The organism is Pseudidiomarina piscicola, assembly GCF_902806985.1.
Lineage (GTDB): Bacteria > Pseudomonadota > Gammaproteobacteria > Enterobacterales > Alteromonadaceae > Pseudidiomarina > Pseudidiomarina piscicola.
Map to the genome: position 1 here is coordinate 171,844 of NZ_CADCXY010000001.1, position 458,047 is coordinate 629,890.

At 49.1% G+C, this 458,047-nt stretch carries 450 protein-coding genes, 20 tRNA genes, 1 other RNA gene, 1 pseudogene and 1 other annotated feature (2 of these 473 running past the window's edge); of the genes and pseudogenes, 249 read left to right on the forward strand and 223 right to left on the reverse strand.

Features of this window, described 5'->3' with window-relative positions; all coding sequences use genetic code 11:
* From truB to PSI9734_RS00850, 5 genes are all read left to right on the forward strand, one after another.
* On the forward strand, window positions 1-743 hold the 3' portion of the coding sequence (gene truB / locus PSI9734_RS00830; protein WP_173919227.1) for a tRNA pseudouridine(55) synthase TruB. 199 nt of this gene lie to the left of the window's left edge; the window shows 743 of its 942 coding nt (coding positions 200-942); its start codon lies beyond the left edge, outside the window; the stop codon is at window positions 741-743.
* Between the two features lie 83 nt (window positions 744-826).
* A complete protein-coding gene (rpsO, locus tag PSI9734_RS00835; RefSeq protein WP_173919228.1) occupies window positions 827-1,096 on the forward strand; it encodes a 30S ribosomal protein S15 in 270 nt (89 codons plus the stop codon).
* Window positions 1,097-1,301: 205 nt separating this feature from the next.
* Window positions 1,302-3,461: a polyribonucleotide nucleotidyltransferase gene (gene pnp, locus PSI9734_RS00840; protein ID WP_173919229.1), complete on the forward strand. Its 2,160-nt coding sequence runs from the start codon at window positions 1,302-1,304 to the stop codon at window positions 3,459-3,461.
* A gap of 180 nt (window positions 3,462-3,641) precedes the next feature.
* Entirely contained in the window at window positions 3,642-4,544 is a 903-nt protein-coding gene (gene nlpI, locus PSI9734_RS00845; RefSeq protein WP_173919230.1) for a lipoprotein NlpI, read from the forward strand.
* Window positions 4,525-5,403: a M8 family metallopeptidase gene (locus PSI9734_RS00850; protein ID WP_173919231.1), complete on the forward strand. Its 879-nt coding sequence runs from the start codon at window positions 4,525-4,527 to the stop codon at window positions 5,401-5,403. The genes nlpI and PSI9734_RS00850 overlap by 20 nt, the downstream gene beginning before the upstream one ends.
* Here PSI9734_RS00850 and PSI9734_RS00855 read toward each other — a convergent pair.
* The 23 genes from PSI9734_RS00855 to PSI9734_RS00965 form a co-directional block, all read right to left on the reverse strand.
* Window positions 5,384-5,782, reverse strand: coding sequence for an MAPEG family protein (locus PSI9734_RS00855; protein ID WP_173919232.1), 399 nt, complete (start codon window positions 5,780-5,782; stop codon window positions 5,384-5,386). The two genes, PSI9734_RS00850 and PSI9734_RS00855, sit on opposite strands and share 20 nt — an antisense overlap.
* A 14-nt stretch (window positions 5,783-5,796) precedes the next feature.
* Window positions 5,797-6,762: a lipoyl synthase gene (lipA, locus tag PSI9734_RS00860; protein ID WP_173919233.1), complete on the reverse strand. Its 966-nt coding sequence runs from the start codon at window positions 6,760-6,762 to the stop codon at window positions 5,797-5,799.
* Window positions 6,746-7,411 carry a lipoyl(octanoyl) transferase LipB gene (lipB, locus tag PSI9734_RS00865; protein WP_173919234.1) on the reverse strand — a complete coding sequence of 222 codons (666 nt, stop codon included), beginning with the start codon at window positions 7,409-7,411 and terminating at the stop codon, window positions 6,746-6,748. The genes lipA and lipB overlap by 17 nt, the downstream gene beginning before the upstream one ends.
* Entirely contained in the window at window positions 7,401-7,667 is a 267-nt protein-coding gene (gene ybeD / locus PSI9734_RS00870; protein WP_173919235.1) for a DUF493 family protein YbeD, read from the reverse strand. Before ybeD ends, lipB begins: the two co-directional genes overlap by 11 nt.
* 9 nt (window positions 7,668-7,676) lie before the next feature.
* The gene (locus PSI9734_RS00875; protein WP_173919236.1) at window positions 7,677-8,522 is read right to left on the reverse strand and encodes an aminotransferase class IV; all 846 of its coding nucleotides are present in this window, start codon (window positions 8,520-8,522) and stop codon (window positions 7,677-7,679) included.
* An 8-nt stretch (window positions 8,523-8,530) separates the two neighbouring features.
* Entirely contained in the window at window positions 8,531-9,694 is a 1,164-nt protein-coding gene (locus PSI9734_RS00880) for a serine hydrolase (RefSeq protein WP_173919237.1), read from the reverse strand.
* Between the two features lie 88 nt (window positions 9,695-9,782).
* Complete coding sequence (locus PSI9734_RS00885) at window positions 9,783-10,574, reverse strand: septal ring lytic transglycosylase RlpA family protein (RefSeq protein ID WP_173919238.1); 792 nt, start codon at window positions 10,572-10,574, stop codon at window positions 9,783-9,785.
* A gap of 14 nt (window positions 10,575-10,588) precedes the next feature.
* Window positions 10,589-11,569 carry a lytic murein transglycosylase B gene (mltB, locus tag PSI9734_RS00890; RefSeq protein WP_173919239.1) on the reverse strand — a complete coding sequence of 327 codons (981 nt, stop codon included), beginning with the start codon at window positions 11,567-11,569 and terminating at the stop codon, window positions 10,589-10,591.
* Window positions 11,570-11,608: 39 nt separating this feature from the next.
* The gene (gene rodA / locus PSI9734_RS00895) at window positions 11,609-12,715 is read right to left on the reverse strand and encodes a rod shape-determining protein RodA (protein WP_173919240.1); all 1,107 of its coding nucleotides are present in this window, start codon (window positions 12,713-12,715) and stop codon (window positions 11,609-11,611) included.
* Window positions 12,705-14,585 (reverse strand): penicillin-binding protein 2, encoded by a 1,881-nt coding sequence (mrdA, locus tag PSI9734_RS00900; protein ID WP_173919241.1) that lies wholly within the window; start codon window positions 14,583-14,585, stop codon window positions 12,705-12,707. The genes rodA and mrdA overlap by 11 nt, the downstream gene beginning before the upstream one ends.
* Window positions 14,586-14,587: 2 nt before the next feature.
* Entirely contained in the window at window positions 14,588-15,058 is a 471-nt protein-coding gene (gene rlmH / locus PSI9734_RS00905; RefSeq protein ID WP_173919242.1) for a 23S rRNA (pseudouridine(1915)-N(3))-methyltransferase RlmH, read from the reverse strand.
* Window positions 15,058-15,381 (reverse strand): ribosome silencing factor, encoded by a 324-nt coding sequence (gene rsfS, locus PSI9734_RS00910; protein ID WP_173919243.1) that lies wholly within the window; start codon window positions 15,379-15,381, stop codon window positions 15,058-15,060. The genes rlmH and rsfS overlap by 1 nt, the downstream gene beginning before the upstream one ends.
* A 76-nt stretch (window positions 15,382-15,457) precedes the next feature.
* Window positions 15,458-16,087 (reverse strand): nicotinate-nucleotide adenylyltransferase, encoded by a 630-nt coding sequence (nadD, locus tag PSI9734_RS00915; protein ID WP_173919244.1) that lies wholly within the window; start codon window positions 16,085-16,087, stop codon window positions 15,458-15,460.
* Entirely contained in the window at window positions 16,075-17,100 is a 1,026-nt protein-coding gene (gene holA, locus PSI9734_RS00920; protein WP_173919245.1) for a DNA polymerase III subunit delta, read from the reverse strand. Before holA ends, nadD begins: the two co-directional genes overlap by 13 nt.
* A gap of 4 nt (window positions 17,101-17,104) precedes the next feature.
* On the reverse strand, window positions 17,105-17,578 hold the full coding sequence (locus tag PSI9734_RS00925) for an LPS-assembly lipoprotein LptE (RefSeq protein WP_173919246.1): 474 nt from the start codon (window positions 17,576-17,578) through the stop codon (window positions 17,105-17,107).
* Between the two features lie 28 nt (window positions 17,579-17,606).
* Window positions 17,607-20,195, reverse strand: a complete 2,589-nt coding sequence (leuS, locus tag PSI9734_RS00930) for a leucine--tRNA ligase (protein WP_173919949.1) — start codon at window positions 20,193-20,195, stop codon at window positions 17,607-17,609.
* Window positions 20,196-20,249: 54 nt separating this feature from the next.
* Window positions 20,250-20,444 carry a hypothetical protein gene (locus tag PSI9734_RS00935; protein ID WP_173919247.1) on the reverse strand — a complete coding sequence of 65 codons (195 nt, stop codon included), beginning with the start codon at window positions 20,442-20,444 and terminating at the stop codon, window positions 20,250-20,252.
* Window positions 20,445-20,490: 46 nt separating this feature from the next.
* Entirely contained in the window at window positions 20,491-22,029 is a 1,539-nt protein-coding gene (gene lnt / locus PSI9734_RS00940; protein WP_173919248.1) for an apolipoprotein N-acyltransferase, read from the reverse strand.
* Between the two features lie 2 nt (window positions 22,030-22,031).
* Window positions 22,032-22,913, reverse strand: a complete 882-nt coding sequence (corC, locus tag PSI9734_RS00945) for a CNNM family magnesium/cobalt transport protein CorC (protein WP_173919249.1) — start codon at window positions 22,911-22,913, stop codon at window positions 22,032-22,034.
* An 18-nt stretch (window positions 22,914-22,931) separates the two neighbouring features.
* The gene (ybeY, locus tag PSI9734_RS00950) at window positions 22,932-23,402 is read right to left on the reverse strand and encodes an rRNA maturation RNase YbeY (protein WP_173919250.1); all 471 of its coding nucleotides are present in this window, start codon (window positions 23,400-23,402) and stop codon (window positions 22,932-22,934) included.
* Entirely contained in the window at window positions 23,399-24,385 is a 987-nt protein-coding gene (locus PSI9734_RS00955; protein ID WP_173919251.1) for a PhoH family protein, read from the reverse strand. The genes ybeY and PSI9734_RS00955 overlap by 4 nt, the downstream gene beginning before the upstream one ends.
* 13 nt (window positions 24,386-24,398) lie before the next feature.
* Window positions 24,399-25,841 carry a tRNA (N6-isopentenyl adenosine(37)-C2)-methylthiotransferase MiaB gene (gene miaB, locus PSI9734_RS00960; RefSeq protein WP_173919252.1) on the reverse strand — a complete coding sequence of 481 codons (1,443 nt, stop codon included), beginning with the start codon at window positions 25,839-25,841 and terminating at the stop codon, window positions 24,399-24,401.
* A gap of 64 nt (window positions 25,842-25,905) precedes the next feature.
* The gene (locus tag PSI9734_RS00965) at window positions 25,906-26,790 is read right to left on the reverse strand and encodes a DMT family transporter (protein ID WP_173919253.1); all 885 of its coding nucleotides are present in this window, start codon (window positions 26,788-26,790) and stop codon (window positions 25,906-25,908) included.
* A gap of 119 nt (window positions 26,791-26,909) precedes the next feature.
* Here PSI9734_RS00965 and PSI9734_RS00970 point away from each other — a divergent pair, with 119 nt between their 5' ends.
* The gene (locus tag PSI9734_RS00970) at window positions 26,910-28,046 is read left to right on the forward strand and encodes an FAD-dependent oxidoreductase (protein WP_173919254.1); all 1,137 of its coding nucleotides are present in this window, start codon (window positions 26,910-26,912) and stop codon (window positions 28,044-28,046) included.
* A gap of 58 nt (window positions 28,047-28,104) precedes the next feature.
* Here the strand turns inward: PSI9734_RS00970 and PSI9734_RS00975 are convergent.
* The 7 genes from PSI9734_RS00975 to PSI9734_RS01005 all read right to left on the reverse strand — a co-directional run bounded on the left by PSI9734_RS00975 (window position 28,105) and on the right by PSI9734_RS01005 (window position 30,827).
* A tRNA-Leu gene (locus PSI9734_RS00975) sits at window positions 28,105-28,191 on the reverse strand.
* Window positions 28,192-28,207: 16 nt separating this feature from the next.
* Window positions 28,208-28,282: transfer RNA gene (locus PSI9734_RS00980), tRNA-Gln, on the reverse strand.
* A 23-nt stretch (window positions 28,283-28,305) separates the two neighbouring features.
* Window positions 28,306-28,380 (reverse strand) — tRNA-Gln (locus PSI9734_RS00985).
* Window positions 28,381-28,418: 38 nt separating this feature from the next.
* Window positions 28,419-28,503, reverse strand: a tRNA-Leu gene (locus PSI9734_RS00990).
* Between the two features lie 18 nt (window positions 28,504-28,521).
* Window positions 28,522-28,598 (reverse strand) — tRNA-Met (locus PSI9734_RS00995).
* Between the two features lie 155 nt (window positions 28,599-28,753).
* A complete protein-coding gene (locus PSI9734_RS01000) occupies window positions 28,754-29,422 on the reverse strand; it encodes an SDR family oxidoreductase (RefSeq protein ID WP_173919255.1) in 669 nt (222 codons plus the stop codon).
* Window positions 29,423-29,432: 10 nt separating this feature from the next.
* Entirely contained in the window at window positions 29,433-30,827 is a 1,395-nt protein-coding gene (locus PSI9734_RS01005) for a class II fumarate hydratase (RefSeq protein ID WP_173919256.1), read from the reverse strand.
* 81 nt (window positions 30,828-30,908) lie between these two features.
* Here PSI9734_RS01005 and PSI9734_RS01010 point away from each other — a divergent pair, with 81 nt between their 5' ends.
* From PSI9734_RS01010 to PSI9734_RS01025, 4 genes are read left to right on the forward strand one after another with little or no spacing between them, the layout of a single operon-like run.
* Window positions 30,909-31,568, forward strand: coding sequence for a methylamine utilization protein (locus PSI9734_RS01010; protein ID WP_173919257.1), 660 nt, complete (start codon window positions 30,909-30,911; stop codon window positions 31,566-31,568).
* Window positions 31,558-33,846 carry a putative bifunctional diguanylate cyclase/phosphodiesterase gene (locus PSI9734_RS01015; protein ID WP_173919258.1) on the forward strand — a complete coding sequence of 763 codons (2,289 nt, stop codon included), beginning with the start codon at window positions 31,558-31,560 and terminating at the stop codon, window positions 33,844-33,846. The genes PSI9734_RS01010 and PSI9734_RS01015 overlap by 11 nt, the downstream gene beginning before the upstream one ends.
* Window positions 33,833-34,690, forward strand: coding sequence for a DUF3034 family protein (locus tag PSI9734_RS01020; RefSeq protein ID WP_173919259.1), 858 nt, complete (start codon window positions 33,833-33,835; stop codon window positions 34,688-34,690). Before PSI9734_RS01015 ends, PSI9734_RS01020 begins: the two co-directional genes overlap by 14 nt.
* Before the next feature lie 26 nt (window positions 34,691-34,716).
* The gene (locus PSI9734_RS01025) at window positions 34,717-35,142 is read left to right on the forward strand and encodes a group I truncated hemoglobin (protein WP_173919260.1); all 426 of its coding nucleotides are present in this window, start codon (window positions 34,717-34,719) and stop codon (window positions 35,140-35,142) included.
* Window positions 35,143-35,223: 81 nt separating this feature from the next.
* Here PSI9734_RS01025 and ychF read toward each other — a convergent pair whose 3' ends face one another.
* The 6 genes from ychF to lolB form a co-directional block, all read right to left on the reverse strand.
* Window positions 35,224-36,315 (reverse strand): redox-regulated ATPase YchF, encoded by a 1,092-nt coding sequence (ychF, locus tag PSI9734_RS01030; protein ID WP_173919261.1) that lies wholly within the window; start codon window positions 36,313-36,315, stop codon window positions 35,224-35,226.
* Between the two features lies 1 nt (window position 36,316).
* Window positions 36,317-36,910: an aminoacyl-tRNA hydrolase gene (gene pth / locus PSI9734_RS01035; RefSeq protein ID WP_173919262.1), complete on the reverse strand. Its 594-nt coding sequence runs from the start codon at window positions 36,908-36,910 to the stop codon at window positions 36,317-36,319.
* A gap of 7 nt (window positions 36,911-36,917) precedes the next feature.
* Window positions 36,918-37,592, reverse strand: coding sequence for a 50S ribosomal protein L25/general stress protein Ctc (locus tag PSI9734_RS01040; protein WP_173919263.1), 675 nt, complete (start codon window positions 37,590-37,592; stop codon window positions 36,918-36,920).
* A gap of 126 nt (window positions 37,593-37,718) precedes the next feature.
* Window positions 37,719-38,666: a ribose-phosphate pyrophosphokinase gene (locus PSI9734_RS01045; protein WP_173919264.1), complete on the reverse strand. Its 948-nt coding sequence runs from the start codon at window positions 38,664-38,666 to the stop codon at window positions 37,719-37,721.
* Between the two features lie 8 nt (window positions 38,667-38,674).
* A complete protein-coding gene (gene ispE / locus PSI9734_RS01050) occupies window positions 38,675-39,556 on the reverse strand; it encodes a 4-(cytidine 5'-diphospho)-2-C-methyl-D-erythritol kinase (protein WP_173919265.1) in 882 nt (293 codons plus the stop codon).
* Window positions 39,544-40,173 (reverse strand): lipoprotein insertase outer membrane protein LolB, encoded by a 630-nt coding sequence (gene lolB / locus PSI9734_RS01055; protein ID WP_173919266.1) that lies wholly within the window; start codon window positions 40,171-40,173, stop codon window positions 39,544-39,546. Before lolB ends, ispE begins: the two co-directional genes overlap by 13 nt.
* Before the next feature lie 95 nt (window positions 40,174-40,268).
* On the opposite strand from lolB, the gene hemA reads away from it, so the two are divergent.
* The 10 genes and pseudogenes from hemA to PSI9734_RS01105 all read left to right on the forward strand — a co-directional run bounded on the left by hemA (window position 40,269) and on the right by PSI9734_RS01105 (window position 50,590).
* The gene (hemA, locus tag PSI9734_RS01060) at window positions 40,269-41,531 is read left to right on the forward strand and encodes a glutamyl-tRNA reductase (protein ID WP_173919267.1); all 1,263 of its coding nucleotides are present in this window, start codon (window positions 40,269-40,271) and stop codon (window positions 41,529-41,531) included.
* A gap of 15 nt (window positions 41,532-41,546) precedes the next feature.
* Complete coding sequence (gene prfA / locus PSI9734_RS01065) at window positions 41,547-42,638, forward strand: peptide chain release factor 1 (RefSeq protein WP_173919950.1); 1,092 nt, start codon at window positions 41,547-41,549, stop codon at window positions 42,636-42,638.
* Window positions 42,638-43,519 (forward strand): peptide chain release factor N(5)-glutamine methyltransferase, encoded by an 882-nt coding sequence (gene prmC / locus PSI9734_RS01070; RefSeq protein WP_173919268.1) that lies wholly within the window; start codon window positions 42,638-42,640, stop codon window positions 43,517-43,519. Before prfA ends, prmC begins: the two co-directional genes overlap by 1 nt.
* Window positions 43,520-43,526: 7 nt before the next feature.
* Window positions 43,527-44,036: pseudogene (locus PSI9734_RS01075) on the forward strand (response regulator); the annotation flags it as partial.
* 89 nt (window positions 44,037-44,125) lie between these two features.
* Complete coding sequence (locus PSI9734_RS01080; RefSeq protein ID WP_246194671.1) at window positions 44,126-44,503, forward strand: SirB2 family protein; 378 nt, start codon at window positions 44,126-44,128, stop codon at window positions 44,501-44,503.
* Window positions 44,504-44,515: 12 nt separating this feature from the next.
* Entirely contained in the window at window positions 44,516-45,337 is an 822-nt protein-coding gene (locus tag PSI9734_RS01085; RefSeq protein ID WP_173919269.1) for a tetratricopeptide repeat protein, read from the forward strand.
* A gap of 45 nt (window positions 45,338-45,382) precedes the next feature.
* Window positions 45,383-46,633: a DUF819 family protein gene (locus PSI9734_RS01090; RefSeq protein ID WP_173919270.1), complete on the forward strand. Its 1,251-nt coding sequence runs from the start codon at window positions 45,383-45,385 to the stop codon at window positions 46,631-46,633.
* 12 nt (window positions 46,634-46,645) lie between these two features.
* Window positions 46,646-47,494, forward strand: a complete 849-nt coding sequence (gene kdsA / locus PSI9734_RS01095) for a 3-deoxy-8-phosphooctulonate synthase (RefSeq protein WP_173919952.1) — start codon at window positions 46,646-46,648, stop codon at window positions 47,492-47,494.
* An 88-nt stretch (window positions 47,495-47,582) separates the two neighbouring features.
* The gene (gene psrA, locus PSI9734_RS01100; RefSeq protein ID WP_173919271.1) at window positions 47,583-48,209 is read left to right on the forward strand and encodes a TetR family transcriptional repressor PsrA; all 627 of its coding nucleotides are present in this window, start codon (window positions 47,583-47,585) and stop codon (window positions 48,207-48,209) included.
* A 77-nt stretch (window positions 48,210-48,286) separates the two neighbouring features.
* Entirely contained in the window at window positions 48,287-50,590 is a 2,304-nt protein-coding gene (locus PSI9734_RS01105; protein ID WP_173919272.1) for an acyl-CoA dehydrogenase, read from the forward strand.
* A gap of 39 nt (window positions 50,591-50,629) precedes the next feature.
* Here PSI9734_RS01105 and ettA read toward each other — a convergent pair whose 3' ends face one another.
* Window positions 50,630-52,294 (reverse strand): energy-dependent translational throttle protein EttA, encoded by a 1,665-nt coding sequence (gene ettA, locus PSI9734_RS01110; RefSeq protein ID WP_173919273.1) that lies wholly within the window; start codon window positions 52,292-52,294, stop codon window positions 50,630-50,632.
* A 123-nt stretch (window positions 52,295-52,417) separates the two neighbouring features.
* Between ettA and glyA the strand changes: the two genes are divergently transcribed.
* Genes glyA through ribBA form a run of 4 tightly spaced genes read left to right on the forward strand, consistent with a single transcriptional unit; the run spans window position 52,418 to window position 56,408 of the window.
* Complete coding sequence (gene glyA, locus PSI9734_RS01115) at window positions 52,418-53,674, forward strand: serine hydroxymethyltransferase (protein WP_173919274.1); 1,257 nt, start codon at window positions 52,418-52,420, stop codon at window positions 53,672-53,674.
* 25 nt (window positions 53,675-53,699) lie between these two features.
* On the forward strand, window positions 53,700-54,149 hold the full coding sequence (gene nrdR / locus PSI9734_RS01120) for a transcriptional regulator NrdR (RefSeq protein ID WP_173919275.1): 450 nt from the start codon (window positions 53,700-53,702) through the stop codon (window positions 54,147-54,149).
* A 19-nt stretch (window positions 54,150-54,168) separates the two neighbouring features.
* Window positions 54,169-55,287 (forward strand): bifunctional diaminohydroxyphosphoribosylaminopyrimidine deaminase/5-amino-6-(5-phosphoribosylamino)uracil reductase RibD, encoded by a 1,119-nt coding sequence (ribD, locus tag PSI9734_RS01125; protein WP_173919276.1) that lies wholly within the window; start codon window positions 54,169-54,171, stop codon window positions 55,285-55,287.
* Complete coding sequence (gene ribBA, locus PSI9734_RS01130) at window positions 55,284-56,408, forward strand: bifunctional 3,4-dihydroxy-2-butanone-4-phosphate synthase/GTP cyclohydrolase II (protein ID WP_173919277.1); 1,125 nt, start codon at window positions 55,284-55,286, stop codon at window positions 56,406-56,408. The genes ribD and ribBA overlap by 4 nt, the downstream gene beginning before the upstream one ends.
* Here ribBA and PSI9734_RS01135 read toward each other — a convergent pair.
* Genes PSI9734_RS01135 through PSI9734_RS01150 form a run of 4 tightly spaced genes read right to left on the reverse strand, consistent with a single transcriptional unit; the run spans window position 56,383 to window position 60,429 of the window.
* Window positions 56,383-57,276, reverse strand: coding sequence for a ketopantoate reductase family protein (locus tag PSI9734_RS01135; RefSeq protein WP_173919278.1), 894 nt, complete (start codon window positions 57,274-57,276; stop codon window positions 56,383-56,385). The genes ribBA and PSI9734_RS01135 overlap by 26 nt on opposite strands.
* Window positions 57,269-58,636, reverse strand: coding sequence for an AmpG family muropeptide MFS transporter (locus tag PSI9734_RS01140; RefSeq protein WP_173919279.1), 1,368 nt, complete (start codon window positions 58,634-58,636; stop codon window positions 57,269-57,271). The genes PSI9734_RS01135 and PSI9734_RS01140 overlap by 8 nt, the downstream gene beginning before the upstream one ends.
* Before the next feature lie 11 nt (window positions 58,637-58,647).
* Window positions 58,648-59,244: a peptidylprolyl isomerase gene (locus PSI9734_RS01145; protein WP_173919280.1), complete on the reverse strand. Its 597-nt coding sequence runs from the start codon at window positions 59,242-59,244 to the stop codon at window positions 58,648-58,650.
* Window positions 59,245-59,262: 18 nt separating this feature from the next.
* A complete protein-coding gene (locus tag PSI9734_RS01150; protein ID WP_173919281.1) occupies window positions 59,263-60,429 on the reverse strand; it encodes a methyltransferase in 1,167 nt (388 codons plus the stop codon).
* Window positions 60,430-60,514: 85 nt separating this feature from the next.
* On the opposite strand from PSI9734_RS01150, the gene PSI9734_RS01155 reads away from it, so the two are divergent.
* The 4 genes from PSI9734_RS01155 (at window position 60,515) to PSI9734_RS01170 (ending at window position 63,977) form a co-directional block, all read left to right on the forward strand.
* Entirely contained in the window at window positions 60,515-61,606 is a 1,092-nt protein-coding gene (locus PSI9734_RS01155) for a ketoacyl-ACP synthase III (RefSeq protein WP_173919282.1), read from the forward strand.
* On the forward strand, window positions 61,599-62,345 hold the full coding sequence (locus PSI9734_RS01160; protein WP_173919283.1) for an enoyl-CoA hydratase: 747 nt from the start codon (window positions 61,599-61,601) through the stop codon (window positions 62,343-62,345). The genes PSI9734_RS01155 and PSI9734_RS01160 overlap by 8 nt, the downstream gene beginning before the upstream one ends.
* A gap of 94 nt (window positions 62,346-62,439) precedes the next feature.
* An RNA gene (gene ffs / locus PSI9734_RS01165) (signal recognition particle sRNA small type) lies at window positions 62,440-62,536 on the forward strand.
* A 349-nt stretch (window positions 62,537-62,885) separates the two neighbouring features.
* Window positions 62,886-63,977: a tryptophan 2,3-dioxygenase family protein gene (locus PSI9734_RS01170; RefSeq protein ID WP_173919284.1), complete on the forward strand. Its 1,092-nt coding sequence runs from the start codon at window positions 62,886-62,888 to the stop codon at window positions 63,975-63,977.
* On the opposite strand, the gene priC is transcribed toward PSI9734_RS01170, so the two are convergent.
* Window positions 63,951-64,280 carry a primosomal replication protein PriC gene (gene priC / locus PSI9734_RS01175; RefSeq protein WP_173919285.1) on the reverse strand — a complete coding sequence of 110 codons (330 nt, stop codon included), beginning with the start codon at window positions 64,278-64,280 and terminating at the stop codon, window positions 63,951-63,953. The genes PSI9734_RS01170 and priC overlap by 27 nt on opposite strands.
* A gap of 392 nt (window positions 64,281-64,672) precedes the next feature.
* Here priC and PSI9734_RS01180 point away from each other — a divergent pair, with 392 nt between their 5' ends.
* The 21 genes from PSI9734_RS01180 to PSI9734_RS01275 all read left to right on the forward strand — a co-directional run bounded on the left by PSI9734_RS01180 (window position 64,673) and on the right by PSI9734_RS01275 (window position 82,463).
* Window positions 64,673-65,455: a DUF3450 domain-containing protein gene (locus PSI9734_RS01180; protein WP_173919286.1), complete on the forward strand. Its 783-nt coding sequence runs from the start codon at window positions 64,673-64,675 to the stop codon at window positions 65,453-65,455.
* Entirely contained in the window at window positions 65,452-66,822 is a 1,371-nt protein-coding gene (locus PSI9734_RS01185; RefSeq protein ID WP_173919287.1) for a MotA/TolQ/ExbB proton channel family protein, read from the forward strand. The genes PSI9734_RS01180 and PSI9734_RS01185 overlap by 4 nt, the downstream gene beginning before the upstream one ends.
* Window positions 66,823-66,826: 4 nt before the next feature.
* Window positions 66,827-67,351 carry a MotA/TolQ/ExbB proton channel family protein gene (locus PSI9734_RS01190; protein ID WP_173919288.1) on the forward strand — a complete coding sequence of 175 codons (525 nt, stop codon included), beginning with the start codon at window positions 66,827-66,829 and terminating at the stop codon, window positions 67,349-67,351.
* Between the two features lie 12 nt (window positions 67,352-67,363).
* The gene (locus PSI9734_RS01195; RefSeq protein ID WP_173919289.1) at window positions 67,364-67,765 is read left to right on the forward strand and encodes an ExbD/TolR family protein; all 402 of its coding nucleotides are present in this window, start codon (window positions 67,364-67,366) and stop codon (window positions 67,763-67,765) included.
* Between the two features lies 1 nt (window position 67,766).
* Window positions 67,767-68,378 (forward strand): energy transducer TonB, encoded by a 612-nt coding sequence (locus tag PSI9734_RS01200; RefSeq protein ID WP_173919290.1) that lies wholly within the window; start codon window positions 67,767-67,769, stop codon window positions 68,376-68,378.
* A 3-nt stretch (window positions 68,379-68,381) separates the two neighbouring features.
* The gene (locus PSI9734_RS01205) at window positions 68,382-69,683 is read left to right on the forward strand and encodes a tetratricopeptide repeat protein (RefSeq protein WP_246194673.1); all 1,302 of its coding nucleotides are present in this window, start codon (window positions 68,382-68,384) and stop codon (window positions 69,681-69,683) included.
* Window positions 69,684-69,799: 116 nt separating this feature from the next.
* Entirely contained in the window at window positions 69,800-70,216 is a 417-nt protein-coding gene (locus tag PSI9734_RS01210) for an HvfA family oxazolone/thioamide-modified RiPP metallophore (RefSeq protein ID WP_173919291.1), read from the forward strand.
* Window positions 70,201-71,043, forward strand: coding sequence for an HvfB family MNIO-type RiPP peptide maturase (locus tag PSI9734_RS01215; protein ID WP_173919292.1), 843 nt, complete (start codon window positions 70,201-70,203; stop codon window positions 71,041-71,043). Before PSI9734_RS01210 ends, PSI9734_RS01215 begins: the two co-directional genes overlap by 16 nt.
* Window positions 71,012-71,761, forward strand: coding sequence for an HvfC family RiPP maturation protein (locus tag PSI9734_RS01220; RefSeq protein ID WP_173919293.1), 750 nt, complete (start codon window positions 71,012-71,014; stop codon window positions 71,759-71,761). The genes PSI9734_RS01215 and PSI9734_RS01220 overlap by 32 nt, the downstream gene beginning before the upstream one ends.
* Window positions 71,762-71,821: 60 nt before the next feature.
* A complete protein-coding gene (locus PSI9734_RS12070) occupies window positions 71,822-71,947 on the forward strand; it encodes a hypothetical protein (RefSeq protein ID WP_281351411.1) in 126 nt (41 codons plus the stop codon).
* An 18-nt stretch (window positions 71,948-71,965) separates the two neighbouring features.
* Window positions 71,966-72,364 carry a response regulator gene (locus tag PSI9734_RS01225; RefSeq protein ID WP_173919294.1) on the forward strand — a complete coding sequence of 133 codons (399 nt, stop codon included), beginning with the start codon at window positions 71,966-71,968 and terminating at the stop codon, window positions 72,362-72,364.
* Entirely contained in the window at window positions 72,361-72,897 is a 537-nt protein-coding gene (locus PSI9734_RS01230; RefSeq protein ID WP_173919295.1) for an adenine phosphoribosyltransferase, read from the forward strand. The genes PSI9734_RS01225 and PSI9734_RS01230 overlap by 4 nt, the downstream gene beginning before the upstream one ends.
* A gap of 57 nt (window positions 72,898-72,954) precedes the next feature.
* Window positions 72,955-74,862, forward strand: a complete 1,908-nt coding sequence (gene dnaX, locus PSI9734_RS01235) for a DNA polymerase III subunit gamma/tau (protein WP_173919296.1) — start codon at window positions 72,955-72,957, stop codon at window positions 74,860-74,862.
* 22 nt (window positions 74,863-74,884) lie between these two features.
* Entirely contained in the window at window positions 74,885-75,214 is a 330-nt protein-coding gene (locus tag PSI9734_RS01240) for a YbaB/EbfC family nucleoid-associated protein (RefSeq protein ID WP_173919297.1), read from the forward strand.
* A 12-nt stretch (window positions 75,215-75,226) separates the two neighbouring features.
* On the forward strand, window positions 75,227-75,841 hold the full coding sequence (gene recR, locus PSI9734_RS01245; RefSeq protein WP_173919298.1) for a recombination mediator RecR: 615 nt from the start codon (window positions 75,227-75,229) through the stop codon (window positions 75,839-75,841).
* 71 nt (window positions 75,842-75,912) lie between these two features.
* On the forward strand, window positions 75,913-77,805 hold the full coding sequence (gene htpG, locus PSI9734_RS01250; RefSeq protein WP_173919299.1) for a molecular chaperone HtpG: 1,893 nt from the start codon (window positions 75,913-75,915) through the stop codon (window positions 77,803-77,805).
* Between the two features lie 69 nt (window positions 77,806-77,874).
* Window positions 77,875-78,519, forward strand: a complete 645-nt coding sequence (gene adk, locus PSI9734_RS01255; protein ID WP_173919300.1) for an adenylate kinase — start codon at window positions 77,875-77,877, stop codon at window positions 78,517-78,519.
* A gap of 89 nt (window positions 78,520-78,608) precedes the next feature.
* A complete protein-coding gene (locus PSI9734_RS01260) occupies window positions 78,609-79,013 on the forward strand; it encodes an MAPEG family protein (protein ID WP_173919301.1) in 405 nt (134 codons plus the stop codon).
* Window positions 79,010-79,825: an alpha/beta fold hydrolase gene (locus tag PSI9734_RS01265; protein ID WP_173919302.1), complete on the forward strand. Its 816-nt coding sequence runs from the start codon at window positions 79,010-79,012 to the stop codon at window positions 79,823-79,825. Before PSI9734_RS01260 ends, PSI9734_RS01265 begins: the two co-directional genes overlap by 4 nt.
* Entirely contained in the window at window positions 79,818-81,041 is a 1,224-nt protein-coding gene (locus PSI9734_RS01270) for an aminotransferase class V-fold PLP-dependent enzyme (protein WP_173919303.1), read from the forward strand. Before PSI9734_RS01265 ends, PSI9734_RS01270 begins: the two co-directional genes overlap by 8 nt.
* Before the next feature lie 18 nt (window positions 81,042-81,059).
* Complete coding sequence (locus tag PSI9734_RS01275) at window positions 81,060-82,463, forward strand: MATE family efflux transporter (protein WP_173919304.1); 1,404 nt, start codon at window positions 81,060-81,062, stop codon at window positions 82,461-82,463.
* Here the strand turns inward: PSI9734_RS01275 and hisIE are convergent.
* Genes hisIE through hisG form a run of 8 tightly spaced genes read right to left on the reverse strand, consistent with a single transcriptional unit; the run spans window position 82,432 to window position 89,595 of the window.
* Window positions 82,432-83,049 (reverse strand): bifunctional phosphoribosyl-AMP cyclohydrolase/phosphoribosyl-ATP diphosphatase HisIE, encoded by a 618-nt coding sequence (gene hisIE / locus PSI9734_RS01280; protein ID WP_173919305.1) that lies wholly within the window; start codon window positions 83,047-83,049, stop codon window positions 82,432-82,434. The genes PSI9734_RS01275 and hisIE overlap by 32 nt on opposite strands.
* Window positions 83,049-83,858: an imidazole glycerol phosphate synthase subunit HisF gene (gene hisF, locus PSI9734_RS01285; protein WP_173919306.1), complete on the reverse strand. Its 810-nt coding sequence runs from the start codon at window positions 83,856-83,858 to the stop codon at window positions 83,049-83,051. The genes hisIE and hisF overlap by 1 nt, the downstream gene beginning before the upstream one ends.
* Window positions 83,840-84,577: a 1-(5-phosphoribosyl)-5-[(5-phosphoribosylamino)methylideneamino]imidazole-4-carboxamide isomerase gene (gene hisA / locus PSI9734_RS01290; RefSeq protein ID WP_173919307.1), complete on the reverse strand. Its 738-nt coding sequence runs from the start codon at window positions 84,575-84,577 to the stop codon at window positions 83,840-83,842. The genes hisF and hisA overlap by 19 nt, the downstream gene beginning before the upstream one ends.
* On the reverse strand, window positions 84,558-85,196 hold the full coding sequence (gene hisH / locus PSI9734_RS01295) for an imidazole glycerol phosphate synthase subunit HisH (RefSeq protein WP_173919308.1): 639 nt from the start codon (window positions 85,194-85,196) through the stop codon (window positions 84,558-84,560). Before hisH ends, hisA begins: the two co-directional genes overlap by 20 nt.
* Window positions 85,193-86,269 carry a bifunctional histidinol-phosphatase/imidazoleglycerol-phosphate dehydratase HisB gene (gene hisB / locus PSI9734_RS01300; RefSeq protein ID WP_173919309.1) on the reverse strand — a complete coding sequence of 359 codons (1,077 nt, stop codon included), beginning with the start codon at window positions 86,267-86,269 and terminating at the stop codon, window positions 85,193-85,195. The genes hisH and hisB overlap by 4 nt, the downstream gene beginning before the upstream one ends.
* Window positions 86,266-87,360 (reverse strand): histidinol-phosphate transaminase, encoded by a 1,095-nt coding sequence (gene hisC / locus PSI9734_RS01305; protein ID WP_173919310.1) that lies wholly within the window; start codon window positions 87,358-87,360, stop codon window positions 86,266-86,268. Before hisC ends, hisB begins: the two co-directional genes overlap by 4 nt.
* Complete coding sequence (hisD, locus tag PSI9734_RS01310) at window positions 87,357-88,682, reverse strand: histidinol dehydrogenase (protein ID WP_173919311.1); 1,326 nt, start codon at window positions 88,680-88,682, stop codon at window positions 87,357-87,359. Before hisD ends, hisC begins: the two co-directional genes overlap by 4 nt.
* A gap of 4 nt (window positions 88,683-88,686) precedes the next feature.
* Entirely contained in the window at window positions 88,687-89,595 is a 909-nt protein-coding gene (gene hisG / locus PSI9734_RS01315; protein ID WP_173919312.1) for an ATP phosphoribosyltransferase, read from the reverse strand.
* A 356-nt stretch (window positions 89,596-89,951) separates the two neighbouring features.
* Between hisG and yoaA the strand changes: the two genes are divergently transcribed.
* Genes yoaA through PSI9734_RS01365 form a run of 10 tightly spaced genes read left to right on the forward strand, consistent with a single transcriptional unit; the run spans window position 89,952 to window position 99,349 of the window.
* A complete protein-coding gene (gene yoaA, locus PSI9734_RS01320) occupies window positions 89,952-91,883 on the forward strand; it encodes a DNA repair helicase YoaA (RefSeq protein ID WP_173919313.1) in 1,932 nt (643 codons plus the stop codon).
* A complete protein-coding gene (gene tsaB, locus PSI9734_RS01325) occupies window positions 91,880-92,572 on the forward strand; it encodes a tRNA (adenosine(37)-N6)-threonylcarbamoyltransferase complex dimerization subunit type 1 TsaB (protein WP_173919314.1) in 693 nt (230 codons plus the stop codon). The genes yoaA and tsaB overlap by 4 nt, the downstream gene beginning before the upstream one ends.
* A 42-nt stretch (window positions 92,573-92,614) precedes the next feature.
* On the forward strand, window positions 92,615-93,184 hold the full coding sequence (locus PSI9734_RS01330; protein ID WP_246194674.1) for a Slp family lipoprotein: 570 nt from the start codon (window positions 92,615-92,617) through the stop codon (window positions 93,182-93,184).
* A gap of 4 nt (window positions 93,185-93,188) precedes the next feature.
* Window positions 93,189-94,094, forward strand: a complete 906-nt coding sequence (locus tag PSI9734_RS01335) for an alpha/beta fold hydrolase (RefSeq protein WP_173919315.1) — start codon at window positions 93,189-93,191, stop codon at window positions 94,092-94,094.
* A gap of 60 nt (window positions 94,095-94,154) precedes the next feature.
* Window positions 94,155-95,840 (forward strand): long-chain-fatty-acid--CoA ligase FadD, encoded by a 1,686-nt coding sequence (gene fadD / locus PSI9734_RS01340; protein WP_173919316.1) that lies wholly within the window; start codon window positions 94,155-94,157, stop codon window positions 95,838-95,840.
* Entirely contained in the window at window positions 95,837-96,985 is a 1,149-nt protein-coding gene (rnd, locus tag PSI9734_RS01345) for a ribonuclease D (RefSeq protein WP_173919317.1), read from the forward strand. The genes fadD and rnd overlap by 4 nt, the downstream gene beginning before the upstream one ends.
* 13 nt (window positions 96,986-96,998) lie before the next feature.
* Window positions 96,999-97,262 carry a YcgL domain-containing protein gene (locus PSI9734_RS01350; RefSeq protein WP_173919318.1) on the forward strand — a complete coding sequence of 88 codons (264 nt, stop codon included), beginning with the start codon at window positions 96,999-97,001 and terminating at the stop codon, window positions 97,260-97,262.
* Window positions 97,259-98,242 (forward strand): lytic murein transglycosylase, encoded by a 984-nt coding sequence (locus PSI9734_RS01355; protein WP_173919319.1) that lies wholly within the window; start codon window positions 97,259-97,261, stop codon window positions 98,240-98,242. The genes PSI9734_RS01350 and PSI9734_RS01355 overlap by 4 nt, the downstream gene beginning before the upstream one ends.
* Window positions 98,243-98,247: 5 nt before the next feature.
* Window positions 98,248-98,895: a fumarylacetoacetate hydrolase family protein gene (locus tag PSI9734_RS01360; protein WP_173919320.1), complete on the forward strand. Its 648-nt coding sequence runs from the start codon at window positions 98,248-98,250 to the stop codon at window positions 98,893-98,895.
* Window positions 98,885-99,349, forward strand: a complete 465-nt coding sequence (locus tag PSI9734_RS01365) for a YcgN family cysteine cluster protein (protein ID WP_173919321.1) — start codon at window positions 98,885-98,887, stop codon at window positions 99,347-99,349. The genes PSI9734_RS01360 and PSI9734_RS01365 overlap by 11 nt, the downstream gene beginning before the upstream one ends.
* On the opposite strand, the gene dsbB is transcribed toward PSI9734_RS01365, so the two are convergent.
* A complete protein-coding gene (dsbB, locus tag PSI9734_RS01370) occupies window positions 99,346-99,864 on the reverse strand; it encodes a disulfide bond formation protein DsbB (protein ID WP_173919322.1) in 519 nt (172 codons plus the stop codon). The two genes, PSI9734_RS01365 and dsbB, sit on opposite strands and share 4 nt — an antisense overlap.
* Window positions 99,865-100,055: 191 nt before the next feature.
* Between dsbB and fadR the strand changes: the two genes are divergently transcribed.
* Window positions 100,056-100,766, forward strand: a complete 711-nt coding sequence (fadR, locus tag PSI9734_RS01375; protein ID WP_173919323.1) for a fatty acid metabolism transcriptional regulator FadR — start codon at window positions 100,056-100,058, stop codon at window positions 100,764-100,766.
* Window positions 100,767-100,843: 77 nt separating this feature from the next.
* Here fadR and sodB read toward each other — a convergent pair whose 3' ends face one another.
* Window positions 100,844-101,425 (reverse strand): superoxide dismutase [Fe], encoded by a 582-nt coding sequence (sodB, locus tag PSI9734_RS01380; RefSeq protein WP_173919324.1) that lies wholly within the window; start codon window positions 101,423-101,425, stop codon window positions 100,844-100,846.
* A 241-nt stretch (window positions 101,426-101,666) separates the two neighbouring features.
* Here sodB and grxD point away from each other — a divergent pair, with 241 nt between their 5' ends.
* From grxD to PSI9734_RS01405, 5 genes are all read left to right on the forward strand, one after another.
* Window positions 101,667-102,005, forward strand: coding sequence for a Grx4 family monothiol glutaredoxin (gene grxD, locus PSI9734_RS01385; RefSeq protein ID WP_173919325.1), 339 nt, complete (start codon window positions 101,667-101,669; stop codon window positions 102,003-102,005).
* Between the two features lie 36 nt (window positions 102,006-102,041).
* Window positions 102,042-102,647, forward strand: a complete 606-nt coding sequence (locus PSI9734_RS01390; protein ID WP_173919326.1) for a peroxiredoxin — start codon at window positions 102,042-102,044, stop codon at window positions 102,645-102,647.
* 104 nt (window positions 102,648-102,751) lie between these two features.
* Window positions 102,752-103,270, forward strand: a complete 519-nt coding sequence (locus PSI9734_RS01395; protein WP_246194731.1) for a GNAT family N-acetyltransferase — start codon at window positions 102,752-102,754, stop codon at window positions 103,268-103,270.
* 55 nt (window positions 103,271-103,325) lie between these two features.
* Window positions 103,326-104,174: an RHS repeat-associated core domain-containing protein gene (locus tag PSI9734_RS01400; protein WP_484573203.1), complete on the forward strand. Its 849-nt coding sequence runs from the start codon at window positions 103,326-103,328 to the stop codon at window positions 104,172-104,174.
* Complete coding sequence (locus PSI9734_RS01405; protein ID WP_173919329.1) at window positions 104,174-104,473, forward strand: hypothetical protein; 300 nt, start codon at window positions 104,174-104,176, stop codon at window positions 104,471-104,473. Before PSI9734_RS01400 ends, PSI9734_RS01405 begins: the two co-directional genes overlap by 1 nt.
* Before the next feature lie 538 nt (window positions 104,474-105,011).
* On the opposite strand, the gene PSI9734_RS01410 is transcribed toward PSI9734_RS01405, so the two are convergent.
* The gene (locus PSI9734_RS01410) at window positions 105,012-105,359 is read right to left on the reverse strand and encodes a VOC family protein (protein ID WP_173919330.1); all 348 of its coding nucleotides are present in this window, start codon (window positions 105,357-105,359) and stop codon (window positions 105,012-105,014) included.
* Between the two features lie 82 nt (window positions 105,360-105,441).
* Between PSI9734_RS01410 and rluF the strand changes: the two genes are divergently transcribed.
* Entirely contained in the window at window positions 105,442-106,344 is a 903-nt protein-coding gene (gene rluF, locus PSI9734_RS01415; protein WP_173919331.1) for a 23S rRNA pseudouridine(2604) synthase RluF, read from the forward strand.
* A gap of 60 nt (window positions 106,345-106,404) precedes the next feature.
* Here rluF and PSI9734_RS01420 read toward each other — a convergent pair whose 3' ends face one another.
* Window positions 106,405-107,478 (reverse strand): serine hydrolase domain-containing protein, encoded by a 1,074-nt coding sequence (locus PSI9734_RS01420; RefSeq protein WP_173919332.1) that lies wholly within the window; start codon window positions 107,476-107,478, stop codon window positions 106,405-106,407.
* Between the two features lie 373 nt (window positions 107,479-107,851).
* Here PSI9734_RS01420 and PSI9734_RS01425 point away from each other — a divergent pair, with 373 nt between their 5' ends.
* Window positions 107,852-109,138: a DEAD/DEAH box helicase gene (locus PSI9734_RS01425; protein ID WP_173919333.1), complete on the forward strand. Its 1,287-nt coding sequence runs from the start codon at window positions 107,852-107,854 to the stop codon at window positions 109,136-109,138.
* Window positions 109,139-109,232: 94 nt separating this feature from the next.
* Here PSI9734_RS01425 and PSI9734_RS01430 read toward each other — a convergent pair whose 3' ends face one another.
* On the reverse strand, window positions 109,233-109,526 hold the full coding sequence (locus tag PSI9734_RS01430) for an addiction module antidote protein (RefSeq protein ID WP_173919334.1): 294 nt from the start codon (window positions 109,524-109,526) through the stop codon (window positions 109,233-109,235).
* The gene (locus PSI9734_RS01435) at window positions 109,516-109,824 is read right to left on the reverse strand and encodes a type II toxin-antitoxin system RelE/ParE family toxin (RefSeq protein ID WP_173919335.1); all 309 of its coding nucleotides are present in this window, start codon (window positions 109,822-109,824) and stop codon (window positions 109,516-109,518) included. Before PSI9734_RS01435 ends, PSI9734_RS01430 begins: the two co-directional genes overlap by 11 nt.
* A gap of 239 nt (window positions 109,825-110,063) precedes the next feature.
* Here PSI9734_RS01435 and PSI9734_RS01440 point away from each other — a divergent pair, with 239 nt between their 5' ends.
* A complete protein-coding gene (locus PSI9734_RS01440; RefSeq protein WP_173919336.1) occupies window positions 110,064-110,402 on the forward strand; it encodes a thioredoxin family protein in 339 nt (112 codons plus the stop codon).
* Window positions 110,403-110,417: 15 nt separating this feature from the next.
* Here PSI9734_RS01440 and PSI9734_RS01445 read toward each other — a convergent pair whose 3' ends face one another.
* Complete coding sequence (locus tag PSI9734_RS01445) at window positions 110,418-111,215, reverse strand: DUF6174 domain-containing protein (RefSeq protein WP_173919337.1); 798 nt, start codon at window positions 111,213-111,215, stop codon at window positions 110,418-110,420.
* A gap of 151 nt (window positions 111,216-111,366) precedes the next feature.
* Window positions 111,367-111,693 (reverse strand): DUF1330 domain-containing protein, encoded by a 327-nt coding sequence (locus tag PSI9734_RS01450; RefSeq protein WP_173919338.1) that lies wholly within the window; start codon window positions 111,691-111,693, stop codon window positions 111,367-111,369.
* Between the two features lie 172 nt (window positions 111,694-111,865).
* Between PSI9734_RS01450 and PSI9734_RS12075 the strand changes: the two genes are divergently transcribed.
* The 9 genes from PSI9734_RS12075 to PSI9734_RS01495 all read left to right on the forward strand — a co-directional run bounded on the left by PSI9734_RS12075 (window position 111,866) and on the right by PSI9734_RS01495 (window position 118,717).
* Window positions 111,866-111,997, forward strand: a complete 132-nt coding sequence (locus PSI9734_RS12075; protein WP_281351412.1) for a hypothetical protein — start codon at window positions 111,866-111,868, stop codon at window positions 111,995-111,997.
* A 358-nt stretch (window positions 111,998-112,355) separates the two neighbouring features.
* On the forward strand, window positions 112,356-113,912 hold the full coding sequence (locus PSI9734_RS01460; protein ID WP_173919339.1) for a Fic family protein: 1,557 nt from the start codon (window positions 112,356-112,358) through the stop codon (window positions 113,910-113,912).
* A 239-nt stretch (window positions 113,913-114,151) separates the two neighbouring features.
* Window positions 114,152-114,346: a helix-turn-helix domain-containing protein gene (locus PSI9734_RS01465; RefSeq protein WP_173919340.1), complete on the forward strand. Its 195-nt coding sequence runs from the start codon at window positions 114,152-114,154 to the stop codon at window positions 114,344-114,346.
* A gap of 214 nt (window positions 114,347-114,560) precedes the next feature.
* Window positions 114,561-115,814, forward strand: coding sequence for an MFS transporter (locus tag PSI9734_RS01470; protein WP_173919341.1), 1,254 nt, complete (start codon window positions 114,561-114,563; stop codon window positions 115,812-115,814).
* A gap of 296 nt (window positions 115,815-116,110) precedes the next feature.
* The gene (locus tag PSI9734_RS01475) at window positions 116,111-116,431 is read left to right on the forward strand and encodes a helix-turn-helix domain-containing protein (RefSeq protein ID WP_173919342.1); all 321 of its coding nucleotides are present in this window, start codon (window positions 116,111-116,113) and stop codon (window positions 116,429-116,431) included.
* The gene (locus tag PSI9734_RS01480) at window positions 116,428-117,756 is read left to right on the forward strand and encodes a type II toxin-antitoxin system HipA family toxin (RefSeq protein WP_217420742.1); all 1,329 of its coding nucleotides are present in this window, start codon (window positions 116,428-116,430) and stop codon (window positions 117,754-117,756) included. Before PSI9734_RS01475 ends, PSI9734_RS01480 begins: the two co-directional genes overlap by 4 nt.
* Window positions 117,757-117,899: 143 nt before the next feature.
* Window positions 117,900-118,178 carry a type II toxin-antitoxin system RelE/ParE family toxin gene (locus tag PSI9734_RS01485; RefSeq protein ID WP_173919343.1) on the forward strand — a complete coding sequence of 93 codons (279 nt, stop codon included), beginning with the start codon at window positions 117,900-117,902 and terminating at the stop codon, window positions 118,176-118,178.
* Window positions 118,178-118,471, forward strand: coding sequence for a HigA family addiction module antitoxin (locus PSI9734_RS01490; protein ID WP_173919344.1), 294 nt, complete (start codon window positions 118,178-118,180; stop codon window positions 118,469-118,471). The genes PSI9734_RS01485 and PSI9734_RS01490 overlap by 1 nt, the downstream gene beginning before the upstream one ends.
* Window positions 118,472-118,540: 69 nt before the next feature.
* Window positions 118,541-118,717: a DUF6435 family protein gene (locus PSI9734_RS01495; protein ID WP_173919345.1), complete on the forward strand. Its 177-nt coding sequence runs from the start codon at window positions 118,541-118,543 to the stop codon at window positions 118,715-118,717.
* A 23-nt stretch (window positions 118,718-118,740) separates the two neighbouring features.
* Here PSI9734_RS01495 and PSI9734_RS01500 read toward each other — a convergent pair whose 3' ends face one another.
* From PSI9734_RS01500 to PSI9734_RS01560, 13 genes are all read right to left on the reverse strand, one after another.
* Window positions 118,741-119,355 carry a DUF2238 domain-containing protein gene (locus tag PSI9734_RS01500; RefSeq protein ID WP_173919346.1) on the reverse strand — a complete coding sequence of 205 codons (615 nt, stop codon included), beginning with the start codon at window positions 119,353-119,355 and terminating at the stop codon, window positions 118,741-118,743.
* A gap of 4 nt (window positions 119,356-119,359) precedes the next feature.
* A complete protein-coding gene (gene rnt / locus PSI9734_RS01505; RefSeq protein WP_173919347.1) occupies window positions 119,360-120,007 on the reverse strand; it encodes a ribonuclease T in 648 nt (215 codons plus the stop codon).
* Complete coding sequence (gloA, locus tag PSI9734_RS01510; protein ID WP_173919348.1) at window positions 120,004-120,402, reverse strand: lactoylglutathione lyase; 399 nt, start codon at window positions 120,400-120,402, stop codon at window positions 120,004-120,006. Before gloA ends, rnt begins: the two co-directional genes overlap by 4 nt.
* A gap of 21 nt (window positions 120,403-120,423) precedes the next feature.
* Window positions 120,424-121,065, reverse strand: a complete 642-nt coding sequence (gene nth, locus PSI9734_RS01515; protein ID WP_173919349.1) for an endonuclease III — start codon at window positions 121,063-121,065, stop codon at window positions 120,424-120,426.
* A gap of 24 nt (window positions 121,066-121,089) precedes the next feature.
* Window positions 121,090-121,776: an electron transport complex subunit E gene (locus tag PSI9734_RS01520; RefSeq protein ID WP_173919350.1), complete on the reverse strand. Its 687-nt coding sequence runs from the start codon at window positions 121,774-121,776 to the stop codon at window positions 121,090-121,092.
* The gene (rsxG, locus tag PSI9734_RS01525) at window positions 121,773-122,408 is read right to left on the reverse strand and encodes an electron transport complex subunit RsxG (RefSeq protein WP_173919351.1); all 636 of its coding nucleotides are present in this window, start codon (window positions 122,406-122,408) and stop codon (window positions 121,773-121,775) included. The genes PSI9734_RS01520 and rsxG overlap by 4 nt, the downstream gene beginning before the upstream one ends.
* Entirely contained in the window at window positions 122,405-123,463 is a 1,059-nt protein-coding gene (rsxD, locus tag PSI9734_RS01530) for an electron transport complex subunit RsxD (RefSeq protein WP_173919352.1), read from the reverse strand. The genes rsxG and rsxD overlap by 4 nt, the downstream gene beginning before the upstream one ends.
* A complete protein-coding gene (gene rsxC / locus PSI9734_RS01535) occupies window positions 123,460-125,067 on the reverse strand; it encodes an electron transport complex subunit RsxC (protein WP_173919353.1) in 1,608 nt (535 codons plus the stop codon). Before rsxC ends, rsxD begins: the two co-directional genes overlap by 4 nt.
* On the reverse strand, window positions 125,067-125,630 hold the full coding sequence (rsxB, locus tag PSI9734_RS01540; RefSeq protein ID WP_173919354.1) for an electron transport complex subunit RsxB: 564 nt from the start codon (window positions 125,628-125,630) through the stop codon (window positions 125,067-125,069). Before rsxB ends, rsxC begins: the two co-directional genes overlap by 1 nt.
* The gene (gene rsxA, locus PSI9734_RS01545) at window positions 125,627-126,211 is read right to left on the reverse strand and encodes an electron transport complex subunit RsxA (RefSeq protein ID WP_173919355.1); all 585 of its coding nucleotides are present in this window, start codon (window positions 126,209-126,211) and stop codon (window positions 125,627-125,629) included. The genes rsxB and rsxA overlap by 4 nt, the downstream gene beginning before the upstream one ends.
* Before the next feature lie 179 nt (window positions 126,212-126,390).
* Window positions 126,391-126,467: transfer RNA gene (locus PSI9734_RS01550), tRNA-Asn, on the reverse strand.
* Between the two features lie 38 nt (window positions 126,468-126,505).
* A tRNA-Asn gene (locus PSI9734_RS01555) sits at window positions 126,506-126,582 on the reverse strand.
* A gap of 530 nt (window positions 126,583-127,112) precedes the next feature.
* Window positions 127,113-128,297 (reverse strand): pyridoxal phosphate-dependent aminotransferase, encoded by a 1,185-nt coding sequence (locus PSI9734_RS01560; protein ID WP_173919356.1) that lies wholly within the window; start codon window positions 128,295-128,297, stop codon window positions 127,113-127,115.
* A gap of 191 nt (window positions 128,298-128,488) precedes the next feature.
* Here PSI9734_RS01560 and PSI9734_RS01565 point away from each other — a divergent pair, with 191 nt between their 5' ends.
* The 3 genes from PSI9734_RS01565 to PSI9734_RS01575 are packed head-to-tail and all read left to right on the forward strand — an operon-like array spanning window position 128,489 to window position 132,365.
* Window positions 128,489-129,847, forward strand: coding sequence for an MATE family efflux transporter (locus PSI9734_RS01565; RefSeq protein ID WP_173919357.1), 1,359 nt, complete (start codon window positions 128,489-128,491; stop codon window positions 129,845-129,847).
* Entirely contained in the window at window positions 129,847-131,871 is a 2,025-nt protein-coding gene (gene uvrB, locus PSI9734_RS01570; protein WP_173919358.1) for an excinuclease ABC subunit UvrB, read from the forward strand. The genes PSI9734_RS01565 and uvrB overlap by 1 nt, the downstream gene beginning before the upstream one ends.
* 2 nt (window positions 131,872-131,873) lie before the next feature.
* Window positions 131,874-132,365, forward strand: coding sequence for a DUF2919 family protein (locus PSI9734_RS01575; RefSeq protein WP_173919359.1), 492 nt, complete (start codon window positions 131,874-131,876; stop codon window positions 132,363-132,365).
* A 143-nt stretch (window positions 132,366-132,508) separates the two neighbouring features.
* Here PSI9734_RS01575 and PSI9734_RS01580 read toward each other — a convergent pair.
* Together PSI9734_RS01580 and PSI9734_RS01585 are read right to left on the reverse strand one after the other, a co-directional pair.
* A tRNA-Val gene (locus PSI9734_RS01580) sits at window positions 132,509-132,584 on the reverse strand.
* A gap of 37 nt (window positions 132,585-132,621) precedes the next feature.
* Window positions 132,622-132,697, reverse strand: a tRNA-Val gene (locus PSI9734_RS01585).
* 206 nt (window positions 132,698-132,903) lie between these two features.
* Between PSI9734_RS01585 and gltX the strand changes: the two genes are divergently transcribed.
* The 7 genes from gltX (at window position 132,904) to PSI9734_RS01620 (ending at window position 136,621) form a co-directional block, all read left to right on the forward strand.
* The gene (gltX, locus tag PSI9734_RS01590; protein WP_173919360.1) at window positions 132,904-134,316 is read left to right on the forward strand and encodes a glutamate--tRNA ligase; all 1,413 of its coding nucleotides are present in this window, start codon (window positions 132,904-132,906) and stop codon (window positions 134,314-134,316) included.
* A gap of 11 nt (window positions 134,317-134,327) precedes the next feature.
* Window positions 134,328-134,954 carry a carbonate dehydratase gene (can, locus tag PSI9734_RS01595; protein ID WP_173919361.1) on the forward strand — a complete coding sequence of 209 codons (627 nt, stop codon included), beginning with the start codon at window positions 134,328-134,330 and terminating at the stop codon, window positions 134,952-134,954.
* A gap of 135 nt (window positions 134,955-135,089) precedes the next feature.
* A tRNA-Ala gene (locus tag PSI9734_RS01600) sits at window positions 135,090-135,165 on the forward strand.
* A 38-nt stretch (window positions 135,166-135,203) separates the two neighbouring features.
* A tRNA-Glu gene (locus PSI9734_RS01605) sits at window positions 135,204-135,279 on the forward strand.
* A 102-nt stretch (window positions 135,280-135,381) separates the two neighbouring features.
* Window positions 135,382-135,457, forward strand: a tRNA-Glu gene (locus PSI9734_RS01610).
* A 106-nt stretch (window positions 135,458-135,563) separates the two neighbouring features.
* Window positions 135,564-135,639: transfer RNA gene (locus PSI9734_RS01615), tRNA-Glu, on the forward strand.
* A gap of 154 nt (window positions 135,640-135,793) precedes the next feature.
* Window positions 135,794-136,621 (forward strand): MipA/OmpV family protein, encoded by an 828-nt coding sequence (locus PSI9734_RS01620; protein ID WP_173919362.1) that lies wholly within the window; start codon window positions 135,794-135,796, stop codon window positions 136,619-136,621.
* Between the two features lie 53 nt (window positions 136,622-136,674).
* On the opposite strand, the gene PSI9734_RS01625 is transcribed toward PSI9734_RS01620, so the two are convergent.
* Window positions 136,675-137,295, reverse strand: coding sequence for an arylesterase (locus PSI9734_RS01625; protein WP_173919363.1), 621 nt, complete (start codon window positions 137,293-137,295; stop codon window positions 136,675-136,677).
* Between the two features lie 2 nt (window positions 137,296-137,297).
* On the opposite strand from PSI9734_RS01625, the gene PSI9734_RS01630 reads away from it, so the two are divergent.
* Both PSI9734_RS01630 and PSI9734_RS01635 read left to right on the forward strand, forming a co-directional pair.
* A complete protein-coding gene (locus tag PSI9734_RS01630; protein WP_173919364.1) occupies window positions 137,298-137,978 on the forward strand; it encodes an ABC transporter ATP-binding protein in 681 nt (226 codons plus the stop codon).
* Window positions 137,968-140,481 (forward strand): ABC transporter permease, encoded by a 2,514-nt coding sequence (locus PSI9734_RS01635; RefSeq protein WP_173919365.1) that lies wholly within the window; start codon window positions 137,968-137,970, stop codon window positions 140,479-140,481. The genes PSI9734_RS01630 and PSI9734_RS01635 overlap by 11 nt, the downstream gene beginning before the upstream one ends.
* Here the strand turns inward: PSI9734_RS01635 and PSI9734_RS01640 are convergent.
* Both PSI9734_RS01640 and PSI9734_RS01645 read right to left on the reverse strand, forming a co-directional pair.
* A complete protein-coding gene (locus tag PSI9734_RS01640) occupies window positions 140,462-141,349 on the reverse strand; it encodes an alpha/beta hydrolase family protein (protein ID WP_281351414.1) in 888 nt (295 codons plus the stop codon). The two genes, PSI9734_RS01635 and PSI9734_RS01640, sit on opposite strands and share 20 nt — an antisense overlap.
* Window positions 141,330-141,884 (reverse strand): inner membrane-spanning protein YciB, encoded by a 555-nt coding sequence (locus PSI9734_RS01645; RefSeq protein ID WP_173919367.1) that lies wholly within the window; start codon window positions 141,882-141,884, stop codon window positions 141,330-141,332. The genes PSI9734_RS01640 and PSI9734_RS01645 overlap by 20 nt, the downstream gene beginning before the upstream one ends.
* Before the next feature lie 109 nt (window positions 141,885-141,993).
* On the opposite strand from PSI9734_RS01645, the gene PSI9734_RS01650 reads away from it, so the two are divergent.
* Window positions 141,994-142,920: a TIGR01777 family oxidoreductase gene (locus tag PSI9734_RS01650; protein WP_173919368.1), complete on the forward strand. Its 927-nt coding sequence runs from the start codon at window positions 141,994-141,996 to the stop codon at window positions 142,918-142,920.
* On the opposite strand, the gene trpA is transcribed toward PSI9734_RS01650, so the two are convergent.
* The 7 genes from trpA to smpB all read right to left on the reverse strand — a co-directional run bounded on the left by trpA (window position 142,847) and on the right by smpB (window position 150,244).
* Entirely contained in the window at window positions 142,847-143,683 is an 837-nt protein-coding gene (gene trpA, locus PSI9734_RS01655) for a tryptophan synthase subunit alpha (RefSeq protein WP_173919369.1), read from the reverse strand. The two genes, PSI9734_RS01650 and trpA, sit on opposite strands and share 74 nt — an antisense overlap.
* The gene (trpB, locus tag PSI9734_RS01660) at window positions 143,680-144,876 is read right to left on the reverse strand and encodes a tryptophan synthase subunit beta (protein WP_173919370.1); all 1,197 of its coding nucleotides are present in this window, start codon (window positions 144,874-144,876) and stop codon (window positions 143,680-143,682) included. Before trpB ends, trpA begins: the two co-directional genes overlap by 4 nt.
* Window positions 144,869-146,257: a bifunctional indole-3-glycerol-phosphate synthase TrpC/phosphoribosylanthranilate isomerase TrpF gene (gene trpCF / locus PSI9734_RS01665; RefSeq protein WP_173919371.1), complete on the reverse strand. Its 1,389-nt coding sequence runs from the start codon at window positions 146,255-146,257 to the stop codon at window positions 144,869-144,871. Before trpCF ends, trpB begins: the two co-directional genes overlap by 8 nt.
* Window positions 146,250-147,254, reverse strand: coding sequence for an anthranilate phosphoribosyltransferase (trpD, locus tag PSI9734_RS01670; protein ID WP_173919372.1), 1,005 nt, complete (start codon window positions 147,252-147,254; stop codon window positions 146,250-146,252). The genes trpCF and trpD overlap by 8 nt, the downstream gene beginning before the upstream one ends.
* On the reverse strand, window positions 147,254-147,865 hold the full coding sequence (locus PSI9734_RS01675) for a glutamine amidotransferase-related protein (RefSeq protein ID WP_173919373.1): 612 nt from the start codon (window positions 147,863-147,865) through the stop codon (window positions 147,254-147,256). The genes trpD and PSI9734_RS01675 overlap by 1 nt, the downstream gene beginning before the upstream one ends.
* Window positions 147,862-149,439 (reverse strand): anthranilate synthase component 1, encoded by a 1,578-nt coding sequence (locus PSI9734_RS01680; RefSeq protein WP_425500047.1) that lies wholly within the window; start codon window positions 149,437-149,439, stop codon window positions 147,862-147,864. The genes PSI9734_RS01675 and PSI9734_RS01680 overlap by 4 nt, the downstream gene beginning before the upstream one ends.
* A 91-nt stretch (window positions 149,440-149,530) precedes the next feature.
* Window positions 149,531-149,626, reverse strand: a sequence feature (Trp leader region).
* Between the two features lie 138 nt (window positions 149,627-149,764).
* Window positions 149,765-150,244 carry an SsrA-binding protein SmpB gene (smpB, locus tag PSI9734_RS01685; protein WP_173919375.1) on the reverse strand — a complete coding sequence of 160 codons (480 nt, stop codon included), beginning with the start codon at window positions 150,242-150,244 and terminating at the stop codon, window positions 149,765-149,767.
* Between the two features lie 124 nt (window positions 150,245-150,368).
* On the opposite strand from smpB, the gene PSI9734_RS01690 reads away from it, so the two are divergent.
* The 7 genes from PSI9734_RS01690 to PSI9734_RS01720 are packed head-to-tail and all read left to right on the forward strand — an operon-like array spanning window position 150,369 to window position 155,327.
* The gene (locus PSI9734_RS01690) at window positions 150,369-150,806 is read left to right on the forward strand and encodes a type II toxin-antitoxin system RatA family toxin (protein ID WP_173919376.1); all 438 of its coding nucleotides are present in this window, start codon (window positions 150,369-150,371) and stop codon (window positions 150,804-150,806) included.
* Complete coding sequence (locus tag PSI9734_RS01695; RefSeq protein WP_173919377.1) at window positions 150,807-151,148, forward strand: RnfH family protein; 342 nt, start codon at window positions 150,807-150,809, stop codon at window positions 151,146-151,148.
* Window positions 151,132-151,644, forward strand: coding sequence for a phosphohistidine phosphatase SixA (gene sixA, locus PSI9734_RS01700; RefSeq protein WP_173919378.1), 513 nt, complete (start codon window positions 151,132-151,134; stop codon window positions 151,642-151,644). The genes PSI9734_RS01695 and sixA overlap by 17 nt, the downstream gene beginning before the upstream one ends.
* A gap of 11 nt (window positions 151,645-151,655) precedes the next feature.
* Complete coding sequence (gene prmB, locus PSI9734_RS01705) at window positions 151,656-152,558, forward strand: 50S ribosomal protein L3 N(5)-glutamine methyltransferase (RefSeq protein ID WP_425500042.1); 903 nt, start codon at window positions 151,656-151,658, stop codon at window positions 152,556-152,558.
* Between the two features lie 8 nt (window positions 152,559-152,566).
* Entirely contained in the window at window positions 152,567-153,652 is a 1,086-nt protein-coding gene (gene aroC, locus PSI9734_RS01710; RefSeq protein ID WP_173919380.1) for a chorismate synthase, read from the forward strand.
* Between the two features lie 5 nt (window positions 153,653-153,657).
* Complete coding sequence (locus PSI9734_RS01715; protein ID WP_173919381.1) at window positions 153,658-154,200, forward strand: elongation factor P hydroxylase; 543 nt, start codon at window positions 153,658-153,660, stop codon at window positions 154,198-154,200.
* A complete protein-coding gene (locus PSI9734_RS01720; protein ID WP_173919382.1) occupies window positions 154,197-155,327 on the forward strand; it encodes an ATP-NAD kinase family protein in 1,131 nt (376 codons plus the stop codon). The genes PSI9734_RS01715 and PSI9734_RS01720 overlap by 4 nt, the downstream gene beginning before the upstream one ends.
* An 11-nt stretch (window positions 155,328-155,338) precedes the next feature.
* Here PSI9734_RS01720 and PSI9734_RS01725 read toward each other — a convergent pair whose 3' ends face one another.
* Window positions 155,339-155,659: a 2Fe-2S iron-sulfur cluster-binding protein gene (locus tag PSI9734_RS01725; protein WP_173919384.1), complete on the reverse strand. Its 321-nt coding sequence runs from the start codon at window positions 155,657-155,659 to the stop codon at window positions 155,339-155,341.
* A gap of 171 nt (window positions 155,660-155,830) precedes the next feature.
* On the opposite strand from PSI9734_RS01725, the gene PSI9734_RS01730 reads away from it, so the two are divergent.
* Genes PSI9734_RS01730 through PSI9734_RS01745 form a run of 4 tightly spaced genes read left to right on the forward strand, consistent with a single transcriptional unit; the run spans window position 155,831 to window position 158,689 of the window.
* Complete coding sequence (locus PSI9734_RS01730; protein WP_281351431.1) at window positions 155,831-157,123, forward strand: NCS2 family permease; 1,293 nt, start codon at window positions 155,831-155,833, stop codon at window positions 157,121-157,123.
* 6 nt (window positions 157,124-157,129) lie between these two features.
* The gene (gene gpt / locus PSI9734_RS01735; RefSeq protein ID WP_173919386.1) at window positions 157,130-157,615 is read left to right on the forward strand and encodes a xanthine phosphoribosyltransferase; all 486 of its coding nucleotides are present in this window, start codon (window positions 157,130-157,132) and stop codon (window positions 157,613-157,615) included.
* A gap of 56 nt (window positions 157,616-157,671) precedes the next feature.
* Window positions 157,672-158,154: a hypothetical protein gene (locus tag PSI9734_RS01740; protein WP_173919387.1), complete on the forward strand. Its 483-nt coding sequence runs from the start codon at window positions 157,672-157,674 to the stop codon at window positions 158,152-158,154.
* 40 nt (window positions 158,155-158,194) lie between these two features.
* On the forward strand, window positions 158,195-158,689 hold the full coding sequence (locus tag PSI9734_RS01745; RefSeq protein ID WP_173919388.1) for a hypothetical protein: 495 nt from the start codon (window positions 158,195-158,197) through the stop codon (window positions 158,687-158,689).
* Between the two features lie 105 nt (window positions 158,690-158,794).
* Here the strand turns inward: PSI9734_RS01745 and PSI9734_RS01750 are convergent, their stop codons facing one another.
* Together PSI9734_RS01750 and tsaA are read right to left on the reverse strand one after the other, a co-directional pair.
* Window positions 158,795-160,513 (reverse strand): proline--tRNA ligase, encoded by a 1,719-nt coding sequence (locus tag PSI9734_RS01750; RefSeq protein WP_173919389.1) that lies wholly within the window; start codon window positions 160,511-160,513, stop codon window positions 158,795-158,797.
* Between the two features lie 65 nt (window positions 160,514-160,578).
* Window positions 160,579-161,286, reverse strand: a complete 708-nt coding sequence (gene tsaA, locus PSI9734_RS01755) for a tRNA (N6-threonylcarbamoyladenosine(37)-N6)-methyltransferase TrmO (protein ID WP_173919390.1) — start codon at window positions 161,284-161,286, stop codon at window positions 160,579-160,581.
* Between the two features lie 181 nt (window positions 161,287-161,467).
* On the opposite strand from tsaA, the gene PSI9734_RS01760 reads away from it, so the two are divergent.
* Window positions 161,468-162,115, forward strand: coding sequence for a hypothetical protein (locus tag PSI9734_RS01760; protein WP_173919391.1), 648 nt, complete (start codon window positions 161,468-161,470; stop codon window positions 162,113-162,115).
* A gap of 55 nt (window positions 162,116-162,170) precedes the next feature.
* On the opposite strand, the gene PSI9734_RS01765 is transcribed toward PSI9734_RS01760, so the two are convergent.
* The 10 genes from PSI9734_RS01765 to PSI9734_RS01810 all read right to left on the reverse strand — a co-directional run bounded on the left by PSI9734_RS01765 (window position 162,171) and on the right by PSI9734_RS01810 (window position 175,400).
* Complete coding sequence (locus tag PSI9734_RS01765) at window positions 162,171-162,572, reverse strand: H-NS family histone-like protein (RefSeq protein ID WP_173919392.1); 402 nt, start codon at window positions 162,570-162,572, stop codon at window positions 162,171-162,173.
* Window positions 162,573-162,659: 87 nt separating this feature from the next.
* Window positions 162,660-164,303 (reverse strand): electron transfer flavoprotein-ubiquinone oxidoreductase, encoded by a 1,644-nt coding sequence (locus PSI9734_RS01770; RefSeq protein ID WP_173919393.1) that lies wholly within the window; start codon window positions 164,301-164,303, stop codon window positions 162,660-162,662.
* Between the two features lie 30 nt (window positions 164,304-164,333).
* A complete protein-coding gene (locus PSI9734_RS01775) occupies window positions 164,334-166,541 on the reverse strand; it encodes a putative bifunctional diguanylate cyclase/phosphodiesterase (RefSeq protein ID WP_173919394.1) in 2,208 nt (735 codons plus the stop codon).
* Window positions 166,542-166,543: 2 nt separating this feature from the next.
* Window positions 166,544-168,490, reverse strand: a complete 1,947-nt coding sequence (locus PSI9734_RS01780; protein ID WP_173919395.1) for an acetoacetate--CoA ligase — start codon at window positions 168,488-168,490, stop codon at window positions 166,544-166,546.
* Window positions 168,491-168,508: 18 nt separating this feature from the next.
* Window positions 168,509-169,414, reverse strand: a complete 906-nt coding sequence (locus PSI9734_RS01785) for a hydroxymethylglutaryl-CoA lyase (RefSeq protein WP_173919396.1) — start codon at window positions 169,412-169,414, stop codon at window positions 168,509-168,511.
* A 2-nt stretch (window positions 169,415-169,416) separates the two neighbouring features.
* Window positions 169,417-171,384: an acetyl/propionyl/methylcrotonyl-CoA carboxylase subunit alpha gene (locus PSI9734_RS01790; protein WP_173919397.1), complete on the reverse strand. Its 1,968-nt coding sequence runs from the start codon at window positions 171,382-171,384 to the stop codon at window positions 169,417-169,419.
* Window positions 171,381-172,169: an enoyl-CoA hydratase/isomerase family protein gene (locus PSI9734_RS01795; protein WP_173919398.1), complete on the reverse strand. Its 789-nt coding sequence runs from the start codon at window positions 172,167-172,169 to the stop codon at window positions 171,381-171,383. Before PSI9734_RS01795 ends, PSI9734_RS01790 begins: the two co-directional genes overlap by 4 nt.
* 11 nt (window positions 172,170-172,180) lie before the next feature.
* Window positions 172,181-173,788: a carboxyl transferase domain-containing protein gene (locus PSI9734_RS01800; protein WP_173919399.1), complete on the reverse strand. Its 1,608-nt coding sequence runs from the start codon at window positions 173,786-173,788 to the stop codon at window positions 172,181-172,183.
* 20 nt (window positions 173,789-173,808) lie between these two features.
* Complete coding sequence (locus PSI9734_RS01805) at window positions 173,809-174,978, reverse strand: isovaleryl-CoA dehydrogenase (RefSeq protein WP_173919400.1); 1,170 nt, start codon at window positions 174,976-174,978, stop codon at window positions 173,809-173,811.
* A 2-nt stretch (window positions 174,979-174,980) separates the two neighbouring features.
* Entirely contained in the window at window positions 174,981-175,400 is a 420-nt protein-coding gene (locus PSI9734_RS01810) for a MerR family transcriptional regulator (protein WP_173919401.1), read from the reverse strand.
* A 109-nt stretch (window positions 175,401-175,509) separates the two neighbouring features.
* Here PSI9734_RS01810 and PSI9734_RS01815 point away from each other — a divergent pair, with 109 nt between their 5' ends.
* On the forward strand, window positions 175,510-176,688 hold the full coding sequence (locus tag PSI9734_RS01815) for an acetyl-CoA C-acyltransferase (RefSeq protein ID WP_173919402.1): 1,179 nt from the start codon (window positions 175,510-175,512) through the stop codon (window positions 176,686-176,688).
* On the opposite strand, the gene PSI9734_RS01820 is transcribed toward PSI9734_RS01815, so the two are convergent.
* The gene (locus PSI9734_RS01820) at window positions 176,680-177,534 is read right to left on the reverse strand and encodes an EamA family transporter (protein WP_173919403.1); all 855 of its coding nucleotides are present in this window, start codon (window positions 177,532-177,534) and stop codon (window positions 176,680-176,682) included. The two genes, PSI9734_RS01815 and PSI9734_RS01820, sit on opposite strands and share 9 nt — an antisense overlap.
* Before the next feature lie 10 nt (window positions 177,535-177,544).
* Complete coding sequence (locus PSI9734_RS01825) at window positions 177,545-178,438, reverse strand: helix-turn-helix transcriptional regulator (RefSeq protein WP_173919404.1); 894 nt, start codon at window positions 178,436-178,438, stop codon at window positions 177,545-177,547.
* Window positions 178,439-178,560: 122 nt separating this feature from the next.
* Between PSI9734_RS01825 and PSI9734_RS01830 the strand changes: the two genes are divergently transcribed.
* From PSI9734_RS01830 to rlmM, 8 genes are read left to right on the forward strand one after another with little or no spacing between them, the layout of a single operon-like run.
* Complete coding sequence (locus PSI9734_RS01830) at window positions 178,561-180,060, forward strand: CoA-acylating methylmalonate-semialdehyde dehydrogenase (RefSeq protein WP_173919405.1); 1,500 nt, start codon at window positions 178,561-178,563, stop codon at window positions 180,058-180,060.
* Between the two features lie 11 nt (window positions 180,061-180,071).
* Window positions 180,072-181,229: an acyl-CoA dehydrogenase family protein gene (locus PSI9734_RS01835; protein ID WP_173919406.1), complete on the forward strand. Its 1,158-nt coding sequence runs from the start codon at window positions 180,072-180,074 to the stop codon at window positions 181,227-181,229.
* Between the two features lie 24 nt (window positions 181,230-181,253).
* A complete protein-coding gene (locus tag PSI9734_RS01840; RefSeq protein ID WP_173919407.1) occupies window positions 181,254-182,381 on the forward strand; it encodes an enoyl-CoA hydratase/isomerase family protein in 1,128 nt (375 codons plus the stop codon).
* Between the two features lie 12 nt (window positions 182,382-182,393).
* Window positions 182,394-183,290 (forward strand): 3-hydroxyisobutyrate dehydrogenase, encoded by an 897-nt coding sequence (gene mmsB, locus PSI9734_RS01845; RefSeq protein ID WP_173919408.1) that lies wholly within the window; start codon window positions 182,394-182,396, stop codon window positions 183,288-183,290.
* Window positions 183,291-183,299: 9 nt separating this feature from the next.
* On the forward strand, window positions 183,300-184,064 hold the full coding sequence (locus PSI9734_RS01850) for an SDR family oxidoreductase (protein ID WP_173919409.1): 765 nt from the start codon (window positions 183,300-183,302) through the stop codon (window positions 184,062-184,064).
* Between the two features lie 9 nt (window positions 184,065-184,073).
* Window positions 184,074-184,973, forward strand: coding sequence for a transcriptional regulator GcvA (locus tag PSI9734_RS01855; protein ID WP_173919410.1), 900 nt, complete (start codon window positions 184,074-184,076; stop codon window positions 184,971-184,973).
* A complete protein-coding gene (locus PSI9734_RS01860) occupies window positions 184,966-185,598 on the forward strand; it encodes an alpha/beta family hydrolase (protein WP_173919411.1) in 633 nt (210 codons plus the stop codon). The genes PSI9734_RS01855 and PSI9734_RS01860 overlap by 8 nt, the downstream gene beginning before the upstream one ends.
* Entirely contained in the window at window positions 185,595-186,686 is a 1,092-nt protein-coding gene (gene rlmM / locus PSI9734_RS01865; RefSeq protein WP_173919412.1) for a 23S rRNA (cytidine(2498)-2'-O)-methyltransferase RlmM, read from the forward strand. Before PSI9734_RS01860 ends, rlmM begins: the two co-directional genes overlap by 4 nt.
* 28 nt (window positions 186,687-186,714) lie before the next feature.
* Here the strand turns inward: rlmM and PSI9734_RS01870 are convergent, their stop codons facing one another.
* From PSI9734_RS01870 to queF, 3 genes are read right to left on the reverse strand one after another with little or no spacing between them, the layout of a single operon-like run.
* Window positions 186,715-187,089 (reverse strand): DUF3192 domain-containing protein, encoded by a 375-nt coding sequence (locus tag PSI9734_RS01870; protein WP_173919413.1) that lies wholly within the window; start codon window positions 187,087-187,089, stop codon window positions 186,715-186,717.
* 50 nt (window positions 187,090-187,139) lie between these two features.
* Window positions 187,140-188,495, reverse strand: a complete 1,356-nt coding sequence (gene ppnN, locus PSI9734_RS01875) for a nucleotide 5'-monophosphate nucleosidase PpnN (protein WP_173919414.1) — start codon at window positions 188,493-188,495, stop codon at window positions 187,140-187,142.
* Window positions 188,496-188,518: 23 nt separating this feature from the next.
* Window positions 188,519-189,361, reverse strand: a complete 843-nt coding sequence (gene queF / locus PSI9734_RS01880; RefSeq protein WP_173919415.1) for an NADPH-dependent 7-cyano-7-deazaguanine reductase QueF — start codon at window positions 189,359-189,361, stop codon at window positions 188,519-188,521.
* Window positions 189,362-189,496: 135 nt separating this feature from the next.
* Here queF and PSI9734_RS01885 point away from each other — a divergent pair, with 135 nt between their 5' ends.
* From PSI9734_RS01885 to PSI9734_RS01895, 3 genes are read left to right on the forward strand one after another with little or no spacing between them, the layout of a single operon-like run.
* A complete protein-coding gene (locus PSI9734_RS01885) occupies window positions 189,497-190,066 on the forward strand; it encodes a SecY-interacting protein Syd (protein ID WP_173919416.1) in 570 nt (189 codons plus the stop codon).
* A 58-nt stretch (window positions 190,067-190,124) separates the two neighbouring features.
* The gene (locus PSI9734_RS01890) at window positions 190,125-190,799 is read left to right on the forward strand and encodes a GNAT family N-acetyltransferase (protein WP_173919417.1); all 675 of its coding nucleotides are present in this window, start codon (window positions 190,125-190,127) and stop codon (window positions 190,797-190,799) included.
* Window positions 190,792-191,118, forward strand: coding sequence for an Mpo1-like protein (locus PSI9734_RS01895; protein ID WP_173919418.1), 327 nt, complete (start codon window positions 190,792-190,794; stop codon window positions 191,116-191,118). Before PSI9734_RS01890 ends, PSI9734_RS01895 begins: the two co-directional genes overlap by 8 nt.
* On the opposite strand, the gene PSI9734_RS01900 is transcribed toward PSI9734_RS01895, so the two are convergent.
* Both PSI9734_RS01900 and PSI9734_RS01905 read right to left on the reverse strand, forming a co-directional pair.
* Window positions 191,115-191,423 carry a DUF3301 domain-containing protein gene (locus PSI9734_RS01900; protein ID WP_217420743.1) on the reverse strand — a complete coding sequence of 103 codons (309 nt, stop codon included), beginning with the start codon at window positions 191,421-191,423 and terminating at the stop codon, window positions 191,115-191,117. The two genes, PSI9734_RS01895 and PSI9734_RS01900, sit on opposite strands and share 4 nt — an antisense overlap.
* Window positions 191,424-192,449, reverse strand: a complete 1,026-nt coding sequence (locus PSI9734_RS01905; protein ID WP_173919419.1) for a DUF3549 family protein — start codon at window positions 192,447-192,449, stop codon at window positions 191,424-191,426.
* A gap of 73 nt (window positions 192,450-192,522) precedes the next feature.
* On the opposite strand from PSI9734_RS01905, the gene PSI9734_RS01910 reads away from it, so the two are divergent.
* Both PSI9734_RS01910 and truC read left to right on the forward strand, forming a co-directional pair.
* Complete coding sequence (locus PSI9734_RS01910; RefSeq protein WP_173919420.1) at window positions 192,523-192,867, forward strand: YqcC family protein; 345 nt, start codon at window positions 192,523-192,525, stop codon at window positions 192,865-192,867.
* Window positions 192,860-193,570 (forward strand): tRNA pseudouridine(65) synthase TruC, encoded by a 711-nt coding sequence (gene truC, locus PSI9734_RS01915; protein ID WP_173919421.1) that lies wholly within the window; start codon window positions 192,860-192,862, stop codon window positions 193,568-193,570. The genes PSI9734_RS01910 and truC overlap by 8 nt, the downstream gene beginning before the upstream one ends.
* On the opposite strand, the gene dapD is transcribed toward truC, so the two are convergent.
* Genes dapD through map form a run of 3 tightly spaced genes read right to left on the reverse strand, consistent with a single transcriptional unit; the run spans window position 193,557 to window position 197,822 of the window.
* Window positions 193,557-194,384, reverse strand: a complete 828-nt coding sequence (gene dapD, locus PSI9734_RS01920) for a 2,3,4,5-tetrahydropyridine-2,6-dicarboxylate N-succinyltransferase (RefSeq protein WP_173919422.1) — start codon at window positions 194,382-194,384, stop codon at window positions 193,557-193,559. The genes truC and dapD overlap by 14 nt on opposite strands.
* Before the next feature lie 28 nt (window positions 194,385-194,412).
* On the reverse strand, window positions 194,413-197,028 hold the full coding sequence (glnD, locus tag PSI9734_RS01925; RefSeq protein ID WP_173919423.1) for a [protein-PII] uridylyltransferase: 2,616 nt from the start codon (window positions 197,026-197,028) through the stop codon (window positions 194,413-194,415).
* Window positions 197,028-197,822, reverse strand: a complete 795-nt coding sequence (gene map, locus PSI9734_RS01930; RefSeq protein WP_173919424.1) for a type I methionyl aminopeptidase — start codon at window positions 197,820-197,822, stop codon at window positions 197,028-197,030. Before map ends, glnD begins: the two co-directional genes overlap by 1 nt.
* Window positions 197,823-198,089: 267 nt before the next feature.
* Between map and rpsB the strand changes: the two genes are divergently transcribed.
* The 17 genes from rpsB to PSI9734_RS02015 all read left to right on the forward strand — a co-directional run bounded on the left by rpsB (window position 198,090) and on the right by PSI9734_RS02015 (window position 214,888).
* Complete coding sequence (rpsB, locus tag PSI9734_RS01935; protein ID WP_173919425.1) at window positions 198,090-198,821, forward strand: 30S ribosomal protein S2; 732 nt, start codon at window positions 198,090-198,092, stop codon at window positions 198,819-198,821.
* A gap of 26 nt (window positions 198,822-198,847) precedes the next feature.
* The gene (gene tsf, locus PSI9734_RS01940) at window positions 198,848-199,726 is read left to right on the forward strand and encodes a translation elongation factor Ts (RefSeq protein WP_173919426.1); all 879 of its coding nucleotides are present in this window, start codon (window positions 198,848-198,850) and stop codon (window positions 199,724-199,726) included.
* 146 nt (window positions 199,727-199,872) lie between these two features.
* The gene (pyrH, locus tag PSI9734_RS01945; RefSeq protein WP_173919427.1) at window positions 199,873-200,631 is read left to right on the forward strand and encodes a UMP kinase; all 759 of its coding nucleotides are present in this window, start codon (window positions 199,873-199,875) and stop codon (window positions 200,629-200,631) included.
* A 49-nt stretch (window positions 200,632-200,680) separates the two neighbouring features.
* The gene (gene frr, locus PSI9734_RS01950) at window positions 200,681-201,202 is read left to right on the forward strand and encodes a ribosome recycling factor (protein WP_425500048.1); all 522 of its coding nucleotides are present in this window, start codon (window positions 200,681-200,683) and stop codon (window positions 201,200-201,202) included.
* 80 nt (window positions 201,203-201,282) lie between these two features.
* Window positions 201,283-202,056, forward strand: a complete 774-nt coding sequence (uppS, locus tag PSI9734_RS01955) for a polyprenyl diphosphate synthase (protein WP_173919429.1) — start codon at window positions 201,283-201,285, stop codon at window positions 202,054-202,056.
* Between the two features lie 2 nt (window positions 202,057-202,058).
* Window positions 202,059-202,922, forward strand: coding sequence for a phosphatidate cytidylyltransferase (locus PSI9734_RS01960; RefSeq protein ID WP_173919430.1), 864 nt, complete (start codon window positions 202,059-202,061; stop codon window positions 202,920-202,922).
* Window positions 202,922-204,127, forward strand: a complete 1,206-nt coding sequence (ispC, locus tag PSI9734_RS01965) for a 1-deoxy-D-xylulose-5-phosphate reductoisomerase (RefSeq protein WP_173919957.1) — start codon at window positions 202,922-202,924, stop codon at window positions 204,125-204,127. Before PSI9734_RS01960 ends, ispC begins: the two co-directional genes overlap by 1 nt.
* Complete coding sequence (rseP, locus tag PSI9734_RS01970; protein WP_173919431.1) at window positions 204,121-205,476, forward strand: sigma E protease regulator RseP; 1,356 nt, start codon at window positions 204,121-204,123, stop codon at window positions 205,474-205,476. Before ispC ends, rseP begins: the two co-directional genes overlap by 7 nt.
* Before the next feature lie 35 nt (window positions 205,477-205,511).
* Window positions 205,512-207,998 (forward strand): outer membrane protein assembly factor BamA, encoded by a 2,487-nt coding sequence (gene bamA / locus PSI9734_RS01975; RefSeq protein ID WP_173919432.1) that lies wholly within the window; start codon window positions 205,512-205,514, stop codon window positions 207,996-207,998.
* 51 nt (window positions 207,999-208,049) lie between these two features.
* Window positions 208,050-208,565 carry an OmpH/Skp family outer membrane protein gene (locus tag PSI9734_RS01980; RefSeq protein WP_173919433.1) on the forward strand — a complete coding sequence of 172 codons (516 nt, stop codon included), beginning with the start codon at window positions 208,050-208,052 and terminating at the stop codon, window positions 208,563-208,565.
* A gap of 5 nt (window positions 208,566-208,570) precedes the next feature.
* A complete protein-coding gene (lpxD, locus tag PSI9734_RS01985) occupies window positions 208,571-209,590 on the forward strand; it encodes a UDP-3-O-(3-hydroxymyristoyl)glucosamine N-acyltransferase (RefSeq protein WP_173919434.1) in 1,020 nt (339 codons plus the stop codon).
* A gap of 23 nt (window positions 209,591-209,613) precedes the next feature.
* Window positions 209,614-210,072 carry a 3-hydroxyacyl-ACP dehydratase FabZ gene (gene fabZ / locus PSI9734_RS01990; protein ID WP_173919435.1) on the forward strand — a complete coding sequence of 153 codons (459 nt, stop codon included), beginning with the start codon at window positions 209,614-209,616 and terminating at the stop codon, window positions 210,070-210,072.
* Window positions 210,069-210,833 carry an acyl-ACP--UDP-N-acetylglucosamine O-acyltransferase gene (lpxA, locus tag PSI9734_RS01995; protein WP_173919436.1) on the forward strand — a complete coding sequence of 255 codons (765 nt, stop codon included), beginning with the start codon at window positions 210,069-210,071 and terminating at the stop codon, window positions 210,831-210,833. Before fabZ ends, lpxA begins: the two co-directional genes overlap by 4 nt.
* Before the next feature lie 3 nt (window positions 210,834-210,836).
* Window positions 210,837-212,009, forward strand: coding sequence for a lipid-A-disaccharide synthase (gene lpxB, locus PSI9734_RS02000; RefSeq protein ID WP_173919437.1), 1,173 nt, complete (start codon window positions 210,837-210,839; stop codon window positions 212,007-212,009).
* An 82-nt stretch (window positions 212,010-212,091) separates the two neighbouring features.
* Window positions 212,092-213,048: a glutathione S-transferase family protein gene (locus PSI9734_RS02005; protein ID WP_173919438.1), complete on the forward strand. Its 957-nt coding sequence runs from the start codon at window positions 212,092-212,094 to the stop codon at window positions 213,046-213,048.
* A complete protein-coding gene (locus PSI9734_RS02010) occupies window positions 213,045-213,881 on the forward strand; it encodes a pirin family protein (RefSeq protein WP_173919439.1) in 837 nt (278 codons plus the stop codon). The genes PSI9734_RS02005 and PSI9734_RS02010 overlap by 4 nt, the downstream gene beginning before the upstream one ends.
* Before the next feature lie 38 nt (window positions 213,882-213,919).
* Window positions 213,920-214,888: an NAD(P)H-quinone oxidoreductase gene (locus tag PSI9734_RS02015; protein ID WP_173919440.1), complete on the forward strand. Its 969-nt coding sequence runs from the start codon at window positions 213,920-213,922 to the stop codon at window positions 214,886-214,888.
* A gap of 4 nt (window positions 214,889-214,892) precedes the next feature.
* Here the strand turns inward: PSI9734_RS02015 and PSI9734_RS02020 are convergent.
* Window positions 214,893-214,977, reverse strand: a tRNA-Tyr gene (locus PSI9734_RS02020).
* A gap of 88 nt (window positions 214,978-215,065) precedes the next feature.
* Between PSI9734_RS02020 and xerD the strand changes: the two genes are divergently transcribed.
* From xerD to lysS, 5 genes are all read left to right on the forward strand, one after another.
* The gene (gene xerD / locus PSI9734_RS02025; RefSeq protein WP_173919441.1) at window positions 215,066-215,977 is read left to right on the forward strand and encodes a site-specific tyrosine recombinase XerD; all 912 of its coding nucleotides are present in this window, start codon (window positions 215,066-215,068) and stop codon (window positions 215,975-215,977) included.
* 72 nt (window positions 215,978-216,049) lie between these two features.
* The gene (gene dsbC, locus PSI9734_RS02030; protein ID WP_173919442.1) at window positions 216,050-216,766 is read left to right on the forward strand and encodes a bifunctional protein-disulfide isomerase/oxidoreductase DsbC; all 717 of its coding nucleotides are present in this window, start codon (window positions 216,050-216,052) and stop codon (window positions 216,764-216,766) included.
* Between the two features lie 57 nt (window positions 216,767-216,823).
* Complete coding sequence (recJ, locus tag PSI9734_RS02035) at window positions 216,824-218,503, forward strand: single-stranded-DNA-specific exonuclease RecJ (protein ID WP_173919958.1); 1,680 nt, start codon at window positions 216,824-216,826, stop codon at window positions 218,501-218,503.
* A gap of 44 nt (window positions 218,504-218,547) precedes the next feature.
* Window positions 218,548-219,646, forward strand: a protein-coding gene (prfB, locus tag PSI9734_RS02040; RefSeq protein WP_173919443.1) for a peptide chain release factor 2 whose coding sequence is annotated in 2 segments (ribosomal slippage) — window positions 218,548-218,622 and window positions 218,624-219,646 — 1,098 coding nt in all. Because the reading frame shifts where the segments join, the coding sequence is not laid out codon by codon here.
* Between the two features lie 40 nt (window positions 219,647-219,686).
* A complete protein-coding gene (gene lysS, locus PSI9734_RS02045; protein WP_173919444.1) occupies window positions 219,687-221,201 on the forward strand; it encodes a lysine--tRNA ligase in 1,515 nt (504 codons plus the stop codon).
* 71 nt (window positions 221,202-221,272) lie between these two features.
* Here lysS and PSI9734_RS02050 read toward each other — a convergent pair whose 3' ends face one another.
* The 3 genes from PSI9734_RS02050 to ygfZ form a co-directional block, all read right to left on the reverse strand.
* The gene (locus tag PSI9734_RS02050; protein ID WP_173919445.1) at window positions 221,273-222,436 is read right to left on the reverse strand and encodes a trans-sulfuration enzyme family protein; all 1,164 of its coding nucleotides are present in this window, start codon (window positions 222,434-222,436) and stop codon (window positions 221,273-221,275) included.
* Window positions 222,437-222,582: 146 nt separating this feature from the next.
* Window positions 222,583-223,071: an FKBP-type peptidyl-prolyl cis-trans isomerase gene (locus PSI9734_RS02055; protein WP_173919446.1), complete on the reverse strand. Its 489-nt coding sequence runs from the start codon at window positions 223,069-223,071 to the stop codon at window positions 222,583-222,585.
* Window positions 223,068-224,012 (reverse strand): tRNA-modifying protein YgfZ, encoded by a 945-nt coding sequence (gene ygfZ / locus PSI9734_RS02060; protein ID WP_246194682.1) that lies wholly within the window; start codon window positions 224,010-224,012, stop codon window positions 223,068-223,070. The genes PSI9734_RS02055 and ygfZ overlap by 4 nt, the downstream gene beginning before the upstream one ends.
* 78 nt (window positions 224,013-224,090) lie before the next feature.
* Here ygfZ and PSI9734_RS02065 point away from each other — a divergent pair, with 78 nt between their 5' ends.
* Window positions 224,091-224,363, forward strand: coding sequence for an FAD assembly factor SdhE (locus tag PSI9734_RS02065; protein WP_173919448.1), 273 nt, complete (start codon window positions 224,091-224,093; stop codon window positions 224,361-224,363).
* A 264-nt stretch (window positions 224,364-224,627) separates the two neighbouring features.
* Here PSI9734_RS02065 and nadB read toward each other — a convergent pair whose 3' ends face one another.
* The gene (nadB, locus tag PSI9734_RS02070; protein WP_173919449.1) at window positions 224,628-226,232 is read right to left on the reverse strand and encodes an L-aspartate oxidase; all 1,605 of its coding nucleotides are present in this window, start codon (window positions 226,230-226,232) and stop codon (window positions 224,628-224,630) included.
* A gap of 183 nt (window positions 226,233-226,415) precedes the next feature.
* On the opposite strand from nadB, the gene rpoE reads away from it, so the two are divergent.
* The 16 genes from rpoE to PSI9734_RS02150 all read left to right on the forward strand — a co-directional run bounded on the left by rpoE (window position 226,416) and on the right by PSI9734_RS02150 (window position 243,050).
* Window positions 226,416-226,994 (forward strand): RNA polymerase sigma factor RpoE, encoded by a 579-nt coding sequence (gene rpoE, locus PSI9734_RS02075; RefSeq protein WP_173919450.1) that lies wholly within the window; start codon window positions 226,416-226,418, stop codon window positions 226,992-226,994.
* A 17-nt stretch (window positions 226,995-227,011) separates the two neighbouring features.
* On the forward strand, window positions 227,012-227,629 hold the full coding sequence (locus PSI9734_RS02080; protein WP_173919451.1) for a sigma-E factor negative regulatory protein: 618 nt from the start codon (window positions 227,012-227,014) through the stop codon (window positions 227,627-227,629).
* Window positions 227,622-228,644: a MucB/RseB C-terminal domain-containing protein gene (locus PSI9734_RS02085; protein WP_173919452.1), complete on the forward strand. Its 1,023-nt coding sequence runs from the start codon at window positions 227,622-227,624 to the stop codon at window positions 228,642-228,644. Before PSI9734_RS02080 ends, PSI9734_RS02085 begins: the two co-directional genes overlap by 8 nt.
* Before the next feature lie 15 nt (window positions 228,645-228,659).
* Window positions 228,660-229,097, forward strand: coding sequence for a SoxR reducing system RseC family protein (locus PSI9734_RS02090; protein ID WP_173919453.1), 438 nt, complete (start codon window positions 228,660-228,662; stop codon window positions 229,095-229,097).
* Between the two features lie 88 nt (window positions 229,098-229,185).
* Window positions 229,186-230,997, forward strand: coding sequence for a translation elongation factor 4 (gene lepA, locus PSI9734_RS02095; RefSeq protein WP_173919454.1), 1,812 nt, complete (start codon window positions 229,186-229,188; stop codon window positions 230,995-230,997).
* A gap of 15 nt (window positions 230,998-231,012) precedes the next feature.
* Window positions 231,013-231,936 (forward strand): signal peptidase I, encoded by a 924-nt coding sequence (gene lepB, locus PSI9734_RS02100; RefSeq protein WP_173919455.1) that lies wholly within the window; start codon window positions 231,013-231,015, stop codon window positions 231,934-231,936.
* 1 nt (window position 231,937) lies between these two features.
* Window positions 231,938-232,639 (forward strand): ribonuclease III, encoded by a 702-nt coding sequence (gene rnc / locus PSI9734_RS02105; RefSeq protein ID WP_173919456.1) that lies wholly within the window; start codon window positions 231,938-231,940, stop codon window positions 232,637-232,639.
* Window positions 232,636-233,544: a GTPase Era gene (gene era / locus PSI9734_RS02110; protein ID WP_425500043.1), complete on the forward strand. Its 909-nt coding sequence runs from the start codon at window positions 232,636-232,638 to the stop codon at window positions 233,542-233,544. Before rnc ends, era begins: the two co-directional genes overlap by 4 nt.
* A gap of 5 nt (window positions 233,545-233,549) precedes the next feature.
* The gene (gene recO / locus PSI9734_RS02115) at window positions 233,550-234,266 is read left to right on the forward strand and encodes a DNA repair protein RecO (RefSeq protein ID WP_173919457.1); all 717 of its coding nucleotides are present in this window, start codon (window positions 233,550-233,552) and stop codon (window positions 234,264-234,266) included.
* A 1-nt stretch (window position 234,267) separates the two neighbouring features.
* Window positions 234,268-235,032, forward strand: a complete 765-nt coding sequence (pdxJ, locus tag PSI9734_RS02120; RefSeq protein WP_173919458.1) for a pyridoxine 5'-phosphate synthase — start codon at window positions 234,268-234,270, stop codon at window positions 235,030-235,032.
* Between the two features lies 1 nt (window position 235,033).
* Window positions 235,034-236,353 (forward strand): class I SAM-dependent RNA methyltransferase family protein, encoded by a 1,320-nt coding sequence (locus PSI9734_RS02125; protein WP_173919459.1) that lies wholly within the window; start codon window positions 235,034-235,036, stop codon window positions 236,351-236,353.
* 2 nt (window positions 236,354-236,355) lie between these two features.
* Window positions 236,356-238,539, forward strand: a complete 2,184-nt coding sequence (relA, locus tag PSI9734_RS02130) for a GTP diphosphokinase (protein ID WP_173919460.1) — start codon at window positions 236,356-236,358, stop codon at window positions 238,537-238,539.
* Window positions 238,526-239,353 (forward strand): nucleoside triphosphate pyrophosphohydrolase, encoded by an 828-nt coding sequence (mazG, locus tag PSI9734_RS02135; RefSeq protein WP_281351415.1) that lies wholly within the window; start codon window positions 238,526-238,528, stop codon window positions 239,351-239,353. The genes relA and mazG overlap by 14 nt, the downstream gene beginning before the upstream one ends.
* A gap of 89 nt (window positions 239,354-239,442) precedes the next feature.
* Window positions 239,443-241,080 carry a CTP synthase gene (gene pyrG / locus PSI9734_RS02140; RefSeq protein ID WP_173919461.1) on the forward strand — a complete coding sequence of 546 codons (1,638 nt, stop codon included), beginning with the start codon at window positions 239,443-239,445 and terminating at the stop codon, window positions 241,078-241,080.
* A gap of 33 nt (window positions 241,081-241,113) precedes the next feature.
* Window positions 241,114-242,409, forward strand: coding sequence for a phosphopyruvate hydratase (gene eno, locus PSI9734_RS02145; RefSeq protein WP_173919462.1), 1,296 nt, complete (start codon window positions 241,114-241,116; stop codon window positions 242,407-242,409).
* A 17-nt stretch (window positions 242,410-242,426) separates the two neighbouring features.
* Window positions 242,427-243,050 (forward strand): hypothetical protein, encoded by a 624-nt coding sequence (locus PSI9734_RS02150; protein ID WP_173919463.1) that lies wholly within the window; start codon window positions 242,427-242,429, stop codon window positions 243,048-243,050.
* An 8-nt stretch (window positions 243,051-243,058) separates the two neighbouring features.
* Here PSI9734_RS02150 and PSI9734_RS02155 read toward each other — a convergent pair whose 3' ends face one another.
* A complete protein-coding gene (locus PSI9734_RS02155) occupies window positions 243,059-243,775 on the reverse strand; it encodes a sulfite exporter TauE/SafE family protein (protein WP_173919464.1) in 717 nt (238 codons plus the stop codon).
* A 72-nt stretch (window positions 243,776-243,847) separates the two neighbouring features.
* Between PSI9734_RS02155 and ftsB the strand changes: the two genes are divergently transcribed.
* From ftsB to PSI9734_RS02220, 13 genes are all read left to right on the forward strand, one after another.
* The gene (ftsB, locus tag PSI9734_RS02160) at window positions 243,848-244,144 is read left to right on the forward strand and encodes a cell division protein FtsB (protein ID WP_173919465.1); all 297 of its coding nucleotides are present in this window, start codon (window positions 243,848-243,850) and stop codon (window positions 244,142-244,144) included.
* Window positions 244,131-244,826: a 2-C-methyl-D-erythritol 4-phosphate cytidylyltransferase gene (ispD, locus tag PSI9734_RS02165; RefSeq protein WP_173919466.1), complete on the forward strand. Its 696-nt coding sequence runs from the start codon at window positions 244,131-244,133 to the stop codon at window positions 244,824-244,826. Before ftsB ends, ispD begins: the two co-directional genes overlap by 14 nt.
* A 2-nt stretch (window positions 244,827-244,828) precedes the next feature.
* On the forward strand, window positions 244,829-245,305 hold the full coding sequence (gene ispF / locus PSI9734_RS02170) for a 2-C-methyl-D-erythritol 2,4-cyclodiphosphate synthase (protein WP_173919467.1): 477 nt from the start codon (window positions 244,829-244,831) through the stop codon (window positions 245,303-245,305).
* Window positions 245,305-246,363 (forward strand): tRNA pseudouridine(13) synthase TruD, encoded by a 1,059-nt coding sequence (gene truD / locus PSI9734_RS02175; RefSeq protein ID WP_173919468.1) that lies wholly within the window; start codon window positions 245,305-245,307, stop codon window positions 246,361-246,363. Before ispF ends, truD begins: the two co-directional genes overlap by 1 nt.
* Before the next feature lie 14 nt (window positions 246,364-246,377).
* Window positions 246,378-247,127, forward strand: coding sequence for a 5'/3'-nucleotidase SurE (surE, locus tag PSI9734_RS02180; RefSeq protein WP_173919469.1), 750 nt, complete (start codon window positions 246,378-246,380; stop codon window positions 247,125-247,127).
* A 13-nt stretch (window positions 247,128-247,140) separates the two neighbouring features.
* The gene (locus PSI9734_RS02185) at window positions 247,141-247,776 is read left to right on the forward strand and encodes a protein-L-isoaspartate(D-aspartate) O-methyltransferase (RefSeq protein WP_173919470.1); all 636 of its coding nucleotides are present in this window, start codon (window positions 247,141-247,143) and stop codon (window positions 247,774-247,776) included.
* On the forward strand, window positions 247,773-248,354 hold the full coding sequence (locus tag PSI9734_RS02190) for a YqaA family protein (protein ID WP_173919471.1): 582 nt from the start codon (window positions 247,773-247,775) through the stop codon (window positions 248,352-248,354). The genes PSI9734_RS02185 and PSI9734_RS02190 overlap by 4 nt, the downstream gene beginning before the upstream one ends.
* A complete protein-coding gene (locus PSI9734_RS02195; RefSeq protein WP_173919472.1) occupies window positions 248,335-249,201 on the forward strand; it encodes a peptidoglycan DD-metalloendopeptidase family protein in 867 nt (288 codons plus the stop codon). Before PSI9734_RS02190 ends, PSI9734_RS02195 begins: the two co-directional genes overlap by 20 nt.
* Window positions 249,198-250,172 (forward strand): RNA polymerase sigma factor RpoS, encoded by a 975-nt coding sequence (gene rpoS, locus PSI9734_RS02200; RefSeq protein WP_173919473.1) that lies wholly within the window; start codon window positions 249,198-249,200, stop codon window positions 250,170-250,172. The genes PSI9734_RS02195 and rpoS overlap by 4 nt, the downstream gene beginning before the upstream one ends.
* 618 nt (window positions 250,173-250,790) lie before the next feature.
* Window positions 250,791-254,804 carry an RHS repeat-associated core domain-containing protein gene (locus tag PSI9734_RS02205; RefSeq protein WP_173919474.1) on the forward strand — a complete coding sequence of 1,338 codons (4,014 nt, stop codon included), beginning with the start codon at window positions 250,791-250,793 and terminating at the stop codon, window positions 254,802-254,804.
* On the forward strand, window positions 254,801-255,376 hold the full coding sequence (locus PSI9734_RS02210; RefSeq protein WP_173919475.1) for a hypothetical protein: 576 nt from the start codon (window positions 254,801-254,803) through the stop codon (window positions 255,374-255,376). Before PSI9734_RS02205 ends, PSI9734_RS02210 begins: the two co-directional genes overlap by 4 nt.
* Before the next feature lie 158 nt (window positions 255,377-255,534).
* The gene (locus PSI9734_RS02215) at window positions 255,535-255,756 is read left to right on the forward strand and encodes a hypothetical protein (RefSeq protein WP_173919476.1); all 222 of its coding nucleotides are present in this window, start codon (window positions 255,535-255,537) and stop codon (window positions 255,754-255,756) included.
* Between the two features lie 39 nt (window positions 255,757-255,795).
* Window positions 255,796-256,272 carry a hypothetical protein gene (locus PSI9734_RS02220; RefSeq protein ID WP_173919477.1) on the forward strand — a complete coding sequence of 159 codons (477 nt, stop codon included), beginning with the start codon at window positions 255,796-255,798 and terminating at the stop codon, window positions 256,270-256,272.
* A gap of 77 nt (window positions 256,273-256,349) precedes the next feature.
* On the opposite strand, the gene mutS is transcribed toward PSI9734_RS02220, so the two are convergent.
* On the reverse strand, window positions 256,350-258,938 hold the full coding sequence (mutS, locus tag PSI9734_RS02225; protein WP_173919478.1) for a DNA mismatch repair protein MutS: 2,589 nt from the start codon (window positions 258,936-258,938) through the stop codon (window positions 256,350-256,352).
* Between the two features lie 50 nt (window positions 258,939-258,988).
* Here mutS and PSI9734_RS02230 point away from each other — a divergent pair, with 50 nt between their 5' ends.
* The 3 genes from PSI9734_RS02230 to PSI9734_RS02240 are packed head-to-tail and all read left to right on the forward strand — an operon-like array spanning window position 258,989 to window position 261,642.
* Window positions 258,989-259,471, forward strand: coding sequence for a CinA family protein (locus PSI9734_RS02230; RefSeq protein ID WP_173919479.1), 483 nt, complete (start codon window positions 258,989-258,991; stop codon window positions 259,469-259,471).
* Between the two features lie 60 nt (window positions 259,472-259,531).
* A complete protein-coding gene (gene recA / locus PSI9734_RS02235) occupies window positions 259,532-260,587 on the forward strand; it encodes a recombinase RecA (protein ID WP_173919480.1) in 1,056 nt (351 codons plus the stop codon).
* A gap of 20 nt (window positions 260,588-260,607) precedes the next feature.
* Window positions 260,608-261,642, forward strand: coding sequence for a patatin-like phospholipase family protein (locus PSI9734_RS02240; RefSeq protein WP_173919481.1), 1,035 nt, complete (start codon window positions 260,608-260,610; stop codon window positions 261,640-261,642).
* A gap of 59 nt (window positions 261,643-261,701) precedes the next feature.
* Here PSI9734_RS02240 and putP read toward each other — a convergent pair whose 3' ends face one another.
* From putP to pspF, 7 genes are read right to left on the reverse strand one after another with little or no spacing between them, the layout of a single operon-like run.
* Window positions 261,702-263,225: a sodium/proline symporter PutP gene (putP, locus tag PSI9734_RS02245; RefSeq protein ID WP_173919482.1), complete on the reverse strand. Its 1,524-nt coding sequence runs from the start codon at window positions 263,223-263,225 to the stop codon at window positions 261,702-261,704.
* Window positions 263,226-263,229: 4 nt separating this feature from the next.
* On the reverse strand, window positions 263,230-264,030 hold the full coding sequence (locus tag PSI9734_RS02250) for an ATP-binding cassette domain-containing protein (protein ID WP_173919483.1): 801 nt from the start codon (window positions 264,028-264,030) through the stop codon (window positions 263,230-263,232).
* Window positions 264,023-265,018, reverse strand: coding sequence for an oligopeptide/dipeptide ABC transporter ATP-binding protein (locus PSI9734_RS02255; protein WP_173919484.1), 996 nt, complete (start codon window positions 265,016-265,018; stop codon window positions 264,023-264,025). Before PSI9734_RS02255 ends, PSI9734_RS02250 begins: the two co-directional genes overlap by 8 nt.
* Window positions 265,015-265,911, reverse strand: a complete 897-nt coding sequence (locus tag PSI9734_RS02260) for an ABC transporter permease subunit (protein ID WP_173919485.1) — start codon at window positions 265,909-265,911, stop codon at window positions 265,015-265,017. The genes PSI9734_RS02255 and PSI9734_RS02260 overlap by 4 nt, the downstream gene beginning before the upstream one ends.
* Window positions 265,898-266,929, reverse strand: coding sequence for an ABC transporter permease (locus PSI9734_RS02265; RefSeq protein WP_173919486.1), 1,032 nt, complete (start codon window positions 266,927-266,929; stop codon window positions 265,898-265,900). Before PSI9734_RS02265 ends, PSI9734_RS02260 begins: the two co-directional genes overlap by 14 nt.
* Entirely contained in the window at window positions 266,926-268,566 is a 1,641-nt protein-coding gene (locus tag PSI9734_RS02270; RefSeq protein WP_173919487.1) for an ABC transporter substrate-binding protein, read from the reverse strand. Before PSI9734_RS02270 ends, PSI9734_RS02265 begins: the two co-directional genes overlap by 4 nt.
* Window positions 268,567-269,655 carry a phage shock protein operon transcriptional activator gene (gene pspF, locus PSI9734_RS02275; RefSeq protein ID WP_173919488.1) on the reverse strand — a complete coding sequence of 363 codons (1,089 nt, stop codon included), beginning with the start codon at window positions 269,653-269,655 and terminating at the stop codon, window positions 268,567-268,569. It abuts the gene before it with no gap.
* 229 nt (window positions 269,656-269,884) lie between these two features.
* Between pspF and pspA the strand changes: the two genes are divergently transcribed.
* The 12 genes from pspA to PSI9734_RS02335 all read left to right on the forward strand — a co-directional run bounded on the left by pspA (window position 269,885) and on the right by PSI9734_RS02335 (window position 282,207).
* Window positions 269,885-270,556, forward strand: coding sequence for a phage shock protein PspA (gene pspA / locus PSI9734_RS02280; protein ID WP_173919489.1), 672 nt, complete (start codon window positions 269,885-269,887; stop codon window positions 270,554-270,556).
* Between the two features lie 70 nt (window positions 270,557-270,626).
* Complete coding sequence (gene pspB / locus PSI9734_RS02285) at window positions 270,627-270,866, forward strand: envelope stress response membrane protein PspB (protein ID WP_173919490.1); 240 nt, start codon at window positions 270,627-270,629, stop codon at window positions 270,864-270,866.
* Window positions 270,863-271,264: an envelope stress response membrane protein PspC gene (gene pspC / locus PSI9734_RS02290; RefSeq protein ID WP_173919491.1), complete on the forward strand. Its 402-nt coding sequence runs from the start codon at window positions 270,863-270,865 to the stop codon at window positions 271,262-271,264. Before pspB ends, pspC begins: the two co-directional genes overlap by 4 nt.
* Window positions 271,265-271,396: 132 nt before the next feature.
* On the forward strand, window positions 271,397-272,653 hold the full coding sequence (gene megL / locus PSI9734_RS02295) for a methionine gamma-lyase (RefSeq protein WP_173919492.1): 1,257 nt from the start codon (window positions 271,397-271,399) through the stop codon (window positions 272,651-272,653).
* Complete coding sequence (phhA, locus tag PSI9734_RS02300) at window positions 272,646-273,440, forward strand: phenylalanine 4-monooxygenase (protein WP_173919493.1); 795 nt, start codon at window positions 272,646-272,648, stop codon at window positions 273,438-273,440. Before megL ends, phhA begins: the two co-directional genes overlap by 8 nt.
* Before the next feature lie 17 nt (window positions 273,441-273,457).
* Window positions 273,458-273,802, forward strand: a complete 345-nt coding sequence (locus PSI9734_RS02305; RefSeq protein ID WP_173919494.1) for a 4a-hydroxytetrahydrobiopterin dehydratase — start codon at window positions 273,458-273,460, stop codon at window positions 273,800-273,802.
* Window positions 273,803-273,922: 120 nt separating this feature from the next.
* Window positions 273,923-275,494, forward strand: coding sequence for a transcriptional regulator TyrR (tyrR, locus tag PSI9734_RS02310; protein WP_173919495.1), 1,572 nt, complete (start codon window positions 273,923-273,925; stop codon window positions 275,492-275,494).
* 211 nt (window positions 275,495-275,705) lie between these two features.
* Window positions 275,706-276,782, forward strand: coding sequence for a 4-hydroxyphenylpyruvate dioxygenase (hppD, locus tag PSI9734_RS02315; protein ID WP_173919496.1), 1,077 nt, complete (start codon window positions 275,706-275,708; stop codon window positions 276,780-276,782).
* Entirely contained in the window at window positions 276,775-277,920 is a 1,146-nt protein-coding gene (locus tag PSI9734_RS02320; protein WP_173919497.1) for a homogentisate 1,2-dioxygenase, read from the forward strand. Before hppD ends, PSI9734_RS02320 begins: the two co-directional genes overlap by 8 nt.
* Before the next feature lie 3 nt (window positions 277,921-277,923).
* Complete coding sequence (locus tag PSI9734_RS02325; protein WP_173919498.1) at window positions 277,924-278,943, forward strand: fumarylacetoacetate hydrolase family protein; 1,020 nt, start codon at window positions 277,924-277,926, stop codon at window positions 278,941-278,943.
* A gap of 25 nt (window positions 278,944-278,968) precedes the next feature.
* Window positions 278,969-279,610: a maleylacetoacetate isomerase gene (gene maiA, locus PSI9734_RS02330; protein WP_173919499.1), complete on the forward strand. Its 642-nt coding sequence runs from the start codon at window positions 278,969-278,971 to the stop codon at window positions 279,608-279,610.
* A 104-nt stretch (window positions 279,611-279,714) separates the two neighbouring features.
* Entirely contained in the window at window positions 279,715-282,207 is a 2,493-nt protein-coding gene (locus PSI9734_RS02335; protein ID WP_173919500.1) for a S9 family peptidase, read from the forward strand.
* Window positions 282,208-282,295: 88 nt separating this feature from the next.
* Here the strand turns inward: PSI9734_RS02335 and rne are convergent, their stop codons facing one another.
* The gene (gene rne, locus PSI9734_RS02340; RefSeq protein WP_173919501.1) at window positions 282,296-285,082 is read right to left on the reverse strand and encodes a ribonuclease E; all 2,787 of its coding nucleotides are present in this window, start codon (window positions 285,080-285,082) and stop codon (window positions 282,296-282,298) included.
* A 475-nt stretch (window positions 285,083-285,557) separates the two neighbouring features.
* Here rne and rluC point away from each other — a divergent pair, with 475 nt between their 5' ends.
* The 17 genes from rluC to PSI9734_RS02425 all read left to right on the forward strand — a co-directional run bounded on the left by rluC (window position 285,558) and on the right by PSI9734_RS02425 (window position 298,853).
* Window positions 285,558-286,505 (forward strand): 23S rRNA pseudouridine(955/2504/2580) synthase RluC, encoded by a 948-nt coding sequence (gene rluC, locus PSI9734_RS02345; protein WP_173919502.1) that lies wholly within the window; start codon window positions 285,558-285,560, stop codon window positions 286,503-286,505.
* The gene (locus tag PSI9734_RS02350; protein WP_173919503.1) at window positions 286,502-287,158 is read left to right on the forward strand and encodes an HAD-IA family hydrolase; all 657 of its coding nucleotides are present in this window, start codon (window positions 286,502-286,504) and stop codon (window positions 287,156-287,158) included. The genes rluC and PSI9734_RS02350 overlap by 4 nt, the downstream gene beginning before the upstream one ends.
* 13 nt (window positions 287,159-287,171) lie before the next feature.
* Window positions 287,172-287,774, forward strand: a complete 603-nt coding sequence (locus PSI9734_RS02355; RefSeq protein ID WP_173919504.1) for a Maf family protein — start codon at window positions 287,172-287,174, stop codon at window positions 287,772-287,774.
* Window positions 287,775-287,819: 45 nt separating this feature from the next.
* A complete protein-coding gene (gene yceD, locus PSI9734_RS02360) occupies window positions 287,820-288,344 on the forward strand; it encodes a 23S rRNA accumulation protein YceD (protein WP_173919505.1) in 525 nt (174 codons plus the stop codon).
* A gap of 18 nt (window positions 288,345-288,362) precedes the next feature.
* Complete coding sequence (gene rpmF, locus PSI9734_RS02365; protein WP_173919506.1) at window positions 288,363-288,533, forward strand: 50S ribosomal protein L32; 171 nt, start codon at window positions 288,363-288,365, stop codon at window positions 288,531-288,533.
* Window positions 288,534-288,554: 21 nt separating this feature from the next.
* The gene (gene plsX / locus PSI9734_RS02370; RefSeq protein ID WP_173919507.1) at window positions 288,555-289,580 is read left to right on the forward strand and encodes a phosphate acyltransferase PlsX; all 1,026 of its coding nucleotides are present in this window, start codon (window positions 288,555-288,557) and stop codon (window positions 289,578-289,580) included.
* A 7-nt stretch (window positions 289,581-289,587) separates the two neighbouring features.
* Window positions 289,588-290,556 (forward strand): beta-ketoacyl-ACP synthase III, encoded by a 969-nt coding sequence (locus tag PSI9734_RS02375; RefSeq protein ID WP_173919508.1) that lies wholly within the window; start codon window positions 289,588-289,590, stop codon window positions 290,554-290,556.
* Between the two features lie 22 nt (window positions 290,557-290,578).
* Complete coding sequence (gene fabD, locus PSI9734_RS02380) at window positions 290,579-291,496, forward strand: ACP S-malonyltransferase (protein ID WP_173919509.1); 918 nt, start codon at window positions 290,579-290,581, stop codon at window positions 291,494-291,496.
* 2 nt (window positions 291,497-291,498) lie between these two features.
* Window positions 291,499-292,239 (forward strand): 3-oxoacyl-ACP reductase FabG, encoded by a 741-nt coding sequence (gene fabG / locus PSI9734_RS02385; RefSeq protein WP_173919510.1) that lies wholly within the window; start codon window positions 291,499-291,501, stop codon window positions 292,237-292,239.
* 126 nt (window positions 292,240-292,365) lie between these two features.
* Window positions 292,366-292,605 (forward strand): acyl carrier protein, encoded by a 240-nt coding sequence (gene acpP / locus PSI9734_RS02390; RefSeq protein WP_173919511.1) that lies wholly within the window; start codon window positions 292,366-292,368, stop codon window positions 292,603-292,605.
* Between the two features lie 47 nt (window positions 292,606-292,652).
* On the forward strand, window positions 292,653-293,450 hold the full coding sequence (gene pabC, locus PSI9734_RS02395; RefSeq protein ID WP_173919512.1) for an aminodeoxychorismate lyase: 798 nt from the start codon (window positions 292,653-292,655) through the stop codon (window positions 293,448-293,450).
* The gene (gene mltG, locus PSI9734_RS02400; RefSeq protein WP_246194684.1) at window positions 293,426-294,439 is read left to right on the forward strand and encodes an endolytic transglycosylase MltG; all 1,014 of its coding nucleotides are present in this window, start codon (window positions 293,426-293,428) and stop codon (window positions 294,437-294,439) included. Before pabC ends, mltG begins: the two co-directional genes overlap by 25 nt.
* A gap of 4 nt (window positions 294,440-294,443) precedes the next feature.
* Window positions 294,444-295,073, forward strand: a complete 630-nt coding sequence (tmk, locus tag PSI9734_RS02405) for a dTMP kinase (protein WP_173919513.1) — start codon at window positions 294,444-294,446, stop codon at window positions 295,071-295,073.
* A gap of 3 nt (window positions 295,074-295,076) precedes the next feature.
* Entirely contained in the window at window positions 295,077-296,030 is a 954-nt protein-coding gene (locus tag PSI9734_RS02410; RefSeq protein WP_173919514.1) for a hypothetical protein, read from the forward strand.
* A gap of 2 nt (window positions 296,031-296,032) precedes the next feature.
* Window positions 296,033-296,359: a PilZ domain-containing protein gene (locus PSI9734_RS02415; protein ID WP_173919515.1), complete on the forward strand. Its 327-nt coding sequence runs from the start codon at window positions 296,033-296,035 to the stop codon at window positions 296,357-296,359.
* Window positions 296,360-296,413: 54 nt separating this feature from the next.
* Entirely contained in the window at window positions 296,414-297,205 is a 792-nt protein-coding gene (locus PSI9734_RS02420) for a TatD family hydrolase (RefSeq protein ID WP_173919516.1), read from the forward strand.
* Window positions 297,206-297,392: 187 nt separating this feature from the next.
* On the forward strand, window positions 297,393-298,853 hold the full coding sequence (locus PSI9734_RS02425) for a bifunctional 2-methylcitrate dehydratase/aconitate hydratase (RefSeq protein WP_173919517.1): 1,461 nt from the start codon (window positions 297,393-297,395) through the stop codon (window positions 298,851-298,853).
* On the opposite strand, the gene PSI9734_RS02430 is transcribed toward PSI9734_RS02425, so the two are convergent.
* From PSI9734_RS02430 to sppA, 3 genes are read right to left on the reverse strand one after another with little or no spacing between them, the layout of a single operon-like run.
* Window positions 298,850-300,190 (reverse strand): sodium-dependent transporter, encoded by a 1,341-nt coding sequence (locus PSI9734_RS02430; protein WP_173919518.1) that lies wholly within the window; start codon window positions 300,188-300,190, stop codon window positions 298,850-298,852. The two genes, PSI9734_RS02425 and PSI9734_RS02430, sit on opposite strands and share 4 nt — an antisense overlap.
* Window positions 300,191-300,228: 38 nt before the next feature.
* Window positions 300,229-301,239, reverse strand: a complete 1,011-nt coding sequence (ansA, locus tag PSI9734_RS02435) for an asparaginase (RefSeq protein WP_173919962.1) — start codon at window positions 301,237-301,239, stop codon at window positions 300,229-300,231.
* A 45-nt stretch (window positions 301,240-301,284) separates the two neighbouring features.
* On the reverse strand, window positions 301,285-303,132 hold the full coding sequence (gene sppA, locus PSI9734_RS02440; protein WP_173919519.1) for a signal peptide peptidase SppA: 1,848 nt from the start codon (window positions 303,130-303,132) through the stop codon (window positions 301,285-301,287).
* A 144-nt stretch (window positions 303,133-303,276) separates the two neighbouring features.
* On the opposite strand from sppA, the gene PSI9734_RS02445 reads away from it, so the two are divergent.
* Window positions 303,277-303,825, forward strand: coding sequence for a nitroreductase family protein (locus PSI9734_RS02445; RefSeq protein ID WP_173919520.1), 549 nt, complete (start codon window positions 303,277-303,279; stop codon window positions 303,823-303,825).
* A 19-nt stretch (window positions 303,826-303,844) separates the two neighbouring features.
* Here PSI9734_RS02445 and asnS read toward each other — a convergent pair whose 3' ends face one another.
* Complete coding sequence (gene asnS / locus PSI9734_RS02450; RefSeq protein WP_173919521.1) at window positions 303,845-305,245, reverse strand: asparagine--tRNA ligase; 1,401 nt, start codon at window positions 305,243-305,245, stop codon at window positions 303,845-303,847.
* Between the two features lie 91 nt (window positions 305,246-305,336).
* The gene (gene bioA / locus PSI9734_RS02455; protein ID WP_173919522.1) at window positions 305,337-306,617 is read right to left on the reverse strand and encodes an adenosylmethionine--8-amino-7-oxononanoate transaminase; all 1,281 of its coding nucleotides are present in this window, start codon (window positions 306,615-306,617) and stop codon (window positions 305,337-305,339) included.
* 115 nt (window positions 306,618-306,732) lie between these two features.
* On the opposite strand from bioA, the gene bioB reads away from it, so the two are divergent.
* From bioB to bioD, 4 genes are read left to right on the forward strand one after another with little or no spacing between them, the layout of a single operon-like run.
* Window positions 306,733-307,776 carry a biotin synthase BioB gene (gene bioB, locus PSI9734_RS02460; RefSeq protein WP_173919523.1) on the forward strand — a complete coding sequence of 348 codons (1,044 nt, stop codon included), beginning with the start codon at window positions 306,733-306,735 and terminating at the stop codon, window positions 307,774-307,776.
* A gap of 13 nt (window positions 307,777-307,789) precedes the next feature.
* The gene (locus tag PSI9734_RS02465; protein WP_173919524.1) at window positions 307,790-308,956 is read left to right on the forward strand and encodes an aminotransferase class I/II-fold pyridoxal phosphate-dependent enzyme; all 1,167 of its coding nucleotides are present in this window, start codon (window positions 307,790-307,792) and stop codon (window positions 308,954-308,956) included.
* Entirely contained in the window at window positions 308,953-309,765 is an 813-nt protein-coding gene (locus tag PSI9734_RS02470; protein ID WP_173919525.1) for a methyltransferase domain-containing protein, read from the forward strand. The genes PSI9734_RS02465 and PSI9734_RS02470 overlap by 4 nt, the downstream gene beginning before the upstream one ends.
* Before the next feature lie 12 nt (window positions 309,766-309,777).
* Window positions 309,778-310,485 carry a dethiobiotin synthase gene (gene bioD / locus PSI9734_RS02475; RefSeq protein WP_173919526.1) on the forward strand — a complete coding sequence of 236 codons (708 nt, stop codon included), beginning with the start codon at window positions 309,778-309,780 and terminating at the stop codon, window positions 310,483-310,485.
* On the opposite strand, the gene pepE is transcribed toward bioD, so the two are convergent.
* Window positions 310,437-311,174 carry a dipeptidase PepE gene (gene pepE / locus PSI9734_RS02480; protein ID WP_173919527.1) on the reverse strand — a complete coding sequence of 246 codons (738 nt, stop codon included), beginning with the start codon at window positions 311,172-311,174 and terminating at the stop codon, window positions 310,437-310,439. The two genes, bioD and pepE, sit on opposite strands and share 49 nt — an antisense overlap.
* Before the next feature lie 127 nt (window positions 311,175-311,301).
* On the opposite strand from pepE, the gene PSI9734_RS02485 reads away from it, so the two are divergent.
* Both PSI9734_RS02485 and PSI9734_RS02490 read left to right on the forward strand, forming a co-directional pair.
* Window positions 311,302-312,660 carry a class II 3-deoxy-7-phosphoheptulonate synthase gene (locus PSI9734_RS02485; RefSeq protein ID WP_173919528.1) on the forward strand — a complete coding sequence of 453 codons (1,359 nt, stop codon included), beginning with the start codon at window positions 311,302-311,304 and terminating at the stop codon, window positions 312,658-312,660.
* 27 nt (window positions 312,661-312,687) lie between these two features.
* On the forward strand, window positions 312,688-313,497 hold the full coding sequence (locus tag PSI9734_RS02490) for a DUF1338 domain-containing protein (RefSeq protein ID WP_173919529.1): 810 nt from the start codon (window positions 312,688-312,690) through the stop codon (window positions 313,495-313,497).
* Window positions 313,498-313,507: 10 nt separating this feature from the next.
* On the opposite strand, the gene ppsR is transcribed toward PSI9734_RS02490, so the two are convergent.
* On the reverse strand, window positions 313,508-314,332 hold the full coding sequence (ppsR, locus tag PSI9734_RS02495) for a posphoenolpyruvate synthetase regulatory kinase/phosphorylase PpsR (protein WP_173919530.1): 825 nt from the start codon (window positions 314,330-314,332) through the stop codon (window positions 313,508-313,510).
* Between the two features lie 118 nt (window positions 314,333-314,450).
* Between ppsR and ppsA the strand changes: the two genes are divergently transcribed.
* Both ppsA and ydiJ read left to right on the forward strand, forming a co-directional pair.
* On the forward strand, window positions 314,451-316,832 hold the full coding sequence (ppsA, locus tag PSI9734_RS02500) for a phosphoenolpyruvate synthase (RefSeq protein ID WP_281351417.1): 2,382 nt from the start codon (window positions 314,451-314,453) through the stop codon (window positions 316,830-316,832).
* A gap of 50 nt (window positions 316,833-316,882) precedes the next feature.
* Entirely contained in the window at window positions 316,883-319,948 is a 3,066-nt protein-coding gene (gene ydiJ, locus PSI9734_RS02505; protein WP_173919964.1) for a D-2-hydroxyglutarate dehydrogenase YdiJ, read from the forward strand.
* Here ydiJ and PSI9734_RS02510 read toward each other — a convergent pair whose 3' ends face one another.
* A complete protein-coding gene (locus tag PSI9734_RS02510) occupies window positions 319,949-320,998 on the reverse strand; it encodes a Glu/Leu/Phe/Val dehydrogenase dimerization domain-containing protein (protein ID WP_173919531.1) in 1,050 nt (349 codons plus the stop codon).
* Between the two features lie 223 nt (window positions 320,999-321,221).
* Here PSI9734_RS02510 and PSI9734_RS02515 point away from each other — a divergent pair, with 223 nt between their 5' ends.
* Window positions 321,222-321,662 carry a DUF4826 family protein gene (locus PSI9734_RS02515; protein ID WP_173919532.1) on the forward strand — a complete coding sequence of 147 codons (441 nt, stop codon included), beginning with the start codon at window positions 321,222-321,224 and terminating at the stop codon, window positions 321,660-321,662.
* Here the strand turns inward: PSI9734_RS02515 and PSI9734_RS02520 are convergent.
* From PSI9734_RS02520 to PSI9734_RS02540, 5 genes are read right to left on the reverse strand one after another with little or no spacing between them, the layout of a single operon-like run.
* Window positions 321,659-322,822 carry a cupin domain-containing protein gene (locus tag PSI9734_RS02520; protein WP_173919533.1) on the reverse strand — a complete coding sequence of 388 codons (1,164 nt, stop codon included), beginning with the start codon at window positions 322,820-322,822 and terminating at the stop codon, window positions 321,659-321,661. The genes PSI9734_RS02515 and PSI9734_RS02520 overlap by 4 nt on opposite strands.
* A complete protein-coding gene (gene purB / locus PSI9734_RS02525) occupies window positions 322,822-324,195 on the reverse strand; it encodes an adenylosuccinate lyase (protein WP_173919534.1) in 1,374 nt (457 codons plus the stop codon). Before purB ends, PSI9734_RS02520 begins: the two co-directional genes overlap by 1 nt.
* Before the next feature lies 1 nt (window position 324,196).
* Window positions 324,197-324,835: a high frequency lysogenization protein HflD gene (hflD, locus tag PSI9734_RS02530; protein ID WP_246194689.1), complete on the reverse strand. Its 639-nt coding sequence runs from the start codon at window positions 324,833-324,835 to the stop codon at window positions 324,197-324,199.
* Entirely contained in the window at window positions 324,832-325,956 is a 1,125-nt protein-coding gene (gene mnmA, locus PSI9734_RS02535; RefSeq protein WP_173919535.1) for a tRNA 2-thiouridine(34) synthase MnmA, read from the reverse strand. Before mnmA ends, hflD begins: the two co-directional genes overlap by 4 nt.
* Window positions 325,957-325,991: 35 nt before the next feature.
* Window positions 325,992-326,588: a pseudouridine synthase gene (locus tag PSI9734_RS02540; protein WP_173919536.1), complete on the reverse strand. Its 597-nt coding sequence runs from the start codon at window positions 326,586-326,588 to the stop codon at window positions 325,992-325,994.
* Between the two features lie 115 nt (window positions 326,589-326,703).
* Between PSI9734_RS02540 and PSI9734_RS02545 the strand changes: the two genes are divergently transcribed.
* Both PSI9734_RS02545 and PSI9734_RS02550 read left to right on the forward strand, forming a co-directional pair.
* Window positions 326,704-327,495, forward strand: coding sequence for a DUF2189 domain-containing protein (locus PSI9734_RS02545; protein WP_173919537.1), 792 nt, complete (start codon window positions 326,704-326,706; stop codon window positions 327,493-327,495).
* On the forward strand, window positions 327,495-328,382 hold the full coding sequence (locus PSI9734_RS02550; RefSeq protein ID WP_173919538.1) for a glucosaminidase domain-containing protein: 888 nt from the start codon (window positions 327,495-327,497) through the stop codon (window positions 328,380-328,382). Before PSI9734_RS02545 ends, PSI9734_RS02550 begins: the two co-directional genes overlap by 1 nt.
* On the opposite strand, the gene ttcA is transcribed toward PSI9734_RS02550, so the two are convergent.
* The 10 genes from ttcA to ccoN all read right to left on the reverse strand — a co-directional run bounded on the left by ttcA (window position 328,357) and on the right by ccoN (window position 337,488).
* Entirely contained in the window at window positions 328,357-329,337 is a 981-nt protein-coding gene (ttcA, locus tag PSI9734_RS02555) for a tRNA 2-thiocytidine(32) synthetase TtcA (protein WP_173919539.1), read from the reverse strand. The genes PSI9734_RS02550 and ttcA overlap by 26 nt on opposite strands.
* Window positions 329,338-329,381: 44 nt before the next feature.
* Window positions 329,382-330,311, reverse strand: coding sequence for a universal stress protein UspE (uspE, locus tag PSI9734_RS02560; RefSeq protein ID WP_173919540.1), 930 nt, complete (start codon window positions 330,309-330,311; stop codon window positions 329,382-329,384).
* 68 nt (window positions 330,312-330,379) lie between these two features.
* Window positions 330,380-331,036, reverse strand: coding sequence for a sulfite exporter TauE/SafE family protein (locus PSI9734_RS02565; RefSeq protein WP_173919541.1), 657 nt, complete (start codon window positions 331,034-331,036; stop codon window positions 330,380-330,382).
* On the reverse strand, window positions 331,026-331,220 hold the full coding sequence (ccoS, locus tag PSI9734_RS02570) for a cbb3-type cytochrome oxidase assembly protein CcoS (RefSeq protein ID WP_173919542.1): 195 nt from the start codon (window positions 331,218-331,220) through the stop codon (window positions 331,026-331,028). Before ccoS ends, PSI9734_RS02565 begins: the two co-directional genes overlap by 11 nt.
* Window positions 331,221-331,231: 11 nt before the next feature.
* Window positions 331,232-333,691, reverse strand: coding sequence for a heavy metal translocating P-type ATPase (locus PSI9734_RS02575; protein ID WP_173919543.1), 2,460 nt, complete (start codon window positions 333,689-333,691; stop codon window positions 331,232-331,234).
* Between the two features lie 3 nt (window positions 333,692-333,694).
* Complete coding sequence (locus tag PSI9734_RS02580; RefSeq protein ID WP_173919544.1) at window positions 333,695-334,201, reverse strand: FixH family protein; 507 nt, start codon at window positions 334,199-334,201, stop codon at window positions 333,695-333,697.
* Window positions 334,202-334,261: 60 nt separating this feature from the next.
* On the reverse strand, window positions 334,262-335,212 hold the full coding sequence (gene ccoP, locus PSI9734_RS02585; protein WP_173919545.1) for a cytochrome-c oxidase, cbb3-type subunit III: 951 nt from the start codon (window positions 335,210-335,212) through the stop codon (window positions 334,262-334,264).
* On the reverse strand, window positions 335,205-335,396 hold the full coding sequence (locus PSI9734_RS02590) for a cbb3-type cytochrome oxidase subunit 3 (RefSeq protein ID WP_173919546.1): 192 nt from the start codon (window positions 335,394-335,396) through the stop codon (window positions 335,205-335,207). Before PSI9734_RS02590 ends, ccoP begins: the two co-directional genes overlap by 8 nt.
* Before the next feature lies 1 nt (window position 335,397).
* The gene (ccoO, locus tag PSI9734_RS02595; RefSeq protein WP_173919547.1) at window positions 335,398-336,021 is read right to left on the reverse strand and encodes a cytochrome-c oxidase, cbb3-type subunit II; all 624 of its coding nucleotides are present in this window, start codon (window positions 336,019-336,021) and stop codon (window positions 335,398-335,400) included.
* A gap of 12 nt (window positions 336,022-336,033) precedes the next feature.
* Complete coding sequence (gene ccoN / locus PSI9734_RS02600) at window positions 336,034-337,488, reverse strand: cytochrome-c oxidase, cbb3-type subunit I (protein WP_173919548.1); 1,455 nt, start codon at window positions 337,486-337,488, stop codon at window positions 336,034-336,036.
* Between the two features lie 217 nt (window positions 337,489-337,705).
* Here ccoN and PSI9734_RS02605 point away from each other — a divergent pair, with 217 nt between their 5' ends.
* From PSI9734_RS02605 to fabA, 8 genes are all read left to right on the forward strand, one after another.
* A complete protein-coding gene (locus PSI9734_RS02605) occupies window positions 337,706-338,131 on the forward strand; it encodes a hypothetical protein (RefSeq protein WP_173919549.1) in 426 nt (141 codons plus the stop codon).
* Between the two features lie 77 nt (window positions 338,132-338,208).
* Complete coding sequence (locus PSI9734_RS02610) at window positions 338,209-338,652, forward strand: NfeD family protein (RefSeq protein WP_173919550.1); 444 nt, start codon at window positions 338,209-338,211, stop codon at window positions 338,650-338,652.
* Window positions 338,653-338,679: 27 nt separating this feature from the next.
* Window positions 338,680-339,612, forward strand: coding sequence for an SPFH domain-containing protein (locus PSI9734_RS02615; RefSeq protein ID WP_173919551.1), 933 nt, complete (start codon window positions 338,680-338,682; stop codon window positions 339,610-339,612).
* A 121-nt stretch (window positions 339,613-339,733) separates the two neighbouring features.
* Entirely contained in the window at window positions 339,734-340,795 is a 1,062-nt protein-coding gene (locus PSI9734_RS02620) for an efflux RND transporter periplasmic adaptor subunit (RefSeq protein ID WP_173919552.1), read from the forward strand.
* Window positions 340,792-343,878, forward strand: a complete 3,087-nt coding sequence (locus tag PSI9734_RS02625; RefSeq protein WP_173919553.1) for an efflux RND transporter permease subunit — start codon at window positions 340,792-340,794, stop codon at window positions 343,876-343,878. Before PSI9734_RS02620 ends, PSI9734_RS02625 begins: the two co-directional genes overlap by 4 nt.
* A gap of 491 nt (window positions 343,879-344,369) precedes the next feature.
* Window positions 344,370-345,233: a TraB/GumN family protein gene (locus PSI9734_RS02630; RefSeq protein ID WP_173919554.1), complete on the forward strand. Its 864-nt coding sequence runs from the start codon at window positions 344,370-344,372 to the stop codon at window positions 345,231-345,233.
* A 29-nt stretch (window positions 345,234-345,262) separates the two neighbouring features.
* Window positions 345,263-347,176 carry an AAA family ATPase gene (locus PSI9734_RS02635; RefSeq protein WP_173919555.1) on the forward strand — a complete coding sequence of 638 codons (1,914 nt, stop codon included), beginning with the start codon at window positions 345,263-345,265 and terminating at the stop codon, window positions 347,174-347,176.
* 83 nt (window positions 347,177-347,259) lie between these two features.
* Window positions 347,260-347,772 (forward strand): 3-hydroxyacyl-[acyl-carrier-protein] dehydratase FabA, encoded by a 513-nt coding sequence (gene fabA, locus PSI9734_RS02640; protein WP_173919556.1) that lies wholly within the window; start codon window positions 347,260-347,262, stop codon window positions 347,770-347,772.
* Between the two features lie 83 nt (window positions 347,773-347,855).
* Here the strand turns inward: fabA and rmf are convergent, their stop codons facing one another.
* From rmf to rlmKL, 5 genes are all read right to left on the reverse strand, one after another.
* The gene (rmf, locus tag PSI9734_RS02645; RefSeq protein WP_173919966.1) at window positions 347,856-348,032 is read right to left on the reverse strand and encodes a ribosome modulation factor; all 177 of its coding nucleotides are present in this window, start codon (window positions 348,030-348,032) and stop codon (window positions 347,856-347,858) included.
* Between the two features lie 201 nt (window positions 348,033-348,233).
* Window positions 348,234-349,979, reverse strand: coding sequence for a DUF3466 family protein (locus tag PSI9734_RS02650; protein WP_173919557.1), 1,746 nt, complete (start codon window positions 349,977-349,979; stop codon window positions 348,234-348,236).
* A 7-nt stretch (window positions 349,980-349,986) separates the two neighbouring features.
* Entirely contained in the window at window positions 349,987-351,894 is a 1,908-nt protein-coding gene (uup, locus tag PSI9734_RS02655; RefSeq protein WP_173919558.1) for an ATP-binding cassette ATPase Uup, read from the reverse strand.
* Window positions 351,891-352,130: a glutaredoxin family protein gene (locus PSI9734_RS02660; protein ID WP_173919559.1), complete on the reverse strand. Its 240-nt coding sequence runs from the start codon at window positions 352,128-352,130 to the stop codon at window positions 351,891-351,893. The genes uup and PSI9734_RS02660 overlap by 4 nt, the downstream gene beginning before the upstream one ends.
* Entirely contained in the window at window positions 352,120-354,258 is a 2,139-nt protein-coding gene (gene rlmKL / locus PSI9734_RS02665; RefSeq protein WP_173919560.1) for a bifunctional 23S rRNA (guanine(2069)-N(7))-methyltransferase RlmK/23S rRNA (guanine(2445)-N(2))-methyltransferase RlmL, read from the reverse strand. Before rlmKL ends, PSI9734_RS02660 begins: the two co-directional genes overlap by 11 nt.
* Before the next feature lie 180 nt (window positions 354,259-354,438).
* Between rlmKL and PSI9734_RS02670 the strand changes: the two genes are divergently transcribed.
* A tRNA-Met gene (locus PSI9734_RS02670) sits at window positions 354,439-354,515 on the forward strand.
* A 32-nt stretch (window positions 354,516-354,547) separates the two neighbouring features.
* Here PSI9734_RS02670 and PSI9734_RS02675 read toward each other — a convergent pair.
* The 16 genes from PSI9734_RS02675 to PSI9734_RS02750 form a co-directional block, all read right to left on the reverse strand.
* Window positions 354,548-356,296 (reverse strand): bifunctional 2',3'-cyclic-nucleotide 2'-phosphodiesterase/3'-nucleotidase, encoded by a 1,749-nt coding sequence (locus PSI9734_RS02675; RefSeq protein ID WP_173919561.1) that lies wholly within the window; start codon window positions 356,294-356,296, stop codon window positions 354,548-354,550.
* Between the two features lie 83 nt (window positions 356,297-356,379).
* On the reverse strand, window positions 356,380-356,931 hold the full coding sequence (locus tag PSI9734_RS02680; RefSeq protein ID WP_173919562.1) for a cell division protein ZapC domain-containing protein: 552 nt from the start codon (window positions 356,929-356,931) through the stop codon (window positions 356,380-356,382).
* 57 nt (window positions 356,932-356,988) lie between these two features.
* Window positions 356,989-357,996: a quinone-dependent dihydroorotate dehydrogenase gene (gene pyrD, locus PSI9734_RS02685; protein ID WP_173919563.1), complete on the reverse strand. Its 1,008-nt coding sequence runs from the start codon at window positions 357,994-357,996 to the stop codon at window positions 356,989-356,991.
* A gap of 1 nt (window position 357,997) precedes the next feature.
* Window positions 357,998-362,836: an NAD-glutamate dehydrogenase gene (locus tag PSI9734_RS02690; protein ID WP_173919564.1), complete on the reverse strand. Its 4,839-nt coding sequence runs from the start codon at window positions 362,834-362,836 to the stop codon at window positions 357,998-358,000.
* A gap of 187 nt (window positions 362,837-363,023) precedes the next feature.
* On the reverse strand, window positions 363,024-365,648 hold the full coding sequence (pepN, locus tag PSI9734_RS02695) for an aminopeptidase N (RefSeq protein WP_173919565.1): 2,625 nt from the start codon (window positions 365,646-365,648) through the stop codon (window positions 363,024-363,026).
* Window positions 365,649-365,656: 8 nt separating this feature from the next.
* A complete protein-coding gene (gene nhaC / locus PSI9734_RS02700) occupies window positions 365,657-367,132 on the reverse strand; it encodes a Na+/H+ antiporter NhaC (RefSeq protein ID WP_173919566.1) in 1,476 nt (491 codons plus the stop codon).
* A 51-nt stretch (window positions 367,133-367,183) separates the two neighbouring features.
* Window positions 367,184-368,566, reverse strand: coding sequence for a sodium-dependent transporter (locus PSI9734_RS02705; protein ID WP_173919567.1), 1,383 nt, complete (start codon window positions 368,564-368,566; stop codon window positions 367,184-367,186).
* Window positions 368,567-368,667: 101 nt separating this feature from the next.
* Window positions 368,668-370,731 carry a carboxy terminal-processing peptidase gene (gene prc, locus PSI9734_RS02710; RefSeq protein ID WP_246194691.1) on the reverse strand — a complete coding sequence of 688 codons (2,064 nt, stop codon included), beginning with the start codon at window positions 370,729-370,731 and terminating at the stop codon, window positions 368,668-368,670.
* A 4-nt stretch (window positions 370,732-370,735) separates the two neighbouring features.
* A complete protein-coding gene (gene proQ, locus PSI9734_RS02715; protein WP_173919568.1) occupies window positions 370,736-371,386 on the reverse strand; it encodes an RNA chaperone ProQ in 651 nt (216 codons plus the stop codon).
* Window positions 371,379-371,669 carry a hypothetical protein gene (locus PSI9734_RS02720; RefSeq protein ID WP_173919569.1) on the reverse strand — a complete coding sequence of 97 codons (291 nt, stop codon included), beginning with the start codon at window positions 371,667-371,669 and terminating at the stop codon, window positions 371,379-371,381. The genes proQ and PSI9734_RS02720 overlap by 8 nt, the downstream gene beginning before the upstream one ends.
* The gene (locus PSI9734_RS02725) at window positions 371,662-372,147 is read right to left on the reverse strand and encodes a GAF domain-containing protein (RefSeq protein WP_173919570.1); all 486 of its coding nucleotides are present in this window, start codon (window positions 372,145-372,147) and stop codon (window positions 371,662-371,664) included. The genes PSI9734_RS02720 and PSI9734_RS02725 overlap by 8 nt, the downstream gene beginning before the upstream one ends.
* Window positions 372,148-372,441, reverse strand: coding sequence for a YeaC family protein (locus PSI9734_RS02730; RefSeq protein WP_173919571.1), 294 nt, complete (start codon window positions 372,439-372,441; stop codon window positions 372,148-372,150). It lies immediately after the preceding gene.
* On the reverse strand, window positions 372,441-372,767 hold the full coding sequence (locus tag PSI9734_RS02735; protein ID WP_173919572.1) for a zinc ribbon domain-containing protein: 327 nt from the start codon (window positions 372,765-372,767) through the stop codon (window positions 372,441-372,443). The genes PSI9734_RS02730 and PSI9734_RS02735 overlap by 1 nt, the downstream gene beginning before the upstream one ends.
* Before the next feature lie 136 nt (window positions 372,768-372,903).
* A complete protein-coding gene (locus tag PSI9734_RS02740) occupies window positions 372,904-374,589 on the reverse strand; it encodes an alanine/glycine:cation symporter family protein (RefSeq protein ID WP_173919573.1) in 1,686 nt (561 codons plus the stop codon).
* A 70-nt stretch (window positions 374,590-374,659) separates the two neighbouring features.
* Window positions 374,660-375,790 carry a M14 family metallopeptidase gene (locus PSI9734_RS02745; protein ID WP_173919574.1) on the reverse strand — a complete coding sequence of 377 codons (1,131 nt, stop codon included), beginning with the start codon at window positions 375,788-375,790 and terminating at the stop codon, window positions 374,660-374,662.
* Window positions 375,791-375,861: 71 nt separating this feature from the next.
* Entirely contained in the window at window positions 375,862-377,307 is a 1,446-nt protein-coding gene (locus PSI9734_RS02750; protein ID WP_173919575.1) for a glyceraldehyde-3-phosphate dehydrogenase, read from the reverse strand.
* Window positions 377,308-377,463: 156 nt separating this feature from the next.
* Here PSI9734_RS02750 and pyk point away from each other — a divergent pair, with 156 nt between their 5' ends.
* Window positions 377,464-378,900: a pyruvate kinase gene (gene pyk, locus PSI9734_RS02755; RefSeq protein WP_173919576.1), complete on the forward strand. Its 1,437-nt coding sequence runs from the start codon at window positions 377,464-377,466 to the stop codon at window positions 378,898-378,900.
* Here the strand turns inward: pyk and PSI9734_RS02760 are convergent.
* From PSI9734_RS02760 to PSI9734_RS02770, 3 genes are read right to left on the reverse strand one after another with little or no spacing between them, the layout of a single operon-like run.
* The gene (locus PSI9734_RS02760; RefSeq protein ID WP_173919577.1) at window positions 378,884-379,750 is read right to left on the reverse strand and encodes a DUF6279 family lipoprotein; all 867 of its coding nucleotides are present in this window, start codon (window positions 379,748-379,750) and stop codon (window positions 378,884-378,886) included. The genes pyk and PSI9734_RS02760 overlap by 17 nt on opposite strands.
* A gap of 41 nt (window positions 379,751-379,791) precedes the next feature.
* Window positions 379,792-380,619, reverse strand: a complete 828-nt coding sequence (locus PSI9734_RS02765) for a LytR/AlgR family response regulator transcription factor (protein ID WP_173919578.1) — start codon at window positions 380,617-380,619, stop codon at window positions 379,792-379,794.
* Window positions 380,619-381,695, reverse strand: coding sequence for a sensor histidine kinase (locus PSI9734_RS02770; RefSeq protein ID WP_246194693.1), 1,077 nt, complete (start codon window positions 381,693-381,695; stop codon window positions 380,619-380,621). Before PSI9734_RS02770 ends, PSI9734_RS02765 begins: the two co-directional genes overlap by 1 nt.
* A 152-nt stretch (window positions 381,696-381,847) precedes the next feature.
* Here PSI9734_RS02770 and PSI9734_RS02775 point away from each other — a divergent pair, with 152 nt between their 5' ends.
* Entirely contained in the window at window positions 381,848-383,620 is a 1,773-nt protein-coding gene (locus PSI9734_RS02775) for a M61 family metallopeptidase (protein ID WP_173919579.1), read from the forward strand.
* 1 nt (window position 383,621) lies between these two features.
* On the opposite strand, the gene PSI9734_RS02780 is transcribed toward PSI9734_RS02775, so the two are convergent.
* The 3 genes from PSI9734_RS02780 to PSI9734_RS02790 are packed head-to-tail and all read right to left on the reverse strand — an operon-like array spanning window position 383,622 to window position 386,061.
* Complete coding sequence (locus PSI9734_RS02780) at window positions 383,622-384,485, reverse strand: M23 family metallopeptidase (protein WP_173919580.1); 864 nt, start codon at window positions 384,483-384,485, stop codon at window positions 383,622-383,624.
* The gene (locus PSI9734_RS02785) at window positions 384,478-385,362 is read right to left on the reverse strand and encodes a 6-carboxytetrahydropterin synthase (RefSeq protein WP_173919581.1); all 885 of its coding nucleotides are present in this window, start codon (window positions 385,360-385,362) and stop codon (window positions 384,478-384,480) included. The genes PSI9734_RS02780 and PSI9734_RS02785 overlap by 8 nt, the downstream gene beginning before the upstream one ends.
* Before the next feature lie 48 nt (window positions 385,363-385,410).
* Complete coding sequence (locus PSI9734_RS02790) at window positions 385,411-386,061, reverse strand: LysE family translocator (protein ID WP_173919582.1); 651 nt, start codon at window positions 386,059-386,061, stop codon at window positions 385,411-385,413.
* Between the two features lie 83 nt (window positions 386,062-386,144).
* On the opposite strand from PSI9734_RS02790, the gene PSI9734_RS02795 reads away from it, so the two are divergent.
* Window positions 386,145-387,062, forward strand: a complete 918-nt coding sequence (locus tag PSI9734_RS02795) for a LysR family transcriptional regulator (protein WP_173919583.1) — start codon at window positions 386,145-386,147, stop codon at window positions 387,060-387,062.
* Here the strand turns inward: PSI9734_RS02795 and PSI9734_RS02800 are convergent.
* The 13 genes from PSI9734_RS02800 to PSI9734_RS02860 form a co-directional block, all read right to left on the reverse strand.
* Window positions 387,055-388,254 (reverse strand): MFS transporter, encoded by a 1,200-nt coding sequence (locus PSI9734_RS02800; protein WP_173919584.1) that lies wholly within the window; start codon window positions 388,252-388,254, stop codon window positions 387,055-387,057. The two genes, PSI9734_RS02795 and PSI9734_RS02800, sit on opposite strands and share 8 nt — an antisense overlap.
* A 12-nt stretch (window positions 388,255-388,266) precedes the next feature.
* Window positions 388,267-389,757, reverse strand: coding sequence for an FMN-binding glutamate synthase family protein (locus PSI9734_RS02805; RefSeq protein WP_217420754.1), 1,491 nt, complete (start codon window positions 389,755-389,757; stop codon window positions 388,267-388,269).
* Window positions 389,758-389,838: 81 nt separating this feature from the next.
* Window positions 389,839-390,432 carry a CBS domain-containing protein gene (locus PSI9734_RS02810; RefSeq protein ID WP_173919586.1) on the reverse strand — a complete coding sequence of 198 codons (594 nt, stop codon included), beginning with the start codon at window positions 390,430-390,432 and terminating at the stop codon, window positions 389,839-389,841.
* A 48-nt stretch (window positions 390,433-390,480) separates the two neighbouring features.
* Complete coding sequence (locus PSI9734_RS02815) at window positions 390,481-390,768, reverse strand: hypothetical protein (RefSeq protein WP_173919587.1); 288 nt, start codon at window positions 390,766-390,768, stop codon at window positions 390,481-390,483.
* A 116-nt stretch (window positions 390,769-390,884) separates the two neighbouring features.
* Window positions 390,885-391,913 (reverse strand): hypothetical protein, encoded by a 1,029-nt coding sequence (locus tag PSI9734_RS02820; protein ID WP_173919588.1) that lies wholly within the window; start codon window positions 391,911-391,913, stop codon window positions 390,885-390,887.
* 342 nt (window positions 391,914-392,255) lie between these two features.
* A tRNA-Leu gene (locus PSI9734_RS02825) sits at window positions 392,256-392,342 on the reverse strand.
* Window positions 392,343-392,371: 29 nt separating this feature from the next.
* A tRNA-Cys gene (locus PSI9734_RS02830) sits at window positions 392,372-392,445 on the reverse strand.
* 8 nt (window positions 392,446-392,453) lie between these two features.
* Window positions 392,454-392,529: transfer RNA gene (locus PSI9734_RS02835), tRNA-Gly, on the reverse strand.
* A gap of 79 nt (window positions 392,530-392,608) precedes the next feature.
* Window positions 392,609-393,157, reverse strand: coding sequence for a CDP-diacylglycerol--glycerol-3-phosphate 3-phosphatidyltransferase (gene pgsA, locus PSI9734_RS02840; RefSeq protein ID WP_173919589.1), 549 nt, complete (start codon window positions 393,155-393,157; stop codon window positions 392,609-392,611).
* Between the two features lie 16 nt (window positions 393,158-393,173).
* Entirely contained in the window at window positions 393,174-395,045 is a 1,872-nt protein-coding gene (gene uvrC / locus PSI9734_RS02845) for an excinuclease ABC subunit UvrC (RefSeq protein WP_173919590.1), read from the reverse strand.
* On the reverse strand, window positions 395,020-395,706 hold the full coding sequence (locus PSI9734_RS02850; protein ID WP_173919591.1) for a LuxR C-terminal-related transcriptional regulator: 687 nt from the start codon (window positions 395,704-395,706) through the stop codon (window positions 395,020-395,022). Before PSI9734_RS02850 ends, uvrC begins: the two co-directional genes overlap by 26 nt.
* Window positions 395,707-395,878: 172 nt before the next feature.
* A complete protein-coding gene (locus tag PSI9734_RS02855) occupies window positions 395,879-396,670 on the reverse strand; it encodes a thioesterase family protein (RefSeq protein WP_173919592.1) in 792 nt (263 codons plus the stop codon).
* A 105-nt stretch (window positions 396,671-396,775) separates the two neighbouring features.
* Window positions 396,776-396,867, reverse strand: a tRNA-Ser gene (locus tag PSI9734_RS02860).
* A gap of 197 nt (window positions 396,868-397,064) precedes the next feature.
* Between PSI9734_RS02860 and PSI9734_RS02865 the strand changes: the two genes are divergently transcribed.
* Genes PSI9734_RS02865 through PSI9734_RS02885 form a run of 5 tightly spaced genes read left to right on the forward strand, consistent with a single transcriptional unit; the run spans window position 397,065 to window position 399,162 of the window.
* Window positions 397,065-397,739 carry a Bax inhibitor-1/YccA family protein gene (locus PSI9734_RS02865; RefSeq protein ID WP_173919593.1) on the forward strand — a complete coding sequence of 225 codons (675 nt, stop codon included), beginning with the start codon at window positions 397,065-397,067 and terminating at the stop codon, window positions 397,737-397,739.
* Between the two features lie 6 nt (window positions 397,740-397,745).
* A complete protein-coding gene (locus tag PSI9734_RS02870) occupies window positions 397,746-398,111 on the forward strand; it encodes a DsrE family protein (RefSeq protein WP_246194695.1) in 366 nt (121 codons plus the stop codon).
* Between the two features lie 11 nt (window positions 398,112-398,122).
* Window positions 398,123-398,470, forward strand: coding sequence for a DsrE family protein (locus PSI9734_RS02875; protein ID WP_173919594.1), 348 nt, complete (start codon window positions 398,123-398,125; stop codon window positions 398,468-398,470).
* A gap of 3 nt (window positions 398,471-398,473) precedes the next feature.
* Window positions 398,474-398,812, forward strand: a complete 339-nt coding sequence (locus PSI9734_RS02880) for a hypothetical protein (RefSeq protein ID WP_173919595.1) — start codon at window positions 398,474-398,476, stop codon at window positions 398,810-398,812.
* 20 nt (window positions 398,813-398,832) lie between these two features.
* Window positions 398,833-399,162, forward strand: coding sequence for a TusE/DsrC/DsvC family sulfur relay protein (locus PSI9734_RS02885; protein ID WP_173919596.1), 330 nt, complete (start codon window positions 398,833-398,835; stop codon window positions 399,160-399,162).
* Here PSI9734_RS02885 and serS read toward each other — a convergent pair.
* The 6 genes from serS to lrp form a co-directional block, all read right to left on the reverse strand.
* Complete coding sequence (serS, locus tag PSI9734_RS02890; protein WP_173919597.1) at window positions 399,159-400,454, reverse strand: serine--tRNA ligase; 1,296 nt, start codon at window positions 400,452-400,454, stop codon at window positions 399,159-399,161. The two genes, PSI9734_RS02885 and serS, sit on opposite strands and share 4 nt — an antisense overlap.
* 1 nt (window position 400,455) lies before the next feature.
* Window positions 400,456-400,851, reverse strand: coding sequence for a fluoride efflux transporter CrcB (crcB, locus tag PSI9734_RS02895; protein ID WP_173919598.1), 396 nt, complete (start codon window positions 400,849-400,851; stop codon window positions 400,456-400,458).
* Window positions 400,835-402,172 (reverse strand): replication-associated recombination protein A, encoded by a 1,338-nt coding sequence (locus PSI9734_RS02900; RefSeq protein ID WP_173919599.1) that lies wholly within the window; start codon window positions 402,170-402,172, stop codon window positions 400,835-400,837. Before PSI9734_RS02900 ends, crcB begins: the two co-directional genes overlap by 17 nt.
* 8 nt (window positions 402,173-402,180) lie before the next feature.
* Window positions 402,181-402,819 carry an outer membrane lipoprotein periplasmic chaperone LolA gene (gene lolA, locus PSI9734_RS02905; RefSeq protein ID WP_173919600.1) on the reverse strand — a complete coding sequence of 213 codons (639 nt, stop codon included), beginning with the start codon at window positions 402,817-402,819 and terminating at the stop codon, window positions 402,181-402,183.
* Between the two features lie 11 nt (window positions 402,820-402,830).
* Entirely contained in the window at window positions 402,831-405,257 is a 2,427-nt protein-coding gene (locus PSI9734_RS02910) for a DNA translocase FtsK (protein ID WP_173919601.1), read from the reverse strand.
* Window positions 405,258-405,388: 131 nt separating this feature from the next.
* Window positions 405,389-405,880 carry a leucine-responsive transcriptional regulator Lrp gene (gene lrp, locus PSI9734_RS02915; RefSeq protein ID WP_173919602.1) on the reverse strand — a complete coding sequence of 164 codons (492 nt, stop codon included), beginning with the start codon at window positions 405,878-405,880 and terminating at the stop codon, window positions 405,389-405,391.
* A 144-nt stretch (window positions 405,881-406,024) separates the two neighbouring features.
* On the opposite strand from lrp, the gene ald reads away from it, so the two are divergent.
* The 4 genes from ald (at window position 406,025) to infA (ending at window position 409,273) form a co-directional block, all read left to right on the forward strand.
* Window positions 406,025-407,152 (forward strand): alanine dehydrogenase, encoded by a 1,128-nt coding sequence (gene ald, locus PSI9734_RS02920; RefSeq protein WP_173919603.1) that lies wholly within the window; start codon window positions 406,025-406,027, stop codon window positions 407,150-407,152.
* A 136-nt stretch (window positions 407,153-407,288) separates the two neighbouring features.
* Window positions 407,289-408,248, forward strand: coding sequence for a thioredoxin-disulfide reductase (trxB, locus tag PSI9734_RS02925; protein ID WP_173919604.1), 960 nt, complete (start codon window positions 407,289-407,291; stop codon window positions 408,246-408,248).
* A gap of 14 nt (window positions 408,249-408,262) precedes the next feature.
* Complete coding sequence (aat, locus tag PSI9734_RS02930) at window positions 408,263-408,988, forward strand: leucyl/phenylalanyl-tRNA--protein transferase (RefSeq protein WP_173919605.1); 726 nt, start codon at window positions 408,263-408,265, stop codon at window positions 408,986-408,988.
* A 66-nt stretch (window positions 408,989-409,054) separates the two neighbouring features.
* Window positions 409,055-409,273: a translation initiation factor IF-1 gene (gene infA, locus PSI9734_RS02935; RefSeq protein ID WP_008489926.1), complete on the forward strand. Its 219-nt coding sequence runs from the start codon at window positions 409,055-409,057 to the stop codon at window positions 409,271-409,273.
* Between the two features lie 13 nt (window positions 409,274-409,286).
* On the opposite strand, the gene clpA is transcribed toward infA, so the two are convergent.
* Both clpA and clpS read right to left on the reverse strand, forming a co-directional pair.
* Window positions 409,287-411,560: an ATP-dependent Clp protease ATP-binding subunit ClpA gene (gene clpA, locus PSI9734_RS02940; RefSeq protein WP_173919606.1), complete on the reverse strand. Its 2,274-nt coding sequence runs from the start codon at window positions 411,558-411,560 to the stop codon at window positions 409,287-409,289.
* Between the two features lie 44 nt (window positions 411,561-411,604).
* Window positions 411,605-411,916: an ATP-dependent Clp protease adapter ClpS gene (gene clpS / locus PSI9734_RS02945; protein WP_173919970.1), complete on the reverse strand. Its 312-nt coding sequence runs from the start codon at window positions 411,914-411,916 to the stop codon at window positions 411,605-411,607.
* Window positions 411,917-412,148: 232 nt separating this feature from the next.
* Here clpS and cspD point away from each other — a divergent pair, with 232 nt between their 5' ends.
* Window positions 412,149-412,358, forward strand: coding sequence for a cold shock domain-containing protein CspD (cspD, locus tag PSI9734_RS02950; RefSeq protein ID WP_173919607.1), 210 nt, complete (start codon window positions 412,149-412,151; stop codon window positions 412,356-412,358).
* Between the two features lie 74 nt (window positions 412,359-412,432).
* Here cspD and yejK read toward each other — a convergent pair whose 3' ends face one another.
* The gene (gene yejK, locus PSI9734_RS02955) at window positions 412,433-413,476 is read right to left on the reverse strand and encodes a nucleoid-associated protein YejK (RefSeq protein ID WP_173919608.1); all 1,044 of its coding nucleotides are present in this window, start codon (window positions 413,474-413,476) and stop codon (window positions 412,433-412,435) included.
* A 72-nt stretch (window positions 413,477-413,548) separates the two neighbouring features.
* Between yejK and PSI9734_RS02960 the strand changes: the two genes are divergently transcribed.
* The 3 genes from PSI9734_RS02960 to PSI9734_RS02970 all read left to right on the forward strand — a co-directional run bounded on the left by PSI9734_RS02960 (window position 413,549) and on the right by PSI9734_RS02970 (window position 415,556).
* A complete protein-coding gene (locus PSI9734_RS02960) occupies window positions 413,549-413,770 on the forward strand; it encodes a YejL family protein (protein ID WP_173919609.1) in 222 nt (73 codons plus the stop codon).
* A 30-nt stretch (window positions 413,771-413,800) separates the two neighbouring features.
* Window positions 413,801-415,405, forward strand: coding sequence for a DUF3413 domain-containing protein (locus PSI9734_RS02965; protein WP_173919610.1), 1,605 nt, complete (start codon window positions 413,801-413,803; stop codon window positions 415,403-415,405).
* A gap of 74 nt (window positions 415,406-415,479) precedes the next feature.
* Window positions 415,480-415,556: transfer RNA gene (locus tag PSI9734_RS02970), tRNA-Pro, on the forward strand.
* A gap of 82 nt (window positions 415,557-415,638) precedes the next feature.
* Here the strand turns inward: PSI9734_RS02970 and PSI9734_RS02975 are convergent.
* The 10 genes from PSI9734_RS02975 to PSI9734_RS03020 form a co-directional block, all read right to left on the reverse strand.
* The gene (locus PSI9734_RS02975; RefSeq protein WP_173919611.1) at window positions 415,639-416,994 is read right to left on the reverse strand and encodes a GTPase/DUF3482 domain-containing protein; all 1,356 of its coding nucleotides are present in this window, start codon (window positions 416,992-416,994) and stop codon (window positions 415,639-415,641) included.
* Window positions 416,981-418,291 (reverse strand): DUF2868 domain-containing protein, encoded by a 1,311-nt coding sequence (locus PSI9734_RS02980; RefSeq protein WP_173919612.1) that lies wholly within the window; start codon window positions 418,289-418,291, stop codon window positions 416,981-416,983. The genes PSI9734_RS02975 and PSI9734_RS02980 overlap by 14 nt, the downstream gene beginning before the upstream one ends.
* A 78-nt stretch (window positions 418,292-418,369) precedes the next feature.
* Window positions 418,370-418,606, reverse strand: a complete 237-nt coding sequence (locus PSI9734_RS02985) for a hypothetical protein (RefSeq protein WP_173919613.1) — start codon at window positions 418,604-418,606, stop codon at window positions 418,370-418,372.
* Window positions 418,607-418,727: 121 nt separating this feature from the next.
* Window positions 418,728-419,060 (reverse strand): YbjQ family protein, encoded by a 333-nt coding sequence (locus PSI9734_RS02990; protein ID WP_173919614.1) that lies wholly within the window; start codon window positions 419,058-419,060, stop codon window positions 418,728-418,730.
* Complete coding sequence (locus PSI9734_RS02995) at window positions 419,057-419,497, reverse strand: zf-HC2 domain-containing protein (RefSeq protein WP_173919615.1); 441 nt, start codon at window positions 419,495-419,497, stop codon at window positions 419,057-419,059. The genes PSI9734_RS02990 and PSI9734_RS02995 overlap by 4 nt, the downstream gene beginning before the upstream one ends.
* Window positions 419,484-420,002 carry an RNA polymerase sigma factor gene (locus PSI9734_RS03000; protein ID WP_173919616.1) on the reverse strand — a complete coding sequence of 173 codons (519 nt, stop codon included), beginning with the start codon at window positions 420,000-420,002 and terminating at the stop codon, window positions 419,484-419,486. The genes PSI9734_RS02995 and PSI9734_RS03000 overlap by 14 nt, the downstream gene beginning before the upstream one ends.
* Window positions 420,003-420,108: 106 nt before the next feature.
* Window positions 420,109-421,935 (reverse strand): ABC transporter ATP-binding protein, encoded by a 1,827-nt coding sequence (locus PSI9734_RS03005; protein ID WP_173919617.1) that lies wholly within the window; start codon window positions 421,933-421,935, stop codon window positions 420,109-420,111.
* Window positions 421,936-421,950: 15 nt separating this feature from the next.
* Window positions 421,951-422,535, reverse strand: a complete 585-nt coding sequence (locus PSI9734_RS03010; RefSeq protein WP_173919618.1) for a YqaA family protein — start codon at window positions 422,533-422,535, stop codon at window positions 421,951-421,953.
* A gap of 5 nt (window positions 422,536-422,540) precedes the next feature.
* Complete coding sequence (locus PSI9734_RS03015; RefSeq protein ID WP_173919619.1) at window positions 422,541-423,911, reverse strand: M28 family metallopeptidase; 1,371 nt, start codon at window positions 423,909-423,911, stop codon at window positions 422,541-422,543.
* A gap of 11 nt (window positions 423,912-423,922) precedes the next feature.
* Entirely contained in the window at window positions 423,923-424,363 is a 441-nt protein-coding gene (locus PSI9734_RS03020) for a hypothetical protein (RefSeq protein WP_173919620.1), read from the reverse strand.
* Window positions 424,364-424,509: 146 nt separating this feature from the next.
* Between PSI9734_RS03020 and PSI9734_RS03025 the strand changes: the two genes are divergently transcribed.
* The 3 genes from PSI9734_RS03025 to PSI9734_RS03035 are packed head-to-tail and all read left to right on the forward strand — an operon-like array spanning window position 424,510 to window position 429,357.
* Window positions 424,510-425,658, forward strand: a complete 1,149-nt coding sequence (locus tag PSI9734_RS03025) for an efflux RND transporter periplasmic adaptor subunit (protein ID WP_173919621.1) — start codon at window positions 424,510-424,512, stop codon at window positions 425,656-425,658.
* Between the two features lie 3 nt (window positions 425,659-425,661).
* A complete protein-coding gene (locus PSI9734_RS03030) occupies window positions 425,662-428,769 on the forward strand; it encodes an efflux RND transporter permease subunit (protein WP_173919622.1) in 3,108 nt (1,035 codons plus the stop codon).
* Between the two features lie 57 nt (window positions 428,770-428,826).
* On the forward strand, window positions 428,827-429,357 hold the full coding sequence (locus tag PSI9734_RS03035) for a DUF2937 family protein (protein ID WP_173919623.1): 531 nt from the start codon (window positions 428,827-428,829) through the stop codon (window positions 429,355-429,357).
* On the opposite strand, the gene PSI9734_RS03040 is transcribed toward PSI9734_RS03035, so the two are convergent.
* The 5 genes from PSI9734_RS03040 to PSI9734_RS03060 all read right to left on the reverse strand — a co-directional run bounded on the left by PSI9734_RS03040 (window position 429,341) and on the right by PSI9734_RS03060 (window position 433,667).
* The gene (locus tag PSI9734_RS03040; RefSeq protein WP_173919624.1) at window positions 429,341-429,673 is read right to left on the reverse strand and encodes a LapA family protein; all 333 of its coding nucleotides are present in this window, start codon (window positions 429,671-429,673) and stop codon (window positions 429,341-429,343) included. The two genes, PSI9734_RS03035 and PSI9734_RS03040, sit on opposite strands and share 17 nt — an antisense overlap.
* A gap of 62 nt (window positions 429,674-429,735) precedes the next feature.
* On the reverse strand, window positions 429,736-430,302 hold the full coding sequence (locus tag PSI9734_RS03045) for a YgjV family protein (RefSeq protein ID WP_246194696.1): 567 nt from the start codon (window positions 430,300-430,302) through the stop codon (window positions 429,736-429,738).
* Between the two features lie 76 nt (window positions 430,303-430,378).
* The gene (locus tag PSI9734_RS03050; RefSeq protein ID WP_173919625.1) at window positions 430,379-432,046 is read right to left on the reverse strand and encodes a M28 family metallopeptidase; all 1,668 of its coding nucleotides are present in this window, start codon (window positions 432,044-432,046) and stop codon (window positions 430,379-430,381) included.
* On the reverse strand, window positions 432,043-432,555 hold the full coding sequence (locus PSI9734_RS03055) for a DUF192 domain-containing protein (RefSeq protein WP_246194735.1): 513 nt from the start codon (window positions 432,553-432,555) through the stop codon (window positions 432,043-432,045). Before PSI9734_RS03055 ends, PSI9734_RS03050 begins: the two co-directional genes overlap by 4 nt.
* A gap of 143 nt (window positions 432,556-432,698) precedes the next feature.
* The gene (locus PSI9734_RS03060; RefSeq protein ID WP_173919627.1) at window positions 432,699-433,667 is read right to left on the reverse strand and encodes a DUF4382 domain-containing protein; all 969 of its coding nucleotides are present in this window, start codon (window positions 433,665-433,667) and stop codon (window positions 432,699-432,701) included.
* A gap of 228 nt (window positions 433,668-433,895) precedes the next feature.
* Between PSI9734_RS03060 and PSI9734_RS03065 the strand changes: the two genes are divergently transcribed.
* Both PSI9734_RS03065 and PSI9734_RS03070 read left to right on the forward strand, forming a co-directional pair.
* Window positions 433,896-434,849: a gluconeogenesis factor YvcK family protein gene (locus PSI9734_RS03065; protein WP_173919628.1), complete on the forward strand. Its 954-nt coding sequence runs from the start codon at window positions 433,896-433,898 to the stop codon at window positions 434,847-434,849.
* A gap of 2 nt (window positions 434,850-434,851) precedes the next feature.
* Window positions 434,852-437,512 carry a M14 family metallopeptidase gene (locus tag PSI9734_RS03070; protein WP_173919629.1) on the forward strand — a complete coding sequence of 887 codons (2,661 nt, stop codon included), beginning with the start codon at window positions 434,852-434,854 and terminating at the stop codon, window positions 437,510-437,512.
* A gap of 84 nt (window positions 437,513-437,596) precedes the next feature.
* Here the strand turns inward: PSI9734_RS03070 and dcd are convergent, their stop codons facing one another.
* Entirely contained in the window at window positions 437,597-438,193 is a 597-nt protein-coding gene (gene dcd, locus PSI9734_RS03075) for a dCTP deaminase (RefSeq protein WP_173919630.1), read from the reverse strand.
* 36 nt (window positions 438,194-438,229) lie between these two features.
* Window positions 438,230-439,282 (reverse strand): iron-sulfur cluster carrier protein ApbC, encoded by a 1,053-nt coding sequence (apbC, locus tag PSI9734_RS03080; protein ID WP_246194697.1) that lies wholly within the window; start codon window positions 439,280-439,282, stop codon window positions 438,230-438,232.
* Window positions 439,283-439,400: 118 nt separating this feature from the next.
* Here apbC and metG point away from each other — a divergent pair, with 118 nt between their 5' ends.
* The 4 genes from metG to PSI9734_RS03100 are packed head-to-tail and all read left to right on the forward strand — an operon-like array spanning window position 439,401 to window position 443,902.
* Window positions 439,401-441,443: a methionine--tRNA ligase gene (gene metG / locus PSI9734_RS03085; protein WP_173919631.1), complete on the forward strand. Its 2,043-nt coding sequence runs from the start codon at window positions 439,401-439,403 to the stop codon at window positions 441,441-441,443.
* A gap of 3 nt (window positions 441,444-441,446) precedes the next feature.
* Complete coding sequence (locus PSI9734_RS03090; RefSeq protein ID WP_173919632.1) at window positions 441,447-442,637, forward strand: class I SAM-dependent rRNA methyltransferase; 1,191 nt, start codon at window positions 441,447-441,449, stop codon at window positions 442,635-442,637.
* Window positions 442,638-442,682: 45 nt separating this feature from the next.
* Window positions 442,683-443,054 carry a histidine triad nucleotide-binding protein gene (locus tag PSI9734_RS03095; protein ID WP_173919633.1) on the forward strand — a complete coding sequence of 124 codons (372 nt, stop codon included), beginning with the start codon at window positions 442,683-442,685 and terminating at the stop codon, window positions 443,052-443,054.
* Between the two features lie 5 nt (window positions 443,055-443,059).
* A complete protein-coding gene (locus tag PSI9734_RS03100) occupies window positions 443,060-443,902 on the forward strand; it encodes a sterol desaturase family protein (protein WP_173919634.1) in 843 nt (280 codons plus the stop codon).
* On the opposite strand, the gene PSI9734_RS03105 is transcribed toward PSI9734_RS03100, so the two are convergent.
* Genes PSI9734_RS03105 through PSI9734_RS03120 form a run of 4 tightly spaced genes read right to left on the reverse strand, consistent with a single transcriptional unit; the run spans window position 443,814 to window position 447,897 of the window.
* The gene (locus PSI9734_RS03105; protein WP_173919635.1) at window positions 443,814-444,461 is read right to left on the reverse strand and encodes a CDP-alcohol phosphatidyltransferase family protein; all 648 of its coding nucleotides are present in this window, start codon (window positions 444,459-444,461) and stop codon (window positions 443,814-443,816) included. The genes PSI9734_RS03100 and PSI9734_RS03105 overlap by 89 nt on opposite strands.
* Window positions 444,462-444,470: 9 nt before the next feature.
* Window positions 444,471-445,157, reverse strand: coding sequence for an ATP-binding cassette domain-containing protein (locus tag PSI9734_RS03110; RefSeq protein ID WP_173919636.1), 687 nt, complete (start codon window positions 445,155-445,157; stop codon window positions 444,471-444,473).
* Entirely contained in the window at window positions 445,154-446,755 is a 1,602-nt protein-coding gene (locus tag PSI9734_RS03115; RefSeq protein ID WP_173919637.1) for an ABC transporter permease family protein, read from the reverse strand. Before PSI9734_RS03115 ends, PSI9734_RS03110 begins: the two co-directional genes overlap by 4 nt.
* Window positions 446,752-447,897 carry an ABC transporter substrate-binding protein gene (locus PSI9734_RS03120; RefSeq protein WP_173919638.1) on the reverse strand — a complete coding sequence of 382 codons (1,146 nt, stop codon included), beginning with the start codon at window positions 447,895-447,897 and terminating at the stop codon, window positions 446,752-446,754. Before PSI9734_RS03120 ends, PSI9734_RS03115 begins: the two co-directional genes overlap by 4 nt.
* A 108-nt stretch (window positions 447,898-448,005) precedes the next feature.
* On the opposite strand from PSI9734_RS03120, the gene PSI9734_RS03125 reads away from it, so the two are divergent.
* Window positions 448,006-448,728 (forward strand): DUF1499 domain-containing protein, encoded by a 723-nt coding sequence (locus PSI9734_RS03125; protein ID WP_173919639.1) that lies wholly within the window; start codon window positions 448,006-448,008, stop codon window positions 448,726-448,728.
* Entirely contained in the window at window positions 448,725-449,846 is a 1,122-nt protein-coding gene (msrB, locus tag PSI9734_RS03130) for a peptide-methionine (R)-S-oxide reductase MsrB (protein ID WP_173919640.1), read from the forward strand. Before PSI9734_RS03125 ends, msrB begins: the two co-directional genes overlap by 4 nt.
* Window positions 449,847-449,856: 10 nt before the next feature.
* On the opposite strand, the gene ggt is transcribed toward msrB, so the two are convergent.
* The gene (gene ggt / locus PSI9734_RS03135) at window positions 449,857-451,626 is read right to left on the reverse strand and encodes a gamma-glutamyltransferase (protein ID WP_173919641.1); all 1,770 of its coding nucleotides are present in this window, start codon (window positions 451,624-451,626) and stop codon (window positions 449,857-449,859) included.
* A 127-nt stretch (window positions 451,627-451,753) separates the two neighbouring features.
* On the opposite strand from ggt, the gene PSI9734_RS03140 reads away from it, so the two are divergent.
* Complete coding sequence (locus PSI9734_RS03140) at window positions 451,754-452,365, forward strand: rhomboid family intramembrane serine protease (protein WP_173919642.1); 612 nt, start codon at window positions 451,754-451,756, stop codon at window positions 452,363-452,365.
* Between the two features lie 23 nt (window positions 452,366-452,388).
* Here the strand turns inward: PSI9734_RS03140 and PSI9734_RS03145 are convergent, their stop codons facing one another.
* The 8 genes from PSI9734_RS03145 to aroA all read right to left on the reverse strand — a co-directional run.
* Entirely contained in the window at window positions 452,389-452,697 is a 309-nt protein-coding gene (locus PSI9734_RS03145; RefSeq protein ID WP_173919643.1) for a ComEA family DNA-binding protein, read from the reverse strand.
* An 82-nt stretch (window positions 452,698-452,779) separates the two neighbouring features.
* A complete protein-coding gene (gene pyrF, locus PSI9734_RS03150) occupies window positions 452,780-453,478 on the reverse strand; it encodes an orotidine-5'-phosphate decarboxylase (protein ID WP_173919644.1) in 699 nt (232 codons plus the stop codon).
* A complete protein-coding gene (lapB, locus tag PSI9734_RS03155) occupies window positions 453,479-454,636 on the reverse strand; it encodes a lipopolysaccharide assembly protein LapB (RefSeq protein ID WP_173919645.1) in 1,158 nt (385 codons plus the stop codon).
* Window positions 454,629-454,892, reverse strand: a complete 264-nt coding sequence (locus PSI9734_RS03160; protein ID WP_173919646.1) for a lipopolysaccharide assembly protein LapA domain-containing protein — start codon at window positions 454,890-454,892, stop codon at window positions 454,629-454,631. Before PSI9734_RS03160 ends, lapB begins: the two co-directional genes overlap by 8 nt.
* An 85-nt stretch (window positions 454,893-454,977) precedes the next feature.
* Complete coding sequence (gene ihfB / locus PSI9734_RS03165) at window positions 454,978-455,262, reverse strand: integration host factor subunit beta (protein WP_173919647.1); 285 nt, start codon at window positions 455,260-455,262, stop codon at window positions 454,978-454,980.
* A gap of 45 nt (window positions 455,263-455,307) precedes the next feature.
* Complete coding sequence (rpsA, locus tag PSI9734_RS03170) at window positions 455,308-456,990, reverse strand: 30S ribosomal protein S1 (protein WP_173919648.1); 1,683 nt, start codon at window positions 456,988-456,990, stop codon at window positions 455,308-455,310.
* Between the two features lie 109 nt (window positions 456,991-457,099).
* Entirely contained in the window at window positions 457,100-457,804 is a 705-nt protein-coding gene (gene cmk, locus PSI9734_RS03175; protein WP_173919649.1) for a (d)CMP kinase, read from the reverse strand.
* A gap of 62 nt (window positions 457,805-457,866) precedes the next feature.
* Window positions 457,867-458,047 carry the final stretch of a 3-phosphoshikimate 1-carboxyvinyltransferase gene (gene aroA / locus PSI9734_RS03180; protein ID WP_173919650.1) on the reverse strand. The gene runs 1,091 nt beyond the window's last position, so the window shows 181 of its 1,272 coding nt (coding positions 1,092-1,272); its start codon lies off the right edge, out of view; it ends in the stop codon at window positions 457,867-457,869.

Sequence of the window (458,047 nt, forward strand, 5' to 3'; positions counted from 1 at the left end):
TTGCCTTGGAAGCCGACAAGACCTACCAGGTGACTGCTACGCTTGGCGTGCGCACCACCACCAGCGACGCTGAAGGGGAGATTGTTGCCCGTCAGGCTGTCGCCGTCTCGCAAAGCGACATCGATCAAGCTGTGCGCCATTTTGTTGGTACCCAAGAGCAATCGCCGTCAATGTTTTCCGCCTTAAAATATGAAGGCCGGCCGCTTTATTACTACGCCCGGCAAGGTATTGAGGTGCCACGCAAGTCGCGCGAGATTAGTATTCGTTCGATACGCTTAATGAGCTTCTCAGGCGACCAACTTAGCCTTGAAGTGACCTGTAGTAAGGGCACTTATATTCGTACTTTGATCGACGACATGGGGCAATTTTTAGGCTGTGGCGCGCACGTTAGTGCCTTGCGACGTACCTGGATCGAGGGTGTTGAGGCGCCCATGCATAGTTTTGAAGAGCTCGCCGCTGCGGCTGCGCAATGCGATCCGGACAACAATGACTACGAGCCCCTTGATGCACTATTAGCACCTTGTGACTCAGTGATTCAGCAGATGCCTGAAATTGTCATTCAACAAGCCGATGCAGTTCGATTTTTGGCCGGTAACCCGGCGTCGCCAGTGCCAGCGCAAACCGATATCGATCATGATGTGTTACGGGTCAAGCGTGAGGGCGATGATGCCTTGTTGGGGCTAGGCTGTTGGCGCGACGATAAAATTATACCAAAGCGGGTGCTAAGCATTGCTAATGCTTAGTTGAATCCGTATAATGCGATGCTATTCCGTCGGTGCTGAATTAGTGATTGGCACCGATTTTTTATCTCAACTAGGAGTAAGATATGTCACTAACTGCGGCAAAAAAAGCTGAAATCGTTAAGGATTTTGGTCAAGGCGAAAACGACACTGGTTCTCCAGAAGTTCAAGTAGCATTATTGACTGCGAACATTAACGAACTGCAAGGCCACTTTAAAGAACATAAAAAAGATCACCACTCACGTCGTGGTCTGTTGCGTATGGTTAGCCAACGTCGTAAATTGTTGGACTACCTCAAGCGTAAAAACAATCAGCGTTATGCATCTCTGATTGAGCGACTCGGCTTACGCCGCTAAGCAATGTTCATGAAAAGGGGCCGTTAGGCCCCTTTTTACTTATAGAAAGGCGAAAAGGCTATTGGTTAAAGATACGAGCGCTGTTTGCTGTTAGCTGTTCGCTGTTTGAAAACAGTAAAGAGCGAAGAGCTAACATCGAACAGCTCCTATCGAACAATGGCGTTCGAAGTACATCATTTAAGAAGAAAAGGTAAAGGAAAAAAACGTGAATCCGATTACAAAACAATTTCAATACGGTCGTCATACCGTCACATTAGAAACCGGCGCAATCGCGCGTCAAGCGACCGGTGCGGTCCTTGCAAGCATGGACGACACAACAGTATTAGTTTCTGTTGTGGCCAAAAAAGATGCTAAAGAAGGTCAAGACTTCTTTCCATTAACAGTGAATTATCAAGAACGTACTTATGCTGCTGGTAAAATTCCAGGCGGCTTTTTCAAACGTGAAGGTCGTCCATCAGAAGGCGAAACCTTAACGTCGCGTTTGATCGACCGTCCGATTCGTCCTTTGTTTCCAGAAGGTTTCAAAAACGAAGTTCAAATTATTGCGACTGTTGTGTCAGTTAACCCACAAGTTAGCCCTGATATTGTTGCACTTATCGGTGCCTCGGCGGCGCTTTGTATCGCTGGTGTGCCTTTCGCAGGCCCAATTGGTGCAGCCCGCGTTGGCGTATTGAACGACGAATACGTGTTAAACCCAACGTTAGACGAACTCGCTGAGTCTAAACTCGATTTAGTAGTAGCTGGTACCGACAACGCAGTACTGATGGTTGAGTCTGAAGCTCAGTTATTGTCTGAAGATGCGATGTTAGGTGCGGTCGTTTACGGTCACGAGCAAATGCAAACCGTGATTGAAAATATCAACGCATTCGCCGCTGAAGCAGGTAAGCCAAAGTGGGAATGGGAAGCGCCAGCAACCAACGAAGAGTTGCTTGGTAAAATTAAAGCCCTTGCCGAAGAAGGCATCGGTGCAGCGTACCGTATTACTGAAAAAACCGAGCGCTATGAGCAAATCAACAAACTTCGCGATGAAGTTGTCGAGAAGCTAACCGCAGAAGACGAGTCACTTGATGCGAAAGCCATTGGTGATCTGTTCCACGGTTTGGAAAGTGATATTGTTCGTCAGCGTATTATCGCTGGTGAGAAGCGTATCGACGGTCGCGACCCAGATATGGTTCGTGGTCTTGATATTGCAACGGGCATGTTGCCACGCGTGCACGGCTCAGCGGTATTCACTCGTGGTGAAACCCAAGCATTAGTTGCGGCGACACTAGGTACAGAGCGTGACGCACAGATGATTGATGACCTGATTGGGTCAAGCAATAACCGCTTCATGTTGCATTATAACTTCCCTCCCTACTGTGTAGGTGAAACTGGTTTCGTTGGCTCGCCTAAGCGTCGTGAAATTGGTCATGGCCGTTTAGCTAAGCGTGGCGTACAAGCTGTAATGCCAAGCCAAGAAGAATTCCCATACACCATTCGCGTGGTGTCTGAAGTGACTGAATCGAACGGTTCAAGCTCAATGGCATCAGTGTGCGGTACGTCGTTAGCCTTAATGGATGCCGGTGTACCTATCAAGGCATCTGTTGCTGGTATCGCCATGGGCTTAGTCAAAGAAGGCGACAAATTTGTCGTGTTGTCTGACATCCTTGGTGATGAAGATCACCTTGGCGACATGGACTTTAAAGTTGCGGGTAGTACTGAAGGTGTGACTGCCCTGCAAATGGATATCAAAATCGACGGCATTACCCGTGAAATTATGGAAAAAGCACTTGAGCAAGCGAAAGCCGCTCGTTTGCATATCTTGACGGTGATGGACGATGCAATTTCTGGTGCGCGCCAAGAGCTTTCTGACTACGCTCCGCGTTATCACACCATGAAGATCAACCCGGACAAGATCCGTGACGTTATCGGTAAAGGTGGTGCGGTGATTCGTGAACTAACCGAAACCACGAACACCAACATCGAAATCAATGATGACGGTACCGTGCGTATCGCAGCAACTGACCAAGAGTCAGCCCAAGCTGCTATCGACCGTATCAAAGAATTGACCGAAGACGTGGAAGTAGGTCGTATCTATCAGGGTAAAGTGGCACGTATCGTCGATTTCGGCGCCTTCGTGACTATTCTGCCAGGTAAAGACGGCTTAGTTCATATTTCACAAATCGCTGAAGAGCGCGTGAACGACGTCAATGAATACCTGAAAGTGGGTGATACGGTACCGGTTAAAGTATTAGAAATTGACCGCCAAGGCCGTGTTCGCTTAAGCATGAAAGAAGCCGCCGAGAAGCCTGCAGAAGCAGCGCAACCGGCCGCTGAAGACAATGCCGACAGCAACACTGATAAAGGCCAAGACGACGCTGAATAATCGTCAGAGCTCGGCCTAAACCATGCCTAGTTTGAAAGCATTGTTTGATTTGAACGGGAAGCATTGAGCTTCCCGTTTTTTATGGGCGAATGGACGACCATTGCAGATCCTAAGCTCGCTTTTCTTTTTTCTTTCAAGGTGCGCTATGATGGAGGCCAGACTTGGTATACAGGAGTAGTCATGAGTTTTAATCGTCTCGGCTGGATGGTACTGCTAGGGTGTCTCAGTATCTCTGGCTGCACGCTTACCCCGCCTGCGGATAACACTAGCTTAGGTCACTTAGTACTAGTGAAGCCACAAACCACAGATGGTCGTTTCGAATTAGAAGTGGCCAAGCTAACTGAGGTTATTAGTAAAGAAAGCGATCAGCTTGAGGCTGAAACAATGGGGCAGTTGCTCTATCGTCGTGGCAGTTTATACGATGCTCTGGGGCTGGTCACATTAGCGCGTATCGACTTTAATCGCGCCTTAGATTACCAACCGCGATTGGCCGATGCTTACAATTACTTGGGGATTCATTACACCCAGTTAAGTCAGTTTAACTATGCCTACGAATCCTTTGATGCCGTACTCGAGCTTGAGCCTGATCACCCCTATGCGTATTTAAATAGAGGGATAGCGAGTTATTACGACCAGCGTTTTGATCTGGCCGTTGATGATTTCAATAGCTATTTTGCAGCGCAGCCGAGTGACCCTTATCGAGCGATGTGGGTTTTCCTCGCGGAGATGGAACAAGCACCGACACGAGCCATGGAAAATCTCGCTAAAGCGCGTCTCGAACATGGTAACGACATCTGGGCCTGGGGCTTGGTTGATTTGTACTTAGGGGTAATGACTGAAAGTGAATTTTTGCAGTCGTATGTAACACAAGGCCTAAGCGCCGATGAAACCTTAGCGGAGCGCATGTGTGAAGCCTATTTCTACTTAGGCAAATATAAACAACTGCAAGGGCAATGGCAGTCTTCTTCGGTGTACTTTCGGTTAGCCTTATCGACCAATGTACATATGTTCCTTGAACATCGTTATGCCAGCATAGAACTTGAGCGGAGCCAACAGCACGTCGATGCACAACGGTCCGAATAAGTTCTTTTTGTTGGCGACGGTCGTACTTGCGTGCACCGTGCCATTAGCTTCAGCCAAGACCATGTTACAGCTGCCGAACCACAGTAACTGGCTGATTGATCACAGCAGTGGCCCCGCGGCAAGTGAGCCATGCCAAGGCAATGCGCAGGTGCAGGTGTGGTTGCCAAAAGACCAAGCAAGCCCGGCTTTGGCAACGCTCGCAAAGTGGGCCGAGCATCCACTTGCAAAGTATGTTGGTTGTTTGAGCTATCGCTGGTACGCGAGCGCTGATGAGTTGCGCTGTCAGGCGCAAGGTCAGCGACAACACCAACGCTGTGATTTGGCCTTATTGCCTGGCGAAGTAACCCAGCGGCAGCTGGTATTTTTGAACCTACCGGCAACACAAATTGCGAGCACCGATAGCTGGCAAATGGTGCTGCCAGTGCATGCTTCGGTGGATGTGCTCGCTCACGAAATGGGGCATTGGCTGGGTTTTGCAGATGAGTATTCAATGTCGCTTGGGTTAGCGCAAAACTTCTGTCGCGGGCGCTATGAGCACCCGTCACTCAATGTCGTAGTGACCGACAAACACAATTATTCGGCGACCGAACTTAAACAGCTATGGCAACGCTTACCTTGGCGTACGGCGGTGGATCATTGGCAGTTGCTGGGGCGGCAAGACGCGTCTGGAGCTTGGCAATTAGGGTCAACAGCGTCCACCGATGTTGGTCTATTTGCCAGTGCAACCTGTGCGGCCGTGCCTGGTGTTTATAGTTGGAAGCCGGTGGCAGAAATGACGGCCATGGAATATCACGATGTGAATGTCTGGCCGTCGATTTATTTTGACTTACTGGAAAATTTTACAGGGCCACAGAAATAGCGGTCTGCGCGATCATGATGACCGGGCAAAGCAGTGCAAAAAACCAAACGAGACTGCGTAATTTGTCCCAGTTGGCAAGATACAAGACATGAAAGACAATTCTCAGACTTACAAAGCCGATGGCCAAACCTTGATTCACCGCACCTACATGTCCCGTTGCGATAACCAGTAGCACCGCAGCAGCAAACAGTGGAAAGGCTTCATAGGCATTATAGTGACCGGCGACAGCACGTGCGCCGGCACCGGTTAAGCGTTGCTGTTGAGCACGTGGGTGGCGATTATCGTAGCCATTATCGCGGTTTTGAAAGTAAACCACCGGCGCCTTGGCGGCGATCGGCAGTAAACCGGCAATTAATAAACACCAAATCAGGGTACTCATTGCACTAGCTCCAATTATTTAACTTCTTCACCTGCAGCCTGCAGGTCGGCGTGGTAGGAAGAGCGCACCAATGGACCACTGGCAATATGGGTGAAGCCCATTTTGACACCTTCTTGGCGGAACACTTCAAACTCATCTGGTGTTACATAGCGCGTCACCGGAAGATGGTGGCGGCTCGGTTGTAAGTACTGGCCGATGGTCAGCATATCGACGTCGTGAGCGCGAAGATCACGCATAACATCAAGGATCTCTTCGTTGGTCTCACCTAGCCCTACCATCAAACCTGACTTGGTTCGAATGTCCGGACGAGCTTCTTTGTAGCGCTGCAGCAGGTCAAGAGACCACTGGTAGTTGGCTCCAGGGCGAGCTGCTTTGTACATACGCGGCACAGTTTCGAGGTTATGGTTAAATACATCAGGTGCTTCACCACTTAAAATATCAAGTGCGACGTCCATTCGACCACGGAAATCAGGCACTAACACTTCAACTTGAATACCTGGACTTTCAGCGCGGATCTCACGAATACAGTCGGCAAAATGCTGCGCACCGCCATCACGAAGGTCATCACGGTCGACCGAGGTCACCACAACATATTTAACTTTCATATCACGAATGGTTGCGCCTAACTTTACCGCTTCTTCTGGATCGGGTGGTAATGGACGGCCATGGGCAACGTCGCAGAACGGGCAACGGCGGGTACAAATTGCACCCAAGATCATGAAAGTAGCGGTGCCATGGTTAAAACACTCAGGTAAGTTAGGGCATGACGCCTCTTCACATACTGAGTGTAAGCCATGCTTACGCATTGCTTGCTTGATTTCGTCGATACGTTGGGTCGAGGCTGGTAGTTTTACTTTTAGCCAATCGGGCTTACGCAGCATCTGATCCCGCTCAGTTGGGACAACTTTCACCGGAATCAGTGCCATTTTATCGGCATCGCGTAATTTTACTCCGGGTTCAACTCTAACTGGCTTGGACATAATCGTCGTCTAATCCTGTGTGTTCGTGAATGTTTTGGTACCCGAGCTGTGCGGCGAAAATAGCCGCAATTCGTGTTGCTGCCTCCGCGACTGTGGCGGGACCGCCTAACTCTTTACTTTGGACCATCTGCATTCCTGCATAACCACATGGGTTAATGCGTAAAAATGGGCTCAAGTCCATATTAACATTTAGCGCTAGTCCATGAAACGAACAGCCCTTACGAATTCTTAGCCCCAGCGAGCATAATTTTGCATCGTCAACGTAAACACCAGGTGCATCAGGGCGAGCGGCGGCTTCAACACCATAGTCGGCCATCAATTTTACGATGCTGTCTTCAATATGGTTCACCAATTGACGCACGCCAATTTTGAGGCGGCGCAAGTCTAACAGAAAATACACCACGAGTTGACCCGGACCGTGATAGGTCACTTGCCCGCCTCGATCAACCTTAACGATAGGAATATCGCCAGGTGCCAAAATATGCTCTTCTTTACCTGCTTGGCCTTGGGTGAATACCGGCTCGTGCTCTAACACCCACAGCTCATCGCGGGTGCTGGCATCGCGGCGGTCTGTGAAGGTTTGCATGGCATGCCAGATCGGTTCGTATGGTTGCCGACCAAGCTGTCGAATCACCACATCAGAGCACATAGCGCACGTCTTCCAAGTCTGCTAGGGCTTGATAAAGGGTTTCGATGTGGCTTTGGCTTTCAACGGTGATCTGAATGGATACCGAATGGTAATTACCTTTGCTGCTCGGTTTAACGGTCGGACTATAATCACCAGGCGCATGCTGTTGCGCTACGGCGACTACCGCATCAGGAAGCTCAGGTTTAGCAAGCCCCATTACTTTGAAAGTAAACTGACAGGGGAACTCAACGAGCTCATCAAAACGAGTTTTTTGCATCTGTTACTCCTACGCTAAATGCGCGCGCTTACTTTGGTGGAAAGCCTCGACTAATTGCTTGGTAATAGGCCCACAGCGACCATCAGCAATAATTATATCATCTATTTGAGCAATCGGCTGTACCTCGCGGCTCGAGCTGGTTAAGAAGAGTTCGTCTAGTTGCGCTAGGTCAGCACTAGGGAAAGGTTCTTCGCGTACCGTTAAACCGAGCTGTTGGGCTAATCGCAAAACCCACATGCGGGTAATACCTGGCAAAATCAAGTGGTTTGCGGGAGCGGTATAAATAACGCCGTCTTTCACCGCGAAGTAATTACTCGAAGCGCCTTCAGTGATGTAACCGTTACGCTGCAAAATCGGTTCAATGGCGTTGTGCTGCTGGGCAAATTGTTTAAGCATAATGTTACCGAGCAAGCTAATGCTTTTGATGTCGCATCGCAGCCACCGAATATCGTCACACAATACGACTTTTGCTGGCTCTGGCGTGTTCCAGTGCACCGAAAGTGGCGAGTGATTAGCAAAAATAGTCGGGCTTGGTTGGCCTTCAGGTAAGTGTGAGCGTTTTGCTTCCGCGCCACGGGTCACTTGGAAGTAGAGCAGGGCGTCGCTAAGTTTATTACGAGCAATCAACTCGTTTATTAGGGCTCGCCAAAAGTGCTCACCTTGGTCGACTATACCAATGGCGGTGAGTGAATTGTGTAAGCGGGCAAGGTGATGCTCGGCAAGAAATGGCCGGCCTTGGTAAACAGGAATAACTTCATAGATGCCATCTGCAAATAAAAAGCCTCGGTCAAAGACCGAGACTTTCGCATTCTCAGGAGCAAGCCATTCGCCATTTAGATAGACTAAATCGCTCATTGTCGTGGTTACTCTTCGTTGAACTTACGCACAACCCAGTCAGTGAATTGCTTAAACAGACCACCTTCAACAGCTTCACTCAAGGTAACCAGCGGGTAAGTCGCAATGGTTTCGTCAGCTAGCTGAATGCTAACGCTGCCCACCTGCACGCCTTTGGCGAGTGGCGCTTCAAGTTCCGAGTTAAGTTCAATGCTTGCTTTTAGGTTTTCGCGTTGGCCGCGTGGCAAAGTGAGTATTGCGTCGTTCGCCAGACCAAGCTTAACCGTGTCTTGCTCAGCGCCCCAAATTCGTTGGTCGACGAAGCTATCGCCGGCACTATAGGCTTGCACCGTTTCGTAGTAACGGAACCCGTAGTTAAGTAATTTTTTACTTTCGATTTTACGCGCCTGCTCACTGGTTGTGCCCATCACTACAGCAACTAAGCGAGTGTCGCCTTCCACTGCTGAGGTGACTAAGCTGTACCCTGCTTCTTGGGTGTGACCGGTTTTGATGCCATCCACATTCATGCTGGCATCCCACAACAGTGAATTGCGGTTGTACTGCTTAATAGAGTTAAAAGTGAACTCTTTTTCAGAATAAATGGCGTATTCTTCAGGCACATCGCGAATCAGCGCCGAGCCTAGCAGGGCCATATCTCGCGGTGACGTATATTGGTCAGGGTCAGGCAAACCATGGCTGTTGGCAAAGTGTGAATTGTTCATGCCAAGTTCGTAAGCATAGTTGTTCATCAAGTCGGCAAACGCCGACTCGCTGCCGGCAATATGCTCAGCCATCGCAACACACGCATCGTTACCTGAGGAAATGATGATGCCGCGGTTAAGATCCTCGACACTAATTTGCTTGCCTACTTCGATAAACATCTTTGATGATTCGGGAAAGTTTTTCGCCCATGCATTTTCACTGACCGTGACTAAATCGCTTGGGTGAATGCGGCCTTCTTGAATTTCCCGCCCAATAATATAGCTGGTCATCATTTTCGTTAAGCTGGCCGGCGCTAGCTGGTCGTCAGCGTTACCTTCAGCAATAACATAACCAGTGGTGTAATCCATGAGGATATAACCCTTGGCATTAATTTTAGGTGATGGCGGAATAATCGACGCTTGAGCGGCGAGGGCAGTTGCACCAGCCAGGAGTGCAACAGTCTTGATCAACTGTTTAAATACAGATTGCATGGTTGGTTTTCTCTACGTTGTCATCATTAAGAGGTTTGCGCGCAAATACTAGCATAGTTGCGCGCCTAATTTCGATAAAAGGCTTGCCTTATAGACTGACAGGAACACGAAACACGTCGACATACCCATCGGCACGAAGCTGTTGCAATAAGGTTTCCGTTTGTGCTGACGCAAAAGGCCCAAGCATTACAGCGTGTAGACCATTTTTAGCGCGAGTAGTTGCAGTAACCTGATAGGTTTCGGCCAACTTTTTAGCTTCGCGTTGAAGCCGTTGTTGATCGCTACCGGCAAACACTTGCACATAGTACTGGGGGCTGGCATCGGGCTCCATTGGCGTTGTTACCGCGAGCTGTTGGTTTTGTGGTTCAGGGTGCAAGGCTTCAATTTTTACCCGCGAGGTACCGCTGTCTAACATATCGAGTTTATAAGCTGCGACGTAAGACAAATCAATAATACGATCGCCATGAAAAGGCCCGCGGTCGTTCACACGAACAACCACCGAGCGTTGGTTTTCAAGGTTAGTAACTCTGACATAAGTGGGCAGGGGAAGTGTTTTATGGGCCGCACTCATGGCATACATATCGTAAGTTTCACCGTTGGAGGTCAAATGGCCGTGAAATTTTTCGCCGTACCAAGACGCCATTCCTTCCTCACTGAAACCACGCGCGTCTGGCAGTATCGAGTAGGTTCTGCCGAAGAGCGAGTAAGTGCGGTTCCCTTGCCGGCTTGGCGCGACGCTACGGGGCGTTGGTTCCACCAGTTCGTCGGCTGTTGGTAAACGCGCCGGAATACTGTCGTGAGTCTGGCTATAGCGACTTTCAGGGGCAGAGCTACAAGCAAAAAGCAGTAACGTCAGAACGATAGCAAGGACGCGTAGCATGAGCGATAATTCCTTTAACGAGCGGCAGCGAGTTGCTGGCTAAACTGATGCACCACCATCGCATAAAGCGGGCTACGATTGTAACGGGTGATGACGTAAAAGTTATGCAAACCAAGCCAATAATCGGCATCGTCGGGTTGTTCAAAGCGAAACACTTTGGCTTTTTGGTCGGGTGCAATGTTGCTATTTTGCGGCAGCACCAGCCCGTCATTGACTAATTCAGCCACCGTTGAAGTGAGCTTCAAACCGTCGCTCGCTAAAGTAGCATTGGCCGAATTAGTGGGTAGTTCAATGGCAACGGCTTCATTGGCATGCCAACCGTTGCGAACAAAATAGTTTGCAACGCTGCCGATAGCGTCAACAGGATTGGTGAGCAAATCGCGCACGCCGTCGCCGTCAAAATCGATAGCGTAATGACGATAGGACGAAGAAATAAACTGGCCATAGCCCATGGCGCCCGCATAAGAACCTTTAATTTCATCTACTGGCAGCCCTTCTTCGCGCGTCAGCAGCATAAACTCTTTCAGCTCAGAGCGGAAAAACGAACTCCGGCGCGGATAGTGAAAACCAAGTGTATACAGCGCATCAAGCACCTGGTAGTTACCTAAGTAACTCCCGTAAAAAGTTTCGACGCCGATAATAGCGACAATCACTTCGGCCGGCACACCAAATTCATGTTCGGCTTGATTAAGGGCTTCAGCGTGCTGTTGCCAGAATTTTAGGCCCGCCTGCAGTCGCTTATCGGTTAGAAAGATGGGGTGATATTGGTGCCAAGGCTTGGCTTCCCATGGCCGTTGAATGGCATCAAGTATGGCCTGGTTCGGTTCCGCGGTTGCCAGTAGCTCAGTGAGTCGCTCAGCGTTAAAATCATGCTCAGTTACCAATTCATCAACGAATGCCTGCTGCTCGGCATCAAGTTGCGCCGCTTGAGTGTGGGCTTGGGGGCTAGCCAACAATGTGAGTAGGGCCGCTGTGGTGGTTAGTAATTTAAGCATTTTTACGTCCTCGTTCATCGGTGCTGATGTCAGTGGGGGTTAGGCGTGAATCAACCGACGGTTAGTGGCTATCGCCATTAGTAAACCAAAACCGGCTAATAATGTCACCATGGATGTGCCGCCATAGGAAATTAATGGCAGCGGTACACCGACCACGGGCAGTAGACCGGAAACCATACCCACATTAACCATCACATAGATAAAGAACGTCAGGGTAAGGCTGCCTGCGAGCAGTTTTTGGTAAACACGCTGTGCTCGCATGGAAATGATCATGCCACGAAAAATGATAAAGCCGTACAGTGCAAAGAGTCCGATAACGCCGACTAAACCGAATTCTTCGCTAAACACTGAGAAGATAAAGTCCGTGTGTCGTTCAGGTAAGAATTCGAGCTGGGATTGCGTGCCTTGCAGCCAGCCTTTGCCTTCCATGCCACCTGAGCCAATGGCAATTTTCGACTGGATGATTTGATAACCTGCGCCCAGCGGATCGCGTTCAGGATCGAGAAACGTAAGTACGCGCTGGCGTTGGTAATCGCGCATTAAAAAGACCCATAAAATAGGCGCAAAGGAGCCTATCGCAATGGCGAAAAAGCCAATTATTTTCCACGACATGCCAGCCAAAAACAACACAAAAATACCTGAGCTTGCGATCAGTAAAGAGGTGCCAAGATCGGGTTGTTTGGCGATCATTAATACTGGCACCAGCAGTAATAAAAAGGCTCCGGCCAGCCGCCTGAGGGTTGGTGGTAAGCCCTGTTCGGCGATAAACCAAGCGACAGCCATAGGCACCGCCAGCTTCATCAACTCCGACGGTTGAATCGTAATAAAGCCGAGGTTTAACCAGCGTTGTGCGCCTTTGCTTGATTCGCCAACCAAGAGCACCGCCAGCAACAGCACAATGCCGACGGAAAACAGCGGCAGCGACCAACGCTGCACCGAATCGAGAGGAATTTGGGCAATCACAAACATAGCGAAGAAAGCGGCACCGATACGAATTCCCTGGCGCTCGGTCATACCGAGGTCTTCGCCACTGGCCGAGTAAACTGTGATCAGGCTGACCACCGCTACGGCGATCAGAGCCAGCAACAGTGGGCCGTCCATATGCAGGCGTTGCAGCAAAGAAGTGCGTTGGTGATCAGGGTGCATTGTCGGCGACCTCGGCGTCATCATTAAAGTAATAGTCCATCAACTTGCGTGCCATTGGGGCGGCGACACTACTGCCGCCGCCGACCACGTTTTCGGCGGTGATAGCGACCACGATTTCTGGGCTGTCGGCAGGGGCGTAACCAACATACATGGCGTTATCGCGAAAGCGCTCAGCGATTTTTTCGGCATCGTATTCTTCGTCTTGGCCGATACTACGTACCTGAGCCGTCCCGGTTTTACCACCAGAGGTATAGGTGGCGCCTTTAAAGGCTCGGTGCGCGGTACCCTTGATACTGCCGACCACGTCTTCCATACCGGTCAGCGCAATCTGCCAGTTTTGAGGGTTAGAAAGTTGCACGGGGGCTCGCTGTTCATGCACGGCCGGTAACTCGATGCCAGCGTCTCTAATCGTGCGTAATAGCCTTGGCACTGGGCGCTCGCCCTTGTTCACAACCACCGCAGTGGCAACCGCCAGTTGCATCGGCGTAACGGTCCAATAGCTTTGCCCGATGCCAATAGAAACGGTTTCGCCAGCATACCAAGGCTGGTTAAAGCGGGCGCGTTTCCAACCGCGGCTCGGCATTACCGCTGCGGACTCTTCACCGATATCGATACCTGTAAGTGAGCCAAACCCAAATTGAGTCATATGCTCTGAGATAGTATCGATCCCCAGCTTCAGCGCCAGATCATAATAGAAGGTATCGCAGCTCTCGACGATGGCGGTATTGACGTTGACCCAACCATGCCCCCATGACAGCCAATCACGGTAGCGATGGTCGACGCCTTTGATTTGAAACCAACCGGGGTCCCACACCTGAGTGTCAGGGGTAATGATACCTTCTTCAAGGCCTACGACCGCAAGTTGTGGTTTGATGGTGGAAGCTGGAGGGTAGCCGCCTTGGGTGGCGCGATTAAGTAGTGGGGAATGTCGTGAGTCTAAAAGACTACGATACTGAGCCACAGAAATGCCTTGGGCAAACCAGTTAGGATCGTAGCTAGGCTGACTGACCATAGCCAGCACTGCGCCGTTGCGTGGGTCCATCACAATAATCGAGCCGCGGTTCTCACCAAGTACTTGTTGCGCTTGGCGCTGCAGTTCAATATCGATTTCCAGAACTAAATCTTGTCCCGGTATCGGTGGCTCAATTGCCAGTGTTCGCAGTGAGCGTCCATGAATATCGACCTCGACTTGCTGGTAGCCAACGGTGCCATGCAATTGTTCTTCGTAGAAGCCTTCAATGCCTAACTTGCCGATGGTGCGAGTGGCCGCGTAATTGGCATCGACACCTTGTTCTTTTAGCCGTTGGGCATCGCGTTGATTAATTTTTGCAACGTAGCCTAAGGCGTGGGTTAAGCTTTCGCCGTAAGGGTAATGACGTACCAAGCGGGCTTCGATACTGACGCCTGGGAACTCATGCTGGCGCGCGGCAAATAAAGCGGCTTGCTGCTGATTGAGTTGATCGAGCAAAATAACATGTTCAAAACGTCGTTCGCGTTGGCGGTTGCGTTCAAAGCGCTCAATGGCTTCTGCTTCAATGGCAAGTAAGTCAGTTAGCTTAGCGATCGTTGCAGGTAAGTCTTTAACCCGCTCCGGAACCACTTCGAGACTCAGCACTGGACGGTTTTCGGCCAGAATACGGCCTTCACGATCGTAAATAATACCGCGGTTGGGGGCCAACGGAACCACTTTAATGCGGTTATCGTTTGAACGTGTTTGGAAGCTTTGAAATTGCGTGACCTGCAACTGGTACATGTTGCTAATGAGCACACCAAACACCGCGACAACAATGACCAAAGCTACGACAACTCGCCGGCCAAACAGGGCTGACTCGGCGTGATGATCACGAATTGTGGTACGGCGTCTTCTCATGTTTAGTCACGGTGGTAAGGGTGGTTAGCGTTGATGCTCCAAGCTCGATAAAGCGCTTCAGCTACAATAACCCGCACCATGGGGTGAGGCAAGGTTAAGGGCGACAGACTCCAACGTTCATCGGCGACGGCGGTACAAGCGGCTGCTAGCCCTTCAGGGCCACCAATAAGTAGACTGACATCGCGCCCGTCCATTTGCCAATCGTTGAGGCGACTGGCAAGTTTCGGGGTATCCCACTTACGGCCTTCTACTTCGAGGGTTACAACCCGATTGCCTTTGCCGATAGCTGCCAGCATCGCGTCGCCCTCTTGCTTGGTAAGGCGTGCAACGTCAGCATTTTTACCGCGTTTACCGGCTGCAATTTCGATTAACTGCAACTGACAGTCAGTGGGGAGTCGCTTAGCGTAGGTTTCAAACCCGGTGCTGACCCAACTTGGCATTTTCTGGCCAACTGCAATCAGCTGGATTCGCATTACCGTGGCGCCCAGAGTTTTTCGAGTTCGTAGAAGTCACGAATGGATTCTTGCATGACATGAACCACAACGTCACCCAAATCAACCAAAACCCACTCGGAGCTTTCCGCACCTTCAACGCCAATCGGCGGTACGCCATTATGTTTGCTTTCTGCCGCAACATGGTTGGCGAGGCTTTTTACGTGGGTTTTCGAACTTCCTGAACAAACGACCATAAAGTCAGCAATGTCAGTTTGCCCATTGACATCAAGTACCTTGATGTCACGGCCTTTGAGGTCTTCTAATTTATCAACGACAAAGTCGCGTAATTGTTCAGCTTGCAAAAGTGAAACTCTCCTAAACAGACGTTTTTAACGGCAGCTAGTTTACCACGACTGATTGAGAAACGTCACCTTAAGCTTATGGATACAGCTGATGTTGTTTGATGTAGTGAGCCACTGCGGGCGGAACCAGGTGTTCCCAAGGTTGTTGGTGACTGATCTTCGACCTTAGAGCGGTGGCAGATACGTCAATAGCGGGGGTGTCGAGGCATAGAATACAGCCGGCCTGTTGCTGCTTGAGTGCATGACTATCGGTGACCCGTCGTTGTTGCGCGAGCTGTTCGACTTCTGCGGCCCAGCAGACATCTTGATTAGGACGTTGCATGACGGCCAAATGGGCAACCTGTACCAGTTCTTGCCAGCGGTGCCAGGTATTGAGCTTGGCAAAGGCATCGTCGCCCAGCAGAAACACTAAGGTGTCTTCGGGCCACTGCTGCTGCATTTCTTGCAAGGTGAGTAAGCTATAGGAAAGCCGTTGGCGATCGAGCTCCCATGGCTCGGCAATCACCTGAGGATAATCGGTGAAAGCCAGACGTACCATTTCCAGGCGCTGTTCCGCAGTTGCGGTTGGGCCGCCACGATGGGGTGGTTGTGCGCTCGGCATCACATGCAAACGCTCAGCCTTAAGCTGTGTGAATGCCGCGAGGGAGGTTTGCACATGCCCCTTGTGAATGGGGTCAAAGGTGCCGCCGAAAATTACCCGTAGCATGACGTTAAAAACGCAGGGTCACGCTGCGGCTGACAGAGAAGAATAATGGCTTGGCAATAGAGAGTCGCTAGCTGTTCACCCGAGTCTCGTTTAAACGCAAACTCTAACCGTACCAGTAGCTGATTTAGGCGTGCCAAGTGTTGCGGCTGAAGGCGCTGCGCAAAGGCCCGATAGGCGCCTTCTTGATTGCGCCAGATACCTAACGCCATAAGTTCTTTAGCGGAGGGCTGCCCCTGCTGTAATTGCTGCAGTTTCTGAGCTTCGCGTTGCAGCATCCAGTTAAGAATGGCGACCTCAGTTTCCTCTTCCAGTAAGCGTTGTAACCGGCGTAAGGCGCCACTCAAGTCGCCTTGCACAATGGCGTCTTGTAGCGCAAAGACGCTAAAGCGGCTTTGGTCGTGAGCTGCTTCCATTAAAAATTCGGTGGTTAAGGGCTGCGGCGCATCCATCAGTGCCAGCTTCTGCAATTCTTGATCAAGCGCTAGTAAATTGCCCTCGAACCAATCGGCAAGTAACTGAGTTGCATCGGGCGTTAAGCTCAATTGGTAGCGTTGGGCTCGGTGCTGAATAAATTGCGGTAACTGGCGTCGTTCCGGGCTGTTGGCCTGCACGACCGGACCGGCTTGCTCTAGCAACTTATACCACTTTGCTTTGAGCTGCTCTTGTTTCAGCTTAGGGCCGGTTAGGATCAGTATTTGATCCTCAGGAAGTTGCGCGCAGTAACGCTTTAAAGCGTCAGCCCCGTCGCGCCCTGGCTTTGCCTCTGGTAGGTCTAATTCGATCAGGCGCTGGCTTGAAAATAGCCCTAAGTTGACGCTTTCCGCCTGCAACACACGCCAATCGAACTGTTTGTCTTGAATAAACCGTTCGCGTTCATCGATACCTTGCTGACGGGCTTGGGCCCGAATGATTTGTAATGCATCGTCGACCAGTAGCGGCGTATCACCAAACACACAAAGCAGGGCGGGTAAGCCATGCTGTTGCAAATGAGCTTGTAGCTGAGCTAATTGCATGGCGCTACTCGCTTACTTTTGCAATAACTTGACGTACCAGCTGCTGTGCCGCTTGTTCGCGCATCTCAGCAACGAGTACTTCGCGTTCGCGCGTTTTTGCCAGGGCAAAGTTAGGGTCGTCTTGATAGTCGCGGAAAACCTCAACTTGCAGCGCTTGGTTTTGTCCCTGTTGCTGGCGCAATAAATAATTGACGGTGTAAATCAATTCATATTCGGCAACTTGACCGCTGGCCGACAAACTAAGGGTTCGTCGGGTCAAGCTATCGCTAACAATTTCAACAGTGGTGACTGAGCTGTCATGCACGAGCTCGGCACCTGCTAGGCGAAAACGTTCACGCGCGGTCGCGGCGAATTCACTAAACTGAGGTGCGTCGATACGTAACTGCTGCAAATCGGCCGGTAACTTATAGTTGCCTTGTAGCTGGAAACCACAAGCCACCAAAAGTAACGAAAATAAACCTAGCAGCAGTGTACGCATGTCGTGTCCTAGTTGTTAATCAATGGTGTTAATTGGCAACGATGTTAACCAATTTACCAGGTACATAAATTTGTTTGCGAATGGTTTTATCAGCAATAAATCGCTGTACGTTTTCATCGTCGGTAGCTGCGGCAATGACCGTCGCTTGGTCAGCATCGGCGGCGACATTAATTTTACCACGCACCTTACCGTTCACCTGAACCACCACCAGAATACTTGACTCGGTAAGCGCCGCGGGGTCGGCTTTTGGCCATGGCGCAAACGTAATATCGTCTTGATGACCAAGTTGCGCCCATAAAACTTCGCTTAAATGCGGGGTTACAGGGGCTAGCATTAGTACGATAGCCTCGAGTGCCTCGCGCATTAAACCGCGGTCAACGGGCGTTTCTAATGGCGCTTTTTGCAGTTTATTCAGTAGCTCCATAATCGCCGCAATTGCAGTATTAAAGTTTTGCCGACGGCCCATATCATCAGAGACTTTTTCAATGGTGCGATGAACATCGCGACGCAAGTCTTCTTGGCCGGCAGTGAGCTGGCTAAAGTCGTTGCTGTGCTGTTGTTCGCCGACAGCTGTATAGTCGGCAACCAAACGCCAGACTCGACGTAAGAAGCGCTGCGCGCCCTCAACACCTGAATCTGACCACTCGAGGGTGGCTTCTGGCGGAGCGGCAAACATCATAAACAAGCGCACTGTATCGGCGCCGTACTTGTCGATCATTAATTGCGGGTCGATGCCGTTGTTCTTCGACTTCGACATTTTGGTCATGCCGCCATAGGTGACTTCTTCACCATCGCTGCGCAGAACCGCCTTGGCGATACGTCCCTTACTATCGCGCTCGACGATATCGACATCAACAGGGGAATACCAGGTGATTTTACCGTTTTGGTCTTCACGGTAGTAGCTATCGGCGAGCACCATTCCTTGGGTTAACAAGCGTTTAAAGGGTTCGTCTGAGTTGACTAAACCGGTATCACGCAACAACTTGTGGAAAAAGCGAGCGTAAAGCAGGTGTAGAATTGCATGCTCGATACCACCGATGTATTGGTCCACAGGCAGCCAGTAGTTTGCTTGCTCAGGGTTGAGCATGCCGTCGTCGAAGTTGGCGCTACAGTAACGTGCGTAATACCAAGACGATTCCATAAAGGTGTCAAAGGTATCGGTTTCGTGCTCGGCTGGCGCTCCGTTATAGGTCGTTTTGCGCCATTCAGGGTCAGCCTTCAGCGGCGACTGATTGCCGTTCATGACCACGTCTTCAGGTAAGCGAACCGGTAACTGATCGGCTGGAACTGGCGCTGAGCTGCCGTCGGCCAAGCGCAACATTGGAATAGGTGTACCCCAGTAACGTTGCCGTGAAACACCCCAATCGCGCAGGCGATAATTGACTTGGCGCCGACCAATGCCTTGCTCTTCGAGGGCTTTTGCAATGGCTTCGAAGGCTTCGTCACTGCTCATGCCCGTGTAAGGACCAGAGTTGATGGTGGTGCCTTTCTCGGTAATTGCAGCATTGGCAATATCGTTGTCGCCTGTTGCCGGATCGATGACGGGCGTGATCGGCAGTTCATAGGCAGTCGCAAATTCCCAGTCACGTTGGTCGTGAGCAGGTACTGCCATCACCGCGCCGGAACCGTAGTCCATTAAGACAAAGTTCGCGACCCAAATTGGCACCGCCTCGCCGGTAAGCGGATGGGTGGCAAAAAAGCCTGTTGGCATACCTTTCTTTTCGATGGTGGCGAGCTCAGCTTCGGCCATTTTCGAGTTCTTAATGGACTCGATAAAGGCTGCCAGTTCAGGGTTGGCGGCCGCTGCTTGTTGCGCTAACGGATGCTGTGCGGCAACAGCCATGTAGGTCACGCCGTAAAGCGTATCCGGGCGTGTGGTATACACGGTCAGCGGCTGTTCGTGGTCAACCACGGTAAAATCAATTTCGACACCTTCTGAGCGACCAATCCAGTTGCGTTGCATGGTTTTGACCTGCTCTGGCCAACCATCTAATTGCTCAAGGTCGTCGAGTAGCTCATCGGCATAGTCAGTGATTTTAATAAACCACTGTGGAATTTCTTTTTGCTCAACCTTGGCGCCAGAGCGCCAACCGCGGCCGTCAATGACTTGCTCGTTGGCAAGTACGGTTTGATCGATAGGGTCCCAATTGACGGTTGCATTCTTTTTATAAACCAAGCCTTTTTCATAAAGCTTAGTGAAGAACCATTGTTCCCACCGATAGTAATCGGGCTGGCAGGTGGCCACTTCGCGCGACCAGTCGTAGCCAAAGCCCAATGATTTGAGCTGGTTACGCATGTAATCAATGTTTTGGTAGGTCCATTTCGCCGGCGCAGTTTCATTTTGAATAGCGGCATTTTCTGCAGGTAAACCAAACGCATCCCAGCCCATCGGCTGTAATACGTTCTTCCCTTGCATACGCTGGTGGCGTGCGACCACATCACCTAGCGTATAGTTACGCACGTGCCCCATGTGCAGTTTGCCACTGGGGTAGGGGAACATCGATAAGCAATAGAATTTTTCTTTATCTTGTTGCTCAGTAACTTCAAAGACTTTATCGCGCTGCCAGCGTTGCTGAACCGCACTTTCTATTTGCGCTGGATCGTAGTTATCCTGCATAACTTTTGACATCTTAGAATCCATTTATTCGACGACGAGAAGGTGAACTAAAACTTACAATGCGTACCACATAAGCAGCATGACAACGAGGCCCGCTAGGCCGAAGAAACCGTATTCGAAGCGGTTTCTTTGCTCTGCGTCACGGTCTTCTTTGTCTCGATAAAAAACGAACATTCCGATACTAGAAACACCTAGAGTTCCTGCCGCGGTAAGAACCGCAAAAATAATTGCTGCGATGAAGTTTTCCATGATTAATTCCACGTTTTGGTTAATGGCCACTAAAACTGCTTACAGTTTACTGATTTTGACGCCGATTGACTATGGGCAAAACACCAAGAAAAGCAATCAACACGGCGAATACCCAAGCGCCGTAGGCTCCCCATAGGTAGTAGGGAGTAATACCGGAGACTAAAGGCACTTCGGCCGACAACGCCGTACTTTCAAATTGTTCTGCCCGTGCTAACCATTGGCCATGTTCGTCAACCATCGCCGTAATACCGCTATTGGTTGAACGAATTAACGGACGACCGAGCTCAATAGCTCGCATACGAGCGATTTGCATGTGCTGTGCGGGACCATGTGAACGGCCAAACCAGGTGTCGTTACTCACGGTTAAAATAAAATCAGTGTCGCCGGTAAAGTTGGCGCGCACATGGCTAGGGAAAGCGATCTCATAACAGATGGCTGTCGTGAAGTGCCAACCATGAGCTTGCAAGGGGGCTTGGGTTGCGGGGCCACGGGTAAAAGACGACATCGGCAAGTTGAACAGCGGTGCCAATGGCCTTAATAAGTCACCAAAGGGTACAAATTCACCAATTGGCAGTAGTTGATGCTTTTGATAACGATTGCCATGGCCATGGTGGTAGCCTTCGGTGATGCCTTGCGCACCATCTTGGCCTAAGGCGATCACAGAGTTAAAGTAGCGGTCGTTTTGAATATCGATAATACCGGTGATAAACGCCGTTCCACTACTATTCATTTCTTGATCGATCGCCGCTAACACATCATCGGTGTAGGGCTCAGGCATGGTGATGGCCGATTCCGGCCAAATTACGACATCATGATTCGGAAGTAAGGGGCGACTTAAGTCCAAATAGCGACTCAAAGTGGGCCAATGTTGATCGGGGTCCCACTTGGTCGACTGTTGAATATTGCCTTGCACCAGACCAATGGTAGCGCTGTCACTACTACGTGAGAGTGCGGTTAAATGAGGCAAGGCGATGGGCACGAGTAACAATCCAGCCATCAGGGTCGGCGCATGCCAAGTGCGGTGCTTGAGCCATTGCACACTCAATAGTGCTAGGGTTAACAGCACCACGGTAATGCCGCTGCCACCCAACCACGCAGCGTAACTTGCAAGCCATGTATCGGTTTGGGTGTAACCAAGTTCTAACCAAGGGAAACCGGTAAGTAGCCAACCACGCAAACTTTCGGCAACTAGCCAGGTGAGCGGAAGCGCCCAGTAGGCACTGGCGTGAACGCGAGTGCTGAGCCATCGCCAAAGATAAAATGCCAGCGCGGGAAACAGGCTTAAATAAAGAAACAACAGCAGTAGCAGGCCAACAGTGGCGATGGGGTGCAGGCCACCGAAGGTATCAATACTCACGTAGATCCAGCTGAGCCCCGCAGCAAACCAGCCTAAACCAAAGTAATAGCCGAGTCGCCATGCGGTGCGAGGCGACTGTTCGTGCATCAGCCAAATGAGGATCGCAAAAATCGGCAGCGGCAGCCACGCTTGGCCAAAGGGTGCATAGCTAAACACCATCAATAGCCCAAGCATACAGCAGCCAAGCCGCAGTAATGCGGCGCGGCCCCAGCCTAACTTATGCGCCATGGTTAGCTATCCGAGTCAGGCGGCGGCGAGGCTTCGGGGAAACTCACTTGTAATTGTGAGATCCGTCGCTTATCGGCACCGGTGACTTTAAATACCATCCCCTCGATGGTGATCTCTTCACCCGGTTGTGGCAGATGACCAAAGCCATGCGCCACCATACCACCAATGGTATCGTACTCTTCGTCGCCAAAGGTGGTGGCAAAATAATCGTTGAAGTCTTCAATGGTGGTTAAAGCTTTGACTGAAAACCGTGACTTACTAATACGTCGAATATCAGCCTTTGAGTCTTCGGTTTGGTCGGTTTCGTCCTCGATTTCACCGACAATTTCTTCCAGTATGTCTTCGATGGTCACTAGCCCAGAAACACCGCCATATTCATCGACCACGATGGCCATATGGTAGCGCTGTGAACGGAACTCTTTGAGCAGTACATCTACTCTTTTGCCTTCTGGGACAATCACCGCCGGTCGAATGACATCGGCGAGCGAGAAGGGACCGTCGGTTTTTTGAAAGCCATAGGCGATGAGGTCTTTGGCTAGCAAAATACCTTCAACATGGTCTTTATTCTCACTGACCACCGGGAACCGGCTGTGCTGTGACTCAATCACGATCGGTAAGAATTCTTCGACCCCTTGGTTGATATCGATGGTGACCATTTGTGAACGTGGGATCATAATGTCGCGCACTTTAAGTTCAGCGACATCAAGTACGCCTTCGATCATTTCTTTGGTGTCGTTATCAATCAAGTCGCGTTCTTCAGCGTCTTGAATCATATCAACTAACTCTTCACGGCTGTTCGGTTCTCCGGTAAACAGTTGCAACAACTTAGTTGCCCACGATTTACTCGCAGAACCGTTGGTAGAGTGGGGGTGGTCATCGCTCATTAGCGGGTAATGCTCCGTTTAGTGACTAACTTCTGCATAAGGGTCAGAATAACCTAAGCCAGTTAGTATCGTTGTTTCGAGGCGCTCCATCTGTTCCGCCTCGGTATCTTCAATATGGTCATAACCTAGCAAATGCAAGGTACCGTGTACAATCATGTGCGCCCAATGGGCGGTCAGGGTTTTTCCCTGTTCTTCAGCCTCGCGGGCGACCACCGCAGCGCATACCACCAGATCACCCAACAAGGTGACCGGCATAGGAATGGGCGCGGTAAACGGAAACGATAGCACATTGGTCGGATAATCACGTTGCCGGTAATCCCGATTCAGCTCTAGCCCTTCGTCTTCATCGACCACGCGGATAGTAAGCTCAGCGTCACCATCTTGCCACTGATGACCAGCTAATGCGGCCTCAACCCAGCTTTGCAACTGCTCGCTGGTGGGCAGGTCGCTGGCTTGGCTCGCTATTTGTACATCAACTGTTAGAGTCATTTGCGCTCATCAAAGTCTTCATAGGCCTGCACGATACGCTGCACCACAGGGTGGCGAACGACATCACCGGCTTGGAAAAAGGTAAAGCTAAGGTCGGTCACATTACGCAGTACTTCAATGACATGCCGCAGCCCTGACTTTTGCCCACGGGGTAAATCGACTTGGGTAATATCACCGGTAATCACTGCACGCGAGTTAAAGCCGATCCGAGTCAGGAACATTTTCATCTGTTCGCTGGTGGTATTTTGGCTTTCGTCCAAAATAATAAAGGCATCGTTTAGGGTACGACCACGCATGTAAGCTAATGGCGCAACTTCAATAACGTTACGTTCAATGAGCTTCTCTACCCGTTCGAAGCCGAGCATCTCAAATAAAGCATCGTAGAGTGGACGTAAATAGGGATCTACTTTTTGTGCTAAATCGCCCGGTAGAAAGCCCAGCTTTTCGCCGGCTTCTACGGCTGGTCGCGTAAGCAATATCCGCCGCACTTCTTGCCGTTCTAGTGCATCAACGGCACAGGCCACAGCTAGATAGGTTTTGCCGGTACCTGCCGGACCAATACCAAAATTCACATCATGACTAAGAATGGCTCGAACATATTCCGCTTGATTATGATTGCGCGGTTTTATCAAGCCACGCTTGGTTTTGATGTGCGTCATTTTTTCCGCGGCAGGGTCGCCATAGCCTTGTTCTAAAATATTGGCTTGTTGAATGGCTAAATGCACCTGTTGCGGCTCAATTTCACCGGCTGTGCCTTTAACTGTTGCGGTTTCTACATACAGGTCGCGCAACAGCTTTGCCGCCGCATCAACAGTATGCTTTTGGCCAATCAGCCGAAACGTACTGTTGCGATGGGTGATCTCAATGCCTAGTCGGCGTTCCACGTGCTTCAAGTTTTCGTCGAAGGGACCGCAGAGTTCCGCTAAACGCCGGCTATCTGCCGGCTCTAGCTCGATATCAAGTGTCGTAACTGTTGGACTCAAAAAAACCTCTTTGTTAAGACTGTTGGGGTGGAACGAAACTGGCGACGCCGAGAGCGTCAGGTTGCGTTCGCGATTGTTTGGCTAAGATGGTTTGCGGCGCGGTATCGACCCGTAGGCCCATCTCGTCTTCAACGCGTATGACGTCACCGCGCAGTGAGTTAGCAAAGGCATCGGTAATTTTCACATCAACGAAACGGCCGATCATGGTGTGGCTACCAACGAAGTTGACGACGCGGTTGTTCTCGGTACGGCCACTTAATTCCATCGGATCTTTTTTCGATGGGCCGGTGACCAAGATACGTTGCTCGGTACCTACCATGCGCCGCGCATGACCATGTGCCTGTTGATTCAACCGTTGCTGCAGAATCTGTAGCCGCTGCTTCTTGGTTTCTTCACTGACGTCGTCAGGCAAGTCTGCCGCTGGCGTGCCAGGGCGTGCGCTGTAGATAAAGCTAAAGCTAAGATCGAAGTCAACGGCTTGTATCAGGTCCATGGTTGCTTCAAACTCGGCGTCGGTTTCACCTGGGAAACCGATGATAAAGTCGGACGACATGGCAATGTTCGGGCGAACGCGCTTAAGTTTACGAATTTGCGACTTGTATTCGAGCGCAGTATGGCCACGCTTCATCAATGTTAATACCCGGTCGGAGCCACTTTGTACGGGTAAGTGCAAATGATTCACCAACTCCGGAATGGTCGTGTAGGCTTCGATAATATCATCGGTAAACTCCACCGGGTGCGAGGTGGTATAGCGAATGCGGTCAATACCGTCAATGGCGGCGATAAGATGCAATAACTCCGAAAAACGGCAGACTGTGCCATCAAAGTTTTCACCACGGAAAGCGTTCACGTTTTGGCCTAGCAGGTTGACCTCACGCACACCTTGTTCAGCCAGTTGTGCCACTTCATAGAGCACATCGTCGACCGGACGACTGACTTCTTCACCGCGGGTGTAAGGCACCACGCAGAAGGTACAGTACTTGCTACAGCCTTCCATAATCGACACAAACGCCGAAGGACCTTCCGCCTTTGGCTCAGGTAAGCTATCGAATTTTTCAATTTCCGGGAACGAGATGTCAACCATTGGGGTATGTTCGGTTTGCACCTGTTTCACCATCGCTGGAAGGCGATGCAAGGTTTGCGGGCCAAACACAATATCGACATAAGGGGCGCGGCTACGAATGTGATCACCTTCTTGTGAGGCCACACAGCCACCGACTCCAATGACGAGTTCAGGGTTTTTGTCTTTTAAATTTTTCCAACGCCCTAGCTGGTGGAAAACTTTCTCTTGGGCTTTTTCACGAATCGAGCAGGTATTGAGCAGGATAAGATCGGCATCTTCTGGCTCTTCTGCGACTTCATAGCCATGGGTCGCCTTGAGTAAGTCAGCCATTTTTGCTGAATCATACTCGTTCATTTGGCAGCCCCAAGTTTTGATGTATAACTTCTTGCTCATAACTTGTTTTGCTCACTTGCGTTGGTGTATCTAAAAAGGGACATTATTTTAGCTTGTTCTGCGCTCAACTGCCAACTTTGCCACCGGTTTCTGCTTTGCGGCGGGTACGAATCGCTAAATAGCCGGCAATAGTGATGATCACAGCGCCGAACAACATGTGCCAGGTAATCGGCTCGTGCCAGAACCAATAGCCCATAAAGGCGGCGAAAATAACCGAGCTGTAGGTAAATACGCCCACTTTTGCCGCTGGGGCTAACGAAAACGCCTTGGTCATACTTAGTTGTCCAGTCACCGCTAACAAACCCATGGCAGCGATACCAAACCAATGCTCGGCGGCAATAGGCTGGCCCAACCAAATTAACGGCAGCCCCGATAGAAGTGTCGAAAGCGCTGAGAAATAAAACACAATTTTACTCGAAGACTCCGTTGCCGACATTTGCCGAATCAGGGTTTTGGTAAAAGCCGCAAGAGCTGCAGCAATAAAAGCGATACCGATAATAGGAGATAATTCAGCGGCAACCGGGTTCAGAAAAATAAATACGCCAATAAAACCGATGGCAATGGCCAACCAGGTTTGCGGTAAAACCGTTTCCGCCAGCCATAAGCGACCGATCACCGGGATCAAAAAGGGCGACAGCAACAATACTAATGTGGCTTGGGCGAGAGGAATGTGCGCGATCGCATAGAAAAACAGGTACATAGCGGCAAGGCCTGCCACCCCGCGACTCAGATGAAAGCCCCAGGCCTTGGTCTTAAAGGTTGCCGGGCCTTTGCGCCAGAGCCAGGGTAACAGCACCACAAACGCCATTAAGCTGCGGAAAAAAACTAACTGCTCGGAAGGTACATCGGTGCTTAGATATTTCACTAGGGCGCTGACGCTCGCAAAGCAAAGTTCAGCCCCAAGCACCAATAGTGATGCAATGATCACCGTGCGTTGTGGAGTCTCCATAAGAGCCTTATCAGCGAATCAATTGAAACCGCTATGTTACCATTTTCGCATCAGACACTGTATTCTTTGAGCGGTATTTTTTATGATGCTCACAACATTGACCGAATAAGGTAAACACCATGCATGTGGTAATTGTTGGTGCTGGGCTCGTTGGTGCCGCTGCGGGCTTAGCGGCGCAACAAGCAGGCTACCGAGTGACACTATTGGAACGAAATGCGGCGCCAACGGCCAAGCCAGCAGACAAGGCTTGGGACTTACGAATTTCGTCCATTCACCAACGCAATGTTGAGTGGCTACAGCAGTTAGGCGCATGGCACTCTCTAGCACCGAACAAAGTGCGTCGCTATGATGCCTTGCGAGTGACCACACGAGACGGTTTGTCGGTCGATTTTAATGCGGCAGAGGTGAACCAATCACAGCTTGGGGTGATGGCCGAAAACGACGCCTTGGTGCGCGCTATGTGGCAGCAATTACAACAGTTGCCGAACGTCAGTATTAGATCGGAGACGCAGGTTGAGAGTTATGCGATTGCGCAGCGCAAAGTGTATCTTAGCGATGGCCAACAGCTGAACTATGACCTCTTGCTTGGCGCCGATGGCGCGGGATCAGCCGTTGCGCAAGCGGCGCAAATTGGTAGCCGCGGCTGGGACTATGACATGCGTTGTTTGTTGGCCATCGTTAAAACCGAACAGCCGATCCCGAGTGCCACTTGGGAAGTGTTTCGGGAGTGTGGCCCCTATGCCTTATTACCCCTAGACCAGCACTTGGCGTGCTTAATCGATTATCGGTCCCAGCAAGCATGGCGCAGCGCCGATGCACTGGAGGTCGCCAAGGCGCTCGAAACAACCTTTACGCCAGCGATTGGCACTTTTGAACTGCTGCGTCATGGTAGCTTTCCATTGCGGCGTCAACGCGCGTTACATTATGTCGATGCAGAGGCGGGCCTTGCCTTGGTTGGCGACGCTGCGCACAGTATTCATCCGTTGGCGGGGCAAGGTGTCAATCTCGGCTTTGCCGATGTTCGGGTAATCGTCGAAGAGCTGGCGCAAAAACCTTTAGATAAAGCGTTAAGGAGCTATGAACGGCGCCAAATGGCAACCAATCAGCAGATGATGCGCGCCATGGATGCAATTCACTATGGTTTTCGCTCGAAACATTTTGCTGCGCGCGCTATGGTCGCGACGGGCTTAGCTGCGGTAAGTAAACTGACACCTTTGAAACGGCGTATTATTAAACGTGCGATGGGTGAAAGTTAGACATAAAAAAACCGCCGAAAGGCGGTTCTATGCGTTGCTACGGTCACCATGGTTTAGATGGTGCGGAGGGAGGGACTTGAACCCTCACGTCCTTTCGGACACTAGCACCTGAAGCTAGCGCGTCTACCAATTCCGCCACCACCGCAACAAGCAGGTGAGAGTGGCTGGGGTATCAGGATTTGAACCTGAGAATGGCGGGATCAAAACCCGCTGCCTTACCGCTTGGCTATACCCCAACTCTCGGAAAACAGCTTTTAAGTGGCTGGGGTACCAGGATTTGAACCTGGGAATGGCGGGATCAAAACCCGCTGCCTTACCGCTTGGCTATACCCCAACTTAGGCTTAAAAACTTTGCGCTCGACCGAAGAGGGTTGGTGCGGACGGAGAGACTTGAACTCTCACGCCGTGAGGCACTGGAACCTAAATCCAGCGTGTCTACCAATTCCACCACGTCCGCCCATGCAATTATTTTGGTTGGTGGCTACGGCGAGATTCGAACTTGCGACCCCAGCATTATGAGTGCTGTGCTCTAACCAGCTGAGCTACGTAGCCTTACCAAAATTTATCTAACTGCGCTCGGTGAGTGCGGCGCGTATTATGCAAATCAGGGGCTCTAGCGTCAACCTCTTTTTCGCAAAAATACGCGTTTAAGTGTGCGATTGATTAAAAAACCGATAGTTTGGTTAAATTATCAACGTGGATGATGTCTACCAGGGTAATTTTTCACCATTGCTGTGGCGAAAGCATCCAGAACTTTCCAAATTCACTTCATCCATGCGTTGAATGAGACGACCGGCAGCTTCGGCGGCACTAATATCGCCCCGATTATTAACCATTTCGGTTTGCACATAGCCCGGATGCAACATGGCAACGGCAATTCCGTCACTATTAAAGTCGTTGGCTAACGACACCCCCGCGGCATTCAGGGCGGCTTTACTCATACGGTAGCCGTACTGCCCGCCAGAGCCGTTATCGGCCATAGAGCCCATACGAGACGTAATTAAGATGACTTTACTGCCCTTGGTTAAGCCTGGTTTTAGTGCTCTGGTAAGAGCCAAAGGCGCAATGGCATTGACTTCAAATTGACGGCGAATGCTTGCTTCATCAAAACTTGTAAAGTCGTCACCTTCGAGTAGCCCGGCGTTGTTTACCAGTACATCGATGGTTTCACCGTCAAGACGCTCGGCTAATAAACGCCGTGCGTCCGCATCAGTCACGTCAATGCCATCAATAATGGCCACCCCGAGTTGTTCTAACTCGACTGATGGTTGGCGGCAAACGGCGGTTACTTGGTCGCCGCGTTGCTGAAACTGTTGCGCTAGGGCAAGACCAATGCCGCGATTCGCGCCGGTAATGACAACATGTTTAGAATTCATTGTTTCTCCTTTAATCTGCGGTGCCTGGAATGCCACCGTGGGTAAGTTGTTCAGGGTCGAGTAACTGTTCAAGCTCACTTCGTGAGAGCTCGGTCATTTCGTCGGCGACCTCAATAATTGGACGCTGTTCTTGATAGGCCCGTTTGGCAATCGCTGCGGCTTGGTTATAACCAATAACCGAGTTAAGCGCCGTGACTAAAATTGGATTACGCGCTAAAGCATGCTCTAACCGTTGATGCTTCACTTGGAAATCAGCAATAGCCTGGTCGGCAAGGCTGGTCATGGCCTCGCTACTAATTTCGATGGACTCTAGCAAGTGATGCGCGATCACCGGCAGCATCACGTTAAGTTGGAAGTTGCCTTGCTGCGCGGCGACGGCGATGGTTTGGTAACTGCCCGCGATATGGGCCGCGACCATCGCTACAGCTTCCGGGATCACCGGATTCACTTTACCGGGCATGATACTGCTGCCCGGTTGTAAAGCTCGTAGTTCGATTTCGCCAAGGCCAGCCAGGGGACCGCTATTCATCCAGCGTAGATCGTTGCTGATTTTCATGAGTACCGCGCCACAGCTATTTAACGCGCCGGCTAATTGAAGACTTAGTTCTTGCCCCGCAATACCGGCAAACGCATTTTCCGCAGGGCGAAAGTTTTGTCCGACACGTGCACTTAGTTGCTGACAGAAGAGGCTTCGAAAAGCGGCTGGGGCATTGATGCCAGAACCGACTGCGGTGCCACCCTGGGGCAGCGCACGCAAGCGCTCGATAACCTCATTGACGTTACTTTGACAATGGTGCAGTTGGGTTCCCCAAGCTCTAAGCTCTTGTGCCATGGTAATAGGCATGGCGTCCATAAGGTGGGTGCGGCCGGTTTTTACCACATTCTCTAGTTCACGCGCTTTGTCTTCAATGGTTTTCTGTAAGTGCACTATCGCCGGTAGCCATTGCTCGGTAAGTGCCAGTACACAGCTGACTTGAATACAAGTAGGAATCACGTCATTGCTACTTTGACTGCAATTAACATGGTCATTCGGGTGCACAGTAGGCCCGTTATTGCGTTGAATCGACTCGGCAATAACTTCATTCATATTCATGTTGGTGCTGGTACCCGAGCCAGTTTGAAAAATATCTAACGGAAACTGTTCAGTACTCGATTCAGCAATAATGGCATCAGCGGCTGTGCGAATCGCTGTCACTTGTTCGGTATTGAGTAGGTCGAGCTCGCCATTGGCGGCCGCTGCCGCTGCCTTAATTTGCGCAAGGCTATGAATAAAGCGAGTCGGGAAGCGTAGTTTGCTCAAACTAAAGTTGCGCCGCGCACGTTCAGTTTGAGCGCGCCATAACGCATCTTCTGGTACGTCGATGCTTCCCATGCTATCTTTTTCGGTACGAAATCGAGTGGTCATTCTAGGCTCCTCATTGATCTGACATGTTTGCGAATCGCGTATGCAGTCAAACGATTTAATAATAATAAGCATGGGGTGCAGATGCGTAACTTTCAAATGCTTGCGGGTTTTATTTTGCTGGTGCTCTCGATGCACGCCAGCCAAGCACGGGAAATACTGGTGCGGGTCACCGATAAAAATGGTGAGGCTTTGCCGCAAGTCGTCGTCTCGACCGAACATCCGGCAGCAAGTGAGGCCAGCGCAACGGCGGTGATGGACCAAGTCGACCGTTTGTTTGCGCCCTTTATCCTCGCCATCCGCCCAGGTATGGCCGTCGATTTCCCAAACAGCGATAATATTCGACATCAGGTTTATTCATTTTCCGCGACCCGGCCATTTGAATTACCGTTGTACAGCAACCGCAATGCACCAACTATCACGTTTCCAGAAGCAGGTATTGTGGTGTTGGGCTGCAATATTCATGACCATATGCGCGCTTATCTTTACGTCAGCCCACATTTGCAGTCGTTAACAACCAACGCACAAGGTGAGGTGACTCTCGAGGTTGCTGAAGGCGCAACGGAGCTGTTTTTTTGGTACCCCAGTTTAGGTGACAGCACTACCGCAGAGCACAACCTAACTATTGCTGCCGACCAAAAGGTCGTTGACTATCAACTCGCGGTTGCTCAACAACAGCAAATGCCACCGCCGCCGTCGCCACTGCAAGAGCGCTTCAACCGGCTGAAAAATAATGTTAACTAGCTTTCGTGCGCGACTGCTGCTGCTTTTTGTTGGCTTAGCAGGTAGCGTTTTGATTGCGACCTTAATCGCAGTGACTGTGGCCACGGAAAACCAAGCAGAATTAACAGTTGAGCGCGAACTCACGGTAAGTGAGCGGGTGCTCGGTGAGTTGATCAGTATTCGCGGCGAGCAATTGTCGCAAGCGGCACAGGTGTTAGCCGATGATTTTGGTTTTCGTGAAGCGGTCGCCAGTGGTGATCAAGCCACATTAATTTCCGCGATGATCAATCACGGTGAGCGCATTGGCACGCAACTAATGGCGCTGTACCGCCCGGATGGAACCCAACTGGCAAGTACCCATGATCTGCCAGCCAGCAACTCGATCAACGATTACCGAGGTATTCGGCGCATTAATGACGAGTTGTTCCAGCTCGTCACCGTACCCGTGCGGGCGCCCGATGTGATTGCCTATGCAACCCAAGGCTTTCTTGTTGATGATGTGCTGGCCGAGTCGTTAAAACAGTTAACGAACGCCGACATTACATTTTTCGATGCGCAAAGTGGGCATATTTTTGCCTCGAGCTTACCAGCGTCGCAGCGCCAAACTCTGGTTGCAGCCACGCAAGAGGAACGGGTCGAAAGCTGGCTGAATGACGAAGCTCTCGCTGGGCATTTGTCTGACTTTAGTTCGATACATCTTTTAGTTAGCACGTCGCGCAGCGAAGCCACTCAAGAGTACCGAACCTTGCGCACCCAGTATTTTGGTTTTGGGCTGGCCTCGCTGTTGGTGGCGCTCGTATTAGCCTTGGTGACCGCGCGCCATTTTAATAAACCTTTGATGCGTTTAACGGCGGCAGCAGCAGAGCTGCAGCAGGGGCACTACCAAGGCAGCATTGAGCTTGATCGGGGTGATGAGTTTGGCCGATTAGGCGAGGCGTTCAATTCGATGCGGGGCGCCATTGCTGAACGTGAACAGCGTATTATGTATCAGCTTGAACATGATTTATTGACCAACTTACCAAACCGTAAGTCGTTACATCAGTACCTTACGGGGGAGCTTGCAAGTCGCAAAACTGGCAGGCTGCTCATTCTTAATATTGCGCGCTTTCGTGAACTCAATGATCGGTTGGGGCAAAGGTTCGGCGATAAAATTTTGCAACAGGTTGCGCAGCGGCTGCAGGACGAGTTTAACAATGACTGTTTTGTCGCACGCTTGGCGGGGGACGAATTTATTCTAGCGACCGCGGAAAAGGTCAGTGTTGATAACTTGCAGCAACGCCTCCACCGCTTGGTTGCAAAGCCATGGTTGGTTGACGATGCGCGCTATCGCCTCGATTTTCGAGCGGGATTAGTACATTATCCTGAGCAAGGTGATGAAGTTGATGTGCTGCTGCGCCGCGCCCAATTAGCCGCGCGCCAAGCGGCATTTACAAAGCAATTAATGGCGGTGTATAGCCATGGCAGCGACGAAGAATACATGCGCCGCTTACAGATTCTACAAGCACTGCCAGAGGCCATCGCTGAACGCAAATTGGAGTTACACTTTCAGCCTAAAATTGACTGTGCAACAGGTACTGTGGTCGGTGCTGAAGCACTTATACGTTGGCGGCACCCGCAGCTAGGTGTGATACGACCTGATGAGTTTATTCCGCTCGCTGAGCAATCAGGCGATATTCTCGCCGTGACGCGTTGGGTTTGCGAAGCGGCGCTCAATCAGCAACAGTACTGGCTGGAGCAGGGGCGAAAGCTGCAAATGGCGATTAACTTATCGGCAAAAGACCTACAGGACAGCAGTTGGCTTAGCTTTATTAAAGCTGAGTTACAGCAGCGTCACCTCCCCGCTGAAACCTTAACCCTTGAAGTCACCGAAAGCGCGGTTATGGCCGATGTGGAACAGGCGCAGCAGCAACTCACTGAGCTGCGGCGGCTAGGCGTGAAAATTGCGCTCGATGACTATGGCACTGGCTACGCATCATTATCGCAACTGAAACATCTACCGGTAGATGAACTGAAACTCGATCAAAGCTTTATTCGTGGATTAACTGACGTCGAAAATGATCGTGTGATTGTTCGCTCAACGCTTGAGCTAGCGCGACAATTGAAGCTCGAAACAGTTGCCGAGGGAGTTGAAGAGGAAGCCGCGTGGCGCCTTTTACAAACGATGGGCTGTGTCACCTTACAGGGGTACTTTTTCAGTCGACCACTGGCCGCAACTGAGTTCGAAAACTGGTTAAGCACTGACGCCAGTCGCTTTTTGCAATCCTCAGAACCAAACAAAGCAGGGCATGATGAGACGTAAAATTAGCCAAAAAAACTATGCACTAGTGCTCGGTGTTGCACTCGTTGTGGCGCCGGTAGCTCACGCCAATGACGGTAAGTTGCTTGCCACTGGGGCGGTCACCACGATTGAAGGCTCAGGCGGTGGCGGTATTGTTCCTTGGGCGACCACTGCCAGCTATGCAGAAGATGGGGAATGGGGATTCACCGTCAATGCTAACTTTGCCGATGTTGATGACTTTCAGCTCGGCGTGCAGAGCCTGAACCTTACCTATGGCAACCGAATAGAAGTTAGTTATGCCCAACAGCGGTTGGGGCTTAATACCATCGGAGGTGATCTGAAGCAGCAGATTTATGGTTTGAAAGTTAGGCTGCTAGGTGATCTGGTGTATGGCGACCTGCCGCAGGTGAGCCTCGGGGTGCAACATAAGCGCAATACGACGTTTGCGCTGCCACAAGCGGTGGGTGCGAAGCACGACAGCGGTACAGATATTTACCTAAGTGCGGCCAAAGCATGGCTGGCGGGGCCATTAGATCGAACCTGGGTGGCGAATCTAACGTTGCGGGCAACGAAAGCCAACCAGTTGGGGCTGCTGGGCTTTGGTGGTGATCAAAATGATGATTACCAAGTCATGAGTGAGGCGAGTTTGGGGATGTTTGTGAATCGGCATTGGTTGCTGGGTGTTGAGTATCGGCAAAAACCTGACAACTTAGGCTTTGCGCGTGAGTCCGATTGGCGAGATGTCTTTGTCGGCTGGTTTCCGACTAAGTCGGTGGCGATGGTTGTGGCTTATACCGACTTAAAAGGTATCGCCGGCCTACCGGATCAAAGCGGTGCTTATGCATCGTTGCAAATCAGCTTTTAATCGAATAGTTAGAGAGAGACCCGTTTATGCAAAAGCATGTCGTCGCGATTATCTTAGCCATAGTGCTATGGCAGCCGTTGTGTCAGGCGCAGGTCGGTAACAGCCTGTACCAGCAACTTGGCGAAAGAGCAGGTATCAACGAATTAATGACGACCTTTGTATTAGAGATCGCTGAAGACGAGCGCGTGATAGAACACTTTCGGAATGTCGATATTGAGCGTTTTCATCACATGTTGGGTGAGCACTTATGTGAACTGACAGGTGGGCCCTGCACTTATACCGGTGCCGATATGGTCGAAGTACACCGAGGCATGGCCATTACTCGCAGTGAGTTTAATGCGATTGTGGAAAATCTTATTAAGGCGATGGAACATCATCAGTTACCCACCGCGACGCAGAATCGCCTGTTGTCGACCTTAGCTGAGCTCCATGGGGAGATTGTTGGCCAGTAAGAGCCTTTCGGCCTCATACGCAAATAAAAAAGGCCACTTTCAAGTGGCCTTTAGCAGTGGTTTTGTTAGTTACCGACGCGCTTAGACATTAAAGCGGAATAAAATAACGTCGCCGTCTTTAACAATATACTCTTTACCTTCTTCGCGGCGCTTACCGGCTTCTTTCGCCCCTTGTTCACCTTTATGGGCTATGTAGTCGTCGAACGCAACCACGACGGCACGAATAAAGCCTTTTTCAAAGTCGGTATGAATTTTACCTGCCGCTTGTGGCGCAGTTGCACCCACCGGAATCGTCCATGCACGCACTTCTTTTGGACCAGCGGTGAAGTAAGTCTGTAGGTTCAGCAATTCATAACCACCACGAATCACGCGGTTCAGGCCAGGCTCTTCAATGCCAAGGTCTGCCATGAATTCTACTTTTTCTTCGTCATCGAGCTCTGCGATTTCAGACTCGATTTCAGCGCACACAGGTACCACGATGGCATCTTCTTTCGCTGCAATGTCGCGAACCTTGTCTAGGTATGGGTTGTTTTCGAAGCCATCGTCGTTGACGTTGGCAATATACATGGTTGGTTTCAACGTCAACAAGTTGTAAGAGCGGATAGTGGCTCGTTCGTCGGAACTTAACGCTACGGAACGTGCCATTTCGCCTTCTTCTAGTGCGGGTAGCAGCTTCTCTAAGACTTTGCTTTCTGCGACCGCTTGCTTATCGCCGCCTTTGGCTTTTTTCGACAAGCGATGAATCGCTTTTTCAACACTATCAAGGTCGGCCAATGCTAACTCGGTGTTGATCACGTCAATGTCTTCTTGCGGATCGACTTTGCCTGAGACATGCACGATGTTGTCGTTTTCAAAGCAGCGAACAACGTGGCCGATGGCATCGGTTTCACGAATGTTGGCAAGGAATTGGTTGCCAAGGCCTTCACCTTTTGAGGCACCTTTAACCAGCCCCGCAATATCAACAAATTCCATGGTGGTTGGCAGTGTGCGTTGCGGGTTAACGATGGCTGCGAGCTGATCTAAACGGGCATCAGGAACTGCCACCACACCGGTGTTTGGTTCAATGGTGCAGAAAGGGAAGTTGGCTGCCTCGATACCAGCTTTGGTTAAGGCGTTGAACAGGGTCGATTTACCAACGTTTGGCAAACCCACGATACCGCATTTGAATCCCATTTTAATTCTCGCTCTGTGCTTTGAAACTGTGTAATTGCTGTTGTGCAGCGCGCATATCACCATCGATCAACAGTTCAATGCTAGCGCAAGCTTGCGTAATGGTATCGTCCATCAAATATTGGTCCGTTGCCGGGGCTTTCCCCAGTACATAGCCAGTGACTTTACTTTTATGGCCAGGATGACCGATACCGATACGTAAGCGATGAAAGTCCGGACTGCCAAGTGCAGCCGTAATGTCTTTAATGCCGTTATGACCACCACTGCCACCGCCGGTTTTAAACTTAGCAACACCGGGGGGAAGGTCGAGCTCGTCGTAGGCGACCAGTATTTCGTCGGGCTGGATCTTAAAGAAATTCGCTAATGCCGCCACAGCTTTGCCGCTCTTATTCATGTAAGTCATAGGTTCAATTAAACGAACATCCCAACGACCTTTTTGAATACGAGCTGTGTGACCAAAGAATTTTGTTTCAGGTTGCAAGCTTTGTCCGTGCCGACGAGCGAACTCTTCGACTAACCAGAAGCCTGCGTTATGGCGGGTTTGCAAATATTCGGGGCCTGGATTACCCAGGCCCACGATCAAACGAATTGCAGACATGACGAGCTTATTCTTCGTCTTTCTTGTCTTCTTCGCTTTCTTTAGCGGTTGGAACTTCGGCAGAAACTTCTTCAGCTTCTACTTCTGGTTCTTTTTCAACGCGTGGAGCCGTGATAGAGACGACAGCTTGGTCGTGGTCTTCACCTTTAGTTAACTCAACCAGTTCAACACCGTTAGGGAGTTTCAGGTCAGTTAAGTGCAAGGTTTGGCCCAGCTCAAGAGCGGCAATATCAACTTCCAAGTACTCTGGTAAGTCTTTCGGTAACACGTTGATTTCCACATCGTTCACGTGGTGAACAACAACACCGCCTTCGTCTTTAACGCCTTTTGCAGTGTCTTCGTTCAAGAAGTGCAATGGAACGTGAGTATGCAGTTTCTGACCTTTCTCAACACGTTGGAAGTCAAGGTGAGTCAGTTTTGGCTTATACGGGTGGCGTTGGATATCTTTCAAGATAGCCTGATGTTTTTTGCCATCAACAACCAAGGTCAAAATGTGCGAATAGAAAGCTTCGTAATCCGCCATGTTGTTTACTTTGTTGTGATCTAAGGTTAGCGAAACAGCTTCTTTGTTCGCACCGTACAAAATTGCAGGCACTTTGTCTGCGCGACGCAGGCGGCGGCTCGCACCTTTCCCTGTATCCTTACGCAGCTCTGCTTGAATAGTAAAATCAATAGTCGACATAGTGGAGTGTCTCCGTTAAATAAAAATAAGTCGGTTATTCGCGACCAAATAGCCGACACTTTCCTGAAATTAATTCACTCAATTTCGAGGGCGCGGAATAGTACCACTGCCACCCTCGAAATTCAATCAATACTCGAACATTGCCGAGATCGATTCTTCATTGCTGACACGGCGTAGCGCTTCAGAAAGCATACCGCTGAGCGTCAGTTGGTGAACTTTTTCTAACTTACGCATTTCGGCACTAAGTGGAATACTGTCAGTGACAACCACTTGGTCGATATTTGACTCGCGGATATTCTTCTCGGCATTGCCCGAGAACACTGGGTGCGTTGCGTAAGCGAAAACCCGACGCGCGCCATTCGCCTTGAGTGCGTCCGCGGCTTTGCATAAGGTGCCGCCCGTATCGATCATGTCGTCAACAATAATGCAGTCGCGGTCTTGCACGTCACCGATGATGTGCATCACTTGTGATTCGTTGCTGCGTGGACGTCGTTTGTCGATAATCGCCAAATCGATGTCGTTGAGTAATTTTGCAACGGCGCGCGCACGAACAACACCACCAATATCGGGTGAAACCACCACTGGGTTATCAAATTCTTGCTTACGCAAATGTTCGAGTAGTACTGGGCTACCGAAGACGTTGTCGACGGGTACGTCGAAAAAGCCTTGAATTTGTTCGGCATGCAAGTCAACGGTAAGTACGCGGTCAACGCCGACACTTGATAGGAAGTCGGCAACTACTTTGGAAGTGATCGGCACGCGCGCTGAGCGTACACGGCGATCTTGTCGCGCATAACCGAAGTACGGCATAACCGCAGTAATACGGCCAGCAGATGCACGGCGCAAAGCGTCAACCATGACGATGAGTTCCATCAGATTGTCGTTGGTCGGCGCGCATGTGGATTGAATAATGAAAACGTCGGAACCGCGAACATTTTCGTTGATCATTACGCTGATTTCACCGTCACTAAAACGGCCGACTTCAGCGTCACCGAGCTTAATAAACAGTCGGTCTGCGATTTTCTGGGCGAGTTCTGGCGTGGCGTTGCCAGCAAATAGCTTCATGTCAGGCACACTAAACCTCAATCATGGTTGGTCAGGTTGTCAGTTGAAGCCTGCCGTAGTAGCTGGCAGACCGGGGATTCATTTAGGCCTCGCGCGACAAATCCGGTCCATTGTGCGGGCATCCTTGCGAGCGCAGCGCGCGCCTCATCTTGGCTTTCAAATGATCCGAAAAGGCATGCTCCGGTACCCGTCAGCCGAGTTGGCGCGTATTCTACCAACCAGTCGAGGGCCTTGGCAACTTCCGGATACAATTGACGGACCAGTGGCTCGATGACATTTTGCGTTTGTTGGGTTTGCCATTCGGTACTGGCAATGGGCGCACAGTCGCGGCGAAGGTCAGGATGCTGGAAGATCGCCGCAGTGCTGATGTGGACTCCGGGATCGAGCACTAGATACCAAGGGCTGGCCGGACTTACCGAGGTCAGTTGCTCACCAACACCGGTAGCAAAGGCCGCGTGACCATTGACAAATACTGGCACATCCGCGCCTAAGCTTAGCCCTAGTTCGCATAACTCTGCGGTGCTGATGGGCAAATCCCAAAGCTGCCTTAACGCTAAGAGCGTCGTGGCGGCGTCCGATGAACCGCCACCAAGACCGCCGCCGTAGGGCAGGCGCTTGTCTAAAATAATACGAACCCCTTGCACTTGACGCTGGTGAGCTTGGGCCCACTGTTGTAGCAAGGTGGCAGCACGAACCACTAAATTATCTTGATTGGCGAGTACTGGGTCTGAGCATTGAAAATCAATCGTTGCGCCGACTAAACGAGTAAAACTTAGGCTGTCGTGCTGATCCAAGAATTGAAAAACTGTTTGCAATTCGTGATAGCCATTGGCCCGGCGGCCGGTGATATGCAGAAATAAATTAAGCTTGGCGGGGGCCGGTAGCACTAAAGTTTCCACTGTTTTACCTTTATTTTGATGCGCCAGGCGGCGCTTGTGAGCTCAACCTGATGGGGCAGTAATAAGTGTTGCGTAGGCTGGTAAGCAGTTAAGTTGACCTGCCAGGTTTGCGCTTGGCGAGCGACGCTATAACTACTGAGTGCTGCTACTTGGTGTGGTTCCATCGGGTGCAGTTGGTAACGCAACTGTTGCGCGCCAGGTGGTTGGCGTCCAATGATGACCTGAGTCAGTAATTCGAGTGGTAATTGGTAACCGAACAGTCGCGTCACGAGCTGTTCTGCAGTTTGGCCATAAAAGGCCTGACCGTCGGCAGCAACGTAGGTGGCGCCACTGGCATCTTGTTCAAGCCGTGCCAAAGTGCCTTTAAGTGGATGGTAAAAGCGCATGTGAGTTCGGGTAGTTGAGTGCTGCCATTCGAGGTAAACAGCGTCGCGCTCATCGTCGCGCAAATTAAACAAGGCAATTTGGCCCCGTAAGGTCCAGTCGTTAAGTTGCTGAAGGGTGGTTTGGTGCCGTTCGACGGCATTGCGATCAACGGCACGCTCTGAAATTTCCTTCGGCGGTGCCGCACAACCGCTCAGAAGTAGGGCCAACAACAGCAATATGCGTACTTTCATCAAGTTTTCCCACAGTTGGTGTGCTTTTCATCATCCCGCCTTTCACGTACAATTAGCGGCGATTTGCAGTGCCAGAGGCTCGCTTACTTTTCATTATGACTATTTTTGCACTCGGTGTTAACCATAAAACCGCTTCGGTTGATTTGCGTGAGCAAATAGCCTTCTCTCCTGAGCAACTGCATCAGGCGTTGCCAGCTTTGCGCGAGCAGACAGGCGTGCGCGAAGCGGTCATCGTGTCGACCTGTAATCGCACGGAAATTTATTGTCATGGCGACAGCAAAGATGGCCCTTCCAGTGACTTGTTACTGGGCTGGTTGGCGGGCTACCACGGTGCTTCGGCAACGTTGTTGCAAGAACACAGTTACTGCCACACCGACGCCGATGCAATTCAACACTTAATGCGTGTCTCAAGTGGTCTTGATTCACTTATATTAGGTGAGCCACAAATTCTCGGGCAAGTGAAGCAAGCGTACCAATTTGCTAAAAACCAAGCCAGTGTTGGCGGTATTTTAGAGCGGCTGTTTCAGCAAAGTTTTCATATTGCCAAACGTGTTCGTAGTGAAACAGCCGTGGGCGAAAACGCGGTTTCGGTGGCTTTTGCTGCAGTGAATTTGGCGCGCCATATTTTTGCCGATTTAGCACAGGCCTCGGTGTTGTTGGTAGGCGCTGGTGATACCGCAGAGTTGGTCGCTCAGCATCTTACCGAGATTGGCGTACAGCGCCTAACGGTCGCTAACCGCACCCTTGTGCGAGCCGAGGCAGTCGCAACCAAATTTGGTGGGCAAGCGCATACGCTCGGCGAGTTACCGGAACTGTTGCCGCAGGCTGATATCGTGATTAGCTCGACGGCAAGCACCTTGCCTATTATTGGTAAAGGCTTGATCGAAAGTGCGCTGAAGCAGCGCCGCCGTAAACCTATGCTGCTGATCGACCTAGCTGTACCGCGTGATATTGAAGCGCAAGTGAATGACTTAAACGATGCCTATTTGTATACGGTAGATGATTTACAGGGCATTATTGAAGAAAATATTCGCAATCGTGAAGAAGCGGCAAGTCAAGCACAGTCGATGATCAGTGAACAAACTGAGAGTTTTGTGCAGTGGTTACGCACACTGGACCATGTCGACGTGTTGCGGAGCTTTCGACAGCAAACAGAACAACTGGCACAGGATCAACTGCAACGTGCCCGTAACCAACTTGCGGCGGGCAAGTCAGCGGAAGATGTATTGGCGGAATTTAGTCAGCGCCTCACCAACCAATTCTTACACGCACCCACGCGGATGATGCGTGACGCCGGGGCGAAAGGTGACTTTCAAACCTTGGCCTTATTTCAACAAATCTATAATGATAACGACTAAGGTTTCTTAGCAATGATGAATCCTTCCATTACCCGTAAGCTCGAAGCGTTGCTTGAACGTTATGAAGAAGTTCAGCACTTACTTAGTGATCCTGGCGTGATTGCCGATCAAGACCGTTTTCGAGCACTTTCAAGAGAGTATTCTCAGCTGGAAGAAGTCGTAAAATGTTTTCGTGATTACCAACAAGTACAAGAAGATGCCCAAGCAGCTGAAGAAATGCTAGCTGAAGACGATGCCGAGATGCGCGAAATGGGCCAACTTGAGCTTGACGAAGCGAAAACCAAACAAGAACAGCTCGAACAGCAATTACAAATTTTATTACTGCCGCGCGACCCTAACGATGACCATCCGTGTTACCTAGAGATACGCGCTGGGGCCGGTGGCGATGAAGCGGCGATTTTTGCCGGAGACTTGTTCCGTATGTATAGCCGCTATGCTGAACAACATGGCTGGAAGGTGAGCATTGTTAATGCCAACGAAGGCGAGCACGGTGGTTACAAAGAAGTCATCGCACATATGTCGGGTGACGGCGCTTATGGGCGTATGAAGTTTGAATCTGGCGGCCATCGTGTGCAACGGGTGCCAGAAACTGAATCCCAAGGGCGGGTGCATACCTCAGCTTGTACGGTGGCGATTCTGCCCGAAGTGCCAGAAGCGGAAGCGATTGAAATCAACCCAGCGGATTTGCGCGTCGATACCTTTCGCGCGTCAGGGGCCGGTGGTCAGCACGTTAACCGTACCGACTCCGCCATTCGCTTGACCCACTTACCGTCAGGGTTAGTCGTGGAATGTCAGGATGAACGTTCGCAGCATAAAAACCGCGCGAAAGCGATGTCTGTGTTGCAAGCTCGTTTGCAAAAGCAAGCCGACGAAAAACGCCAACAAGAAGAGCAATCAACCCGCCGTAGTCTGGTCGGTAGCGGTGATCGCTCGGAACGTATTCGTACCTATAATTACCCACAAGGGCGGGTCAGTGATCACCGAATAAACTTGACCTTATATCGCCTAGATGAAGTCTTAAATGGCACACTCGATTTAATACTCGATGCCATTGTGCAAGAGCACCAAGCAGATCAATTAGCTGCATTGGCAGAATCGCAAAATTAATGACCATGTTACCCACAGCGCTGTCAATCACCGCTGCGCTGCAATGGGCGCAAGGTGAACTTAGTGCGAGTACCACGCCTCGGTTAGATGCCGAGGTATTGTTAGCTGAGGTGCTGCAACAGACGCGTACCTATTTGCATACGTGGCCGGAACGTGAGTTAGAGACCAGCCAACTCCAGCGCTATCGAACCTACGTTGCGCGTCGCAAAGAGGGCCAGCCGATCGCTCACCTATTGGGCACGCGAGAGTTTTGGTCGCTCGAGCTAAAAGTCGATGGCAGTACCTTAATTCCGCGTCCGGATACTGAGATTTTAGTGGCCCAAGCCTTGCAACTAGAACTGCCCGAACAGGCAAAGGTGCTGGACCTGGGCACAGGAACCGGCGCTATTGCGTTGGCGTTGAAGTCTGAGCGACCAGCGTGGCAAGTGTCCGCCGTGGACCAGTCTGCGGCCGCCGTAGACTTGGCTCGAAGTAATGCACAACAACTCAATTTAGCGGTAACGATACAGCAAAGCGATTGGTTTGCTGCTTTATCTTCCGCCCCCGAAGAAGGGTTTGATTGTATTGTTTCAAACCCGCCCTATATTGCCGAAGATGATCCTCATTTAGACCAAGGTGATGTGCGCTTCGAACCGCGCACAGCGCTGGTGGCCGGCGACCATGGTTGCGCGGATCTTAGCTTTATTATCGCGCAGGCCCGCGGCTTTCTAAAACCTGGCGGTTGGCTGTTACTTGAGCACGGCTGGCAACAAGCAAACGTGTGTCAACAGCAATTTAAATCTAACGGCTACACGTCGGTGGCGAGTGCGAGAGATTATGCTAATCTGGAGCGCATTAGTTTCGCTCAGTGGCCCGCACTGCAGCAGCAAACAGGGAGATAAGTTGACTATGGCGAGCGATTTTATATTTGCCAACGAATCACAGGAGCCGACACCTGCAGGTACTGCGCCAAGCAAAACCAAGTGGAAGCTGCTGATCGTTGACGATGAAAAAGAAGTGCATGCGGTGACGCGTTTGGCGTTAATGGATCTTACCTTCGAGGGGGCAGGGCTGGAATTTATCAGTGCGCACTCGCTGGTCGAGGCCAAAGCGCAAATTAAACAACACCCTGATTTAGCCATCGCCTTGTTAGATGTGGTGATGGAAACCGACGATGCCGGCTTAAATGTGGCAAACTTTATTCGCCGCGACTGCAACAATCAACGAACGCGGATTATTTTGCGTACCGGGCAGCCCGGACAAGCGCCAGAGCGAGCCGTGGTCACCAATTATGATATTAATGATTATAAAGCGAAAACCGAACTGACCTCACAGAAGCTCTTTACCAGTATCATGTCTGCGTTACGCTCATACCGCGATATTATGCAGGTTGAACAGCAACGGACTCAGCTGCAACAGCGCCTAGATCAGGTTATGAACCTACTTAAAAACAACTATCCGCAAGCGTGGCATGCGGTACAACAACAACAGCAAGAAGAGGACAACACGTGATTCCATTTGAAGCTTTGAAACATCTCCACGTCACTTTTGTAGTGCTAAGTGTGTTATTATTCGTGCTGCGTTTTTTCTGGCGGTGCATCGATGCCAAGGTCGCGCAACAGAAATGGGTAAAAATAGTTCCGCACGTGATTGATACGTTGTTATTACTAACGATCATCGGAATGTTGATCCATTGGCAGTTGTGGCCATGGCAAACCGCATGGTTAGGTAACAAAGTATTGGGCCTATTTGGCTACATTTTGTTTGGTTTAGTGGCCATGAAAGCCAGCACAGCAACCTTCAGATATGGCGGTTTTGTTATCGCATTGGGTTGGATAGGCTTTTTATTCCACGTTGCTTTTTCCAAGCAAGCACTTATCGGTTAAGAATAGGATTGTATGCAGTTTTCGTACCTTGAACATGTTGATCATGAGCTACTTCCCACCATTGAAATCGTGTGGGAGGTAGGGCGTGTTTTCAATAGCGATAGCGACCATTACGTAAGCTCTTTTTATCAGCAACTTAATGCGTTGAAAGACAACACTGATTTGGCCGACAAAGCCGGCGTCGAGCGGCTGCGTGAGCTGTGTAAGCAATTTTATTTCCAGCTTGGTTTTAGTACAGCGCCAGAGCCGTTGCTAACCAGCAAGCGGGTGTTATTAGACCGGGCGATTCGGTTACGTACTGGGGAACCCCTAACATTGGCGCTGTTGCTGCAAGAAGCGGCGTCGTACCATGGCTTAGTGTTAGAGCTGATTGATTTTCCTGGTTACCCGTTATTGCGCTTTGACCATGAGCAATGTAGCTACTTTGTCGATCCAAGTAGTGGCGACTTGTTACTCGACCAACAAGTACAAGAGCGTTTCGAAGATGCCATCGACGAAGACGATGAAGAAAACGAAAGTTTCAGTTGGGAAGTGCTTGAAGCGGCAGAGCAAAAAATAATTATCGTGCGCTATTTATCAGAGCTTAAACATGCGTTTATTAGCGAGCGCCGTTTTGCCGACGCCCTTACCGCTGTGCACATGTTGCTGGCGGTATTGCCAGATGACCCTTATGAAATCCGTGATCGTGGCTACATTCTAGAAGAGCTTGATTGTAACCATGTGGCGGTTGATGACTATCAATACTTTGTCGAACAATGCCCTGATGATCCGAGCGCTCAATTATTGCGCTTACAACTTGAAAACTGGACCACACCGCAAACGGTTTTACATTAATGCTGTGGGTCTAACTATCCACCAAAACAAGAATAAGAGGTAGTCGTGGAAGCAACTCCTATAATTACCAACGATGGCATTATTTTCGGCCTTTTAGCCGTTATTCTAGGTGCTATTTTTTATACGCAGCAAAGTACCCATTCATTCTGGAAAAAGTTTTATCAGTGGGTACCTGCATTACTGCTTTGCTACTTTGTACCGTCGTTACTGAATACCTTTGGCGTTGTTGATGGCAGTAATACTGGTATCTATCCGTTAGTGATGGATTATCTGTTACCCACCTGTTTGGTATTACTTACCTTAAGCTTAGACTTAAAAGCTATCTTACGACTTGGGCCAAAGTTGTTGATTCTATTTTTGACCGGTACCGTCGGTATTGTTATAGGTGGGCCTATCGCGCTGTTATTGGTGTCGATGATCTTCCCTGAAATGCTTGGTGGTGCGGGCCCTGAGGCCGTGTGGCGCGGCATGACAACCATTGCCGGTAGTTGGATCGGTGGTGGGGCTAACCAAGCCGCCATGAAAGAAGTTTATGAAGTAGGTGGCGAGATATTCTCGGCTATGGTGACGGTTGATATCATCGTTGCCAACCTTTGGATGGCAGTGCTGCTCTACATGGCGGCGAACAGCAAAAAGATTGATGCGGGTATTGGTGCCGACACCAGTGCGATTGAAAGCATCAAAGAGCGTATCGAAAAATATGAGTCTGAACATCGTCGCGAAGCGAAGTTACCAGATTTAATCTTTATTTTGGCGGTCGGCTTTGGTGTTGCAGGCCTTGGCCATTTTGGTGCTGATATTATTGCGCCTTATATTGGCAATAATGTTCCAGCGCTTGCTGACTTTAGTTTAGATAAGAAGTTTTTCTGGTTGATTGTTATCGCCACCACCTTAGGTGTGGCGTTGTCGTTCACTCCAGCTCGCAAGCTTGAGGGCGTTGGCGCTTCGAAAATAGGCTCATTGTTCGTCTATATTCTTGTTGCCACCATTGGCTTGCATATGGATGTAAGCGCTATCGTGGAAGTGCCGAAATATTTCTTAATTGGCGCCATTTGGATGCTTATCCACGCCGGTATGATGCTGATTGTTGCCCGCTTACTGAAAGCGCCAGTGTTTTACATGGCGGTAGGCAGCCAAGCCAACGTGGGTGGAGCTGCTTCGGCGCCAGTGGTGGCGTCAGCATTTCATCCGTCATTGGCACCTGTCGGTGTGTTGTTGGCGGTCATGGGCTATGCGCTCGGTACTTATATGGCCTATATTTGTGGGCAGATCCTTCGTGTGATCGCGACAGGCTAAGGACTAACTGTGATTAATACGCAAACGATTAAAATTGGCGATGTGCAAGTGGGAAACCACTTGCCGTTCGTTTTGTTCGGTGGCATGAACGTGTTGGAATCGCGCGATTTAGCGATGCAAATTGCCGAGCACTATGTTGAAGTGACCCAACGCTTGGGTATCCCATTCGTTTTTAAAGCGTCGTTTGATAAAGCCAATCGTTCTTCGGTGCATTCGTACCGTGGTCCGGGCCTTGATAAAGGGCTTGAGATCTTTGCTGAAATCAAGCGTACCTTTAATGTACCGATTATTACTGATGTGCACGAACCCTACCAGGCGAAGCCGGTCGCGGAAGTTGCAGATATCTTGCAGTTGCCGGCTTTCCTTGCCAGACAAACCGATTTGGTCGTCGCAATGGCGGAAACAGGGGCGGTTATCAACGTTAAAAAACCACAGTTTTTGGCGCCTCATGAAATGCGACATATCCTGAAGAAGTTTGCCGAAGCGGGTAATCGTGAGGTCATTCTGTGCGAGCGTGGAAGTAGCTTTGGTTACAATAACTTAGTTGTTGATATGCTCGGTATGGATGAGATGCGCCATATGGCGCCGGTGATGTTCGATGCCACTCATGCCTTGCAGCGCCCAGGTGGTCGTGCAGACTCTGCCGACGGACGTCGTGCACAAGCGGCGGTTCTGGCGCGTTCTGGTATGGCATTAGGCCTAGCAGGCTTATTTATTGAAGCGCATCCGAACCCAGACGAAGCAAAATGCGATGGTCCATGTGCGTTACCATTGGCTAAACTCGAGCCTTATCTGCAGCAAATGCAAGCGGTCGATGAACTAGTTAAAAACTTCAAGGTGCTTGATACCTCAAATAGTTAACCCGGAAGTTGTCTAGCGCTTGCACCTAGTGTGAACTTACTATAAATTAAAACGCATGTTTTAAATGTATGTTCTAAACGGTGACGAGATGGCGAAACGAGAGACAACTCAAGACAAACTTCTAAATGCAGCCGAAGCTCTGTTTGCTGAACAGGGCTTCGAGCAAACCTCCCTTCGTCAAATCACCACAGCGGCGGACGTAAATCTCGCTTCGGTGAATTATCACTTTGGCTCGAAAAAAGCACTTATCCAAGCCGTGATGGCACGCTACCTCGAAGTGTTTATGCCGGCACTGCAAACAAAACTGCAGCAGTTGGGCCAGCAAGAAAGTTTCAATACGCGCGATGTTTTCGATTGTTTCCGGGAACCCTTAAGCGGTCTAAGCCAAGTTCAAAAACATGGGCCGACACTGTTTTTAAGCTTGTTAGGGTTTGCCTATGCCGAAATACAAGGGCACTTACGGCGCTATACCATGGAGCATTTTGGCGAAGTGATGGCGCTATTATTAGAAACTCTTCATCAAGCGAATCCGCAACTAAGTCCCGTAGATATGTTTTGGCGTCTACACTTTGTGTTGGGGGCAACGGTTTTTGCTCAGGTTTCTGGACCTGCGTTACGAGAAATTGCGGCGGCCGACTTTGGCGAAGCCGTTGCAGCGGAGCAGGTAATTGATCGACTCATCCCATTTTTAGCGGGTGGAGTAGATGCCGCATAGCTGGAAAGCTTTACTGACTCATTTTGCGTTGTATTGACGTTCACAAGTACACAAGTTCACAAGTACAAGGGTAGGTTATGGAAATTCTCATTCTATTAGTTGTTGCCGTAGTGCTGCTATTCGCGGTGAAAGAAATCCGTCGAAGCTTAATCAGTCGCCCTATGTTTGGGTTCTTTAAACGCGTACTGCCACCACTTTCGAATACCGAACGTGAAGCTATGACGGCTGGTGATGTATGGTGGGACGCTGAATTATTCAGTGGCCGCCCTGATTGGCATCGCTTTCACCAAGCTAAACCGCCGCAGTTTACCGACGAAGAACAAGCGTTCATTGATGACCAGTTAGAACAGCTGTTGGCAATGCTGGATGATTTTAAAATTGTGCAGCAAGATTGTGATATGCCCAAAAAAGTATGGGACTTTATTCGTAAAGAGAAATTTTTTGCGATGATCATCGGCAAAGAGTTCGGTGGTCTTGATTTTTCGCCTGCGGCAAATTCACACATTGTTTCACGCATTGCCACGCGCTCTATTAGCGCAGCAGTATCGGTGATGGTACCAAACTCGCTGGGCCCAGGTGAGCTACTTACTCACTATGGTACCGACGAGCAGAAGAATTACTGGCTACCGCGCTTAGCCGACGGAACGGATATTCCATGTTTTGCCTTAACTGCACCGGAAGCGGGCTCGGATGCGGGCGCTATTCCTGACACCGGTATTATCTGTAAGGGCGCCCACGAAGGTAAAGAAGTGGTGGGTATTCGCTTGAATTGGGACAAACGCTACATCACCCTTGCACCGGTTGCGACGGTGTTGGGCTTGGCGTTTAAAATGTACGACCCAGACGGTTTATTAGGTGAGCAAGAAGATATCGGTATTACTTGTGCGTTGATTCCGACTGACCATGAAGGCGTTGAGACCGGTGAGCGTCACTTGCCGTTGAATCAAGCCTTTATGAACGGTACCACTTACGGTAAGGATGTCTTCATTCCGTTAGATTGGATTATCGGCGGTCAAGACTATGCCGGTAAAGGCTGGCGCATGTTGATGGAATGCTTGTCGGCGGGCCGCGGTATTTCATTACCGGCATTAGCAACCGCCACGGGCCATTTAGCACAGCGCATGACCGGCGCTTACAGCTACGTACGTCAGCAATTCGGCTTGCCGATAGGTAAGTTCGAAGGGGTACAAGAAGCAATGGGGCGTATCGGCGGTACCAACTACACCATTGAGTCGATGCGCCGTTTAACGGTTGCCGCTTTATGCGAAGGTAAGAGTCCATCGGTGATCACCGCCATGACTAAGTACCACATGACCGAAATGGGACGCGAAGTGATCGAGGCGGCAATGGATGTGCACGCAGGTAAAGGCATTCAGCTAGGTCCGAAAAACTACTTAGGACATGGCTATATGGCGACACCGGTGTCTATCACCGTTGAAGGGGCGAATATTTTAACCCGTAACTTGATGATTTTTGGTCAAGGCGCCACCCGTTGTCACCCGTATGTATTAAAAGAAATGGAAGCAGCGGCGAACCCTGATGAAGAACAAGGCTTGCGTGATTTTGACGAATTGCTGATCAAACATATCGGCTTTGCCGCGAGCAACTTCTTTGGCAGTTTCTGGATGGGCCTTTCAGGAGCTCGCTTTAACGCTAGCCCGATTAGCGGTCCAACGGCGCGCTACTATCAACAATTGACGCGTATGAGTCGTGCGTTGGCGTTAACGGCGGATGTGGCAATGTTGGTGTTAGGCGGCGATATGAAGCGCAAGGAAATGCTGTCTGCTCGCTTAGGCGATATTTTAAGCCATTTATATATGGCGTCAGCAGTGCTGAAGCGTTATGAAGATGACGGCCGTCAGAGTGGCGACTTGGTGTTTGTTGAATACGCTTTAGAGCAGCATCTAAATAAAATTGGGGCGGCCTTTAATGGCTTCTTTGCGAACTTCCCGAATCGTGCCATCGCATGGAGCTTACGTGTGGCTATCTTCCCCTTTGGTATTCGCTACAAAGCGCCGCAGGACCAAGTATCTCAAGGCATTGCGGATAGCATGATGGAACCAGGTGTGACCCGTGATCGGCATACGTTCTTATGTTATTGGAAAGACGATGCAAAAGACATGACCGGGCATATGGAGCTCGCATTTACTGCGATGAAAGCACACGAGTCGATCTACAAACGTCTGAAAAAAGCTGAAAAGCGCGGTGAGATCCCAGCAGATCTGGCGGGCGACGAGCTGATAAAAGCGGCACGTAAAGCTGAGCTTTTAAGTGCTGATGAAGCGAAAAGCATGAAAAAAGTGGAACAGTTGCGGATCGCCGCGATTGGGGTTGATCAATTTGCCCCTGGAACCCTGGAAAAAAGAACGTTCGCCAAGTAGGCGAACGTTCAGGTTTTCTCTACTCAGGGTTAAGCTTGTTTAACCGATGGGTTTGTAACGCATGCGGTGCGGTTGCATCGCTTGCTCACCGAGGCTTTGTTTCATGTAAGCTTCATAGTCGGTGTAGTTACCTTCATAGAAGTTGATTTGCCCTTCATCTCGATAGTCCAAAATGTGCGTGGCAACGCGGTCAAGGAACCAGCGGTCGTGCGAGATAATCATCGCGGAACCGGGGAATTCCAACAGCGCTTCTTCTAACGCGCGTAAGGTTTCAACATCAAGGTCGTTGGTCGGCTCATCGAGCAATAACAGGTTGCCGCCGGCTTTGAGTAGCTTCGCCAAGTGCACCCGGTTGCGTTCACCACCTGAGAGCTCACCAATACGCTTTTGTTGATCATTACCGCGGAAGTTGAAGCGACCGACATAGGCGCGGCTGTTAATTTCGAAGGTGCCGATGCGCAGAATGTCTTGTCCTTCTGAGATCTCCTGCCAAACAGTATTGCTGTCGTCCATATCGTCACGGAACTGATCAACACTGGCTAATTGCACCGTTTCACCGAGCTCAACCTGTCCTGAGTCTGGTTGTTCTTTATCTGTAACCATGCGGAACAGTGTCGACTTACCCGCGCCGTTGGGGCCAATAATGCCTACAATGGCGCCTTTAGGCACACTGAAGCTTAAATCGTCGATCAATACACGGCCATCGTAAGCTTTCTTCAAATGCTCGACGTCGAGCACTTTGTCGCCAAGGCGAGGACCCGGCGGAATAAACAGTTCATTGGTTTCGTTGCGTTTCTGATAATCGCCGCTTTGTAGCTCTTCGAAGCGTGACATCCGCGCTTTGCTTTTAGCTTGACGGCCTTTCGGATTTTGTCTTACCCACTCAAGCTCTTGTTTGATACTACGTTGACGTGCTTTTTCACTTTTCTCTTCTTGTTCAAGACGTTTTTCTTTCTGTTCTAACCAAGACGAGTAGTTCCCTTCCCACGGGATACCGTAGCCGCGGTCAAGTTCAAGGATCCAGCCAGCGACATTATCGAGGAAGTAACGGTCGTGGGTAATCGCAACAACGGTGCCTTCGTATTCGTGTAGGAAGGTTTCAAGCCAAGCCACTGATTCGGCATCAAGGTGGTTGGTCGGTTCGTCCAGTAACAGCATATCGGGCTTGCTAAGCAGCAGTCGGCAAATGGCGACACGGCGGCGCTCACCCCCCGATAAAACACTTATTTTGCTGTCCCATGGTGGCAGGCGAAGTGAGTCTGCGGCACGTTCGAGAATATTTTCTAGATTATGCCCGTCTTTGGCCTGAATAATCGCTTCTAGCTCGCCTTGGCGCTTTGCTAAAGCATCAAAATCGGCGTTCTCGTCGGCATAAGCGGCGTAAACTTCATCGATTTCTGAAAGTGCGTTTTTAACTTCGGCGACTGCTTCTTCAACGGTTTCACGAACAGTTTTTTCTTCGTCAAGCTGCGGTTCTTGTGGCAAGTAACCGATTTCGATACCGGCAAGGGGCCGTGCTTCGCCCTCGAATTCTTTATCAACCCCAGCCATGATGCGTAACAGCGTTGATTTACCTGCACCGTTTAAACCCAGCACACCAATTTTCGCACCAGGGAAAAACGATAAGGAAATGTCTTTTAAAATTGTCTTTTTCGGCGGGACAACTTTACTCACCCGCGACATTGAGTAGATATACTGTGCCATAGCAGCAAGAATTCCTTCGTTCGACATGAATAAGGTTTCTATTTTAACCCTTAAGTTGGCGTGAACCCAAGTATATTGGTAAACTACGCGGCAAATGATGTCCCGTTTGAAGTAGGAGCCCCAATGTTAAAAAATGACATGACGATAGCAGATTATGATGCGGATCTTTGGCAAGCGATGACCGACGAGGTCCAGCGCCAAGAAGAACACATCGAGTTGATTGCCTCAGAAAACTATACCAGCCCACGTGTGCTGCAAGCACAAGGGTCGCAATTAACCAACAAGTATGCCGAAGGTTACCCACATAAACGCTATTATGGCGGTTGTGAATACGTCGATAAAGTTGAAGACTTAGCGATTGAACGTGCGAAAGAATTGTTCGGGGCAAAGTATGCAAACGTGCAACCACATGCCGGTTCACAAGCAAACTCTGCGGTATTCTTAGCTTTACTACAAGCGGGCGATACGGTGTTGGGCATGAGCCTGGCTCATGGTGGTCACTTAACTCATGGCTCAAGCGTAAACTTCTCGGGTAAGCTTTATAACTCAGTGCAGTATGGTTTGGACGAGAGCACCGGTGAAATCGATTACGCTGAAGTACGTCAGTTGGCGTTAGAGCATAAGCCAAAAATGATTGTGGCTGGTTTCTCAGCTTATTCAGGCATCATCGACTGGGCAAAATTCCGTGAAATTGCCGATGAGGTTGGGGCCTATTTCTTAGTTGATATGGCGCACGTTGCAGGTTTGATTGCTGCCGGTTTATACCCAAGCCCGATTCCTCATGCGGATGTGGTTACCACCACAACCCACAAAACCTTAGCTGGCCCACGTAGTGGTTTGATTCTGTCAGGTAAAGACGATGAAGCACTGCACAAGAAATTAAACAGTGGTGTGTTTCCAGGTAGCCAAGGTGGCCCGCTTTGTCATGTGATTGCAGCGAAGGCAGTCGCTTTTAAAGAAGCAATGGAACCTGAGTTTAAAGACTATCAACAACAGGTTCTAACCAACGCCAACGCGATGGTTAAAGTGATGCAAGAGCGCGGCTACAAAATCGTTTCTGGCGGCACGCAAAACCACTTGTTCTTAGTTGATTTAATCGACAAAGATATCACCGGTAAAGATGCCGATGCGGCACTGGGTCGTGCTTTTATTACTGTGAACAAGAACTCGGTTCCTAATGACCCACGCTCTCCTTTTGTCACCTCAGGCTTGCGCTTAGGTACGCCGGCTATTACCCGTCGTGGTTTTAAGCAAGCTGAAGCTGAGCAGGTCGCAAACTGGATGTGTGATGTGCTCGATGACATCGAGAATGAAGACAAAATTGGCGAAGTTCGTGAGCAAGTGAAAGCGTTGTGTAAGCGCTTCCCAGTGTACGGCTAAGCTGTAACAGTAAGAAGGAAAACCTATGCATTGTCCGTTCTGCGGTACCCAAGATACCAAAGTGATTGATTCGCGATTGGTGGCCGATGGCGCCTCTGTGCGCCGTCGGCGTGAGTGCAGCGAATGCAAAGAACGCTTTACCACGTTTGAAACCGCAGAACTGATTATGCCGCGTATTATTAAGTCAGATGGTTCACGTGAACCTTTTAACGAAGACAAACTACGCAATGGCTTATTACGGGCGCTGGAAAAGCGTCCAGTAAGCTTGGAAGCCATGGAACAGGCGATTCAGAATGTGAAGTCTGCCTTACGTGCTACCGGCGAGCGGGAAATTACCAGCCAAGTGATTGGCAGTTTGGTGATGGAGAATCTCAAAGCCATCGACAAAGTCGCTTACATTAGGTTTGCGTCCGTGTATCGGGCCTTTGATGATATTCGCGAGTTTGGTGAAGAAATTGCGCGGTTAAACGACTAACTTGAAGGCGGGGCAAGCCATGCAAGAGCTCGACGCACAACATATGCAGCGTGCACTAGAATTGGCGCAACGCGGAGCCTTTAGTGTCGCGCCCAACCCGCTGGTCGGCTGTGTGATTGTTCGTGATGGTGAAATTGTTGGTGAAGGTTGGCATGAACGTCCCGGTGAACCTCACGCCGAAGTCTATGCTTTGCGTCAAGCCGGAGCTCTGGCCGCCGCCGCTACCGCCTACGTTACCCTTGAGCCTTGTAGTCATCATGGCCGTACGCCACCTTGTGCCGAGGCATTGATTGCCGCAGGCGTAAAGCGCGTCGTGCTGGCCATGCAAGACCCTAATCCGTTGGTGGCGGGGCAGGGCGTTGCTCTGCTTGAAGCTGCCGGAATAGAGGTCACTGCCGGCGTAGGTCAAGCCGCAGCAGAACAATTGAATCGTGGTTTCATTTCCCGGATGACCCGGCAGCGCCCGTGGTTACGACTGAAAATGGCCATGAGCTTAGATGGTAGAACAGCATTAGCTAATGGCAAAAGCCAATGGATCACCGGCAGTGAAGCACGACAAGATGTCCATGCTTACCGTGCGCAAGCAGGGGCGATCTTAACCAGTGCTCGCACCGTAATGATGGACCAAGCGCGCTTAACGGCACGTCACGCGAAAGCCGAGCGGCAGCCCTTAAGAGTCGTGCTGGACCGACAGCAAAAATTAAGTCCAGAACATGATTTTTTTGCCATTACTAGCCCCGTTTTAAGGGTTATTGATAACACAGCGGCTGACGCCAAGAGCTGGCCTGCGCATGTCTCGACCCTCGTACTTCCAGCAACCGACAAACGGTTACCTTTGAGAACGCTGTTCAATAAACTGGCTGAAATGGAAATTAACGAGGTGTGGACCGAATGTGGGGCTGAACTTGCCGGCGCATTGATGGCCGCCGAGCTGGTGGATGAATGGGTGTTCTATATGGCCCCTAAACTGCTAGGCTCGAGCAGTCGCGCACTGCTTGAATTACCACCGTATCAAGATATAGCGCAGTGTCCTGAACTGCGCTACGAAAGCATCACTCAACTGGGTGATGATTTAAAAATTTGTGCTCGACCACAACATACCAGTGGTGGTGCCGAAAGAGGAGAAGTACAGTCGTGACAACGCTACATAGTGCAGCTGAGATTATTGAAGACATTCGCCAAGGCAAAATGGTCATTCTAATGGATGATGAAGATCGCGAAAACGAAGGCGATTTAATCATTGCAGCAGAATGTGTAACACCTGAAGCGATTAATTTCATGGCGCGCTTTGGCCGTGGGTTAATTTGTTTAACCTTGACGGAAGATCGTTGTGAGCAGTTGCAATTGCCGTTAATGGTGAACCAGAACAATGCTCCCTATGCGACCAACTTTACCGTTTCTATCGAAGCCGCGACCGGCGTAACAACAGGCATTTCTGCCGCGGATCGGGCCCGCACCGTGCAAGCAGCGGTGGCGACGGATGCGAAGCCGCAAGACTTGGTCATGCCCGGCCATATTTTTCCTCTGAAAGCCAAGCCCGGTGGTGTATTGAATCGCGCGGGTCACACCGAAGCAGGTAGTGACTTAGCTCGGCTTGCTGGTTTTGAGCCGGCGGCTGTGATCGTGGAGGTGCTAAACGAAGACGGCACGATGGCACGCCGCCCAGACCTAGAAACCTTTGCCGCAGAACATGGCTTGAAGATGGGAACCATCGCCGATTTAATCGAATATCGTTCGATGACTGAAAAGACAGTGACCCGTAAGGCTCAGTGTCGGTTGCCGACCCGTCATGGTGAATTCGAGTTGATTACCTACCAAGACACCATCGATAAGCAGGTACATTTTGCTCTTATCAACGGTGAGGTGAATGAAAACTCACCCGTGAACGTGCGCGTGCATTTACAAGATACCTTTAATGATTTGTTCTCGACTGACCGAGCCAGTCAGCGTAGTTGGCCTCTGGGCCATGCAATGGACTACATTGGTGAGAAAGGTGGTGTGTTGGTGGTCATTGGTCGTGCGCAAAACAGTGACGATATTCTCAGCCAAGTACAAAGCTTTGCTGCCGAAGACCGCGGTGAAACCAAGCCAAGTGCTGCGGCGTCGAATGCCTCGCGCAATGTGGGTATTGGCTCACAGATTTTGGCAGATTTAGGTGTACATCAAATGCACTTGATGAGCTCTCCAAAACGTTATTCAGCGCTGTCTGGCTTTGGGCTTGAAGTTGTCGACTTTATTGAAGATCCCGAGCACGACTAAGGCGTTTAACCTGTTGCCAAAGCTCGTAATTATGCGGTGCAGCGAGGCCAGCTTCGGTACTCGCTGTGGCGACAAAACCATTTAGATAGTCAATTTCTGTGGTACGGCCCTGTAAGAAATCTTGCAACATCGAAGAACGGTTCTTCGCTGTTGCGGCGACCACTTTACCTGCCTGTTCGAGTATATCCTCGGTGGTTAAGCGAATACCATGATGGTGGGCGAGCTGCGTAATTTCCTGGGCAACGTAGGTCCACTGCTGGCGCGTCACCTGTTCCTCTAACTGGCCATTCAAACATTGGTGAAGCAGGGTGTAGGGATTAATTAAGCAATTTACTGCCAGCTTTAGCCAACGTCGTGTGGCAATAGAGGTGACCACTTCGAGTGGCGGCAAGGCTTGCGCCAGTTGCTCACGAAGCTCTGTTGCTACGGTCATGTTTGGGTTTTGTGAGCCTATCCAGCTTTGCCCTTTACCCGCATGTACTACCTGCGAACCTTCCCGGTAAGCGCCATGAGTCGTCACCCAGTGTGCATCGTGGTCACCAAACAATTGCGCTTCATTGGTAAGCATACCGTTGTAGCTTATGACCAGGCGAGACTCCTGAAAACTCTGGGATTGTTTTAACTCGGCCATCAAGGGTTCAACTTGATAGGCTTTAACGGCGGCGAAGATCCAGCGTGGCCCCGACAGCTCTGTGGTTGCCTCAAGAGTTAAGGAATCATCGCCAAGTTGCAATTGCTTGGTGTTCGTTGCTGCTTGCTCGGGCCGAAGTTTTAACTCAACCGGGTAACCGAGTTGCACCAAACGCGAGGCCACAAGGCTACCAATAGCGCCGTGACCAATCACTAACCAAGGTAGCGTGTTAGTCATGATTAAGCCTTTGCTCATCACTCGCAGGTGTGGTGTTCGCACTAGGCGCTTGAATGCGGTGCAGGGCTTTACGCAATAGAATCAGCAATAACAAGCCCGGTGTCACCATGACCGCGGTCAAAATAAAGAAAAGCGACCAATCACCATTAAGCCAGTCGACCACAAAACCACTGTAGGACGACAATAGTGTACGGCCCAAGTTACCAAGCGACGCCAGCAGGGCATACTGCGTGGCGGTGAAGGCGCGATTACAAAGTAAGCTAATGAAAGCGACAAAAGCAACTGTCGACCAAGCGCCGGTAAAGCCGTCGATAATGACCGCCGCCAGCAATAAATGCGTGTCAGGGCCCACCACAGCGATCCAGGCGAACATTAAATTACTGGCGGCCATGGCAATACCGCCGATCAATAGCCCGCGCATGGTGCCAAGTCGGACATTGACCATACTGCCGATAATGGCGAACACGATGGTGACCCACCACGTGACCATCTTCGAGTAAATGGCGATATCGTCATTGGTAAAGCCAACTTCCTTGTAGAACACGATACTCATGCGGCCCAAGAAAGCTTCGCCAATTTTAAACAGAAAAATAAAACTGAGTATTGCAACCGCGAGTTGCCAGCCGGCGCGTTTAAAAAACTCGGCAACGGGGTCGTAAAGCGTGGTACGGAACCAATCTTGCCAGCGCGTAAAAGGCTTGACCTCGGCGCGGTAGCGCTTAGACTCACGCACACAAAGCACGATAATCAGTTGTACGGCGAGCACCACCGCCATCACTTTGTAAGCGGCTTGCCAGTCCCATGCGGTTCCATCGACCAAGAAAAACGGTAGTGCACCGAGGCCGCTGTAACCTGTCCACCAGCCGGCGGTCGCCATCGCGGCCCCCGCTGACTGCAAGTTACTTTCGTGCTGGCCAAAGGTTTCGATACGGAAGGCATCGATGGCGATGTCTTGTGTGGCAGATGCAATGGCGATGAGTAACGCGCTTAGTGCCACCCAAAACGCATGCTCGGCTAAATTTAGGTGACTCAAACCAAAGGTGGCAATCATCAGTGCCGTCAGACACAGAGCCAGCCAACTTCGTCGTTGTCCTAACCAACCATTTAGCCCTGGCAGTTTGACGCGATCAACCAGAGGTGACCATAAAGCATTGACGCTGTAGGCCACAAAAACCATTCCCAAAAGACCAATATCACTGCGTGAAACGCCACTTTCTTGTAGCCAAGCCGACAGCATGGAACCAATCAGCACCCAGGGGAAGCCGCTCATCATACCGAACAGGAAAATCACCCAAATCCGTGGTTCCAAATACACATTGAAGTCTTTGTACCAAGGCTGCGTTGTCTCGCTTGCCGCCATTGTTGCCGACCTTATTGTTGCGGAAGAATTTCAGCGCTAATCAGCACCGGTGGCTCAGCTGGAAAGTCTCGCCAGCCGGTTTCGGCGTGGTAAGGCAACGACTCTACTTCGGCAAGCTTGTCTAAGGTTTCGTAACCGCTGTCAATGACCCCAAAAACCGCATAACCCCAACCATCGACTGGGTCGAGCGAAGGATTGTCTTTCACGTTAAAGAAAAATTGACGTATTGCCGTGTGAGGATCGTTTTGGCGAGCCATAGCAATGGTGCCGTACTTATTCTTCAAACCGTTACCTGATTCGTTGGCAATTGCTGCGCCTTCAGTTTTCGCCGTCAACTCCGCGTCATAGCCGCCGCCTTGAACCACGAAACCAGGTACGATGCGATGAAATATGGTGTTGTCGTAGCTACCAATGTCAACGTATTTGAGGAAGTTTGCTACGGTTAAAGGCGCACGATGGCGGTTCAATTCGACAATGATGTCACCATGTGAGGTGACAAATTTAACTCGCGGAAAAGGGTTATCAGGTTGAATTTCTTTCGCGTAGCTTTGTGCGGGGCTTATCAGTAACCCAAGCCCTAGCACCAGTGATGTCACAAAGTTTTTCATAGTTCACCTTTATTGATTTTAGTTTTGGCAGCGATACACCACGAACTTGGCATTGCTCGCTTGCTGATGCACCTGACTGAATAAACGTTTCAGAGAATGATAATACGGTAGATGACGATTAGCGACCAGCCGCATTTCACCGCCTTTACGCAGTACTCGCCTCGCGTCCCGAAACATTTGCCGCGCGATGTGCTCGGTGATGGCATTTTCTTGGTGAAAAGGGGGGTTACACAGCACTAAATCAACAGACTCACTTGGTTGCTGGCTAAGACAGTCATCGGTCTTGGCTTGATAGTGTGTTGCTGAACCCAAATTGGCGTCGATATTCAATTGGCACGAGGCGACCGCAAGATAAGATTCATCGACCCAGGTAATCGCACTTTGGGGCGAGGTTAACGCATAACTTAACCCCAGAATACCGTTGCCGCAGCCCAAATCAATGACCTGCTGGGCACCTGGCGGGGGCAGGTTATCGAGTAATAAGCGTGCGCCAATATCGAGTTGATTGCGCGCAAACACACCGGGGTAATGGCGTAACGTTAATGGGCTGCCGTCGACCTGCCATTGATTCAGAAAACGTTCAGGCGCGTTGGCAACCTGCCGAATGGTTGCCTTTAACACCCGCGACTTGCGCTGAATGAGTGAAATATCGAGGTTGTCACAGTAGCGGCTAAATAGCTCGCGCACACTCGGCGAGAAGAGCCTGCTTCGTGCCGCGGCAATTAGGGTTGTGCCAGGCTTTAACTGCCGGCTCAATTGCGCCAACTGAAACTCTAATAAAGTTTGGCTCTTGGGCAGTTTCATCAGCACCACGTCGGTCGCGGGCGGTGCCATCGCTAACGGATCTATTTGCTTAAGTTGACAGTCGAGTTGATTCAGCTCGAGGTTGGCTTGTTGGGCGAGGTGACTAATATAGGAAGCGCTACTGCTGGTCACCTGGGTATGCGCGACAGCCATCAATAAGGCGCCTGAGGCATCATTAACCAGAAGAGGGTATTGCACCGATGTGGTTTCCTCCTCATGGTTGATCAATGCTGTGTGCAGAAGCTCATCGGCGGCATCCCATGCTTGCAACGGGTCGCTGGTTCGATGCGGGTAGCGACGTAATTGCCAGCGCCCTGCGACCGTATGCAGCAGTGTGGGGGCAGCGCTCGTGCGTGATGTTCGATGTCTTGACTTTTCCATGGGTTGGACATTTCTCTTCATAACATTCGTGCTATGATAACTAAAAACGTGCAGTGACTATAGGTTTTAAACAAGGTTTTAAACAGTGAAAAAATATGCAGAGATAACCGGTTGGGGCAAATGTTTACCGCCAGCTGTAATGAGCAACGACGATTTAGCAACATTCCTCGATACCTCAGATGAGTGGATTAGAACTCGGACGGGCATCGAAGAACGCCGTGTTAGCGCCGTAGGAACCTCAAAATTAGCCACCGTCGCGGGCCGTAATGCATTAGCAGCGGCAGGGCTTGATGCCAGTGAGCTAGACCTGATCTTAGTCGGTACCTGTACGCCGGATGAGCTGATACCGAACGTCGCTTCGGCAGTGCAGCGTGATTTAGGTTCTAAGTATGCGGCAGCATTTGACTTGAATGCGGCATGCAGTAGTTTTTTATATGGTATGCACTATGCAACCCAAGCGATACGCACTGGGGTCCATAAAAAAGTACTCATCATTGGTGCTGAACGCCTTACGCGCATTCTTGATTGGACCCAACGAGAAAGTGCAGTGTTGTTTGGTGATGGGGCAGGTGCAATGGTTTTGGAAGCAAGTGACACCGAAAGCGGCCTACTGGCGTCGCATGTCACTTGTGACGCTGATGCCCGAGACGTACTCGCGCTGAAATTTGGTATGAGCTTCGACCGCTTTGGTTTCGATGGCATTATGCCATTCAACTTTGTTGGCCAAGAAATTTTTAAACGTGCGGTGAAGGGCATGAATACCGCTGTTGAAAAAGTTTTCGCAGAAACCGGCTTAACCACAGCAGATATTGATTCGTTAATTCCCCATCAGGCAAATAAACGGCTGATCGATTACCTAGCCAAAATGTGTAAAGTGCCCGAAGAGAAAACCGTGATTAATATTCAAAAATACGGAAACACTTCATCGGCAACATTGCCAATCGCGTTCTGCGAGGCCGTCGAACAGGGCATCGTGAAACCTGGTGATACCATCGTTTCGGCAGTGTTTGGTGGCGGCCTTACCTGTGGTGCCGGAATCATCAAATGGGGACAGCGCGTAACGCCTATCCGCCCGAACGATGAAGTGCTTGAAAGTACAGGTGAGTCAGCGCTTGACTTGATTTTACCGTTGCATGAGCAAACGAAATTGGCATGGGAAAAACGTGGAAATGAGTGATTTAATTCGCAGCGAACAACGAGACGGAATTTTATGGGTAAGCTTTAATCGCCCAGAGAAGAAAAACGCCATAACGCAGCAAATGTACCGCGATTTAACTGCGGCATTTGAGCACGCTGAGCGAGACAGCTCTGTTGCGGCCATTGTTTTACAAGGTAGTAACGACTGTTTTACTGCAGGAAATGATTTGCATGACTTTTTGCAAGCAGGGGAACTTGACGAAAACGCTGCACCTTTCGAGTTTCTTTATACTTTAAGCCGTTTAAGCGTACCTGTTGTCGCCAGTGTTGATGGCCCTGCGGTAGGTATCGGCACCACCATCTTGCTGCATTGCGATTTGGTCCTAGCCGGTAGCAATGCGATGTTAGCGTTGCCGTTTATTCACCTCGGTTTGGTTCCTGAAGCCGCATCCAGCCAGTTATTACCTTTACTTTGCGGGCATTTACGTGCTTCAGAACTGTTGTTGCTTGGCGATACCATCGACGCCACTACAGCGTTGAATTACGGCTTGGTGAACAAGGTTGTGGACAGTGACCAATTGCAAGCAGAAACAGAAAAATTGGCGGCACGCTTAGCGAGCAAATCGATTAGCAGCTTGCGGGCCACCAAAAACTTATTAAAACAGCCGACAGAAGCCGTCGCCGATCGTATTTCACGAGAAGCGCAAGTATTCATAAAGGCTCTGCAGTCAGACGCTGCGCGCGAGGCTATCGCGCAAAAACTCCATAAAAAAGGTTAATCGAACCCAAATCGTTTATTTCCTAAGCATCCGCGCTGAGTTCCCTTGCGAGCACGGCGTGGATCATGGATAATGCGCCTCGTTATGGTGGCCTTATTGGTCCCCCCGCAACACGAACTGGTGAATCCGGTCAGGCCCGGAAGGGAGCAGCCGTAGTCAGGGATGTGTGTGCCGGGGTGTGGCTGGTAAGGCCGCCACCCTTCCTTTGGTTTCGTACGCTGCACTGCTCGTTATTCGTACGCTGCGCTGTTCGTGCGCTTCGCTATTCGTACGCTTCGCTATTCGTACGCTTCGCTATTCGTACGCTGCGCTATTCGTTTTTATCCTAAATTACCGCTGTACTTGAATCGATTTTAGATCTCTGTATTTTTATACCTATCGAACATCGAACATCGAACATCGAACATCGAACATCGAACAACGATCAGCGCAGCGTACGAGCAACGAACAGCGAAGCGTACGAACAACGACACTCGAACAGCGAAGCGTACGAACAACGACCAGCGAAGCGTACGAACAACGAGCAACAACGGACCAAAAATGCCAAAGAATATAGAACCCGTCTATTACAGCGATTATCTCAAACTCGATAAACTGCTTGATGCGCAAGCACCGCATAGCCCTAAGTACGGTGATGAAGCACATGATGAAATGCTATTTATTATCGTGCATCAAGTGTATGAGCTTTGGTTTAAACAAGTGTTGCACGAGTTGCGCGCTATTCATGGCGAATTTAGTGCTCCGTTACTTGATGACAAAGAACTCTATCTCGTCGCTCATCGACTACGCCGGGTATTAACCATTCAAGACTTAATGAATGATCAGGTTGGCGTTATTGAAACCATGACGCCGCAAGAGTTTCTCGAGTTTCGTGATTATTTAGTGCCCGCTTCGGGTTTTCAAAGTATCCAATTTAAAGAGCTCGAAATTCGCCTAGGCTTAACTCGTGGCACTCGCGTTGCGTTTGATCAGCAATCGTTTTATAACCGTCTAAATGATGACGACCGCGGCTATTTAGAGCAACTTGAAGAACAACCGACGTTGTTTGACCGGGTTGATGCTTGGTTAGCACGAATGCCTTTTCTTGAGTTCAAAGACTTTAAGTTCTGGGATATGTACCAACACGCGGTCAATGAAGCACTTGACCACGACGAGGCCATTGTTCGCGAAACAGCCGTTGAGCCGCAACAGTTGGAAGCAGAACTTGCGGGCATTCAAGCCAATCGAGATAACTTCGCAGCCTTATTTGATAGTGAAAAGTATCGCCAGTTGCAACAAGAGGGTAGGGTTAAGTTATCGCAAAGAGCTATGTTGAGTGCGCTTTTTATTACCCAATACCGCGAAGAACCGGCTTTCAACCTGGCCTGGCAAGTGATCACCTCACTTGCCGAAATGGACGAAAAGTTAACTATTTGGCGCTATAAACATGCCATGATGGTACAACGAATGTTAGGTACTAAAATTGGTACCGGTGGCAGTTCTGGCCATGATTACTTACGTAAAACCACGGAGCAAAATAGGGTCTTTAAAGACTTCTTCGCAATGGCTACCTACCTGCTGCCGAAAAGCGCTCTGCCTGAATTGCCTTCGCATGTCCGTAAGGCCTTAGGATTTTCGATCGAAACACCGTAAAGCCCTTTGCAAGGCCAGCATTTGCAGTTCAATACGCTGCGCCAGCCAGCGCTGATTCTCAGCGTTGCTGGTGCGCTCTAGTTGACGAAGTGTTGCTTCTACTTCATTTATATAGTCTTCGGGCTGACTATGCGTGACCTTAAACAACTGCTGATCAAACCAGTCTTGAAACTGTTCTTCATTGATTCCCAAACGCTGAATTTGCCTGCGCATCGTGTCGAGCTGCTGGCGTAGTTGCGCGATGGCATCATGCAATGTTGCGGCGGCCTGTGTGGTCATGATTCTCACTGAAGTAGGTTGCATAAAGAACGGCTCAAGATTAGCGGATTTTAGCGCTAATGAGAAGCGAGTCGAAACTACGATAAAGAAGCACTCAATTGCGTCAACACGCCGGATTGGTGCGGTAGGGAACTTTTCGGAAAATTCAGCCTCAAAATTAGGCGATTATTTCGATGAATTAGATGATTTTGTTAATGCTCTGTAAATGCATTTATATGCAGTTTTAGCCTAGGAATAATCTAATATCGGTGGTTGACAGGGTTTGTCTTATCGTGGGAGTATTGAGCAGATTATTGCTTAGAAGTATTTAGGCAATAGCTGCAAGTGTTGATTAAACTCTATTCGTCACTCAAATAACTGGGAAGCTGGCGACATGTCGTTGTCAGCAGAAAGTTAAGTCAAATTGGTTGGGAACTATGACCAAAGTAATCAATAAAAGCAAAATCGCCGCGGCCTTAGTTGGTGCGCTAGCGATAGCAGGTAGCGCTACAGCTGCTGCACAATCGATTTCTACGTTGCAAAACGAAGAAGCGAAAACTCACGAAGCTGATGTTCGTTCACAAGAGAAAATCAACTCGTTGTTCGAGCAGTCTCAAGAACTGTTGTACGAATACCGTGGCATTGTAGATGAGTATGAACAACTCAAAGTCTACAACGATCACGTACAACGTTTGGTTGACGATCAGAATGCACAACTGGCTTCTCTACAGCGTCAGATCGACAGCGTCGAAGACACCAAGCAAGGTGTTGTTCCGTTGATGTACAAAATGATCGACGCTTTGGAGCAGTTTGTTAAGCTGGATATCCCTATCCACCGTGATCGCCGCATGGATCGTGTTCAACGTCTGCGCGACGTGATGGAAAACTCTAACGTAACTACGTCAGAGCAGTTCCGTCAGATCACTGAAGCTTACCAAGCTGAAATGGACTACGGTTCTGGTTTGATCGCTTACGAAGGTAAGTTGACCTTCGAAGGTGAAGAAATCTCTGTTGACTTCTTCCACCTTGGCCGTGCTGCGTTAATGGCGCAATCGCTGGATCTGAAAAACGGTTGGATTTACAACAGTGACACTAATGAGTGGGAAGTCTTAGATGACGCTTACTTAGGTGCACTGACGAAAGCAATCCGTATGGCGCGTAAGCAAACCGCCCCAGATCTTCTTAAACTGCCAATTTATGCAGCGGAGCGTGCAGAATGAACAAACTAGTGAAATCTTTGCTGGTAGCTACAGCATTCTCTCTTTCGGTTGGCGCAAGCTCTGCATATGCGCAAGAACAACCGGTTGCCGAAGCCAAGTCACTTGAACAGTTACTTGAGCTGGTAAAAGAAAACCGTGCTGAGTCAAAGCGCATTAATGCTCAACGTGAAGCTGAATTCACTTCTGAGCGCGCAGACAAGCAAGCACTTCTTAATCAAGCGAAAAAGCAACTTGCCGATGAGCAAGCTCGTGGTCAGCGTTTGCAAACTGAATTCTCTGAAAACGAGATTGCGTTAGCGAACAAAGAAACTGAGCTGCAGAATCAACTCGGTACTTTAGGTGAGATCGTTGGTGTTGCACGTGGTGCAGCTAGCGAAACCATCGGCCGTATCGCTACTTCAATCGTAAGTTCACAATACCCAGGTCGTGAAGACGTACTGGAAAGTATTGCTGAAGCGCGTGAAGTTCCAACGATTAAAGAACTCGAAGAACTTTGGTTAGCTTGGCTAACTGAAATGAAAGAGTCTGGTAAAGTTGTTACTTTCCCTTCAGAAGTAACTTTGCTTGATGGTAGCTCAGAGCAGCGTGATGTTACCCGTATCGGTACATTCAACTTGTTGTCTGATGGCGAATACTTCGTCTACAACGACCAAGCTGAAGAAATTCAACCGTTGGGTAAACAGCCTGAAGGCCACATTCTTTCTGCTGCTGAATCGTTCTTGAGCAACGAGTCAGGTTACGAAGGCGTGTTTGTTGACCCGGCTCGCGGTCAAATCTTGAACCTGGCAACTCAAAAAGCAACGCTTGAAGAACAGTATCATCAAGGTGGCACAGTAGGTTATGTGATCACTGCGGTACTTATCTTAGGTGTTCTGATTGCTATCTGGAAGATCATTACCCTGGGTTCAGAGAGTGCGAAAATCCGTGCTCAGCTTAAGAACACTGGTAATACTTCAACCAAGAACTCGCTTGGCCGTATCTTGAAAGTTTACCATGACAACAAGAGCGACGACGTTGAAAACCTTGAGTTGAAACTTGACGAAGCGATTATGCGTGAAACGCCTAGCGTCGATTCAGGTGTCAACATCATCAAGATTTTCGCCGCAATCGCACCGTTGCTTGGTCTCTTGGGTACAGTAATCGGTATGATTGGTACCTTCCAATCAATTACCTTGTACGGTACAGGTGACCCGAAAATTATGGCAGGCGATATCTCAATGGCGTTGGTAACAACGGCTATGGGTCTAATCGCAGCATTACCATTAATTCTGATCCACGCAGTTGTTGCGGGTCGTGCTAAGAAGATTGTCCACACCTTGGACGAGCAAGCTGCCGGTATTGTTGCCGCGCACGCGGAAAAGGAGTAATCCTATGCTTTACCTGATGGGGCTTTGGGAAACTATCAGGGATTTTTTGAGCACTGGTGGCGACGTTTTATATTTCGTCATGGGAGCGCTCTTTCTCATGTGGGTACTCATGATAGAGCGCTTCTGGTTCCTTACCGCTGTGTTCCCTAAGATGAAGAAAAACATCATCGCTAATTGGGACTCGCGGAAGGACACCACCTCTTGGTACGCTCACAGGATCCGTGAAGCATGGATTTCCGAGGCAGCTGATAAACTGAATGCACGTATGTTGTTGATCAAAACAACCATTGCCATGTGTCCTTTAATCGGACTATTGGGTACGGTAACCGGTATGATTACCGTATTCGAAACAATGGCAACGCAGGGTACCGGTAACCCGCGTTTGATGGCCGACGGTATCTCCATGGCGACGATCCCGACAATGGCAGGAATGGTTGCAGCACTGTCCGGCATGTTTTTTGCGACTCGTTTAGAGTCACAAGTGAAACGTGCTCGTGATAAGTTGATCGACAGTTTGCCACATCATTAAGAGAGAAGAATTATGGCACGTAAACGTATTCGTGAAGAGGAAGATGCAGCGATCGATATGACGCCGATGCTAGACATCGTATTCATCATGTTGATCTTCTTCATCGTAACGACCTCTTTCGTTAAAGAAGCTGGTATAGACGTGAACAAGCCAGAAGCTAGTCAAGCGCAGAAGAAACCTTCTGCCAACATCTTTATCGCAATTCGTGCGAATGGCGAAGTATGGATGGACAAGCGGATGGTTGATGTTGAGCGCGTAGGCGCAAACATTGAACGTTTATTGGCAGAACAGCCAACTGATATCGTAGTGATTCAGGCGGACGAAGAAGCCAAACATGGCGTTGTCGTTGAAGTCATGGATCAAATCAAGGAAGCGGGTATTGACAAGATATCCATAGCCGCAGAGGACGATTAATATGGTGCGCTTTATAGTATCAATACTATTAGGTGCTGCAGCTACGTTCCTCCTGTTCGCGTTCATGGCATTCTTGATCAGCGGGGGCGACGGGCGAAATGCACCGCCTCCGCCATCATCAGTCATCGAGATTGTTACGCAGCCGCCGGATTCGGAAGTGGATCAGCGTCGTCGGACGCCACCACCGCCGCCACCGCCGCCAGCGCAGCCGCCCGAGACTCCGCCAAATGAACCAGATTCGTCTGATTCAGATGGTATGAACATGGACTTAGGTTTTGACGTTGATGTTGGTGGTACCGATACAGGGTTTGACGCTAGTGGTGCGATGATGCGTGATGGCGAAGCCACACCTATCGTACGTATCAACCCGCGTTATCCCCCAGCTGCGGCCCGCGATGGTATTCAAGGTTGGGTAATGCTTCGCTTTACGATTGATGAAGCTGGTGGTGTAACTGATGTTGAAGTTATTGACTCAGAACCACGCCGGGTATTCGATCAGGAAGCACGTCGAGCGCTGTTGCGCTGGAAGTACAAACCGAAAATGGTTGACGGGAAACCGGTACGCCAGCCAGGACAAACCGTCCAGCTCGACTTTAACCTGGACCAGGAGTAATTAATGATGATGCACAAAAAACTCACTATGCTGATTAGTGCGAGTGTATTGTGTGGTGCGCTAGTAGCAGGTTCTCCTGTTGCTAGTGCGCAAGACATCAATTACAACTTGCCTACTCCAGAACAAGTCGAACAACGCAAGGCTAATCGTGATAACCGCACGGTTTCTGAGCGAATCGGTCGACGCATCATGGAGGCTTATGAGCTTTACAGTGAAGAAGAGGACATCGATGGCGCGATTGCCGTCTTAGAAGAACTCGAACCACGTCAAGCTTATGATGTCGCCTACGTTAACCGTTTCCTCGGTAACCTGTACGCTGCTGATAATCAAATTGAAGCAGCGATGCGCAGAACGAGTTCAGCAGCTGATGCCAATGTGCTTGGTTGGAACGACCAAGCGGCCGCATTGAAACTGGCAGCTGATATTAGCTTGCAGCTAGAAAACTATCGTGATGCGTTATCGTATTACGACAAGTGGTTGCAGTTCACTGGTGAACCAGACCCGGAAGTTTTCTTGCGTATTGCTAACGCGTTCTATGAACTTAAGCAATTCGATAAGATCATTCGCGCCGCTGATTTAGCAATTCAACATTACGAAGAACCCAACAAGAACCCATACGTTTTGAAAGTAGCGTCGTATTACGAACGTAAAATGTATGCGGATGCAATTGACGTGTTAGAAGCAGGTCTTGAGCTACTACCAACTGAATCAGTTTGGTGGAGCCAACTGGGCATGATGTATATGCTCGAAGAAAAGATCGACAAAGCTTTGCAAACACTTGAAATTGCCTATCTTGCGGGCTATTTGGATAAAGAAAGCCAAATCAAAGCGATCATTCAGTTGTATGGTAATAACGGAATTCCGTACGATGCTGCTGAAATGATGGTCAAACACTTGGAAGCCGGAGATGTAGAGAAAACTGCACGTCATTACTACAGTGCAGCAAGTAACTATGAAATGGCGCGTGAATACGCTCGTTCTGCTGACATGTATGCCTTAGCTGCAGAGTTAGAAGATGACGTATCACGTCGTGCTGACTACTATCGCCGTAAAGGCACTGCGCATTTACGTGCAGAAGAGTATCAGCAAGCGGCGGATGCTTACATTAAAGCGATTGACTTAGGCTACGAGAAACCGGGCAGTGTCTATATGTCACTGACTGAAGCTTACTTCTATCAAGATAAATTCAGCCAAGCGTTGAAGTATGTCTTAGAAGCTAAGAAGTTCTCGGAACAGCGCCGTAACGCGGCTAGCTGGGAATCCTATATTCGCAGCAAAGCAAGCAATCGGGGTATTTCACTCTAGTTGTAGCAACCTTGCTAGTAAAAAAGTTGTAAAGCCCCGCTTCGATAGCGGGGCTTTTTTTTGCCTTTTGCGCTATAGTTAATCGTGAAACTACAGGAAATAATGAGGTTCCAACTATGAACAATATGAAAAAATCTGTTGCCGTAACGGTCGGCGCATTATTAGCCGGCGGTATGTCTGTACAAGCAGCAAGTGCTAATCCTTTTAGCTATTCTGATCTGGGCTCTGGCTATCAACAGCAAGAGAGCAAAGAGCGCGAAGCTAAGTGCGGTGAAGGCCGCTGTGGCGAAGACGCGAAAGCCAAAATGAAAGAGAAAGCCGAGGAAGCCAAGTGTGGTGAAGGCAAGTGCGGCGAAGGCAAATGTGGTGAAGAGCACAAAGCTAAGATGACAGAAAAAGCCGAAGAAGGTAAATGCGGCGAAGGCAAGTGTGGCGAAAAACACAAAGCTAAGATGTCTGAGCAAGCTGAAAAAGCCAAAGAAGGCAAATGTGGCGAAGGTAAATGTGGTGAAGGGAAGTGCGGCGGACAGTAGGTTTAGGTTTACGCCGTGAATTCCTAACTGATGTACTGGAGCTTGAACCGCAAATAGGCTTTTGGGAACTTGCTCCAGAAAATTGGTTTCCACGAGGGTCGCAGGCTCAGCGCACGCTTGATCGGGTGCGTGAGCAGGCCCCTTTAACGAGTCATGGCCTGTCGTTGTCGATTGGTAGTCCAGATCCTATCGATGTTGGCTTTGTTAAACAGGTCAAAGCGTTCCTTGATCGGTTTAATATCGCTATCTACAGCGAGCACCTAAGCTATTGTTCAGCGGGCGGTCACTTGTATGACTTGCTACCGATGCCATTCACCGCTGAAGCGGCATCCTATGTTGCTGAGCGGGTGAAGCAGGTGCAAGACATTATTGAACGTCCGTTGGTGCTGGAAAACGTGTCTTATTATGCCAACTTTGGCGGTGAGCTTTCGGAGCTAGAGTTCATCAATCAAGTCGCAGAAGAAGCGGACTGTAAGCTTTTGCTGGATGTAAATAACGTTTTCGTTAATAGTGTTAACCATCGCTACAATGCTCATGATTTCATCCGCAGTTTACCATCCGCACGCATTAGTTATGGCCATATTGCCGGGCATAGTGAAGAGTATGATGACCTTTTTGTTGATACCCATGGCGCGGATGTGAAGCAGGAAGTATGGCAACTATTAGCGTTTGCGTATGAATGTCATGGTATTTTTCCAACAGTCCTCGAGCGCGACTTTAATATCCCACCGTTAACACAATTGCTGCAAGAAGCTGATAAAGTTGTGTCATGCCAAACCAATTATGAGCGACGAGATGTCAAAGCCGTTTCAACAGATCCAGCTTGAATTTGCCCAATGGTTAAGGGAAGAAACGACACAGGAAAAGGGATTTGGTTCAATAGAGCCACGGCGTACGGCTATTTATAAGCGCTTAATTCACGCCAATATTGAGCAATTTATCGATTCGGGCTTCCCCGTACTACGCAAGACCCTTGACGACGCTCATTGGCAACAGCTCAAGCGTGATTTTATTGCCCAACATCGCGCGCAATCACCGTTATTTTCAGATATTGGCCGTGAGTTCCTAAACTTTTTAGTAGCTGAGCAACAGCTCTTGAGCGAGTACCCAGACTGGCTGTTTGAATTAGCTCAGTATGAACGAATGGAAGTAGACGTGCAGTTTGCCGATCTTGAATCCAAGTATAGACCTTTAGATAGCTTCGATGCGGCCACACCTCTGTACCTTAACCCAACGGCTCAGGTGGGTATTTTTGACTACCCTGTGGCACAAATATCGAGCTCATTTAGACCCGACAAGAAGTTGGCAACACCTTATTTTGTGTTGGTTTACCAAAACCAGCACGGCAAGGTTCAGTTTATTGAACTCAACTCTTTGACAGCTCTTGCATTAGATATGTTGCAGCAGCAACCGCTCAACTTGCAGCAATTGAGTGAGGCCTTATCCGACCAGTTGCCAAATTTCACCATAGAACAACTCTATGAAGGCTTTGCGGCGATTGCGGCAGACTTTGCAGAGCGGTTCGTGTTGTTAGACAAGTCGTAATCGAGTATGATCTGCCCCGCAAAATTTAGCTAAGGCGATGAACGTCAAGAGGTACTAAACATGGCAAATGATCAAGATTTCCGTGACCCATCAGGTGCATTGATGGGCTGGTTGGCAGTTCTGGTAGTTGTTGCAGTGCCATTATTACCTGCAACCGTAAAATGGTTCCAACTCCTCAGCGCTTAACATTCCAAAAGGCAAATTATGTCAACCAAGCTATTGTTGGTGGAAGATAACGCTTCCACGCGCGCGAGTTTGCTAGAGACACTCGCAGCGACCCCCTTTGTGGTTAGCTGTGCGAATGATGGTTTAGATGGCCTTAACCAAGCCAAGGCGACGCCATTTGATGTTGTTCTTATCGATCATAAAATGCCGTTAATGGACGGCTTGAGCCTGATCCGCACCTTGCGAACGTTACCTGCTTATGCGCAGACACCGTTAATTCTGCTATCCACCCAAGACAGTAGTCAGTTAGACGAAATGGGGCAGCGCTCAGGGGCTGACTTAAGTTTAGCGAAACCGGTAGACGGACAACGCTTACTCGAGTTGCTAGCTGACTTATGGCAGACCATGCAAACGCCTAAGCAATCGGCCCAAATATGACTCAAGCAACAGCACCAGAGATACGTCCGCTTATTCGGGCGATCCATGATTACCCTAAACCAGGTATCGTGTTCCGCGATATCACTCCGTTACTGAGCGATGACCAAGGGTTTCAACAAACCATTGATCACCTAGCCGAACGTTATGCACAGCAGGGCATTACTAAAATTGTCGGAATAGAAGCGCGTGGCTTTATTTTTGCTACGGCACTGGCCTACGCTATGGGCATTGGCTTTGTACCGCTACGTAAACCCGGAAAGCTGCCAAGTACAACTCTGCAAAAGCGTTATCAACTTGAGTATGGCGAGGACGCGTTAGAGATCCACGCAGACGCGTTAACCCAGCACGACAAGGTGGTGATCGTAGACGATCTCTTGGCCACCGGAGGCACAGTGCTAGCTGGCGTCGAACTCGTGAGTGACTTGGCTGCGCAGCTTCATGAGTGTGCCTTCATTATTACTTTAAATGAATTACCAGGTGTCGAGCGCCTGCGCGATGCCGCTATTCCTTACTATACCCTGTGCGAATTTTGAGGTAACGTAAGAGCATTGTTTGATCAGTGATACCCGCAGTTCTACAAGGAAGCTAGCATGAGCTATCAAGTGCTCGCCCGAAAATGGCGACCGCATAAATTCGCAGAAGTGGTTGGCCAGCAGCATGTGTTGAAGCCAGTCATGAATGCGTTGCAATCTGGTCGGTTACATCATGCCTGGTTGTTGACCGGTACCCGGGGCGTGGGTAAAACCACCATTGCACGGATCTTAGCGAAAAGTTTGAACTGCGAAAATGGCATCACGGCGGAGCCTTGTGGAACCTGTGCTGCCTGTGTTGCCATTGATGAAGGACGATTCGTCGACTTGTTAGAGATCGACGCCGCATCACGAACCAAAGTTGAAGATACCCGCGAGCTATTAGATAACGTTCAATATCGGCCAACCCATGGTCGTTACAAAGTCTACCTGATAGACGAAGTACATATGTTATCGCGCCATAGCTTTAACGCGTTGCTAAAAACGTTGGAAGAGCCGCCGGAACACGTTAAGTTTCTGCTGGCCACCACAGATCCGCAGAAGCTGCCGATTACCGTGTTATCACGGTGTTTGCAGTTCAACCTGAAAGCGCTTGATCGACAAGAAATTTTTGATCATTTGGCCTTTGTGCTGCAGCAAGAAGCCATTCCATTTGAAGACGCCGCGCTAACCGCGATTGCGCGTGCTGCGCAGGGCAGTATGCGCGATGCCTTGAGTTTGACCGATCAAGCGATTGCGCAGAGTGAACAGCAGGTCACCATGGCGGGTGTGCAGCAAATGCTTGGTGCGGTACCAAGTTTTGAACTTGCGACACTGCTCGAGCAAGTGCTTGCAGGCAAGGGCGAAGCGTTACTATCGACCTTGACGCGGGTTGCCGGCCAAGTACCAGACTTGAGTAGCCTTCTTGCCGAATTACAGAACTTTGTGCATCAATTGGCGTTGGTGCAAGCGGTACCAGAAACCGCTGAGACCTTAGGGTTAAGTACCGAAGATCAGCACTTAGCTCAGCACCTGCCGGCGGAACTGTTACAGGTGTATTACGATATTCTTGTGCAAGGCCGCCGTGATCTTGATTATGCCGCGGATGTGCGCAGCGGTGTCGAGATGACCTTGTTACGACTTATGGCGTTCCGGCCACAGAAATTATCGATTGTTGAGCGTTCGCCAGCGGCAGTGACGCAGGTGGAAACACACCGTTCGGCGACGACAGCGGCAGCAGCAGAAGAAAAGTCCGCGGTGCCTGAGTCTCGCTTAGGCAATGAAACTCCTGACGTACCTGTGTCAGCGATGCCAGAGCCTGCACCGGAACCGGAGCCCGTTTCAGAGCCGGTCCCAGAGCCAACACCAGAACTCGTATCAGAGCCGGCCCCTGAGCCAGAACCTGAGCCAGAACCAGAGCCAAAACCAGAGCTAAGCACGGCACCAGAACCAGAGCCAGCACCGTCACCCGAGCCGGCAACTCAACCAGAGCCTGAGCCGCCGCAAGAAGCGGCAGCAGAGACACCGGAAGATAGTCTTTCAGCTTTGCTCGAAACGCGCGAATTGTTGCAGCAAAAAAAAAATCCTGAAATCTTAGCGGAAACGCGCAGCGCAGCTGAAGTTGATCGTTGGGCGGCGCTCATCGATAGCGTAGAGCTCGAAGGATTGGCGCGGCAACTGGCGCGCAACAGCGTCTTGCAGAAGCAAGATAACGGTTATGTTCTGGTGGTGCGAGAGGCCTGGCAACACTTACTGAACGATGGCGCCTGTGCGACGATTCGATCGGTTTTTGCGGAGGCCCTTGATTTACAGTTATTGGACATCATTATTGGTAATGCAGAACATGCGACGCCGTTTGAAATTCAACAGCACATTGATGCCGAACGACTCGCCCAAGCTAAACGGCTTTTAGCAAGTGACCCTTTGGTCAAAGAACTGCAACAGTCGTTCGGTGCTGAGTTACAAGAAGACTCAGTGAAACCACTTTAGTAAAGACAAATAAGAGGTCAGTATGTTTAAAGGTGGAATGGGAAATATGATGAAGCAAGCGCAGCAAATGCAAGAGCGCATGCAACAAGCCCAAGAAGAAATTGCCAACCTAGAAGTGACCGGTGAAGCCGGCGCCGGCATGGTTAAAGTGACAATGCTAGGGAATCACAACGTGCGTCGTGTGAATGTCGACCCAAGCTTACTTGAAGACGACGATCAAGAAATGCTGGAAGACTTAATTGCCGCGGCGATTAATGATGCCGTGCGACGTGTCGAGCAAACCACAAAAGAGCGGATGTCAGAAGTGACCGGTGGAATGAATTTACCACCAGGTATGAAGCTACCATTTTAAGGGGCACTCGCCATGCGATTAAGCCCAGCTATTACAGAGCTCATGCGCGCACTAAGGACATTGCCTGGGGTGGGTCCTAAATCCGCCCAACGTATGGCGTTTCAAATTCTGGAACGCCAACGTGAGAACGGCTTACAACTGTCTCAAGCTTTGGCACAAGCCATTGAGCGGGTCGGGCACTGCGATGTTTGTCGTACTCTTACAGAGGCACAGACTTGCGAATTGTGTGCTGATGAAAAGCGTCGTAGTGCGGGCTTATTGTGTATTGTGGAAACCCCAGCAGATGTCTTAGCAATTGAGCAAACCGGACAGTACAAAGGCTGCTACTTTGTGCTGATGGGGCATCTATCGCCCCTTGATGGCATCGGGCCGGAGGATATCGGTCTTGATAAGCTCGCCGAGCGTTTAGCTACGGAAGGCATTAGTGAAATTATTTTGGCCACGAACCCGACCATTGAAGGCGAGGCGACGGCGCATTACATTGCGGAACTCGCACGTCAACATCACATCAATACCTCGCGCATCGCTCACGGTGTTCCTGTCGGTGGTGAGTTAGAGTATGTTGATCAAGCCACCTTAGGCCACGCGTTTAGTGGCCGAAAACGTATCGATTTTGATGCGTTTTAAGACTTGAATTCGTTTATTACGTCCCCATCTCTGCTCTAGTGTTCATCAACAATAGTGCAGGAGAGTCCACTATGGCGGAGACCCGTCAAGCAGAAACCCATGGGTTTCAGACTGAAGTGAAGCAACTGCTTCACCTGATGATTCATTCGCTTTATTCCAACAAGGAAATCTTTCTACGCGAACTGGTATCCAATGCCTCAGATGCGGCGGATAAGTTGCGTTTTAAAGCGTTGAGCGATAGTAAACTGATTGCCGATGATGCCGAGCTGCGCGTACGCGTCAGTGTCGACAAAGAGGCCGGTACCATCACCATTAGCGATAACGGTGTTGGTATGACGCGTGATGAAGTGATGAGTAACCTCGGTACCATCGCCAAGTCTGGTACGTCTGAATTTTTCAGTAAGTTGTCAGGCGATGAAGCCAAAGACAGCCGCCTGATTGGTCAATTCGGCGTCGGTTTTTATTCTGCCTTTATCGTTGCCGATAGTGTTCTAGTTCGCACCCGCGCTGCTGGCTCACAGAGCAATGAAGGTGTTGAATGGAGTTCTCAAGGTGAAGGCGAATTTGATCTTCGTCTGATTGAGAAGGCACAACGCGGCACTGATATTATTTTACAGGTGCGCGACGATGCCCAAGACTTCCTCGATGAAAGTCGCTTAAAAGGCATTATCACCAAATACTCAGATCATTTGAGCATTCCAGTGCAAATGCCAGAACGTGATGACGATGGCAAAGCCACCGAATGGAAAGCGGTAAACTCTGGACAGGCGCTGTGGACGCGTGAAAAAAGCGACATTGGCGATGACGAATATAAAGAGTTTTATAAAACCATCGCGCATGACTTCGAAGACCCGCTGTTGTGGAGCCACAACAAAGTAGAAGGCACCCAAGAATATACCAGCTTGCTCTATGTTCCGAAGCGCGCGCCTTGGGACCTTTGGAATCGTGAGCAGCAACACGGTATTAAATTATATGTGAAGCGGGTGTTCATTATGGACGACGCACAACAATTAATGCCTACCTATTTGCGCTTCGTACGCGGCCTTATGGATTCGAATGATTTGCCGCTGAACGTGTCGCGTGAAATATTGCAAGACAACAAAGTAACGCGCGCAATGCGTAGTGGCAGCACCAAGAAAGTTCTTGGTATGCTGAAAAAGCTTGCCCGTGATGATGCCGAAGCCTATCAAGAGTTTTGGAATACCTTTGGCACAGTGCTCAAAGAGGGGCCTGCGGAGGACCATGCGAACCAAGAAAAAATCGCTGAATTATTGCGTTTTGCTTCAACCCATGAAGACAAGACCGAAGCGACTGTTAGCTTAGATGCTTACCTGGAGCGCATGCCTGAGCAACAAGACAAGATTTATTACATTGTTGCCGATAGCTATGAAGCGGCGCGTGATAACCCAGCGCTTGAAATCTTCCGTAAGAAAGGCATCGAGGTCTTACTTCTATCTGAGCGCATCGATGAATGGCTCATGAGTCATCTTACCGAGTACAAAGAAAAGGCTTTCCAAAGCGTTACGCGTGGCGACCTTGACCTTGGTGACTTAGAAGATGAAGAAGCCAAGCAACAGCAAGAAGAGCTTGAGAAGACCTTTGAAGAGCAAGTGAAGCGTTTTGAAAGTGCGCTTGGTGACAAGGTTAAAAGCGTTCGTGTAACCCATCGCCTAACAAGTTCGCCGGCCTGTATCGTTACCGATGAAAACGATATGAGCACGCAGATGGCGAAATTGATGGAAGCGGCTGGGCAAGCAGTGCCAGAAACGAAGTATATTTTCGAACTAAACCCGGAACACACGTTGGTACAACGCGTTGTGTCGGTGGAAGACGAAGCGAAGTTTTCCGAATGGGCACAGTTACTGCTTGACCAAGCGACACTGGCAGAGCGGGGCAGCTTGAAAGACCCAGCTCAGTTTGTGACGCGGTTAAACCGCTTAATGATGGAGCTAACAGACTTGTAAAGCGGGCCTCTAGGCGGTAAAGTTCGACCTAAATACCATGCAAACCGAAAATGACAAAAGAGGTTGTAAATGCGCATTATCCTGTTAGGCGCGCCAGGCGCAGGGAAAGGTACCCAAGCGCAGTTCATCATGAAAACCTTTGGGATTCCGCAAATCTCAACGGGCGACATGTTACGAGCTGCAATCAAAGCGGGTACTGAACTAGGACAGCAAGCAAAAGCGGTAATGGATGCGGGGAAGCTCGTATCCGACGATATTATGATTGGGCTTGTCAAAGAGCGCGTTGCGCAACCTGACTGTCAAAACGGTTTTCTTTTGGATGGTTTTCCGCGCACGATTCCACAGGCGGATGCGATGCAAGAAGCTGGTATCGATGTCGACGTGGTTTTAGAGTTTGCAGTACCGGACGATGTCATTGTCCAGCGTATGAGTGGCCGTCGTGTACACCCTGGCTCAGGTCGGGTTTATCATGTACAACATAATCCGCCGAAAACTGAAGGCAAAGACGATGTGACCGGTGATGATTTGATCATCCGCGATGACGATAAAGAAGAAACCGTACGCAAACGGTTAGCTATTTATCATGAACAAACCGAGCCATTAGTTGCGTATTATCGTAAACTAGCTGACCAAGGCCAGACAGCGTTCCACAAAGTTGACGGAACGCGTGATGTCGAAACCATCAGTCAAGAGCTTGGTGAGTTACTCGGCTAACTGTTGCAGAGTTTTTGCCAACCTATGTTGATTCGACAAAGCCCACCTTGTGTGGGCTTTTTTGTAAACGTTTCTAAGGAGAATAAAAAATGACGGTCGATCTATCTATAAGTATGCTTTACGCCGGGTTGCTTGCGTTACTCTATTTTGCGCTGGCGGTGATGATTATTCGCCTGCGCTGGCGCGATCGGGTTGGTATCGGAACCGGTGAATCGAAAGATCTTGAAGTTGCTGTACGCATTCATGGTAACTTCGCCGAGTACGTACCTTTTACCCTGTTAATGTTAGTGCTGATGGAGCTCAGCGGTGCGAGCCCGATGTTATTGCATAGCCTCGGCGGATTGCTGTTTGTTGCACGTATTTGCCATGCTATTGGCTTGCGCATGACGATTGGTCCGTCATGGGCTCGTACGATTGGCGTGTTAGGTACTTTCACCGTGTTGCTAGTGCAAGCGGGCTACATGATTGGCTACGTGGTTGGAACCCAGTTATGAGTTCAGCGCTCTCAACAGGTATTCATGTAAGTGGTGAGGCCACCAATCCGCCGGTAGTACTGTTGCATAGTTCGCAAAGTAATAGTGGTCAGTGGCGAGCCTTAAGCCAACAGCTTGAGTCAAGTTACTATGTGATTGCGATTGACCTACTAGGGTATGGCAAAGCACCATCGCCAGCAGTCGACGATGCCCATAATTTTCGTTTTGCTGACGAGCTAGGGCGAATTGTTGAAGCCGTTAAGGCACTGGCCGGTGACCAGCCTGTGCTCTTAGTGGGTCATTCCTACGGCGGCGCTTTGGCGTTAAAACTGACTTTAGAACAGCATTTCCCAGTGCGTGCGTTAGCGGTCTTCGAACCGGTAGCCTTTCACGTACTCGATGCCTCAGATCCTGCGCGCCAAGAAATTGATGCTATCGCAGAACAAATGTACCAAGAAGATAAAATGGCTGCCACGGCCGCCTTTGTCGACTACTGGAATCAGCCAGGTTATTTCTCTGCGCTCCCGCCAAAAATACAGCAATTGATGGCAAGCCAAGCGGAGAAAGTCACCATGGACTTTGCCGCACTAATGGGCGAACCCCATCAGCTGAGCGACTATGCTGACATTACGGTGCCAGTATTACTGCTTCGCGGCAGCCAAACCCAAGCCAGTGCCAAGCGTGTGGCCGAACAACTGGCCAAGGTACTGCGCGAGGTGAAGGTGCAAGACGTTGACTGTGGTCATATGGGACCACTGACCCATGCGGGCGTTATTAACCCGTTGTTGCTTGAGTTTATTGCGCAACAACATGCGGTAGCCACGTGTGATTAACCGTAGCAAAGGGCAATACTCAGGCGCGCGTGAGGCATTTGCCTTGTGGCAACAGCAGCCAGACTTGGTTTACCTTGACAGTGCTGCAAGCTGTCAGGTGCCAGAAATTGTGCTGCAGCGCTACTTAGATTATTACCGCGGCGAGCATGCGAATGCTCACCGTGGAGCGTATCCAATGGCCCAGCATGCAACGGAACTGCTCGAGCAGGCACGAAGCTATTTGGCGCGCTGGCTAGGAACTGATGCGACGCAACTGGTATTTACCGCCGGAGCAACCCATAGCCTTAATCTATTAGCGCAGGGCCTGCGTATTGATTGGCAACCGGGTGACGAATTGGTGGTGAGTCGCGCTGAACATCATGCCAACTTCTTGCCATGGCAACGTTTGGCTGAGCAACACCAACTGGCCTTGCGTTGGCTCGACCTCGACCCGACAACCGGGCAACTGCCTGACGATTGGGCTGAGGTAATAGGGCCACGCTGTAAGCTTGTTGCAGTGACCTTAGCGAGTAATATCACCGGGCAAGTACTGCCAGTGCAGGCGATTTGTCAGCGCGCTCGAAGCGTCGGTGCCATTAGCTGCGTTGATGCCGCGCAAGCGGTGTCGGCACTACCTATTGATGTGACTAGCTTAGGTTGTGATGCCTTGACCTTTTCGGCCCATAAAATGTACGGCGTGACTGGCTGTGGTGTGCTCTATGCAGCGACATCTTTACAGTCGCAGCTCGATCCGGCTTGGTTGGGGGGCGGTATGGTTGCGCAGGTAACGCCTTCAGCCAGCCAGTGGTTAGCAGGGGTGCAAAAATATGAAGCTGGCACCCCAAACACCGCCGCGGTTGTGGCGTGTGCCGAAGCTGCTAAATGGCTCGAAGAGCAACGCCAGTTAGGTCTTGGCGACTACGTACAAAAACTTGCCGATGATTGCGTGGTTGAGTTGCGCAAGCGGCCATGGTTGAAGGTGTTACCGAGACCTTCAGCGGCGTTGCCTTTGTTTAGTTTTTTCGCACCTGCGATTCACGCCTTTGATATTGCTAGCTTTCTGGCCGAACAAAACATTGCAGTACGAGCAGGCAGCCATTGCGCACAGCCACTTTTGTCGCACTGGCAGCACGAAGCGGTGGTCAGAGTGTCCTTTGGCGCCTATAATACGCCCGCCGATTGTGAGCGTCTGCTCGCAGCCCTAGATGAAGCTTACCAGCTGTTTATTGAAGACTAACCAAAAAGAGAATGAACTATGCGCCGTGCAGCCGACCATTGGTGGACTGAGTCAAAAAAGCTCGCCAAACTAACAGGCCCTATTTTAGTAGCCCAATTGACTCAAATGCTGATGAGTGTTGTCGATACGGTGATGGCTGGGCAGGTCAGTGCCGTTGATCTCGCAGCAGTATCGGTCGGCGGAAGTATCTGGGTTCCGTCGACCTTGATAGTACTCGGTTTAGCATTGGCATTAGCGCCCATTATTTCGCATTTCGATGGTGCCCAAAAGCAACATAAAATTGCCAATATAACGCAACAAGGCTTTTATACTGCGCTCATTGGTAGTTTGGCCTGTGTGGTGGTTATTTTGGCGGCGCCATTAATCCTTAACGCAATGCAAGTTGAAGATGCGTTTCGAACTATCACATTAGAGTACCTGTTTTATTTGTTGTGGGCGATTCCGGCCTTAGTGATCTACATGGTTCTGCGCAACTTCTGTGAAGGTTTATCGCACACTATGCCGTCGCTGGTGATTGGTGTGATTGGGTTGCTGGTTAATATTCCCGCAAACTACATACTCATTTATGGAAAGTTTGGTGCACCTGAACTAGGTGGTGCCGGTTGCGGTGTGGCAACAGCAATCGTGCTTTGGGTTATGGCGCTTGGGCTTCTTCTTTATGTGTTATTGGCGAAACGCTTTAAGCCTATCGCGCTGTTCAAGCAATGGTATCGACCTGATTGGGATGATATTTGGTATACCCTTCGTATCGGCTTTCCAATTTCAACGTCAATGTTTTTTGAAGTGAGCTTGTTCGCCGCAGCGGCGTTGGTGATAGCACCACTTGGGGCCACGGTGGTTGCCAGCCACCAAATCGCTTTGAATATCTCGTCGTTGGTGTACATGGTACCGCTAAGCTTGTCGATGGCGGTAACGCTGCGAGTCGGTTTTGCGTTGGGAGCTGGTAACCCAGCAAATGCGATGCTTAGCCATAAATTGGCGACGTTTTATGGGATGACGTTTGCTGGCGTCAATGGCCTTATTATGTACCTTGGTGGCGCTTGGTTAGCGGGTCTGTACACGAATGATCAAGCGGTGATTCAATTGGCGGCAACGTTGATGGGGTTGGCGGCTATTTTCACCTTGTCGGATACTTTCCAAGCGGTCGCTATGGGAACCTTACGCGGTTATAAAGATACCAAAGTGGTGATGTTCATCACCTTTTTATCGTATTGGCCGTTAGGTTTAACCGTCGGTATTCTGTTGTCGCTCACCGACGTAATAGTGCCGGCGATTGGTGCTGCCGGCATGTGGATTGGTTTCATTGTCGGGTTAAGTTGTGCCGCCGTATTACTGACTTGGCGTTTAAAAGTGATCAGTCAAAGGTACGACCGCGAGCATCATCTAGATGCTAACGGCGGCGCTGATAAAGAACCTGCATAACGTCATTGAGCTCAAGGTCTTTACTGCGTAACAACACCAGCAGGTGATAGAGTAAATCGGCACTCTCGTTGAGCAATTCTTCGCGGTCGTCAGCAACTGCGGCGAGTGCCGTTTCCACGCCTTCTTCGCCGACTTTTTGCGCCGCTCGCTTACTTCCCTCGGCTAACAGCCGCTCAGTGTAGCTGGCGCCATCAGCATTGGCGCTGCGAGACTGTACTATGCGCATCAATTGGCTTAACAGCGGCTGCTCGGTATAGTCTGGCTCACTAAAGCAACTCTCGGTGCCTAAATGGCACGTTGGCCCTTTGGGTAAGGCGAGTACCAGTAAGCTATCGTTGTCGCAATCAGTATGCATACTTACCAGCTCTAAATAGTGACCTGAGGCCTCGCCCTTGCACCACAAACGCTGTTTACTACGACTAAAAAATGTCACGCGCTGGTCGGCTAGGGTCGCTTCAACCGCTGCAGCGTTCATATAGCCTTGCATCAATACCGTACCACTCAGAGCATGTTGAACTATTGCGGGCACTAAATTCTGTTGCTTGGCGAAATCAATTTGATCTTGGTTGCTTGCTTGAATACGCATTAAGCTTCCTCTAACGGTTGTTCTAACGGTTGTTCTAACGGGCGAATCGCTAGCCCGGCGGCACTGAGCTGTTGTTTTAGTTCGGCGATAACCACGGTGTTCTTGTGGAACACCGAAGCAGCAAGTGCACCATCGACATTGGCTGCTTTGAATACCTCAGTGAAATGTTCAATACAACCCGCTCCGCCAGACGCAATGAGAGGCACAGGGCACAGTTCACGTAGCAATTTTAGTTGGGCGATATCGTAGCCTTGTCGAACCCCGTCTTGATTCATACAATTTAACACGATTTCGCCAGCGCCACGCTCGACAACTTGTTGTAGCCAGTCGGCGGTTTGCCAGCTGGTACGCTGACTCTTACTCTCATCGCCGGTAAACTGGTAGACCATATAGCGATCGGTTTGCGCATCGTAAAAACTGTCGATACCAATCACAATGCATTGTTGGCCGAACTCATCGACTAGGGTATTAATCAGCTCAGGATCACGCAGTGCCGGCGAGTTTATGGACAGCTTATCGGCGCCCATAGCGAGTAACTCACGGGCTTGTGCAATACTGCTAATACCACCGGCAACGGTAAACGGAATATCAATGCGACGAGCGATACGCTCTACCCACGATTTATCGACCACTCGAGCATCGGAAGACGCCGTAATATCGTAAAACACCAACTCATCGGCGCCAGCACTAGCATAGCGCTCAGCTAAAGGCTCAATGGGGCCGATAACCTCGTGGTTGCGAAATTGTACGCCTTTCACCACTTTGCCATCGCGTACATCGAGACACGGAATTATGCGTTTTGCCAGCATTGAAAGGCCTCCTCAAGGGTGAACTGTTCGGTTAGCAGTGCTTTACCAAGAATAGCGCTATCGCAGTTGATGCGGCGCAGCTGGCGCAAGTCGGACAGTTGCGCCGCGCCGCCGGAGGCTTGGATGAGCAATTCGGGATAGTGTCGTTTGAGGTTATCGTAGAGCTCAACATTGTAGCCACCTAACATACCATCGCGCGAGATATCGGTACAAAGCACATGGCGTAAGCCATCTGGCAAAAAGCGTTCAATGACCTGCTCGAGTGTCAGCTCTGAAGTTTGTTGCCAACCATGGGTTGCAACATAGGCCTGGCCGTCGTCAGCGATACTTACATCAATGGAAATAACGATGGCGTCGCTGCCATAGTCTTGCAACCATGCCGACACCAATGCTGGGTTTTGAACGGCTAACGAGCCTATCACCACTCGCTTCACACCGCATTGGAAAAGCTCTTCTAAATCGCTTTTTTGGCGAATGCCACCACCGACTTGAAGAGACATGGGGAGCGCTTCGGCGAGCCGTTTTAGGGTGGTTGTTTGGCGTCGGGCTGGGTCACGAGCGCCATCTAGATCAACCACGTGTAACCATTTAGCGCCAGCGCTCGCATAGGCCTTAGCAATGGGCAGCGGGTCGTTGGCATAGGTTGTTTGACGCTCAAAGTCCCCTTGTTGTAAACGCACCACCTGGCCGTTGATTAAATCAAGTGCGGGTATCAGCATCAGTTGCTCCATAAAGTTCTGCAAACAAAAAGTTCTTTAAAATAGTTGCGCCAACTTGCCCTGAACGTTCTGGGTGAAATTGCGCACCAAAAAAATTACCATTGCGGATCATCGAGGCAAAGGTCATGCCACCATAGCTACTTTCGGCGACGGTATAAGCGTCTGTAGCCACCGCAAAGCTATGCACAAAATAACAGTAAGCTGGTGCCTCAAGTCCTTTAACCAGCGGATTGTCGACCTGAAGACTTAGGGTATTCCAGCCCATGTGCGGTAGGGGAGCATTATTGACCTCGGGTTTAGCGATCATTGCTTCGGTACGGCTCGGAATTACCCCAAGGCACGCCACGTCCCCTTCGGCTGACGACTCGGTAAGTAGCTGCATTCCCAGGCAAATACCCAGCACCGGTTGGCGCAGTTGCTGCAATGTTTCCACCAACTGCAATTGCTGTAAATTACGCATCGCTGCTTTGGCAGTGCCTACGCCGGGAAGGATCACGCGTTCGGCTGCCTTGATCACTGCCGCATCGGCACTGATCACCGGCTCGATGCCTAATCGCTGCAGAGCAAATTTTACCGACGCTAGGTTGGCACACGAGGTATCTACAATGACGACATTCATGCCAGCATACCTTTGCTTGATGGTAAGGCCCCATCTTGGGTGCGCTGAATGGCTTGACGCAAAGCGCGACCGAATACCTTGAACAAGCTCTCCACTTGATGGTGGCAGTTGCCCTCGGTGGTACTAAGGTGCAATGACACCGCCATAGCGTCACTTAGTGAACGATAAAAGTGACCGACCATTTCGGTCGCCATGCCGCCCACATCCGCTCGGCTAAAGTCGGCTTGTAACTGCAAATACGGCCGACCTGATAGATCTATCAAACATTCTGCGCGACATTCATCCATCGGTAGGGCAAAGCCAAAGCGGGCGATTCCTCGCTTGTCGCCAAGCGCTTGACGCAAGGCCTGGCCGATCGCCAAGGCCGTGTCTTCGACGGTGTGGTGTTCATCGATGTGCAAGTCGCCCTGTACTTGCGCGCGCAAAGAAATACCTGCGTGCGTGGCAATTTGCTCGAGCATATGGTCAAAGAAACCGATACCGGTCGCAATTTCGATCGGAGCTTGAGCATCGAGATCAACATCGATAGCAATGGCGGTTTCTTTGGTTTTGCGGGTGACCGTTGCGGTTCTCGGGCGGTCGAGTAATTGGTGTTGAATGGCTTGCCAATTCAGGCTGTCGCGTTGATAACGAAGCCCTTGAATGCCCATGTTTTCGGCCAATTGTAGATCGGTTTCACGGTCACCGATAACATAAGACTCGCTAAAGTTAATACGACCTTGCTGCAAGTATGATTTCACCAAACCTAAGTTAGGTTTGCGACAACTGCAGTTATCTTCCGCAAAGTGTGGGCATATCAGTACATCGGCAAAATGTACGCCTTGAGAGCTAAAGATATCCATCATTAGCTGATGCGGCGCGTCAAAATCAGCTTGGGGAAAGCTATTCGTGCCCAAACCATCTTGATTCGACACCATCACCAGCATGAAGCCGGCGTTTTGCAGTGCTAGTAGCGCCGGAATTACCTGCGGTTCGAATTCGAGCTTAGACACGCTATCGAGTTGTTTATCGATAGCCGGCTCTTCAACCAAAGTGCCATCGCGATCGATAAAAAGAATTTTCTGCTGCGTCATTGTGGCAAAGCCTCCAGTAATTGGGTCATTTCTTCGTTGCTGCCGATGCTGATTCGTACACATTGGCCAAGCCCTGGTTGGCTCGACTGGTTACGGATCAATACGCCCGCGCTTAAGCACTGTTGTATCAGGGTATCGGCATCTGTTACGGAAATAAGAATGAAGTTGGTCACGCTTGGCCAAATACGAATGACCCAGCTGCGCGTTTCAAGTTCGTCCAGCAACCGTTGGCGCTGCTGGGCAATGTCTGCTAGTTGATCGTGCATCGCAGCAAGTCCAGTGGTAGTTAACGCTTGTTCAGCCGCAACAAGAGTCGGCTGTGGAAGCGGGTAGGGCGCAATCACCTTACGCAGTACCTCGATAAGTTCAGGCTGCCCCAGCGCAAACCCACACCGTAGGGCCGCCAAACCGAAGGCTTTCGAGAGCGTTCTCAGCACGACTAATTGCGGGTAATCGGCCAACCAGTTGGCCACCGAGTACTGGCTCGAACTTGCCTCCGCAAACTCGATATAAGCTTGATCAAGCACCACAATCGCACGCTCACCGACACCGTCTAAAAGGGCTCGCAGTGCGTCTGCATCGACTTCGTTACCAAGCGGGTTCGAAGGACTGCAGATAAAAATAAGCTTTATCGGTGCCGCATCAGGTGTATCACAGCGCGCCAACATCGCTGGCACATCCAACTGTAAACTACCATCAGCGGCCGGCTGTAACGGGCAATCGACAACCTGTGCGCCCTGAGTTGCCGCGCTAATCGCGTACATGCCATAAGTTGGCGTGGTCAGCATTACGGCATCAGTCGCCGGCTCACAAAAGCTACGGATCAAGAGGTCGATTGCCTCATCGCTGCCACGACAGCTAAGCACCTGCTCCATAGGAACCCCAGCGTAATTTGCATAAGCTTGGTTCAAGCCATTGCTTTGGAAACTGGGATAACGGTTCCAGTCTTGTTGTTCAGGAAATGCTGGCGTTGCTGGCGCTTCGTTGGCATTTAGCCAAACGGAACCGCCAGACATACTCCGCCGGGCGGATTGATACGGGGTCAATTGCACTAAGTGAGGCCGTTGTAGGCGGCGAATAAAGTCATTCATGATGACGCCTCCAAGCGCAGCGTAACTGCACGAGCGTGGGCATCTAAACCTTCGGTTTCAGCCAGTTCGACAATAGCGGAGGCGAGGCCGGCAAGGCCTTCACGGCTCGCTTTTTGACTGGTGTAGCGGCGATAAAAGTCGACTAAGCCTAAACTACTGGCGCTGCTGGCAAAGCCATAGGTCGGCAGCACGTGATTGGTGCCGGTCGCATAGTCACCGCCAGATTCGGGCGTATAAGGCCCAAGAAACAGTGATCCAACATGGGTCAATTGTTGCGCTAACTGGTCAGGTTCAGCTGTTTGCACTGATAAGTGCTCAGGTGCATAGCGCTGGCTTATGTCAACCGCTTGAGCAAGGCTCTCGACCTGAATGAGGGCACTGCTTGCCAAAGCTTGCCGAGCTGTAGAGGCCCGCGAAAGTGTTGTGAGCTGGCGCTCAAGTTGCTGGCCAACAGCGTCGATAATGGCTGCGCTTGGGCTTAGCAGTAATACTTGAGAATCAGCTCCGTGTTCGGCTTGCGAAAGCAAGTCGGCGGCGACAAAGGCCGGGTTTGCGCTAGCATCGGCAATCACCATTAGTTCTGATGGGCCTGCTGGCATATCGATCGCTGCGCCTTGCGGGTCTTGTGAAACAGCTTGTTTGGCAGCCGTCACATAGCTGTTACCGGGGCCGAAAATTTTATTAACCTTGCCGATAGACTCGGTGCCATAGGCCAGTGCCGCAACCGCTTGAGCACCACCGCAACGATAAATTTCAGTAATACCACAACGTTGTGCAGCATAAAGTAACGCCGGTGATAACTCGCCTTGTTGATCTGGCGGGCTCACCAATACCACTCTTGGGCAACCGGCCAATTGTGCCGGAACACCGAGCATTAAAGCGGTTGATGGCAATACCGCGCTGCCGCCAGGTACATAAAGACCGACGGCGGACAAAGGGGCGTAACGTAACTCACAGGTCACACCCGGAGCTGTTTCTACTCGAATATCCTGCGGCTGTTGTGCTTCGTGAAACCGTCGAATCGTACTGTAAGCTTTATCGATAGCTTCCCGCGTTTTAGCTGGCAGCTTAGCGATCTGGCGCGCGATGGCCGCTGCGGAATAACTTAACGAGGTCAATTGTGCACAGTCGAACTTTTGCGTATAGCCAATGACCGCTGCATCGCCTTGATCGCGTACCGCCGTCAAGATAGTGCTCACGGTGCTATTGAGTGTCGCAGAAGTGCCTTGTACCGGGCGCTGCAACAAAGCGTCTTGCTCAGCTTTAGTTAAGCTTGACCAAACAAATTGCCGGCTGTTTAAGTTGAGACTTTCGCAGTTCATAGTGTTACCCCATCATCTTTTCGATAGGTAAGACTAAAATCGAGCTACAGCCCACCGCTTTTAACTCTTCCATGGTTTCCCAGAATAGGTTCTCGGTGCTTACTACGTGCACGGCAACCACTTCATCACTGTGGCTTAATGGTAAAATAGTGGGTTGCTCAGCCCCAGGAAGCAATGCGGCAACTTGGTCTAATGCCTTGCGCGGTGCGTGTAGCATAATGTACTTACTTTCCCGTGCCATTTGCACGCCATCAAGCCGTGGAAGTAATTGTTCAATAAGCTGCTGCTTGGTCGAGCTCAGTGACTGCGGCCGCTGAATCAATTGAGCTTGGCTGTTAAATATCACTTCTTGTTCAACTAAGCCGTTAGCCTCTAGCGTCGCACCAGTTGAAACTAAATCGCACACCGCGTCGGCTAAGCCCGCGCGCGGCGCAACTTCAACGCTGCCGGTTAACACTGCGGTACTGGCATTGATGCCTTGGCGTTGTAAGTAGTCTTGCAATAAGTAAGGGTAGGTTGTTGCGACACGTTTACCTTCCAGATCCGCGAGACCGTTATAGTTGTCCTCCTTGGGAACGGCAATAGACAAGCGGCAACCACCAAAATCAAGGTTGCGTAGGCGTTTAAAGTCGGCGGGTAGCTTGGTTGCCACCCGCTCTAGGCGCGCTTCTTCAAGGACGTTCTCGCCCACTAAACCTAAATCGACCACGCCGTCCATGACAAGGCCTGGAATATCATCATCGCGTACGCGCATTAAATCGATGGGTTGGTTACTGCTGTGCGCTAGTAAACGGGCCTCATGCAAACTAAATTTCACACCGCAAGCCTGAAGTAAATTCATCGACTCTTTGCTGAGCCGGCCCGACTTTTGAATGGCAATGGTTAAGCGTGATGAATTGGTATCGACAACCATGTTTAAAACTCCTATAAAAAAACCCCAAAAGGTTGCCTTTCGGGGTTTGTAATGGGTGAAGGCAACCACCAAGTGTTAGCCTTCCGCGAATACTTCGAGGCTAACGTCGTCGTAAAAAATGATGGTGGTGCCAAGTTGTATATCGCATTTTAAGTCCCTTAAATTCAGAATGAAGCAATTGTATAGCTCTGCAAATAAGCCTTCAACCCTTAATTTTGTTATGCGAAGTATTTCTTGTATGTAAAGTTGTATAGGTTTATTGATGCGTATTCTCAAAGTATTGCACATAGCCATTTAAAAGCAGTTACGCTAACCTAGCGGGTATCGATCATGCCGAAATAAAGACCGCACTAGCGATGACATCCGTAGCTCAGTATTTTAAGTCCACCAGCGTCTTAGCAAAGGCGTTGAAAGGCTTCGCCCCACGCCCCGCGCAAACGGAAATGGCAACGGCGATTGCCGCAACACTCAAAGCAAAAAGCCAATTAGTGGTGGAAGCTGAAACGGGCACAGGTAAGACCTACGCTTATTTAGTGCCAATACTGAAAAGCAAGGGCTCAGCTATTATCTCGACCGGAACAAAAGCGCTACAAGAGCAGCTTTTTCATCGTGATTTACCGGCATTACGCGATGCCATCGCCCCACAAAAACAAGTCAGCTTATTGAAAGGCCGCAGCAACTACCTTTGTTTACATCGGCTGGCGCAAAGTCAGGCTCATGCCAGTGAGCTATCAACCACGGTTCAGCGCCAAGTGGTTGAAGTTAAACGCTGGGCCGCGCGAACGGAAGACGGCGATGTTGGCGGCTTAAATGCCTTACCCGAAGATGCCGAAGTACTGCCTCATGTGACGAGTACGGTCGATAACTGTTTAGGCCGCGATTGCCCTGATTATGACGATTGCTATTTGGTCAAAGCACGAAAAAGCGCGTTGGAAGCCGATATCGTGGTGGTGAATCACCATTTGTTTTTTGCCGATATGGCACTCAAAGATGTCGGCTTTGGTGAACTGATACCACACGTCGATGCGTTGGTGTTTGATGAGGCGCATCAGCTTCCTGATATCGCAAGTCAATATTTTGGTGAGTCGGTGGGCAGTCGGCAACTGCAAGAATTAGCGCAGGAAGCGAAGGTTCTCTACCTAACTGAAGTGAAAGACTTACGGCAACTCGACAAAGCTGCAGACAAACTATTAGGGAGCTTGCGCGATTGGCGTTTAGCTTTCCCGGTAGACCCTCAGCGTGGTAATTGGCGCCAAGCTCAGCAGCAACCGCAAGTTGCTGCAGCCATCGCTTTGGTGAGTGAGGCATTAACCTTTTTTACCGAAGTTGTGAAAGGGGCCATCGGCCGCAACCAAGACCTTGATACTGTGTATGAGCGCTGCGTACAGTCGCTGCATACCTGGGAAATGCTGCAAGAGACACAGCGGACCGGGTTTAGTTTTTGGTTTGAAACAACGCCACGACAAGTGACCTTGCACCAAACGCCGTTACAGGTGGCAGATAAGTTTGGTAGTTATGTTGCTAATTCCGAAGCCAGTTGGGTGTTTACCTCGGCGACCCTTGCTATTGGCGATGATTTTTCGCATTTTACCCGATTGTTAGGGCTGGAGCAGGCCGCAACCTTATGTTTGCCGAGCCCTTTTAAGTTTTCCCAACAAGCGACCTTGTGTGTGCCACGCTATTTACCGCAGCCACACGAGGTGGGTATGCTTGAGCACCTAATTCAAGTCACAACCCAAGTGTTAGATGTGAATAAGCGCGGCGGTACTTTCGTTTTATTTACCAGTCATCGTATGTTGCAACGTGTCGCTGAACGGCTTGAGACGCTTACCGACCGACCGCTGTTCGTGCAGGGGAGTACTAATAAGCGAGAGCTGTTAGCCGACTTTATTGCCGCCGGCAACGGGGTACTTTTGGGCACTTCATCTTTTTGGGAAGGTGTCGATGTACGCGGAGATGCGTTGACCTGCGTTATTATTGACAAACTACCCTTTGGTTCACCCGATGATCCATTGTTGCAAGCTCGAATTGAAGACTGTCGCTTACGTGGAGCTGAGCCCTTCACTCAGGTACAATTACCCCCCGCGGTGATTGCACTGAAGCAGGGGGCCGGACGCTTGATTCGTGATAGTAGCGATCGTGGGGTACTCATTGTGTGTGATCAGCGACTTGTGACAAAGCCTTATGGGCAACTATTTTTAGCCAGCTTACCGCCGCTTAAACGCACCCGTAATTTAACTCAGGCGTTAAACTTTCTAGCAGAAATAAATGGAGAAACACCTGCATGAGCGCAGTTTTATTAGCCATCGATACCGCCACCGAACAGTGCTCCGTTGCGCTGCGCTATAACGGGCGCTGTTTTCAGCGCGCGGCAATTACACCGCGTGAGCATTCACAGCGGGTATTGGGTTTTGTCGACGAGGTGTTAGCCGAAGCTGGTATTGGGCTGGCCGACATCGATGGTATTGTCTGTGGCTACGGTCCAGGAAGTTTCACCGGCGTACGTATTGGTGTGGCCATTTGCCAAGGGCTGGCATTCAGTCACACTTTACCGGTCTATCCCGTCTCTACTTTAGCGGCACTTGCGCAGCAGGCGATTCGCCGCGAGTCAGCAACAACGATTGTGAGCGCGATAGATGCACGAATGCAAGAGGTCTATGTGGCGAGTTTCACCAATCAAGGCGGCATTGCACAAGCCTTGATGGCACCACAAATGGCTGCGTTGTCACCATTGCAAACACAAGCCTGGCGGCCATCGGCAAATACCGCTGTGGTTGGCGTAGGAACGGGCTGGCAAGCCTATCGGTCGCAGCTTGATCCTGATCATGAAGTGGCGGTGCTGGAGACTGTTACCTTGCCACTTGCCGAAGATATGTTGACCCTCGCGGATAGCGTCGCTGCGGTTGACGCGGCGGAACTTGAGCCATTGTATGTGCGTAACGAAGTGACCTGGAAAAAGCTACCCGGACGTGGCTAAAGCTGCTGGGTACACTGAATAAACTGCAGAAGGAGTACCAACATGATGAAGTATTGGTTAGTCGCACTTGGAGCCTTAACCCTAAGTGCATGTTCGACAGTGCCGGACGAACTCACTGTAGCGGAAGGTACTCAATTGACGCCTTATACGGTGGCACTTGAGCAGCCTGAACAAGCTCAAGGTAAACAAGCGCGCTGGGGTGGCGTGATTGCTGAAGTTCGTAACACCGATAACGGCACTACCATTGAAGTCGTGAACTACGACTTAAACTCCTACGGTCGCCCCGCCGTGAGTGATAGCAGCGATGGTCGCTTTCGGGCGCAAATAGACGGCTTTGTTGACCCCATGGTTTACAAAAAGGGTCGTAGTATTACCTTCACTGGTATTATTCAAGCTCCAGAAGAAGGCAAAATCGATGAGTTTAGGTATTTATTCCCAAATTTAGCGGTGAACGGTAAATACTTATGGAAAAAAATCGATAACAAACCGATGGAAGTTGATTACAGCTCTCTCTGGTATCGCCACCACTGGTACTCACCACCGTATCGGGTGTACTACCCAGTACCCGCGAGAAGTCCTAGCCCTAAACAAGGTGAGAAGAAAAACAACTAAGCCTATGACGCAAAATTACTCACAGGCTCGGCACTATGCTGAGCCTGTTTCATTTGAACTGGAATGGGGAACGCTTGCAGGTTTACAGTGGGGAAACCCAGCCGGTGCACCCATACTCGCTTTGCATGGCTGGCTTGATAACGCACATAGCTTTATACCTATTGCCGAGCAGTTTTTACAATCAGAGCTCAGTGCAAGCCATAAACTTATTGCGCTCGACTGGCCAGGCCACGGGCTCTCGAGTCATCGGCCAGCGGGGAACTACTATCCGTTTCTTGATTATGTTTACGATGTCATACAAGTGTGTGAGCAGCAAAGCTGGTCGCAGGTAAGCGTGATTGCGCACTCGATGGGTGCGTTTGTTGGCAATTTATGGGCCGGTATCGAGCCCCAACGCGTGCAACACCTCTTGGTGATTGAGGCCTTTGGTCTCCTAACCAGTGCAGACGATGCTATTCTTGAAGATATTCGTCAAGGTTTTCGTAGTCGTCTACAGCAACAGTCAAAACGTCGACCTCATTACCCAAGTTTTGCGGCCGCGGTCGCAGCGCGTGAGCAAGCAGGCGACTTTAGCCGGCAAATTGCCGAACTTCTGGTGGCGCGCGGGGTTGAGCAATTGGCCGCTGATGACTACCGGTTTCGTGCCGATGGTCAGTTGCGGACAAAATCTGTTTTACGCTTAACGCCAGGGCAAATTGGCGCCATTTTGCGCGCCATTGAATGCCCTATGAGACTTATCTTGGGGCGGCAGGGGCATAGGGAACGCATCGAACTAGCGTTAGAGCAATGGCAACATTGTGTACCGCAACTGCAATGTGTCGAAGTTGCCGGTGGTCATCATGTACACATGGAACAAGCAAATGCGGTGTGGAGCGAGTTTACTGCGTTATTGGCATCTGTACGCAGCTAGTTTAAACTGGTCCGATATGCGAAGATTGGCAAAAAAATAACAAGGCAGGAGCATTAAAGCGTGGAAAAAATATGGTTAAAACGCTACCCAGCAGGTGTGCCAGAGACAATAGATCCGAATCATTTTAATTCGTTGGTCGACATTTTTGAACAAAGTGTCGAGGCATATGGTGGCAAAAGCGCCTATGTCAATATGGACCGCGAAATGTCGTTTGATGAGCTTGACGCGCAAAGTAAAAACTTTGCGGCGTATCTGCAGCACAAAGGTTTACAAAAAGGCGATGCGATTGCGGTCATGATGCCAAACCTTTTGCAGTACCCCGTTGCGTTATTTGGCATCTTGCGTGCAGGCTTGACCGTGGTTAATGTGAACCCGTTGTATACCCCGCGTGAGCTTAAGCACCAATTAAGCGATGCAAAGTGTAAAGGCATCGTTATTTTAGAAAACTTTGCCCACACGTTGGAAAAAGTGATCGATGACCTTGACGTGAAACATGTCATCCTCACCAGTATTGGTGACTTAATGCCAGCACCTAAACGTTGGCTGGTAAATTTCGTGGTTAAGCACGTTAAGCGTATGGTTCCTAGTTATACACTCCACGGCACCGTACGCTTTAATGACGTCGTCGCAAAAGGGGCTAAGGTAAGCTACCAGCGCCCAGAAATTAGCGGTGACGACTTGGCGTTTCTACAGTACACCGGCGGTACTACCGGGCTTGCCAAAGGTGCAATGTTGTCGCATCGCAATATGGTGGCCAACCTCGAGCAGGTTTCTGCGATTGTCGCGCCCTTGGTAAACGACGGTGAAGAAACCGTGATTACGGCACTACCGCTGTACCATATCTTCGCGTTAACCGCGAACTGCTTGACGTTCTTAAAGCACGGTGGGCGTAATGTTTTAATCACCAACCCGCGCGACATGCCAGGTTTTATCAAAGAGCTCGGAAAACATCAGTTTTCAATTATTATGGGCGTGAATACGCTGTTCAATGGCTTGTTGAATACCGAAGGCTTTAAAGATTTAAATTTCTCGAACCTTAAAATCGCCCTAGGTGGCGGTATGGCCGTGCAACGCTCAGTTGCTGAGCATTGGGAACGAGTCACCAAAAAACGTCTGCTCGAAGGCTATGGGCTCACCGAGTGTTCGCCGGTAGTAACGGTGAACCCGACCGATATTGAACATTATAATGGCACCATAGGTTTGCCATTACCCTCGACGGACGTTCGCGTTGTGGATACTGAAACCGGTGAGGTACTTGAGCAAGGCGAAGAAGGCGAGCTTCAGGTTCGCGGTCCACAGGTTATGGTGGGTTACCTTAACCAGCCAGAAGAAACCGGTAAGGTGATGCACGACGGATGGTTCATGACGGGCGACATCGGCCTGATGGATGAACAAGGCTTCTTTAAAATTGTTGACCGCAAGAAAGATATGATCTTGGTTTCCGGCTTCAACGTGTATCCGAATGAAATTGAAGATGTCATTGCCGAGCATCCTAAGGTGCTTGAAGTTGCGGCAGTGGGCGTGCCCCATGACTCATCGGGGGAAGCTGTGAAGATCTTTGTGGTGCGTAAAGATCAATCACTGACTGAACGCGAAATGATTGAGTACGCGCGTGAAAACATGACCGGCTACAAGGTGCCGAAGTTCGTCGAATTTCGTGACGAGCTGCCAAAAACCAATGTCGGCAAAATTTTACGCCGTGCCTTGCGTGATGAAGAAGAAGCGAAGGCGAAAAACAACTCGTGAGCATAGCCTATCAAATGATTACCTCAGCTGCTGCGCTGGCGGATTTTTGTCGCACCGCGCAGCAGCATGATTTTCTTGCCGTAGATACTGAATTTGTGCGCACGCGCACTTACTATGCCCGGTTAGGCTTGGTACAAGTGAAAGCTGGTGAGGTGACCGCACTTATTGACCCGGTGGCGGTTCATGCCGATGCCGGTGAAACGGGTATGGCACCGCTATGGCAACTCTTTTCTGATCCAAAAATGACCTTAGTTATCCATGCTGGTGGTGAAGACTACGAGATCTTGCACCAACATATGGGACAGTTACCAAATGCTATTTTCGATAGCCAGATTGCCAGTGCCATGCTAGGCGACGGTGATGCAATGGGCTATGCCGCATTAGTTGAACAGCGCTTAGGTGTCGCAATTGATAAGTCTCAGTCGCGCACTGACTGGATGAAACGCCCGTTAGATGTAGAACAGTTAGATTACGCCGCAGCCGATGTTTTTTATTTACACCAACTCTATCCACAATTGCTCGACCTTGCGCTCGCACAAGAGAAACATCAGCTCATACTGCAAGAAGGTGCATGGCAGGCGCATAAACGTGCGCAAACCATTGCCGATGAATGGCTCTTTCTCTATTTGGGCAACGCATGGCAGTGTAATACCGAACAGCTTAGCGTATTGCGTGAAGTGGTTGCTTGGCGGCAACAGCGAGCACGCCACTCTGATTTACCGCTTGGCTTCATTGCGAAAGAACATGTGTTATTGGATATTGCACGGCAGCAGCCAGATAGCAAAAACAAGTTACGCCAGTTCGCAGACCTGTCGCCAGTGACGATTAAATATGCGGGTGATAGTTTGCTCGAAGCTGTGGCTCGCGGTAAAGCAAACGGGCCACTGGCTATCAACCTTCAACGTTTAACCGATCTGCCTAATTATAAAGCCAGTTTCAATGCGATTAAGAAAATCGCTCAAGCGGCAGCTGACGAGTTAGGTATCAATGTTGCAATGGTAGCTTCGCGGCGCCAAATTAATGACGTGTTGCATTGGTGCTGGCAAATTCCATCGCACGCGCAAGACCAATTGCCGTTACCTGACTTGTTCGCAAGCTGGCGAGGGGCTAAGCTCAAAAGCTCGATCGAAGAATTACTTAACTAAGTGGTGGCAATCTATGTTGTGTGCTGTCTATCGAAGCCCTAAACGCATCGATACCTATCTTTACTTGGCGCATCCCGCCGATTTCTCAGTCGTGCCAGAGCCTTTATTGAAGAGCTTCGGCGAACCTAAGCAAGTGATGACCATTGCACTTACTGACGATCGTAAGCTGGCACGGTTGAGCGTGAGCGAGCTACAAGCGCACCTGCAAGACCCAGGTTATTATTTACAGATACCGCCACCACCAGAAAGTTTATTAAAGAAGGAATTGGCAAAATGAAAAAGTTGATCTCAATGGCGCTCGTTGCCGCTGCGGTAGTGCTTACGCCAGTGCAAGTACAGGCGCAAGATGAAGCCGGATTTGCCGATTATGTCGAACAAATCAAGCGTCAAGCTTTAGCAGATGGTTATAGCCAGGCGACCTTAGACAAAGCGTTTGCTGAGGCAAAATTTTATCAGCGCTCAGTGAGCGCCGATAAAAACCAACCGGAATTCAAGTTAACCCTTGATACCTACCTTCCTCGCGCGGTGCCCGAGTGGAAAGCCAAGCAGGCACTGGAAAAATACAACGAACATAAACAACTGCTGGAACAAGTGGGTAAAGAGTATGGTGTTCAGCCACGGTTTATTGTGGCGTTATGGGGTATTGAAACCAACTTTGGTTCGTATACAGGTGGTTTTGACGTGGTTTCGGCGTTAACCACTATGGCTTATGAAGGGCGACGCGAAGAATTTTTCAAGAAACAACTATGGCAAGCGCTGACGATCATCGAAGAAGGCCATATTGACGTTGAACAGATGCAAGGGTCGTGGGCTGGCGCTATGGGGCAAACTCAATTTATGCCAAGTTCATTTATGGCTTATGCCGTTGATTATGACGGTGATGGCCGTAAAGATATTTGGAATTCGATGGGCGATGTGTTTGCCTCTGCTGCAAACTACCTAAAGAATGCCGGCTGGCGTGACGATGTGACCTGGGGGCGCCAAGTACAAATTCCTGCAGACTTCGATGTTTCAATCGCGGAGCTCAAGAACAAAAAGACGCTCGCTGAATGGCAAGCGTTAGGCGTTCGTCGATTAGACGGCAGTGACCTTCCACAACGCAGTGATATTAAAGCCGCTGTGGTAATGCCTGATGACGAAGAAGGGCGAGTGTATTTGGCGTATGCGAACTACGACGCACTTATGCGCTGGAACCGCTCGCACTACTTTGTGGCGGCCGTAGGTTACCTTTCCGATCGTATCCGCTTTCCACGTTAAGCACCATGGTTGCAGCAACAAAAATCGTATGTGTGGGCCGTAACTATGCGGCCCATGCAGCCGAATTGAATAACCCTATTCCTGCGGAACCGCTACTGTTTATAAAGCCACCGAGCAGTTTAGCGAGCTTACCTAAGGTGCGTATACCGACGCATTTAGGAGCCTGTCACCACGAAGTAGAGCTGGCGGTGCAAATAGGCCAACGACTACAAAATGTGACTCCGGAGCAAGCTCTAGAAGCTATTACTGGGCTCACTCTAGGTCTCGACTTAACCCTTCGCGATGTGCAAAACCGACTAAAGCAACAGGGGCATCCGTGGGAACGCGCGAAAGCCTTTGATGGCGCTTGTGTGCTGGCGCCGTGGCTTGCTGTGACGGCCGCGAATCGTAACCTTCTACAGACCGCACAGTTTACGCTTTACTGCGACCAGCAACTACGTCAACAAGGTGACGCTCAGCACATGCTGATGCCGATTGCCGAGTTGGTTGCGCATATCAGCGACGTTTTTACCCTTGAGCCAGGAGACATCGTGCTCACGGGCACCCCCGCGGGCGTCGGCGCTCTTGCTATCGGGCAACAACTCGGGCTTAACCTCCATTGGAACGGACAACATCATCAATGGCAAGGGCAGGTAGAAGGTCATGACGGATAAGCCATTTTGGCAACAAAAAAGTTTCGCCCAAATGACCCATGCTGAATGGGAGTCGTTATGTGATGGCTGTGGCAAATGTTGTTTGCACAAGCTAATTGATAGCGATGATGAGCGTGAATCATTGTACTACACAGACGTGTCTTGTGTGCTTTTAGATACGGCAAATGCGCGCTGTAGTAATTACCAGAAGCGCACAGAGCTAGTGCCAAGCTGTGTGGTGATCACCCCTGAGAATGTACATGAACTCGACTTTATGCCCACCTCTTGTGCCTATCGCCGGCTTGCAGAAGGGCGCGGTTTAGCAGCATGGCATCCGTTACGAAATAATGGTTCACAAGCGCCGATGATCGAAGCGGGTATGAGTGCTCGAGGGCGGGTAGTCAATGAAAGTGAGGTCCATGAAGAGGACCTCGAACTGAGGATTGCAACTTGGCCTTTGCGAGATACAAACTAAACCTTGCGAGCACCAAGTAAGCGTAGCAACACTACCACTACGGCAATTCCAGCATAGATAGCAAAGATAATACGCATCCATTCAGGCATACTCATGTCCATGAACGACCATTTGATATCGCCGCACAAACCGGTGGCACTGAAAAGCTCGGGCAGCCATTGATGCAGAGGCATCCAGTCGGGGAAATTAGGGAATGTATCGCAGACCGCAAAGAATGAATTGGCCGACTGTTGCGCAGCGACATGACCATTCGCAATCACCCAGCCCCAGATTGCCGCGGTAAGCCAGCCGGCAAAACCAACTAGTCGCGTCAGCATAAACTGCGGCGCAAGCGCCGGAATCAAAGCCGCAAACGCCACACCGAGTACAGCGACGCGTTGATAAATACATTTCACGCATGGGGCAAGGTCCATCTGGTACTGCATATAGAGAGCTGCGGCGAACAGACTGAAGGCGCTTAGTGAGAGCAGAGCCCACGCACCTCGGCGCTCGGGAAGTTGAGCAAAAAAGGACATGATTAAAGGATCTCTTTTGATTGGTTTTGCGGAAAAGATAGCGAAGCCTTTGCGTGATGTCGATAGATTTCTGTAAAGCAACACTAACAAAACTTGTCCGACCATTGGAAAGCCTGATAAAATCAATAGTCATAACATTAATAATAATCCTAGCCTTCATTGGTTTTGATTCATAGCAAATAGGCCACTTCATGATCATCAAGGCACAAAGCCCTGCGGGGTTTGCGGAAGAATACATAGTGAAGTCCATTTGGAATGGACATTTTGCGCCAGGTACGATTCTACCTGCCGAGCGTGAGTTGTCTGAGTTAATTGGCGTTACGCGCACAACCTTGCGTGAGGTATTGCAACGTTTGGCTCGCGACGGCTGGCTGACCATTCAGCATGGCAAGCCAACTCGCGTTAACAACTTCTGGGAAACTTCAGGGTTAAACATTTTAGAGACACTGGCGCGCCTTGACGAAGACGGCATGCCTGAGCTCGTGGACCAGTTGTTGTCGGCACGAACCAATATAAGCGCCATCTATATTCGCGCTGCGGTTCGCAATGCACCCGAACGCGTTGCTGAGTTGTTAGCCGGGGCAGAGGCCCTCGAGGATACCGCGGATGCTTACAGTCAATACGATTACCAGTTGAATCATGATTTAGCTATGGCCTCTGGCAACCCCATTTATGTGTTGGTATTGAATGGCTTTAAAGGCCTTTACTCTCGAATTGGTAATTTCTACTTTTCGAATGATGAGGCGCGTAAACTTGCCCGTAAGTACTATGCCGATTTAAAAGCAGTCGCGACCGAAGAAAAGCGTGACGAAGCGGCCATTTTAGTGCGTGATTACGGTTACGCATCTGGTCGAATTTGGCATAGCCTGCGAGGAACTATTCCAGAAAACCTGATTGAATAGAAGAAGCTGAACAGGAAATCAAAATAAAAAGCCCGGCATTTCAAAAATGCCGGGCTTATTAACAAAGGCGAAGCGACTTAGGCGAAGTTTTTCGCGACGAAGTCCCAGTTCACCAAGTTCCAGAATGCACTTAGATAGTTAGGGCGTGCATTGCGGTAATCGATGTAGTAAGCGTGTTCCCAGACATCAACGGTCATGATTGGGGTCACTGACTCGTCAGTCAAAGGCGTTTCAGCGTTGCTAGTGTTGACGATAGCCACTGAGCCGTCAGCTTTTTTCACTAGCCATGTCCAACCAGAGCCAAAGTTTCCAGCTGCTTGCGCATTGAATTCTTCTTTGAATTTATCGAACGAACCAAATGCTGAATTGATTGCATCTGCCAATTCGCCGCTTGGCTCACCGCCACCATTTGGGCTTAAGCAATGCCAATAGAACGTGTGGTTCCAAACTTGTGCCGCGTTATTGAAAACACCGCCTGAAGACGACTTAATGATGTCTTCAAGTGATTTGCTTTCCATGTCGGTGCCTTTCACAGCATCGTTCAACTTGCTAACGTATGCCGCGTGGTGCTTACCATAATGGTATTCTAGTGTTTCCGCAGAGATATGCGGTTCAAGAGCATTTTTCTCATAAGGTAATGCTGGTAGTTCGAATGCCATGTCGACTCTCCATTTCTTGGTTTTGTGAATTTGTTGAACTCGCTTTCATTTTACCATTGAAAACGAGTCATGCAGACTCAATATACCTATGTTGAGGCAGAAAAGTTTAATTCAAGGGTAGTAGGCAACAATTAACTTGTCAGTAGCAGGCTCGATTGCATAGTTGCGGTACTGCAAACTGCACTGCAGATATGGTAAACTTGTTGCTATTAACTCCCATAGAAGACGTAAGGATGAATGCATGGAAACCGTAGAAAAAATCAAGCAGCAAGTCAGTGAGAATCCGATTCTGCTTTACATGAAAGGGTCACCTAAATTGCCAAGCTGTGGTTTTTCATCGCAGGCATCTCAGGCAATAATGAATTGTGGTCAACCTTTCGCGTATGTTGATATTTTGCAGAATCCAGACATCCGTGCTGAGTTGCCAAACTATGCCGATTGGCCTACATTTCCACAGTTGTGGGTTGAAGGTGAGCTCGTTGGCGGTTGTGATATCATTTTGGAAATGTTCCAAAAGGGCGAATTACAAGAACTAATTAATGAAGTTTCAGAGCGCCATCCAGCGCCGTCTGAAGACTAAATTCTATTCCATACGATAACATTACGGAGAAATAAAATGGGTGTATTAGTAGGCCGTAAAGCTCCTAACTTTACTGCAGCAGCAGTTTTAGGCTCGGGCGAAATTGTTGAAGACTTTAACTTGCACACGCAAATCAAAGGCAAGAAAGCGGTCGTATTTTTCTATCCTTTGGACTTCACCTTTGTTTGTCCTTCTGAGCTGATCGCATTTGATCACCGCTTGGAAGAATTCAAAAAGCGTGGCGTAGAAGTTATCGGTGTTTCTATCGACTCTCAGTTTACCCATAACGCATGGCGTAACACTGCTGAAGCAGATGGTGGTATTGGTGAAGTGAAATACCCACTGGTTGCTGATGTGAAGCACACTATTTGTCGTTCATACGACGTTGAGCACCCTGAAGCAGGTGTTGCTTTCCGTGCATCATTCTTGATCGACGAAGAAGGCGTTGTACGTCACCAAATCGTTAATGATCTGCCATTAGGCCGTAACATTGATGAAATGATTCGTTTAGTAGACGCGTTGAACTTCCACCAGGAGCACGGTGATGTGTGCCCAGCAGGTTGGAAAGAGGGCGACGAAGGTATGAAAGCTGACGCGAAAGGCGTAGCTGACTATCTTTCGAAAAACGCTGGTAAGCTTTAAAGGCGAAGAGCGCTATTAGCTATTAGCTATTCGCTGTTTGTTGAAAGAGTTTAAAGGCCGCCTTTGGGTGGCCTTTTTTGTTGGCTGGGTAGGAGAACTGAGTGATGTTGGTTGCGCTGGAGAAAGATGACTTTGAGGTGGTCGCGGGTTGGCTGGCGGATCCGGAAGACCACTTTAAGGTGTGCGGGAATGCGTTTGGGTACCCTCTGAAGCGCGAAATTTTCGATGCCTTTTTTGTTGAAACAGCTGGCGATCCCAACGTTCGCCTGTGCTTCAAATACTGTGTCGATGGTCGTGCGGTGGGTATGGTGCACTTCACCCGCATCGATCGGCAGAATGACTTTGGCCATATTGGCGTAGCTATGGTTGATCCATCAGCGCGTTCAGGTGGGCACGGGCGAGCAATGTTTGCCGCCATACTTAAAAAAGGGTTTGAAGAGCTTAACTTTCATCGCATAGATTTGAATGTGTTCCAGTCCAATCCACGAGCACTGAAATTTTATCAGGAAGCTTTTGGTTTCAAAGTTGAAGGCTTAGCACGCGACACCATCAAAAAAGACGGCGACTACCAAGGTTGGTATACGCTCAGTCTGTTGCGCCCTGAATGGCTCGCCCAGCAATAAATAACATTGTGATTAGGACGTTCGCAGACGCTGACGCAGCAACGCTGCGGGTGTTATTTCGGTGGCCCTTAGCTACGATGCCACGGGTCGCTTAACGAGTACGGTACACAACGGCGAAAGCATCGATTATTTGTACGACGGTGATGAGCTAGTGGCTGAGTATCACAGCACTGGCACGCTGTTGCGCCGCTTTATTCATGGCCTTGGCAACGATGAGCCGGTCATTCGCTACGAAGGTGCCGGGGTGAATGCCCGCCGTTACCTGCTGGCCGATGAGCGCGGCAGCATCATCGCCGAGATGACCGCTAATGGCGGCCTGTTGCAAGCACATCAGTACGATGCTTACGGGAATCCGAAGAACAGCAGCGACGCGCGGTTTCGTTTTACCGGGCAGATCCTCATTCCGGGCACCGAGCTGTACTATTATAAAGCACGGGTCTACCATCCGCGGCTAGGGCGGTTTATGCAAACCGACCCCATCGGCTACAAAGATGGCATGAACTGGTATGCTTATGTGGGGAATGATCCGGTTAATAATATAGATCCAACAGGCCAAGAAACAGTTGTAAATTCTAGGCCGCTTAATATGCCCGGTGGTTTTATTGGCTCTCATACATTTACAACCGTCACAACAGTTATCTCACAAGGTGAGTTCATGACAACTCGGGAGCCTTTGGACTACTCGGCTGTCCCTGTACTCGATGGGCGAGTTTTGCCAAGTGAAGGAAATTGCCACACTACAACCACTACCTTAATTAACGGTGCAGGGGGAGCAATTCCTAGTGACTTTAATCCTTATGGATTTAATCCAGATTTAGGTAATAATAGGTATACGCATGATAGACCAAAATTTAAGTGGCAATCTAAAGTAGGTTCGCGGATAAAACGAAGAGTAAGAAACTGATGGATATAAAATTTAAAAAGCTGTTTTTATTCTTTATTATTTTTTTGATAATAATTTCAGCTAATTTATTTTATATGAAAGAGCTTGGTGATGACGTTGCTAAAGTACTTGGGTATTTTTTTTCCATATTAATTATGCCACCACTGATAGGGGCTTTTATTGGGGTGATCGCTTATAAAATATCAAATAATTTTTACTGTGACGTTAATAAAATAGAAACCATTTTTGTAAGCTCTGTCATTGGTTTGATTCTTCCAATTTATTACGTTTTGATGCTTTCATTTGCAGATGGATTATAGAACAGCTCCAGTTTTGAATCCAAAGTCGAGAGTGTTCAATACTCTGTGTTAGCTACGACGGCATGGGCCGGGTGCCCCCTCTGGCAGGATAGTTGACACCACTTAAAAACTAACCAGTTGGGGCGTTAAGGCTTGATTGTGCCACGCTATTCAGAAGAACGTAAGCAAACCATACTCAGTAAAATGATGCCGCCGTTGAACATGACTATTGCAGAAACTTTACGAACGGAAGGAATTGGTGAACAAACACTTTATAATTGGCGAAACCACCTTTGCTTTAAGGCGACTGTTGAGTCTCGAATGCATAGAAGACTTTAAATGAGCGGTTTAACTCACCCCTATTCATACCTGCGACGTTTGCGGCAGTCTCGATTAGAGTTCCAGCCGGATGAGTTTCGGTTTTTTCAGTGCTCGTGGGCGATGGGTAAAGAAGTGATAAGAGTCACCGACAATGCTAGCAATTTTGTAACAATCTAAAACATTATTGCAGAGTGTGTGAAAGTCCAGTGAATCACTCACGAATTATTCAATGGAAAACTTATTCGGACCAGATAGCGTATTCGTTGCCGCTGGGGCAGGTGAAGTGAAAGCGGCGGCCACCGGGGAACTCAAAGATGGGCTTAACGATGATGCCGCCAGCTTTCTCAACGTCTTTCTGGGCTTGCTCTAAGGCGTCGCTGTAGAGCACAACCAAAGCGCTCCCATGCGCGGTAGTCGCAGTGAGTTCTGAGCGATAAAAGCCGCCATCTAAACCCGCACCTTGAATCGCGGCGTAATCGGGACCGTAGTCCACGAAGCTCCAACCAAAGGCATCAACGAAGAACTTTTTCGTCGCTTCTATGTTTGTTGCTGGCAGCTCTACATAATTAATTGATACACTAGCCATCGGCTGTCGTCCTTGCTTGAATGAACTTATGCATTGAGTATAGCCGCGAATTCTTATTTTAAGCAGCGAGAACAGAGGTTTTATGCCTGATTCGGCAGGAAAGCGATTAAACAAGTTTATCAGTGAAAGTGGTTATTGTTCGCGACGTGAAGCGGATCGCTTTATCGAGCAAGGTGCCGTCAAAATTAATGGCAAACCTGCCGAGTTAGGCGTTCAGGTCATGCCGGGCGATGTAGTGATGGTCAATGGGCACACGATTAAACCGACTAACAAAGAAAGCTTTGTGTTTATCGCTCTCAACAAGCCAGTTGGTATTGTTAGCACCACGGACTCAGCTGAACCCAAGAATATGGTGAAGTTTGTTGGCCATAAAACTCGGATTTTCCCAATAGGCCGCTTGGACAAAGACTCACAAGGGTTAATCTTTTTAACCAGCAATGGCGACTTGGTGAATAAGATATTGCGCGCGGGTAATCAGCATGAGAAAGAGTATGTGGTAACCGTTGATCGACCCATCACCAAAGACTTTATTGATGGTATGCGTGGCGGTGTGCCTATTCTTGGGACGAAAACTAAGAAGTGTAAAATTCGTCAAGAGTCTCAGTTTGTATTCCGGATGATTTTAACTGAAGGTATGAACCGGCAGATCCGCCGCATGTGCGAGTATTTTGGCTACGACGTTCGTAAGCTTGAGCGGGTGCGCATCATGAATGTTAGCTTAGGTAAATTGCAGGTAGGGCAGTGGCGTAATCTTACAGAGAGTGAATTAGCTGAGCTGATGAAGTCGATTGAGCATTCGTCATCGGAAGCGCCAGAGGGCCATCGTCGCCGTAAACCAGTCCAAAGAGCGACAACCCAGCAAGGCCGCCAGCGGCAGGACTCGCCAAGGGCGAAGTCTCGTCACCCTCGACGAGGCGACGACTCGCAAGTGGGCCGCCGTAAATTGCGTTTAAATCGAACGACCGAGAAGAAACCAACTAAATAAGTGGGTGGCTTCGTTTTGCCGATAGCACAAGACGAGCGCTGCGATACCTTTTACACCTCTTTAGCGTTGTATGGCGTTGAACACGCGGCCGATGATGCTGTAGAGGTTGTTCTGATCAAATTCATAATCAGTTTCAGTATGGACGCGGTGAACGAAAACCAAGTCAGAACTTGGATAAACGCCGAGCATGTGAACGCCGATGCCAGTATGAAAAAATGCATGGTTGGGTCGTTTCTCGTTGGGATTAATGACATTCCAGAGCATGCCATAACCGAAGTCCATGTACGGATTGGTTACGGAGTAAGACGTAGTACTTTGCTCAATCCATTCGCGTGACAAGATGCGCTGGCCATTCCACACGCCGAAGTTCTCAAAAAGTTGTCCGTAAAGTGCCATGTCGAACGATGACATACGGAAATGATAGGCTGGGAATTTAGACTTCTCAGGTTCATATTGATAAAAACCATCGACGTCGAGCTGACTGATATCGGTGTCATCATCAATGGTCGTGTAGCTTCCTTTAAAATCTTGCATACCCAATGGCTTGGCAATTTCTCGGTGGAAGGCGGTGTAGATCGATTCGCCTGTCAATTTTTCAAAGATCGCGCCTGCAACGTTAAAGTCCCAATTATTGTAGACGTACTGTTCACCGGGTTTAAACTCACCGCGTGGCGGCATGGCTGCGAGCATGCCTTCTGAGGTTGCGGCCGAGGGTAAGTAGATACCCGAGCGCGATTGCAGGAGTTGACGTACGGTAGCTTTCTTCTCGGTCGCGGTCAGCGGTGTCGAGTCATCAATGCCCAACTCGGCCAAAGTAGCATCGAGGTCGATAACACCGCGTTCGACGTAAATGCCGTAAAGCGAATTCAGCATGGCTTTACGGATGGAGTGAATCGTGTGCTTTTCGTGAATGTCACCAAACTCAAAAAACACATCGCCGTTACGCATCAGAACCATTGACGAGGTGCCTGTGGAGCCCAGAAACTGTTTTAACTCGTTTAGCTTTAAGGTCTGCTCGCTCATTTTCGGAGCAATGAGCTGCGCCTGTAAATGAGCTGGGTAGTCAGTGTTGTTAAAGCTGCTTAAAAGAAAGGTCGAGGCTACTAGTCCCAAGCGTATACTATTAAGAATCATAACTTTTCTCGTTTTTTATTAATTAAACCCGCTGGGTGTTGCATAGGCAAGTTGAATTTGTAAACAGATATTAGAGAAACAGGCGGACACGATAATGACCTCAAATTGCTAAATTCGACGCGTGATGACGGTGAAGCTAAACAGCGAACGTCAATGAACAAAAGTCGGCAAAATTCAAGTGATATGGGACGAAGATAACAAATGGAGCTCTTTCGCTACGCTCGTGTCGGTATTGGTAACGCAACTGCAATCAAGCAATACTGCAGATAAAGCTAGCATCGTGATAGCGCGCCAATGAATGAAATAAACTGCAGTGCACGCTGTGATGCGTTAGAATGTACATTCTTAACGCTAATAGGATGCACATTTATACATGACTTTTTCTGAACTCGGACTTTGCCCGGAAATTCTTACCGCCCTTACACGTCAAGGTTATACAGAACCCACACCTATTCAAGAACAAGCAATTCCCCCCGTACTTGCTGGTAACGACGTGATGGCAGCGGCACAAACAGGCACGGGTAAAACCGCAGGCTTTACCTTACCGATTTTAGAAAGGCTCAAAGACGGCGAGCGCGCGAAGCCCAACACAGCACGCGTGTTAATTCTTACGCCGACGCGCGAACTCGCCGCGCAGGTAGGCGAAAGCGTGGCAACCTACGGTGCTGGCTTGTCATTAAACTACGCGGTCGTGTTTGGTGGTGTAAAAATCAATCCGCAGATGATGAAACTGCGCAAAGGCGTAGACATTCTCGTGGCCACCCCAGGTCGTTTGATGGACCTGTACCAACAAAACGCCGTGCGTTTCCCGAAACTAGACGTGTTGGTACTTGATGAAGCCGATCGCATGCTCGACATGGGCTTCATCCACGACATTAAGAAAATTATTAAGTTGTTGCCGGCGAAGCGCCAAACACTGATGTTCTCGGCGACCTTCTCCAATGATATCCGTACGCTGGCGAAAAGCCTGGTTAACAACCCGGTTGAGATATCTGTGGCACCGCCGAACTCTACTGCGGAGCGCATTGAACAAATCATGTATGCGGCTGCGAAGAGCGAAAAGCCACGCATGTTGATGCAAATTCTCCGCAATTTGAACATCCCGCAGGTGTTGGTTTTTTCACGCACTAAACACGGTGCCAACCGATTAGTTCGACAATTACATGGTGACGGTTTTTTAGCGGCCGCTATCCACGGCAATAAAAGCCAGGGCGCTCGAACTAAAGCATTAGCAGACTTTAAAGCTGGCGAAGTACAAGTGCTGGTAGCGACTGATATCGCCGCACGAGGGCTAGACATTGACAAGCTACCCTATGTTATTAACTACGACTTACCACAAGTTGCGGAAGACTACGTGCATCGCATTGGCCGCACAGGTCGTGCCGGTCAGGTCGGACACGCAATTTCATTGGTGATGGACGAAGAGTTCAAAACCTTAAAGGCAATTGAAAAGCTGATTGGCCAACCGATTGAGCGCCATAAGTTGGAAGGCTTTGCTGACGTGCAGCTGACCGGCAAAACGCCACCACCGAAGCAGGGCCAACGAGGCCAGCGACAACCTCGTAAACCGCAAGGTAGCGGCGGCAACAAGCGTGCAGGTGGCAATGGCAACAAAGGTCGTGATGCCAACCGTGGTAATAATCATCGTAAGGGTGATTAACGCGTTCTATAGTTTTACCGCCGCCGACGTGCTCTAAGTTAGCTAAGTCGGCGGTGCGTCTTATCTATAATCACAACTATCCTAGTGCAAGAGCTCAAGCGGCAGGTTTAATATGAACCCGCATACCCAGAGCTTTAGCGACCTTCACGATCGTAACGAACTTGGGTGATCCGTCCTTTGAAAGGGCTTTATACAAACTTTCACGGCCTAGGCCGGTTTTTCTCGCGAGTGAGGACATACCTTGCGCGCGCGCAATATCTCCAAGCGCTGCAGCAATAAATGCAGCGTCGCCATCGCTCTCTTCAATTGCGGCTTCAAGGTAAGCTGCCATCTCTTTAGATGTGCGAAGGTGATCAGCGACATCATAATCATGAAGTTTAATTGTCATTATCTGACTCCAAACTTTTTACTAATTTGTAGGCAAGTTGAATATCGTGCTTTTGGCTCGCCTTGTTGCCTCCACATAGCAAGATAATCAGCACCTGATCGCGTTCGGTAAAGTAAATCCTGTAGCCAGGCCCTACATCAACTTTCATTTCTGAAACGCCATGTTTCAGATTTCTGAATTTGCCGGGATTACCCATAGCCAAACGTTGGATCCGAGTTTGTACTCGAGCCCGGCCGCTTAAATCCTTTAGGCGATCCAGCCACTGAATGAAGTGACTGGTTGACTGAATCCGTTTCATAGGCAGAGTGTATCTTATGGGATACATTTTACCAGTATTTTTTATCTCTGAAATTCGGAAAGTGAATCGTGTCGAAAGGTGGCGATAAACTCAACAGGCCTTTCGGTAATAGAACATTTTCCCGCACTGTGCTATTCGTAGCTAAAAATACGCAAACCGAAAAAAGCTCATTGAAAAGCGCAGAGTGTAGTCTGCCGCTATAGCGCGGATCAAAAATTTCTAGTAAAGGAGTAAGCAGAATGAAAACCGATGATATTGGTTCTAACCCTGAATACGAAGAAGAGCCTCTTACAGTTGAAGAGGTTGGCAAGTTGTCCGGCGACGTCGTACTTGAATTTGGTGCGCCATGGTGTGGCCATTGCAAGGCTGCACGTCCTGCGATAGAAGAAGCCGTAGCTGAACATCCAGAACTGCGTCATATCAAAATATACGACGGCAAGGGCAAACGGGTTGGGCGAATGTTCAAGGTCAAGCTTTGGCCGACCTTGATACTCCTGCGCGACGGCAAGGAAGTGGATCGTCTGGTGCGGCCACTACGTGCTGACGAGGTTCGCCAGTTAGTTTCGCAGGCCAGCTAAACGCTGCACATTGCGTTACATAGGCTTAAAATCATAGATAACGACAGAACTTTGATCATCTGCATAATCCGGCCTGTCGAACTTTATAAGCGTGGGAAAGCCAAAGGTTGGATCGTAGGTAACTTCAATCAACGCATTTCCAGTGGCTTTCTCAATGTGTTCTTCTGTGTATTTGAAAAATGCCAATACTGTCTGGCCTAAGCTTGTAGGACTAGTTATTTCATCTCCAGGTTTATAGCCATCCCTTGCTTTGCCAAGATAAACGACCTTAGATACTTTTCTGTCGTTAACGAAGGTCTCAACCGGGCCGTAGTATTGTGCGAAGAAACAGAAGCAGTTTTCATTCTCGGCAGTAAAACTATAACTGACTAGTTCGGCTGATTTCCATTTTTCTAGGTTACGATAAAGTTCAGCAAGCAGTCTTTTCTTCCTGTCTGTCATTTCCATAGAGTATTCAGGATAAACGACCCGACCACCGATAATAGTTCTATTACGCTCAAAAACGGAGAGCCACATAAACTCGGCACATACACCGACTGCTTCAGCTCCCGCTTTGGTACCCTCGGGAGCTAAACACTGTCCGCGACATTGTTTCTGGCTAGTACAGCTAGATCCTTCTTCGCGGGTGCGGATTCTGCAAATATAACGACCGATATCATCGCCACTTAGCGTCCCTTCGGGGTAAAGATCTTCAAACTTTGTCCAAACCCCGTCATTCTTTTCGCAAGCAGCGCGAGTGTCCTGGGGGCTCTCTGCGTGAGCGTTAGAGATATACAAAAGCAGTAAAACAGCAAGGAAACTTAATAATCTCATTTGAAACCTAGTGACTATAGTGGTCAAAAAAACAGACAGTCTTACATCTGAAGCTTATCAGGCAAGAGCGAACTCAGCTATCAGCTTTGTTATGACAGCAGCGGTAATGCTAACTAGGCTTGTTTCCGGCGTTTTTCGCTATGGGTCTGGCCTAGTCCTTCGCCTTCAATATCGGCCGCAAGTCATCAAGCTTATCAAACAGGTGCCAAATATAATTCGTGGTGCCATTCTCGCGGTGCGGATGCAGATCGGCAAGCGCTGGGTCATCGCAATAACTCTCGAACGCTTCCTTTGACTCCCATTCTACCAATATAAGCACGGTCCGCGGCGTGATATCGCCTTGCGCGGTTTCCTTGAACTTCCCGAGCGAGATCACCTTGCCGCCGTGGGCTTCAACTTCTTTCGCTGAGCGACGTGCGTAGGCGAGGTATTCGTCTTTGTTGGCAATATCAAAAAGATTGAGCGCGTAAACAGGCATTGGCGAAGCTCCTTGTTAGGTTTATTCGATGATAACCAATTAATAGGCATTGCGCATTAAGCCAAACTAGCGTGCGCTCGCTAGGAGTTACTTACTGATATCACTAGCTCTATCCGAAATGTCGCGGCTGTATGGGATCCCGCACGTTGTTGTCGGCGAAAACCAGACTTTTATGGGCGCAGAAGATCGCTTACGCAGCGCCGGCGTGAAAGTAGAAGTGCTGCAAGATGCCACCTGCGTCGACTTGATGAATACCTTTATCAATGAGCATCCAGAGCTTTGGAATGAGGATATTGGGGAGTAGAGCGCTCTTTAGTGGTTGTCCGCTTTGAGCGAGGAGCGGACGTTAAGAAGTCGCCGAGCAGATGGATTCATTAGACCAGGAGCGAAAGTTCAAATTGCGGGCGTGCTAGTAACACCAGAGAACAACATAATGGTGTCCGTCGATACTTAAAACAAGAAACTGCTTAATGAAGGCTCGTGGCAAGGCTTGCAAGGTGATACTGAAAATGGACAAATTTCCATTGCCATAAGCTCTTATAAATTTAATTGCTCACACTATTTATGCACAATAAGCGAATTATCGTTCGACACAATAAGCGAAAAATGCTACAACACAATAAGCGAATAATAGATACGCACGATAAGCGAGTAGAACCACCATGGCAACACCTTCTGATAAACTGGCTGATGCCTTAGAAGCACTTCACGATCTTCAGATGAATGGCTCAGTTGCCATACGCTCTGCTGATCTCTCGCGCACTCACCGAGAACGCCTCGTTCAAAATGGCTTCCTTAAGGAAGTCATCAAGGGCTGGTATGTGCCAGCACGCCCAGATGAAACACGCGGGGAGAGTACGGCTTGGTATGCCTCCTTTTGGCAATTTTGTGCAGCCTACCTTAACCACTTAAAGGGCGACGATTGGTGCTTATCACCTGAGCAATCTATCGCGCTTCATACTGAAAATATGACTGTGCCCAAACAGTTATTAATTAGAGCTACCAAAGCACGGAACAATGTAACAGAATTGCCCCACGGCACATCACTATTAGATATTCGCGCTGCGCTCCCCGAACCGGCTAAGGTGTCGAGCAAAAACGGTCTGCGTATATATAGCCTTCCTGCTGCTCTGATTGCCTGTAGCAAACAGAGCTTTACTCAAAACCCAACAGATATGCGCGCGGGACTATCTATGATTAGTGATGCTTCTGAAGTTTTGGATCAATTGCTAGAAGGTGGGCATAGCTCTATTGCTGGCCGTTTAGCAGGTGCATTTAGAAATATTGGCCGCACTCAAATTGCTGACGATATTATGGGTACAATGCGCGCGGCGGGGTATGATTTGCGCGAAGCAGACCCGTTTGAGGAAAAATCCATCCTAAGCTTCTCACGACGCGAGCAATCCCCATACGTAAATCGTATACGGCTTATGTGGCAGCATATGCGGGAAACTGTGATAGCGCACTTTCCAGCATCCCCGATGCAAACAGTCGACAAAAACGCATATATGCAACATGTTGAAGATGTGTATGTAACGGATGCCTATCACTCGCTTTCTATTGAGGGCTATCGCGTCACGCCTGAGTTGATCACTCGCGTTCGCACTGGAGATTGGAATCCAGAACAAAACGCTGATGATAAAGAGCGGCTAAATGCTTTGGCCGCCCGAGGTTATTGGCAGGCTTATCAAGCCGTGCGCAATAGTATAGATCGAATACTCGACGGGCATAATGCAGGAGAAGTCGTCGATAACGATCATCGGGTATGGTATCGAGAAATGTTTGCGCCGGGGGTGGCGGCTGGTATTCATAAACCTGCCGAGCTTGCTGGTTATCGGAATGCGCCCGTTTTTATCCGTCGTTCCATGCACTCACCGCCAAGCGGAGAGGCTTTGCGCGATGCTATGCCAGCGTTTTTTGAGTTGCTGAAAGCCGAAGAAAATGCCGCTGTGCGCGTTGTTCTAGGGCACTTTATATTTGTCTATATTCATCCTTATATGGATGGTAACGGCCGCACAGGGCGCTTTTTGATGAATGCCATGCTTGCCAGTGGCGGCTACCCTTGGACGATTGTGCCACTTAAAAAGCGCAATAATTATATGGTTGCTCTTGAAGAGGCGAGCGCAAACCAAAACATAGAGCCTTTCACGAAATTCTTGGGTGCACTTGTTCAAGCTTCACTGGATGGTGAAGCACAGCCTTCGATTCCGAATGATTAACGAGTAATCAAGATATACCGCGTATGATATTAGTAGATACGTAGCTTAATCCTGAGAAGCCGGAAGGTCTGAAATACGTACGGAGCTGCCGCACGCGAGTTGACGTTCCAATGGCAGCTCTTGGCACAAAGCGGCCCACCAAACACCACAAACTCTGAAATCTATTCGCCACTCCCAAATACAGAATAAACAACCTAAGAGTTGTATTTTGGATAAGAAAACAATATATAGGTTGTTTTATGAAGACGCTAAAAGAGCTTAGCAAGCTATTGGTCGAAGAGCGCAAGAAACGCGGGTTGTCACAAAAAGACATGCGTATGTTGATCGGGATGTCGCAGCAACAGTATCAGCGCAGTGAGTCGGGGCAGGACCTAACAGTGAGTCAGAGAATGTTTGGGCTGGCAAGCACAAGCACCTTGAGGACTAGGGGCTAAGCGTGAGCTGAAGGCCTCCCAAGCTTAAAATACATACAGCAAATGGCGCGGCGGCTACTGGTGAACATATTACTTGCCAATGGTGATACCCTATCTGTGTTCCGATTCTATCCCCCAAAGCTTTCGAAACCCGAAAAAGCCTCCTAGACTTGTAGTACGGCTCGTCATATCGAAATGAGTCTAAGTCCGCCGCCCATTGACGGGAGACGAAACGATGCAACAAGTCTCAGGAATGCGCTTTGCGTTGGTTGGTGCCATCCTTATTGCAATAAGCTTTGGCTTGGCTCGCTTTGCCTTTGGTTTGTTTGTACCGCAAATACGCGATGACCTTGAGATGAGCGCTAATACGATTGGTATTATCGCCGCTCTTCCTTTGATCAGTTTTGTCGTTATCAGTTTGGTTGCTCCTCTGGTCACCAAGTACTTTGGCGCGCGTAATACCACCGTTTTATCTGCATCATTTGCCGTTGTCGGTTTGGCGCTGATGAGTCAGGCCAGAGGGCCTATTCTACTTGGTATCGGTGTGGTCGCGTGCGGTATCTGCACCGGGTTAATGATGCCCGCGCTCACCGCCGCCATGCAGGCGTTAGTTGACCGCTCCATCCACGGGCGTGTCAGCTCAGTGATGAACGCGGGAACCAGTATTGGTGTTGTGCTCTCTGTTCCCGCTGTTTTATTTCTAGTTGGAGCATGGCGCTACGCTTACTTTTCGTTCACGTTAGCCGCCATTGTTGGTGTCCTTCTTGCTTGGTATCTTATTCCATCGGTTTCGCGCTTTAGACCTTCAAATGCCGTGCCGCCGCCCAAGATTACAGCGATACAATGCTGGCGCTTGTTCAGTTTGTTTCTGTTTGCCTTTGCCATGGGCTTTATTGCCTCAGCGTACTGGACGTTTGGGCCAGACTTAGCAATCAACTTGGGTGCACTCTCTTCGCAGCAAAGTGGTTGGTTATGGTTAGCTTTAGGTATTGCCGGACTCGGCGGGGCTGTTATTAGTGACTTGGCCGATAGAAATAATCCAGCTATCACGCACGCATTGATGCTAATGATGATGACCACTAGCTTGACGCTATTGGCCGCGAGCCCGAGCCAAATTTATCTCGCTGTTTTCTCAGCTTTGATTTTTGGCCTAGCCTACATGAGTTTAACAGGGCTCTACTTAATGACCGGCATTCGTTTGTTGCCTGGGCGGCTATCCATAGGGCCGGTGTTGGCTTTTGTGGCTTGTGCCCTCGGGCAAGCTGTAGGTTCGCCGATTATCGGTTTACTCGTCGGTAAGTTTGGCTATGCTGAGAGTTTTTCAATGTTTGCTGTGCTAGGTATTATTATTTCTCTGCTGTCCCCCTTTTATCCCGGCCGAACTGAAGTAGAGACCGAAGCATCCGAAGAGGATACCGGCCTTCAAGCTGCTTATGACTATCAGTTACAGGATGACGAGGGGGAGCCGTTGCAAACTGGGTGTGAATAAGTTCAGTTGTCGAGAGAAGACTTAGATAGTTTTGTGCCGCACGAACAATCGGCGCTGTACTGACGCCTGTGCGTTGGATTGGGTAAAGTCCACCTTGCTTACCGGATGTGGTTGTAATTAGTGAAAATTTATCTGCTAGGCTTCAACCTCAATGCCAATGACAATTCTCTGGGATACTACTGATAAATAAATGCATTTAGAGCCCTTTTATAGGCCATAGCAAGCTTAAAATTGCATACCCTAAATAGTCTGCTAAACTTCTTTACATGAATTAAAGCCTATAAATGGATTGTTATATGGACGCAAAGCGCATACCTACCGTCATTGGTCAACGCGTGAAGCAGTACCGATTGAACCAAGATCTGACTCAAGAAGATTTGGCGACGCTGGCGAATGTCTCGTTAAACGCCGTGAAGTCAGCCGAAAGTGGGAAGAGTACCTTACCCACCTATGTCGCTATTTTGCAGGCGCTCGGGCATATCGATAAGTTACTTGCGGCTTTCCCGGATGAGGGCGTGTCTCCTGTGCAGCTGTTAAAGAGCACCACTAAACAAAAGCAACGAGCGAGCGGCAAAACACGTGTGCAACCTGGTGACAAAGGGGAGCTGGACTGGTGATCAATACTATTGAGGTCCGCTACAAAGGTGAGCCGGTTGGCGCGTTAAGCTATTCCAAGAGCGATACGGCGGCGCGGTTCGAGTACTTTGCTGAGTTTGTCGAGCGCGAGATCCCGCTAGCGCCGTTAACGATGCCGGCAAAGAAAGGCCGGATCTATACCTTCCCTGAATTAAGCTGGGATACCTTCAAAGGTTTGCCTGGCATGCTGGCTGACTCGCTGCCGGATGACTTCGGTAATGCGGTACTTAATCAGTGGTTAGCGCAACAATCCGATCGCACCGAGCCATTGAACCCACTCGAACGGCTGCAATATACCGGTGAGCGGGGCATGGGCGCGCTGGAATACCATCCGACCCGCAGTAAACATACGCTATCGAAAAGTAAGGACATTGAAGTCGAGACTTTAATGAAACTGGCGCAGGAGGTTTTGGATACCCGCACCGGATTTCGCCAGCGGACGCACTTTGACACCACTGAAGATAAGGCCCAGATGCAGGCCCTGTTAGCCGTTGGCACCAGCGCTGGTGGCGCACGGCCGAAAGCGGTGCTGGCTTTTAATGCCGATTTCAGTCAGGTGCGTTCAGGGCAAGGCGAGGTTCCGGAAGGCTTTGAACACTACATCTTAAAGTTCGATGGCGTAAAAGAACGGGATCCCGCGCAGCAAACTTTTGGCGATCCACTCGGTTATGGCGCCATGGAATACGTGTACTCGCTAATGGCGACGCAGGCCGGCATTCAGATGATGCCTTGTCATCTGCTCGAAGAGGGCAGCCGGCGCCACTTCATCACCAAGCGCTTCGACCGCGTGGGCAACGAGAAGAAACACATTCAGACGCTGTCGGCAATAAAGCATGTCAATTATTATGCGATTGGCTCGTTCTCCTATGAAGAGCTGTTTCAGGTGGCTCGCCAGTTACGCTTGCCGCGGGCAGATGCACTCGATTTATTCCGCCGGATGGTGTTTAACCACGTGGCGACCAATCACGACGACCACTCCAAGAACTTCGGCTTTATGTTGGAAGACAAGCAATGGCGGTTGAGTCCAGCGTATGACGTGGCGTTCAGTTATAAAAGCGGAAACCCGTGGGTCGAGCAGCACTGGATGTCGTTAAACGGCAAACGCAGCGGCCACTCGCGCGCGGACTTCTATGCGCTTTCCGACGTGCACTTGGCAAAAGTATCGCGCCAAGAAATAGATGCCATCATTGATGATGTGATTGCATCAGTATCGCGATGGCCACAGTTGGCGAAAGCGTATGAAGTACCGCAAGCGCTAGCCGATTCGATTAGCGGCCACCTTAAGCTAAAAGCGTTTGTGTGTTGAATATTGTCTATTAAATCACTATCGACTTAGTCCACATAGGTAGAAGACATCCGCTTATTTAAGTCACGCTAACTTCAAGTTAATTTATGGTTTTATCTTCAATAAGAATACTAAGCGTGTTGCGCAACGCGCAACGATAAACTATGATCCTATCCATAAGACATAAAGGACTTCAAGCCTTTTATCAAACCGGCAGTCTTGCAGGAATTCAAGCATCACATGAAGCTAGGCTACGGATCCAATTAGCCGCTCTCGATACAGCGATGGTCATTACGGATCTGAAGCTACCCGGTTTTCGGTTACACCGCCTTAAGGGGAAGCTTGTACACAGGTGGTCTATTAAGGTAGACGCTAATTGGCGATTAACCTTTGAATTCAGAGCCGGTCATGTTTATTTGTTGGACTATGAGGATTATCACTAATGACGATGCACAATCCTGTCCATCCGGGTGAGTTTATTGCGGCAACCTATATGGAGCCGTACAAGCTTAGTTGTAGGTATTTAGCGCAGAAACTGGATGTGGCACCTTCGACGTTGAATCGGATTTTGAAGTGTCATAGTGGAGTGAGTCCGGAAATGGCGCTGCGACTCTCTAAAACATTAGGACGAAGTCCAGAAAGTTGGTTAGCGATGCAATATAACTATGACTTGTGGCATGTAGAGCGTCTGTTGCAGCTTGAGAATGTTCAAGCTATCGAGTTTGAGGTGGTGTAATCCGACTCAAGTAAAACCAATCACGCCATTTCCGCGTACAAGACTCAACCCCCAAAACGAGTGATAAAGATGTTCGGATTATTCAAATCGAGCCCGACCAAAAAAATGCGCAAACAGCTGGAGCAATTGCAGCAAAAAGCCATGGAAATGCAGCGCAACGGTGATATTCGCGGCAGTTCGCATATTAGCCAGGAGGCGGATGAGCTGTGGAAGAAAATTCAGGATCTTGAGGCCGCTGAGAAGTAGCTCTGCGGCCAGAAAGGGCAAATTTATGTGCTGGATTGATCTCGGCGTGTAAAGGCAAACAGCACTAGGGCGACAATGGCACCGAGAGTGTCAGCGAGCATGTCTTTCTGCGCGTCCCAGATGTCGCCTTGGGAGCCGAGGAATTCGATGCCGGCATTGCCACCTTCGATGACGGCAAATTGCCATTCAATGATTTCGTAGGCCGCAGCCACGGACATAATGAAGAATAAGCCAAACAACATTGCGGTGACGGGGCGTGCCCACTGCTTGCGTAGCAGCAACTCGGCGGCTGAGTAGGCGTAAAAGCCAACGCTGAAGTGCGCAATGCGATCGTAGTGATTACGCTCGAAGCCAAAGTAGTTGGTGACCCAGTCAAAAGGGACGCTGGCGAAGGTGTAATGGGCGCCTATGGTGTGCAGAATCAACAACACACTCATCAACACGTAACTTGTGTTACTGAAGCGAAATTTGCCGAAAGTTACTAATAATCCAGCAAAGATGGCCATTATCGGCACCATTTCGGCCCACCAGACGGTGATATCCGCGGGATTAATGTATGACCACACCATGGTGGCAACAATGATGACAGCAAGAAGGTGAGGAATGCGGTACTGCCAAGTATTGCCCGATGTGGTCATGCTATTAGTCCTTTGAAGAGTGCGCTTGTAAGGGCCAGCCACCAAGATTTTTGTAGCGGTTGACCATCCAGCAAAAGAGTTCTGCGGTACGTTCGGTGTCGTACAGGGCAGAGTGCGCCTGTTTACTATCGAAGGCAATCCCGGCCTCCTGACAGGCTTTAATCAATACCGTCTGGCCTAGGGTTAACGCGGCGAGGGCGGCGGTGTCGAAGGTCACAAACGGATGAAACGGATTACGCTTAAGATTACTGCGTTCTGCAGACGCCATCAAGAAGCCCAAATCGAAGGTCGCGTTATGGCCAACCAACACACAGCGCTGACAGCCGGCTGCTTTTTGCGCTTTGCGGATAGGCTTGAACATTTCCTTCAAGGCTTCTTCTTCAGGCACGGCACCGCGTAGCGGCGAGTGGGGATCGATCCCGTTAAATTCGATCGCAGCTTGTTCAATGTTGGCACCTTCAAAAGGCGCTACATGGTAGTGAATTCGCTCAGCAGGGTGTAACCAGCCTTGTTCGTCGAAGGCCAAGGTCACTGCAGCTATTTCCAGTAATGCGTCGGTTTTGGCATTAAAACCGGCGGTTTCAACGTCAATAACCACCGGCAAGTAGCCGCGGAAGCGTTGCTTCATCAATGACGATTCAGAATCACTCATAAATCGTCACTAGCGCTGCGTTCAATAAGTTCAATGGCGTAGCCGTCTGGATCACGTACGAATGCGATGACGGTTTTACCGCCTTTAACTGGTCCAGGTTTACGATAGACGTCAGCGCCTTTGGCACTTAGCTGATCACAAAGCGCATAGATATCGTCAACACCGATGGCAATATGGCCATAGGCATCGCCCATGTTGTACTCGCTTTGGTCCCAGTTGTAGGTGAGCTCGAGAACTGTATGGTCTTTCTCATCGCCGTAACCGACGAACGCTAAGGTGTATCGATACTCTTCGTTATCGGCTTGGCGAAGTAACTTCATGCCCAGTAGGTCAGTGTAGAACTCAATTGAGCGGTCTAAGTCGCCGACGCGCAGCATCGTGTGTAACATTCGCATTGCGGTACTCCTCGTAGTCGTCTAGTAATCGTCAGAAGTTTTTTCTTTAAATTCGCATAGGTCTTCGATAATACAGCTACCGCATCGGGGCTTGCGCGCGATGCAGGTATAACGTCCATGCAAGATAAACCAATGATGGGCATCCACTTTGAATTCAGCGGGAATCACTTTTTCGAGTTTATCTTCAACGGCACGTACGGTTTTGCCTGGCGCAAATTTAGTGCGGTTCGAGACCCGGAAAATATGGGTGTCAACGGCAATGGTTGGCCAGCCGAAGGCGGTATTCAGCACGACATTGGCGGTTTTACGACCGACACCTGGCAGCGCTTCTAGTGCTGCGCGATCTTCAGGAACTTCGCCGTTGTGTTGGTCGACCAAGATCTTGCACGTTTTAATCACGTTTTCGGCTTTGGCGTTAAATAAGCCAATCGTTTTAATGCAGTCTTTGACGCCATCGACACCGAGTTGCAGCATCGCCGCAGGGGTTCGTGCCATCGGAAACAGCTTGCGAGTAGCTTTATTAACGCCAACATCGGTTGCTTGAGCTGACAGTAATACCGCAATTAGCAGCTCAAAACTTGAGTCAAACTCAAGTTCAGTGGTGGGGTTAGGGTTGTTCTCCCGTAACCTGCTTAAAATTTCGATTCTTTTTTGTTTATTCATAGCTTCAACGGAGTCTATACAGCCTTATTGTGCCGTCACGCGTGCTCGAGTGACTTCTTTTGCTGGTTTTGCGGCACGTTGTTCACGGTAATGATCAATACTATTTTTAATGGCGATAATAAAGCCCATGGCAATAAATGCACCAGGCGGCAGTATCGCTAGTAACAACGGGTAGTCAACGGCAAATAATTCAATACGTAAGGCTGCAGCCCAATCGCCGAGCAAAAGTTCTGCCCCATCAAAGAGCGTTCCGTTGCCAATAATTTCGCGGATACCACCAAGTACCATAAGCACTAAGGTGAAACCTAACCCCATCATCAAACCATCAAAGGCTGAGCGGCGCCACGGATTTTTTGAGGCAAAGGCTTCGGCGCGGCCGATAATGGCGCAATTGGTAACGATTAGTGGAATAAAAATACCCAACGACTGGTACAGGCCGTAAACATAAGCATTCATCAAAAGCTGGATCACAGTTACGAATGTGGCTATCACCATTACGAAAACGGGAATACGGATCTCTTTTGGCACCCACTCGCGCACCAATGAAACGGTAATATTAGAGCCGACCAGTACCAGTAGGGTCGCAAAACCAAGCCCGAGTGCATTGGTGACTGTTGCCGTAACTGCAAGCAGCGGGCACAGTCCAAGCAACTGTACGAGGGCAGGGTTGTTCTCCCATAGACCTTGCCAAGTAATCTCTTTATAGCTCATGACTCTTGACCTCCACAGGCACGGCTTTGTTGCCGCCACTGTTCTTTGTTCACTTTGAATGCGCGGACGGTACGCGCCACTATCTGCACGACGGCGCGGGGGGTAATGGTGGCTCCAGTAAATTGGTCGAATACCCCACCGTCACGTTGTACCGCCCAGCGGTTGTCATCGACACCTGTTACGGTCATACCAGCAAAGCTTGTGATCCAGTCACTTTTGCGGCGTTCAATTTTATCACCTAAACCGGGGGTTTCTTGGTGTTGTAGGGTGCGCACACCGGCGACCGTATTGTCCCAATTGATGGCTACCAATAACCGAATGCCACCGGAATAGCCATTTGGCGCAACCACTTCAATCGCTGCAGCGTTAGGTTCACCATTTTTTGTCGCAAGGTACATTGGCGTCGCGTCTGAGGCGAGCTTGGGGGCGTCAATTAATCGACAACTGGCATAAAGGTCATTGTCGTGTGCGGCGGCTGGTATTAGCTGGTTGAGAACCTGTAACAATTCACGTTGTTGTTCGCGCGCAATGGGTTCCGCCGTGAGGCGCGCGGTTAACATCACTAAGAGCGTTGCGACAATAGCAAAGGCCGCAAGAATGAGTCCATTGCGTTGCATGCTGCGAGCAATCATGAGCGTTCTCCATGGCCGTAAGCAACCGGTTGCGTGTATTTATCGATAACTGGCACGGTCATGTTGGCTAACAGTACGGCGAAAGCTACGGCATCAGGATAGCCGCCCCAAGTGCGGATCACGAACACCAAAAAGCCGATGAGCAGGCCAAAGTAAAGTCGACCACGATTTGAGGTTGCCGCGGTGACTGGGTCGGTCGCGATGAAAAAGGCACCGAGCATGGTCGCACCACTGAAAAGTTGCATGACCGGCGAAACACTCTGGTCGGGGCTGAATAACCAAGCAATTGCGGCAGGAATGGCTAAACCTAGCAACATACCGGTGGGAATATGCCAACTGATCACCCGAACCTTAAGCAACACTAAACCACCGAGCAAGAAGGCAAGGTTAATCCACTGCCAACCGATCCCTGCAAGGCTACCAAAAATCGGTTGCTGTAGTGCTTCACCCATGGTTAGTTGATGATTTAATGCTGTTCGCAGGCTATCGAGTGGCGTGGCCATCGTCATGCCATCGGCGCCCATGCGCAGTTGTTCTAAATCAAAGCCATTCGGCGTGTAGCCGGTAAAAATCAACACCGCACTGTCAATAAAGCTTAGGTCGAACTGGCTCAGTGGGGCGGGCAGGGGCCAACTTGTCATCTGCACTGGAAAGCTAATTAGAAGCACGACATAGCCGGCCATCGCAGGGTTAAAGATATTTTGCCCGACGCCCCCATAAACGTGTTTAACGATAACAATAGAAAATGCCGTTCCTATCACAATAAGCCACCAAGGAGCGAGTCCTGGAATACTTATTGCCAGCAATATGGCGGTAACCAAGGCGGTGTGATCACGCCAAGCAAAGCCAATAGGCCGGCCACGAAGAGCCATACAAATGGCTTCGGCAACCCATGCGGTGGTAATGGCGAGGCCTAACTGCCAAATCACGCCCCATCCGAAGAAGTAAATGAGCGTAAGTAAGCCAGGAATGAGCGCAAGGTAAACCCAACGCATTACCTGTTGAGTGGTGCGGCGCTGATGACTATGCGGCGAGGCAGCAAGTTTAAAGGTCATGATTTGTCCTCGTTAGATGACTGCTGTTCAGCAGCCGCTTTCTGCTGTGCAGCTTTGCGGGCTTTGGCTCGGGCAATGGCGGCTTGAACGGCGTCGTTCGGGTTGTCGCCGCCTGACTTAACTTGTTCAGCTTGGGCTTTTTTACGCGCTTCCGCGGCTTTGCGGTGGCGCTCTAAGCGTTCTTCTTTTTCACGTTCAAGCCGTTCGTTACGCGCTTCAAAACGTTCACGAGCTATTTCTGCCTTGGCTTTTTCGCGTGCGATATTTCGTATTTCTGCTTTGGCTTTGCGGTAATAATGAACCAGTGGTATCTCGCTAGGGCACACATAAGCGCAGGCACCGCATTCAATACAATCGAATAGGTTCTGTTGTTCTAGGGCGTCGTGATCTTTTGCTTTCGCTAGCCACTGTAATTGCTGAGGTAAAAGTTGCGCGGGACAGACATCGGCGCAGGCGCCGCAGCGAATACAAGGCATTTCTTGTTGTGCAGGCGCTAATTCAGCTGTACTTGGTACCAACAAGCAGTTGCTGATTTTAACCACCGGCACATCAACATCGGGTAGCGTGAATCCCATCATGGGACCACCCATAATAATACGCTGTTGGTCGCCACTACTGGTAAAGCCTGCTTGCTGCAGTACATGAGCAACTGGGGTACCGATGCGCACCCAATAATTACCTGGCTGGCGAACAGCTTCACCGGTGACCGTTACAACACGCTCGGTAAGTGCTTCACCATTGCGAATGGCGCGACTTACCGCGTAGGCGGTGCCAACGTTGTGCATGATCAGACCGATATCAATGGGTAAGCCACGACTGGGCACTTGGCGACCGGTTAATAGCTGAATAAGTTGCTTTTCGCCCCCCGATGGGTATTTCGTGGGTACCACCCGCAAACTTAAATGTGGGTGCTCGTGCAGCGCTTTACGCATGGCTTCGATAGCTTCGGGTTTGTTGTCTTCAATGGCAACCAAACCTTTGTTGCAGCCAGCTAAATGCAGCAAAATTTCTGCGCCATCGACAATGCTGGCAGCGTGTTCACGCATCAGTCGATCATCGGCACTGATATAAGGCTCGCATTCAACGCCGTTAATAATTAGGTAGTCAATGGGGCGTTGTAGCGCGAGTTTTTGTGCGGTGGGAAAGCCTGCGCCACCAAGCCCAGCAACACCGGCTAGGCGAATACGATTGAGTAACTCGGCGCGCGAAACTTGCGAATAGTCGGTAATACCTTCGGTGAGTACTGCTTCGTCTTCACCATCGGCTTGAATTCGAATAACCACATCGGCCATCCCTGAAGGGTGAGCAATACGACCGGGGCCAATTGCCGTGACAGTGCCGGAGGTTGGCGCATGTATCGGTAAGCCTTGGCCAGTGGTCGACTCTGTTAATGGCTGTCCACGTAACACGCGCTCGCCAACGGCGACACAGATTTCAGCGGGAGCCCCGGCATGTTGCTTAACGGGTACGGCGTAGTTCTCAGCCAACGCGAGCGGTGCAATAGCGGAGCTGTTCGACAACTCTTTACGTTCCGGAGGATGGATACCACCAGGGAACGACCAAATATGACCTGCTTCGATAGCTTTTTTGGCTGCTGCGGACATCAGGACTTCGCCTCCACAATTTGTACTGGGATTTGTTCCATATCCCATTGCCAGTTTTCTGGTCGTGTGGGTACCGGAATCATATCAATACAATCGACCGGACACGGCTCTACACATAAGTCACAGCCGGTGCACTCATGGGCAATAACGGTGTGCATTTGCTTGGCCGCACCGAGTATTGCATCAACCGGACAAGCTTGAATGCATTTGGTACAGCCAATGCATTCATCTTCGCGAATCACGGCAACTTTCTTTACATCTTCCGTGCCGTGTGCGGCATCCAATGGTTTAGCTTCAACCCCCATGAGGTCTGCTAATGCTTTGATCGTGGCTTCGCCGCCTGGCGGACATTTATTGATGTCGTCGCCGTTAGCGATCGCCTCTGCGTAGGGGCGACAGCCCGGGTAGCCGCATTGGCCGCATTGAGTCTGCGGCAAAATAGCGTCAATTTGGTCAACAATAGGGTCGCTCTCAACCTTGAAACGCACGGCCGCGAAGCCGAGCACTAGGCCAAATACAAGCGCTAAAACGCCAATGGCGATGAGTGCGGTAACTATGCTCATGAAAGGGTCACCAAACCACTAAAGCCCATAAAGGCTAACGACATTAAGCCTGCAGTGATCATGCCCACAGCAGCACCTTTAAAGGGCAAAGGAACATCCGCTGCGGCGAGACGTTCGCGCAGCGCAGAAAACAGAACGAGTACTAAAGAAAAACCGATTGCTGCACCAAAGCCATAAATAATAGATTCAATAAAGTTGTGCTGCTCGTTAACGTTTAGAAGAGCAACACCTAACACGGCACAGTTGGTGGTGATTAACGGTAGAAAGATACCGAGCAAGCGATACAGGGTCGGGCTCGTTTTGTGCACGACCATTTCAGTAAACTGTACAACAACTGCAATCACTAAAATAAAGCTTAGCGTTTGCAGTGCAAGCAGGTCGAAAGGCTCTAGTAAATAGCGATTGACCAGATAACTGCACATTGACGCTAAGGTCAGTACAAATGTTGTTGCAGCAGACATACCAATAGCGGTTTCGAGCTTGTTAGATACGCCCATAAAGGGACACAAGCCGAGAAACTTGACCAACACAAAGTTGTTGACCAGTACTGTCGCTACCAGTAGTAGTAAATACTCACCCATGTGAATCGTCCGAATCAGCTTTGAAATCTAGCGTATTATCGAATGTTTAGCGCTTTGAAACAACCGATAGACTGTAGTGTTATTCGACTTTGTCAGGGAAATTTCACAGTAAAGCGTAAACGCCAAGGTTCATGGGGCTTGTGGCTGTGATTGTTTGGTGTAGTTTGCAGAGCGCGATGTGGCTCCCCAGGTTGGATTCGAACCAACGACACATGGATTAACAGTCCACCGCTCTAACCAACTGAGCTACTGGGGAATCGCAAGGGTATGGGTGTTGTTGAAGCTGATGAGAGTTGGCTCCCCAGGTTGGATTCGAACCAACGACACATGGATTAACAGTCCACCGCTCTAACCAACTGAGCTACTGGGGAACTCATCGAACTCGTCTCAACAACGGAGGCGAATGTTAAAGGTGCCCGCGCGACCTGTCAATAGTAAAAATGAGCGTTTGCACGTTTTCTGTTCAGGGCTGCAAAAAATAGTTTTTGTCAAGTCGGTAAAAAGCGTTCAACTATAACATAAAGTATAATGCGCAATCATTCGTGGTTATCCACAGAGAGGGCAAAGTCACGCCAGTCATGGGGTTGCTGATCTTATCCACTAAATCTGTGGATAACCTTGTGGGCAGATGTGTGAGAAGCCTTAATTCATGCCGCTTAGCGGGAGTTTTAGAGATTGATTAAAAAGTAACTTGATGTATAAATCCGCTTTATAAACAATAGCTTGACGTAAACCCTTGATATAGGCACAAATTATTTTTTCAATTATTTTTGGTTGTACATTGAATCACCACTAGTTGTGCATTTCTTCATTCATTTGCTGAATTTTTGACATAAAAAATGCCCCAGTTCTAAATGAAGTGGGGCATCTTAAGTATTATGTTATGAATAAAATGAACGATTTAATTGTTAGCAAAATCTGAAATACGTTTAACCGCCTCTTTCAAAGTCGCTAAATCCGTCGCAAACGATAAACGGCAATGACCAGGTGCACCAAACGCAGACCCTGGTACCAATGCCACTTTATTGTTTTTTAATAACGCTTCACACCATTCAACGTCCGATTGCAGACCTTTGGTTGCCATCATCTGTTCGATATTGGCAAAGGTATAAAAGGTACCATCACCTTCGATACAACGTACGCCGGGAATTTGATTGAGAGCTTCGACCAAATAGTCGTGGCGTTGTTTGAACTCACTAATCATATGTTTGATGCAACTCTGATCGCCATTGAGAGCCGCTAATGCAGCGTATTGGCTTATACTGGCGGGATTAGAGGTACTCTGAGATTGCATTTTCTTCATTGCGGCAATGAGCGGCTTAGGCCCTGCAGCATAGCCAATGCGCCACCCTGTCATGGCATAAGCTTTTGAGACTCCCGACAACAACACAATACGGTCACGTAAATCGGGTGCGGCCATGGCTATGTTGGCGAAGTCAAAGTCGGCCCAAAGAATATGCTCATACATATCGTCGCTGGCAATTAAGATCTGTGGATGCTCACGCAACACATCTGCAAGAGCGGCAAGCTCTTCCTTGGTGTAAGCAGTACCGGTCGGATTCGATGGGCTATTAAGAAACAGCAAACGAGTTTTCGGTGTAATGGCCGCTGCTAATTGTTCCGGGGTGATTTTATAGCGTTGTTCGATACCGGCTTGAATAAACTTTGGCTCGGCGCCAACCAATTTTGCCATATCCGGGTAGGACACCCAGTAAGGGGCCGGAATGAGCACTTCGTCGCCAGGGTTAAGCCACGCGCTTAACAGGTTAAAAATGCTGTGCTTTCCGCCCGCAGAGATAAGGATCTCTGGCAGCTCGTAATGCAATTGGTTGTCACGCTGAAACTTGTCGATGACCGCTTGTTTTAGCTCAACAATACCATCGACTGCGGTATATTTAGTATGGCCCGCATCGATGGCGGCTTTGGCTGCGGTTTTTATAAACTCTGGAGTATCAAAGTCCGGCTCACCCACGCCAAGACCAATAACATCATGGCCCGCGGCTTTTAGCTCGGCAGCTTTTTGCGATACCGCTAAGGTCGGAGAGGGTTGAATTGCATTGATGCGATCGGATAATGGATAATTCACGGCACTTTCCTGTGGGTCAAAATAGAGGGCTTCACTATATAAGGATCGGCTGTTTTTGTCCATGATCTGAGCCTAGGGCAGAGCATTCTTTTCGCCGCTTCATAGCGTCTTTTTGGGAAATCCGTTACACTGGTTCACTTCGTATAAGTATGACCTTTAAGTCGCAATTACGCATATCAATGGAACTCTGAATGGCCTCAGCTGTATCGGCAAAATCACTTACAAGCGATCCTATTCCAACCACTCTTTGGCAGATGACTTGGCCGGTGGTGATTGGTGTTTTAACCCTGATTAGTTTTAATGTGGTCGACACTTTTTTTGTTGGGCTGTTAGGTACTGATCCACTGGCTGCAGTAAGTTTTACGTTTCCAGTCACCTTCAGCGTAGTCAGTCTAGCGATAGGCTTGGGTATTGGTACGTCGGCGGTGTTGGCGCGTAAGCGTGGGGCCGGCCATGAGGAGCAAGCACGTTTTGATGGCTTGATTGCACTTGGTGTTTCGGCGCTGTTGGTGGCTATTTTATCGGTGCTCGGTTACCTGTTTATGCAACCGATATTTGCCGCCCTGCAAGCGCAAGAACGGCTTCTACCATTAATAGAAGACTACATGCTGTTATGGTTCGCTGGCGCTACTTTGCTGGTGATCCCGATGGTGGGTAATGCGGTATTAAGGTCGTCTGGTGACACCCGTACCCCGTCAATTATTATGGCGTCGGGAGGCTTGTTGAATGCGGTTTTCGATCCAATTTTGATTTTTGGGTTGGGGCCTATTCCGGCTATGGGCGTGCAAGGAGCGGCGCTCGCAAGCGTATTGAGTTGGTCCATTGGCACGGTATTGGTGCTTTGGTACCTGCATTACAAAGGCCTTATTCGTTTTAAAATTCCTGAGCGTGCACACCCGCTTAATTCAGCGCGAGAGATTCTAAGTATTGGACTACCTGCGGCAGGGGCGAACATGTTAACTCCCCTAGCCATGGCGGTCATGACGGCCATCATAGCAGCTTATGGCGCACCTGCGGTTGCTGCGTTCGGGGTTGGATCAAGAATAGAGTCGTTGGCGAGCGTGATGATTTTGGCGCTATCAATGAGTTTACCTCCGTTAATAAGCCAAAACCTTGGCGCGATGCAATTTGAGCGTGTTCGTGAAGCTTATATTACTGCGCTGCGAAGTGTGCTCGTGGTGCAGTTAGTGATTTATTTAGTATTACTCGTTGGCGCGCCGTATATAGCGAATCTGTTTACCGATGATCCCGAAGTTGCGCGGTTAATCCGACTATTTATTTATATTATGCCGCTGGGTTATGGCATGCAGGGTATTATTATTTTAACTAATTCAAGTTTTAACGCGATGCACGAGCCCATGTCGGCACTCGCCTTAAGTATTGTCCGGCTGTTCGTGATGTTTGTGCCGCTTAGTTATGTGGGCTCACTGATTGCAGATATTCAGGGGTTATTTATCGGTGGTGTTATTGCCAATGTGCTCACCGCTGCTATCGCTTGGCGCTGGTTTCAACGCGGCATGCGTAAGCAAAGAAACGAGGAGGTCGCCTAATGGCTCGTGCTTTTGAACTAGTTTCTGACTATCAACCGGCAGGAGATCAGCCTAAAGCCATAGAGAGCTTGGTTGATAACATTGATGCCGGGCTTGCGCATCAAACTTTGTTAGGGGTTACCGGCTCTGGCAAAACGTTCACCATGGCGAATGTCATTAAAAATGTGCAACGCCCCACACTCATTCTTGCGCATAACAAGACATTGGCGGCACAGCTTTATGGTGAGATGAAAGAGTTCTTTCCAAACAACGCGGTGGAATATTTCGTATCTTATTACGATTACTATCAACCAGAAGCTTATGTGCCGACCACGGACACCTTTATTGAAAAAGATGCCTCGATTAATGATCATATCGAGCAAATGCGCTTGTCGGCCACCAAGGCGTTGATGGAGCGCCGAGATGTCGTGCTGGTTTCGTCGGTGTCATGTATTTATGGTTTGGGTGATCCCGAGTCTTACATGAAAATGATGCTTCATTTGCGTCGTGGAGACATTATTGATCAGCGCGATGTACTAAGAAGGCTGGCACAATTACAGTACAAGCGTAATGATGCCGCATTTGAACGAGGCACCTATCGCGTTCGCGGTGAAGTGATTGACATCTTCCCGGCAGAATCTGAAGAAATGGCCGTACGGTTAGAACTTTTTGATGATGAAATCGATCGTATCAGCTTTTTTGAACCGCTAACGGGGCAAATTATGCAGGCCGACGTTGCGCGCGCAACGATTTATCCCAAAACGCACTATGTAACCCCACGGGAAACTATTCTAAAAGCGATTGAGCAAATCAAAGATGAACTCAAATATCGCAAAGCAGAGCTGCTGGACGCCAACAAGTTGGTTGAAGAGCAGCGTGTATCGCAGCGTACGCAGTACGATATTGAAATGATGCTTGAGCTTGGATACTGCTCTGGTATCGAAAACTATTCGCGCTATCTGTCAGGTCGAGCTCCGGGAGAGCCGCCACCAACGTTGCTGGACTATCTTCCGGATGATGCCCTGTTAATCATAGATGAGTCGCATGTCACGGTGTCACAAGTGGGGGCGATGTATAAGGGAGATCGGTCACGCAAGGAAAACTTGGTGAATTATGGTTTTCGTTTACCGTCAGCACTTGATAACCGGCCGTTAAAGTTTGAAGAGTTTGAGTCGATTGCACCCCAAACCATTTATGTATCAGCAACACCGGGTAAGTACGAGCTGGAAAAGTCAGCCGGTGAAGTGATTGAGCAGGTAGTACGACCAACTGGACTTATTGACCCTGTTATTGAAGTGCGTCCGGTAGCAACTCAGGTAGATGATTTGATGTCTGAAGTGCGCATCAGGGTAGAGCGTAAAGAACGCGTGCTGGCGACCACACTAACCAAGAAAATGGCCGAAGACTTAAGCGACTATCTTGATGAACATGGTATCAAGGTACGCTATCTGCACTCGGACATCGATACCGTCGAACGGATGGAAATTATTCGCGACCTGCGATTGGGTGAGTTTGATGTGTTGGTCGGCATTAACTTACTTCGAGAAGGTTTGGACATGCCAGAAGTAAGCCTGGTGGCGATTTTAGATGCCGACAAAGAAGGCTTTTTACGTTCCGACCGTTCGTTAATTCAAACCATCGGACGGGCCGCACGGAATGTCAATGGCAGGGCCATTCTCTATGGCGATAAGATAACGGGTTCGATGCAACGAGCGATAGATGAAACCGACCGCCGTCGAGCAAAACAAGTGGCGCACAATGAAGAACACGGCATTACACCGCAAGGCTTAACGAAACGTGTCACCGATGTCATGGACCTTGGCGGAGCGCGGCAGCGTCGTAAAACTTATGACGAGCGCAAAGCAGTGGCAGAAGCTGAAGAAAAATATGATGTGAATCTCAATGATCCCGTTGCGGTGATGAAGGTACTTGAACGCACCGAAAAAGAGATGTACCAAGCTGCGAAAGACCTTGAGTTCGAAAAAGCTGCGCAGTTACGCGACGACGTTGCAAAACTACGAGAACACTTGAAGTTACTAGGTTAATTATGCAGTTACGGGCAGGTGACGAGAACTTTTTGACCCCTGATGGACAGCTACGAACGCCGCTGGCGCTGATGTTCGTGTTGGCATTGTTCCTACGGGGCTACCTTGCGTGGATCATCTCGCTCACGTTTAGTGAAGATCGCTCTCGATTACTACAGTTTTTCTATTCCAATACTGAGCAGTTCGTAGTAACGCTAAGTGTCGGTTTGCCAGCCTTGGCGGTGGTGGTGATGTTGAGCCAAATCAAAACAGAACTGCCGACGTGGGTGCCTAAATTCGCACGATACGCACCGGTTTTACTGTGGCTGAGCTGGCTGGCTGACGGACTATTACTGTTCTCGCTAGTGGCCGCAAACTGGCCGCACTTCGCTTTTGTGAAAGCGTTAATTATATTCGCGTGGCTCATCGCGTTCTGGCTTTTGATGTACTCGCGCCACCTAAAACGCTTCTTCCAGCTGTTGGCTGCAAGCGAATCGGATGTAGAAAAGGGCTAGTTTAGATCCATGGGTTACTTAGCGGAGACGGCTAGAAATATAGTAGCACTAAGGGCTTCGGCGTTTTTTTATTTAAACCAACAGCGCAGCGTACGAACAACGACCAGCGAAGCGGTCGAATAACGATTTTGGTTTACAAGAAGTGGTGGATGGTACTGGGCTCGAACCAGTGACCCTCGCCTTGTAAGGGCGATGCTCTCCCAACTGAGCTAACCATCCGTTTGGGGGGCTTGCAACCTTCTGGAAAGAAGTAGAGTGGTGGATGGTACTGGGCTCGAACCAGTGACCCTCGCCTTGTAAGGGCGATGCTCTCCCAACTGAGCTAACCATCCGTTTTCTCTGCGTTGCGGGGCGGTATTATAGGGAGCTACGCTGCCCTGTCAATAAAAAAATCATGAAAAAATACTGACTGCTGTCTTTTTCACCGATTCGCTTACGAATACCGCTTAATTGACCAAAAACCTTTAATGCGAGCAAGCGCGGTTATTGGTAAACTACTCCGCAAAATAACCCGAATGATGCGGAGAATGCAACTATTATGACGGTAGTCACTCGATTTGCCCCTAGTCCAACTGGATACTTACATGTCGGCGGCGCACGTACGGCACTTTACTCTTGGTTGGTTGCAAAAGCAGCCGGTGGAGAATTTGTGTTACGTATTGAAGACACTGACCGCGAGCGCTCAACGCAACCAGCCATAGACGCCATTTTAGAAGGTATGAACTGGTTGGGCTTAAGCTGGGACCAAGGACCTTATTATCAAACGAAACGGTTTGACCGCTACACACACTTTATCGACACGTTGCTCGACGAAGACAAAGCTTATAAATGTTATTGCTCGACAGAACGCCTTGAGAAAATGCGTGAAGAACAAATGGAGCGGGGCGAGAAGCCGCGTTACGACGGTCACTGTCGGGATAACCCAAATGTTGGTGGTGAACGCTATGTGGTGCGCTTCCGTAACCCACAATCGGGCTCGGTGAAATTTAACGACCATATACGTGGCCCCATCGAGTTTGCCAATACTGAGCTTGATGATCTTATTATTTGCCGTAGTGACGGTACGCCCACCTACAATTTCTGTGTCGTTATTGACGACTGGGAAATGGGTATTTCACACGTTGTGCGTGGTGAAGACCACATAAACAATACGCCGCGGCAGATTAATATTCTGCAAGCCCTGGGCGCTCCAGTACCAGAGTATGCCCATGTGTCGATGATCCTTGGTGATGATGGTAAGAAGTTATCTAAACGCCATGGCGCAGTGAGCGTGATGCAATATCGTGATGATGGCTACCTACCGCAAGCCGTTCTGAACTATTTAGTTCGATTGGGCTGGTCTCATGGCGACCAAGAGATCTTTAGTGTGGATGAAATGGTGCAGCATTTCCGGTTAGACGACGTCAACAAAGCCGCGTCAGCTTTTAATACAGAAAAACTGAACTGGTTGAATCAGCACTATATGAAAGAATTACCGGCTACGGAAGTTGCTGAACACTTGCAGTGGCACTTTAGCGATCAAGCCATTGATGTCAGTAATGGGCCTGAGTTAGAGAAAATTATTCCACTTCTAGCTGATCGCGTGAAAACCTTGAAGGAAATGGCGAGCAGTGCGCGCTACTTTTTTGAGGAATTTGAGAGCTTCGATGAAACCGCCGCGAAAAAGCATTTACGCCCAGTTGCCCGCCAAGCACTGGAAACCGTGCAGAGCCGGTTAGCGAGTCTCGATGAGTGGAATGCCGCAACGATACAGGCGGCGATTCAAGGCACTGCAGATGAGCTGGGTGTTGGTATGGGTAAAGTGGGTATGCCTTTGCGAGTGGCCGCAACGGGCTCGGGCAACTCACCGTCACTTGATGTTACGTTGGAGTTATTAGCTCAAAAACAAGTGGTAGGACGTATTAGTCGAGCAATTTCGTTTATTATTGAGCGTGAACAAGCACAACAATAGGAAATTCATCTATGCCAAAAATTCGACAGTTATTAGCGAACAACAAAGAGTGGGCGCAGCGTCAGGTTGAACTTGACCCTGATTTTTTCGCCAATCTTGTGAATCAGCAAACCCCAGAATACCTTTGGATTGGCTGTTCTGACAGTCGCGTTCCGGCCAATCAGGTGGTTGATATGGCACCCGGTGAACTGTTCGTTCACCGTAACGTTGCGAACCAAGTTATTCAGACTGACTTTAACTGTTTATCGGTCGTGCAGTATGCTGTCGATGCGCTAAAAGTAAAACATATTCTAGTGGTTGGGCACTACGGATGTGGTGGTGTTCGAGCTGCAACAGAAAGTTGTACGCATGGGTTAGTCGACCATTGGTTATATCCAATCAAAGATATTTATCGCGAACACCATGATGAACTTGAAGGCCTTGATGACAAAGCTCGAATTGATCGTCTATGCGAGTTGAATGTTATCGAGCAAGTTCGTAATTTGGCAAAATCGACAATAGTTCAAAGTGCTTGGGATCGAGGTCAAGAACTGGCCATTCACGGTTGGGTGTACAGCCTAGAAGATGGTTTAGTTAATGATATGGACGTGACTGTACGTGATCGGGCATCGTTGGAACGCATTTACCATTTCGCGTAAAACAACGCTATTTTGCTGAGCTTTTGTGCGAACTGTCTAAAAATGGAGCAAACGCTTCATTTAGCCAAAAAAAAGGTTGACGGTTAGCAACGAATTACCATAGAATTCGCCCCGCTGTCAGGGTACTGAAGTAGTGGGGCTATAGCTCAGCTGGGAGAGCGCTTGCATGGCATGCAAGAGGTCAGCGGTTCGATCCCGCTTAGCTCCACCAACATACTTTAGTATCTTAACTGCAACATTAAGGAATGCGTCCCCTTCGTCTAGAGGCCTAGGACACCGCCCTTTCACGGCGGTAACAGGGGTTCGAATCCCCTAGGGGACGCCATTACTTAAAAGTCGATGTTCGCTATTCGCGCTTCGCTGTTTGTTTAAACCAAAAGCAAATAGCTAACAGCAAATATCGCAGTTAGTAGTTAGTTAGTCCGGGGTCCCCTTCGTCTAGAGGCCTAGGACACCGCCCTTTCACGGCGGTAACAGGGGTTCGAATCCCCTAGGGGACGCCATTACTTAAAAGTCGATGTTCGCTATTCGCGCTTCGCTGTTTGTTTAAACCAACAGCAAACAGCTAACAGCAAATATCGCAGTTAATAGTTAGTTAGATAGTCCGGGGTCCCCTTCGTCTAGAGGCCTAGGACACCGCCCTTTCACGGCGGTAACAGGGGTTCGAATCCCCTAGGGGACGCCACTCATTTCTGCTTTACTCTTCTATCCTGTTTTACACCCCTTTTTCTTAAAACCGCTCAAATGAAGATCCTTTGACAAAAGCTGCACGTAAACTTTAATTAACTAATGTACTCTCGGGTGCATTCCGTCGGAACTCATGCAGGAAGGGGTTTTATATGAAAAAGTTTACAGGTGTACTGTTGGTCATGGCCTTGCAGGGTGTTTTCTTTCAACCAGCATTAGCACAAGAAGAAAAAACAGCTTTGGTACCTTTGCCCTCAGTCGATGATTTCTCTAGGGGTGATGATGGCTGGAGCTTCGGACTAGGCTTGGGGATTGAATATGAAACCGCCTACGAAGGCTCGGACGAATTTGGTGTAGAAGTTCAACCTGCTGGTGCCGTGCAATGGCGTAACGGTGATGATGTTTTCTATTTTGCAGGTGAGGCGCTGGGCTGGCGTGGTCTTCGTTCTGATACCTGGTTATTTGACGTCGCCGTGGGCTTCGATGAGGGCCGTGAAGAAGGTGATTCCGATGATGGTCATCTGGATGGGCTCGGCGATCAAGATGAGGGTGCTGAACTTGTCGTTCAAGTACGCCGTACGCTTGATGACGACTGGCGCAATCACCTGGTCGGCCGGGTTGTGACCGGCGGCGATGGAACGCTTGGTCTATTCGGAGTAGGGCACCGCTTTGGCAATCAATACGACGGTTCCGGTTCCGAAATTAATCTCGTTGCGGTTTTTCACGATAGCGAATACGCCAATAAAGGTTTTGGCATAACCGCTGAGCAGTCGGCTGCGTCCGGATTGCCCGTGACACAAATGAGTGGAGGGTTCCGCTCGATTGGTCTGAATTACAATTATCGTCAAAATATCAACGAGAATTGGCAGATTTTCGGTGAAGCGCTCTACGAACATTTTAGTAGCGACGTTCAGGATAGCCCCATCGCTCGCAGCGACTATGAGGCCGAAGTAGGCATCGGCTTTATTTACATCTTCTAGATCGAAAAAGGCCCAGCATAACGGCTGGGCCTTTTTTTGCTTGTGCCGGTGCCTTACTGGTCCAGCAGTTCGAGTAAGTGCGGCTCCATAATATCAGCGATATCATCCTGCGCTTCACGATTTGGATGAATACCATCGTTTTGCATCAATTCTGGCTTCATTGCGATCTCTTCCATGAAAAAGGGAACCAGCACGGTATTTGTGGCTGAGGTAAGCTCAGGAAAAATATCAGCAAACATCTGGCTATAGCGCTGCCCGTAGTTCGGCGGAATTCTGATCTGACTCACCGCAACTTTAATGTCATCTGCTTGCAATCGCTCAATGATCTGGCGCAAATTGGCTTTGATCGTAGTGGGGGTAAAGCCACGTAGACCATCATTACCACCAAGCTCAACCAAAACAGCATCAGGTTGATGGGTCTTGAGAATGCCTTCCAGGCGATTCAACGCACCTTGGGTGGTATCGCCGCTAATACTGGCGTTGATAAGCTCAATTGATGGCTGCGTTTGCTGCCAACGTTGCTGTAGCACACCGACCCACGACTGTTGTTGAGACATGCCGTAGCCGGCACTTAGGCTATCGCCTAAAACGACCAGTGAGACATTTCCGTAAACTGGACGTACTAGTACTAATAATGCGACGATAAATCCAAATTTTATTAGGAAATTTTTCATAAATGCTTATTCAAACCACTCAATTAAGAAAAGATGTAGAGACTAGTGAAGGTATTCTACACATTTTACAACCTACAAGCCTACAAATTGAAGCCGGTGAAACTGTGGCTATTGTGGGCGCCTCTGGTTCCGGTAAGTCGACCTTGTTAAGTCTGCTTGCAGGTTTAGACCTCGCTAGTCACGGAGATGTTTCTATAGATAACGTAAAATTGGGTGATTTGGATGAAGAACAACGTGCAAAAATTCGCGCCGACAAGGTTGGTTTTATTTTTCAGTCGTTTTTATTGATCCCAAGTCTCACCGCTTTGGAGAATGTGATGTTGCCGGCTGAGTTAGCTGGCCATAAAGAGGCTGAGGCGCAGGCTCGCGAACTGTTAAGCAAGGTAGGACTGGGCGATCGTTTGACGCACTATCCGAATCAGTTGTCCGGCGGTGAGCAGCAGCGTGTCGCAATCGCTCGTGCGTTTGTCGGTACGCCTAAAATTTTGTTTGCGGACGAGCCGACGGGGAACCTCGATGCGACAACGGGGCATAAAGTTGAAGACCTGTTGTTTCAGATGAATCAAGATTCGGGCACCACCTTAGTGATGGTCACGCACGACAGTGAGTTAGCCGAGCGCTGCCAACGGGTCTTAAAAATGGATGCTGGCCAGCTAACTGAGGTGACCCGCGATGTGGCATAAAATTTCCTGGCGGTTGTTGAAGCAGGAGTTGCGCCGCGGTGAGTTGACGATTATGGCCGCTGCTATCGTGCTGTCGGTTACTGCAGTACTGTCGTTGGCGTTATTCACGGAACGACTCCAAGCCGGGCTAACAGAGCGCAGTGCTGAGTTTTTAGCTGCGGATAGGGTGCTCAGTTCACGCCGTGATATTCCCCAAGAGTGGTTAGCTCGGGCGCAAGATGAAGGTTTGCGGACCGCTGATCGGGTGGTGTTTAACTCGATGGCGTTTGCCAACGATGAGCTTGCTCTGGTTGACGTGAAAGCCGTAAGTGACGGCTACCCATTGCGGGGGAAGTTACGCACGGCGCAGCAGCCGTTCGCTCCGGATCAGGTCGCGCAGGGATTGCCTGCTGAGGGTGAAGCCTGGGTTGCGGCAGCACTCTTTCAAGAACTCAGTCTAAGCGTTGGTGATAGCTTAGAGATAGGTAATAGCCAATTTGAGGTCACACGGGTTCTGACCTATGAACCCGACGTGGGTTTTTCAGTATTTACCGACAGCCCAAATGTTTTAATTAATTACAGCGAACTTGAGGCGACAGGGCTTATTCAACCCGGGAGCCGAGTGCGCTTTAATGTTCTTTTCGCTGGCGATACGCGAGACCTATCGCGCTATGAAGAATGGCTGCGCCCGCAATTAAATGACGATACCCACAATTGGCGTAGTATCGAAGAGGGCGACTCGCCCTTAGCGCGCAGTTTGCGTCGCGCTGAGCGTTTTATGTTGTTGGCGAGCCTGTTAGGTGTGGTGCTGGCAGCTACGGCGGTAGCAGTCGCCGCGCAACGCTACTGTCAGCGCAATTATGATGTGGTCGCGATCTTCAAGACACTAGGTGGGCAACGTGCTCAAATTCAGAAAATCTTTATTTTACACTTACTACTACTGACTGGGTTCAGCATTGGTACTGGGCTGCTATTGGGTTGGCTGATCCAAGGTCAGGTGGTTGACCTAGTGGCCCAGTACTTTGATGTCAATCTGCCCGCTGGCAGCGGTCGCGGCTATCTGCTGGCCGCCGGCACGGGCTTGATCAGTGCGGTGATGTTTACTCTGTACCCATTATTGCGGCTTATCGAAATACCGCCACTACGAGTGTTGAACCGGGAAATGACTGGTACTGACCGATGGCGTTGGCTGCATTGGGTGGCCTCGGGCGGAACCATCTATCTGTTGCTGTGGCTCTACAGCCAACAATGGCTGCTATCGACGGCATTATTTGCCGGTGGTGCGCTCGCTGCGGTGGTGTTGCTGTTCGTCAGCCGTTTCTTTATTCGTGCGAGTCGTCAGGCGGGCATGCAAGCCGGTAGCGCTTGGCGATTAGCGATGGCTGGCTTACAGCGACGAGCACAGGGTAATAGCGTGCAAATGCTGAGTTTTTCGACGGCTATCATGTTGTTGCTATTGGTGCTCGCTTTGCGTCACGAACTGTTGGCTGATTGGCAGGAACAATTACCCGACGATGCACCGAACTACTTTTTGGTGAACGTGGCTAAAGATAATGTACCTCAGTTAAAAGAGCGGTTCGCGCAGCGCGATATTGCCGTAAATGAGATGTACCCGATTGTACCTGGGCGCATGACTGCGGTGAACAATGTTGCGGTGGTCGATGAAGTCTCGAAGGAAGACAATGAAAGTGATAAGGCGCCGTCTTCAGAGCAACGTGAAGGCTTTGGTCGGGAATTGTCGTTAACCTGGAGGGATACGTTACCTCCTAACAATACGGTGGTCGCTGGTTCGTGGTGGGGGAATGAGCCTGAGCCGCAGGTCTCCATCGAAAGTGAGGTTGCTCAGCGCATGCGTCTAGACATTGGTGATGAGCTGACTTTTAACATTGGGGGCCAAGTCGTTAACGTGCCTGTAACTAGTATTCGCGAAGTTAACTGGGGCTCGTTACAACCTAACTTTTATATGATTTTTAATACCGCGGTGTTAGCTGATTTTCCGGCTACCTATATCTCGAGCTTCAATTTGCCTGAAGAACGCAAGAGCGAGCTGTATGAGCTCTTTAAACCGTTCCCGCAGGTATCCTTAATAGACCTTGATGCCATTATGGAACAGCTTCGCGAAGTTATTGATCAGGTCAGTATTGCGATACTGTTTGTGCTGATACTAGTGGTCGTGGCCGGCATGTTAGTGTTGTTAGCTCAAGTTCAAGCGTCGATGGAAGAGCGGCAGAAAGAGCTGGTGATCTTACGTACCTTAGGCGCCCCAGCGAAGCTGTTAAGTCGCAGTGTCACCTACGAGTTTTTAGTGCTGGGGGCTATCAGTGGACTGATTGCGACCTTGGCAATGGAATTGTCATTGTATATTTTGCAAACGCAGGTGTTCGAACTTGCTGCGACCTTCCATTGGCGCTTTTGGCTGGTGGGACCGATTGCCGGGGCCGTGGTTGTTGGCACCATGGGGCGCCTGGCCTGCACCCGGTTGATACGGCGCAATACTGCGCAGCTTATTCGGCGGCTGGCATAGCCCTAGCCGTCGGCAGCTCAGCGGACAGTTGCGGCAACAAAAGTTCCGCCCACAATGACTCAAAGCGTGGGCGGAATAGGGCAAAGTGGCCGATGCTTTCGAGCTCAAAGTCCTGCGGCTCAATGCGCAAGCGTCGTTGTGGTGCGCTTTGATAAAAGTTGTGCATGGCGTCAATGTTGCGATAGGTCAGCATTTCATCGTCACTAAAAGCGAGACTAAGAATAGGTGTTTTCACCGCCGCATAGGTTTGGTACAGATGCTCAGCGCCGACCAGATAGTCAGGGTGTAAGCACCAGCGTCGCCACTGCGCCATTGCCGATTTAGGAACATTACCGACAATGCCGAGTCGCGCGCCCGGAAAATAACCCACCAATGGTAATAACCACGGCACGATGGCACGCCACAAGACCCAGGATTTGTATTTAAGTGCAGGCTTGGTATCACGCCAATAGCCGGTTCCCGTGGCAACCGTGACCATGCGTTCAACTCGATCCGTATGCTCAAGCATTCCAAACAGCTGGCCGCCGATACTGTGCGCAAACCACACTACTGGAATGTCTGGAAAGTCAGCTAAGCATTGGTTTAAAACAGCTTGTGCGTCAAGTTTTGCCCAGTCGGTGACCGAGCTATCAAAGTGGCGCAGGGAATCTTCCTGAGCCAAGCCAATACCGTAATAATCAAAACCGACAACGTGCATGCCTTGTTCAGCTAACCAAGCACAAAATGCCGCATAATAGCTATGCGGAACTGCCATTGCCGGTGCCAAGATCACAACTTTACGAGGGTTTTTCGCAGCGTAATGGTGTATGTAGATAGTCCGCCCCGGCGCACTATCTAGCGGGACCCTCTTACTCGATTTCTTCGGCATCTTTTTCACGGTCTGTATGATGTTTGAACATATAAGCGCCGGTAAAAATAGTGAATACTAAGGTCGCACCTAAGGTGCCAAAGACCTTGAAGTTGACCCATGCATCAAGGCTCCAATACTTGGCGATATAGAGATTCACTGCGGCGAGTGCCAGTGTGAAAATAACCCAAGCATAGGTGAGCCGGCGCCAGGCAAAGTCAGGAAGATTGATCTCCTCGCCGAGGAATTGTTGCAGCGGGCTACGTTTTTTCCACCAAAGCCCAATGAGCAATAACAGCGCGATAGCGACATAAATGATTGTGACTTTGAGCTTTATGAACCACTCGTCACGTAGTAACAAAGTAATGGCGCCAAAGACTAAGACGACAGACAAAATGATCCAGTGACGCGGGGTAATTACCTCGCGCATGAATTTAAGCCCCATAAGCTGCAGCACGGTGCCCAGCATCAAAACACCCGTAGCTAGGAAAATATCGCCGAGCAGATAAAATAGAAAAAATAGCGCAATGGGTAAGTATTCGAGCACAAACAACATGATGAAATTCCAAAAAACACGATAGTAGGAGTTTGCCAGAAAAGTTTGTTGCCGACCACCAACAATGACTAAGCTTAAAGGTAGCGCAGCTATAACGAGGAGTCTAATAATGAAAGTATTGATTACCGGCGGAACGGGGTTGATTGGCTCTGAGCTTATCACGCGTTTACGTGATAAGTATGAGATTAGCATCCTAAGTCGCCAGCCAAAAGAAGCGATGGAGCGTTTTGGCGACGGCGTACAGGCCTTTGGGAGTCTGGATGAGGTAGAGCAGCTTAGCGACTTTCACGGCATTATTAACCTGCAAGGCGAAGGTATTGCCGATAAACGTTGGACAGCGAAACAAAAACAGCGACTACAAGAAAGTCGGTGGCAGGTCACGGAAGCGCTTAGCAAGCGTATTCAGGCCTGTGATCAACCGCCGAAGGTATTTATTAGCGGCTCTGCAATTGGCTACTACGGTGCGCAGGGCGATAAGCTAATGACTGAAGCTAAAGCCGTGGACTTACCAGATGATTTTGCCCATAACCTTTGCCAGAAATGGGAAGCATTGGCGCTCAGCGCGCAGACAGAACAGACTCGGGTTTGTGTGATCCGCACCGGTGTGGTGCTTGCCGGGGAAGGTAGCGCTTTACAAAAAATGCTGCCACCCTACTTATTGGGGCTTGGCGGACCGCTTGGTAGCGGTAAGCAGTATTTTTCTTGGATCCACCTGCAGGACATCGCGCGCGTCATCGAATTTCTGCTGGAAAATGGCGATTGCCAGGGTGTTTATAATGCCACCGCACCGCAACCGCTACCACAGGAAGAGTTTAGCGAGAGCATTGCGAGAGTGCTACGCAAGTCACATTTTATGCGGGTTCCAGCTTGGGCTTTAAAACTCTTGCTGGGCGAAATGTCACAGATGCTGCTCACCGGCCAGCGCGTAACGCCGGCACGGTTGCAGGAAGCTGGCTTTGAATTTAAGTTTGGTTCTGCTGAAGCAGCGCTGCGCGATTGTTTGTTGCCTGCTTCATCGTCTTCACAAAACTCGTAAGCTCTTCGCTCAGTTGTGCTGGGTTGTCATGGTAGTTGGCAATAAGGTTCACCACCGCGGAGCCACTGATAGCCCCAGCTGCACCCGCAGCTAGTGCCGCTTCCACATGTTCTGGCCGCGCAATACCAAAGCCCAACAAAGGCGGGGCGCTGTGGGCATCGCGTAAGCTTTGGATCACAGCAGTCGCTGGTTTTTGCATGGTGCTTTCAGTGCCGGTAACGCCGGCACGGCTGAGCAGGTAGACGTAACCTTCGCTGCTGGCAGCGATACTTTGCAAACGTTCGTTGCTGGCATCGGGTGGCGCAATAAAAATTGGCGCTATCCCATGAGCTTTTGCCGCAGTAATAAAGGGCGCGCTCTCACGTTCCGGCACATCAGCAATGAGCACCGAGTCGACGCCCGCGTCAGCGCAACGCTGATAAAACTTATCCAGCCCGGCACTTGCCACCAGGTTTGCATACACTAGTAGGCCAATAGGGAGATCCGGGTAGCGGGCGCGAACTTCCGTCAGCATCTCAAAGCAATTGACAATCTTAGTGCCGGCCTGGAGTGCGCGAATCGCCGCCTTTTGAATCGTTGGACCATCAGCGACCGGATCGGAAAACGGAAAACCAAGCTCGAGGGCATCAGCACCGCCGGCGACTAAGGCATCGATGACCTCAAGACATTGTTTCGGATTGGGATCACCCAAGGTCACGAAGGGAACAAAGGCGCCTTGATCGGCAGCGTCAAGTCGTTCAAACATGGCGTGATAGCGATTCATTTGGCGTCCTCCTGTTGTTGAAAAATACGACGAACGTGGTCGATATCTTTATCCCCCCGGCCTGATAAGTTGATCAATAGGATCTCAGGGGCGTCCGGCTCTGCTGCACGCTTCAGGGCATAAGCGAGAGCATGAGCCGATTCCAATGCCGGAATGATACCTTCTTTCTCGGCCAGCAGTTTGAACGCATCCAAGGCTTCGTCATCGGTCACAGACTCATAGCGGGCGCGCCCGATACTCTGCAAATAGGCGTGTTGCGGGCCGACACCAGGGTAGTCGAGACCTGCCGAAACCGAGTAACTTTCCTCAATTTGGCCTTCGTCGGTCTGCATCAAAAATGATTTACAACCGTGCAAAATGCCGGGATGACCAGCGGTGAGCGTGGCACCGTGATGCGCCGTTTTCAGGCCCTTACCGGCAGGTTCAACACCGACCAGCTCAACGCCTTCCTCGTCAATAAATTCCGCAAACATACCGATGGCATTGGAGCCGCCACCGACACAGGCAATGACTTCGTCCGGCAAGCGTCCGGCGCGTTCAACGATTTGTGCTTTGGCTTCCGCGCCAATCATCCGGTGAAACTCGCGAACAATGGTGGGGAAGGGGTGCGGCCCGGCTGCGGTACCGAGCAGGTAATGGGTATCGTGATAACTTGCGGTCCAGTCGCGTAGCGCTTCGTTGACAGCGTCTTTTAAGGTGCCACTACCGGTATCCACAGGAACCACTTTAGCGCCCATTAATTCCATGCGGAACACATTCGGCTGTTGGCGTTCGACGTCCTTTTTGCCCATGTAAATGATGCACTCGAGGTCGAGCAGGGCGCAGGCCAAGGCCGTTGCGGTGCCGTGTTGTCCGGCGCCGGTTTCCGCGATAATGCGGTGTTTACCCATGCGTTTCGCCAGCAGCGCCTGGCCTAAAACCTGGTTGGTTTTGTGGGCGCCGCCATGCAATAGATCTTCACGTTTCAGATAGATTTTCGTGCCATTTGGACTGTCCACGGGCAGGTTACGGCACAAGGAGAGCGGCGTTGGCCGACCCAGGTAATTTTTTAACAAGTCGCGAAACTCGTTTTGAAAGTCGGGATCCTGCTGAGCGTCCTCAAAGGCTTGCTCAAGCTGATCTAAAGCGGGTAACAGAATTTCTGGCACAAACTGGCCACCGAATTCTCCAAAATAAGCTGGGTAATTACTCATGGTTTTGTTTCCCATACTGACGAATTTGTTCAAAGAGCTGCACAATTTTACCGGCGTCTTTAACGCCCTTAGTGCGCTCCACGGCTGAATTAAAATCAAATCGTTGCAGCCCGGTTTGCTGGGCCTCGTTTAAATTGTGACGACCAAGTCCACCAGCAAGAATACAGCGCTCGCGCTCGGTTGGCTTTAGGTTGTCTAATAGTTCCCAGGCAAAGGTCTTGCCGCTGCCACCTTGCAGGTTATCCAGCAACACAAAATCTGCTAAACTGGTTGGCAATAGTAGGGGCGCCTCGACGCGGTGGGCCTGCCAAACTTCTGTGCCTGCGGGGAGTGCTTGCTTAAGCTGGGCGATGTAATCGGTGTCTTCATGACCATGCAGCTGCACCGCATGCAGACCAAGTTCAACGGCGATGGTTGCAACCTCAGCCAGCGGCCTATCGGCAAACACACCAACCCAAAGAAGATCAGGCTCTGCCGCGATGAGTTGTGCCGCTTGCTGCTGGGTAACGGCGCGCGGCGAATGAGGCACGAAAATAAGCCCGCCATACGCTGCTCCTGCCGCACGCACAACATGGGCATCGCTAACTTGGCTCAGGCCACACACCTTGTGTTTACCGTAAATCAGTTCGCGACAGGCTTGGTCAATATTCGGTTGTGAGGTTAATGCGCTGCCCACTAAAAAGCCGTCAACGAAAGGCGCTGTTGCGCGCACATGCTGATGTTCGCTGTAGCCAGATTCCGCCACCAGAAGGGCACCTGCGGGGGCTAACTTGCTCAGTTGCTGACTGCGTTTAGGATCAATACTGAGATCATGTAGGTTGCGGTTATTGATACCAATAATGTTTGCGCCTAATACTGTTGCGCGTTGCATTTCTTCTTCTGTGCTGACTTCTGTGAGGACATCTAAATTGAAATCCGCTGCCAGCTGAGCCAGTTCGCGGTAGGTCTCATCGTCGAGAATGGACAGCATTAACAAAATTGCATCGGCACCAAAGTGGCGCGCCAACAGCACTTGTAGCGGCTCAACGATAAAGTCTTTGCACAATACAGGCACATCAACAGCACTGCTAACCGCAGCTAGGTACGCAAAATCGCCCTGAAAGAAATCAGGCTCGGTCAACACTGAGATGGCGTCTGCATAGCGCGAGTAAGTCTGTGCTATTTGAACCGGATGGAAGTTATCGCGGATCAAACCTTTTGATGGCGAAGCTTTCTTGCACTCAAGAATAAAACTACTGTCGCGTTTGGCCAGCGCTTTCGCCAAACTGCGTTGGCTTAATCTTAACTCGCGTCTGAGTTCCGCCAACGGGTACAGCTCGGCGAGCTCACCTAAACGGGTGCGACGTTGATGAACAATTTTTTGTAAAATCGTATTAGCCACGATTAAACTCCTGTAACTGCTGCAAGTGGGTCATGGCTTGGCCACTGGCCAGATGTTCAAGTACTGCGTCGGTTGCGCTAGTTAGCGTAGTATAATGACCGGCCAGGTAAAGTAGGCCAGCGGTACTAATTGCGACGGCATTAGCGTGTGCTACGGGCGCCGAGCCTTCAAGGATCCGTATTAGCGCTGCAGCATTAAAGTCAGCGTCGCCGCCGCGCAAGGCGTTGACTGGGGCTTGTTGGACACCGAAATCACTAGGTTGTAATTGATAGTCGAACAACTCACCATCGCGCAATTCGACCACTTGCGTGGCACCGTGTAAAGCAATTTCATCCAGCCCTGAGCCGTGAACTACCATGGCGCGCTTGCAGCCGAGCAATTTGAGCGTTTCCGCTAGCGGACGGCACCAGGCGGGATCATAGACACCGAGCTGTTGTACGTCAGGACGCGCCGGATTGACCAGTGGTCCGAGTAAATTAAAAAGTGTTCTGGTTTTTAGGGTTTGGCGAACGGGCATGGCATAACGAATGCCTGGATGGTAATGAGGCGCGAATAAGAAACAGAAGTTGAGCGCATCGAGTTGGCGCGCAGCGACTTCTGGGTCTTGGGTCACAGATAGTCCAAGACTTTCCAGTACGTCGGCCGAGCCTGAGCGAGACGAAACGCTGCGATTACCGTGTTTGGCAACGGTTAGCCCCATACTTGCAGCGATCAGTGCTGCAGTGGTTGAAATGTTGATGGTATTACTGCCATCGCCACCCGTGCCACAACTGTCGACGACTAATCGGTTGGGCCGTTGAAACGGCTTGGCGGCGCGGCGTAAGGCGAGTGCTGCACCTGCCATTTCGCAGGGCTGTTCGCCGCGCATTTTCATCGTCGTAAGCAAGGCGGTAATTTGGATTTCGTTGAGTTCGCCTTTCACTAAGTGATCGAACAAACGCTCACTGGCATCCATAGATAAGCTGTTACCGGATAGAAGTTGTTTAATTGCGTCCATTACGGTTGCTCCGTAGAAAATAGAAATTCGATCGTTTGCGCAAGCAGTTGGCTGCCGCGCCCAGTCAGAATTGACTCCGGATGAAACTGAAAGCCAATTGCCTGGAAGTCGCTAAAGTAGGCGGCCATAGGGATACTTTCCTTAACACTTTGATAGCTTGCTAAAAGCTCGATGCCAGTGGGTAGTTGGTAACCGGCAAGACTATGATAACGAGCGACAGGCAGAGCACTTGGAAGCTTGACGAAAATTGGGTGAGCGTTGCATTCAATGATGCTGCTCTTGCCGTGGATCGTTTCGCTGCAGCGGCGAACCGTTGCGCCCGCGGCTTCAAGGAGCGCTTGAAAGCCCAAGCAAATACCGAGCATCGGGTATCGACCTTTCGCATGCGCAATTATTGGCATGAGTTGACCGGCCTGTTGAGGGTGGCCGGGCCCCGGTGAGAGACATATAAGCTGCGGACCTTGATAGTCGTCAAGCGTGCGTTGCAACGTGGCTAAGCTAACGGTATTACGGTACACGACCAACGGGTAGCCAAGTTGGCGCAGTTCATCGACCAGGTTATAGCTAAAGGAGTCAATGTTGTCGATTAAGATGATGCGAGCAGGCTTCATACAGACATGTCCTCAACATTGTAGGTGGCTTGAATGGCAGAGATAACGGCCTGTGCTTTACCCTCAGTTTCGGCCACCTCAGCACTGGCGACAGAGTCAGCGACGATGCCAGCTCCGGCTTGTACAAAGGCTTGTTTATCCCGCACCAAAGCCGAACGAATAACGATACAAGTGTCCATATCACCACGTCCGGACAAATAGCCAACGGCACCGCCATAGGAACCACGCCGCTGTTGCTCATAATCTCGAATGAGCCGCGCCGCAGATACTTTCGGCGCGCCGACCAGGGTACCCATGTTCATACAGGCACGGTACGCATGGAGAGCATCGAGATCTTCGGCCAGCTGAGCTACCACGCGTGACACCAAATGCATCACATGCGAGTACCTGTCTACTTGCAGTAAATCTGCTACGTAACGTGTGCCTGGCTGGGCGATTCGAGCTAAATCGTTGCGTGCCAGATCTACCAACATTAAGTGCTCGGCGAGCTCTTTTTGATCACAGCGTAATTCGAGCTCAAGTCGACTGTCGAGGTCTGGGTGTATACGTCCGTCGGTATGTTTACCTCGTGGGCGGGTGCCTGCAATCGGATAGAGTTCAACTTGGTTACTGTCCGCTGTATATTTTAAGGCTGATTCCGGTGACGCACCGAACAAAGTAAAATCATCGGTATGCAGATAAAACATGTACGGCGACGGATTCGCGGCCTTTAAATGTGCGTAGGCAGCTAAACTATCGGGGCAGGGCAGACTAAATTGGCGTGATGGCACGACCTGAAAGATATCTCCGTCGGCGATGTGTTCCTGTAGCTGCGCAACCCATTGTGCGTAAACGTCGCGACTTGGACTAGCCACTACAGTCGGCGATTTTGCTGGTTTAACCGGGGCCTGCTGCGCCTCTTCCTTGACGGTGGCTAAAGGTAATTGGCAGACGGCGACGATTTCGCCTAACTGTTGTGCTAAGCGGGTGTAATACGCTGCCGACTCTGGGCCACTCAATAGGGTTGCGAGTAACTCGGTGGTTTGTTCTTGGTGATCGACCACCAATAGGCTTTCGGCGAGATAGAATTGATAGTCAGGGCAGTTATTGTCGCCACAAGCAACCGCGGGAAGCTGTTCCATACTGGCGATATAATCGTAGCCGAACACACCACCGATAAACAATGAAAAGTCGTGGTCTGCACTGCCTTTTAGGGCTTTTAGCTCATGCTGCAAAACACGTAACGGCTGTTCGGTACTTTGATGACGTAAGCGCTGCTCTTCGTCTAGCTCGTTGAGCTCTGTACTCGCTTGTCGGAAACGACACTCTAATAGTTCTGGACTCAGTTCGATAGCTGCATTGTGTTGCAAGCGCTCGCTAAGCAAAGGCAGTAACTGTGCACCATTAGCTGTAAGAGCTTTAATGGATACATTATGACCGTTACAGGTGATCTGTAATGATGCTTGCACCATAAGCAAACTTTTTAGGTGTTTACGCGATTGAATTTCCGCTGAATCGAGCAATAAAGTATTTGCTTTGCTGCCGCATAACCGTTGATACAGTCGCTGGGTATCGGCGATGTATGGCAACTGCATGTGCAGCGAGTGATAATAGCCAAGTTGTTGTTCGAATTGCACGTTATAGCCCTTACTCAAGTCGTCTTTAATTCATTCGTAACGAGCGGGCATAAAAAAACCCGCTTACAAAGCGGGTTTCATCGAAATACGTTTCAAATACGCACAGATGCATCGCCCGCTAGCTCGGGAGATGCCACCACCACTGTACTGATTTTTGAATGTAGTTCGTTGTCATTATTGCTCTCAGTTTTATCTAAAATCTCACGCTGGAGAAGTTGTATAAGCTTTATGTCGCTAAATTAACTGATGGAAACTATTCCTGTCAACAGCTTTTTTCACCAAGTTAGCGAACGTTGTGTTTGAGAATTCTTGATTTTTGCCGTTGCCAGTCGCGCTCTTTAACCGTGTCACGCTTGTCGTGCGCCTTTTTACCTTTGGCTAGATGAATTTCAAGCTTAACCAAATGGCGCTTCCAGTACATTGCTGTAGCGACAATGGAATAACCCTCACGCTCACTGGCGCCGATTAACTTGTCTAACTCACGTTGCTTCAATAAAAGCTTACGCGTGCGCTCAGCGTCACAGACGACGTGAGATGAGGCGGAAATAAGCGGCTGAATTTGCGCACCTAGTAAGAAGGCCTCACCATTTCGGATAATGACATAAGTATCGGCAATATTGACCTTGCCGGCACGAATACTTTTGACCTCCCAGCCTTGTAATGAGAGGCCCGCTTCGAATTTATCTTCGAGGAAATACTCGTGTCGCGCCTTTTTGTTGAGCGCGATGGTATTTGAATTTGCTTTAGATTTAGATTTACTCATGGCGGCTATTATACGCATCCGTTTTAAAAAGAAAATTTGTTTATCGGGCAAACTTTAGAATGGATGATTCGCGACTTAAAGTACGGTATCATGCGGGCATTTTTAAGCCGCCAAGGAACCCATTATGCCAAGCATTGAGCGAAGCGCGTTAGTGCCCTACAGCGATGCGCAAATGTTTGCCCTAGTGAATGATGTTGAAAGCTATCCCGAGTTTGTGCCCGGTTGTCGTTCGGCTCAGGTCGTTGAACAAACCGCGACCAGCAAAGTTGCGCGCTTGGATATTAGTAAAGCTGGTGTGGGTAAATCGTTTACCACGCGCAATCAACTTGAGCACCCGTCGGCGATCGGTATGGAACTGGTCGATGGACCTTTTCGTTACCTGCGCGGCGGTTGGTATTTTGAGCCATTAAACGATCAAGCTTGCAAAATTGTGCTTAAATTAGAGTTTGAGTTTGCGAATCGCTTACTGGGGCTGGCTTTTGGGAATATTTTTAACGAAATGCAAAGTCGCATGGTCGATGCGTTTGTGAAACGTGCTGAACACGTTTATGGAACCGCTTAAATGAGCTTAGAGCACATTCAAATTGAGGTCGCCTACGCGACACCAGAGCGCCAACAGATTATTCCCTTGCGAGTAACCAAAGGCGCCACTGTGGCGGAATGTATTGCCCAGTCGAACATTACCCAGTACTTTCCCGAAATAGATTTGGACCAACAAAAAGTGGGTATCTGGAGTAAGGCTGCAAAGCTAGACCAGCAGCCACGCGAAGGTGACCGTATCGAGATTTACCGGCCGCTGATTGCTGATCCTAAAGCAATTCGCCGAAAACGCGCTGAGCGGGCAAAAGATGATGGTCGTGCAGACCCTGTGACTGGAGGTCGGCGCCGTGAGCAAACACGTTAAGCTTTATATTATTCGACATGGTGAGGCCTTACCCGCTCAAGCTTTGCAGGGCGATGCTATTCGCCCGTTGAGCCAACATGGCGAACAAGAAGTTATTATGAGTGGTCGTTGGCTAGCTCAGTACTTAGGTGAGCAGGGGGCAAAACAGCTCGATTGGTTGGTGGTAAGTCCCTATATCCGAGCGCGACAAACAGCATCGTTAATTGAGCGTCAGGTGAACGTTGCCGAACATGACGTTAATGATGGGATTACGCCTGATGGCCAAGCTGAGCAGGTTTGTGATTGGTTGCTTGCCGAGCTGCAACAGCGAGGCTCAAAAGTTGAACATGTTGCGATTGTTTCGCACATGCCATTTGTTAGCTACCTGGTTGCCGCGCTCGATAGCGCGATGGAGCCGATTTTATTTCCCACCGCCGGCATCGCAGAAATGCTAATAGAGCCAGAGCAGTGGCGTGGTAAGTTTGTTCGAATGGCCGTGGTTGAGCCCGACCAATAGTGGAGAAATTTGTGGAATCACCGATTCAAGAATTAAAAACGGTAGACGATTATTGGCGTTATGGAGTGACGCAACTGCAGCAGGCAGAAGTGTTTTTCGGGCACGGCACCGATAATGCGGCAACCGAAACGCTCGTATTACTCGCCCATGTATTGCATTTAGACTTAACCCAGCTCGAGGAGTTTCGTCGAACCGCACTCACAATGGCAGAGCGTCAGGCCTTCGTTGAGCTTTTACAGCGCCGAGTAGAACAGCGAATTCCTGCGCCATATCTCATCGGTGAGGCTTGGTTTGCAGGCCTACCGTTCAAAGTAGATGAACGAGTTCTGGTACCACGGTCGCCTATTGCCGAGTTGATTGAGCAAGAGTTTCAGCCATGGCTAACCGAAGCGCCGCAGCATATTCTTGATTTGTGTACGGGCAGCGGCTGTATCGCGATTGCCTGTGCCTACGCATTTCCCGAAGCAGAGGTTGATGCGCTCGATATTTCGACCGATGCGTTGGCTGTTGCCGAAGAAAATATTGCGTTTCACCAACTTGACCACCGCGTGTTTCCGATGCAATCGGATCTTTACAACGCAGTGAAAGGTCAGCGTTACGACTTGATCGTGACTAACCCTCCTTATGTTGACGCTGAAGATATGGCTGACTTACCGGCCGAGTTTCACCACGAGCCCGAGCTAGGGCTAGCTGCTGGCGCGGATGGCCTAGACTTAGTCCGCACCATTTTGCGCGAGGCACCAGAGCATTTAACCGAGCAGGGCATTCTTATTTGTGAAGTGGGCAACTCCATGGTTCACCTTGCCGAGTTGTTTCCCGAAGTTCCCTTTACCTGGCTCTCTTTCGAACGTGGCGGAGATGGCGTATTCTTACTGACACGACATGAACTGCTTGAACATCAAAGCAAATTTTAGGAAGCGCTATGCCAGGAAATAGTTTCGGAGACTTGTTTCGGGTGACCACCTTCGGCGAAAGCCATGGCCCTGCCATTGGTGCTATTGTGGATGGTTGTCCTGCTGGCTTGCAGTTGTCTGCAGAAGACTTACAAGGTGAACTGGACCGTCGTAAACCGGGCCAAAGTCGGTATACCACCGCCCGCCGTGAAGCGGATGAGGTGAAGATTCTGTCTGGGGTATTCGAAGGGGTCACCACTGGCGCACCTATTGGTTTGCTGATTGAAAATACCGATCAACGCAGTAAAGACTACTCGGACATTAAAGACCTGTTTCGCCCGGGGCATGCGGACTACACCTATCACCATAAATATGGCATCCGTGATTACCGCGGCGGCGGTCGCTCGTCGGCGCGTGAGACTGCCATGCGAGTGGCTGCTGGTGCGATTGCGAAGAAGCTGCTTGCCGAGCAATTTGGCGTGGTTTTCCATGCTGGTGTGGTGCAGATTGGTCCGCATCAAACCACGCCGGCTAGCGCATCCTTTGACTGGCAGCAAGTTCAGCAAAACCCACTGTTTTGTCCTGATGCAGGGATGGCGGAAGCAGCAGGCGAGTACTTGCGTGACCTGTTAAAGCAAGGCGACTCTGTGGGTGCTCGGGTGCGGTTAGAAGTTACCGGTGTGCCTGTGGGGCTCGGAGAGCCGGTGTTTGATCGCTTCGATGCCGATCTAGCAAAAGCACTGATGAGCATAAACGCGGTCAAGGCCGTGAGTATGGGCGATGGCTTTGCCGTGGCCGCTCAGCTCGGTAGTGAACATCGCGATGAAATCAGTACCACTGAAGGCTTTATGAGCAACCATGCCGGCGGCGTGCTCGGCGGCATCAGTAGCGGTCAGACGGTTATTGCGGAAGTTGCCTTTAAGCCCACTTCAAGTATTACTAAACCAGGCCAAACCATTGATACGTTAGGGCAGGCACAAACCGTTGTGACCCGCGGTCGGCATGACCCTTGTGTCGGCATTCGCGGCGTACCTATTGTGGAAGCCATGGCGGCTTTAGTGATTGTTGATCACTGGTTACGCCAACGGGCACAGAATCCTGATGTTATGAAGTGATAGTTATGGCTCAAGCTGATTATCAACGCTTAATTACGATTTTCGACGACTGTTTTTACGCCAATTACCGCACTCGGTTGGTTGCCGGTGATGATGAGCCACTTTATCGTCCGGCGGCCACGTCCGATGAAGACCACCAGATTATCTTTGCCCATGGCTTTTTCGCTTCGGCGCTGCATGAAATTGCTCATTGGTGTATTGCCGGTGAAAAAAGGCGACAACTCGAAGATTATGGCTACTGGTATGAACCCGATGGCCGCGATGCCCAACAACAAGCAGAGTTCGAGCAGATGGAACGTAAGCCTCAAGCGCTGGAAATGCTGTTTTCGTTGTGTGCGGGCGTTCCCTTTCAAGTTAGCGTCGATAATTTGCATGGCGCTGAGGTCGATCGCGAGGCATTTACCGCCGCCGTGCACGAACAACTGATAACGTATTTGTCCCAGGGCTTGCCCGCACGTGCAGAGTGCTTTGCACGTGCTCTGGCAACAGCCTACAAGCAACCCTGGCCAGAAGTTAAACAACTACTTAACTACCAAGGTGCTGCATGAACAAGTTTCACATCGGGCTCGTTGTCAATCCACTGGCAGGGCTAGGCGGAAGCGTCGCTTTAAAAGGCAGTGATGGTGCTGAAACTGCAGCGCTGGCGCAACAACTTGGTGCGGAAGCGAAAGCGCCCCAGCGTGTGGCTCAGGCATTGGAACAACTCAAAGAATTGTCAGCACAGATTAAGATCTCAACGGGTGCAGGCCTGTTGGGCGCCGCCAGCTGCGAACTCGCCGATTTACCCTGTGAAGTTATCTATCAGGGGCAAACCCCATCGACAGCGGAAGATACCAAAACTCTGGCGCAACGGCTGATTGACGAAGCTGGTGTTGATTTACTGGTGTTCGCCGGCGGTGATGGCACCGCCCGGGATATTTACGCGGTTTGCCCCGAGCAACAACCGGTTCTTGGAATACCTGCCGGTGTGAAAATCCATTCTGGTGTCTATGCGGTGAGCCCCCGCGCGGCGGGCAAGGTTATCGTACAAATGGTAAGTGGTGAGCTGACCACGGTCACCCACGCCGATGTTATGGACATTGATGAGGCTGCATTTCGGCAGGGCACAGTGCGGGCAAAGCGCTTTGGTGAACTGTTAGTGCCGGCCGAGCTGCGCTACGTGCAAGCGGTAAAAATGGGCGGCAAAGAAAGCGATGAACTCGTGCTGGCCGATATCGCAGCTGAGGTGATCGAGAACATGGAAGATGATGTGCTTTACATCATGGGCTCAGGTTCAACGGTCGCCGCGATTATGGAAGATCTACAGTTGCCCAATACCTTGCTTGGCGTCGATGTCGTTAAAAATGGTGAGCTAATAGCGCAAGATGTTACCGCGCGGCAGTTGGAGCAGTGGGTCATTACAGAGCAACAACCCGCAGTTATTGTGGTCACCGTGATTGGCGGGCAGGGGCATTTGTTCGGCCGTGGTAACCAGCAGTTAAGCGCGCAGTTACTCGCTCATCTGGGCAAAGATGCGATTCGTGTGGTTGCCAGTAAGCGTAAACTTCAGCAATTGGCTGGTCGGCCGTTACTGGTGGATACCGGCGATCATCAGGTGGATGACGCGCTAAGCGGCGTGATCCGAGTGATCACCGGTTATCATGATGAGGTGTTTGTGCAGATTGCTGCGCCCTAAGCTGCGGCGAGTTAAAACTGTGAAGGCGGCAAATAGACAGTGATGCCGTCGAGTTCTTCAGTCATTTCAATCTGACAACTTAAGCGGCTATTGTCCTGCGGCTCAATCGCCATATCGAGCATATCTTCTTCGCGTTCTGAGGCCGACGGTAGCTTATCCTGCCAGTCTTCGGCAACGTAGCAATGGCAGGTTGCACATGACATCACACCACCACACTCACCAAGAATTCCGTCAATCATATTATCGACAGCGCCTTCCATAAGGCTTTGTCCTACTGGTATGTCCGCTTCATATTGGCCACCATCTTTATCGATAAAAATAGCTTTCGGCATCCTTTAACTCCTTAATTACAGCTCAAACTGAGCGATCGAGATGATTCTAATTTAATCAGGTATTCTACCATAGGTAAGTGAGGCATTTGCGCGCGAATTCAGGTAAAATAGCGCGATTTTTTAACTGCAACCTAAGCTACGAGCCAGGAGTGGGGAACGCGAATGCAGGCGTTGTTAGAAAAACTTTTTCAAATAAAAGCACAGGGAAGTTCGGTAAAAGCTGAGGTGATCGGCGGTATCACAACTTTCCTGACCATGGCCTACATTATTTTCGTCAACCCATCGATTCTCAGCCAGGCGGGAATGGATTACGGTGCGGTGTTTGTGGCGACCTGTTTGGCTGCCGCCATCGGCTGTTTAATCATGGGCTTATGGGCGAACTATCCGGTGGCACTTGCGCCCGGAATGGGGCTCAATGCTTTCTTCACCTACAGTGTTGTACTCGGCATGGGATACGAGTGGCAGGCGGCACTGGGGGCAGTGTTCTTTTCAGGTATTCTGTTTTTCGTATTGTCGGCGCTAAAGATCCGCGCATGGATCATCAATTCGATTCCGGTGACGCTAAGGCTTGCGATAGCCGCGGGAATTGGCGCCTTTCTGGCGCTCATTGGTCTGCAAAACGCCAATATCATTGTCGGCCACGATGCGACCCTGGTGACTTTAGGTGACCTGCATCAAGTTCCGGTGCTATTGGCTGGCTTAGGTTTCTTCCTGATCATCGGGCTCGTTGCGCGCAAGGTTCAGGGCGCTGCACTTATTAGTATTTTGTTTATCACTCTACTGGGTTGGTTGTTGGGCGATGTCACCTATGAGGGGATTGTCGCAATGCCGCCGAGTTTGGCGCCGACCTTTATGCAACTTGATATTGCCGGGGCCTTTGATGTAGCGATGTTAAGCGTCATTTTCGCGTTTTTGTTCGTTGACCTGTTTGACACGTCGGGCACCCTGATGGCCGTGGCGCAACGGGCGGGCATGACTGATGCGAAAGGCAAGCTGCCACGATTAGAAAAAGCGCTGATGGCAGACAGCACTGCCTCAGTTGCGGGCTCGATGTTGGGTACCTCGACGACCACGAGTTATATTGAATCAGCATCGGGTGTCGCCTCAGGTGGTAAAACCGGACTCACCGCTGTTATCGTCGGCGTGTTGTTCATCTTAGCTATCTTTTTCGCCCCACTTGCGGGCATGGTGCCAGCCTATGCTACGGCTGGCGCAATTATTTATGTATCGGTGTTAATGTTATTTACGTTACGTTCGGTAGACTGGGACGATGTCACCGAGGCCGCACCTGTTGCGGTGGTATTGTTAATGACACCTTTGACGTATTCAATTGCTGACGGTATCGCGTTAGGCTTTATCAGTTATGTGGTGGTGAAAGCCCTGGGGGGGCGTTACCACGAACTAAACTGGAGTGTCGCTATACTGGCTGCATTATTCATCGCAAAATTTATCTGGTTGGGGTAATTGATCATGGGATGGCATGAAAATCGCGAATTTTTCGTATCTTGGGAAGAACTGCATCGGGCGACGAAAGAACTCGCGCGTCGGCAATTGCCCGCTGAGCAGTGGCGGGGTGTTATCGGAGTCAGTCGCGGAGGCTTGGTACCTGCGGCAATCGTCGCACGGGAACTGAACCTGCGGGTGGTCGAAAGTGTTTGTGTAAGCTCGTACGATCATGACAGTCAGCGCGACAGCGTGACCCTGTTAAAAGACGTCAGCTGCACCGAAGACGGTGAAGGTTTCCTAGTCATCGATGACTTGGTCGATACCGGCAATACCCTGAAGTTTTTGCGTCAACGCTTACCCAAAGCGAAATTCATTACCGTCTATGCAAAACCGGCCGGTATGGATTTAGTCGATGATTACGTTGCCGATCTTGAGCAGGAAACCTGGATCCACTTCCCGTGGGACATGCACTTGCATTACGTTGAGCCGCTGGCAGGGCAGGAAAGCTGACCACAAAGAAGCTATAAAGAGTGATGTGAACTTGGAAAAGGAGTAGAAATGAAGTTATGAAAAGTCTTTTTGCGTTAATTTTGATTTTGATGACTGCCTCTGCTTCTGCGAGTAATAAGTTTTCTTCTTATTGTAATGTCTTTATCGGGACAGCTTGCTTTGGAATGAAGTCGGGCGACGAGTACAAATATACTTCTCAAGTGGACTTTAGCATTTACGAAATAAAACTCAGTAGCCGAGATAAAATCAATATTTACTCGGGGTATCACCCTGCTTCTTTTGATTATGCAGGAGCTTATTTTTCAAAAGAAACTGTTAATGGTTACTTAGTTTCAGCGTTGAAAATTGATAACCAACATCATCGAATTTTGATTGAGTCAATGGACAAGAGAGTTCCGTCCGTTGACATTAACATTTCAATATTCTCTGGTGATAAAAGATTGATAACCGAGTTTATTAAAAGTTTTAGAAGCTGCACCATTACACAATTAGAAGCCGCCTGTAAGGATGATATTTTGCTCCAAAGCGTAGTACTCTAGTGTTAATACCGCTTATTATTACAATGCTGTGGTCGATGTGTTGTGGCAGGCTTCAGGGGCAAACGGTAATAATGCAACTTGTGATGCAAGCAGTGTCTATTCGACGCATAAAACTCGCTTTAGTTACGACAACGTTGGAAATGTCCGCCAGCAAAGCTTCCCAGATGCCACACCGACGCGCCATTACACCTTTGATGCACAAGGGCAATTGACACAACTCACTGCCGGCAATGCGGTGTGGTCCTATGGGTATAACACCTTGGGCTTGCTAGAGAGTGAGCAACTGAGCATTGATGGTCTGCAGTTTCTGACCGACTATGGCTACAATACCGCAGGACACCGGGTGTCGACTATTTATCCGTCGGGCCGTGTCGTGGGCTATGCCCCGAACGCGTATGGCGAGCCAACGCAAGCGGGGAGTTATGCCACCAATGCCAGTTACTACGCCAACGGCATTGTGCGTGGCTACGATACAGCGAACTGGCTGACGCTGTGGCACCCCCCCCCCTCTGGCAGGATAGTTGACACTACTTAAAAACAACCAGTGGGGGACCTGTCCCGCGAACGCGTTTCGGCAGAATCAGATGACCTCACGCGAAACAAGGGCTTGGCCTTTGAACGCGCGGCGGTTGCTTGCGTATTATTTACGGTCGTGCAAAGCCTTTTGGACGGTCTGCAACGCTTCGGTAATTGCGACTTTGGTTTTCTCACCACTACGGCGGTTTTTGTATTCGACGGCTTGCTCGTCGAGGTTACGTTCGCCGATAACGATTTGATGGGGGATGCCGATCAACTCCATGTCGGCAAACATAACGCCAGGGCGTTCTTTGCGATCGTCGAACAGAACATCGATACCAGCTGCTTTAAGCTCAGCGTAAAGTTGTTCTGCGGTTTCCTGAACGCGTACCGATTTATGCATGTTCATAGGTACAATGGCGACCTGGAATGGCGCGAGAGCTTCTGGCCAAGTAATGCCGTATTTATCGTGGTTTTGTTCGATAGCAGCTGCGACGATGCGCGATACACCAATGCCATAACAGCCCATCATCAGGGTTTCATGTTTGCCAGTTTCGGTGAGCACGCCAACTTTCATGGCATCTGAGTATTTCTTACCGAGCTGGAAGATGTGGCCGACTTCGATACCGCGTTTAATTTGCAAGGTACCCTTGCCGCATGGGCTAGGATCGCCTTCAACAACATTACGCAGGTCCGCAACCTGTGGCAGCGCGACGTCACGTTCCCAGTTGATATTGAAAAAATGATAGCCGTCTTCGTTGGCTCCCGCGCTGAAATCAGCCATGACCGCAACGCTGCGGTCGACAATCAGGTCCATGGGTAGGTCTACGGGACCAAGTGAGCCTGGGCCAGCGCCGATAGCCTGGCGAATCTCTTCTTCGCTCGCAAACACTATAGGACTGGCGACTTGCTCCAGCTTAGCGGCTTTAATGTCGTTTAAGCTGTGATCGCCGCGGACCATTAAAGCAACCAGCTTGCCTTCTTCGCTGCCGTGAACGATGAGAGTTTTTACCGTTTGCGTGATCGGTAATTTAAACTGCTCAACTAAGGCATCGATGGTTTTAGCATTTGGCGTTGCGACTTTTTCCATGGTCGCGGTGGGCGCAGGGCGCTCCTGAGCCGGTGCGACAGCTTCGGCCAGCTCCACGTTAGCTGCGTAATCTGAACTATCAGAAAAGGCGATGTCGTCTTCACCAGACGCGGCCAACACATGAAACTCGTGTGAGGTACTGCCACCAATTGAGCCGGTATCTGCGATAACCGGGCGGAAGTCCAGCCCTAAGCGCTCGAATATGCGGCAATACGCCCCATGCATGGCTTCGTAAGTCGCTTGCAGACTATTCTGATCGAGGTGAAACGAGTACGCATCCTTCATGATGAATTCGCGCGAGCGCATCACGCCAAAGCGTGGCCGAATTTCATCACGGAATTTGGTTTGGATTTGAAACAAGTTCAGCGGCAACTGCTTATAACTGTTTATTTCTTTACGTACCAGCTCAGAAATAACCTCTTCATGAGTCGGGCCTAAGACGAAATCACGTTGGTTGCGATCGTGCAGACGCAACAATTCAGGACCATAGTCTTCCCAGCGTCCGGATTCTTCCCATAAGTCGGCAGGTTGGACCATAGGCATCAGGATCTCTAATGCACCGGTATTTTCCATCTCTTCGCGAACCACTGCTTCAACTTTACGCAGCACACGCAGACCGCTTGGTGTCCAAGTATAGAGTCCAGCAGCTACTTTTCGGATCATGCCGGCGCGCAGCATAAGTTGATGGCTGATGACTTCTGCATCAGCTGGCGTTTCTTTTAAAGTACCTAAAAGATAGTGACTGGTACGCATGATTTCCGATAGTCCTTGTACGAATAATTAGATATGGATCAAATTCTATCAGTAGCAGCAGCTAGTCAAAAGGCTTTACTGATGTTTATCACATGATTTTGGTTATTTTCGACGCGCCATTGCACGTTGAGATCATAAAGTCGCACGCCATAGAGTTTATTTGATGGTTTTAGCTGTTGATACGCGGGGCGGGGATCACCTTGCAAAACCTGGGTGATAAGTAACTCAAGTTGCGGATAAGTTGCGGCGAGTTGCTGTAAGCTTTGTCGCGCTGCGGACGTGAAAATGACGGGCATGGCCGCTGCCGGCGGTTCCTGTGCAAAGCCAGCCTGTGCCTCAGGAATCGCATCGGCGTAGGGAACGTAGGGTTTGATGTCGACGACGGGCGTGCCATTGACCCAATCACCGCCTTCAACATGCAACAAGGTCTGTTCGGCCTGCTGCTCGATATCAAGCAGTTTGACCACGGACATGCCAATGCCATTAGGACGAAAAGTGGAACGTGTGGCAAACACACCGAGTTTCTGGTTACCACCGAGGCGAGGCGGCCGTACCAGTGGCTGCCAGCCTTGTTCCAGGTTGTGATGGAATAAGAACAACACCCAAATATGACTAAACTGAGCAAGGCCGCGGGTAGTTTCAGAGCCGGCATAGCTGCCATCAAGCACGACCGTGGCTTTCGCTGCAGTGACGAGGCCGGGTTGTCGGGGCACGGCAAACTTTTCGGAGTAGGGGGAACGGATCTCCCCAATGGGCTCGATGGAATAGATCATGGAATGTCATCATTAGGAATTATTAGTGAATTTCAACATAAAATTGTGGTTTTAGCGAATGAGAGCTTTACGCTACCGTTGAAGATGTTAAGTAAGCTGTTGATAGTTATACATTATGTATTTTTGGCACGTAACCTGCATAGTTAAATCGCATCAGTAAATTATCCGCAGGAGAAAGAAGATGACACGGCAGCAAACAGTTTGGTTTTCGGCGCTTTTTTTAATAGCCTCAGTAACGGGCTTAAGTTTACCCTTTGCAACGACCGCGAATGCCCATGAGCGGACCATCGATGCGACCTACAACGTAACCAGCGCGACCGAGTTAAGCATTGAGTCCGGCGTTGGTACTGTAACCTTTGAACGTCATGAAGGCTCAACTTTAGAGGTCGAATTACAAATTTCAGAAAGTGATGTGTCTTTCTTTGACGACGCAAACATCGAACAGGTTGAGCTGGTTGCCAAGCAAACAGGCAATCGCTTAGATCTTCGTGTGCCAGAGCAAGATAATATTCAACTTGACTGGTTGATTCGGTTACCACAAATTGCTGCTATCGACCTCGAACTAGGCGTTGGCGAAATTAGTGGTCGTCTGGATGCCGCAGATATGGATGTCGAGCTTGGCGTCGGTGCCATTGAGCTTGAAATTGTAGGCGATATCGCAGATGTGAAAACAGATGTAGGCATCGGTGATGTCAAAATTTCTGGGGGAGACTCCAGCAGCAATGAGCGTTACTTTATCAGTGCCTCGGGTGAAGCGAAGGGTCAAGGTCGAGCACGATTAAATATGGATGTCGGGATCGGCGAAATCCGAATTGAAATAAAAGAATAAAAGAAACAAAACGACCAAACGCTGACAATAGAGTGAGCGTTTGGTCGTTAAACAATTAAATTAAATATTTTTCTAATTTATCGCCTTGGGCAAGGGCCTCTTTTAATGCATTAGGCATACGACCTTGGCCAGTCCACGTGATGCGTTGACCGTTAGCGCCAATAATTGCGTACTTAGGCGGTTTAGGTGCACGTTTACGTTGCTTTTTCGTGTTAGGTAACGGCCCATCGACAAGGTCATTGACGCCAATACCCGCATCATCCATTGCTTTTCTTAATTCTTGGATCTTTTTTTGTTTTTCGGCTTCCTGTTGCTTAAGTTCCGCTTCCTCTTCGCGACGGTCGTCAATGACTTTTGTTAATTTACGTTGAACTATTTCTAATTCATTTATAGATAATTCCTTTACCGCAGCTTTGAGACGGCGTCCGTGCGTCAGAATATCTAAAAAGTCACTCATTGATGAATTCCAATTATTTATGAAAGGGGTGTTTATTAAATAAAAATAAAAAGCGGACGGCAAGCTTATTTTTCCGTCCGCTATCACTTACATATTCGGATAATTAGGTCCACCTGTCCCTTCAGGTGTTACCCAGGTAATATTTTGGCTAGGGTCTTTAATATCGCAAGTTTTACAATGAATGCAGTTTTGTGCATTGATCTTAAATACGGCTTGGCCTTCTTCTTCAACCACCTCATAAACTCCGGCAGGGCAGTAACGTTGAGCAGGTTCAGCGAACTCAGGAAGATTTACCGTAAGCGGAATTTCTTGGTCTTTTAATTGTAAGTGACAAGGTTGATCTTCGGCGTGATTGGTATTTGATAAATACACTGACGATAAGCGATCAAACGTTAATTGATTATCCGGTTTCGGGTAATCAATAGGCTGGTAGCTTGATGCCTTACCGGTGCAGCTAAAGTCCGCATTTTCATCTTTAATGGTGAAGGGTAATTTGCCGCCAAACCAGTTTTGATCGAGCGTGTTATAGGCGCCGCCGAACCAAGTACCAAATTTATGCACTGCTGGGCCAAAATTACGTGAACGGTATAGCTCGTCATAGAGCCATGAGTTCTTGTAACGATCGATAAACTGCGTAAGTTCGGTTTGCGACTCGCCGGCACTAATCGCTTCGAATAACGATTCTGCGGCCAGCATGCCTGATTTCATAGCTGTGTGGTTACCCTTGATTTTGGCAAAATTCAAGGTGCCTGCATTACAACCTACCAATACGCCGCCTGGCATGGTCATTTTAGGTAACGAGTAAAAACCGCCTTTAGTGATGGCTCGTGCACCATAGGTAACGCGCTTACCTTGCTTAAGAACTTTGGCGATTTCAGGGTGTGTTTTGAAGCGCTGAAACTCTTGGAACGGATTCAGGTAGGGGTTACCATAGTTAAGATCCACAATCAGGCCAACGTAAACTTGGCCATCTTCGGCGTGATACAGATACCCACCACCACTTGCGTCTTTCGTCAACGGCCAGCCGGTGCTGTGCACCACAAGGCCTTCTTGGTGTTGCTCTGCTGGCACATCCCAAATTTCTTTAAAACCAATCGCATAATGCTGCGGTGAGCTGTCATCGGCTAGTTTAAACTGTTCTTGTAAGCGCTTACCAAGATGACCCCGACAACCCTCAGCGAAAACGGTATATTTGGCACGTAGCTCCATACCTGGCTCATAACTGTCTTTCTTTTCGCCGTCGGCGGAGATACCCATATCACCGGTAATAATGCCAGCCACTTTGTTGTCTTCAATAATTACATCGGCTGCTGGAAAGCCCGGAAATATTTCAACGCCCATACTCTCGGCTTGCTCAGCGAGCCAGCGACAAACATTACCCATACTGGTGATATAATTGCCGTGGTTATGGAACGTCTTAGGCACCATAAAGTTTGGCAGACGACGGCTCGACTCGGCGTTGTTGAAGTAAAAAATATGGTCTTCTTTGACCGCAGTTTTCAACGGCGCGCCACGCTCTTTCCAATCTGGGAATAGCTCGTCTAACGCGCGGGTTTCGAACACGGCGCCAGAGAGAATATGCGCCCCCACTTCGGAGCCTTTTTCCACCACGCAGATCATCAGTTCCTGCTCTTGTTCTTGAGCTTGCTGTGCTAAACGACATGCGGTTGCTAACCCTGCTGGGCCTGCGCCGACAATGACGACATCAAATTCCATACTTTCGCGTTGCATATTGGACTCCTGTTTAAACACTTGCGGACCTCACTGATTCAGCTTAATTGGCTGCTGTAAAAGAGGGGCCAAATCTTGTGCGGATTGTGGTCGTGCCAAATAATGTCCTTGCACCAACACACAATTACGCTGTAATAGAAAATCAGCTTGTTGTTGTTCCTCAACAGCGACGGCAATAACTTGTAGGCGCAAGTTTTGCGCAATTTTTATTATGCTTTCAACTAATTCTGTCGTAATCGCTTCATGCGGTATTTCAGCGATAAGCTCTGGTGCAATTTTTAACACATGAGGGCGACAGTAGCGAATGGCTTCTAACAAGCAATTACTCACACCAGTGATAGTAATACAAATTTGCATACCAAGCTTTTTCAATTGCTCGACGGTCAATTTGTGGCTTTTACAAAGCTGCAAGTATACGTCTTCGTTAAATTCTAATTGAATCTGCTCCGCCGACAATTGAAAACGCTTTTGATAGTGACGAATTAATTCTGGTAGCTCAGGCATAGTCAACTGTCTAAGTGACAAATTTAAACAAAGTTTTAAGTTTTTATCATAGTCACTTTGCCAGTTGGCTAACTGTAAGAACGAGCTTTTAATAATAAACTCAGTGAGCGAAAAAATTAATCCTGTTTGCTCCATCAATTCAAGAAACTCTTTGGGCTCAACCGATTCACCTGAGGGTGTACGCCAGCGAAGTAGGCCTTCTACGGCAACTGTTCTGGCTTCGCGTAAATGAACGATAGGCTGATAGTGCAAGCCTATTTGATCGGTTTCTAAAGCTTCTCTAAGTTGTTGAATGCGTTGGTTACGAGATCGACGCTGATGAAGGTGCTCAGGCTGATAGAACTCAATACCGAAATAGCCTTGTTGCTTCGCACGATATACCGCACAGTCGCCATTATAGAGTAGGGTCTCGACGTCGTAACCTGACTCTTCTGCGTAAGCGATACCGATGGATACAGAGCAGTAAATTTCGTGCTGCTCAATAAAGAGTTGCGGGGTGATGCTATGCCGAATACTTTCAGCCAAGGCATAGGTTGTTTGGGCATCGCTTTTTGCCGCGATAACCACGAAACAATCAGTACTGACCCGCGCAATAAACGCGCCGGCAGGTAATGCTTTTTGAATTCGTAGTGAGAGTCTTTTAATGATCTCATCGCCCATCGGGTGGCCAAGTGCATGGTTGAGTTCATCAAAAGCGTCAATGCAGGTGACAAAAATCGTAAAGTCACTCGTTTGTTGGCGAGCGGTTTCCATTTTAACTTCGAGGTAATGCTGCAAGCCGTTACGATTAGGAAGTTCGGTCAAGGCATCGTTATTCGACAAAAACAGTAATCGGTCTTCCGCTGAATGCATTATTTTTAACTGCTTTGTGGCCTGTTGGATAAGCTGCTGGCTTGAGTTTAGGCGCTGTTGCAGTTGTTGTGAACGCCAGCCTAAAAGCAAGCCACCTAGGGTCAAAAGACTTCCCACGGAAACGACAACTGCAAAACTCGCTGAGTGCATGTCAGTTAGCTTTTCTGATGTTGGCCAAAGATCCATTCGCCATTGATTCGACGAGAACTCAAGCGGCCGTTGAATGGACCATGCGTCACGTAATTCATCACTTCCGGCAAAGCGATAGACAGGGGCGCCATCAAGGCTTACTTCAACTTGATAGCCTTCGTTAATTTCATTACGAATAAAGCTGTCAAAAAGGCGTTTAATGTCAACCACTAACACCAAGTACTGCGGGCCTTGATGGCCGTCGAAACTAATAGCTAAGACAATATCTTCTGGGGTCTCGGAGAACGCTCCGGCGAGCGCACTCTGTGCGTGGGGGAAGTCCGTATTAGCCTTAAGCTTTGCTGCAATGGGGGTGTTGCTGAATTGCGCTTGAGTGAGCGGCGGGGCTTGCCGCGCAGCACGTTCGAAATTGGTTTCATAATACTCATCGAGCACAAGAATGCGTTGCAGCGAGGGATAGTAGAGAAATAGAGCCATCGCCTCGTCAGCCAACAGATTTAGTGCCTGTTGGCCACTACGGCTGAGATCACGTGCGGTCCATTCTGTCGCAAATGCGTAGTTGCGCAGCACTTGGCGAAACTGGTATTCGAGTTGCCGTGTGTCTTCGCTTAGACGCTCATTAATGGCTTGCCGTTCAGAATGTAAAACAATTTGCCCAAAGAGCACTGTCAGGACGATGCCCGCTAGGGCAATAATGCTAAGTTTTTGCACTAACCGCCATCGTCCGTTCATCACTACTTGAGCTCTTCTCGATCAGCAAATTCAGCCAATGCTTCAGGGTTTGCTAGGGCGTCGGTATTTTTAACCGTTTCACCATGAATTACTTGGCGCACGGCCAGCTCAACGATTTTGCCGCTAATGGTTCGCGGAATGTCATTGACTTGGGCAATCACCGCTGGCACGTGCCGCGGTGTTGCGTTGGCTCGAATGGTTTTACGTATGGTTTGAATTAAGTCGTCATCAAGTGTAACGCCTTCTCGCAACCGAACGAACAATACAACACGCTCGTCGTCTTGCCATTGTTGGCCAACCGCAATACTTTCGAGTACCGCGTCAACCTTTTCGACTTGTCGATAGATTTCTGCAGTTCCGATGCGTACGCCGCCCGGATTTAACACCGCATCAGAGCGACCATAGATTATCACGCCATCATGTTCCGTGAGCTCGGCATAGTCGCCGTGCGCCCAGGTGTTGCTGAAACGGGCAAAGTAGGCATTGAAATAACGCTCACCGTCAGCGTCATTCCAGAAGCCGATGGGCATACATGGAAAGCTGTTGCGGCATACCAGTTCGCCTTTCTGATTTTGCACCGGATGACCGTTGTCGTTATACACTTGAACATCAAGCCCAAGCCCCCGACATTGTAACTCACCGCGATAAACCGGCAGAATAGGGCAGCCTAAGGCAAAGCACGAGACAATGTCGGTGCCTCCGGAAATTGAAGACAAGCAGACGTCAGCTTTGATATCACGGTACACATAGTCAAAGCTCTCAGGGGCCAATACCGATCCAGTTGTTAATATGCTGCGTAAAGCGCTCAATTGATGGCTTTGCCGCGGCTGACATTCAGCTTTTTCTAATGCCGACAAGTATTTTGCACTGGTACCAAATACGCTGATCTGCTCTTGATCAACGATGTCCCACAATATTTGCGGGGCTGGGTAGAAAGGTGAGCCGTCAAACAATACCAACGTGGCTCCTTGTGCCAGCCCAGAAACTAACCAGTTCCACATCATCCAGCCACAGGTGGTGAAGTAGAAGAACACGTCGTCGCGCTTTAAGTCGGTGTGCAGAGCATGTTCTTTTAGATGCTGTAAAAGCGTTCCCCCGACACCGTGTACGATACATTTGGGTACGCCGGTTGTTCCTGAACTAAACATAATATAGAGCGGGTCGTTAAAAGCCATTGGCTCGAACTCTAACGGCGCACTTGGTGCGTGCTCGGCGACCCAATCGTGCCAGCTTATGTGGTCTTGGGTTTGTGCTTGTGGTGCCTTCGCAAACTCAACCATGAGATAGGTTTCGACGGTGGTAAGTTGAGCCCGTATTGCAGCTGTCTTCTCGCTGATATCAAGGCATTTACCGTTATAGAAATAGCCGTCTACGGTGATGAACACCTTAGGTTCGATTTGACCAAAGCGATCAAGTACTCCTTGCACACCGAAGTCTGGAGAGCATGACGACCAAATGGCACCTAAACTGGTGGTTGCTAACATTGCAATAATGGTTTCACTGCAATTTGGCATCATCGCGGCAACGCGGTCGCCTTTACTCACACCACGTTGCTTTAACTGATAAGCAACGGCGGCAACCTGACGGTGTAATTCGCGATAACTTAGGGCTTGACGGCTACCGTCTTCGCCACGAAAAACGATGGCGATGCGCTCATCATTAAAACGTAATAAATTTTCGGCAAAGTTTAATTGCGCTGCCGGAAACCATTGCGCGCCGGGCATTTGGTCTGCGCCGTTCACCGTGGTTTCTCCGGGCGTGCCAATTACCTCGCAATAGTCCCACAGGTAGCGCCAAAAATCGGCACTTTGCTCGATAGACCATTGATGCAATTCAGAGTAGTCGGTGAGGCCTAAACCAAACTCTTGGTTTACCCGTTGCCGAAAATCAGTGATACGGGCATCAGCGATTGTCGCTGCAGATGGTTGCCACATCATTTTTGTCGTCATTTTTGGGCTCCCGTTAGGTTAATCAGTTGCGTGTTTAGCGATTTCAGCCTGGGCGACATTCGAACGCGGCTGCTGGCCTAAATCTTGACAGATGGTTTGCCCCGCGGAGATGAGTCGGGTGAGATCGATTCCGGTATCATAGCCCATGCCATGAAGCATATAGACGACGTCTTCGGTGGCGATATTACCGCTGGCCCCCTTGGCGTAAGGGCAACCACCTAAGCCAGCCACAGCTGTGTCAATGGTGCGCACACCTAAAGGCAGACAACTGGCAATATTCGCTAAAGCTTGTCCATAGGTATTGTGAAAATGCAGGGCTAATTGCTCCATCGGTACTTTTTCTGCCACCGCTGCAAGCATCTGTTGTGCTTTTAGGGGCGTACCAACGCCAATGGTGTCGCCAAGAGAAATCTCGTAGCAACCCATGGTGTAGAGCTTTTCTGCGACCCACGCCACCTGTTCTGGTGCTATCTCGCCATCATAAGGGCAACCCAAGACACAGCTTACATAGCCACGAACCTTGATATTCGCTTTTCGTGCCGCTTCAATTACGGGTTCAAAGCGAGCCAAACTTTCTGCAATTGAGCAGTTGATATTCTTTTGGCTAAAGCCTTCCGAAGCCGAACCAAAAATCGCAACCTCGTCGGCTGTGGCTGCCATGGCTGCTTCAAAACCTTTTAGGTTTGGCGTCAAGGCCGCATAAGTTACGCCAGCGTTACGCTCGATAGCGGCGAAGACTTCAGCGCTATCAGCCATTTGTGGCACCCATTTGGGGCTCACGAAAGACCCTGTTTCAATGTAAGTTACGCCTGCCGCAGCAAGCGCGTTCACCAATTGAACCTTGGCTTTAAGGGGCACGGACTGTTCATTTTGCAGACCATCGCGTGGGCCTACCTCGACAATTTTTACCTGTGAGTTGCTCATGCTTACTCCTCGGCTGCGCGAATACTTAATAATTCAGCGCCATCACTGACAAGGTCGCCAGCGGCAAAGTACACCGAATCGACGGTCCCGGCATAGGCAGCGCGAATCGTGTACTCCATTTTCATTGCTTCCATAATCACCAGCGCTTGATCGGCTTCAACCACGTCGTCTTGCGTCACCAGTACTTCGACAATAGTGCCGTTCATTGGCGCGGTCATCGAACCTTCGCCGGCACTTTGATCCAGAGTATCAGCGACCAATTGACGTGCGAAACGGCTACTGTGGTGCTCAGAGAATACGGTAATATCATGTTCCGTTGGCATCACATAAAGGCTAAATTGGTGACCGTCGCGACTTACGCGTAGTTGATCACCGTCGAGCGATGCTAACCATGCAGAGTCGTCGAAATTGCTGTACCACGCACCATTACGCTGTTCTAACTTAACGCTAATATCGTTTTCACCGTGGGTTAGTTCAAGGTTGAACTGGCTATTTTGGTTCATACGAAAGCCGCGTGCTTGTTGCCAAACATTTCCACTTGCGTGTTGTTGTTCGTATAAGTTTTCGGCCAACGCAGCTAATACGGCATGGGTTTCAACGTCGGTATCTGTGGGCGTAATAAATAACGCATCGTGGTGTTGCTCAATAAAGCGAGTGGTAAGTTCAGCACGTTGAAAATGCGGGTGGCGAGCTATGCTGCGTAAAAAGTCGATATTTGTGCGCACACCGGCAATGCGATAATCATCTAGGGCACGAATCAAACGGCGTAAAGCAATTGTGCGATTCTCGCCCCATACCACCAACTTAGCGATCATGGGGTCATAGAAAGCACTCACTTCATCACCTTCTACGACACCGCTGTCAATGCGCACCACATTTGACGTTTCAGGTGTTTTTAAGTGGTGCAACACACCGGTACTTGGCAGAAAGTCGTTGGCCGGGTCTTCGGCATAGATACGCGCTTCAAAGGCATGGCCTGAGAGCTCGATCTGATCTTGGCTTAATGGCAGTTCCTGACCGCTGGCAACGATTAATTGCCAAGCGACAAGGTCTTGGCCGGTAACCATTTCGGTGACGGGGTGCTCGACCTGGAGTCGGGTGTTCATTTCCATAAAGTAGAAGCTGTTATCGGTATCAAGCAGAAACTCGACGGTGCCGGCACCAACATAATCGATGGCCTGAGCCGCTCGAATGGCTGCTTTACCCATAGCTTCGCGGGTACGCTCACTGAGTGCTGGCGCAGGTGCTTCTTCGATCACCTTTTGGTGGCGTCGTTGCACCGAGCAGTCTCGCTCAGCTAAGTAAACCGCATTTCCATGCTGGTCACAAAAAACTTGAATTTCTACGTGACGAGGGCGGGTAATAAACTTTTCGATGAGCATTTTATCATTACCAAACGAGGCTTGAGCCTCCCGTTTGGCTGAATCAAATGCTTGTTTGAATTCGCTCGCTTTCTCAACCACGCGCATGCCTTTCCCGCCGCCGCCATATGCGGCTTTCAGCAGCACCGGGTAACCAATCTTCTCAGCTTCAGCGGCGAGTTTCTCGAAGCCTTGCTCGTTACCATGGTAGCCTGGAACGAGTGGTACTTCAGCGTCGCTCATAATTGACTTGGCTGCGCTTTTTGAGCCCATTGCGGCGATGGCACTGGTAGGTGGGCCTACAAAAATAATATTCGCGGCGCCACAAGCATCGGCAAAGGCTTCGTTTTCAGAAAGAAAACCATAACCGGGGTGAATGGCATCAGCGCCCGTACGTTGCGCGGCAGCAATAATTTTTTCAATAACCAGGTAGCTTTCGGCGCTTGGGGCTGGGCCAATAAACACACTTTCGTCGGCCATTTGTACATGTTGCGAATTGCGGTCTGCTTCTGAGAAGACCGCAACCGTGGCAACACCTAATTGGCGTGCGGTACGAATAATCCGACAAGCGATTTCGCCACGGTTTGCAATTAGCAGTTTGTTGATCATTGCGAATCCTTTTTCCAGTTTGCGCTACGTTTCTCAAGAAACGCCGATAAGCCTTCCTGACCTTCTGCGGAGACACGAATTTCGGCAATCCGCTCAACGGTAAGGCGCTGGCTAGTTGCATCAATCGGCTGTTGATCGAGATCAGCAATAAGCTGTTTCGCGGCGGTGACCGCCGCTGGGCTATTGCCAAGCAATAATTCGACAACGTCTGCCGCGGCTTGATCGAGGTTGTCGACAACCTCATGAACCAGCCCCATGGTTAGCGCTGCGTCGGCCCCGAAGCGTTCCGCGCTAAGCATATAACGCCGTGCTTGACGTGTTCCCATGGCGCGCATCACGTAGGGACTGATGACGGCCGGAATTAAACCGATTTTGACTTCGCTCAGGCAAAAGCTAGTGCGTTCTTCGGCCAGAACAATATCGCAGCAAGCAGCTAAACCTACGGCGCCACCGAATGCAGCGCCTTGCACCAGAGCGATAGTCGGTTTAGTTAATTTGTCTAGGCGCTCCATTAACTGCGCGAGTTGTTTGGCGTCTGCAATATTTTCAGCATAATTTTTTTCAGCCATTGAGCGCATCCAGTTCAGGTCTGCACCGGCTGAGAAGTTACGGCCATTAGATGCCAATACCACTACACGACAAGCGGGGTGGCGCTCAATCTGTTGGAAGGCATCAAGTAACTCGCCGATCATGATATCGTCAAATGCGTTGTGCACCTCAGGACGGTTCAACTTGAGCGTCGCGACGTGGTTGTCGAAATCTAGGGTAATATAGCGATAACTCATGTGCGCTCCTGTTACATCCGGAAGACGCCGAACTTGGTGTCGGCGATAGGTGCATTATTTGCAGCGGCAAGGCTTAAACCTAAAACGGTGCGTGTTTGGGCTGGGTCGATGATGCCATCGTCCCATAAGCGAGCAGACGCGTAGTAGGGGTGCCCTTGTTGTTCATATTGCTCAACAATCGGCTGCTTGAGTTTTTGCTCGTCTTCGCTCGACATTTCTTTGCCTTTGCGGGCGAGGTTATCTTTTGTCACCTGCGCCATGACGCCTGCAGCTTGCTCGCCGCCCATGACTGAAATTCGCGCGTTCGGCCACATAAACATCATGGTTGGGTCATAGGCGCGGCCACACATGCCATAGTTGCCCGCACCATAACTACCGCCAATCAAAACGGTAAACTTAGGAACTTGTGCGCAGCTAACCGCGGTCACCATTTTTGCACCGTGTTTAGCGATACCTTCGGCTTCGTATTTTTTACCAACCATAAAGCCGGTAATATTTTGTAAGAAAACTAATGGGATTTTTCGTTGCGCGCACAGTTCGATAAAGTGCGCACCTTTTTGCGCCGACTCGGAAAATAAAATACCGTTGTTGGCCACAATACCCACTGGGTAGCCATGAATTTTGGCGAAGCCAGTGACTAAGGTGTTGCCGTAGTTTTGCTTAAATTCATCGAAATCTGAATCATCGATGACGCGTGCAATCACTTCACGAACATCGTAAGGTTTGCGCAAGTCGGTTCCAACAATGCCATAGAGCTCACTGCTATCGTAGCGAGGTGGTTTTACCTCTGCTGGCGGATTAGGCGTTGCCGCTTGATAATTTAAGCGTGCAACTGAACGCCGCGCCAAGGCAAGGGCATGTTCGTCGTTCATGGCAAAGTGATCAGCAACACCGGAAACGCGAGTATGAACATCGGCACCACCAAGCTCTTCGGCACTGACTTCTTCACCGGTAGCAGCTTTTACCAAAGGCGGGCCAGCAAGGAAAATCGTACCTTGCTCTTTCACAATGATACTTTCGTCAGCCATTGCTGGAACATAGGCACCACCTGCGGTACACAAGCCCATAACCACAGCAATTTGCGGAATGCCTTTACTCGACATGGTCGCTTGGTTAAAGAAGATACGCCCGAAATGGTCGCGGTCAGGGAAAACTTCGTCTTGCCGAGGTAGGAAAGCACCACCTGAGTCAACTAAATAAATACAGGGTAGGTGACACCGCTCGGCGATTTCTTGTGCGCGTAAGTGCTTTTTCACGGTCAGCGGGTAATAGGTTCCGCCTTTCACCGTGGCATCGTTGGCCACTATCATGCACTCTACGCCTTCGACTTGGCCAATGCCGGCAACGACACCTGCAGCGGGAACTTCATCGTCATAGCATTCCCACGCCGCAAACTGACCAATCTCGAGAAACGGTGAACCACTATCGAGTAACTTTTCGATACGTTGGCGTGCGAGAAGCTTGCCCCGCGATAAATGCCGCTCTTGGTATTTGGGACCACCACCTTGCTTAATTTTATCGACATTGGCATAAAGCTCGTCGACCACTTCTTGCATCGCTTTGGTATTAGCAAGGAAGGTTTCGTCTTTGTTATTAACTGTACTTGATAGAACCGTCAAAATTACGCTCCTTCTGCTATTTATGCCGACTCGCTGAACAGTTCACGACCGATCAGCATACGGCGAATTTCTGAAGTACCGGCACCGATTTCATAGAGTTTAGCATCGCGTAATAAGCGGCCCGTTGGGTACTCGTTGATATAGCCATTACCACCTAGTAACTGAATAGCGTCAAGCGCCAACTGCGTGGCAAGTTCAGCGGCATAAAGAATTGCACCGGCAGCGTCTTTGCGTGTTGTTTCACCACGGTCACAACTCTGAGCAACTGCGTATACGTAGGCGCGAGCTGCATTGGTACGCGTGTACATGTCGGCAACCTTGCCTTGTACCAATTGGAATTGGCCAATGCTTTTACCAAACTGCTTGCGGTCATGTAAGTAAGGTATGACCACGTCCAAGCTCGCCTGCATAATGCCAATAGGGCCAGCAGCAAGCACTGCGCGCTCGTAATCGAGCCCGCTCATCAGCACTTCGACACCACCGTCAACTTCACCTAGCACATTTTCTGCCGGTACCTTGCAGTTTTCAAAAACGAGCTCACAGGTGTTGGAGCCGCGCATACCTAACTTATCGAGTTTCTGTGCGGTACGAAAACCGTCGAAGTCTTTTTCGATAATAAAGGCCGTAATACCGCGTGAGTTTTTTTCCGGATTTGTTTTTGCGTAAACCACTAATACGTTGGCGTCAGGACCATTGGTGATCCACATTTTGTTGCCGTTTAAAACATAATGGTCGCCGTCACGTTCCGCACGTAGCTTCATGCTTACCACGTCTGAGCCAGCATTCGGCTCACTCATGGCGAGTGCGCCAACATGTTCGCCGGAACAAAGTTTAGGTAGGTATTTTTGCTTTTGTTCTTCACTGCCATTACGAGCGATTTGATTCACACAAAGGTTAGAGTGTGCGCCGTAGCTAAGTCCAACCGAAGCTGAGGCGCGACTGATTTCTTCCATCGCAATCACATGTTCTAAATAACCCAGGCCAGATCCACCGTACTGTTCAGGTACGGTCATGCCAAGTAGACCAAGCTCACCAAACTTTTGCCAGAGATCCGCAGGGAATTCATTGCTTTCGTCGATTTCCGCCGCACGTGGTGCGATTTCATCACGGGCGAAGGCATTGACGGTTTCGCGGATCATATTTGCGGTTTCGCCTAACCCAAAGTTCAAACTACTAAACTGGCTAATCATAACTACTCCTGGATAATTTTTTGTTGAGCGGTATCACTTGGCTGTAGGTGTTCGAGTTCGTCTCGACACCGTTCTTCTAAATTGCCAAGCTCAACGAGTAATACTTTAATGTCTTCAAGCTGTTGATGGAGCGATACACGCTTCTCATCAATCAGTTCTAAAACCGTATGCAACTGTCGAGCACTACTGTTTTCCATATCGTAAAGATCAAACAAGCGCTTGGTTTCGGCCAAAGAGAAACCTAGCCGCTTGCCGCGCAGAATCAGCTTTAAACGTACGCGATCTTTGTTGGTATAGAGTCGGGTCTGTCCTTGCCTCGTGGGGGCAAGTAAACCTTGGTCTTCGTAAAAGCGAATACTGCGCGTGGTAATGTCGAACTCACGGGCCAATTCGCCAATGCTGTAGGTGGTGGTATCGTTCATTTTGCTTGCATTTTGGCTCAATAGGGCGTTAAGCTTAAATCAAGTTGACGTTAACGTAAAGGTAAGAGAGGGAATGCGTTCGCCGCTTTTCCGATTTTAAGGAGATTTTATGTCTGATTCTGTTGTAATTGTTGCTGCCAAGCGCACGCCGATGGGTGGTTTTCAAGGTAGCTTAAGCGCTGTGGATGCAGCTAATCTTGGTGCCACAGCTATTAAAGCCGTTGTTGCTGAGAGTGGATTAAGTGTCGACGATGTGAACGAAGTTATTATGGGCAACGTGTTGCCCGCGGGCATCGGTCAAGCGCCGGCTCGACAAGCAACGCTCTATGCTGGGCTACCACAAAGTGCTGGCGCAACGACCATCAACAAAGTTTGTGGCTCGGGCTTGAAAGCTGTGATGTTCGCTCATGACTTGCTTCACGTAGGTTCAGCCGATGTGGTGGTCGCCGGCGGTATGGAAAGTATGACAAATGCACCGTACTTGCTGAAAAAGGCCCGCGCTGGTTTCCGTATGGGACATGACGCAATTTACGATCACATGATGCTGGATGGTCTTGAAGATGCGTATGAAGGCAAAGCTATGGGAACCTACGCCCAAGGCACGGCGGACGATTATAAACTTGATCGAAAAGCGATGGACGATTTCGCCTTAGAGTCTCTGAGACGTGCCCAAACAGCTATTGCGGAAGGCTCTTTTGCAGCCGAAATCGCCGACGTCACATACAGCACTCGCAAAGGCGAAGTGACCGTAAGCATCGACGAGCAGCCTGGCAAAGCAATGCCTGAGAAAATCCCGTCGTTGCGTCCAGCGTTTGCCAAAGATGGCACCATTACAGCGGCCAATTCGAGCTCTATCTCTGATGGCGCTGCGGCATTGGTATTAATGCGTGAAAGCGAAGCGAAAGCTCGTGGCTTAACGCCGCTAGCGCGAGTCATGGGGCATACCACCCATTCGCAGGCTCCGTCTGAATTTACCGTGGCGCCGATCGGTGCAATGACCAAGTTGCTTGAGAAGCTAAATTGGCAGAAAGACGATGTTGACCTTTGGGAGATCAACGAAGCCTTTGCGATGGTGACCATGTTGGCCATTCAAGAAATGGATTTGGACCACAGCAAAGTAAACGTGCATGGCGGCGCTTGCGCTCTTGGCCATCCGATTGGTGCCAGCGGCGCACGGTTACTGGTGACCTTACTACATGCGCTTCGCCACCACGGCAAAAAACGTGGCGTGACCTCGCTTTGTATCGGTGGCGGTGAAGCGGTGGCGGTTGGCGTCGAATTAATTTAATCGTTTGCCAGTCGAGGCTAGAAATACGGCGCTGCCAAGGATCGCAGCGCCAATAGCCAAGCGTAACCAGTCGACCTGACTGCCCCAAAAGGCAAAGTTCACCAACAGCCCAGCAGGAATTAACATATTGTTCATGGTGGCAAGTTGTGCGGTGTTAACGCGCTTACTGGCAAGGTTCCAAGCCAGGTAACCAACGCCCGATGCTACCAGCCCAAGCCAAAGCAATACGCCCCACTGTAAGGACGTCGCCGGTTGCATAGAGAAGTTAGCAAAACTAAACAATGCAATGGCGGTGGTGACAGTGGCCCCCATGAAGAATAGTGCGAACACATGCAGCTGGTTACGTTCACTGCCTAATGGCAAGCGTTTATAAAACACCTGACCGGCGGCAAAACACAAATTAGCCCCCTGAATTAACAAGAAGCCGGTGATGAAATCGCTACTTAGCGGGTTAAAGCGAATGACGAGGGCGCCGAGTACAGCGAGAGCTGCGGCTGCCCACCAACGACGTGGTAAATGCCGTCGTTGAAACAGAACATCATCGATGAGTGTCACGTATAGTGGCGTGAAAATGGTAAATAACAGTACTTCGGCGACGCTGAGATACAAAAACGCATGATAAAGAAGTAGGTACATTATGCCTATTTGAATGGCGCCAATTGCCGCAAGTATCAGTTGTTTTTTCAGGGCGAGTCGTTTGGGCCGCCAAAGGGGTAAAAACAACACGAGAGCCAATAGCATGCGAATAAATACTGCGATGTAGCCATCTACTTGGCCGGCAAGGAACTCACCGATAAGTGAAAAACTTGCTGCCCATAAAGCCGTGACGGCCCAAAGTATCCACATAGCTTAACTCCTAAATGTGTTGCTGATGACTGTCACGATAGCTGCTGGGTGCGATGCCCATAACTTTTTTGAACAGTCGTGAGAAATAGTAGGGATCATCGAAGCCTAAACCTTGCGCGATGGTTCTGATGCTGTCAGTACTGCTATCAAGCTGCTGACAAGCGAGCTTTATTTTGAGCTCATTGAAATAACGCATCGGTGAGGTTCCAGTGATCGCTTTAAATTTTTTGGCAAAATGGAATCGTGACAGACCCGCAACATCTGCAATGTCTGCGAGATCTAAATGACGATGGCTATTGTCTTGCATGAACCGTTCGAGCGCAAGCAGGTCGAAGTCTTGTGGGTGTTGCGCATGGCTGGCGAGATCAGGTAATTGCGCAATTAGGTTTTGCAGCAAGGTGGCGGCTCGCACCGCACGGTGGCGTTGCCAGCGTTGATGTTGCAAGTTTAATAAGTCGGTAACGCTCGGCAGTAGGCTACGCCAGTTTTGCAAAGTCAATACAAAGTGTGGCGGTTGGAGACCAAGTATGTCCATGCAACTCGGTGCTATGGTACCGCGAAAGTGGGTCCAGTAAATGCTCCACGGGCTACTCGAATCGGCTCGGTAAGCATGGGCCAAGCCAGCAGGAAGGAGCAATAGCTGACCCGCGGTTAAGCTACCAGAGTGGCTACCAAACTCACTTTCAACACGATAATGGCCACGGCCACGGTGGCAAAAAATAAGCAAATTGTCGGTGTGCTGATGGCGCTCGACACCATGCCCACGAGCGGCTAGGTAGTGTCCATAAGCTAATGGATAAAGGTGCCGGCTCAGCGGATGTTGGGCCAGGTGTTCGGTCAGTTCTAGCGGCAAAACAACGCGTGAACTACCGGCAGGTAAAGGCCAATTAGACGGTTGGCTCATAAAACAGTCTCGAATAACAATTTTGTCCATTATAGGGGCAATATCGTTAATGTTAAAGATTCCGGTTCAATGCTTAAATACGAGCCATAAAAATCATTAGTCTGTTCAACGAGGTATTTCTTATGACTAAGCAAGTTCCACTTTATATTGATGGTGAGTTCGTTCAATCAAAGACAACACAATGGATTGATGTCACCAACCCCGCAACTCAAGAAGTAATTGCACAAACTCCTTGTGCCACCCAAGCAGAAATGGACGCAGCAGTTGCAAGCGCGAAGCAAGCGTTTTTGACATGGAAAGAAACCCCTGTTTCTGAGCGTGCGCGGGTAATGATGCGTTATCAAGCGCTGCTGAAAGAGCACCAAGAAGAAATCGCTGAAATCTTAGCAAGCGAAACTGGCAAAACCTTTGATGATGCCAAGGGCGACGTTTGGCGTGGTATTGAAGTGGTTGAGCATGCCGCCAATATTCCATCATTGATGATGGGTGAGACAGTAGAGAATGTCGCGCGTCGTATTGATACCTACAGCTATACGCAGCCGCTAGGCGTCTGTGCGGGTATCACCCCGTTTAACTTCCCCGCGATGATTCCACTATGGATGTTCCCGCTGGCAATCGCTTGTGGTAACACCTTTATCTTGAAGCCATCGGAACAAGATCCATTAACGCCTACGCGCTTAGTCGAACTGTTTGAACAGGCGGGGGCGCCTAAGGGTGTGCTACAGGTAATTCACGGCGCGAAAGAGCAAGTAGACTTTATTCTTGATGAGCCAGCGATACGCGCTATCTCATTTGTTGGTTCGGTTCCTGTAGGCCAATATATTTATCGCCGTGGTACAGAAAACATGAAACGCGTTCAAGCCTTTGCTGGCGCTAAAAACCACTGCGTGATTATGCCTGATGCGAACAAGAGCCAGGTGATCAGTAACTTGGTTGGCGCCTCGGTAGGTGCCGCTGGCCAACGTTGCATGGCGATTTCCGTTGCTGTTTTTGTCGGCGCTGCGAAAGAGTGGATTCCAGAAATTGCCGCGGAATTGAAAAAAGTACGACCTGGTGCGTGGAACGATGAAAACGCTGCCTATGGTCCGTTGATTAGCCCGCAAGCGAAACAACGTGTGGAAAACTACATCAAGCAAGGTCAAGACGAAGGCGCAACGCTGCTGGTTGATGGTCGCGACTGTGAGGTTGAAGGCTTCCCGAACGGCAACTGGGTTGGACCAACCATGTTTAGCGATGTCACCACCGACATGGAAATTTATAAAAACGAAATATTTGGTCCAGTTTTGTGTGCGACCAGTACAGATACATTAGAAGAAGCTATTGCAATGGTGAATGCGAACCCATTTGGCAACGGAACCTCGATGTTCACCGCCAGTGGCGCAGCTGCACGCAAGTATCAACACGAAGTAGAAGTTGGCCAAGTAGGTATTAATATTCCAATTCCGGTACCGTTACCGTTCTTCTCCTTTACTGGCTGGAAAGGCTCGTTCTTTGGTGACTTGCATGCGTATGGTAAGCAAGGAGTGCGTTTCTACAGTGAAACCAAAACCGTTACTGCGCGTTGGTTCGAAAGCGATATCGCCGATGCCAGTGGTCCTAATATGACCATCAACTTGAAGTAACGAGGTGCCCTATGGATTTCAACTTAACTGACGACCAACAAGCCTTTGTGGATACCGCAAAGGCTTTCGCCGAGAAAGAATTAGCACCTTATGCGGCAGAATGGGACGAAACGGCTCATTTTCCAATTGAAGTGTTCCGCAAAGCCGGTGAAATGGGCTTTATGGGTATGTACACGCCAGAAGAGGCGGGCGGTTTCGGTATGAGCCGACTCGACTCAGCCTTAATTTTTGAGCAACTGGCGGCGGGCTGCACGGCCACCACAGCGATGATGACGATCCATAATATGGTTTCGTGGATGATAGGGTCATTTGCGACACCAGAAGTTATCGAGCAGTGGGTGCCAGAGCTGGTCACCGGCGAGAAGCTTGGGTCTTATTGCCTAACCGAGCCTGGCGCCGGCTCAGATGCGGCAAGCTTACGTACAACCGCTAAGAAAGACGGCGACGAGTACGTACTCAATGGCTCAAAAATGTTTATCTCAGGAGCCGGTAGCACTGATGTGCTGGTGGTGATGGCGCGCACCGGCGAAGCCGGGCCTAAAGGTATTTCAGCGTTTGTCGTACCGGCCGATGCTGAAGGTATTAGTTACGGTAAGAAAGAAGCCAAAATGGGTTGGAACGCGCAACCAACTCGTCTTGTTACCTTTGAAGACGTTCGTATTCCTGCGCAAAACCTGCTCGGTGCCGAAGGCGAAGGCTTTAAGTTCGCAATGATGGGACTTGATGGCGGTCGTATTAATATTGCCGTTTGCTCGGTAGGTACTGCACAAGCAGCGCTCGATACCACTCGCAACTATATGACGGAGCGCACTCAGTTTGGTAAAGAGTTGGGGCACTTTCAGGCGCTTCAATTTAAGCTAGCTGACATGGCAACCGAACTTGTTGCAGCACGTCAGATGGTTCGCTTGGCTGCCTTTAAAGTTGACACCAACGATGCCGACAAAACCACGTATTGTGCCATGGCGAAACGCTTTGCCACTGATGTCGGTTTCCAAGTTTGTAACGAAGCTTTGCAGTTGCACGGCGGCTATGGCTATATCAAAGAGTACCCACTAGAACGGCACGTTCGTGACGTTCGTGTGCATCAGATACTCGAAGGAACGAATGAAATTATGCGAGTGATCATTGGCCGTCGTTTATTGGCCGATATCGACCGTGCCATTATTTAACTGTGTAACCCACAAGGATTTATCATGACAAATGTGGTTGAGTTTGAAGAACGGCATACCGCTTCTGGTAAACGTCTTGGTATCGCCCGTTTGAATTCAGAAAAGTCGTTGAATGCGTTGAGCTTGGAGATGATTCAGTTACTCCAACCGCAGCTTGATGCTTGGGCAGGTGACCCTGATATTGCCTGCGTATGGTTGGAAGGGGCTGGTGAAAAGGCTTTTTGTGCTGGGGGCGATATTGTCGCTATGTACAACGCCATGCGCGATCAACCAGGCGAGCTAGTTGACGAAGTCGCTGATTTTTTCAGTCAAGAATACCGTTTAGATTACACCATTCAAAGTTACCCCAAGCCTTTTGTACTTTGGGGCGATGGCATTGTAATGGGCGGCGGAATGGGCTTAATGAATGGCGCGAGTCACCGTGTGGTGACCGAACGTTCATTGCTGGCGATGCCGGAAATTACCATCGGTTTATACCCAGATGTTGGGGCAACGCACTTCTTGAATCAGATGCCTCAAGGCTGCGGATTGTTTCTAGGTTTAACAGGCGCACAGATCAATGCCAGCGATGCATTGTTCCTGAAATTAGCAGATCATTTTGTTGCCAGTTCGAGCAAAGACCAAGTGTTGTCGGCATTGCTTGACCTGCAGTGGGGTGAAACCGCCAGCTTAAACCAGCAAAAAGTGACTGATGTATTTGCCCAAATTGGCGCAACCGACAGCAAACATCGTCCGGCCGGGCAGGTTGAACCGCACCATGAACTGATTAAAGAACTCACTTCCGGTGATGATATCAGTGCAGTTACGGCAGCAATTACAGGTCTCGAAACCGACGATAAATGGCTGAGCCGTGCAAGTAAAACGCTCGCCAACGGCTGCCCTATGACAGCTCATATTGTCTGGAATCAGCTACATTTCGGCAAAGATTTGCCACTGGCGGACTGCTTCCGTTTGGAATTAACCTTGTCAGTAAAATGCGCAACGCGTGGCGATTTCGCCGAAGGAATTCGTGCTTTACTGATCGATAAAGACAAACAACCTAATTGGCAACATGCTTCTGTAGCCGAAGTTCCAGCTGCAGACGTCGACGGCTTTTTCACCTCGCCGTGGTCGCAAGACGAGCATCCGTTGGCTGATTTAGGGCACTCATAAAAAGGTAATTTTATGGCTACAGTAGGATTTATTGGATTAGGTAACATGGGCGGGCCGATGGCGGCCAACCTAGTGAAAGCCGGACATCAAGTAACCGTGTTTGACCTTTCGGAGGCCGCTTTAGCTCAGGCCCAAGAAGCCGGCTGCGCGGTGGCAAGCGATGTTGGCGAGGTGACCAAAGGCGCTGATTTTGTGATTTCGATGTTACCTGCTGATCACCATGTTGAAGGTGTTTACTTAGGTAGCGATGGCTTGCAAACGCAACTAGCTAAGCAAACTTTAGTCATCGACTGCAGCACTATTAGTGCCGAGACCGCACGAAAAGTCGGGGCGGAACTTGCCGAGCGGGGTATCAGCTTTATCGATGCGCCGGTTTCTGGCGGCGTTGGCGGTGCGAAAGCGGGTACCTTGACCTTTATTTGTGGCGGTCGCGAAAGTGCAGTGGATGCAGCGCGCGACGTGCTTAATGCGATGGGTAAAAATGTTTTTCGTGCCGGTGATGTTGGTGCGGGACAAGTGGCGAAAATCTGCAATAACATGCTGCTTTCGGTGTTAATGGCAGGTACGTCAGAAGCGCTGCAGTTGGGTATTGCGCATGGCCTTGATGCCAAAGTGCTGTCGGAAATTATGTTGCAAAGCTCGGGCCGTAATTGGACGCTCGAGGTGTATAACCCGTGTCCTGACGTTATGGAAGGGGTGCCGTCAAGCAACGACTATCAAGGTGGTTTCTTAGTTGATCTAATGGCAAAAGACTTGGGCTTAGCGCAGCAAGCTGCGTTGCGCAGCGGTGCAGCGACACCGATGGGTTCACTAACCTTGAATCTCTATCGGAGCTGGTCGCAACTGGGGCATGGTCGAGAAGACTTCTCGAGTATTTTCAAGTATGTTACGCCGCAAACGAAAAAGTAGGAGCAAACAATGGATATTTCCTCTAGTACGATCGTGATTACTGGTGGTGCTCAAGGCCTTGGCCGCGCCATGGCAGAGCATTTTGCAGCGGCAGGTGCAGCCTTAGCGTTGATTGATATGAACCAAGAAACCTTAAGCGAAGCCGAGCAAATCTGTAGCGCTAAAGGTGCTAAGAAAGTACAGGGTTACGTGGCAAACGTTACGGACGAAGCTGCCGTGGAAGAAGTGTTTGAAGCGATTAACACAGACTTCGGTGGTATCAATGTTTTGGTTAATAACGCTGGTATTTTGCGCGACGGCTTACTAATCAAGTGCAAAGACGGTGAAATCACCCAAAAAATGCCCCTACAACAGTTTCAATCGGTGCTCGATGTAAACCTAACGGGGAGTTTCTTGTGTGGTCGTGAAGCCGCGGCGCATATGGCTAAAGCAGGCAACGGCGGTGTTATTATTAACATTTCTAGCGTGGCAAGAGCCGGCAATATGGGGCAGACTAACTACTCTGCTACGAAAGCGGGCGTCGTAGCGATGACTGTAACCTGGGCGCGTGAGTTAGGCCGTTTCGGAATTCGTTGTGGTGCAATCGCGCCGGGCTTCATCGAAACCCCAATGACTGCGCAAATGAAACCAGAGGCGATTGAACGTGCACTAAGCATGGTACCTTTACGTCGTTGGGGACAACCAGATGAAATTGCGCACAGTGCGCGCTATATTATTGAAAATGACTTTTTCAGTGGACGTGTACTCGAAATTGACGGAGGCGTCCGACTTTAACGAGTAACGATGCGAAAATTACCCCCATTAAATGCGCTAAAAGCTTTTGAAGCGGCGGCTCGGCACCTGAGTTTCACGCGCGCTGCGGATGAATTGTTTGTGACGCAGGCTGCGGTCAGTCACCAAGTGAAAGGGTTAGAGGATTTTCTGGGGGTAAAGCTTTTCATTCGGCGCAACCGTTCGTTGTTGCTTACCCCCGAAGGCCAAACATACTACCTTGAACTAAAAGAAATTTTTGATCACCTAGTGCAGGCGACCGAGCGCCTCAAGAGTGCCTCAGAGCGAGGTTCATTAACCATTAGTTTGCCCCCAAGCTTTGCTATTTTATGGTTCGTACCCCGCTTAAGCCGCTTCCATGAAGCCTGTCCGGAAATTGATGTACGCATTCGCGCGGTTGACGAGGTGGACGGCTCTCTGACCGACGACGTAGACGTCGCAATTTATTACGGTGCGGGTAAATGGCCGGGCTTAAAGGCCTATAAACTTCACAACGAATATCTTTTACCTGTCTGTTCGCCACTACTATTGAACGGCGCAAAACCATTGCGTGAGCCTAAAGATCTTCTGAACCATACGTTATTGCACGATGAAACACGCAACGCCTGGAAAGACTGGTTTAAATTGGTCGGGATTGATAAAAACAAAGGTGATAATGGCCCCATTTTTAGTCACTCGAACCTTGCTTTAAAGGCGGCAGTTCACGGCCAAGGCATAGCTTTAGCGAATAATGTGCTGGTGAAACCGGAAATGGATGCAGGTCATCTGATTCAAATTTTCCCCGAAGCCTTACCGCGGGAAAAATCATTTTACCTAGTTTGTCGTGACTCTCAGTCAGAAATAGGTAAAATCGCCACCTTTCGGAATTGGCTACTAGAGGTGGTCGAAGAGGAAGAAGACGCCTATGAATGATTCACAGCGTGTGGCGGTTCACCGAGATAACCCTGAAGGTTCGGTGCGAGTCATTTTTGCCCACGGAGCTGGCGCAGGTCTACAAAGCGATTTCATGCAATACATTGCGCTGGGACTGGCGATGAATGATATTGAAGTTGTGCGCTTCAACTTTCCTTATTGGCAGAAGTTTATGGACACGGGCGTACGACGCCCTCCTAACCCAATGCCACAACTCGAGCATTCGATGCGTACCGTGGTCGAACAGTTTGATGATAATAAGCCATTGGTGCTGATGGGGAAGTCGTTAGGATCGCGCGTGGCGTTTCGGTTAGCTGATGATGTAGGTGCGGTTGCAGCGATTGCGCTTGGCTTTCCGTTTCACCCGGTAGGCAAACCCGATAAATTACGCGTCAATGATTTAGTGAATCATTGCGCCGCCAATCTCATTATACAAGGCGAGCGTGATGGCTTTGGTAAACCCGCAGAAGTTGCGACCTACCCATTGCCCGAATCAATTGAACTACACTGGCTTAACTATGGTGATCATAGTTTTGAGCCAACCAAACGTAGCGGACTCGAGCGTAGAGCCTTATGGCAAGACGCCATTGATAAAGTACGTACGTTTATTTTGGAGAAGACATGAGTGGATTATTAGCCTACTGCCGGCCAGGTTTCGAGAGTGACTGTGCGGCCGAGCTACAAGACAAAACGGCAGTGCATGGTAGCTTTGGCTACTGTCAAACCAAAGCACAACAAGGTTATGTGATCTATCGCTGTGCCGCGGAAGAAGCAGAGCATTTAGCGAAAAAACTAGTCTTGAATGAGCTGATATTTACTCGCCAATTTATTGCGATTCTAGCTGAGGTGGACGATTTACCCAGTGAAGACCGTGTTTCTGCGGTGCAGTTGGCGTTGCTCGATGAAGGTATACAAGAAACCTTTGGTGGCATTAAGCCGGCGGGGGAGTTACGTGTTGAAACACCAGATACCAATGACGGTAAAGAGTTATCTAAATTCTGCCGTAAATTTACCGTGCCATTGCGTCAAGGCTTACGTAAAGCAGGCTGGATGACCACCAAGGAAAGTGACCGGCGCCCGACGTTGCACGCATTCTTTCTATCGAGTCGCCATGTGGTGATTGGTTTTTCGTTTAGCTTTAACCAATCGCCTTGGTTGATGGGAATACCACGTTTGCGTGCACCAAGCGATGCACCGAGTCGTTCAACGTTAAAATTAGACGAGGCTTTTCAAGTATTTGTGCCGGCACATGAACGCGAGGCACGTATTAGTTCAGGCATGAATGCCGTTGACTTAGGCGCAGCGCCGGGCGGCTGGACCTATCAGTTAGTACGCCGAGGTATGATGGTGCAAGCCGTCGACAATGGTCCGATGGCAGAAAGCTTGATGGATACTGGGCAGGTCAAACATATCAAGGAAGATGGTTTTAAATACCGACCGAAAAAGAAAAATGTTACTTGGTTGGTGTGCGACATGGTCGAGAAGCCGGCACGGGTTGGCGAGTTAATGACCGGTTGGATTCTTGATGGTGACTGCGAAGAGGCTATTTTTAACTTAAAATTGCCGATGAAGCGCCGTTATGCGGCAGTGGCCGAGTACATGGAGAAAATTAAACAGACGCTTGCCGAGCAAGGCCGTGGTCGTTTTGAAGTGCAAGCAAAGCAGCTTTACCACGACCGAGAGGAAATTACCGTTCATATTCGTGGTGTCTAAAGCTGACTAAGACACCGTAAGTTGGTGTTTAAAAGTCTTGGTAATCTTGATAAGCATCGGCTCCCCAAGCAATGAGGGAGCCGTTTTTAAATAACAAAGGCGTACATTCATCGCGGGTGGTTATGCCATCAGACTTAACATGATGAGTGCGATAGAACAGTACTAAAACCTCTTCACCCGTCGCAGTTGATTTGGCTTCGCTAATATCAGGTGAACCTAACAACCGAATGATATCTTCTTTCGGAATGCCCAGGTCTAAGCGGCCAATTTGCTTCAAATTAAAGGTTTCCCGTTCCTGCCAGCTCATATTGTCAGGATCAGCCTGGTAGATGGCCAAGATCAGCGCTGTTGCTGCCAAATAAATGACAAACCCAATCAGAATAATTTTCATCATTTTTGACATATCAGCGCCTCACTTGATCCGCACTTATTTCATAGTTTGACCGACTGTTTTTAGTCGGTAATGACTCGGTAACAAGGATGATATACCGAACCAGGCAGTTTCATCCGGCCTTGTTCGACGAACGCCTTCAACAACACGTCGAGTTTCCGCATCATCTCTTGTTCGCCATGAATTTCGAACACACCATGGGCGCGAATTGCACGAATGCCTTCGTCTTTCACGTTACCGGCAACAATTGCTGAGAACGCGCGACGCAGATCAGCGGCCAACAACTGTGGCTCTTGATCGCGATGCAGATTAAGCGAGGCAACACTTTCATGGGTTGGACTGAACGGCCGCTGGAATGGCTCATCAATATGCAGAGTCCAGTTAAAGCAATACGAGTCACCTGTTGCACGGCGGTATTCTTTGACTTCATTGGTGCTGTCGCACATGTGCCGGGCAACGGTTACCGGATCGTCAATAATAATGGTGTAGAGCTTACGCGCTTCCTCGCCCAAAGTAGCCACAATAAAATCATCGATGGCGTCGAAGTATCCCTTACTACTCTCAGGGCCCGTAAGCACAATTGGGAACACTTGGCGTTCGTTGGCGGGGTGCATTAAAATACCGAGAATATACAGCAGTTCTTCGGCGGTACCTGCGCCACCTGGGAAAATCACAATACCGTGGGCGCAACGAACAAAGGCCTCAAGGCGCTTTTCGATATCGGGCAGAATCACCAATTCGTTGACGATTGGGTTAGGTGGCTCAGCGGCAATAATACCGGGTTCAGTGAAGCCCAAGTAACGACCATCAGGGATACGCTGCTTGGCGTGGCCGATGGTGGCACCTTTCATGGGCCCTTTCATGGCACCCGGGCCACAACCGGTACAAATATTTAGACTGCGTAGGCCAAGATGGTAACCGACTTCTTTGGTGTACTTGTACTCGGTTTCATTAATGGAGTGGCCGCCCCAACAAACAATAATATTTGGGTCAAGGTTAGGCTGTACAACTTGCGCGTTACGCAAAATATCGAATACCACATGCGTGAGCGTGTGGGTGTCCGCAGAATCTAATGTTTGCGCGTGATAGCGCTCGCCGGTAAACAGAATATCGCGTAACACGGCTTCGACGAGCTCTTGCATACCGACAATGAGCTTACCATCGACAAAGGCTTCTGCTGGCGGGTTGATTAACTCAAGCTGTACGCCACGCTCACATTTCAAAACATTAACGTCAAAGTCTTTGTATTTATCGAAAATCTCTTCACTGCTGTCTGTTTTACTGCCCGCGTTAAGTACGGCAAGGCAGCAATTACGGAATAAACGATAAAGTTCTTCATCACTTGATTGTTGTAAACGGTCAATTTCCAACTGCGAAAGCAAACTCATGCTACCGCGTGGAGAAATAGTAATTTTCATTCAATTTCCTTTTCTTCTTGTTCTTACTGACGGCTCAATCGTGTCATCGTCGGAGCCGTTTCAAAATTTGAGCGGAATGGATTGATATCTAGTCCACCGCGTCTGGTATAGCGTGCGAACACCGTTAATTTGTCGATGTCGAGACGCTGAGTTAGATCCATAAAAATACGTTCAACGCATTGTTCATGGAATTCATTATGGTTACGGAAGGAAACGATGTAGCGCAATAATGCTGCTCGATCAATCTTTCGTCCCTGATAGTGAATGTAGAGTGAGCCCCAGTCTGGCTGGTTGGTGATTAAGCAGTTCGATTTCAGTAGGTGACTGCTTAGTTGCTCAGTAACTCGCTGTTCACTGTCGTGCTTTAATAGTTCAGGCGCATAGTGATAGTGCTCAATGGCCACCTGACTATCATCTATCGACTCGGCCGGCCAGTGTCCTATGGCATGCTCAGAGTCATCAAGCCCTACTAGTTGTACCTTAACTGGCGCCGCGGCACAATCACTAAGGTCATGTTGTAAGGCTTTTTCAACGTCTTGCCAACTTTGCCACTGGCTGGCGTTAAAGCTGTTGAGGTAAAGCTTAAATGATTTTGACTCGATCAAGTTAGCACTACTGCAGGGCACTGAGAAATATCCCATCGCCACCTGTGGCAAGCCATTTGGCTGTAACCACGATAATTCATAGCCAGTCCAGTAATCTGTGCCGTGGAAAGGTAAAGCGACACCTTGCTTAAGACCTATAGGCGTGCGGTTGAGTTGTCTTGGCACGGCTTTTAATAAATTGGCGTCGTAATGCTCAGGGTAGTCGGTTGCTTGACCTAATTCGAGGTGGGCAAGTGGATGATCTGCAGGAGTTTGCTTCATTACGTTGGTTTACCTTGTTACACTTAAACAATTGACCAGAGCCTTCCCCAGCCAGTCGCCTAGTGTACCATTTGCTGGCTTGAAGATGCTAGCTTGTGGGAAGGTTACGCCACCCCCTTTACGTGAGTATGACGAATGACGATCACCACCGCCTTAGACGATTTAATAACCCGCTACGTTGATGCCTATGAAGCAGCTCAAGTGCCTTTGATGACCGAAGCCAACGACACATGGCAGGCGCCCATCTATAAAGGCGCAGTAGCCGCAGATGATTGGGTTGAGTGGCAGCCGGTGATGCAACAGCAAGGGTTAGACTTTAGTGACCTAATGAATGCCCTAGAAGAACCTTTCCACGACGATTTTAAAGCTTACTTTTCACGTTGGTTCAGTGCAGACCTGGCAGTGTTTTGGCAGCAACACCCATTATGGCTTCTGCACTTGCATGGCGACGATGATGCTGAACGAATGTTAGCTAATCAAGCAGGGCATGTGTTGATGAAGCGCAGGTTAAAACAGCCAATAACGTTGTTTCTAGGGCTCGCAGAGGAGTCAGATGATCTGCTGATCTCACTAGACAACAGTACGGGTGAAGTAGGGCTGGAATTTGTCGGGCAACCCCAACATGAGGTGTTAGCAACGTCGCTCGCTGAGTTTTTGTCAAAAAGTACCCCAAGAGTGGTAGAAAAGGAGACGTCAATCGGCTAGTTTGTATGCATTGAACGTTGCAAATCTGTGCAGCGGAGCAACAAACACAGAGGTTGGCATGACCACGAAAAAGACCGGTGAAATTCGTTATTTAGTCGCTGAAGAACTAAAGCTAGCGGCGTCTTTGCTGTATCAGGCCTATCATGACGATGCCTTGTTGATGGCGCTTTTTCAAGCCGACAAAGCGGACTATGAAAAGCGCCTACGAGCAGCGATTCGCGAAGAACTGGCCGCCTTTTGGGAAGCCAAACAACCAATGATAGGGGTGTTTTCCGGGCAGAGTTTACTTGGTGTTGCGTGCTTGACTGAACCTGGTAAAAGCTTTGGCCCTGGGCGCTATTGGCATTGGCGGTTAAAAATGTTGCTAACCGCAGGTTATGTCAGCACCAAACAGCTGGTTGCCAAGGAAGAAAAAATTCAGGCTGCTATCGCGGACGAGTTGGGGCTAAAACATTATCATATGCTGGCCTTTATTGCGGTGAACCCGATTTATCAGCAACAAGGTTGGGGCGATGTACTTGTGCGTGCGGCAGAGCAAGCACTTGCAGATGAGCCTAGCTCGCAAGGTATTGCAGTGCTTATTACTCAGCCTCATCACAAACAGCTATTCCTGCAGCATAATTACCAACGGGTGTGTTCGCTCGCCATTGGTGAGATCAGCGGTGAGCTCTACTTCTGCCAGACGTCAGCAGCGGCAAGCACGGCTAACTCGGAGGTAGCCGCCCATGGCTAAAGAAATGCCTAGTTCATTTAGCTCTTTTCGGGAGTTTTATCCGTACTATTTAGTCGAGCATTCGAACCCCCAATGCCGTGCCATGCACTACATAGGTAGCAGTCTTGTGCTGGTGATATTAGCCGCTGTGGTATTGACGCAGCAATGGTGGTGGCTGATTGCGATACCGGTGGTCGGGTATGGGTTTGCCTGGGTTGGCCATTTTTTCTTTCAACACAACAAGCCAGCAACCTTTAAGCATCCATGGTATTCACTTTGGGGCGACTGGGTTATGTACTTCGAATTTTTACAACGCCGACTCGGCGGCTCTAAGCATTAATCGGGCAGTCGATAGGCCGGCGTTTCGATGGCCAACAAACGCAAGTTAAGCATCTGTAGATCGCCTTCATAGCGACTCTCACGATCGCTACTGAAGGCAAATTGATAGTGACTTTTCCAGCCGATATGGCGCCCGCGCTTGGCCAGGCGTCCGCCTTGCCAAGCAATATCGAGAAATTGTAATTGATGCTGTTCACAATAGCGTTTAGCGTGCACTCGCGCTAACTCCGCTTGGCGCCGTCCCTGCCAGAATAGTAGCCCGACAAAGCCAATGGCGATTAATAAAATAGCGTCAAATAAAACCACTTAATTTGCTCCGGTAAACGTCTGCCAGGCTTGGCGCAACTGCTGCGATAGGTCATCGCGACGCAACATCACTAAAACATGGGGGCGTAGGTTAGGCAACCGCAATAGATCGGTGATGAGTGCGGCAAACACCGCAGGCTCTTGCGTTGCCACAGCGTCTAGCAACAATTCTAGGGAAACCGACGGCTGCGCAAGAGGATCGAAAGCCTCCCATAAGCGGGCACAGCAAATAATGACTTCGTCACTGCTCGGCTGTGCCAACACGTGTTCGATGGCGGCGACGAGTTGCGGAGTAAGTGGCTGTCGGGCAAGGCTGCGTAATAAGTCTGCGCGTGCGTCACTGGCGCTGTGTTGCTGTATGTCAGCGGCAAAAGTTGCGCTCAGTTCAGCTGGAAGCTGTTGATGCTCGAGCGCAATAGCGAGCGCTTGACGAAGTGGCGCTGGGTATTGGCTAAAAGAGTTGGCAATTGCCTGTGCACTCTCAGGTAAACTTTCGAGTCGAGTACAGACATCATGCAGCCCTTGAACACCAACTTGCTGCCAATGCTTAGGTTCTTGCAGGGCGGTTTGGGCCAGTTCAAAGTGAATGGACGGCGATCGCTGCCAACGCAAACTTAATTTCGCATGTAACGCGGCGCGCTTGGCTTCCGTTGGCGTAAATAAGTAGGGGCTTTGCTGAAGTTGTTTCTCTTGCTCAGCACTTAACGCATGGGTGACCTGTTGCCCCAATAGGGTGATCACTTGCGTAATAAATTCCTGCACGGTGCTTTGTTCAAGTAGACCGCGCTCATCAACGGGAAACTTTAAAAACCATAGGTAGGGATCTTGCTCGGTGGTTGCTAACTTTGGCCAAAATACAATGGCGAAACAGGCATGGCCTTGCACCGGGTAAGGGTAAGGTTGCTGTTGCTGCTCAATGGCGGCAAAGTCGTCGTTGCTGATAGGTTGTACCAAACGGCCTAGATCATAACAAACGTAGGTGCTTTGGCCTTCATTAAGTAACTGCGTTAACGTAGATAGACTCATTAAACTTGCATCGCGCTTCATTTTGCTGAAAGATGTGCGCCATTATAACGATTAAATGGTCGTGGAGGTAGTAATGGACCAACGACAACGTGCTGCACGTTTGCTCGAGCGAATCGAAACCGAATTGAATGGCCTGGGATTATGGCAAAGTGAGTACCCAGCGCCGCATGAGCTACAAAGTAGCGAACCGTTTGCCATCGACAAACTTGATTTTCATCAGTGGCTACAGTTCATTATGGTGCCGCGCATGTGGGATATTATTGATGGCGAGCATCCGTTACCACAGAACATTGCGGTAAGCCCGATGGCAACTCATGTTTATCGTGATGACTTAGAAAATCATGAAGGGTTGATTAGTATCTTACGTGAGTTTGATATCGTTTTAAGTGGTACCGATCCTTTGGCGGAAGATGTCTGATCTAACCGTCGCTTTTGAAGACGAACATTTAATTGCGATTGATAAACCTAGCGGGCTGTTGGTTCATCGAAGCTGGTTGGCGAAAGAAGCAACGGAATTCGCGCTACAGCGGGTACGGGATCAAATTGGCCAGCGCGTGTACCCAGTGCACCGGTTAGACCGTCCCACTTCTGGTATCTTATTGTTCGCAAAAAACGTTGAAACAGCGCGGCTTATGACCGCCGCATTTACCGAGCGGCAAGTTGGCAAAAGCTACCATGCGGTTGTGCGTGGGTATCTTGGCGATGGACGCCTTGATTATCCGCTGCGTGAAGAACTTGATAAAATTGCCGACAAGCTTGCTGATCAAGACAAAGAAGCACAACCAGCGATAACCGACTATGAGTGCTTAGCTCAGATCGAACTTCCTTATGCGGTCAGCAAAAAGCATGCAACCTCACGCTACTCGTTAATGCACCTGCACCCGCAAACAGGTCGGAAGCATCAGTTGCGCCGTCATATGTCGCATTTACGCCATCCAATTATTGGCGATACCAATCATGGTGATGGGCGACATAATCGTTTTTTCCGAGAGCATTTTGATTGTCACCGGTTATTATTGGCCGCGACCCGCCTTGAGTTTCAGCACCCACATGAAAATGAGACCGTACGCATCGAGCTTCCGGTCCCAGCAGAGCTGTTACGCGCCTTTAAGGGTCGGTAGCACGAAGTAATTCGTTAATACCCACTTTGGCACGGGTTTGCGCGTCAACTTTTTTCACTATTATCGCAGCATAAAGGCTGTGACTGCCGTCAGCGCTTGGTAACGAGCCGGGCACGACTACGGCGCCTGCCGGAACTCGACCATAATGAATTTCACCGCTTTCGCGATCAAAGATGCGCGTACTTTGGCCAATGTAAACGCCCATGGAGATGACTGCGCCTTGCTCGACAATAACACCTTCGACAATTTCTGAGCGCGCGCCAATAAAGCAATCATCTTCAATAATCGTTGGCGTAGCTTGTAATGGTTCTAACACACCACCAATGCCGACACCGCCCGACAAGTGCACATTGGTACCGATTTGCGCACAAGAACCAACGGTTGCCCAGGTGTCGACCATGGTTCCTGCACCTATATAAGCACCAATATTTACATAAGAAGGCATGAGCACCACATTGCGGTCGATAAAGGCGCCTTTACGTACCATCGCCGGTGGCACAACCCGTATGCCTTCGGCCCGAAAACGGGCATCGTCATAGCCAATAAACTTACTGTCGACCTTGTCAAAGAAACGTGTTTCACCGCCGTTCATCAGGTGATTGTCATTTATTCGAAACGACAACAACACAGCTTTTTTCAGCCATTCATTAACGACCCAATCATTGCCTTGTTTTTCAGCAACACGTAACTGACCACTGTCGATAGCGCCAATAACTTGGTCTAGGTCTTGGCGCAGTTGCGCGGGTACCTGCTTGGGGGAAAGTTCATCACGCTGCGCGAACGCAGCTTCAATGCGTTGTTGTAACTCTGTCATTTCGGTTCCTTTGCCAATAGAGTGCTGGCTATGCGTCATCCAGCATGGTTTTAATTCGTTCACGTAAGGTCGTGCACTGCGCCTCGGTTAGGGCCGTGTTGGCTTCCGTAGCGACAATAAATAAGTCTTCGGCTTGTTCGCCAACGGTGGAAATTTTAGCCGTAAGAATGTTTAAGTCGAGCTGCTGTAATACACGCGCCACTTGCGCCACTAGCCCAGGCCGGTCAAGGGCAGTGAGCTCGAACGTAGTGCGTCGCGCATTGCGCGAAGGCATAAACTCAACTTTGGTAGTGACATTAAAGCTACGCAAACGTCGCGGCAAGCGGCGTTGCGTACTCGGTGCAGCACGTCGACCGCGTAAGACATCATGTAATTCTTGCTTGAGTCGCTCAATATGACGGGCATCGGTGAGTGGCTCACCGTCGTCTTGCAGCACCACAAAAGTATCCATGACAAAGCCATCGCGGGTGGCAAGAATTTGTGCATCATGAATACTTAAATTTTGATGCTCCAGCACGGCGGCGACTTCAGCGAATAGATGCTCGTGCTCCAAATGATAAATAAATAGTTCAGTCGTGCCTTGACGGTTTTCATCGCCAACCAAAATTAACGGCAGTAACTCGTCATCGCTTACAGCAATAATATATTGGGAATGCCAAGCGATTTGTTCCGGCTGATGCCTTAGAAAGTAATCAGCGGTGAAACGCGACCATAACTCTTGCACATGCTGCGCCTCGAAGCCGGCACTTAAAAGGAGTGCCATGGCATGGGCTTGGTGTTCATGAATTCGCTGCCGCATCTCGCGTTGCGGTGAAGGCTGTTGCTGCTGCAGGTAGCTCTTGGTGGCCATATACAAATTTTCTAAAAGCGTGGCCTTCCAGTTGTTCCAAAGGCTGTTATTAGTGGCACGAATATCAGCCACCGTAAGGCAATAGAGGTAGTCTAAATGCTGCAGGTCACCGACTAACTCGGCAAACTCTTTGATAACTTCTGGATCATGGATATCGCGTTTCTGGGCTGTGACGGACATGTCAAGATGGTGACGTACCAACCAAGCAACGAGGTCAGTGTCTGCCTCTGCTAGCCCATGTTGTAGGCCAAAGTTTTGTGCATCAAGCTCGCCAAGTTCTGAGTGATCACCACCACGACCCTTGGCGATGTCGTGGAAAATACCGGCTAAATAAAGCAACTCTGGTTGCTGCATTTCCTCAACAATGCTGGCGCATAGCGGAAACTCTTCTGCGCCTAAGTCGGTAGTGTACCGATAGAGATTACGAACCAATCTAAAGGTATGTTCGTCGACCGTGTACGCGTGAAACAAATCAAACTGCATCTGACCGACAATTTGTGCCCACTGGGGTAAATAGTGGGCAAGAACTTTATGGCGGTGCATCAATTCGAAGGCTAAACCACACCCATGAGGGTGTCGCAGCAATTGCATAAACAGCTCGCGGCAGCGGGGCTCATCACTTAAAGGGGCTTGCAGCTCACGGCGTGCGTTGCGTAATAAGCGAATCGTATGGGCGCGAATATAGCCAATTTCAGGGTGTTCGGCGATGGCTAAAAACAGCTCTAATAAATGCTCGGAATCGGCGAACACGTTATCGCTTTGTGCCGCAATGCTCTGGCCAAGTACTTTGAAGTTGGCATCAATGGTAAAGCTGTTAAGATCTTTGGCGCTACTTAAAATTGTTTGTGCAAAGAACTGCAACAGCATGTCGTTAAGCTCACTGACATCAACGACCGCGTTAAAATAGTCTTTCATCATGGCTTCGACAGCAGCTTTACCTTTGCCTTCATAGCCCATGCGCGCAGCGACTGCCGGTTGATGATCGAACAGCAGTCGGTCTTCTTTTTTGTCGGCTTCTAAATGCAGTGCAAAGCGGATACGCCAAAGAAACTCCTGACACTCGCGCAATTCTAATAATTCGGCTGCACTAATGTAATTGTATTGCACCAGACTCTCGTCACTTTGTGTGTGAAAGTGACGCTTGGCGATCCAACCGATGGTCTGGATATCTCGCAAGCCGCCGGGGCTGCTTTTAATATTGGGTTCGAGGTTATACGAGGTGCCATGAAATTGCTGATGGCGGTTACGTTGTTCACCGAGTTTGGCGTGGTAGAACTGATCGCTGGTCCATGGGAAGCGATTGTGAATTAACTGGCGTAAGCCTTGCTCCAGGTCGGCATTGCCGCTGATGAAGCGTTGCTCGAGCAAGCTCGTTGCAACACTGGTGTCGGCGGCGGCTTCGCGCTCACAGTCGGCGAGCGTACGAACGCTATGACCAACGTCAAGCCGCAGGTCCCAAAGCATCTGCACCATGCTGGAGATGGCCGCTTTGGCTGCCTGGTCTAAAGGTTCGCTATGTAGAAATAACAGATCGATGTCCGAGTGCGGGTGGAGTGTGCCGCGGCCATAGCCCCCGACGGCAACCAGCGCCAGTTCAGTAGCGTCAAAACCGAGCTGCTGCCATAGGCGCTGCAGCAACTCGTCGATAAATGTGCTTCGATCGGTCAGTAGGCTTTCAATGTCGGCGGTCACAAAGGCTTCGGCGGACCAGCGCTGGTAACGCTCTAAACAGTCGCGGCCACTACTAATGTCGAGCGGCGTGGGCCATTCGATACCTGCCACTGACGCGGTCATTACGAGGCGTCCGCATGCTCGATAACGCGTGGAAAGTCCTCATCGCTGCGTAGTGTGAGAACTTCAACGCCAGACTCGGTGACTAACAGCGTATGTTCCCACTGGGCACTTAAACTGCGATCTTTTGTCAGTACTGTCCAGCCGTCGCGCATCAGCTTGGTTTGGCGTTTTCCAGCGTTAACCATAGGTTCAATGGTAAAGCACATGCCTGGTTGGAGAACATCCCCGGTACCGGCACTACCATAGTGCAAAATTTGTGGCTCTTCGTGAAAAACCGCACCGATACCGTGACCGCAGTATTCGCGTACAATGGAATAACCATGCTTTTCGGCATACTTTTGAATCACCGCCGCAAAGTCGCCAATGTGAATACCAGGTCGCACCATTTCAATCGCTTTGTACAACGACTCTTGGGTGACACGCATCAACCGTTCAGCCAAAATGCTTGGCTCACCAACGACAAACATTTTCGAGGTGTCGCCATGGTAACCGTTAAGCTTTACGGTGACGTCTAAATTCATGATATCGCCGTCTTTAAGTGGCTTATCGTTAGGGATGCCGTGGCAGACAACATGATTTAACGAAGTGCAGACCGACTTCGGGAAGCCATGGTAGTTGAGTGGAGCAGGGTAGGCATCATGCTCAACAATATAGTCATGACAAATTTTGTCGAGTTCTGCTGTGGTCACCCCAGCTTTTACATGGGGACCAATCATCTCTAGCACTGACGCTGCTAATTTACCGGCGGCGCGCATTTTTTCAATTTCATCTGGCGTTTTAATGGTGATGCTCATGCCTTTTCCTGTGTCAATCTTTTAGCTCGTATAATGCCGCGTATAATAGCATTTACCCGCCCCTCGGGGAAGCGCTGACAAGACCAATAAAGCTTGCGCCAGAAGGCTTTTTCATGGTATAAAGCGCCCGCAATTTCGATTGCAGTAAAACTAACTTATTTAAACCACACACATACATCGACACATAGGTCGGGGTGCCTAAAGCGTAAGCTAAGGGTCGAACTATGGGATGTATGGAGGCATAACCCCTTAAAAAGGAAAGATAAAATGGCTAACGTATCAATGCGTGATATGCTCAAAGCTGGTGTTCACTTCGGCCACCAAACCCGCTTCTGGAACCCGAAAATGAAACCTTTTATTTTCGGCGCTCGCAACAAGATCCATATCATCAACTTGGAAAAAACTGTGCCGATGTTCAACGACGCGTTGAACTCTCTGCAACACGTTGCTGCGAACAAAGGTAAAATCTTGTTTGTAGGTACTAAGCGTGCAGCAGCTGAATCAGTTAAAGAAGCAGCTATCAACTGTAACCAATTCTACGTCAACCATCGCTGGTTAGGCGGTATGTTGACGAACTGGAAAACTGTTCGCCAGTCAATCAAGCGTCTGAAAGAGCTCGAAGTAATGAGCGAAGACGGTACGTTTGAAAAGTTGACCAAGAAAGAAGCCTTGGTTAACACCCGCGAAATGGAAAAGCTTGAAAAGAGCCTTGGCGGTATCAAAAACATGGCTGGCTTGCCAGACGTGCTATTCGTTATCGATGCTGATCACGAACATATCGCGATCAAAGAAGCGAATAACCTTGGGATTCCAGTTATCGCAGTCGTTGATACTAACTCAAACCCAGACGGCGTAGATTACGTAGTTCCGGGTAACGACGATGCGATCCGCGCAGTACAATTGTACTTGAACGCTGCGGCAGCTGCTGTAAACGACGCACGTGGTGCGAGTGTTGAAGGTAAAGCTGACGACTTCGTAGAAGCGGAAGAAACTGAATAAAACATCCGAATAGAGGAAATTGACACATGGCTATTACAGCAGCTCTGGTAAAAGAACTGCGCGAGCGCACAGGCGCTGGCATGATGGATTGCAAAAAAGCTTTGCAAGAAACCAATGGTGACGTTGAAGCAGCTATCGAAAACATGCGTAAAAGCGGTCAAGCGAAAGCAGCTAAGAAAGCTGGTCGCGTTGCCGCTGAAGGTGTGATTTTGACCAAAACTGACGGAAACGTTGGTACTTTGGTTGAATTGAACTGCGAAACTGACTTTGTTGCCCGCGACGAAAGCTTCTTAGCATTCGGCGATAAAGTTATCGAAGCAGCATTCGCTAACAAAGAAACTGATGTTGAAAAGCTAAAAGCAACCAACATTGGTGAAGGTACAGTTGAAGAAGTTCGTGAGACTTTAGTTGCTAAAATCGGTGAAAACATGACAGTACGTCGTGTTATTTCTATCGAAGCTGGTGATCAAATTGAAGCTTACGTACACGGCGGCCGTATCGGTGTATTGGTTGCGCTTACTGGCGGCGACCAAGAACTAGCGAAAGACCTTGCGATGCACGTTGCAGCGAGCGCACCACAGTTCGTTAAACCAGAAGATGTTGACGCTGAAGTTGTTGAGCGTGAGCGTCAAATCCAGCTTGATATTGCTATGCAAAGCGGCAAGCCTCAGGAAATCGCTGAGAAAATGGTTGAAGGTCGTATGCGTAAATTCACTGGTGAGATCAGCTTAACTGGTCAAGCTTTCGTGAAAGACCCATCAATGACTGTTGGCGATTTGTTGAAGCAGAAAGGTGCTGATGTACTTACTTTCGTACGTTTCGAAGTAGGTGAAGGTATCGAGAAGAAATCAGAAGATTTCGCTGCTGAAGTACAAGCTCAAATGGCTGCTGCGAAAAAGGCTTAATGCCCATGTCGCTACTGACGACGCACAGCTAAAGCTATAGAAACCGTATCTCACGTGTTGGGATGCGGTTTTTTTTCGCGTAAAGTGAGAGTTATGCACTTTGCGTAATTGAATTTGACCGTCCATGCTGCACAGGGAGCAACCAAATGACCACAACAACGAAACCAGCCTACCGACGCATTTTATTAAAGCTGAGTGGTGAAGCCTTAATGGGGGACGAGCCGTTTGGTATCGATGCCAAAGTACTCGACCGTATGGCGCATGAGATCAAAGAATTGGTCGAGCTGGGCGTGCAGGTTGGACTTGTCATTGGTGGCGGTAACCTGTTCCGTGGTGAAGGCTTAGCGAAAGCAGGTATGAACCGCGTTGTTGGTGACCATATGGGGATGCTGGCGACCGTGATGAACGGCTTAGCCATGCGAGACGCATTGCACCGAGCGTTTGTGAATGCACGGTTAATGTCGGCGATTGAGCTAAATGGCGTATGTGATAGCTATAACTGGGCTGATGCAATTAGTTTGTTGAAGTCGGGACGCGTCGTGATATTTTGTGCCGGCACCGGCAATCCGTTTTTCACTACTGACTCCGCTGCATGTTTGCGCGGCATTGAAATAGAAGCTGAGTTGGTTTTGAAAGGTACTAAGGTTGATGGCGTATACTCTGCTGATCCAAATACCGATAGCAATGCACAACTCTACCCGCAAATCAGTTATAATGAAGTGCTAGAGCAACAGTTGAAAGTGATGGACCTTGCGGCATTTACGCTGGCTCGTGACCACAAGTTACCAATTCGTGTATTTAATATGAACAAGCCAGGCGTGTTGCGCGCGGTAATTATGGGCTCTGAAGAAGGCACCTTAATTGCCAGCGACGAAATGCTGGAACGGTTGTCATCAAGAATTTAGAAGGGAAAAAACAGTGATAAACGATATCAAACAAGACGCTAAGCAGCGTATGGAAAAAAGCGTTGAAGCCTTACGTTCACAAATCTCTAAGGTTCGTACTGGGCGCGCTCACCCGAGTTTACTCGATAGCGTAATGGTGAACTATTACGGTGTTGATACCCCTTTGCAGCAGTTGGCGAACATTAGCATTGAAGACTCGCGAACGCTGACACTAACGGTGTTCGATAAGTCTTCTAGCGCGGCTGTTGAAAAGGCAATTATGACCTCAGATTTAGGCTTGAATCCAGCCGCTGCTGGGTCGGTCATTCGTATTCCATTACCTGCGCTAACCGAAGAACGTCGTCGCGACTTAGTTAAAGTGGTGCGTGCGGAAGCCGAGCAGGGTCGTGTCGCGATCCGCAATATTCGCCGGGACGCCAATAGCGACTTGAAAGAATTGCTAAAAGAGAAAGAAATTACCGAAGACGATGAACGCCGTGGTAATGACGATATCCAAAAATTAACCGACAGCTATGTAGCTAAAATTGATGAGCTGTTGGCGGATAAAGAACGCGACTTGATGGAAGTCTAATTTAGTCGCTTTATCTGATTGGTTCCAAGCGCCGTGTTCGGTTACACTCGCACGGCGTTTTTATTTTTACGGCAGCGCGAATGGACACGATTGATTTTGAACAATTAAGGCTACCCAAGCATGTAGCTATTATTATGGATGGTAATGGTCGCTGGGCACAGCTGCGAGGCAAACACCGAACGTTCGGCCATAAGGCTGGAGCCGAAGCGGTGCGCCGAGCAGTTACCTTCGCGCGGCAAAAAGGCATACAGTCATTAACGCTGTTTGCCTTTAGTAGTGAAAATTGGAAACGTCCCGAGCAAGAAGTCTCGGTACTCATGGATCTTTTTTTTACGGTGCTAAAGCGCGAAGTAAAAAAACTGCATAAACACCAGGTACGGGTGCGAGTGGTTGGCGACAAACGCGCTTTTTCGGCCAAGTTACAACAGCGTATTAATGAAGCTGAGCAATTGACCGAAAACAATACCGCTTTGACCCTAAATATAGCCGCTAATTACGGCGGTCGTTGGGATATTACTCAAGCCGCAAAGCAGTTGGCTAGCGACGTACAAGAAGGTAAGCTAGGGCTTGATGATATCAGCGAAGACAAACTGGCAGAACAATTGTGCTTAGCCGAACAGCCCGCACCGGATTTATTGATCCGTACTGGCGGCGAACATCGGGTTAGCAATTTTTTACTCTGGCAATTGGCTTACGCGGAATTTTACTTTGCCGATGTTTTGTGGCCCGACTTTGATGAGCAGGCATTCGCCCGCGCTGTCGCCGATTTTAGTTGCCGTGAACGGCGTTTCGGTTTGACCAGCGAGCAGGTGCAGCAAGCCATCCTCGACACTGATGTAACTTCTGGGGAGTAAGCGTGTTAAAACAACGTCTAATAACAGCCCTTATATTACTGCCCCTTGCCTTATACGCGGTATTTGGCCTAGCGCTCGAGTGGTTTGCGGTAGTCATTACCGTGGTAATGCTTGGCGCAGCTTGGGAATGGTCACCTATTATGGGGCTCAAACGGCAAGCCAGCCGTTGGGCTTATACGGGTTCAGTTGCGGTCGCTTTAATAGCGCTGCAATGGTGGTTTCCGGTGACCGAAATTTGGCAAAATGAACAACTACAACCGGTTTATTTTTGGTTGATGGTTGCCGGCGGAGCTTGGTGGGCGATCGCTACGCTTTTAGTACTCAATTATCCGAATAGCCGACGCTTGTGGTCGCGAACACGATCTATTGTTGGGGTGTTTGGCTACTTAACTCTAATTCCTGCAGCCGCTGGGATGTTTGCCGTTCGCTCACTCAACTACCAAACCGAGCCATTATTTGGTGGCTTTGTACTACTATTCATTCTTTTGCTGGTGTGGGCAGCCGATGTCGGTGCCTATTTTGCCGGCGTGCGCTATGGCCGAAATAAGCTAATGCCGGCGGTGAGCCCGGGTAAAACCATGGAAGGCCTATGCGGTGGGGTAGCGTTAGCATTTGTGGTGATGATCGTTATTGCGCAGTGGGTACAAATTCCCGCGACACATTACAGCGGTTTTTATTTCACTGGCTTATTAACCGTCGTCGTTTCAGTTTTTGGTGACCTTACCGAAAGCATGTTTAAACGTTGCGCAGGGGTCAAAGATAGCGGTGCCTTGTTACCGGGTCATGGCGGACTGCTTGATCGTATTGACAGCCTTACCGCGGCCTTGCCGGTATTTACACTTGCCTATCTGTGGTTTTTAGTATGATGCATCGCGTGTGTCTTTTAGGGGCGACAGGCTCGATAGGTGCGAGTACCTTGGCAGTGTTGCGTGAGCAACCTGAGCGTTTTCAACTGAGTGCAGTGACCGCAAATTCCAACGTTGTACAAATGCAGGCAATTTGCCAAGAGTTTCAACCGGCCGTAGCGGTAATGGTCGATGAAGCGGCTGCCAAACAGTTGCAGCAGGCGTTACAAGGTGGCCCCACTGAAGTTTTAAGTGGCGCGCAAGCTGTTGCCGAGGTCGCAGCCGACTCAAACAGCGATACGGTAATGGCAGCCATTGTCGGCGGTGCTGGTTTAGTGCCGACTTTCGCGGCCGTAGAGGCTGGTAAACGAGTGCTGCTAGCCAATAAAGAAGCTCTGGTGATGTCGGGGCAATTGTTTATTGATGCTGCGGCGGCAAGTGGTGCTCAAATTTTGCCCGTTGATAGTGAACACAACGCCATTTTTCAGTGCCTACCGGCCGCCGTGCAACAACAGCTTGGTCATTGCGATCTCGTCGGGGCAGGGGTCGATAAAATTCTATTAACTGGTTCCGGCGGACCTTTTCGTCAGTTACCACTGACCGAACTCGAACAGCAAACCCCGGCTGCCGCGTGTGCTCACCCTAACTGGGACATGGGGGAGAAAATCTCGGTTGACTCTGCAACCATGATGAATAAAGGGCTGGAATATATTGAAGCGCGTTGGTTGTTTAACTGCAACGCCGACCAACTACAGGTAGTGTTGCATCCGCAAAGCGTTATTCACTCCATGGTAAGTTATACCGACGGCTCGGTGTTGGCGCAAATGGGGCAACCGGATATGCGTACCCCCATCGCACACTGTTTGAGTTTCCCCGAACGTTCGGTAAGTGGTGTGAAACCACTCGACTTTCTAAGCCTTGGTGAATTGAGCTTTGCCGCGGCCGATAGTGCTCGTTATCCATGTTTGGAGCTTGCCATGCAGGCCTGTTGGCAGGGGCAGTGGGCAACGACCACACTCAATGCCGCCAACGAAATTGCGGTGGCAGCGTTTTTAGCTGGGCAGATTAAATTTACCGAAATTGCACGTATTTGCGCGGTGGCATTAGACCGAGTTGCGCAACAAAAGCAGACGGCTGAATTGAACTCGGTGGCAGCAATTTTGTCAGTTGATGAGCAAGCTCGTGCCTATGCAACTGAGCAGATTAAACAGGTAGAACAATGCTAGACATTATTTGGTCGTTAGGGGCTTTTGTCGTCACCTTAGGCATACTGGTAACCTTCCATGAGTTTGGTCACTTCTGGGTAGCCCGTCGCTGTGGCGTCAAAGTGTTAACTTTCTCTGTTGGCTTCGGCAAAGCACTGTGGCAGCGCCGAGCAAAAGACGGCACGGTTTACCAAGTTAGTAGCATTCCCTTGGGCGGCTATGTGCGCATGCTCGATGAACGCATTGATGATGTCGCCGAAATCGACCGCGATAAAAGTTTCAATTCTAAATCGGTCGGTCAACGCGCCGCGATTGTTGCGGCCGGCCCGATCGCCAACTTTATTCTCGCCATCGCGGTGTTATGGGTGATGTTCCTCATCGGCGTGCCTTCCGTAAAACCTATGCTTGGCAGTGTGACGCCTAACTCTATAGCTGCCCAAGTTGATTGGCCAATACCGAGCGAAGTGGTCAGTGTCAATGGCGCAGAAACAGAAGACTGGCAACAAGTAAATCTCGCCTTTGCTGCAGCATTAGGTAATGATTCTGCGACCGTGACGGTGGTGGATGAAAACCAACGCAGTTTCACTAAAACATTAGATATTAGTTCGTGGCGCTTGGGCAAGGAAGAACTGCCCACCTTTATGGCGTTAGGACTACAGCCGTTCCAGCCGGAAATCTATACCGAGCTTGATTATATCGAAGAAAACTCACCTGCAGCGCAAGCTGATCTGCGGGTCGGTGATAAAATTCTTGCCTTTGATGGAACTCTCATGGACGAATGGTCTCAAATACGAGACGCAATCATGGCAGCACCAGGCGCTACCGTAGAGCTGGCTATACTGCGACAGCAGCAACAGCAGAAGGTATCGGTAACCATTGGTGAGCGAGAGTTTGATGGTTCGAGCTATGGTTTCCTTGGGGTTGAACCACGTCGTGAAGCTTACCCAGAAACGTATCGGTTTGTGCAACAATACGGTATAGTGGACGGCCTAGCGAAAGGTGCCGAACGCACTTGGGAACTCATGGTTCTGAGTGTCAAAATGATCGGCAAATTAATAACCGGAACGGTTTCGGTCACCAATTTAAGTGGCCCAGTAGCAATCGCAGAGGGAGCAGGGACGTCTGCGAGCTACGGATTCGTTTACTTTTTAGGGTTTCTCGCGCTAATCAGTGTTAATCTCGGTATCATAAATTTGGTACCTTTGCCGATGCTTGATGGCGGACATTTATTGTTCATCGCTATTGAGAGTGTGCGCAAAAAAGAGGTCTCCGAGCGAGTCCAAGAGATGAGTTACCGCATTGGCGGAGCACTGATTTTTGCACTGATGGCAATTGCAATTAGTAACGATGTATTGCGATTACTTCGGTGAGAATAAATTTACAATAAACAAATAAGTAGCACAGAATGACGTTGAAAAAGCTATTTTTAAGTGCCCTTGTAGCGGGTGCTGCACTACCAGCCTACAGCGCTGAAGAATTTGTCGTAGAAGATATTCGAGTTCGCGGATTACAGCGAGTCGCCTTAGGCGCCGCCTTAACTTATATTCCGATTCGAGTTGGCGACAGCATCGATAGTGAGAATATACAGACCTCTGTTCGCTCGCTATACTCTTCCACCCACTTCAATGACATCGTGGTTCGCCGCGTCGGTGATACCTTAATTTTTGAGGTTACCGAACGCCCCACGATTAGTGATATCGAGTTCGATGGTAACAGCGATATCAAAGACGAAATGCTGGTTCAGAGTTTGACCGATCAAGGCATTATCGAAGGTGAACCGCTGGATTTAACCACCATTTCAAGCATCGAAACCGGACTTGAAGACTTTTATCACTCAATTGGTAAATACAGCGCGGAAGTTAATGTAAATATTATCAAGCTACCGCGTAATCGTGTGCGCTTAGAAATTGATTTCGACGAGGGTGAATCGGCAGAGATTCAACAAATTAACATCGTCGGAAACTCTGTTTTTAGCGACGAAGAGTTACTTGCGAACCTAGAACTTAAAGACCGTTTACCTTGGTGGAACTTCCTCGGTGCGCGTCAGTACCAAAAACAGCAACTGAGCGGCGATCTTGAAACCCTTGAATCGTTCTATAAAGACCGTGGTTACCTGACTTTCCGACTTGAGTCAGTGCAGGTGAGCATGACGCCCGATCGCTCAGGGGTTTATATCACCCTCAACATTGATGAAGGTGAAATTTTTAACGTTCGTGAAACCAGTGTTATGGGCGACCTGCGCGGCCAAGCCGAAGTGGTTAAACGAATGACCAAAATCGAGCCTGGTACTCGCTATAGCGCCGCCCAAGTTACCTATCTGGAAGAGATGGTAGCGAAGCTATACGGCCGTTACGGTTATGCTTATCCAGAAGTTCGCGCAATACCAGAGATTGATGAAGAGACGAATGAAGTTGACCTGATTTTCTCTATCAATCCAGGTAAAAGGGTTTATGTAAACCGTATTAAATTCCGCGGTAATAGCGTCACAGAAGATGAAGTCTTACGTCGCGAAATGCGCCAATTTGAGGGCTCTCCGTTAAATGACGATTTAGTTGAACAAGGTAAAGTTCGACTCGAACGTTTAGGCTTCTTTGAAACGGTTGAAAGCTCAACTAACCGGGTCAATGGTCGCCAAGATTTGGTCGACATTGAATATATGGTGAAAGAGCAGCCGTCAGGTTCATTCAACTTTATGTTGGGTTACGGTGATTACTCTAAATTACAGGTCGGTGTCGGTGTGTCGCAAGATAACTTCTTGGGAACGGGTAACCGGGCTGCAATTAATATCAACACCAACCGCTTTAATAAAACACTAAGTTTGTCATATATGGATCGCTACTTCACAAAAGATGGCGTAAACCTGTCTGGACAAATTTTCATGAGCGAGTTTGATGCGGGCAACCAAGACAACCTGATCCGCTATAATACTAAGCGTGTGGGTATTGGTGGCAACTTAAGCTTCCCGATCAATGAAGTGAGCAGCTTAAGCTTTGGTGCAATGGCTCGCCGCGAAGAAGTAACCAATGTTGAAGGTTATGAGCAGGTTAAACGTTTCTACCAGCCTTACCTCGATGAACAAGACCCGAATTCTGGTGTCGCATTTGACATGTTGTCGCTAGAGGCCGGTTGGCAACGCGCCACACTTAACCGTGGTACATACCCAACGGCAGGCTCGTTAAATAGAATTAATGCTGAAATTACCGTGCCCGGTAGCGATATTCGTTACTTCCGCGTTAATTATGAATTTAAGCATTATTGGCCACTAACAGATGATCATAGCTTTGTGCTCTTATCGCGTTTGAAAGTTGGTTACGGTAATGGTTATGGCTCAGATGATCAGGGCAATGATTATATTTTCCCGTTCTATGAGAACTTCCGTATTGGCGGTAATGATAACTTGCGTGGGTTTGAAGCCAACACCGTAGGGCCGCGTGCGGTTTATCGTTATCCTGACTCTATTACTGGACCACCGAACTACTACGGTATTCCAAGTGATTTGCCTGTCGGCCCTGGTGCTGATACTTTAGCGGTAAGTCAGTACTCGGTTGGCGGTAACGCCATGTACAGTGGTGGTCTAGAATTAATTGTCCCGACACCTTTGGTGAAAGATGAAACCAAAAACTCGGTGCGAACCAGTATCTATGTGGATATTGGCAGCGTGTGGGACACAGAGTTTCAATACGATGAGTATAGTCAGTTACAACAAGTAGGTAATCAACAATATCGCTTGTATGACTTTAGCTCGCCAAGTTTATACCGGGCTTCAGCGGGTATCGCCGTACAATGGCTTTCTCCAATGGGACCCTTAACCTTTGCCTTAGGCCGTCCAATCAAAACTTACGAAGGCGACCGTACGCAAAGCTTTAGTTTCAACTTTGGCACGACTTTCTAAAAACTATAATCGAGTCGGGCTATTACATTTTTGAATAACAGGAGTATTCACGTGAAAGTATTAATGAAAACAACTATTGCAGCAGCATTATTGTCTACCGCATTTTTTGCCAACGCTGCCGAAGCACAGCAAAAGATTGGTGTTGTAAGCATGCAAAACGTTCTACAGCAGTTACCACAAGCACAGGAAATTTCTGCGCGTTTGCAGGAAGAGTTCGCGGATGACTTCGCTGAGTTAGAAAAAATGACCACTGAGCTGCAAGGTCTGCAAGAAAAGGCCGAGCGTGATGCGCAAATCATGTCGCCTTCTGAGCGTCTTGATTTAAGCCGTGAAATTGAACTGCTCGAAACGCGTCGTCAGTTGAAGTACAAAGCTTTGCGTGAAGACAGCGAGCGCCGCCAGCAAGAAGAACGTAACAAGCTGATGCGTGATATCGTTCGTGAAGCACAAGCTTTAGCGCAAGCGCAAGGCTTCGACATGATGCTCAACGACGGTTCAGTGCTTTATGCAACCGACGCACTTGATATGACTGATGAAGTGCTTGCGAAAATGACTGGCGGAAATTAAGAGCCATGCAGCAACTCACATTGCAGCAGTTAGCATCGGTGATCGATGCGGATATTGTCGGTGATGAGCAACAGCTCATCACCGGAGTTGCAACACTTGCCTCGGCTCAGTCGGGGCAAATTGCATTTTTAGCGAACGAAAAATACCGCTCACAACTCGACACGACAAAGGCCAGCGCTATTATCGTGGCGCCGGGTATCGCGTTGCCCGAGGGCTTGTCGGCGCTAGTAACGAAAAACCCCTATGCCGGTTTTGCTAAAATTGCGCAACAACTAGATACCACACCACGCTCTGCCGAGGGAATTGACCCGTCGGCGCAAATCGCCTCATCGGCCACGCTTGGCAAGAATGTATCCGTTGGCCCGTTAACCATTATTTCTGAGCACGCAGTGATTGGCGATAATGTGCAAATTGGCGCGAGCTGCTTCATTGGTCCCGGCGTGCACATTCAAGCCGAAACAAAGCTTTGGCAACAAGTTGTGATCTACCATAACTGTGAAATCGGCAAAAACTGCCTTATTCACAGCGGGGCAGTGATCGGGGCTGATGGTTTTGGTTGGGCAAATGAAGCTGGTAAATGGATCAAAATTCCACAGTTAGGTCGCGTAATTATTCATGACCGTGTTGATATTGGTGCAAGTACCACTATCGATCGCGGCGCTCTTGATGACACTATTATTAGTAGTGGCTGCATTATTGATAATCAATGCCAAATTGCCCACAACGTCTTCATCGATGAAGACACAGCCATAGCTGGCTGCACCGTGCTGGCAGGAAGCTGTCGTATTGGGAAACGTTGCCTGATTGGTGGTGCAACCGCCATTAATGGCCACATCGAAGTGTGTGATGACGTACAAATTAGCGGCTTCTCGATGGTTATCAAAGGTATTACCGAGCCCGGCGTTTATGCCTCCGGAATTCCTGCTGCGCCACACCGAGAGTGGCGCCGTAATGGCGCGCGCTATCGTCAATTAGACGATTTGTTCAAGCGTGTGAAGAAAATCGAGACTAAACTTAGCGATTAAATTTGGGAATTGGAGAATTAACTTTGTCTGCTTCTGACTCAGCCTTTAATATTCACGAAGTGATGCGTTTATTACCTCACCGCTACCCGTTCTTACTGGTAGACAAAGTGGTAAGTTGTGACGCAGAAAGCAAAATTCATGCGGTGAAAAATGTCACCGTAAATGAAAATTTATTTACCGGACACTTTCCAGACAACCCAATATTTCCAGGTGTTTTAATCCTTGAAGCGCTTGCGCAAGCGGCAGGGCTATTGGGCTTTAAAATCACTGAAAGCAAGCCCGGTGCCAATGATCTATACTTGTTTGCAGGTGTTGATAATGCACGTTTCAAGCGACAAGTTTTGCCGGGTGACAGTATGGATTTACACGTCACGTTTGAGAAAGAACGTCGCGGCATTTGGGTGTTCAAAGGTCGCGCGGAAGTTGACGGTGAGCTGGCGTGTAGCGCCGATATCATTTGTGCAAGAAGAGAAACTAAGTGATTCATCCTACAGCAATAATTGATAAAACAGCGGTTATTGGCAAGAACGTAGAGATCGGGCCTTATTCGATTATTGGCGCTGATGTTGTCATCGGTGATGATTGTTGGATTGGTCCTCACGTAGTGCTCAAAGGCCCTACGGTGATGGGCAAGGGCAATAAGATCTTTCAGTTTGCCTCAGTGGGTGAAGACTGCCAAGACAAAAAGTACAATGGTGAACCGACGCGTCTCGAGATTGGCGATAACAACGTTATTCGTGAATCGGTGACCATTCACCGAGGTACAGTTCAAGACCAGAGTCTTACGAAAATTGGCAGTAATAACTTGCTGATGGCCTACGTGCATGTTGCCCATGACTGTATGGTTGGTGACAATATAATTCTCGCTAACAATACTACCTTGGCGGGCCATGTTCATGTTGGTGACTGGGCGATTTTAGGTGGTTTTACTGGTGTGCATCAGTTTTGCCATATCGGCGAACATGCGTTCACGGCGGTTAGTTCGGTGGTCGTGCAAGATATCCCTCCGTTTATCATGGCCCAAGGCCACAACGCAGTACCTCGCACTATCAACGGCGAAGGTTTGAAGCGTCGTGGTTTTAGCCAAGACCAAGTGATGACGATTAAACGCGCCTTTAAAACCCTTTATCGTAAGGGCTTAACGGTCGACCAAGCGGTGCAGGAAATGCAGAGTTGGCAAGCGAGTGAACTCGAGAGCTTTATCCATTTTGTACAACATAGTTCGCGCGGCATTATTCGCTAACTTATGAGCGCTGAAACTCCTTTATTGGTTGCTGTGATCGCCGGCGAGCATTCCGGCGATCTGCTTGGTGCTGGCGTACTGCGTGAGCTAAAACAACGCCATCCACAGGTTGAGTTTATCGGAGTCGGTGGCCCGTTGATGGAAGCCGAAGGCCTTCGTAGTATCGTACCCATGGACGACTTAGCAGTGATGGGTATCGCCGAAGTGTTGGGCCGACTACGAACCTTACTAAAACACCGTAAACAGCTGATAGAAACCTTCATTGAGCGTCAACCACAGGTATTTATTGGTATTGATGCACCAGACTTTAATCTGCCCATTGCCAAACGTTTAAAAGCCTTAGGCATTCCCACCATGCACTACGTAAGTCCGAGTGTTTGGGCGTGGCGACAAGGGCGTATCAAAGGCATTAAAGAAAGTGTCGATCATGTATTGTGCTTGCTGCCTTTTGAAAAAGAGTTTTATGACCGCCATCAATTGCCAGCAACATTCGTAGGCCACCCTCTAGCTGATGCAATTCCGTTGCATTGGAGCAAAGAAGAAGCACGCGACGAGTTGCAACTGGAAACGACTGCAGGGCAATCCATTATTGCTTTGTTGCCGGGGAGTCGTGCGGGCGAAGTGGGTCGTTTGGGGCCTATTTTTTTACGCGCCGCCGAAGCGTATTGGCAGCGTCATCCCGAGACTCTATTTATTAGCCCGATGATTTCGACTGCGCGTGCCGAGCAGTTTCGACAGCTCCAACAAGAGTTAGTGCCAGAACTACCGCTAAAACTCATAGCGGGGCAGTCGCGTACGGCCATGGCGGCAGCGGACGGGTTATTACTTACCTCGGGCACCGTCACCTTAGAAGCGATGTTAATTAAACGACCGATGGTGGTTGCGTATCGCTTCAATTGGTTGAGTTATCAGATTATTCGCCGAATGTTTAAAGCGGCCTTTTTTAGCTTACCTAATCTACTCGCGGGTCGAGAGTTAGTTCCCGAACTCTTACAAGGCGATGTGAACCCAGCACAGCTGGTCGCGGCATTAGAGTCGCAACTAACCGCAGCCGACCAGGGCTCGCTGATTGAAACCTTTTTAGAGTTGCATAAAGGCTTGCAACTTGCCGCCGACAAAGTAAGTGCCGAGGTCGCACTGGAGTTGGCATCATGTGAAGAACGTTCGATTGAATAGAACGTTACTACCCAATTTTCGAACTCTTCATTCAAGTTAGATCTAGCTATACTCATGTTTCATGAACTTAAAGAGGTGAAACATGGGACTTTTAGTCGACGGTAAATGGCAAGATAAATGGTATGACACTGACAAAAGTGATGGCCACTTTGAGCGCAGTGCAGCCCAATTTCGCAATTTTCTAAGCAACGATCCTGATGCGGAATTTCCAGCCGAATCTGGACGCTATCATTTGTACGTTTCTTATGCCTGTCCATGGGCTCATCGAACGCTTATTTTTCGTAAGCTTAAAGGCCTAGAAGAGCATATTTCCGTGTCTGCAGTTGAGCCGCTGATGTTGGAAAATGGCTGGGAGTTTGGTGCCAATGAGCTTAGTGATCCGTTGTATGAAAATGACTTCATGTATCAGTTATACCTCCGAGCAGATCCCAATTATAGTGGTCGCGTAACGGTACCGGTGTTGTGGGACAAGGAAAAACAGACCATTGTCAGTAATGAGTCGGCCGATATTATTCGCATGCTAAATAGTGCTTTTAACGACATCACTGGCAATACCTTAGACTTTTACCCTGAACACCAGCGTACGACCATCGATCGTATTAACGAGCAGGTGTATGACACTATTAATAACGGCGTGTACAAGTGCGGGTTCGCAACACGGCAGAAGGCTTATGAGGAAGCCTATCAGGCATTGTTCGCAAGTCTAGATGAGCTGGAACAGCGGCTAAGTAAACAACGCTTTTTAGCAGGTGACCAAGTAACCGAGGCCGATTGGCGTTTATTTACCACTTTGGTCCGTTTCGATGCTGTGTATTACAGTCATTTCAAAACCAATGCGCGGCGTATCGTCGATTACCCAGCCTTGTGGGACTATTTGCGCGCGTTGTATCAAGTGCCAGGTGTTGCTGACACGGTAGTGATGGGGCATATCAAAACCCATTATTATGCTAGCCATACCATGATTAATCCGACACAGATTATTCCGCAGGGGCCTGAGCTTGATTTTAATGCACCACATCAACGAGGAGAGGTGCTATGAGTGTGATTTTAAGTCGTCATAGAGGAATGCCTGCGCAAGATGGTGCGGGAGTGAAGCTGACGCGAGTTGTGAACCAACCGAACTTGGGCTATCAAGACCCCTTTTTGATGCTGGATGAGTTTCGTTCAGATGACGCGAATGATTACATTGCGGGCTTTCCAGCGCATCCACACCGTGGGTTTGTAACCCTAACGTACATGCTCGCTGGGCAAATGGAACATAAAGACTCGGTCGGCAATACCGGCCTAGTGAGTGGCGGCGGTGCGCAATGGATGAAAGCTGCGCGCGGGATTATTCATGCCGAAATGCCTCATCAAACTGATGGGCTTATGTGGGGCTTTCAAATCTGGATAAACTTGCCAGCGGAAGACAAGATGGCCGATGCCGAGTGGGCTGATTACCCAGCGCAGCAGATCCCTGAGTGGCAGTCAGAGAATGTCACGGTGCGCGTGGTCGCCGGTGATCTAAGCGTTGATAAAGAGGCGTTTAAGGGGCCAGTACAGCAACCTAAACAACAATTGCAGATACTTGATGTCCGTTTTGCTGGGCAGGGGCAGTTTAGGTATAGCGGTTTGGAGCAGGCCACTCGTATGGCTTACATCTACCAAGGTAACGTTAGTATTAATCAGCAGCAAGTCAGTCGCGGTGAACTGGTTCGATTAGAGCCACATGCAGAGTTGCTTTTTAGTGCCACGGAAGACGCCGGACTCCTATTACTTTCAGGGCGTCCGATCGGTGAACCCATTGCCCAGTACGGGCCTTTTGTTATGAATACAGAAAGTGAAATAGAACAAGCGATACGCGACTATCAAAATGGTACACTCACCGACTAAAGCAATGAAGTTATGCTAGCGATAGACGAGGAGTGTTTATGCCGAAAACTGCAATCGGGTACATTGTTGAGCAGGGGCGTCCCGTCGCCACTGAATTTGAACTTGCCACGCCGCAGGTTGATGAGGTCGTCATTGAGGTAAGTCATAGCGGTATTAACCGTGCCGACTTGTCTCAGTTGGCGGGGCATTACCCACCACCAGCCGGCGCGTCTGATCGTTTAGGGCTTGAAGCCAGTGGTCGCGTGATTGCGGTAGGCCCCGCGGTAAGCCGCTTGCAAGTCGGTGATGAAGTGTGTGCTTTGCTCGCTGCTGGGGGCTATGCAAGCCATGTGGTGGTGAGCGAGCAACAAGTTGCAAAGCTACCACAGGGAATTAGCCTAGAGCAGGGCGCCGCCATCTGTGAAGCCTATGCAACGGCTTGGTATAACTTATACGAAATTGCAGCGCTGCAGCCGAAGGAGCGATTGTTAATGCACGCAGGGGCGAGCTCTGTCGGTTTGGCAGCTGTGCAATTAGCCGCGCAGTCCGGCAACAAAGTGTTCGTAACTGCCGGTAGTGATGAAAAGCTTGCCCTGTGTAAAGAACTCGGTGCCGATGCCGGTTGGAACCGCCATCAAGGCCCATTCGTTGAAGCAGTGAAAGGCTGGGGTGGCGCCGATGTCATTATTGATCCTGTTGCGGGTGATTATTTAGCGGCTGATCAGCAGGTATTGAATCTCGATGGTCGTATTGTGGTGCTAGGCTTGATGGGCGGCCGAGACGCACAACTTGATGCCGCACGCTTATTGATGAAACGCCAGCGCATTCAAGGAAGTACATTACGAAGTCAATCGTTAACAGTGAAAGGCCGTTTAATGCGAGCGCTTGAGCAAAATGTCTGGCCGTTACTTAGTAAAGGCACATGTCAGGCACGCGTCGAGCAGGTGTATCCGATAGCTGATGTTGCCGTGGCGCTACAACAACTGGCCGAGAACAAAACCATGGGTAAATTGGTATTAGCTTGGTAAGAAATGGTGGAGGGGGCAGGATTCGAACCTGCGAAGGCTGAGCCGTCAGATTTACAGTCTGATCCCTTTGGCCACTCGGGAACCCCTCCACGAAGACGCCGCATCATAGCAGATTGAGGCTTACTGTAAACCCCGCTATGATGAAAGCTTAGGTATTTTTCGCTGTACTCAAACAGGTTGCTTACTTTGTCGACATCCACTGCTGAATTAATCAACACCTTCTTGGAGCGCTTATGGCTTAAACAAGGGGTGAGTCAACACACGTCGTCGGCGTATGGCACCGATTTAAAAAAGTTTTATCAGTTTCTACTTGAGTACCAAGGCGAAGCGGCTGATTTACTGCAGGTTGAGACTGAAGCCATCGAAAATTATCTGTTGTGGCGGCGGCAGCAAGGTCTTTCGCCACGCAGTACAGCGCGCGCACTGAGTGCGCTGAAAAAGTTTTACAACTATGCAGTGAAAGAGCGTTGGTGCTCGGTCGACCCAACCACGCGTTTACGGCAACCCAAGCAGCCCCAATCGATTCCCCATAGCTTGGCTGAAAGCGAAGTTGAAGCGCTACTAGCGGCACCTGACTTAGATGATCCCGTGCAGTTGCGCGATCGAGCGATGCTAGAAGTGCTTTATGCGACAGGTTTACGCGTGACCGAATTGGTGCAACTCAACTTCAGTCAAGTCTCGATGCAACAAGAGTTGGTACGAGTGATAGGTAAGGGCAACAAAGAGCGTTTGGTACCCCTTGGCGAGTCTGCGTTAGAGTTATTACAGCAGTATCAGCAGCATGGGCGCCCGGCGTTAAGCCAAAAGAATTCGGATTTTGTATTTATCACGCGCCGCGGCGGGCCTTTGACGCGCCAAGCTTTTTGGCATCGTATTAAATATTATGCGCAGCGCGCCGATATCCGTTCACACTTATCGCCACACACGTTGCGCCATGCATTTGCCACCCATTTATTGAACCATGGCGCCGACTTGCGTGTTTTGCAGATGTTGTTAGGCCACAGCGATCTATCAACCACGCAGATCTACACCCATGTCGCCCGAGAGCGCTTACAGCAACTTCATGCAAGCCATCATCCACGGGCTTAAAAAGGCTGCAGTAGCTGCAGTTTCACGATAGACTGAGTGCTAATATCTGACGCCATTAATTTTAGGATCCTTATGAAACCAATGCTTGTAATTGCCAGTGTGATTGGCCTATTGGCTTGTAGCCCACAGGGTACAGCGCAAAATGATGCAAATTTGAATACCGCACATTTGGAACGTATGGGCTTTGTTGTTGAGTCGGCTGACGAGTCATCGATCGCAGGCGTTTACGAAGTGATCACCGACCAAGGTTTGGTCTACGTCACCGCTGATGGTAAAACGCTGATTGGCGGACGACTTTACGATATTACGGGTGATGAGCCGGTAAATGTCAGTGAAGTCGCAATTCAAGACATGCGCCGCAATGATCTAGCGCAAATTGTTGATGAGACCATTTACTATAAAGCCGATAATGAAGACTTTGTGATCACTGTGTTTACGGACCCAACCTGTGGTTATTGCCGACAGTTGCATTCCAACCTTCAGCAGTATCATGATGTCGGTATTTCAGTGCGCTACTTGGGGTGGCCACGAATGGGGCTGCAAGGTGAAGGCTACGAACAGCTGAAAGCTATTTGGTGTGCAGATGATAAAGCTGCGGCCCTGACCGCAGCAAAAAATGATCAACCGCTGTCGCAGCGTAGCTGTGATCATCCCGTCGACCGTCACTTCGCTCTTGGGAGTAAGTTCGGCATTCGCGGCACGCCAGCGATTGTGCTGCCTTCAGGTGAAATGCTTCCTGGCCTAGTACCGGCTCAGCGTTTATTAGGTCAACTCGAAAACGGACAATAAGTTAGGGTTAAAGTGACAGAATCCACAGTCGAAATTCAACGGCGCCCAGATGTTGATATGGGGCGCTTGCCCACGGATATGCCCGAGATACTGCGCCAGATTTTGGCCCGTCGCGGGGTAACTGAACAACAGCATCTAGACCTACGCGTTCAACATCTGCCACATTTTGCTCAGTTGCATGATTGTGAAAAAGCTGCCGAGCGAATTTTAGAGGCCATAATTGCGCAGCAGGGCATCTGTATTTGCGGTGATTTTGATGCCGACGGTGCCACCTCAACAGCTCTGATGATATCGGTACTTAAAGCGATGGGAGCTCAGCGCGTAAGCTATTGTGTGCCGAATCGCTTCAGTGACGGTTATGGTTTATCACCGAATGTGGTGAAGGCTGCTGAACAGCAAGGTGCAGATTTATTAATCACCGTCGATAGTGGTATTTCTTGTCATGCTGGCGTACTTGCAGCAAATGCAGCTGGCTTAGATGTGATTGTGACGGATCACCATTTAGCCGGCGCTGAGTTACCGCCAGCCTATGCCATTGTGAATCCGAATCAACCCGCTTGCGCGTTCCCTAGTAAATCGATTGCAGGGGTTGGGGTTGCGTTTTATGTGTTGTTAGGGATTCGCGCGGCGGCACGCGCACGACAACATCGCGCCGCTGACGTGAATTTAGCGCAATGGTTGGATCTGGTCGCGTTAGGTACCGTTGCCGATGTGGTCAAGCTCGATGGTGTGAATCGCATTCTCGTGCAGCAAGGGTTACAACGTATTCGTAACGGTTACTGTCGCCCCGGAATTCAAGCTCTACTCACCGTGACGCAGCGCGATGCGGCCCGCATACAAGCAAGTGATTTTGGCTTTGCTCTGGCGCCGCGAATCAATGCTGCAGGTCGGTTGGATGACATGGGGCTCGGTATTGAATGTTTACTTAGCGAAAGTGACCAACAGGCCGAGCAGTTTGCGCAACAACTCAACGAACTAAACGGTCAACGTCGAGAAATTGAATCCGAAATGCGCGAGAGTGCGGCTCAGTACGTTACCCAGCTAAAATTAGATAGCGTAGAACTTCCGGCATTATTAGTTCTACATGAAGAGAGTTGGCATCAAGGTGTGATTGGAATCGTTGCGGGGCGCGTAAAAGAACAATTTCATCGGCCTACAATTACCTTTGCTCGCGGTGACGACGGTTTATTAAAAGGCTCAGCGCGTTCGATTCCGGGCTTACATATGCGTGATTTGTTGGAGCGCGTTCATAGCCTTGAACCAGATTTAATCACGCGTTTTGGTGGCCATGCCATGGCCGCTGGACTATCGCTGCCCGAAGCACACTTACCACGGTTTCGCGAGTGCGCTGAGCAAGTGGCGCGCGAATGGTTAGTGGAAGAAGATCTTAAGCGTCAGATCTGGAGTGACGGAGAGCTCGATGGTTCGTGTTTTAGCGTGCCTTTTGTTGAACAGTTAGAGCGTCTTGGCCCCTGGGGACAAGGGTTTCCAGAACCAGCTTTTGATGGGGTATTTAGCTTAGTACAGCAACGAATAGTTGGGGCCAAGCATTTAAAACTAGTGCTGCAAACAAACGACGGTATTACGGTGGATGCCATCGCATTTAACGTTGACCTTACTCGTTGGCCGAATTTAGCCATTCAACAGGCAAAACTGGTTTATAAACTGCAATTAAATCACTTCCGCGGGCGTACCAATGTGCAACTGTTGGTGGAGCATTTAGAGCCTTTACGGTAAAATGCCGCCCTTTGCATTTATCAACGGACGAGCTGAGACGCATTATGTTTGAAACCAATGCCACTTATGTCGCTATAAAAGAGATGCGCGAACGCAGTGAAGCGCTTCGGGGGTATCTTTGACTATGCTCAAAAAGTTGAGCGTTTAGAAGAGGTTACTCGTGAATTGGAAGATCCTAATGTATGGGATGATCAGGAGCGTGCGCAGTCGTTAGGTAAAGAACGCGCCAGTTTAGATGAGGTTGTTTCGACCTTAGAGCAACTGGCACAAGGCCTTGAAGATGTCGAAGGTCTGGTCGATTTAGCCGTTGAAGCGGAAGACGAAGCGACCTACAACGAAGCCGTTGACGAACTAAAGCAATTAGAACAGCAGTTGGCGAAACTTGAATTTCGCCGCATGTTTTCAGGCGACCAAGATGCCTCTGACTGTTACTTAGACATTCAAGCAGGCTCTGGCGGTACTGAAGCCCAAGACTGGGCTAATATGCTGTTGCGGATGTATTTGCGTTGGGCTGAGAGTCACGAATTTAAAGCCGAAATTACCGAGCTTTCAGAAGGTGATGTTGCGGGTATTAAGTCCGCGACCGTTCGAGTTCCGGGAGACTACGCCTACGGTTGGCTGCGCACTGAAACTGGGGTGCACCGATTGGTTCGTAAATCTCCGTTTGACTCTGGTAATCGCCGACATACGTCATTTGCATCGGTGTTTGTGTACCCGGAAATTGATGACTCGATAGAAATTGATATCAACCCAGCAGATTTGCGGGTGGATACCTATCGAGCATCGGGTGCTGGTGGTCAGCACGTTAACCGAACCGACTCGGCAATTCGGATCACCCACGAACCTACAGGTATTGTGGTGCAGTGTCAGAGTGACCGGTCACAACATAAGAACCGTGACGCAGCCATGAAACAGCTACGCGCTAAGCTTTACGAGTTTGAACTGCAAAAACAGTTAACCGAAAAGCAAGCGCTGGAAGATAGTAAATCAGATATTGGTTGGGGCAGCCAGATCCGTTCCTATGTTCTTGATGACGCGCGCATTAAAGACTTACGTACCGGTATCGAAAACCGTAACACCCAAGCCGTGCTTGATGGCGCGCTGGACCCTTTTATTGAAGCAAGCTTGAAGTCAGGCCTGTAAGTATAGATTTTGAGAAACGAGAAACAATAGGACTTTAACCATGAGCGAGAAAACGCAAAGCAATGACGTTGTTGATGTTAACGAACAAATTGCACAGCGAAAGGCCAAATTAAAAGCTTTGCGTGAGCGGGGCGTTGCGTTTCCAAACGACTTTCGTCGCGAACACCTTGCTGCTGAGTTACATGCGGAGTTTGATGACGCCGACAAAGAAGAGCTAGCAAGCAAAGGAATTCGGGTTGCTGTAGCTGGTCGCATGATGACACGGCGTATCATGGGTAAAGCGAGCTTTGCGACGATCAAAGACATGTCAGGCCAGATCCAACTTTATGTGGCACGCGATAACTTGGCTGAAGGTTTTTATAATCAAGAATTCAAGAAATGGGATCTGGGCGATATTGTCGGCGCTACAGGCACGCTATTTATTACCGGTACCGGTGAACTAAGTGTTCAGGTCGACGATGTACGCTTATTGACAAAAGCTTTGCGTCCATTGCCCGATAAGTTTCACGGCCTTGCTGATCAAGAAACACGTTATCGTCAAAGATACCTTGACCTCATCGCAAACGATAGCTCACGGCGTACATTTATGGTGCGCTCGAAAGTAGTTGAATATATTCGTCGCTTTTTAAGTGAGCAGCAATTTTTAGAAGTTGAAACGCCGATGATGCAAACGATTCCTGGTGGCGCGGCGGCTCGACCTTTCGCCACGCATCACAATGCCTTAGATATGGAATTGTATTTGCGTATTGCACCGGAGTTGTTCCTTAAACGTTTAGTGGTGGGCGGTTTTGAAAAAGTATTCGAAATTAATCGTAACTTCCGCAATGAAGGGCTTTCGACTCGCCATAACCCAGAATTCACCATGTTGGAGTTCTATTGGGCTTATGCAGACTATCAGGACTTGATGGATCTGACCGAGAAAATGTTGCGTGGCATGACCGAAGAAATCTTAGGCTCGAGCACCTTTACGAGTGAAAATGTTGAGTATGACTTTAGTCAGCCGTTTACCCGAATCACGGTAAACGAAGCGATTTTGCAACATTTGCCGAGCGCTTCAGCTGAGCAATTAGCGACGCTTGAAAAAGCTACCGAGTTAGCGCAAAGCGTTGGTATAGAAGTGAAGAAGAACTGGGGGCTCGGCAAGGTACAAATTGAAATATTTGAAGCCGTTGCCGAACATAAGTTGATTCAACCCACTTTTATTACTGCTTATCCAGCGGAAGTGTCGCCACTGGCCCGTCGTAACGATAACGACCCGCATGTAACCGACCGCTTTGAATTCTTTGTTGGTGGGCGTGAGCTGGCAAATGGCTTCTCGGAGCTAAATGATGCGGAAGATCAAGCAGAGCGTTTTCAGCATCAAGTAGAGCAAAAAGAAGCCGGTGACGACGAAGCGATGTTTTATGATGAAGATTATATTACGGCGCTTGAACATGGCTTACCACCAACCGCAGGTGAAGGTATTGGCATCGACCGTTTGGTGATGTTGTTAACCGACTCACCGTCGATTCGAGACGTACTGTTATTCCCACACATGCGCCCGCGTCAGGACTAAGTAACTGAGTAAAGTGTATGTTTTAAAAGGCCCGTCAGGGCCTTTTTTTATAGGGCGGTTAGTTTCAGCCGCTAGGCCTGAAGAGCTTGTAGGAAGTCGTCGAGCAGTTCTTGTTTATCTTCAATACCAACGGATAAACGCAATAAATCATTAGGGCAGGGGGTAGCTGGGCCCTCAATACTTGCGCGATGTTCGATCAGGCTCTCGACCCCACCCAGCGAGGTAGCTCGCTTCCATAGCTTGGTACGGGCCGCGACGCCAATCGCCGCAGTTTCACCTGCTTTGAGGCGCACCGACAGCATGCCGCCAAAGCCGCCCACCATTTGCCGCTTTGCCACGTCATGACCGGCAAAAGACTGCAGCCCAGGATAGAGAACTTCAAGTACATCGCTGTGTTGCTCAAGCTGTTCAGCGATGAATTGTGCATTGTGACAAGACTCTCGAACACGTAAATGCATGGTACGCATGCCTCGCAACAGCTGAGCGGCATCGTGCGGACTAGCGACAGCACCTGCTTGTGCTCGCACTTGGCGAATACGCTGCCAATAAGCATCGTCACGCGCGGCAATCAGGGCGCCAGCGATGACATCCGAATGGCCGTTTAAGTACTTAGTTGCTGAGTGCATAACAATATCTGCACCAAGCTTTATAGGCTGGGTAAGCAGTGGTGTGGCACAGGTAGAATCAACCGCCACTTGTGCACCCGCTTGATGAGCTAACTGGCAAATTGCCGCGATATCACTTATGCACCATAACGGGTTCCCGGGCGTCTCTAACCAGACCAACTTGGTTTGACCTTGGCGCAGGTGCTGCTGCACCTTGTGCAACTGGGTCATGTCGACAAATTCAATGTCTAAGCCCCAATCACTGGCGAAGGTGAGCAGCCAGTTTCGTAATGCCCAATACATGACCTTGGGAGCAAGCACATGGTCACCGGGTCTTAAGCCTTGAAACACTGCGGTGGCGGCGGCCATACCGGAACCAAATAAAAGCGCCTGATGACCTTGTTCTAACTCGCAAATCAAGGCTTCAACGGGTTCGTAAGTGGGGTTGTCGGCCCGCGAATAAACGCGACCTGTGGGGTAGCTGTTGTCAGCGCCTCGCAGGTAAGTCGTGGCAACGTGAATAGGCGGCACGACCGCTTGGGTTTGTTGATCGATACGACCGAGCGATTGCGCTAACGCAGTCGCTGCCGAATAGGCGTAATTAGAGGAAGATTTAGAGCTGCCAGACATCGCATGTTCTCGCCGGTTAGAGATCACAAAGAGAGCTAGAGTATACAACTAGAAGGCACTTGAAAAGAGCAAAAAAAAACGCATCGCTATGAGGCGATGCGCTTGGCTTGCTTGCGTTGACACAGCCGGAGCTGCGGCAAAAAGCATTATTCGTGATCGTGGTTACCGTCTGCGTGCACGTGACCGTGTTCCAATTCAGTTGGATCAGCATCACGAACTTCAACAACTTCTACGTCAAAGTTTAGCGCAGCACCTGCTAATGGGTGATTGCCATCAACAGTCACTTGGTCATCGTTAACTTCTACGATAACAACAGATTGTTCACCGTGGTCCGTGCTAGCACGGAACTGCATACCTGGCTCAACTGGGTTGTCGCCAAACAAGTTGCGCGGTACGGTTTGGATCAAACCGTCGTGACGCTCGCCGTAAGCATTTTCAGGGTCGATGTCTGCGGTGAATTTGTCGCCTTCGCTTTTGCCAGCAAGTGCGTCTTCAAGACCTTTGATCAGCATACCGCGACCGAAGATAAACTGTAACGGTTGGCCTTCTTTTGATTGGTCAAGCGTTTGTCCTTCGGTGGTTTTCACGGTGTAGTGAATGCCGACAACTTTGTCTTGGCTAATGGTTTGAGTCATGATTCATCCAATTTATAGGGCAGTGGGTAAATTTCCAAGAGACTCGCGTCATCACCTTTAATGCGAAGTCGCGTAGTACTTTCGAGATCGCTCGGAAGTACCGCTAACACATCAAGATGTTGGTCAGCACGGCTCACTGCATTTATTACCGTGCCTGCACGTCGCCAGTTTTCACCGAGTTGCCGCTCAACAGTCGCTCCTGTTGAAACTTGCTCACCGTGTCCGCTGAGGCGAAAGAGTGCACGCTTTTGCTTGCCCAAATATTTCATTCGGGCTACCGTCTCTTGGCCGATATAGCATCCCTTACTAAAACTTATGCCGCCTAGGGCCTGAAGATTCAGCATCTGGGGAACGAATTCTTGTATTGTACCTGAAAAGAGGGTCGCTCGGCCACGTTCGATTTCCAAAGCCTGCCAGTAGCGGACGTCGGAATTGGTCGGTAGTTGCTCGCCATAGTTCAGGCACAAGTATTGATCTGGATGCCCACCTAAGCTCAGTACTTCGGCGCTATCGGTATGCGTCACCTGCATTGATTCTGCCTCAGCAAGAGGGCTATCAAGTAGCTCGGCTAACCGCCCAGGCGCCGCAGTACCGAACACGCCGACTAACTGAAAATCGGCGCTGGCATCACGTATCTCTACTTTACTAAAGACACCATATTTCTGAAGTTGGTTTAACGATGCTTCTAGCGCTGGCTTCGACGTCACTATAAGTACGCCATCAGCGTGTCGCAAGATCCGAAATAGGCTCAGAGTTTTGCCTTTATTGTCACAGTGTGCGCCATGCAGCCACTGACTATCGTCTAGTTCTGCCATGTCACAGGTAAACTGGCCCTGTAGAAACTTGTCAGTATCTGCACCAGTAACCTGAATAATTCCGTGATCATCAAGTGAAACTGTTACGTATTCCGGTGGAGCTTTGGTAAACTCTGTCGTTAACACAATCAACCTCGTCTTTTCGTGTCCATGACAACTAGGTGGGGATAGATTTTTAATATACAAGGGGCGCAATTCAATCCTATGCAAAAGTTACAACAAAACGCAGAAACTTTACGCGATAAAAATCGGTTACGTTGGGCCTGCCGCCGCGGCATGCTTGAGTTAGATGTGTTGTTTATGCCCTTTGTTGAAGAGGCATACGATGATCTCGATGAACAGCAACAGGCGGCATTTCGGCGTCTACTGACGTGTGATGATCCAGATTTATTTGCGTGGTTTATGGGCCATCAAAAATGTGAAGACGCTGAATTGAAAGCCATGGTTGATTACATTTTGAGCCGAGTTAAAGTCTAAGTGTGGCTGTGTTGCCAGCGACCGTGGCTCTGGTGTGGCCTTAAACCTTCGGTATGGGCGCTGGATCCTTTGCAGCAACAACTGCTGCGGCTCGACACATTTGCATTATGGCGGCTACAGCGGCCGCGTTATATTTTTCTTTGCCCATGGTTTATTGCGGTACGCTTTGAACAGGTGTATTGCGGTAAGCTAAAGCGAGAACCACAGTGGTGGTTCTGCTGTAAATATTGGATCGACGGGCAAGCGTTTGCCCGTTGTCGTCGTTTATTCCTGGCTTGGCGCGAGAATTGAAGGTGTTGGGGTGGCGCTTTGTTCGGGGAAGTCGAGATTGTAATGTAAACCACGACTTTCTTTGCGGGCCATCGCTGAACGCACAATAAGCTCGGCAACTTGCACCAAATTTCTTAACTCTAATAAGTTATTGCTGACCTTAAAGTTGCTGTAATAGTCGTGGATCTCTTGCTGCAATAACTCAATGCGGCGCAGTGCTCGTTCGAGTCGTTTAGTGGTACGAACAATTCCCACGTAGTCCCACATGAACAGACGTAATTCATGCCAGTTATGCTGAATGACCACTTCTTCATCTGAGTTGCTGACTTTACTTTCGTCCCAAGCTGGCAAATCAAGATGCAACTCGACGTTGTCGAGGTGTTGGCATATATCTGCTGCGGCAGCTCGAGCGAATACCACGCACTCAAGTAATGAGTTACTAGCCATTCGATTCGCACCATGGAGACCGGTATAGGCCACTTCGCCGATAGCATAAAGGTGGGTAAGGTCCGTTTGTGCATTGAGATCGGTCATTACACCACCACAGGTGTAGTGTGCTGCGGGCACAACGGGCATGGGTTGCTGGGTAATATCAAGCCCTAAACTCATGCACTTGTCGTAAATAGTGGGGAAGTGTTCACGGACAAACTCCGCGGGTTGTTGAGAAATATCAAGATACATGCAGTCAGCGCCAAGCCGTTTCATTTCATAGTCGATGGCGCGGGCTACCACATCACGCGGTGCTAATTCGGCCGCAGTGTGAAAATCGGGCATAAACCGGCTGCCATCAGGGCGTTTCAACACTGCCCCCTCACCGCGCAATGCTTCGGTGAGAAGAAAAGAATGAGCATTAGGGTGAAACAGGCAGGTTGGATGGAATTGATTGAATTCCATATTTGCCACTCGGCATCCTGCACGCCATGCCATTGCAATACCATCCCCTGAAGCAACGTCGGGATTCGAGGTGTACTGATACACTTTGCTTGCGCCACCCGTGGCTAAGGCAACAAATTTGGCAGCAACAGTTTCCACTCGCTCGGCGGCGCGGTTCCAAATATAAGCGCCGTAAACCTTAGGCTCTTTAAGCGTCTGCCGGCTGGTAATGAGGTCAACGGCGTTATAGCGTTCTAACACCTGTATATTCGGATGCTGTTTCACTTGACCAACCAGCGTGGTTTGCACCGCTTTACCGGTGGCATCGGCGGCATGTAAAATACGTCTGTGGCTGTGGCCACCTTCTTGATTGAGATGGAACTTTGACGCACTATCGGCAGCATCGACGCGATCAAAACCAACACCCAAGTCGATCAGCCATTGTAAACTTTTACGAGCATTAGAGGTGGTAAAGGCGACGGCTTCAGGGTCGCATAGACCCGCACCGGCTACCAACGTATCTTGAATGTGGCTTTCAATGCTATCATCTTCATCGAAGACGGCCGCAATACCGCCTTGGGCATAATAGGTCGAGCCTTCGGTGAGCGGGCCTTTGGAAAGCACCAAGACCTTGGCGTGGTCGGCAAGGTGTAAGGCTAACGTAAGGCCGGCGGCACCACTGCCAATGATGAGTACGTCGCATTGATAATCGATAACTGGTTGCATAAAGTAGGTAGCTTATAGAGCGCAACGCGCTGTTTTTACGAACGGAATAGCAGCGATTTTACTCTTTTAGAATTTTTTTGCGAACTTTTTACCAAGGCTTGGGTCTGAATCTGCACAAAGAGAATTTTGCATGCTTGGGCCTAGTTCGCAGTACAAGATATGGGTTGAGGAGAACAGGCTCAGATGAGCGAACAAGATACTGATAAAGCCCTGGTACTGCGAGTACAGCAGGGCGACCAACAAGCTTTCGATCTGTTGGTAAAAAAATATCAGCACAAAGTAATGAGCCTGATTTCACGTTATGTCAAACAGGCAGCAGATGTTCCAGATGTGGCTCAGGAAGCTTTCATAAAAGCTTATCGAGCAATAGGGAACTTTCGTGGCGATAGTGCGTTCTACACATGGTTGTACCGCATTGCTGTGAATACTGCGAAAAACTATCTGGTGTCACAAGGGCGTAAGCCTCCGGCATCTGATGTTGATGCTGAAGAAGCAGACTATTACGAAGGAGCAGGTGCACTTCGTGATTCGGCTTCACCGGAAAGCTTGTTGTTAACTGATGAGATTCGCGACGTGGTTATGCGAACCATCGAAACATTACCTGAAGATTTGCGTAGAGCAATCACTCTACGTGAGATTGAGGGGCTGGGGTACGAAGAAATTGCAATCGAGATGGATTGCCCAATTGGTACGGTGCGTTCACGCATCTTCCGGGCTCGAGAAGCAATCGACGCGCAGTTACACCCTTTATTAGAGCGCTAAAAGTTAAAGGAAACCTTATGACAGACCGTAGCTATGAACAACTATCAGCATTGCTTGATAATGCAAGTGAGAACTCTCGCGAGCAAGAGCAACAGCTTGATACTTTGTTGAGCGACTCAGAGGCACAGCAGGTTTGGAGCCGCTATGCATTGATAGGTCGAGTGATGAAAGGCGATACAGCTGACCAGCAACCACTAGATATTAGTGCTGCGGTAGCCGCTCGTATCGAGTCCGAAGCGCCACCCACTCAAGTGGTTCAAGGCCGATTTGGCAAACAACGCATTCAACGTTGGCTGCGCCCAGCAGGAAGTGTGGCGATTGCTGCCAGCGTAGCATTAATTGCGGTGGTATCGGTGCAGCAGAACACACCGGTAGTGCCAGAAGAAACCGTACAACCTGCGTTCGCAACGGCGCCACTTGGTGGACGTAATCCAGTAAGTTACAATACCGTACTGCAATCAAACGAACCGACGCAGGCAGAGCTTGCGCAACAAACCCGTTTGCTGCAGTCCTATATGTTGGATCACCAACAACAACTTCAGCTTTCATTGCAGGCCCAGCAACTAAATGAGAACCTTGAAACAACCTCTGAAACCGCTGCAGAATCGGATGGTAAACCTACCGAAAATGATTAATAACTGGTGCCGCAGTAGTCTAGTGGGACTGCTGCTGGCAAGCGTTACCGTTTCCACTGCCGCCCAAGAAAACGTAACAGATAACGCGTCGAACACCACACCATCACCAACCGCACAGAGTCCTGCTTCGTCCGCTGAATTTTGGTTTAACCAAATGTCGACGGCATTACGTGAGTTAAATTTTGAAGCAACCTTAGTCAAAAGTAGTGGTTCGCGACTCGAGCCTATGACCTGGCTGCATGGCGTTTATCAAGACGGCCTAGAGGTTGAACTCGTAGTGCGCCTTAATGGGGCAGATGTGCGTAGTGTGCGTATCGGTGACGATACCTCGTATTATTCCCAACCAAGCGATAGTTCCTATACCTTGCATAGCGATGTTACGTACGGTTTGTTGCCAGCTGCTTTTTATCAACCGTTTGAAGCCTTACAGCCGCATTATCAAGTGCGTGTCGATCGTGGCATGCGAGTGACCGGACGCGCGACCTATTTTATCCGTATTTTAAGTCGTAATAACGACCGCTACCATTATGGTCTTTGGATCGATCGTAGCAGCGGTATGTTGCTAAAAATGCAAATGACGACGCCCCAAGGTGAAGTGCTTGAACAAATTCAACTGACCACCTTTTCAGAACGTGAATCAATGCCGATCAGTCTCAGTGATTTGCGCGGTGTGCCACGACCTCCGCGGCTCCATGAAATTCGTAACTTAGAGGCACCGCAGTATGGCGTGCAAGCGCAATGGTTACCGGCGGGGTTTGAGTTGTTACGAGCCAGCCATCGGCGTATTGCAGGAACGCAACTCGCCACCGATCACTTTTTATACACGGATGGCTTAACTGAAGTTTCAATTTACGTTAGCAATCGTCAACAGCAGGCGCTTCCTGAGTTAGCGATCCAAGGCCCGGAGTCCTTATTTAACTTAAACCTTGGTGAGCACGCAATTACCGTGGTTGGTAAGCTTCCCGCAACAACCTTAGAACGTATTGCGCAAAGCGTACAGGCCGACAGCGAGTAAAAGGTCGTAATCAAGATGATTAGAGAACTAGCAACAGTCCAAGCGATTGAAGGCGATATCTTAAAGGTGACCACAGAGCTCAAGTCAGGTTGCTCGGGCTGTGAGCAGCAGTCGCATTGTGGGGCCGGAATTATTTCCAAGGCATTTTCTGATCGCCGTGCTGAATTTAGTGTGAATAAACCGCATGGCGTAGAAGTGGCGGTGGGCGAACAAATCGAATTGCTACTACCTGAACAAATGTTAACTCGGGCGTCGTTATTGATTTATGGACTACCTCTGTTTGCCTTGCTAGGCACAGCCATCATTGCTCAATTCATGTTTGGTGTGAGCGAAGGAATTGCGATTTTACTGTCGCTAGGTGGATTCGCTGCATCTTTTTGGGCTCTTAAACACTGGTTTCAAATGCGTGATTTAAAGGTGAGTAAGTTGCTACAGGTGCAACAAATGCATTGAAAAGCCCGAAAATCCTTTGTTCTGAGCCGTATTATCAGTATGATCGGCGGTTATTCACGTATTTCATTTTGTAGTTGCGGGGGCATGAATGCCAGAACGGGCGTTTAAGCAAGAAAACATTCGAAATTTTTCGATCATTGCACATATTGATCATGGTAAATCGACACTCTCAGATCGTCTTATCCAAGACTGCGGAGGCTTAACCGATCGCGAAATGGCCGCTCAGGTTCTCGATTCTATGGATCTTGAGCGTGAGCGTGGTATTACCATCAAAGCGCAAAGTGTCACCCTGCACTATACCGCAGAAGACGGTGAAACCTATCAGCTCAACTTCATCGATACACCGGGTCACGTTGACTTCTCGTACGAAGTTTCGCGTAGCTTGGCGGGTTGTGAAGGGGCACTACTGGTGGTCGATGCGGCACAAGGTGTGGAAGCTCAGACATTGGCGAATTGCTACACCGCCATCGAAATGGACCTCGAAGTTGTTCCAGTTCTGAATAAAATCGACTTGCCTCAGGCTGACCCGATGCGGGTTGCTGAAGAAATTGAAGACATTGTTGGCATCGAAGCGGTCGATGCGGTGCAGTGTTCGGCAAAAACAGGTGTTGGTATCACTGAAGTGTTGGAGCGAATTGTGCGCGATATCCCGCCGCCACAAGGGGACTCTGAGGCACCCGTGCAAGCTCTTATTATCGACTCTTGGTTCGATAATTACCAAGGCGTCGTGTCGTTAGTACGAGTGAAGAACGGTATTCTGCGTGCCGGCGATAAAATGAAAGTGATGTCGACCGGACAAGTACACCAAATTGATAAGGTGGGTTTCTTCTCACCGAAAGCGACGGAAACAGGCATTCTACGCTGTGGCGAAGTAGGTTTCGTGATTGCCGGTATTAAGGACATCTTAGGCGCGCCGGTTGGCGATACCTTAACGCTTGCTAAAACGCCTGCGGACAAACCCTTACCTGGTTTTCAGAAAGTGAAGCCACAGGTCTATGCCGGTATGTTCCCAATATCGTCAGACGACTATGAAAACTTTCGTGATGCGTTAGGAAAACTATCGCTAAACGATGCCTCCTTGTTTTACGAGCCAGAGAACTCCTCAGCCTTGGGTTTTGGTTTCCGCTGTGGTTTCCTCGGCATGCTGCACATGGAAATTATTCAAGAGCGCTTGGAACGTGAATATGATATCGACTTGATTACCACAGCCCCGACGGTAGTTTACAAAGTTGTCACCACGGACGGTACCGAAGTGAGTGTTGATAACCCGACCAACTTACCACCGGTAAACGATATTGAAACCATTTACGAACCTATTGTTGAAGCCAATATCTTGGTGCCACAGGAATACTTGGGCAACGTGATCACCTTGTGTGTCGATAAACGTGGCGTACAAACCAAAATGGCCTACCACGGCAACCAGGTTGCGGTCACCTATGAGTTGCCTATGGCCGAAGTAGTGATGGACTTTTTCGACCGTTTAAAATCAACCTCTCGTGGTTATGCATCACTCGATTATCAGTTTAAACGCTTTCAAGAAGCCGATATGGTGCGAGTAGATGTGCTGATCAACGGCGATCGGGTTGATGCATTGGCAATGATCACACACCGTGATCATTCTCAAGGGCGTGGCCGCGAGTTAGTAGATAAAATGCGCGAACTGATTCCGCGCCAGATGTTTGATATTGCTATTCAGGCGACCATAGGCACTCATGTTATTGCTCGCTCAACGGTGAAACAATTACGTAAGAACGTGACAGCGAAGTGTTACGGCGGTGATGTGAGCCGTAAGAAGAAGCTGCTGCAGAAGCAAAAAGAAGGTAAGAAGCGGATGAAGCAGTTAGGGAATGTTGAAGTACCGCAAGAGGCTTTTTTAGCGGTATTAAAAGTAGGGAAATAAACCACAAGGCTGAACATGGCAAATTTTTACTCGGTACTGTTAACCGTCGTGACCCTCTGTGCAGGGTTGATTTGGTTGTTTGATGCCTTGGTGTTAAAACCTAAGCGCCGGCAACGTATTAACGACGAAGAGCAACGCTTACAGCAAACATTAGACCAGGAAGCAAGAGAGCGTATTGCACCACAAGGCAACATTGCCGAATTCGCGCAATCGGTGTTTCCGATTCTTTTCGTTATTTTAATTTTACGCTCGTTTGTCTATGAACCATTTCGGATCCCTTCGGCCTCGATGATGCCAACGCTTAAAGAGGGTGACTTCATATTGGTTCAGAAATATGCGTTTAGCCTTCGTGATCCTATCTGGCGTCATGAACTCTTAGAAATTGACCGTCCTGAGCGGGGTGAAATTGCCGTCTTTAAATATCCACCGGAGCCACACTTAGACTTTATTAAGCGAGTTGTAGGTTTACCTGGCGATCGTATTATTTACCGTAACAAAACCCTTTATATTGAACCTGCCTGTGAACAGAATGCGAATGACTGTGCGCCACTAAAAGTTATCGAGCAGACGAATGCGGAATCAGATGCCTTCTACTTTAATGGGGCAACGCCGTTAAAAGCTTATAATGAAAATCTAGGTGCGACTGAGCATGCCATTTTGGTTGACCCAACTGTTGGTGGTCGTGAACGTTTTTACTTTCAGCAGCCTGGCACTGCGCGTGATGAATGGATTGTTCCTGAAGGTAGCTATTTTGTTATGGGCGACAACCGTGATAATTCCGAGGACAGCCGTTATTGGGGTTTTGTTCCAGAACAAAACCTGGTCGGCAGCGCTCAATTTATCTGGATGAGTTTTGAAATGGAGCGACCGGCTTCAAGCATACTGCCAAGCTGGGTTCCAAGTGGTATTCGTTGGGAACGCTTAGGCGGGGTGGAGTAACGTGAGCTTACCAAAGCCACCATTGAGTGAGTTAGAACAAGCCTTTGGTTATACCTTTAACAATCGCGAGCGCTTTCAACAAGCGCTGACGCATCGTAGCGCTAATGCCAAGCACAATGAACGGTTAGAGTTTTTAGGTGATTCGGTGCTCGGTATTGTGATTAGTGAAGCTTTATTTGAGCGCTTTCCAGCCATTGATGAAGGCGACTTGAGTCGTATGCGAGCGACGCTTGTTTGTGGTCGTTCATTAGCTAAGTTAGCGCAGAAGTTTCAGTTGGGTCGGCATTTATGGTTAGGCCCGGGTGAAATGAAAAGCGGCGGCCATCGGCGCGAGTCTATTTTGGCAGACGCAGTGGAAGCATTGCTAGGTGCTATGTACTTAGAAAGTGATCTGGCAAACTGTCGAACTGTGGTACTAAGCTGGTATGAAGAGCAGCTACGCCACATTAAGCCGGGGGCTGGGCATAAAGATCCAAAAACGCGGTTGCAGGAGTACTTGCAAGGGCGTCAATTGCCGTTGCCACTTTATGATGTGGTAACGATTCAAGGTCAGGCACATAATCAGCGCTTTACCGTGAGCTGCTCAACAGAGTTGTTGGACGAGCCGGTGCTAGGCAGCGGTACGAGCCGTCGTAAAGCCGAACAACAAGCAGCTGAACAAACTTTAGAACGACTGCAAACGCAGGAACAGGAAACGAAATGATGAATGATAACTCGGTGGCCGAATCAGCATTTGTTGCAATCGTCGGGCGTCCGAATGTCGGCAAGTCGACCCTAATGAACCGTATTTTGGGGCAGAAAATAAGTATTACTTCAAGTAAACCCCAAACAACTCGCCATCGCATTTTAGGTATTGAAACGGAAGGCGAGCGGCAGATCGTTTATGTCGATACTCCGGGTCTGCACAAAGACGAAAAAAAAGCGATTAATCGTATGATGAACCGCGCGGCGTCGAGCTCTATGAGTGGCGTCGAAGTAGTGCTGTTTGTGGTCGAGTCCGAGCGCTGGACGCAGGAAGACGAGCTGGTTTTAGCGAAGCTTGTGAAGAGTCGTCGGCCGGTTATTTTGGTCGTTAACAAAGTTGATGAGCTGAAAGACAAAGCTGCGCTATTACCGATTTTGCAAAAGCTTGCTGAACGCCATGCATTTGCTGAAATTATTCCGCTGTCAGCAAAAACAGGCGATCAGGTCGATGCGTTGCGCCAAGTCGTACAAAAGTATGCGAAACCGGGCGCCCATCATTATCCCGATGACTATGTGACCGACCGTTCCGTGCGCTTTATGACCGCCGAAATTATCCGTGAAAAGCTGATGCGCTTTACTGGTGATGAACTACCTTATAGCACTACGGTTGAAATCGAGCGGTTTCAAACTGCGCCGTCAGGGACAACTCACATCAATGCGTTGATTTTGGTGGAAAGAGATGGCCAGAAGCGTATGGTCATAGGTGCCGGCGGTAGTAAATTGAAAACCATAGGTAGCGAAGCGCGCCGAGACATCGAAAAGCTGATCGACGGCAAAGTGCATCTCGAACTATGGGTCAAAGTGAAGTCAGGATGGGCAGACGATGAACGTGCCTTGCGTAGCTTAGGTTACGGTGAGGACTAACGCGGGTGGAACCAGCTTTTGTTCTTCATCGCTGGCCATACCAAGACTCAAGCCTAATCGTTGAGCTATTGAGCCGCGAGCAAGGGCGCTTTCGGGTTGTAGCGAAAGGTGCTCGACGCCCCAAAAGTCAGTGGCGCGCCGTGCTGCAACCGTTTATACCTTTGTTGATTAGCTCGCGTGGGCGGCATGAATTACAAACCTTAACCCACGCCGAAGCCTCGCGCGATGCCTACCCCTTAAAAGGGCCTGCACTGTACAGCGGCTTCTATCTTAACGAGCTTATTCAGCGTTTAACCTCTCATTATCAGCCCGTTGACGGGCTTTTCAACGATTATGATAAAGCCCTCGAACAATTGGCATTGCTGCCTTCAATTGAGCCTACATTGCGCGAATTTGAGTGGCAACTACTGTGCCATTTAGGCCACGGTTTTGATTGGTTTCACGATGAACAGGGCGAGGAAATCATCGCTGAGCGCACTTATCATTTCGTTGCAGAGCAGGGGTTTTGTCGCAGTCAGGCAGACCAAAAACATGTTTTCTTAGGCGCTGATATCCAGCAGCTGTCAACATTTGAGCTGGTGGAGCCGCACCTGCTAAACTCAATGAAGTTAATTATGCGCCAAGCGCTCTTGCCGTATCTTGGTGAGCAACCTTTGAAGAGCCGGCAGTTGTTTGCGCAATTGTCGCAGCTTTCGCAACAGTCCAAACAAGAAGGAATCTAAGATGTATCTAGATGCTCCAGGAAATACTATTTTGCTAGGGGTGAATATCGATCATGTCGCCACGGTACGTAATGCGCGAGGAGTGAGTTATCCAGATCCAGTTACCGCCGCAGCGATTGCCGAACAGGCGGGAGCCGACGGTATTACGATACATTTGCGAGAAGATCGTCGCCATATAAAAGATCGTGACGTTGAGCTGTTAGCAGAAACACTACAAACGCGAATGAATTTGGAAATGGCGGTAACCGATGAAATGCTTGATATCGCTTGCCGCATTAAACCTACCTATTGTTGTTTAGTACCAGAGAAACGTGAAGAACTAACAACGGAGGGCGGTCTAGATGTCGCTAATCAGCAAGATAAAATTAAAGCAGCGGTCGAGCGTTTAGCAGAGCAAGGCATTGAAACCTCGTTGTTTATCGATGGCGACAAAAAGCAAATAGATGCCGCAAAAGCGACTGGCGCTAAGATTATCGAGTTACATACTGGACACTATGCCGAACAAACCGAATTTGCCCAGCAGCACCACAGCCTGGTACTGCTGCATGATGCCGCTAAGCATGCTCAGGCCGCGGGACTACAAGTCAACGCCGGCCATGGTTTGCATTATCACAATACGGCGTCAGTGGCGGCGTTGCCGGAATTAGTGGAACTTAATATCGGTCACGCGATTATTGCCCGCGCAGTGCTGGTAGGGCTCGATCAAGCAGTACGCGACATGAAGGCGCTCATGCTTAACGCGCGTTCACACGCCGCAACCCGCTAACATGGCGCAAATCTATCGCCCAGCGCCTCGTCGCAAAACCACCCAGCAGCAATGGCTACGTGATGCCAAGGTGGTAGGGTTGGACCACCAGGGGCGTGGTGTTATTCGCACCAGCAAAGGCGTGCGGTTTGTCGCCGGCGCCTTACCTGAGGAAGTGGTAGACGTTGTGCCTAAAGGTAAGTGGGACGCTGAACTCCGCACGTTAAAGACGACCTCTGAGCAACGTTGTCAGGCCGATTGTCGTTACTATGAACGCTGTGGCGGCTGCGACTTGCAGCACCTGCATTTGGCCGCACAGCGACAGCATAAGCAGCAAGTTGTGAGTGAGCTATTTGCTAAGTTCGCTGAACATGAAATAAGCACTTGGCTGCCGCCATTAACGGCGGCAGCTTGGCGTTATCGACGGCGCTTACGCCTAGCGTGTCATTGGGATGCAAAACGTAAAAAACTCAAGCTGGGCTTACGCCAAGCCAACAGCAAAACCATTGTTGAGATCAACGATTGCCTGGTTACCCAGACCTCACTGACGCAGCTTTTTGCCCCCTTGCGGGAGCTGTTACCGCAGTTAAATTTAGTAAACCAGCTGGGCCATGTGGAGCTGTTATCGAGTACAACAAATTGCGTGATTTTGCGTGTTAAAAGTTGGCCCAATAAAGACGACAGCCAGCAGCTCAAGGCGTTTGCAGATAGACACAACGTAGATGTCTGGTTGCATAGTGATGACGGGCCACCACGGCCATTAAATAAACAACAAGAACTACCCAAATATCGTAGTTGGCAAAGTGAACTAGCGTTCCAGCCCGGTGATTTTTTGCAGGCCCATGCCGAGCTAAGTGAAGCGATGGTCGCGCAGGCTGTGGCGTGGTTAGCCCCACAGCGCGACGAGAAGATACTCGAATTATATGCCGGCAGTGGCAACTTTAGCCTGCCTATAGCTTTACAGGGTGCCCAAGTGACCGCCATTGAAGGCGTCGCATCGATGGTTGATCGCTTACGTTATAACGCGCAGCAATATGCGCTAACTATAGATGCTCGACAAGCCGACTTAGAACAAAACTGGCAGGCTTACGAATGGGCGCAAACGCGCTATCAGAAAGTCTTTTTGGATCCGGCGCGGGCCGGTGCTGCAAATGCGATTAAAGAGGTCGCACAACGCCGCCCCCAGCGTATTGTTTATGTATCCTGTGCGCCCGATACACTGGCGCGTGATGCGAAACAGTTATTCAACGCGGGTTATCGGCTGGTACAAGCGCAAATCGTTGACATGTTCCCGCAAACCCATCACATTGAATGCCTTACATGGTTTGAACGGGAGGCATAGTTGTGGTCCATGTGCGCAGTATCCATGTTGATAAACCAAACCAGCACGGAGATTGGTTACAACACATAACGTCAAGCGAGACCAAAGACCAACTCGCACGTCATTACAAGATGCTGCAAGAGCATCTAAAAACTCAGCCGGAACTACTGTTAAAAGGGCAGGAAATGGTTGAGATTTTGGCTGCCTTGAACCTCGATCCCGACTCGTTACTGGCTGCACTCTATAGTCCCGCTTACCAAGCGCAGTGCGTGACAGCGAATACGATAGAAAAACAAACAGATCTTCATGACTTAGTACAACTCCTCGATGCGGTGCAGCAAATGCAAATGATCAGCGACTTGCAGCACTTTCAGCACGGTAAACCTAACGCCGAACAGATCGACAATGTACGACGCATGTTATTGTCGATGGTTGCTGACGTTCGAGCCGTATTAATCAAACTTGCCGAACGCATTTGTCGGTTACGTGAAGTAAAAAAAGACGACGAAGAAACCCGTGTATTGGTCGCCAAAGAATGCCAGGACATTTATGCGCCACTGGCTAACCGTTTGGGTATTGGTCAGCTCAAATGGGAACTCGAAGACCTCGCTTTTCGTTATTTGCATCCGCAAACCTATAAGTCTATTGCTAAACAGCTGCATGAACGGCGAATGGACCGTGAAAATTATATTGAACAATTCGTGGCGGACCTGAGTCACGGGTTACAGCAAGAAGGCGTACAAGCTGACGTTTACGGCCGGCCAAAACATATCTACTCCATTTGGCGAAAGATGCAGAAAAAGCACCTGAGCTTCGAGCAACTGTATGATATTCGCGCGGTGAGAGTGATAACGCAGTCGCTTAAAGATTGCTATGCCGCGCTAGGGGTTGTGCACAGCCAATGTCGGCATATTCAATCAGAATTTGATGACTATATTGCCACCCCGAAAGCAAATGGTTATCAGTCGATTCACACAGTGGTGATAGGGCCCGAGCAAAAGCATGTCGAAATTCAAATTCGTACTGCGGAAATGCACGATGATGCTGAGTTAGGGGTTGCGGCGCACTGGCTTTACAAAGAGGGTGCAGCGACCAAAACCAGTGGTTTCGAAGAGAAAATAGCTTGGCTGCGTAAACTTTTAGCTTGGCATGAAGACATGGCTGAGAACGATGAATTAGTGGCCGAGGTGCGTTCACAGGTTTTTGAAGATCGGGTTTACGTCTTCACCCCCAAGGGAGAGGTGATTGACCTTCCGCAAGGTGCAACGCCGCTCGATTTCGCCTATTACATACATTCGCAAGTGGGTCACCGCTGTGTTGGCGCGAAAGTAGATGGCCATATTGTGCCCTTTACCTACACCCTTAAAAATGGTCAACGCGTTGAAATTTTAACTCAAAAAGCGGTGAATCCGAGGCGTGACTGGCTGAACCCGACACTTGGGTATCTGCGTACGTCGCGCGCGCGAAGCAAAGTTATTACTTATTTTAAGAAACTCGATCGCGATAAAAATCTGAAAGCCGGTCGGGAAATGCTCGAAACTGAACTGGCTAAGTTTGATATTCCAGTGAATCGCGCAAGCTCAGTGCTAGAGCGCTTTAATTTTAATCAACTTGATGACTTGTTGGCGGCTATTGGTGCCGGTGATGTGCGCTTAAACCAAGTGGTAAATCAACTTAAACCTGCACCGGACACTACGCAGGATCGGCTTGAGCGCTTGCAACGCAAACCTCAGCGTACAGGTAACACCAAGCAAGGGGATGTAAGTGTACAGGGCATTGGTAATCTGATGGTGCAGTTTGCCAAGTGTTGCCAGCCATTACCTGGTGAACCGATCATGGGATTTGTGACTCAGGGACGTGGTGTTTCGGTGCATCATGATGATTGTGAGCAACTTAAACATCTGCTTCAAGAGCACCCAGAGCGAGGCATTCAGGTACATTGGAGCAATACCGATAAGGGCCGCTACCGTGCCGACCTGCAGATTGATGCGGATGATAGAAGTGGGTTATTGCATGACATTACCGCAATACTTGCGAACGAAAAAATTACTGTGGCGCAACTTGGCTCGCAAACCGATACCAGTACGCATCAGGCAAGTATATCGCTAGGTGTCTTTATTGAAAATCAAACAATCCTGCAACGGCTTGTCGCTCGACTGTTACAGGTTTCAGGAATTCATAAGGTAGAACGCAGTGGCAGTCACTAACTCCCTAACAAATAACAACTTTCCCGGTGTAGCAGCGTTACTCGAAGTGATGCGAAGGTTACGAGACCCCGAAACCGGATGCCCATGGGACTTAAAGCAAACGTTAACAAGTTTGATTCCCTATACTATTGAAGAAGCGTATGAAGTCGCAGCGGCGCTCACCGAGGGTAATACTGACGACATCAAAGATGAACTTGGCGATCTGTTATTCCAAGTCGTGTTCTACACTCAGCTAACTGGCGAACAAGGTTTATTCGACTTTGATCAAGTGGCACAACAAACCGCTGACAAACTTATCCGCAGGCATCCCCATGTGTTTGGCGATACTACGGCACAAACAGACGCTGAGATTAAGCAACAGTGGGAGCAAATTAAGCAACAGGAACGCGCCGATAAAGGAGCTGATGAATCAGTTTTTGCTGGTATACCGGCAAACCTACCGAGTATGCTACTCGCGCAAAAATTACAAAAACGTGCGGCGACGGTGGGGTTTGATTGGGAGCACTTAGCTCCGGTGTTGGCAAAAATTAAAGAAGAAATTGCTGAAGTGGAAGAGGAACTCGAGCGTACGAACCCCAGTCAAGACGCTATCGAAGATGAAATTGGTGATGTTTTGTTTGCGGTGGTCAACTTAGCTCGGCATGCTCAGGTGAATCCAGAGCACGCATTAAGGCGCACCAACCTCAAGTTTAAACAGCGTTTTCAAGCGATAGAGCGACGCCTGGCGAAGCAAAACCAGCGAGCTGAAGACCTAAATTTAGAGCAACTTGAGGCCGAGTGGCAGCGGGTAAAGCAACAAACGCAATCTGATTAATTTTTAAATTGTCGGAATTAAGTCGTTAAGGTATACTGTTTTCCCGTCTTGAAGCAATTCCCTTATTAACCTGACGACTTAGGTTTCGCATGACAACTAATTATATTTTCGTCACCGGCGGTGTAGTATCTTCGCTGGGCAAAGGTATTGCTGCAGCTTCATTGGCGGCAATTCTAGAAGCACGTGGCTTACAGGTCACGATCCTTAAACTTGATCCCTACATCAATGTGGACCCGGGCACGATGAGTCCGATCCAACATGGTGAGGTATTTGTCACCGAAGATGGTGCAGAAACCGACCTCGATCTTGGTCACTACGAGCGCTTTATACGCACTCGAATGAGCAAGAAGAATAACTTTACTGCTGGACGCGTCTACGAAGATATTATTCGTCGTGAGCGCCGCGGTGAGTTCCTCGGAGCGACCATTCAGGTTATCCCGCACATTACCAATGAAATTAAGCGCCGTATTATAGAAGGTGGTGCTGGTTATGATGTTGCCATTATCGAAATTGGTGGCACCGTGGGTGACATTGAATCGCAGCCTTTCCTTGAGGCTATTCGCCAGTTAGCGACAGAAGTGACGCGTGATCACACCTTGTTTATGCATCTAACTCTAGTGCCTTTCTTAGGTGCCGCAGGTGAAGTGAAAACCAAGCCAACGCAGCACTCGGTAAAAGAGTTGCGTTCTATTGGTATTCAACCTGATATTTTAGTTTGTCGCTCAGACCGCGCCTTGCCGGCCAATGAACGTGAAAAAATTGCACTTTTCACAAATGTCGAAGAACGTGCGGTGATCGGCCTAAAAGACGTCGATAGCATCTATAAGATTCCAGCTATTTTGAAATCTCAGGGGCTTGATGAATTAGTTGTTAATCGTTTCCGTTTAGACCGTCCTGAAGCTGATTTAGCTGAATGGGAGCAAGTACTTTATCAAGAGTCGAACCCAAGCGGTGAGGTCACCGTGGGTTTTGTAGGTAAGTATATTGAACTGCCTGACGCTTATAAGTCAGTGAATGAAGCGCTGGCGCATGCCGGTTTGCAAAATCGACTTACGGTGAACATTCGTTATATCGATGCCCAAGATATCGAGAGCAAAGGGGTTGCAAAACTTGCTGATGTCGATGCGATTATTGTGCCTGGTGGTTTCGGTGAACGTGGTATCCGCGGCAAAATCATGGCGGCACAGTATGCCCGTGAACATAAAATACCTTACCTCGGTATTTGTCTCGGAATGCAAATTGCGTTAATTGAATATGCCCGTAATGTTGCCGGCCTAAGCGGCGCCAACAGTACGGAATTTGATGAAAATTCTGAACATCCAGTGGTTGGCCTGATCACCGAATGGATGGACGATAAAGGCCAAAAAGAACTGCGTGATCAACACTCAGATCTTGGTGGCACCATGCGTTTAGGCGCACAGCCGTGCAACTTAGTTAAAGGTAGCCGTGCCCATGAACTCTATGGCGAAGAGGTTATCTCGGAACGTCATCGCCATCGTTACGAAGTGAATGGTACTTATATCGAGCGTTTAGAGGCGGCAGGATTAAAAATTTCCGGCTGGTCGCATGACAATCGTTTGGTTGAGATCGTCGAGCTACCAGATCATCCATGGTTTGTGGCGGCGCAATTCCATCCGGAGTTTAATTCTACCCCGCGTGATGGGCACCCATTGTTCCGAGGCTTTATTGAAGCCGCAGGTAGTTATCAAAAGCAACGACGTAGCTAAACGTCGTCTCAGACAGGAGTGTAGAGAGTTAGTATGGCAACAATTCAATCTATTGTAGCTCGTGAAATAATGGACTCACGAGGTAACCCAACTATCGAAGTTGATGTTCACTTAACCGACGGTCATTGGGGGCGGGCAGCTGCGCCTAGTGGCGCCTCGACAGGGTCACGCGAGGCGCTTGAGCTACGTGACGGAGATAAAGCTCGCTACTTGGGGAAAGGTGTGTTGCGTGCTGTGGCAAATGTTAACGAACACATTGCGCCCAAGCTGGTAGGTATTGATGCTACCAAGCAACAGCACGTTGATCAGCTGATGCTTGACCTTGATGGAACCGAAAACAAAGAAAACCTAGGTGCCAACGCAATTCTCGCCGTATCGCTAGCCACCGCGAAGGCTGCAGCCTCAAGTGTGGGGCTACCGCTCTATGCACATATTGCCAAGCTAAATGGCAGCGCCGGCCGCTACAGTATGCCGTTACCGATGATGAATATTTTGAATGGTGGCGAGCACGCTGACAATAACGTCGATATTCAAGAGTTTATGATCCAGCCAGTTGGAGCCGATAGCTTCAGTGAAGGCCTACGGGTCGGTGCGGAAATCTTCCATGCACTGAAAAAAGTTTTACAAGAGCGCGGCTTAAGCACAGCTGTTGGCGATGAAGGTGGCTTTGCCCCCAATTTAAGTTCCAACGAAGAAGCTCTAGCTGTCATTGTTGAAGCGGTAGAAAAAGCAGGCTACCGCATGGGCGATGATGTAACGCTAGCGCTTGATTGTGCCGCATCAGAATTTTACCGCGATGGTCTGTATCATTTGAGTGGCGAAGGTAAGTCATTTACCGCCGCTGAATTTGCAGAATACCTCGCTGGCTTGTGTGAGCGTTATCCTATTATCTCAATTGAAGATGGTTTAGATGAAAGTGATTGGGATGGCTGGAAAACGTTAACCGAACGGCTTGGCGACAAAGTTCAGTTGGTTGGTGATGATTTATTCGTTACCAACACTAAAATACTGCAACGTGGTATTGACCAGTCTATTGGTAATTCAATTTTGATTAAGTTCAACCAAATTGGTAGCTTAACTGAAACCTTAGCAGCCATCCGAATGGCGAACGATGCAGGTTTCACAGCAGTAATTTCGCATCGTTCAGGTGAGACGGAAGACGCAACCATTGCCGATTTAGCCGTGGGCACAGCTGCTGGCCAAATTAAAACAGGGTCGCTTTGCCGCTCAGATCGTGTCGCTAAGTACAATCAGTTATTGCGTATCGAGCAAGAGCTTGATGGGCAAGCTGCCTACAATGGTCGAGGGGAAGTTCGCGCAGCGAACTAATCTCAAGTGAGGTTACGGTGAGCGAACAGCGCGATATTTTCGAAGTTATTGAACGACAGCCGGGCTACGACCCGGCTGCTTTTCCTGAGCTTTGTACCGCGCTTTATGAACGTGAGTTAGCCGTTCTTGCCAACCTTAATGTGCAGTCGGCGGCTGGTTTACAGCGCCGTCTGAAAAGCCTTAGCTACTATATTCAAAAAGCAGCGCGAGCCATGATACTTAGTTCGTGCCCATGCGAACTAGACGTGCAAAATGCAAGTTGGCAAACACCGCAAAAGCGTCAGTTAAAAGCAGCTGCAAACCGTGCCACAAAAGTCGAAAAGTGGCTAACTTCAACTACGCCTCAACTTGGTACTACAGTACCGATTTTAAATCTCGCTCCGCGGCTACAGCAGGTTCGTTTAGACTCTATTGATAGTATCGATAAACAAAGTAAACGGGTTCACTGTAATGAATCAGGTTGGTTTACCTTTACCGGCGAAAGCAGTCTCGCAGAGGGTGATCACTTATACCTAGCAAAGCCTGAAACGGCATTGTTAAAAGCTGCCGTTAGCGGCCATCAATGGTCTCACAAAGGCCGTATTGACCCACGTACTTTATCTTTACGTGAGCTTCTACTGGCGACGGCAATCGACTGGTAAGTTTATTGTCACTGGCTAAAAAGTACCATTAGCCCTGCACCGATCACAATGCTTAAGGTAAGTTTGCGAAATACCTTTTCCGGTAACAAGTGACTGACACTGTGACCGGTAAAAGCCCCCGCTATTGCACCTATCAATAGGGCGACGAAAGTAGGTATGTTGGCGTACGAATAGCTGCCTTGCAGCGCAAATGAACTAACATTAGTCAGCCCCAAAACGAGAAAGAAGAGCGCTAAGGTGGCACGAAACTCACTTCGATTTAAACGACTAGCAGTTAAGAATAAAACGACGGGCGGGCCGCCGAGTGTTAGCGCACCGTTGGCAAAGCCCGATAGTAACCCCGTGGTGCTTTGTTGTAGGGGCGTTGCAGCAAGCCTAAACTGCAGGCCAAACCAAAAAATTAAACCGGCACTGATCACAAACAGTGCCATACCTTGTTGCAGTATTTGAATCGGTAAGTAGATAAGTGCAGTGTTGCCAATCAAACTACCAAGTATGCCGGTAATGAGCAGGCTGCGCCACTTGTACCACGTGAAGTGATGCCTTAGCAGCCAACATAAATATACCGCCATCGCTACGTTGATGACCGATAGTAGTGGCGTGAGTTGGGGCAGGGGTAATAACAAACTCAAAAAAGGTACGGCAACTAATCCGGAACCGAACCCAGTAATTCCTTGTAAAGAAGCTCCCGCAAACATGATCAATGCGATAAGGTAGTATTCCATGTTAGCCTTGAATAACTTGGTTCATAACAAAAGAAAGGTATACTTAGGACATCATACCATGCGAGTGAAACGATGCGCCTGCTAAAACTTTTCTTGTTCGTGCTATTGATGGCGCTGCAATACCGACTTTGGTTCGGCAAGAACAGCTTACCTGAATATTGGCATCTACAAGAGGATGTCGCGCGACAAGAACAAACAAACCAAAAGTTACGGCAACGTAATCAAGTGCTTATCGCAGATATTGAAGATCTGCGAGAGGGCGAGGTTGCGCTCGAAGAGCGCGCTCGAAATGAGCTTGGCTTGATTAAACAAGACGAAACTTTTTTCCGCCTTATTCCCGTGAAAACAAAAACTTATGACGACGATTAAACAGGTTGCCGCAGTTCTTCCTGCTGCCGGTGTCGGTCGGCGGATGCAGTCTGAAATACCTAAACAATATCTACAACTGGGTGATGCCACGGTTCTGCAATGGACCGTTCGCGCACTGAATCAAGACCCTAGAGTTACCAAAATATATATCGCCACGAGTGCTGCGGATCCCTATTTTAGTACGCTGCATTTCGATTCGCGGTGCACCATTCAGCGTGTCGATGGCGGGGCAACTAGAGCTGCTTCAGTCGCTGCTGGAGTACGCGCAGCTGCCACAGATGGTTTCCAATGGGTTGCGGTTCATGATGCCGCTAGACCCTGTTTAGGCGCTGCCGAACTCAGCTCCGTGCTAGATGCTGCACTCAGTGATAGTGTCGGCGCGTTACTCGCTTTACCCGTAGCTGATACACTCAAGCACGCCGATGGGCAGCAACGGTGTGACAAAAGCATCGCTCGAGAGTATTTGTGGCAAGCGCAAACGCCGCAAGTCTTTCGAACGGCTGAATTGCTTCGTGGTTGGCTGAAATTCGGCACTGAGCATCATGAATTTACCGACGAAGCCTCAGTGCTAGAGGCTTTGGGACAACGTCCAAAATTGGTTATAGGGCGCCGCAGCAATTTTAAAATAACGCAGCCGGGCGATGAGGAAATTGCTCGGTTATTGTTAGTAAACAAGGAGTAACTATGCGGATTGGCCACGGCTATGATGTGCATAAATTTGGTAGTGATAAGCCGCTACTTTTAGGTGGTATTGAGGTACCTTACGAGCAAGGTTTGATCGCGCACTCTGATGGCGATGTTGTATTGCACGCTATTACAGATGCCGTGCTAGGGGCTTTAGCCCTAGGCGATATTGGTCATCACTTCCCCGATACTGACGCGAACTATGCTGGCGCAAACAGTAGTGAGTTATTAGCGCACATAATTACGCTTGCGAAACAGCGCCAGTGGGTGTTGGGAAACCTTGATGTCACTATCGTAGCGCAAGCACCACGGTTGGCAGAGTCGATAAACGCGATGAAGCAACATATTGCGGATCTATTCAATAGTGTGCCAGACAATGTCAATGTGAAAGCCACAACCACTGAAAAACTTGGTTTTGTTGGTCGCAAAGAAGGCATTGCTTGCCACGCAGTTGTTTTACTAAAGGCGCACCAGTAATGACCACAGATGTTATAGCTAAACTTCACTATTGGCACGACACACCAACGGTGACCGGGCGTTTCCGACAGTGTCATGAAGATTTTAAAGTTACTGAACAGCTGGAAGTAGCAGCAGATGAACCGGGTGAGCATCAATGGTTATGGGTTTATAAAAAAGGTGCGAATACGACCTTTGTTGCCCGCCAACTTGCCGAGTTTGCCGGCGTTTCAGAACGCGAGGTCAGTTATGCCGGGCTCAAGGACAGACACGCGGAAACCTGGCAATGGTTCTCGGTGCAACTACCAGGACAAGATCTTCTCGATTGGAGCCAACTTGAACACCCTGAATTTCGCGTTGAGCGCGCGGTGAAGCAAGCTAAGAAATTGAAACTGGGTTACCATCAAGGTAACCACTTTGTCTTGCGTCTGCGTGATGTATCTAATGTGGATGAACTGAAAAAACGTTGGGACAAGGCCGTTGCAGAAGGCGTTCCCAATTATTTTGGCGAGCAACGCTTTGGCCACTTAGGACAAAATCTTACAAAAGCCAGAGCTTGGTTAACAGGTGAACTAAGTCGCAAGCAAACGCGCAAATGGAGCCGTCAGCAGTTTGGAATGTTGCTGTCAGCTGCGCGCAGTTACTTGTTCAATAAAGTCGTTAGTGCACGGTTAGAAGCTGGTAAAGTTACCCCCGAACAAGGCGACTTCATGATCCTTGATGGCAGCCGGTCATTTTTCCAAATTAAAGAGCTGGACGAAGAAATTTTGCGACGCTGGCAAGAGGGGGATATTCTGCTTTCAGCACCCATGGCAGGAAGCTGGCGTGGCGAGTGGCATGAACACTTAAGTGAGTTTGAGCATCAAGTTTTAGAGCCGGAAGCGGACCTAGTTGCCGGGCTCAAACAACAACGTGTCGATTTAGCAAGGCGAGCGCTATTGATTAAACCTACTGCAGCCGAGTTTAAACAACTTGATGAAAGCAGTGTAGAATTGCGATTTACGCTCGTTAAAGGCAGTTTTGCAACGAGTTTGTTGCGTGAGCTCATGGTTGCGATGGCCTCCGAACACTATAATTGAAAGGGTTTTCCGTTATGATGAAGTTATTAGTTAGCAATGATGACGGCGTTCATGCGCCAGGCATTGCAGCCTTACATAAAGCCTTAAACGAAATTGCGCAGGTTCGGGTGATTGCACCCGATCGTAATTGCAGTGGCGCAAGTAACTCGCTGACTCTCCATAATCCTTTAAGGGTACAAGAGCTGCCAAATGGATTTTTTTCGCTGAATGGAACACCGACGGATTGTGTGCACTTAGGCACGAACTCGCCTTTGGCTGACGATGTCGATCTTGTTGTTTCAGGGATTAACGATGGGCCAAATATGGGCGACGATGTGCTCTACTCTGGTACTGTTGCAGCTGCGATGGAGGGCCGTTATATGGGGCTGCCAGCCATCGCCGTTTCTATGGGGTCGCGTAGTGATGATTACTATGATGTTGCAGCGAGAGTCATCGCCGATGTGGTCAATAAAATGGCAGATAGCCCATTACGATTAGACACTATTCTCAATATCAATGTTCCTGCGCTACCGTACGAAGACTTGAAAGGTATTAAGGTGACACGGTTAGGCCGTCGCCACCGTGCTGAAACGATGGTTGAATCGGCCGATCCATTCGGTCGTAAAATTTATTGGTACGGCCCCATTGGAGGTCATCAAGATGACGGGGCAGACACAGACTTTACGGCGGTTCGTGAGGGGTATGTGTCGATTACGCCGATTAGTTTGGATATGACGGCAAGGCGTCATCAGGATACGCTAACGAATTGGTTAAACGAAAAATAAGAAAACAAAAACCATGATACAAAACTTTCAGGGAATGGCGAAACGCTTGGTCGCTCTTTTGCGCGACCAAGGCATTACTAATGAGGCCGTATTGTCGGTGATTGCGGCAACACCCAGACACCGTTTTATGCCGGAGTCTTTAGCGCATAAAGCCTATGAAAACACGGCTTTGCCTATTGGTAAGGGGCAAACTATTTCACAACCCCTGATGGTTGCCTCAATGACTCAATTGTTGATGCAGCATCAGTGCCACTCGGTGCTAGAAATAGGCACTGGAAGTGGATACCAAACAGCGATCTTAGCGCAACTGGTTGACCGAGTGCATTCCGTCGAACGTATTGCAGAATTGCAATACCAGGCGAAACGACGCCTAAAAAATTTAGACTTACACAATATCAGTATGCGTCACGGTGATGGCTGGCAAGGATGGCAATCGAAAGCACCGTTTGATGGTATTATCGTGACTGCCGCGGCAAGTGATATCCCACATGCGCTAATGCAGCAATTGGCAGACGGTGGTGTCATGATCATTCCCGTAGGTTCAGTAACGCAACGCTTAGTTGTGATACGTCGTTTTGGCGATGATTACGAGCATAAGCAACTTGGTGATGTGAAATTTGTTCCTTTGGTTCCGGGAAGCCTTGCATGAAAATTTTTAGTTCGTTATACGATCATGTTTTGCAGTGGTCACAGCATCGTAAAGCACCGTTTCTACTCGCAGTTGTGAGTTTCTTTGAATCCATTATTTTTCCGATACCAACCGATGTAATGCTGGCGCCTATGGCGATGACGCAACCTAAGCGTGCATGGACCTTTGCGCTGATCACTACCGTGGCTTCGGTACTAGGTGGAATAGCGGGTTATTGGCTAGGCTATTTCGCCTTTGAGCCTTTTGTGTTGCCGTTAATTGAATGGGCCGGTTACCAAGACAAGCTTGCAACGATAACCCAATGGTTTCAAGACTACGGCTTTTGGATCATCTTTCTTGCAGGCTTTTCGCCGTTACCGTATAAATTATTTACGGTAACCGGTGGAATGTTGCAAGTGATGTTCATTCCTTTTGTACTTGGTTCACTTATAAGTCGCGGTTTGCGTTACTTTTTAGTCGCATGGTTACTGCGCACGGGCGGCCCAACGATGGCTGTAAAACTTCGAACTTACGTCGACCGAATAGGTTGGACATTAGTTATCCTTGCGGTAATTGTCTATGTATGGACACGTTATTAGGATTATCTGGATAGGCCTATTGGCGGTCACTTTGGTTGCTTGCGCGCAGCGTGAAGTACCTGCCCCTGTAACTCGTGTTTATCAAGGCCCGAGTATTCATGACTTTGAGCCTAACTCATTAGCTGGTGACACCTATCAAGTAGCGCCAGGAGATACGCTCTACTCGATAGCGTTTCGTGCCAATGTAGATGTTCGTAACTTGGCTGCATACAACAACCTGAGCAAACCCTATACGATTTACCCCGGGCAAAAACTTCGATTAAACCGCGAATCAAAACCATCATCTTCGTCTGCTTCAGCACGAAACCCAACACAAGTCGTTGATTCCGGCGAAGAGACAGGGTATGTTGAGGTTAAAAGTAAAGAAAAGGTTACGAGCTCACAAAAGCCTGTAGAAAGTAAGCCAGCACCGATCGCGAGCTCACCAGTACGAATGCCACAAAAAGCAGAGCGATTTCCAGCGAGTAATGAATTGGAATGGCAATGGCCGGCGACAGGTGAAGTGATACGTAACTTTTCGACCGCAGCCTCGGGTAATAAAGGTCTCGACTTTGCCGGTTCGAAGGGAGCTCCAGTTTACGCTGCTGAAGCTGGTAAAGTGGTTTACGCCGGAGGCGCGTTAAAAGGCTATGGGAACTTAATTATTCTCAAGCACAACGATGATTATATAACTGCGTACGCTCACAATGATGAACTTTTAGTTAGTGAACAAGAGTGGGTCAGCGCAGGAGATAAAATTGCGGCAATGGGGAATTCAGACGCGGATCGGGTTAAGTTGCATTTTGAGATCCGATTTCGAGGTAAGTCTGTTAATCCGCGGCATTATTTACCACGGGGGTCACAATGAGTCAGCGTAACGACATCGACGAAGTTGATGAACAGGCGGTTGCTCCAGAAGCAGAAAAACCGGTCGCATCCGACACAAGTTCGGATGATTCAGACTTCGAAGAAAGTGTTTCCAACCGAGCGAACTACCAAAAGAAAATGGACGCCACTCAAATGTATTTGAGTGAAATTGGCTTTTCTCCTCTTTTAACTGCTGAGGAAGAAGTTTATTTTTCTCGAAAAGCTCTGAAAGGTGATCAAGCAGCTCGTGCGCGAATGATCGAGAGTAATTTGCGGCTAGTGGTGAAAATTGCGCGGCGCTATACCAACCGAGGGTTACCGTTACTGGACTTAGTCGAGGAGGGAAATTTAGGCCTGATTCGAGCAGTAGAGAAATTCGATCCGGAGCGAGGTTTTCGCTTTTCGACCTATGCGACCTGGTGGATTCGCCAAACCATTGAACGTGCAATAATGAATCAGACACGCACGATTCGGTTACCCATTCACGTAGTTAAAGAACTTAACAGCTATCTTCGAGCCTCTCGAGAGCTCGCTCATAAACTCGATCACGAGCCTACCGCTGAAGATATTGCCGCGCAGCTAGACGTGTCAGTCAGTGATGTTAGCCGCATGTTGCGACTTAATGAACGTATTGCCTCGGTAGATACCCCGCTAGGAGGCGATAACGATAAATCACTCGTTGATCTGCTTACGGATGAGTCTGATCATGGCCCAGAAGGCGAAATGCAAGATGACGACTTAAAAGAACATATTGTAGATTGGTTAGCGAGCTTGAATGCCAAGCAGCGTGAAGTATTAGCGCGGCGTTTTGGCTTGATGGGTTACGAACCAGCAACACTTGAAGACGTTGGTCGAGAGATTGGTTTAACACGTGAACGCGTTCGACAGATCCAAGTCGAAGCACTGCGTCGCTTGCGTGATATGTTACGCCAGCAAGGCTTGAGTTTGGACGCACTATTTCAAGCTGAATAATAGCGTCGGCGATTCAGTAGTGCCCCTATTTAACTATGAAGTGCTGTATGGTTGAACCTGTGACCTCTGCCTCCGGAGGGTAGTCACCGTTAATGTGGTAAATTGATAATGCCAGGCGTGGTAAGGGCTTAAACGGTGTTGCTGTTTTCGATTTCTAAAAATTATTCGCACTTTTGAGGCCATTTAACGACAAAATTGGTCACAGAACACTACTCCTAAAACCGACAATTTTTGACCTTTGCCTCAGAACAAAAAATCTCAATCATCGACCTAAAACCTGTGAGTTTTGAGGTGGAAAAAATTCTATGTTTATCCGTATGCACACTGACGTTTATGCCACACCGAGAATAATCGAATATCTAAATGTTGGGATGTTGTTTTAATCATGATGCAGTGGAGTTGCTTTATGTTAACTTACATGGACGTTGCCTAATGAAACTAGCGATTCGAAGCCTTATAGCCTTCAGTATTTTGGTCACTCCTTTCACATTACATGCGCAGGCTTCTCAGGAAATTTGTTGGACCACATATACAGAGGTATCGAGGCCGAACGGAACACTCCCAGATGGCACGCCAAGGTACGAAACTGTTCTTGTTGCAGGACAAGCATGTTATGACATGGCAAATCTTGATGGCGGATGGCCGGGTATAGGCGGCGACCAGGATTATCAGCTCGGTGGTGGTGGCGGTTCGGGGGCAGGTGCAGGTGATACGCCATCTTCAGAAAACCAAGATGAACGTGACGAACAATGTACGGCGGGAAATCCTATCGTAGTCGCGACGGGAGAGAAAACGCAGCATGAAGTTGACTTTGCAAATCCGGTGAATAGCTTGCTTTCAATCGAAAGAGGTTATCGTAGCTTCCGTGATGCCACATCTTTATTTGGAGCTGCATGGCGAAGTAACTTTGATTATGGTGTTACTGTGATTAATCACCCAGACTTCGATGAAATAGTCCTTCAGCGCGGTATCAATGGTTCACTCAGTTTGGTGCGCGCTACAACGGACGATGGCGATACCGTGTTCGTGAAAATGGGGACGCAACGAATCGAGCGATTGATTGAAAGCCCTGCAGGCTGGACCTATTTTGCGGCTAATGGACAAGTTGAGAACTACGACGCCAATGGATTAATTCTTTCGATCGACAATGTAACCACGAATGAGACGATCGTATTTGTCTATGAAACGATAGGTGGTGTGCAGCGTTTGACACGAGTGAATGGTAACAAAGGTGGTTCACTCAAGTTTCAATATGTGGGCGGTCGGATCAATTCCATCACTGACAACAATGGTGGCGTCTACTTCTACAGCTACAGTTATACCTATGATGGCTACGTGCTCAGCGGAGTTAATTTCCCGGGAAATGATAGCAAGACCTATCATTACGGCAGTGGACGTCTGCTTACGGGCATTTCCATGAACGGCACGCGCTTTGCGACGTGGGCCTATGATAGTCAGGGACGCGCGGTCTCAAGCTCACATGGCAATGGTGTTGATCAAGTTCTTTTGGATTACTCCAGCGTTGCGGCTGGATACGTAACTGAAACGAATCCCAAAGGTAAACAAACTAAGTTTTGGTTATCCAGCGATGACCCCACTAAAATTGGTGAAGTTGAAGGGCTTGCCTCATCGAACTGTATCGCCACAAGCAGTCTTTACACATTTGATGACAACGGGTATACCGCTTCCACAACCGATCCGGCTGGAAATACAACAACGTTTGAGCGGGATTTTGTTGGTAATATCCTTACCGAGGTGCGTGCGGCGGGGCAGGCGCAGGAGAAGACGATAACCACGCAGTGGCATGCATTTTACAATAAGCCAACGGTAATAACCGAAGAGACATTACGGCGTAATTTCTCCTACAATAATTCGGGTCAATTAGTGCAAGAGCAATGGGTAGATTTAGCGACCCAACAGACCCGCACGACAACTTATTCATATACCCGCAACAATGATGGACAATTAATTAAGATAAGCGTTAACGGGCCTCAGCCGGGCAGCGCGGATACTATTGACTATCACTATGATAATTTAGGTCGGTTATATCAGGTGAATAATGGGCTTTTCGTCATAGCACAATATTCTAACTTTGATGGAATGGGGCAACCCACCTTGATGGTAGACCCAAATGGTATTCAGATTTCGATGAGCTATGATGCCCGAGGTCGTTTGAGTCAGCTGACTAAGCATTATCCTTCAGGCGATGTCTCAACCTCGTACACTTATGCAGTTGATGGGCAACTCAAAGAAGTTTTCTCTCCCACAGGGTTGGCGTCCATTTTAACTTATGACGCTGCTCGGCGTCATGTGAGCACAACGTTGCAAAAAGGCTCGGGAATGCCTGTAAAGCAGCGCTTCAGTTATGACACTGCAAGTAACCTGACAGCGACGCGGTACAGCCATATTGAACGGAGGATCATCCAAAACAACAACTGCACTCCGAGTCCCTGTCGCATCGACGACACGGTGGGCGACACCCAGTATGAAGAAGTTGAAATCAATAACTTCATTCACACGCAACAGTACGATGAGTTGAACCGTCCCCTTTCAGCACAAACAGGCGCACTGCGGTTAAGCTTTGCATACGATGCGCGCGGTAATGTGATAGCGAAGACAGATGGACAGAACCAAACGACTTTGTATGAGTATGATGCGCACAACCGTCTCATCAAAGAAACGGCACCGGATGGCAGCACCGTAGAGTTTAGCTACAACGCAAATGGTCATTTGACCGAAGTGACCGATGCAAAAGGCAATATCACTAGCTACACCGTGAACGCCTTTGGTGATGTGCTTTCGCGTACAAGTCCCGACACCGGCACTACAACGTACGGCTATAATGCAGCGGGACAGTTAACACTAGTGAGCCGTGCGAACGGGACAAGTACCACACTCAGTTACGATGGTATCGGGCGTGTGACGCAACGCAGCTCTGGCGATGTCAACGAAACATTCAGCTACGATAATTGTAGCTATGGCGTGGGTAAGCTGTGTCATACCACCGACCGCGCGGGCTCAACAGATTATGACTATACCGCAGCAGGTCAACTGGCGAGCGTAACGCGAAGCATCTTGGGTGCGAGCTACACCACACAGTGGGTATACGATGAAGAAGGACGTGTGGTTGAAATCAGCTATCCATCGGGTATCTTGGTGGACTACGAATATGACGGTATGGTTGTGAAACAAGGGCGCCCGTCAGCGGTCTATGTGACGATAAACGGCGTCCGTGAGCCGGTCATGACGATGCTCAATCATGAAGCCTTTGGACCGTTGCGTTACGGCACCTATGGTAATGACCTGAGCGCGTTTCGGCAGTATACGAGCGGTTATGAGTTAAAATCCTCTTATGTGGGCGGTGGTTGGGCGCCATTGACCACTGAATATCAGAATTTTTACTTTCAAGCGCCGTACATCTCGCAAGCTAAGTTGGCGTATAACAGCGCTGGCAACATCGTCAGCATTGAAGATGTGTTAGGCTCAGAGCTCGATAGTTTTACCTACGATAATCGTTCGCGCTTGACGCAGCGTAAGCGTAATGGCAACTCGCTAGAAGTCTATAATTACGATGCAAATGGCAATCGCACACGATTTAACAATGAGTACTACAGAGTCGATGCCGACAGCAACCAATTGACGGGGCACCGTGTCGGTGCCAGTGGTAGCTTTGCATCGATATGGAGTTATGACAGTGCAGGTAATCAGCTGCAAAAAGAGACCCACACATGGACCTATGGCGGCGACAATCGTGTACGCCGGCTGACCCGCTCGTCAGGGTTTTACTACGAAAACTGGTATGACACTAACGGGCAACGGGTCGCCAAGAGCTCAACGACGACCGACTGGCACTTTTTGTATGGCCAAAGCGGCGAACTGCTGAGCGAAACCAAGAACGGGCCACATGTTAAAAGCTATATTTGGCTTGAAGGCGAGCTGGTTGCGCTTATTTATAATGATGAACTTTATTTTGTCCACAACGACCACTTAGGTCGCCCATACAAGGTAACCGATGATGCGAAAGCGGTGGTTTGGGAGGCCGATTTGCAAAGCTTTGACCGCAGTGTTGTGAGCTCTAGCATTGGTGCCTTGAATATCGGCTTCCCAGGTCAGTACTGGGACAGCGAGAGCGGCACTTGGCAGAACTGGCATCGTGATTACGACCCAAGCACGGGGCGCTATATTCAGTCGGATCCGATTGGGTTATATGGTGGCTTAAACACTTATGCCTACGTCGATAGCAATCCTTTGCTTTACAGCGACCCAGACGGTCTATCTCGTAAAAAAATGGTTGGCGTTGTCTGTTTGGGGATGTCAGTTGGAGCGTTTGCTTTTGATGCCGCAGGAGTGCGAACTGCTGCCATGAACGCTTATGAAAACAATCCTTATGCTCGTGGGGTTGCAATGTTGGGTCAAGCTGTTGACGAACTCGGTTCAGCAGCAAATAGCTGTAACAACCTCGAAAGAAAAGTGGAATTACAGTTAAAGCAGAGCGAAATGAGGGATTTGTATCAGAAGATGAGTGTCGCTCACGCTGATTGGGCGAAGGCTAATAATTTTGACGCTGCATCTGGCACTCTAGGAGTTATGCTGGTTGTTGCGGTCGGGACATGTGGAAGCTTGCTAAGATGAAAAATCCATTGTCGCTATTTGGTACGTTTGTCGTGAGTGTGACCTTTTTTCTCGTTGCTTCACACTTTCTTTTGAAATATGCGGATGGCGCGCGGTTTTGGCTGCAACAAGAAATGGCGCCGGTAACTGCAGAAAGCGATACAATTTTGCAGGAAATGCTTGGGACACACTACATAGTTACTTCGGCTTCTAAACTCCATTTTTCGTCCAGTCCATATTATTTCACACCGTTTGATGCAGTTTATACCTGGCGAATAATGACCGAAACTACGAGTTATCAAGCTTGCGCGCCGAGGTCGAGTTCATGTGTTCCCTTGGTGGTTTTTGATCCATTCACAAATGGTGCCGCAGGGTTTGAGTTTTCGGCTGAAATGATGAAACAAGGCTACCCGAATGGAAATGTGTACTATTGTATTGATGGTGAACTGGCGATTGGCGCTGAAGCTATAAAGAAAGTTGAATTTAGTAATCGGCAGGTAACGATGTTTACGTTCTTAACACCCCGTGGACACTATATGGTTCTCGGCTTGCCCGAAAAACAATTGGAAAAGTGGAGAGGACGCTGTTCATAGCACTTAAATACACAGGAACTAAGTTTTGCTCGAAGGCGAGTTGGTTACGCTTGTTTACGCAGGAGGTTTTCAGTGGTCATGGGTGTTATAAGTGCGGGAGCTGGTGGATTTCAATTGGGAGCGCTAGGTTACTGTAATGTAACCTGCGCAATGAAATAATGAGTTTAATCATACGTGTTCTTGGAATTGCTGTTGGTCTGGTTATGCTTCTGATGGGAGGCTGGCTTATTTATAAGCCAGTTTTCGGTAATATGCTTGAAAGCCTCAATGCAGTCGTTTTTATTTTACTGGGCTTTTTATTTATTACGGTATTACCGGAAGAGGTAATTTATTTCGAAAGTAATACGGGTAACTATAAACCGGTGGTAGTGGATGCTTAATTGCGACAGAGTTATCGATAATAAGCTGGGGGGCTAAGTATGAAAATCGCGATTGTTGCCATCCTAGTGGCTGTTGTATCCGTTATTGGGTTCCCATATATCTATCGATTACTTGACCTGTATACGGCAGATCACGAGAAGTTTCTGCCAATTGCTCAAGCCAACCTCACTGAAGATTTATATAAACTTGATTTTTCACCCCCGCGCTCGGGGTATTTCGAAGTCGGATTGCTATCCAATGATGGGGTTTCGGTCGAAAATTTGCAGGCGCTATCGATGACTGGTCATTTAAAAATAGAGCGTGGTCTAGATGTATTATGGGAGATGGATATAGATAAACCTCTTCATTTTCGGTCTCCTAATCATCCTGAAATAGTTAACAAGGCAATTCTATTTCAGTTTCCCGTTAACACGCTGATCAATAGTACACCGTTAAAGATAAGCTATCAGCCTGAAAGTGACGAACCTAACTCAAAGTTTCCTATAATTTATGTTTCGATTAGCGCAGCGTACTAAGACAAGAGGGTGCGCTACAGGCCAGTAAAAATGGCGCACCCGACAGGAGTCGAACCTGTGACCTCTGCCTCCGGAGGCTAGAGGTCTTTTATATTCTCCGTGCGGGGCTGCCAACGGGCTAACCATTGAAGCGCTTCGAGAGGTGTCATTGCCTCAATATTAAGCTTTTTCAAGGCATCGATAGCTGCTAATGATTCTGAGCAAAGAAATGGCTCGGTTGTCGGTGCGTTGAGCTCACTTTGCGGCTTGTTTATGGCTGGCTTGGTTGGTTGCTCAAGCTGTTCTAAAATCTGCTTGGCACGCATCAAGACAGGTTTTGGCAAACCTGCGAGTTGTGCAACTTGTACACCGAAACTGCGGTTTGCGGCACCCTCTGTGACGCGGTGCTCGAACACAATACGCTCTTCGTGCTCACTTGCCTCCACATGTAAGTTTACGCATCCACTTTGTTCACCGATACTCTCGGTTAACTCAAAATAGTGGGTCGCAAACAAGGTAAGCGCACGGTTATCAGAAAGAAGAGACTCAGCACAAGCCCAGGCTAAAGCTAGACCGTCATAGGTCGATGTTCCACGACCGATTTCATCCATTAATACTAGGCTACGATGCGTTGCGTTATGCAGTATAGCCGCTGCTTCTGTCATTTCTACCATAAAAGTAGAGCGGCCAGAGGCAAGATCGTCTGACGCACCAATCCGCGTAAAAATCCGATCAATCGGTCCGAATGTTGCTGCAGAAGCGGGAACAAAACTGCCACAGTGAGCCATGATGGTTAACAAAGCGGCTTGACGCATATAGGTCGACTTACCGCCCATGTTGGGGCCGGTAATAAGCAACATGCGCTCCGCCTCATTAATTACAAGATCATTAGCTATAAAAGGCGCATCTAGCTGCTGTTCAATGACAGGGTGACGCGCAGCTTTGAGTGACATTCCAATGCTTTGACTTAACTTGGGGCGACAGTAATTATGGGTGGCTGCTTGAGCGGCAAAGCCACGTAAAACATCGATTTCTGCTAGCGCTTGCGCAGTGCCTTGAAGCAGGGTAAGACTTTCAGCCACAACGTCTAACAAGGCTTCATAAAGCCATTTTTCCCTTACTAAAGCTCGAGACTGTGCCTGCAGTACTTTATCTTCGTAGGTTTTTAGCTCAGGGATTATATAACGTTCAGCATTCTTTAAGGTTTGACGCCGCTGATAATCGGCTGGAATGTGCGCCGAACTTGCCCGACTGGCTTCTAAGTAATAACCATGTACCTTGTTATAACCAATTTTTAAAGTCGAGATCCCTGTTCGTTGACGTTCGCGTGTTTCTATCTGCTGCAAAAAGTCTGTTGCTCCCGCTGCAAGCTGGCGTTGTTCATCAAGTTCCTCATCAAAGCCATCGGCAATGACGCCACCATCACGGATCAGCATTGGCGGTGCATCAACTAAAGCTTGTTCCAGTGTTTTCAACAGTTCAGGGAAGTCGTGCAAACTTTCAAGCCATGGTTGCAGCTGATCATAACCGGTCAGTGAGGTTCGCAACGTCGGTAAGCTTTGCAGTGCATGGCGTAGCCGCGTTAAATCTCGCGGTCGAGCGCTGCGCAGGCCAACACGAGAAAGTATACGTTCTAGGTCACCGATATTACGCAACGTTTTATGTAATTCGTCTAGGTCGACAGATTGCAGCACAGAAACAGCTTCATATCTCTCGTTGAGCGTGAAGTGATCTCGAATAGGGCGTTGAAGCCAACGGCGGAGTAACCGTCCTCCCATTGCCGTAGCAGTCACATTTAATGTGTCGAATAATGAGGTTGCTGCACCGCTTAACGAGCTGACGATTTCTAAATTACGTTGACTCGTAGCATCTAGTTGAATAGCTTCGTCACCTTGTTCCGCTCTAATACTTTGAATATGTGGCAGCGCTGCGCGTTGGGTTAGCTTTACATAGTTCAAAATAGCCCCAGCGGCACCGATAGCATGACGGTAGCGTGATATGCCAAAACCATCAAGATGCTGAACGTGAAGCTGCCGACAAAGTAATGCTTCGCCGCTATCACTTGCAAATTCCCAGTCTGGTCGAGGGCGAATAGAGCCGTTTTGGTACCACTGCGGCGACCAGCTCATCGTATCGGGATGGAGTAGTTCAGCCGGCTGTAGGCGTTGTAACTCTGCCTGAAGCTGCGTCTCATTCGTGCATTCAAGAACACTAAAGCGCCCACTGGCCAAATCTAAACACGCGATGCCGAATAATTTGTCGTAGGTGACCGCCACCAACAAGTTTTCTTTGGTTTCTGAAAGTAAGGCTTCATCAGTAACAGTACCCGGTGTGAGCACGCGCACAACTTGACGTTCAACCGGTCCTTTACTCGTTGCTGGATCGCCTACTTGTTCGCAAATCGCAACCGACTCACCCATTTGCAGTAAACGTGCAAGATAATTCTCGGCCGCATGGTACGGCACACCAGCCATTGGAATCGGCTTGCCGTTACTCGCTCCTCTTTGGGTCAGCGATATACCAAGTAATTCAGCTGCTTTACGGGCATCATCAAAGAAGAGCTCGTAAAAATCCCCCATGCGATAGAATAAAAGCGTATCGGAATGTTCCGCCTTTATGCGTAGATATTGCTGCATCATCGGTGTATGTGCGGAAAAGTCTGCGGTGGCTGTTGTCGCTTTCGGCATGCCTGTTATTATCCGTATAGAGTAAGTTTATCTGGGAGCCTTTAGTTAAAATGGTAACACAATCTCACATCGAACTGGCACAGAAATTCGGCGATTGGTTAAGCCAAAAAAATTGGCGAATTGCGACAGCAGAATCCTGCACGGCTGGAGGAATAGGCTATGCTCTAAGCTCAGTTGCGGGTAGCTCAAGATGGTTTGAGGGCGGTCTTATAACATACAGTAATGCGCTCAAACGTGACTTGTTAGGGGTTTCTGAGTCTGTGCTAGATCATTATGGTGCAGTTTCAGCCGAAACAGCTGAAGCCATGGCAACAGGTGCACAGCGAGCAACAGGTGCTGACTTAGCGATTGCGGTAACAGGTATTGCTGGGCCTGACGGTGGTAGTGTAGAAAAGCCTGTAGGACTCGTTTGGTTTGGCCTTGCTTGGCCTGATGGATGCCGGAGCTGGTCAAAGCAATTTGCAGGTGACAGAGCCGCAGTGCGCGATGCAACTATTACTGAGGCGCTGAGAAGTTTTCAAAATTTATCTTGATACTGTATAAAAATACAGTATACTCAAATTAACTTAGTTATTAATAGAACGGACATTATCATGACCAATGACAAACAAAAAGCACTCGACGCGGCGTTAGGCCAAATCGAACGTCAATTCGGTAAAGGCTCCATTATGCGTTTGGGGGATAACCAAGCGATGGACATCGAGTCGGTTTCAACGGGCTCGTTAAGTTTAGATATTGCCCTTGGTATTGGTGGCTTACCGTTCGGTCGTGTGGTCGAAATTTATGGACCAGAATCCAGTGGTAAAACGACACTTACTCTACAAGTCATTGCGGAAGCTCAAAAAGCAGGTAAAACCTGTGCCTTTGTCGATGCCGAGCATGCACTTGACCCAGTTTACGCCGAACGACTTGGCGTTAACGTCGATGAGCTGCTGGTTTCGCAGCCTGATACCGGTGAACAAGCACTGGAAATTTGTGACATGCTGGTACGTTCTGCAGCTGTCGATGTCGTTATTGTGGACTCTGTAGCGGCTCTGACACCTAAGGCTGAGATCGAAGGTGAAATGGGCGATAGCCACGTTGGCTTGCAAGCTCGTTTAATGTCTCAAGCGTTGCGTAAACTTACCGCAAATATTAAAAAGTCGAATAGCTTGTGTATCTTTATTAACCAAATCCGCATGAAGATTGGTGTGATGTTCGGTAATCCTGAGACCACCACAGGCGGTAATGCTCTTAAATTCTATTCCTCGGTGCGTTTAGATATTCGTCGTACTGGTGCGGTGAAAGAGGGTGATGAAGTTGTTGGTAACGAAACTCGTGTAAAAGTTGTAAAGAACAAAGTGGCTCCGCCGTTTAAACAAGCTGAATTCCAAATCATGTATGGTGCAGGTATCTCTAAGGAAGGCGAGTTAATTGACCTAGGCGTTAAACAGAAAATTGTGGACAAAGCTGGTGCATGGTACAGCTATAACGGTGATAAGATAGGCCAAGGTAAAGCAAATTCGATCAAGTTTCTGATCGAGAATCCAAAGATCGCAGCTGAAATTGAAAAGCGTATCCGTGAACAGTTATTGGCTAAACCTGTAAAAGCTGACAAGAAGGCTGCGGCGAAGCCTGAGACTGAAGCGGCGGATGATGATTTGATTTAATGTATAAGGATAACTAAGCGATGAGTTATGTGAAAGTTGCTCTCGCACTTGGCTCTGGTGCAGCTCGCGGTTGGTCTCACATTGGTGTTATTAAGGCACTCAATGAAATGGGTATCGAAGTGAATATGGTTGCAGGAACTTCAATCGGCTCCCTTGTGGGGGCCGGTTTTGCTTCTGGACGAATCGAAGAGCTGGAAGAGTGGGTTCGTGACATGGGGCGTTGGCAGGTATTTAACTTGCTTGATTTTGGCTTTAGTCACGGTGGAATTATTCAAGGTGAGAAAGTATTTAGTCACGCACGCGAACGATTCGGCGGTGTCGAAATTGAAGATCTTGATGTCACTTATGGTGCCGTCGCAACTGATTTGTACACTGGGCGCGAAGTTTGGTTACGTAAAGGTGATATTTACCATGCGGCGCGTGCATCTTGTGCCATGCCTGGACTATTAGCACCGGCCGCACACAATGGTCGTTGGCTGGTAGACGGGGGTTTGGTGAATCCTGTTCCTGTTTCATTGTGCCGAGCGTTAGGTGCCGACTTTGTCATTGCTGTACATCTTAATTCTCAGTTAAATAATGCAGCTGTTGAAGCGCGTGGTAAACATCGTCCACCGCACCCTGAACCACAAGCCGACCTTCACGAAATGCCAAAAACTCGTACGACAGCGGTGGATACGGGGGGAAAATACGAACCCTCTGATTTGACGCAGCAAAAGCCTGATGAAGACGAAGGTTTTTTCAAGAACTTCTTAACTACGAGTAGCCAGTACTGGGATAACGTGGTTGATAAGTTCAATGGGCCGTCACATAAGGCTCCAGGTATGTTTGGTGTGATGGCGGGAGCTATCGATATTATGCAAGAGAGGATTACTAAAGGGCGTATAGCCGGTGATCCACCCGACATTTTAGTGCAACCAAAGTTAGGCCATATTGGTTTACTTGAGTTTGAACGAGGCAATGAGGCGATAGACTTGGGCTATGAAACGACAATGAGAATGAAAGACTATATTCTCAGTGAGCTTGAGCTTTATGCCGAAAGGTCAGGCGCTATTTAATAAAAAACCGCAGCAAGAGCTGCGGTTTATTTTGGTCTTCAAGAAATGAAAACGATAGCTTAGTAGCTATTCATTTTGCGTTCCATTTCATCAAATGTTTCGCGAAGGTTTTCATCTGGCTTAGCCGTTGCGAGGCTAAAGACGATAATCGCGATAGTACATAAGATAAAGCCTGGAATAATTTCATAAACGAAACTACTCAAGGTTTGTCCGTCAATCACCGGTACGTAAATGCAGAAAAGTAAGGTTGCCGCACCTACTAACATACCCGCAAGAGCACCATGACGGTTCATGCGTTTCCAGAACAAGCTCAGAATGACCACAGGACCAAATGCAGCACCGAAACCTGCCCATGCGTTAGCAACGAGACTCAGAATCGTATTTTCTGGGTTCCATGCCAAAGCAATAGCCACCAAGGAAACGATAAGTACCGAAATTCGGCCGACCAGAACAAGTTCTTTTTGGCTTGCATCACGACGTAAAAATGCCTTGTAAAAATCTTCTGTCAATGAACTTGATGTCACTAGTAGTTGTGATGAGATGGTACTCATAATTGCAGCCAAAATTGCGGCTAACAAGAACCCTGCAATGAGAGGGTGGAACAAGAACTGCGAGAAGATAATAAAGATTGTCTCGGCATCGTTAAGTACCATTTTGGTTTCGGCAACGTATGCGATTCCAACAAAACCGGTGATCATGGCGCCAATAATTGAAACTGTCATCCAAACGATACCGATGCGACGTGCTTTGGGTACATCCTCAACTGAGCGAATGGCCATAAAGCGTACAATAATGTGAGGCTGACCAAAGTAACCCAAGCCCCAAGCTAACAGTGAAATGATGCCTAAGAACGAAAGTTGGTTAAGCATTGGATCAGCGATAGCACCATCGCGGAAGAAATCTAAGAAGTCTGGGTTAATCGTACGTACTTGGTCGGTTACTGAGTTGATACCGCCAAGGTCAAATATAGCGACGATAGGAACCAAGACCAAGGCGACGAACATAATACAGCCTTGCACAAAGTCGGTCATGCTGACCGCTAAAAAACCGCCAAATAGCGTGTAGGCACAAACCACACCAGCGGTCACCCAGAGCCCTAAGCTGTATTCAAGGCCAAAGGCTGAGCTGGCAAACAACTTACCGCCGGCAACTAAGCTTGCTGAGGTGTATAGGGTAAAGAAAATGATGATGACCAGAGATGAAAAAACGCGAAGTAGTCGCGCTTTATCGTTAAACCTGTTGGCAAAATAATCAGGTATGGTAATAGAGTCGTTGGCGACTTCTGTATACATACGTAGGCGTGGTGCAACAATAATGTAGTTAAGATAGGCACCGACCACGAGACCAACAGCGATCCATAACTGGGAAACACCTGAAACATAAATGGCGCCGGGAAGCCCCATGAGCATCCATCCGCTCATATCCGATGCACCTGCAGAAAGCGCAGTCACACCAGGACCTAAACCTCGTCCGCCAAGCATATAGCCTGATACGTCGTCTGTTGATTTTTTATAGGCGTAGAGTCCAATCCCCAGCATTGCTATGAAATAGAGCGCTAATGATAAAAGCGTACCTGTTTCCAAAGCTTTACTCCTTCGTTGTTGAGTGTAACGGCACTTTGTAATTATGATCTGAGTGCAACAAGCTCTTGGTGAGTTGTTCCTCAGGATGGTTTATCAGTGCCTGCGTTGTTCCAAACTCGATCATTTTACCACGATGCATTATCAAGATCTTGTCTGAAACATGTTTCACGATCTCCGCCGAATGTGAGACAAAAATAAAGGAAATTCCCATATCTTCTTGGAGATCGATAATAAGATTAATAATTTGAGCTCTAATCGATGGGTCAAGAGCAACGAAAGCTTCGTCGGCCACCACAATTTGCGGCTCAAGCACAATGGCGCGCGCAATACAGACCCGTTGCTGTTGTCCACTTGAAAGCATGTGTGGATAGAAACCGAAATGGTCTGGTAACAGACCAACTTTGCGTAAAGTATCGTACACATGTTGTTTTTGTTGTTGTGCCGGCCAATCAGTATTAAAGATAAGTGGCTCAGTCAGTTGCTGACCAACGGTGGTCTGCGGGTTAAGTGAGCGTAAGCTGTCTTGAAAGATCATTCGAATATAGCGACAGCGCTGTTGGTCTGTCATGGCCTTGAGAGACTGACCATTGAGAAACACTTCACCTGATGTTGGGCGTTCAGCCGCAGCGATAATTTTGGCAATGGTTGATTTACCTGAGCCTGTTTCTCCCATGATGGCAAGCGTTTCACCGCGTTCGAGGTCAAACGATAGAGGCTCTAAGGCGCAAACGCGTTTACTGGGCATCCAACCGTCTTTATGTACATAAGACTTACTAATGTTGCGTACCTCGAGTAGCTTACTCATGTTCACTGTCCTCGCGTAGCGGGTAGTGACAAGCAAACTGCTGGTGTTGCTGCTTTCTCAGCTCTGGCTGCTTAACACATGCACGGCGTGCATAAGGACAGCGTGGACCAAGGCGACAACCGATGGGCATGTGCTGCAAAGTCGGTATGGCACCGGAAAGAGTCGGAAGTCGTGTTTTTACCGGCGTATCTTGATTGAATAGGCTCATGCTGAGCATTGCATCCGTGTATGGATGCAGGGGAGCCTGCATAACATCGTCGGTGGGTCCGGTTTCCATCAATTGACCGCAGTATATCAAGCTAATACGCTGACTTTCGGGAACCACTGCCGTCAAGTCTTGGGTGATCATTAAAATTGACATACCTTGTCCAGCGCTTAGTTTCGCCAGTAAGCGATAGATCTGTGCACGCGTGCTGGGCTCCATGGCGGTCGTTGGCTCATCGGCTATCAACAGTTTTGGATTGTGGGCGATGGCCATCGCAATACTGACTTTCTGTGCGAGACCTTCAGAAAGTTCATGGGGGTAGCTTTCCATCACATCTTTGGTGTCTTTGATACCGACACGATGCAGTAACCGCTCAGCACGAGTTTGCCGGTCAGCGCGACGTTTGAGGTAAATCCCCGTGAGCTCGCCCGAGGGGATGGTTTCACAAAGCTGCGGGCCCACTTTATCGTTAGGATCAAGGTGACTGCTCGGATCTTGAAATATCATGGCCATATCGCGCCCAGTGACGAGCCGCCGCTGGGCGTTGTTCAGCGCTAACAAATCGTAGTCGCGCCACCAAAGCCGATCTGCAGTGATCTTCCAGCGTGGATTGATAAAGCCGAGAATCGCTTTAGCAAGTAAGCTTTTACCCGAGCCAGATTCACCCACAAGTGTATGTATTTCACCTTCGGCGAGTTGCAGATTGAAACGATCGAGTACACGTACCGGACCATTATCTGTCTCAAGTTCGATATTGAGGTTACGAATATCAAGGATGGTCATGAGTTTCTTACTCGCTCGGCGATCGCGGCACGAACACTGTCACCTAAAACGTTAATCGAGAGAATCGTCAAAAAGAGAGCGAGTCCCGGCAAAATCATCATCCATGGGGAAAGATAAACTTGATCAAGGCTGCGAGCTAACATAGTGCCCCATTCGGGTGCAGGCGCTTGTACGCCAAGACCAAGGAAGCCAAGTGCGGCGATATCAAGAATAGCTGTCGATAGGGCAAAGGTCGTTTGCATTACAAGAACACTGGTGATATTCGGAAAAATGACGCGGGTTAACATATACCAGCGGTTCACACCATTAAGCCGCGAGGCAGTGACATACTCTTTGTAACGCTCGTCATAAATCGCATTGTGTACCACATGAATAAACTGCGGAATCAACACTAAGGTTATCGCAAGCATCACGTTAATCAGCGATGGCCCGAGTATGGCAATGATCACCAGTGCTAACAGCAACGATGGAATCGACAAAATGACATCGAGCATGTGGTTTAGTGTCGATGATTGAACGCCGCGTGACATTCCCGCCCAAGCACCAATACTAACGCCAATCACCGCGGCAATGAAAACAGCAATGACTGGGTAGCCTAAGCTATAGACTGAACCAGCTATGATGCGCGATAAAATATCACGGCCAAGATCATCTGTGCCAAATAGAAAGCGAATTTCCCCGCTAACATCCCAACTAGGGGGTTGTAAAATGGCATCTGAGAACTGCGCATCAGGGTTAAAAGGGGTAATCAATGGCGATAACAGCATCATTAGCAACGACAGGCTAAGGATATAAAATGCCACCACCGCAAACGGATTGGCATTCATGTGCAGCCATATTTGCCGCAACGGCGAAGGCTCGCGTTGCTGGAAGTAAATATTAGTGTTCTGCATAGAGTTCCTTGCGTACCTGCGGGTAACGCCACGCGTGGAAGAGCTCCACTACTACGTTAACAAACAGTATCAGTGTCGCAAAAGCGAATAAACCGCCTTGAAGAACAGGGTAATCACGCTCGTAAATACTTTTGACCAGCCAACTGCCTAATCCTGGCCAGTTAAAAATGACCTCAGTGACGATGATATTACTCATCAAAATACTAAACATTAAACCTAATTGGCGAACCACGGGTTGCATCGCGTTAGGTAAAACATGGCGAAATAAAATTCGTAGTTCGCTAAGGCCACGCGCTCGTGCTGCCCGAATATAGTTCTGTTGTAACACTTCAAGCATACTGTTACGAGTAATCCGCATCAACATAGTACCGGGCATAATGGCCAGTACTATCACGGGAAGCCATAAATGGTTGATAGCATCAGCAAGTGCTGCTGATTTATAAGGGTTATCACTCGCTAAGATGTCTAAAATAATGGAACCCGTTTGCACATCGATATTGAAAAGTGGGTTCAACTGCCCTGAGATCGGAGTCCACCCAAGTTTTACCGCGAATAGCAAAATAAGTAGTTGAGCCAGCCAAAAGACGGGTACTGAATAGGCACTTAAACTGACCCCCATCACGACTCTGTCCATTGCGCCTCGTTGTTGTCGGGCTGCATAAAGGCCCAAGGGAGCACCGATCACCATGGCCAGCAGCATTGCTAAAACACTGAGTTCAAGGGTACCGCCCAATAACGGTAATAGTTGCTTAAAAACATCCCGCTGCGTGGTTAAAGACTGGCCCCAATCACCACTACTGAAGTGACCTAAAAAACGTAGGTATTGGGTAAAAATAGAACTGTCAAAGCCGCGTGCCTCAGCAGCTAACTGATAGCTCAAACTATCGCTGGCACGAATGCCGGTCATATTGGTTAATGTATCGCCCGGAAAAAAATAATTAAGACTAAACAGAAATACTGTTAGCAGCCACAGGGTCACAATCAGCAATGTTAATCGTCGAAGGGTATAACGGATCATCGCTTCGCCTCTGTGGTATCAGGTTCGGCATCGCGGTAGGCATGGCGAAAGCTTACGCCACCGTATGCTGGCACTTCGACGCCATGGATGTCACTGCGGTAAGCTTGGAAGCGCATGGAGTTGGCGATAGGTACCAATGGTGCTTCGCGATAAACATAGCTTTCGACCTCTTGATAGAGCTTGGTGCGTTGGTCGTTGTCTGCTTCAGCGATTGCTTGCATCAACAAATCGTCAAATTCAGGCTCACACCAGTTGGCGCGATTGGTGCCAACGTTTAAGGCGGAACAGCCTAATAGAGGGCGGAAAAAGTTGTCCGGGTCGGCATTATCGGCAATCCAGCCAATTAATACGCTATCGTGTTCATTGCGCACCAAACGTCGACGAAAAGCATTCCATTCGTAGGTAACAATATTGGCGCGTACGCCTATCTGGGCTAGATCTGCTTGAATAAGCTCTGCCATTTTTTGCGCGTTAGGGTTGTAGGCGCGCTGTACCGGCATCGCCCATATATCAAACTCGAAACCGTCGCCTAAGCCTGCTTGCTCTAGCAACGCTTTGGCGCGCTCTGGGTCGTAACCATAAGTCTGGTCGACCGGACTATACGCCCACGAAGTTTCGGGTAAAACACCCGTTGCTAATTTTGCATTATCATTGTAAATCGTTTGAATAATGGCGGAACGATTAATCGCACTGGCCAGTGCGCGCCGTACCAGTACATTGTCAAATGGTGGGTGTTCGGTATTAAAAGCCCAAAAAGCGATATTGGGGTTTACGGTACTGGCAATTTTTATATTATCGGCAGTGTCTAGCTTGGCTAGTTCATCGACCAACGGGTACGGGATCACGTCACACTCACCGGTTAATAGCTTAAGCATGCGCTTATTGGCGTTGGGCGTAATCGAGTACACTAACTGTTTCATTCGAGCCGGGGTGCGCCAGTAATCGGCGTGCCGTTGATAACGAATGATAAGGTCTTTACGAAAGTCTTTAAAGATAAACGGACCGGTGCCTATTGGGCGCTTATCAATCTGTTCTGGTTGCCCTTGCGCGAGAAGTTCAGCACCATACTCGGCAGACAATATGACCGCGAAATCTGTGGCAAGGTTGGCAAGAAACGAACTATCACTGCGGCGCAAATAAAAGTCAACGGTGGTGCCGTTCACAGCTTCGACTTTGCTTATTAATCGGTTCAGCCCGCTGGCTGTAAAAAAGGGGTAGTTACCACCATTTACTTCATGGTAAGGATGCTGTTTATTCAACCAGCGATTAAAGCTAAAGACGACATCGTCAGCATTCAGTGTCCGGCTGGGTGAAAACCAAGAGGTATCATGAAACTGTACTTTCGGCCGTAACATAAAGCGGTAGCGTTTACCGCCATCCAGGGCATGCCAAGACTCAGCCAAAGCGGGAACGAATGCTTGCTGTTCATCGTCGTAGTCGAGTAAGCGGTCATAGATCTGCGCAGAGGTCGCATCGATAGTGGTGCCAGAGGTGCCAAGTTGTGGGTTAAAACTCTCGGGATTGCCCTCGGAACAATAGACAAGACCCTCTTGTAACGGCGCGACCTCTTCGTCTGAAGGGGTACATGCCGCTAGTGTTACTATCGGGGCTAAAAGCCAGAACCGCCAAATATTCATTTAATTCGTTGATCCATCGAGTAATTGATACTTTTTCAAGTAGCCTCTTAATTGATGATAGGTGAGTCCGAGTAATTCTGCTGTTTTCTTTTGATTGAATTGTGCATGGCGCAACGCTTGTTGTAAAACTTCGGTCTCATAATTTGCGGTCACCTCTTTGAAATCGATGGCGCCACAATTAAAGTCAATGGCGGACACCGAAGCAATAACAGGTGTCGATGAAGTATCGTCCGCAGCCGCTTGATCGGTGTTTTCTATTTCAGAGCTAGTCACCGAAGCTTGCCTATGGGCCGCTGGTTTTGGTCGCCAAGGGCTGGCAAAGGGGTCAATAATAATTTCATCAAGCGGCACCGCACCGCTACCGAGACGATAAACCGAACGCTCTACCACGTTTTTCAATTCGCGAATATTGCCCGGCCAGGCATAATCAAGCAAGGTCTCTTTGGCGTGTTGGGTAAACCCACTAAACAGTTCATAGTCGAGTTCGCGAGCCATCTGTATGGCAAAGTGTTCGGCTAATATGAGAATATCTTCGCGCCGTTCACGCAAGGGGGGCAGGGTAATGACATCAAACGCGAGGCGATCTAACAAGTCTGCACGAAACTTCCCTTGCGCGGCCAGCTCCGGCAGATCTTCATTGGTTGCAGCTACCAGGCGAACATCCGTTGAGACGGTTTTACTGCCACCGACCCGTTCAAACTCACCATATTCGATGACGCGTAGAATCTTTTCTTGCACCAGCGGCGAAGTGTTGGCGAGTTCATCTAAAAAAAGCGTACCGTTATCGGCCCGTTCAAAGCGACCTTCATGGCGTTTCTGCGCACCGGTAAAAGCGCCCGACTCGTGGCCGAATAACTCACTTTCGAGTAAGCTTTCACTTAAGGCGGCACAATTAAGTTTTATATAATTTTGCTGCCATCGCTGAGAGAGAAAGTGTAGGCGCGCGGCAATCAATTCTTTACCGGTGCCACGCTCGCCAATGATCAACACTGGTTTTGCTAACGGGGCAATCTGTGAAACCTGCTCAAGTACAGCTAGAAAACTATTTGCTTCGCCAATCAGGTTATCTGCTTCGCGTGGGGGACTCATAGTAAGCCTCTTTATTATTGTTCTTTTCTTAGTTTACTGCTGGTGTGGTGAATTTGGCTAATAATTAGTGTATTTGATAACCGCACAGGGTCAATAAAAATATCATATATTGACCATAATTAACCAAAAATCAGCTGATTAGCCGCATTTATAAAAGTTGGCACAGTACCTGCATTGTTATTCGTGACCGTAAAGTAACAGTTTCGAATCAATTAATGAGGACACGAACATGGGTATCTTTTCACGATTTTCAGATATCGTAAATTCGAACATCAACGCATTACTGGATAAAGCAGAAGATCCAGAAAAAATGGTGCGTCTGATTATTCAAGAAATGGAAGACACACTGGTAGAAGTTCGCTCAACATCAGCTCGACTGATTGCTGAGAAGAAAGATACCGAGCGTCAAATGAGTCGTCATGAACAAGATGTGACCGATTGGGAGAAAAAAGCTGAACTCGCGTTAAGTAAAGATCGCGATGATCTTGCTCGCCTAGCGCTTGTTGAAAAGCGTAAGGCCGATGACGCAGTGGCAAGCTTAAATGTCGATATTGAGCGTATTAATGAGCATTTAAACCGTCTGAATGAAGAAGTAGGGCAGTTGCAAGAAAAGCTCGCAGACGCCAAAGCACGGCAAAAAACAATTATCATGCGCCAGCGTGCGGCAAGCAGCCGTTTAGAAGTTAAAAAGCGCATCGATAGTGGCAAAATTGACGATGCAATGCTCCGCTTTGAACGTTACGAGTCTAAAATTGATGATCTAGAGTCACAAGTTGACGCTTACGATATGGGCAAGAAGACCTTGCGCGATGAGTTTGCTGAACTTGAAGACGAAGACACTATCAATGACGAACTTGAAGCGTTAAAAGCACGCGTTAACAAAGACAAAAAAGCCGACTAAATTGACTCGAAACTTTGACGCCACCCGCGGCTGCGGGTGCTGTCAAATGTGACCACAGGGAACTTTCACAATGGCAGATATTCTTGTACCAATGATAGCTGTGCCACTGATCCTTTTTATGATCTTCGTGGCACCCATTTGGGTCATTATGCACTATCGTAGCAAACGTAAAATTAGCCAAGGGCTTTCGGAAACCGAGCTACAAGACCTGCAACAACTGACCCAACAAGCAGAAAGAATGCGTGAACGTATTAAGACATTGGAGTCCATTCTTGATGCAGATGCACCAACGTGGAGGCAGCGCAAATGAGCAATTTAGACGCTAATTCACCACGCAAGCAGCTCTTGCGTGATAAGAAAAACGGCAAAATTGCCGGGGTATGTGCCGGCATCGCGAACTATTTTAATATTGAAGCCTGGCTGGTGCGTATTATTGTGGTGACTGCAGTTTTCTTCGGCCACGGATTTGTCGTTATACTTTATATTGCCGCTTGGATGATTTTAGACGAAAAACCAGTCAGCCAAAACAATGGCGATCACCAGCCGGTAGGACTCAAGACCAGAGTTTACCAAGCAGGTGAACCGCCGCGTCGAGCGTATAAAGAAATTGACGAGGAATATCGTGAGCTAGAAGCTCGCTTACAAGAGATGGAACGCTATGTCACATCTAACGCCTACCAGGTCGATCGCGAACTAAAGAACCTGTAAAAGTGCGCTAGATCAAACTTAGGGTGGAAAATAAGCGTTACACCTCACCGGCAACTGTGTCGCCCAGACAAGTTGCGTTGCACCAGGGCAGCATGCACTCTTTGATGTCGACAACAGGAGGACATACTGCCAATGCGCACTAATAAAAAACACAAACCGCAATGGCAGCCAGCCACCATGACGATCCATGGCGGAAAACAGCCAGATCAACATGGTGCCTTGGTTGCACCTTTATACCAAACTTCGACCTTTGCGTTTAACTCGACGGCAGAGGGCTCGGCCCGTTTTGCTGGTGAACAGCCAGGCTACATCTATTCGCGCCTTGGCAACCCGACAACGAATGAGCTTGAGGCTCGTGTCGCTGAGCTCGAAGGGTTTCCGGCGGGCGCTGCCTGTGCCACCGGAATGGGTGCAGTGTCAGCTGCAATGCTGGCATTTTTAGAGCATGGCGACCACGTGGTTGTTGCCGACGCCATTTATGGCTGCAGCTTTGCGCTGTTCTCCCACCTGTTTAAAAAGTTCGGCATTGAGGTCGACTTTGTCGATATGACAGAGCCAGCTAATGTACGTTCGGCGATGCGCGCGTCAACGAAAATGGTTTTCATTGAAACACCTGCGAACCCCCATTTGAAAGTCATCGATATTGCCGCAGTTACATCGATTGCACATGAGTTCGATGCACGGGTGATTGTCGACAATACTTTTATGACACCGTTATTGCAGCAACCGCGTAAGCAGGGCGCCGATCTGGTGATTCACAGTGCCACCAAATTCTTAAATGGACATGGCGATGTCGTCGCAGGCCTGATTTGTGGTAGCGCGGACGACATCGAGCTTATTAAAGCCACCACCCTGAAAGATATGGGCGCAACAATGAGTCCCCATGATGCTTGGTTAATTTTGCGAGGGCTGAAAACGTTAGACGTGCGCATGGAGCGGCATTGCCAAAACGCAGCCAAAGTAGCGGACTACTTGGCTCGCCACGATGCTGTACGTGAGGTTTACTTCCCTGGCTTTGCTGATCACCCAGCACAAAGTTTAATGGGAACTCAAATGCATGGTACCGGTGCGGTCATTGCCTTTGAACTGCATGGCGATAGTGCGAAAGCACAACAAATGCTTGATAGCTTGCAACTTATTACCATTGCCGTGAGTTTAGGCGATGCAGAAACCCTTATCCAGCATCCGGCCTCGATGACGCACTCACCCTATACCCCTGAAGCAAGAGCAAAAGCGGGCATAAGCGAAACCTTGATAAGAATCGCCGTAGGGTTAGAGTCGGTAGACGATATTATTAATGACTTAGAACAATCACTCAGCAAAACTTTTGACACAACTAAAACAAAAACGTCAGAACAACAACGAGGGGAACCTTTGACTTATGGGTAAACAAAGCCAATACGTTTCAAGGCAGCCAGACGAAAATGGCATTATCGACTGGAGTGACGAAGACAACGCAGTATGGCGCGATTTGGTTGCTCGCCAGTTAAAATTAATTCCAGGCAAAGCCTGCGATGAATATATGCATGGGTTGGAACTTATCGACTTACCAAAAGATCGAGTGCCCCAGCTTCATGAAATAAATCAGGTGTTGGAAGCGACGACAGGATGGCAAGTGGCGCAAGTTCCGGCACTCATCCCATTTGATGAGTTTTTCCGGTTGTTAGCGAACAAGCAATTCCCCGTTGCCACCTTTATTCGGACGCGAGAGGAATTCGATTATTTACAGGAGCCAGATATCTTCCATGAGATTTTTGGCCACTGCCCGCTACTGACCAACCCAGCGTTTGCACACTTTACCCATCAATACGGTAAGTTAGGCTTGAATGCAACGCCCAAAGAACGGGTCTACTTAGCGAGACTGTATTGGTTTACGGTTGAATTTGGCTTACTGAGCACGCCTGACGGTATTCGTATTTATGGTGGCGGTATTTTGTCATCGCCCGGTGAAACCGAGTATGCAGTGAATAGCGATAAACCGGAGCGTAAACCGCTGAACCCAGTTGATGCCCTAAGAACGCCCTATCGCATCGACATTATGCAGCCAATTTACTACACCTTAGAAACCACTGAACAACTATTTGAAATTGCCGATCTGGATATCATGGCTTTGGTTCATGAAGCGATGGAACTGGGGCTTTTTGAGCCGAAGTTTCCACCTAAAGATGCGGCTTAACTCATTGAGGAGTAATTATGAGCGATTTAAAACAACAAAAGTGTGAAGCCTGTAATGCCGATGCACCGAAAGTAAGCGACGATGAGCTTGCAGAGCTAATGCGTGAAATTCCGGAGTGGGCGCCTGTTGCTCGCGACGGCGTTATGCAATTAGAGCGTGAGTTTAAATTTAAAAACTTCAAACAAGCGCTCGCTTTCACTAATAAAGTGGGTGATATTGCCGAAGCGGAATTTCATCATCCGACGCTCGTCACAGAGTGGGGGAAGGTCACCGTTACTTGGTGGACGCACGCAATCAATGGCTTGCACAAAAATGACTTCATTATGGCAGCACGCACAGATGCAGCACTAGCAGAAGACTAACGTTTAGCGTTGCGCTGTAGTGCACAAAGCTATCGATAAAAGGCCTTCGCCCTAGTTACGGGCGAGGGCTTTTTTATGTATACTATTGTTTACATACAAACCGACTTATAAGATGTGCTGATGCGTCTCGAAATTACTTGTGATGACCGCCTCGGTCTTTGCCAAGATGTGTTGCAAATTCTCCGTGATCGCGAAATTGATCTCCGTGGTATTGAAGTTGACCCCAAGGGTAAAATTTTCCTCAATTTTCCAGAATTAGAGTTTAAAGATTTTCAGCATTTAATGCCTGAAATTCGACGGATTCCAAACGTAAAAGACGTTAAAACCGTTGCTTTTATGCCATCGGAGCGTGAACACTTCGAATTTAGTATGTTGCTGAATAAGCTACCTGATCCGGTAATGTCTATCGATGCTAAAGGTTTTATTGATATCGCCAATGATGCGGCTGGACTTTTATTATCAGACACGCATGAACACTTGCCAGGTAGTGCCATTACGCAATGGCTGAGCGGTTTCAATTTATTGCGTTGGCTGGAACGACAACCAACCGAGCCGCAGTTAAGTCAGGTGACCATCAATGGCGCAAAATACTTTGCCGAAATGATGCCTATTTGGGTGAAAGACGAGCAAGATCAAACAAGTTTTGCGGGCGCAGTACTCACCTGTAAACCGCAGCCATTGAGCAGCCAGTGGCAGCGTACCGGCCAGCACGATGCATTTCACCAACTGTTAGGTGAGCATGCCAGTATGAAGCGTTTGCGCAAGGAAGCGCGCAGAATGGCTGAACTGAACGTGCCATTGTTAATACAAGGGGAAACCGGGGTTGGTAAAGAACTGCTGGCGCGCGCTTGTCACCAAACCAGCTCGCGGTCGGGCGAGGCTTTCTTAGCTGTGAATTGCGCCGCGTTACCTGACAACGTCGCTGAAAGTGAACTGTTTGGGCATGGTAAGGGCAGTTTAGGACCTCACACCGAAGCGAAGAAAGGTATTTTTGAGCAGGCCAACGGCGGCACCGTATTATTAGATGCGGTAGGAGAGATGTCGAACGGCCTACAAGCAAAGCTATTACGTTTTATTCAAGACGGTAAATTCCGGCGTATAGGTGAAGAACAAGAAGTAGCAGTGGACGTTCGTATTATCTGTTCAGCGCGTGATGATCTTTTAGATCAAGTCGAAGCTGGCACCTTTCGTGAAGATCTTTTCTATCGATTAAATGTGCTCACCTTACAATTACCGCCACTGCGCGAGCGCAAAACCGACATCACCTTGTTGGCCGAGCATTTCAGCCTACAAGCGTGCCAACGGCTTGGTCGAAGCTTAGTGTTATTGACACGCGAGTGCCGAGAAGTACTGCAACGGTACCAGTGGCCCGGGAATGTGCGGCAACTTGAAAACGTGCTGTTTCGTTCGATATCGATGCTTGAAGGTGACCGCCTAGAAGCGTCAGATTTACATCTTCCTGATGCCGCAGGTTTACATGAGAATGTTGCGGTAGACCTTGAAGAGGGAAGCCTTGATGAAGCGTTGAAAAAGTTTGAAAGTACTATTTTGAGGCGCCTCTACCCGAGCTATCCAAGTACCCGCCAACTCGCGAAAAAGTTAGGCTTGTCGCATACCGCTGTGGCGAATAAGCTACGCGAATATGGTATCGGCAAACAGCGTCGCAAAACCTCGCCAAAAGCATCAAAGTAAACCTATATTTACAATAAACACCGTCTGTGTATGGAAAAACGTACATAGGCGGTGCTTTTAGTAAGCTAAAATTGATCTGTATCAATAACTTTACAAAAGTAGCAGTTGGCAACAGCCGTACTGTTTAAGCTGTGCGGCTAGCAGTTCGTGACCAAGCGTAGTAGAACATGGGTCATCATAACTAAAGCCAAACAGCAGTGAGGACAACCGGATGACAGATATTAACTATAACCCATTACAAACCGACGGTTTTGAATTCGTCGAGTATGCAGCCCCTGACGCGAAAGGCATTGCTGCGTTGAAAGACCTTTTCGTAAAGCTTGGCTTCACCGAAGTGGCAAAACATAAAACCAAAGAAGTGTGGCTTTACAAGCAAAACGATATCAACTTTATTGTTAACGCGGAAACAGGCGGTCAGGCTGAAGCCTTTGCTAAAGACCATGGCCCGAGTGTTTGCGGTATGGCTTGGCGTGTCAAAGATGCGCAACACGCAGTTGCTCACGCTATTGAGAACGGTGCGAAGCCGTTTAAACGTTCGGTAGGACCAAACGAAGCCGATTTCCCAGCCGTTTACGGTATCGGTGAAAGCGTACTTTCGTTCATTGATAACTATGAAGGTAAGGGCGTCTACGAAGCCGATTTCGATTTTTATGACAACTGGGAAGCAAGCATGAAAGAACATGCTGCAGGCCTTTACGAAGTGGACCATCTTACGCATAACGTATTCCGCGGTAACATGGACACATGGGCAGGTTTTTACGAACGTATCGGTAACTTCCGTGAAATCCGCTACTTCGATATCGAAGGCAAACTCACCGGTTTGTTAAGCCGCGCAATGACCGCTCCGTGTGGAAAAATTCGGATTCCAATTAACGAATCCCACGACGATAAATCACAAATTGAAGAATACTTGCGGGAATACAAAGGCGAAGGTATTCAGCATATTGCGTTAACCTCGGACAACATCTATCAGACCGTTCGCGACTTGCGCAGTATCGGTATGAACTTCATGCCAACGCCAGACACATACTACGAGAAAGTAAATGAGCGGGTAGAAGGTCACGATGAGAATCTTGAAAATCTTCGCGATCTGCAAATTCTGATTGATGGTGCGCCAATGAAAGATGGCATTCTGTTGCAAATATTCACTCAGACCGTGATTGGCCCAGTCTTTTTCGAAATTATTCAGCGTAAAGGTAACGAAGGCTTCGGCGAAGGTAACTTTAAAGCGCTGTTTGAATCGATCGAAGAAGACCAAATTCGTCGAGGAGTGTTAGACGATGCGTAAATGGATCAGCTTTCCGAAACAAGTGGGTGTGAGCTCGAAACAAGCTCACGCTGACTTCCCGGAGCAGGCGATCTATGAACGTGAAGTTGGGCGTAGCGGTTTCTTTGGTCCGGCGACTCACTTTCATCACCGCCATGCGCCAACCGGTTGGAGCGAATGGGAAGGTGATTTGCGGCCACGTAATTTCGACTTTAACAAGCTCGATAATGTAGCCACGGCGTCGCCGTGGCAAGTGCCGCTACTACTGCACAATGCTCAGTGTAAATTTCGCATCTGGCATTGTAATGACCCTATGCCTTATTTGGTTCGCAATGCTGACGGGGACGAATTACTTTTTATTCACGAAGGGCGTGGCGAATTATTTTGCGACTATGGCCATATAACCTTAGAAAAGGGTGATTACTTCGTTATTCCGCGTTCAACAAACTGGCGTTTAGAACCATTAGAGCCGATGCAGATGGTGATGATTGAGGCGACAAATAGTGCCTATCAACTGCCCGAGAAAGGCTTAGTTGGCAACCATGCGATTTTTGATCCAGCGTGTTTAGATACGCCCGATATTGATAGTGACTTCAAAGCTCAATACAGTGAAGAGCAGTGGCATATTGAAGTAAAGCGCCACGATAAAATCTCTCGCATTACCTATCCTTATAATCCGCTTGATGCAGTGGGGTGGCATGGCGATTTAGCACCGGTGCGCGTCAACTGGCGCGATATTCGCCCGTTAATGAGTCACCGTTACCATTTACCACCGTCAGCCCATACTACGTTTGTGGCCGAGGGCTTTGTGGTGTGTACGTTCGTTCCACGGCCGATCGAGTCGGATCCGGGTGCGCTAAAAGTGCCGTTCTACCACAATAACGATGATTACGATGAAGTACTGTTCTACCACGAAGGTGACTTTTTCAGCCGTGATAATATCGATAAGGGTATGGTAACGTTTCACCCGGCAGGTTTTACCCATGGTCCGCATCCGAAAGCGTTCCAAGCCGGGCGTGAACATAAGAAAAAATTCACTGATGAAGTGGCGGTTATGCTAGATACGCGTAATGCGTTAGAAATGGGCGCTGCTTGTGAACAAGTTGAAAACCCAGACTATGTGTATAGCTGGCAAGACAAAGACCAAAAGGCTAAATAATATATGAAATTTGCAACCTATCGAAATGGTACACGCGACGGCCAACTTATGGTGGTGAGTCGTGATCTTACGAAAGCTGTTGCGGTTCCCGCTTTGGCTGTGACCTTACAAGAAGTTCTTGACGATTGGGAAGGTATAGCACCAGAGCTGCAAACGGTCTATACCGCATTGAATAATGGCGAGCTAGACGACGCAGTCGCATTTGACGAAAGTCTGTGTGAGTCGCCGTTGCCGCGTGCCTATCAATGGGCAGATGGTAGTGCATATGTTAACCATGTCGAATTGGTTCGACGTGCTCGAAATGCTGAAATGCCGCCAAGTTTCTGGACAGATCCGCTTATGTATCAAGGTGGATCAGACGACTTCTTGGGGCCGAAAGACACCATCGAAATGGGCGACACCTCGTGGGGAATCGATTTTGAGGGTGAAATTGCCATTATTACTGATGATGTGCCGATGGGTGTTGAGGCCGCGGATGCCGGTCAATACATTCGCTTACTGATGCTAGTAAATGACGTGTCTCTACGCGGTTTAATTCCAAATGAGCTGGGTAAAGGCTTTGGTTTCTTCCAATCAAAACCATCGTCATCGTTTTCACCGGTCGCTGTTACGCCTGATGAATTAGGCGATGCGTGGCGTGATAATAAGGTCCACTTACCGCTATTAAGTGAGTATAACGGTGAAGCATTTGGTAAGCCGAATGCTGGCGAAGACATGACCTTTGATTTTGCTCAGTTAGTTGCGCATGCAGCGAAAACACGGCACCTTAGTGCTGGCGCCATTATTGGTTCGGGGACTGTTTCTAATAAGCAAGGAACGGACCATGGTAGTGCTATTGCTGAAGGCGGGGTGGGGTACAGTTGTATCGCCGAAGTTCGTATGATTGAAACGATTCGCGATGGTAAGCCGACCACCGGTTTTATGCAGTTTGGTGACACTATCAAAATCGAAATGAAAGATAACGATGGTGCGAGTATCTTTGGCAGTATCGAGCAAAAGGTTCTACAGTATCAAGCAGACTAAACAGTTTTCTTAAAGGGGTCTGTCTATGGAACTCTACGGTTACTGGCGCTCGAGCGCCAGTTATCGGGCTCGAATAGCCCTAAATTTTAAAGAGCTGGACTACAACTATCTGCCGGTCCATTTACTGAAAGATGGTGGCCAGCAACACCAGCAAGCCTATCGGCAACTAAACCCAAATGGTTTGGTGCCGACACTGGTTGATGGTCAAGTTATTTTGCATCAATCGGTCGCGATTATTGAATATCTCGAAGACAAGTACCCGCAGCCAAGTTTATTGCCAGGCGATGCCAAGCAACGCGGCGCAATAAGGGCTCTTGCGCTTGATTTATCAAGCGAGCTGCAACCGCTCATAAATTTACGTGTGCAGCAGTACTTAAAGCAACAACTCGAGGTGACCGACGCGCAAAAGCAAGCTTGGTTAGACCATTGGTTCGCGGAGAGCTTTAAAGCGTTCGAGAAGAACCTCGAAGAGGTCGGCGGAACTTATTGCGTAGGCGATGAGTTTTCACTGGCGGATGTGTGCTTGGTGCCGCAAGTTGCAAGTGCGCAACGCTTTGGTATTGATTTGACACCTTATCCCGTGTTGATGGGCATTTATGAGCGCTTGGAAGATCTTCCATATGTCCGCGCCGCCCATCCAAGTAAGCAACCTGATGCGGAATCCTGATCGCAAGAAATTATAAGTTCATCGCAACGTTTAAATGCCCAGCTCGTAACTTGCTGGGCATTTTGCTTTAATGGCAGACACTTCAATGAAAGGGAAACATAAGAATGAAAACTAAATTTACTGTTTCGATACTTGCTGCATTAGTCGCTGCATCCTGTGCGGCAACCAATGTACCGAGTACCTCAACCGCTGCCACCACAGCGCCAGAAACCTTGAGTCTTGCTGAAACCAATACCAGCCCGATGGCTGAATCGGGTGAGCTGACGATCAAACAGATCATGGCTGACCAAGATTGGGTCGCAAGATCCCCAAGCCGCGCCTACTGGATGCTTGATGGCAGTGGTGTCATTTATCAGCAAAAGCGCGAAGCCAGTGTGGTCAGTGACTGGTTTCATTTGCCCTTAGATAAAGACGCAGCACATAAAATCCCTTTAGAACGTCTGCATCATTACGCGTATGGTAATGGTATTTTTAATGACGATCGCAGCATGGTTGCGTATACCTTTGAAGGTAATGTTTTTGTTCGTAACGTAGAAAGCGGTGATGTGCGACAGTTAACGCGAGATAAGGCACGTCAAAGCCAATTAAGCTTTCTTAACGACGGCCGCGTAAGCTACCGCCAAGGTAACGACTTTTATGCCGTTGACCCTGCCTCAGGAATGACTGAGCAAATGGTTGCATTAGCAACCCGAGATAAGCCTGAAGCCGTGGCTGAGCCCTCAGACTTCGTGGCTCGTGAGCAACTTGAATTAATCGAATTTGTACAAAAAGAGCGGCGTGATCGCCAAGCGCGAGCTGATCATCAACAGCAAATCACCCAGCAAAATAGCTCTGTGGGCCCGCAGCCTTTCTACCTTGGTGCCAACAAACAAATCGTAGCAGCCAGTTTGTCGCCGAACGGTGAGCAAATGATTGTCGCAATAACTGATCCGCAGAGTTGGCGCGATGACGGCGATATTATGCCTAATTATGTCGCCGAAGACGGTCGTGTGAAGGCTGAGTCGGTGCGTCGCCGAGTTGCCGATGCCAAGCCAGTTGAACACCAAGTGTTACTGCTCGATTTAGCTTCGGGTGAGCAGACACAGTTAACCTACAACACCTTACCAGGTTGGAATGAAGACGTACTTGCTGACGTGAAGGCGGAAAATCATGCTGCACAAGGCAAAGAGTACACTCCTGAGAAAGCACCTCGAGCGATAACCCTAATGCAAGACTGGGGCTGGCAGAATGGTGCAATTCGCTGGTCAGAAAATGGTTCGAACGCAGTAGTGATGTTAGAGGCGTGGGACAATAAAGACCGTTGGCTTGCCTCTATCGATTTTGCTGGCAAACAACTGGTTAACGAACACCGTTTACACGACGATGCCTGGATTAACTATACCCACAATGACTTTGGTTTCTTGCCGGCAACGGACGATAAAATTTGGTTCCAAAGCGAAGAAGATGGTTATGCCCATCTCTACACTAAAGTTTTGGGTGGCGACAAGCAGCAATTGACCTCTGGTGACTATGTTACTGAAAACCCGACTGTCGATGCGCAAACGGGAGCAATCTATTACACCGCCAACAGCTCGCACCCAGGAATTTATGAACTGTACCGCGTCGACACCGAAAGTGGTGAAACGGAACAGTTGACGGATCTTGACGGTATGGTCGAGTCGTTTGAACTCAGTCCAACAGGCGACAACGTCGTTTTTAATTACTCAAGCGCACTGCAACCGTCTGAACTCTATGTTAGCTCGCTAAACGAGCAGGGTAGCGCAGAACGGCTGACATCGACGGCAACTGAGCAGTTTAAAGCCTTTGATTGGAGTGTGCCGGAGATCGTTCCAGTTCCGTCAAGCCATGTTGATAAACCAATTTATACCCGTGTTTATTACCCGGAAAACTATGATCCAAACCGTGCCGAAAAATATCCGGCGGTGGTCTTTATTCACGGCGCAGGCTACTTGCAGAATGCTCATGCCGGTTGGTCGGGGTATCAGCGCGAGTTTATGTTCCATACCTTCCTAACGCGCCAAGGCTATGTTGTGCTAGACCTCGACTATCGTGGCTCGAAAGGGTATGGCCGTGATTGGCGTACTGCGATTTATCGCAATATGGGTTGGCCTGAAGTAGAAGATCTGGTTGACGTAGTTGATTGGGCCGGTGAAAACACCAATGTCGATACCGAACGAATGGGAACTTATGGCGGTTCTTACGGCGGTTTCCTGACTTTCATGGCGCTCTTTAATGAACCTGGTTTATTTAAAGCGGGTGCAGCCTTACGTCCTGTTTCTGATTGGGCGCATTACAATACGGGCTACACGTCGAACATCTTGAACTTGCCGGATGATGATCCTATTGCTTATCGTCGCAGCTCACCTATTTATTTCACTGAAGGGCTAGAAGATGCGCTATTGATAAATTCACCTATGGTGGATGACAATGTCTTCTTCCAAGACAGTGTGCGCTTGGTACAGCGGTTGATTGAGCATGAAAAAGAAGATTTCGAAACAGCGATCTTCCCAGTTGAACCGCATGGCTTCCGCCAACCGTCAAGCTGGCTTGATGAATACCGTCGTATCTTCGAGTTATTTGAAGAAAACCTTAAATAAAGATCTGTTTTCATCAAGTATTAAAAAAGGCCGAAATCATTGATTTCGGCCTTTTTAGTTGAGCTGTTAGAACCCGAATGTGGGGAACTTAGCTTTTATCGCTTTCGCATTTTGCCATTGTTGCAGACGATGTTGCGCGTGCTTGGCTGTAGCTAGCAACTGTTGCTGCTTTGCTGAATGCGAGACGTTCGCTCTCGGCTGCGACCTTTAAAGGTGCAAATTCACCGGTACGCGGTTGCGCTGATGCTTTAGCCATAGGAGCACTGACACGACGACCGACCACTTTCGCAGGCTTTTTCACCGGCGTAGGCTCTGGCTTAGCTTCAGGCTCTGGCTTGGCTTCAGGCTCTGGCTTGGCTTCAGGCTCTGGCTTAGCTTCAGGCTCTGCCGCTTCGGCCGCCTTCTTTTCAGCCGCAACGTCTTTTGCTGCTTGTGCCATGCGAGCCGAACGCTTCGGTGCCTTCGCTTCATCTGTCGATGCTGGCTCAGGCTGTGCAACGCTTGTAGAGTCAGCTTCCGTTGCAACAGTTTCCTGTTCGTTTGCTTCTGACTGCTGGCTTTCGGCCTTACGACGCTGGCCGGCGGCACGTTGATGACGCGGACTACGACGTGAACGATTACGACCTTCACGCTTTTCACCGTTGCTTTGCTCTGTGGCGTTGTTATCCGTTGCGTCGCTAGTTACCGTGTTGGTGCTTTCAACGCTTGGCTCAGAGCTCGCACTAGTTTCTTGTGGTGCCTCTGCCTGTGCAACATCGTTGGTAGTGGCTTGCTCGTCTTTACCCATACGAACCGACTTATCAAGCTTTCTACGTTGACGGCGAGGTTTAGGCTTGGCTTCAGCTGCAGGTTTTGCATCCTGCGATTGCTCTGTTGCGGCTTCTTTAGGTTTCTGCGATGCCTCACCTTGCTGGCGATTGCGGTTGCGTCCACCACGGCGCTGCTGACCACGGTCATTACGCTCGTTACCTTTATTACCTTTGTTTTCGTCTTTACTGGTATCGGTCGCTGCGGTGGAGTCTTTTTGCTGCTCGTCACGCGGGCGTTGACGCGAGGAATTATTACGTCGACGTTGGTTGTTACCTCGTTGATTACGGCCTTGACCACCACGACGGTTACCATTGCGTTGACGGTTGTTGTTGCGCTCGCTCTGTTGTTTCTGCTGCTCTTCGTCGTCGTTACTAAACAAGCCAGAGAACCACTTGGCGACACGTTGCAACAACGATGGCCCTGTGTCTTTAGTTGGTGCGGCTTGTTGCTGCGGCGAAGGTGCAGGTGCGGCAGGGGCTTGTAAGCCTTTCAGCGCTGGTTCTTCGAAACTTGGTTTGTCTTTATTCAAGACCACTTCAGTGCTGGTATCTTCAGGCTTTTCAATTAGCGTAAAGCTGTTGGCCTGATCCATTTCGTCGTTACGTAAACGTTTGACGTCAAAGTGCGGTGTTTCTAAGTGATTATTCGGAATCACTAGTACCGACACAGAATGACGTTTCTCAACTTCGGCAATGGCTTTACGTTTTTCATTCAGTAAGTAGGTTGCAACAGTTACTGGAACCTGCGCTTGTACCTGAATGGTGTTGTCTTTCAAAGCTTCTTCTTCAATTAGACGCAAGATTGAAAGCGCTAACGACTCAGCCGAGCGAATGGTACCGTGACCGTCACAGCGAGGGCAAACGTGGTTCGCTGACTCACCTAAGGATGGGCGTAAACGTTGACGCGACATTTCGAGTAGACCAAAGCGTGAAATACGTGTCACTTGAATACGCGCACGATCTTGTTTCAAACTATCACGCAAACGGTTTTCAACTTCACGTTGATGCTTCACTGGAGTCATGTCGATAAAATCAATCACCACCAGACCGCCAACGTCACGTAGACGCAGCTGACGGGCAATTTCTTCAGCAGCTTCTAAGTTGGTTTGGAATGCGGTTTCTTCGATATCGCCACCACGTGTCGCACGTGCTGAGTTGATATCAATCGAGGTTAATGCCTCGGTTGGGTCAATAACAATGGATCCACCAGACGGCAAACGAACCTGGCGTTGGAACGCTGATTCAATTTGGCTCTCAATCTGATAGTGGTTGAAGAGCGGAATATCGCCATCGTAGGTCTTTACGCGGTTAACGAAGTCTGGACGAATCAGTGCAACATGATCACGTATTTGTTCGAATACCTTGGTATTGTCGATTAAAACCTCACCAATATCACGACGTAAGTAGTCGCGAATGGCACGAAATACCACATTGCTTTCTTGATGAATCAAGAATGGAGAAGGGCGCTGTTCCGCGGCTTTCTCGATCGCTTGCCAATGATGAACCAGAACATTGAGGTCCCATTCCAGCTCTTCTGCTGATTTACCAACACCGGCGGTACGAACAATCAAACCCATGCCATCAGGCAAGGTCAAATTACGCATAGCTTCTTTCAGCTCGGTGCGTTCATCACCTTCGATGCGACGTGAGATCCCGCCGGCACGAGGGTTGTTTGGCATCAGCACTAAGTAACTACCCGCCAAAGAAATAAAGGTCGTTAGTGCGGCGCCTTTCTGGCCGCGCTCTTCTTTATCTATTTGTACAATAACTTCCTGACCTTCTTTGACCACATCTTTAATGTTAGGTCGGCCAGAAAAAGTGTAGCCCTTAGGGAAGTAGGTTTTGGCAATTTCTTTGAGTGGAAGGAAGCCGTGGCGTTCAGCGCCGTAATCGACGAAAGCAGCTTCAAGACTTGGTTCGATACGGGTAATTTTACCCTTATAGATGTTTGCTTTTTTTTGTTCGTGGCCAGGACTTTCGATATCAAGATCATATAATCGTTGTCCGTCCACCAAAGCAACACGCAATTCTTCTTGCTGCGTTGCATTGATCAACATTCTTTTCATGGTTGTGACTCTTTCTTTTGTGCCACAACACAGTACGAAGGCGCACCCGCCATCGCTATTTCGAGATTGAATTGTAGACTGCCATCGCGCTATCGCAGCGTATGATGACACCTCCCGTTGTGTTACTTCTCAACACCAACGTGAGGTACGCAATTGGTTACCAAGCCGAAATACGCTTGTTCGTACCGTGTTGTCGCAAATACTTTTGACAATTTAGTGACTAGGTCTTGTGCATGTTCCGTGCCGTCAGGATCTCAAATACGTTGTATGCGTTTTGTACCCTGAGGTGGAGGTCGTGTTGCAATCGTATTCGATGCGCCTAGACACCACTAATTTTATAGTTCATACCGCTCTCAAACTGCCCGGTGCGGTTTTCTCCGGACATTTATTATCCCATGAACAGGGTATTTAGCACAAGATAAAATAATGCAACAAAAATGCAGTCACAAAAATAGGAAAATGATAAACTAACGGCATGAGCGAAAATGAATCAATAAAAGTCCGTTGGGTCACTATCGACGCTGATTACAGTGGTCAGCGCATTGACAATTTCCTACTTGCGCAATTAAAAGGTGTGCCTAAGTCATTGGTGTATCGAATTGTGCGCAAGGGTGAAGTGCGTATCAATAAAAAGCGTTGTAAACCTGACTATAAATTACAGCCAGGCGATCTTGTACGTATTCCTCCAGTGCGAGTGGCCGAGGCGAATCCGTTACCATCAGCAAAATTAGATCAAGTACAGGCGTTGAATGATCAAGTGCTGTATGAAGATGATGTGTTGATGGTGTTGAACAAGCCTTCTGGGCTTGCTGTGCATGGTGGTTCTGGGTTGCAGTTTGGCCTTATTGAGAGCCTTCGGTCGTTGCGCCCAGACGCGAAACAACTGGAACTTGTACATCGCCTCGATCGTGAAACCAGTGGTTGTATATTAATATCAAAACGCCGCTCAGCCCTGCGGTCGCTACATCAACAATTGCGCGAAAAAACCATGAACAAGCAATACCTTGCGTTGGTTCGTGGCCATTGGCAGCCGCACGTGAAGTTTATTGCTGCTCCGTTACTAAAGAACACCTTGAAGTCAGGCGAGCGAGTGGTCCGAGTTGATGCTGCCGGCAAGCCGTCGGAAACCCGTTTTCGGGTTAAACAAGCGTTTTCCGACTGTACCCTAGTTGAAGCATCGCCAATAACCGGTCGAACCCATCAGATTCGCGTTCATGCGCTTCATGCTGGGCATCCCATTGCTTGCGACCCAAAGTATGGTGACCAAGTATTTGATAGCCAACTTCAGCAACAGGGCTTGAATCGACTCTTTTTGCATGCCCATCGACTTAGCTTCGAACATCCGCAAACTGGTAAAACGGTCACGGTTGAAGCGCCACTTGACGATCGACTCACCGCAACGCTCAAGAATTTATCAAAATGAACTACAAGCTACTGATTTTTGACTGGGACGGTACCTTGATGAACTCCATTGCGCGCATCGTGTCGTCGATGCAAGCGACTGCCGCGCATCTGTCATTGCCTGTTCCTAGCGCTGAAGCGGTGCGAGATATTATTGGTATTAGTTTAGAGCCTGCCATTGAAAGACTGTTCGGTACCTTAAACGAGCGCCAGCTGAAGCAGTTCCTAGCGCGCTACCGTGATCAATATGTCGAACTTGATACCACCCCGACACCTTTGTTTGATGGCGTACCAGAAATGTTGACCAGCCTGCGCGAGCGGGGCTACCAGTTGGCAGTGGCAACAGGCAAGGCGCGGCGCGGGCTTGATCGGGTTTGGCAAGAAACCAACACCCAGCGATTTTTTGATGCGTCACGTTGCGCCGACGAAACTCAGTCAAAACCTAGTCCTAAGATGCTATTTGAATTGCTTGACGAGGCGCAGTGCAGCGTTAATGAAGCGCTATTGATTGGCGACTCTGTTCACGACCTTGCGATGGCTAAAGCTGCTGGCATGGCCAGCGTCGGGGTTGACTTCGGCGTCCACTCTGCAGCTCAGCTCGCGGCCTATGAACCACTGACAGTGGTGTCTTCATGGTCGCAATTTGACGCCTTTCTTAAGCGAAAAATTAATTAAGGAGACTCCTTCGATGTCTGCAATTGTCTTAGCTTCGACGTCACCTTACCGTCGAATGCTGTTAGAAAAAGTTCTACCTGATTTTGTTTGTGCCGCACCGCAGGTCGATGAGTCGAGAGGCGCGGGAGAAACAGCTGAAGAATTAGTTGAACGGCTAGCCATTGCAAAAGCCAAAGCACTGGCAACTGCTTACCCTGCACATTTGCTGATTGGCTCTGATCAAGTGGCAGTTGTGGATGGTGACATCCTTGGTAAGCCAGGCAGTGACGAAAAGGCCATTGCGCAATTACAACAGGCGCGGGGCAAAACCGTGACGTTTTTTACGGGCTTAGCGGTATTCAATAGCGCAACAAATGAGCTGTTATCGTCGGTCGAACCTTTTACCGTGCACTTTCGGAATTTATCGGACGCGGAGATTGAAGGGTATGTGGCCCTGGAGCAACCGCTTAATTGCGCGGGAAGTTTTAAGAGCGAAGGTTTAGGTATAAGCCTTTTTGAGTCTCTTCAAGGTGATGACCCCAATACTCTCATCGGTTTACCGGTGATCCGCTTGCTCGAAATGTTGCGTCATTGGGGGATAAATCCGTTGCTGGTCGAGAAGCAGAGAAAAAGCTGAAAATCACTTGTTTTCAGTGGCTGAATCCTTTAATATTCGCGCCCTATGCAGAAGGTTCGTATACCCATTTCGGTCGATCCGGTAAAAAGTGCCGGTAAACAGTTAAGCTACTCAGGTCTTGTGCCGGGTACTTCGCTTAATCGTTTACAAGAGCTTTTGGTTGTCCCTTGTGCTGATGTTGATGTTGAACTCGAGTTTGGAGTCGACGCACAAAACATTAAGCACATGCGCGGACATGCTGAGGTCAAAGTCACAGTCGCTTGCGAGCGCTGTGGAGACCCCATGCCAGTAGAGTTGATAGCTGATTATGCTTATGCTCCGGTAACCAAACGTCAAACGGCCACCGATATGCCGAGTGAGTACGAAGCTATTGAAGTGGATGAGCTTGGCGAAATCCCCGTGCATCGAATTATCGAAGACGAACTGATATTGGCAATGCCTGTTGTGGTTAAACATGACGAGCGCGAATGTCGGATAGATAGTAAAGCAATGCAGTGGGGCAAAATTGATGATGCCTCGGGCGAAAAGGATAATCCTTTTGCTGTGCTGCAAGAATTAAAGCGTAAATAAACTTAGGAGATAGCGTAAATGGCTGTACAAAAGAATCGGAAAAGTCGTTCTAAGCGCGACATGCGTCGTTCGCACGACGCACTGAGCGGCCCTACACTGTCGGTTGACTCTACCTCTGGTGAAACGCATCGTCGTCACCACGTAACAGCTGACGGTTTTTATAAAGGCCGTAAAGTAATAAACAAGTAACCAAGAGCTGGAAGTGAGGCTATGGCCGCACTGACACTGGTACTTGATGCAATGGGGGGCGATAATGGCCCCTCTGTTGTAATTGACGCATTAGTCGATGCGTTATCCGCATTTCCCAATTATCACTTTATCGTTGTCGGCGATGAAGCTGAACTCGAACCTCTATTAGCTGCAAATAAACTTGCAGACCATCCAAGGGTTATCTTAAAACACGCTAGTCAAACGGTAGCGATGACAGATAAACCCGGCTACTCGCTACGCGCGAAGCCAGACTCGTCAATGCGCATTGCACTCGATCTCGTTGCTAACGGTGAGGCCGCTGCTTGTGTTAGCTCAGGCAACACTGGCGCACTCATGACCAAAGCCTATTTCGCGTTAAAAACCTTACCAGGTGTGTTGCGACCAGCCTTAATGTCAGCCATTCCACAAGCCTCAGGTGGCAGTGCCTTTTTACTTGATTTAGGCGCTAACCCGGTTTGTGACAGTGATACCTTGTTTCAATTTGGGGTTATGGGATCTGTCGCTGCTCGTGAAGTTTTGAACATCGATAAACCTCGCGTTGCGCTCTTAAACATGGGCGCCGAAGACATCAAAGGCAATGATGTTGTGAAAGCGACCGCACAATTGTTACAACAATCTAAATCGCTTAATTATATTGGTTTTATTGAGGGTGACGATCTGTTCGCCGACAAAGCCGATGTGATTGTTTGTGACGGCTTTGTGGGAAACATTGCGCTGAAGAGCTGTGAAGGTCTTGCCGAGCTGTTGCTGACAAATATACGTGCCAATATTCACGCCCACTGGCTCACGCGTTGGTTTGTTAAATTGTTCTACAGTCGTTTACAACGCTCATGGGATTGGTTGAAGCCCGACCACTACAATGGTGCAAGTTTGATAGGATTGCGTGGCGTCGTTATAAAAAGCCACGGTGATGCCAATGCAAAAGCCTTTTATAGTGCGATTGAGCAAGCTGTTTCTGAGACGCAACACGACCTACCTACACGCATTCGTGACCAGGTAGAAAACGTACTTCTAGAGCAAGAATAAGGTTCTTATGTTTGCAAGAATCGCAGGTACTGGGCATTATTTGCCATCCCAGTGCTTGACTAATGCCATGCTTGAACAGCGTGTTGATACAACGCACGATTGGATCGTTGAGCGTACGGGAATTCATCAACGCCATATTGCAGGGCAAGGCGAAAACGCGGTAACTATGGGCGCTGCAGCAGCTCGCCAAGCACTTTCCGCGGCAAATCTAGACACCTCTGATATCGACTTAATAGTTGTAGCAACCACCTCTGGAGAGCGTGCATTCCCGAGTGTCGCATGCGAAATACAGGCGTCCCTAACCGAACAAAATATACCTGCTTTCGATGTGGCTGCAGCCTGTTCCGGCTTTATTTTTGGCCTCAGTGTTGCCGACCAGTATATTCGAAGCGGCACCTACAAAAATGTGCTTGTGATTGGCACCGATGTGCTGTCGCGCCTTTGTCACCCTGAAGATCGTAACACCATTGTGTTATTCGGTGACGGCGCCGGCGCAATGGTTTTACAAGCCAGTGACACGCCAGGTGTTGAGTCTACCCATTTGCATAGTGCGGGTGAGTTTGCCGACCTATTAGGGGTCAACCATCTTCCACGTAACAGCCGCAGCCAAGCTGAAGAACTCAGTGAGGCCTGGATGTACATGAAGGGCAACGAAGTTTTTAAAGTGGCGGTAAGCAAGTTAAGTGAATTGGTGAATGAAACTTTAGTTGCCAACAACTTAACGCCTGATGCCCTCGATTGGTTGGTTCCGCATCAAGCGAATTTGCGTATAATTAAAGCGACAGCAAAAAAATTGAAAATGCCCATGTCGCAAGTGATCACGACACTTGCGGATACCGGCAATACTTCAGCGGCATCCGTGCCAATTGCGCTCGATGTAGCCATTCGAGATGGCCGTATTCAGCGCGGACAAAGGCTTTTATTAGAAGCCTTTGGGGGCGGGTTCGCATGGGGTTCAGCTTTAATAACTTATTAAACACAACGAAAAGGAAGAGACCATGCGAGCATATGTTTTTCCGGGACAAGGATCGCAATCGGTCGGTATGCTTGCCGACGTAGCGACCGACTACCCTGTGGTAGGCGAGACCTTCGCCGCTGCCAGTGAGGTACTCGGTTACGATTTGTGGCAGTTGGCGCAAGACGGGCCCGCCGAACAATTAAATGAAACGCAACGTACGCAGCCAGCCTTACTTACCGCAAGTGTTGCTCTGTATCGAGCATTGGAAAGTGCCGGTAGTGTGGCGCCACGTTGGCTTGCTGGGCATAGTTTAGGCGAATATTCTGCGCTGGTTTGTAGTGGTTGCCTTGATTTTCAAGATGCGGTGGCGTTAGTTGCCAAACGCGGTGAATTGATGCAAGAAGCGGTCCCAAGTGGTGTGGGCGCGATGGCAGCAATTATTGGCTTAGACGACGCACTGGTTGAAGAAGCCTGTGCCGCTGCCGCGGGTGATCAAATTGTCAGCGCAGTGAACTATAATTCACCGGGCCAGGTAGTGATTGCGGGTCATGCCGAAGCAGTTCAACGCGCCGGGGAAGCCTGTAAAGAGCGGGGCGCTAAACGCGCGTTACCTTTACCGGTAAGTGTTCCATCCCATTGTGCGCTCATGCAGCCTGCGGCGGAGCAGCTTGCCGTCGAATTAGGCAAATTAACCCTCAACACGCCTAATATTCCGGTGGTCAATAACGTCGATGTAAAAGACGAACGCGATGCAGATGCTATACGGGATGCACTTATACGCCAGCTTTACTCGCCAGTTCGTTGGACAGAGACCGTACGTTATTTAGTTCAGCAAGGCGTGACGGAAATTTATGAAATTGGTCCAGGAAAGGTATTGTCTGGACTTAACAAGCGCATCGATAAGTCGATACAAAGTGATGCGGTGAATAGTATCGATGCAATTAAAGCAAGGATTTAATTATGACAACAACAATGCAAGGGCAGGTTGCGCTCGTTACGGGTGCAAGCCGCGGAATTGGTAAAGCCATCGCTCAACAGCTCACTCAACAAGGTGTGAAAGTGATTGGCACGGCGACGAGCGACAGCGGCGCTGCGGCTATTTCTGACTACTTAGGCGACATGGGTGAAGGCCGTCAGTTGGACGTGACCGATGCCGAGAGCGTCGCCACGGTACTTAAAGCGATTGACGAGAGTTATGGGCAACTCGATATTTTGGTGAATAACGCTGGTATTACCAAAGATAACCTATTAATGCGCCTTAAAGATGACGACTGGGATGCCGTACTCGATACCAATCTGAAATCGGTGTATCGTCTTTGTAAAGCCGTTATGCGCGGGATGATGAAGCGTCGGCACGGTCGTATTATCAATATTTCTTCAGTGGTTGGCACAACGGGGAATCCTGGTCAAACCAACTACTGTGCAGCGAAAGCTGGCTTAGCCGGTTTCACCAAAGCATTGGCACAAGAGATCGCTGCGCGTGGAATTACCGTCAACTGTGTTGCGCCTGGTTTTATTGATACCGATATGACGAAATCGTTAACGGATGATCAAAAAGAAGCTATTTTTGCGAATATTCCAGCATCACGCTTAGGCCAGCCGGAAGAAGTCGCGGCCGCTGTAGTGTTTTTGGCATCGCCTGGGGCAGCCTATATCACTGGTGAAACCATTCATGTAAACGGTGGTCTAGCTATGGTGTAAGTCGTTCGGCGAGCAAGGGGTACGACCTCTCGGGAATTAGCGATTTTTTCCTTTATTAATGCCGCCGCTTTCACTACACTAAGCGCAATTTCGAACTCGATACCTAAATGAAGGGATATAGAAACAATGAGTACTATTGAAGAACGCGTAAAGAAAATCATCATCGAACAATTGGGTGTTAAAGAAGAAGAAGTTAAATCTGAAGCTTCTTTCGAAAACGATCTAGGTGCTGACTCACTAGATACCGTTGAGTTGGTGATGGCTCTCGAAGAAGAATTCGAAACTGAGATCCCAGACGAAGAAGCTGAGAAAATCAGAACTGTTCAAGCGGCTATCGATTACGTGACAAATCACGCAAACGACTAAGCTAAAGCTTGCTGAAGAAGGCGGAATGAAAATTCCGCCTTTTTTCTATGTGGCACAATAACCGCGAAATACCTAACCAAGCTATCGACCGCGGCCTGCAATTTGGCGACGGTCACTTCACTACGCTTACCATAGAGAATGGTGTACCACGCTGGTGGTCAGCGCACTGGCAACGTTTGCAAGAGGCCAGTCGGCGGCTCGCAATGCTATTACCCGAACAAGCTGAGCTTCTGGGCTGTATTAAGCGCCTTATTGAACAACATCCCCAACAAAACTTAGTGGTAAAAATTATTGTTACCCGAGGAGAAGGTTCTCGTGGTTATGGCGCTGAAGTGCAAAGCCAAGCCAATTGGTATCTAAAGGCGTCGCCACTCCCCACACGTACGACCGTCCCCCTCAATGTCGCTGTGGCCGCTATACCGCTTAGCCGTTCGCCGCTGCTAGCGGGGCTTAAAAGTTTAAATCGCTTAGAGCAAGTGATGCTGAGCCAAGAAAAGCAACAACGCCAATTAGATGAGCTTATCGTGCTAGACACGGCTGGGAATGTTATTGAAGCCATTTCTAGTAACCTATTGTGGCGTAAGGGCCGGCAGTGGTTTACGCCTAGCTTAGAATACGCGGGTATAGCGGGGGTGGTTCGTCGGCAGTTGCTTGAGCAGCAACCGGTCGATTTGCAGATTGTCGACGCGGTATCGGTGAATGAATTTTTGCAAGCTGAGCAGGTTGTACTGACAAATAGTGTTTTAGGCTTGCGCCCAGTTGCGCAAATAGGCGAACATAGGCTTTGTGATCCTCATTTACCAAAGGCGCTGAAATCCTGGTGGCACGAATCCGACGTTTCCTAATTATTGTAAGTTGCGTAACGCTACTGCTAGCAGCAGGGGCAGCTTATTGGAGTTTCCAACTGGTTCAGCAACCATTGCAACTGGATGCGGATACCCAACTTTTTGAGCTTAAGCGTGGTGCTCATGCCAAATCAATTTTAGCAACACTTAGCGACCGCGGGTGGTTACCGCAAGGCACCGCAACGACGAACTACTTGGCGAGTCGTTTATGGAGTGAACCTGCGGGGCTGCAAGCTGGAGTTTATCAACTGCAAAAGGGCCAAAGCCTGCAGCAGCTTTGGCAACAATTGCGCAGGGGCGAGCAGCACCAGTTTGCCGTCACCCTCATCGAGGGGCAGACGTTCGTGCAATGGCTTACAACCATCCGCCAACATGATTACATTGATTCGAGTCAACTGGTCAATGCAGAGGACTTGGTTAAAGCAGTGACAGGACAAACACAGCTGTCGTCTCTTGAGGGCTATTTAGCCCCCGATACCTATCACTTTTACGCTGGCACTAAGGCAATAGAGTTATTGCAGTTAGCCTATCGTTCGCAGCAGCAAAGGCTCGATGATGCCTGGTATGATAGAGCTTTAGATCTGCCCTATACAGAGCCTTATGAGTTACTTATCATGGCTTCCATTATTGAAAAAGAAACGGGCTTAGGTAGCGAACGTGATTTAGTGAGTTCGGTATTTGTGAATCGCTTGCGCAAAGGCATGCGTTTACAGTCGGACCCAACAACTATTTATGGCGTTGAAAACTTTGACGGTAACCTGACGCGTGCTCACTTACGTGAGAAAACCGCGTATAACACCTATCGTATTAATGGTTTACCGCCAACCCCTATAGCGATGCCAAGTCGAGCGAGTTTAACGGCTGCAGCGCAGCCAGCAACGTCGCCGTATTATTATTTTGTGGCTGATAACTTAGGTGGCCATATTTTTTCGGAAACGCTGAGCGAGCATAATCGTGCAGTCGATAAATACCAACGAGGAACGCAGTAAGATTATGCAGGGAAAATTTATCGTTGTAGAAGGTCTTGAAGGTGCAGGGAAAAGCTCAGCTATGGCGAGCTTGGTCAGCCATTTGCAAGCCAAAAGTATTGCCACGCTAACCGTACGCGAGCCCGGTGGTACGCCTTTGGCAGAAGCCCTACGCGATTTAGTTAAGCAGAACTGGGAAGAACAGCTAAGTGCTGAAACTGAACTGTTACTTATGTATGCCAGCCGGGTACAACTAGTAAAGAATGTGATTCAACCCGCTTTAGCTGAAGGTAAGTGGGTGATCGCCGATCGCCATGATTTATCTTCTCGTGCTTATCAAGGGGGCGGCCGTGAACTTGGTGATGCCAAACTACAATCGCTAAAGCAGTTAGTGTTAGGCGACTTTCAACCCGACCTTACGTTGTTACTTGATTTAGATCCTGAAGTAGGTCTGCAACGTGCTCGAGAGCGAGGTGAGTTAGACCGCATCGAGCAGGAAACCGTTGCGTTTTTCCAGCGCACTCGCGCCCGCTACCTTGAGATTGCCGAACAAGAACGTAGTATCCATGTGATTGACGCTGAACAGCCGATGGCCACTGTGCATCAGGCGCTGATTGGCGCCTTAGAGTTTGAACTCTTTGGTGAGAGAGGCTAACACGTGAGTTTACCCTGGTTACGCGAAAACTGGCGCCATTTAGTGAATGAGCATAGCAGTGGCAAACTTAGCCATGCCCATTGCATACCATGGTTTCCTGATCTTGGTGCCGAGACCTTTATTCGGGAGTGGTTAAAGTTGTTACTTTGTACCCAACCGAAACAAAGAGCCTGCGGTCGCTGTAAAAGCTGTTTATTGCAACTCGCAGGAAATCATCCCGATTACTATGAGGTGGCAAGCCATGATGGCAAGGGGATCGGTGTCGATCAAATTCGCGAGCTAACGGAAAAGTTACAACAAACACCGAATCAAGCAGGGGCGAAGGTGGTTTGGTTACGCGATGCCGAGCGCATGTCGGTAACAGCGGCAAATGCGTTATTGAAGACGTTAGAAGAGCCGACTCAGGCAACGTACTTCGTGGTAAGCCCAGAGCGTACGGAACGATTGTTACCAACACTACGGAGCCGCATGCAACTGCACCGGTTTCAGATACCAACGACTGACGCAGTCGAACAGTGGTTAGCTCAGCGCTTGAAACGCGTATTGACGGCAGAGGAACAACAGTTAACTCAGCGTTACCACCATCGGCCGTTAGCGTTACTGAGCTGGTTTGAAGCAGGGCAATTGCCTACCGATCATCTGCAGCAGCTGAGCGCGGTGATCCTCGGCCAACTAAGCTGGCCCAAGCTTGATAAAGGTAATTGGCAAGCATGGCTGTTGGCTACCGAGCAACTGTTAGGTGAGTTAATACGCCTGCAGCAAGGGCTCGGCCAAGAGCATTTGCAACTGGTTGATGACAGTCAGCCGTTGCGGCTTTGGTTAACCGAGAAAAATTTTAACGTGACAGAATTAAATCATTGGTTAAAATCATGTTATGGTGTGCGTAAAGCGAGCGCGGAACAAAGCGGTCTTAATGGCCCATTACTGCTTCAAGAACTCTGGATGAGGTTGCACTAATCATGGCTGCAAAGCGTGTACAATTAAAATCAGAAGAGCAATTACGTCGTCTCTTTATGCCGTTTATTAAAGGGGGAGCGCTATTTGTCGCGACCGATGACCCTTACAGTATCGGTGATGAAATTGCGCTGTTAGTGCAATTGCCTGGCGATAGTGACGAAACCTTAGTGAAAGGCAAAGTGGTTTGGCTGGCTCCGGCACGGCCAGGCCGAGCTGATCAAGGCGGAGTCGGGGTACAATTCCTCGAGGACAAATCACACCTTCGCAACCGTATTGAAACCTTGCTGGGCCACCTCGGTGAGTCTAACGCCCCCACCGCAACTATGTAACTAGCCCTCGTTTTAAAGTTCTATTTTTTGCCAACACAACGTTAAGGAGTCGCTGTGTATATCGATTCACATTGCCATTTAGATAAGCTCAAGTTGGACGAATTTAACGGTTCGTTAGATGAGGTTATGCGCCAAGCCAAACAAGCTGGGGTGCAGCAGATGCTGTGCATTGGTGTCACGCTTGATGATTTTCCGCAGATGCGGGAACTTGTGAAGGATTACCCTCAGGTTGCAATTAGTTGTGGTGTACACCCGCTGTATATTGCGAAACACCCACTTGAGCAGCAGCAGCTTCGTGAGTTTGCCAGTGCAGATGATGTGGTGGCGATCGGCGAAACTGGTTTAGACTACTTTTACGATAGCGAGAGTAAGCACGTCCAGCGAAACAGTTTTGCCTACCATATTGAATTGGCAAACGAGTTGCAGAAGCCGCTGATTATCCACACCCGAGATGCACGTGACGATACACTTAGTCTGTTGCGTGAAGGGCAAGCGCAAAATTGTGGCGGCGTTCTGCATTGTTTTACTGAGTCATATGAAATGGCGAAACAGGCTATCGATGATCTCGATTTCTTTATTTCAATTTCTGGTATCGCGAGCTTCCGCAACGCCAGTGAGTTACGAGATGTAGTGAAGAAATTACCGCTAGACAAACTTCTCATTGAAACCGATAGCCCATGGCTTGCCCCCGTACCTCATCGAGGCAAGCAAAATCAGCCGGCTTTTGTGGCAGACGTTGCCAAATGTGTCGCTGATATAAAAGGTATTACTGTTGCTGAAGTTGCAGAAACAACCAAGGCAAACTTTTTCCGCCTGTTTAACCGAGTTGAGCCGGTCAGTGCTTAAATTTTGGTAAAGAATTAAAAATTTATTTAGCAAAAACCTAAGACTTGGCTACACTAAATTTTACGGTACAAATTTATCGAGTTAGCGCACGGCTCAATCCCTTGAGCCATTCCCCTACGCTCGGGACTCATCTCCATTGGTCCCGAGCATTTTTTTATCTACCGCTCGTTAGTGAGGAGGTAAACCCATGGGATCTGCGAAGAGATCATCTTTGAATCGTTCTGATCGTCCAAATTATGACACTGAGCTTGAGGCGATTGCTGACTACGTGTTGGCGACCGAGATCGACAACGACCTAGCCTGGCAAACAGCGCGTCATTGCTTTATGGATACCATAGGCTGCGGCCTGTTGGCATTACGCTACCCTGAATGTTTGAAACACCTAGGGCCGCTCGTCGCAGGCACTCAAGTGCCACACGGAGCCAGAGTTCCAGGTACCGCGTTTCGGCTTGACCCGGTGAAAGCGGCATGGGATATCGGTTGTTGCGTGCGTTGGCTCGACTACAACGATACCTGGTTGGCGGCAGAGTGGGGGCATCCGTCTGATAATTTAGGCGCGATATTGGCTCTTTGCGACCACCTTTCACAACAACGAATGGCGACCGGGCAGCCGCCACTGACCTTAAAGCATGTGCTGGAAGGAATGATCAAGGCCCATGAAATTCAGGGGGTGTTGGCCCTAGAAAACAGTTTCAACCGGGTCGGTCTTGATCACGTTTTGTTAGTCAAAGTTGCATCAACAGCTGTAGCGACATGGCTCATGGGGGGCTCTCGTGAACAAGTACTCGCTGCGTTGTCGCATGCATGGGTTGATGGCCAGTCGCTGCGCACTTATCGCCATGCACCAAATGCTGGCTCGCGGAAGTCGTGGGCAGCAGGTGATGCAACCAGTCGCGCCGTGCGCTTGGCAGACATCGCCATGCGCGGCGAAATGGGGATCCCAAGTGCACTCACCGCGAGAGAATGGGGCTTCCATGATGTCAGTTTCAAGGGGAAGCCGCTGTCGCGACAACAAGAATACGCCAGCTATGTGATGGAGAATATTCTTTTTAAACTCTCGTTTCCGGCAGAGTTTCATGCTCAAACCGCCTGTGAAGCCGCGATTAAGTTGCATGACGCGGTGGTTGAGCGAGTCGATGAAATCGACAAGATTACGCTTACCACGCATGAGTCGGCGATACGCATCATTGCCAAAGAAGGAACCTTGGCAAACCCTGCTGATCGCGATCACTGTTTACAGTATATGGTTGCGGTGCCACTGTTATTCGGTGAGCTCACGGCTGATCATTATGAGGATGAGTTTCATCAAGCGCACCCACGAATTGATCAATTGCGTGAAAAAATGCAGGTGGTTGAAGATGAAAGCTACAGTCGTGATTACTTAGACCCAGACAAACGCTCGATCGCTAACGCGATTCAAGTATTTTTTAAAGATGGAACAAGTACCGAGCGTGTTGAAGTTCACTACCCGATCGGCCACCGTCACCGCCGCGACGAGGGTATCAAGGTACTTGAGCAGAAATTCGCGCGCAATTTGACAACGCGCTTACCACCGCAGAAAGTAGAGAAGATTCTCTCTGTTTGCAATGATCACCAGCGCTTTTTGCAAACGCCGGTGACCGATATGATGGCGTGGCTAACGTTTTAACCGCGCCAAATCACCAGTAAAATAAGAATCGGACAAACAAACTTGACGTACCATGGCCAGATTTTCCAAAACATTGATTTTTGGATTTCTGGCGAACCTTCTTGGAGTGCCTTTAACAGGTAGTTTTGCCGTAATACCCACGTCAATAAGACACCAAAAGTTAAGCCCAACAAGGGTTGCATGTAAACCGTGGTGATCGTGATAACCAGACCAAACAAGGCCTCGAAATTGTAGATGATAAGTGCCGAGGTAACGCCAATGGTACTACCTACAACCCATGCCATTTGCGAGCGTGGTTGACCGGTTTCTTCACGAAGGGCATTCACCGGCGCCTCTAGCATGGAAATGGAAGAGGTAATCGCGGCGATAACCATCAATGCGAAAAACGCGAAAGCGACCCATAGCCCCACGCTCCCCATGGAGTCGAACATGGCCGGTAGCACTGCAAATACCAGTGTGTCTGAGGAAAGTAACACGCCTGCATCATCGTAAATAACCACGCCTAGCTCTTGCGCGGCAAACATTGCCGGTAAAATAAGCAACCCCGCGAGAAAGGCCACGGAAGTATCAAGGCCGGCGACCCAACCCGCGGTTTTTGGCAAGTTTTCATCTTTTGAAAGGTAGGCGCCGTAGGTCATCATACAGGCCGCACCAATAGACAGAGAGAAAAAGGCTTGCCCCATTGCACGAATAATTAAATTCGGCTCAAGTACCTGACTAAAGTCTGGGGTTAGGTACATTTTAAGGCCTTCACCTGCACCAGGTAGGGTTAAAATGTAAATCACCATGGCGATAAGTAAAACAAATAACAATGGCATTAAACGCGTTGACCAACGTTCTATGCCATTGGTGACGCCCGAGCGGATCACATGGATGGTTAACAGTAGGAACACCACCATCATGCTTAAATTACGCTCGACGCTAAAGTCGGTTAACCATTGGGCTGCTGCGGTGAAGCCCATAAGCTCTGCTAAGGGTGCGAACATGAAGGCAAGTAACCAACCTGACACAATTGCGTAAAAGCTTAAGATTAACGACAGTATGACCAAACCAACAATACCGGTTAGCGCGCCAAAGCCGCGCCAAAAACGTTTCTCGCTTAAAGCCCGCAAGGCTTCGACCGGGTTGCGCTGACGCATACGGCCAATGGTGAGTTCCGCCACCAGCATAGGGTAGGCAAGGGCCAGTATCATAACCAGATAGACTAATAAAAATGCGCCGCCGCCATTACTCGCAGCTTGGGTAGGAAAACCCCAAATATTACCAACGCCAACGGCTGAGCCAGCGGCGGCAAGTATAAAGCCAATACGTGATGAAAATGCAGGTGAAGAAGCCATAGATCGATTCTTTTTTTAGTTATGAATAATTGAAGAGGTTACGGTGATAATTCGCCTCGAAGATCAGTTTGTAGATAACGTTCAATATCGGATTGCGACAAATCTTGCGAGAGTAAATAGTGTAGCTTGGTAAGCGCAGCTTCAATGGTCATATCGTAGCCACTGATAACGCCGATTTCCGCTAGGGCATTGCCGGTAGCGTAACCGCCCATATTTACTTTACCTTTAAAGCACTGCGTACAATTTAAAATGGTAACCCCAGAACGAACTCCGCGCGACAAGCTCTGCAGTAATTGCTCATTTTGCGGTGCATTGCCAACACCATAGCTTTGTATAATCAACGCGCGCATGGGCTGTTGTAATAAGTGATCAAAAAGCACCGGTGAAATACCCGGATACAGCGTTACTACGCCAATTGGTTGAGGCGTAACCTGTCGTACGTGTAATGGGGTTTGAACAATTTCTTTTACGGTACCAGATTTCACCGTGATCTGGATCCCAGCTTCCAGCAAGGGGCGAAAATTGGGTGAATCAAACGCATTAAAACCATTGGCATCTGCTTTGGTTGAGCGGTTGCCACGGTACAGTTGGTTGTTAAAGAATAAGCCGACTTCATGGATGGGGTAGTTGGCGGCAATATAGAGCGCATTCAATAAGTTGGTTTGCCCGTCTGAGCGCAGTGCTGCCAAAGGGATCTGCGAGCCGGTAACGATGACAGGCTTGCCGAGATTTTCGAACATAAACGACAGTGCAGAAGCGGTGTAAGCCATGGTATCGGTGCCGTGCAGTATCACGAAACCATCGTACTCGGCATAGTTGCGCTGAATGTCATCGGCGATGCGTTGCCAGTCTTGCGGTGACATATCCGATGAGTCCATCAATGGCGCGTATTCGTGGATATCAAACAGCGGCATCTCGGCGCGGAAAAACTCCGGCATTTTATTCACACATTCGGTTAAAAAACCAGGCGCAGGGACATAGCCCTGCGCCGATTTCTGCATACCAATGGTGCCGCCGGTATAAGCGACATAAATGCGTTTTCGTTCAATTGTCATTTGTGATTAAACCTTACCACCACTTAAAAAACTAAAGCGTTAGGGTAATGGGCAAAGTTCACATAGCAGATAGACACCCTTTGGATCATTAAACTTAGAGGTCAACTGCAGCTCGCGCCATACACCCATTAACTGCTGTTTCATCGGGTCGATGGTACGTGGAGTCTCGCTGACAGGCAAGAAAACTTGTGCTGTGCCGAAGACATCTCGCAAGAATCGTTCACGCGCATTAAGCTCTGGCGCAATCGTAGTCACTTCAAATTCAGTTAACCCAGCAAGCTCAGCGGCGGCCGAAATTGCATCATCGAGGTCACCTAAACGATCCACCAAGCCAAGTTCTTGTGCTTTGACGCCGGTCCAAACGCGTCCTTGTGCAACCTCATGAACTTGGTCGTAGGTCATGTCGCGGCCTTCCGCGACCATGCTTACGAAGTCATGGTAAAACTTGTTGATCGAGCTTTGAATGACTTCAGCACCGGCTTCAGGAAGAGGGCGAGTAATATCCATTACTGGCATCTCAGTGGTATGGTAACCATCACTGTAAACGCCAATATGAGCTAACGAGTCTTCAATCGTAAAGAACATACCAAAAACACCGATAGAGCCCGTAATGGTAGTAGGCGCTGCCCAAATTTGATCGGCACTAGCGGCGATCCAGTAGCCACCTGAGGCCGCAACTGACGACATCGATGCAATTACTGGAATACCGGCTTCTTGAAGCTCTAGTACTTCTTGACGAATCACTTCAGACGCAAAACCACTGCCACCTGGGCTGTCGATGCGAAGCACCACTGCTTTGGTGTTCTCGTCAAGACGCGCCTTACGCAATAACGCAGCGGTGCTGTCGCCACCAATAGAACCGGCTTTTTGATAGCCATCAACAATAACGCCACGGGCAACAACTAGCGCAATTTGGTCTTGTTCAACGTCGGCTGGCAGCGCCGGCTCTTGAGCTTCGAGATAGTTAGTATGACTAATTTTACGCCAGCTTTTTTCGTCTTTATCAAGGCCGGTTAGATTAATCATTTGGGTACGAAACTGTTCGCGCGTTAATAATTCATCGACGAGGCCTGCTTGCAGCGTCATTTTGGCCATGTCTTCGTCACTTTCAGCAAGAACTGCTTTAAAGCCGTCGATGGTGCCAGACAATAAACGCTCATCAATTTCGCGCAACTGCTGCAATGAGGATGTGTAATCAGCCCAAAGCGCATCATAAAGCTCGGCATTTGCTTCTTTTGCCTGTTCTGACATGTCGCTGCGAGTATAAGGTTCGACTGCAGATTTATAGGCACCTACTTTAAAAACATGGGTACTAACTTTTAATTTGCTTAGTAAGTCTTTGAAGTAGAGCCCGTAGCGACCCATGCCTTCAAACATCATGGCGCCAAGCGGGTTCAAGTAAACTTTATCGCCATGGGCGGCAATAAAGTATTGCGATTGCGAGTAAACATCGCCATAGCTGTACACTGGTTTACCTGATTCACGGAAGTTCAATAAAGCTTCGCCAACTTGCTTCATTTTATTCATTCCGCCGCCAGTAAAGCTCGACAGATCTAGGTAGAGACCGCTAATACGCTCATCTGTTTTCGCTTTTTCGATGCTTTCGAGCACATCTTTAAGTAGCGTCTCTGGGGGCGTGCCAGGACTACCAAAGGCTTCATTAAAAAATGAATCCATCGGGTCAACCCAGGTTGTTTCCTCAACTAAGCTACCGCTTAATTTGACGACCATTACGCCGTTATCGGGAACCAAAATCGGCTCATCGTCGGCCATCATGACAACAAAAACAACGGCCACAATTAGGAAAAAGATGATGTTCAATATAATTTTTCGGATCCCGTTGATAAGGCCGAACAATTTTTTGAATACGTTGGCAATTCCGCTCATTTATCTGCGTCCTTTATAGGTTACTTTACTCGCTCAGAATGCAGAATACTTAAGATCATTGTAATAAACCAGCGACACAATGTAACAGAGCGTGATCCTTTGATAAGCTAGTGCTATGAGAGTTTTCTAACTTAAGGATGAAACATGCAGGCGCTTGAATTACTTACCACACGCTCTTCAATGCCACGACTGATTGAACCTGCACCGAGTTCAGCACAGTTTGAACTCATGCAGCGTGCCGCTGGGCGTGCACCGGATCATATGGCGCTGATGCCGTATCGCTTTGTGGTATTTGAGAAAGATGCTCGGCATCGTTTAGGGGATATTTACCGTGCAGCGGCACAACAAAAGGGGTTATCCGATGACGCCTGCCTTAAAGCCAGTCAACTCCCGCTTAGAGCGCCGATGGTGATCGCTTGTTTACTTGACCATCAGGGCTTCGAAAAGGTGCCAAGAGACGAACAATTTGCCAGTGCTGCGTGTGCAACATTATTGATGCAGCAAGCGGCATTTGCACAGAATTTAGGCGCTATCTGGCGGACTGGGTGGTTCGCCGAAGACGAGTTGGTATTGCGCGAACTCGGTGGCAAAAGTGATGATGCGGTGGTTGGCTTTCTTTATGTGGGCACGCCCGCGGTGCCCACGCCGATTAAACCGGATAAAGCCATTACCGAAAAATTCAGTAATGGCTAACCTAACTTAAAATTCTAGCTTAAAATTCTAGGTTTTTCGGTGCCCGCGGGAATGGGATAACATCACGAATGTTTGTCATTCCCGTAACATAGGTCACTAAGCGTTCGAAACCTAAGCCAAAACCAGCGTGAGGAACGGTGCCGTAACGACGTAGGTCGCGGTACCAACTGTAATGCTCAATTGGCAGCCCCATTTCTTCCATACGCGTATCTAATCTATCGAGACGCTCTTCGCGTGCGCTCCCACCAATAATCTCACCGATACCAGGCGCTAAGATATCCATCGCAGCAACGGTTTTACCATCGTCATTCTGGCGCATATAGAACGCTTTGATGTCTTTCGGATAGTTTTTCAATACGATAGGCGCACCGACATGCTCTTCGGCAAGATAGCGCTCATGCTCAGACTGTAAATCGGTCCCCCATTCGACCGGGTATTCAAACTTTTTCCCGCAGTTTTCCAGAATTTCAACAGCTTCACTGTAGTCCATGTGCACGAATTTGTTGCTGACCAAGTGCTGCAGTCGATCAAGAACATTACTGTCGATGCGTTTTTGGAAGAACGCCAAGTCGTCGGCACGTTCTTCTAACACGGTGTTAATACAGTATTTAAGCATTGCTTCCGCAAGGTCTGCAATATCATTTAAATCGGCAAAGGCCAGCTCTGGCTCCACCATCCAAAATTCTGCTAAATGCCGGCTAGTGTTTGAGTTTTCGGCACGGAAGGTTGGTCCAAAGGTATAGACTTTTGACAAGGCACAGGCATAAGTTTCAGCATTCAGCTGACCTGATACCGTGAGGAATGACTCTTTGCCAAAGAAGTCTTTGCTGTAATCGACGGTACCTTGCTCGTTATGCGGCAAGTTCATCATGTCGAGGGTCGAGACCCGAAACATTTCGCCAGCACCTTCGGCATCTGAGGCAGTTAAAATCGGTGTTGCTACCCACATGTAGCCATGTTCGTGAAAGAAGCGATGGATTGCCTGCGCCAAGCTGTTACGCACTCGCATCACAGCACCGGTTACGTTAGTACGTGGGCGTAGGTGTGCATACTCACGTAAGTACTCCATAGAGTGAGCTTTCGGAGACATAGGGTAGGTGTCAGGGTCGTCCACTAGACCAAACACTTCGACCTTGGTTGCTTGTAATTCAAACGCTTGGCCTTTACCTGCAGACTCGGCCACGGTTCCCGTGATCGCCACGCTTGCACCGGTGGTTAACTTTAAGACTTCATTCGTATAATTATCGAGTTCGTTGGGTACCACGGCCTGAACCGGATCAAAACATGATCCATCGTGAATATTAATAAACGAGATACCGGCTTTTGAATCGCGGCGAGTTCGAACCCACCCGCGGACGGTAACTTGTTCACCAACGGCGACTTTACCCGCTAAAACATCGACAACTGTTGCGAAGGACATACGTCTTAAAACTCCGTGTACAAGGTGATAAAAATAAAATTCAAAAAAGAGCGCCTATGTTACCTTGCTTTGCTCAAGACTCAAGTGAAAATCACTGTCGCTGGGCGAGTTCGGTAATGGCTTGCGTCAGTTTTGTCAGTTGTTCTGGACGAATCACAAACGGTGGCATCAGGTAAACTAAGCGACCAAAGGGCCGGATCCACACCCCGGCATCAACGAAGGCTTGTTGTGCCGTTGCGACATCCACTGCTTGCTGCATTTCCACTACGCCAATCGCACCAAAGCAACGCACGTCAGCCACACTTGGCAAGTGTAGCAGTGGTGATAGCTCACGTTTTAACTGCGACTCAATTGCAGCAACTTGGGTCGGCCAATGCTCTTGCTCCAATAATTCTAAGCTGGCGTTCGCCACCGCACAGGCCAACGGATTGCCCATAAAGGTTGGGCCGTGCATAAAGGTGCCACCCGCTGGGCCAGCACTAATGGTGGTGGCAATATTGTCGCTGCAAAGAACTGCTGCCATTGTCATGTAACCACCGGTGAGCGCCTTGCCGACACACATAATGTCAGGGCTCACATCAGCATGTTCGCAGGCAAACCAACGTCCCGTTCGACCAAAGCCGGTGGCGATTTCATCAGCGATAAGCAAAATATTGTAGTGCCGACAAAGGCGAGCGGCCTCTGTTAAGTAGTTTGGGTGGTAGAAGCGCATCCCACCAGCGCCTTGTACTATAGGTTCGAGAATAAGTGCTGCCAATTCATGCTGATGCTCACTGAGCAGCCGCTCTAAGGGGGCAATCACGGTAGGATCCCATGGCTCATCCGGTGTCAGTTGTGGAATCGGCGCAAATAGCTGCTCGCGTAAACTACCGCGAAACAAGCTATGCATGCCATTCACCGGGTCACACACCGACATCGCCGCGAAGGTATCGCCATGATAACCACCGCGTAATGTGGCCAAGCGATTTTTTGCTGGTTGTTCTTGCGCAGCCCAATATTGCACGGCCATTTTAATTGCAACTTCAACAGAAACCGATCCGGAGTCGGCTAAAAACACGCGCTCGAGGCCGGCGGGTGAGTGCTTGACCAATCGTTTACAAAGTTCGACCGCGGGTTGATGAGTGATACCACCAAACATGACATGGCTTACTTGATCCAGCTGTGCTTTTGCCGCTGCGGTTAATGCCGGATGGTTATAGCCATGAATGGCGGCCCACCACGACGACATTCCATCTACCAGTCGACGGCCGTCAGTGAGTTCAATTTCACAGCCTTCGGCGCATTGAACCGGATAGACGGGGAGGGGATCTTGGAATGAGGTATAGGGATGCCAGATATGGTCACGATCAAATCTTAAATCACACTGATGCATAAATAATAACCAGTCGTTATCTTTTGTGGCTCTACAATGTTGACAGTGTACCGATAAAAGGTATCCTCTTCGAGCATAAATTAAAACAAATGCCTTTAACTACGGATACCACCCTATGACCGCCACTACTGTTCGCCATGACTGGCAGCGCGATGAAATTGAAGCGCTTTTCAATCAACCTTTTAACGATTTGCTGTTTCACGCGCAGCAGGTCCACCGCGCACATTTTGATGCCAATAAGGTACAGGTCAGCACCTTGCTATCGATTAAAACTGGGGCTTGTCCAGAGGACTGCAAATACTGCCCGCAAAGTGCTCACTACCGTACTGATGTTGATCGCGAAAGGTTAATGGCAGTAGAGAAAGTTCTCGCAGAAGCAGTCGCTGCAAAGCAGCAGGGGGCAAGTAGGTTTTGCATGGGGGCCGCTTGGCGTAACCCTAAAGATCGTGACATGCCTTATGTGATTGAGATGGTGAAAGGTGTGAAAGAGTTAGGCCTAGAAACCTGTATGACACTTGGCATGCTATCGGCTGAACAAGCGAAAGTATTACAACAAGCAGGGCTCGATTATTACAATCATAACTTAGATACCTCGCCGGAATTCTATGGCGAGATCATTAGTACGCGTACCTACCATGATCGTTTGCAAACCCTAAGCAATGTGCGAGACGCAGGAATGAAGGTATGTGCGGGTGGTATCGTTGGCATGGGTGAGAGTCGTTCTGACCGCGCTGGCTTGCTGCAGCAATTAGCAAACTTACCGAAACACCCTGAGAGTGTGCCGGTGAATATGTTAGTAAAAGTCAAAGGCACACCTTTTGAAAACCTTGATGATCTCGATCCTTTTGAATTTGTTCGCACCATTGCCATTGCACGCATTCTAATGCCGGCCTCGTTTGTCCGCTTGTCGGCAGGGCGTGAAGAAATGAGCGATGAGTTACAAGCGATGTGCTTTATGGCGGGTGCCAACTCGATCTTCTACGGTGAACAATTGTTGACGACCGCCAATCCAGAAGCAGATAAAGACCAGCAGTTATTTAGCAGGCTCGGCCTAGAGCCGTTGCAAATGGAAGGCTATAGCGACGATGTGCATGAAGCTGTGATTGCCGATGCGGTGGCAGAAGAGGAACATCCGCCGCTGTATTACCAAGCGAATTAGCGAGCCAAACCGCGTGCAAACGAGTATTCAGCAACAGTTAACGGAGGCCTTAAACCAGCGCCGTTCTGAGCAACGGCTACGCCAGTTAAACACTGTCAATGCGATAAGTGCCAGTGAGGTTGCGGGTACTTACGCCGGGCGTCGGCAAACCTGGATTAACTTCTCCAGTAACGATTACTTAGGTTTAAGCCATCACCCAGATGTAGTGGCAGCGATGGCCAGTGCGGGTCAAGCTGGCAGCAAGGCATCGCCCTTGGTCACCGGGTACAGCTCAATACATCATGATCTAGCACTGCAGCTTGCTGATTACTTACAACGTGACCGAGTGCTGCTTTTTAGCTCAGCATTTGCCGCTAATGCTGGCGCACTGACTACCCTCGGGCGTCATTACCAACACCTATGGTTAGATCGCCTGTCACATGCTTCCCTGTTGAACGGCGCACGCCACTGCGGAGCGCCATGGCGGCGCTTTGGCCACCAAGACTTCGACAGCCTGCAACAACGTCTTGGCTCCGGCAGCCAGCTGGTGATCGCAGAAAGTATCTACAGCATGGACGGCGACGAACTCGATCATTTTGGTTGGCGCCGGATCGTTGGAGCGGACCAGGTTGATGGCTACCTCGATGATGCCCATGGTTTTGGTGTACTTGGTGCTGAAGGCGCGGGCGCCTGTGAGCTTTATTCGCAACAGCAGTTAAGTTTCGTCAGCTTGGCCTTCGGTAAAGCAACTGGCGTAGCCGGTGGTGCGTTGGCAGTTCCTGAGTCAGTGGCCGATTATTTAATTAATTTTTGTCCAGAGTATATTTACTCGACGGCGATGCCGCTCGCTCAAGCCAGTGCAATTAAGGCTTCGGTCACATTGATGCAAAGCGCAGAAGGGCGTTTGCGCCGGGCACTATTGCGTGAACGAATTGAACAATTTAAAAGTGGCTGTCAGGCGTTAGGGCTGCCTATTACTGCATCCAACTCGGCCATTCAAGGTGTCATCGTTGGCGCTGATCGTAAGGCCTTAGAACTAAGTGAAGCATTACGAGCAGCTGGAATTTGGTGTTCAGCGATACGCCCGCCGACAGTACCTGAAGGCAGTGCGCGGTTGCGCATAACCTTAACGACTGCGCACAGTGAAAGCCAGGTGGCGCACCTGATTAACGCGCTAGACCAGGCGCGAGAAAAGCTATGACGAAAGCGCTTGTATGGGCAAAAGAGCTGGCCTACGAGGAAGCTGTCACGCGCTACGATAAAGCACGTGTGGCGCGGCAATTTTCCCGCGCTGCTGATTCGTATGTGAAGCATGACTACTTGCAACGCCGAGTGGCGGAAGTGTTAATTGAGCAACTTAAACCAAGCCCAGGCCCGCTGCTTGATCTTGGCTGCGGGCCTGCGCACCATGCGCCCAAATTAGCGCGCTGTGCCGAACAGTACGTCGGCGTAGATATCGCATCCGCTATGCTTACCAAAGCGCAACAGAATTATCCTGCTGGGGCTTGGTTGGGGGCCGACATGGAGCTGTTACCCTTTGCTAATGCAAGCTTCTCGACACTTTATTCAAATTTGGCTATGCAATGGGGGAATAACTTAAGTCAACTGCTGCGCGAATGGGTACGCGTACTTCGGCCAGGTGGACAATTACTGTGTTCGACGGTGTTAGCGGGCTCGATGTGGCCCTTGGGAGAATGCTTTGCGCAACTCGATGGCCAGCCTCACCATAACCGCTGGCATAGTGCCAATGGGATTCGGCACCAATTAGCCCAACTGCCGGGGAAATTTGAGGTGGCCGAACGGCACTTCTGTATCGACTACCAAACCCTACGAGACATGTTGGGTGACTTAAAAGGGATAGGTGCCAACTACACGGTACGAGATAGCCAAGCAGGGTTTAGTAAAACTCGGTTACAACGTCTGACAGCGACGATGGAAAACTATCGCACAGGCTCTGGGAAGCTTGAATTACATTGGAATATAGGCCTTATTACGGGGCGCAAAAGTTGAGTAAATGACAATATGACTTGCATTTTTGTGGCTGGCACCGATACCGATGTCGGAAAAACCTTGGTTAGTACTGCATTGCTTTATCGAGTGGCAGCGGCTGGTATTCAAAGCTTGGCTATGAAACCGGTTGCAGCTGGCGCCGAGATGACTACGGCTGGTTGGCGCAATGAGGACGCGCAACAGTTGCACGCTCATATAACCGTTAGCGATGTGGCTTATGAACAACTGAACCCAGTTTGCCTGGCACCGCCCGTTGCGCCTCACCTGGCGGCAGAGGAGGTTGGAGAAACTTTATCGGTGGCGCAGTTAACCGCGGCTTTTAACCAATTACGCGGTCATTACACGCATGATTTGATGATTGTTGAAGGTGCTGGTGGCTGGTTAGTTCCTTTAAATGATCACGAGACCCTTGCGGACTTTGCTTGTGCCATAAAACCTAAAGTGATTTTAGTGGTGGGATTAAAACTAGGCTGTTTGAATCATACCCTGCTGACGCTTGCGGATATGCAGCAACGTGGGATTGAGGTGGTGGGCTGGGTTGCCAATCAAGTGACAGCCGAGGGCATGTTATTACAAGCAGAGAACTTAGCTTGGTTAAAGCGGAGGCTAGCACCCCCGCTACTTGCAACTTTACCGTACTTGCCCGAGGCAAGCGCAGCAGCAGCTGCCGCTTATCTGCCCGCTAGCCACGAGCTGATGTCAGTGTTGCAGGGCAATTGAGCTTTACGCCCGTTTTGAAATACATAGCCGTCTTGGTTACCAGTGAGGGTCATTTGGTCATCGATGATTTCCAGTGCTGTGCCTTCGCGTAACGCTAGCACAGGCGTGTCACAGGCAATGGCCATGAACTCAGCTAAGCGTTGGTCACGGGTTTCACCGTGAAACCCAGGCGGCTGATAATCGCTGTAGTGTGGGTTTAGCTGAAACGGCACAAGCCCTAACGCCGAAAAGGATTCAGGCTCAACGATAGGCATATCATTGGTCGTACGGATTGAAATTCCAGCTATGTTAGAGCCGGCACTCCAGCCTATATAAGGCACACCGTCTCGCACCGCATCTTGTAGCGCGGTGACCAACTTGCGTTCTTGCAGTTGTGCGAGTAAGTGAAAAGTATTGCCGCCACCGACTAAAATCGCTTGTGCCTGTGCAATGGCCTTCTGTGGATCGGCGGCCGCTGCTAGAGAAGTGACGGAAAAGCCATGCGGCTGCAGTTTCTCTGCGACTCTAGCGGTATAGCTTTCATAGCTCATGCCGACACCGGCAAAGGGCACAAAGAGAACTTCGCAGCCCTTTTTGCAGTGTTCAAGCGTCTCGGCAAGGTGGTTTTTAAGTTGTGGCAAAACGGGGTCTAAATAATCACTGTCAGCTACTTTTGAGCTTGAACAGAGAAGGATTTTACGTTGATTCATGAGGTTTCCTGACACCGATTAAAACAATGGCTTATGGTAGCAAAAATTTGGCCACCCAGCGATGAAAATACGGTACTATCTACCAATTAGAGACCTTAAAATAGCGACCACGCAAGAAAGGATGATCATGACGAACTGGAGTGCGCGGAGTTGGCGCGAAAAGCCGATTCAACAACAGCCGAATTACACTGACCGAGAGCAACTTAGAACCGTTGAGCATCAGCTGAAAACCTATCCACCGTTGGTTTTTGCGGAAGAGATACGAGCCTTGCGTGCCCAGTTAGGCCAAGTAAGCCAAGGCCATGGTTTCTTGTTGCAGGGCGGCGATTGTGCTGAGTCATTTGCTGATTTTAGTGCACCGAAAATTCGTGACACCTTTAAAGTGATCTTACAAATGGCGGTTGTACTGACCTTCGCCGGCTCTTGCCCAGTGACCAAAGTTGCACGCATGGCAGGGCAGTATGCGAAGCCGCGTTCGGCCGACTCAGAAGTGATTGATGGTGTTGAACTGCCAAGTTACCGCGGTGATATTATTAATGGTTCAGAATTCACTTCGGCGGCACGTATTCCTGATCCACAGCGAATGGTGCAAGCCTATCATCACTCGGCAGCAACACTGAATTTACTCCGTGCATTTGCCCAAGGTGGTTTAGCCGATTTACATAAGGTTCATAAATGGAATATGAGCTTTGTCGCGGCCAACCCATTAAAAGATCAATACTTAAAGGTGGCCGAGCAAATTCAGTCAGCGTTGAAGTTTATGGAGGTTATGGGCATTACCGCGCAAAATAATGCAACCATACAGGAAACTCAGCTGTTCACCTCGCACGAGGCATTGTTGCTCCCTTACGAAGAAGCCTTAACGCGCACCGACACCTTAACGGGCTTGCCTTATGACTGTGCTGCGCACATGGTTTGGATAGGTGAGCGCACGCGGCAACTTGACCACGCACATGTAGAGTTCATGCGTGGCATTCATAACCCAATTGGTGTTAAAATAGGTCCGACCACCAAAGCCGATGACGTTATTCAGTTGCTGGATGCGTTAAACCCAGAAAATGAACCTGGACGGATGACACTTATCACCCGGATGGGGGCAGGGAAGCTGGGCGATGCGTTACCGGCGTTAGTTCGTCGTGTAAAAGCTGAAGGTCGGCACGTGGTGTGGTCAAGTGATCCGATGCATGGCAATACGGTAAAAGCTGAAAACGGCTTGAAAACACGTAACTTCGACGCCATACATCAGGAGTTACGCCAGTTCTTTGCGGTCCATCAGGCCGAAGGTACCTACCCAGGTGGTGTGCATTTAGAAATGACTGGCGAAGACGTAACTGAATGCACCGGTGGTGCCTATCAGATTAGTGAACAAGATTTGACGCAACGCTATCGCACCCAATGCGATCCGCGTTTGAATGCAGACCAAGTGCTGGAATTGGCATTCTTGGTTGCAGAATCTCTCCGTGAGGCACGTCAAGGCCGCGGTTAAACGACATTTTCGAGGTTTAAGTAGTATATGTCACAACAGGTTGAGCAGTTTTTCGAGAACCTATGGAACGATTACATCAAACTCACGCCATCAGCGGCGAAAGTGCATCAGGTACTAGGGCAGGGGCGTGACATTATTAATGACCACGTGGCGTTTCGTACCTTTAACAAAGCGCCAGTGCGGCTTGCTACGTTAGCTAAACACTTTGAAGCGATGGGCTATAAAGCTTGTGGTGATTACACTTTTGAAGCGAAACGACTCGTTGCCAAGCACTACGAACATGCAGACCCGCAATTGCCGAAAATTTTTATCAGTGAATTGTTGGTGGAAGAGTTTAGCCCTGAATTACAAGACATTGTGACCCAGCTCGTCGATCAAATTGATCCGAGTGCGGTCGAAAGCGCCGAGTTCTTGTATTCTGGCAAACACTGGCAAATTAGCAGCAACGACTATGAGCGTTTACTCGAAGAGAGTGAATATGCTGCGTGGATGGCCGCGTTTGGCTTCCGAGCGAACCATTTCACGGTAAACGTGAATGAACTGCCCGACTACGAGTCGTTAGAGCAGGTCAACCAAACCCTCAAAACGGCAGGTTTCCGTCTTAATAGTTCGGGTGGTGAAATCAAAGGGTCTCCTGATGTATTTCTTGAGCAATCATCGACCATGGCTGACTCCACACCGGTTCGCTTTAGCGACATGGAAAAAGTAATTCCAAGCTGTTTCTATGAGTTTGCTAAGCGCTATGAAATTGCGCCAGAAAAACTTTACACGGGTTTTGTTGCTGCATCTGCAGACAAAATCTTCGAAAGTACTGACGCAAAATCAGCGGCTGAATAATCGATTCAGCCTAATAATGATGCCGCTCAAGGTTCGTCTCAGCGAGAATCTTGGCGGCAATTTCTTCCACTGAAAAGCGCGTTGAATCTAAAAATGGAATCGCTTCTCGGCGATACATCTTTTCTACTTCCTGCAGTTCGAATCGACATTGTTGCATTGAGGCATAGCGCGAGCCGTCTCGGCGTTTACTGCGTATTTCATGTAACCGTTGTGCTTCTAAAGTTAAGCCAAATATTTTATGACGATGCAACTTCAATGGTTTAGGCAACTGTAAGTTTTCCATATCGTCATCTTCGGTCAACGGATAGTTGGCGGCTTTGATTCCGTAATGCAGAGCAAGATAAAGGCTGGTGGGCGTTTTTCCGGTACGAGATACGCCAAGTAAGATAATGTCCGCCTGATCATAGTCTGAAATATTGCTGCCATCATCGTTTGCTAACGAGTAGTTCACCGCTTCGATGCGACTATCATAGCTATCACGGACGCCATTTTCTTGAATACTATGGGTTCGATGAGTTATTGGCTTAGCTTCCATGTTGAGCTCAGCACTTAAGGGCTCAATGAAATAGTCAAGGAAGTCAAAGTCAGCGCCTTTGGTCGCAGTGATCACGTTTTTTAGGTCCTGACTGACAAAGGTGTGGAAAATCACCGGTCGCTCACCCGATTCTTCGTAGGCGGCGTTAATCTTTTTCGCGGCTTGCTCAGCTTTGGTAATCGAATCAATAAAAGCTAAGGTTTTATGCTCAACTTGCGATGGAAACATAGATAGCATTGCACGCCCGAACGCTTCCGCGGTCAATGCTGTGCCATCGGAAATATAGAAAATAGTGCGCATGAATGGTTTCTCTGGCTAGAAATTCTTGATCAATCTTAACCTTTTCGTCGCTAACGTGTAAAATGCTATGCCATCTCACGCCCAAAGGGCGAGGCTCTCCAATGACGAGGAATGACACGTGCAACAAAACGTAACCGACTACGTACTTTGGTATGATCAATTAGGGATGAATGATGTAGGACGCGTGGGAGGAAAAAATGCGTCTCTCGGTGAAATGATCAGCAATTTAGCTGGCGCAGGGGTCGTTGTCCCGAACGGCTTCGCCACCACCGCCGAGGCTTTTAATGAGTTTCTTGAGCAGTCAGGGGTGAACGATCGCATTTATGCGTTACTCGACGACCTTGATACCGACGACGTGAAAGCACTGGCGGAAGCTGGTCAACAAATACGTCAATGGATCATCGACACGCCGTTCCAGAAAGAACTCGATGCTGCCATTCGTGATGCGTATCAACAGCTTAGTGGTGATCATGCAGAGTTAAGCTTTGCGGTTCGCAGTTCTGCAACAGCGGAAGACATGCCTGACGCTTCGTTTGCCGGTCAGCAAGAAACGTTCTTAAATGTGCGCGGCATTGACCAGATTATGGAAGCCATTAAGCACGTGTTTGCATCGTTATTTAACGACCGTGCTATTTCATACCGTGTTCACCAGGGCTACGACCATCGCGGTGTCGCACTCTCCGCTGGCATCCAGCGCATGGTGCGCAGCGACACAGCCTCTTCTGGGGTGATGTTCAGTATTGATACTGAATCTGGTTTTGATGACGTGGTGTTTATTACCTCGTCGTTCGGACTCGGCGAAATGGTCGTACAGGGTGCCGTAAACCCAGATGAATTCTATGTTCACAAGCCAACTCTTAAAGCCGAGCGTCCAGCGGTACTGCGTCGCAATTTAGGTAGTAAGAAGATCCAGATGATCTACTCAGCGAGTGATGAGCATGGTAAACAAACGGAAATCGTTAACATTCCAGCCGAACAGTCGCTGACGTTCTCTGTTTCTGATGCCGACGTAGAAGACTTAGCGCGTCAGGCAGTGATTATTGAGCAGCACTATGGTCGCCCGATGGATATTGAATGGGCTAAAGATGGCACCGATGGCAAGCTTTACATTGTGCAAGCTCGCCCAGAAACCGTGCAGTCGAATAAAAACAGCCAAGCGGTAGAACGCTTTAGTCTGGCGCAAAAAAGCGACGTGATTGCGACGGGTCGAGCGATCGGTCAGCGTATTGGTAGTGGTGTTGCGCGGGTACTTGCCGATATTTCGGAAATGGACCAAGTACAACCCGGTGATGTCTTAGTTACGGACATGACCGACCCAGATTGGGAGCCGATCATGAAGCGGGCGGCGGCGATTGTGACAAACCGTGGCGGTCGCACCTGTCATGCGGCAATTATTGCTCGCGAATTAGGTATTCCAGCGGTGGTTGGTTGCGGCAATGCAACAGACCTGATTAAAGCTAACCAAGCCGTTACCGTGTCTTGTGCTGAAGGTGATACCGGCTTTATTTACGACGGCAAACTTGATTATGAAGTCAACCGTTCGGATATCGGCGATATGCCTGACTTGCCGTTGAAGGTAATGATGAACGTGGGTAATCCGGACCGGGCCTTTGATTTTGCCGGCTTGCCACATGCTGGGGTTGGTTTGGCGCGTTTGGAATTTATTATCAATCGAATGATTGGTGTGCACCCGAAAGCGTTACTTAACTTCGATCAGCAAGCACCAGAGCTGCAACAACAAATTAGCGAGTTTATGGCAGGTTATTCGTCACCACGCGAATACTATGTCGCCAAGCTGGTTGAGGGTATTGCAACCCTTGGTGCAGCGTTCTCACCCGAGCGTGTGATTGTGCGTATGTCGGACTTTAAGTCGAACGAATATGCAAACCTCATCGGTGGTCGTCAATACGAGCCTCATGAAGAAAATCCAATGTTAGGTTTCCGTGGTGCGTCGCGTTATATCTCAGAAGAGTTCCGTGATTGCTTTGCCATGGAATGTGAGGCCATCAAGCGTGTTCGTAACGACATGGGGCTGCGTAACGTTGAAATCATGATTCCATTTGTGCGTACCCTCGAAGAAGGTCGCAAGGTTATCGAGTTACTCGCTGAGGAAGGCTTAGTGCAAGGCGAGAATGGTTTACGCGTGATAATGATGTGTGAATTGCCCTCAAATGCGCTACTCGCAGACCAGTTCTTGGATATTTTTGACGGCTTCTCTATTGGCTCTAACGACCTAACGCAGCTTACTTTGGGGCTAGATCGTGACTCTGGAGTGATCGCTCATCTCTTTGATGAACGTAATGAGGCAGTGAAAGCAATGTTAGCGATGGCGATTCAAGCCGCTAAGAAGCGCGGCAAATACGTCGGTATTTGTGGGCAAGGCCCGTCAGACCATCCAGACTTTGCCCAGTGGCTCGTCGAGCAGGGCATCGATTCCGTTTCCCTCAATCCGGATACGGTGGTCGATACCTGGCTGTACTTAGCAAAACAAATGAAATAACCCTAATCGCTGCGGCGAAGGAGTCTTACTTGGCAACAACAGCAGTACAGGTGTTATCAGCAGTAGACCACTATGATGCACCTGAGCCAGCTTACCGGCGTTACCTGCACGACCTCGAGGTCACAGGCTTTGCCGGTGATATTGACGACAGTTATGGTGGCCGTTTAATCGCGGCCACCGATAACAGTGTTTATCAAAAGACTCCGCAAGCGGTGCTTTATCCGCGTACCACCAAAGACTTACAAACCGCCCTAACACTGGCGCAACAGCAAGCCTATTTGCAGTTGCAATTTAGTCCGCGTGGGGGAGGTACAGGAACCAATGGCCAAAGCCTTAGCCATGGTGTCATTATTGACCTGAGTCGTTACTTCACAGAGGTTCTGGAAACCGATCACGAACAAGGGTGGGTAAGGTGTCAGACTGGGGTCATTAAAGATCAGTTGAATGACGTCGTGCGCAGTGGCGGTTGGTTTTTCTCGCCAGACTTATCGACCAGCAACCGAGCCACTATTGGCGGTATGATTAACACCGATGCCTCAGGGCAAGGGTCCTTGGTCTATGGTAAAACCAGCGATCATATTCTGCGACTACAGGCCGTTCTCATCAATGGTGAAGTGATTGAAACGGGGCCGGTCTCACTCACGGAAGCCAAACAAAAAGCAACTGCCGAGAGCCTCGAAGGGTCACTGTATCGTCAAGCATTAGCAAGTTGTGTCGGTAAACGCGCACAAATTGAAGCTAAATTTCCGGCTTTGAACCGATTCCTTACGGGGTATGACCTCAAGCACTGTTACGATCCGGTTGGCGAAACCCTTGACCTGTCACGTTTGTTGGCCGGCTCAGAGGGCACATTGGCGTTTATTACCGAGGCAAAGCTAAACTTAACGCGAACGCCACAACACAAAGTCTTAGTGAATATTAGTTATCGTGACTTTGATGCGGCCTTGCGCCATGCCCCGGTATTGGTTCGTGCCCAAGCAACCTCAGTAGAAACCATTGATAATACCGTTTTAGACCTAGCGCGAAATGACATTATTTGGCATAGCGTGCAAGCGCACTTGTCTGAGGGTAAGGCCGACCAACCCATGGACGGTATCAATATGGTCGAATTTACCGCGGTCGATGAAGCTGAAATTGAGGCGAAGCTCAGCCAGCTCGTAAACACCTTAGACACCGAACTCGCCGGCGGTGACTATCAACATGGTGTGGTGGGTTACAAAGTTTGTCGCGATGCGCACAGCATCAGTATGATTTATGCCATGCGTAAGAAAGCTGTCGGTTTACTAGGTGCGGTGCAAGGCGAACGAAAGCCCATTGCCTTTGCCGAAGACACTGCGGTGCCGCCAGAATCGTTAGCCGACTTTATTACCGAATTCCGGCAGCTGCTGGATCAACACGATCTGCAGTACGGTATGTTTGGCCACGTTGATGCCGGTGTATTACACGTCCGCCCAGCGCTCGACATGAAACAACCCGACGATGAAAAGTTATTGCGTCAAGTGAGTGATGAAGTGGCGCAATTAACTGCGAAGTACGGCGGTTTAATGTGGGGCGAGCATGGCAAAGGCTACCGTTCGGAGTATGCACCGACCTTTTTTGGTCCAGAATTATATTCTGAGATTCAAAAAATTAAGGCAGCGTTTGATCCAGACAATCGGCTTAACCCAGGAAAACTCGCAACGCCATATGCTCATCCCACAGCTGAATTGGTTTCGGTGGATGACCGCAAACGCGGCTACTATGATCGCCAGATCTCCGCGTCGGTACGCAAGGGCTATGCGCCAGCGATGAACTGCAATGGCAATGGTTTATGCTTTAATTACGCCAAAGACTCGCCGATGTGCCCCTCGTACAAAGTAAGCGGTGATCGACGTCATTCGCCAAAAGGGCGTGCGACATTAATTCGAGAATGGCTGCGCTTAACCGGCGAGCAGGGGCTTGACGTGAGCCAGCCAGTGACTGCTAAATTTGCGTTGTTCAAAGAGCTTAAAGGGCGTCATAACGGCCGTGATTTTAATCACCAAGTTAAAGAATCGATGGATGCATGCCTTGCCTGCAAAGCTTGTGCGAGTCAATGCCCAGTGAAGGTTGATGTGCCTTCATTCCGTGCCAAATTCTTGCAAAGGTATTATCAACTTTATCGCCGACCGCTACGTGATCATTTGGTGGCTACAGTTGAAAAAACAGCGCCGCTGATGGCTAAAGCGCCGAGAACTAGTAATTTACTGACCCATAACGCTGTCAGTCAGTGGCTGTTTCAGCGCATTTTAGGTTATGTGGATACGCCTAAACTTTCGGTTCCAAGTTTGGCTAAAAGATGGCATAACCAAGGCTGGCAGAGCCAAAGTGTCACCGAGTTACTGACATCACCACCGAGCGAGATTGCGCGTAAGGTTGTGCTGGTACAAGACCCCTTCACGAGCTTTTATCAGGCCGAGACTGTCGAAGCAATGGGGAAAGTTATTCGTGGTTTGGGCTACGAGCCGATTTTGTTGGAGTTTATTGGTAACGGCAAAGGGCAGCACGTAAAAGGCTTCTTAAAGCAGTTCAGCGCAACGGCGACAACAGTGACGAAGCAGCTCAACAGGCTGGCCGATGCAGGCTACAAAATGTTGGGTATGGACGCCTCAACTGTACTCTGTATGCGCGATGAGTATCACCAGTACGCGAACGAGGCCGTTCGTTTTGAGGTTGAGCTACCACAGGAGTGGTTACAGGAACAGCAAGAACAACTGGCCAGGTTACCGGTATCTCCAACCAGCCCAGCCCTGACGACACAAGCACAGCTGTTCCTGCATTGTACCGAGCAAACCGCATTGCCTACTTCTGGGAAGCTATGGCAGCAAATTTTTGAACAAGTGTCATTGCCGGTTGCTGTTATCGCGACAGGCTGCTGTGGCATGGCAGGAACCTATGGCCATGAAAAAGAACAACAGCAAAACAGTGCCAAGTTGTTTGAAATGAGCTGGGCCGAACCCATTGCTGCTAGCGAACAAGCTCTTGTTAGTGGCTTCTCATGCCGTTGCCAGGTGCAACGTTTTGCCCAGCAACCGGCAACAAAAAAGCTGCAGCAGGTGAAGCACCCGGTGCAGCTTTTAGCAGAGCTGTTAGGCTAATTATTTTTGCTTCGCAGCTTTTGCTTTGGCAATCACTTCACGCGCGAGCTCATCAGCGATTTCGCCAGTAGGCCGTTTCTCAGCTGTTGAGCGAGCAAAAATTGTATCAAGGGTGTCATAGATACCGCGTACGCGCTTGTCTGTTTCTTCACGGCTCATGTTCGCAGCTTCGCTACAAACGTGAATCACACCGCCGCCGTTAATGACGTAATCAGGCGCGTAAAGAATGCCCATATCCATTACTTTCTTATCGTGTGCTGGCGTCGCTAACTGGTTGTTGGCGCTACCGGCGATGATTTTCGCTTTGATTTGGCCCAAGGTATCGTCGTTAATCGTTGCACCTAGAGCACATGGCGCATAGACATCGACGTCAAGACCATAAATATCGTCAAGACCAACCACGGTGGCGTTCAGTTCGTCAGCCGCACGCTGGCAAGCTTCTTCATTGATATCGGTGACATAGAGTTTTGCGCCTTCTTTGGCACAATAAGCAGCAAAGTCATAACCAACCGCGCCAAGCCCTTGAACAGCAATTGATACACCGTTCAGGTCATCAGCGCCAAACTTATGTTTTGCCGCGGCTTTAAGGCCTAAATAAGTACCTAACGCAGTGTGAGGTGAAGGGTCACCTGCTTTTTCCGCAGTACCGGCAACGAAGTCGGTTTCTTCAGCAACATGGGCGATATCGCTGGTGCGGATATTAACGTCTTCGGCAGTGATGTAGCGACCACCTAAGGTGTTAATGAAGCGACCATAGGCACGGAAAAGCTCCGCAGATTTGATTTTCTTGGCATCGCCGATGATAACCGCTTTACCGCCACCAAGTGGAAGACCGGCCAAGGCACTTTTGTAGGTCATACCACGTGAAAGGCGCAGTACATCTGTTAGTGCTTCAGCTGATGACGCGTAATCCCACAGGCGCGTACCGCCTAAAGAGGGACCTAAGGTCGTATCATGAACTGCAATAATGGCTTTAAGCCCGGTTTCTTTATCATGACAAAACACGACTTGTTCGTGTTGGTCGAACTCTTGATGCTCAAATAGCGACATGAGTGCTGTTTCCTCGTTCATCCCAAAAATTTCGCGCACATTAGCATTTTCACCTTGCCCGCGCTAGTGAATGATAAAAATAAAACGTTTACGTAAACGTAAAGCCTTGCAAGCTAAGTTTACACAATTTCGGACTTTGCCCAAAAGCCCTTTCACGGTAGTATGTAGGCAACAAAGTTATGCCTAGTATCAACCACTAAAATTCGATAGGAAGAGACTTATTATGGCCAAAGAACAGCCAGAACTTACCCAGGAGCAACTCTCGGCATGGGTACGCGAGCAATTTCAGGCAGCTAACAAATACTTGGCTGAGCAAGGTATTATCAGCGATCAAATATTAACCAAGGACTCACGCTATTTAGCGCCTTACGTCGCGGTTTGGAAATTTGTCACCCAAGACAAAAAAGAACTATGGTTGATCAACGGTGATGTGCCTACCGATGTGGCGGGAACCAAAGCCGCGAACAATGCGCGTGATGTGATGCGCTACTTTTCATTTCAGTGGCAAATGAAGGCGCAAGGTCTTTTAAGCGATCCTAAAGCAAGTGCTGATCCAGAGCAGCAACGCTATGCGCAGTATTTAGTGAATCGGGCTGAAGCCTTGTATGACTTGGTTGGTACCGAAGAGCTATGGCAAGCTCCGGAAGAGCAGGGCAACAGTTAGTCTGTTGCCTCAGCATTATCCTCGACTTCTTGCACCAAATGAAAAACGCCCAAGTTAAGTAGCTCATTGAGACACTGAAGCGCTTCACTGTCGTTAAACACCGCGGAGCATTGGGCCAACGGTGTCTCCTGCTCTAATTCGAGTAATTGTTTGAGCCCAGCAGAGAGCTGCTGCGGCTCGGCAATAACTTCTCCCGCCGCATAAAGTCTTTGGTCACTGCCTAAAAGTAACCGCGCACCAGGTGTACGACAGAGCAGCATTGATGTTGTTGCATAGCTGGCAAGCTCAGCAAGCGTTAATTCGCGCTCAGGCACCGGTAGTGGACGCTTTGACTGCGACATGACTTGTTGGAGTGCTTGGACTCCTGCGGGCGACGCTAATTGTTCTCGCAATAGCTGTTGAACTTGCTCAATTTGCGCGGAAGAAATCGCATAAGCTGTTGGCGGTGTCGTGAATTTCGGGTCTCGATAGCGCGCAAAGTCTTGCTCACTGGCGAGTAATTGATCAGCTAGTTGTGCTAACCATTCGGCACTGTTCGGAGCTCGAAATCCGATCGAATAATTCAAGCTTGGTTCAAGCGCAATGCCATGATGAGGACAACCGGCCGGAATATACAACACGTCGCCAGCCTGTAACACCGTATCAATACAGGCGTCGAAAGAGCTGTCTTTGAGCTGTTTTAAGTCGGCGTGAGGGCAGAACTCTTCAGCGTTACTGACACGTTCACCAACGCGCCAGTGGCGCTCGCCGGCACCTTGAATGATGAATACATCGTATTGATCTAAATGCGCACCGACACTGCCATTTTCCGTGGCGAAACTGACCATGACATCATCAACGCGCCAATCGGGTAAAAATCGAAATGGCTGAAGCAAACTTTGAACATCAGGAAACCATTCATTTACCGCTTGTACGAGAAGGGTCCAGTCAACTTCACCAAAGCGTTCATAATCTTCAAACGGGCCGTGCTCGACGTCCCAATTGCCTTGTTGTTGACGGATGACACGGGCATCAACCCCATCTTCCATGGCTAGGCCTGCCAATAACTCGGGCGCGATCGGGTCGGCAAACGGCGCCATACCACCACGAATCAGTAATGGCTGTTGTTGCCAATAGTCGCGTAAAAATTCTTCCCGATTAAGTTGCAACTGAAACGCCATTAGTTTAACTCGTCGACAAACTGAACGGCGCGGCCAATGTAAGATGCGGGGGTAAGCAACTTCAGTTCAGCCTTGACTGTTTCTGGTAATTCTAAGCTGTCGATGAAGTCTGCCATGGCCGCTTGATTGACGCGCTTACCGCGCGTTAGCTCCTTCAGTTTTTCATACGGTTTTTCGATGCCATAGCGACGCATCACGGTTTGAATTGGTTCGGCGAGCAGTTCCCAGTTCTGGTCGAGCTCACGCATTAAGTTATCGGCATTAACCTCGAGTTTACTTACACCTTTTAGGGTTGCTTGATACGCGACGAGCGCATAGGCAAAACCAACACCGAGATTACGTAATACGGTGGAATCGGTGAGATCGCGCTGCCAGCGACTAATAGGCAGTTTACTGGCTAAGTGCTGCATCATTGCATTTGCGATACCAAGGTTACCTTCAGAGTTCTCGAAATCGATTGGATTCACTTTGTGTGGCATGGTTGATGAACCTACCTCGCCAGCAATAGTGCGCTGTTTAAAGTGGTTCAGTGCAATGTAGCCCCAAATGTCACGGTTGAAGTCGATCACGATGGTATTAAAGCGAGCGACGGCGTCGAACAGCTCAGCAATGTAGTCATGCGGTTCAATTTGTGTGGTGTAGGCATTCCAAGTTAAGCCTAACCCAGTTACAAATTGTTCAGCAACATGGTGCCAATCGACGTTAGGATAAGCCACTTGATGAGCGTTATAGTTGCCCACCGCGCCATTAATTTTACCTAGCAAAGGAACGGCTTGAAGTTGCTCAAGTTGACGTTGCAGGCGCACATAGACATTTGCCATTTCTTTGCCCATGGTACTCGGCGTCGCCGGTTGGCCATGGGTACGCGCCATCATAGGTACTGCTTTGTGCTCTTGCGCGAGCTGTTTTATGGCATCGCTTAACTGCTGCATGGTTGGCAACATGACGTCGCTTAATGCTTGTTTTAGCATTAGTGCATGAGACAGGTTGTTGATGTCTTCCGAGGTACAGGCAAAATGGATAAACTCGGTGACAGCATTAAGCTCGTCTTGCTCAGCCACTTGTTCTTTCAAGAAGTATTCGACTGCCTTCACGTCATGATTGGTAGTGGCTTCAATTTGCTTCACTCGTTCAGCATCTGCTTCGCTAAAATTTTCAATCAGATTATCTAAAAAGGTGTTAGCCGCGTCGGAGAATGCAGGAACTTCACTGATTTCGGCTGTCGCAGCGAGTTGTTGTAACCAACGGATCTCGACGACCACCCGATTACGGATGAGACCGTATTCACTAAACATCGGTCGTAACGCTGCGGCTTTAGAGCCGTAACGGCCATCGACAGGAGAAAGAGCGGTTAAAGCGGATAAAGTGGTCATCTTAGGACTCCGATTGTGAGCTTAATTCACGTAAAAGTTGATTAGCAGTCGCGACCATGCGCGTCCGCGAAAAAATAAAGTGGCGACGTTTGCCGCCGACCTGACGCCAAAGGACAGCGCTTCGAATGGCGGCCAAGAGCAGGGCACGTATTTGGTTTTGTACCGGCTGTTGTTGCAAATAGTCAGGCTGGCCATGAATCTGTAACGGTCGACCTAAAGGCGAAATACAATCACTGTAGGTGCTCGCCATGCCTTGATAAACCGTTTCTGGTTCGAACTGAAATTGGCTCTGTTGGCGATGTAATTGATCAATACGTTGGCCAAGCTCAGCAAATGCTTTGGGTTGCTTTTGCACGCGCTGAGCCAATGCCAATACACCGACCATGTAGCGCGTGGTTTCAATGTCTTTCTGTTTGGTTGCGCCAAGCTGGGCCAGCAGTACGCGCAAGCCCACCCGTAACTTACTTACATCACCATAGATACTGGCAAAAGAGTCGGGGTTCTGGTTCAACACACTGTCGAGCAGTGCTTGGCGTTGAAAACTTTCGTCGAGTTTGCCTTGTCGCGCTAAACTCTTAACCGCAGCCGCCGCTTGGGCGATAGCGGCAAGGGCAATCACGCGCTGTTGCCACTGGGTCACAGCAATACCTCATGGTCCGCTAGGCGTTGCTCAATAATGCCGCCACCTAGGCATACGTCATCGACATAAAAAACTGCCGATTGGCCTGGGGTAACCGCCGCCACGGGCTCGTCGAATTCAACTTTGACAGCCCCATCAGCTGTGGGGCTGACCAAGCAAGGAATGTCTTGCTGCCGGTAGCGTGTTTTGACGACACAGCGCAGAGGCTCGGTTGGCCCCTGACGATCGACCCAATCAAGTTGCGCAGCGACAAGACCCTTAGAGAATAAGCGTGGATGATTTTTCCCTTGCGCCACGACTAAAACGTTACGTTCGACATCTTTGTCAACAACGTACCAAGGTTCATCACCAGCATCGGCAAGGCCGCCGATATGCAACCCCTTACGTTGGCCTAGGGTGTGATACATCAGCCCCTCATGCTCGCCTAAGGCGTTGCCGTCGACATCTTCAATAGTGCCGGGGCGTGCTGGTAAATAGGTCTGTAAAAAGTCTTTGAACTTACGCTCGCCAATAAAACAGATACCGGTGGAATCTTTTTTATCAGCGGTGACCAAATCTTGTTCCTCGGCAATACGACGCACTTCAGGCTTCTCTAATTCACCGACTGGGAACAAGGTTTGCGCTACATGTTCATGCGACAGAGTATAGAGGAAGTAGCTTTGGTCTTTGTTATCATCAAGCCCGCGCAGCAACTGATACTGGCCATTTTCTTTACGGCGACGCACGTAATGCCCGGTGGCAATATAATCAGCGTTGAGTGCCTGTGCAGCGAACTCTAAAAAGGCTTTAAATTTAATTTCTTTGTTGCACATAATATCGGGGTTTGGGGTGCGTCCGGCGCGATATTCCGCAAGGAAGTACTCAAAAACATTATCCCAATATTCCGCAGCAAAATTAACGGTATGTAGCTCGATACCAAGTTTCGCACACACCGCCTCAGCATCAGCAAGATCTGTTGCGGCAGCACAGTATTCATCAGTGTCATCTTCTTCCCAGTTCTTCATGAACAGGCCTTCAACCTGATACCCCTGCTGCAGTAACAGGTAAGCTGAAACGGACGAATCAACGCCGCCCGACATTCCGACAATAACTTTTTGATTTCTGTTTTCAGTGTTTGACATGACAACCTTCGTGATGACTGCTAAGCGCGCGAATTCTACCACACAGGAGGCACTTCACGCCACTCGCCAGGCTGCATTCCTGCAAGTCGCCATGGCCCGATAGCAGCGCGGATTAAACGTAAAGTGGGGTGACCTACAGCCGCTGTCATACGCCGAACTTGTCGGTTTTTACCTTCTTTGATGATTAAACAAATCCAACTGTCGGGAACAGATTTACGCTCTCGTACGGGGGGATTTCGGGGCCATAGTTGATCGGGTTCGGGCATTATAAAGGCTTCGGCGGGCAACGTTTTGCCGTCGTTCAACTCGACGCCTTCGCGTAGCTGTTGCAACACCGTTTCGTCGGGGCAGCCTTCAACTTGCACCCAGTAGGTTTTTGGTAACTTATGTTTTGGGTGGCTAATTTTATGCTGCAAGCTGCCGTCGTTGGTTAACAGCAGTAAACCTTCACTGTCTTTATCGAGGCGTCCCGCAGGGTAGACATCATTAAATGGCACGAACGGTTTTAGTGTTTGTTCGTCTGCCGTGCCGGAAAATTGCGTCAGCACACCAAAGGGCTTGTTAAATAAAACAAGTTTGGGATTAGCCGGCCGGGGCTGCGAGGTTCTGCGTTTCTGATAAGGGCGCTTCATAATGTTCTCCAACTTCTTTCGACGAGTACCGTCCAGTCAGCGATTAATGTTAGACTAGTGGGGTGCGTTATATGTCTGCCAAAACTAAAACAACATTATAAAGGAAAAGCGAACGATGCAGGACTCTAACCCTAAAAATACTAAACACCAAGCCACCGAGCAGGATAACTTTGCGGCGGCGTTACGTGGTGAAATACCGTTGAGTGTGGGCGACATACTTCAGCGCGGCTGGGATATCACGCTTCGATCATTGCCGATCATGCTACTTGGCTTGGTGGTTTTATTGCTGGCGAACTGGGTTATTTCCTTGGTGGTAGCGCAGATTTTTCCCGTCGATGAAAGCAATATCAATATGCTTCACTTGTCTGGGCAGTCCATCGCTAGCAGTCTGCTGATCGCGCCTTTTACTGCGATTTTGTACTTGATCGGGTTGCGTAACGCACGAGATATCAAGCCGAGCGTAAATCTCTTCGGTGAAGCACTAGCTCATGCGCCTAAAATGGTGGTCATTGCGGCAGTATTGATTGTGGCGATGGCGATTCCAACCGCACTGTTGTTTCTTATCTTTGATGCCTCAGGAACCTTTTTTGCGCTGTTCTTCTTAATTGCGATGTATTTGCAGATCAGTTTCACACTGGCGGTACCACTCGTACTGGAGCGTAATCTACCTGTAATGCGCGCGATTATGGCATCAGTGATTATCTTAAATAAAAAGATGTTACCGCTGCTTGGTCTCTATCTAATTATGACCATTATCATCTTTATCAGTGCCTTACCTCTATTACTTGGGCTGCTGTTCACCATGCCTATGTGGTTTAACGTGATTGGTGTCATCTATAATCGCCTCATTGGCGTACCTAGTGAAACGAATGAAAACTCAGTTACGACCGTAGAAGAGGAGAGTTAATGCTACGTTATCTCGTTATTATGCTTGGTTTAATTATGGCGGCTGCGGCCGCCATTGCGCCTAATGTGCTGCATTTGGCCAACCCGTATCGGCTGTACGATGGTGTCGTACCTGCCAAAAAAGTTGCGGTGGCGGCGCCGGTGGTTTCAGCGATGCCTGATTTTGCTAAATATCAGCAAACGGCCGCAAAGAAACAGGCATTTTTTGATTTTTTGGCACCTTTAGTGGCCGCCGAGAATGCCCTAATTGAAGAGCAGCGTAGTGGCTTAGACGCACTTTATACTAAGTGGCGGTTGAAACCAGATTCACTTTCACGTGAGCAAGTGAGCTGGCTCGAGTATCTAGCTAAGCGCTACCGGGTAGAGTTTAACTTTGCCTCGCCGCTTGAGGCCGAACAGGCTTTTGAACTGTTGCTGCGCCGCGTCGATAGCATTCCAGTAACCTTAGTTTTGGTGCAAGCAGCGAACGAATCTGCATGGGGAACGTCACGTTTTGCCAAGCAAGCGTTGAATCTGTTCGGTCAATGGTGCTTTACCAAAGGTTGTGGTTTAGTGCCCGGTGCGCGGGGCGAAGACGCCACCCATGAGGTTGAAAAGTTCAACTCGGTAAACGCCTCGGTGCGCAGTTATTTGCGTAATTTAAATACCCATCCGGCGTATTTTGAAATGCGCAAACTAAGAGCAGAGCGCAGAGCGCAAGAGGCACGTATACGTGCCGTTGACCTAACGCCAGGGCTACTTAGCTACTCAGAACGTGGTGAAGCATACGTGGAAGAGCTAAATGCGATGATTCGCGTGAACCGTCCGTTGATCATGGATGCGCTAGGAGCCGAAGGGCCCGTTGCCGAGCCAGGGTTTACCACTAACTCAAATTCCGCACCTGAATAACTGCTGAGTGACCGGCGCCTTGGGCGTCGGTTTCTTCATCGTCGTGCTCACGATAATTGATAAAGTCGGTAGGAACACTGTGATCAAATGCGGTGTCTCCTGCCTCATTATGCTGACCATCGGCAGCGATGGATTTGAAATCGAATAGTTCGTGATCAGCAAGGTGCGACGGCACAATGTTCTGCATTGCCGTAAACATACTTTCGATGCGTCCCGGGTGGTTTTTGTCCCAACCTCGCAGCATTTCCTTCACTGTTTGTCGTTGCAAGTTTTCCTGAGAACCACAAAGGTTACAGGGAATAATCGGAAAATCTGCATAAGCTGAGTAGCGTTCGATATCTTTTTCGCGGGCATAAGCGAGTGGGCGTATCACGACATGCTCACCATTGTCGCTGACGAGTTTTGGTGGCATTGACTTCATTTTGCCGCCAAAAAACATATTAAGCATCAATGTTTCCAGCATATCGTCTCGATGGTGTCCTAAGGCAATTTTTGTCGCGCCTAGCTCTTTCGCCACTCGGTACAGAATTCCGCGACGTAAACGCGAACAGAGTGAGCAGGTGGTTTTTCCTTCTGGGATCTTCTCTTTAACGATGCTGTAGGTATCTTCCTCAATAATGCGGAAATCGACACCTTCTTGGCGCAAGTAATCAGGTAGCACGTGTTCAGGAAAGCCCGGTTGCTTTTGATCAAGATTGACTGCGATCAGCTCAAACTTGATTGGTGCAATTTTTTGTAAAAAGCGAAGGATCGCCAATAGAGTGTAGCTATCTTTACCGCCTGAAAGACAAACCATCACCTTATCGCCGTTTTCAATCATGTTAAAGTCTTCGATGGCGCGACCTACATGGCGACGGAGTCGTTTCTCTAACTTATTGAAATCGTGCCGCTGTTGCTTTTCCTGGGCACTTGTTAGGTGAGTGTCTTTGGCGTTAAATGTTGTCACTAAACTCATTGAAATCACTTTATCAGGTTAAGGGGCTGAAAAAATCGTGCGGATTATACCTTAACTGGTGATTCAAATCCTGCTGGTTTTACCGCCAATAAGTCACAGTTAATTTGTTCGATAACATGCTCGGCGGTATTTCCTAATAATGCTGCACTAATACCTGTACGACCTATAGTGCCAAGCACCACAAGTTCGGCGTCGAGCTCGTTTGCAAGTTCTGGAATCACCTGTTCAGGTAGCCCTTCGCGAACATGTTGGCAGGCTTCGGTAATTCCAAAGTGTTGGGCATGTTCGGCCAGAGCTTGTTGATGATTTTCGGCGATAACTTCACGATAATTTCCAGTATCAAACTCCGGTATTTCGGCCGCAATGGTGACCGGCGCCCCGGGGTAGGCATTCACTAAATGAACACTACTGTGCAAACAGCCGGCAAACCGCTGTGCGGCCTCGGTAATCCGGTAATTTAAACTGTTATGGTGGTCTTTTTCGCCGGTGGTGTGAATCGCGGCAAGAATTTTGCCGTGTTCAGGCCACTCGTGTTCTTTCACCAGCAATACCGCACAAGGTGCTTTTCGCAGTAAGTGCCAATCGGTGGGCGTAAAAATAATACTAGCCAAGCCATCATGGCTATGTGTCGCTTTCACAATAACATCATGCTCACCAGTAATCGCCGTTTCAATGATGGCTTCGAAAGGGCGGTTATGCCAGAGCACTTTAATCGAGATATCTAGTTCACGCGTGTTGTAATCTTCCAATAGATCGTCAATCCAAACCTTTCGATCATTAATAAGACTGTCGCGCATGGTGTTACGCTCTTCGGCGGCGAGCATCGTCGTCATTTCGTAAGAAAAGTCGTAAATCGACAGCATTAAGGTAATCGAAGCTTTACTGATCCGAGCTAAGTGCAGGGCACGATTAAGCGCTTTTTGTTGTTGTTTATCAGGGTCTAAAACCACTAATATATTTTTCACGCAAGACATGGTCTACCTCATTGAATGTTCGAACTTATTAACTGAGTTTAGACGGAATTTCTAGGTGTGGCTAATTCTCACAGTGGCAACAGTTGACGCAGCGCAATAACAGCAACCCAAACTCCATAAAAGATCATAATCACGCCCATGGCTTGGCGGAAACCTTGCGCTTTCAGAATACTTTGTACAGCACCGCTAAACCAACCAAAAGCGAGCATGGCAGGTAGGGTTCCAAGCCCAAATGCCAACATATAAACAGCTCCCGACACAACCGAGGCACTGATCGCGGCCCAGCTAAGAGCGCTGTAAACTAAGCCACAGGGCAGCCAGCCCCAGAGCATTCCGGCGATGAACCGATCAAAGGTACTAGTGCGTTGACGCAAGCGCGCGGCATGGGGGGCAACTTTTTGCCATAGTGGCTTGCCAAGGCGCTCTAATTTATTAAGGCCTAGCCACCAGCCACCGAAATAGAAACCCAGAGCGATTAAGAAAAATGCGGCGATAAACCGTAAGGCGAGTAAAGCGGGTGCAAAGCTTGATACGAGCAACTGACTACTAAGACCTACGATCGCGCCAATGACAGCATAAGAGCTAATGCGGCCTAAGTTATAACTTATTAAATCAACGGGTTTTGGTTTAGGCCCCAGGGCACCGGCTAAGCCGCCACACATCATCAGGCAATGCCCAGCTCCAGCAAGCCCCATCAAAAACGCAGCGAAAATATCAAGATTCATCAGTGTCTTGCCGTGCGGATTGTTGTTCGTTGTTTTTTTTCGGATCATCGTCGTCGAGCAACACGTTCATTCCTTGGCGCTCAAGATCTTCAAACTGATCGCTACGTACGGCCCATAAAAAAACGGCAATCGCAATAATGACAAATAGAATCGCTATTGGAATTAGAATGTATAAGCTTTCCACACGTACCTCGCTTACTTAGTTGCTGGTGTGTCGGTGCCGGAACTGCCGCGATAAAGCCTTAATGAATTCGCTAAGACAAGTAGTGAACTTACCGACATTCCAATAGCGGCAATATAGGGTGTCACCAGCCCGATCACCGCAATGGGTATAATGCCAATATTGTAGACCAGCGCCCAAATAATATTTTGCTTCAAAATACGACGGCTTTTAGCGGTGCTGTCTAGCAGTCGGGTAAGCGCGGCAAAATCATTACGCATGGCGACAATATCGGCGGCTTGCCGGGCGAGGTCAGCAGCATGACCAAACGTCATCGATACATCCGCTTGTGCTAATACCGGGCCATCGTTAATGCCATCGCCAATCATCAAAACTGGCCCCTGGCGTTGCTGTTGCTTCACGAACGCCAATTTATCGGCTGGTAAGCACTCTGCTTGGACTTGCTGAATGTCCAACTGGTTCGCCACTCGCTGGGCATTTGCCTGGCTATCTCCGGTTAACATGATCACCTTGAACCCTTGCTGCCGCAGCTTGCTTAACGTGGCAGGCACATCGTCACGTAAGGTATCTGTTACCTGATAGCTTGCGAGCAGCTCGTCCGCGGTTGCGAGTAACACATTTGCGGGGCTATGGTTTAAGGCATCTGGGTGCCATTCAGCGATATAGCGGGGGCTGCCGATACGGACTTTACACTGGCTCTGACCATGATGCCATAAGGCCTCAATGCCATTGCCAAGCGCAACCTTGACGGCTTCGAGTGAAGCTGTTTCGCTGGTCAAATTTTTGAACGGTGTCGCTAGCGGATGTTCAGAGTGACGCTCCAAACTGCCGGCAAGTGTTGCAATCGCCTCAGCCGTGTAGTTCTGGCTAAGCTGGTGGGTCGTGGCAATCGAGAATTGACCACTGGTTAGCGTACCCGTTTTATCAACGATGAGCGTACGGCAATCACGTAATGCCTCGATTGCGTCTGTATTACGAAGTAACACGCCTTGCTTATTGAGTCGGTGCACGACACCGGTGACCGCGGTCGGCGCGGCTAATGCTAAGGCACACGGACAAGTGGCAACAAGCACTGCTAAAGTAACCCAAAAGGCTTCGGAAGGATCGATAAAGCTCCAAACGAAAAAGGTTAACGCAGCTAAAATCAGTAATTGTTTAACGAACTGATTCGCTAGTTTCTCAGCCCGTTCCGCCAGTCGCGGTTTGGTCGCCAAGGCTTGATCTTGCAAAGCCGCGATTTTCGCCATGACGGTACTTTGCTGGGTTGCCTCAACGCCGATACGAATGGGCTGCGATTGATTCAATGTACCCGCAAAAACAGTGTCGCCATACTGATGCTGCACGGGCACACTTTCCCCGGTAAGCATACTTTCATTCACCTCGGCTTGATCGGTCAGTAGCTTTCCATCAGCGGGTAATGTTTGGCCTGGTAGCACCTGTACCACGTCACCTTGCGTTAATTTATGTACGGCAACGGCTTCAAGCTTACCGCTGGCTGTTTCACGCTGCGCGGTCGCTGGCAGCAGCTTAATTAAATTGGCTGCGGTGGCAATGGCTTTTTGTTTTGCGAGTAGCTCAAGGTAACGACCCACTAGCAACAAAAAGGTAAACATACTTACCGACTCAAAATAGACCTCTCCTTGGTTGCTAAAGGTCGCGTAGACACTTGCCCCATAAGCACTTAGCAGTGCGAGCGTTACCGGTACGTCCATATTGAGTTGGCGCGCTTGAATACTGCGCAGCGCGGATAAATAAAACGGCTGTGCGCTGTAAAGTAATACTGGGGTGGCAAACAACAAACTGATCCACCAAAAGAATTGTCGCATGCTTTGGTCGAGTTCACTGACCACACCAAAATAGAGCGCGACAGCGATCATCATCACCTGCATAGTGGCGATTCCGGCAATGCCGATACGACGGACAAAATAACGTCGACGCCGCTTAAAATCTTGTTCTTGTGTTGCCGCTTGAAAGGGTAATGCGCGATAACCTAAGCCCGCGATTTGCTGCAAAATGGTACTTAGCTTCACCTTGTCTGGCTGCCATTGGATCGATACGCGCTCAGTCGTCGCATTTACTTGCGCGTTACTGACTCCAGCCAGCCCTTGCAATTGTTTTTCTATGAGCCACGCACAAGCTGCGCAGGTCATGCCGTCGACAGATAAACTGGTAGACTTCTCACCACTGTCTGAACGCTGGATAAACTGTTCTTGTAGCTCTTCTTGATCATAAGCTTCAAGTTGCTGCAACTCTTCAGGAAGGAGGGGGATTTGCAGCGGGTTACTGGTATCTCGAAACTGATAGAAGTGCAGCAGATTCTGCTCATCTATGGTTTGCGCCACCGCTTGGCAGCCATAACAGCATACTTGTCGCTCGCGATTGTCGACCCGAACTTTGATCTCGTCATGTGCCGGTAACGGCTGTAGACAGTGAAAGCAAAGACCCTCAGGAGGGTTTGGCAGCGTCGACGCCATCAGTTAAACGCCGTAAGTAAGTGGTTTTAGAGTAAGTTGACGATAGCTTGGCAAGTGGATCTGTTGGCTTAGCCGCCAACTGCCGTCAAACGGTGTGATGGTCAGTGTCCATTTGCCTTGCTCTTGTGCGACAGATTCGGGGAGTTGGCCTCTAAAATCGCCTTCCGCGTCTGCCGTTAAGGTTAAGCTGAAATCTTTGTCGGCGAGCGTTGTGTGGTAAAAATTAACCCGCAGTGCGGTCAGTTCATCAGGTTGACCGGATTTGTAACGTAAAATTAGGTCACGCCCTTGGTGTTCAAAAATAAAGGCGATGCCCCTTGCTTGGGCTTCCTGTACCTTCTCTACTTGGCTATTGATCGCTCGACCTTGTTTATAATAGTCATCCACAACCATGGGGTTGTCGCCATAGTTAGAGGCAACAGTAAGGGTGATCGCCATAGCGATGACCACTGAAAATGGAATCGACATTAACACCCAAGGCCACACTTGTTTGTACCAAGGTTTTACCATTACCCATAACCTCATTTATTCAGCATAAAGAAAAAACCCCGCGAGTGCGGGGTTTTCAGTTTAGTCGTTTGAAAGCCCGTACACGTACGCACTAATGACGTGGACTTTATCCTCACCGAGAATATCTTTCCATGCCGGCATAACACCGTTGCGGCCATTCATTAACGTTTCTTCAATCGCTGCTTGTGAGGCACCATACAACCAAACGTTATCAGTTAGGTTGGGTGCACCCAGTTGTTGGTTACCTTTGCCATCTTGTCCATGACAGGCAGAACACACGGCAAAATTAGCTTTGCCGGCAGCGGCGAGTTCAGGGTCAACTTTACGACCACTTAAGCTGAGAACGTAAGTTGCTAACTCAGTGATCTGTTGCTCGTCAAACTGTGCTTTGAATGATGGCATTTGACCTTGACGACCTTGCAGAAGGGTCGTTTTAATTGCGTCGGCCGAGCCACCGTAGAGCCAGTTATCGTCGGTTAAGTTCGGAAACCCTTTACCGCCCATAGCATTTGAACCATGACATTGGGCACAGTTTTGTAAGAACAAACGCTGGCCAATTTCGTTCGCTTCTGGGTCTTTTGCAAGCTCTTCAATAGGCTGTTGTGCGTAAGCTTCAAAGATGGGCCCAAAACGCTCATCTGCGGCATCCATCGCACGGTCGTACTCAACGATGAGGCCAGCCTCACGATGGGCTTCCGTCGCCGCTCGCGACTCTTCAATGGAACGAACATCTTGGTTAGAGCTACTCCAGCCAAGTAGACCTGCAAAGTTCCCCAAGCCTGGGTAAAGCGCCAAATAGGCAAAGCCCCAGACGATGGTGACCCAATACAGAATCATCCACCAGCGCGGTAGTGGGTTATTAATTTCAACGATACCGTCGAACTCATGATCCATGAGTTCGCCTTCCTTAATTCCGGTATAGTTGCTCATATTCCAGCGTAATACCCAGATAATTCCGACTAAAAACGCGAGGGTAAGGACAATAATCCATGCACTCCAGAAGCTACTCATTGTTCTTCGACTCCTGTTCAGTATTGTTTGACTTCGTTTTTTTCAACTCATCTTCTTCGAAGATTGAGTTTGCGGCTTCGTCAAAGCGCTTTTTACGCCCTTTGCTGTACGCCCAAAGCACGATGCCAATGAACAATACGAAAACTAAAACTGTATAAAAACTCCGCCAAGTAATGTAATCCATATCAATTGGCCTGTTGCTTCAAACCAGTACCTAGCGATTGAAGGTAAGCGATTAACGCTTCCATTTCAGTCTTACCAACTACGGCAGCCTTAGCACCGGCGATATCTTCGTCGGTATAAGGGACGCCGAAGCCACGGAAAACTTCCATTTTCTTGGCGGTTAACTCACCATCAAGTTTATTTTCCGCTAACCATGGAAAGCCTGGCATGTTTGACTCTGGAACCACATCACGAGGGTCCATTAAATGCACATAATGCCATTCATCACTATAGCGACCACCGACGCGGGCAAGGTCTGGACCGGTGCGTTTAGAACCCCATAGGAATGGATGCTCCCAAACATGTTCACCGGCCAGTGAGTAGTGCCCGTAACGCTCGGTTTCTGAGCGAAACGGACGAATCATCTGGCTATGACAGTTATTGCAGCCTTCACGGATATAAATATCCCGACCTTCAAGCTCTAACGCAGAGTACGGCTCTAGACCGACTACAGGTTCATTGGTCTGCTTTTGAAACATCAATGGCGTTATTTCGACGATACCGCCGATAGAGATTGCGATGGTGGCGAAGATCGCCAACCAACCGACGCGCTTTTCAACGAAATCATGCTTAATGTTTTTACTCATTTTTCGGACTCCTTAAGCTGACTGCGTTGTTGCTTCTCGCGGAGCAACATCAATTGTTTCGCGAGTTGGTTTGCCGGCCTTAATAGTACGATAGCTGTTCCATGCCATCAGCAGCATACCTGCAACGATGAACAAGCCACCGACAAAGCGGATAAACCAGAACGGATAAGAGGCTTCAACACTCTCAACAAAGCTATAGGTTAGCGTGCCGTCTTCAGCATTCACCGCACGCCACATCAGACCTTGCATAACGCCTGAGATCCAAAGCGCGACGATATAAAGCACTACGCCTATGGTATGTAACCAGAAGTGGGTGTTAATCCAGCGGATACTATGCATCTGTGTTTGCCCCCAAAGCCGTGGAATCAGGTAATACATTGAACCGATGGTGATCATTGCAACCCAGCCAAGTGCACCCGAGTGAACGTGACCTATGGTCCAGTCAGTGTAGTGCGAAAGGGCATTCACTGATTTAATTGCCATCATCGGACCTTCAAAGGTCGACATACCATAGAATGACAACGAGACAATTAGGAAGCGCAGAATAGGGTCTGTCTTAAGCTTATGCCAAGCACCAGATAGCGTCATGATACCGTTGATCATACCACCCCATGATGGCACAAACAGAATCACCGACATCACCATACCTAATGACTGTGTCCAGTCAGGCAGTGCGGTGTAGTGCAAGTGGTGAGGTCCGGCCCAAATATAAAGCGAGATCAAGCCCCAAAAATGCACCACTGATAAGCGGTACGAATACACTGGACGCTCAGCTTGCTTCGGAACAAAGTAATACATCATGCCCAAGAAACCAGCGGTTAGTAGAAAGCCTACCGCATTATGGCCGTACCACCATTGCACCATGGCATCCACAGCACCCGCGTACACGCTGTAAGACTTAGTGAATGACACTGGAACTACCATGCTATTCACGATATGCAGCACTGCTACGGTGATAATAAAGCCACCATAAAACCAGTTTGCAACATAGATATGCGAAGTTTTACGTTTCACCAAGGTGCCAAAGAATACAATAATGTAGGCAACCCAAGATAGCGCAATCAGAATATCAATCGGCCATTCAAGTTCAGCGTACTCTTTTGACGAATTCAGCCCTAACGGTAGGCTGATCACTGCAAGCACAATAACTGCTTGCCAAGACCAGAACACAAAGGACGCCAACTTGTCTGAGAACAAGTTAGTGCGACAGGTCTTCTGGACAATATAAAAGGAGGTCCCCATTAACGCCGACGTACCGAAGGCAAAAATAACCGCGTTCGTATGAAGAGGGCGAAGACGAGAGTAGGTAAGCCAAGGTGTATCGAAGTTGAGCTCTGGCCATATTAGCTGAGCTGCGATCCAAACACCGAGGGTCATACCGATTATGCCCCAAACGACCGTCATGACAGTAAACTGTCTGACGACTTTGAGGTTGTATTCGATTTGCTGAGGATTTGTTTGACTCATTTTTGCTTTCCGCGTTGATGCTCTGACTTAGAAAAGTTCATAGTATTCGTCGTAAGAGTAACGTGACAATGATGATGACTTGCTGAATACTTCCGCAAGCACAGCCATTTTAAGCTGTTTGCTTGCAAAAATACAGTCACAAACCGTTAAAAAATCAGGCGTGACGGCAACTTGGTGAAAAAGTAAGCAGTAATATTACGACCAAAGGGGACGTAAAATGTACCGATTATTTAACCTTAGTCTTGGTAAGGTCTTTAGTTTCGCGGGCTTGAGCTTATGCTTGGTTGCCTGCCAACCACCATCCCCTAAACAACTGCCGACCGCGAGCCATAGTTTTGCGGCACAGCAAATAAAACTCAAAATGCCCATTGAGCCCATACCGTTGGAACAGCGGGTAAAGCTTACTCTTGAGTTGCCAGACCGCGTGAAACCGGGCTTAGGCAACGTTGAGGGGGTGTCTATGTATATGGGCAGCATACCGTTACAGTGGAAACAAACCGATACAGGTAAATGGCAAGCGGATCTCTATTTAGGTTCTTGTACGGAACCGCGGATGACCTGGCGCTTAACGGTTCCCTTACAGTCGGAGTTCGATGACTTGCCGGCTCAAATTAGCCTGAACTTTGAGAGCGTAGCAAATTGATACAATTGACTTGGTCGGCCATTTGATTGGCCATGCTATAGTTAAGCTTTAGAGTCACTTACTCATCGAGGAAAGCTATGTCTATAGCATTACTTTGGATCATTATTGGCGTCGCATTAATTCTTTCCGAATTGCTGTTAACCAGCGTCATAGCCGTGTTTCTCGGCATTGGGGCGATTGTTACAGGGCTGCTTTTACACTGGGGCTTGATTGCGGAAACCGCAACTCAGTTTGCGGTTTTTGGTGTGGTGAGCTTGGCTCTTTTAATTGTTGCAAGAGGGCAATTTAAGCGTTGGTTTATGGGCTACAGCACCGACGAAGACGATGCCAAGCCGAATTTTCAACGCGATATTGGCGCTCGGGTCAAAGTGATTCGTGACTTCAACCACGGTGCCGGTCGTGTCGTACTTAACGGTGTACAGTGGGACGCTTTTTCAGAGGATGAGTTAAAAGCAGGTGAAACCGCTTGGGTGCAGGCGAATGAAGGAATTCAACTCACGGTAAGCCGTGATAAACCATAATAATAAAGTGAACTAAAGGACGTCATCATGGTGGAGTTAAATGTAGGTACCGTTCTCGCCGTCGGCTTTGCGATTGCGGTGATTATCGTTATTCTCAAAACCGCGCGGATCGTGCCGCAACGTACAAATTTCGTAATTGAGCGGCTAGGGCGCTATAACCGTACTTTAGAATCGGGTTTTCACTTGCTGATCCCGTTTGTTGAAAAAGTTGCTTACCAGCACATTCTAAAAGAAGAAGTGATTGATGTTGAGCGGCAAGCTTGTGTCACCCGCGACAATATCCAGGTAGGCATTAATGGCGTGCTTTACATTCAAGTGGTTGATGCTCACAAAGCGAGCTACGGTATCAACGACTACCGTTATGCGGCCTCTCAGTTGGCACAAACGACCATGCGCTCGGTGATTGGCCAAACGGATCTCGATAAGACCTTCGAAGAACGCGCCCGAATCAATGAAATTGTGGTGCAAGCACTAGATGAAGCAGCCGCACCGTGGGGTATTAAAGTACTGCGTTATGAAATCTCTGATATTGAACTGCCGATGAGTATCAAGGACGCACTTGAGCAACAAATGCGTGCTGAACGTGAGCGGCGTGCGGCCATTGCCAAGTCAGAGGGTGAGCGCCAAGCGATGATTAACGTTTCCGAAGGTCAAAAACAAGAAGTTATTAATTTGTCTGAGGCCGAAAAGTTAAAGCAAATTAACGAAGCTGAAGGTCGAGCGCGTGAAATCGAGCTTATTGCCGTAGCGACAGCAGAAGGTATTCGTAAAATCGCCAGCTCCATTCAAGAGCCTGGTGGTCAAGATGCGGTAAGTTTGCGGGTTGCTGAACAGTATGTGAAAGAATTCGGCAAGCTAGCACAGGAAACCAATACGTTAATATTGCCGGCACAATTGTCGGATATTGGCGGAGCCGTTGCTGGGCTGACTGAAATACTAAAAGCCAAGCCAACCCAGTAAAATTATTTAACTGGCGTGTCTAGCGGGCTGTTCATCGTAGATGGGCAGCCTTTTTTGATCGTATTTGGTCAAATGCGCATAAAGTAAAACTAACAATCGTATTTGCATACAAGGAATTTAGATGAAGTTGTCGACAGCTCTTACATTTTCGCTACTCACGCTGGCCGTTGTGTTGCCAAGTGTCACCTCAACCGTGACTGCACAGCAATGGCGTAATGCTGAAAAAGCCGCTTTAGTGGTGGCACAACCGTTAGGGTTTGAGCGTGAACAGGAACAAGTGGAAGCTGTTGCTTACGCTGAGGCTTTGCAGTCCGTTGACTTGTATCCAGCTGTCGGCGATGTGGTCACAGCGGTGAACTTCAAGCCTGGTGAGCGGGTTGAGAAAGGGCAAGTGTTAGTGCAATTAGACGATCGTCGTCAGCGAATCGCTCTGCAGCGCGCCAAGTTGCAACTGACGGACGCCGAGCGCACGCTCAAACGACTGCAAACAAGTCGTGAGCAAGGTGCTGTCTCGCAAAGCCAGTTGGATGAAGCGATGATCGCGCGCGACTTACTCGAAGTTGCGGTGGCAGAGGCCCAAACCAACCTTGATGATCGGCAAGTCATCGCGCCATTCTCTGGCGTTATTGGTATTACCGACATCGAAGTGGGCGATCGTATTACCACCCAGACCATGATTGCGTCGTTAGATAAACGCAACCAGCTTTACATCGATTTTCAGGCACCTGAATCAGCGGTGGCACTACTGGACCAAGGAGCACAACTTGAAGTGTATTCTTGGCAGCGTATGCAGGAGCCGCTAGCTGCCGAAGTAGCAGAGATAGGATCGCGCGTCGATAACCAGAATCGTACGGTACGGATCCGTGCGCTCATGACCAACACCGAAGATAAGTTTCGGCCGGGGATGAGCTTTCGAGTTGCGTTGACCCTTGCCGGCGATAGCTACCCAGTGATCCCTGAAGCAGGCTTGATGTGGGGCCCTGAGGGCGCCTACGTATGGATTATAAAAGATGAAAAGGCACAGCGGGTAGACGTTTCGATTAAACAACGTTTACCTGGCCGTGTGCTGGTTGATGGAAACTTACAACTGGGTGACCAATTGATTGTTGAGGGCGTGCAAACGCTGCGTCAGGGGCAGGCCGTAAGCGAACTTGATCTAGCGAACGGGGGAGTCAACGAATGAAGTGGACACCACAGTTAAACGATTTACCTTCGCTGTCGATTCGTCGACCTATACTTATAGTTGTTTTTAACTTACTGATTATTATTGCCGGCCTAGCAGCCATCAACGGTGTTGAAGTCCGCGAATTACCGGATGTCGATCGGCCGATTGTCTCGGTGACAGCTAGCTATCCGGGGGCAGCGCCAGAAACAGTAGATACCGAAGTGACCAGCCGCCTCGAAGGTGCCGTCGCACGAGTGAGTGGCGTTAAGTCCATTCGTGCATCGAGCGAAGAAGGCAGCTCACGAGTAGTCGTCGAGTTCAGACCTGGTGTTGATCTTGATAATGCCGCTAACGAAACGCGAGAATCTGTCAGCCGAGTACAGCGAGGGCTACCAGAAGAAGTTGAAAATGTGGCGATTATTAAGGCCGATAACGACGCTGAGTCAGTCGTTTCACTGTCGATTTCAAGTGAGACACTCGACCTTACCGCCTTAACCGAGCGCGTTGAAACGGACTTAGCTCCGAACTTCTTGAACATTCCAGGTGTTGCCGACGTGCGGCTAACGGGTGATCGCCGAAAAGTAATGCGCGTGGTGATTGAACCGTTGCGTTTAGCGAGTTATCAATTGACGGTTAGTGATGTGGCAGCGGTGCTTCGGCAAGCACCTTTTGACGTCCCCGCAGGAAGCCTCAAGTCGACGGATCAACAACTGATTGTTCGTGCCGATGCCAGTTCAGTAACCACCGAAGATGTTGAAAACATAGTTATCGCTGGTACCACTCGGGTTGGCGATGTGGCAACGGTTTATTTTGGTCCCGCTGATGCTGGCAGTATCACTCGACTTGATGGTAAGCAGGTACTTGGGCTCGGTATTATTCGTCAAGCGCGCTCGAACACCATTGAAATATCAAACGAGGTGCTCCGCTTAGTCGGTGATTTACAGAAACAGTATCCAGATCTCAACTTGCGAGTTACCAACGATGATGCTGAATTCATCCGCAGTTCCGTCGAAGAGGTAATCACTTCGTTAGGCCTCACTATTTTATTAGTTATCGCGACCTTGTGGTTATTTATCGGCTCTGGGCGGGCAACCATTATTCCTGCGGTGTCGATACCCGTCGCACTGGTTGGCTCGATAGCGGTGATTTGGTTGCTGGGCTTTTCCATCAATATACTTACCTTGCTTGCGTTAGTGCTAGCGACCGGATTGATTGTAGACGATGCCATTGTAGTGTCGGAAAACATACAACGCCGACGTAGTATGGGGATGGGCGCTCGCGCGTCTGCCGTTATCGGTACACGTGAGGTGTTTTTTGCCGTGGTTGCCACGACCGCCGTGTTGGTTGCGGTATTTGTCCCCATTGCATTCTTACCTTCAACAGCAGGGCGCTTGTTCCGAGAATTCGGCGGCGTACTTGCCGCTGCGGTGATCATTTCTTCATTCGTTGCTTTATCGTTGGTACCTGCCTTAACGGCTCGGTTGCCGTTAAAGAAACCTAAAGAAACGGTACTTACACGAGCCGGCTCTTCATTTAGAAATTACTATGTGAAAAGCCTGCACTGGGCTCTTGATCATGCAAAAATCGTATTTGCGGCCTGTGTATTGATTGCCGGTACCGCCGTTGGTTTCTACTTTAATATTGATAACGAACTGATGCCGACTGAAGATCGTGGCCAAATTCGAATCTTTGCCCGCGGCCCTGATGGGGTTGGGCTCAACTTTATGGACCGCCAAGCGCAGCAAATGGAAGAGATCCTTTTGCCGTATGTAAATGGCGGCGCTGTCTCGAGCATCAACACTCGCGTTGGCCAGTGGGATCCAAACCTCGTGTTCATTACCGTTCGCTTAACCGACTGGGAAGAGCGTGATCGCTCACAGCAGGAAATAATCGACGAAATTAGCGAACCCTTGAGCCGTATCCCTGGCGCTCCGGCGCGTGCCTTTGGTTCGAACAGCCTAAATTTGCGCGGGCAAGGAGGGGGCTTAGAGGTTGCCTTAACCGGAGATAATTACCGCGACATTTATAATGCAGCTTTGGCCTTTGGCAAGGCTGCTCAGGAAGCTATGCCCGAAATAGGTTTTCCGCGTATCGGCTATCAACCAACGCAACCACAATTGCGGGTCAATATTGATCGCCGTCGCGCTGCTGATTTAGGGGTTTCCTTAAGTGATGTTTCGGCAACCTTACGCGTTGCTATTAACGGTGATGACATTACCGATTTAAACATCGGCGATCAGGCTGTACCGATAATGTTGCAAGCTGAGCGGAGCCAAATCAAATCGCCAACGGACCTCTCTAATCTCTATGTGGGTACTAGTAATGGCGGTTTAGTGCCACTTTCGAGTGTGGCCACCATTAGCGAAGAGGGCATCGCCGCAGAACTTGAGCGTCGTGCCCAGCGACGTGCTATCGAAGTTGATATGCAAATGCCAACCAGCATCCCCATTGAAGAAGTGGTAGAACAGCTACGAACCGTAGCGGCAGAAACCCTACCTGATGGTGTTGGAATGGTGCTATTGGGCGAGGCCGAAGCTTATGAAGAAACCGAAAGTGAGGTCATGATGACCTATATTTTAGCTTTCGTTATTGTGCTTCTAGTGCTGGCCGCGCAATTTGAAAGCGTTAATAGTGCCGTGGTGGTAATGGCGACAGTGCCGTTTGGTATTGCCGCAGCCTTCTTTGCGCTGTACTTAACAGGCACGTCAATTAATGTGTTCTCACAGATTGGCTTAGTCATGCTCATAGGCCTAATAGCTAAAAACTCTATCTTACTCGTGGAGTTCGCCGATCAGCTGCGTGACAAAGGTCAGTCGGTACGTGAAGCCGTCGAAAATGCCGCTGATATCAGGTTGCGCCCAATTATGATGACCTTGGTGTCGACCTTACTTGGCGCATTACCACTTATTTTATCCGTCGGTGCAGGCGCCGAGGCACGTAACTCAATTGGTTGGGTAGTGTTCGGTGGCCTGGCGTTCGCAGTGATCTTTACGCTCTATCTAACGCCGGTCATTTATTTAGCCTTAGCACGTTTTACCAAACCGCGGGCCGACGAAACTCAGCGCCTGGAAAATGAAATGGAACGCGCTGAAGAAATCTAATCAAAAATATTCAGACCACTCAATGAGGGGTGGTCTAGCCATTGCAGCAACCTGAGTTGTCCTACCGTAAAGGTTGCTGCAATTATCTCTCGATTCTCGCCAGCCGTCCGGCAGCTATCCTACAAAGTTATCTCAAAAAAGTTATCTCAAAAAGTATTTCAAACTAGCTTAGCGTTGGTATTTACGATCGTGCGCTACGTGAAATCTGCGCCATTCGCAGGGTAGTTAGTGCCAATTATTTAACGTAGCGACGCCTAAATATGTGAATACACACTTAGTACATAGATACTTATCCATATACTATTTAACATAATATACATTATGCGCAATCATATAGTGGCCTTCAAACGGCCACAAAAAAGCCCCGCTGTTGCTGCAAACAACTCGGGGCTTTTAAACTTTCTTCAGGCACTTTAATTGTTTCATCGGCGCCTTCAGCTTAAACTGCTGTTAACAACCAACATTCAAAATAAAAATAAGGAATACGAGTTATGCTTAAGAAGGTTTCTTCATTACTTATCGCCGGTGCCTTAACGGCAACCAGTGCTCAGGCGTCATTGCTTTATAAGGTTTCTGGTAACGATATGGCTGAGCCGTCTTATCTGTTTGGTACCATTCATATGATTTGTGCGGATAACTTTAAGGTTCATGCTGACACTACAGATGCATTTAAGCAGTCTGAGCGGTTAATTATGGAACTCGATATGGCAGATCCTGCCGTCATGCAATCGATGCAAATGCAGCTTTTAGACCCGAAAGGTCGAAAGGTTTCTGACCATATTACAGAGTCACAATACACCCTGCTCGATAACTACCTGACCTCAGCAACGGGCAACGGCTTGGCAGTTTTTGATGGTATGCGCCCGTTTATCCTGAGCAGTATCGTAATGACGGCACAGATGGATTGTGCGCAGCAAATGTCGTACGAAGGCCATTTCACTCAACAAGCCATGATGCAAGACAAACCTGTTGATGGTCTTGAAACTGCCGAATTTCAATTTGGTGTCTTTGACCAAATTCCTTACGAAGAACAAGTTCAATGGCTAATGGATTCGATTGAAGATGAAACAAAGGCAAAAGCAGAATTGGCGAAAATGACCGAATTGTATTTGGCTGAAGACATGCAGGGTTTGTATCAAATGATCGCTGATACAGACGCCTATGCGCACTACACAGCGTTATTACTTGATAACCGCAACCGTAACTGGCAAACCCAGCTTGATAACGACCTACAAGCAGCTGGAAGTGAATTTATTGCTGTCGGTGCGGGTCATCTCGGTGGGAATGCTGGTATCATCAAGCTATTGCAAGAATTGGGCTATACGGTCGAAGCTGTTTCCACCGAAGCCAAGTAATAACTTACTGTTTAGAAAAGGAACCATTGATGCGCGTCGCCGCTGAACAACTGCAGCCAAAAGTTCATGAATGGGCGCAAAAGCGCCCTGTTTCCACCCAAGCGAATCCTCTTGTCGGTCAAGACAGAGCGCTTGCCGCAATTAAGCAAACCATGCGTATTGGCGGTCGCTATGCGCATGGCTATGTGGTTACAACGCCGGGTTTGCGTATTGTCGACGTGTTACAGGAACTTCAAGCGCGCCATCAATGGGTTCACTTTGAGCGCTTCGATTGGCTCTACTTGGCCAATCCAGACTCGGCCAATGAACCTCTATGTGTCAATGTTCCAGCCGGTTCGGCACGTACCGCGTTACAAGGTTTAATGGAGCTGTTTGAACTGCAGTTAAGCGAGCGTGAAACGAAACTTGAAGAGCTGCGCACGACCTATCCAAACGAGCGCTTTCTGACTTATATCGAGCGCATTAAAGATAAGTCTTTTGCCGACCTGCCTGGCAATGAGCTGGCGATGGTGATTGTTGAATCTGCAGCGCAACAGGACGATTTTGTGCTTTGCGATCGCGTTACTGAGACCAGCCTGTTTGGCAGTATCCGCTTACAATCGGTCGGTGGTACAATTTCTTCCGAGTTACACCTTATTCAGCCGGGTGCACTGCTAAAAGCCAATGGTGGCGTGCTAGCCATCGATGCGGAAGAATTACTGACACAACCAGGTTTGTGGCGAAAGTTAAAGTATGTGCTTCGCACCAGTCAATTCCACTGGCCACAACCAGGTGAAGCAAATATTGCGGCTTATTATCAACCTGAGCCCGTACCGATTCATCTGAAAGTGTTGTTATTAGGCGAGCGCTCAATTTATGCGCAACTGCGCGAGCTCGATAGCGATTTTGATAACTTGTTTCCCTATTTGGCCGACTTCTCCGCACACTACCCATTGAGCCAGTTTGCGATTGAACCCTATTTTAATTATTTAGCTTACGTTGAGCGTGAGGCAGCTACCCTACCCTTGGCGCCATCGGCAATTCCGTTAGTGTTGAAATATGCGTCGCGGTTAAGTGACTATCAAACCGAGTTATCGCTCGATACGATTGCGTTGATGCAACTCCTCCGTGAAGCGGCAGCGCTGGCCGAAGAACAACAGTTAGCGCAAATCGAACACGACACTATTTTAGCGGTGTTACAACAGCGGCTGCAGCGTGATGGCTATATTGCCGAACTTAGCCGCCGCCAGATCCTCGAAGGCCAGGTTTATATTGAAACGTCAGGAAGTGTGATTGGTCAGGTGAACGGCCTCACCGTAGTGACCATTGGTGGTACTGAGTTTGGTGAACCCGCACGTATCACCGCAACCGTTCATTACGGTGACGGCGACATTATCGATATCGATCGCAAATCCGAACTAAGCGGCAGTATTCATACCAAGGGTGTGATGATTTTGTCCGCCTATATTGCCAATGTCTTCGCTCGCAGTGAAGAAATGAGCTTATCGGCAACCATTGTGTTCGAGCAGTCTTACTACGAAGTAGATGGTGACAGTGCGTCACTCGCTGAGTTGTGCTGTTTACTGTCAGCTTTAGCTGAAGCTCCCATAGCCCAGGGCTTAGCCATTACAGGTGCTGTTGATCAATTTGGACGCGTGCAAGCCATAGGTGCGGTCAATGAAAAAATAGAAGGACACTTTGCACTCTGTAAGGAACGCGGTTTAAACGGTCAACAAGGCGTTATCATTCCAAGTGCCAACTTGAGCCAATTAAACCTCGAACCCGATGTGATTGCTGCGGTGGCTGAAGGAAATTATCATGTGTATGCCATCGATGATGTGGCCGAAGCGCTTGCCCTGCTCTCTGGTGATAACCAGGAACAGCTTTATGCACGCATCGAGAAACGTCTCGATCAGTTGCAACACTGTGAACCACAGCAACCATGGTATCGCCGCATTTGGTGATGGATGTCAACTTGTCGGACTTGTTTAGCGTACAAGTGTTCGCTAAGCTTAGCAGCAATTTTCATGCATAAGACAAGGTGTTTATGACTCAATCTAGTTTAACTCGCGACGACCTACTTGCCTGCGCTGACGGCAAAATGTTCGGGCCGGGTAACAGCCAACTACCAGCGCCCAACATGCTCATGATGGATCGCATCGTGACCATCAGCGATGAAGGCGGCGAATTTGGTAAAGGCTATATTCATGCGGAACTTGATATTTCGCCCGATCTTTGGTTTTTCGACTGCCACTTTAAAGGTGACCCAGTGATGCCCGGCTGTTTAGGGCTTGATGCGATGTGGCAGCTAACAGGGTTTTTCTTGGCTTGGAGCGGTGGTCCTGGACGCGGTCGAGCACTTGGCGTAGGTGAAGTTAAATTCACTGGCCAAATCCTGCCGACGGCGAAAAAAGTAAGCTACTTCATCGACATGAAACGCGTCATTAAACGTAAATTGTTTATGGGTGTTGCCGATGGACGGGTCGAAGTAGATGGTAAAACTATCTACACAGCAAAAGATTTAAAAGTAGGTTTGTTTACCGACACATCGAACTTCTAAAACTACTGAAGACTAAAAAGCCCGCATTGGCGGGCTTTGTTCATTTTGCGGAATAGCTATTCAGCTATCTTATTTTGGACAGATCAACGATACAATCCAACGCTTCGCGCCTCTTGCGCATCACGCCAACCGCCTAACCACTCGGAACGAATTTCATCTTGCGTTTGATAGGGACATAGTTCTTTTGAACGACCCGCTACACCAGCTTTAAAACCTTGTGCATGTGCCCGTTCTAGGCGATCGCGCTTCTGTCTTTTCATCATTCACATCCTCGTCCAGTTATTTTTATCATCGTACTTTTTGTACTTAGTAAGAACGAAATCGTCATCGCTCTTATAACTATAGATAGCAATTTGGCACGGGAGTTCAAGCACAAAAAAAAACGCTTTTTCAGGTGAGCTGCTAAGCTGCTGAAAAAGCGTTAGATCTATCGTTAAATAGTCTTAGATTAAGTTTATCAATTAAACCTTAAGCCAACGACGAACTGTAATAAGACCACCAATCAATAACATAGTTAGTAAGCCGCCAAAACCGGTGGCTGCGCCTTGGCGTTCAACACGGTCTTCAATGACCGAGCATTGATTTGCTTCGCCTGACGTGGGGTCCAAAATGACCGTTTTAGCGATTTGCTCTGTTTGCGTCTCGCCCTCACCGTCTACCAGCTCTTCTTCGTTGATCGTCGCGGCGGTAATCACGCCGTTGTTATTAATGCCATCGGCGGTTGCGATAAAGAGGTTCGCATCACAGTCCACTAAATCATTAAGGTTGGTGAAGCGTGCATTCTCAACGGCACTTTCAAAACTAAAGCCAACCCGGCGGCGCTGGGTTGAAAGGCTCGCTTCAATTTCGGCGGAGCCGACAATGACACCTGAATTGTTGATGGCCGTTGGATAGGTGCTTGAGCCATTGAAGAAGCCTTCAAGCTCCATAAAGGTATCGGTGTCGATATCATATTTAAAGCCGACGTAACGTTGCACCCCTTGAATGCTACGGATCAAGAAACCAACCACTTCGTTTTCATCGTTGATGTCCGTGGCCGAGCCCCATAGATAATCAGGGTCTTCGGTGATCGGTAGTGTTTGACCATCGTGAAAAATTGCTGGCATCTTGATGCGACGGTTCGGTTCGGCCGTACCTTCATAGTAGGTCCAGCTTTGCCCCACAGCGATACCATTATTATTGACCGCGTAGGCATAGCTCGATAGGTCGGCTTCGTCTTCTTCCCCGCGTTCCATAAGTGGCGGATAATAGGTTACGTCAATTACCTCACCACCTTGGTCAAGCTGCCATACGGCGGCTTGCATGTCATATATCGACTGGTTGGTCGCTATAGTGGTGCGGTCGTAGTAGCTCTGCAGATTAGTGGCTGTTGAGTTGCGTAAGGTAAACCAACGCTGCCACATGCAACCATACACAGAACGCACAGCGGTTTCTTCTTCAATGGCCGTTTCGCATTGTGCGGCTACTTCGACAGCACTTGGGCTAAGTGCTGTACTGGCAAAACCAACCGCAATGTTTTGATCATTAATATCCATCATCGCCGACTCACCGCCTAAATAGGCCTGCTCGGGAGCAGCATAGGTTTTGGTTTGACTGCCGTCGGACCAAATCGCTTGACGGGTAAAGTCACGCTCAGCGCCCTCATAGGTGATCGTTTCTGGATCATCGCCGCTGGTGGTATAACTAAATGACTCGTAACGATAAGGTGCGGTACCCCAACCTACCCGGGCATTGTTATTATTCAGGGCATAAAAGAAATGATCGGAGGTATTCTCAAGCTCCGGTGTTTCTGGGTCTGTGTCGTTAAAAAACTGGTTTAAGCTTGTTGTTTGCCCATCAAAGTAACCGGCGAAATAAAAGCTTACTCGGGGGTTACGCAATTGCGGACTAACGCCGTCGCGCAATATTTGCACCAGCGCATAATATTGGGCATAGCTTAACGAGTAATTTTCCAGGTCTTCTTCATCTGGGCTAATGCCAATGGATGCTAACGTGCTTGCTTGCAACCTAGTTAAATCGATGTCGAGGTCGTTCGGGATCTGGCCAATTACCGTAAGGTGACGGTTATCATTAATATCAGTAGGAAATAAATGACGAACCTGTTCAGGTGTTTCGAGTTTCTGAAAGGTAAATACGTCGGCCTGTGCTGTGCTTAAAAATGACGAAGCGACAGCCGCGCTAAGCATCCCTAAAGTAAGTTTTTTCATAAATGATTCAACTGCTCTCGTTTTGTAAATTTTCAAGTTCTTCCCAACGCTCAAGCGCAGTGAGGATCTCATCTTCTAGTTCGCTTAAACGTTCTAGAACCGGACCTGTAACTGCATGTGCCTGATTATAAAAGTCAGCGTCAGCGGCTTGAGTTTGTAATTCCTGTTGTTCGGCTTCTAATGACTCGATGTGTTTCGGTAGCATATCAAGTTCACGTTGCAGCTTATAGGATAACTTTTTCTTAGTTGGCTCTGAACCTTTGCGTGCAGGCTTTTCTGACTGCTGAACCGGCGATTTAGTTCCCGCAGACGTTTGATGGGCCAAATAGTGCTCAACATCGTTAAAATCGCCGACGATTTCCGTCACTTTACCGGCGCCCTCGAACAAACAAATGCTAGTCGCAGTATTGTTGACGAATTCGCGGTCGTGACTGACTAGAATCACCGTTCCTTGGTAGTCCGCAATAATTTGCTCAAGTAATTCAAGCGTGTCTATATCGAGATCGTTGGTTGGTTCATCAAGTACCAGCAAGTTACTCGGTTGCAAGAAAAGCTTGGCCAGTAACGCGCGGTTACGCTCGCCGCCCGATAACGCATGAACGGGCGTTCGTGCCTGTTGTGGCGCAAACAAAAAGTCTTGTAAGTAACTTAAAATATGACGCTCTTTACCATTAAAGGTAACGTCTTGCTTACCATCACCAACATTCTCGGCAACGGACTTCTGAGGGTCCAGTTTGGCGCGGTGCTGGTCAAAGTAAGCAACCTCAAGGTTGGTGCCTAACTTGAGCTTACCCGAGTCGATGTCTTGTTGACCTAAAATCACTCGAATAAGGGTACTTTTGCCGCAGCCATTTGGACCGACTAGAGCCAATTTATCGCCCCGTTGTAAGTTCAGGCTCAGGTCTTTAAAAATACACTGCTCGGCAAACCCTAAACTCATGCCCTCGCCTTCAAACACCAGCTTGCCTGAGCGTTGAGACTCTTGCACCGCAAGTTTCGCCGAACCTTGTTGTTCGCGACGCTGCTGACGTTCTTTGCGTAACTGTTGTAAGGCTCGAACCCGGCCTTCATTTCGCGTGCGACGGGCTTTTATACCTTGTCGTATCCAGGTTTCTTCTTGCGCTAACTTTTTGTCGAATTCAGCATTGTGCTTGGCTTCGACTTCAAGCAGTTCTTGCTTCGCCGTCAAGTAACTATCGTAATTGCCAGGGAATGAAGCCAATTGGCCCCGATCTAAGTCAATAATTCGCGTGGCGAGACGCCGAATAAACATCCGATCGTGGCTTATAAAGAGCACCGCACCTTGAAAGTCCAACAACACGCTCTCTAACCAGCGCACCATGTCGATATCAAGGTGGTTCGTGGGCTCATCAAGCAACAATAAATCAGGGTCAACTACCAGCGCTCGCGCCAATGCGACGCGGCGCAACCAGCCACCTGAAAGCGCCGCCATTGAAGCATTTTCGTCGAGCCCTAGGCGAGTTAAGGTTTGCTCAATGCGGGTCTGTAGCTGCCAACCGTTCGCTGCCTCAAGTTGCGTTTGTAAATGTGCTAATTTACCGAGTAATTGTTCGTTTTCAGGCTCTTGGGTAAGTTGCTGCGACGCTTCGTGATAGTTCTTTAAAATTTCCCCTACATCCGCAAGAGCTTCTGACACATAATCATAAACGCGCTGATCAGAGTTTGCTGGCGGGTCTTGTGGTAACCGAGCCACCACGGTATCCCCTACTTTTTGAATCATGCCATCATCAAGTTGTAGGTCGCCAGCAATGGCTTTCAGCAAGGTCGATTTACCAGCACCATTACGCCCTACTAAACACAAGCGCTCTCCGGCCTCAACGATCAGATCAACGTGATCTAAAATCGGCTCACGACCAAACGCAAGTTGCGCGTCTTGAACACGTAAAACGGTCATACTGTTACAAACTCCATTAATTGTTCACCAAAGGGCCAGCGTAACTCCGCATCATCTGCTTCACGTACTAACACGGGAACCAATAATGCATATTCATCAAGCAGCTCCGGCTGCTGGCTAATATCGACCCAGTGCAAGCGAATAGGTTCGTCAAGGTCCAACTGATGGAGTTGCACCAAAGCTTGATCACATAACGGACAGTTAGGTTTCGTTAGCAGATAAAACTCATTCGACACTTTGGGTCACCTTAAATAAGTGGTGAATTCCTTTATGTCGGGCGAAGTCTTGACTAATTGAACGCTGGGTCCAGTCTTCAGCCGTTAAAAATGCCGCTGCCAGCGCCTCTTTATCTAGTTTGAAGCGCCGTTTGTTGTTCGAAAAGATAATCACGCCGTCATCTTTAAGCAGCCGCGCGGCTAACTTCAGGAGTTGTACGTGGTCACGTTGAATATCAAGTACATCTTGCATGCGTTTAGAGTTCGAAAACGTCGGTGGATCTAGAAAGATCAGGTCAAACCGTTGCTGCGGCGGTTGCTTTTGTAACCACTGTACACAGTCGGCTTGCACAAAACTGTGTGGCTGCAATGGTAAGCCATTAAGCCGGAAGTTGTCTTCGCCCCAGGCTAAATAGGTTTTCGACAAATCAACCGAAGTGACAGCACGTGCGCCACCTAGGGCCGCATGCACCGATGCGCTACAGGTATATGCAAAGAGATTCAGCACCACTTTGCCCTCACTTAGCTCACCGATGGTTTTTCGTGCCCAGCGATGATCTAAGAACAAACCAGTGTCTAGGTAATCGCTTAGATTAATCTTAAAATCGGCACCATATTCGTGTACCACAGTGGTAATACCGCGCAAATGTTGTCGCTGATATTGTTGTTTCCCAGCTTGCTTTTGACGCACTTTTAAGTGCATGTTTGCCGCCGAAAAAGGCAAGGTCGAGGCCAATGTATCGAGTAAATACCACAACCGCTCCTTCGCCACAGCCGGTGGAATGTCTTTGGGCGCAGCATATTCCTGAATTACGAGATGTTCGTTGTAAACATCGACCGCAGCGTTATACTCTGGCAGATCAGCATCGTACAGGCGCCATGATGTAAGCCCTTCTTTTGCTGCCCATTTTTCAAGTTTTTGATAGTTCTTTTTAAATCGATTAGCAAGACCACTCGATTGCTCTTTGGTGAACTCAACTTGCTCTTCACTCAAGTCATAAAGTGCCAAAATAACGTCTAAAGCACCATTAAACAGCTTATATTTTTTATGGCTACGCAGTTTTAGACGTTTCAGCAAGGCTTCATCGCCCGCTAATAGTCCAATTTGCCAACCTTGAAACGCCTGACGCAATTGTTGGCCAAATCGACGATAGAGTAACAGTGTTTCGACCTCTTCACCTAAACGTTCACCGTAGGGAGGATTGCACAGTACTAACGATGAGTTTTCTGCTGAACCGAGTGCTGGTGCTGTTACTTTTGTTGCGTCTTGCGCCTGCCACTGGAAAAACTCTGCGAAACCAAGTCGCTGCGCATTTTGGTCCGCCACCGTTAAAATGCGTGGATCACTGTCTGAGCCATAAAAGCGTGGCTGAGTTGACGATTTCGCGTGTTCGTGACGATTTTCCGCCTCGTTCATCAAACCTTGCCAGAGGCTCGCATCATGCTGTAACCAACGACTAAAGCCCCAATGCTGACGGCGCAGCCCTGGTGCATGATCGAGCATAATCATCGCCGCTTCTATAAGCAGGGTTCCTGAGCCACAAAATGGATCAACAATGACTTCGGTATTTGGTGTCACGCCTGCACGAATCGCAATCGCTGCCGCTAGGGTCTCGCGCAGTGGTGCCAGCCCTTGTTCAAGTCGATAGCCACGGCGATGCAATGCTTCACCGCTTAAATCGATGTACCAAGTGAGTTGGTCGCGCTGTAGGTGAGCGTTAATACGAATATCCGGGTCAGCTTTGTCAACGTTCGGCCGCCCTAGCCCAGCGTGCCGAAAGTGGTCAACAATACCGTCTTTGACCACTTGAGCGCCAAACTGAGTATGACGTATATCATGATTTTGACCTGTAAAATCAACAATCAACGTATGCTCAGCGGTCATGTGTTGCTGCCAAGAGGTTTCAGCAATTGCAGCACTCACCGCCGCTAAATCATTGGTTACCGGGCATTGTCCTAATTGTAGTAGCACACGACTAGCAAGTCGGCTCCACAAACAGACCCGATATGCTCCCTCTAAATCGCTACTAAAACGACACCCAGCAAGGGTCTGTTGCACATCCTCGAGCCCAAGAGCCTTCAGTTCATCGAATAATAAGGGTTCTAAACCTTTGGCACAGGTGGCAAAGAGTTGCAGAGCTGACGTCATACTATTGGTTCATCCTTTTGCGTCATTGAATCAAGCTGATTATACGTGATGCAGCGCACCGTGTATTGTCGCAATTGTACTAAAAAGCAGCAGTCAGACCCAAATTGGTGGAATTATAGGCGTTCGTGACAAATAGCCATTGCGTTATCCTGAAAGCTTGGTAACATGCGCAGCATCGGACGCGGGGTGGAGCAGTCTGGTAGCTCGTCGGGCTCATAACCCGAAGGTCGTAGGTTCAAATCCTGCCCCCGCAACCAACAACATTTAAAAAAAGCCTGAACAGCAATGTTCAGGCTTTTTTGTTTGCCTCACACCCTACTAGTTGCCAGTGTCTATCTGTCTCTTCGACAAAATTCTGCTCTGGTAAACTATCAATGTACTTCAATAACACATCGCTGAGCATATCGGCGCCACGAACCACCGTTGTAGAGCCGTCGAGGTGAGGAAAATCACCACCACCATTGGCACGATAATTATTGGTAGCAACGTAGAACTCTTGCTCTGCCTGCAACGGTTTGCCATCGTAGCGGATCTCTGAGACTCGCTCACCGACGGCTTGTTGCGGGTCAATCTGGTAAGATAAACCCAAAATACTATCGAAATTGTAATGTGGAAACTCAGGGTTAATCAACGACCAGCAGCTAGGCCCACCCTCAGCAATCGCCGGTGCGGTGGCAGCATGTACCCCCTCCGCACTGCGTTCGAGCCAGGCATGAAGCTGTGCACCGTTAAGCTTAACGATGTCGAGCGTGTTCGGATAACGGTAAAGATCACCAATCGCTCCGCGCGTTAAAGGCCCAGCGGCAATCGTGGTAGCTTGATCAGCGTCGGTATAGGCGGCATCAAAGGGCGCCGCTGCACTCAGTATTGGTAATTCAGGTAGCTCGGTTGCACTTAATAGCTGTTGTGCCTGCCATACTTGCGCCCGTTGCACGAACTGCACCGCACTACTAGGTTGCCAGCGTGCCGTGCGATAACTCAACGTGCGTGACGTTGTGCCTATGGGCTGCTGCATGAAGGTCAACGTCGCTTGGTGCGCCTCGTTAACGAGTTCTTCAATGTGAGCGTTTGCTGGAATTGTTTTACTGACTGCGCGACTTTCACTTTGCGCGTCGATAACCTGCCATGACGCTTGGCTGTAGTTATAACTCAGGGTTAAATCGATAAGCCCCAAATGGCTACCATACAGCCCAGGCTGCACTGCCGGTGTGCCGCGAATAGTGCCTTTTGAGCTGTCGACGTCAGACAGCGCGTTATACACCTCGGTACCAGGGAATACCTCGTGTTGATGCCCGAGTAATAATGCATCCACACCGTCAATTCCCGCAAGTAACCAACCCGCTTGTTCATTATCATCGGGATCAGACGTCTGCTTCGGCATTCCTGTGTGGGCGGCTAGAATGACCACATCCGCGCCCTGCTCTCGTACCCTACGCACCGCGTGCTGAGCACTACTTAGCATGGGTAAAACTTCGACCTTATTGGCAAGATGATGTTGATCCCATTGCATAATTTGTGGTGGTAACACGCCAACAACTGCGACTTTTAAGGGCAGCTCGGTGCCTTGCGTATCTGTTACGGCTAGGTCGATCCATGCTTGCGATACCAGCCGTTGTTTTAACTTCTCTGGCGCTGCCTCGAGTAACTGCAAATTACTACTAATTACTGGAAACTGCGCATCACGGTAGGTATCGGCTAAAAACTCTAAGCCGAAATTAAATTCATGATTTCCAAGGTTTGCCACATCGTAATTTAAAGCGTTTAAAACTTTTAGAATAGGATGCGTTTGTTCGGCTACCGGATACTCAGCGACCGCCCAATCGGCCAGCGCCGACCCTTGAATAAGATCGCCATTCTCTATCAATAGATTGAGAGGTTGTTGTTGTCGGGCTTGCTCGATAGCGTTTGCGGTTGCTGCCAGGCCAAAACCAGCTTGAGATTGTTGCGAGAAATAGTCGAAGCTACGCACCTGGCCATGAACATCGCTGGTTTCCATAATTCGAAGGGTGGTACTAAAGTTTTTATTGGTGCTAGGCATGGTTTGCTCACAACTACTCGTACTGACCAAACAAAGGACAGCAAGCGAAAGGAATTTAAAACTTGGCAACACAGAGAACTCGCTTAAGCGTGGCGTAAATGGTCGTCGTCTAACTGCAACTGCAAATAATGGCTCGGTTGTAACCTATTACGAAGCACTTTAACCGAATCATATTGCTGCAGCGTTTTAACATCTGAAAGAGCCATTGAAGGCGACAGTAACATGCATTCGGCAAATTCGTCGTCGCCATTCATGATGGCAAAAATACCCTTTTCAGTTCCTGAATTCAGTTCGACCAACGCACCGGTGTCTAAACTGTAATTGGGAGGCACTTCACAACTTTGGAAATACCAACTTTGCGGCATTTGTGGGCGTCCGAAATGTTCAAGAATAGTACGGTTAATCGCTGCTTGCGTGAGCAGCATCGGATCCCAAAGTTCATAGGCTGACAAAATGTCATAGAATTCTTGAAAACAGCTGGCGTCATCGGTCGTAAAGGCGGCTTGCATTGGCTGCAAAGGAATGAGGCGTGACGCTTTGTAAGGACACTTATGCACCAGACCGTGGTCTAGTTCAACGATGAGCTGTTTTTGCTCGGAATCGTATAGCCAGCGCCAATGCTGAGATGCGTGCACGAAAGTACCTTTTTCGAGTGATTAACTGTTAGCTAACATAGCGAATGTCGCAGCCAATTACAAGCGATTCACAATATCCGGAATAAGTTTTGGTCCGTGATAAATAAACCCTGAATATAGCTGGACTAAGCTGGCTCCTGCTGCCATTTTGGCTTTCGCTGCACTATAAGAATCGACGCCGCCAACGGCGATAATCGGCATAGCGCCGTTGAGCAGCCCAGATAGCTTTCTGACGATGACCGTGCTGGCATCAAACAGTACCGCACCACTTAAACCACCCGCTTCATTCGCGTAAGGTAAACCTGCGACCGCTTCACGGCTTAAAGTGGTATTGGTTGCAATAACGGCGTCTAATTGATGCTTCATCAGTGCAGTTGCCATAGCTTGTAATTCGCGATCGGAGAGATCCGGGGCAATTTTCACGGCCAGCGGCACATAGCGTCCATGTTTAGTGGTCAGGGCTGCTTGCTCTTTTTTTAACGTACTTAACAGTTTATCTAGTGCTTCACCATGTTGAAACGAGCGCAAACCCGGCGTATTCGGCGATGAGATATTCACGGTAATGTAGCTGGCAAATGCATACACCTTACGCATACAGAAAACGTAATCGTCTACTGCTTGTTCTTCCGGTGTATCTTTATTTTTACCAATATTAATACCGAGAACACCGCTAAACTGAGCTTGTTTCACTTGCTCAACAAGGTAGTCCACACCTTGGTTGTTAAAGCCCATACGATTAATAATGGCGTGCTTTTCCGGCAACCGAAATAGTCGCGGTTTGGGGTTTCCATCTTGCGGCCGTGGCGTCACCGTGCCCACTTCAATAAAGCCAAAGCCCATCTGTGAAAAAGCATCGATGCACTCGGCATTTTTATCGAGCCCAGCAGCTAAGCCTACGGGGTTAGGAAACTCTATGCCCATAACTTTAGTGGGTTTGGCGGCAACCTTTTGCCGCCAAAACATGGCTAAAGGCGTGTGCGCATAACGCTTTAAAAGATTTAAAGTAATATCATGCGCTTGCTCTGCATCTTTGCGAAACAACCACGCCTTTGCCAGTCCGTACATACTAAGCCACCGTTACGCAGTTGTGGTTGAGTAACATCAGTTCGCGCAAAGCGACCGAGAACTTAGCAAATTCGTGGCTCTTGTTGGTACGGAAATCCGACAACATGTGCAACCAGCGGTCGACAAAGACTTGGTTTTCGTCCATCCATTGGTCGAGCACATCAAGGCCTTGCGCTTTAGCATCACCACTTTTGAGCATACTCATGGTCAGTGAACGTTGCTGCCAATCAAGCTCTTCCCGGAATGCAGCACGAGCCAACGCCTGCCAATGATTATCCACCGGTTGCGTATTAATTTGCTCAAGGAACCAGTGCAATGAGACACGCGCACCAAGATGGAAATAGGCTAATGCAACACTATTCACCTTGCGATTTGTTTCATGAACAATGTCGGCAATATCGAGCGCCGAGAATACCGTCGACAAGGTACCAATTTGCTGCGCCAGTTTCGCTGGGGCTCCCGCCTTGGTGAGTCGTTCGATTTCCTTTTCAATGCCTTCACGTTCTTCTGGAACCAAGTAATCCAACACGTTCTTACGTAAGTCATTGAATGAGCTTTGGTAAAAGTCGAGACGCTGCTGAATGGTCGCCAATTCTGGCTTCCGGTGGCGCAAGAACCAACGCGTTGCACGGCGCACAACACGGCGTAGTTGAAATAACATATGGTTCTGAATATCCGCCGGGATCTTATTATTGCCAGCTTCAATTTGCTCCATTAAGCCACGCAGGTTAAAGCACTCACGGGCGACAACATAGGCAGAAGCCACTTCTGCAGCGGTCGAGCCGGTTGCATCCATCTTACGGAAGACAAAGTTTGGCCCCATATCGTTGACGATGTTATTCGCTAGGCGTGTTGCAATAATTTGCCCGCGCAATGGGTGCGCATCTAAAGCGTCCGCATAGGGTTCATGTAACGGTTTTGGAAACGCGTTCGTCAACGAGCGTGCATGGAACGGGTCGGCCATAATGGCTTCGTCGAGTAAATCTTCTTTTAGCACCATTTTGCCGTAGGCGGTAATGACTGCCAGCTCCGGTCGCGTGAAGCCAACCCCATTGGCTTGGCGTTCTGCTAACTCATCGTCATCAGGTAGAAACTCCAGGCTACGGTTCAGCTGACCTTCGCGCTCAAGGTGGTGTATGAAGCGTTGTAGCTCTTTTACCTGGTCTGCCCCGCGCAGTGCAGTCACAGATACCGATTGAGACTGGCGGTGACAGTCTTTGAGTACGATTTGAGAAACCTCATCGGTCATATCGAACAATAATTTGTCACGCTGTTTGCGAGTTAATTCGCCGTCGGCCACCAATCCGTTCAAGAGGATTTTAATATTAACTTCGGTGTCAGAACAGTCGACGCCACCCACGTTATCCATCGCATCGGTGTTGATACGACCGCCAGTGCGAGCATATTCGATACGGCCTAATTGCGTGAAACCTAAGTTACCGCCCTCGCCCACAATTTTGGTTTGTAGCTCACCGCCATTCACGCGAACGCTATCGTTGGCGCGATCACCGACATCACTGTCGCTTTCTTTTTCCGACTTCACGTAGGTACCGATACCACCGTTCCAGAGGAGATCCACAGGTAGCGTTAATACGCACCGGATCATTTCGGTTGGTGTCATCGATTTCTTTTGGGTATTAAATAGCTTCTTCATCTCTGGGCTAAGCTCAATCGCTTTAGAGCTCCGAGAGAACACCCCACCACCTTTGGAGATCAGTGAGCTGTCGAAGTCTGACCAAGCCGAACGAGGTAGTTTAAATAACCGTTCGCGCTCAGCATAAGTTTTCTTCGCATCTGGCTCAGGGTCAATAAAGATATGCATATGGTTGAATGCGGCAACTAAGCGTGTGTGCTTCGATAACAACATACCGTTACCAAAAACGTCACCGGCCATATCACCGACACCCACAGCGGTAAAATCAGTGGACTGACAGTCGATACCTAGTTCACGGAAGTGGCGTTTAACAGATTCCCATGCGCCACGGGCGGTAATGCCCATTTTCTTGTGGTCATAACCTACCGAACCACCGGAGGCAAAGGCATCGCCGAGCCAGAAGTTATAATCCGCTGAAATGCCGTTGGCAATATCAGAGAAGGTTGCGGTGCCTTTATCTGCGGCAACCACTAGATAGGTATCGTCCTCGTCGTGACGCACTACATCTACTGGAGGCACTACTTCGCCACCGACAATGTTATCGGTGATATCTAACAGTGCACGGATAAAGGTTCGGTAGCAGGCCTTCCCTTCCTCGAAGAAAGCTTCGCGTTCGGTTGGCAGATCTTTACAGTAAAAGCCACCCTTCGCACCGACAGGAACAATCACGGTATTTTTAACTTGCTGGGCTTTCACCAGGCCTAATACTTCGGTACGGAAGTCTTCACGACGATCTGACCAACGTAGCCCACCGCGCGCAACTTTACCGCCACGCAAGTGAACACCTTCAACCCGCGGTGAATAAACGAAGATCTCATACTTGGGCAGCGGCAATGGCATCTCAGGTACGAATTCAGGCATGAACTTGACTGAAATATAAGGTTTTTCGTTACCTTGTTCGTCGTTTTGGAAGAAGTTTGTACGCTGCGCCGCAAGAATAAGCTCTACGTAGCGACGGAAAATGCGGTCGTCGTCTAAGTTTGCAACGTTATCGAGCTCACTGGTAATACGCGTTTCCAGCGCTTCGATTTTCTTCTCACGGCTCTTCGTGCCTGGCTCAAACTTACTGTAGAACAACTTAACAATTAAGGTCGCGATAACCGGATAGTTACTGAATGTTCCTTCGATGTAACTTTGGCTAAAGGTGGTACCGATTTGTCGCATGTATTTAGCAAACATGCGCAAAATAGTAACTTGGCGGCCAGTTAAGCCTGCGCTTAAAACTAAGCGGTTAAAACCATCATTCTCGTAATGACCTTTCCATGTATGGGCAAAGGCATCCTGAAAAACGTCGCGGCTGGCTTCAAGATCCAACTTCGTGTTGCTATGCAACATTTGGAAATCAAGCACCCAGTACACATCACCGTTGGTGGCTTTAATTTGATAAGGGCTTTCACCGATAATGCGCAGACCGAAGTTCTCTAACATCGGCAATACGTCCGAAAGGTGAATAGGCTCATCTTTGTGGAACAGCTTCAAGCGAATACGCTTGCTATGCTCATCTTCTTCGCGCGAGCGATAAAACAGCATGCCAAGCTTGTGATCTTTGTCTAAAGCTTCAAGCTGTTGAATATCGGCGATGGCAACAGACGGTAAAACTTCTTCTTTATAAGCGCGCGGGAAAGCATTCGCGTATTTTTTGTTTAACGCATTTGCTTTTGATTCACCAAAAGTACTACGCAGAATGCGCTCGAAGTTGTCTTCCCATGTCCGTGCGGCTTCAACTAGATCTTGTTCCAACTCTTTCACGTTAATATCCTGTGCCTGATCACCGACGCGCACGGTATAGTGCGTTCGCGCCAGAGATGATTCAGAAAAGTATGTGGTGAATTCCACATCGTATTTGCTCTGCAGTCTTGCTGCTAAAATCGCTTGCGTGCGCTGACGAAGTAAGGTGTTGTATCGCTCCTTCGGCACGTAAACCATGCAAGATGCAAATCGGCCGAAAATATCGCGGCGGACAAATAGTCGCGTCATGTCACGTTCTTGCATCTGTAGCACGCCTAAACCAACGTCTAACAGATCGTCTTCGCCGGCCTGTACCACTTCATCGCGAGGGTAGGTTTCCAAAATATTCAGCAGTGCCTTGGCAGCGTGCGAGTTCGGCGCAAAGCCGGAAGCGTCCATGACGCGCTTTACTTTTTCTCCCACTAACGGCACATCGCGCGCACTGTTGTTGTAAAAGCTGCTTGAATACAGCCCGATAAAGCGATCTTCGCCGATCACTTTGCCGTTCTTATCAAAGCGTTTAACACCAATATAGTCACAGTACGCAGGTCGGTGGACCCGTGATTTTGAGTTGGTTTTCGTTACCAGCAGCAAGGTGTTATCAAATGTCAGTTCGCGAGCCACCTCTGGCAATGATGACACCAAGCGCTCTTTATTGGTTGCTGACTTACGCATCAGGCCAAGACTCGAGTCGCTCTGCTGCCGAATAAGGTGATCGCCTTCAACAGCTTCGAGGTCGTAGCGTCGATAACCCATCAAGGTAAAGTTGTCTTGCGATAGCCACTGCAAGAAACGTTGCGCTTCTTTTAGTTCACACGCATCTCCAGGATAGTTAATATCTCCCAGTTCTTTGGCGATGGTTTCGAGCCGTTCACGCATCGGTTGCCAGTCAGAAACCGATGCTGTGACATCGTCCATCACCGATGCTAATTCGCGTTTCAGTTGGGCAATAGCGTCTTTGCTGGTCTGTCGGTCGATCTCAATCAGGAACACTGTATCTACTTCGTTATCGCCGCGCGTACCCGCTTTAAGGAGCTTGGTAATGCGATGCTCGTTATCGCGTTCGTGGCTGAGAGGAAGGTGTAATAACAAGTGAGAGTTAATACCTAAACGAGACAACGCCATACGAATCGAGTCGACCATAAAGGGCATGTCACTTTGAATGATCTCGATAATGGTGTGTGCCGATTCCCAGCCGTGGCGGGCCACTTCTGGGTTATAAACTTTGATTAGTGCTTTGTCACCAGATTCATATTCGTTGAAGCTGTGCCAGAGCCCCATAATTGCGCCGTAGAGGTCACTGTCGTTGCGTTGTGCGAGTTCGTCGGGGGCGACGTTGCGGAACATACGGAGGGCGAAGTCTTGAATGATATCAGCGCGGTCGGTCGCTCTTTGCTGAATGAGTCCGGCCACCTTCTGCAGTATAACGGGAGTCTGGCTGTCGCCAACGGAGTTCATACTAAGTATCCTTATAACTTTGTACGGTAGAACGCTGGTTAGTTTTTTTAGCAAAAACTGCGATAACCTCTATTGTCGGACATTTACCTAAGCTATTCAATGTTTATTAAGTGGAAAAAAGAGTGTTCAGACCACGGCTGACGCGGCCTGAACATGATTATGATGGGCGTATGCATGTTTATTGCAATTAGGTATCATCCGACGCCAGCGCACTGGCAATTTTTTCTTCAAGATCAGGGGCTAAGTTCTCAACCTGTTGTAGCTGTAACAGGCAGTCCTGCAACATTTCTTGGCGACTTGTATCGAACCGACGCCACTGCATAAATGGCGTGATCAAGCGAGATGCCACCTGCGGGTTTAAAGTGTTCAGTTGCTTAATTATGCCCAGCAACAATCGGTAACCAGCGCCATCGGCTTGATGGAATCGCAGGCTATTACGGCTAAAGCTGGCAAGTAAAGCGTACACTCGGTTCGGATTTCGCAAAGAAAACTTAGAGTGCTCGAGTAATTTCGCTACTTTGTCGACGGTGTCTGGATGACGCGCGTTTGCTTGCGCGGCAAACCATTTGTCCATGACCAAAGGCGTATCCTGCCATTGTGCTTCAAATTCAGCTAGCACACGTGCTTGGCATGGCAGTTGATGTTGCACGGCTATTTCCAATGCGCCCTGTTGCAATGTCATATTTCCCTGGATCAGCGCCTGCTGCTCAACAACTTCATTGAACTGATGTGGCTTGGCAAGTGCTAGGAAATAGAGACATTTTTGGCGCAGTGCACGATCGGCCATAGCCTTATTTGAGAGATCATCGGCGCGCGCCTCGAGTGCTTCAAAACAACGGTTGAATTCGCTCGCTAAGGCTTTCGCAACAGCTTGTGCGAGACTATCTACCGCCTGCTCGATAGCTGCAAGCGGCGCCTGTTGCGGATAATACTCGAGTAGCTCTTCGGCACTAGGTAGCGCAAAAATAAGTGCCTTAAGTCCGTTATCTAAAGGTGCTTCAAGAACCGCACGCAAGGCGTCTATTTGACTCGCCGACAGAACGGCAGGTTGTTGCTGTGCCACCGACTCTCGTAGGGCCGCGAGATAAATTTGCTGCGCTGCTTCCCAGCGAGTGACCTCTTGTTCAGCATGGCCTAACAGCAACTCAAGATCTTGTGTTGTCAGTTGTGTCTGCAGTTTCACTGGTGCGCTAAAGTTTTCTAACCAAGCGATCACGGGCTCTTGTTCGACATCGTTAAAGGTCAGCTGCAGTGTTTCGCTGTCTAGCACGACCAACTGGCTACCTGACTCATGCTGTTGTACCTGTGACGCACCCTTTAGTTGTACGCGCTCACCGGCTTGGTTATAAGCACTAAACAACAGCGGTACCACCACTGGCTGTTTCGTCGATTGTTCTGGCGTGGCTGGCGTCTGCTGGTGCAGTTTAATATGCAATTCACCGGTAGCGGCATCATAGCTTTGTGAAATGGCCACTTCTGGTGTACCTGCTTGGCTGTACCAACGACGGAACAGGCTTAGGTCAAACTGATTTGCATCTTCCATGGCCGCGATAAAGTCTTCGCAGGTGACCGCTTGGCCGTCATGGCGCTTACGATACAGTTGCATTCCCAGTTGAAACTTGTGCTCGCCTAACAGGGTATGCAACATACGAATGACTTCCGCACCCTTGTTATACACGGTAACCGTGTAAAAGTTATTCATCTCAATAACTTTATCAGGACGAATAGGATGCGCCATGGGGCCCGCATCTTCGTTAAACTGGAAGCTGCGCATGACACGAATGGCGTCGATGCGATGGACCGCACGAGAACCTAAGTCAGAGCTAAACTCCTGATCACGGAATACCGTAAGGCCTTCTTTTAAACTTAACTGAAACCAGTCACGACAGGTAATTCGGTTGCCCGTCCAATTGTGAAAGTACTCGTGCCCTATCACCGACTCGACATGGACATAATCCCAATCCGTCGCACTAGCTGGCTCGGCCAAAACATATTTCGAGTTGAAAATATTAAGCCCTTTGTTCTCCATCGCTCCCATATTGAAGAAGTCGACGGCTACGACCATGTAGCGATCTAGGTCGTAAGCAAGACCAAAGCGCTCCTCATCCCATTGCATGGCACGTTTCAAGGAGGCCATCGCGTAATGACCGCGTGCTAGGTTACCCTTATCAACGAACAGCTCGAGTCGCACATTGCGCCCTTCAGTTGTCACATAGTGATCTTCTAAACGATCGAAATCGCCTGCGACCAGCGCAAACAGGTACGCCGGTTTTGGATGAGGATCATGCCACGTCGCATAGTGCCGGCCCTGCTCTAGCTCACCTGTAGACTCAAGGTTGCCATTACTTAACAAGTACGGGAAGCGCTCACGTTCGGCGATAACAGTGGTGGTAAACACAGCCAACACATCGGGGCGATCAAGGTAATAGGTAATTCGCCGGAAACCTTCGGCTTCACACTGAGTGCAAAACGCGCCACCGGATTTATACAGGCCTTCAAGCGCGCTATTGGCGCTAGGATCAAGTTCCGTAACAATTTCTAACTCAAACTGATCTGGCACCTTGTCAATGGTCAAGCTTTTGTCGGTGACGGTATAAGCATCCGCATCGAGGGTTTCACCATTAAGTTGCACAGAGACCAATTTTAGCTGTTCACCATCTAAGGTAAGTGCCCCACTCGTACGACGTGAAAGTCGCATTTTTGAACGTACAAGGGTTGCCACATCATCAAGTTCGATGGTCAGGTTAACCCGTTCAATAGAAAAAGCCGGAGCGCGATAATCGCTCCGGTATTTAGCTGTTTTATTCGACATAACGACTCTTAACTACTCGCGTTTTCCGGTGAATGATTCGGGGTGTCACGGCGCAGGATGCGGATTCCTGTGTAACCGTAGAAGATCGCAATTAACGGTGTTAACCAGTTAAAGAATGCGAAAGGTGCGTATTCAAGTGGGCTAATAGCAAGGGTACCCATCATAAAGGCACCACAGGTGTTCCACGGTATTAGCGCGGATGTTAAGGTGCCGCTGTCTTCCAAGGTACGCGATAGCACACGCGCATCTAGGCCACGTTTTTCGTACTCTTCGCGGAACATCCGCCCTGGAATAACAATCGCCATGTATTGATCAGCGGTTAATACGTTTGCACCAAAACAGGTAAATAATGTCGCTGTGATCAAGTTACCGGTGGATTTTGCAAAACCCAGCACGCCAGAGATCAAGCGTTGTAATAAACCAATTTTTTCTACCACGGCACCAAAGGCCATCGCACTCAAAATCAACCAGACGGTATTGAGCATACTCGACATACCGCCGCCGCTAAGTAATGAATCTAATTGTTCGCTTCCTGTTTCAACGGTTACTCCGTCGGTGAGTGCCAGCCAAACAACTTTTAGGCTACCGACCGCAGAATCATCACCCGCCAGTTGCGTAATCAGCTCAGGTTGGAAGAGTACCGCCCATACACCACCTAATAGCGCGCCAAAAAACACCGTGGGTAGTGCCGGTTTGCGAGTGGCAGCTAAGTACAGCAGAACCGCAAGCGGAACCAGCATTTCCCAACCAATGTTATAGGCGTTGGTGAGTTCAAGTTGCATGGTTTCAAGCTGTAACGCGCTGGCAGTGGCCTCAACATTTAAGCCTAAGAAGAAAAAGATGATCAACGTAATTAAATAAGCTGGGCCTGCGGTGTAAGCCATGTAGCGAATATGGGCGAATAGCTCGGTACCTGCTACCGCCGGTGCTAAGTTAGTGGTATCAGATAAAGGTGACATTTTGTCACCGAAATAGGCACCAGAAACAACTGCACCTGCGGTAATCGCTGGCGACAGCCCCATACCAGCGGCCACGCCCATTAGTGCAACACCGATGGTCGCGGCAGTTGTCCACGAACTACCAATGGCTAACGCAATAATACCGCAGATAAGAGCACTTGCAGCGTAAAACCAGCCAGGATTTAGCAGTTCTAGACCATAGTAGATCATCGTCGGCACCGTTCCTGAAAGTAACCAGGTTCCGATCAATGACCCGACGGCTAGAATGATTAACAGTGCCCCAAGTGCGACTGAGATCCCTTCTTTGATGCCCTCTTCAATGTCTTCCCAACTGTAATTATTGATAAAGCCAATGATAATAGCGACGCCAGCTGCGCACCAAAGTGCGATCTGATTGGGACCATACGAAGAGTCTTCGCCAAATAAATACACCGAGCCCGCAAGTGCACAAATAAGCACCAGTAAGGGTAATGCTGCCTGCCACAAGGTTGGCTCTTTAAAAGCCGAAAGTGATTGATTTCGCATAGTTGTCTCTAATGTCTTTTAAATTATGTCAGCACTACGCTATTAACCTTTTTAAAAGTTAATAACGCCGATCAGCTGAAGGAAAATAATTGTAATGATCGCTGGTGCAACCCAACGTACCATCAGCAACCAGAACCGGAAAATCGCCGGACGCGTGTCGAGCTCGTCTTGGCTTGCTGAACGAGCCATAACCCAACCGCTAAACAATGCCAGCAACAAGCCACCTAACGGCAGCAGCACCGAGCCTGTGGCGTAATCGATGACATCAAACCAACTAGCCAACGACTTACCTGGCACTTGCACATCGATTTGTGTCCAAGGCGCACCCGCAAATGAGTAAATCGTCACTTGCCCCAATAACCACAACGCACCAACGGCAGTCAAAGTGGCCGGCCAGCGGCCCCAATCAAACTTCTCTTCGATAAATGCCACGGCTGACTCTATCATTGCAATAGCTGAAGTAAATGCAGCAATCACCAGCATCACAAAGAAACCAGTGCCAACGAGAACTCCTCCAGGCATACTGCTAAAAGCAATAGGTAGGGTTTTAAAGATGAGTCCCGGCCCTGCCTCTGGAACTAGGTTACTACCAAACACGATGGGGAATATGGCTAAACCAGCAAGGAGCGCCACTGCGGTATCTGCTAACGCCACCCATAATGTGGTTTGTACAATTGACGTTTCACGCGGCAAATAAGCACCGTACATGATGACCACACCCGAGGCTAAGCCTAGCGAGAAAAACGCATGCCCTAACGCAAGCAATACACCATTAATGGTAAGGTCACTAAAGTTTGGCGCAAACATAAACTCAATTGCACCACTAAAGTCACCTATTGATGCCGCATAAAGGGCAATGATAACCAACAAGGCGACCATGATCGGCAGCATCCAGCGCACCGTGCGTTCGAGACCATCTTTCAGACCTTTCCCGACCACCAACGCGACCAATGTGAGTACCACGGCGTGCCAAATAGACAGGCGCAGTGATGAGCTCACCAGGGTATCGAAAATGCCGCTGATTTGTGCCACCGACTTACCGGCAAAGGCCCCGGATGCAGCTTCATAAACATAAGCAGCGGCCCACCCCGCGATCACCGCATAAAAACTTAATACGAGAAAGCCGGTGGCCATGCCTAACCAGCCGGTGATTTGCCAAGCGCCACTACGGCACGACTCTTTGGCGACTTCTCTGGCAGCAATACCTGGGCTATGGCGACCGCGGCGACCAATAACGATCTCTGCGATCATCACCGGAATACCGATCACCGCAATGCACAGCAGATAGACCAAGACAAAGGCCCCACCACCATTTTCACCCGTGATATACGGAAATTTCCAGATATTGCCCAAGCCAACCGCAGCGGCCGTTGAAGCGAGAATAAACGCCATGCGGCTCGACCAGCGGCTGGCAATCAATTTAGGACGTGTCATAACCTTTTAATCCGTAATGTTATTATTGTTTTAATTTATCAGGTTTTGCTTAGTCTATAAAAAAGCCGCCTGGGGCGGCTTTTGGGGTGAGCAAGCCATACTTAATGCATGGCAAGTTTCATCGTATCAATGAGCTCAAAGCTTAATACCAAAGTTTCGTTCAAGTAAGGGTCAGGTAATTCAAACTCCTCTGGAACGTCGTCGAGACTATCGACCGCTTCAAAGCCGGCGCGAACAAGCCGCTCGTTGGTACGGGCCAAGGCTTTATCTTCGTTCGCCTGATCTTCAGCTTCACGCTCGGCTAGCACCAAGCTCACCCACGTTTTGTCTTTTTCTTGCTGGTATTTTTCAGCGTCTTCCAGAACATACTTGAACTCAGGGTTTTGCTTCACGTTTTTCGCTTTCAATGCGTTCAATTCTGCAAGTTTGTTAGCAGAAATGAACTCCAGATTACGATAGTCTGCGGTGTCAATTTTGTCCCATGGTAGCGCATTCTCTTGACTGCTTTCGCCAAAGGTCTCCGGGTCTGTCACGGTTGGAAACGCAACATCAGGGCGTACGCCTTTCATCTGTGTACTACCACCATTAATGCGGTAGAACTTAGCAATTGTGTACTGCACGCTACCAAGTGGTTCATCGAAAAAGTCAAAGCGGCGCTGCAAACCACGGTGTTGTTGCACGGTTCCTTTACCATAGGTATTTTCACCAACAATTAACGCACGTTCGTAATCCTGCAGTGCTGCTGCGAAAATTTCCGATGCCGACGCACTGTAACGGTCAACCATCACCACCAGCGGGCCGCCATAGAAGGTTTCACCATCACGGTCGCCATTCACTTCACGTCGACCACTGCCGTCGGTCACTTGCACCACTGGGCCTTCGTCAATAAACAGGCCGGTGAGTGCAATTGATTCCTGTAAAGAACCACCGCCGTTACCACGAAGATCAATAATCACGCCTTCAGCGTCGGCTTCAGTCACTTCTTGGATCAGTTTTTTTACGTCATCACTTAGCTTGTGATAAAAGCTCGGAATGGTAATGACCCCCATGCTTCGACCCGCGTAAGGGCCCTCTTCCATGGTCTTGATTTCAACCTTTGCGGCGCGATCTTCAAGCTTCACTTCGTCGCGAACAATAGAAATCTCTGACGGTTTCGCACCTGCAGCTTGATTCGCTTTCAGTACTTGTAATTGGACAGTTGTACCTTTAGGTCCCTTAATCAGTTCGACCACTTCATCAAGGCGCCAACCGACGATATCGACAAACTCGGCATCTTCGTCATCGCCCTGGGCAACAGCGACAATTTTATCTTCTGGGGCAACTGCGCCGGATTTATCTGCTGGACCGCCCGGCACTAAACTACGAATAACCGTGTAATCAAACTCTGATTGCAGCACCGCACCAATGCCCTCAAGCGATAAATTCATATTCTGCTCGAAGCGTTCTGCATTGGCTGGTGAAAGGTAACTTGTATGTGCTTCAACGCTACGCGCGAATGCGTTCATGACCGTTTGAAATACATCTTCACTGTTGGTTTGGGTCAATCGCTTAAGCGCATTGTTGTAGCGTTTTTCCAGTGTTTCGACAACGTCGGGCCATTCTTTCCCGGTCATTGTTAGGTTTAAGGCGTCGTACTTGACACGTTGACGCCATAATTCATCCAATTCTTCGGTTGTAGTTGCCCATTGGGCATCTTCGCGATCGTAATGGTAACGATCTGACTCAACCGTAAAATCAAAAGGTTGTTCTTTATCGAGTAGGCCTAACGCGTATTCATAACGCTGGTAGTTACGCTTAAGAGCTTGCTCAAACAACGAATAAGCGGGGCTTAATTTTCCCGAATGAATCATGTCGTCGAACAGGTGTTTGTATTCACTGGCTTGTTCAATGTCTGAACGCAGCAAAAACATTTTGTTGTAATCGAGCATCTCTAAGTAACGATCAAGAATTTGCTCTGAAAGCGCGTTGTCCAACTCCATATTTTTGAAATGGTAACGAGTGAAATAAGTGGTCACGCGCTGGCTTACCACACTGTGTTGTTCCTGTTGGCTTAACTTCGGTAAATCTTCCAGTTGGTGGGCCGGTGGTACGGCTACCGCCGCAGACACTACACCCAGTTGCAACGCAACAGCTAGCGCTAATTTCTTCATCGTTACCTTAGGCATCTATTTACTCCTGCTGTGCCAAAAATATAGCTTCTACTGCAACTTTGACCGTTAAGCCGTTATGAAGTTGCACCACTACATCGTTTCGGTCGATCTCAACGACTTCTCCGGCGACCGGCTGTTTTCCGGCTTTAACTTGTACTTTTTGTCCAGCTTGCAAACTGGCGCTATCAGCGGCCTGAAGTTTTGGCTGTGCAGGCTTCTTGGCGGGCTTTTTACGGGCCGGCTTGTGACTAGCTTTCGCGCCTTCGGCTTTGCCAGGCACTTTTGCGCGACGCGCGTTGGCGCGCGGAGCAGATGGTGCCGCTGCCTTTTTGCGTTCCGCCGCAGCCGCCTTCGATTGCGCTAATGCTTCCGCAGCGTGGGTTTGTTGCTCTTCATCCACGGTGCTCACGGCTTCGCCGTTTAAATCAACGCGCTCTGCGCCTTTTTTCATTGCGCGCAGGTAACGCCAGCTATTGGTATAGTGGCGCAACGCAGTACGCAGCCGAGTTTTGCTTAGCGCTTCGTCGTCTTCAAGCTGCTTCGCAAGATCTTCAAAGATACCAATTTTAAGGGGCTTGGCATCGCCTTCGAGTGAAAAACAGGCCGGAAACTTCTCCGCAAGATACCCAATAACCTCTTTATTATTACTCAATTTTTTTACTTCACTCATGTTCGTCAAATTCCTGCTGACGGGCGTCAGCTAGCTGTTCTAAAATATACGCCTGCATTTCATCACTTTCGAGGCCCAGCAAGTCAGGGTTTTCAATCCATTCAAAAAGTGTACGGCGAACGACTTCTTCCAATACGTCTAAGTTATCATCTTCTTCGCGATAGCTACCGATATAGTGTAATAGTTCATTCATCTGATCGACAGCAACTTCCGCATCGTCATCAAAAAAAACCATGTCTTGCACACTAACTAAGTAAGCATAGACATCAAATTCACTATACATTCTGCGATCCGTTTAGTTGGTTCCAGTTGAGCGTTTCGATGAATCTACCAAGTTTACTAAGGCCATCGGCATCGTGCTGTGTAAAACGACCAACCGTTGGACTATCAAGGTCAAACACACCAACCACACGCTGATGAACGGTCAAGGGCACCACAACTTCAGCATTCGACGCGCTATCACAGGCGATATGGCTTGGAAAGGCATGGACATCTTCCACCAACTGGGTTTCTAGACTACTTGCCGCAGCCCCGCAGACACCTTTGCCAAACGGAATACGTAAGCAAGCAACCTTACCCTGAAATGGGCCTAAAACCAACGTGTCTGGTTCGCGGGTTAGGTAAAATCCAACCCAATTGACATCATCAAGCTGATCAAATACTAAGGCTGACAGGTTGCTCAAGTTAGCGATGAGGTCGGGCTCGTCTGCAGTAATTGCTTGGGCTTGTGAAATTAATAAATCGTAATCCATCATTGTCATTTATTTTGACTCATCGGCGGTTAATGGAAAGGTGGCAATGCTCTGCTCTGAGCGCTGCAGTTGTTCACGCATTTTCCGTTTACTTTGAGTTACCAACAAGCCGTCGGCACCTACGCGAAAAGGCTCTTCTGATGGACAGTAATTTGCTTGGTAGGCCATTACCAATTGAATGGTATGTTCTTTCTGAGCCTCGGTAAGCGCTACACCATCAGGCCATCGGCCGGTTTCAACAGCTTGCACCAAGCGCTCATAGGTTTCTGGCGAGATACTTGCCAGTAAGTCTTCAAACTGCATTAACGACCTCGCTTCAAAAAGACGATACGCACACGGTTAATAACGAACCAAACTAAACCCACCACGATTAACCCGTAACTTACTTGGGCTTGCCAAGCATCAGGGTGCGGTTGTTCAAGAAAGGTATAAGCAAACGCCGCTATCGCAATGAGTAATGCCAACATTGACTGACTTAAGAGCTTGTCTTTGCGGCGTTGAACAGCACGCGCCTGCTCGCGCTGCAGGTCTTCACTAGAGCGGCCAGCGAGCACAAAATCACAATGAGAACAGGTCTTTGCCTTATCGGAAATTCGTTTATTACATGAGGGGCATTGAATGAGCGCCATGATGTCCTCTAATTACCTACTTCGAACTAAGCAATATAAGGGTTTCAGCGCTAATTTCAAGCGCCGAGGGGCGCTCAGGCAAAAAAGAACCCGCGACAAAGCGCGGGTTCTAGCAGTCGTAGATGAAAACAAAGAACTAGTTTTCGTCCTTACTCTTACTCTGCTCGGCATCAAAGTCCTGCCAATAGGCTTTTACCGTGTCTTTCATTTCACGCCGTAACAGCATGATGCCTAATAGGTTAGGCAGCGTCATTAAGACAATGGCGACATACGACAAGGTCCATACCAAGGTAGTATCGGCAAACGAAGCAATAAAGAACCCTGCTACATAGATGATGCGATACGGCATGACGCCTTTTTGCCCAAACAAATAAACCACTGCGCGGTCGCCGTAATAAGACCAAGCAATTGCCGTTGAGAAGGCAAACATTAGCAAGCTGATGGGGACAATGTACTCACCCCAATCACCGAGGAAACCATTACTAAAGGCAATTGAAGTTAGTGCTGCTGAGTGCACGAGGCTTTCCCCAACAATCACGATGTCTTCTTTCATTAAGCGACCATTGTCAATTCGCAACGAGCCGGTATAAGGGTCTTCTCCGGCCACAATGAAACGGACATCTTCAGCGACAGAGCGTGCATGCAACATGGTGTAACCATTGCTGACCGCAGCGCCGTCACGCACCGTAATAGTACCAGTAAACTTCTCGATGGTATTTTCGTTGGTGCTATTGAGGTAATGATAAAGCTTGGTTCTGTCGGCTTCGACCGCATCGTCGTAGTTGCCGGCAATGACCTCTAAGTCGGTGCGTGAGAAGGTATTCTCATGCTTCTCACTCCACACACCAGACGATAAAATAACAAGGCCAGTTAAGGTACAAACCACAATGGTGTCAATGAAAGGCTCAAGAATCGACACTAGCCCTTCAGAGACAGGCTCTTCAGCACGTGCTGAAGCGTGCGCAATAGGTGCTGAACCCTGCCCCGCCTCGTTCGAGAACAAGCCACGGTTAACACCGCGGTTAAAGGCATAAGCAAAGGTGGCACCTAAGAAGCCGCCTGTGGCCGCCGAACCTGAGAAGGCATCGGTAAAGATCGCTGCAAAGGAAGGACCGATCTGATCAAGGTTATAGAAAATAACGCTAAAGGCACCGATCACATAAAGCAGCCCCATAATAGGCACAATTTTCGATGTCACTGCCGCAATTCGCTTGATACCACCGATGATAACCATCGCCAGCAGAATCGCTAAGATACCGCCGGTAAGCATTGGATCAACGCCAAAGCTCATTTCCATACTTTGCGCGATGTTATTGATTTGCGGCATGTTGCCGGTACCAAATGAACTGATGATAGTGGCCACTGCGAAAATCACAGCTAACCATTTCATGTTCAAGCGACGGTCCATGTAATACATCGGTCCGCCGGCCATAGTGCCGTCTTCTGTTTGTACACGGTACTTGTGCGATAAGGTTACTTCGACAAATTTGGTTGTCATACCGAGGAATGCCGTTACCCACATCCAGAACAAGGCTGCGGGGCCACCAAGGAAGATAGCCAGTGCGACACCACCAATGTTACCTGTACCTACGGTACCGGATAACGCCGTGGAGAGCGCTTGGAAATGGCTGGTATCGCCCTTTGCACCTTTTTTGTCGAATTTCCCCGTAAGTACTTTCCAGGCATGACCGAAAAAACGAATTTGTGGAAAGCCTAAATAGAGTGTGAAAAAGATACCTACACCCAGCAGTATATATGGAAAGTATGCTGCTGAGCCCAGATAACCATCGAGCATTAAAAGAAAGTTGTTAATCGCTTCCAAGGTGTCCCCCTTGCGAATTTGTTATCGTTATTTATTGTCGTTATGTTTTAGTAAAGCTAACTTGCGCGACTTAATCGCGCAAGTTATTTGCAACAGCATAGACTGCGCTAAGCACATCTGCACCTAATTGTGCGCTGCGGTTTGCTGACCAACCAAAGTCTTCGTCTGGTAGGTTGGCATTATCTTTAAATGGCATTTCTAAAGTAAAGGCTAAACAGTTGAAGCGTTGCGCTACTGCGTTACTTGCAACCGTAAGGTTGGCTTCACCGGGTGCTTCGACATCATAACCATGCTCAACTTGGAATTCTGGCGTAATCGCTAACAAGGTTTGCTTAAATTGTTTCGCTAGGTTCTCGTGGCGTTCATCATAGCAAGGTACGCCTTCACAACCGGCGAGGAAGTTATACGGTAAGTCTTCGTCACCGTGAATATCAAGATAAAGGTCAACACCGGTCTCTTGCATCGCGTCGAGCACGTAGTAAACCTCAGGGCTTTTTTCTAACGAAGGCTCCGCCCACTCGCGGTTAAGATTGGTGCCAACTGCATTTGTGCGCAGGTGACCACGTACGCTGCCATCTGGGTTCATGTTAGGTACCACATAAAACACGTTTTCTTGCAAAAGCTTGCGTGCGGTACCGTCTTCATCATCTAGTAAGCGGCTTAACAAGCCTTCGATAAACCATTCAGCCATACTCTCGCCTGGATGTTGCCGTGCGGTCACCCAAATCTTGCGCTTTTGCTCTGCGGGCTCACCTACCACTAGCAGGTTCATGTCACGGCCATCAAGGGTTGAGCCTAACCATACATGCTCGACTAAGCTTGATTGCTGGGCTGAATGGATCAAATCTTGGTGACGCTCGTACGAATACGGCGTGAAATAAGCGAAATAAACACTTTCTTGTTCTAAGGTATGACGAATGGTCAGTTGCTTACCGTCGAATGAGGTCGGCACGCGGAACCACGTTTCACGGTCATAGGAAGCTACCGCTGAGTAGTCTTTCCAACCCGCTGGATACGCAGATTCACCGGCATTGCTGATGTTCATTACGTGTTCGGTACCAATTTCACCATAAAGTTTAAAGTGGAACCATTGGAAAAAGTCTGACTGGTGATCTTTGCGAATCTTTAATTCAATTGCATCTTCATTGCTGGCATCTACGACTTCAATATTACCGCTGTCGAATTGAGCTGTGATAAACATAGATTTTCCCTATTGTCTTGCTGTCATCAAAACAAAAGCGCCTATTGGCGCTTTTGAGAAAGAGTTTTTTATTATTTTGGCAGATTCATAAGCTGCTGACCTGCCATTTGCTCAGCAACACGAACCACTTGGCAACTATAGCCGAACTCGTTGTCGTACCAAACATAAAGTACGGCACGGTCATCTTCAACGATGGTTGCTTGTGAATCTACCACACCTGCATAGCGCGAACCTACCAAGTCACTAGAAACGATTTCTGTTGATGCTGTGAAATCGATTTGCGCTTGCAGATCTGAATGCAATGCTTGCTCACGTAAGAATGCATTGAGCTCGTCTTTGCTGGTTGTTTTGTCTAAATTCAAGTTCATAATCGCCATGGAAACATTTGGCGTTGGCACGCGAATTGCGTTCCCGGTAAGCTTACCGCTTAATTCTGGTAGCGCTTTCGCAACAGCTTTCGCAGCACCGGTTGACGTCAACACCATGTTCAACGGTGCTGAACGACCACGGCGCTCGGCTTTGTGGTAGTTATCAATCAGGTTTTGATCGTTGGTGTACGAGTGCACTGTTTCAACGTGACCATTGCGGATGCCATACTGATCATTGATCGCCTTCAGTACCGGGGTAATTGCGTTAGTGGTACAGCTTGCCGCACTGACAATCATGTCATCGGCTAAAATGTCTGTGTGATTCACACCGTAAACAACGTTTTTAATCGCGCCTTTTGAAGGTGCGGTTAACAAGACTTTCTTCACGCCTTTCGACTTCAAGTGCAAGCCAAGACCCGCTTCATCTTTCCAGATACCTGTGTTGTCGATAACAATAGCATCGTTGATACCGTATTGCGTGTAATCAACTTGGTCGGGGCCATCAGAGTAGATAACTTTAATGCTAGTACCATTGGCACGAATGGCGGAATTTTCATGGTCAACTGTAATTGAACCATTAAATGGGCCATGAATAGAGTCACGACGTAACAGGCTGGCACGTTTTTCAAGGTCACCCTCGCGACCACCACGCACCACAATTGCGCGTAAACGCATTTTGTTATTGCTACCGTTTCGCTCGATCATAAGCCGTGCAAGCAAACGACCAATGCGGCCAAACCCGTAAAGTACGACATCTTGCGCTGGAATTTCGTCAGCTTTATCAACGATATCTACCAATTCACGATGTAAGTAATCTGTGACAGAGGCTCCCTTTCCTGCGTCTTTATGCAAATAATTGAACGCTAATTTGCCTAAATCGACACGTGCTGGCGCAAGCTTCATTTTGCTTAGGGCCTCAATGAAAGGAAAGCTTTCACGTAAACGTAGTTTCACACCTTCATGACGACGGATAAGACGGTGGGCCTTGATGATGTTAATGGTGTCGACATTTAACAAAGAACGGCCATAGACCAAGATCTCAACACCGTAGTTACGATAAAGACGGCCAATTAATGGCTGCATTAACTCGGCGAACTCTTGGCGCTCTTGCCAGCTTTGAAGGGTCATATCCTGCTGCTGATCACTCATGCGATTACCTTTACGTTGCAATGAAAAAGAAGATAAACAAAAAGTGCGCGCTATTGTACTGAAAACCCCGCTTAAGTGCCAGAAACTCTGTAACCAAAGTCGGATCGTGGTATCATTTGCCCCCTAAAAAATGGTTTGCGCTGCGAGGAGTTCAACATGTTACGTCGTACTAAAATTGTTACCACTTTAGGTCCTGCTACGGACGATCTAGAAGTCTTAGAAGCGCTGATAAAAGCCGGCGCTAACGTTGTTCGGCTTAACTTTTCGCATGGCAAACCTGAAGATCATGAACAACGAGCCAGTATGGTTCGTGACATCTGTCAGCGCTTAGGAACGCACGTCGCAATTCTTGGCGACCTGCAAGGCCCCAAAATTCGTATTGCCAAGTTTGCCAATGGCCCTATCACCCTCGAACAAGGTGATAACTTTGTTCTTGATGCAGCGCTCGATGCAACTGCTGGTGACCAAAAAAGTGTCGGAATTGACTATAAACAGCTACCACAGGATGTCAGTGCCGGAGATATCTTACTGTTAGATGACGGTCGCGTGCGTCTTCAGGTACAAGAAGTTAAAGACAGCAAGGTTTATACCTTTGTGACCATCGGTGGCACTTTATCGAACAATAAAGGTATTAACCGTCTCGGTGGCGGCCTATCAGCTGGCGCACTCACCGACAAAGACCACGAAGACATCAAGCTCGCAGCTAAGCTTGGCGTTGATTACCTTGCCGTATCGTTTCCCCGTTGTGCCGAAGATATGCATGAAGCACGCCGTTTACTACGAGCCGCAAATGGCAGTGGTATGTTGTGCGCCAAAATTGAACGGGCAGAAGCTGTGGCATCCGACCAAGCCTTGGACGAAATTATTCGTGCCTCTGAAGCTGTGATGGTTGCGCGCGGTGACCTTGGAGTTGAAATCGGCGATGCCCAGTTAGTCGGTAAACAGAAAAAAATTATTTCCCGCGCTCGCCAGCTTAACAAGGTTGTGATCACTGCCACCCAAATGATGGAGTCGATGATCGAAAACCCGATGCCAACGCGCGCAGAAGTGATGGACGTAGCGAACGCCGTCATTGATGGCACCGATGCGGTCATGTTGTCGGCCGAAACAGCTGCAGGTAATTTCCCGGTGGCGACCGTACAGGCCATGGCGGAAATCTGCCTCGGTGCAGAGACGCATCCGGCAGCACGACTCGACAACAGTGAACTGGAAGAAACCTTCACCAATATCCAAGAGGCAACGGCCATCACCTCGATGTACGCTGCAACCCACTTAGATGGCGTGAAAGCTATCATTGCCTTAACCGAGTCGGGCTCGACCGCCAAGCTGATGTCGCGTATTCACACTATTTTGCCGATATTCTCCCTATCGCGTCACCAAGATACCCGTAACCGTTGTGCGCTTTATCGTGGCGTCTATCCGGTCGACTTTGATTCCACCCAAAGTCGCACCGATGAACTTGGTCACAATGCTATCGCAGTGATTAAAGCTCAGGGGCATATTCACGCCGGTGATCTGGTGGTAATGACCTACGGTGATGTCATGGAAACAGTGGGCTCGACCAATACTTGTAAAATTATTGAGGTGAAGTAGCAAAGTTCTCTATGAGGCTATCGAGAGTCTTTCGATAGCCCTCGAGCTTATTGCGTAAGTGCTGCTTTTGTCCGTTGGTAAGCGTTGAATAGATATCAACACTTAATTGTTGGGTTAACAGGGTATTTGCCGCCACCATTCGATTTAGTTCATCGCTACGCAGCTGCTCTGGCTGTGTGATTAGCAGACTCATTTGCTCAGCATAGTCGGCGGCTTCGGGGTTATTCAGTGTTGCCGCGAACAACTCTAACCAACGTTGTTGATACGCCAGCCACTGTTCACGTGAACTCCCTCGCTGCTCTAACCAACGGCGCAATAAAGTTCTCTGCTCTTTCTGTAACGGCCCCAACCACTCTTTCGCGCGGTCAAATAACTTATCTAAACGCTCTTTTTTGGCATCTTCAGGGTCACGTTCTTGATAGTCCTCGCGCTCTTCTTGCAAACGTTCGCGTAAGTTTTCGAGCAACTGCTGACGTTGTTCTGGGGTAAGTTGCGGTAGATAGGTTAACGCGTAAGGTTCGAGCTGATTTCGAATGGTCGTCCAAAACCCATAGGCCTGTTCAGATAAACCGACCACTTGCTTGACCGTCAAGGTATCGGTGTCGATACCTTCGATTAGCTCTACCAGTAAATCGCGATAACGTGGTAACTGAGTTTGCGCATGCCACTGATGAAGTTCGTCAATACTTCTATCAACGTTATCTTCGAGCGAGCCCGACAGATCGACATATTTTGCCAATTGCCATTCGACATAGGTATCAGCAAAACGATAACCAAACTGTGCGGAACATCCACCTAAAACAATCACCAACAGAAGTAAGCAAACTCGTCGTACTAATTGCGTCAGCATTGTTAGTTCGCTCCTCGGGCTTAGTGGTGTTTTAAAGCGTTTTAGGTCGTTAATATCAACCGTTTGATACGTTCTTTGTAGCTACGACTTACTTTCAGTTCTTTGCCGTTTTTCAAAATAATGTGATATTCGCCATTTTGACGACTGCAAAGCTTCTCAATTTGTTCAAGGTTAACAATGGCTGAACGGTGGATTCGTTGAAACCTATTCGGATTCAACTCGTCTTCAAGTTCTTTCATGGTGCGGCGCAGAATATGTGTTTCATTGTTAGCGTGAATACACATGTAATCGCCTGCGGCATCCACCCACTCGATGGCATTAATTGCGACGCGCGTTATTTCACCGCTTTCTTTAATGGCAATGTGTTCGGGATAGCGCGCGGTACCCATATCTTGATTTTCCGCAAGCTTACGCAAAATAGCTTCGCAATCTTCACCCGTTGCATCGGCTAATAAATTAAGCATACGTTGCTGTTGCTGTTCGCGTTCACGTTCAGCAAGATTTTTTTCAACCCGAGTGAGCGTTTGCTGTAATCGATCATGATCTACTGGCTTCAATAAGTAGTCGATGGCGCGCACTTCGAAGGCTTTAATTGCGTATTGGTCATAAGCGGTGACAAATACCACGACCGGTAATTCCAAGCCTCTCGCTTTCACTTCTCTGAGTAATTCAAAGCCATTCATACCTGGCATTTGAATATCAAGAAACACCAGGTCAGGTTTAAGCTCAACCATTTTGTCTAATGCCTGGCGGGCATTTTGACATTCGTCAAGTAGCTCAACCTGTGGGAACTCTTGCAATCGCACAGTTAGCCCGCGTCGCGCAAGGGACTCGTCATCAACGATAAGGGTACGAATTTTGCTAGTCATTAAGCATCAACCTGTTCGAAGGGGATGCGGATCTCTACACGCATACCACTGGGTTCATTAGCTGTTAATGTAAATGAGTAACGCTTACCATACAAGGCCTGCAAGCGATCACGTGTATTTGCGAGGCCAACACCACCTTTGTTGACTAGATCTGCCGGTGGCTGTTTGGTGCCTGGCCCATTGTCCGCGATGATCACCACTAACTCTTCGTGCTCACGCTTGGCTTGTACATTAATTTCACCGCCCTCTTCCATTTTCGCGATGGCATACTTGATGGAATTTTCAATTAACGGTTGTAAAAACAAACTTGGAACCAGCGCATGCTCAGCATCGTCATCGAGCTCGATAGTCACCTTTAACCGCTCATCGAAGCGCACCTTTTCAATATCTAAGTACAACATCAAGGCTTCAACTTCACGTGCTAGCGGGATCTTTTTAATTGGCTCGTTATCAAGTGAGAAACGTAAAAATGAACTAAGTTTCGTCATCATCCGATTCGCCAGTTCATTCTCTTTAATAAGAATAAGCGTTGATATCGCATTTAGCGTGTTAAACAAAAAGTGCGGATTCAACTGGTAACGCAACATCTTTAACTGGGCTTGGTGCGCCATCGAGGTCGCCATTAGGGCTTTTTGCTTCTCGTCTTGAAGCATCTGATAGTACTTTATACCGAAATACAAACCACTCCAGCTCAACATAATGTAGAACTTGGCGGTGGTGTTTTTGAAGTAAAACCAGTTGCTCTCTGGGCGGAAACCAAATTTATAGATTTCCCAGTAGGTGGTGTTATCAATCACAGCCCAAATGCTTGCGCTCACATAAGCCGCAGCCAACGCAATTAGCACCAGCAACCATGGCTTACTATCCCAAATACGGCGATACAGATAGCGTAACGGCACCGTCAAAAGAAAGCCGGCATAGGCCCCTAGTACGATAATTAACACATAAATATCGCGCATTTCGTGCATCAGCGAGCCGATGTAACTCACTAAGGCATAACCGAACCACCCGGCGGCCTGTAGCACCCAGAAGAAACGGTTCCGATCGTCTAATAATGCTTTCCAGCGTCCTAACATAAAACTCATCATCGTTAATTTGTCTACCAACTTACGATTATACCTAGAGTTTCAGCAACTGTCGGTTCATTTGTCGCAACCAACCCACTGTATAGCGTGTCTCCTGCGTGTTACTATTTTCGATTATTAGAGCTAAAACCTGCGAGGTAACTGTGCTGCACTACGAAATTAGCCCGTTAGACCCAAACGGCCATCAATTTTCCGTAACTCTCAAGATACCCGCACAAGAGCGGCAACAGGTTGAACTCAAGCTGCCAGCATGGATTCCAGGTAGCTATATGATCCGCGATTTTGCCCGCAATATTCTGGATTTGCGCGCGCAAGCTAATGGCCAGTCTCTTAATGTGACCGCCACCGATAAGCAAACCTGGCAGGTTGAGGCCACGGACCATGCCATCGAAGTTTACTACCAAGTGTACGCGTTTGACCTTTCGGTACGTAGTGCCTACCTCGATCAATTCTTCGGCTTTTTCAATAACAGTAGTTTGTGTCTAGCGGTAAGCGGCTACACTGAACAACCTCACAGATTGACGCTCGCGCTACCAGTTGAACTGCAGCACTGGCATGTTGCTACGGGCATGCCTCGACAAAGTGGAGAGGCCTTTGCCGCGGGGCAATTTGAAGCGCCTAACTACGAGGCCCTGATCGACTATCCATTGCTACTGGGCGAGCTCGATATTCATGAGTTTATTGCTGGCGGAATCAAGCACTCTTTTGTTACCGCGGGCCGTAATTTTGCCGATGCGCAGCGAATTTGTGGCGACCTAGCTCGTATTTGTGAGCATCAAATCAATCTCTTTGATAAACAGGTGCCCTTCGACAACTACTTATTTTTGACCATTGTTGTTGGTAGCGGTTTTGGTGGGCTTGAGCATCGTAACTCAACGGCGCTAGTGTGCAGTCGTAAGGATCTGGTAAGCCCGAATAGCCCTGCGGCAATTGATGCGAACTATCGCACTTTTCTTAGCCTTTGCAGCCATGAATACTTTCATAGTTGGAACATCAAAACCCTCAAACCACGAGAGTTTCTTCCCTATCAACTGGACAGTGAGAACTACACACGTCAGCTTTGGTTCTACGAAGGTATTACCTCCTATTTTGATGACTACATTGTGCATCAAGCTGGCCTGATTGATGCAAAAACCTATTTAGAATTGCTCGGTATGACCTTAGCTCGGGTTTATCGTGGTAGTGGTGTCGATCGTCAAACCGTCGGTGACTCGAGCCTGCAAGCCTGGAACCGCTTCTATAAGCAAGACGAAAATGCCCCTAATGCCATTGTGAGCTATTACGCAAAAGGCGCGCTGATCGCGCTGTGTCTCGACCTAATGATCCGGCAAGAAACGCGTAACGAGTTATCGTTAGCACAGGTGATGGCGAAGTATTGGGCAGCGTTTGGGCGCGATCTTCGCGGCACTTCTGAAACCAGCTTTAGCGAATTTCTTGCCGAGCACTATCAGCTTCACGTAGGTGCTTTTATCGACCGTGCGGTCAACACGACAGAAGACCTTCCCGTTGAGTCATTGTTGCAGCATGTGGGTATTACCATAGAACGCTCAGCACCACAGGACGATAGTTCTATTGCCGGCAAGGTAGCTAGCGAGCCACTGCCCGTAGCGCTTGGAGCGAAGTTAAAGGCATCCAGTGCTGGGCTAGAGGTACAAGTAGTGTATGCTGATGAAGCTGCTCATGAAGCGGGGCTAAGTGCGCAAGACCGCATCATTGCTATCGATAACTTACAAGCGACCGATAGCTCAATGCGTGAAATCTTTAGTCGTTATCAACCTGGCGATCGGGTGACGGTTCATGCCTTTAGACGCGACCAACTGTTAGCTCTAGAGTTGCGCTGGCAAGCGCCTAAGCAAACCAATTTTGTGCTGACAGTGGCTGAACCGCAACGCGCACAAAATTGGCTTAAGCTTTAATTTAGAAGTGCTCTAACACCAATGCTGGGTCAAGTCTTAGGTTACGCCAGTTGACGCGCCAATCAAGATGCGGCCCCGTTGCCCTTCCCGTTGCACCAATGGCACCGATCACATCACCCTGTGCGAGCTGCTCGCCTGGCGTTACATCGACCCGACTTAGGTGAATATAAGTCGTAGTAATACCGTGGCCATGTTCAACAATTATGGTACCACCGGAATAGAACAGGTCGTCGTCGGCAAATACCACGCGGCCTGGCCACACCACTTTCACTGGGGTTCCAGTTGGGGCTGCAACATCTAGACCAAAATGTGGATTCCGTGGCTCGCCATTGAAGATCCGCTGACTACCGTAAACCCCGCTAATGCGGCCTTGCGCCGGTTCAATAACAGGCGTCATAAAGTCATGACGTTGGCTAAAGGTCTGGCGCGCCTGCCAAACAGCAGCCGCTTCTTTTCGCGCACGTGCAACTTGCTTAGGATCTGGGGTCACGGTGCGCTGTGGCACACCTTCCACCCGATCGATTTGATACTGGCGCGGTTCTAATTCAATGGTTTCGGTGACCACCTCACCGTTGGCTTGCGTGATCGTCAGTTGTTGTGTGCCGCGACTATCGCGGTCAAAGCCGAACACCACAATGCCTTGCTCGGAAACGACCAAGTTCTCGCCATTCAGCGCCACTTGATTCTCCGGTGATGTTTTACCCATCATTAGTGCGCCAGAGGTTCTCGCCCCTGTAAGTTCAATAACCGAGGCCTCAGCCTTTGTGTCAGTTGGTAGCGCCAAAGCCTTTGGCGCTGCTACTAAGGCAAGCCAGCACACTAGCGCGCCAAGTAATGCCAATTGTGTCGTGACTTTTTTAAGCATAACCAATCGCTCCCTTCCCCACACCTTCATAAGCACGCACTGTTACTTTTTGGTCGTTTGAGGTTTCATTAGCGATGGCATGTGCAAGGTAATCAGCAATACACTCGACCGTTGAGTCGGTTGCAATAACGTAATTTTCAGCACGCGGAACCATCAACTCAAAACGACCTTGATCGGCATCGTAACCGTAACCGATGTGAGTTGTGGCAGTGCATTTCTGAGCAGCTTCCGAGCGTTGTAAATCGCTAAGCTCTAGAACATCTTCTGCTGAGCCTAAATAAATATCGCGCCAACGTTCAGCCCATAACTGCTCTAGCTGCTCGGAACGCGAATTATCTAAGGCAATTTGAATACGTGAACGATGCCCATGGGCAATACGCTGGCAGTTACCGTCGTGTTTTTTCAGCCCATGAGTGTAGTGGTAAAACGCACCATCAATGACTTCTTCACGCAGTTCAACCGTAAGCCCGGCAACATTCACTGGTAGCTCGCGTTTTATCACCGCTCGTAAGTAGCCCATCACCGATGCCATGGTAACCCGCTCTGCATCAATAAAAGCAAAGGCATCTGACGGACAGAAGAGATGAATCGAAGCATTTTCCGGGCGCATGAAATCGACCCAATAGCTGCTATCGCTTTCGTCATGTGTAACCACGGTGTAGCTGTGATTGGCAGGTACCGCTAGCTTGTGGTCGACCGCATCATCGATAATGCGCTTGATTTGCTTTTTCACTAGACCAAAGTCGAGCACCATTGATTGCTCATTTAAACTACCATCGAGTACGATATCCACGATCCAACTCTCCCCAACGATTCCTCGTTCAGGGCACAAATAAGAAAAATCAATAACGGTCAGATCGTTTACAAATAACTGCATAAAAATCTCTATCGGAAGCTAACTATAACGCGGGCAATGATAGCATCATCAGCCGTTTAGAAGAACTTGAATTACCGCAAACCAATCAATTATTAGTTTGCCACATAACACGATTAAAAAGACGCCCATAACCCGATCCAGCCAGTGACCATAAGCCCAAATGCGTTGGTAAAACGCCGGAATCGTTAATAAGGTGGCCAACAGGACAAACCAAAGACCCGTCGCCACTGCAAGGTAAAAACCATAACCCACTTTAATCAACGTAGGCGTTGCTGGGTTAATGACAGCGGTAAATAGGGCCATGAAAAACAGTGTGGCTTTAACATTTAGGCCATTGGTAATAAAGCCGATCCGGAACCCTTTAAGCCGTGATAATTCGCCCGCGGCAGCTGCAGCATTCGGTTGCTCTGCGCGCGGCCGAGCCCGAATAGCTTGGCTGCCTATCCAGCCTAAATATAAGGCGCCTAACAACAATAGTGTGGCATACACCCACTGATAGCGGTGAATAATCAAGGTGACACCTAACAGTGAATAAGCGACATGAACCAAGATACCCGTACCAATGCCTACCGCCACCCAACGGCCAATACGCCGACCATAGGCGAGGCTATAGCGTGCGGTGACCGCAAAGTCGGGCCCGGGCGAGGCGACCGCCAAAAAATGCAAAATGGCGATTTCGATAAATTCGCGTAAATACATTGCTTAGGAACTCTTTTATGTTTAAATTTATGCAATACAGATTTACTTATTAGCAAACCAGAAACGACCTAAAGGTGACAGTTTTGAGCTTAAAAAATTACTCGCTGAATGCCCTGCGTGTGTTTGCCGTTGCCGCTAATGCACCCTCGTTTAAGCATGCTGCGCAGCAGCTGGAGCTGTCACAATCGGCTATCACAAGGCATATTCAAACCTTAGAGCAACAACTCGGCACCCCGCTCTTTCATCGCGACAACCGCGTTCATGCGTTAACGCCCGCTGGAGAACTGCTGGCCCCCACTTTACTAAATCTCTTTCGACAGCTCGAGCAAAGCGTGGAACAAGCTCGCAGCTGTGGCGATGAAGAGCTTACCACATTGCGGGTTCTGGTCCCCGATACCTTTTTGCGTTGGTGGTTGGCATCACGGCTGGCCGACTTCTCGGCGATCTATCCACACATTCGCGTGCAATTAGATACCTATCCAGAAGATGAGCAAGACTTACAAGCTGCAGAGCTTACCCAGCGTTTACAGCATGGGCAAATTGATATTGCGTTAGTGGCAGGTAAATTGAAAGATCGCAGTTTACAGCAAGAACTTTTATACCAACCGCATTACTGCCCCATTAGCTCGCCGTCGATGACCACCTCGGCAGCTGCCCCCGCCATACCGGGGCACTGGTATGCCAACCCAGCCAGCTCAGTGTGGCAAACCTTTGTAAAACAACAGCAAAAACTCAGTCAGGCGTATCCGTTGTTAAGTGTGCCCAAAGCCAGTATCGGGCTCGATTTGCTGAATAGTTTTCCAGGTTTAAGCTTGATCAATACCCTCTATGCCCAGCACCCACAATTTGCACAGTGGACACTGCATGCAAAAAGCAGTGTAAAGAGCAAGTCAGCCGTTTATTACTGCTTAAAAGCCCGTGAGCGTCATCCAGTTGCTGTCGTTGCCTTTAGCAAGTGGCTGAGTAATCGTATCCAACAAAGCCTAACGGCCACTACTTAGGAAGACGACGCGCATTGAGCCAAGCCGCAACGAGTATAAGGCAAAACACCAAAAGAATCGCCGAGGCCGACCAGCCACTATCAATCAGCATGCCCATAATGAAAGGTGCCAAGGCTGTCGAAAAAACCATCATTGCGTGCACTAGGGCGCGAACTGTTGCCAGGTACTTAGTTCCGTAAAGTTCCGCCCATAAGGTTCCAGATAACGCCGAGTTAATGCCTGCACTTACGCCGGCTAAGCCAAGGAACAGCCACCAAGCCCAAACGCCAAAGTCTCCGGCTAAAATAAGCGTCCCCAAACTTACTGGGACAATATTCAACCCAATAAACTGACGTGACCCCAGGCGATCAATCCAATCGCCGGCAAACACCGAAACGGTCACCCGACTCAATGAAAAAATCATAATTGCGCTGGCGGTGGCGGCCACAGACCAAGCATGTTGCTCTGCCAGCCACATTTGATTCAACAATAGCGCCGTGACCACAAATGGAAGCCCTAGCAAAGCTGGTAAAACCGTCCAGAACTTAGCCTGTCGCAGTAGATCGCGTTGTCGCACCACAACCTCTAACGCCGACGTTTCAGACGCCGAGGCAGGCTCCTCGTCTAGCTCGGGTTTCGCTAGTTGCAGCCATAGCATCAAGGGCAACGCCATGACTAAGAACAGCGCGAACAGCCACCATGTGTGCTGCCAATTAAAACTTGCAACAAGCGCCACTGACACCACCGGTAACAGCAATTCGCCAAGGGGGAAGCCCATACCGGCAAAGGCCACCGCTTTACCTCTTTGGTTGGTAAAGTAACGCCCCATACTGGTCATCGCGATGTGGCCCATAAAGCCTTGCCCAAACAACCTTAGCCCAGCCAACCCCAGCACCAGAGCCGCCAAATGCGCTGACCAAGTGATCAATAATGCCGAAAGCGCGATACCGCAAAAAGTGAAACTGGTAAACTTGGCCAAGCTAACTTTATCCAGTTGCTTGCCTACGCGCATCAGCAGCAATCCACCTACAAAGGTCGCTGCCGCATAAACCGCGCCATACTCGCCATGGGTTAATGAATGCGCAGAGCGAAATGCATCGGTAAACAAACCTAATAAAAAGGTTTGCCCGAAGCTGGAAAAGAAGGTCGCTAGAAAACCAAACGCCAAAAACCTTGGATGCCGGCACAGCAACCGAAAATACTGCTTAAACATGGCGTGAGCTTGTTACCTGGGCGCTTGTGGCGGATAGCGTTCAGCCAGACTGACACTCTCACCCGTTGCTTGAATAATACGTGCATGACGCCGGTTGAGTTGTCGTGGATCCGACACTCCGCACGAGTGGGCGATAATATTCACGCCGTACTCAAGATATTTATGATAGTTTGCCACCCGCTCACATTTATCTTTCGGGTTCAGGCCTTTTTGTAATTTCTTATCATGGGTTGTGACACCTGTAGGACAGGTATTTTTATTGCATTGCATCGCTTGAATACAGCCAATCGAAAACATAAAGCCACGCGCTGAAACAATAAAATCGGCGCCCATGGCTATTGCCCAAGCTACATCTGAAGGCGATATCATTTTTCCCGACGCGATAATTCGAATCCGGTCTTTAAGCCCTGCAGCCCTTAACTTATCAATCAAAATAGGTAGGCTCTCAGTGAGCTTTAAGCCGACATAGTCCATCAGTGGCTGCGGTGCTGAGCCGGTACCGCCATCAGCGCTGTCGAGCGTAATAAAATCAGGTGCATACTCTTCACCGCGCTTCTTAATACAATCGATCAGCTCATCTATCCAGTCAGGATCGCCCATCACAAACTTAATGCCTGTGGGTTTTCCAGTAATGCTACGAATTTTTTCAATCATATCGAGCAGATCGTCATCGCATTTAATTTCTGGATGACGATTCGGGCTAATGGAGTCTTCTCCTTCTGGAATCCCCCGGATTTCCGCAATTTCTTTATTCACTTTCAGGCCTGGCAAAATGCCACCTTTACCAGGCTTAGCACCCTGGCTTAGCTTAAGCTCAAACATTTTTATTAGTTTGTTTTCGCCCAACTCCTGCAGGCGCATTTCGTTTAAACCGCCGTCTTTGGTACGTACACCATATTTCGCGGTACCAATTTGAAAAACAATGTCAGCGCCACCTTCAAGATGATACGGACTAAGCCCGCCCTCACCCGTATTCATCCAGCAACCGGCAATTTTTGCGCCTCGTGATAAGGCCTGTACAGCCACGGGAGACAACGCACCATAGCTCATCCCTGAAATATGAAAATACGACACAGGGGCATAGGGTTGCTTGCAATAAGGACCGATCTCGACCGGTTCCGGCTGGGTTTTTTCTTCGGTTAGGCGTGGGTACGGCGCATTGGCGAAAATAATGGTCCCGGTTTTAGTAAGATCGCGGGTTGAGCCAAATGCCAAGTTTCGATCGGCATTTTTAGCCGCTCGGTACACCCAGCTACGTTGCGCACGATTAAATGGCATTTCTTCTCGATCCATGGCGAAGAAGTACTGCCGAAAAAATTCACCTAAACTCTCGAATAGATAACGGAAACGCCCCATCACCGGAAAGTTGCGGCGAATCGTATGTTTGGTTTGCGTTCGATCGATGATGTACATCACCACCACCGAGATGATCCCGCCGATTAGAAGTAATACAAACAAGCCCAGCAGCCACTGCGCAACAATAAGCAAGGTTCCACTATTCATCCATGGATTTTCAGTCATATCACTACCTCAGGATCAGTTTAGCTTTACCTAATGTACAGGGCTGTGGGCGTTGCAACAAGACTAACCGTCACTTATCTCGGGATGTTTCAACGCATTGAATACATCGGCAAAACTGGTGGCTTTCGGATACAAACGAACCGATTCCCCGGTTCGCTCTAATATTTTCAACGACGCAATACAGCCCATCACGGTGTCGTTTTCGGTGACCATTACAAAATCACGTCCCGCGGTTTGCATGGTCGCGCAAATATCGCCAATGCGAGCATGGTCCAATTGGTTACGTGTCAACATAGGCATCCGGTTCAGTGGTTGCATCAGAAACCGTGCCTCTATTTGGCTCCAAGGTAACTGTAACAAACTACATAACGAGCCACTGTGGCGACTATGCAGGTCACGCGCCATAAGCACGCCGGTAACGGTTGCTGACTCATCCACTACACACGCATAGCGTGCAGCAGAGCGGTCAAAACACTGCTCGACATCGGGTAAACGCCCAGAGCCTTTAATCACTAACGGTGGGTTACGAGTAAAGTCTTCCACCACTTCAAGCGCGGGCGCGTGCCAATCAAGTTGCGCTGTGGTAAGTGATGGCGCCGTTGGTAAGCGTACTGAGTGAGCGGCGTTTTTCCACGCCAAACTATGAAATTCGGACATAATAAGCCCCTTAATATCGTTAATTGAAAACTAAATGAAGAACGAAAATTAAGTGAGGCTGGGGGGTGCTCGAGCATCCGCTGTGCGTATGAGCGAGGCTCGCGGAGCTGTTAAAACTAACGAATGGAACACAGCGACTGCAGGCTGGCTTGTCGCAGGTGACGTTGTTAAACAGGCATTATCATCGCTGTCATGTTCATCGTTGGCGACATAAAGTGCCGCTTGGTTCACATTTTCCAGTGTCTGGCAGTCATTCTCAGCAACAGGTTCGTGCGCTACAGCCGAAGATGTACCGACACTAAAAACTGTGATCAATAACAGCAGACGAATAAACACTGTGAACCTAATTTTGACCTAAACTAATACAAGTATGGTGGCACTGCATGACGGTTTCAAGTCGCCATTACCAGCAACATGTACCGGACCAGTGCCACCCCACGACAACGATTTGCTTAACGGATAGCTGACTCGAGGTCGAAATAGTTTTCGTTTTTATAACACTCGACAATCGCAAACAACGACGTTGTATCGGTATCCGACTTCAATAAATACTTCAATATCGCGCTCAAGTTAATCAGTACATCTTTACATGCTTTGTTTGACTCTGACTGCTTTCGCGAAGCCTCGAAGAAAACTTGAGCATAAATATTTTCTTTGTTTTCAAGCAACTTTGAAATTAAGAATGCGCAAGACTGAATAAATATCGATCGATTTTCTTCATCCATTTCGCGCAATGAAGAGGTGCTTCTAACAGCGTGTTCAAAACCGCTTTCTTTGCCATCAGACACAAAGGTCTTCGTCCAGTAAAGGTAGTCGTCATCATAAAAAACACGACTCGCCTTCTCCATCAGCGTGTCGAAGACACCCTCTTCCTGGGTTCTTTTATGGAAGTCTTCGAAAGTGTCACAATTAAGCTCGTTATTCATCGCCTTAATGTCTGCGGCTAACTGTCTTAGCTCATGCAGCAACGCGCGTGTCGAGTTATTTTGATTATTAAAAGCTTCACTGATCTTTGATAACTGAACATTAAATTGCTCAACCAACTCGGAATTGTCTTCAATCGAGTCAATCACCGGAATAATGTTGTATTTTTCCTTGTGCAACTCTTCATAGAACTTACCAATTGCATCATTGGCACTTTCTAGACGCTCGATACTTAACTCCGTCTGCCCTTCCATTTGGAGCCGTCTTGTCTCACGTTCTAAGTCGCTCTGCGACGACAAACCAAACGCCCGCTTGAAACTCTCTGAAGACTCGATCACTGAGCCAATAAATAAGTCGCTGAGTTTACCCAAAGATACGCGGAGCTGATCAGCGGCAACCGCTCTTACTTGCTTATCGAAGCGCTGAATTCGCTCCTCTTTGGCCTTGCGCCGCATCGAGAACACAAAGTAACTTAGTGAACCAATAATCGTTAATGATGTGGCAATATCAAACCCTAATTGAATAGGTTGCGAAAAAACATAACCAAAAAAATCCACACTAGATCCTTAATATAGGAATTATTAATAGGAAGTCGTTAAAGCAAATCGTTGTTGCTTGCCTCAACCCTGTTGTTGTTTTTCTAGCTGACACTGACTTGCACTTGTCGTTATTGACCTCCTTGTTAGATTTTCTACTTATGGGTCCCATGGTACCGCCACGAGGCGACCGATCGCCCGGAAGAATAGCTGGATTAACAAGGTTTTGGAATAACTGATTGGGGGAGAGGTAGACGAAAATAGCCGAAGTGCTCGAACATTGCGTTGGCCGGCTTAAGTAGCTTAGATTTATTTTGGGATTAACGAATGAACGTGAAAAATTTACAAATGATATTAAGGAAGTGGTGCCCGGGGCCGGACTTGAACCGGCACGCTGTTACCAGCGAGGGATTTTAAATCCCTTGTGTCTACCAATTTCACCACCCGGGCACATCTATTACCTGAGGTATTCGATTCGATGGAGGCGGGACCCGGAGTCGAACCGAGATCCACGGATTTGCAATCCGCTGCATAGCCATTCTGCCATCCCGCCATCGAATTTGGAGCGGGAAACGAGATTCGAACTCGCGACCCCAACCTTGGCAAGGTTGTGCTCTACCAGCTGAGCTATTCCCGCATCCAGTGCCGACGCATTCTACTGCCTATTTCGGCAAGGTCAACGATTTTTTGCCATTAACCTGTTCGTTTGCTCATTTTTAATCCACTTGGCTTAAATCTGACCAAGCGGCGCGCAAATATTCCCACATCGACCACAACGTTAAAACAAAAGCCACGTATAACAGAATGGTTGCAGTCACCACCACAAAGGTATTGGCTTCCCATATCAAGCCGCCAATCGCCACCATTTGCGCTGTGGTTTTGATTTTACCGAGGTTCGAAACTTTAACATGTTCTTGGCGACCGATTTGCGCCATCCACTCCCGCAGCGCCGATACCACCAGCTCGCGGCTGATAATCGCTAAGGCAGGAATACTGATCCACCACACGGCATAAGTCTGCACGACGACCACTAACGAGGCTGCAACCATCACTTTATCGGCCACTGGGTCGAGAAATGCGCCGAACTTGGTAAATTGATTAAGTTTACGTGCGACATAACCATCAAGGGCGTCGGTAATTGCGGCTAGTGCGAAGACAAATGCCGCCCAGAAATGTGCATCGCTACCTGGTAAATAATAAATACCAAGGAATACCGGTATTAAAAGTATTCTAAAACTGGTGAGCAGGTTGGGAAGATTCCACATGCGAGCTGTTGTTCCTCTATTCGTCACGAAATGCGTGGTAAATGGTTTCGGCCAGATCTCGGCTAACACCAGGTACTGCTGCGAGTTGGTCAATACTAGCCTGTTTTACCTGTTGTAATCCACCTAGATTTTGTAGCAAACGTTGTCTGCGCTTTGCGCCAACGCCTGGAATATCTTCTAGCCGAGAGGTACGTCGTACCTTTGCGCGGCGCTGCCGGTGACCGGTAATGGCGAATCGATGAGATTCATCGCGGATATGTTGTACTAAGTGCAGCGCCGGTGCATCCGCCGCTAGCGGAATAGTGGCGTGGCTGCCGGCCAGAATCAAGGTCTCAAGACCGGGCTTGCGCGACTCTCCTTTGGCCACCCCAATTAGCAATGGCGCCGCTTTGTCGGCGTTACTCGCCCAATCAGCGAAGTAGTCTTCTGCTTGGCTTAGCTGGCCTTTACCACCGTCAATAAACAGAATATCTGGCATCGGTGCGGCATCAACTTTAGCATTTTTTACTGGGTCAAATCGTCGCTTGAGTGCTTGGGCCATGGCCGCATAATCGTCACCGGGGGTAATTCCCTTAATATTGTAACGCCGGTAGTCACTCTTTTTGGGCCCTTGTTGATCAAACACCACACAGGATGCGACGGTCTCTTGCCCCATGGTATGACTAATATCGAAACATTCCATGCGGGTTATCGGGCGACCAAAGTCCAGCACTTGCTCTAAAGCTTGCGTGCGCATCATCATGGTACTGGCTTGATGTGACTTGCTCTCTAGCGCATTGAGCGCATTCTTTTGCGCCAATACTTGGTATTGTTTACGCTCACCACGCACATTATGGGTCATACGTAACTGTTGCGCTAAGGCTTGCTCTAATGTCGCAAGTTCTTGCTCAGGATCTAACACCGTGGCGTCATTTTGCTCGGGCAAAATAATCTCTTTAGGTAACCGCCGTTCCACTTGATCGTTTAGGTAAAATTGCAATAAAAACGCCAGTAGTACTTCACTGTCTTCGGTGCGCGCCGGCACCTTTGGAAAATAGCTACGACTGCCCTGCACTGCGCCATCGCGAATAAACAGTAAATGCACCGCGGCGATACCACCTTGACGCGCATAACCGATAACATCCAGCTCTTGCTGATTACCGGTGACTGCGTTGCGCTCTTGAATTTGCCGCAAGGCGCCAATTTGATCACGGTAGCCCGCAGCGCGTTCAAATTCGAGGTCGCCACTGGCGACTTCCATTTTGTTCACCAAGCGATCAATCACTTCTTGGTTTTTGCCTTGTAAGAACGAGGTTGCCAGTTCTACTTGTTCGTTATATTCCTCGTCGCTGCAATAGCCTTTCACACAAGGTGCCAGACAACGCTTTAACTGATATTGCAGACACGGCCGGCTACGTGCACGGTAATAGGAATCGTCACATTGCCGCACGGGGAATAATTTTTGTAGCAAGCGCAAGCTATTACGCACCGCCACGCCATTCGGAAATGGACCAAAATAGCGGCCCTTCTCGCGCCTTGTGCCGCGATGAAACGCCAAGCGTGGGTGTTGATGATCACTGACCAAGATATAGGGATACGATTTATCGTCGCGCAATAGGACGTTGTAGCGCGGCCGATATTTTTTTATAAAATTATTTTCTAAGATCAGTGCTTCAGCTTCGGTATTGGTAACCGTGACCTCGATATTGGCAATTTGCTTAACCAGCGTTTGCGTTTTAGGGCTATCTACTTGAGCACGAAAGTAGCTGCTCACACGCTTGCGTAGGTCTTTCGCCTTGCCAACATAAATAATATCGCCCGACTCATCATACATGCGGTATACGCCTGGCTGATGAGTCAGACTTCGCAAAAACTCTTTTGCGTCAAATAACTCCTGCGACTTCTTCATCTAAAACAATAGGCACCTTTGGTTCAATTTCGACGAGCCCCATTTGTATGGTCAAATGAGTTAAGGCAACGTCACCGGATAACTGCAGTTTATCAAAGATCCGGTAACGAAAGGTATTTACTGTTTTACTACTGATGTTAAGTAAGCGAGAAATCTCTGCAACCCGCTTGCCCTGCCCGATCATCTGCGCCACTTGAACCTCTCGTTTACTCAAGCAGCTTAATAGCTCGGTTTGTTTTTGTCGTGCTGGGTTTTTCGCTAAATACTCTGCCACACTTGCTGCGACATACATGCGACCGCGGCTTAACGAAATACAAGCTTGCTGGAATTCCGCTAAGGTCGCTGAGGCAAGAAGAAAGCCATCAACTCGCTCGACATTGCACTGGAAATCTAACACATCTTGGAAGCGTGTGGCCCACAAGAGTAGCTGGATATCACAGTAGCGCCGCTGTAAACGACGCCAGATTTCGATGGTACCGTCACCACATAGGCTAGTGCCTAGAATAACGGTTGCATAAGGTGAAGCTTGAATCGCCTCACGCAGTTGCTGATGATTGAACACAATCGCGACAACATTAAACTGCGATTCCATAGACGCCAGGACGTTGGTCATACCCTGGCTAATAAGCTCCGAAGGGACTGCCACAATGAACTGTGTCATGTGAGTTTCCTTATCCCATAGTTCCGAAAAAGTTCGGACCCCGCACTAAACCAATTTTAGTGCAAAGAAAGGTATGCCCCGACCTAAGCTATTGCGCAATATGAAATTGAAGAAATTTGTTAATTTACTTAGCTGCTTACAAAAAAGGGGTCAATTGACCCCTGCAATAGGTTCAGCCAAAAACCGTGACAGTCTGGCGACTAATAGCGACTAATTCGCCGCTTTCATCCCAAATATGGGCATGGGTATGACCATAACCGTCGGCGGCATAATCAATGGTGGCAACGTAATGCCACCAATCATGCGAAGAACGCTGAGGTAATGTCGTTGGAAACTCAATGGTCCAGGTTAACGAGCTCGCAGGTGTTAGCTCGGTTAAATGCGTCAGCAAGGCAGGTGGCCAAGCATCGACCAGTCCTAGCAAAAGGCCGGCGGTGATCGGGGCATCGAGCTCTCGGAAGCGCATATAGCCACCGAACTCGCGACTCTTGCTGCCGCAAAAGGGTAAGCCGCCAATCGTTACACGGTAATCGAACGCCCGGGTAAACTCGGGTACTAACGGGCCCTCAGGAAAGCGTTGGCCCTGAGCTAATGACTTTTCATCGGGATTTGGCGTATCGGTTACTTGTATGGCAGACGGTCGAGCGCGACCGTAGCTCAGTAACGCCGACAACACCACTGCTTCCTGTTGTACGATATCGACAGCCACCTGAGTCACGTTTTTACCTCGGCGTAAAATGCGTCGCTTCAGTTGGGCTGAGCCTGCCAGTACGGGTGCCACAAAAGACACCGTCATCGAGCGTAGCTGCTGATCAGAAGCTGCGCCTGCTGCGGCATGTTGCCAGGCGATGGCGGCGGTAATACCACCAAATAGCGCTCTCCCCTGGCCCCAGCCTTCCGGCAGGTCCAGGCTTTGTTCTGCCTCTGGGGTAATTTGTTGAAGAATAGCGTCAAAACTTTGCATAGGGATCTCTGCAGATGAATTTGAGCTTAGTATAAACAGGTAAGACCAGATCGGGAAGGGGGCAACAAAAAAGCCCGCTAACACGTTAGCGGGCTTTCGATAATTTGGCGGAGAGAGAGGGATTCGAACCCCCGGTGGGTATGAACCCACGCCTGATTTCAAGTCAGGTGCATTCAACCGAACTCTGCCATCTCTCCGGTGTCGAAAGGCTGTGTGCCTCAAGACGAAGCGAATGATAAAGAGCCCTAGCTCGCTTGTAAAGTAAAAATTTTAATCTTCTGGTTCGTTTGCTGTCATTTTATACAATTAGCAACAAAATTCACTTGAAAGCATTGCGACTCACCCCCACTTTTGAGATACACTGAGCACAGTTATTTATTTATCGGAGAAGAAAATGAACAACCAAGTTCACGCGTCAACCACACAACGTGGCGAATCGGTATTACAGACCAACAAAGTTCTACGTAACACCTATATGTTACTAGGCTTAACACTTGCTTTCAGTGCCTTCACTGCATTTTTGTCAGCAAGTATGGGCTTACCACGTCCAGGCTTGATTATTACGCTGGTAGGTTTTTATGGCTTATTGTTTTTAGTTCATAAAACTGCAAACAGCAGCATGGGCTTATTATCGGTATTCGCATTGACCGGTTTCATGGGCTACACCTTAGGCCCTATCTTAGGCATGATCAGTGCCATCGGTCCGCAAGGCGTTGAAATTATTATGACCGCACTTGGCGGCACAGCATTAATTTTCTTTGCATTGTCGGCCTATGTACTTACCACCAAGAAAGACATGTCCTTTTTAGGTGGCATGATGGTTGCAGGCTTCTTCGTGTTAATTGCGTTATTTGTCGCCAACCTATTCTTAAACATGCCGATGCTAGGCTTAGCGCTTTCAGGCTTGTTTATCTTGTTCTCAGCAGGCGCCATCTTGATGCAAACCAGTGCCATTATTCATGGCGGTGAGCGCAACTACGTGTTAGCAACTGTGACGCTGTATGTTTCTATCTACAACATCTTCGTCAGCTTGCTGAACATTCTAATGGCCTTTAGCGGCGACGATTAATTTGCCGTGACTGATTTAGTTATTGCGGTGCATGCCGCACCCTCAAACGAGCCCAAAAGCTCAACTCGCAGCCTGTTAGCGTTTCGATACGCGCAGGCTGCGCTTGCGTTAGGCCACCAATTGCAGCAAGTCTTTTTCTACCAAGCAGGCGTACTCCACGCGCGTGTTGATAGTCAGCAACAGTTATCGCCCATTGCCGCCGAGTGGGCTCAATTAAGTCGTGAGCATGGCTTCGATTTAGTCGTGTGTAGCACCGTGGTGGAAAGTGATTATCAGCTGCAAGCTGAACAGCTCGATGCGGCCTTTAAGCTTGGTGGACTTACTGAGTTTAGTGCCGCCGTAGCCAAGGCCGAACGGCTGGTGCAATTTTAATAGGGGCAGTAATGATAACTTTTATCATGCAAACTCAAGCACCAAGCGCAACAGCCACCTGGCACGGGCAAGATATGCTGTTAGCACTGGCAAGCTTAGAACTAAACCCGCAATTGGTCTTACTGGGTGACGCCCTTGCGCAACTGCAACGCGGCAAAGACGTAACCCGCGAGCAGCGCTCGCTACAAAAGCGCTATGGCTTATTAGGGTTATACGATTGCCCAGCACCTTTGGTGATTGAGGAAGATCTGCTTGAGCACGGCTTGAGTAGCGATGATTTTGTTAGCGACGTCCGTATTATCAGTCGCGCAGAACTACTCGCCTCACTTAGCCAAAGCACTAAAGTGATGAGGTTTTAAACAATGCTTGATGCTGACACCCCCGTGACTGAGCAGACGGTGTTTTATGTTCGTCAATGGCCCTTAGCGGCTCATGACAAAGCCTTGCTGCAACAAGCAACGCAGACCTCGCAAGTAATACTTTTATTAACTGAGGCGGCGTTACAGAAGCTCTGGCTAGAGCTCGACGCGCTGCTTGAGTTTCCGTACACCTGCTATGCGCTGCAATCTGAGATTGAGCACTTACGCGAGCACCTCGACAGCTATACCGATGCGCCCTTTCCTGCCTTTGTGATGCAGCTGAATGACGCCAGTTGGGTAGAGCTTACCCTGCAATCACAATTAGTGACCCACTTCGCTTAACGCTAGGATAAAAATCACCAATGTTTGACTTCAACGGCCGCCAGTACGCAACTGACAAGCATGAATACTTGGCCAATTTTGACGAATGGAGCCCGGAACTAGCAGTGTACATTGCGCAGCTTGAAGGTATTGAACTGAGCGATGCGCATTGGGAAGTGGTGCACTTTGTGCGTGACTTTTATCAAGAATTTGACACCAGTCCGGCGATGCGAGTCTTAGTCAAAGCTATCGGACAACGCTTAGGCGCGGACAAAGCAAAAAGTATCTATTTGTATCGTCTGTTTCCAAAAGGCCCGGCAAAGCAGGCAACCCGTATTGCCGGGCTGCCTAAACCAGCCAAGTGCATCTAGACCTTTAATTCAGTTTTGCCGCCCATGTACGGCTGTAGCACCTTTGGAATAGTCACCGAGCCATCGGCTTGTTGATAGTTTTCTAATACCGCCACTAATGCTCGACCTACGGCCAAACCTGAGCCATTTAACGTGTGCATGAGTTCAGGTTTTTTAGCACCTTTACGACGGAACCGCGCTTGCATACGGCGTGCCTGGAAGTCACCCATGTTCGAGCACGAGCTAATTTCCCGGTAGGTATTTTGCGTCGGTAACCACACTTCTAAATCATAGGTTTTACAGGCGCCAAAGCCCATGTCGCCGGTACACAGCAGTACCTTACGATAAGGTAGCTCAAGTAATTGCAGCACCCGCTCAGCATTTTCGGTAAGGGTTTCAAGGGTGTCCATTGAATGTTCTGGCTTGACCAGCCACACCAGCTCAACCTTGTCGAACTGATGCTGACGAATAAGGCCTCGGGTATCACGTCCATGAGAGCCGGCCTCGCTTCGAAAGCACGGCGTATGCGCTGCATACTGCAATGGTAATTGCTCTTCATCGGCAATCTCGTCACGCCATAAGTTCGTTAACGGTACTTCCGCCGTTGGAATTAGCGATAACGGCACTTGTTGCTCCGTTGCACCCTGCACATGGAATAAGTCTTCACCAAACTTGGGTAATTGGCCGGTGCCGTAGAGCGTGTCATGATTCACTAAGTAAGGCACATAAGCCTCAGTGTAGCCATGCTCGTTGACATGTAGGTTCAACATAAACTGCGCCAACGCACGGTGTAGCTGCGCTATGCCACCCTGCAGTACCACAAAACGAGCTCCTGCAAGTTTAGCACCGCGTTCAAAGTCCATACCTTTGGCGAGCTTCTCGCCTACATCAACATGGTCTAACGGTTCGAAATCGAATTCCTTGGGCTCACCCCAACGGCTAATTTCTTGATTTTCGTCTTCGTCTTTACCTAAAGGTACGGCACTATCTGGCAGGTTCGGAACACCTGAAATAATAGTGTGCAGTTGATTTTGAACATCACTTAAATCGGCTTTTGCTTGATCTAATTGCTGTCCAAGATCATCGACCGCAGCAAGCAATGGCTTAATATCTTCGCCTTGGGCTTTCGCTTTGCCAATGGCCTTAGAACGGGAGTTACGCTCGGCCTGCAAAGTTTCAGTGCGTACTTGCAGGTCTTTACGTTGCTGTTCAAGTTGTTCTAATTTTGCAACGTCTAGCTGAAAATTACGGGTCACGGCAAGGCGTTCTGCGGTTTCGGCGAGTTCACTACGAAATAACTTGGCGTCTAACATGCTAATTCCAAATCGATAAAAAATAAGTTTTAAGCCCCAGTACAATGGCGACTGCGGCGATACAACAGACAAAATTTAAACAGGCATAGGCTAGTGCCTTAAGCGTTTCTCCCGCTTGTAGTAACAACACTACATCAAGGGAAAAAGCTGAAAACGTGGTGAATGCTCCAAGCACTCCTACTCCGACCAACAACCATGTTTGTGCAGTGACTACACCTTGTTGATGTCCGAGGAATAAAATAGCCAATAAAAAAGAGCCTACTATGTTAACGATAAGTGTGCCGAAAGGGAATGATCTACCGAAAATAGCTAGGCTTGCTAAGGTAACTCCGTAGCGTGCGAGTGCGCCAAGCGCGCCTCCTAACGCAATATAAAAGCCATTAACTAACATCGTCATCTCGCTGCCAGGGGCTTTGTTTATCATTGTCGCGCAACCAATCAAGTTTGGCCTTCAACTGTCTCTCGAGACCTCGTTCACTTGGTTGATACAGGTCAGGGTGCCCCAAGCGCGTCGGCAAGTAACGTTCACCAGGCACAATCGCTTGCGGGAAATCGTGGGCATACCGGTAGTCAGCGCCAAACCCTTCTTGTTTATGTACTTTGGTGGGCGCATTGCGTAAATGATTCGGAACCGGCGCATCGGGGTCTTCTGCAGCCAGTTTTTTTGCCGCATTAAAGGCTTGGTACAGGGCATTGCTTTTGGGCGCTAACGCACAATAGACCAGCGCTTGTGCAATCGCGCGCTCGCCCTCAGCAGGGCCTACTCGGTGAAATGTGTCCCAGGCGTTGATGGCATATTGCAATGCGCGTGGATCCGCCGTACCTATGTCTTCCGACGCTAAGGCTAGCAACCGTCGCGCGGCGATAAGAGGATCACCACCGCCTTGCAAAATGCGCGCGTACCAATACAACGCGCCGTCGGCTGATGAACCACGTACCGATTTGTGTAACGCCGATAGCAAGTCGTAATAGATGTCGCCCTGCTTATCGAAGCCAGCTTGACGCCCACCAATCGCTTCAATCACCAACGGTCGGTCGATAGTTGCGCCGTCATTCACCGTATCAGCACAGATCTCGATCGAGTTGAGTAAACGGCGGGCATCGCCACCGGCAATATCGAGTAAATAATCTTTTGCTTCGTTGGTGACTTGTAACTGGCGCTTGCCTAAGCCCAATTCATGGTCGCTAAAGGCTTTCTCAAGCAACCCCTTGAGGTCGTCCGCCGCTAATGACTTGAGCCGATAGACGCGGGCACGCGACAACAGTGCGCCATTTAATTCAAAGGCAGGATTTTCGGTGGTTGCGCCGACAAAGATGATGGTGCCATCTTCAATATGCGGCAGAAAGGCGTCTTGTTGGCTTTTATTAAAGCGGTGCACTTCATCGACAAACAACAGTGTGCGTTGGCCCTGTTGCTGGTTGTTTTTCGCTTTGGCAATGGCCTCACGAATGTCTTTAACCCCCGAGGTAACCGCGCTGATGCGTTCCAATGCTGCGGTGCCCGTACGCGCGATAATTTCAGCTAAGGTGGTTTTTCCGGTGCCTGGCGGGCCCCACAAGATCATCGAGTGGAGTTGCCCTTGCAAAATAGCCTCACGCAACGGCTTACCCTGCCCCAATAAATGACTCTGCCCTGCATAGTCATCTAAAGTTAGCGGACGCATGCGCGCTGCTAAGGGTCGAAAGTCGGGGGCAAAATCAAAACTCTGGTTGCTCAAAGCTAGCTCTACTCCACTGCACCACGTTGGTCATCAACCGCACTCCCCGCAGGCACCTCAAATTTGAAGGTACTGGCAGGTAAGGCCGTATTGATCACAACATTAGATAACTCAATACGGGTTAATTGGCCCTGGCCATCATCAAGCACAAGCGCGTTTAACTGATCATCGGCAAAACTGATCTGTAGCCGTTGTTGGCTCGCTGCTCCAGCCACAGGGCTTAATTGATAACTGTTTGCTTCAGCCGATACTTGGTAATCAGCCCATGCATTTGCTTCACCATCAAGCAATAACAAAAATGGACTTTGCGCGCTCGATGCCTGTTGGTCATTAATCGTGACCTGCTCCACGAACGGGTCGTAATAGTAAAGGCTGGTTCCGTCGGCAATCAATACCAGCTCATCGGGAGCATCGCTCTGCCAGAAGAATTTATTTGGCCGCGCTAACGCTAATTCACCTTGCAGTTCTTGTACCAGTTCACCTTGCGGGTCAATCACCTGTTGTACGAAGTCTGCTTGTAAGGTGCTTATTGGCGCCAAGCGGTCTTGCAGGTCTTGTTTCGCGTCAGCCCATGCCACTGGCATAAACACTAAGCTCGCAGCACTGGCAAGGCTCGCCGCCTGTAACATCGTTTTCAATGCGTTCATTTTGCTAATCCTTAGTCACGTGGTGGGCGTGGTGCAAGCACCTCGCGCTGGCCGTTGCCAGACGCACTACTAACGACACCACTGAGCTCCATTTGTTCAACAATACGCGCGGCTCTATTGTAACCAATTCTGAATTTGCGCTGTACACTCGACACCGAAACCCGTTGCGTTTCGGTAATAAATGCCACAGCCTCATCATACAGGGGGTCACTCTCGGCATCGTCATCGCCCATACTTTCGCCTGGTAGCAATGCTTCCTCACTTTGATCACCGCTGAGGATTTCCTCTAGGTAGTTAGGCTTGCCGCGGCGCTTCCAATCAGCAACCACCGCATGTACTTCATGGTCATCAACAAAGGCACCGTGCACACGAGTCGGCACTCCGCTGCCAGGCGGTAGGTAAAGCATATCACCTTGGCCTAACAACTGATCAGCACCAGGTTGATCAAGAATCGTTCTGGAGTCGATTTTTGATTGCACCTGAAATGCAATACGGGTCGGAATGTTGGCTTTAATTAAGCCAGTGATAACATCAACTGACGGGCGCTGGGTTGCTAGAATCAAATGGATACCTGCCGCCCGAGCTTTTTGCGCGATGCGTGCAATCAGTTCTTCCACCTTTTTGCCGACAATCATCATCATATCGGCAAACTCATCAATCACCACCACGATACTTGGCACGGTTTCCAGTAACGGTGGCATTTCATCCATCGAATCGCCCGGCTTCCATAACGGATCACGCAGCGGCTCGCCCGCGGCTTGGGCTTCTTCAACCTTCGCGTTATAACCTTTTAAGTTACGTACTCCCAAGGCCGACATTAATTTATAGCGACGCTCCATTTCACCCACACACCAACGCAGAGCATTGGCGGCGTCCTTCATGTCGGTGACCACCTCTGTCAGCAGGTGTGGAATACCTTCATAGACGGATAATTCGAGCATTTTCGGGTCAATCATAATTAACCGCACTTGCTCAGGCGTGCTCTTATAAAGCAGGCTCAAAATCATCACGTTCACACCGACCGACTTACCAGAACCGGTCGTACCGGCCACTAGCAAGTGAGGCATTTTTGCCAGGTCAACAATCACCGGCTGACCTGAAATGCCCTTACCAAGCACCATCGTCAACGGCGACGCGGTCTGTTGGAACGCATCACAACTAATCACATCACTGAAGAATACTGTTTCACGGCTTTTGTTAGGCAATTCAAGGCCGACATACGATTTGCCAGGAATGACTTCAACCACTCGCACCGAGATGGCAGACAATGAACGCGCAATATCTTTATCGAGGTTAGAGATCTTAGAAACTTTTACACCGGGCGCGAGGTCCAGCTCGAATCTTGTAATAACTGGCCCGGGTTGCACATTAGCGACTTTTACTTCGACGCCAAAGTCTTGCAGCACCGCTTCTACGGTTTGGCTGATTTGCTCTAACTCGGCGGGTGTCAGTGGGTCGCCAGTTTTTGCCGGTTTATCTAACAGCGCAATCGACGGTAAAGGATCGAGCGGCACCGCTTTGGCCTCGCTATCGTCTGCACCTGATGCAGCATCACCGCCCTCAGCCACAGAGTCTGACACTTCCGGCTCGGGCGCGTCGGGCTCTGAAGTTTCGTTGCGGGCTATTTTCATTGATTTCTTTTCCGCTGCACCAAATAGGCCTAGATCAGGTTCAGCCTCGGCATCGTCGGTGGTGAGGGTAATATCTAGGTCCAGTTCGGGTTCTTGGCGTTCAAACAGTGCCTCAACACTTTCATCATCACTCGTTGGTTGCGGTTTGCTTTTAACTCTGCGACGTTTCTTTTTATCTTTGCGTGGTTGCTCGGCCTTTTCTTGGCTTTTGCTGCGCAGGGTTGCTAGCAGATGTTTGCTTTGCTGAACGAGCCACTGGGTGCCACGAATGGTCCATTCGCCAAGTTGATCGGCAAGCCACACCCATGACACCCCGGTCACCAAGGTTAGCCCCGTACACAGAAAGGTTAATAGCAGTAAGGTGGTGCCAATTAAATTGAAATAGGGCAACAACGAGCTACTAATGACGTCACCTACGACCCCACCCGCTGAAAATGAGTACAACTCAGAAAAATTTAACGACGCTAAAGCTGAGGCTCCCACTAACGTCAAAATCAAGCCAATCAGGCGCAAGCCCAACGCTAAGTAATCGAGCTCAATCAAGCGGTGTGGCTGACGGAACATCACATAGCCCAACCCCGCTAAGCCAAAGGGGATCACATAGGCAACAAAACCGAACGAGAATAACAATGCATCAGCAAACCACGCCCCTATCGCACCGGCGGCGTTTTCGATGGCGCCTTGATAACCGGTTTGCGACCAACTTGGATCCGCTGGGTTAAAACTGACCAATGCCAGAAACAGAAAAATAGCGAAAGCCCCACATAAAATGAGCCCCACTTCGAGTACGCGTTGTGCACCGCTCATGACGTTACCTGCGGTTGTTGTGCCACCACTGCCATGTCTCTCATTGTTGTTCCCTGTTAGCGTTTATTCTTATTTGTTCTGCTAGTGTAGCTTGTCAGCGCAATAGATTCAGCTGTTTTACCGTGTCTTTGCTAACCTTTTATCAGAACTTTGTTGTCGTCTTTAATTTCTTCCATTACCACGTAGGTACGCGATTCATTGACCCCTGGCATCATCAACAAGGTTTCACCTAATAGTTTCCGATACGAAGGCATGTCAGGTACCCGCGCCTTAATCAGGAAATCAAAGTCACCCGCGACTAAATGGCACTCTAAGATCTCTGGCGTTTTGCGCACCGCCTCACTAAACTCAGCAAAAGCGTCAGATGACGTACGAGTAAGGGTGATTTCGACGAAAACCATGAGGCTTGCACCTAATTTAGCCGCATTAATACGCGCATGGTAGCCCTCGATAACACCCTCTTTTTCTAACTTGCGCACGCGCTCACTGCAAGCCGTCGCGCTAAGCCCCACCCGACGGGCCATAGCAACGTTGCTCAAGCGCCCTTCATGCTGCAACAAGCGCAATATTTTCCTATCGATTCTGTCAATAGTGATTCCAACGGGTTCTTCGGCTGTAAACATTGTTTTTCACTATAATTGCTTTAATTGGCTTCATTATAGACGGAAAAACCATTAAAAAAAAGTACGAAACCAACCCCCTAGTTAGCCTATAATTGCCGCCGTAAATTGATATGTTTAACCGACAACTTAGATGGGAAGCAGTCCATGTTAATTGGTGTACCTAAAGAAATTAAAAACCATGAATACCGTATTGGTCTTACGCCTGCTGCAGTGCGTGAGTATGTTGCCAATGGCCACGATGTAATGGTGGAAAATAACGGTGGTGCGGCAATCGGTTTTACCAACGAAGATTATGAGCTCGCAGGAGCTACCATCGTTGCGGACCCAGCCGAGATTTTCGCCAAAGCCGATATGATTGTGAAGGTAAAAGAACCGCAGCCAAACGAATGTATGCAGTTACGTGAAGGCCAGATCTTGTACACCTACTTGCACTTGGCGCCCGATCCTACGCAAACTGAGTTGTTGGCGAAAGCAGGCGTGAGCGCTATCGCTTATGAAACCGTAACTGATGCAGCGGGCGGCTTGCCATTATTAGCACCTATGAGCGAAGTTGCCGGGCGTATGTCGGTACAAGCCGGTGCGCACAACCTTGAAAAAGTAAATGGCGGTAGCGGCGTTCTTTTAGGCGGCGTTCCTGGCGTTGAACCTGGAAAGGTATTGGTTATCGGTGGCGGCGTTGTTGGCACGCAAGCAGCAAAAATGGCCGTTGGCCTGGGCGCAGAAGTCACCATTCTTGACCGTTCATTACCACGCCTACGCCAGTTGGACGACCTTTTCCAAGGCCGCGTTAAAACCATTTACTCGACAGTCGATGCCATTGACAAATTCTCTCGCGAAGCTGACTTAGTCATCGGTGCCGTGTTAATTCCAGGTGCCGCAGCACCTAAACTGATCACCCGTAAGCACTTGGCCAACATGAAGCCTGGTAGCGTTGTGGTTGACGTTGCAATCGACCAAGGTGGTTGTTTCGAAACCTCTAAAGCGACCACACACCAAGAACCAACTTACGTCGTTGATGATGTTGTGCACTATTGTGTTGCCAACATGCCAGGTGGCGTAGCTCGCACTTCAACCATTGCCCTAAACAACGCGACACTGCCTTTTGGTATTGCCCTTGCGAATCACGGTTTAGCGGCCATGGAAAACAATGAACACTTACGCCGTGGCCTGAATATGCACAAAGGTAAAATCACCTATAAAGCTGTGCATGACGACCTAGGCGAGAAGTTAGGCCTCGATTATCAAGACCCTGCCGAAGCAATTCGCAGCTAATATCACCTCTTCGAGCCTTTGAGACCCGCACTTTGTTTGCGGGTCTCTTGTTTGTGCCCGTTGTAATTCATACAATCGCCCCTATGTATGAACAAATGACAAAAACTAAATTAAAGACAAACGGAGTACATTGATTATGGCAGACGCCAAACATTGCCGCCTTCTCATTCTTGGTTCAGGCCCCGCTGGTTATACCGCAGCAGTCTATGCCGCTCGAGCCAACCTCGACCCTGTGATGGTCACCGGAATGCAGCAAGGGGGTCAGTTGACCACCACGACCGACGTTGAAAACTGGCCGGGCGACGCCGAAGGTTTAACCGGGCCTGATTTAATGGTCCGCATGCAGCAACATGCTGAAAAATTTAATACGGAAATCGTTTTTGACCATATCAATAAGGTCGACTTCTCAACCAAGCCATTCCGGTTATTTGGCGATAGCCACGAATACACCGCCGATTCTGTTGTTATCTCAACGGGCGCATCGGCGAAATATTTAGGCTTAGACTCTGAAGAAGCCTTCATGGGTAAAGGTGTTTCTGCGTGTGCAACCTGCGATGGCTTTTTCTATCGTAACCAAAAAGTCTGCGTGGTCGGTGGCGGTAATACGGCCGTTGAAGAAGCGCTCTACTTGGCGAATATCGCCAGTGAAGTACACGTGATTCATCGCCGCGAAGAATTCCGAGCAGAGAAAATCCTGGTCGACCGGTTAATGGATAAAGCAGCCAATGGCAACGTCACTTTACATCTAAACAAAACCCTCGATGAAGTGTTAGGCGATGACGCTGGCGTTAACGGCGTACGCATTAAAGATACGCAAAACGGTAGTTTTTCTGAGCTTGAGGTTATGGGCTGCTTTATTGCCATCGGCCATCAGCCAAACACCGGTATTTTTGCCGACCAGTTAGAAATGCAAGACGGCTATATCGTGGTTCAGTCTGGGCTCAACGGTAATGCCACGGCAACCAGTGTGCCTGGCGTATTTGCCGCGGGCGACGTAATGGACCATGTTTACCGTCAAGCGATAACGTCAGCGGGCACCGGCTGCATGGCCGCTCTCGATGCCGAGCGTTACCTTGACGCTTTAACCAAAGCCTAAGCGACAGCATTTAGGTGTTTCGCTTAACCGCGAACGACCATAGCTTTCCGCGACCAGAGTTGGCGTTGCGTGATCCTAATGGTTTACTGGCGATCGGTGGTGACCTACATCCCGATCGCCTTATTAACGCCTACCGTAATGGCATTTTCCCTTGGTTTTCCGACGATACACCGCCGTTATGGTGGAGCCCCGATCCGCGCGCCGTATTCACCCCTGAAAGTATGCATGAAAGCCGCTCAATGAAGCGATTTCGGCAACGCACCGAACTACAAGTGACACTCAATAGCGACTTTTCGCAGGTTATCGCAGCTTGCGCAGACATTCATGAGCAAGGCGCGGAAGGCACGTGGATCACCCCTGAGCTTGAGGCTGCATTTAATCGCCTACACCAACTCGGACACGCTCACTCGGTGGAAGTTTGGCAAGATAAAACCTTGGTCGGCGGTATGTACGGTGTTGCTATTGGCACGGTTTTTTGTGGCGAAAGCATGTTTCATCGTCAAACCAATGCATCGAAACTCGCACTCTTTGTGTTTGCGCAGCATTTTTTCGGTGCTGGAGGCGAAATGCTTGATGCTCAGGTTGCTAATCCGCATCTAAGTCGGCTCGGCATGCATGAAATACCGCGCCAACAGTTCCTGCATTTATTGCGCACTACGCAGCAAGACAAAGCCGTTTTACCCGGTAATTTTTGGCAGTCGCGGCAGCTGTCGCACAAATCAAGTGGCAATTGTCGCTGAAAACAGCTAAAATTCTGACCACTTTTTCTAGAGCATACCTTTTTAACTGAAGAATCGAGGATTTGAATGGCAAAAGAAGACAGTATTGAAATGCAAGGCACGGTTCTGGATACCCTGCCGAACACCATGTTCCGCGTTGAATTAGAGAACGGTCACGTGGTGACGGCACATATTTCCGGTAAAATGCGTAAGCACTACATCCGTATCCTTACGGGTGATACAGTCACTGTGCAATTGACGCCTTACGACCTAACCAAAGGTCGCATTGTCTTCCGCGCGCGCTAAACGCAGCCGCCCGTTAGCCCGTGGTTGAACTGCGGGCTTCACGTTCCTCTACTTTTAGCTTCAAGGCATCTTTGGCGACCGACACTCGGACATCGCCGCCGTTGGTGAGCTTACCAAACAAGATCTCATTGGCTAATGGCTTTTTCAGGTGCTCCTGAATCACTCGAGCCATAGGTCGTGCCCCCATCGCTTTATCGTAGCCTTTTTCAGCGAGCCATAGATACGCTGCTTCATCAAGCTCTAAGCTTACCTGTTTGCGATCAAGCTGTGCCTGCAGCTCGGTAACGAACTTATCAACGACCTGCGCTATCACCTCAGGGCTTAGGTGATTAAACCACACCAGACCGTCTAAGCGGTTACGAAACTCCGGGCTAAAGGTACGGTTGATCTCGACCATCGCGTCCGGTGCATGATCTTGTTGTTTAAAGCCAATCGACTGCCGCACCGTTTCTTGCACCCCTGCGTTTGTGGTCATGACTAAAATCACGTTCCGAAAATCGGCTTTGCGGCCGTTATTGTCGGTGAGCGTGCCGTGGTCCATCACTTGCAGCAGAATATTGTAGATATCACTGTGCGCTTTCTCAATTTCATCAAGCAACACCACCGAGTGTGGATGTTTGATCACAGCCTCGGTTAGCAAGCCACCTTGCTCATAGCCGACGTATCCTGGCGGTGCACCAATCAGACGACTGACGGCATGGCGTTCCATGTACTCGGACATGTCGAAACGCTGGAACTCAATCCCTAAGGCCTTCGCTAATTGCTGCGTCACTTCGGTTTTACCGACCCCCGTTGGTCCGGCAAACAAGAACGAGCCAATTGGTTTGTGTTCATCATTTAAGCCTGAGCGCGACAACCGAATGGCGGCTGTCAACTGGTCAATGGCTTGGTCTTGCCCAAACACTACCAATTTGAGGTTGCGGTCCATCTGTTTAAGGATCTGTTGATCAGAGCGAGACACGCTCTGTTCAGGGATGCGCGCAATTTTCGAAATGATCTGTTCGATGTCGCCAACGCCCACGGTCTTTTTCCGGCGCGATGGCGCTAATAAACGCTGCCCAGCACCCGCTTCATCAATCACATCGATCGCTTTGTCTGGCAAGTGCCGCTCGTTAATGTAACGCGCTGACAGCTCGGCCGCGGCACGAATGGCATTCTGGGTATAACGAATACCATGATGCTCTTCATAGCGTTCTTTTAACCCCATTAAGATCTTAGTGGTGTCATCCACAGTGGGCTCGTTAATATCAATTTTCTGAAAACGTCGCACCAAGGCCCGGTCTTTTTCAAAAATGTTCTTAAACTCACTGTAGGTGGTTGAGCCGATACACTTGAGCTCACCACTACTTAGCAATGGCTTAAGTAAGTTCGAAGCGTCTAACACCCCACCACTGGCTGCACCCGCGCCGACAATGGTATGAATTTCATCAATAAACAAAATTGCGTTGTCGTGAGCTTGTACTTCTTTCAATAATTGTTTGAAGCGTTTTTCGAAATCACCGCGGTATTTGGTACCCGCAAGTAGACTCCCCATATCGAGGGAAAATAAGGTCGCTTCTTTCATCACATCAGGCACATCATCATGCACAATGCGATAGGCTAGGCCCTCAGCAATTGCGGTTTTGCCGACCCCAGCTTCACCAACCAGTAACGGGTTATTCTTGCGGCGCCGACACAGTACTTGAATGGCTCGCTCAAGTTCAGCATCTCGGCCAATGAGCGGATCAATTAAGCCAAGCCGAGCGCGTGCGTTAAGGTTGGTACAAAAACGCTTTAAGTAACTCTGCTGTTCCTCACTGCTACTATCGTGTGCATCACTCTCATCGCCCTCGGGGCGTATCACAGGTTCATCAACTTTCGACAACCCGTGAGAAAGGAAATGCACAAGATCAAGGCGCGTCACATCATGTTTGTTAAGTAAAAATACGGCATGAGATTCTTGCTCACTGAAGATAGCCACCAGCACGTTGGCGCCGGTCACTTCGCTATTTCCCGACGACTGCACATGAAACACCGCGCGTTGTAAAACACGCTGAAAACCTAAGGTCGGCTGGGTATCACTTTCAGAGGTTTCGGTATCAAAGGTTGGCGTACTTCGGTCAATATACGCCAACAGCTCTTGTTTAAGCTTGGTAAACTCCAACCCGCAAGCACGCAGTGCTTCGGCGGCTTCAGGGTTATCAAGTAGCGCCAACAACAAATGTTCCACCGTCATCAGCTCATGACGCCGATCCCGGGCGATGCGAAACGCATCGTTTAAGGTAATTTCTAACGCTTTATTTAGCATGTAAGCACTCCTCGACTACGCCAGACAACTACGCATCAACTTGATTAAGCTTTTTCCATGGTACACAGCAACGGATGCTCGTGTTCACGTGCGTACTGGTTAACTTGCACTACTTTGGTCTCCGCTACTTCCGCAGAATAGACCCCACACACTGCTTGGCCCTTATAATGAATCGTAAGCATCGTATCTGTCGCTCGCTCTTGATCCATTCTAAAAAATTTAATCAGCACCTCAATCACGAAGTCCATTGGGGTGTAGTCGTCATTATTGACGACGACCTTATACATGGGCGGTGGCTGCAGCTTTTGCTTCTCGCGTTCGCGATCGTGCACTGCGCCCTGCTGATGTTGGTCCATACTACTCATAACGTCTCATTACCTATATATAGCCACAAATCTAGGATTTCGCTCACCCTAATTTAAATAATGGGTTCGATTGCCTATTAAATAATCAAATTTCGACTTGACTCTGTACAGAACTCACCTAGAGTAAAACATGGCGTTAACAATCGGCTTTTTCAATGGCTCTGTTGCTAGCGTCATTCTAACAATAACTAAATAGTAAATGCAGAATAAAGGAAGTAGAAGTATGGCAACCGGTAAAGTGAAATGGTTCAATAACTCCAAAGGTTTTGGTTTTATTGAAGCAGAGGATCGTGAAGGTGATATCTTCGCGCATTACTCAACGATTGAAATGGAAGGCTATCGCACCTTAAAAGCAGGACAAGACGTTGAGTTTCAACTCGAGGAAGGTCCTAAAGGTTTGCACGCAACGAATATAACACCTGTGCAAGGCTAAGCGTCTGCCTAAGGTGACTAAAACGCCAGCAACTGCTGGCGTTTTTTATGTCTTCTACTTACGCTAAAACCACATTAACTATCAATACCGAAATAACGGCGCAGTTGATCTCGTAAGTTAGGAGGCGTGCCGTGAATCGTTAACTTATCGCTATGCGGATCATACTCGACGCGCTCACTCAATAAATCTTGATCGAACGCGACACTCAAACCACCGCCTTGACCCTGAAACTTCACTAGTTTGCGTAACGTCGTTCGATCAGTTGGGAACTCATCAACTAACGCGCGCTCTTCTTGGCTTTGATTGAAGTCAGCGAAGCTCCGTTCGCGCGGCATGCTATCGTGCAATTGTTCAGACAAGTCTTTGACACGCACGGGCTCGCCTTGTTGCCATTGGTTGTCACAGATCTCGTACACAGACTTGCGAAGTTGGCGCGCTTCATCCGCTTCTAATTGCTCTTCCTGAGCATAGCGCGACACACTTTCAATCAACTGCTGCGACTGTTTCTTCGGGTTTAAGCCTTCGGCACACCCAAGAAAATCGAGGAAAAAGTCAGAAACTTTACGCCCTGCTCGCCCTTTAATGAATGAGATAAAGGTGGTTGAGTCAGGCTCTTCATGCCATTCGGTTAAATTAATGGATGCTGCGAGCTGTACCTTGGAGATCGCTAACTGAGATGAGCGGTCTACGCTTAAGTCGGCAGCAATAGTGACACCGTCTTGGCTTGGCAAAAACGCCACAACTAAAAAGTCTTGGCCGCGTTCACTGTAAGCTGCAATGAGCAAAAACCCAGGCTCAAGAATGCCATAGTGCTGCAACTGCTGATGTAGCAATTTGGCCGCTTGTTGCGAGAAGTCGACAAACTCAACGCGCTGTTGCCGCCACCCTTCGAGTAGTTCGGGGAAATCACTCTTGAGGGTTGCTTCTTGCTCGTCGTCAGCGGTTAAAAAGCGGGCGTAACCTTTACTTGGCTTCGCTTGATACACGTCGGTTAACTCTTCAAGTAACAATCCCACTTCGTCGTTAATTGCCAGAGTACTTGGCGCCACTCTTAAGCCAATTTGCCCATCATTGGTGTAAAACTGGTGAATAATGCTGTGCTGAACGTCTGCTTGCATGGTGCTATTACTGTCCTTCTGCAATCCCTGTGGTAAGATTGCGCTCATTCTAACATGAGAGGAAAAATTTCGATGCCAATCGTTTCAAAATATGCCGTCGAACAACAAGAGAAGCTACTTAATGACGTTCTTGAAACGCTGCAAAGTGAAGAAACCCCGGTTGATTTAGCACTGATGACCTTAGGCAACGCCGTCACGCACATCATCGCCGAGCATTACTCACCTGAACAAGCGCATCAAGTTGCTGAACAATTTGGTAAAGTACTGCTACAATCGTTAGGAAAGTCGGCATAAATAAGTGCCTAACAACCAAGTAAGGTCACTATGAAACAACGGAGACAGCGTCGCGATAAAATAGCTCGACTGATCAGTTGGGGGCACTGGTTTACCTTTTTCAATATTCTCATTGCCCTAGCTGTCGGTACGCTTTACATCGAGGCTGCAAAGACACCAGACACCTTCTTCGGTGGCATCTACATGATGCTGAGTTGGCTCGGACACTTTGCATTTTTACCCTTTATTGTTTTTATCATTCTGATATTTCCATTTTGCCTTATTATTCCCTACTCGCGCTTCCTGCGCGGTATCGCGACCTTAGTGGCCTCGTTTGGGCTTATCGCATTAGTGGCCGACGCTTTGTTCTTTCGCCAGTATGGCTATCACCTCAATAGTTACTCCTTGTCGCAACTCGCACTCGATGCCGAATCGACCTTTGCCGGTGCTAGCTTTGTACTGTTATTAAGTATGTTGCTGATCTTTGTGATCTTGCTGGTGTTCGAACTGGCGGTCGCGAACTTATGCTGGAAACGTCTCGACCGCTTACGCGCGCATCACTGGGGTGCGTCTTTTAGCGCAGTGTTCGTATTTTGCTTTTTCACCAGTCACAGTATTCATATCTGGGCCGATGCGGTGTTTTACACGCCCATAACCCAGCAAGACGACCTGTTTCCAGTGTCGTACCCAACCACCGCCCGTACCTTAATGAGCAAACAAGGCTGGCTGACCGAAGAACGCTTGCAAGCCACCGATCGTCTACTTCGTGAAACCTCAAGTATCGAACTGAACTATCCGGCCCGTGCGTTGATGTGTTCACGCCAAGCTCAGCAAGACAATACTCTGGTTGTGGTGTTTAATCATCTTACTGAGGCACAACAGCAGTTGCTCGAGCAACAGTTACCACAACTTCAGCGTTATGCTCACCCTGTGCTCGGCCAAACCAGTACTCAAGCCGGCTGGTTCGAAGTTCTTTATGGGCTCGCCGACATCTATGCGCCACCTATCTTTGCGGCTGAGCAAGCGCCAGCCTATTGGCAACAGTTAAGCGACTACCAAGTGCGTTTCAACGTACAAGGTGATGCCGCTGCATTTGGGCTACCCGACTTTCTACAGGCACCTACAGCACAAAGCTATCGTAATACTATCGAGGTGGTACTGAGCACCCACACCGATGCCGAATTACTGGCCCGTATCGAGCAAGCTTTAGCGGCTGACACGCAAGTGCTCATCACCGCCATCACCCCTAATGCAGAGCTCGATCACGACGCTGAAAACTATGCGATTGACCGTTTACAGGTACCGCTTTATTACTCTCAATCGATGCAATTAGCAGCTCAGGATGTGGTGCTGCTCACGGACTTAATGCCAACAGTCGTCACTAATTACATGCATTGCTCTGATGGCGTCCGTGCTTATGCGACCGGTAAAAACATTGCCAACGAAGGCGAGCGTCGCTTCCCTGTTCTAACAAGCTTTGGCCGCGATATTGTGGTGTACGATCGCAACGTCACGTCGATCATAGATGCCGATGGCAGCATGCGTTCATTTGATAACACCAGCTATGAAGCGCGGCCTAATGTGTCACCGGCGACCCCAGTTTTGGTGGATGGCTTGAAGCACCTGCAACGCTTTAGCGGTGCATCTGACGAATAAATCAGCAATCGCACGTATTGCAAGCTCGCAGTACTTGAGTAATTGCTAAAAACCAGTAATATAACGCCCTCGGTCGGCGTGTGGCGCAGCTTGGTAGCGCACTGTCATGGGGTGTCAGGGGTCGGAGGTTCAAATCCTCTCACGCCGACCAATAAAACAAGAAAAAGCGGCTTACGGTAATTTCTACCGCAGCCGCTTTTTTTATTCCTTACGCCCAAAACCTGCCTAGCGCACTAAAGTTCCTGAATGTACGCCGCTAGTTCTTTGGTAATCACGGCTTTATTTGTATCGGGCTGGTCCTCTAAGATTGGCGTCAAAAGCTTGGCGATGGGGCGAAATTGTTCGCGTGACAAGCGGTGCTCTTTTGCAACGGTGACCGCATCGGTTGCGGCATGGCCACGGTGGCTCAGCTGCTCGAGCAAATACAATTGTCGTCCGGCCAGCGTTGCTAACGTACTTTGGTCAACACCGAGCTGCCGATGACCTTGCCAACGTTGTTTTAGTTTATCGCCAAAATGGCGCCAGCTTTGATAAAGTCCTCCAGCCGCCGCTCCAACTGCAGTGCCCAAACCTAAGCTCATACCGCCAACTAAAAGATCAACCCCAGCGCCTGCAGCGGCCCCGGCGCCAAGCCCAAAGCCAGTGTCTTTGCTCCAGACTTTTAAGGTGTCACTGGCAAATAAGTCATCGTGCCACTGACCTGATGTCATATCCATCAGCTCAAATACGGCGTCGTCTGGTAAAAAGGCAAACCGCGTGAGTAGGTCTTGTACAGCCCTATGCTCACGCTGGCGGACCTGGTCACGCAGGCTATCCAACTCATTGGCAAGCTCTTGCTCTGATAACTCGACCGGAACTCGCCGACGCAAATTGGCGATATCCGTAAGCATCTCGGCAATGATGAACACCGCCTGCTGTCGACGTTTTTCTCGTTGCTGCTGATGCTCTTGAATCAACTGTTCAAGCGTGTCCTTTGCACTTGGCAGAACCACCGCCAAACTTTGTAGCAGCTGTCGCTCGCCGCCTTCGGGAGGGCTCACGGTATCGAACGCTACCACAGCATGAAGGTTTAATTTGGCCAGTGCGGCTTGCCATTCACTTTCACGGTTATTGGCTGCTTGGGTAAAATTAAGTACGGGCAATAAAGGCTTACCGCAGCGTGCCAGCACGTGAAGTTCATCTTGATATTTTGGTAACACTGGGTCGCGACAATCAATCACATAAAATGCCGCGTCTGAATGCAGTAGCTGGCGCAGTACTTTCGCTTCTTGTGCCAAGGTTGTTTGAGCTTGCGAACTTTGCAAAAAAGCGTCGATTTGCGCCGGGCCATCATGCCTGAAGTTTGGTTCGAGTACCTCTATCTCGGCATAAAGGTCTGAGCCAGATTCTAATCCTGGCGTGTCAAAGAATTTCATGACTGGTGTCGAGTTAAGCCACACGCCCTGTTCCAATACATCACGTGTGGTACTGGGGCGCTGATCAACATCACCAAAGTCACGGCTTTGTAGCAGCGTTCGGAGCAACGATGTCTTGCCTGCATTGGTATGCCCGACCACAGCAATAGCTAACATGGCATTAGAGAGTGACATGAGGTACTCCATGGGAATCAAGTAAACGTTGCCACTGCTGCAAATAGGTTGAACCATCGCTGCAAACAAGTTGCACAGAAAGCTCTACCGTGCCCTGAGCAATGGCGGCTAACAAGGCCATACTTGCGCGATCTGGAGTTAGGTTTGCAGCGACGCGTACGTCAACGTGCTGTCGTGGGTTGGCTTTCAGTTCGGCAACAAACTCTTGCTTACGCGCACGACTATCGAGTACCCCAACATAATCATGGGGTGGTTCGGCCTGCCACTTATCATTGGCTTCGTAGTCGAGACTTGCACTGCGAGTGCCTTTGCCTTGAGCAGCATAGCTAAAGCTCAATTGCTCGCTGGTATTGCCTTGATCAGCATCGACTACCTTGGGTTGTTGATGCTGTTTTTGTAGCAGCTGTAAAATCGCAAAGTGTCCTGCTTTACTGGTATCAAGTTGCATTTGCCGACGTCGCAGCTCTAGCCATAGCCAGCTAAAAATCATAAGTAGCGCGCGTGGCAGTACTGCATAGATCAATACACAGGTCGCCAACCAGCGACCAGCGAGGTTGGCAAAGCTAGCGTCGGTGAGGGTTTCGTTGGGCAAAGGTACTTGCGAATTCAGGAACAGGCTTGGCAAACTATTCAGTTGCTCGGCAATCGTCACTAATTGGGGTGCGCTCAAGATGGTCGTCGCCCAATGAAACTGGTAGTCGTTAAAACTCAAGTAAAATAGCAAGGTTAACCAGCTACTAAGGCTTATCAAAAACCAGAAACCGTGTGAGGTAAGCGCAATGAATGGCTTCAGCAAGCCGTGGTCATACACATTCTGTAACCAAGCCTGACGGAGGCCTTCCGCGCGTTCATCAGAGCTGAACTTACGACGAAACCAGCCCGACACACTGAAACCCAGCGCCGCAATACCACGAGGCTTACTGGCTTTAAAGTGCGTGACTAACCACACCAGTAACATCACGGCATTAGGTAACAATAATAGAATAAGGGCAAACAACAGAGACAAGGGTTGAGGTTGCGACAATACAGCTTGGCTTGCCAAACTACCGAGCACTAGCGCCACCAGAACGAAGCACAAGGTTATTAGGCGCAAGTGTTGGCGCCATGCGGCAAGGCTAGCAGCCACACCGCTATGCTTGGCGATAGTCGTTGCGCGAGTTAACAGCTGTTGGCTTGGGCTTTGTTGTGGATCAAGTTGGCGCAGGTCAAACGCTTGTACTTGCTTTGGCAAGTCGGTTTGATCCTGTTGTCGCTGATATTCAGCTAACCAGAATTGTTCAAATCGAGAAAAAACCAAGGAACCCTTCCCTGCCCGGTAATGGAAGGTTAAAGATACTGGAGCGACGTGACCAGGTAAAGGGGCTTTTACCTTCAGTTACAAGCGGGTGCGCTCTTGGCAGTTGGCCGTCTGTAGTTTTGAATCAACCGCAACATAGTGTCCTTGAGGGCATTCGAGGCTTAACTTACTAGGGTCTCGTTCACTTGCTCTGCGTTTAAGTTCACCGGCAAACTTACCTAAATCCATCTCTGGCAGCATGTGCGCGCCGAACCCACCATAGTAATACTGGTAAAATGCAGCAGCAAATATTGTTAAAATCAATAGTTTGCGCATTTTCTGTAGGCTCCACTCAAAAACTAAGGTATGCGCATTGTTGCCGCATACCTCTTTACTCTACTGGCTGCACCATAAAAAAACATTATTTTATCGGTAAATTTTTGGTAAAGATCAATCTCTACCCATCGTCGGCAACTTTAACAGCCGTACCATAAACCAACAGCTCGGCCGCCCCTTGAGCCAACATCGACGTCGAAAATCGAGTTGCCACGATAGCATCGGCGCCTAAGGCCCTTGCTTCGTCAACCATGCGGTCGAGTACCTGCTCCCGACTTTCGGCCATTAGCTTAGTGTAATCATTAATTTCCCCACCAATAATATTTCGTAGACCCGCCAAAAAATCTCGGCCAATATGCCGCGCACGAATGGTATTTCCACGCACTAGGCCGCAGGTTTCGGTGATCGTTTTACCCGGTAAGGTTTCGGTGGTCACAATTGGAATATGTTTCATAGCTGTACCTTCTTATAGTTATCTGTTTTTGCGGCGATAAAGCGTTGTCGTGCAACATAAATAAAGAGTATGAGTAACCCCATACCAATACTCCCTATTGATAGCTTAACCCAGCTTGGCAACTGCTCATCCGCTAAGATTTGATAGCTTACATACCCTACCAGTGGCAACACACCCAGCAGCATAAGAAGCCAGCCGATAACGTGCCACATTCCCTCTTTCGTCGACTCAGCCGCACTTGGTGGCATCGTGGACGCTGGGCGCCCTTGTCGCAGTTGCTTCTGCATCTGCTCAAGTTCTTGATACGTCTTTTTGCATCGGTCACAGCTTTTTAGATGATGTTGTAAATGTTGGCTTTGTTGCTGAGTCAGCTCATCATCTAGCGCGCCACTAATAAGTGGTTGCAAACGTTTGCAGTCTGTTTCATTTTGGCTCATTAGATTTCTCCTGCTGCCAACGATTAAACGCATTCCTAAGTGCCACTCGGGCTTTATGTAGACGAGACATCACTGTTCCTTCAGGGATCTCAACAATAGCCGCAATTTCTTTATAACTGCACTCATTGAGCTCTCGCAAAATAATTAAGTCACGCAATTCGAAAGGTAGCGCAGCTAAAGCGCTATATGCGCCGCTAACGGTTTGCGCAGAGACTGTCGTCGGCGTTTCAGCCCCAGCTAAACTCTCAAGTGCTTGTGCATCAATAAACTTGCGCTGACTTCGGAGTTGATCGATGCAACGGTTACGTACAACTTTGAGGTACCATGTTCGTACTCGTTCAGGCGCCGGGAAGTCGCTAACCTTTAGAGCTTTTTCAGTGGCGTCTTGTACAACATCCGCGGCATTCTGTGGGCACATCAAAAGCTGTTGAGCAAGCATCAGTGCACTTGCGTAATGCGCATTAATTAAGCCCATTCGGCTGGTAACAACCGCGTCTGCGTGCATCTATCTCTCTCCCCTGCTAAACGCCTCTACTTATATAAGACGAACCATGTCGGCCTTCTATTCTGTTTTTTTACACAATGCTTTTCTGGTTTGACTCGCGAGCTACTTATTCAGCTATAAAACCGCCTGATTGTCGTGCCCACAAACTAGCGTAAAGACCTTTATTTTTTAGCAATTCTTCATGAGTTCCTTGTTCGACAATGCGACCTTTATCCATCACCACCAGTCGATCCATTGCGGCAATGGTCGACAGACGATGTGCAATCGCGATAACGGTTTTGCCTTGCATGAGTCGGTAAAGGTTATCTTGAATTGCTGCCTCAACTTCCGAGTCAAGCGCCGAGGTTGCCTCATCAAGAATCAACAACGGCGCGTCTTTGAGCATTACCCGTGCAATAGCAATGCGCTGCCGCTGGCCGCCTGAGAGCTTCACGCCGCGTTCGCCAACGTGGGCATCATAGCCGGTCCGACCGGCTGCGTCCTCGAGATCGGCAATAAATTCTGTTGCCGAAGCCTGTGCCGCTGCTTGTTCAATCATGGCATCACTTGCATCCGGCCGACCATAGGAAATATTCCCACGCACCGAGCGATGCAACAACGAAGTGTCTTGGGTCACCATGGCGATTTGTGCGCGTAAGCTATCTTGCGTTACCTGCTTAATGTCTTGCCCATCAATTTTGATACAACCGGAATTAAGCTCATAGAAGCGCAGTAACAAGTTAACTAAGGTTGATTTACCCGCCCCTGAACGCCCAACTAAACCGATTTTTTCGCCGGCTTTGATGGTTAAATTAAAATCAGTCAATACTGGCTTATCATCTGAGTAGTGGAAGTTCGCATGGTCAAATTCTACGCTGCCTTCGTTCACCGCTAACGGCCTGGCGTGCACTGCATCCTGAATGACTTGCGGAACCGAGATGGTCTTAATACCATCTTTCACCGTGCCAATGTTCTCAAACAGTGCCGACACCTCCCACATGATCCACTGACTCATTCCCCAAAGGCGCAATACTAGACTTAAAGCCACGGCAATGGCGCCGACGCTGATCAATGTCCCAAGCCATAACCAAATCGCAATGGCGGCAACGCTAAACAGTAGCAATGAATTCAGCAAATAAAGACAGGTATAGAGCTTGGTTACTAAGCGCATTTGCTGGTGAACAGCGTCAAGAAAGGTCGTCATACCCTCTTTGGCAAACGCACTTTCACGTTGTGAATGTGAAAACAACTTCACTGTTTGAATATTCGTGTAGCTATCAACGATACGGCCGGTCATCACCGAGCGAGCATCCGCTTGGCGGGTGGCGACCTTACCTAGCTTGGGCACAAAGTATCGTAGTAGCAAAATGTAGCAGCCTAACCAAGCTAATAACGGCAAAGCTAAGCGCCAATCAGCACTAGCAACAATAACCAGAGTACCAATAAAATAAATACCTACGTAGTTCAGTACATCAAAAAGTTTGATCACTGCTTCACGCACGGCAAGGGCTGTCTGCATCACCTTAGTCGCAATACGTCCGGCAAACTCGTCTTGATAGAACACCATCGACTGCTGCAACAAATAGTTATGTACCAGCCAACGTATGCGCATCGGATAGTTACCTAATAACGACTGAAAGGTAACCAACGAATGAACCACCACCAAAGCTGGAAGTAGTATCAGCACCACTGCGGCCATCCCAATGAGGTAACCAAGCTGATCATCGAGCAAGGTTTCACGGTTTTGTTCGCTAAGCCAATCAACGATGTTGCCGATAAAACTAAACAACCATACTTCGGTGATCGCAATAGCCATCATTAATAGGCCGGCCATAAAAATATAGCCCCACGCGCCTTGACTGTAGTGGCGACAGAAGGCAATTAAGCCGGTCGGCGGTTGCTTATCGCTCGGCGGCGGGAATGGATGGAGTCGACGTTCAAACCAACGAAACATAAAGGTTCCTGATAACTAGAGAGAAATAATCACAAGGTAGATCGCAATGCCCGCAATAAGAACGCCCCAACCGAGGCTTTTCGAATGTTGCTGCCACCAGTTTAGAACACGTTCACCTAACCAGTACACCAAAAGTGCAAGACCATAATAACGCAGCCCTCGCGCAAGTAATGACGCCAGTAGAAATAGTACGTAAGGATAGCCGGTACTGCCGGCGGTAAGCATGCCTACTTGAAACGGAATAGGCGTAATACCAACCAGCATTAAGGTGGCAAATGCTTGTTCATTGAAGGTTTCTTGAAAACTGGCAAACTCGGCGCTAAAACCTGTCCATTGTAATAGCCATTGGCCTGCGGTTTCAAAAAAGTAGACGCCAACAAAGTAGCCCAGCGTTGCCCCTACTAGGCAGCCGGCGAGTGTTGCCGTCGCGATCGCAAACCAACGTTCACGTCTATGTAATAGAAGTGGAATGAGTACAAGCTCAAGGGGCACAGGTAGCAGAATGGATTCTAAAAAGGACAGTACAAACACCATCCAAAGTAGCGATTTCGAGTCGAGAAGACGTGCCAACCAGCGGTCGGCACGTGAATCTTTAGGCATTAAGCTTACTCACCGAAAGCGCCTGCGGGCCCTGGAAATACCACCGGGCTCTCAAAGCCATCTTTACTTACCGCGGCGACCCCAAAAAAGTAATTATCGATGACAATATTCTCCAAAGTGTACTCATCGACCAAACCGACATCGCGATTAAATTGCCAGTTCGGTGCATCGGTATGCCGCCAGTACACACGATAGCCTGCAATATGCTCGGCTTCATTCTCTGCGGCCGGCTGCCACGCTAACGTAGTGCTTGGGCTTACCGCACCAGAAATACTAACGTTCGCTGGTGGGCTCGGTGCCCACGCCATACCCGCGAGAGATACAGCGTTTAACGCAGTGAGCTTGGCCGCATAATCAAAATCGACACCCTCAAGCGTATCGCCATAGGTGATGCCGTCTTCGACTCTAAGGTCCTGATGCTGTCGGTTATAGTTCTCATTGGTTTCCATGATTCGTACGCCCGGATACCCAAGGTCGTTAAACGGTCGATGGTGGCCACCACGGCCGAAGCGATCTAAACGATAGATAACCCGCGTGTTTAAGTTATCAATATACCGGTCTGCCATCCAGTCGATATAGCGGGCTAAATTACGACTTGGCGAATCAACCTCACCACCAGTGAAACGCCGGCGGCGCGCCTCACTCTCCGTTTCGTCCATGCGAGTGCCTTCGGCAAATATCCGCGCCGTCGAATTATTGATAACGCCGTTAACGCCTTCGATATTGCCGATCATGTCGTTATTAAGTACTGCTTTGATACGCCAGCCATCTTTCTGCGCTTGCTCGGCCATGATCTTGCCGCCGAAAAGGCCTTGCTCTTCACCCGCCAGCGCCGCATAAACAATGGTGCCGGCAAATTCATATTGGCTCAACACTCGCGCAGCTTCCAGCGTTCCAGCAACACCCGAGGCATTATCATTGGCACCTGGCGCGTCTGAAGTAGCATCCATAACGTCGGACACGCGTGAGTCAATATCGCCTGACATGATCACGTAACGATCCGGATCAACGCTGCCACGTTGCACGGCTATAACACTCACTACCTCTGTAGCTTCGGGAATTCGCGATTCACCGCTAATCACCTGCGATTGAAAGTAAACTTCTAAACAGCCCCCACAGGCGGCTGATATGTCTTCAAACTCGGCTTTGATCCAGCGCCGTGCAGCGCCGATACCACGTGTATCTGACTCGGTTTCCGACAGAGTATGACGTGTACCAAAACCTACTAATGCGGTAATGTCATGTTCGATGCGCTCAGCCGAAACAGCTGCTGCAATCGCATGGAGCTTGTCTTGATCTTTATAGGTAATGGTGTCTGCTTGCGCGGCGCCCGATAGTGCGAGCCCAAACAGTGTTGAAGCAACAACAGCTTTCATAACGTACCCTCTTATTCACAGTCTTCTGGAGTAAAGCGTAACCTGAACAAACTTAATTCGTTTTGATCAAGGTAGCGAAATTCAACGAAATCAGCTTCATTTCGATAATAGGACAAGGCTTCACCCTGACAGTATTCACGCAACATCGACGGCCTAACTTGGCGCTCGATATCAGCTTCGTCATGAACAAAGCGGTCAATACGAATCAAGGTGTAGTAGAAACGCATACCATAGTCCGCGACTTCAGCGCGATCAAAACGCGTTTGTTCATCGAGTAGACGCGGTAAGTCGCGATTGAGCTTGCCCGACAGCTCAAGAAGTTCTTGGTACAAGGCATTTCGCTGCCGCGAACTATCGCCTTGTGTATTGCTATGCCAAAGCCAGCTAGCAAGGCTTCCAATCACCAATACCGTGAGCGCGGCAACCAGACTTTTCTTAAACGCTGGCGTCATAAACTATAATCCTTCTTTAAGCGTAGAGAGAGTAGTGAATTTACGATTTACACTTACAAACATTCATGTATGTATGTATAATTGCGAGCATCTATACAAGTTCATCAAATTTTACGCAATCGAATAAAAAACGAGGTAGTCAATACATGCGTCAACGTACCCTATCACCATTAGCTATCGCCGTCCTTAGCAGCGCGATGCTAATTGCAGGCTGTAGTGATGCGGAGCAATCTGCGCCAGCCCAACAAGCACAGCAGCAACAACAAACTGTCGGGGTGGTGACACTTAACACCCAGTCGCTTGAGTTAAGCACGACTTTACCCGGCCGCGCAACGGCTTATCGCAGTGCCGAAGTACGGCCACAGGTTGGCGGCATTCTCTTGGAGCAACTGTTTGTTGAAGGTAGTGATGTGGAAGCCGGTCAGTCGCTGTACCGTATCGATCCTGCCATTTATAAAGCGGAACTTGCCTCAGCAAACGCCGCGGTAGCACAAGCTAAGGCCTCGTTAAGCGCTACCAAAGCGCGTTTCCAACGGATCGGTGATTTGTTACGTGATAAGTCAGCTAGCCAGCAAGAATTTGATGAAGCTGAAGCCGCATTTTTACAGGCGCAAGCACAATTAAAAGTCGCCGAAGCTCAACAACAACGCGCCTCATTGAACGTTAACTACACCAATGTAGAAGCCCCCATCAGTGGTCGCATTGGTCGATCATTGTTAACTGAAGGTGCGTTAGTAAGTGTGGGTCAGACTCAGGCATTAACGACGATTCATCAACTCGACCCTATCTATGTCGATATCCAACAAAGCAGTGAAGCCTATCAACAGCTTCAACAAGCCATTCGCAACGGCCAAGTAAATGTCGATCAAAACAATCAAGCCAAGGTCAAAGTCTACGCCAATGGCGGTAAACAGGTCTTAGCTGAAGGTAAGTTGTTGTTTAATGAAGTTACCGTCGACCCAAGCACCAGTTCAATCACTTTACGTGCGAAATTCGCGAACCCCGAGCGTACGCTGTTGCCCGGTATGTTTGTAACTGCGGAAGTTTCGACAGGTACCCTACAGAACGCTCTTTTAGCACCGCAAGCGGGAATTTCACGCGATCCTCGGGGCCGCGCCATCGCTTTGGTGGTAAATACTGAAGGTAAAGTCGAGCAACGCTATGTTGAGGTAACCGAAACCTCAGGCAGCGACTGGGTCGTACGCTCGGGCCTATCCGCCGGCGAGCAAATCATCGTTGAAGGTTTACAGAAAGTTCAACCCGGTGCGTCAGTACAAACGGAAGAAGTGAAGTAAAACATGGCAAAATTTTTCATCGATCGTCCGATTTTCGCATGGGTTATTGCGATCATCATTATGTTGGCAGGTGGCCTAGCCATCACCCAGCTCCCCGTTGAGCAATACCCAGAAATTGCACCGCCGTCGGTACAAATTAACGCAACGTACCCAGGCGCTACCGCCGACACACTCGAAGAAAGTGTCACTCAGGTTATCGAGCAGAACCTTAACGGTATTGATAACCTTAAATACTTCTCATCGACCAGTGATTCAGCCGGTAACGCCAGTCTGACACTGACATTTGCGGCTGGTACTGACCCTGACATCGCACAGGTGCAAGTTCAGAATAAGCTGCAGTTAGTGGTGCCCTTATTGCCGCAAGCCGTGCAAGACCAAGGGCTCGTGGTGGCAAAGTCAAACAGCTCATTTCTAATGGTATTGGCACTGGTTTCTGATAATCCTAAGGTCAATCAAGTTGACCTTGGTGACTACATCGCCAGCAACCTCAAAGACCCAATAGCACGTACTCCAGGTGTTGGTAACGTGCAATTGTTTGGCTCACCCTATGCCATGCGCATTTGGCTTGATCCACAGAAATTAACGCGTTTTAACCTCACCACCGAAGACGTGGTGTTGGCATTGCGTGAACAGAACAACCAGGTTGCCGCAGGTCGCTTAGGTGGTACCCCCGCTGTTGAAGGCCAACGCTTAACCGCATCGATTATTGCCCAGACGCGATTAGAGAGCGTTGAACAGTTCCAACAGATCTTGTTGAAGGTTAACAGTGACGGTTCAACTGTCACTGTTGGTGACGTCGCTAAAGTTGAGTTAGGTGGTCAAAACTACAGCACTATTGCGCGCTACAACCGTCAAGCGGCAACAGGTTTGGCGATTAACTTGGCCACCGGTGCCAATGCGTTAGACACAGCAGCCGCAGTTAAAGAAACCGTGGCCGAACTGGAGCAATTCTTTCCGCCTGGGGTAAAGCTTGTTATTCCTTACGATACAACGCCGTTCGTTGAAATATCGATAACGGAAGTGGTGAAGATCCTGTTTGAAGCCGTGGTTCTGGTGTTCTTACTGATGTTCTTATTCCTGCAAAACTTCCGGGCGACGCTAATTCCTGCGCTTGCCATACCGGTCGTTCTGTTAGGAACCTTCGGTATTATGTCGGCCTTTGGCTTCAGTATTAATACCCTTACCATGTTCGGTATCGTGCTCGCCATCGGTCTCTTGGTGGACGATGCCATTGTCGTGGTTGAAAACGTGGAACGCTTAATGAGTGAGGAAAAACTCTCACCGCGCAAAGCCACGATAAAGTCGATGCAGCAAATCACTGGCGCACTGATAGCCATTGGCTTGGTGATGGCGGCGGTATTCATTCCGATGGCCTTCTTTGGGGGCTCAACGGGCGCAGTTTACCGGCAGTTCTCGATCACTATTATCTCTGCCATGGCACTGTCCGTGATGGTGGCGATTATCTTTAGCCCGGCCTTGTGTGCCACCCTGCTTAAGCCGGTGAATCACGACAAAGCCAGTAAAGGTATTTTAGGCGGGTTTAACCGTGGCTTGAACCGCTTAACGGATCGCTACACCAACTCGGTGCAAGGGATCCTTAAACGTAGTGTTCGCTTTATCTTTATTTATCTGGGTTTGGTTGTGGTGCTAGGCTTCTTATTTACGCGCATGCCGAGCTCCTTTATACCGAACGAAGACCGTGGCGTGTTTCTAACCCAAATGCAATTGCCAGCCGGGGCGACACAAGAGCAATCCCTTGAAACCATGAAAAAGATTGAAGACTATTACCTTGACCAAGCACAAGGTATTCGTTCGATCTTCTCGGTCGTCGGCTTTAGCTTTAGTGGCCAAGGTCAAAACTCAGGCTTGGCTTTCGTACGCATGACCGACTGGTCAGAACGTACCTCGCCGGAATTACAAATTGAGGCGATTATCGGCAGTGCCATGGGTCACTTGAGTCAGATCCGTGAAGCCATGATCTTTGCCTTTAACCTGCCGTCAATTCCAGCGCTGGGCAATGCCAGTGGTTTTAACCTTTACCTGCAAGACCGTGGTGGTTTAGGTCACGAAGCGCTGCTGCAAGCAAGGAATCAACTGCTAGGTATGGCCGCACAGAACGAAGCGCTCGTCGGCGTTCGTCCGAATGGCTTGGAAGATACTTCGCAGTTCCGCATTGATGTCGACTTTCAAAAAGCCAAAGCCTTGGGCTTGTCCATCACGTCTATCAACTCAACTCTAAGTTCAGCTTTTGGCTCGACTTATGTGAATGACTTTATTGACCGTGGGCGTGTGAAACAGGTTTATGTGCAAGGTACCGCCGAAAGTCGGATGGACCCTGAAGATCTCAACCAATGGTATGTGCGCAACGATCAAGGGGAAATGGTGCCCTTCTCGGCATTTGCCACCTCAAGTTGGACCTTCGGCCCCCAACGCCTCGAGCGTTACAACGGTGTACCGGCCATGAATATTCAAGGTGAAGCGGCGCCAGGCTATGCCTCGGGTGATGCAATGCTTGCCATGGAACAGCTGATTAGCCAGCTACCCGATGGTATTGGTTATGAATGGACCGGTATTTCCCTTGAGGAAAAAGCCGCGGGGGCGCAAGCTCCAATGCTTTACGCACTCTCACTGCTGATTGTATTCCTGTGTTTGTCGGCACTTTACGAGAGCTGGTCGATTCCATTCTCGGTCATGCTGGTGGTGCCACTTGGTATACTCGGTGCAGTAATTGCTGCAACCATGCGTGGCCTAGAAAACGACGTCTACTTCCAAGTGGGCTTGTTAACCACCGTGGGGGTTTCGGCACGGAACGCGATTCTTATTGTTGAGTTTGCGAAAGACTTACAAGCTCAGGGCAAGGAGCTATTCGCCGCGACGCTCGAAGCCGTTCGCCTGCGTCTACGGCCGATCCTAATGACCTCGTTAGCCTTTACCTTCGGGGTACTGCCACTAGCGCTATCGACCGGCGCTGGCGCAGTCAGCCGTCAAGCCATCGGTACCGGCGTTATTGGTGGAATGTTAGGTGGCACCATTTTGGCGATATTCTTCGTACCCATGTTGTTCTATGTGGTACGCCGTACCTTCCCGCCAAAAGAACGCGAACAAGACTAGTCGCCTAGCTCTACCTCATGCTATGGTTACTTCACACCGTTGGAGTAACCATAGTCTATGATTTATCGATACTTCATTCTTTGCCTTGCCGCAGCTGCTTTGTTGCTAGGTATTCAGGCACCCAATTTACTCGCTCAGTACCAGCAACGCTTGGCTGCTCAATACGCTGAAGCGATGGTTTATTATCGTCAATATCAAGACATCGCCGAGACTCATTACGACGGCTCTATTGAAGCATTAATTACCGCCCACCAACAAAGTGACCAGCCGGCCTTCCGCGAAGAAGCAGACATCATTCGAAACTTACAAGTGCGTGTTAAGAGCTTTGAACAGCAACAAAAGTTATTGCAACAACCCTACCCGGCGCAACTTTGGTCACTCACCCTCTACCATGAGCCTGAGCTTATGAACGGAACCCTTGAGCACTATAGCTTTAACGTACCGTTGAACCAGAAGGCCATTGCGACGGGCGCACTGATTGCGCTGGTGTTGGTGGTTTTGTTTGACTTACTGGGGGCGCTGATGAAGATGGCTGTGAAAGGGCTATGGCGCCGACGGCGCCAACGTTCGCTTAATCGTCATCCTTAACCGAATATTCACCGTCAATGACCGAGCTATCATTTCTGTTTTCGGTATACTGGCGTTGTTTATCTTGGCGTTGTCGTGCATCTCGTTGCGCTTGCTCTGCAGCCTTCTTAAATTGCCACATTTGCTTAATTTGACGGCGTTTACGCCACAGCATCGGCAACAATAAGATCCAACCAACCAATAAAAAAATCAGCCCTAAACCAAGAGCGACAACAAGCATGATGCCAAGCAATAACCAGCTAAGTACGACCATTAAAGGGTTCGCACCGGGCTGCGGCTTCATTTTTTGCTGCCATTGACGGAGATATATCATCATAATTAAATAGTTACCCAGGGTTTCTTTGTTACTCTACTAACTATTGAGGTGCGCAAGGCAAATTACAAGGTTTGCGCGCGTTTATCCTGTAACAATTTAAGAATAATACTGCTCAAGTTAACGATGTTGAACACCGTTCCCGAAATACTGCCAACGATAATGGCATACACCAAGCCTAAGAACTCAGCCAGTAAAAACCAACGGCGTATACGATCAGGATCGTTAAGCTTAATGGCGCCAACGGTGAAAATAAGTGAAGACGCATAAGCTATCCAAATCGACCAATGGCTTGGCTGGTCCGAAAACGTAATACCAAAGCCGCTCAATGAGAACTGAATCGACTGGATCGGAAACAGCCATTCAATCATCAGTAACGCAATATTTAACGCTACAAATCCCCATAGTACCCACGGCCCTTGCCAACGCAACGCGATAAAGTTTCGTAGTACGGCGAGTCCCGTTACAAAACCACCCGCGATGGCGTCAAGCATGAAGAAATGCACCGACAGCGAGCCTAAAGCCACCGCTGACACAATGCGATAGCGATTCGCAGTGGGTTGACGATAGGCAATAAAATTGGTGACTAAGGCAATCACGCCAAAAATTTCAGCAACGGAAATAAAATCCACTTAAACGTCCTTTTAACGCAAAAACGGCGACCACTTGTCGCAGTAGCCGCCGTTCAAATTTAACTACAACTAAGCTCTATTGACGTTCATCCGCTGACGCATCACGCGTTGCACGGAATTCGTTACCTGCATACCAATTAGGCCAGCTATCAGAGTTGGCCAGTTCGTTGCCAATCCAATAGTACAGCCATAAGTCTTGTTGCACACCGCGTAGGTCCCACTCGGGATCATATTCATCGGCCGGCTTATGGTAAGCTACCTGAACGTATTCAGCTCGTTTTTCCTTACCATACTCAACACCGTAGTCGACGTGATCGTTGCCACCTTTTGCGTACAACATGGGTACCCCACGCTTGGCTAGGTTAAAGTGATCTGAGCGATAGAACGAACCGGCTTCTGGTGTCGGTTCAGGTGCGATATAGCGCCCTTCTTGTTGCGCTACATACTTCGCTAAGTAGTCTTCTAACTCAGAATTACCATGACCTACCACGACCATATCTTGCATTGGTCCATACACGTTCAGTACGTCCATGTTAATACCGGCAACCGCTTGGCTTAGCGGTAACATTGGATTGTTCGCGTACCAGTTGGAACCAAGCAGACCACGTTCTTCAGCCGTAACCAGCACGAATACAACCGAGCGCTCAGGTTGCGGTTGGCTGGCATAAAACTCGGCTAACGCCAGCACGCCTGCAGTACCGCTGGCATTATCTTGTGCACCATTATAGATTTGATCGTCGCTGGCAATAGGGTTCATTCCTAGATGATCCCAATGCGCCATATAGATCACGTGCTCTTCCGGCGCTTTACTGCCTTCGATATAACCAATAAGGTTCGGTGAATCTAAGTACTCGAAGTCCGATTGTACGGTTAAGGACAGCGCAGTATTCAGTGGCACCGGCTCAAAGTCTGGTTGCTGAGCTTGTTGACGCATATCTGTATACGACGAGCCAACGCGAGCAAATAGTTTGTCGGCGGCTTCTTGGGTGATCCAACCTTCAACTTCAGTGCGGTCCATATTTTTGTTATCACGAGCGAGATCAAAGCGTACTGGTGAGCCACCAGCAATAACGCCCCAACCGTACCCGGCTGGCCCCGTTTCATGAATCACAATAATACCGGCAGCACCTTGGCGTGAGGCTTCTTCGAACTTATACGTCCATCGCCCATAATAGGTCATTGCTTTGCCGTTGAAGACTTCAGGATCAGCTGAATCGTAACCTGGGTCATTGACCAGTACCACGACGGTTTTACCCTCGACATCAAGCCCTTCGTAGTCGTTCCAACCAAACTCAGGCGCTACAATACCGTAGCCGGCAAACACCATCTCACTGTTTGCGAGGCTTACTTCTTCTTGCACCCGCGGTGACCATGCCATCATGTCTTGCTTGTACGCGAAGTCGTCCAAGTCGTTATTGCTAAAACTCATGTCAGAGACGCTATAAGGCGTCATTTTGACCAGTGGAACTTCCTGACGATAACTATCTGCTTCGCTGTTATAAGGCTTAAGCCCCCAATTACGAAATTTCTCAGTCACAAAATCAACCGTAAGTTGCTCACCTTTGCTGGCTGGAGCCCGCCCTTCAAACTTATCTGAACTTATGGTCGCCAGGTAATCACGATAATTTTCGTTGAAGCTATAAGGGTCCACTTCTACATGTGGTGCTGCAGAGGTTTCGGGTTCACTCGCTGGTGAGCAAGCTACAATAAGTAGACTTGCCGCGAGTACCGAGTATTTTTTCATCGGTTGTTCTCCTGTGTTTTGCATTGTTGTAATTGGGAGCCCTGCTGAATGCCGTGACGCTCGAAGTAACCAGCAGGCATTTCAAGTGCCCCCCAGTACGTTTCCCCTGGTCGATACGCTGGGCAATTACGTGGGTTCACACTGGTACAGGGGCGCATGGTAAAAACTTTAACCACTGTCATTGACTGGTCAAGGTAGGCAATATCGAGCGGTAACTTGGTGTTAAACATCCAAAAACCAGCATAACTGGGGCGCTCGCTCTGATAAACAAACCACATTCCATGGTGGTCCGCTAAGCTTTCGCGGAACATTAAGCCACGCTCACGCTTTGCCGGGGTATCAGCGATTTCAACTTGCATCGGCGGTTGCCCTGGCGCGGCACAAAGCTGTGCGGTTTCGTAGTGGCAAACGGCGTCGGCATCGGCCGAGCACGGCTCCGATGAAGCCAATGTTGTTGTTGAGCCGCCTTGCAGCCCTATCAATAGCATAAACGCAGCAGATGTCAGCATCACGGTTGGTAACCTTTAAAAGTTAAGTCGATGCCAAGTATGGCGTGATTTGAAGGGAAAAAAAAGCCAAAAAAGCCCCTTTCGGGGCTTTAAATTGGAGAACAAAGTGATAAACATGCACTAACGTAAATTCGTCAGTGAGTTTATCCGGAGATATCCACAGTCGTCACTGCTTCATCTCCATTGACCGAAACGTTTACGGTTCCGTGAAACGTTAGGTCATCGTCTGTCTCAGGATCGTCATCCGTCTGACAGCTCCACGCAGCAGTGTAATCACCCACTGCAACGTATCCGACAGAAAAAGGATAAGCTGAAACACCATCAAATTTCACCGCTGCAACGGCGTAAGGCTGACTTGTTTCTGCTCCCCCAATATCTGCCAGGGTGGTCATTTCTAAATCAGCTCCCTGATAAAAATAAACCACAGCTACTGGTTCTGACGTATCGCTTGGTGCGACCGTACAAGAATTTTCAATCAATAGGGCCTCGGCTAACGTGCCTTCAATGTGGCCAACTTCTATATTGTTTACTAAACGCACGCCACGCGGTTTCAGAAAGTACCCCGTTTGCCCGACCGGGTTCACCAATGCCTGGCGCAAATCAAACTCGACGGTATACGCGGCATTCCCGCCGGCATCCAAAGTTACGCCATCAAGTTTTAATTCATCTGATGGCACACTCAATGGAATCTGTTCTTCGCCCACTTGCACGTAAGAACCTGCGGCCATCTGTAAACGTAACTGCCCGTATGTACCTGCAGGGACTTCACTACCGGTTATCAGTGCGGCGGACTCCGACCCAGTAAAGCTCAATAGGTCAATACCATGGGTATTCGCGATAGTGTCACCATTGGCATCTTTACAGACATCATTCGCGGCAACAGTATTGCTAGACTCACCGACGTTAAACGCGATAGGTTCACCACCGTTCCCGACAAGCTCTATCGCACTAAAACAGGCGACAACAGCATCAGCACCATCAACGGGCGCATCGCTTACAGCTAGTGAAAAATTCGCCATCTCTTCGTCATTACTAGAACTGCCACCACAGGCAGTCAAAAGCATGACAGATGATGCAACAAATAAATTACGAATACAATGTTTGTGTAACATAGAGTTATTCCTCATGTTATATAGTAAGTGTTATACAGAAGTATGCTTATGTTTGCAATAATTGCGACCCCCTTTACTGCGCTTTAACAGTTTAATTTGAACTACTTGGTCAAGTTTTAAGCGATAATAACGGCGTCATTCGCTGTTCTAATAATTGATCAATCGCCAGTGACCGAATAAAGTAGCAATACGCCTACAGGCACTTCATTTAATAAGGTAGTAAAAGATATGACGAATCCAGATGTTCGCGGCGTTCAACCAGCAGCGCAAGAGCCGGTGAATGCATTACGCCGCGTAACAGCCATCGGCGGTGGTCATGGTTTAGGTAGAGTGCTGGCAAGCCTTCAATTTTTACAATGTCGGCTAGTGGGGATTGTTGCAACCACCGACAATGGCGGCGCCAGTGGCTTATTGCGCCAGTCGCATCAAACCATCGCTTGGGGCGATATTCGTAACTGCCTTTCACAGCTGGTGGAACAACCCTTAGCTGCGGATGTACTTAATTATCGTTTTACCGATGACCCAAACCTTGCTGGGCATAACTTCGGCAACTTACTGCTGCATACGCTCAACCAACTCAGTGCGCGCCCGTTAGATGGTATTCAACTACTTAGTCGCCTGTTAAACGTAACCACCCGTCTGCTGCCCATGTCGGAACACCCCGTCGATTTAGTCGCCGACACCCATGAAGGGTTGGAATGTTTCGGCGAGCTGCTCGTCGATCAATTGAATGAAATGCCAGAAGCCTTACGCTTATCGAGTGAGGTTACCGCGACACCCGAAGCGCTTAAACATCTTAAACGCAGCGATCTCATTATTTTAGGTCCTGGCAGTTTTTTGACGTCGATCATGCCGCCGTTGTTGGTAGACAAAATTGTGGAGACTATCGTATCTAGCAATGCACCCGTCATCTTTATTGATAATCTGCTACCTGAGCATAGTCCAGCAGGCGAGCTACCCGTCAGTGAGCGTATCAACTGGCTGCACAGCAGTGTTGGACACCAGCTTATTGATATGGTGATCACCAACCATCATGATCGTCACTTAACGGTGCCTTATATCAATAGCATCAAAGCCGCTGCCGCCGCACCGCAGCGGCATGATAAAGAAAGTTTACGCCGCACCCTGAATCTAGCACTACATGAACTTAGTGCGGCAGCAACCGCAAACAAAGGGAAATAAGAATGAAAAAGACCTTGTTAGCCGCCCTATTCGCAATTGCCGGACTCGGCGTTGCCCAGGCAGAAAGCGATAGCTTAGGACTCGATACCGACTATCGAGCCACAACTCCAAGCCTTGAGAGTGTGGTGGGTTACCCTATCGGCTCACGTATCTCCAGCCCGGCCGCCATGTATGACTACTTTCAGGCCCTACAACAAGCGCACCCAGAGCAAGTGAAGCTGTTCAACTACGGTAGCACTTGGGAAGGTCGACCGCTCTACTACGTGGCTATCTCTAGCCGCGATAATATTGCAGGTATCAACGACTTCCGCTCAGGTATGCAAGCTTTGGCGAATCCGCAAAACACCAGCGACCGTGAAGCAAAACGTTTAATTGAAGAGCTTCCAGCAAGCATTTGGTTATCGTATGGCGTTCACGGTAATGAAATTTCATCACCTGAAGCTGCGATGTTGACGGCATGGCATTTGCTCGCCGCAACCGACCAAGCAACGCAGACGATGCTTGATAACACAGTGGTCTTCATCGATCCGATCCAGAACCCCGATGGCCGTAGCCGCTTCGTCAGTCGCTATTATATGAATAGTGGCTTGGAGCATAGTGCTGATCGTATCTCAGTAGAGCACAACGAGCCTTGGCCAAACGGTCGTAGCAATCACTACTTATTTGACTTGAACCGCGACTGGATCGCGCTCACGCAACCGGAAGTTGCCGGTCAAGTCGATGCATTACTCGACACCTACCCGCTGATTTTTGTTGATTTGCATGAGATGGGGGGCGATCAAACTTATTACTTCACCCCCGAAGCACGCCCTTACAACCCGCTTATAGCAAAGAGTCAGCGTGAAGCTTTATGGACTATTGGCGAAAACAATGGTCGTTGGTTTGACGAACATGGCTTTGACTACTTCACCCGTGAGATTTTTGATGCCTTTTACCCAGGCTATGGCGCCAGCTGGCCGCTGTATCACGGTACGTTGGCGATGACCTATGAAATGGCATCGGCTCGAGGCCATAAATTTCGCACCAAAGACGGTGAGATCTTAACCTACGGAGATGGTGTTCAACGCCATTTTGTGGCGTCACTTTCAACCATCGAAACCGCCAGTAATGAACGTCAACGACTCCTACAAGATTTCTGGAACTACCGTAACCAAGGTATTAAAGACGGCAAGGAAAGCGACCAACGTTATGTCTTTATTGACCGAGCCCAAGATGCCGCAGGTAGTCAGCGCCTCGCTGGGCTGTTAACGCGACACGGTGTTCAAGTGCAACAAAGTGCCGAAAGCTTTAAAGCTTGCGGTCGTGATTTCAGCGCCGGCAGTTATGTCATTGATACCGCACAACCTGCACATTATATGGTCAAAACCCTACTCGATGAGCAAGTCGATATGGCGGCAGACTTCCTTGAAGAACAAGAGCGGTTGCGTAGCAATAACTTACCAGACCAGATCTATGATGTGACCGCATGGTCGCTACCACTGATGTTCAATTTAGAACAACAACGTTGTTCTCGTGCACCGCGCACTGAACTAGCCGAGGTATCTAAAGCTCTCATTGCCCCAGGAAGCTTAACCAACCCAGACGCCAAAGTGGCTTTTGTCGCAGCTTGGGGTGATATGAACACCGGTCGCTTGCTAACCGCCGCTTTACGCGAGGGGTTAACCGTCAAACAAAACGACTTGGCGTTTACCTTTAAAGATGGCACCGAATACCCAGCCGGTTCCTTAATATTTACTCGCGCTGATAATCCTGACGACCTAAGCGCCACACTTGCAAAACTTGCACTCACCTCTGGTGCACATATACACGGTGTCGACTCGAGTTGGATTGTCGATGGCCCGAACTTCGGCTCTAATAATGTGCAACGGGTACATGCACCGCGCATCGCGCTTGCTTGGGACGAGCCTTTTAGCAGTTTAAACGCTGGCCATACCCGTTACATTATTGAGCGGCAGTTTGGTTACCCGGTCACGGCGATTCGCGCCGACCAATTAAGCCGCGCCGATTTGAGTCGCTATCAAGTGCTGATCCTACCCACCAGCTATGGTTCCCTAAGCGCGACCTTTGGTGAACAGGGACAGAACAATCTTACCCAATGGGTTGAACGTGGCGGGGTTTTGATCACCTTTGCCAATGCAACGCGCTGGGCCGTTGAAGCAGATCTGCTCGCCAGTGCTTTGGAAAAAGAAGCCAAATCAAAAGAGGTTGAAGTACACAGCGAGAAACGTGTTGATGGCCTGTTGCTGAACAGCCCTGAACATCTTCACAGTTATGTGAACGGCGCAGAAACGGACCCCTACTGGACCTCTGGTGTATTGACGAAACTCAATGTAGACCAAGAGCATTGGTTAACCGCTGGCGTGCCGGCAACCGTTAATAGCCTCACCGTAGGCAACCAAATCTATCGTCCGTTAACCATTAATAATGGCCGCAACTTAATGACCTACGCGGCAGCCGATGAAGTCGCCATCAGTGGTTACTTATGGGCTGAAAACAAGCAACAATTGGCGCATAAGCCGTACTTGATGTGGCAGCCTCAGGGCCGTGGGATGGTGATTAGTTTCACTCAAGAGCCCACCTACCGTGCCTACATGGATGGTCTCAATGTAACCTTGATGAATGCTATCTTTGGCGGTGCATCACATGCTCGCCCGCTGCGTTAAAAGCGCTTAAGGAGAACGTAAAAGGCCCGCTCATGCGGGCCTTTTTTGTTGTTCTATTTAGTGTTCGACTCAACCACGTTTTGCTTAATCGTTGTCGTTGGTATCCGCGCTTATTCTTGACGCCACTGCGCCGCGTTGATCTTTATACTTAGCATCTTTTCTTGCACTGTAGGGGCGGCCACAAGGCTGATCGAGCTTCTCGAAGCTTAATGCCCCTATTTTCATGTGTGGACGCAGGGCAAGCGGCAACTTGCCACTATTGAAAAATTCAAGCACCACCTGACCCGACCAGCCCGGATCAATACGATGCGCCGTCACATGAACCATCAGCCCTAGTCGCGCAAGAGACGAACGCCCGTCAAGCCAGCCGACCATGTCCGCCGGTAAAGTGACACTTTCATGGGTTACCGCTAAGGCAAATTCCCCTGGGTGAATAAAAAAAGCTTGTTCTGGCTTTAAAATAATAGCGTCACTCATCACCTGTGCGATCGCACGTTCAATATCTTCACGCGGGCCACTAATATCAATAAAAGGTGCCGCATGGTCTTGTAGCACGCGAAACTCGTTACCGAGATGAATATCAACCGTCACTCCGGTAATATCTGCGCTAACGGGCCGCGGCTCAATACCAATGATGCCTTCACTTAGGTGTTGCTCTATCTGTTCATCAGTTAACCGCATAACTATCTCCGTAATCGCTTATGCTTAGCACTTTACTCATTTTTTTGCTTGTTGGTAAAGTTGCGCTGCGACAGCCGTTGCCATCGCTCGTATACCGGTATTTAAAGGATTGCTCGGGTCTTTCACCAACAACGGTGTGCCCTCGTCTAGCGCTTGCCGAAACTCGCGCGCCAAAGGTATTTGGGCGAGCAGTGGCACATCATAATCAGAGGCAATATCAACCCCCCCTTGATTACCGAACAGTGCTTCCTCATGGCCACAGGATGGACAGTGATAATGACTCATGTTTTCGACCAAGCCAGTGATGGAAATGCCGACTTTTCGAAACATCGCAATACCTTTTTCAGCGTCGGCTAAAGCCACGGTTTGCGGTGTCGTCACAACAACAGCACCGGTGACCGGTAGTTTTTGTGCAATGGTTAATTGTATATCGCCAGTACCAGGTGGTAAATCAATCACCAAATAGTCGAGCCGCGGCCATTCGGTATCTCGAAACAGCTGCTGTAGTGCCGCACTTGCCATTGGCCCCCGCCAAATTGCTGCATCTTTGCTATCGGCTAAATAACCAAGTGAGCTAACGTGCACACCATGGCGTACATGTGGCTGCATTTTATTGCTGTCACTAATCACCTGTTTTTCTTCTGCGCCACCAAGCATCGTCGGTAGTGAGGGGCCGTAAATATCTGCATCCAGAAGGCCCACCTCAGCCCCGGTTTCCGCCAACGCGACCGCTAACTGTGCTGCCACCGACGACTTGCCTACACCGCCCTTGCCTGACGACACGGCAATGACATTGCCATACACCAATGGTAACTCGGGCTGAGAGTTTGCAAGCTTTTCTACGTTTAGCTTTAGTTGCCAGTCGTATTGAGGTAGCCCATTCGCCTCACGCAATGGCGCTAAAACCGCATCGGTCGCGGCAAAAGGTAACTGCAAGAAGGCCTGCTGGCCACTTTTATGAAACCATGAGCTCGGTAGAGGCCCTTTATAGCCTGGTATACGCAATGACTCCAGTTGCTCACGTTCTTTGTTTGAGAATGTGTCAGTGTCTGCAGCTGTCTTTTTTTTACCTAGCCATTTTCCAATCACGGGAACCTCCAACTAAAGCCTCTAACGCCGCATGATACGGTGAGTCTAGGTGGATTGCTAGTGCTCTTTAAGGTACACTTCGACCTTTCTAAAACTTGTAGGTTACTGGACAAAATAGATGACAACAGCAACGCGTAAAATTCTGGTTACCAATGCTCTACCCTACGCCAATGGGCCAATCCATATCGGTCACATGTTGGGCTACATTCAGGCTGATATTTGGGTGCGTTTCCAAAAAATGCGCGGCCACGAATGCCATTATATGTGTGCCGATGATGCACACGGCACGCCAATCATGCTTAAGGCACAGCAACTCGGCATTGAACCAGAACAAATGATCAACGACATGAATCAGGCTCATCAAGCTGACTTTGCTGATTTTCATGTTAATTTTGACCATTATTACTCGACTCATAGTCCAGAAAATAAAGAGCTTGCCGAGTTAATTTACAAACGCTTACGCGCTGCAGGCCATATTAAAACCAAAACGATTTCGCAGCTGTTTGACCCGCAAAAAGAAATGTTTCTGCCGGATCGTTTTGTGAAAGGCGATTGTCCGAAGTGCGGTGCCACAGAGCAATATGGCGACAACTGTGATGTGTGTGGCGCGACCTATGCGCCCACCGACCTAAAGAACCCTGTCTCTGCGGTGTCTGGGGCAACCCCCGAACTGCGTGACTCTGAGCATTACTTCTTCGACTTGCCAGCCTTTGAGAAAATGCTCAAAGCTTGGACTCGTTCAGGCTCGTTGCAAGAAGAAATGGCCAACAAACTTAATGAGTGGTTCGAATCCGGTCTACAACGTTGGGATATCAGCCGTGATGCGCCCTACTTCGGATTTGAAATACCCGATGCGCCCGGCAAATATTTCTACGTTTGGCTAGATGCCCCTATTGGTTACATGAGTAGCTTTAAGCACTACTGTGAAACCACCGGCAATGCAGACTTTGATAGTTACTGGCAAAAAGACACAGACACCGAGCTTTACCATTTTATTGGTAAAGATATTATCTATTTTCACAGTCTGTTCTGGCCCGCCATGTTGAGTGGCGCCGAATTCCGTCAACCAACCAACGTTTGGGCACATGGTTTTATCACCGTTAACGGTACCAAGATGTCAAAATCTAAAGGTACCTTTATTATGGCGCGTACCTATTTGGAGCACCTGGACCCTGATTACCTGCGTTACTATTTTGCTGCCAAACTGACCAGTCGTATCGACGATCTCGATTTAAACCTGACCGACTTCGCGCAACGTGTAAACAGTGACTTGGTAGGCAAAGTGGTGAATATTGCAAGCCGCTGCGCTGGTTTCATTCAGAAAAAATTTGATGGCAAATTAGCCACCGAACTCAACGAAACGGAACTGCTCACTGAGTTTCAGAATGCAGCTTCAAGTATTGCTCAAGCCTATGAAAATAGAGAGTTTTCACGGGCGATGCGCGAAATCATGGGATTGGCAGATAAAGCTAACTTCTACATTGCTGAACAAGAGCCATGGCAGCTAATCAAAGATCCAGCGAACGCCTCGCGGGTGCATGAGATCTGCTCTATCGGTATTAATCTGTTCCGCTTATTAATGATTTACCTGACACCTGTGGTGCCTGAACTTGCCCAACGTGTGCAAGCGTTTTTAAAAGAACAATTCACCTGGCAAAGCCATGAACACATTCTTACCGGTCATGAGATCGAACCCTTTAAAGCGCTGTTGCAGCGAATTGATATGAAACAGGTAGAACAAATGATTGATGCATCTAAAGAAGCCAATGCGGCGGCCCAAGCGCCGGCAGCAGCAGCCACTGAGAACGACGAATTACAGAATGACCCGATTGCCGAGGAAATCAACTTTGATGAATTCGCTAAAGTTGATTTACGTGTCGCCTTGATTGCCAATGCAGAACACGTTGAAGGTGCTGATAAACTGTTGAAGTTAACTCTAGATTTAGGCGGAGAAACAAGGCAGGTTTTTGCCGGCATCAAATCTGCCTATGACCCAGCAACGCTTATCGGTCAGCACACTGTCATGGTCGCCAACTTAGCGCCGCGCAAAATGCGTTTTGGGCTTTCCGAGGGCATGGTTTTGGCGGCTGGGCCAGGCGGTGAAGACCTTTATATTATGAATCCACACGAGGGCGCGAAGCCTGGCATGCGAGTCAAATAAACGATGCCCGCCACTGTTCATCTAAAACCGCAAAAATGTAAGTCATTGCGCCGTTTGCACCCCTGGGTGTTCAGCGGTGCCATCGCCAAAGTTAAAGGCAACCCGCAACTCGGTGACACGGTTAGTGTTCACAGTGCCGAAGGCGACTGGTTGGGCGCTGGCGCTTGGTCGCCCCAGTCCCAAATACGGGTTCGAATTTGGACCTTTCAGCCGAGCCAAACGATCGACGAACACTTTTTCGCTGAGCGTATTGGCGCGGCTAAACAGTTGCGCGAAGGTTTGGCCGTTAATAGCAATGCCTGGCGGGTGGTCGCTGCCGAAGCCGATGAACTGCCTGGTATTACTATCGATAAGTACGATAACTGGTTAGTTTGCCAATTATTAAGTGCTGGCGCTGAACATTGGCGAGCGGCGATTGTGGCAGCCTTGCGGCAGCATTTCCCCGATTGCGGCATCTATGAACGTTCAGACGTTGATGTACGCAAAAAAGAAGGTTTACCTCCGGTCGAACAGTTACTTTACAGCCCAGACGGCGAACCTCCTGCAGGTACCGTTTGGATCCGTGAAAACGGGCTTGAACTGGGGGTAGATCTTAAGCAAGGGCATAAAACCGGCTACTACTTAGACCAACGCGATAGCCGCTATGCTTTGACGCGTTATGCCAAAGGCAAGCGGGTGTTAAACGCGTTTAGTTACACCGGCGGTTTCGGTTTGTTTGCCGCCCAAGCCGGTGCCAGCGAAGTGGTCAACCTGGACGTTTCAGCGCCAGCGTTAGCTCAAGCAAGTGTGAATCATGAACGTAATGGCTTTGACGCTAAGTTACTCAAGAACCAACAGCAGGACGTATTTGAGGCGTTACGTGAGTTTCATCACCAAGGTGAGCGCTTTGACGTTATCGTGCTCGACCCACCAAAGTTTGTCGACAGTAAAGCCAACTTAATTTCAGCCTGCCGTGGCTATAAAGACATTAACCGCCTAGCCTGTAAAATTTTGAATCCAGGTGGCACGCTGTTTACGTTTTCATGCTCTGGCCTACTCAGTAGTGAGCTATTTCAAAAGGTTGTCGCCGACGCGGCACTCGATGCCAAACGGCCTTTACACATTATCGAACGTCTGTATCAAGGCGCTGATCATCCGGTTCGTACAAACTTTCCCGAATCGCTTTACCTGAAAGGGCTGGTACTACGCGGTTGAGTTGTCTAGTATTAGACTAAGTTATTGAGAAAAAGAGGTATTCCTATGACAAGCACAACGATTTTCGACCAAATTATTCGTCGAGAAATCCCCGCAGAAATTGTCTATGAAGATGATCTCAGCCTCGCCTTTAAAGACATCAACCCAGCGGCACCTGTGCATTTGCTGATCATTCCCAAGCAGCCGATTGCCACGGTCAATGACATAGAGGAAGACCAACGCGAATTGGTCGGTCATCTATTTGTGGTGGCGCGTAAAATTGCCGCTCAGCATGGTTTTGCCAACGACGGTTACCGCCTCGTGATGAACTGTAATGAAGATGGCGGGCAATCGGTTTACCACATTCACTTGCACTTACTTGCCGGGAAAACCTTAGGCTGGCCTCCCTACGCGAACGATAAGCCAAAGCAAGGTTAATACCGATGACAGCAGAGGTATGGTGGCGGCTCGGTTGTTTTATTGGCGTGCTTGTCATCATGCTGGTGTGGGAGCGCCTTGCCCCTAAGCGCCAGGCGAAGCTCGCTAACCGTCGGCGTTGGCCTGCCAACCTCGGTATTGTGGTGATTAACTCGATTGTTTTACGCTTACTGATCCCCGCCGGTGCTATCGGTGCTGCGCTTTGGGCCCAAGAGCAACAATTTGGTTTACTGCAGCAACTTGGTTGGCCAATGCCGCTAACCTTGCTGCTGGGCTTTTTAGTTCTCGATTGCGCCATTTATTGGCAACACCGACTCTTTCATCGCGTTCCGCTGCTGTGGCGTATTCATCGCATGCACCATGCTGACACCGATTTTGATACCACCACAGGTTTGCGCTTTCACCCACTTGAAATTGTGCTGAGCATGCTCATCAAAATCGCGGTGGTGATGTTATTTGGCATACCCGCACTGGCAGTATTGGTGTTTGAGATTGTATTGAACGCAACCTCACTCTTTAATCACGGCAACGTTGCCTTACCAGCGAAAGTTGAGTGGCCACTGCGACGACTCTTGGTTACCCAAGAAATGCATCGTATTCACCATAGTCAAATCGCCAAAGAAACCAATAGTAATTACAGTTTTAATTTATCAATCTGGGATCGCCTGTTTGGCTCCTATACCGCGAATTCTCAGGCGGGTTCTGATGGTATTGCGATTGGCTTAAAAGAGTACCCAGCAAACGCCCAATGCACCCGCCTCAGCTTTTTGCTTCAGGTGCCGTTTCGGCAGCCTCCGGTAACTGACGAAGGGTCTGAAAACCGAGATAAAGACGCGTCGCAACCGTAATTAAACACAACGCAGCAAATACCTTACCGGTAACCACGAAAGCCGAAGGCCATAAGCAAAACACCACAAAAGCAACGATGGTTTCAAAACCTTCAGTGATTCCTCCCATATAATGCAATGACTTATTCGGATAGCGTGGGTTTTCAATACCATGCTTGCCGGCTAACACTGCAAAAGCCAGAAACGTGGCGGCCGTGCCCATAAAGCTAAACATTAAGAGTCCCGCGGTAACACCGTTGACACTCGGGTTGGCAAGCAGGAAGCCAAACGGCACTGCGCTGTAAAAAATAAAATCAAAGACACTATCAAGATAACCGCCCGCTTCCGTGCGCTCGGTAAGGCGCGCAATCGCACCATCGAGTCCATCGCTTAGGCGATTGAGTAAAATACACAGTAGTGCCACCTCGTAGTGTTGCCAATAAAGGGCGGGGAGCACGCCTAAACCAATAATGAATCCAAGCGTAGTGACGCTATTCGCGCCAACACCTAATCGCACCAACGGTTTAGCACAGGTTTCAAGTAACGGTTGTAAGCCTTTATAAAGTATCGCATCAATCATGTTTAGTTCTCATTTTGTTCGAGCCTCGCATGGCTGCTCAACTGCGATGTCTGGCCAGTACAGTTGCTGATCCACAAGGCTTAGATCGTCCGCTTGGTGGCTAACGATGATCGCTGCGATGCCGCGCTCGCGTAAAAAGTTGAAGGTCCAATCACGCACCTGCTGACGACGCTCAGCATCGAGTGCATTAAAGGGCTCATCTAGCAGCACCAACGCGGGCTCTGCCAACACCGTTCGCAACAAGCCAATGCGCGCTTGCTGACCACCACTGAGCTGCCCAGGTAGCCGCTCTGCCATGTCAGCCAAACCGAGTTCAGCTAGTTGTGTCTCGATCACTTGTTTTTGCGCCGCTTTGGTAAGCCCTTGACGCTGCAGTGCAAAGGCTAAATTCTTAGCAACACTATAGTGCGGAAACAAAGGGTTATCCTGCATCAAGATCCCAATCCCACGTTGTTCGATGGGCAACCTACTGACATCCTTACCAGCAATAGCAATACGCCCGCTAAACTGCACGTAAGAAAGCGTTTCGCCCAGTAAACAACGCAACCAACTCGATTTACCACAACCACTTGGCCCCATTACGCCAAGGCTAGCGCCATCGGTTAAATTCATATCTGGCAATGATTGCGTTCTGCCGTCCTGTCGCCACGTTAAACATTGATCACTTAAGGCGATTTGTGTTGCTTGAGATATCATAATTCCGGCTCTTTACTGATAATTTGGGTGAGCACTAATGACACTAACGCAAGTAGCCAAAGTGCCGTCGCGAACATAGCTGGAAGTTGCCACTCGCCGCCACTGCTGAGTGCCACTAACTCTGTCGTTAAGGTTGGCGTTCGCCCTGCCCCCAACAGCAGCGTTGGCACATATTGCGCCACACTCACCAGCAATGTCACTAGTAAACAATGAGCGAGTGCGCCCGTTAATAAAGGACGTTTAAACCACCACCAGCTGCGCCAGTAACCAAAGCCTAAACTTCGCCCTAAGGTAAGGTGCGTTTGTGGTACTGCGCGCTCTGCCGGTGCATAGATCAAGTAGCCATAAGCAAATGAAAACCAAAAATGGGCCATCACGACACTTGCGGTATCATTACTAAACCACTGACTCCAGTCGCTGTGAAGCCACGCCACAACGAGACTCAACTGCGGCACAAATAAGGCAGCTAACAACCAAGCATCGTTTATTTCATAGCGATGATGGCGCTGCCACTCGCGTAGTGCAGTAATAGCCATAGTTGCAAGCACCGCTACCACCAAGCCTATGCTTAGGGTCGTGCCTAACCGTTGCAGTAGTAGGTCGTTATGTGCTGACCATGACGCAATGGACCATTCCAGCGGCAAAACCGACGGGTAAAACCACCCTCGCGCAAAAGTCAACGCAATTAGCGCGATGCACGCCGCGGTACTTACGCCGAGTAACGCTATCAGCGAAGCGCGTCTAATGATGCTGGTCGCAAGGGCCACGGCTGCCTCATAGGACTGCGCGACAACACGCCCCACACGGGCGCTCATTAAACACCGCAGCACTAGCTCTTGTGCAATAACCCATAGTGCCATCATTCCAGCTAGTCCCATCAACAACCACGTGCCCTGCTCGGCAAGCTGCTGACTTAACGGATCAAACTGTAATTGCCAGTTGACCACCAGTGGTGCGAGCAACGGCGGGTTCAAAGGACCTGTTACTTGCGCTACATCGACCACACTGACGGTATAGATTGCCACGGCGATAAGCACGAGCCGCATCGCTTTCAGCCACGCGGGAAACACAATCAGCCACCAACTGCGCTGCGCTGAAGTGCCCACGGAACGCCCCTGCAGAATCCACTGGCGATACGGCAATTGCGCCAATTGTTGGCGACCTAAAACCACCAAAAAGGGTGTTTCTTTAAAAACCAAAATCGTAATTAGGGTTACCAGCGATTGCTGTTCAAACCAAGGCAGTGCGAAAGGCAGTACCCTATCAAACCAACCAAAAGGGGTGAATAGCCAAAGAAATGCAATGGCAAAAGCAAGGTGTGGCGCCGCAAAGGTGAGCCCCACATCATTTGTTTTAGGCTTGCCATGGGTTGCGTCGCGACCAATAATGATACTTGCGATAAACAACGAGATACAGCTCGCCACCAACCCTACTACTAAGCTATCACGTAACGCAGAAGCAATACCGGGATAGTGCCATAATTGCGCCGTGGGCGTTGGCAAGTTAAACGGCAGCCCTTGCAGCACAAACACCCAAGGTAAGCCAAGGCTTATCATCAGTGCACCAACAAGTGTGCCCCAGCCGATACGTTTAATCATTGCTGATACCTTTGCAACCATTGCTGTTCGAGCACCGTTGTCCAGTCGCCATGAGGTTCTTCATGACTTGGGAATAAAGTGCCATTGTCGGTTTTCGCAGCACCTTGAGGCGCGTTAATCACCATCGGATCACCCCAGCCATCGAGCGCAGATTTACGCAGTTGAGCAGGTTCACTGAGTAAAAAGTTGAGCACTTTTAGCGCTGCTTGTTGCTGGCCACTGGAGCGTGGAATGGCCAAGTAATGAAAGTTTGTTAAGGCCCTTGAGCCGAGGCTCGCGGCCCTAGCTGCCGGGGTCATCCGTAGTTGTTGTTGTAAGGCCGGAACCTCATTGGGATTAAAGGTAACGGCATTATCCAAAGTTCCATGATTAAACCACTGGCGCTGCTGTGCAGCCGAGCCTGGAAACTCTTTACCGGACCGCCATAAATAGGGATGCAGTTGATCGAGGTAATGCCAAAGCGGCTGTAATACCTGTTCACTGTTGGCTAAGCCAGGTGGTTTTTGCAGTTCACGGGGTTCCCTAACCAGCTCATAAGCGAGCGCCTTTAACCAACTAGTGCCATGAAAAGCCGGTGGTTTAGGGTACGAAAATCGACCGGGGTAACGCATCGCTAGTTGCAGTAATTCGCTCGGCTCAAGCGCCACCGGAGGCGCTTTTTGGGCCAGCACATGCGCTCGAAACACCAGTTGAAACTGCGCAATTCCCCAAGGCAGTTCTTGCCCGTCCACCGCTTCCCCGAAATCATCACGCCAATTAAGATCATTCCGCAATAACCGGCTATTAGCGACTTTCTCAGGCAACCCGCTAAGTAATTTCTCCGCCGCTTTTAATGCTTTAAAATTTTCACCGTTAATCCACAGTAAGTCGATTTTACTGTCGCTCTCGTTGTTTTCACTCAACAACAAAGTGACAGCTTCTGAAATATCAGCCACCTTTACATGCTGTAGCTGTATACCATAACGTTCTGCAACTTCTTCCGAGACCCAGTTTAGATAGCTATTCACAGATTCCGAGCCGCCCCACGCATAAAAGTATACGGTGGGTGCACTGTCAGATTTAGTTGCAGTTGCAACCGCTGGAGCGGCCGTAATTGAAGTTAAAGCAAGCAGCACAATAAATTTTAAATAGCGTACCAGCACGTTGACAGCCTATGGGTAATGAAGCAACAGGGGTTATCCCTTTGAATAATGGTGATCTAGAGTATAGTGAAGAGCGTATCAAATCTATAAATTACAACGGAGTTTGTCATGTCTAAGAAAATTGGCTCAGCTTTAATTCTACTCGGCTTTTTAGCCGCTTTTCTACTGTTAATTGCAGGACCGCTTTATCGTTGGCAACTACTAGAACTAGGTGTTGCTTTCACCTTGTTACGTTGGGCGGCGTATGTCGGTGTTGCAGCTGTGGTCTTTATTATTGTGTATTTGATCTGGAAACGCCCGCGTGGCGCGCGTTTAGCAATGTTAACGCTAGCTGCCGTGGCGGCCTTTGTGAGCTTCTACTTGCCTTATCAACAGCTACAAACTGCACGCAGCGTTCCGCCGATTCATGACATTAGCACCGATTTAGAGCAGCCACCTAAATTTGATGCGATCGCGCCGTTGCGTGCTGATGCACCCAACCCAGTTGCTTATCCTGGGGAAGAAACCGCCAAGCAGCAGCGCGAAGCCTATCCAGATCTAGCACCGATGTATGTTCAACAGAACCAAGCGCAGGTATTCGACGCTGCCATGACGGTCGTTAAATCAATGGGGTGGCAACTTGTTGCCAGTGATCGTGAAGCCGGCCGCATCGAAGCAACCGCCTCAACGTTTTGGTTTGGTTTTAAAGACGACGTGGTTATTCGACTGCGCACTGAGAACGCTCAAACACGCGTGGACATTCGAAGTAAATCACGCGTGGGCCGTAGCGATGTCGGCAAAAATGCTGCTCGTATCGAGCGCTTTCAACAACAGTTACAAGGTCAACTATGATTAAAACCCTAGCATCTTTTATCTTAGCTCTGGTCGTTTTCGCAAGCCCTGCTGGGGCGGCGGAAACCACCGAACAAGAACACATCGCTACCTTTGCCGGTGGCTGCTTTTGGTGCGTCGAAAAAGCATTCGAAGATGTACCAGGTGTGCGCGCTGCTATTTCCGGTTACGCTGGTGGTAGCGAAGTAGCACCAAGCTATGAAGAAGTTGCTAGGGGGTTAACGGGTCACACCGAGGCTGTGCAAGTGTATTATGACCCAACAGTGGTTAGCTATACTGGGCTATTACAAGCGTTTTGGCGAATGATGGACCCCACAGATGTTGAGGGGCAGTTTGTTGATCGTGGCAAACAATATCGTCCAACGATTTTCTATCACAATGAACAGCAACGCTCGTTAGCTGAACGTGAGCGTGACAAGTTGCAAGCTTCAGGTCGTTATCAAGAGCCTGTGGTGGTACCAATAGAGCCTTTTACGAGCTTTTACAAAGCTGAGGATTACCATCAAGATTATTATTTGAAAAGCTCAGTTCGGTATTGGATCTATACTAGAAACTCGGGTCGCTTCCAATTTACCGAGGAGATTTGGGGCGACGACTATGATGTTGATTATCGGAAATTTAAGGATCAGCCTGTGACGAACCAAACACCCTCTGCAAAAACACGGTTAGATTTTAACGATTACCAAAATCCAGCAGACAGCGAGTTGCGTGAAAAGCTTACACCAATGCAATATGCAGTGTCGCAGAAAGGTAAAACCGAGCGCGCCTTTAATAACGAATACTGGGATGAGGAACGTGCTGGTATTTATGTCGACATTGTGAGCGGTGAACCTTTGTTTTCTTCCGCGGACAAGTTTGAGTCGGGTACCGGATGGCCAAGTTTTACCAAGCCTATCGATGACAAGTTCGTAGTTACCAAAACCGATCGGTCTTGGTTTATGACTCGCACCGAGGTTAAAAGCAAACACGCCAGTTCACACTTAGGTCATGTCTTTGAAGATGGCCCTGAACCGACCGGTTTACGTTATTGCATGAATTCCGCCGCCATGCGTTTTATCCCGTTAGAGAACATGGAAGCGGAAGGTTATGGCGACTATATACAACAGGTTCAACAGTGAGCCCTGCGGCTCACTCTTCAACTTCGCCTAAGGCGATACCTTCACGGCGTGGATCTGCACCGCCAAGCAACTGACCATTTGGCAATAAACTAATGCCATGTAGACCGCTGTTGAGTCCGGTAACCCGTACCGTATGCCCCATTTTACGTAACGCTTCAGCCAGCTCTGCCATCTCAGTGCCCTCTTCTAAGGCCGTGTAATTATTCAAGTTGGTGACATGGGCTTGATCGATCGCTTGTTGCATGTTCATGTCCCAATCCAGCACGCCTAGCACCGTTTGTGCAACGTAGTTAATAATACGAGCGCCGCCAGGTGAGCCGATAACATGCAGCAAGTCGTCACCTTCACGATCAAACACCATGGTTGGCGCCATTGAACTTCGTGGCCGCTTGCCACCTTGTACCCGATTCGCAATCAGCTCGCCATCAACCTCTGGACGCAAGGAGAAGTCGGTCAATTGATTGTTAAGTAAAAAACCACTTGCCATAACGGACGAACCAAAACCCATTTCAATACTGGTCGTCATCGACACTGCATTTCCTTCGGCATCAACAATCGAAATATGGCTCGTATTCGGAAACTCCGGTGATTGGTCATCCGCAAATACATAGTTAGTAAACACCCCTGGCTCGGCATGAGTTAGGTCTCGATTGCCAATTTGACGCGCCCGCGAAGCGAGGTAGGTCTTTTTCAGCATAGCGGTGGCTGGCACCTCAACAAAATCACTGTCCGCAATGTAGCGATTACGATCGGCAAAGGCTAAGCGCGACGCCTGCGTGAAGTGGTGTGCCGCTTGCTTACTATCGGGTTGCCATTGAGCTACCGGAAAGTTCTCCAGAATGCCCAAGATCTGCAGCACTGTTAAGCCCCCTGAACTCGGTGGACCCATGCCACAAACCGTATAGGTTCGATAACCATTACACACAGGATCCCGCACAACTGCGGTGTAGTTTGCTAGGTCCTCTAGCGTCAGTAGGCCAGGCGCAAGCGCACTATTTTGTACTGCGTTAACGACTTTCTCACCGATAGGTCCACGATAGAATGCATCGGTGCCCTGCTCAGCAATCAGCTTCAATGCCCACGCAAGCTCGGGGTTCTTTTTCAGTGTTCCAGCCTGTAACGCTTCACCATTAGGGTAAAAGTACTCTTTGGCTGGACTCAATTTACGTAAGCCAGGATTCAAGTCCATTTCGAGCAACATTTGTAGCCGCTCAGATACCGTGAAGCCTTGTTCGGCCGCCACAATACTTTCGCTAAAGAGCATTGACCATGGCTTGTTTCCCCACCGTTGATGAGCTAACTCTAAACCTTTCAACACCCCCGGAGCGCCAACAGAGCGTCCGCCCACGACGGCATCCCAAAAGTTTTCAGGGGCTTTGCCATTAGCGTCTAAAAATAGATTCCCACGGGCTGAGGCCGGTGCTTTTTCTCGCGCATCCACGGTATACAGATGTTTCTCTGCAGCATCCCAGTACAAAATAAAAGCACCACCACCGATACCCGATGACTGCGGCTCGGTAAGTGTCAGCATCGCTTGTACTGCTACTGCCGCATCGATGGCTGAGCCACCTTCGGCTAAAATCGCCCGCCCAGCCGCTGCGGCCCTCGGTGTTGCGGCAGCTACCATGTAATCACTGGCAAGCACTGCCTGTTTTTCGATAACGCCTGTGGCTGCTTCAGGTTCACGCTTATCGCGCTTTTCGCTGTCAGTGCTTGGTGGTGAACAGGCAGTAATAGAGAGGCTCGTTAGCAGTGCAACTGCTAAGAAATGATATTTCATGCGGCTATCCTTTAGACTACTAGGTATTTAGACATACGGCGATCCATTCTATTTACAGGACGTCGACTCCTGCCTATCATAAAGCCCTCAACCCGTTATCACAATGCAGCTAGTGAAATCTCAATTTATGTCGAATAAAGTGCAAGTTATTGTCTGTGGTTTTTTGCTTGGTCTGATTAGTGTCTGGGCCTACTACTTCCAGTTTGAAGCAGCCCACTTCATGGCTGACTATGACTATGAGGCTAGTCTTATTTGGCAACAGCCATGGCGTTTAGTGACAGCACATTTTCTGCACTTAACGACCCTACATTGGCTTGGGAATGTTTTGGCACTGGTTGGCTTAACGTTAGTTTTTGCACGGCACTTTAGCGTACGAACCTTCTTGAATGCCCTACTTATTCTTACGGTCGGTACCTCAGTGATACTTTGGCTAAGCGGCTTCGATGACCGCTTTGTAGGACTTTCAGCTGTAAATCACGGTTTGTTAGCGATGGGTATTTTACTTGAATACAAAGACGCAACCAGCCCTTCGCAACAACGCTTGATGTTGGTCGCCGGTACAATTTTGCTTCTCAAACTTGCCGCGGAATGGATCGGTTTGTGGCATAGCCCTATCGCTGCAGCTGGGCAAGTGCATGACTTATGGCAACTCCATGGCGCAGGTATTATAAGTGGTATCCTTGCCTGGTGGCTTCACAATCGCCATCTCGCCAGACTTGCCCAGCTCGATACAGATTAAATGCTTTATTTGAGCTCAACGCGCTAGAGTTCAAGGCGCTCTTTGTTGAGCTCTAGCAGCCGAGGCCCAATCCCCTTAATTTGCATCAGTTGATTAATATCGCTGAAGCTACCTAATTGCTCTCGTAGTGCAACAATGGCTTCGGCACGTTTTTGACCGACCCCTGTTAATGCCATGCTTAGCTCAGCCGCCGATGCGGTATTTAAATTAACTTTCATCACACTCGGTTGAGCGCTGCTTTGCTGAGTCGGTTGCGTGGTTGGCAGCGCGTGAGCTAGGGGAAGTAAAGCTGCACCCATCAACACCGCCGTTACTAATGTCTTCCGTAACATAATAAGCTCCTAGTTAAATACTGCACATGCAGTACTAGGAGCTTAAATGGACTCAGGCCGATTGGCGACTAAATAGAACGGATTAGCTTGTAAGTGATGCCTGTATAGCAGCGAGAGCGGCAGCTGGGTCAGCAGCCTGCGTAATGGGTCGGCCTATGACCAATACCTGAATACCTTGTTGCGCCGCGGCAGCAGGCGTCATTACACGGCGTTGGTCGCCTTGCGCAGCACCTTCAGGACGGATACCAGGGGTGACTAAGACAAACTCTTTACCGCATTGTTGCTGTATCACGGCTGCTTCTTGTGCAGAGCACACGACGCCATCTAACCCAGCTTGTTGGGTCAATGCAGCTAAATGCATTACTTGTTCTGCTGGCGTGCGTTGAATGCCAATGTCGGTTAAATCGTCAGCTTCCATACTGGTTAACACAGTAACCGCAATCAATAACGGGGGCTGCGGGTAATCTGCAAGTGCTTGTTTTGCCGCTTCAAGCATGCGCCGGCCGCCACTTGCATGCACATTGACCATCCAGACCCCAAGCTCCGCTGCGGCATGCACTGCTTTCGCCACAGTGTTGGGGATATCGTGAAATTTTAGGTCCAAAAACACCTTAAAGTCTTTCGCCACTAACTGGCGCACAAAGTCTGGCCCGGCTGCCGTAAAAAGCTCCTTACCGACCTTAAGACCACATTGTTTTGGATCCAACTGATTCACTAGCGGCCAAGCTTGCTCTGCACTGCTATAGTCCAGTGCCACAAACACAGTAGATTTCACTGTCATCTAATCCCCATCTAACCCTGTTATTGGTTTAATTTCACCCCAGACACGGCACGAAGGACAATGCCAGTACAAGGTGCTACCTGAAAACCCGCAATGACGACACCGGTACTTTGGCCGCTGTTGCATTTGTTGCTGAACCAGCTTTTGTAACATTCTTAAACTGTCGCGTGCTTTGCCAACGTCGGCCGCGCGAATATGAAAGTCCATTAGCTGGTGAAAACCTTTCATCGTTGGGTTACGCATCAGCGCAGACTGCATAAACTGTTCAGCCTCTTCCATGGTGCCAGCCTCGGCGATAGCTTCAGAGAGCATAATCGCAGCAGCCGTCGAATTGGCATCACTCACGCACCTGTGTAGGAACTGTACAAACCCAGCTTCATCATCTTGGCTCTCGTAACACGCCTTTACGATCGGCAAGGCCTCCGAAATAAAGGCAGGATCAGCATCAGGTATCGTTAACAACATGCGTTGCGCTTTGCTAACTTCACCCTGCTCAAACCACATGCGCCCTAACGAAAGAGCTGCCCGAACATTATCAGGGTCATGCTTACGCGCTCGTAAATAGTATTTTTCCGTGGTTGCAGGATTATCTTGCAAGCCCGCGAGCTCACAATATAACTGTGCCACTAGGGACTCTGCACTGGCATCGTTACGAGCAAGCTTAAGTGCAACTTTAATTGCTTTATCCCACTCGTGGGTGGCCTCGTACAGCTCAAGTAAGTGTCGCTGGCAAGGCTCAGAAAATTCTTTATTGGTTTGCAGCGCGAGGAGCATTTCTTCGGCGCGGTCAAAGATACCCGCAGCTAAATAATCAAGGCCAAGCTCAAACATCGCATGGCGGCGCTGTTGTTCTGTAATGGCTGGACGTGACGTTAAGTTTTGATGAATTTTAATGGCTCGCTCAACCTCGCCTCGGCGACGAAATAGCTTACCTAAGGTCCAGTGTGTTTCGAGGGTATCAGAGTCAACATCGAGCAGTTGAATAAATAAGTCGACCGCCTTATCGGGCTGGTCGGAAAGTAGCAGGTTTAACCCTGTAACATATTGTTTTGAAAACTCTTCCTGAGCACGGCGATCTTCATTGCGAACGCTATTGCGCCCCATAAACCAGCCATACGCTGCGGCAACCGGCAACAGCAGGAACAGCAACTCAAGCATCGGCGGATTCTCTACTTACGATCTGCTTTCGTAACTTGCGGTTTTCGCTTTTAAGCGCAACTTGCCGCGCCAACATACTGGCTAGGCCGAGCAAAAACCCGAGTAAGATAAACATGCCAGTGAGCACCGATACCGGCAAGGTGATCTGGCCTAGTAAAAAATCAAATGGAATAGGTTGCTTATTCAGCGCCCCAAATGCCACTGCCAATAAAAACAAAAGCAGCAACGGTAGACCAATAAATATAAATCGCAGCATTGCGGTTTCCTAGCAGTCATAAAAAAACGGCATGCTTTACTATAGCATGCCGTTTTGCTGAACTCGACGCGAAAATAACGCTCCGTTAACTGATATTGTCTACGCGTTCGCGTAATTCCTTACCAGGTTTGAAATGGGGGACATATTTGCCCTCCAGCTCAACCTTTTCACCAGTTTTCGGGTTACGCCCGACGCGCGGTGCTCGATAATGCAGTGAAAAACTACCAAACCCACGAATCTCGATTCGCTCGCCACCAGCAAGTTGCTGGGCCATTTGTTCGATAAGTTCTTTCACCGCATCTTCTACCTGACGCGGAGAAAGCTCGGGATACAAGGTTGCTAACTGTTGAATTAGCTCCGATTTTGTCATCTTAAGCTCCTCTAAATTGCGTCGCTACCGAGCACACTTTAAGTCTTAGTCGTCGTTCTTAGCCGCTTTGAAGGCTTCAGCCATTGCATTAGTGAAGTCAGCGTCGTCTTGCTTGCTGTTGTTGTTCACTGTATCAAGAGCTTCTTTCTCTTCAGCTTCGTCTTTCGCACGAATCGACAGGCTTAGCGTACGGTTTTTACGATCAACGCCCATAAAGCGCGCTTCAACGTCATCACCAGCTTTCAACTCAGTAGTTGCATCTTCGATGCGGTCACGTGAGATATCAGCTACACGGATGTAACCTTCTACGCTATCAGCCAATTCAACTTTAGCACCCTTGGCATCAACTTCGATGATCTTACCAGTAACGATAGCACCTTTTTTGTTCGCCGCCAGATAATTGTTGAACGGGTCTTCTTCTAGTTGCTTGATACCTAGAGAGATACGCTCACGCTCAGCGTCGACTTGTAAGACCACGGCAGTAACTTCTTCGCCTTTCTTGAATTCACGAACGGCTTCTTCACCTGGAGCATTCCAGCTGATGTCAGACAAGTGAACCAAGCCATCAATGCCGCCGTCAAGGCCGATAAAGATACCAAAGTCAGTGATTGACTTGATCTTACCGCTAACTTTCTCGCCTTTGTTGAAGTTCTTCGCGAACTCTTCCCAAGGGTTAGGCTTACATTGTTTAAGGCCAAGTGAGATGCGGCGACGTTCTTCGTCAATTTCAAGTACCACAACTTCAACCACGTCATCCAAGTTAACAACTTTAGATGGGTGAACGTTTTTGTTGGTCCAATCCATTTCAGAAACGTGTACCAAACCTTCAACGCCTTCTTCGATTTCAACGAAGCAACCGTAATCAGTAAGGTTGGTCACACGGCCTTCAAGGCGATGCCCTTCAGGGTAACGTGCTGCGATATCTGACCATGGATCTTCGCCAAGCTGTTTCAGGCCAAGCGATACGCGAGTGCGTTCACGGTCAAACTTCAATACTTTAACGGTGATTTCGTCACCAACGTTCACAACTTCGCTTGGGTGCTTAACGCGCTTCCAAGCCATGTCTGTGATGTGCAATAGACCATCTACGCCGCCCAAATCAACGAACGCGCCGTAATCTGTAAGGTTCTTAACGATACCTTGTACTTCTTGGCCTTCTTGCAAGTTCTCAAGTAATGCATCGCGCTCTGCACTGTTTTCAGTTTCGATAACAGCACGGCGTGAAACCACAACGTTGTTACGTTTTTGGTCAAGCTTGATAACTTTGAACTCAAGATCTTTATTTTCTAGGTGTGCAGTTTCGCGAACTGGACGAACGTCAACCAAAGAACCTGGTAAGAACGCACGTACGCCACCAAGGTCTACTGTGAAACCGCCTTTAACTTTACCGCTAATGATACCGGTAACAGTTTCTTGGTCTTCATAGGCTTTTTCCAGCTGTAACCAAGCTTCATGACGCTTAGCTTTTTCGCGCGACAAGATCGTCTCGCCGAAGCCATCTTCCACTGCGTCAAGGGCTACATCAACTTGATCGCCGATGTTAATTTCAACTTCGCCTTCAGCGTTGCGGAATTGATCGACTGGAATAGCACTTTCAGATTTCAGGCCTGCGTCAACTAAGACAACGTCGCGGTTAATAGCTACAACGGTACCTTTAACGATAGAACCTGGGCGAGTTTCGACCTCTTTTAGGCTTTCTTCAAACAGCTGTGCAAAATTTTCTGACATATGAGTTAACTTACTTCAGTTAAGTACATCCACCAAACTATCCCGTGAGATGGGGTTGTTAGAATCAATCTGCTGGTATCCTTACTGCAGACCCCTAAGTTGGCAACGTTTACGAGGTTGCCTTCTCAGTATTTGTGAGCTTGCCATGGGCAAACATCAAGATTTGATCCACGACTTCGTCAATGCTCAAATCTGTTGAATCTATATATAAAGAACCCTCAGCAGCCTTCAATGGGGCAACCGAGCGATTCATATCGCGTTCGTCCCGTTCTTGGATCTCGGCGATTAATTGGTCAATTTTAGCAGTAAAACCTTTCTCTAGCAATTGTTTGTAGCGGCGTTCAGCGCGTTCTTCGGCGCTCGCTGTTAAAAACACTTTCGCTGCAGCACTAGGAAAAACCACAGTCCCCATATCACGGCCATCGGCAATTAAACCGGGCAGCTCCCGAAACGCCCGCTGGCGTCGTAACAAGGCCTCGCGAACCCGTGGCAAAGCCGCTATTTTTGAGGCCATATTCCCCACGGCTTCCGTGCGAATCGACATAGTGACGTCTTCGCCCTCTAAAATGATATGAGTCAATTCTTTTTGATTTTCCACCTCGAACTTCACGTCGAGGTTGCTGGCTAAGGCCACTAGACTTTCTTCGTCTTCAGGCGCAAAGTCATGATGTAATGCCGCTAATGCCAAAACCCGATAAATTGCGCCGCTATCGAGCAGGTGCCAGCCCAGTTGATCCGCGAGAATACGGCTAACTGTTCCTTTACCAGCCCCACCGGGACCATCTATGGTTATCACTGGAATCAAATCGGTCATAACATCCCCTACCAACTAAAAGCGCCGCAATTATACGGATCTGGCAGAAAATTGCACGTTTATTAGGTAAGCCGTTGTAATTCACTGAAGTAATTTGGGTAGGTTTTCGCACAACAATCCGGGTCTTCAATCGTCACGCCCACATCTGAAAAGCCCAGTAAAGAAAAACACATGGCCATGCGATGGTCGTCATAAGTGGCTATTTGCGCCGCTTTAAGCTGCTCTGGTGGGTCAATGATCAGG

What these genes read in the sequence shown, in the direction of transcription:
- PSI9734_RS01405 (WP_173919329.1), top strand. Translation starts at nt 104,174, where the DNA reads ATGGATATAAAATTTAAAAAGCTGTTTTTATTCTTTATTATTTTTTTG.
- uppS (WP_173919429.1), top strand. Translation starts at nt 201,283, where the DNA reads ATGGACACGATTGATTTTGAACAATTAAGGCTACCCAAGCATGTAGCT.
- PSI9734_RS01230 (WP_173919295.1), top strand. Translation starts at nt 72,361, where the DNA reads ATGACTCAAGCAACAGCACCAGAGATACGTCCGCTTATTCGGGCGATC.
- phhA (WP_173919493.1), top strand. Translation starts at nt 272,646, where the DNA reads ATGGGTAAACAAAGCCAATACGTTTCAAGGCAGCCAGACGAAAATGGC.
- ybeD (WP_173919235.1), bottom strand. Translation starts at nt 7,667, where the DNA reads ATGCAAAAAACTCGTTTTGATGAGCTCGTTGAGTTCCCCTGTCAGTTT.
- PSI9734_RS02635 (WP_173919555.1), top strand. Translation starts at nt 345,263, where the DNA reads ATGCGCGTCGCCGCTGAACAACTGCAGCCAAAAGTTCATGAATGGGCG.
- mltB (WP_173919239.1), bottom strand. Translation starts at nt 11,569, where the DNA reads ATGCTTAAATTACTAACCACCACAGCGGCCCTACTCACATTGTTGGCT.
- PSI9734_RS01020 (WP_173919259.1), top strand. Translation starts at nt 33,833, where the DNA reads ATGATGAGACGTAAAATTAGCCAAAAAAACTATGCACTAGTGCTCGGT.
- uvrB (WP_173919358.1), top strand. Translation starts at nt 129,847, where the DNA reads ATGGCTCGTGCTTTTGAACTAGTTTCTGACTATCAACCGGCAGGAGAT.
- mrdA (WP_173919241.1), bottom strand. Translation starts at nt 14,585, where the DNA reads ATGAGAAGACGCCGTACCACAATTCGTGATCATCACGCCGAGTCAGCC.
- PSI9734_RS03095 (WP_173919633.1), top strand. Translation starts at nt 442,683, where the DNA reads ATGACAAGCACAACGATTTTCGACCAAATTATTCGTCGAGAAATCCCC.
- PSI9734_RS01210 (WP_173919291.1), top strand. Translation starts at nt 69,800, where the DNA reads ATGAACAATATGAAAAAATCTGTTGCCGTAACGGTCGGCGCATTATTA.
- PSI9734_RS01815 (WP_173919402.1), top strand. Translation starts at nt 175,510, where the DNA reads ATGTCTGATTCTGTTGTAATTGTTGCTGCCAAGCGCACGCCGATGGGT.
- PSI9734_RS02880 (WP_173919595.1), top strand. Translation starts at nt 398,474, where the DNA reads ATGCTTGATGCTGACACCCCCGTGACTGAGCAGACGGTGTTTTATGTT.
- PSI9734_RS02885 (WP_173919596.1), top strand. Translation starts at nt 398,833, where the DNA reads ATGTTTGACTTCAACGGCCGCCAGTACGCAACTGACAAGCATGAATAC.
- PSI9734_RS01680 (WP_425500047.1), bottom strand. Translation starts at nt 149,439, where the DNA reads ATGCAGTTGCCATACATCGCCGATACCCAGCGACTGTATCAACGGTTA.
- PSI9734_RS00925 (WP_173919246.1), bottom strand. Translation starts at nt 17,578, where the DNA reads ATGCGTACACTGCTGCTAGGTTTATTTTCGTTACTTTTGGTGGCTTGT.
- mmsB (WP_173919408.1), top strand. Translation starts at nt 182,394, where the DNA reads ATGGCTACAGTAGGATTTATTGGATTAGGTAACATGGGCGGGCCGATG.
- PSI9734_RS02210 (WP_173919475.1), top strand. Translation starts at nt 254,801, where the DNA reads ATGAAAAATCCATTGTCGCTATTTGGTACGTTTGTCGTGAGTGTGACC.
- PSI9734_RS02620 (WP_173919552.1), top strand. Translation starts at nt 339,734, where the DNA reads ATGAAGTTGTCGACAGCTCTTACATTTTCGCTACTCACGCTGGCCGTT.
- PSI9734_RS01475 (WP_173919342.1), top strand. Translation starts at nt 116,111, where the DNA reads ATGGACGCAAAGCGCATACCTACCGTCATTGGTCAACGCGTGAAGCAG.
- can (WP_173919361.1), top strand. Translation starts at nt 134,328, where the DNA reads ATGCCAAAAATTCGACAGTTATTAGCGAACAACAAAGAGTGGGCGCAG.
- PSI9734_RS02625 (WP_173919553.1), top strand. Translation starts at nt 340,792, where the DNA reads ATGAAGTGGACACCACAGTTAAACGATTTACCTTCGCTGTCGATTCGT.
- PSI9734_RS02190 (WP_173919471.1), top strand. Translation starts at nt 247,773, where the DNA reads ATGAAAATTTTTAGTTCGTTATACGATCATGTTTTGCAGTGGTCACAG.
- rsxC (WP_173919353.1), bottom strand. Translation starts at nt 125,067, where the DNA reads ATGTCCGCAGCAGCCAAAAAAGCTATCGAAGCAGGTCATATTTGGTCG.
- PSI9734_RS02515 (WP_173919532.1), top strand. Translation starts at nt 321,222, where the DNA reads ATGGCCAAAGAACAGCCAGAACTTACCCAGGAGCAACTCTCGGCATGG.
- lnt (WP_173919248.1), bottom strand. Translation starts at nt 22,029, where the DNA reads ATGGCGCATAAGTTAGGCTGGGGCCGCGCCGCATTACTGCGGCTTGGC.
- PSI9734_RS01440 (WP_173919336.1), top strand. Translation starts at nt 110,064, where the DNA reads ATGAAAACCGATGATATTGGTTCTAACCCTGAATACGAAGAAGAGCCT.
- PSI9734_RS00855 (WP_173919232.1), bottom strand. Translation starts at nt 5,782, where the DNA reads ATGAGTACCCTGATTTGGTGTTTATTAATTGCCGGTTTACTGCCGATC.
- PSI9734_RS01000 (WP_173919255.1), bottom strand. Translation starts at nt 29,422, where the DNA reads ATGAATTCTAAACATGTTGTCATTACCGGCGCGAATCGCGGCATTGGT.
- dapD (WP_173919422.1), bottom strand. Translation starts at nt 194,384, where the DNA reads ATGACAGAGTTACAACAACGCATTGAAGCTGCGTTCGCGCAGCGTGAT.
- pdxJ (WP_173919458.1), top strand. Translation starts at nt 234,268, where the DNA reads ATGTATCTAGATGCTCCAGGAAATACTATTTTGCTAGGGGTGAATATC.
- lepA (WP_173919454.1), top strand. Translation starts at nt 229,186, where the DNA reads ATGCCAGAACGGGCGTTTAAGCAAGAAAACATTCGAAATTTTTCGATC.
- PSI9734_RS02550 (WP_173919538.1), top strand. Translation starts at nt 327,495, where the DNA reads ATGCTACGTTATCTCGTTATTATGCTTGGTTTAATTATGGCGGCTGCG.
- lipA (WP_173919233.1), bottom strand. Translation starts at nt 6,762, where the DNA reads ATGTCCAAGCCAGTTAGAGTTGAACCCGGAGTAAAATTACGCGATGCC.
- sppA (WP_173919519.1), bottom strand. Translation starts at nt 303,132, where the DNA reads ATGAGCGGAATTGCCAACGTATTCAAAAAATTGTTCGGCCTTATCAAC.
- PSI9734_RS01740 (WP_173919387.1), top strand. Translation starts at nt 157,672, where the DNA reads ATGAAAAGTCTTTTTGCGTTAATTTTGATTTTGATGACTGCCTCTGCT.
- PSI9734_RS01835 (WP_173919406.1), top strand. Translation starts at nt 180,072, where the DNA reads ATGGATTTCAACTTAACTGACGACCAACAAGCCTTTGTGGATACCGCA.
- PSI9734_RS01620 (WP_173919362.1), top strand. Translation starts at nt 135,794, where the DNA reads ATGAAAAAGTTTACAGGTGTACTGTTGGTCATGGCCTTGCAGGGTGTT.
- ftsB (WP_173919465.1), top strand. Translation starts at nt 243,848, where the DNA reads ATGCGCCTGCTAAAACTTTTCTTGTTCGTGCTATTGATGGCGCTGCAA.
- PSI9734_RS03055 (WP_246194735.1), bottom strand. Translation starts at nt 432,555, where the DNA reads ATGCTGACATCTGCTGCGTTTATGCTATTGATAGGGCTGCAAGGCGGC.
- frr (WP_425500048.1), top strand. Translation starts at nt 200,681, where the DNA reads ATGGAAAAAAGCGTTGAAGCCTTACGTTCACAAATCTCTAAGGTTCGT.
- PSI9734_RS01770 (WP_173919393.1), bottom strand. Translation starts at nt 164,303, where the DNA reads ATGCAACGCGAAAGTATGGAATTTGATGTCGTCATTGTCGGCGCAGGC.
- ccoO (WP_173919547.1), bottom strand. Translation starts at nt 336,021, where the DNA reads ATGAGTAAAAACATTAAGCATGATTTCGTTGAAAAGCGCGTCGGTTGG.
- lolA (WP_173919600.1), bottom strand. Translation starts at nt 402,819, where the DNA reads ATGAACGCATTGAAAACGATGTTACAGGCGGCGAGCCTTGCCAGTGCT.
- mutS (WP_173919478.1), bottom strand. Translation starts at nt 258,938, where the DNA reads ATGCCGAAAGCGACAACAGCCACCGCAGACTTTTCCGCACATACACCG.
- rmf (WP_173919966.1), bottom strand. Translation starts at nt 348,032, where the DNA reads ATGAAAAGACAGAAGCGCGATCGCCTAGAACGGGCACATGCACAAGGT.
- trxB (WP_173919604.1), top strand. Translation starts at nt 407,289, where the DNA reads ATGGCAGACGCCAAACATTGCCGCCTTCTCATTCTTGGTTCAGGCCCC.
- gpt (WP_173919386.1), top strand. Translation starts at nt 157,130, where the DNA reads ATGGGATGGCATGAAAATCGCGAATTTTTCGTATCTTGGGAAGAACTG.
- PSI9734_RS01890 (WP_173919417.1), top strand. Translation starts at nt 190,125, where the DNA reads ATGACCACGAAAAAGACCGGTGAAATTCGTTATTTAGTCGCTGAAGAA.
- pspB (WP_173919490.1), top strand. Translation starts at nt 270,627, where the DNA reads ATGGCAGATATTCTTGTACCAATGATAGCTGTGCCACTGATCCTTTTT.
- ccoP (WP_173919545.1), bottom strand. Translation starts at nt 335,212, where the DNA reads ATGAGTAGCTTCTGGAGTGCATGGATTATTGTCCTTACCCTCGCGTTT.
- PSI9734_RS02445 (WP_173919520.1), top strand. Translation starts at nt 303,277, where the DNA reads ATGCAGGCGCTTGAATTACTTACCACACGCTCTTCAATGCCACGACTG.
- PSI9734_RS03015 (WP_173919619.1), bottom strand. Translation starts at nt 423,911, where the DNA reads ATGAAAGCTGTTGTTGCTTCAACACTGTTTGGGCTCGCACTATCGGGC.
- ettA (WP_173919273.1), bottom strand. Translation starts at nt 52,294, where the DNA reads ATGGCACAGTATATCTACTCAATGTCGCGGGTGAGTAAAGTTGTCCCG.
- PSI9734_RS01275 (WP_173919304.1), top strand. Translation starts at nt 81,060, where the DNA reads ATGCGCCGTGCAGCCGACCATTGGTGGACTGAGTCAAAAAAGCTCGCC.
- PSI9734_RS03025 (WP_173919621.1), top strand. Translation starts at nt 424,510, where the DNA reads ATGCGTCAACGTACCCTATCACCATTAGCTATCGCCGTCCTTAGCAGC.
- PSI9734_RS03140 (WP_173919642.1), top strand. Translation starts at nt 451,754, where the DNA reads ATGTCGAATAAAGTGCAAGTTATTGTCTGTGGTTTTTTGCTTGGTCTG.
- trpB (WP_173919370.1), bottom strand. Translation starts at nt 144,876, where the DNA reads ATGAGTAATTACCCAGCTTATTTTGGAGAATTCGGTGGCCAGTTTGTG.
- PSI9734_RS01425 (WP_173919333.1), top strand. Translation starts at nt 107,852, where the DNA reads ATGACTTTTTCTGAACTCGGACTTTGCCCGGAAATTCTTACCGCCCTT.
- PSI9734_RS02580 (WP_173919544.1), bottom strand. Translation starts at nt 334,201, where the DNA reads ATGGTAAAACCTTGGTACAAACAAGTGTGGCCTTGGGTGTTAATGTCG.
- PSI9734_RS01150 (WP_173919281.1), bottom strand. Translation starts at nt 60,429, where the DNA reads ATGGAAAAGTCAAGACATCGAACATCACGCACGAGCGCTGCCCCCACA.
- nadD (WP_173919244.1), bottom strand. Translation starts at nt 16,087, where the DNA reads ATGCTACGGGTAATTTTCGGCGGCACCTTTGACCCCATTCACAAGGGG.
- rluF (WP_173919331.1), top strand. Translation starts at nt 105,442, where the DNA reads ATGCCTGATTCGGCAGGAAAGCGATTAAACAAGTTTATCAGTGAAAGT.
- PSI9734_RS01695 (WP_173919377.1), top strand. Translation starts at nt 150,807, where the DNA reads ATGAGCTTAGAGCACATTCAAATTGAGGTCGCCTACGCGACACCAGAG.
- pabC (WP_173919512.1), top strand. Translation starts at nt 292,653, where the DNA reads ATGTGGCACAATAACCGCGAAATACCTAACCAAGCTATCGACCGCGGC.
- ybeY (WP_173919250.1), bottom strand. Translation starts at nt 23,402, where the DNA reads ATGACTCTAACAGTTGATGTACAAATAGCGAGCCAAGCCAGCGACCTG.
- dnaX (WP_173919296.1), top strand. Translation starts at nt 72,955, where the DNA reads ATGAGCTATCAAGTGCTCGCCCGAAAATGGCGACCGCATAAATTCGCA.
- infA (WP_008489926.1), top strand. Translation starts at nt 409,055, where the DNA reads ATGGCAAAAGAAGACAGTATTGAAATGCAAGGCACGGTTCTGGATACC.
- PSI9734_RS01195 (WP_173919289.1), top strand. Translation starts at nt 67,364, where the DNA reads ATGGCACGTAAACGTATTCGTGAAGAGGAAGATGCAGCGATCGATATG.
- rpmF (WP_173919506.1), top strand. Translation starts at nt 288,363, where the DNA reads ATGGCTGTACAAAAGAATCGGAAAAGTCGTTCTAAGCGCGACATGCGT.
- miaB (WP_173919252.1), bottom strand. Translation starts at nt 25,841, where the DNA reads ATGAGCAAGAAGTTATACATCAAAACTTGGGGCTGCCAAATGAACGAG.
- pspC (WP_173919491.1), top strand. Translation starts at nt 270,863, where the DNA reads ATGAGCAATTTAGACGCTAATTCACCACGCAAGCAGCTCTTGCGTGAT.
- PSI9734_RS01390 (WP_173919326.1), top strand. Translation starts at nt 102,042, where the DNA reads ATGGGTGTATTAGTAGGCCGTAAAGCTCCTAACTTTACTGCAGCAGCA.
- prfA (WP_173919950.1), top strand. Translation starts at nt 41,547, where the DNA reads ATGAATCCTTCCATTACCCGTAAGCTCGAAGCGTTGCTTGAACGTTAT.
- PSI9734_RS01675 (WP_173919373.1), bottom strand. Translation starts at nt 147,865, where the DNA reads ATGAAGCCTGCTCGCATCATCTTAATCGACAACATTGACTCCTTTAGC.
- PSI9734_RS02730 (WP_173919571.1), bottom strand. Translation starts at nt 372,441, where the DNA reads ATGCAGTTTGAAGACTTACTGGCAAGTATCTCGCCAGAAACCTATGAG.
- PSI9734_RS02960 (WP_173919609.1), top strand. Translation starts at nt 413,549, where the DNA reads ATGCCAATCGTTTCAAAATATGCCGTCGAACAACAAGAGAAGCTACTT.
- hisB (WP_173919309.1), bottom strand. Translation starts at nt 86,269, where the DNA reads ATGACGCAGCAGAAAATTCTTTTTATCGATCGCGATGGCACTTTGGTT.
- PSI9734_RS02995 (WP_173919615.1), bottom strand. Translation starts at nt 419,497, where the DNA reads ATGAGCCAAAATGAAACAGACTGCAAACGTTTGCAACCACTTATTAGT.
- PSI9734_RS02055 (WP_173919446.1), bottom strand. Translation starts at nt 223,071, where the DNA reads ATGACTCAAACCATTAGCCAAGACAAAGTTGTCGGCATTCACTACACC.
- hemA (WP_173919267.1), top strand. Translation starts at nt 40,269, where the DNA reads ATGACTATTTTTGCACTCGGTGTTAACCATAAAACCGCTTCGGTTGAT.
- grxD (WP_173919325.1), top strand. Translation starts at nt 101,667, where the DNA reads ATGGAAACCGTAGAAAAAATCAAGCAGCAAGTCAGTGAGAATCCGATT.
- serS (WP_173919597.1), bottom strand. Translation starts at nt 400,454, where the DNA reads ATGTTAGACGCCAAGTTATTTCGTAGTGAACTCGCCGAAACCGCAGAA.
- rlmKL (WP_173919560.1), bottom strand. Translation starts at nt 354,258, where the DNA reads ATGACGTCAGCTCTGCAACTCTTTGCCACCTGTGCCAAAGGTTTAGAA.
- PSI9734_RS02015 (WP_173919440.1), top strand. Translation starts at nt 213,920, where the DNA reads ATGCCGAAAACTGCAATCGGGTACATTGTTGAGCAGGGGCGTCCCGTC.
- metG (WP_173919631.1), top strand. Translation starts at nt 439,401, where the DNA reads ATGACAACAGCAACGCGTAAAATTCTGGTTACCAATGCTCTACCCTAC.
- PSI9734_RS02255 (WP_173919484.1), bottom strand. Translation starts at nt 265,018, where the DNA reads ATGACCATCCTTGATATTCGTAACCTCAATATCGAACTTGAGACAGAT.
- tyrR (WP_173919495.1), top strand. Translation starts at nt 273,923, where the DNA reads ATGCGTCTCGAAATTACTTGTGATGACCGCCTCGGTCTTTGCCAAGAT.
- hisC (WP_173919310.1), bottom strand. Translation starts at nt 87,360, where the DNA reads ATGAATGACTTTATTCGCCGCCTACAACGGCCTCACTTAGTGCAATTG.
- pyrD (WP_173919563.1), bottom strand. Translation starts at nt 357,996, where the DNA reads ATGTACGGACTGGCAAAGGCGTGGTTGTTTCGCAAAGATGCAGAGCAA.
- PSI9734_RS01820 (WP_173919403.1), bottom strand. Translation starts at nt 177,534, where the DNA reads ATGTGGATACTTTGGGCCGTCACGGCTTTATGGGCAGCAAGTTTTTCA.
- PSI9734_RS01785 (WP_173919396.1), bottom strand. Translation starts at nt 169,414, where the DNA reads ATGAGCAACTCACAGGTAAAAATTGTCGAGGTAGGCCCACGCGATGGT.
- PSI9734_RS02630 (WP_173919554.1), top strand. Translation starts at nt 344,370, where the DNA reads ATGCTTAAGAAGGTTTCTTCATTACTTATCGCCGGTGCCTTAACGGCA.
- cspD (WP_173919607.1), top strand. Translation starts at nt 412,149, where the DNA reads ATGGCAACCGGTAAAGTGAAATGGTTCAATAACTCCAAAGGTTTTGGT.
- PSI9734_RS01420 (WP_173919332.1), bottom strand. Translation starts at nt 107,478, where the DNA reads ATGATTCTTAATAGTATACGCTTGGGACTAGTAGCCTCGACCTTTCTT.
- PSI9734_RS01650 (WP_173919368.1), top strand. Translation starts at nt 141,994, where the DNA reads ATGAAAGTATTGATTACCGGCGGAACGGGGTTGATTGGCTCTGAGCTT.
- maiA (WP_173919499.1), top strand. Translation starts at nt 278,969, where the DNA reads ATGGAACTCTACGGTTACTGGCGCTCGAGCGCCAGTTATCGGGCTCGA.
- PSI9734_RS02545 (WP_173919537.1), top strand. Translation starts at nt 326,704, where the DNA reads ATGCAGGACTCTAACCCTAAAAATACTAAACACCAAGCCACCGAGCAG.
- rlmH (WP_173919242.1), bottom strand. Translation starts at nt 15,058, where the DNA reads ATGCGAATCCAGCTGATTGCAGTTGGCCAGAAAATGCCAAGTTGGGTC.
- PSI9734_RS01780 (WP_173919395.1), bottom strand. Translation starts at nt 168,490, where the DNA reads ATGACGACAAAAATGATGTGGCAACCATCTGCAGCGACAATCGCTGAT.
- prc (WP_246194691.1), bottom strand. Translation starts at nt 370,731, where the DNA reads ATGCCTAAGGTAACGATGAAGAAATTAGCGCTAGCTGTTGCGTTGCAA.
- PSI9734_RS01830 (WP_173919405.1), top strand. Translation starts at nt 178,561, where the DNA reads ATGACTAAGCAAGTTCCACTTTATATTGATGGTGAGTTCGTTCAATCA.
- uvrC (WP_173919590.1), bottom strand. Translation starts at nt 395,045, where the DNA reads ATGAAGAAGTCGCAGGAGTTATTTGACGCAAAAGAGTTTTTGCGAAGT.
- PSI9734_RS01470 (WP_173919341.1), top strand. Translation starts at nt 114,561, where the DNA reads ATGCAACAAGTCTCAGGAATGCGCTTTGCGTTGGTTGGTGCCATCCTT.
- eno (WP_173919462.1), top strand. Translation starts at nt 241,114, where the DNA reads ATGGCAACAATTCAATCTATTGTAGCTCGTGAAATAATGGACTCACGA.
- PSI9734_RS02610 (WP_173919550.1), top strand. Translation starts at nt 338,209, where the DNA reads ATGTCTATAGCATTACTTTGGATCATTATTGGCGTCGCATTAATTCTT.
- PSI9734_RS02080 (WP_173919451.1), top strand. Translation starts at nt 227,012, where the DNA reads ATGACAGACCGTAGCTATGAACAACTATCAGCATTGCTTGATAATGCA.
- nadB (WP_173919449.1), bottom strand. Translation starts at nt 226,232, where the DNA reads ATGCAACCAGTTATCGATTATCAATGCGACGTACTCATCATTGGCAGT.
- PSI9734_RS01180 (WP_173919286.1), top strand. Translation starts at nt 64,673, where the DNA reads ATGACCAAAGTAATCAATAAAAGCAAAATCGCCGCGGCCTTAGTTGGT.
- rluC (WP_173919502.1), top strand. Translation starts at nt 285,558, where the DNA reads ATGAGCGAAAATGAATCAATAAAAGTCCGTTGGGTCACTATCGACGCT.
- PSI9734_RS02750 (WP_173919575.1), bottom strand. Translation starts at nt 377,307, where the DNA reads ATGAGTGATCAGCAGCAGGATATGACCCTTCAAAGCTGGCAAGAGCGC.
- PSI9734_RS01460 (WP_173919339.1), top strand. Translation starts at nt 112,356, where the DNA reads ATGGCAACACCTTCTGATAAACTGGCTGATGCCTTAGAAGCACTTCAC.
- pgsA (WP_173919589.1), bottom strand. Translation starts at nt 393,157, where the DNA reads ATGTGGAATCTTCCCAACCTGCTCACCAGTTTTAGAATACTTTTAATA.
- psrA (WP_173919271.1), top strand. Translation starts at nt 47,583, where the DNA reads ATGGCGAAACGAGAGACAACTCAAGACAAACTTCTAAATGCAGCCGAA.
- yejK (WP_173919608.1), bottom strand. Translation starts at nt 413,476, where the DNA reads ATGCAAGCAGACGTTCAGCACAGCATTATTCACCAGTTTTACACCAAT.
- PSI9734_RS01085 (WP_173919269.1), top strand. Translation starts at nt 44,516, where the DNA reads ATGCAGTTTTCGTACCTTGAACATGTTGATCATGAGCTACTTCCCACC.
- purB (WP_173919534.1), bottom strand. Translation starts at nt 324,195, where the DNA reads ATGACCACTTTATCCGCTTTAACCGCTCTTTCTCCTGTCGATGGCCGT.
- PSI9734_RS01520 (WP_173919350.1), bottom strand. Translation starts at nt 121,776, where the DNA reads ATGAGCTATAAAGAGATTACTTGGCAAGGTCTATGGGAGAACAACCCT.
- PSI9734_RS02125 (WP_173919459.1), top strand. Translation starts at nt 235,034, where the DNA reads ATGGCGCAAATCTATCGCCCAGCGCCTCGTCGCAAAACCACCCAGCAG.
- PSI9734_RS01010 (WP_173919257.1), top strand. Translation starts at nt 30,909, where the DNA reads ATGCGTAACTTTCAAATGCTTGCGGGTTTTATTTTGCTGGTGCTCTCG.
- PSI9734_RS01335 (WP_173919315.1), top strand. Translation starts at nt 93,189, where the DNA reads ATGACGCAAAATTACTCACAGGCTCGGCACTATGCTGAGCCTGTTTCA.
- PSI9734_RS02430 (WP_173919518.1), bottom strand. Translation starts at nt 300,190, where the DNA reads ATGGCTTCTTCACCTGCATTTTCATCACGTATTGGCTTTATACTTGCC.
- hisA (WP_173919307.1), bottom strand. Translation starts at nt 84,577, where the DNA reads ATGCTGATACCCGCACTTGATTTAATCAACGGCCAGGTGGTGCGTTTA.
- lpxB (WP_173919437.1), top strand. Translation starts at nt 210,837, where the DNA reads ATGAGCGCTGAAACTCCTTTATTGGTTGCTGTGATCGCCGGCGAGCAT.
- lpxD (WP_173919434.1), top strand. Translation starts at nt 208,571, where the DNA reads ATGCAGCAACTCACATTGCAGCAGTTAGCATCGGTGATCGATGCGGAT.
- megL (WP_173919492.1), top strand. Translation starts at nt 271,397, where the DNA reads ATGCGCACTAATAAAAAACACAAACCGCAATGGCAGCCAGCCACCATG.
- PSI9734_RS01450 (WP_173919338.1), bottom strand. Translation starts at nt 111,693, where the DNA reads ATGCCTGTTTACGCGCTCAATCTTTTTGATATTGCCAACAAAGACGAA.
- PSI9734_RS02520 (WP_173919533.1), bottom strand. Translation starts at nt 322,822, where the DNA reads ATGGCGTTTCAGTTGCAACTTAATCGGGAAGAATTTTTACGCGACTAT.
- sodB (WP_173919324.1), bottom strand. Translation starts at nt 101,425, where the DNA reads ATGGCATTCGAACTACCAGCATTACCTTATGAGAAAAATGCTCTTGAA.
- aroC (WP_173919380.1), top strand. Translation starts at nt 152,567, where the DNA reads ATGCCAGGAAATAGTTTCGGAGACTTGTTTCGGGTGACCACCTTCGGC.
- PSI9734_RS02690 (WP_173919564.1), bottom strand. Translation starts at nt 362,836, where the DNA reads ATGAACTCCGTTGGCGACAGCCAGACTCCCGTTATACTGCAGAAGGTG.
- truC (WP_173919421.1), top strand. Translation starts at nt 192,860, where the DNA reads ATGTCTGATCTAACCGTCGCTTTTGAAGACGAACATTTAATTGCGATT.
- lapB (WP_173919645.1), bottom strand. Translation starts at nt 454,636, where the DNA reads ATGCTTGAGTTGCTGTTCCTGCTGTTGCCGGTTGCCGCAGCGTATGGC.
- PSI9734_RS01825 (WP_173919404.1), bottom strand. Translation starts at nt 178,438, where the DNA reads ATGAGCCAACCGTCTAATTGGCCTTTACCTGCCGGTAGTTCACGCGTT.
- PSI9734_RS01005 (WP_173919256.1), bottom strand. Translation starts at nt 30,827, where the DNA reads ATGACCACTCGATTTCGTACCGAAAAAGATAGCATGGGAAGCATCGAC.
- tmk (WP_173919513.1), top strand. Translation starts at nt 294,444, where the DNA reads ATGCAGGGAAAATTTATCGTTGTAGAAGGTCTTGAAGGTGCAGGGAAA.
- PSI9734_RS01720 (WP_173919382.1), top strand. Translation starts at nt 154,197, where the DNA reads ATGAACAAGTTTCACATCGGGCTCGTTGTCAATCCACTGGCAGGGCTA.
- PSI9734_RS02350 (WP_173919503.1), top strand. Translation starts at nt 286,502, where the DNA reads ATGAACTACAAGCTACTGATTTTTGACTGGGACGGTACCTTGATGAAC.
- uup (WP_173919558.1), bottom strand. Translation starts at nt 351,894, where the DNA reads ATGACCGTTTTACGTGTTCAAGACGCGCAACTTGCGTTTGGTCGTGAG.
- PSI9734_RS02270 (WP_173919487.1), bottom strand. Translation starts at nt 268,566, where the DNA reads ATGAATATTTGGCGGTTCTGGCTTTTAGCCCCGATAGTAACACTAGCG.
- pyrH (WP_173919427.1), top strand. Translation starts at nt 199,873, where the DNA reads ATGACCACAACAACGAAACCAGCCTACCGACGCATTTTATTAAAGCTG.
- PSI9734_RS02865 (WP_173919593.1), top strand. Translation starts at nt 397,065, where the DNA reads ATGAACAACCAAGTTCACGCGTCAACCACACAACGTGGCGAATCGGTA.
- nlpI (WP_173919230.1), top strand. Translation starts at nt 3,642, where the DNA reads ATGAGTTTTAATCGTCTCGGCTGGATGGTACTGCTAGGGTGTCTCAGT.
- bamA (WP_173919432.1), top strand. Translation starts at nt 205,512, where the DNA reads ATGACGTTGAAAAAGCTATTTTTAAGTGCCCTTGTAGCGGGTGCTGCA.
- adk (WP_173919300.1), top strand. Translation starts at nt 77,875, where the DNA reads ATGCGCATTATCCTGTTAGGCGCGCCAGGCGCAGGGAAAGGTACCCAA.
- trpD (WP_173919372.1), bottom strand. Translation starts at nt 147,254, where the DNA reads ATGGACGCAATTAAACAACTTCTATCCGGTAACAGCTTATCTATGGAT.
- rsxB (WP_173919354.1), bottom strand. Translation starts at nt 125,630, where the DNA reads ATGAGCATAGTTACCGCACTCATCGCCATTGGCGTTTTAGCGCTTGTA.
- PSI9734_RS02800 (WP_173919584.1), bottom strand. Translation starts at nt 388,254, where the DNA reads ATGTTTAAGCAGTATTTTCGGTTGCTGTGCCGGCATCCAAGGTTTTTG.
- pspF (WP_173919488.1), bottom strand. Translation starts at nt 269,655, where the DNA reads ATGAGTCCCCCACGCGAAGCAGATAACCTGATTGGCGAAGCAAATAGT.
- rseP (WP_173919431.1), top strand. Translation starts at nt 204,121, where the DNA reads ATGCTAGACATTATTTGGTCGTTAGGGGCTTTTGTCGTCACCTTAGGC.
- recJ (WP_173919958.1), top strand. Translation starts at nt 216,824, where the DNA reads ATGGGGCGCTTGCCCACGGATATGCCCGAGATACTGCGCCAGATTTTG.
- PSI9734_RS03125 (WP_173919639.1), top strand. Translation starts at nt 448,006, where the DNA reads ATGTCTAAGAAAATTGGCTCAGCTTTAATTCTACTCGGCTTTTTAGCC.
- PSI9734_RS02790 (WP_173919582.1), bottom strand. Translation starts at nt 386,061, where the DNA reads ATGTATTTACGCGAATTTATCGAAATCGCCATTTTGCATTTTTTGGCG.
- uspE (WP_173919540.1), bottom strand. Translation starts at nt 330,311, where the DNA reads ATGTCTTGCGTGAAAAATATATTAGTGGTTTTAGACCCTGATAAACAA.
- PSI9734_RS02260 (WP_173919485.1), bottom strand. Translation starts at nt 265,911, where the DNA reads ATGCAGAACACTAATATTTACTTCCAGCAACGCGAGCCTTCGCCGTTG.
- PSI9734_RS02335 (WP_173919500.1), top strand. Translation starts at nt 279,715, where the DNA reads ATGAAAACTAAATTTACTGTTTCGATACTTGCTGCATTAGTCGCTGCA.
- PSI9734_RS02185 (WP_173919470.1), top strand. Translation starts at nt 247,141, where the DNA reads ATGATACAAAACTTTCAGGGAATGGCGAAACGCTTGGTCGCTCTTTTG.
- PSI9734_RS01910 (WP_173919420.1), top strand. Translation starts at nt 192,523, where the DNA reads ATGGACCAACGACAACGTGCTGCACGTTTGCTCGAGCGAATCGAAACC.
- PSI9734_RS02575 (WP_173919543.1), bottom strand. Translation starts at nt 333,691, where the DNA reads ATGGCGTCGACGCTGCCAAACCCTCCTGAGGGTCTTTGCTTTCACTGT.
- PSI9734_RS01790 (WP_173919397.1), bottom strand. Translation starts at nt 171,384, where the DNA reads ATGATCAACAAACTGCTAATTGCAAACCGTGGCGAAATCGCTTGTCGG.
- PSI9734_RS02425 (WP_173919517.1), top strand. Translation starts at nt 297,393, where the DNA reads ATGGGATCTGCGAAGAGATCATCTTTGAATCGTTCTGATCGTCCAAAT.
- PSI9734_RS01185 (WP_173919287.1), top strand. Translation starts at nt 65,452, where the DNA reads ATGAACAAACTAGTGAAATCTTTGCTGGTAGCTACAGCATTCTCTCTT.
- surE (WP_173919469.1), top strand. Translation starts at nt 246,378, where the DNA reads ATGATGAAGTTATTAGTTAGCAATGATGACGGCGTTCATGCGCCAGGC.
- bioD (WP_173919526.1), top strand. Translation starts at nt 309,778, where the DNA reads ATGACTTGCATTTTTGTGGCTGGCACCGATACCGATGTCGGAAAAACC.
- PSI9734_RS01360 (WP_173919320.1), top strand. Translation starts at nt 98,248, where the DNA reads ATGGTTGCAGCAACAAAAATCGTATGTGTGGGCCGTAACTATGCGGCC.
- PSI9734_RS01715 (WP_173919381.1), top strand. Translation starts at nt 153,658, where the DNA reads ATGGCTCAAGCTGATTATCAACGCTTAATTACGATTTTCGACGACTGT.
- PSI9734_RS03010 (WP_173919618.1), bottom strand. Translation starts at nt 422,535, where the DNA reads ATGCCTAAAGATTCACGTGCCGACCGCTGGTTGGCACGTCTTCTCGAC.
- PSI9734_RS01170 (WP_173919284.1), top strand. Translation starts at nt 62,886, where the DNA reads ATGCCAAAGAATATAGAACCCGTCTATTACAGCGATTATCTCAAACTC.
- crcB (WP_173919598.1), bottom strand. Translation starts at nt 400,851, where the DNA reads ATGACGATGTTAGTTAATGGCTTTTATATTGCGTTAGGAGGCGCGCTT.
- PSI9734_RS03005 (WP_173919617.1), bottom strand. Translation starts at nt 421,935, where the DNA reads ATGTTTCGTTGGTTTGAACGTCGACTCCATCCATTCCCGCCGCCGAGC.
- PSI9734_RS00885 (WP_173919238.1), bottom strand. Translation starts at nt 10,574, where the DNA reads ATGCTACGCGTCCTTGCTATCGTTCTGACGTTACTGCTTTTTGCTTGT.
- PSI9734_RS01220 (WP_173919293.1), top strand. Translation starts at nt 71,012, where the DNA reads ATGTCAAAGCCGTTTCAACAGATCCAGCTTGAATTTGCCCAATGGTTA.
- ggt (WP_173919641.1), bottom strand. Translation starts at nt 451,626, where the DNA reads ATGAAATATCATTTCTTAGCAGTTGCACTGCTAACGAGCCTCTCTATT.
- rpsB (WP_173919425.1), top strand. Translation starts at nt 198,090, where the DNA reads ATGGCTAACGTATCAATGCGTGATATGCTCAAAGCTGGTGTTCACTTC.
- PSI9734_RS02305 (WP_173919494.1), top strand. Translation starts at nt 273,458, where the DNA reads ATGAGCGATTTAAAACAACAAAAGTGTGAAGCCTGTAATGCCGATGCA.
- smpB (WP_173919375.1), bottom strand. Translation starts at nt 150,244, where the DNA reads ATGAGTAAATCTAAATCTAAAGCAAATTCAAATACCATCGCGCTCAAC.
- PSI9734_RS01565 (WP_173919357.1), top strand. Translation starts at nt 128,489, where the DNA reads ATGGCCTCAGCTGTATCGGCAAAATCACTTACAAGCGATCCTATTCCA.
- PSI9734_RS01435 (WP_173919335.1), bottom strand. Translation starts at nt 109,824, where the DNA reads ATGAAACGGATTCAGTCAACCAGTCACTTCATTCAGTGGCTGGATCGC.
- pspA (WP_173919489.1), top strand. Translation starts at nt 269,885, where the DNA reads ATGGGTATCTTTTCACGATTTTCAGATATCGTAAATTCGAACATCAAC.
- PSI9734_RS01645 (WP_173919367.1), bottom strand. Translation starts at nt 141,884, where the DNA reads ATGTTGTTTGTGCTCGAATACTTACCCATTGCGCTATTTTTTCTATTT.
- PSI9734_RS02240 (WP_173919481.1), top strand. Translation starts at nt 260,608, where the DNA reads ATGAGTTATGTGAAAGTTGCTCTCGCACTTGGCTCTGGTGCAGCTCGC.
- holA (WP_173919245.1), bottom strand. Translation starts at nt 17,100, where the DNA reads ATGCAATTAGCTCAGCTACAAGCTCATTTGCAACAGCATGGCTTACCC.
- yceD (WP_173919505.1), top strand. Translation starts at nt 287,820, where the DNA reads ATGCAGAAGGTTCGTATACCCATTTCGGTCGATCCGGTAAAAAGTGCC.
- PSI9734_RS02810 (WP_173919586.1), bottom strand. Translation starts at nt 390,432, where the DNA reads ATGTCCGAATTTCATAGTTTGGCGTGGAAAAACGCCGCTCACTCAGTA.
- nhaC (WP_173919566.1), bottom strand. Translation starts at nt 367,132, where the DNA reads ATGCGAAATCAATCACTTTCGGCTTTTAAAGAGCCAACCTTGTGGCAG.
- PSI9734_RS02745 (WP_173919574.1), bottom strand. Translation starts at nt 375,790, where the DNA reads ATGTTTATCACAGCTCAATTCGACAGCGGTAATATTGAAGTCGTAGAT.
- PSI9734_RS01725 (WP_173919384.1), bottom strand. Translation starts at nt 155,659, where the DNA reads ATGCCGAAAGCTATTTTTATCGATAAAGATGGTGGCCAATATGAAGCG.
- ychF (WP_173919261.1), bottom strand. Translation starts at nt 36,315, where the DNA reads ATGGGATTCAAATGCGGTATCGTGGGTTTGCCAAACGTTGGTAAATCG.
- PSI9734_RS02155 (WP_173919464.1), bottom strand. Translation starts at nt 243,775, where the DNA reads ATGGAATACTACCTTATCGCATTGATCATGTTTGCGGGAGCTTCTTTA.
- PSI9734_RS01840 (WP_173919407.1), top strand. Translation starts at nt 181,254, where the DNA reads ATGACAAATGTGGTTGAGTTTGAAGAACGGCATACCGCTTCTGGTAAA.
- clpA (WP_173919606.1), bottom strand. Translation starts at nt 411,560, where the DNA reads ATGCTAAATAAAGCGTTAGAAATTACCTTAAACGATGCGTTTCGCATC.
- asnS (WP_173919521.1), bottom strand. Translation starts at nt 305,245, where the DNA reads ATGTCCTTCGCAACAGTTGTCGATGTTTTAGCGGGTAAAGTCGCCGTT.
- fabA (WP_173919556.1), top strand. Translation starts at nt 347,260, where the DNA reads ATGACTCAATCTAGTTTAACTCGCGACGACCTACTTGCCTGCGCTGAC.
- PSI9734_RS02720 (WP_173919569.1), bottom strand. Translation starts at nt 371,669, where the DNA reads ATGTATAGTGAATTTGATGTCTATGCTTACTTAGTTAGTGTGCAAGAC.
- clpS (WP_173919970.1), bottom strand. Translation starts at nt 411,916, where the DNA reads ATGGACCAACATCAGCAGGGCGCAGTGCACGATCGCGAACGCGAGAAG.
- PSI9734_RS01355 (WP_173919319.1), top strand. Translation starts at nt 97,259, where the DNA reads ATGAAAAAGTTGATCTCAATGGCGCTCGTTGCCGCTGCGGTAGTGCTT.
- PSI9734_RS12075 (WP_281351412.1), top strand. Translation starts at nt 111,866, where the DNA reads ATGGGCGCAGAAGATCGCTTACGCAGCGCCGGCGTGAAAGTAGAAGTG.
- rsxG (WP_173919351.1), bottom strand. Translation starts at nt 122,408, where the DNA reads ATGATTGCTCGCAGCATGCAACGCAATGGACTCATTCTTGCGGCCTTT.
- PSI9734_RS01225 (WP_173919294.1), top strand. Translation starts at nt 71,966, where the DNA reads ATGTCAACCAAGCTATTGTTGGTGGAAGATAACGCTTCCACGCGCGCG.
- hppD (WP_173919496.1), top strand. Translation starts at nt 275,706, where the DNA reads ATGACAGATATTAACTATAACCCATTACAAACCGACGGTTTTGAATTC.
- PSI9734_RS01635 (WP_173919365.1), top strand. Translation starts at nt 137,968, where the DNA reads ATGTGGCATAAAATTTCCTGGCGGTTGTTGAAGCAGGAGTTGCGCCGC.
- PSI9734_RS02220 (WP_173919477.1), top strand. Translation starts at nt 255,796, where the DNA reads ATGAAAATCGCGATTGTTGCCATCCTAGTGGCTGTTGTATCCGTTATT.
- leuS (WP_173919949.1), bottom strand. Translation starts at nt 20,195, where the DNA reads ATGCAGGATAACTACGATCCAGCGCAAATAGAAAGTGCGGTTCAGCAA.
- PSI9734_RS02375 (WP_173919508.1), top strand. Translation starts at nt 289,588, where the DNA reads ATGTTTGCAAGAATCGCAGGTACTGGGCATTATTTGCCATCCCAGTGC.
- PSI9734_RS01205 (WP_246194673.1), top strand. Translation starts at nt 68,382, where the DNA reads ATGATGATGCACAAAAAACTCACTATGCTGATTAGTGCGAGTGTATTG.
- PSI9734_RS01240 (WP_173919297.1), top strand. Translation starts at nt 74,885, where the DNA reads ATGTTTAAAGGTGGAATGGGAAATATGATGAAGCAAGCGCAGCAAATG.
- truD (WP_173919468.1), top strand. Translation starts at nt 245,305, where the DNA reads ATGACCACAGATGTTATAGCTAAACTTCACTATTGGCACGACACACCA.
- PSI9734_RS01500 (WP_173919346.1), bottom strand. Translation starts at nt 119,355, where the DNA reads ATGACCACATCGGGCAATACTTGGCAGTACCGCATTCCTCACCTTCTT.
- PSI9734_RS01200 (WP_173919290.1), top strand. Translation starts at nt 67,767, where the DNA reads ATGGTGCGCTTTATAGTATCAATACTATTAGGTGCTGCAGCTACGTTC.
- cmk (WP_173919649.1), bottom strand. Translation starts at nt 457,804, where the DNA reads ATGACCGATTTGATTCCAGTGATAACCATAGATGGTCCCGGTGGGGCT.
- PSI9734_RS02850 (WP_173919591.1), bottom strand. Translation starts at nt 395,706, where the DNA reads ATGACACAGTTCATTGTGGCAGTCCCTTCGGAGCTTATTAGCCAGGGT.
- PSI9734_RS01105 (WP_173919272.1), top strand. Translation starts at nt 48,287, where the DNA reads ATGGAAATTCTCATTCTATTAGTTGTTGCCGTAGTGCTGCTATTCGCG.
- PSI9734_RS01795 (WP_173919398.1), bottom strand. Translation starts at nt 172,169, where the DNA reads ATGAGTTATCGCTATATTACCCTAGATTTCGACAACCACGTCGCGACG.
- PSI9734_RS01260 (WP_173919301.1), top strand. Translation starts at nt 78,609, where the DNA reads ATGACGGTCGATCTATCTATAAGTATGCTTTACGCCGGGTTGCTTGCG.
- lepB (WP_173919455.1), top strand. Translation starts at nt 231,013, where the DNA reads ATGGCAAATTTTTACTCGGTACTGTTAACCGTCGTGACCCTCTGTGCA.
- nth (WP_173919349.1), bottom strand. Translation starts at nt 121,065, where the DNA reads ATGAATAAACAAAAAAGAATCGAAATTTTAAGCAGGTTACGGGAGAAC.
- pth (WP_173919262.1), bottom strand. Translation starts at nt 36,910, where the DNA reads ATGTCTGCAATTCGTTTGATCGTGGGCCTGGGTAATCCAGGCCCCGAA.
- PSI9734_RS02010 (WP_173919439.1), top strand. Translation starts at nt 213,045, where the DNA reads ATGAGTGTGATTTTAAGTCGTCATAGAGGAATGCCTGCGCAAGATGGT.
- PSI9734_RS02065 (WP_173919448.1), top strand. Translation starts at nt 224,091, where the DNA reads ATGCAAAAGTTACAACAAAACGCAGAAACTTTACGCGATAAAAATCGG.
- PSI9734_RS01810 (WP_173919401.1), bottom strand. Translation starts at nt 175,400, where the DNA reads ATGAACGATACCACCACCTACAGCATTGGCGAATTGGCCCGTGAGTTC.
- PSI9734_RS01190 (WP_173919288.1), top strand. Translation starts at nt 66,827, where the DNA reads ATGCTTTACCTGATGGGGCTTTGGGAAACTATCAGGGATTTTTTGAGC.
- lipB (WP_173919234.1), bottom strand. Translation starts at nt 7,411, where the DNA reads ATGTGCTCTGATGTGGTGATTCGACAGCTTGGTCGGCAACCATACGAA.
- PSI9734_RS02590 (WP_173919546.1), bottom strand. Translation starts at nt 335,396, where the DNA reads ATGGATTACATTACTTGGCGGAGTTTTTATACAGTTTTAGTTTTCGTA.
- PSI9734_RS03000 (WP_173919616.1), bottom strand. Translation starts at nt 420,002, where the DNA reads ATGCACGCAGACGCGGTTGTTACCAGCCGAATGGGCTTAATTAATGCG.
- PSI9734_RS01765 (WP_173919392.1), bottom strand. Translation starts at nt 162,572, where the DNA reads ATGAGTGACTTTTTAGATATTCTGACGCACGGACGCCGTCTCAAAGCT.
- msrB (WP_173919640.1), top strand. Translation starts at nt 448,725, where the DNA reads ATGATTAAAACCCTAGCATCTTTTATCTTAGCTCTGGTCGTTTTCGCA.
- ribD (WP_173919276.1), top strand. Translation starts at nt 54,169, where the DNA reads ATGCAAGAGCTCGACGCACAACATATGCAGCGTGCACTAGAATTGGCG.
- PSI9734_RS02090 (WP_173919453.1), top strand. Translation starts at nt 228,660, where the DNA reads ATGATTAGAGAACTAGCAACAGTCCAAGCGATTGAAGGCGATATCTTA.
- fadR (WP_173919323.1), top strand. Translation starts at nt 100,056, where the DNA reads ATGATCATCAAGGCACAAAGCCCTGCGGGGTTTGCGGAAGAATACATA.
- PSI9734_RS02875 (WP_173919594.1), top strand. Translation starts at nt 398,123, where the DNA reads ATGATAACTTTTATCATGCAAACTCAAGCACCAAGCGCAACAGCCACC.
- pepN (WP_173919565.1), bottom strand. Translation starts at nt 365,648, where the DNA reads ATGTCGAATAAAACAGCTAAATACCGGAGCGATTATCGCGCTCCGGCT.
- ppnN (WP_173919414.1), bottom strand. Translation starts at nt 188,495, where the DNA reads ATGAAAATTACTATTTCTCCACGCGGTAGCATGAGTTTGCTTTCGCAG.
- fabD (WP_173919509.1), top strand. Translation starts at nt 290,579, where the DNA reads ATGCGAGCATATGTTTTTCCGGGACAAGGATCGCAATCGGTCGGTATG.
- lrp (WP_173919602.1), bottom strand. Translation starts at nt 405,880, where the DNA reads ATGTTTACAGCCGAAGAACCCGTTGGAATCACTATTGACAGAATCGAT.
- PSI9734_RS02780 (WP_173919580.1), bottom strand. Translation starts at nt 384,485, where the DNA reads ATGCTTAAAAAAGTCACGACACAATTGGCATTACTTGGCGCGCTAGTG.
- PSI9734_RS02490 (WP_173919529.1), top strand. Translation starts at nt 312,688, where the DNA reads ATGTCACAACAGGTTGAGCAGTTTTTCGAGAACCTATGGAACGATTAC.
- PSI9734_RS02230 (WP_173919479.1), top strand. Translation starts at nt 258,989, where the DNA reads ATGGTAACACAATCTCACATCGAACTGGCACAGAAATTCGGCGATTGG.
- dsbC (WP_173919442.1), top strand. Translation starts at nt 216,050, where the DNA reads ATGAAACCAATGCTTGTAATTGCCAGTGTGATTGGCCTATTGGCTTGT.
- proQ (WP_173919568.1), bottom strand. Translation starts at nt 371,386, where the DNA reads ATGAGTGAAGTAAAAAAATTGAGTAATAATAAAGAGGTTATTGGGTAT.
- PSI9734_RS03030 (WP_173919622.1), top strand. Translation starts at nt 425,662, where the DNA reads ATGGCAAAATTTTTCATCGATCGTCCGATTTTCGCATGGGTTATTGCG.
- mnmA (WP_173919535.1), bottom strand. Translation starts at nt 325,956, where the DNA reads ATGTCAAACACTGAAAACAGAAATCAAAAAGTTATTGTCGGAATGTCG.
- PSI9734_RS02085 (WP_173919452.1), top strand. Translation starts at nt 227,622, where the DNA reads ATGATTAATAACTGGTGCCGCAGTAGTCTAGTGGGACTGCTGCTGGCA.
- PSI9734_RS03100 (WP_173919634.1), top strand. Translation starts at nt 443,060, where the DNA reads ATGACAGCAGAGGTATGGTGGCGGCTCGGTTGTTTTATTGGCGTGCTT.
- rlmM (WP_173919412.1), top strand. Translation starts at nt 185,595, where the DNA reads ATGAGTGGATTATTAGCCTACTGCCGGCCAGGTTTCGAGAGTGACTGT.
- PSI9734_RS02735 (WP_173919572.1), bottom strand. Translation starts at nt 372,767, where the DNA reads ATGGCGCTCATTCAATGCCCCTCATGTAATAAACGAATTTCCGATAAG.
- PSI9734_RS01365 (WP_173919321.1), top strand. Translation starts at nt 98,885, where the DNA reads ATGACGGATAAGCCATTTTGGCAACAAAAAAGTTTCGCCCAAATGACC.
- PSI9734_RS02760 (WP_173919577.1), bottom strand. Translation starts at nt 379,750, where the DNA reads ATGCTGACGCAATTAGTACGACGAGTTTGCTTACTTCTGTTGGTGATT.
- PSI9734_RS02215 (WP_173919476.1), top strand. Translation starts at nt 255,535, where the DNA reads ATGAGTTTAATCATACGTGTTCTTGGAATTGCTGTTGGTCTGGTTATG.
- PSI9734_RS02855 (WP_173919592.1), bottom strand. Translation starts at nt 396,670, where the DNA reads ATGCAAAGTTTTGACGCTATTCTTCAACAAATTACCCCAGAGGCAGAA.
- PSI9734_RS02965 (WP_173919610.1), top strand. Translation starts at nt 413,801, where the DNA reads ATGAAACAACGGAGACAGCGTCGCGATAAAATAGCTCGACTGATCAGT.
- PSI9734_RS03110 (WP_173919636.1), bottom strand. Translation starts at nt 445,157, where the DNA reads ATGATATCTCAAGCAACACAAATCGCCTTAAGTGATCAATGTTTAACG.
- hisD (WP_173919311.1), bottom strand. Translation starts at nt 88,682, where the DNA reads ATGAACTGCGAAAGTCTCAACTTAAACAGCCGGCAATTTGTTTGGTCA.
- PSI9734_RS01410 (WP_173919330.1), bottom strand. Translation starts at nt 105,359, where the DNA reads ATGGCTAGTGTATCAATTAATTATGTAGAGCTGCCAGCAACAAACATA.
- PSI9734_RS02615 (WP_173919551.1), top strand. Translation starts at nt 338,680, where the DNA reads ATGGTGGAGTTAAATGTAGGTACCGTTCTCGCCGTCGGCTTTGCGATT.
- ispD (WP_173919466.1), top strand. Translation starts at nt 244,131, where the DNA reads ATGACGACGATTAAACAGGTTGCCGCAGTTCTTCCTGCTGCCGGTGTC.
- priC (WP_173919285.1), bottom strand. Translation starts at nt 64,280, where the DNA reads ATGCAACCTACTTCAGTGAGAATCATGACCACACAGGCCGCCGCAACA.
- acpP (WP_173919511.1), top strand. Translation starts at nt 292,366, where the DNA reads ATGAGTACTATTGAAGAACGCGTAAAGAAAATCATCATCGAACAATTG.
- PSI9734_RS12070 (WP_281351411.1), top strand. Translation starts at nt 71,822, where the DNA reads ATGGCAAATGATCAAGATTTCCGTGACCCATCAGGTGCATTGATGGGC.
- rsxA (WP_173919355.1), bottom strand. Translation starts at nt 126,211, where the DNA reads ATGGGTGAGTATTTACTACTACTGGTAGCGACAGTACTGGTCAACAAC.
- PSI9734_RS01145 (WP_173919280.1), bottom strand. Translation starts at nt 59,244, where the DNA reads ATGAAAAACTTTGTGACATCACTGGTGCTAGGGCTTGGGTTACTGATA.
- PSI9734_RS03145 (WP_173919643.1), bottom strand. Translation starts at nt 452,697, where the DNA reads ATGTTACGGAAGACATTAGTAACGGCGGTGTTGATGGGTGCAGCTTTA.
- PSI9734_RS01265 (WP_173919302.1), top strand. Translation starts at nt 79,010, where the DNA reads ATGAGTTCAGCGCTCTCAACAGGTATTCATGTAAGTGGTGAGGCCACC.
- PSI9734_RS01775 (WP_173919394.1), bottom strand. Translation starts at nt 166,541, where the DNA reads ATGAACGGACGATGGCGGTTAGTGCAAAAACTTAGCATTATTGCCCTA.
- PSI9734_RS00880 (WP_173919237.1), bottom strand. Translation starts at nt 9,694, where the DNA reads ATGCAATCTGTATTTAAACAGTTGATCAAGACTGTTGCACTCCTGGCT.
- PSI9734_RS01485 (WP_173919343.1), top strand. Translation starts at nt 117,900, where the DNA reads ATGATCCTATCCATAAGACATAAAGGACTTCAAGCCTTTTATCAAACC.
- era (WP_425500043.1), top strand. Translation starts at nt 232,636, where the DNA reads ATGATGAATGATAACTCGGTGGCCGAATCAGCATTTGTTGCAATCGTC.
- yoaA (WP_173919313.1), top strand. Translation starts at nt 89,952, where the DNA reads ATGACATCCGTAGCTCAGTATTTTAAGTCCACCAGCGTCTTAGCAAAG.
- plsX (WP_173919507.1), top strand. Translation starts at nt 288,555, where the DNA reads ATGGCCGCACTGACACTGGTACTTGATGCAATGGGGGGCGATAATGGC.
- PSI9734_RS02765 (WP_173919578.1), bottom strand. Translation starts at nt 380,619, where the DNA reads ATGACTAGCAAAATTCGTACCCTTATCGTTGATGACGAGTCCCTTGCG.
- PSI9734_RS02005 (WP_173919438.1), top strand. Translation starts at nt 212,092, where the DNA reads ATGGGACTTTTAGTCGACGGTAAATGGCAAGATAAATGGTATGACACT.
- PSI9734_RS00935 (WP_173919247.1), bottom strand. Translation starts at nt 20,444, where the DNA reads ATGGAAAACTTCATCGCAGCAATTATTTTTGCGGTTCTTACCGCGGCA.
- rne (WP_173919501.1), bottom strand. Translation starts at nt 285,082, where the DNA reads ATGAAAAGAATGTTGATCAATGCAACGCAGCAAGAAGAATTGCGTGTT.
- PSI9734_RS02985 (WP_173919613.1), bottom strand. Translation starts at nt 418,606, where the DNA reads ATGCGCAAACTATTGATTTTAACAATATTTGCTGCTGCATTTTACCAG.
- trpA (WP_173919369.1), bottom strand. Translation starts at nt 143,683, where the DNA reads ATGAATCGCTATCACGCCATGTTTGAACGACTTGACGCTGCCGATCAA.
- PSI9734_RS02910 (WP_173919601.1), bottom strand. Translation starts at nt 405,257, where the DNA reads ATGAGCGGTGCACAACGCGTACTCGAAGTGGGGCTCATTTTATGTGGG.
- PSI9734_RS02355 (WP_173919504.1), top strand. Translation starts at nt 287,172, where the DNA reads ATGTCTGCAATTGTCTTAGCTTCGACGTCACCTTACCGTCGAATGCTG.
- tsf (WP_173919426.1), top strand. Translation starts at nt 198,848, where the DNA reads ATGGCTATTACAGCAGCTCTGGTAAAAGAACTGCGCGAGCGCACAGGC.
- PSI9734_RS03060 (WP_173919627.1), bottom strand. Translation starts at nt 433,667, where the DNA reads ATGTTACACAAACATTGTATTCGTAATTTATTTGTTGCATCATCTGTC.
- rnt (WP_173919347.1), bottom strand. Translation starts at nt 120,007, where the DNA reads ATGAGTGATTCTGAATCGTCATTGATGAAGCAACGCTTCCGCGGCTAC.
- ald (WP_173919603.1), top strand. Translation starts at nt 406,025, where the DNA reads ATGTTAATTGGTGTACCTAAAGAAATTAAAAACCATGAATACCGTATT.
- PSI9734_RS01575 (WP_173919359.1), top strand. Translation starts at nt 131,874, where the DNA reads ATGCAGTTACGGGCAGGTGACGAGAACTTTTTGACCCCTGATGGACAG.
- PSI9734_RS00970 (WP_173919254.1), top strand. Translation starts at nt 26,910, where the DNA reads ATGCATGTGGTAATTGTTGGTGCTGGGCTCGTTGGTGCCGCTGCGGGC.
- PSI9734_RS02725 (WP_173919570.1), bottom strand. Translation starts at nt 372,147, where the DNA reads ATGACAATGATGGATTACGATTTATTAATTTCACAAGCCCAAGCAATT.
- gloA (WP_173919348.1), bottom strand. Translation starts at nt 120,402, where the DNA reads ATGCGAATGTTACACACGATGCTGCGCGTCGGCGACTTAGACCGCTCA.
- dsbB (WP_173919322.1), bottom strand. Translation starts at nt 99,864, where the DNA reads ATGTCCTTTTTTGCTCAACTTCCCGAGCGCCGAGGTGCGTGGGCTCTG.
- ispC (WP_173919957.1), top strand. Translation starts at nt 202,922, where the DNA reads ATGCATCGCGTGTGTCTTTTAGGGGCGACAGGCTCGATAGGTGCGAGT.
- dcd (WP_173919630.1), bottom strand. Translation starts at nt 438,193, where the DNA reads ATGCGGTTAACTGATGAACAGATAGAGCAACACCTAAGTGAAGGCATC.
- PSI9734_RS02195 (WP_173919472.1), top strand. Translation starts at nt 248,335, where the DNA reads ATGTATGGACACGTTATTAGGATTATCTGGATAGGCCTATTGGCGGTC.
- PSI9734_RS02320 (WP_173919497.1), top strand. Translation starts at nt 276,775, where the DNA reads ATGCGTAAATGGATCAGCTTTCCGAAACAAGTGGGTGTGAGCTCGAAA.
- PSI9734_RS01350 (WP_173919318.1), top strand. Translation starts at nt 96,999, where the DNA reads ATGTTGTGTGCTGTCTATCGAAGCCCTAAACGCATCGATACCTATCTT.
- PSI9734_RS03040 (WP_173919624.1), bottom strand. Translation starts at nt 429,673, where the DNA reads ATGATGATATATCTCCGTCAATGGCAGCAAAAAATGAAGCCGCAGCCC.
- PSI9734_RS01040 (WP_173919263.1), bottom strand. Translation starts at nt 37,592, where the DNA reads ATGTCGACTATTGATTTTACTATTCAAGCAGAGCTGCGTAAGGATACA.
- PSI9734_RS02415 (WP_173919515.1), top strand. Translation starts at nt 296,033, where the DNA reads ATGGCTGCAAAGCGTGTACAATTAAAATCAGAAGAGCAATTACGTCGT.
- nrdR (WP_173919275.1), top strand. Translation starts at nt 53,700, where the DNA reads ATGCATTGTCCGTTCTGCGGTACCCAAGATACCAAAGTGATTGATTCG.
- corC (WP_173919249.1), bottom strand. Translation starts at nt 22,913, where the DNA reads ATGAGCGATGACCACCCCCACTCTACCAACGGTTCTGCGAGTAAATCG.
- PSI9734_RS02785 (WP_173919581.1), bottom strand. Translation starts at nt 385,362, where the DNA reads ATGCAGTTATTTGTAAACGATCTGACCGTTATTGATTTTTCTTATTTG.
- recR (WP_173919298.1), top strand. Translation starts at nt 75,227, where the DNA reads ATGCGATTAAGCCCAGCTATTACAGAGCTCATGCGCGCACTAAGGACA.
- PSI9734_RS01805 (WP_173919400.1), bottom strand. Translation starts at nt 174,978, where the DNA reads ATGATTAGCCAGTTTAGTAGTTTGAACTTTGGGTTAGGCGAAACCGCA.
- PSI9734_RS03105 (WP_173919635.1), bottom strand. Translation starts at nt 444,461, where the DNA reads ATGATTGATGCGATACTTTATAAAGGCTTACAACCGTTACTTGAAACC.
- PSI9734_RS01885 (WP_173919416.1), top strand. Translation starts at nt 189,497, where the DNA reads ATGACGATCACCACCGCCTTAGACGATTTAATAACCCGCTACGTTGAT.
- PSI9734_RS02650 (WP_173919557.1), bottom strand. Translation starts at nt 349,979, where the DNA reads ATGAAAAAACTTACTTTAGGGATGCTTAGCGCGGCTGTCGCTTCGTCA.
- PSI9734_RS02205 (WP_173919474.1), top strand. Translation starts at nt 250,791, where the DNA reads ATGGCAAATCTTGATGGCGGATGGCCGGGTATAGGCGGCGACCAGGAT.
- queF (WP_173919415.1), bottom strand. Translation starts at nt 189,361, where the DNA reads ATGAAGCAAACTCCTGCAGATCATCCACTTGCCCACCTCGAATTAGGT.
- PSI9734_RS01630 (WP_173919364.1), top strand. Translation starts at nt 137,298, where the DNA reads ATGCTTATTCAAACCACTCAATTAAGAAAAGATGTAGAGACTAGTGAA.
- rpsO (WP_173919228.1), top strand. Translation starts at nt 827, where the DNA reads ATGTCACTAACTGCGGCAAAAAAAGCTGAAATCGTTAAGGATTTTGGT.
- lolB (WP_173919266.1), bottom strand. Translation starts at nt 40,173, where the DNA reads ATGAAAGTACGCATATTGCTGTTGTTGGCCCTACTTCTGAGCGGTTGT.
- pyrG (WP_173919461.1), top strand. Translation starts at nt 239,443, where the DNA reads ATGACAACTAATTATATTTTCGTCACCGGCGGTGTAGTATCTTCGCTG.
- glnD (WP_173919423.1), bottom strand. Translation starts at nt 197,028, where the DNA reads ATGACCGCGTCAGTGGCAGGTATCGAATGGCCCACGCCGCTCGACATT.
- PSI9734_RS01160 (WP_173919283.1), top strand. Translation starts at nt 61,599, where the DNA reads ATGAGTGATTTAATTCGCAGCGAACAACGAGACGGAATTTTATGGGTA.
- tsaB (WP_173919314.1), top strand. Translation starts at nt 91,880, where the DNA reads ATGAGCGCAGTTTTATTAGCCATCGATACCGCCACCGAACAGTGCTCC.
- PSI9734_RS01465 (WP_173919340.1), top strand. Translation starts at nt 114,152, where the DNA reads ATGAAGACGCTAAAAGAGCTTAGCAAGCTATTGGTCGAAGAGCGCAAG.
- PSI9734_RS03065 (WP_173919628.1), top strand. Translation starts at nt 433,896, where the DNA reads ATGACGAATCCAGATGTTCGCGGCGTTCAACCAGCAGCGCAAGAGCCG.
- PSI9734_RS02605 (WP_173919549.1), top strand. Translation starts at nt 337,706, where the DNA reads ATGTACCGATTATTTAACCTTAGTCTTGGTAAGGTCTTTAGTTTCGCG.
- PSI9734_RS01870 (WP_173919413.1), bottom strand. Translation starts at nt 187,089, where the DNA reads ATGTCAAAAATGATGAAAATTATTCTGATTGGGTTTGTCATTTATTTG.
- PSI9734_RS01625 (WP_173919363.1), bottom strand. Translation starts at nt 137,295, where the DNA reads ATGAAAAATTTCCTAATAAAATTTGGATTTATCGTCGCATTATTAGTA.
- PSI9734_RS01495 (WP_173919345.1), top strand. Translation starts at nt 118,541, where the DNA reads ATGTTCGGATTATTCAAATCGAGCCCGACCAAAAAAATGCGCAAACAG.
- hisIE (WP_173919305.1), bottom strand. Translation starts at nt 83,049, where the DNA reads ATGCGTATTCAAGCAAGCAACCAAGATCAAATTGATTTCGCCAAGCAA.
- PSI9734_RS01895 (WP_173919418.1), top strand. Translation starts at nt 190,792, where the DNA reads ATGGCTAAAGAAATGCCTAGTTCATTTAGCTCTTTTCGGGAGTTTTAT.
- PSI9734_RS02975 (WP_173919611.1), bottom strand. Translation starts at nt 416,994, where the DNA reads ATGTCACTCTCTAATGCCATGTTAGCTATTGCTGTGGTCGGGCATACC.
- ispF (WP_173919467.1), top strand. Translation starts at nt 244,829, where the DNA reads ATGCGGATTGGCCACGGCTATGATGTGCATAAATTTGGTAGTGATAAG.
- PSI9734_RS02705 (WP_173919567.1), bottom strand. Translation starts at nt 368,566, where the DNA reads ATGACACGTCCTAAATTGATTGCCAGCCGCTGGTCGAGCCGCATGGCG.
- PSI9734_RS01855 (WP_173919410.1), top strand. Translation starts at nt 184,074, where the DNA reads ATGCGAAAATTACCCCCATTAAATGCGCTAAAAGCTTTTGAAGCGGCG.
- PSI9734_RS02565 (WP_173919541.1), bottom strand. Translation starts at nt 331,036, where the DNA reads ATGAATCTTGATATTTTCGCTGCGTTTTTGATGGGGCTTGCTGGAGCT.
- hisH (WP_173919308.1), bottom strand. Translation starts at nt 85,196, where the DNA reads ATGAATGTCGTCATTGTAGATACCTCGTGTGCCAACCTAGCGTCGGTA.
- PSI9734_RS02540 (WP_173919536.1), bottom strand. Translation starts at nt 326,588, where the DNA reads ATGAAGCGCCCTTATCAGAAACGCAGAACCTCGCAGCCCCGGCCGGCT.
- PSI9734_RS02265 (WP_173919486.1), bottom strand. Translation starts at nt 266,929, where the DNA reads ATGATCCGTTATACCCTTCGACGATTAACATTGCTGATTGTGACCCTG.
- pyrF (WP_173919644.1), bottom strand. Translation starts at nt 453,478, where the DNA reads ATGACAGTGAAATCTACTGTGTTTGTGGCACTGGACTATAGCAGTGCA.
- recA (WP_173919480.1), top strand. Translation starts at nt 259,532, where the DNA reads ATGACCAATGACAAACAAAAAGCACTCGACGCGGCGTTAGGCCAAATC.
- PSI9734_RS03090 (WP_173919632.1), top strand. Translation starts at nt 441,447, where the DNA reads ATGCCCGCCACTGTTCATCTAAAACCGCAAAAATGTAAGTCATTGCGC.
- PSI9734_RS01140 (WP_173919279.1), bottom strand. Translation starts at nt 58,636, where the DNA reads ATGGCGGCAAGCGAGACAACGCAGCCTTGGTACAAAGACTTCAATGTG.
- ppsR (WP_173919530.1), bottom strand. Translation starts at nt 314,332, where the DNA reads ATGCGCACTATTTTCTATATTTCCGATGGCACAGCATTGACCGCGGAA.
- PSI9734_RS03050 (WP_173919625.1), bottom strand. Translation starts at nt 432,046, where the DNA reads ATGAAAAAATACTCGGTACTCGCGGCAAGTCTACTTATTGTAGCTTGC.
- ihfB (WP_173919647.1), bottom strand. Translation starts at nt 455,262, where the DNA reads ATGACAAAATCGGAGCTAATTCAACAGTTAGCAACCTTGTATCCCGAG.
- PSI9734_RS02990 (WP_173919614.1), bottom strand. Translation starts at nt 419,060, where the DNA reads ATGAAACATATTCCAATTGTGACCACCGAAACCTTACCGGGTAAAACG.
- PSI9734_RS00850 (WP_173919231.1), top strand. Translation starts at nt 4,525, where the DNA reads ATGCACAACGGTCCGAATAAGTTCTTTTTGTTGGCGACGGTCGTACTT.
- PSI9734_RS01445 (WP_173919337.1), bottom strand. Translation starts at nt 111,215, where the DNA reads ATGAGATTATTAAGTTTCCTTGCTGTTTTACTGCTTTTGTATATCTCT.
- PSI9734_RS02250 (WP_173919483.1), bottom strand. Translation starts at nt 264,030, where the DNA reads ATGAGTAAGCTACTCGAGGTACGCAACATTAGTAAGTCTTATGTACAT.
- PSI9734_RS01760 (WP_173919391.1), top strand. Translation starts at nt 161,468, where the DNA reads ATGACACGGCAGCAAACAGTTTGGTTTTCGGCGCTTTTTTTAATAGCC.
- bioB (WP_173919523.1), top strand. Translation starts at nt 306,733, where the DNA reads ATGACCGCCACTACTGTTCGCCATGACTGGCAGCGCGATGAAATTGAA.
- PSI9734_RS02470 (WP_173919525.1), top strand. Translation starts at nt 308,953, where the DNA reads ATGACGAAAGCGCTTGTATGGGCAAAAGAGCTGGCCTACGAGGAAGCT.
- PSI9734_RS02325 (WP_173919498.1), top strand. Translation starts at nt 277,924, where the DNA reads ATGAAATTTGCAACCTATCGAAATGGTACACGCGACGGCCAACTTATG.
- PSI9734_RS01850 (WP_173919409.1), top strand. Translation starts at nt 183,300, where the DNA reads ATGGATATTTCCTCTAGTACGATCGTGATTACTGGTGGTGCTCAAGGC.
- PSI9734_RS01135 (WP_173919278.1), bottom strand. Translation starts at nt 57,276, where the DNA reads ATGACTAACACGCTACCTTGGTTAGTGATTGGTCACGGCGCTATTGGT.
- PSI9734_RS03070 (WP_173919629.1), top strand. Translation starts at nt 434,852, where the DNA reads ATGAAAAAGACCTTGTTAGCCGCCCTATTCGCAATTGCCGGACTCGGC.
- PSI9734_RS01640 (WP_281351414.1), bottom strand. Translation starts at nt 141,349, where the DNA reads ATGCCGAAGAAATCGAGTAAGAGGGTCCCGCTAGATAGTGCGCCGGGG.
- PSI9734_RS03115 (WP_173919637.1), bottom strand. Translation starts at nt 446,755, where the DNA reads ATGATTAAACGTATCGGCTGGGGCACACTTGTTGGTGCACTGATGATA.
- htpG (WP_173919299.1), top strand. Translation starts at nt 75,913, where the DNA reads ATGGCGGAGACCCGTCAAGCAGAAACCCATGGGTTTCAGACTGAAGTG.
- PSI9734_RS00965 (WP_173919253.1), bottom strand. Translation starts at nt 26,790, where the DNA reads ATGGAGACTCCACAACGCACGGTGATCATTGCATCACTATTGGTGCTT.
- PSI9734_RS02675 (WP_173919561.1), bottom strand. Translation starts at nt 356,296, where the DNA reads ATGCCTAGCACCAATAAAAACTTTAGTACCACCCTTCGAATTATGGAA.
- PSI9734_RS01430 (WP_173919334.1), bottom strand. Translation starts at nt 109,526, where the DNA reads ATGACAATTAAACTTCATGATTATGATGTCGCTGATCACCTTCGCACA.
- PSI9734_RS03160 (WP_173919646.1), bottom strand. Translation starts at nt 454,892, where the DNA reads ATGCTGCGATTTATATTTATTGGTCTACCGTTGCTGCTTTTGTTTTTA.
- rpoS (WP_173919473.1), top strand. Translation starts at nt 249,198, where the DNA reads ATGAGTCAGCGTAACGACATCGACGAAGTTGATGAACAGGCGGTTGCT.
- PSI9734_RS00875 (WP_173919236.1), bottom strand. Translation starts at nt 8,522, where the DNA reads ATGAGCGATTTAGTCTATCTAAATGGCGAATGGCTTGCTCCTGAGAAT.
- PSI9734_RS02770 (WP_246194693.1), bottom strand. Translation starts at nt 381,695, where the DNA reads ATGTTAGGACGCTGGAAAGCATTATTAGACGATCGGAACCGTTTCTTC.
- rodA (WP_173919240.1), bottom strand. Translation starts at nt 12,715, where the DNA reads ATGCACCCTGATCACCAACGCACTTCTTTGCTGCAACGCCTGCATATG.
- glyA (WP_173919274.1), top strand. Translation starts at nt 52,418, where the DNA reads ATGTTAAAAAATGACATGACGATAGCAGATTATGATGCGGATCTTTGG.
- ttcA (WP_173919539.1), bottom strand. Translation starts at nt 329,337, where the DNA reads ATGAGTTTAGTGACAACATTTAACGCCAAAGACACTCACCTAACAAGT.
- PSI9734_RS02485 (WP_173919528.1), top strand. Translation starts at nt 311,302, where the DNA reads ATGACGAACTGGAGTGCGCGGAGTTGGCGCGAAAAGCCGATTCAACAA.
- prmC (WP_173919268.1), top strand. Translation starts at nt 42,638, where the DNA reads ATGACCATGTTACCCACAGCGCTGTCAATCACCGCTGCGCTGCAATGG.
- PSI9734_RS01750 (WP_173919389.1), bottom strand. Translation starts at nt 160,513, where the DNA reads ATGCGTACCAGTCACTATCTTTTAGGTACTTTAAAAGAAACGCCAGCT.
- gltX (WP_173919360.1), top strand. Translation starts at nt 132,904, where the DNA reads ATGACGGTAGTCACTCGATTTGCCCCTAGTCCAACTGGATACTTACAT.
- fabG (WP_173919510.1), top strand. Translation starts at nt 291,499, where the DNA reads ATGACAACAACAATGCAAGGGCAGGTTGCGCTCGTTACGGGTGCAAGC.
- tsaA (WP_173919390.1), bottom strand. Translation starts at nt 161,286, where the DNA reads ATGATCTATTCCATCGAGCCCATTGGGGAGATCCGTTCCCCCTACTCC.
- bioA (WP_173919522.1), bottom strand. Translation starts at nt 306,617, where the DNA reads ATGCATCAGTGTGATTTAAGATTTGATCGTGACCATATCTGGCATCCC.
- rpoE (WP_173919450.1), top strand. Translation starts at nt 226,416, where the DNA reads ATGAGCGAACAAGATACTGATAAAGCCCTGGTACTGCGAGTACAGCAG.
- ccoN (WP_173919548.1), bottom strand. Translation starts at nt 337,488, where the DNA reads ATGAGTCAAACAAATCCTCAGCAAATCGAATACAACCTCAAAGTCGTC.
- pyk (WP_173919576.1), top strand. Translation starts at nt 377,464, where the DNA reads ATGTTACGTCGTACTAAAATTGTTACCACTTTAGGTCCTGCTACGGAC.
- PSI9734_RS01395 (WP_246194731.1), top strand. Translation starts at nt 102,752, where the DNA reads ATGTTGGTTGCGCTGGAGAAAGATGACTTTGAGGTGGTCGCGGGTTGG.
- PSI9734_RS03035 (WP_173919623.1), top strand. Translation starts at nt 428,827, where the DNA reads ATGATTTATCGATACTTCATTCTTTGCCTTGCCGCAGCTGCTTTGTTG.
- PSI9734_RS02510 (WP_173919531.1), bottom strand. Translation starts at nt 320,998, where the DNA reads ATGTCGCTATTTGAGCATCAAGAGTTCGACCAACACGAACAAGTCGTG.
- PSI9734_RS01025 (WP_173919260.1), top strand. Translation starts at nt 34,717, where the DNA reads ATGCAAAAGCATGTCGTCGCGATTATCTTAGCCATAGTGCTATGGCAG.
- rsxD (WP_173919352.1), bottom strand. Translation starts at nt 123,463, where the DNA reads ATGACCTTTAAACTTGCTGCCTCGCCGCATAGTCATCAGCGCCGCACC.
- lysS (WP_173919444.1), top strand. Translation starts at nt 219,687, where the DNA reads ATGAGCGAGAAAACGCAAAGCAATGACGTTGTTGATGTTAACGAACAA.
- pepE (WP_173919527.1), bottom strand. Translation starts at nt 311,174, where the DNA reads ATGAATCAACGTAAAATCCTTCTCTGTTCAAGCTCAAAAGTAGCTGAC.
- PSI9734_RS01690 (WP_173919376.1), top strand. Translation starts at nt 150,369, where the DNA reads ATGCCAAGCATTGAGCGAAGCGCGTTAGTGCCCTACAGCGATGCGCAA.
- PSI9734_RS03020 (WP_173919620.1), bottom strand. Translation starts at nt 424,363, where the DNA reads ATGACGCCAGCGTTTAAGAAAAGTCTGGTTGCCGCGCTCACGGTATTG.
- PSI9734_RS01490 (WP_173919344.1), top strand. Translation starts at nt 118,178, where the DNA reads ATGACGATGCACAATCCTGTCCATCCGGGTGAGTTTATTGCGGCAACC.
- PSI9734_RS02805 (WP_217420754.1), bottom strand. Translation starts at nt 389,757, where the DNA reads ATGAATAGTGGAACCTTGCTTATTGTTGCGCAGTGGCTGCTGGGCTTG.
- PSI9734_RS01015 (WP_173919258.1), top strand. Translation starts at nt 31,558, where the DNA reads ATGTTAACTAGCTTTCGTGCGCGACTGCTGCTGCTTTTTGTTGGCTTA.
- hisF (WP_173919306.1), bottom strand. Translation starts at nt 83,858, where the DNA reads ATGCTGGCAAAACGCATAATTCCGTGTCTCGATGTACGCGATGGCAAA.
- hisG (WP_173919312.1), bottom strand. Translation starts at nt 89,595, where the DNA reads ATGGTTGTCGATACCAATTCATCACGCTTAACCATTGCCATTCAAAAG.
- PSI9734_RS01860 (WP_173919411.1), top strand. Translation starts at nt 184,966, where the DNA reads ATGAATGATTCACAGCGTGTGGCGGTTCACCGAGATAACCCTGAAGGT.
- map (WP_173919424.1), bottom strand. Translation starts at nt 197,822, where the DNA reads ATGAGCATCACCATTAAAACGCCAGATGAAATTGAAAAAATGCGCGCC.
- PSI9734_RS01905 (WP_173919419.1), bottom strand. Translation starts at nt 192,449, where the DNA reads ATGAGTCTATCTACGTTAACGCAGTTACTTAATGAAGGCCAAAGCACC.
- PSI9734_RS01330 (WP_246194674.1), top strand. Translation starts at nt 92,615, where the DNA reads ATGATGAAGTATTGGTTAGTCGCACTTGGAGCCTTAACCCTAAGTGCA.
- rpsA (WP_173919648.1), bottom strand. Translation starts at nt 456,990, where the DNA reads ATGTCAGAAAATTTTGCACAGCTGTTTGAAGAAAGCCTAAAAGAGGTC.
- PSI9734_RS02050 (WP_173919445.1), bottom strand. Translation starts at nt 222,436, where the DNA reads ATGTCTGGCAGCTCTAAATCTTCCTCTAATTACGCCTATTCGGCAGCG.